The organism is Paraburkholderia antibiotica (assembly GCF_012927125.1).
Classification (GTDB): Bacteria; Pseudomonadota; Gammaproteobacteria; order Burkholderiales; family Burkholderiaceae; genus Paraburkholderia; species Paraburkholderia antibiotica.
In genome coordinates this window covers 56928-518300 of record NZ_JABBFZ010000002.1, presented here as the reverse complement: position 1 = coordinate 518300, position 461373 = coordinate 56928, and the positions used below count along the sequence as shown (strand labels likewise).

The following is a 461373-nucleotide window of genomic DNA, read 5'->3' as shown; positions in this document are numbered from 1 at the left end:
AGTTCGTACTCGGTGAGAACGGGAGGCGGGACAAAACGCGCCGGATCGAGCTGGAATTCGTTGATGCAGCGCGCCCATGACTGCGCGACCGACTCGCTCGTCGGGCGCGTGGTCAACTGATGGTTGACCACGTTCAGCACTTCTCGGACGTGGGTACTGCTGTCAGCGAGCAACGACATGGGTGGAGTCTCCGTTGCGTCATTTCGGGGACCGCGCCTGCTTCGCGCGCCGCGAATGCCGCTTTATCAAGCCTTGTGTATTGCCCTCGGCGCCGCGGAATCTGATGTTCGCATACGCCCTCGCGACCAGCCGTCATATCAGGTGGCCATTTAAAACAATACGCCCGATGCCGGATTGGTTCAACAGAAAGTCACCCCGTGTTTACCGCACCGTGCCCGGATTTTGCTTTTGTTGTAGATAGCCTCATAAAAATGGCCGCCTGTTGCAGGCCTGTGGCAGCTTCGGCACAGAGTGTGCAACACGCCGTGCCACCGTTGCGCCGGATTCGCTGTTGCTTGTGGGCTGTTGCTCACGGGCTGTTTCACGCTTTCCCACTCTAACAGGCTGTTCAATCTTTGGGCCGCGTCGCGGCGGAGTACATCATGGATCGTATCGACACCGTTCGCCTTGCCGCTTTTTCGAACCTCGACGCCGACGTCGGCGCGTCGCCCGTGCGGCTGGACCTCGTCTTTATCGAAAACTTCGTAGGCCAGACGATCATCGGTATCGATAGCAGCGAGTTGCACGTGCCGCAGCCGGTACGCGTGAATCTGACGATCGGCGTGCCCGCGATCCGGGCCTGCACGACCGACCGCATCGAGGACACCGTCAACTACGCGGCCGTGCGCGGCGCGCTGCTCGATTTATTCGCGTCGCATCGCGTGAGGCTGCTCGAAGCGCTCGCCGAGACGATCGCGCAACTGCTGATCGCCGATTTCGGTGCACATTGGGTGCGCGTGTCGCTCGCGAAGCCGGCGAAATTTGACGACCTCGCGGCGGTCGGCGTGCAGATCGAGCGACGTCGCGGCGATGGGTCGGCGGCGGCCGTGGGGCTCGCGCGTTATGCGTCGCTCGGCGAGGGGCTGGTGCCGAATTGAAGCTGAATCTGACGCGCGCGCGGCGCCGCGCGGCAGAGCCGTCGATAGACATGGCAAAACGCGGCGCCGAATCGTCGGGCGTCGCGCTGCACTGCGCAATGCATTCCGTCACCCGAAAACAGCCGTACACGCGCCGTTTCAGATGACGGTCATTTGTTCCGCTATTTCCGCTGGCGGTAATTTATTCAGGTGTCCACGATTATTTCGCGGCCGTCGGCGTTTTCTGCGGGCCGAGGCCGCACGCCTGATACGCGTCGGTCTGCAGCGTGCGGAAACGTTTGGTCTGCGATTTTGCGTGGTCGACGCGGAATTCCGCGCCGCCTTCGCCGCCGAGCGTCGCGTACTTCGAGAACGTCGACTGATCGACGAAGTCGTCATAGGGCAGCGATGCGGCCATCTTGTCGATCACGCACGAGCACTTGTAGACGTTGGCGAAATCGTGGCCGTTGTCGTCCATGCAGCTCAGCACGTATTCGACGCGGCCCGCGGTCGGATAGTTGTAGCCGCCCGCTTGCGCGGACGGCTTCGACGCATCGCTCTGGGCGCACGCGAACGGCGCGGCCAGAGCGATGCAGGTAAAGGACGTAAAGGCGAGAAGCGCGCGACGTCTGATCGTCATGTGATGCCTCTGCGAGAGCATTGAGTCTGCTTCACGAACCGCCGTGGTGGGCGGCTGCGCGAGGAGGCGGGGCCGGCTGGCGGCGCCGCGTCTCCTCAGCCCCGTTGACGCTGCGCGTCAGTTTGGCGCAAACGGATGCGCGACGCTGGACTTCTTCGACACCACTTCGGCCGCGGTCGGCTCGCCGTTGACCGCGCGCTTGATTGCTTCGCGCGTCGCCTGATAGTTGAACTGCTGGATCTTCTTGTCGTCGTCCGCCTGCCAGTGGATGAACACGCCGACGCAGAGGAACAGGTCATCGGCTTCGTCCTTCGGGATCGTGCCGTCTTCGACGCTATCGGCGACCGCGAGCGCGACCGCATGCTGCGCCGGCCCGAACATCTGCACCGCCTGCTTGGCGCCCTTGATGGTGACCTTGTTGAAGAGGATGGTGTTCGGCTTGGTCAGCAGATTGGGCGCGACGACTGCCAGTAGCGATGTGAAGCCATCCTTATTGTTGGTGAGTGCGTTGCAGAAAGCGGTTTCCGCAGCTGAACCTCGCGGTCCGATCAGCAAGTCGATATGCGCGACCTCGTTGCCGTCGCCGACGAGCGACTCACCGATCATGACGCGGTTGATCTTGGCCATTCTGTTCCTCCAATAAGTAGGTATGGGCTTGCTGATGAGGCGCCGCGTGCGCGGATGCGGCAACGCACGACGGCGCGGGAATGCACGGTGGTAACCAGACCCTAGCTAACAGATTCCGTGCCAGTTTTCGCGCGGCGGCGCAATCAGCGAGTAACGGTGCCGTGTCGCGCATCGCCGGCGTCGAGCAGACGCGCGACGAACAGCGTCGCCACCGCGAGGTCCGCGCTGGTGCCGGGGTTGATCGCGTGGGTCTTCAGTTCGGCATCCCAGGCATCGAGCTGCGGATCGCTCGGCGCACGGCGCGAACGAAGCGGCGTTTGCCGCCAGCGCGCATGCTGCTCGCGTGCCGCAAGCGTGACACTCTGCGCCAGCGCGCCGCCGTGCTTGCGCACAATGTGAGAGTCGGGCCAGCCGGCGAGGAAGGCCAGAAATACGTTGAGCATCGCGACGTCGGGGGCATTGGCGGAGGCTTCGCGAAACGCGGCGAGGCCCGTGTCGAAGAGATCCGCATAGCCGTTCGCGTATTGCCGTGCGATGCTGTCGCGTTCGCTCGCGAGCCGCATCGCGTCGCCGAGGCCGATCGTCGGCGGCGCGTGGACCGACTGCTCGGGCGCGTCGCCGAGACCGCCCGGATTGGCGAGCGCGATCGCGCGGTAGGCGAGCCGCGCGTCGTCGACGTCGAGCCGCGCCAGCACACGCGCGACGGCGGCGCGCCATGTCGATGCCGTTAGCGCCGGGGTGCCGGGGTGGTTGGTGAGGTCGATGCGCTCGACGATGTCGTCGAGCGCGGCGGCGAGCGGCGCGACCAGCAGCACGATGCCGAGGTTGGTGTTGCAGCCGGCCGCCGCGCGGGTGCGGGTGACCGCGTCGAGGATCCGCTGGCCGACCGGCGCGCCGCGCGCGAACAACGCATCGAGCGAGGCCTGCGCGCTGGCGAGGAACTGCGCCGCATTCATGCCGTGCCCGGGGCTTTGCGCGCTGACGTTGCCGGGCTTCGGCGTCGAGACGTCGAGCGCGCAGGCTTCGAGGAAGGCTTCGCGGGCGCAGCCGAATAGGGCGGTGGGGGCGAGGCTCACGTTGGGGCTCGGCTCGGTTGGGCGCTGGGAGCAGGTGGCTGGGACATGGTGTTGGGTTTTGGCGATGTGACGCTAGAGCGCTCGACGCGCGGCGCTCAGACAGAGCACTAAGAGTGCCAGTTAGTGCCAGTTCAGAACGCCGGCTTCCAGGTCATCTGTTTTTGCGATAGCCGCCGAATCCTGGGTATTCGTCCAAATGGGACATAAAAATCATCCTTCGCCCATTTGGAATATCGAGGTCCGTTGTTAGGGTGATCGTCCTTTTTCAACGGGCGAAAGCGGGCGATTCGGATGTCGTACGAGGAAGATTCAGACGGCGTGCGCGTGGTACTAAGCGCGCCGCAACTGGTGGCCGTACTGGCCCGTCAGTCGATCAGCCAGACCGAAATGCTGACCAACCGACTGTGGGGCGGGTTGCAGATTGTCGGCGGGGTGCTGGAAATGGTCGGGGCGGCGGCGCTATGCGTGCTGCCGGAACCGACGATGGCGAGCAAGGCTGGCTGCATCGTATTCGGCGTGCATGGCTCGGATGCCGCGGCGGCGGGTGTGCGTCAGGTCTGGACCGGCTACGACACCATCACGTTGACGCAGCAGGGCACCGCGAAGCTGGCTCAGACGATGAAGGCCAGCCCCGATATGGCGAACAGTATCGGGCTGTCGATCGATCTGGCGGTGCCGTTTGGCTTTGCCGGTTCGGTCAGGGCTGCACGTGCCGCCCGTATCACGATGGGCCGGGTCAGCCTGGAGATGCACGAGGCGAAAGCAGTGCAGCCGAGGCTGGGTGGGCATACGCTGCTTAAGCATGTCGGGAAGGATGAGGCTTGGTTGAGGGATCGGTTGAGGCGGGAGCCGGAGCGACACGTCGTATCGTCATTTACGGACGTTCAGCAGGCCGAGCGCGCGATTTCGGAGACGCTGCAGGCCAATGCGGCGAGAATCAGGGATTGGACGCGGTCCCCAAATCGACGAGTTACGCTAACCGTAACCAAGGTCGTTTCTGGGAATATTGGCCACGGAGTAACCCGAGCAACAGGCAAACTTACGGCAATGAATAAGGTTTTCGTTTCCCTGAAATACGAAACCTACAACGGCATGCCGTATTACATCCTTACGGCCTTTATTGAGTGAGAAAGAAGTGAATTATTCAGAGCGCTACCCAGAAATGGAGCAGTTTTTTAGTCTCTACTTCGGTCAGGACTTCGACCTGTTCGGAGACACGGTTCCGGAAATTGTTGAGAGCTACAAGAAAGACTGCCCTCACCATTATGGTGACCTGATTCGCGAACTCGAGTCCTTCAGAAGCGAACATCCGGATGACCTGGAGTTTGCATTCAAGCGATCTTTCAGTCACGGGTTTCGTCCTGAGGGGGCTGGCTACACGACTGCATCCTTTCTTGATGAAGTACAGCGGGTACTGGACAGGTGATCGGTTGATCGATAAATCCAGACAATTTCTCCGCCGTCTTTGCATATTTGAATAATAAGGAATGAACTATTTAGAGCGTTACCCTGAAATGGAGCAGTTTTTTTGTGCCTACTTCGGTCAGGACTTCGACCTGTTCGGAAACACCGTTTCAGAGATTGTTGAGTGTTATAAGAAAGGCTGTCCTCACAATTATGGAGATGTGATCCGCGAAATAGAGCTGTTCAGGAACGAGCACCCAAACGATCTGGCTACTGCCTTCGAGGAGAACTTTCTAAGCGCATTTACTCCCGAGCCGTGGGGCTACACCATCCTGTCGTTTCTTGACGAGGTAGAACGCCTCCTGCGCGAATAACCCACGTGTCATCCGGCGAGAGCAAGCAGTGCGCTACGTCCTCACGCTCGCCTCTAAGTCCCTAAGTCCCTAAGTCACCCCACCCACCGCCTCCCCACCACCGTCACTCCCCACGCACAGCGCCGCCAGCTTCCGATCGAGCAGATCATCCACCAGCGCCGCCGCGATATCGAGCGACGTCACCGACTGCAACCCGCGCCACGCCGCCACGCCATTGACTTCGAGCACCAGCGGTCGCGCCGCATCGTCGGGATTCGGAATCAGGTCGACGCCCGCATAGTCGAGCCCGAGCGCGGCGCTCGCCTGCACGGCGGTTTGCGCGAGCGCCGGCGTGAGTTCGGCCGGCTCGCAGCGCGCGCCCTGCGCGACGTTGTGAATCCAGCCCTTGCCGCCGCTGCGCCGCATCGCCGCGACCGCCCGGCCGCCGATCACCAGCACGCGCCAGTCGAAGCCGGGCCGCGCGCCGGCGACATAACGCTGCAAATACGCGACCTGCCGATACGGCGCCAGCGACGGCAGCGGCGCGAGCACCCCGCCGCCACGCGCGCCGAGGCGCTTGAGTCCATGCCCTTGCGAGCCGAACAGTGGCTTGAGCACGACCTGGCGGCCGGCGGCCGCCTCGCGCATCAGCACGCGCTGCGCGACCGCCGCCGATTCGACCGCCCAGGTGGCCGGCGTCGGCACCCCCGCGCGATGCAGCAGGAAACTCGTCATCGATTTGTCGACGCTGCGCTCGATCGCGCGCGCGTCGTTGTAGACCGGCACGCCCGATTCGCGCAGCGCGTGCAGGATGCCGAGCCGCAACGTGACCTGCTCGAAGGTGCCGCCGGCGATGCCGCGCACGAACACCGCGTCCGGCAACGTGTGACCGAAGCCCGGCACGACAAGTCCATGCGGCTGCCACGTGGTGTCGATACGGCAATCGGCGAGATCGACGCAGCGCGCATCGGCGCCGCGCGCGCGGAACGCCTTCTTCAGCCGGCCGGTGTGCCAGCCGGTTTCGTCGCTCATGATCGCGATGCGTACACCGGCGTGCATCGTCGCGTGCGGGATGGCGGGGGACGTCGGCGTCATCGCGCGTCGGGCCGGCCGCCCCACTGGTCCTGCAACAACGCGCCGTCGAGCCGGCCGCCGTGATACGTCGCGCCGCTTTCGAGGCTGCTGACCCACACCTCGGCGGGCGCGAACAGCGCGGGATCGATCTGGTAGAAGTCGAAATTGAACGACGTGAAGATGTCGGCGAACGGCCGGCCGTAGTCGCGCGAATTGGCGGCGGGCAGATCGTCGGCGAGGCCGCGCGCGACTTCGTCGTGCCGCACCGTCAGATGCACGCGGCCGCCGTAGAGGATAGCGTCGTTGGTGCGGCCCATCGCCTGGATGCCGTCCGGCGCGGGCGGCGGCAGCGGCGCCGAGCCGCTCGCTTCGATCACTTCATCGAGCGGCACGCCGAGCACGTGCACCTTGTGCAGCGCCACTTCGACGACCCGCGCGACCACCTGGACCGTGCCCGCGAGCGACTGCGTCGGCGTGACGATCAGCGTCAATTGATCCGGCGCGAGGCCGCAATCGTGCAGCACCTTGTCGATCACGACCTGCGGCGGCAGACGGTCGACTTCGAGCACCAGCGCGCCGCGTGCGTGGCGGTCGTGATAGTCGAGCTCGGTGAAGAGCGGCTCCTTGACCGCGAGCGCGCGCGCCGGGCCGGAGCCGAGCGAAAAGAACTTCTTGCCGCCGGTTTGCTCCTTGGTCGCCGCGAGGCTCCAGCCCGCGTACTGGCTGCCGAGGCAGGCCAGCACCGGTGAGGACGTGCTGACTTCGAGCATCGTCGGCCAGAGCGGCGCGGCGTCGAGGTTCGCGCGCAACGCGACGCGGCCGAGGCCGCCCATGCAGATGCGCGCGATCAGCACGCCCGCTTCGATACCGCCGCGCGCGGCGACGCCGGCATCGGCGATCACGGTGCCGGCCTCGGTACGCGTGATCGCGACGCCGAGGCGCGCCGCGTGGTCGACGAGTCGCGCGACGAGGCGCTCGCTCAGCGCGTTGACGCTCGGCGGCGCGTCGTACGCGTTGGCTGCGTTGGCCTCATGGGCCACATTGGCCGCGTGCGTGGCGGAAGTCTCAGGAGTGGGTGTGGAGGCAGACATGGTCGGGTTCTTCGCAGGTTTCGATTCGTTGCAGCACGCGCGCGTGCTGCGCGTCGAGCGCGGGCCGCACCGCGTCCAGCGACGCCGCGCGCACGAGCAGCGTGCAGACCGGTTGCCCGGCGTCGATGCGCGCGCCGGGCATCGGCACGTCGCGGCATTGCGGGTCGTGCAGGCACGCATCGGAAAACGCCGTCGACACGGTGAACGGCGCCGGCGCGAACAGCACCCGCTGGCCGGCTCGCCAGCGCGGCCGGCTGGCGAGCGCGAGACTCGCGGCCGACGGCGCGTGGCCATGGCGGCACGCGTCGAGATGACACGCGAGCAGGCCGGCCGGCCACGCATCGGGCGACGCGGTTTCATAAAGCGTCATCGTGGCCGATGGGCGCGCGTTGATTTCGAGCACGTCGAAGCTGTCGTCATCGGACAGGAAATCGCAGCTGTTCAGGCCGACGAGGCCGGTGTGCGCGCACACGGCGTCGAGTGCGTCCTGCACACGGGCGACGAGCGCGGGCGGCACGTCGAGCGGGCCGAGCGAGCCGGCATGCACGAAGCGCAACGTGCCGACCGTGCAGGTCAGTTGCTCGGCGAAACCGAGCAGGTAGGCGCGGCCGCGCGCGGCGATAAAGAGCGTCGACAGCGAGCGGCCGTGGCCGACGCGCTGGAAATAGCCGGGCGCGCAGACAGAAGACGCGGAAACGGGTACATCGGCGGCCGCGCGAATATGCGTGCCGCCGCAGCCGTCCGCGAGTTTGAAGAGCCAATCTTGCGGCTGCTCGGGCCGTTCGAACGACACCGCCGGATGCGCGATCCCCAACGCATCGAGTAGCGCGAAGAAGCGTCGCGGCTCGCGCACGGCGGCGAGCGCCGCCGCATCGTTGCCGAGAAAGCGCGGCAGGCCCGATTCGCGGCTCAACTGCGCGAGCAGCGGTTCGAGCCCGCTGCCGCCGACCCAGCCGAGCAGGCCTGGCAGCCGCGCGAGTCGAGTGAGCGCATCGACCAGCCGCGCGCGATCGATCTCCAGCGCGCCGCTGCCGTCGCTACCGTCACCGTCGTGGGCGCCGATATCGAACCACAGCTCGGCGGCCTCGCGCGTATCGCGATCGCCGAAGGTGTCGAGCGCGGCGACGTGCAGGCCCGCGCGCGCGGCCGACTGCGCGAGCAGTCGCGCGGACAGTCCCGCGACCGCGACGAACGGCGCGGGCGTGGGCGGCCGATGCGCTTTCATGACGGCGTTCAGCCGAGACCGGCCGCGACCGCGCGGGCCTCTTCGTACGCCTCCGGGAAGCCGAGGTAGACCGGCTTGCCGCCCGTGCGCATGCGCATGAACAGGCGGTGCTCGACCTGATACTTGACGTTGCCGATCGCCAGCGCGCCGATGCCGACCGCGCCCGCGTTCGGCACGCCGTCGATCGGCTTGCCGTCGTTCATCACGTTGACGCCGGCGATACCTTCCGGCGGCACCGCGTTGACGTCGGCGGCGACCAGCAGGCGCTTCGCGAACGCAAGATCGGCGCTGCTGATCACCTGCACGCCGGCAATCGCGGTGGCGAGCACGATCTCCGCTTCGGCGAGCGCCACGCGCAGCGCGGCCGACGTGGTAGTGCCGATGCCGTTGATGACGATGCCGAAGCGCTGGTTCAGTTCGGTCGCGACCTGACGCGCGCGGGCTTCGTCGTGATGGCTCGCGATCGTCACGTCGGCGCCGCGCGACGCCGCGATCGCCGCGGCGATGCGGCCGACCGCGCCGGTGCCGCCGAGAATCAGCACGCGCTTGCCGCCGAGTTCCATGCCGTGCTGCTTGCCCAGATGCCGCTCGACCAGCGCGACGAGCGCGGCCGCGGTCGTGTACGAGCCGCTCGGATCGGCGAACACGGGGACTTCGAACGGCGGCACCATCGCGCGGCGGGCGCTGTCGAGCATGTCGGCGGCCAGCATCACGTCGCGTCCGCCGATGAAGATGCCGGTGCGCGACACGCCTTTGGGCCCGCGCGAAAAGATCGCGTCCTGGGTCAGGTTCGTGACCATCCCGGCTTGGACGTCGCAATACGGCACGATCACCTGGTAGCCCGCGTCGGCGGCCATGTTGACGTCGAACGGACTCATCTGCGGAGTGGCCGTGAACATGTGCAGGATGTAGGGCCTTTCAATGGTTTCTGACATGGCTGGGGCTCGTTTCAGTGGCAATCTCGGGAACGGCGGAGGCGACGCAATGCAGCACAATGCAACGCGATGCCGCCACGCGCGGCGCACGCGCTGCGGGTAGCGGCCGGAGCGCGGCCGCGCGTCATGCGGCGTCGCTGCGCGGCGCGCGCGCTTCGGCGTTGCGGATCGTCGCGCCGCTATTGCGACCCGCGACCACGCTGCATTCGATATGCGGCAAGCTCTGCGCGGCCGCGCGCGCGGTGGCGAGCGCGCTGTCGGCCTCGCGCGCGCTCGCGAGCACCGCGAAGCCGGTCGGCCCCCACGAGGTCTGACCGATGCCGGCGGTGCGCTCGGCGGCGACCGCGCGCAGCACGTGCTCGACGTCCGGGCTCGCGAACACGCCGCCTTGCGCGCTCGCGAAGTATTCGCCGATGGTCTGCTGCATCTCGGTGAGGCCGTGCGCGAACGGCGCGAAGTTGTGCTCGGCGGCGCCGGGCAGAATCTGCATCAGCACCAGATGGCACAGATGCGCGGCGAGCCGCTGCGGGAACGGCGCGAGCGACGCCAGCGCACGCCGTTCCTCGGCGCCGTGCAGACCTTCGATGCGCGTATCGCTGACGAGCAGCACGCGCCATTGCTCGGGAAACGGCTGGCGCGCGAGCAGCGGCGGCGCGCTCTGGCGCAGATCGCCGGGCGGGCCGCCGTCGAGCAGCAGGCCGCCGCAATCGAAGCCGAGAATGCCGATGCCGGAACGCGCGCCGCGCCCGAGCACGGCGGCGATTTCGGCGCTCGTCGCCGGCTGGCCGACGAGGCGCGCGAAGGCGGTGCCGACCGCGAGCGCGAGTTGCGTACCGGAGCCGAGGCCGGTGTGGGCGCGCGGCGCGTGGACCACGTCGATGGCGAGCGTCGCCGGACCGTAGGCCGCTTGCAGACGCGCGAGACACAGCGCGATGCGCTCGCGCTCGGCGTCGGTCACCGCGCCGTCGATCCGTTCGCGCTCGGCGAGGCACGCGTCGACGCGCGTCCCGTGCGCGTCGATCACGAGGCCGAGGCTGCCGAACGCGCGTCCGAGCGACGCGTTCGGGTCGAGAAAACCCAGGTGCAGACGCGCGGGCGCATCGACGGTGATCGGCTCGCGAGGCTGGAGGCGGCGAAGCTGAAGCGGCATCTCGAGTGTCCTTGGGTGAGTCCTCAGGGTTTCTTCGGTGTTCCTGCGGGTGGGCGCGACGAATGGGTTCCCGCCTGGCATGATGCGAGCTCGGCGACATGCGCGTGGGCGACATACGTATTTGTGACAACCTGCGCAGCGACGCAGCGCGTCCGCTCGCGGCGATGCGCCGGGCGAGTTCAAGCAGAAGCCGTACCAACGCGCGTGAAAGGGCCGCCGATGCGGTGTTCGGGCGGCTCGTGCCTGGTGTGGAGGGGGGCGCGCCACATTGCGCGGCACATCGCCCCGCGCGTAGTTGCGTGCTCGCGCGGACGCTATGTGACGCGGAAGGTGCACTGTGTCACCCGCTGTTGCATCCGGCGGGCGGGCGCTGTGCGTTGCCGCCGGCGGGTCGTTCGTGTTTCGTTGGCGCGTCGTGGCGTTGCCACGTTGCCGCGCGACCGGGCGAATCGATGCGCGGCTAAGCGGCCAAGCAGCCAGGCAGTTGATCTCGGCGCGCCCTCAACTCCCGTCGGCAGGTTTCGGCGCGTCGTACTTGATATAGCGGAAGCGCTGGTCGTCGGCCGGTGTGCCTTCGAGCGGCCCGCCTTCGAGCCCAGGTTGCCACTGGATCACCGACTCGATCTTGCCGGCGAGCGCGAAGTCCTTGTCGGTGATGCCCTTCGCGCTGTGGGTTTTGAGCTTCACGATCACGAACGCGTAGGAGACCGTCAGATCCGGGTGATGCCACGCGGCCTCCGCCAGATGGCCGATCGTGTTGACCACCATCAGCGTGCCTTTCCAGCTCTCGGTGCGGTATTTGCGCCGCAGCCAGCCGTCCTCGACATACCAGTGCTGCAACGGACCGACGAGGCGTTGCCGGATCTCGTCGTCGGAATAGACCTGCTCGGTGTTGCTCATGGCGGGGGCTCCTAGAAGGCGCGAATCGTTCGTCGAACGAAGCACTGCCGCAGGTAGCGTGCCCATGCTGCGGCGCACGATTCGCAAAGGACACGTTTCGTATCACGGAAGTGACACAGTATGTGCCGCTCGCCGTGACGAACCAGTTCAAGGTTGCCACATCGCGCCGCGTCGCGTGCGACATGCGGGCGGCGCGCGTCGGCCTTTAGACGGACGCACCTCTTGCGGCGCGGCCCGCGCGAGTCGCGTGTTTCGACGCGTTCGCGCTGGCCGGCATGGAATATGCGTTTGCCGTTCATGCGTCGCGAAGCCCGACATCGAATCGGGATAGCACGTTAATCGTTACCTGTACTCGAGAAGGCGCGCACGATGCGACGAGGTAGCGTGGGTCATTCGTGAGTTGAACAGCAGGACAATTCTGGAGGAGACATGAACTTACGCACTGTGGTTCTTGGGCTCGCGATCCTCGCATCGGCAGGCTTTTGCTCGCTGGCTGCACAGGCTGATTCGCAGCTCGATGGACTGATGAAGAACCCCGCCAACTGGGCGGCCCAGGCAGGCGACTATGCGAATCACCGCTATAGCCCGCTCAAACAGATCAACGAGAACAACGTCGGCAAACTCCAGGTCGCCTGGACCATGTCGACGGGCGTGCTGCGCGGTCACGAAGGCTCGCCGCTCGTGATCGGCGACACGATGTACATCCATTCACCGTTCCCGAACAAGGTGATTGCGATCAACCTGAAGGACCAGACCTTCATCTGGCAGTACCAGCCGAAACAGGACGACCAGGTCGTCTCCGTGATGTGTTGCGATACCGTCAACCGCGGTCTCGCGTATGGCGACGGCAAGATCTTCCTGCAACAGGCCGACACCAAGCTGGTCGCGCTGAACGCGAAGACCGGCGACGTGGTGTGGACCGCGCAGAACGGCAATCCGAAAGCGGGTGAAACCAACACCAACGCGCCGCACGTATTCGGCGACAAGGTGCTGACCGGCATCTCGGGCGGCGAGTTCGGCGTGCGCGGCCGGCTGATCGCGTACGACATCAAGACCGGCAAACCGGCCTGGACCGCGTACAGCACCGGTCCCGACAACGAGATGCTGCTCGATCCGCAAAAGACCATGACGTATACCGACGGCAAGATGGTGCCGGTGGGCGCGGACTCGTCGCTGAAATCGTGGAAGGGCGATCAGTGGAAGCTCGGCGGCGGCACCACGTGGGGCTGGTATGCGTGGGATCCAAAGCTGAACCTTGTCTACTACGGTACCGGCAATCCGGGCACATGGAACCCGACGCAACGTCCGGGCGACAACAAATGGTCGATGTCGATCTTCGCGCGCGACCTGAATACCGGCAAGGCTCGCTGGGTCTATCAGATGACGCCGCACGACGAATGGGATTATGACGGCGTCAACGAAATGATCCTGTCCGATCTGACCATGGACGGCAAGAAAGTCCCTGCGATCGTCCACCTCGACCGTAACGGTTTCGGCTATACGCTCAATCGTGAAACCGGCCAGCTGCTGGTCGCGCAGAAGTACGACCCGGCGGTGAACTGGGCCGATCGCGTCGATCTGCAAAGCGGCCTGCCGATTCGTAATGCGGCGTATTCGACCCAGGCGGCCGGTTCCGATCACAACGTGAAGGGCATCTGCCCTGCGGCGCTCGGTTCGAAGGACCAGCAACCGGCCGCGTTCGATCCGAACACGAGTATGTTCCTCGTGCCGACCAACCACGTTTGTATGGATTACGAACCGTTCGATGTCGACTACGTGTCGGGCCAGCCGTATGTCGGCGCGACGCTGTCGATGTATCCGGGCCCGAACGAGAACAACGCGATGGGCAACTTTATCGCGTGGGATGCGAGCAAGGGCAAGATCGTCTACTCGAAGCCGGAGAAGTTCTCGGTGTGGTCGGGTGTGTTGGCCACTGGCGGCGGCATTGCGTTCTACGGCACGCTCGAAGGCTACCTGAAGGCGGTTCGCATCAAGGACGGCAAGGAACTGTGGCGCTTCAAGACGCCGTCGGGAATTATCGGCAACGTCTTTACCTATGAGTACCAGGGCAAGCAGTACGTCGGCGTGTATTCGGGCATCGGCGGCTGGGCCGGCATCGGCATGGCGGCCGGGCTGGAAAAGTCGAACGAAGGTCTGGGCGCGGTCGGCGGCTATCGTGAGCTCGCGAAGTACACGGCGCTCGGCGGCACGCTGTTCGTGTTCGCGATCCCCAATGAAAAGAGCTGATGTGATGGCCGCATGAGCGGCCGGCCGGTGCGTCCTTCCCCTGTGCGCGCCGGCCGTGCCGTTCACCCCGCAGTACCCGTAGTCAGTCAACGCGCGCGCCGCCGATGCATTCGTGAAGCGCATCGACGGCGCGCGCCCATCGAGTAGAGAAGGAGACATGTGCATGAAAGGCCGATCAATCCTGTTGCTCGCGGCAGTACCCGCAGCACTCGTCCTGTTACCCGTCGCGTACGCGCAGAACAATCCCTCGATTGCGCAGGTCGCGTACAAGGTGGTCGACGGCAGCAAGGTCGACAGTAATACGCTGCAGGGATGGAAGACGTGGCGCGCGCTCGCTTGCGAACGCTGCCATGGCGCGCAACAGCAGGGTATGGTCGGACCGTCGCTGATCGACGCGTTCAAGACGCTCGACAAGACCGAGTTTCATCGCACGGTGTTTGGCGGACGGGTCGAGAAGGGCATGCCCGATTTCAGCTCGAGCCAGATGATGCAGAAGAACTGGGAAAACCTGTATGCGTATCTGAAAGGGCGCTCCGATGGTCAGATCAAGCCGGGCGATCTGCAGGCCATCGATGCTAAATAGCGCTGGTGCAGTCATTCCTTCGGAGGCTCACGATGCGTGATAAGCGAAGCATGTCCGTGCATGTCACCGTTATCGCCGCCGCGCTTTGCGGCGCGGCGTTAGCGAGTGCGGCGGTCCGGGCCGACGGCCCGGAGTTGCCCAATAACGATGGCGCGGACGGCGTGCTCAGAGTATGTGCGGACCCGAACAACATGCCGTTGTCGAACGACAAGGGCGAGGGCTACGAAAACCGTATCGCCAGCCAGATGGCGAGCGACTTCGGCTACAAGCTCGAATACACGTATTTCCCGCAGCGCATGGGCTTCGTGCGCCATACGTTGCGCGAGAAGGCCGAGGGCAGCGAGCGCTTCAAGTGCGATCTGATCATCGGCGTGCCGAAGGGCTACGACATGACGTCGACCACGCAGGCGTATCTGCGCTCGACCTATGCGATGGTGCTGCCGAACCGGCCCGAGTTCGCCAGCATCAAGACCCCCGACGATCTGCTCAAGCTGCCGCCCGACCAGTTGCACAAGCTGCGCTTCGGGATCTTCTCGCAGACCCCGGCGGTGGACTGGCTGCTCGGCCATAACCTGATCGACCAGGCGGTGTCGTATCGCGTGCAAAGTGGCGATCCGGCGCAATACCCGGGGCAGATGATCGAACAGGATCTGAGCGCCGGCAACGTCGACGTGGTGTTCCTGTGGGGGCCGATCGCCGGCTACTTCGCCAAACGCGCCGGCGATTCGGTGCGGCTCGTGCCGTTCCCCGCGCAGCCCGGCATCCGTTTCGACTACACGATCTCGATGGGCGTGCGTTACGGCGAGAAGGCCTGGAAGGACAAGGTGGATCAATGGATCGGCGCGAATCACGACAAGATCGACGGCATTCTCGCGACCTATCAGGTGCCGATGCTCAAACCGGTCGACGTGCCGAAGCCCGGCGAAACGCCGCAATGACGGCGGCGCGAGGCGGCTGGCTTCGCGCGGCGGCCGCCGCGCTGACGTGGACGGTCTGCGCGCTGTGCGTGCTGCCCGCCGCCGCGCGCGCGGCAAGCGATGCGAGCGGTGGTGCTGTCGCTGGTGCGAGCGCGCCCGGCACCGGCGACATCACGGCGGCCGAGCGGCTGATCTTTCTCACCGATCATCTGCACGGCGTGGCCGCGCAGACCGAACTCGACTACGCGCTGATCGATTCCGCGCAGCCGTCGCGCAGCGCCGACACCGTCAAGGTGCTGGTGGTGAGCCCGGACAACGCGAAGACCGATGCCCAGGTGTCGGACCATAGCGGCAGTGTGCCGTTGCCGGTCGGTGGGCTGCAGTGCAATCCGGCGATCATCTATTTTCTCGAGCACGACATCGCGGAGATGCAGGGACTCACCGGCGGTCAGCGCCGCTATTTCCAGCAGCGTCTGCGGCTCGCGCTCGCCGCGGGGCCGCAGGTCGAGAGCGTGTCGAGCGAGGTCGGCGGCAAACCGGTCAACGCGCGGCGCATCGTCGTGCAGCCTTATCTGAACGATCCGAACGCGGCGCGCTTCGCGCAATACACGGCCAAGCGCTACACCTTCGTGCTCGCCGACGGCGTGCCCGGCCAGATCGTGCAGATCCGCACCGACGTACCGGGCCCGAACAACGACTTCGCGCATCCGGCGCATACGGAGACGCTGAGCTTCCAGTCGGTGCTGCACAAGCTGCCGTCGGGCAAGGCGCCGACGAAGCCGTCGAATGCGCCGCGGGCGAGCCGCTGACGGGCTCGGGCGGAGGCATCGTCGAGTCGGCGAGTTGCGGTGTCGCCCGGTCGCCGGCATGCGCGGCAGCCGTTAAGTCGCACGGTCGCGGGCCGATGGATCGCCCGCGCGTCGGGCCGCGCGGGAGTTCGCCGCCGCTGATCGGCTGATTCGCGAGGCCATTGAACGCACGCGCCGCGCGCAGTCTTCTCGGGCAGCACGCCGCGCGGGCCCGGCATCCCCCACTTCGTTTCACTTCGCATGGAGCGCCTGCATGTTGATCGATACCAACGACTACACCCCCAAGCTGATGGAAGCCATCGGCAAGCTCGGCGCCGCCGCGCCGGCCACACTCGCGGGCTTTCAGGCGCTCGACGGCGCCGCTGCCAAAGGCGGCAAGCTCGACGCGAAGACGCGCGAGCTGATCGCGCTCGCGGTCGCGGTCACCACGCGTTGCGACGGCTGCATCGCCGTGCATAGCGCGGCCGCCGTGAAGGCGGGTGCGAGCCGCGAGGAAGTGGCGGAGGCGTTGTCGGTGGCGATCGCGCTGAACGCGGGCGCGGCGCTCGTCTATTCCGCACGCGCGCTCGATGCGTTCGGCCAGCAAAGCGGCTAGTTCCAATGCAGAACGAGCGCCAGGGGGCGAACCGCATCAAGCTGAATTTCGTTCGCACGCTGACGCTGCGGCAGTTGCAGATTTTCGTGGTGGCGAGCCGCTACACGAGTTTCGCGCGCGCGGCGGAGGAGCTGCATCTGACGCAGCCGGCGGTGTCGATGCAGATTCATCAACTCGAGGACGCGGTCGGGTTGAAGCTGTTCGAGCGCATCGCGCGCAAGCTCACGCTGACCGAGGCGGGCGAGGTGCTGACCCATCACGCGAGCCGCATTCTCGGCGAGATCAAGGACACCGAGGACGCGATGATGTCGCTGAAGCAGGCGGACAGCGGCTCGATCAACGTCGGCATCGTCAGTTCTGCGACCTATTTCGCGCCGAAGCTGCTGGCGATGTATTCGCATCTGTACCCGAAGGTCGATATCCATTTCTCGGTCGGCAATCGCGACGCGCTGCTGCGGCTGTTGCAGGACAACGCGATCGATCTCGCGATCATGGGACGCCCGCCGCCGGAACTCGACACCACCGCCGAGCCGCTCGCGAGTCATCCGCAAGTGCTGATCGCACCGCTCGATCATCCGCTGAGCGGCGCGCGCCGCTTCGATCTGCAGGAGCTGCGCGGCGACACCTTCCTGTTGCGCGAACCGGGTTCGGGCACGCGCATGGCCGCCGAGACGATGTTTCGGCAGCATCTGTTCACGCCCGCGAAGACTGTCACGCTCGGCAGCAACGAGACCATCAAGCAGGCGGTGATGGCGGGCATGGGCGTGAGCCTGATTTCGCTGCATACGCTGCAGCTGGAATTGCGCACTGGCGAGATCGCGTTGCTCGACGTGAACGGCACGCCGATCGAACGCACGTGGCAGATCGTGCATTTGCGCTCGAAGCAGCTGTCGCCGACCAGCACGATGTTCCGGCAGTTTCTGCTGGAGCACGCGGCGTTGCATCTGGAGCAGGAATATGCGGCGTTTACGGGCCGCCTCGGTAAGGTGGCGGTGAGCGCGGAGTGATAGGGCGATGAGCGGGTTGCGTGAGGGCTTATTCGATCGGGACGGGGTGGCGACAAGGACCACGCATGGGTCTGTGCGATGGATTGCGCAGCGGACTGTGCATCGGCTCGGGCGTTGCGCGCTGGTGCTGTGCGTGACCGTGAGCATAAGCATGAGCATGAGCATGAGCGGTTCTCGGGCGTTCGGCATCGCGGCGGCGCGGGCCGAAGCGGTGCCGGCCGCTGTCTCCATCGCGGTGATGAACTGCGGATTGATCGACGACAACGCCGCCTACAACGATGCCGACACCAACCGTCAGCAGGCCGCGCGCATCGTCAAGGTCAGCGATACGGTGCGCGCGCAACTGGATGCGAGCGGGCGCTATCGCGTCGCCGACAATAGCCACGCGGCCGAGTTGATCGCAAAGCTCGGCGCTGGCCAGGACCTCACCACCTGCGATGGCTGCGCACGCCAGGTCGGCCGCGCGCTCGGCGTCGAGCAGGTCGGCGTGTGCTGGGTGCAGAAGGTCAGCAACCTGATTCTGAATCTGAACCTGCGCGTCGAGGACGTGGCGAGCGGCAGGATGCTGTTTCAGCGCTCGGTCGATATTCGCGGTAATACCGATCTGTCGTGGCAGCGCGGCGCGACCGCGCTGGTCGGTTTGCTGGTGCACGACGACGCGAAGGCAGTCACACACACCCATTCGAACAACGCGAACACTCCCACGAACCCCGCCACGAACGCGCCGACTTCCGCCAGCACCGCACGTTGACCACGCCAGCGAGCCTCGACACCACGCCCGCTTCCACCGCGACACACCCTCCGCCGATGGCACAGTCTGTACCCGGATCTCGTGACAGGATGCCAACGCGCCACGCTCGCGCGAGCCCCGCACGCTCGTTCGCCTGACCGGCATAAAGCGTGCTTGAGCAGAACGCTGGCGAATCAGAAGCGCGTCGACGGGCGAGCGGCGCGCAACCCAGGCCACGGCCAGCGAAGGGGAACGCAGCGATGGTGTCAGACGAACAGCTTCAGGACTGGCGGGCTCACGCGGAGCAGATCGAAACCGAAGTCGCGAAGGTCGTGGTCGGCCAGCGGCAGACCCTGAGGCTCATCAACATCGCGTTGTTCGCCCGTGGCCACGTGTTGCTCGAAGGTGGCGTCGGGGTCGGCAAGACCACCGTGTTGCGCGCGTTCGCGCATGTGGTCGGCGGCGACTTCGAGCGCGTCGAAGGCACCATCGATCTGATGCCGGGCGACCTCGTCTATCACACCTACGTCGATGCCGACGGCAAACCGCGTATCGAGCCGGGCCCGCTGCTGCGCCACGGCGAGCAGTTGACCACCTTCTTCTTCAACGAAATCAATCGCGCGCGTCCGCAGGTGCAATCGCTGCTGCTGCGCGCGATGGCCGAGCGGTCGGTGTCGGCGTTCGGCCGTGAGTACCGCTTCCCGCACATGACCGTGTTCGCCGACCGCAACAAGGTCGAGAAGGAAGAGACCTTCGAGCTGGCATCGGCGGCGCGCGACCGGTTTCTGTTCGAACTGAACATGCCGACGCCCGACGAGACCGACGCGCGTCGCGCATTGGTGTTCGACACACGCTTTCACGACGTCGACAGTCTGCTCGCGCAACTGACGGCGTCGATCGTGCCGTGGGAACAGCTGAACCGGATCGGCGCGGCGATCCAGCAGAGCGTGCAGGCGAGCGAGGCGATCGAGCGTTATGTGCTCGACATCTGGCAGGCGACCGAAACGCCGGCGCGCTTCGGCATCGCGCTCGACGGCGTCGACATGCAACAACTGATTCTCGCCGGCGCGAGTCCGCGCGGCATGAGCGCGCTGCTGCGGGCCGCGCGCGTGGTCGCGTGGCTCGCGGGTCGCTCGCATCTGCTGCCGGAGGACGTTCATGAAGTGCTGCTGCCGGCGCTTGGGCATCGGGTGTTCTTCACGCCGATCTACGAGTTGCGTCGCCAGGAACTGGCCGAAGCGCTGATCGCGCAGGTCGTGGGCCAGGTCGCTGTGCCGCGATGAACGCCCGCGCGCGCTGAACCATCATGAACGGCATCGCGGAATTTCACTACCGTTTGCCGACGCGTGCCGGCGGCGCGCGGCCCGGCTCGCATCCCGGCGCGAGCTTCGGCTCGGGCCAGCAGTTCGCGATGCACGGTCGCCTGTTCGACTACCCGGACCCGCGTCGCCTCGATCTGCGCGCGAGCCTGCGCGCGGCGCGCTCCGAGTGGCTGGTGCGGGTCAACCTGCAGCGCGTCGCGATCCAGGTGATCGTGATCGTCGATGTGTCGGCGTCGATGCAGTTCGGCAGCCTGCGAAGCAAGCTGCAGGTCGCCGCCGATTTCGTCGAAGCGCTTGGCTACAGCACGTTTCGTGTCGGCGACCGGCTCGGCATGCAAGCCTTCGACAGCGGCGAGCGCGACGATCTGTTCATGCCGCCGCGCACGGGTCGCGGCACTGGCAATCTGCTCGCGACGATGCTGCGCGACTGCACGAGTCACGCAGCCGGACGCGGCGCGGTGGCGGGCTTGCGGCACTGCGTGAACCGCGTTGCCGGCCGCCAGGCGCTGGTGTTCATCGTGTCCGACTTCCACTGGCCGCTCGCGCAGTTGCCGCCGGTGCTCGACATGCTGGTGCACGCATGTGTGGTGCCGATGGTCGTGTGGGACGAGGCGGAGATCGCGCCGCCGCGTCGCGCGCCGTTGCTGGCCGTCAGCGATGCGGAGTCCGGCGAGGAGCGTCGGCTGTGGTTGAGCCGCGATATGCGCGAGCGTTGGCGCGAGGGCGTCGTGCAACGCCGCGCCGAACTCGCGACGGTGTTCGGCGCGCGCGGCATGGAGCCGTTTTACGTTGAAGGCGCGTTCGATCCGCAAGCGCTGTCGCGTTACTTTCTGGAGATGACGGCATGAGCGCGCGCGGGTGGAAGAAGGGCCTCGTGCGTCGTGGTGCTCGGGCGCGAGTGAAGGGTATGACGCGCATGCAAAGATTGGCCCGTCGGCTGGGCGCGCTGCTGCTCGGTCTCGCGTGTGGCGTGGGGATGGTGGGCGTGGCGGAAGCGGCTGATGCGGCGAGCGCGGCCGGCGGCACCAGCAGCGACGCGGCGACCAGCGTGCCCGCCACGGTGCAGGAGCCGCGCGCATTCGGCTACGTGCTCGGCGACGTGCTGACGCAACGCGTGCTGCTGCAGGCGAACGGCAGGAGCGTCGGCGCGGTCGAGCCGCCGTCGATCGGCCGCACCGGCCTGTGGCTCGAACGCCGGCCGGCGTCGCTCGAAACCGATACCGACGGCCGCACGTGGATGGTGATCGGCTATCAGGTCGTCAACGCGCCGCAGACGCTCACGCAGATCGCGCTACCCGCGATAACGCTGATTTCGGCGAGCGGCACCCAATTGCAGATCGCCGAATGGCCGGCGAGCATCGGACCGCTGACGCCGCCGAGCGCGTTCGCCGCCGGCGATCTGACGTCGCTACGGCCGGACCGCGCGGCGCCGTTGCTGCCGACGGCCGGTCTGCGTCGGCAGATCGCGTGGGCGTTCGGTCTGCTGCTCGCGACGCTGCTGGGCTGGGCCGGCTGGTGGGGGTGGCGCAACCGGCGCGAGTCGGCGCGACTGCCGTTCGCGCGCGCGTGGCGGCAGATGCAGCGCGTGCCGGACCCGCAGGCGGCGGCCTCGAGCGATGCGTGGTTCTGCCTGCATCGCGCGCTCAACGAAACCGCCGGACAGGTCGTGCACGCGGGCTCGCTGCCGGCGCTGCTCGCGCGCGCGCCGCATCTGCAACCGCTGCGCGCGCAGCTCGAACATTTCTACCAGGTGTCGGCGGCGCGCTTTTTCGAACCCGCTTCGCAGGTCGGCGCCTTTCCGTTGCAGGCGCTGTGCCGCGCGCTGTATCGCGCCGAACGGCGTCACCAGCGATGACCACGCGTTTCGACTTCGCGTTGCCGTGGCTGCTGATCCTGCTGCCGCTCGCGGTGCTGCCGTTGCTGCGGCGGCGCAGCGATACGCTGGTGTTCGCGAGCGTCGCGTGGCTGCCGACCGATCACGTCGGCCGCTGGGTCGGCTGGCTCGAACGCGGTTGCGCGACGCTTGCGATCGCGTCGCTGGTGGTGGGGCTCGCGCAGCCGGGCCGCTCGCAACTGCAGGTGCTGCGCACCGGTAGCGGCGCGCAGATCCTGATCCTGATGGACCGCAGCGCAAGCATGGACGAACCGATGGGCAGCAAGGGCGTCGAGGCGCCGCGCGGCGAGTCGAAGAACAAGGTGGCGCGCGCCGCGCTGACGCGCTTCGTCGAGCTGCGGCCCAACGACCGGCTCGCGCTGATGATGTTCGGCACGAGCCCCGTGCTGGCGATGCCGTTCACGTACAACCATCGCGTGATCGACGCGGCGGTCGCGGCGACGGCGATCGGCCGCGGCATGCCCGACACGCAGCTCGATCGCGGCATGCTCGCCGCGCTCGCGCAGTTCGACGGCCGGCCGTCGTCGGGCAAACGCGCGATCGTGCTGGTGTCCGACGGCGGCGCGCGGCTCGACGAGGCGGTGCAGAAACGCATCCGCGAGGGCTTGCAGCGCGAGCGCATCGCGCTTTACTTCATCTATCTGCGCAGCAGCGTCTACAGCCCCGATCTGAACGCGACGCCACCGGGCGGTGCAACCTCGGCCGAAGCGGAGCTTCATCGCTTCTTTCTGACGCTCGGCACGCCGTACCGGCTGTTTCAGGCCGAGGACGCGAAGGGGATGATGGCGGCCATCGCGGAGATCAACCGGCAGCAGAACGCGCCGACCACGTTCATCGAGCATCTGCCGCGCCAGGACCTGAGCCTGTATTGCTTCGCGCTCGCGTTGCTGGGCTCGGCGCTGCTCGTGCTATTGCATACGTTGCAGGTCAGGAGCTGGGCATGAAGCGCACGCTGATTCACGCGATGTTCGGAAGCGTCGCCGTCTGTTGCGCGGTGTGGGCCGCGTATGGCTGGACGCGTCTTCAGCACGTGGAGCGGGTCAACGCGGCGGTGGCGGCGGCGAATATGCCGGGCGGCGACTCGCGTGCTGATTCTCACGCCGATCCGCGAGAACATGCCGGGCTCGACGACGCGCGGCAGGTTCAGCTCGCGCGCGCGATGGCGCTGTCGAAAGCGGGCGCCTACGAGCAGGCCGCGCGGCTCTATAACGGCCTGTTCCACGAAGGCGTGCCGCTCGACGACGTCGGCCGCGCGGCGCTGTTCGATCTCGGCAATCTGTATCTGCGCCAGGGCAGCAGCGACGGCACCGCGCATGCGCTGCGATCGCTCGTGATGGTCGGCGAGGCGAAGGCGCGCTACCGGCTGGTGCTGCGCGCCGCGCCCGACGACTGGGACGCGCGCTACAACCTCGAGCGCGCGCTGTGGCTCGCGCCGGAAACCGGCGCCGCGTCCGACCGGCCCGACGTGAAGGAGCAGCACAACATCAAGCTGCGGGATCCACAAAGCCAGGATCTGCCATGAGCGGCGCGACGCCCGAACGCGGCTTCGCGAGGGTGCGCCCGTGGCTGACGCCGCTCGCGCTCGTCGCGTTGATCGCGGCGCTCGCACTGCCGGATGCGACGCTGCCGCGCGATACCTTCGACTACATCGTTTCGTTCGACATCACGCAGAGCATGGACGTCGAGGACGTGATGCTCGACGGCCAGCCGGTCAGCCGGCTGAAGTTCGCCCAGACGGCGATGCGCGATGCGCTCGGCCGGTTGCCGTGCGGTTCGAAGGTGGGCTGGAGCATCTTCACCGGGCAACAGACGCTGCTGTTGCTGGCGCCCGTCGAAGTGTGCGGCAATTACGATGCGCTGCTGGCGTCGCTCGATGGGATCGACGGCCGCATGCGCTGGACCAACTGGAGCCGGATTGCCGAGGGCGGCGTCTACTCGGCGGTGCGCGTTGCACAGAGCGTCGGCGATGGCGCGGCTATCGCGTTCGTCACCGACGGCCAGGAGGCGCCGCCGGTCGCGGCCTCGCGCGCGCTGATGCCGGACATCAACGCGGCGCGGATCAAGGGCTGGCTGATCGGCGTGGGCGGCGACCAGCTCGCCGCGATTCCGAAGTCCGACGCCGACGGCCACCGGCTCGGCTACTGGCAGGCCGACGACGTGATCCAGATCCCCACCAAGCCGGGGCTCAAGGTGCAGGAGCCGACGCACGAGGAGCTGTCCTCGTTGCGCGGCGAGTATCTGGCGTCGGTGGCATCGCAAACGGCGCTGAGCTATCGGCGTCTCGTGGCCGCGACCACGATGGGCGACGCGCTGCTGGATGCGCGTTTCGCGCGGCGCGAACCGGTGCCGACCGATTTGCGCTGGGGGCCCGCGCTGCTCGCGTTGATCCTGCTCGTCGTGCGTTTCATGCCCGATCGTGCGTGGGCGTGGTTGCGCGCTTGCCCGCAACGCATTCGAACGGTCGTTTGGCGGCGCGCGAGGATTGCGGGTGACGGCCGCGCGCAGGCGCAATGAAACCGGTCGAATGAAACCCTTAGATAGAAGACGTTGACTCTGCAACGATCGCGGAGAGCGGCGTGCAAGACTTGCCGGTCCTGTGCGACTCGAACGATATCGCCGCCGGTGCGCGCCGGTCATTTATGCGCTGGCAGCGCTTTCACCTCGCGTCGTCCGGCCGACGCACTCGCCGCGATATGCCCGATACCTCACACTTTGACCTACCGCTGCGCAATTGACTGACTACAATGGGTGAATGCCGACTCGGCGGCAGGGCGGCCGGTTCACACTGAACGGTTAGTCATGTGACGTTTCAATTCCTTCACGGGAGGCATGCATGACGTGCCCGAACGAGAGGATTGTCGCAGCGATATTCTTCGTGCTGAGCGGCTCCGCGGTCGCGGGCGGCCTGGCCGGTGATGCGCCCGCGCCGATGATAGTCGCGAACATCGTCGCGTTGCCCGTCGAAGTGGTGCCGCCTATTCCCGAACCGCAGCGCTATTTTCAGCAGCAGCGCTATGCGATGGAGTATCAGTCGATCCAGGACAAGCCGTTCTATGCGCAAATCGAGAACTTCTATAGCGCGGACGTGACGCACGACGTGCGGCTGGGCGGCGCGAAGGCGTTGGCATCGTCGGGGCCGCAGTTCGCGCCGGTGTTCGAGAGCGAGGCCGCGGTTGGCGACGCGCAGCACACCGTCAATCCTCTTCGCCTGAGCGCGGCGACGGGGCTGCAATTGTCGATCGTGCAGATGAACGGCTCGACGTTGTCGATCGGCTCGTCGCCGCAGCGACGACTCTCGCTGACGATCGACGACTGGGTTTTCTCCGGCACCGCGCGCGTGGCGATTCTTCATTCGCACGATACGGGCGCGACGTTGATCGTGCGGCACGGGTTCTGAGGTGACGCGGCCGATTGCGCGCGATACGCGTTAGTCAACTTCGCTTCTTGCGCTTTATCCCGACTATCCCGACGAAAACCGCTCGCGATACGTCTGCGGCGCGACGCGCAACAGACGCACGAAACTGCAGCGCATCGTTTCCTCGCTGCCGAAGCCGCAACGCGCGGCGATCCGTTTGATCGACCATGAGGTTTCGCTGAGCAGACGCTGCGCTGTTTCGATGCGTAGCTGCTCGACCGCGCGCGCGGGCGTGCGGCCCGTTTGCGCCTTGTAGTGGCGCATGAAGCTGCGCTCGCTCATATGCAGGCGGCGCGCGAGCGCGGGGACCGACAGGTCGGCGCTCAGATGCGAGGCCATCCATGCGTGCAAATCGCCGAAGCGGTCGTCGGCGTTTTGCAGCGACAGCGTCGCGCTGAATTGCGACTGGCCGCCGGGCCGCTTCAGAAACACGACGAGTTCACGCGCGACGTCGAGTGCGAGCGCGCGGCCGTGGTCTTCCTCGAGCAGCGCCAGCGCGAGATCGATGCCCGCGGTGACGCCCGCCGACGTCCAGATCGCGCCATCACGGATGAAAATGGGATCGGTTTCGACACGCAGTTGCGGATAGCGTTGCGTGAGTTCATCGCAGCGCGCCCAATGTGTGACGACGCGCCGGCCATCCAGCAGCCCGGCCTCGGCGAGCAGGAACGCACCCGAACAGACCGACGCAACGCGTCTTGCACGCGGAGCTTCGCGTTGGGTCCAGCGGATCAGACGGGAATCGGCCAGCGCGGCGTTGATGCCGAAACCGCCGGGCACGATCAGCGTATCGAGCGGCCCCTTCGCCGAGCGTATCGAACCGGCGACCAGCGCAAGCCCTGCCGACGACGTGACCGGCCCGGCTTCGGCCGCCACCGCGCGCGGCGCATATAGCGGCGCAAGTCCGCGTTGCGCGGCGAGTTCGTTGGCGGACGCGAACACCTGCAGCGGACCGCTGACGTCGAGCAGTTGCACGTTGGGGAAGGCGAGCAGCACGACGGAGCGGGGTTCGCTGGACATGATGAGGCGCGACAGTGCGTGTAGACGAGCGTGGCAGAAATCAAGGGGTGAATGGCAGTCTCGCCAAAGACTACCTGCATAGAATCGATCCGTCCATCTGCAAGAATTTTTCACGCGCGGTTCGATTCTTCCTTCGATAAGGTGTCCCTATGAAACTGCAAATCGGTTTTCTGGTATTTCCGCAAGTCCAGCAGCTGGATCTGACCGGTCCGCACGATGTGCTCGCCTCGTTGCCCGGCGCAACCACACATCTGATCGCGAAGACGCTGGAGCCGGTGGCGTCGAGCAACGGGTTGGTGCTGACGCCGACCACGACCTACGAAAGCTGCCCGCCGCTCGACGTGATCTGCGTGCCGGGCGGCGGTGGCGTGACGGCTTTGCTGCGGGACGGGCAGACGCTCGACTTCGTGCGCAAGCAGGCCGCGAACGCGCGCTATGTGACGTCGGTCTGCACCGGCGCGTTGCTGCTTGGCGCGGCAGGTCTGTTGCGCGGGCGACGCGCGACCACACATTGGGCGTTTCATGCGTTGCTGGAACCGCTCGGCGCGATACCGACGCATGCGCGTGTCGTGCGTGACGGCAATCTGATCACCGGCGGCGGCGTGACGGCGGGCATCGATTTCGGGCTCACCGTTGCCGCCGAACTCGCGGGAGTGGAAGAGGCCCAGGCCATCCAGCTCGAACTCGAATACGCGCCGGCGCCGCCGTTCGATGCGGGCGATCCGGAGACGGCACCGTCAGCGGTGGTGGAGCTCGTGAAGCAACGCTCGGCCGAAGGGTTGGCGGCGCGACGGCGAATGGTGATGGAGATTGCGCAGGGGCGCGGCTGAGTTCCAACCAAGGTTCAGCTGAGAGCCAGTGTGCAGGATGGCTTGCGATTGACCGGTCGATTCGGGCGTCGACCGGCGCGTTGGCTAATTCAATTCGCCTGCGCTTGCACTTGCGCCACGGCATTCTCAGGTGTAGACGGATACCTGTAGGCAAGCGCATTCCATTAAACTGTCTGGCCTTTCCCAGTTTCCGCCAGCCGGATTGATGTGATGAAGTACTGCGACTTTGCCCCGGAGACATCTCCATGCGCGTAGGCAAGCCCGTCAAGGCCGTGCCGCAGCCGTCCTGCGACTACTGCGGCAGCCGCGCGTTGCTCGTGCGTTATGGCGACGAGCCTTATCCGTATCGCGGCGATCAGGGGCCGCTATGGATGTGCACTGACTGTCAGGCGTGGATCGGCGTGTATGCGCGCAGCAAACACAACCTGCCGCTCGGTCGTCTCGCCGATGCGAGATTGCGCGACGCGAAGAGCAAACTGCACGATGCGCTGGAGCCTCTCGTGGCGGGAAAGGTGCGCCGCGACGGCGTCAATGCGTTCGAGGCGCGCGCCAAGGCGATCCGCTGGGTCGCGACCGAACTCGGCTTCGATCCCGTGCCGCCGAGTATTCACGCGTTCACGCCTGAACAATGCGAGGAAGCGCTGCGTTATGTCGAGGCTTTTGTCGAGGCTCGAAGGGCTAAGTAACGGGGTATGCCGTTCATGACGAGCCTGCTTTGAATCGCGGATAAAAGTCGCGATGAATGCCGGCTCCAATGAGCGGGAGCGATTGGGCAGCAGCTCATAGCGGCATACGGCAATTGGAATGATCAACCTGATTGGCCGCATTTCCCTTTTCCTTGATATGTATTTAGCATAAATATATTTAGATAATATATTTATGCGAGTCTATAGGAGAAGTCCGATTTCTTGTTTTATGTGTTTATTCCGGCTTTTATAACATTTGTTAACTGATTGAAATGTTTATTGGCGGTATTTTCCGGAGGGTCGAATAAAAATCCACGCTACACCAAATGAACACGAATACGTTCCGGCTGGTTTTCAGCCGGTTCCGGGGCATGCTGGTTGCCGTTGCGGAAACGGCGACGGGCTACGGCAAGTCGAATCGCGGTGAAACACGGGCAACTACGGCGGTTCGTCGCATCACACTGTTTGCAATGCGCCATGCGGCTTTTGCCGCGCTGGCATTAGCCGGATTCGCGCCCGCGCTCTCCGATGCGCAGATCGTCCCTTCCGGCGCGCATGCGCCGGGAGTGCTCAATACCGCGAATGGTCTGCCGCAGGTCAATATCAACAAGCCGTCCGGCGCGGGCGTATCTTTAAATACGTATTCGCAGTTCGATGTCCAGAAAAACGGCGCGATCCTGAATAACTCGCCGGTTATCACCGGGACGCAACAGGCTGGGCAGATTAATGGTAATCCGAATTTCGGCGCGAACGATGCCGCGAAGATTATCGTCAATCAGGTCAACAGCAATAATCCGTCGCTGCTGCGCGGCTACGTCGAGGTCGCGGGCCAGAAAGCGAATGTGGTCATTTCGAACGCTTCGGGCATCGTGGTCGATGGCGGCGGCTTTATCAATACGACGCGCGGCATTCTCACGACTGGCAATCCGCTGATCGATGGTAATGGCAATCTCACGGGCTTTAACGTCACGGGCGGCACGATTACCGTTCAGGGCGACGGCTTCAATGCATCGGATATCGACCAGGTCGACCTGATTGCGCGCGCGGTGCAGGCGAATGCGGCGATCTATGCGAACACGCTGAACGTCGTTACCGGCGCGAACAACGTCGATTATGCGAGCCTCAATGCAACGCCCATCGCGGGCACGGGCGCAGCGCCCGGTGTCTCCATCGACGTGTCGCAACTAGGCGGCATGTACGCGAACTGGATCGTGCTGGTAGGCACCGAGAACGGCGTGGGCGTCGCGAATGCAGGGAAGCTTGCCGCGCAGGCCGGCGATCTCACGCTCACGGCCTCGGGTCAACTCGTCAACACGGGCAAGCTGACGGCGAGCGGCAACCTGGGCATTACTGCAGGCAGCATCGCGAACAGCGGCACGATTGCCGCGCAGCAGGATACGACGATCAACGCGGGCAGCGTCGCGTCGACCGGGCTACTCGGCGCGGGCGTCAACAGCGATGGAACGCTCGGTACGGCGGGCAATCTGTCGGTGACATCGGCGGGTCTGCTCTCGGCGACCGGGCAGACGATCGCAGCTGGCTCGGTCACGCTGTACGGCGTCTCGCTCGACCTCACGGGTGCACAACTCTCGGCGGTCAGCGCACTCGCACTCACGGCGACGGGCGGCGATCTCGCTCTTGCCGGCGCACAGGCGACGGCGGGCAGCACGTTCACGGCGAACGCAGCGGGCACGCTCGATACCAGTAGTGCGAAGCTCGGCAGCGGCGGCGCGATGCAACTGTCGGCGGCGTCGATCAATAGCGCGTCCGGTCAGGTCGTGTCGGGCAGCACCCTGAACGTGCAGAGCGCGGGTGCGCTGGATAACCGGCAGGGCATCCTGCAGGCTGCTGGTCAGGGCACTGTCGCTGCGGGTTCGGTGGACGACACGGGCGGTCAGATCCTCTCGCTGAATAGCGATGGCCTGACGCTCAGCGCGAGCGGCGCGTTGACCAATGGCGCGGGCGGCGTTATCGGCGGCAATGGCGACGTGAGCCTGACGGCGGGCACGGTCACGAACGCTGGCGAAGTGTCGGCGCTCGGCAATGTCGCGCTCGATGCGCAGACCATCCGCAACGACGGCGGCACGGCGATAGCGGGCGGCACGCTCACGGCGCGGGCGAATGGCGCGCTGTCGAACGTGCAGGGGCAGCTGTCCGGTGCCGACGTGACGGTGTCGGGCACGTCTATCGATAACACGTCTGGCCAGATCGTCGGGACGCAGGTTGCCGTGTCGGGTATGGGGACGCTGACAAACCGGAACGGCGCGATTGTTGTCGATGGCGCAGATGGTGCATTGGCCGTCACGGTCTCAGGCATCGATAACACGGCCGGCACCATCGCGAACACCGGCACGGGCGCGACGACCGCCACCGCGACGACGGTGACGAACACGGGCGGCGTGCTGGGCGGCAACGGCGATGTAACGGTGAACGCGCAGACGCTGACGAACGACTCGGGCGCGCAACTCGTGGCCGCAGGCGCGGCGAACCTGAACGTCACGAACCAGCTCGACAACGCGGGCGGTCTGCTTTACGGCGGCACGGCGCTGAACCTGAACCAGCCAGGCGCCGCGCTCGATAACACCGGCGGCGCGATCGAGGGCGGCCAGGACGTGTCGCTCGCGGTCGCATCGATGACGAACACGGGCGGCACGGTAAGCGCGAACCGGGATATCAGCGTGAGCGGCGCACTGTTGGGCGGCGGCGCGATGATCGCGGGCCGCAACCTGACACTCGCGCTCGAAGGCGATTTCGCCACCGACGCGGCCAGCGTCCTGCACGCCGACAACAACCTGACGCTCGCCACAGGCGGCACGCTGACCAATACCGCGACGCTCGAAGCGGGCAACGCGCTGACGCTCAACGCGGCCAACGTGGTGAACGCCGCGGGCGCGGACATCAATGCAGCGGCGACCACGCTCAACGCCAGCGGCGCTATCACGAACGCGGGCACGATCGAAGGTGATGCCGTCACGACGAACAGCGCGAGCCTGACCAATACCGGCGCGGTGATCGGCAACAACGTGATCGTGAACGCGACTGACGTGACGAACGACGGCGCACAGGCTGTCATCGCCGGGGCGACGTTCGTCGGTATCTACGCGGTGAATTCGCTGACGAACGCCGATGCCGCTCTCATCTACAGCGGCGGCAACATGGAACTCGCGCGCGACAGTATGCGCGATTCGTCAGGATTACTGGCCAATCAGACCGGCACGATCACGAACAGCGGCTCGACCATCGAAGCTGCGGGCGATATCGACGTGGCCGCGCATACGCTGACCAACGAGCGCACGGGTGTCGTGACGGAAGCCGGGACGCCGGTCACGACAACGGGGCCGACGCTGACCTTCTGGTCGGCCGGCATTCCGGTTGACCAGCTGGGCACTTACCGCAGCCTGCTCTATGAGCAGTGGAACATCATCGCAGGGGCCATCGGCTCGGCCGCGGTCCAGCAACTGGCGAAGCCGATCACGGTGACGCTGCCCGCGGACCAGGTTACGAACATCGACACGTCCGCGCAGACGTTCTCGCTGACCACGCCGCTGACCGACGTCTACAGAAGCTATGCGTTTGCCGCCGAGACCGAAACCCGCGTCATCACGAACAACGCGACGCAGTACTACCAGAGCCTCACGCAGAACGCCGACGGCACGGTCACGATTGCGTTCTACCCGGACTACGATCCTGCGGTAAACATCGCGCCCGACCAGGTACGGGTCAATACGACGCTTGGCAGCGACGGCCACGATTACGTCGAGCTGAGCCGTACCGCCACGACGACCACGACCACCGACCAGCTTATCAACGCAGGCACGGCGGCCACGATCCAGGCGCAGGGTTCGATCCGCGTCAACGCGGATGGCGGCACGATCGACAACCAGTCGTCGACGATGGCCGCAGGCGGCGACCTCGTACGCCGCGCGACAGGCGGTGCGGTGAATGACACCGGCACCTTGCTCCAGCAGACCGGCACGGAAACCGACGTCTCGACGTTCTACTGGCACCAGAAAACCGGCGACAGCACCGATACGCAGACCGTCAACGACGATGCGGTTCCGCTGCCGGCCACCACCGTGGCCTCACTGCCCGCCATCGCGACGGCGGGGCAGGCCGTGCAGACCAATGCCGCCGACATCAACATCGGCACAGTGGATCGCGTCGGCCAGACGGTCACGGGCGCGGGCCCGGCCGTCAGCGACGCAACGGGCACACTGACCGGATCCCGTCCGCAAACCCTGGGCAATGTCGGCGACGGCATTCCGGGCCTCACGCTGCCCGCCAACGCGCTCTACTCGTACAACACCGCGCCCGGTGCGTCCTATCTCGTCGAGACCGATTCGCGTTTTACCAGCTATACGAAGTTCATTTCGAGCGACTACATGCTCGCTCAGCTCGGTCTGAATCCGCAGCAGGTCGAAAAGCGCGTTGGCGACGGGATGTACGAAGAACAGCTGGTGATGAATCAGATCACGCAGCTGACTGGCCGCACGTTCCTCGGTGGCTATACGTCGAATCTGGACGAATACACCGCGTTGATGAGCAACGGCGTGCAGTCCGCGCAGGCGTTCAATCTGACGGTGGGCATCGGCCTGACCGATGCGCAGATGGCCGCGCTGACGACCGACATCGTGTGGCTCGTCAACCAGACAGTCACGCTGCCGGACGGCACGACGCAGACCGTCCTCGTGCCGAAACTTTATCTTGCGCAGTCGAACACAGTCGATCTGCAGGATAGCGGCGCGCTGGTCGCGGGCCACAGCGTGAGCCTGAACAGCACGGGCGACGTGACGAACAGCGGACACGTCGCGGGCGATGTCGCGACGACGGTGATCGGCAACAACGTGGTCAACCGTGGCGTGATCGGCAGCGGCGGTACCACCACGGTCGCCGCCGTGCAGGACGTGACGAATCTGGGTGGACGTATCGGCGGTGTCGATACGGTGGTGAGCGCGGGCCGCGATATCGTCAACGAAAGCTCGACCGCGCAGGCGTCGGTGAGTACGACGAACGGCGGCTTCTACTCGAACGCGAGCGGCATGGCGGTGCAGTCGGTCGGGACGATTTCCGCATCGGGCAGCGCGACGCTGGCGGCGGGTCGTGACGTGACCATCAACGGCGCGTCGGTGCAGAGCGGCGGCGACACGACGATTGCGGCCGGCCGCGATATCAACGTGGGTACCACGACGCTCACGGCGACGCAGGATGCTGGGACCACGGACGGCCTGAACGGCGGTCACACGACGGCCACGCATAACGTCGGCAGCACGATCACGACCGGTGGCAACCTGGTGACCGCGTCGGGCGGCAATACGACGCTGACCGACGCGCAGGTGCAGGCGGGCGGCGATGCGACACTGGTCGCGGGCGGCAACCTGACGGTGACGGCGGCGAAGGATACGGTGTCGTATAACGGCCAGTCGATGGGCGGATCGATTGCGCATCACAAGGATTCGACCTACGACGAGACCGCGCAGGGCAGCAACATCAACGCAGGCGGTAACGCGACGCTGGCGGCGGGTCAGTCCGGTACGGGCAACCTGTCGGTTCTCGGTTCGTCGGTGACGACGGGTGGCGTGAACGGTGCGACGGGCGGCGGCGTGACGCTGCAATCGGCCGGCGATATCACGGTAGGCGCGGTGACGGAAACGCACGATGCGGATCACTGGTCGCAGACGAACCATTCCAATGTGTTGTCGAGCGAGAAGGTCACGGACACGTCCACCTCGCATCAGGTCGCATCAGTCGGCTCGCTCGTATCGGGCGATTCCGTAGCGGCAAGTGCGGCGCACGACCTGAACATCAACGGCTCCACGGTTGCCGCGACGAACGACCTGACGTTATCGGCGGGCCACGACCTCAATATCACGACGACGCAGGACACCAGTCAGGGCAGCACCACGCACGAAGTGCAGGCGTCCGGTTTCGGCGCGATGAGTGGTGGCGGCGCGAGCATCAACTACGGCACGCGCGAAGAGAAAGACAACACGCACGACAGTAGCGTTACCCACAACGGCAGTCTGGTTGGTAGCACGAACGGCAGCGTCACGATGAGCGCGGGCAACGACCTGCATATCACCGGCAGCGATGTGATTGCCGCGCAGGATGTGACGGGCACGGGGACCAACGTCATCATCGACGCGGCCACCAACACGTCGCATCACGACGATTCGCAGGAGATGAAACAGAGCGGCTTCACGCTCGGGCTGGCGGGCAGCATCGGCGATGCGATCAACGGCGCGGTCCAGCAGGGCCAGGCAATAGCGAACGGCAGCGGCGACGCGCGCGCGACCGCGCTGCATTCGATTGCGGCCGCGGGCGATGCCGCGATCGCCGTGGCGGGTCTGACGGGCGGCGCGCTGGCCGGCAAGAACCCGACCATCGGCGTGCAGCTGAGCTTTGGCACCAGCTCGAGCAAAAACACCTTCAGCGAAGACCAGACCTCGCACACCGGCTCGACGGTGCAGGCGGGCGGGACGACGACGTTCGCCGCAACCGGCGACGGCACCGCGGGCTCGGGCAACCTCACGATTGCGGGATCGAACGTCAGTGCCAACGACGTGATACTGGCCGCGAAGAACCAGGTCAACATCGTCAATACGACCGATACCGATACGACGGCGAGCACGAACAGATCGTCGAGCGCGAGTGTGGGCATCTCGTACACGAATCAGGGCTTTGGTGTGTCGGCGTCGATGGCGAACGCGCATGGCGATGCGAACAGCGACGCTGCCATTCAGAACAATTCGCACGTGACTGGGGCGAACAGCGTCACGATCGTGAGCGGTGGTGACACGAACATCATCGGTTCGGATGTGGCCGGTGGGACGGTGAATGCGAACGTTGGCGGCAACCTGAACGTTCAGAGCGTGCAGGATACGACGGTGAGCACCGCGCATCAGAGTAGCGTGAGCGGCGGGTTCAGCATCAGCCAGGGCGGCGGCAGCGCGAGCTTTAGTGCGCAGAACGGGCATGCGGATTCGAACTATGCGCAGGTGAAGGAGCAGGCGGGAATTCTGGCGGGTGACGGTGGATTTAACATCAACGTCAAGGGCAACACGGACCTGAAGGGTGCGGTGATTGCGAGTACGGCGGAGGCGGAAAAAAACAGTCTGACGACGGGGACGCTGACGTTCAGCAACATCGAGAACGAATCGCACTACAGCGCGGCGAGTAATGGCATCAGCGCGGGCGGCGGTATCGGCGTGACGGGCAAGGCGATCGGCGAAGGTTCGGTGAGCGGCTCAGGTGCGCCGATACCGATGATCTCGCAGGACGAGAACGGCGACGAAAGCGCGACGACGCGTAGTGCCATCAGTACGGGCGCGATCAACATCACGAATCAGGCGGCGCAGACGCAGGACGTGGCGACGCTGAGTCGGGATACGACGGATACCAACGGGACGGTGTCGGCGACGCCGGATGTGAGCACGATCCTCTCGCAGCAGGCCGATGTGATGCAGGCCGCGCAGGCGGCGGGGCAGGTGGTGGCGCAGGGGATTGGTGCGTATGCGGATATGAAGCGGGATGAGGCAAAGGCGGCGGGGGACACGGCAACGGCGAATGCGTGGGATGAGGGTGGGACGAACAGAACGGCGCTGCATATTGCAGGCGGTGCATTGATGGGTGGGCTTGGTGGAGGCGGCTTTGGTTCGGCCGCAGCAGGTGCGGCGGGTGCAGGTATCGCAGCGTGGACGGCAGGTGATCTGAACCGGCTGGCTAACGGCACGCGGGACGCACTGGGTGGTGGTGATGCAGCGCAGATGGCGGGTAATGTGCTGTCCAACGTGATTGCGGGCGCGGGCGGATTTCTGATCGGCGGGACCGCGGGCGCATTCACGGCGAGCAATGCGGACCTCTACAATCGAAGCACAGGCAACGGTGACGGCCAGGGCAGCACGGCGAATTCGGCTGTGGATACTGTCAGCAATTCCGTTGCTGGGGTTTGGAACGGTCTTGTTTCGATAGGCGAGATGATCGCAAATACGCCGAACGGCGGGCCGTTTGCTTCGCCCGGCGATCCGGGGTATATCTCGGCGGATGGACTGCGTTTGCCCTATACGGCGGGCGATCAGGTTGGGCCGGGCGTGGAGTTCTTCGCGGCGGCGCTGGCGACCAAGGGCGCAGGAAAGGGAGCGACGGCTGAGGCAAAAGCACTCTCGGAAGCGGAAGCATTTGAAAGGTCTCTTGTTAATCTGCCGCCCGGAGAGCGGGTCGCACAGGTAAAACAGACTGCGCAGACTGTTGCTACTGACAATGGCTGGACCAAGGACTCGCAGCTCAGTCGCATCAACGGTCGGGATGTGTATCGGGCAGACGATGGAACCTTATATGCTGTTGATTCGCAGCATGGGCGCTTCGAGCAAGTCAACGGAAGAACCGGTGCACATATGGGTGAAGTGAGTATGCTGGATTTGCAACCTACCAAACCTGCGGATACGTCGGGGCAACACGACCTTAAATTGAAATGACGAACTGGAAAAAGCTGATTGAGAGCACCGACCCGGAAATGAAGCGCGGCACGTTGCTTCGTTTCGCTGCGGGGCAGCCATTCGAAAGCCATGTAGTAATGATGGTCTGCGAGGCTCCTGACAAGTCAGATCGACTTGGCCTGATAACGATCAGTGGTTATAAGGCTGGGATCAACTGTTATGTTGTGTTTCCAAAGGAAACTTCGCCCTATTATGTGTCGACTCGATGGCTAATCGACAACTGGCAGCTTTGGGTTTGGCCAGATGGTGATGTCAATGAAGTTGAAGTTCACGAGCCCCTAAATGCGTTAGAGATCGAATAAAAAAACAAACCCAGCCTTCGCGCTGGGTTTGCTGTTTATGGGTGTTGCTCAGTTGCGTGTGCTGCGTCGTTGCAGCATGGCCTCAGCTTCAGGTTCGGTCATGTACCTGCTGGCGACCCTGGGGTATGTGCCTGACAATGCTACGCTTGCGAACAGTGGTAGAGATGACCGTCTTCCGATTCCTGAACAAGTTACTGCTGACAACGGCCTAGAAGTTAAATCGAACTCAAAACATACTCCCGGGATGGATGGCAACCGGTCGAACGCCGGAACGGAACCGCGAAACTCGCTTGATCTGTTTAACTCGTCTGTCCCGGGTGGTGAAGGCGTTCGGTATGCCATCGACTCGAACGGCAACATCAATCGGTTTTTCTCTGACGGAAACGGTGTGTACCATTGGTCAGGTGCAACAGGGGATTCCTCTGCACCTTTAAACGTTTCGAAGATTCCAATTGATGTAAAGCGAGCCCTCGGATTTAAAGGAAAATAAATGCTGTCTGGAAACCCTGACTCGTTTGCAATCTGGTGCGATGCGGTTGACCTATGGTCAACGCCTGACTTCGCAAATGGATGCTTAGGCTATTTCATGGGAGGTGGGCTAATTTGGTCCAATCGCTCAACGTTGGGAGTTGACTTAAGCATGCTTGCGCGCTTGTATTGCATGAAAAACTCCGTTGAAGACGCAGATTTGTTTCATCGCTCACCGTCGGATGCTTACCGTGAGCTTTGTAATCGTGCATTTCCTTCCATGGACTCTGCTGCGGAAAGTAGTGACTTCACCCATCTTGTATCGGCAGAAAGTCTTTCGGATAAAGGGCACTATGTTTTTTTAATCGAGTATGAAAAAATGGCGAAACTCATATATGGATTCAAGGAAAATTCAAGAGAAATTGGTGAGGTCGTCTTGGCGTGCGGCGAATTTCAATCGGTAGTTCGCGATGCACTTGCGAAATGCCCGAAAGAATTCAATACAGGTAGGCGCTAATCTTTCGCAAGTTCGGGGTATGGGGCGGGTAATACGACGCTCAATAGTGGGAACGGCGATGGCGCAAAGGGTAATGTGACTGTCGAGGCCGGCGCGACGCCTGATGCAAATGAGGTTCGTGCGGGGCAAGGACTAGCGGATGCCGGATATGATGTGAGTCATCAGCCCACGGCGAATTCGCAGGGCATTCCAGATGTTCGGACGGCGGATCTATCTATAACAGGTGTTGGTCAGGTTGATGGTTACTCGCCAGTAAACACTAACCCCAATAGCATCGTCCGAAACATCGAAGCAAAGTTCGATCAAGCCAATGGGGTCATTGTGCAGGCTGATTTATCAGGAGCCGATATGACTTCTATTGCATCCCGTACATGGGGTAAGCCCAATGGCCAAAATTTCAATACGATCGTCTTTCAGAATTCAAATGGACAGGTGTTCCGCTTTGATCGGCCGACCGGAGGGAAATAATAATGGCAAAGTTTGCGTGTAGATGCGGTTACGTCATTAATCTGATCGTTTCTCCAAATGGCAATGAATGGAAGCTTATTCCAGAGAGGACGCTCGAAGATATCGTGGATGCTGTCGATGGAGGGAAAGTAGTTGATGGTGAATACTTTTACGAAATGCTTCGAGGAAAGGAAATCACGGTGTATCGCTGTCCTTCGTGTGGTCGGCTGCATTTAGAGGAGGCGGGCCGTAACAAGTTTGTTACGTACATTAAAGAGCCATCTGCTTGATAAATAAACCCGGCACTGGCCGGGTTTATTGTTTGTGAGGTTGTTCAGTCTGGGGTCAAGTGCAGCCAGGGGACTTGCAGATATCGCGCACGGTGTAGACTCGGCGACCGGATCGCAACTGATCGGCAACCTGGCTGCGAATGTGGTGGCGGGCGTCGGTGGTGCGCTTGTGGGAGGAACGGCTGGAGCCGCAGCGGCTTCGAACGTCCATCTGTATAACCAGTCGATGGACGATGAACGTCAGTTGACAGGGGAGAGCAAAAGCAGCAACCCGCTTTCGCAGTCGCCACTGGGACCTGATTCTGCAAGGCATCGCCAACGGTCTGAGTGCGGTGTTTGGCATGCCGGGTGAGCCGCCGACGACGAGTACGGGTGGGGTACTGGTCAATGAGGCGGGACAGGCGGCGAAAGCGGTGCCGGGAACGGCGGGGTATGCGCCCGGTAATGCGACGTTGAATAGTGGCGATAATGGAACTGGGGACAATGCTCAAAGCGATGTTAATTTGGCGTCGCCTGATCGAACTGACCATATCCTGACAGGGGATGCAACGGGTGGCGGCCATCAATGGCCAGGAGGTCCCGGTAAATCGGTGTTTCCGCAAGACTGGTCGTCGTCGAAGATCATGAACGCCGTCTCGGATATTGCTACCGATCCATCTATTCCTGAAACGGTTCAAGCCAACGGCAGAATAGTTAAAAATGGATCTGTCGATGGCATCGACATTCGTGTAGTTATAGAGCCGGCCAGTAAGGGCGGCGGAATCGTTACGGCATTCCCCACAAACGTTCCTAGAAATCCGAAATGACGAAGCAACAAGAACACTATGATGAAATCGAGCGATTGATGCGTGAATCGCTCGCTCGGGTTGAGAGCGACATCTCTAAGCAAGACTACAAGGACGTTGCTGAATATATTGACTTTGGAGAGTATGGAGTGGCGTATGAATTGCTGATTTGCATTCTTGACAGGCAGCAGACAGGCCACCCGGAGTCATTGAAAATCGCAGGGAAATTGATGGGTATGCGTAGTTGATGTGCATGTAGCAAACCCGTCTTGCGCCGGGTTTGCTGTTTGCAGCGCCGTTCAGTCTGGCGTGATGACGAGTCTGCCGTGTTCGACCTCGATCCTCACGCGCTGTCCGGGCGGGAAGCCGGCGTGCTCAACCACTTGCCGGCAATGCGAAGCCAGGGGAAGAACGTGGGTGTACGCCAGTCCCTGCCGGGTTTCGGTGAAGGCCGCCAGCGCATGACGTGGTGGCGGGCGTCAGTGGTGCGCTGGTGGGAGCCGCGGCGGCTTCGAGCGTCCATCTGTATAACCAGTCGATGGACGATGAACGTCAGTTGACAGGGGAGAGCAAAAGCAGCAACCCGCTTTCGCAGTCGCCACTGGACCTGATTCTGCAAGGCATCGCCAACGGTCTGAGTGCGGTGTTTGGTATGCCGGGCGAGCCGCCGACGACGAGTACGGGTGGGGTACTGGTCAATGAGGCGGGACAGGCGGCGAAAGCGGTGCCGGGAACGGCGTGGTATGGGGCGGGCAACACGACGCTCAATAGTGGTGGTAACGACAGCGCTAGTGAGGGTAGTGGTGGCGGTAGCGCTTACGATCGCGTCTATGGCGGGCGCACGTCCGTTGAGAACGTTACGTCTCGTGGAACCAGCATTGAGACCGTCCCGAATAGTAACGATGCGACGGTCGCCGGCGACTTTGCTTCCCTGAACCCTAATAACGTCAAGATCGTTTCAACTGGGCGTGGAGACGTTAGCATCGGTACACTTAACGACGGCACGACTGTCATATTGCGTCCGAGCAAAGATGGACGTACAACGATCGAGTTTCAAAATGCAAATGGACGCACCACGAAGGAGATACGGTATGGATCAAAGTAATAGGCGCGTCACGTTTCGAAGTAGCGATCTTGCCGACGTGCGGAAGATTTTGGGCGCGGATGGTTCGCTCGATGATGCTGAAGTTGCTCGCCGGTCGTGGCGTGTTTGCGAGATTGATGACAAATCGATATTTGATAAGGACGCACGCCGTCTGGCGAATGCATTACGAGTTGAAAATGCGAACTCTTTCTATATTGTTCGGGTTTGTGATCTGATTGTGCGGACAAATACCCTAGTGACATATCGTTTTGAGGCGACTCAAGACGATATAGAGGAATTTCAGGGTCCGTCGTGGTTTGAGATAAACCTTGACGATTGCTTGATGTTTAACCTGCCTTTTACCTGTGCAGTCCTACGTCCGGGAGAGGTGCGGACGACAAAATTCTTGGGAAATGCCGCTTTCATAGCGAAGATTGAGCAGACCTGAGCTGATCGGGGTATGGGCCGGGTAATGCGACGCTGAGTAGCGGCGGAGATAATGCTCAGGCGTCAAACAGCGACAACTCCGAGGTGTCGCTTCCTATTGGTAGCAAGTCCAATCAGTTCAATCAACTGAAGAATCCAACGTATCAGCCTACGTATAGCGTTGTTCAGTCTGGCGTGATGACGAGTCTGCCGTGTTATATCTCGATCCTCACGCGCTGTCCGGGCGGGAAGCCGGCCTGCTCAAGCCACTTGCCGGCAATGCAAAAACACCTTCAGCGAAGACCAGACCTCGCACACCGGCTCGACGGTGCAGGCGGGCGGGACGACGACGTTCGCCGCAACCGGCGACGGCACCGCCGGCTCGGGCAACCTCACGATTGCGGGATCGAACGTCAGTGTGAACGACGTGATACTGGCCGCGAAGAACCAGGTCAACGTCGTCAATACGACCGACACCGATACGACGGCGAGCACGAACAGATCGTCGAGCGCGAGTGTGGGCATCTCGTACACGAATCAGGGTTTTGGTGTGTCGGCGTCGATGGCGAACGCGCATGGCGATGCGAACAGCGATGCGGCGATCCAGACCAATTCGCACGTGACGGGGGCGAACAGCGTCACGCTCGTGAGCGGTGGTGACACGAACATCATCGGTTCGGACGTGGCCGGTGGGACGGTGAATGCGAACGTTGGCGGCAACCTGAACGTTCAGAGCGTGCAGGATACGACCGTCAGCACCGCGCATCAGAGCAGCGTGAGCGGCGGGTTCAGCATCAGCCAGGGCGGCGGCAGCGCGAGCTTCAGCGCGCAGAACGGGCACGCGGATTCGAACTATGCGCAGGTGAAGGAGCAGGCGGGCATCCTGGCGGGTGACGGGGGCTTCAATATCAACGTCGACGGTAATACGAACCTGACGGGCGCGGTGATTTCGAGTACGGCGCAGGCGGAAAAAAACAGTCTGACGACGGGGACGCTGACGTTCAGCATCGTCGATAATGAATCGTCGTGACGGTCGTTTCGTCTACCTCGAGAATCTCGGCGAAAACGCGCTGGTCGTGTATGACCTGAAGCCGGAGATAGGCGAGCGTGCGCTGGTGCAGAGCGTCGCGTTCATGAAGCAGCCCGCTACATCTCCATCAACACATCCCGCAACGCGTTCAACGAAGCATCGCGTGGATTTCTAGGCCGCTGCAACGTCACCGGCAGTTCGCGCGCGATGCAACTCGGGCCGCCCGCATCAGTCGCGGACAACAGCAGCACGCGATCGGAGAGACTCAGCGCTTCGTCGAGATCGTGCGTTACCAGCAGCACCGTCGTGCCGCGCGCGTGCTTCAACGTGAGCAGCAACTGCTGCAACCGCGCTCGTGTGAGCGCATCGACGGCGCTGAAAGGTTCGTCGAGCAACAGCAGATCGGGCTCGGTAAACAGGCCGCGCGCGAGTGCCACGCGCTGCGCCATACCGCCCGACAATTGCTTCGGCAGCACGTCGCGCACACCGGCGAGTCCCACTTCGGCGAGCAGCGCATCGACGCGCGGATCGTCGCCCGCATGCGGGCCGGCCGCGAACGCGATGTTGTCGGCGACGCTGAGCCAGGGCAGCAGGCGCGGCTCCTGAAAGATCATGCCGACGCGCGGCGATGGTGCCAGCAACGGCACGCCGTCGGTCAGCACCGTGCCCGTCGCGCTGCTGTCCAGTCCCGCGACCGCGCGCAGCAACGTGCTCTTGCCGCAACCGCTCGGTCCCACCAGACTGACGATCTCTCCGCGTGCGAGCGCGAACGACACCTGTTCGAATACCTTGCGTTCGGCGAAGCGTCGCGTGAGTCCACGCACTTCGAGTAATGGAGTGGGCGGTCGATTCATGATCTGGACTCCGACACATCATGCGCATCGCGCCACGATAGCGCGCGCGTTTCGATCGCTTTCAACATGCCGTCGCTCAGTTTGCCGAGCAGCGCGAGCAATAGAATCGCGCCGAACACGAGATCGGGTCGGCCGGTTTCGCGGCCGTCGCTGAGCAGATAACCAAGGCCGCGTGTCGCCGCGATCAGCTCGGCGGCTACCATGAACATCCACGCAAGGCTAAGTCCGGTTCTCAGTCCCGTGAAAATCTGCGGCATCGACGCGGGCAACAGAATGCGCGTGAACAACGCGCGTTGGCCCAGCCGGTTCAGCCGGCCGAATTCGATCAGCTTGCGATCGACACCGCGAATCCCCGCTACCACGCTCACCTGCACCGGAAAGAACGCACCGATCGCGATCAGCGTGATCTTCGGCGCTTCGTCGATACCCATCCACAGCAGCAGGATCGGCACCCACGCGAGCGACGGAATCGCGCGTAACGCCTGAAACGCGGGGTCGAGCAACGCGTCGACACGCCGGCTCAGGCCCATCGCCGCGCCGATCAGCAACGCGAGCGCGGCGCCGATCGCGAAGCCGCCGCACACGCGCATCACACTCGCGCCGACGTGCCGTGCGAGACGCGCGGCACCCAGGTCCCACAAAGTCTGCGCGATGGCGCTCGGTGCCGGCACCAGATGCATCGGCAGCAGCGACGCGCGCACCAGCACCTCGACCACCGCCAGAAACACGATGGGCAGCGCGAGACCCGCATAACGCCAGCGCCGCAACGGATCATGCGTGCGTGTTGGCTGCGCGAATTCGCTGCATGACGGGCAGTGTGAATCGCGTCGGGTGAAACTGAAAACGGGTTTGGCGGTGCTCATCGGCGGGCTCGGGTCGATCGTGTCGGTTTCATTTCGCGCCGTTGTTCGTCGCGGCAAGCACCGGTTGCGCGAGCTTGCCGTCGACCAGCGCATCGATGATCTGGTTCAGATCGGTGCCGCGTTTGACGAGTTGCTCGTCGACCAGAATCGGCGCAGCCGCTTTCAGCGCGGCGATCTGCCGGGCGCCCGGCTGAGGCTGGCTGAAATCGTTACGGCTTAGCTGCAGCTTCGCGACCGGCAGCGATAGTCTGGATTCCTCCGCAACGATCTTCGCGGTGTCGTCCGGATGAGCGGCGATCCAGACGCGCGCTTTCTCATAGACCTTCAGCACGCGCGCTAGCGCATCCGGATGGTCGCGAATGAAGTCCTCGCGTGCGTTCAGGAAGCCCCACGTATTGAAGTCGACGTTGCGATACAGCAGGCGCGCGCCGTCGTCGATCTGCGCGGCCGCCATGTGCGGATCGAGCCCGGCCCACGCATCCACCTGGCCGTTGGCGAGCGCGGTGCGGCCATCGGGATGTTGCAGATTGACGATCTCGACGTCGTCGCGCGACAGGCCGGCCGTGTGCAACGCCCGCAACGTGAACAGGAACGGATCGGTGCCCTTGGTGGCGGCGATCTTGCGGCCTTTCAGATCGGCGAGCGTTTTGATCGGTGAGTCCTTGCGCACGACGAGCGCGGTCCACTCGGGGCGCGAGAAGATATAGACGGCGCGAATCGGATTGCCGTTGGCCTTCGCGAGCACGGCGGCGAGGCCAGCGGTCGAACCGATATCGATTGCGCCGCTGTTCAGGTACTCGAGCGCGCGGTTGCTGCCGAGGCTCAAGACCCACTTCACCTGCGTGTGGTCGGCGGCGAATTCCTGTTCGAGCCAGCCGTTGCGCTTGATCACCAGGCTTTCCGGCGAGTAGTACGCGTAGTCGAGCTTCAGTTCGTCGAGAGACGCGGCGTGGGCTGTGCTGAACAGGCCGAGCAGGCTGGATAGCGCGAAGCCGCCGGTTGCCAGCGCGACCGTTGCCGTCTTTAGCCACGGGCGTCTGGCGCGGTTGCGCTCGCTGCCTGCCGTCGTTGCGCTGCGTGTTGTCGCGAAGTCGGTCGAACCCCGTGGCGATGTCATCGATTGTCCTTGTAGTCGCGTGTGGTGGTCGTCCAATGTAACCAGAACGTCGGCGCCCGCGAACCAACAAATGCTCAGAATCAAAGCAGTGTTGGCGCTATGGCGGAAATCGATAACGGAAAAACAATGCCGTGCTCCGGTGATTTGCTATGCACGATTCGTTAGAACCGGCGCGCTCGAAAGTGCTTATAGTCGGAGTCTTCCTCGCCTTCCAAACCGACTTTCACCCGTCGTCCAGCCGCAACGGTCGGCGCGCCATCACTTCCGCGAGCGAAGTCATGAGTTCGATCACGCATGCAGTTATCACGCCGGCCAATCCGATTCGCAGCGAAATCGATCTGGACGCGCCCGGCAAGCACACCGGCTATCTGCGGTTGCCGCATTCGGTGCACCGTTCGGCGTATGGCTGGCTGCCGATTCCGCTTGCCTCGATACGCAACGGCGCGGGGCCGGTCGTGCTGATCATGGCCGGCAATCATGGCGACGAATACGAAGGGCAGATCCTCGTGTCGACGCTGATCCGTGAAATCGACGCGGCGCACGTGAGCGGTCAACTGATTCTGCTGCCTCAGGCGAATGCGCCGGCGGCCGAGGCGGGTCTGCGCACGTCGCCGCTCGACGACGGCAATCTGAACCGCGCTTTTCCCGGCGACCCGCAAGGTTCGCCGACGCAGATGATCGCGCATTACATCGAGCACACGCTGCTCGCGCGCGCGGACTATCTGATCGATCTGCATTCCGGCGGCAGCTCGCTGTTGTATCGCGGCAATAACATGCTCGCAATCGATCCGCGCGACGATGACGAAAAGCAGCGCCTGCATCACGCATTGCGCGCATTCGGATTGCCGAACGCTTTCCTGCACGCGGAAAATCCAGTGCATGCGGCGACGGCCGCGCGCCGGCAACGTGCGCTGTCGATTACGGCAGAGTTAGGTGGCGGCGGGACCGTCGATGCAACCTTGCTACGCGAAGCACGCCACGGTCTGCTGCATTTTCTCGGCGCGATACGCGCATTGAGCGGTCCGCTCGTGCCCAATGCGCCGCCCGCCGAAACGCGTCTGTTGCGCGTCGCCGGTGCGCGTCACTACGTGTACGCATACGACCACGGCCTGTTCGAGCCGCTGGTCGAACTCGGTGCGAAGGTGGTCGCGGGGCAGCCGGCCGCGCGCATTCATTTCCCGGATACGCCGCTGAAGGAGCCGGTGACCTGCTATTTCCAGAGCGCGGGCGAAGTCGTTTGCAAGCGCGTTCCCGCGCTCGTCAGGCGCGGCGACTGTCTGTTCCATCTCGCCGAGGAAGTGGCCGGCTGAAGCGCGCCGCGCAATCCGGGTGGGCTCCTTTTCTGCACGCCGTTCCGGCATCCATCACAACGTGATACTGGCATTCGAGCGCGCTACGGCAGCGCTTTATCGACGATCACAGCCAATCGCGACGGCAGATAAACATAGCGAAATTGCTTGGTTAGCCGCGACGTAGCAGCACGCTATCGTATGAGTTCCTCACTATCCGCCGACCTCGTGTCGATCGTTCATGAGCACTCTCGTCGTTGACACCACGCCTCACGATCCACGTGCGCAGCCGTTGCTCGACGCGCTGCTGTACGAATACGCGACACGCTACGAAGATTATCGCAAGGATGGCGGCGCGGCTGCCGCGCAGGAGATGGCGCGCTATCCGGCCGAGCTGTTCGCGCCGCCGCATGGCGCGTTCGTGCTGCTGATCCGCGACGACGAGACGATCGGCGGCGGCGCGTTCAAGCGCTATGACGCGCACACGGCCGAACTCAAACGCATCTGGACGCGCGATGATCAGCGCCGCCAGGGTCTCGCGCGCCAGGTCGTGCGGGAACTCGAAGCGCGTGCGCTCGCGCAGGGCTACGCGCGCATCTATCTGACGACCGGTTTCAAGCAGCCGGAAGCGTGGGCGCTCTACGAACGCACCGGCTACGCGAAGCTGTTCGATACCGCGTTGCCACCCGAGGTCCACGTTCATCTTCGCTTCGGCAAGGATCTGCGCGCACCGCATCGTATCGATACGCTCGACGACCTGCGCGCGAAAGACGCCGACCTCGCGCTGCGCTAAACACCCACTCACTTCTCCCCACACTACAACGGATCGCTTATGAAATCTGCCTTGCCACTGTCGTCGTTGCTGTTCGCCGCGTTGCTGTATGTCAGCGGCAATGCGCTCGGCGCGCCGGCGTTCGATCTGAGCCCCGAGCAGCATGGCCGCATTCGCGCCGAACAGGACGTGGCCGCGACGAAAGCCGTGCCCGCGAACTTTCCGTTCGTCGCCAAAGACGCGCTGACGATCGGCATCGTCGTCTCGCATCCGCCGATCAGCACCTATGCGACCGACGCGAAGACCGCGGTCGGCTTCGATCCCGATCTCGCGCAACTGGTCGCGGATAGCCTCGGCCGCAAGCTCAACGTCGTGATTCTCGCGTGGCCGGACTGGCCGCTCGCACTGTCGTCCGGCAAGGTCGACGCGGTGATTTCGAACGTGACGGTGACCGAGGAGCGCAAGCTCAAATTCGACTTCTCGACCTATCGGCGTGACGAAGTCGGCTTCTTTGTCAGGACCGATAGTCCCATCAAGTCGATCAGGGAACCTAAGGATGTGGCGGGCCTGCGCGTGATTACCGATGCCGGCACGAATCAGGAAAAGATTCTGCTCGAATGGGACAGGGAGAACGTCGCGCACGGCTTGAAGCCGATCCAGGTGCAGTACTACGACGACGATGCGGTCAGATCGGTCGCGCTGCAATCGGGCCGCGCCGATGCGATCTTCAGCGTCAACGCCGCGCTGCTGTACGACGCGGCCCTGCATGGCAAGACGCGCCAGGTCGGCACCGTCAGCGGCGGCTGGCCGCGCACCGCCGAACTCGCGGTGACCACGCGCAAAGGCAGCGGACTCGCCGCGCCGGTGACGATCGCGCTCAACGATCTGATCGGCAAGGGGCAGTATCGCTCGGTGCTCGAACGCTGGAACCTCGGTTCGGAAGCGATCGACCAATCCGCGACCAATCCGCCGGGTTTGCCGAAAACCTGAAGACGTGAGCGCGTTCGACGTCAGTGCGTTTCATGAATTCTCATCGTCCACCAGATACCCATGACTTATTCGCTTTCGTTGCTGGATAAAAGCCCGATCGCCGCAGGCGTGAGCGCGGCCGAAGCGCTGCGCTTCACCGTGTCGCTCGCGAAGCGCGCCGAAGCGCTCGGCTTCAAACGCTTCTGGGTCGCCGAACATCACGGTGCGCCGGGCCTTGCTAGTTCCGCGCCGGAGATCGTCGTGTCGCATGTGCTTGCGCATACGTCGCGCATTCGCGTCGGCTCGGGCGGCGTGATGTTGCAGCACTACAGCCCGTTCAAGGTCGCCGAGTCGTTCAGGTTGCTCGCGGCGCTCGCGCCGGGGCGCGTCGATCTCGGCATCGGCAAGGCACCGGGCGGGTTGCCGCAGACAACCCGTGCGTTGCAGTGGCTGCACGACAAGCAGAACAAGACCGGCTTCGACGCGCAATTCGCGCAGCTCGACGCGTTTCTCGGTGACGGCGTCGACGGCGATCATCCGCTAGCGGGGGCGCGCGCGTTTCCGGTTCCGCCCGTGCCCGTCGAGCGCATCCTGCTGGGCGGCAGTCCCGACAGCGCGGCGCTTGCGGCGCGTCAGGGCTGGCAGTTCTGCTACGCCGGGCATTTCAATGGCGACGAGGCGAATATCGAGCGCACTGTGCAGACGTATCGCGATGCCAGCGGTCGCGCGCCGTTGCTCGCGTTGTATGCGGTGGCGGCAGCGACGCGCGACGAAGCCGAGCGGCTCACCGGGCCGCTGCGCGTCTTCCGATTGCAATTGAACAATGGGCCGAGCGTGAATCTCGCGACAATCGAAGCCGCCGACGAATACGCACGGCAAGCGGGCGTGACCGGTTACACAATCGAGGAACGTCGTCCGCACGTCGTGAAGGGCACGGCCGACGACGTGCGCGAGCAGCTCGACGAGCTTAGCCGACGCTACGGCATCGACGAATTCGTGATCGATTCGCCGCTGCAACACTATCCGGCGCGCCTGCATTCGGTCGAGCTGCTCGGCAGCACGATCGAGCCCGCCTATGCGTGACCTTTTCCTACGAACTCCTACCCATTCGCGGACGATCCCATGAGTACTCGCAAACTCAAATTCGGCATCATGCTGCAAGGTGCCGGCAGCCATATGAATTCGTGGAAGCATCCGGCCGGTCCTGCCGACGCGAGCGTGAACCTGTCGTTCTTCATCGACACGGTACGTAAGGCAGAGGCGCACGGCGTCGCGTTTGCGTTCGTCGCGGATGGCCTGTACATCAACGAGAAATCGATTCCGCACTTCCTGAACCGCTTCGAGCCGATCTCGATCCTGTCGGCGCTCGCCACGGTCACGTCGAAGATCGGGCTCGCGGGCACCGTGTCGACGTCGTATAGCGAGCCGTTCACGGTCGCGCGTCAGTTCGCGTCGCTCGATCTGCTCAGCGGTGGCCGCGCCGGCTGGAACGTCGTGACCACGCCGCTCGAAGGGACCGCGAAAAACTACGGCGGCTCGCATCCCGAGCATGCGTTACGCTACGAAATCGCCGACGAATATCTGAGCGTCGCGCAAGGCCTGTGGGATAGCTGGGACGACGACGCGTTCGTGCGCGACCGCGCGCGCGGCGTGTTCTTCGAGCGCGACAGGCTGCATACGCTGAATCACGAGGGCAAGTTTTTCCAGGTGGCGGGGCCGCTCAACATCCAGCGTTCGGCGCAGGGGCAGCCGGTGATCTTCCAGGCGGGGTCGTCGGATGCGGGCATCGGGCTCGCTGGCAAATATGCGGACGCGGTGTTCACGCATTCGGTGTCGCTCGACGAAACGCGCACGTTTGCGCGGCGCGTGAAGGACAGCGCGGTCGAGCACGGCCGAAGCCGCGACGACGTGAAGATCTTTCCCGGCATCAGCCCGATTGTCGGCACGACGCCCGAGGAAGCCGAGGCGAAATACCGCGCGATTCGCGAGCTGCTGACGATCGACGAAGCGCTCGCGTATCTGGGTCGCTATTTCGATCATCACGACTTCACGCAGTATCCGCTCGACGCACCATTTCCCGAACTCGGCGACATCGGCCGCAACAGTTTCCGTTCCACCACCGACCGCATCAAAGCGGAAGCGCGCGAGAAGGGTTCGACGCTGCGTGAAGTCGCGCTCGAAGTCGCGACGCCGCGTACGCATTTTCTCGGCACGCCTGCGCAGATCGCGGATGAACTGATCCGCTGGTTCGACGCGGGCGCCGCCGACGGCTTTATCCTCGGTTTCGCGGCGCAGGCACAAGGCCTCGACGATTTCGTGCGCTACGTGGTCCCCGAACTCGAACGACGCGGACGCTACGAGCGCACGCTGACGGGCGCGACGCTGCGCGATCATCTCGACCTGCCGCGCAAGGCGAGCCGTTATGCGGCGGCTGGATCGGCAGAAGCGACAGAAGCGACGGACGTGGCCACCGCCGTCGCCCGCGCGGCCTGACCTGGCGGAGCAAACAACGATGAACGACACCGCTGAATTCGCCAACCCCCAACTCGCCGCCGCACATGTCGCGCAAGCCGCTCAGGCCGACACTCCACGCGAGCGTGCCCACTTCCGGATCGTGCCCGCGAAAAATCGCGCGCGTTTGATCGGCACGGTGGCGGCCGTGCTGCTGATCGGCTTCCTGCTCGACTCGGTGCTCGGCAATCCGCGCTGGGGCTGGCCGGTCTTCGCCGAGTGGTTCCTGTCCGAGCCGGTGTTGTCCGGGCTCGGCCGCACGCTGCTGTTGACCGCGCTCGGTGCGGTGGCCGGTTTCGCACTCGGCATTCCGATCGCGCTCGCGCGGGTTTCTCGCTCGCCGTTGCTGGCCGGCTGCGCATGGGCATTCGTGTGGCTCTTCCGGTCGATTCCGCTGATCGTGCTGCTGCTGATCCTGAACAATCTCGGCTATCTGTACGAGAGCGTGCGTCTCGGCGTGCCGTTCACCAGCATCGTCTTTCTCGACGTGCCGACCACCGAACTGATCAGTCCGTTCCTCGCCGCCGTGCTCGGCCTGACGCTGAATCAGGCGGCGTTTTCGGCCGAAGTGATTCGCGGCGGCATTCAGTCGGTCGATCACGGCCAGCTCGAAGCCGCCGCCGCGCTTGGGCTGCCGCGTGAGCGTCAGGCCAGGCGCATCGTGTTGCCGCAGGCGATGCGGGCGATCGTGCCCACCGCGTTCAACGATCTGATCGCGCTCGCGAAGGGTTCGTCGATGGTCTATGTGCTCGCGATGCCCGAGCTGTTCTACACGGTGCAGATCATCTATCGACGCAACCTCGAAGTGATTCCGTTGCTGATGGTCGCGACCGTCTGGTATCTGATCATTCTGACCGTGCTGTCGGCGATTCAGGTTTATGTGGAGCGGCATTTTTCGCGCGGGGTCAAACGTGATCAGACGCCGTCGGTTTTCGCTGCGTGGCTGAAGAACGTTGGTATCCGGCGCGGCGCGAGCGACACGCATATCAACACGCGCACGGAAGTGGAGGCCCATGCACCAGCGGCGGCTCCCTCGCATCAAGCTTGGGCCGATCAACGCGACGGCGCGCGCATCGTGATCCAGCAGGTCTCGAAGAGCTTCGGCACGCTGAAGGTGCTCGACAACGTATCACTAACGATGCGCCCAGGCAGCGTCACGGTAATACTCGGGCAATCGGGCTCCGGCAAATCGACGCTGCTGCGTACGATCAATCATCTTGAACGCGTCGACGCCGGCCTGATCGATATCGACGGCGAATTGATCGGCTATCGTCGCGATGGCGACACGCTGTACGAGTTGCAGGAGAAAGAGATTCTGCGCCGCCGGGTCGAAGTCGGCATGGTGTTTCAGAACTTCAACCTGTTCCCGCATCTGACGGTGCTCGAAAACATCGTCGAGGCGCCGGTTGCGTTGGGGCGTCTGTCGCGCGCGGAAGCGGAAAGCCTTGCGCTGAGTCTGCTTGCGCGGGTCGGTCTCGAAGCGAAGGCGCACGCGTGGCCGAGACAGTTGTCGGGCGGCCAGCAGCAACGCGTGGCGATTGCGCGTGCGCTCGCGCTGAAACCGAAGGTGCTGCTGTTCGACGAACCGACCTCGGCGCTCGACCCCGAACTCGTCAACGAAGTGCTCGACGTCATCAAGGCGCTTGCGCGCTCCGGCACGACGATGGTGATTGTCACGCACGAAATCGGCTTTGCGCGCGAAGTGGCGGACCACATCGTGTTCATGGATCGCGGCCGCGTGATCGAATCGGGACCGCCCGGGCAGGTATTGAACGAACCGCGGCATGCGCGCACGCGCGAATTCCTGTCGCGGGTTCTGTGATTCGAACCCATGATTGCAGGCTGATACCGATCCATGACCCATCGACGTCAATTCATTCTCACTGGTATGGCGCTTGGCGCATTGCTGATGCGCAACGCGCTCGACATTGCCTACGCGGCGCCAACGCCCCACGGCTCGGTCGATCTGAGCCCCGAGCAGGCGGGCCGCCTGCGCGTGCAGAAAAATCCGGCCGCGATCGGGGCGATCGACAAACGCTTTCGCTTCGCGAAGGAAGGCTATTTCTCCGCGGCGATCGTGCCGCATGTGCCGCCGACCGCGACGTACGCCACTGATGCGCGCACGGTGGTCGGCTCCGATGCCGACTACGCGCAACTGATCGCCGATTCGCTCGGCCTGAAGCTTAATCTCGTGCCGATCGCCTGGGCCGATTGGCCGCTCGGCTTGACGTCGGGCAGGTACGACGCGGTGATCTCGAACGTCGGCGTGACCGAGCAGCGCAAGGAGAAGTTCGACTTCACGACCTACCGGCAGGGCTTTCACGGCTTCTATGTGCGAACCGCGAGTCCGATCAGGAAGATCGCCGAACCGAAGGACGTGGCTGGGCTCCGGCTGATTACGAGTTCGGGCACCAATCAGGAAAGAATCATCCTCGAATGGAACCGGCAGAACATCGCGAAAGGCCTTAAGCCGATCGAGTTCCAGTACTTCGACGATGACGCCGCGAGCCGCATCGCGTTGCTGTCCGGGCGCGCCGATGTCGAATTCAATCCGAACGCGCCGCTGGCCTACGACGCGGCGACCACCGGCGCGATTCGCGAAGTCGGCTCGCTCAATGCCGGCTGGCCGGCGCGCGCGGATGTCGCGATCGCCACGCGCAAGGGCAGCGGCCTGATGGATGCGCTGACCGTCGCGACGAACGGGCTGATCGCCGACGGCACGTACCGGCGCTCGCTCGCGCGCTGGGGCGTCGAGTCGGAAGCGCTGGCGCGTTCGGAAAGCAATCCGCCGGGGCTGCCGAAGTTCTGACGTGATGAAAGAACCCGGCAAAACAGGGCTCGGCGTGCGCGGCGCGTTGCAGCATCGGGTTTATCGCTGCAGCAGATCACCGTATCGGATCGACTGCACCGGCTTGCTGGCTGGACCGCCCGCAAATTCCGGTTGCTTCCAGCGCGGCCGTGAACTACAAATTTAAGGTTATAGGTGAGCCGGATCGTATCGACCCGGCTCCCGTTCCGTCGATACGGCGTTGCGCCGCCCCGCGTAGGGCTCTCGTCAGCATCGGGCACGCGAGCACGCCGCGCTTCCATTCAGAACGACAAGGAGAGTGCCGTCATGGGAATGCGCCCCGATCCCACCTTTCATGCGTCGCCGAAACTCGCGATGGACGCGCCGGCGGAAGAATATGCGTATACGGTGCTGCTGAGCCCGGATTTCTCGCAGCCCGACGCGCTCGCCGTGATCGACGTGAAGCCCGGTTCGCCGACCTATAGCCAGGTCGTGCACACGGTGCCAGTGCCGTACAAGGGCGACGAATTTCATCATTTCGGCTGGAATGCGTGTTCGTCGGCATTGTCGCCGCTGACGGGGCACGCGTTTCTCGAACGACGCTATCTGATCATTCCCGGAATGCGCTCGTCGCGCATCTATATCGTCGATACGAAGCCGCATCCGACCCAGGCGAAGATTCACAAGATCATCGAGCCCGAGGAGATTTTTCGCAAGACCGGTTATTCGCGGCCGCACACCGTGCATTGCGGGCCGGAAGGCATTTACGTGAGCACGCTCGGTGGCGGAGGCAAGGACGGCACCGACGGGCCGCCGGGCATCTTCATCATGGATTGCCAGACGTTCGAGGTACTCGGCCGCTGGGAGATCGAGCGCGGCGCGCAGGAAAAGCATTACGACTTCTGGTGGAATCTGCCGCGCGATTACATGGTGTCGACCGAATGGGCGCTGCCGCCGCAATTCGAAAACGGCATCGTGCCCGAGGATCTGCTGTCGAATAAGTACGGGCATCGCGTGCACTTCTGGGATCTGCGGGCGCGCCGCAACGTGCAGACGCTCGATCTCGGCGCGAATCATCAGATGGGCCTCGAAGTGCGGCCCGCGCACGATCCGAGCCGCGAATACGGCTTTATCGGCGTGGTGGTCGATACCACCAATCTGGAAGGGTCGATCTGGACATGGTGGCGCGAGAACGGGCAGTTCCACATCGAGAAGACCGCGACCATTCCTCCCGAACCGGCGTCCGTCGAACAGTTGCCGCCGCTGTTGCAGGGCTTCGGCGCGGTGCCGCCGCTCGTCACCGACATCGATCTTTCGATCGACGATAAATTCCTCTACGTCGCCTGCTGGGGCACCGGCGAGATGCGTCAGTACGACGTGACGGAGCCGCGCAAACCGAAGCTCACGGGCTCGGTGCATATCGGCGGTATCGCGCGGCGCACGCCGCATCCGAATGGCAAACCGTTCGCGGGTGGCCCGCAGATGGTCGAAATCAGCCGCGACGGCAAGCGCGTCTACTGGACCAACTCGCTGTATTCGACGTGGGACAACCAGTTCTATCCGGACGGCGTACCAGCCGCGCAGGTGATGGCGCATGCGAATCCGGACGGTGGCCTGACGCTCGCCAATGAGTACTTCGTCGAGTTTCCCGACGGCTATCGCGCGCATCAGATTCGCCTCGAAGGCGGCGACTGCTCGACCGATTCGTTCTGCTATCCGTCGGTGGGCGTTTGAGCGGCGCGGTCTCGCCGCAGGCTGGTCTGTGGCTGGCGGTTGTCGCGAGCGGTTTGTATCACGGCCTTAATCCGGCGATGGGGTGGCCGCTCGCGGTGTCGAACGCGTTGATGCAGCGGCGCGCGCAGGCGTTGCTTGCCGCGCTGCTTTATCTGGCCGCGGGGCACGCGCTGGCTATTCTCCTGATGATGCTGCCGTTCGCGATGCTCGCGAGCGTGTTCGCGTGGCAGCGCGAAATACAGCTTGGCGCGAGCGCGCTCGTGATCGGCTTCGGTCTGGTTCTGCTGATACGCCGACGTCATCCGCGCGTGCTCGCGAGAATTCCGCCGTCGCGGCTCGCGCTGTGGTCGTTCGCAGTCGCGATTGCGCATGGCGCGGGCTTGATGCTCGTGCCGATCTATCTCGGGCTGTGCCGAGCCGACGAGATGGACGTCGGACACCGGGCCGCGCAAACGTTGATCGAGAGTAGTCTGCGCACTGCGCTCGCGGTGGCCGCGGTTCACGCCGCTGCGATGATGGCGGCCGGTGGTGTGCTCGCGTGGCTCGTCTATCGCTACCTCGGGCTCAGATTCGTGTCGCGCAGCTGGTTCAATCTGGATGCGGTGTGGGCGTTGAGTCTGATTCTGGTCGGCGGGATTTCGCTGGCGTTGAATGCGGGCGCGGGAACCCTCACCGGTGTCGCCTAGCATTTCCAGTTCCGATCCGCTGAGTCCCCTTCGTCTTCGTGTATAAGACATCCATGTCCATGCACGTCGAGCGAAAGGGGAATCCTTGGAACTGCGCCAGCTTCGTTATTTTGTCTCTGTCGTCGAATACGGCAGCATGGGCCGCGCGGCCGCCGAACTCGGCGTGGTCACGTCCGCGCTGAGCCAGCAGATCAGCCGGCTCGAAAGCGAACTGTCGACGCGACTGTTGCAACGCACATCGAGCGGCGTGTTGCCGACCGACGCCGGCCTCGCATTCTGGCGTCAGGCGCAACTCGCGCTGCGCCACGTCGACGACGCCGCGCATGCGGCGCAGCACGCGCGGTTGTCCGGCCATGTGAGCGTCGGCATGGCGCCGAGCACGACCGGTGTGCTCGGACTCGCGTTCATGCGCGCGATGCGCGAGCGCTATCCCGACGTTCGGCTGCGCATGGTCGAAAGCCTGTCCGGGCATCTCGCGGTGATGCTCAACGCGCGCCAGATCGATCTGGCGATCCTGTTTCAAAGTGCCGGCAGTCAGCGTTTCAGCGCGACACCGTTGATCGACGAACGTCTGTTCGCCATTGCGTCGGCCGATTTCGACGCGATGCCCGCGACGAAGAAGGTCCGGCTCGCGCAGATCGCGCCGTTGCCGCTGATCCTGCCGAGTAGTCCGCATGGTTTGCGTTCGCTGCTGACGGCCGCGTTCGCGAGCGCGAAATGCGAACCGAACGTCGTCGCCGAAATCGACGGGCTGGCGATGTTGATGGACGCGGTCGGCGGCGGCATCGGCGTGACGATCCAGCCCGGCGCGGCGTTGGCGCGCCGCGATCCGGCCGCGTTTCGCGCGATTCCGATCGCGGACCGGCACATGGTGCGGCCGAATCAGCTCGTGAGTCTCGCCGACGACGAGCTGTCGCCGGCCGGCCTCGCGGCGCGCGTGGTGCTGGCGGACGTCGCCCGTTCGCTGGTGGCGAGCGGGCAGTGGGCCGGCGCGACGCTCGCGGCAGACTCCGCGCGCTGAATCGGGCACTGAGCCATACGCTGAGTCGCACTAGTCTTCACGATCCGTGAAGACCCGTTGCCGTCTACCTGCTGGCGGATGAACGCGGGAGCGTCCTACACTCCGGGCAACTGGAGGAGACGCTTGAACATGGTGGATGTCCTGGTGATTGGCGGCGGCAATGCCGCCTTGTGCGCCGCGTTGATGGCGCGTGAGGCCGGCGCGTCGGTGCTGCTGCTGGAAGCGGCGCCGCGCGAATGGCGCGGCGGCAATTCGCAGCACACGCGCAACCTGCGCTGCATGCACGACGCGCCGCAAGACGTGCTCGTCGATGCCTATCCGGAAGAAGAATACTGGCAGGACCTGCTCAAGGTGACGGGCGGCCTGACCGACGAAAAACTCGCGCGCATCGCGATTCGCGCGTCGTCGACGTGCCGGGGCTGGATGCGCCAGCATGGCGTGCATTTTCAGCCGCCGCTGTCGGGCGCGTTGCACGTGGCGCGCACCAACGCGTTCTTCATGGGCGGCGGCAAGGCACTCGTCAACGCGTATTTCCGCAGCGCCGAAGCGCTCGGCGTGCAAATCCGCTACAACGCCCCCGTCGATGCGATCGAACTCGACGGCGACCGCTTCGTCGCCGCGCGCATCGGCGCCGAGCGGATCGAGGCGCGTGCCTGCGTGCTGGCCGCGGGCGGCTTCGAATCGAATCGCGAGTGGCTGCGCGAAGCGTGGGGGCAGGTCAACGGCGAATGGGTCGCCGAAAACTTCCTGATTCGCGGCACCCGTTTCAACATGGGCGTGCTGCTCAAATACATGATCGACGCGGGCGCGGATGCGATCGGCGATCCGTCGCAATCGCATTGCGTCGCGATCGACGCACGCGCGCCGCTCTACGATGGCGGCATCTGCACGCGGGTGGATTGCGTGTCGCTCGGCGTCGTCGTCAACCGGCATGCGCGGCGCTTCTACGACGAGGGCGAGGATTTCTGGCCGAAGCGCTATGCGATCTGGGGCCGGCTCGTCGCGCAGCAGCCCGGACAGATCGCGTATTCGATCATCGATTCGAAAGCGATCGGCCGCTTCATGCCGCCGGTTTTTCCCGGCACCAAAGCCAATACGCTGGCCGAACTCGCGCGCGCGACCGGTCTCGACGAAAAGACTTTCGTCGACACGATCGAAACGTATAACCGCGCATGCCGCGTCGGCACCTTCGATCACGCGGTGCTCGACGATTGCCACACCGAAGGCATTCAGCCGGCCAAGACTCATTGGGCGCAGCCGCTCGACAAGCCGCCTTTCTACGCGTACGCGCTGCGCCCCGGCATCACGTTCACCTATCTGGGCCTGAAGGTCGACGAACGCTCGGCCGTGCATTTCGGTGGCAAGCCCAGTCCCAATCTTTACGTGGCCGGCGAAATGATGGCGGGCAACGTGCTCGGCAAGGGCTATACGGCGGGCGTCGGCATGGCGATCGGCACCGCGTTTGGACGTATCGCGGGCACCGAGGCCGCGCGCGCGGCACTGCAATCGAAACAGAACGCGAAGGAAACCACCCATGCAGTCGCTTGAAGCGCTGACCCGCGAGGCAAGTGCGCTCGCCTCGAACGAAATGCCCGTGACGCTCGCGATGACGTCGGCCGAATCGGAAGTGAGCCGCATCATGCAAATCTGCAATGCGTGCCGCTATTGCGAAGGCTTCTGCGCGGTTTTTCCGGCGATGACGCGCCGCCTCGAATTCGGCCGCGCCGACGCGCATTTTCTCGCGAACCTGTGCCACAACTGCAGCGCCTGTCTGCATGCGTGCCAGTACGCGCCGCCGCATGAATTCATGGTCAACGTGCCGCAGGCGATGGCGCAGGTGCGGCTGCAAACCTATACGGACTACGCGTGGCCGGCGGGGCTCGGCGCACTGTACAAGCGCAACGGCGTGACGCTCGCGCTGGCGCTTGCAGGCGGCCTCGCGCTGTTTCTGATACTGGCGATGCTGTTCAAGGGCGCGACGCTGTTCACGCCGCTCGCCGGCAATTTTTACGCGGTGTTTCCGCACAACATGCTCGCGTTGATGTTCGGCGTGGTGTTCCTGTTCTCGACGTTCGCACTCGGCGTCGGCGTGCGACGCTTCTGGCGCAACGAGGATCCAGGCGCGATGTCCGGCGCCGCAATCGGCGAAGCAGCGCACGACGTGCTGAGCCTGCGCTATCTCGGCGGCGGCCACGGCACGGGCTGCAACACGAGCGACGACGCATTCTCGCTCGCGCGCCGCCGTTTTCATCATCTGACGTTCTACGGCTTCATGCTGTGCTTCGCGGCGACCTGTGTCGCGACGCTTTATCACTATTTCTTCGGTCTCGAAGCGCCGTATGCGTTGACGAGTCTGCCGGTCGTGCTCGGCACGCTGGGCGGCGTCGGTTTGCTGGCTGGACCGGTGGGGCTCTTGTGGCTGAACCTGAAGCGTCATCCGCTCGCCGGCGATGCCGCGCAGCGGCCGATGGACCGTGGCTTCATCGCGCTGCTGCTGCTGACGAGCGCGAGCGGTCTCGCGCTGATGCTGTTGCGCGATACGCCGCTGATGGGCGTGTTGCTCGCGATTCATCTCGGCATCGTGATGGCGCTGTTTCTCACGCTGCCGTATGGCAAATTCGCACACGGCATCTATCGCAGCGCGGCGTTGCTGAAATGGTCGGTGGAAAAGAGAAAGCCGAGCGGCCTGCTGGTCGAAGACTGAACGGGCGCTCATCACGAGGCGGCCCCACATTAAAAAGTACGCACGAAATGCGCATTGCCGTGCGCAAGGAGACAGGATGGCATCAACCCCCCATACGCAAACCGCGAGCGCGGATGCGCCGGCTCTTTCGAAAGTCGGCGCGGTTCTGCGCGTCACGAGCGGCAACTTTCTCGAGCAGTTCGATTTTTTTCTGTTCGGCTTCTACGCGACCTTCATCGCGAAGACCTTCTTTCCGGCCGCGAGCGAATTCGCGTCGCTGATGCAGACGTTCGCGGTATTCGGCGCGGGATTTCTGATGCGCCCGCTCGGCGCGATCGTGCTTGGCGCGTACATCGACAAAGTGGGCCGCCGGCGCGGTTTGATCGTCACGCTGTCGATCATGGCGAGCGGCACGATCCTGATTGCATGCGTGCCGGGCTATGCGAGTATCGGACTGCTAGCACCGGCGCTCGTGCTGATCGGCCGGCTGTTGCAGGGCTTTTCCGCGGGCGCGGAACTCGGCGGCGTGTCCGTCTATCTCGCGGAGATGGCGACGCCGGGCAAGAAGGGCTTCTATACCGCGTGGCAATCGGCGAGTCAGCAGGTCGCGATTGTCGTCGCGGCGGCACTCGGCTATGCGCTCAATCTGCTGCTCGATCACGAACAGATCGGCGCATGGGGCTGGCGTGTGCCGTTCTTTATCGGCTGTGCGATCGTGCCGTTTCTGTATGTGCTGCGCCGCTCGCTGCAGGAAACCGCCGAATTCGAAGCGCGTGCCCATCGTCCCGCCACGGGCGAAGTATTTCGCTCGATGCTCGCGAACTGGAAGACCGTGATAGCGGGCATGCTGATGGTCGCGATGACGACTACGACGTTCTATCTGATCACCGTCTATACGCCGACGTTCGGCAAGACCGTGCTGCATCTGAGTACGTCGGACAGTCTGATCGTCACGTTGCTGGTTGGCGTGTCGAACTTCATCTGGCTGCCGATCGGCGGCGCGGTGTCCGACCGGATCGGACGCAAGCCATTGCTGCTGTTCGTGTCGGCGCTCGCGATCGTCACCGCGTATCCGGCGCTGTCATGGCTCACGCAGGCGCCCGGTTTCATGCGCATGCTGGTGGTGCTGCTGTACTTCTCGTTCTTCTTCGGCGCGTATAACGGCGCGATGGTGGCTGCGTTGACCGAGGTGATGCCGGTGAATGTGCGCGTCGCGGGTTTTTCGCTGGCATTCAGTCTCGCGACCGCGATTTTCGGCGGCTTTACGCCGGCTGTCTCCACGTACCTGATCCAGACGACCGGCGACAAGGCCGCTCCCGCGTACTGGCTGATTTTCGCGGCCGTGTGCGGATTCTCGGCGACGTTGGCGCTGTATCGACGCGGTGGCGCCGCGGAGTTGCAGGCGAAGCTCGGTTAGGCGGCGGATCTTTTGAAAGAAGCGGCGGCGCTGCGTGAAAACGCAGCGCCGTTTTTGCATTTCGATTAATGCGTGTTGGTGCGCGTTATTTGCGCGAGCTTCGGCTGAAGCTGTCGAGCAAGTCGCAATCGGCGGCGATGAATTATCTGCCGACGTGCTGCTTCAGCAGAAGCGCTTAATTATTCGAATTCGCTTCGTCGCTGGCACTGCGCAATGGCGCGCGGCTCTGATCGTTATTCAGATGCACGAACTTTCTCAGCAGCCGCAATAGCTGCTGCGCATCTTCTTCTCCCATTCCGTCGAGCAGGCCGTGATTAAGTGCATCGACGGCGGGAATCAATTGATCGAGCAATTGCTCGCCGGCCGGCGTCAGCAACAGACGGCGCTGACGACGCGGCAACACCTCGCGCACGATCCAGCCTTTCGCTTCGAGCCGCACCGCGATATCGGCGGTCGTCGACGTGTCGAGGCCGACCCGTTGCGCGAGCGTGACCTGATCGAGTCCCGGCAATTCCTGCAGCATTCTGAGTACCGCGTATTGCACGGGCGTCACTTCGCGGCCGAGCAGATCATGGAACATCGACACGGAAATCTGGTGCGCGCGGCGGATCAGATGGCCAGGCTGGTCGTACAGATCGATGCTGATCGCGGAAGGGGTATCGCTTGAAGTGGCCATAAGAGTTCTGAAAGCTGGTCGTCCACGCGGCGCGCAAACGTCAATCGTGTTACCTGATTGAAAGTTCGTCTAAGGGAAAACCTTCATTTAATCATCAAAGCTTCATTGAGTACACTGAATCTCATTGAGTGTACGGAATGAACTTACCCGTGAGCGTAGCTAATCGTAGTTGCGCGCGCAAATCAATCAGGAGCGAGACTGACATGTTTCCCCGCAACGCGTGGTACGTCGCATGCATGCCCGATGAAGTCGCGGACAAGCCGCTTGGCCGGCAGATCTGCGGCGAGCCGATGGTCTTCTATCGAAACGCGGAAGGCGAGGTGGTGGCGCTGGAGGACTTCTGCCCGCATCGCGGCGCGCCGCTGTCGCTTGGCTTCGTGCGCGACGGCACGCTCGTGTGCGGCTATCACGGCCTCGAAATGGGCTGTCAGGGCAAGGCGACCGGCATGCCCGGTCAACGCGTCGGCGGTTTTCCGGCGATCCGCCACTTCCCGGTGATCGAGCGCTACGGTTTCGTGTGGGTGTGGCCCGGCGATGCCGCGCAGGCCGATCCGGCGAAACTGCATCATCTGGAATGGGCCGAGAGCGACGAATGGGCTTATGGCGGCGGCCTGTATCACATCCGCTGCGATTACCGGCTGATGATCGACAACCTGATGGATCTGACGCACGAAACCTATGTGCACGCGAACAGCATCGGTCAGAAGGAAATCGACGAGGCCGCGCCGAAGACGGTGGCCGAGGGCGATACCGTGCGCACCAGCCGCTTCATGGAAAACGTCGCCGCGCCGCCGTTCTGGAAAATGGCGTTGCGCGGCAACGGTCTCGCCGACGATGTGCCGGTCGACCGCTGGCAGATCTGTCATTTCACGCCGCCGAGTCATGTGCTGATCGAAGTCGGTGTCGCGCATGCCGGTGAGGGCGGTTATCACGCGCCGGCGGAGAAGAAAGCGTCGTCGATCGTGGTGGATTTCATCACGCCGGAAACCGATACGTCGATCTGGTATTTCTGGGGAATGGCGCGCAATTTCCGTCCCGACGATGCCGAGCTGACCGCGAGCATCCGCGAAGGACAGGGCAAGATCTTCAGCGAAGATCTGGAGATGCTCGAACGTCAGCAGCAGAATCTGCTGCGCTGGCCCGAGCGCAATCTGCTGAAGCTCAATATCGATGCGGGCGGCGTGATGTCGCGTCGCGTGATCGAGCGGCTGGTCGCGCAGGAACGCGCGGACGCGGGCACGCCGCCGGCGGACGTGACCCGGGTGATTCCGGTGCGGGCGGCAACATGAACCAGCCGGTGCTGAATGTGGTGGTCGCGCGGCGGCGCGACGAAGCGCCCGGTATCGCGAGCTTCGAACTGACGAGCGAAAACGGTCAGCCGTTGCCCGCCTTCGACGCAGGCTCGCACGTCGACGTGCATCTGCCGAACGGTCTCGTGCGCCAGTACTCGCTGTGTAACGATCCGCGCGAGACGCATCGCTATCTGATCGCAGTGCTGCGCGACGAAGCGGGACGCGGCGGCTCGAAAGCGGTGCATGAGCTGGTTCGCGAAGGCGAGCGTTTGCAGATCAGCGCGCCGCGCAATCATTTCGCGCTCGCGCAGCAGGCGCCGCATCATCTGCTGCTCGCGGGCGGCATCGGTGTGACGCCGATTCTGTGCATGGCCGAGCAACTGGCGTCGAGCGGCGCGTCGTTCGATATGCACTACTGCACGCGCTCGAAGGAACGCACGGCGTTTGTCGAACGTATCGCGCAGGCCGGTTTCGCACAGTCGGTCCAGTTTCACCACGACGACCATCCCGGCGGCTCGACGTTCGATCTCGAACAGGTACTCAACGGCGCGCCGGCCGGCACGCATCTATACGTGTGTGGACCGCGCGGCTTCATGGACTTCGTGCTCGACACCGCGCGCGCGAAGGGCTGGCCGGGCGATCGGTTGCACTACGAATTTTTCGGCGCGCCCGCCATTCAGTCGACGGCGGGCGGCAGCTTCCAGGTACGCATCGCGAGCAGCGGCGCGACGATCGACGTGCCGCCCGAATGCACGGTCGTGCAGGCGCTGGCGGCCAACGGCGTCGAGGTGATCACGTCGTGCGAGCAGGGCGTGTGCGGCACCTGCCTCACGCGGGTTCTTTCCGGTGAGCCTGACCATCTGGATTCCTATCTGACCGACGAGGAGCGCGCGGCCAACGATCAGTTCCTGCCGTGCTGCTCGCGCGCGAAATCGCCGTTGCTCGTGCTCGATCTGTAAGGACTCACGCGTCACGTCGCGCTGGCCGGTGGACTTGCCGCGCGCGTTCATTTCAGGTAAATGGTACGGCCTTGTATTTGCCACTAATTTGCCACTACCGGTTGAAATGGATTCAATGACTGCCACCGCCGCGCCGGATTTCGACGTATGCGCGCTCGACGTACCGCGCGCATACGCCGTCGGTGTCGAGGTCTTCCGCCTGAAGTTCGATTTCGGCCTGACGCTCGACCACCCCGCGTTCGTCGTGCTGTCCGACGACGAACGCGCGAGGGCCACCCGCTATCTGCGCCACGAAGACACGCTGCGCCATGCGCAAACCCGCGTGATCTTGCGCGCGTTGCTCGCCGCGAGAACGGGCGTGCCGCCCGGCGAATTGCGTTTCGAGCAGGATGCCACCGGGCGGCCGCGTCTTGGGCCGCCGTCAGGCCCGAGGTCGACACAGCCCGACAGGTGGCCCGATTTCAATGTCTCGCACTCCGGCCACTATGCGCTGATCGCGATCGCCGCGCGACGCAAGGTCGGTATCGATATCGAGGTCGCGCGCGAGGACAAGAACTGGCAGGCGTTGACGCCGGCGGTGTTCGCGCCGCGCGATGAAGCGCAGGTGGCGGCGTTGCCGGCGGAGCGGCGAGCCGCTGCGTTCTACGACATATGGACTGCGAAGGAAGCGCTGTTGAAGGCGCTGGGCGTCGGTATCGGCGAGGGCATGACGTGGTTTTCGGTGCTCGGCGACGGCGCGCGCGATCCGCACGTGGCAGTGGACGATCCGCGCGCCCGCAACGGCCACGCACTCATGCAACTCGATGTCGTGTGGCTCGACGTGCCGGCCGGTTACGCCGGCTGTGTGGCGTGGTCGCGCGATATGGTGGCGCCGGCTGCAGAGGCAAGTTCGACGGCGGATACATAAGCGCGCCGCGCGTTGCCTCGGTCAATGGCCATGCGCTTGGCTACGCTAAGCGGTGTTCTCCCGGCCTTCGCGCTCGGCGTTAGCCGTGCTGAAAAGCTTCTTCAACTTTGCGTTGACCGCGATGAGTTCCTGAACCGGCGCCGCCGCGAGCTGCTGATCGAAGAGCGTGAGCACCTGGCCGAGCAGCGTATACGCATCGCTATCGACGACGCACATGCCGGTATCGAGCCCCGCCTGACGGCAGCGCAGAATCACGCCCTCCGCGTCGCGAAACAGCTCGGGCATTGCGATGCCATAGCCGCGCTGATTGAGCAGCATCGTCATGTAAATGGCCTGCGCCATGCTGCCGACGTGATATTGATTGCCGACGCCGCTGCGTAACGCTTCGAGCGTCATGTGGTAATCGAGCGAGATTTCGCCTGCTTTTGCAGGCACGATCGGCCGCTGCATCGCCTTCGTGCGTGCTGGCGGCGCCTTCGCGGTTGCTTCGCGAGGAGGGCTTGCTTTTCTGGCCATAAACTCACTGACGCGGCCGGCTCGCGCCGGACCGCGACACCATCACGGAACCTGAAAATGCCGTCGCGGGAAACACGTGCGCCGCGCGCTACGCGGCGCCGTGCCCGTTAGCCCATATGGAGACCGCCGTTCAACGAGAAGTCCGCTCCCGTTGCAAAGCCTGCCTGATCCGACGCGATCCACGCGACGATCGAAGCGATTTCATCCGGCGTGCCGAGGCGTCGCACCGGAATGGTCGCGACGATTTTCTCCAGCACTTCCGGACGGATCGCCTTGACCATGTCGGTGCCGATATAACCCGGCGACACGGTGTTGACCGTCACGTTCTTGGTGGCCACTTCCTGCGCGAGCGCCATCGTGAAGCCGTGAAGGCCGGCCTTCGCGGTGGAGTAGTTGGTCTGGCCGAACTGGCCTTTCTGGCCGTTAACCGACGAGATATTGATGATGCGCCCGAAGTTGCGCTCGACCATGCCGTCGATCACCTGCTTGGTCACATTGAAAAGGCTCGTCAGATTGGTGTCGATCACCGCCTGCCAGTCTTCGTAGGTCATCTTGCGGAACATGCCGTCGCGCGTGATGCCCGCGTTGTTGACCAGCACGTCGATTTCGCCGACTTCCTTCTTGACCTTCTCGAATGCCTTGGCGGTGGATTCCCAATCCGCGACGTTGCCTTCCGACGCGATGAAGTTATAACCGAGCGCTTTCTGTTCTTCCAGCCATCGAGCCTTGCGTGTCGAGTTCGGGCCGCAACCCGCGACGACGGTGTAATTGTCTTTATGCAAGCGCTGGCAGATTGCGGTTCCGATACCGCCCATACCGCCGGTTACGTAGGCAATACGATTTGCCATAAGTCCTCCTTCTTGTTGGGGTGAATTGACGCGAGTTTGATTGGAGGATGGAGCTATTATTGGCACCCCCCAGCGGACGGGACGATGGGCATTTTTACCTAGGGGTTAACTGCCAACCGAATGATGGAAAGGGTGCTTGACCGGGCAATGATTGACGCGGCTTGAGCGGGAAATGAAGCGTGAAATCAGGCGTGAAATGAAGCGGGCAAATAAGCAGGCAAATAAGCAGGCAAATAAGTGCGCAAATGAGTGGACCACCGGGCGGACAAATAGGTGGGCCCGACAGGCGGAAAAAATGTCGCCGACTGTTTCCGCAAGCGTCGCGACGCGTGGCGCCGATCCGCTGGACCGCCATGCGTTACGGATAATTCGCGCATTCGCGTGCATCCTCGGGCTTCTACCTGCCGCTCCCTTGCCTGAGTACAATCTTCCTCCTACGCTTAGCGCTAGCGGTTAAGTACCTGCCCCCAACACCCGGCGAGCGCAACGCATCGCGCGGACCTTGGGGCACACGTCGGACCGTTCATCGTTCCCGTGCGTATTCGCGTGGTCAATCGCGTCATAAAAAAGGCATAACAGCATGACTGACTATCTGGCAGACATCGATCCGGGCGGGCTGAATCTGGTCGGCATCTTCGGGCTGTTGATCGGCGGCCTCGCGTTGTTTCTGCTCGGTCTGGAGTTTCTGACCGGCGGCCTGAAGGCGATCGCGGGATCGAGACTGCAGTCGCTGATCGGCGTGCTGACCGCGAACCGGTTTCGCGGCATGGCGGCAGGCGCGGCCGTGACCGCGCTGCTGAACTCGTCGACCATTACCACGGTGCTGATGGTCGGTTTTGTGTCCGCCGGTCTGATGACGCTGGCCCAGGCGGTGCCGATGATCATGGGCGCGAATATCGGCTCGACGATCACCGCGCAGATCATCGCGTTCGATGTGTCGAAGCTCACGCCGTTCATGCTCGCCATCGGTTTCCTGCTGCACGCGTTCATTCCGCGCGAGCTGCTTCGGCAGATCGGCCGCGTGGTGCTGGGGCTCGGGCTGCTGTTCATGGGCATCCAGTTGATGGGCGAGGCCACGCATCCGCTGCGCACGTTCCAGCCGTTCATCGACGCCATGCAGGACATGCGCAATCCGTTCGTCGGCATCATCGTGGGGGCGGTGTTCACCGCGATCGTGCAGAGCTCGGCGGCGACGCTCGCGATCGTGATCGCGTTGAGCGGCCAGGGCCTGATGCCGCTCGAAGCCGCCATCGCACTGATTCTTGGCGCGAACGTCGGCACCTGCGGGACAGCCCTGCTCGCGTCGATCGGCAAGACGGCGGAGGCGGTGCAGGTCGGCATCGTGCATCTGATATTCAATGTGGTCGGCGTCGTGATCGCGCTGTTCCTGATTCCGCAGATGGCGGAGTTCGTGCACTGGATCTCGCCGTCGCATCCGGAACTGCAAGGGGTCGCGCGTCTCGCGGCCGAGGCGCCGCGCCAGGTCGCCAACGTGCATACGCTGTTCAGCGTGGCGAACACCGCGCTGCTGATCTGGTTTACCGGTCCGATCGCGCGGCTCGCGCAGTTCATCGTGCCGAAGCGCGCGCAGGTCGCCAAACGCGACGGCGATCCGGCGTATCTCGACGAATCGTCGCTGACCGTGCCCACGCTCGGTTTGCAGCGGGTGCGGATGGAATTGACGCGGCTCGGCGAACAGGTGCTCGATATCGTGCAACGCGGTTCGCAGATGGTGTCGAACGGCACGATGGAGGAGATCAATCAGATGCTCGACCGGGACAAGGAAACCGATCGGCTCGCGGTCGAAATTTTCCAGTACATCGGTCAGCTTTCCCAGGTGCAGCACTCCGAGGAAGAGGGGCAGCAACTGGTGGGCTATACGCAGGTCGCGAGCAACCTCGAGAGCATCAGCGGCATTATCGGCACCACGCTGATGACGGTCGGCGAGCAGCGTATGACTCAACAGATCGACCTGCTGCGCTTGCGCGACGCGGCGACCACGCAGTTCGGCGAAGCGGTGATCCGCAATCTCGCACAGGCGATTCGCACGATCGAGAACCCCGATCCGGAAGCGGTCGCGCAGGTCGTCGATGCGAAGGCCGGCATCGAAAAGCTCGCGGCCACCGCGCGTCAGGTCGTGCTCGCGAAGCTTCAGCTCGCGGACAAGACGGACGTGGTCACGTTCCGGCTTGCGATGGATGTGATCGAACAGGGTCGCCAGATCACGCAGTTTGCGCGGGCCATTGCGAAGAATGTGGGCGCGCTTCATTCTGCCGAAGCCTGAGCCGGTCCGGCCGGTGGTTGGCCAGATTGCCGGCTCGGTTGCCGGTTCGATTGCATGATTGGCGCGGGACTGTTTATCGGGCTGCCTGGCGTTCGCATGGCAGGAACGCTAAGCGCTGCGCGTGTCATCGTCATGACACGCTGCGATCTGGATGGCGCGTGGTATTGGCGCGGATCAGGCACGCAGTGTGGCGCCCATATGACGCGCCGATGACCCGATTGTGCGTTGACCCACAGTGGCTTGCGCAATAAGCAACGCCTGGGACAATTTAACACACGCCCTGTCCAGAATTTGATAGCCTGTATCCCAGTTGAGCATCGAACTCAAGGAGGGCTTCACCATGATGCGGTGGCTGGCTAACTGGGCTTCACAACATGCTCCGACTCCCGAGAAACAGGCCGAGCGCGCGCTGAACAACCTGCGCATGGAACTGTTTCAGGCCGAACAGCTGGTGCTCGATGCGCAGCTGCGGGCCGACTACTATCGGGCTCGTCTGACCTTTCTCGAAGAAGTCACGAGAAAAGGCATCGAACAGGTATCGGACGAACGCAAAGGTCCACAAGATGCGCCTCAGCCATTGAGGCCGGGACTCAAGCTCACCGCGGCGCAGTAGTCATAGCCGGGTGTCTGCAATCGCAATGAATTGATCGGGTCGCGCTCGCATGCTCACGCGAGTGCGATGGTAAAAACACGGCCGCCGGTAATCGTTCGCCAGAAATCCTGATGATTTCTTGTGCGGGCAACGATTGCCGGCGGCCGTGTTTTTTTGCGTGTCCGCTGTTCGGCGGGTGGTTCGCGGGGAGTTTGATTACCCGCCGTTTCCGGCGGGCAACCACGATTCGAAAACAAATGTTTCGAACGGTTGATTAGCCGCGATCAGCTGGCCAGATCGGGCGGCAGCTTGCCGCCGTTTGCCGCGAGTGCCTGCATCACCTGCTTGTGCAGCCAGATGTTCATGCTGGCGGAGTCGTTCATGTCGCCGCTGTACTTCAGCTCCTGTGCGAGCTGCTTGCGATGGTCGAGGCTGCTGTCGATGCCGAGTGCCTTCATCGTGTCGACGATCGACGTGCGCCAGTTCAGCGTCTGTCCGCTTTCGCTGACGAGTTGATCCATCACCGCGGCCACGTCGACGTCGGTCAGCGGTGCCGGTGCATCGGGCGTCGCGGCTTGCGCAGCGGCCGGGTCGGGGGTCGGTTCCGCCGCGGGGGGCGGTTGGTCCGGTTTGGCCTTGCCGAACAGCTTATGGACGATGTCGCCAAAAATACTCATTTCCAGATCTCCGCAGTTGGATGACGAATGCGAGCGCGTGCGCTCGCAGCAAATGCCCCGCTATGCTACGCGATCTGCCAACGCGACGAACGTGAAATTTTGTTAGCACATGTTCATTCGGCATGCTCACGGTCGAATTGCCAGACCGCGGGGAAGCCCATCAGCTTGCACATTTCGGAGAACGGATACAGCGTGTTTTCCGCCTGAAGCGTACCGCGCTGCGCCTTGATCTGACCGTACACATCCTGCAGCGCTTTCGCTACCGCGAGGAAGCCGGACGCCGGATAAATGGCGATCGAAAAACCGAGCTTCTGCAATTCGGCGGGCGTGAGTTGCGGTGTGCGTCCACCTTCGACGATGTTCACCAGCAGCGGCGTATCGAACGTACGTGCGATGGTTTCCAGTTCCTCGACCGTTTCCGGCGATTCGATGAACAGCACGTCGGCGCCCGCTTTCGCGAATGCCTCGCCGCGCCGCAATGCTTCGTCGAGTCCGAGCGACGTGCGCGCATCGGTGCGGGCGACGATCTGGAAGTTCGGGTCTTCGCGCGTTTCGACCGCGACCTTGATCTTCTTCACCATGTCGTCGAGCGCGATCACTTTGCGGCCCGGCGTGTGTCCGCATTTCTTCGGAAATTCCTGGTCTTCGAGCTGAATGCCCGCCGCGCCCGCGCGTTCATAACCGCGTACCGTGTGTGCGACGTTGAGCAGGCCGCCGTAACCGGTATCGCCGTCGCAGATCAGCGGCGTCGTGGTCGCGCCGCAGAAGGCCGTCACGCGATCGACCATGTCGGTGTACGTGGCGAGGCCCGCGTCGGGCACGCCGAGATACGACGCGACCGTGCCGAAACCCGTCATGTACAGGCACTCGAATTCCATCGAGTCGGCCATCTTCGCGGAGATCAGATCGAAGATGCCGGGCGCGGTGACGATTTCCGGCTGGGCGAGACGTGCTTTCAGTTGCTGGCGTTTGTTTTGTGCGTTCATGCTGGTTCCGTTTCCGTTTGGTGACGATGAGTGTGCATTGGATGTGTCGCGTCGATGTCGGTTCAATGCGGTTCAATGACGCGATTCGCGCGCGACGTTGGCGCCGGCGAGTTCCGCATCGGCGTCGACGATGGGCGGCGGCGCGATGTCTTCGAGCGAGCGCTGATTCGTTTCGATGCCGAAGAGCGCGAGGATCGCGGCCATCGCGACGAGCACGCCGATGATCACCGACAGCACGTCGCGCACGCCGCCCGTCGCATACATGACGACCACGAGCTGCGGCGCGAGAATGCCGGCGATACGCCCCGCGCATCCGGCGACGCCGTTTGCGCGCATGCGGTTCTCTGTGGCGAACAGCTCGGGAATATACGTGGCGATGCCGAGCGCGACCATCAGATAGGTGAGCGTGAACAGCAGGAAGCCGAGCGCGGTGGCCATCGCGACGCTGGTCGAGTGTCCGTACAGCCAGCCGACCACGGCCGCCAGCACGGCGACCGCGATGAGTCCGTTCTTGCGGCCGATCCTGTCGGCGATCAGCACGCCGACGAAGGCGCCGGCCGGACCGCCGAGCGACATCAGCGTCGTATAGCCGAGCGACGATGCCATGCCGAGTCCCTGCTTGATCAGGAACGTCGGCACCCACACGATAAAGCCGTAGATCACCACGTTCACCGCGATCTGCACGCAGATCGCGAGCAGCGTGCGGCGAATCTGCGTGCCTTTGAACAATTCGAGCAGCGTGGTGGAGCGCGGCGTCACCGAAGGATCGAACGCAGGCGTGAAGGGCGGCAACGGCCGCGCTTGCGCGGACTCGGCTTCCGCCGCGCTCAGAATCGCTTCCGCTTCGTCGTAGCGGCCTTTCGATTCGAGCCAGCGCGGCGACTCCGGCATCTTCTTGCGGATGACCCACACGATCAGCGCGCCGACGCCGACGATCGCGAACATCGCGCGCCAGCCGATCGTCGGAATGATCAGATAGCCGAGGAACGTCGAGAAGAACAGCGCCGAATTCGTGATCAGCGACAGATATGCGGACCACTTGCCGCGCACGGCCGGCGGAATGAATTCGCCGACCGATCCATAGCCGACGACGATCTCGGCGCCGAGCCCGAGGCCCATGAAGAAGCGGCAGACGATCAGCCATGTCATGTTCGGCGCGAGCGCGCCGGCGACCGATGCGAGGCCGAAGATCGCGAGATTGAACTGATAGGTGAACTTACGACCTTTCGCGTCGCCGAGCAGGCCGGCCGTGAACGCGCCCAACAGCATGCCGACGAAGGTCGACGACAGAAACGCCGCATTCAGCTGCATCGTCGACCAGCCGGTTTTCGCGAGTGCACCGAGTACGCCGCCGGCCAGGTAGATGTCGAACGAATCGAGGAACATGCCTCCGCCGATCAGCCAGAGGATACGCCGGTGAAAACCGGAGAGGGGTAGTCGGTCCAGGCGCGGACCAGCGTTCACGGTACTCGGCATTTCACGTCTCCTGCGTCGTTATAGGACGGCTATTTCGTGTCGTTGCGATGCGTGTTGCGGCCATGGCTGGACGCCAGGCGGGTAGAGCGGGGTGTTACGGCGAAGGGTGTTCCCTCTGATAGCGGTCGAGCACGGTTTTTTCGGCCGCCAGAATATGACAACGGGTGATCGCTTCGGCCCACGCGGCGTTGCGGCTCGCGAGCGCCTGCACGATTTCGACGTGCTGGCGCGCGCTGCTGGCGCGGTGCTCGTCGTTGTAGGAGTCGAAGGTCCACTTGATCAGCGGCGTTTCCTTCATCGACGTCAACGAGCGGTCGAGCCGCGCGTTGCCCGCGGCGGCGGTGATGATCGAATGGAATTCGCCGTTGGCGGCGAACCAGGCTTCGGTGGTTTCGGGTGTCGAAACCTGATGGGTAATGGCCGTCATCCTGTCGGCGAGCGCGCTGAGCCGCTCGATGTCGGCGCTGCCGATTTTCAGGGCGGCGCGACCGGCGAGAAACGGCTCGATCAGAAGACGCGCTTCGAAGATCTCGCGCGCATCCTGCAGCGACCATGCCTTGACGCGCACGCCATAGTTCGGGCGGATCTCGACCCAGCCTTCGGCGCCCAGACGGCGCAGCGCTTCGCGCACCGGCGTGCGGCTCACGCCGAGGCTTTTCGCCAGCTGCTCTTCGCGCAGATACTGGCCCGCGCCATAACGGTTCTCGGCGAGCGACTGCTTGATCGCGAGATAGACGTCGTCCGGCGATCGAGTCGGCAGGCTCTGCATTGTATGCAAAATATTCTCCTTAACGGCCATGACGGTTCTGATTGGCATATAAATGAAGATATTGTATGCAAAGTGGCGGCGAGCACGCTTGGTGATTTCCCTGGCATCGGAGTGGCCGGAGCTTCTTCTAATCGGCAGACGGATGAACGGAGGGAGAAAAAAAGAAAATGGCCAGAAGGGCGAGGTCGCCTTTCTGGCCATGCGTTGAGCCGCTCGAATGTGCGGTAGGAGGGTGCCGACGTGGAAGCCCGATGCGTGCCGACGGATGCGCGACGAACGGAAGCTGTGTGACCTTGCCGCCGCTCGCCGCGCCCATTCGCGGCGTCCTGCTGCTTCAGTCCGGCAATTAGAAGCGCGTATGCAAGCCCACGCGCGCGACGGCCTGCGTTTGACCGCTCGATGCGCCGTCCGCGCTATTCATGCCGTTGAGCTGCGCCTGACCGCCCGAGCTTGCGCGCTGATACACGCCCATCACGTAGACGTCCGTGCGCTTGGACAGCGAGTAGTCGAGAATCGCCGCGGCCTGATGCGCGTGATTGTTATCGACGACCTCGTTGCCCTTCATGTACATGTACGACGCGCCGGCCGCGAGTGCCGGCGTGATCCGGTACTGCGCGCCCACCGAACCTTCGTAGACCGAAGCGCCATTCGCGGAGTTGTGCACGGTCGTGAAGAGCGCGTTGGTGTACCACGCGCCGAACTTATAGTGCGCGCCGAGACCCCAGTTGCGCACGCTCACTTGCGGCGAACCCGCGGTGTAGTACTTGATGTTGGTGTAGGCCGCGTTTGCACCGAACGAGCTCGCCGCGTAATTGAGCGAGAAGCTGGTCGAGTTGCCCGCGCCGACCGAGCCCGCCACGTTGCCGAAGCCGTACATCGCGCCCGCGCTGAAGCCGTCGTACACCGGGCTCACGTACTTGACCGAGTTGGCGATGCGCTCGCCGGCCATGCGGTCCCAGTCGAAGGCGCCGGTCGGATTCTGCGGCAGAGCGAGTTTCGTGAACGGACCGGCGCGGAACCCGTAGAAGTGGCCGGAGATTTGAGCCGGATCGTTGCCGGCGGCATACAGTGAGTCCGTCATGAAGTCGTACTGGTTACCCAGCGTCAGCTTGCCGGCGCGGTCGTTGGTGACCCCGACCAGCGAGGTACGGCTGAACAGGCTCGAATTCGGCATGAACTGTCCGTTGTCCACCTGGAACTGGTTCACGAGTTCGAAGATGACTTGCGTGCCGCCGCCGATATCCTCGGCACCGCGCATACCCCACAGGTTCGGGCCGTTGACGCCGTCGTCCATCTTGACGGTGGTTTTGCCCGACTGGTTGCTCACATACGTGACGCCCGTGTCGATCATGCCGAAGAGCGTGACGCTGCTTTGCGCCTGCGCTGCCGTCGACATCAAGGTACCCGCGAGAATGGCGAGCGCGATTTGCGTCTTCTTCATCTAATGATCTCCTTTTTTATTTAGTCATCCGAATGGAACTGGTGTGAGCGGTACGGCGTCCGTCGATCGTGAGGATCCGAAACCGTCTTCGTGATGCGGCGCGTAGTCGAGTGCCGCGCAACCGGCAGGCCCGTTGATCAGAATCAGTGCGGGCGGCTGCCGAACGGGGCTCAATATAGTCGGCGCGAAGTGCGTGAGGAAGTGGTCCAGACGGCGCGAAAAGCGCAATCGATCGAACCGCGTCTATTCAAAAATGGCGGGGTTTACGCGAACCCGGTAAAGCGCGAGCGAATTGGCCGATTTCGCCCTATGTGTCGTAGTTCATTGAAAAATAAAAGATTTATATCCGTTTTGAGTTCGAGGGCTGTCGGCGATCCGTAAAGACGAAGAGAAAAATTTGTAATAATCGGAGATATATCGCCGGGTGGTCGATAAATAAAAGAGAAAGCTCCTCGGGCTACTTCGCAACGCGATTTCCAATAGCGTTGGGTCGACGCCACAGCATGACGACGCCGATGATTTGCGCGTTCTTTTCGATGTGAATGAGTGGGCGATTGCATCTGTGGAAGCGAAAGAATCGGCACTTTCCTGCCTGTTCACAGCATCAATGGCGAGACACCGCTAACGCGTTGCCGCTTTCTATTTGTCGCAATGCATGAGATTACTTCTCAATCTTGCGTATTGATCGGATTGGAAATGCACGAGTCATAAGCGTCGCTCGGTGCATTTCAATCTGTTTCTTTTTGCATCTAAAAAAATTATTGCCGACCGTCACGCCGGACGCCGGCTCGCTTCAGAAGCGACGGCGGCGCATTCGCGTAAGTCCTTGAGTCATAGGCCGGCGAGGGCCGTCGCCGGCGTTTGCGGAATGCGCGCGAGCCCAGCGGACCGATGTTCATCCTGTTGATCGTTGTGGTTAACCCGCGATTTCCCGTCTTTCCCTGTCTGGCTAACGTCGCGTCAAAACCCGCCGGGGCCATGTCGTCGCTGCGAGCAGCACGGCCGCGGTCAAAAGAATCAGGACGTTTCAGAGAGCCGAAGTACCCACAGAGGAGATGTGAATCCATGAAGGTGAAAAAGACAGGCGTCATCCAGCGCGGCTGGGTGATGCGCGCCGTGTGCACACGCACGGTTCCGATACTCGACAGAACCAACCCTGCAGGAGAACAAGTATGAAAACACTGCACGCTCGCAATCTTCTCTCGCGCATGAAAGCGCGGGCCGTGTCGCTGCTGACGCTGGTCGGCGTGTGCGCAACGGCCGTGGTCGTGGCTGCCTGCAGCGGCGGCGGCAGCGGTAGCAGCGGCGGCCTCAACTACGCGACGCTGTCGGTCGTGCAGCCGAGCGTCGACTGTTCGAAGCTCGCTTCGATCGACATCACCGACATTGGCGGCGCGGGCAGCTCGATCACGTCGGCTGCGGTGACCAATGCCACGATCAATGGCAAGACGGTCGCGTTCTGTACGGTGAAGGGCACGCTCGCGCCGTCGAATACATTCGAAGTCGCGCTGCCGGTCAGCACGTGGACGCAACGTTTCGCGGAACTCGGCTGCGGCGGTCTGTGCGGCAACCTGAGTGACCCGACCCAGCAGAGCTCGTTCAGCTTCACGTATGAATGCCCGCTCGTGCAGGAAGGCGGCTTCGTGACGGCGGCGACCGACATGGGCCATACGGGCTCGGATCAGACGTGGGCGTCGGATACGCAGAAGCAGGCCGATTTCGCGTATCGCGGCCAGCACATCACGACGCTCGCGGCGAAGAAGCTGATCAAGGCTTACTACGGACAGACGCAGAAGTACTCGTACTTCATCGGCTGCTCGGACGGCGGCCGTGAAGCGCTGATGGCCGCGCAACGTTACCCGACCGACTACAACGGCATCATCGCGGGCGCGCCGGCTGCGCACTTCCAGATCCAGAACTCGCTGTATCACGGCTGGAGCGTGAAGTCGCAAAGCACGACGGGCACGAGCGCCGGCAATGCGACTCTGTACGCCGACAAGGCCGAGGTGCTGCACAAGGCCGTGATCGCCGCATGCGGCGGCGGCAGCGGCGCGGCCGACGGTCTGATCGCCGATCCGCGTACCTGCCATTTTGATCCGGCCACGATCCAGTGCGCGAGCGGTGCGACGAGCACGAGCAATTGCCTGACCGCAGCCGAAGTCACGACCGCGAAGGCCATCTACAACGGCCCGACCGATGCGACGAGCGGCGAGTACATGCTGGCGGGTTCGCCGCAATACGGTTCGGAAGCGAACTGGATCGGCGTCGAAGTGCCGACCACGAACTCGACGGATGCACCGGTGCCCGTGACGAAGCTGTTCAGCTATTCGATCGTGACCGGCGCGTACAACCTGATCTTCACGGGTTCGCCGACGATGCCGACCATCGACACCTTCGGCTACACGGACGCCAGCTTCTACCCGACCTACCTGAAGGCGAACCATCCGTTCATCGATGCGACGAGCCCTGATCTGTCCGCATTCAACGCGGCGGGCGGCAAGCTGATCCTGTGGCACGGCTGGGCGGATCAGCACATCTCCCCGCTCTTCACCATCCAGTACTACGAAGCGATGCAGGGCACGATGGGCGCATCGACGGTCGACCAGTTCGCGCGTCTGTATGTCGTGCCGGGCGTCGCGCATTGCGGCGGCGGCGAGGGCTTCCCGAACATCGACCTCGTATCGAAGATCACCGACTGGGTCGAAGACGCGAAGGTGCCGACTTCCGTGATGACGTATCAGACCGATTCGTCGAACAACGTGACGGCTTCGCGCCCGATCTATCCGTACCCGGCGGTCGCGAAGTACACCGGCTCGGGCGACTGGCACGACGGCGCGAACTACACGGAAGGCGCAGCGCTTTACACGGCCGCTACGCATCCGTGGGCCGGTTCGAGCTTCTACTCGACCTACACGCCGACGACGCGAGGCGTGGCCGCACCGTAAGCCGATTATCGGTTGCAATCGACAGCCAACTGGCCCGCTCGGGCCGGCTCGTTCCTGCAAGCGGAATGACTGTTTCCCGGTCATTCCGCTTTTTCTTTGGGTGTCGTGCGGATGTCTTGTGCCGGTGTCTTGTGCAATACGCAAGCGCAATAAAAGCCGCCCTGAATAAACGCCGTCCTGCGACGTGGATACGGCGACGCGGCGAAAGCGGCGGCGCGCGTGATGTTCTATGCGACTTCGTTCCCGCATCATCTGTTCTGTTTATCGAGGTGGGCGCTAGCCGGGCCACCGCAAGGTCGCTCGCGGCCCCCCACGGCTAGTCTCGAACGCTTATCCGGTGGGCTTTCGAACGAATCGAAGCGGCTGCGCCAGTGCTATGCGTAATCGCAAAAATGCGGATACTCGCCTCATCCTTATGGTTAACCCGCGCTTTGGCAGCGGAATCGCGAAACGTACCTTCACGCCAGTTACTTGTGCATAGCAACTGAGGAGCCAGCGAGATGGCGAGTACGGCATCGGTAACGAGTGCGAAGCCAGACGCTTCGAACGCGCGATAAGACCAATGAAGGAGGCAGGAGATTTCAGATGACTAGTACCACGAGCGGTAAAAGGATTGACATCAAGGCGTTCATCGACGAACGCGCTATTTCGGCGTACCAATGGTTGTTGGTCGCACTGTGCTTTCTGATCGTGACCGCCGACGGCATGGACGTCGCGATCATGGGTTTCGTCGCGCCGTCGATCATTCACGACTGGGGCATTTCGCGTCCGGAATTCGGGCTCGTGATGAGCGCGGCGCCGATCGGTCTCGTGATCGGCGCGTTGTTCGCGGGTCCGGCATCGGATCGCATCGGCCGCAAGTGGGTGCTGATTACGTCGGTGTTTCTGTTCGGCGTGTTCACGATTGCCACGGCCTTCACGCAGTCGCCGGTTCAGATGGCGGTGCTGCGTCTGCTGACCGGCATCGGCCTCGGCGCCGCGATGCCCAACTCGACGACGCTGCTCTCCGAGTACGCGCCGCAACGCAAGCGCGCATTGCTGATCACGGTGATGTTCACCGGCTTCAATCTCGGCTCGGCGCTGATCGGTTTCGCGGCCGGCTGGCTGATTCCGGTGCACGGTTGGCGCGCGGTGCTGATCTTCGGCGGTGCGTTGCCGCTCGTGCTGATTCCGTTCCAGATCTGGCTGCTGCCCGAGTCGGCCCGTCTGCTCGCCGTGCGTGGCGCGCCGTCGCAGCGCATCGGCGCGGTGCTCGGTCGCGTTTGCGGTGTGCGCTTCAACGGCGATGAAGTGTTCGTGTCGAACGAACCGCCGCTGCCGACGCGCAAGCCGATCGGCGTGCTGTTCTCGCAAGGCTATAGCTCGATGACGATCGCGCTGTGGGTCACGTATTTCATGGGCCTGCTGGTGATCTATCTACTGACCGGCTGGCTGCCGACGCTGATGAAGGACGCGGGTCTGACGGTCACGAGCGCGGCGAACGTGACGGCGATGTTCCAGATCGGCGGCACGATCGGCGCGATCCTCGTCGGCTGGATCATGGACCGGGCACGTCCGGCGCCGGTGATCAGCGCGGCGTATATCGGCGGCGCGCTGTGCGTGCTCGGACTCGGCTACATCGGCGCGCTGTCTTCGTCGCTCGCCGTGCTCGTGTTTGCCGCGGGCTTCTGCATGAGCGGCGCGCAAACCGGTCTGAACGCGTATGCGCCGGGCCGCTATCCGACCGTCGCGCGTGCGACCGGCGTGAGCTGGATGCTCGGCATGGGCCGCTTCGGTAGCATCTTCGGCTCGGCGATCGGCGGCGCGCTGCTCGGCCTCGGCTGGCAGTTCGGCGCGATCCTGGCGATGCTCGCGATCCCCGCTACACTGGCTGCTGTCGCCATTCTGGTCAGTCAGCGCGTGGGCGGCGCGGGTTCGGCGGCGCAGCCGAATACCGCGCACTAACGAACGAACGAACGGAACGAACGGAACGAACGGAACGAACGGAACGAACGGAACGAACGCGGCGCGCGACAACACGCGCCGCCGGGGCAAACCATTTACTGAGGAATCACGGTGATCATCGACATTCACGGCCACTACACGACCGCGCCGAAAGCGTTGGAGACGTGGCGTAACCGCCAGATCGCAGGCATCAAGAATCCGTCCGGGATGCCGAAGGTGTCGGAATTGCAGATCAGCGACGACGAGCTGCGCGAGTCGATCGAAAGCAACCAGTTGAAGCTGATGCGCGAGCGCGGTCTCGATCTGACGATCTTCAGTCCGCGCGCGAGCTTCATGGCGCACCACATCGGCGACTTCGAAATCTCGAGCACGTGGGCCGTGATCTGCAATGAGCTGTGCTACCGCGTGAGCCAGCTGTTTCCGGATAACTTCGTGCCGGCCGCGATGCTGCCGCAAAGCCCGGGTGTCGATCCGGCGACCTGTATTCCCGAACTCGTCAAATGCGTCGAGCAGTACGGCAATGTCGCGATCAATCTGAATCCCGATCCGTCGGGCGGTCACTGGACCAGCCCGCCGCTGTCCGACCGCTCGTGGTACCCGATCTACGAGAAGATGGTCGAGTACGACATTCCGGCGATGATTCACGTGAGCACGAGTTGCAACGCGTGCTTCCACACCACTGGCTCGCATTACCTGAACGCGGATACGACCGCCTTCATGCAATGCCTGACCTCGGATCTGTTCCGCGATTTCCCGACGCTGCGCTTCGTGATTCCGCACGGCGGCGGCGCGGTGCCCTATCACTGGGGCCGTTTCCGCGGCCTCGCGCAGGAGCTGAAAAAGCCGCTGCTGAAGGACCATCTGCTGAACAACGTGTTCTTCGACACCTGCGTGTATCACCAGCCGGGCATCGATCTGCTGACGAAGGTGATTCCGGTCGACAACATTCTGTTCGCGAGCGAAATGATCGGCGCGGTGCGTGGCATCGATCCGGAAACGGGCCACTATTTCGACGACACGAAGCGTTATGTCGAAGCGGCGCACGTCGATGCGGACGAGCGTCGGAAGATTTACGAAGGCAACGCGCGGCGCGTCTATCCGCGTCTCGATACGCTGCTCAAAACGAAGGGGCTGTGATCATGTATGAACTTGGAGTCGTCTATCGCAACATCCAGCGCGCGGATGCCGACGTGGCCGCCAAACTCGGCGCGCTCGGCTCGGCTACCGTGCACGAGGCAATGGGTCGTGTGGGCCTGCTGAAGCCGTATATGCGCCCGATCTACACCGGCGCGCGCGCAAGCGGCACGGCCGTCACCGTGCTGCTGCAGCCGGGCGACAACTGGATGCTGCACGTCGCGGCCGAACAGATCCGGCCGGGCGACGTGGTGGTCGCGGGCGTGACCGCGGATTGCACCGACGGTTATTTCGGCGATCTGCTCGCGACGAGCTTCAAGGCGCGCGGCGCGCATGCGCTGATCATCGACGCCGGCGTGCGCGACGTCAGCGTGCTGACCGAAATGAATTTCCCGGTGTGGAGCAAGGCGATTTCGGCGAAGGGCACGGTCAAGGCGACGCTCGGCTCGGTGAACATTCCGGTCGTGTGCGCGGGCGCACTCGTCACGCCGGGCGACGTGGTTGTTGCCGACGACGACGGCGTGGTCGTGGTGCCGGCCGCGGCGGCGCAAGCGGTGCTCGAAAAGGCCGCCGCGCGCGAAGCGAACGAAGCCGCGAAGCGCGCGAAGCTCGCCTCGGGCGTGCTGGGTCTCGACATGTACGACATGCGCGGGACGCTCGAGCAGGCCGGCCTGCGTTACAAGGACTGAGCGGCGTGGGCGCAGTGATCCACGCTCGGGCCAACGGCGCGCCGCTGACCGGCATTTCGTCGATGGCCACGCGCCGGGTGCTGGCCGAACTCGCCGCGTCGTACGAGCAGCGTACCGGTCAGGCGGTCTCGATCGAATCGGTTGGCGGTGTCGATGCGGCGCGCCGCGTTGAGGATGACGAAGTATTCGATATCGTCGTGCTGGCCGCGGATGCGATCGAGCGGCTCGTGGTGGCGGGCCGTGTCGATCCGGCGAGCCGCGTCGGGCTCGCGCGTTCAGGCATCGCGGTCGCGGTGAAGGCGGGCGACGCGCATCCGGACATCGGTACCGAGGCGGCGCTGCGCGACGCGGTGCTCAATGCACGCAGCGTCGGTTATTCGACGGGGCCGAGCGGCACGCACCTGCTCAAGCTATTCGAGCGGTGGGGGATTGCCGAACGGCTGGCGTCGCGTCTCGTGAAGGCACCGCCGGGCGTGCCGGTCGGCGCGCTCGTCGCACGCGGAGAGGTCGCGCTCGGCTTTCAGCAATTGAGCGAGCTGATTCACGTGACGGATATCGACGTGCTGGGCGAATTACCGCCCGACGCGCAAGCCACCACCACCTTCACTGCCGCGATTTGCACGGTGGCGCGCCAGCGTGAAGCGGCGCAGGCCTTGCTGGCGTTTCTGGTGTCGAGCGAGGCCGAGCGCGCGAAGCTGGACAACGGCATGACGCCGGCCTGAATGCCAACGGCCGGCGGCGCGATGCCGCTCAGGCCTGCTTTTCCATTTCCTGCGCCAGTTCTTTCAGAATGTCGGCCTCGAAATCGCGATGTACGTCGATATCGAGCGCCGCATTCGTTTCCGCCAGCGACGCCATGCGCGGCACCCATTCCGACGAATCGCCGGTCTGCTTCAGATGGGTGAGGAAATTCTGAATCGTCTTGACCGCGAGCCGCACCGTGCTGCTCGGGAATAGCGCAATCGCAAAGCCCAATTGCTGCAATTCGCTGGCCGACAGCAGCGGCGTTTTCCCCGTTTCCGACATATTCGCCAGCAGCGGGCCGGGCAATCCGCGGCCAATCCGTTCGAGTTCCTGCACCGAATGCGGGCCGTCGACGAACAGCACGTCCGCGCCGGCATCATGGAACATCCGGCAGCGTTCGAGCGCTTCGTCGAGACCGTGCGGACCGCGTGCATCGGTGCGCGCGATGACCAGCAGATCGCTGCCGTCTGCTGCCTTGACCGCCGCCTTGAGTTTCTTCAGCGCGACCTCGCGCGGCTCGACGATCTTGTTGTCCATATGCCCGCAGCGCTTCGGCCACACCTGGTCTTCGATCTGCACCGCCGCCGCGCCGAGGTCGCGCATCACGCGCACGGTGTGACGGACATTGATGACATCGCCATAACCGGTATCGCAATCGACGATCAACGGCAGCTCCGTCACCCGACGGCAAGCAGCGAGCGCGTTCTCGATCTCGCCCAACGCCATCAGGCCGATATCCGGCAAGCCATAGCGCGTCGCCGACGTCGCGTATCCGCTCAGATATCCGGCCTCGAAGCCGGCCTGCGCAATCAGCTTCATTTCGAGCGGCGAGCCGCCGCCGGGAACGACCACGATGTTCTTGTCGGAGAGACGTTTGCGAAGCGCGGATGCGGCAGTCATGTGCGAGCCTTGTGAAGAGTGCGAGCGGATTTACCCAGGGATTTGCCGGACAAAAGTGTCATACACTTTTGCCGGAATGTATTGTAGGATGGCCAGCAAGTCAACGGTCTCCGCTGTTTTTCGCGCGGCGGCCCTTGAGCGGTGCTTTTAGTCGACAATACGCGGCGCTGTGTCTTTTCCGGAGAACCCAAATCGATACCCGCGCTTTTCTTCCCAGCGATGAGGGCGGCCGCTCAGGCGAGACCGTCGAGCGTGTTGCCGAAGAACTCAAGACCCGTATTCTCGAAGGACGCTTCGCGCCCGGTCAGCGCCTGATTTCGCGCGACGTGGTCGAAGAACTCGGCATTAGCCGCGGTTCGCTGCGCGAAGCCTTTCGTCGGCTGGAAGCGGACGGCCTGATCGACGTCGTGCCGAATCGCGGCGCCGTGGTGCGCAAGCTGTCGCACGCGGAAGTGCGGCACGTGTTCCAGATTCGCGAGGCACTCGAAGGCCAGGCTGCGCGACTCGCCGCGCAGAACATCGACGCGGCCGACCATCGTCAGCGTCTGACTGAAGTTCTGCAAACCGGACGCCGACACGAAGAGCGTCCGGTATTCGAGCAGTTCATTACCGACAATCGCGCGTTTCATCAGGAGATCGTAAGAATTTCGGGTAATCCGCTGCTCGGCGAACTGATCGACAAATATCAGTTGCCGGTTTTCATGATCCAGTTGCGCCAGAACATCGGCAGCGACCAGATGATCCGCAATTCGCTCGCGGAACATGAAGATATCGCGGCGGCCATTCTCGCGGGCAACGCTGATGCTGCCTATGACGCGATGAAACGTCATCTGTGGCATTCGGCGAATCTGATTCTGTCGCTGCCCACGATGGCCCAACCGACTTTGCAGATGTCCGCCGCCTGACGGCGCATGCCGGCCTCGGGCCGGTCGGCACCGGTTTTGAAACGGATGCGGCACACGGATAATCGACTGTATAAGGAGTGCGAATGAGTTGTGGCACGATGTTCGACAAGATCTGGGATGCGCATGTCGTCAAGCATCTGTCCGGCGACGCGGCGTTGCTGCATATCGACCGGCATTTCCTGCATGAGCTGACCGCGGTCGAGGCGATCAAGGTCGTCGACAGGCGCGGTCTCTCTGTGCGCAATGCCGAGCTTACGTTCGCGACGCCCGATCACGTGATTTCCACCGCGCCGGGGCGCACCGGCGGCGACGAGCCGTGGGCCACCGAGATGGTCGACACATTTCGCGAGCAGACCGCGTCGCTGAAGATTCGCTGCTTCGATGTCGCGGACGAGCGGCAAGGCATCGTGCATGTGGTCGGCCCCGAACTCGGTCTCAGCCTGCCCGGCACGACCATCGTGTGCGGTGACAGTCATACCTGCACGCACGGCGCGTTCGGCGCGCTGGCGTGGGGCATCGGCCTCACTGAACAGACCCAGGTGCTCGCGGCTCAGGTGTTACGTCAACGCAGGCCGCCCGTGATGCGCATTACGTTGCGCGGCCAACCGTCGGCGGCGGCCAGCGCGAAAGATCTGATTCTGTACGCGCTCGGCCAGTTGGGCGTAACGGCCGCGAGCGGCTATGCGGTCGAATTCGCTGGCGAGGCGGTCCGCGCGATGTCGATGGAAGAGCGCATGACGCTGTGCAATCTGTCGATCGAAATGGGTTCGCGGTTCGGCATGATCGCCCCCGACGACACCACGTTCCGTTATCTGTCGCACTGCGAGTTCGCGCCGCAAGGCGACGCATTCGATCAGGCGGTCGCGCATTGGCGCACGCTCGCATCGGACGACGACGCGCAATTCGATGCGGAATTGCAAGTGGACGTTAGCGGTATTGGTCCGCAAATCACGTGGGGCATCAACCCCGGCCAGGTGATCGAACTCGGTGGCGTGGTACCCGATCCCGCGTTGGAAAACGATGCGGGCCGCCGCGCCGGAATGCGCGCGGCGCTCGACTATATGCGGCTCACGCCGGGTCAATCGCTGGCCGGAACGGCCATCGACCGCGTTTTTATCGGCTCGTGCACGAATAGCCGGATCTCGGATCTGCGCGCGGCCGCGTCCGTGGTGCGCGGCAGGCAGGTCGCGAGCGGCGTCAAGGCGTGGGTCGTGCCGGGTTCGTTGAGGGTCGCGAAGCAGGCGCGTGAAGAAGGGCTGGATCGTGTTTTCGTCGAGGCCGGTTTCGAATGGCGCGAACCCGGCTGCTCGATGTGCGTCGGCGCGAATGGCGATCTGGTTGGTGACGGCGAGCGCTGCGTGTCGACCTCGAACCGAAATTTCGTTGGCCGTCAGGGGCCGGGCGCGATGACGCATCTCGCGAGTCCGGTGACGGCCGCCGCAAGCGCGATCAGCGGACGCATTGGTGGCGGCATTGACGGACAGGCGGGCTTCGCATCCACCCGCGCGGAGGCGGCATGAAAAAGTTCACCGAATGTCGTAGCCATGCCGCCGTGCTGGCGCGTAACAACGTCGATACCGATCTGATCATCCGTATCGAACGGATGTCGCAATTGAAGCGCGGTCAATTCGCCGAGTGGGCGTTCGAGTCGCTGCGCTATCGCGCGGACGGCAGCGAGAACCCCGATTTCGTTCTCAACCAGGCGCCGTTTCGTGACGTGCGGATTCTGATCTCCGGTGTCAATTTCGGCTGCGGCAGTTCGCGCGAAATGGCGGTCTGGGCACTCGAGGATTTCGGCATTCGCTGCGTGATTGCACAGAGCTTCGGCGACATTTTCTACAACAACTGTCTGCAGAACGGCGTGCTGCCGGTGATCCTGCCGGCCGAGTCGCTTGCCGCGCTGAGTGCGCTCGCCGCGGCCGGCGCGATCGTGAACGTCGATCTCGAGAACTGTGCGATTGGTGTCGACAATCACGTGCCGTTCAGCTTCAGCCTGCCTGAAGAGCAACGCCAGGCGCTGCTGCTCGGTCTCGATGATGTCGATCAGGCCGTCGCGATGGAAGACGCAATCCGCGCATTCCAGGCGAAAGACCGGCTCGCCAGACCGTGGATCTACGCGACCGCAATCTGAATAGAACACACAGAATAGAACACACAGGAGACACCCGAACGTTATTCACCTCTCGCAAATCAACGCGTCAAGACATAAAAAAGATTGGCCCGATCAGTCGATGTACGACACGCGCAAATAGATCGGGTTCAACATGGAGAAGACAATGAGCCTCAGATACAGATTGCTGGGATTGACCTGGTTACTGCAGTTCGTCAACTATCTCGACCGCGTGAGCATTTCGGTCACCGCGCCGTCGATGATGAAAACGCTTCAACTCGACGCCAGTCAGATCGGCCTGATTTTCGGTGCATTCGCGGTTGGCTACGCACTGATGCAATTGCCGGGCGGCATGCTGTCGGATCGCTTCGGCGCGAAGACGATGCTGGTCGGCGCGCCGCTGCTGTTTTCGATCTTTACCGGCCTGACCGGTCTCGCGTCTTCGGTCGCGGTACTGATTCTGGTGCGCTTCTGTTTCGGTCTCGCCGAAGGTTCGAGCAATGCCGCGGTGTACAAGGTGGTATCGGACAACTTCAGCACGAAGGAGGCGGCGCGCGCGCATAGCGTATGGCTGAGCGCGCTCGCACTCGGTCCCGCGTTCGTCGCGCCGGTCGTCGTGATGTTCCTGACCTATAGCACGTGGCGTCACGTGTTCTATTTCTTCTCGATTCCGGGTGTCATCGTGTCGCTGATGATCCTGTTGATGATTCCGGGGAGAAAAGCCGCTGTTAAAACGGAGCGTGTCGAGCGCGCCGAACGCCGCAAACAGTGGGGCGAGATTCTGCAACAGAAAACGACCTGGCTGCTGTTCGTCGCATATCTGACGTTCAATATCGGCTACTGGGGTTTCGTCGGCTGGATGCCGACCTATCTCGCGCTGCAGCGTCATATCGATCTGAAGACGATGGGTTACGCGGCATCGGTGCCGTATCTGTTCGGCTTCCTCGGTTTGATGGTGTTCGGCACGTTGGGCAGCGGCGTCTTGCATCGCCGGCGTCCGCTGCTGGTCGCGTTCGGCGGTCTGGCTTCCGCGTGCGCGCTTTATCTGACCTTCACCTGCAATGACGTGATGACCTGCCTCGTCGGTTTGTCGGCAGCGGCGTTCCTGTTGTACGGCATGTTGTCGCCGTATGCGAGTCTCGTTTCGCACTTCTCTCCCGAGCAGGCGCGCGGCGGTTTCGCGGGGCTGATCAACACGGGTGGTCAGATCGGCGGCATGGCGTCGCCGTTGGTGGTCGGTTATATCGTGAAGGCGAGCGGATCGTTTAACGGCGGCTTTCTGTTCATGATCGTCGCGATGGTGATCAGCGCGGTGAGCTTCGCGATGCTTCAACCGCACATCGCGCGCAAGTCTGCTCTATTGGTGAATGCGCAGGCTTGAGCCGCAATCGATGTGAGCGGAGTCGGTCCGCTATCCGTCGCGACGCAGCGAAACAGGCGACGGATAGCGGACACGTTAGATACGACGCCGCGTTTCTTTAAAGAGGGAATGGATGGCAGCAGCACAAACGCTGGCGCAAAAGCTGATTGCGGCGGCTTGCGGACGGCCGCAAGTCGAGGTGGGCGAGATCGTCACCTGCAACGTCGATCTCGCGATGTTCCATGATTCGAGCGGCCCGCGCCGTTTGCAGCCGATGCTCGACGAGCTCGGCGCGTCGCTCTGGGACAAACGCAAGGTCGTGCTCGTGATCGATCACTACGTGCCCGAAACCGACGACGAATCGCGCCGTATCGTGCGTATCGCACGCGATTGGGCGAGCGCGCAGCAGTTGCCGAACGTGTACGACAGCATCGGTATCTGTCACGTCGTCGTGCCTGAACATGGGCATTTGCGTCCGGGCATGTTCTGCGTCGGCGGCGATTCGCATTCGCCGACGGGCGGTGCGTTCGGTGCGTATATGTTCGGTATCGGCAGCACCGAAATGCTCGGTGTTTCGGTGTCGGGACAGATCTGGGTGAAGGTGCCGAAAACCTTGCGGATGCAGTGGCGCAATCGCCTCGCGCAAGGCGTGACGGCCAAGGACATGATGCTGCATATGATTGGCCGTTTCGGTATGAACGGCGGCCGCTATCAGGCCGTGGAGTTCGCGGGCGAAGCGGTGTCCGCGCTTTCGATGCAGGAGCGCATGACGCTGTCGAACATGAGCGCCGAGCTTGGCTCGCAGGTGGGACTCGTGGCGCCGGATCAGACTACCGTCGACTATCTGCGCGCGGTTGGCGTGCGCGATGAGATCGACGTCGCGCGCTGGCAAACCGATGCCGGCGCGTCGATGGAAACCCATGATTTCGACGCGGCGCTGCTCGCACCGCAAGTGGCCGCGCCGCATAGTCCCGCGAATACGCGTGAAGTCGGCGCGTTCGGCGACGTGGCCGTGCAGGTCGCCTATATCGGCGCGTGCACCGGCGCGAAGCTCGAAGATCTGCGCGCGGCGGCGAGCGTGCTGCGCGGCCAGCATGTCGCCGACGGTGTGCAACTGGTGGTGGCGCCCGCGAGCGTGCGCGACCGGACCCAGGCGGAGCAGGAGGGCGTGATGGACGCGCTGAAGCATGCCGGCGCGCAGGTACTCGCGACGACGTGCGGCGCGTGCGCCGGTTACGGCGGTTCGATTCCCGAGGGCAGCACCGTGATCTCGAGTACCGCGCGCAATTTCAAGGGAAGAATGGGCGCCGAGTCCGCCCAGGTTTATCTGGGCTCGCCCTATACCGTGGCGGCCTCCGCATTGCGCGGCCGCATCACCGATGTTCGCGAGGTGCTCGCATGACCGGCCACTACACCGCTGAAACTCATCGCGTGTGGCGCGTCGGCGCCGATATCGATACCGATGCGCTGGCGCCCGGCGCTTATATGAAATTCGGCATCGACGAAATTGCACGGCATTGTCTGCAGAATCAGCGGCCTGATTTTGCGGTGGACGTGCAACCCGGCGATGTGCTCGTGGCGGGACCGAACTTCGGCATCGGCTCTTCGCGCGAACAGGCAGCTGCGGCGCTCGTGCGACTCGGCGTGCGCGCCGTGATCGCACCGGCTTTCAACGGATTGTACTTTCGCAATGCATTCAATGTCGGGCTGTTGCTGCTCACGTGCGCGGACGCGGAGAACATGGTCGAGAACGAACGGATTGCCATCGATCCGCGCGGCGGCCGTATTCGCCGCGCGGACGGTAGCGAACTTGTGTGCGAGACAGTGCCCGATTTTCTGCTCGACATGGTCGACGCGGGCGGCCTGCTCAATGTACTGAAGCAGCGCTATCGCGCGCAGGACAGTATTCGCTAACCGCGGCATTCGCTGGACGGGCCAGCCTCAGGCTGGTGCCGGGATTTACGGGAACGACTTCAATGAAGATGAAAGCCAATCCACTCAAAACCTTGCTTGCCAAAGGCGCAGTGCTCGCGCCCGGTGTGTACGATCCATTTACCGCATTGATTGCGGAACAGGCCGGCTTTAACGCGCTGTATCTGTCGGGCGCGTCGATTGCCTATACGCGACTCGGTCGCTCCGATGTCGGACTCACCACTTACCCGGAAGTCGAGGACACGCTTGCGCGCATTACCGATCGTGTCGCGCTACCGGTAATCGTCGATGCGGATACCGGCTTCGGCAATGCGCTCAACGTCAAGCGTACGGTACGCGGCTTCGAACGCGCGGGCGCCGCGATGATCCAGCTCGAGGATCAGACGTTCCCGAAGCGTTGCGGCCATCTGGACGGCAAGTCGGTGATTCCGGTCGCCGAGATGTGCGGCAAGCTGCGCGCCGCACTCGATGCACGCGTGAACGACGACACGCTGATTCTCGCGCGCACCGATGCGGCCGCTATCGAAGGACTCGACGCGGCGCTCGAACGTGCCGAACGCTATCTCGAGGCGGGCGCGGACGCGCTGTTTATCGAAGCGCTGCGCTCGGTCGATCAGATGGAAGTGGCGTGCAAGCGCTTTGCGGAACGTGTGCCACTGCTCGCGAATATGGTCGAAGGTGGCAAGACGCCGGTGCAAAGCGCGCAGACGCTGACGCAACTCGGCTACCGTATCGTGATCTTTCCGGGCGGCACCGCACGCGCGGTGGCACACACGCTGCAAGGCTACTACGGCAGCCTGCACGAGCACGGCACGACCGCGCCGTGGCGCGATCGTATGCTCGATTTCGACACGCTGAACCAGTTGATCGGCACGCCCGAATTGATGGCGGAATCGAAGCAATACGACTGATGGCGGCACCCTGAATGTCTGCTTGCGCGAACATTCAGGGAATTTAGTGCAGATTTAGCGCTCAGACCAGCAATTTTCCCCACTCGTAATCGATGCTGTCCGGTGTGAAGGGCAGCACGCCCGCCCCAGGTGTGAACGTCAGTTCGCCGAAATAGACCTTGTCGTCGGGCGCATACAGATCGACGCGCACGTAATCGAAGTCTTCGCACAGGCGCATCGCGACATCCAGCACCGCCTGCAGATGCGGTGGACGCGGCGCCGGTGCGGCGCTGCGTTTGTAGTCGCCGATCGCGATGTCGAGATGATTCCAGTCGATGTCGTACACGTCGCCGTGCGTCGCGGTGCCGAAGCGATCGGAGATCACGAGGATATAGATGATCGGCCGACCGGGCCGGCCGCCGAAGCAGTGCAACTTGAAATCCGCTGGAATCTGGCCGCTGCGATCGAGTAGCAGATGCTCGAAAAAGATTCGCGGTTCGATCATCCGGTAGTGTCGTTCACGCGCGACGTAGTAAAAATCGGTGTGAAGCCAGCGCTCGGCAAGTGCTTTCAGTTGCGCAAAAGACGTGTCCGATTTGTTCCTGACAATCTCGACGAAGCTGCTGCCGTGATTGGCTTTCATTACGAAAGCCTCGGGCAGCGCGTCGAACACTTCCTGCGTAAATGCATCGGGCGCCGCTATAAGCGGTATTAAATGCTCGTCGCCGATCTTCCCGGCAATATATTCCCGTACCTGGAGTTTGTCGGTCAGGCGGATATAGCGCGGATCGGGATGAAGATTGCGTTGCAGGATCTTTTCGTTGAACGCTACCGGGTGAAGCAGGTTCGGATAACGACCAATGCACTTGTGATGTAACAGACTCACAAATAGTGAGTCCGGCAGCAGCGATTTCGCCGCTTCCCTGATTTTTCGCGCGGTGGAGGGCGGTTGCGCCGAAGCTGTATGCGAATGGTCGTGCGATTCCAGCCGCTCGCCCGCGCCAATGATCGGCGCGAATTCGCGAAGCTCTCCGGAGACGATGCGTTCCGGCCGCGCCTGCGCATCCTCCTCGCCGAATTCGGCGGACTTAATGATTGTCATATTCTTGTCCCTTGGCGGTCGAGTCGCGAAATCGCTCTCGGAGTAACAAAGGAATCGAAAATCAAAGCGTCAGCGGGGTGCGCAACATCTCGGTCGCGGCACTCCAGCTTTCCTCCGGCGTAAGCCAGCGTTCTTCGGCTTCCACATGCTGTTGCGCGCGGAATTGCGTCGGCGACATGCCGTAGCGTTCCTTGAACAGACGGCCGAGCCGGTTGCCGTCGCCCATCCCGCAGCGGCGCGCAATCTTGTCGACCGGCAGATCGGTGTTTTTCAGCATCGAGCGCACGATTTCGAAGCGGGTACGCAACAGGTATTCGAGCGGCGTCATGCCGAATTCGCACTTGAAGCGGCGCTGAAAATTGCGCTTGCTCATCGCCACCGACTCGGCTGCCTGCGCCACCGAAATGGCCTTGCTGTAGTTCTCCTTGATCCAGCGTGCCGACTCGCGAATCTTTTCGGTCGTGGTGGTGATATTCGCCTCGTCGAGTTCGGAACGGTTCTTCTCGACGTAGCCCGCTTGCAGAATGCGGCCGATCTTGCGGGCTGTGTCGGTATTGACGTCGCGCTCGATCTGCGCGAGCGCGAGATCGGTCGGCGTGACGTTGCTTTGCGTGCGCGCGGCGTCGCCGCTGTCATCGAACAGAAAGATCGGCACGGTCGATTGCAGCGGGTCATTGCAGATGACTGCAAGATTCGCCCCTTGCTGCATGCCGAACGAAGCGATCGAGCCTTGCAGCGAGATCCACGACAGAAAGCGATCGTTCGATTCCGCCACTTCGGAGACGTCCCGGCACGCGACGAAGAAGGCGTGGAAATCGGCCAGGCAGTATCGTTCGAGCCCTTGTGTCCAGATCGAAATGCCGGAAGAGCTGGTCACGAGACCACCACCGTCGGACACCACGGTGAACCTGTACGGTGGCTCTTCTCCGGCAGATCTTTTGAATTCGTTGGCAAGGCGGAAGGCGTCGCCAATCGCACCCGTGCTTGCCATCGAGCAATCCTGAAAGACGAATAGACCAATGTGCTTCATCACGCGAGGTTCTCCAGACGGGAAAATCTACGCATTGAGATTAGCGCATCGAAATGTGAGAGACGAGCTTGGCCGGGCCGCGTGGTGTTTTGGCGTAATCGACAGGATCGGAGAAATTCTTACCTTGCCATTTCTTTAAAAGCGTTCTAATACTTAACACGCTAGGGAAGTTTTTCTCTGCCCAATTTTCGCAATTCCGCCAATGGCAATCGCGCACGCAGCGCTGAATGCGCCATCTGGCAACGGATGCAGCGAATACGGCCTGCCAGAACGGCATTTCTCTTCATCGAATCGCGCCACGCGGTTCTGGCGCGATGTACGTGCCATACCGTATAAATCTGTTACACCAATTGCAGATCGCAACAACGCTTTCTGCCGGTGCGCACATCTGTAAATCGCTCCACATAATCGGCCAATAACACCCGAATTTGAGCCGGGCGTGATTGCGTACTTCTTTTGCCGCCTATGCTTCACCGCAACATCCATAGAAAAATTGCCTCTCGCGAGTTCAGGGGATAGGACTTTCGTATTTCGAATTCGCGAGTAGAGCAATCGGCAATGCCGTGGTGGATAGCCAGTAGGTGTGCAGCCTTCCGTCGTTCGAGAGGTCCCGAACGCGGTTCCCCGACCTAACCCGACCCAGCACGTCGCTTCGCCGTGCTGCCTGCCAATTCAAGGCCTATCTGGCCGGCGGCTTTAATGGCGATGTGGCGACGTAAAGCAATCGTCGATTGCTTTGCTCATTAACCTGCAAGGATCAGACCGGTGGATTACTACCCGCAAAATTCGCTCTATCCCGCTGTCGATACCGAGCGCAGGCAACTCAGTGCACGCGGAATGCTCACGTTGATGCGCGACCACGTGTGGGAGATCGTCGTGACGACGGTCGTGGTTCTCACGATGGCTGTCGCGTATCTGTTGATCGCCTCGCCGATCTATTCCGCGGACATCGTCGTGCGGGTGGATCCGCCCGAGCCGAATGCGCTCGGACTCGCGTTGCAGAACCAGGACATGCTGCCGCCGCCGTCGCCGTCGCCCGTGACGGAAATGGCGGTGATGGAGAGTCGCTCGGTATTGCAGCCGGTGATCGATCAATTCCGTTTCGACGTGTCGGTGAAGCCGCATCAGATTCCGATCCTCGGCGACATTGCCGAAAAATTTGCCACGCCGGGCCAGCCTTCGGCGCCGTGGCTCGGGTTGAAATCGTTTGCATGGGGCGGCGAGCGCGTGCAGATCGGTGCGCTCGACGTGCCGCGCGAACTCGAGGAAGAAAAGCTCACGCTGGTCGCGCTCGAGCACGGTGCATACGAACTGCTCGACCCGTCCGGCGAAGTGCTGGTGAGCGGCATGGTGGGCACGCCGGTCAAGCAGAACGGCGTGTCGATGCTGATCAAGGAGCTTGCGGCGCGGCCGGGCACGAAGTTCGAAGTGATTCGCTGGAACGAGCTGGATGCGGTCAAGCGTTTTCTGGCCACCGTGAAAATCGGCGACAAGGTGAAGGATTCGGGGCTTCTGCAAATCCAGTACCGGGACAAGGATCCGGACAAGGCCGCGGCCGTCGCTAATGCATTGGGGCAGCAATACATCGCCTCGGCGATCGCGAGCCGGCAATTGAACGATACGAAGACGCTCGCGTTCATCAACGGTGAGCTGCCGCGCCTGCTCGCGGATCTGCGCAAATCCGAAGAAGCATTGAAGAGCTTCCGCTCCAACGCGCAATCGATGCAGCCGACCAACGAGGCGCAGGCGTATCTGCAGGGCGGACTCGATCTCGACAAGCAGATCGCGAGTCTGCAATTGCAGCGCACGCAATTGCTCGAGCGCTATACCGAACAGAGCCGCTGGGTGCAGAACGTCGACGAACAGCTGGCACAGTTGAAGCAGGCGAAGGCGAAGTTCGACACGCATTTCAACGGCATGCCGGCGTCGGAGCGCGAGAGCGTGGATCTGATTCGCGCGCAGAAGGTGGCGGAAACGATTTATCTGGGCATGGTGCAGAAGGCCCAGCAATTGCAGGTACGACGCGCCAGCACGACGGGCGGCGCGCACATTCTCGATCAGGCGATCAGACCGCATCGCCCGGTCATGCCCCAGCCGGTACTCGTGTTGGGCGGCGGGCTGCTACTGGGTATCGTGTCCGGCGTCGTGCTGGTCTTCATGCGTCGCCACGTGATGATCGGCGTGACGGATCCGCGTTACATCGAGCGTCAGATGAGCGTGCCGGTATTCGGCGAAATCCTGTTCAGCCAGCAGCAGGTATTGCTCGATCGCAACGCGACGAGCGCGGGGCGCAAATCGCTGCCGGGAGCGGCCGCGCGCGCCACGCCGCCGTTGCATAAAGGCATGCAGGACATCCAGTTCAATACGGGTGACGACCACAACAGAATTCTCGCCGCGCGCTTCCCGCACGATAGCTCGGTCGAAGCGCTGCGCAATGTGCGAACTGCGGTGACACGCGATCTCGCGCGGGCGCGCAACAACATCATGATGATCATCGGGCCGACGCCGTCGGCGGGCAAGAGCTTCGTGGCCGCGAATCTGGCGATCCTGCACGCGGAAATCGGCTCGCGAGTGGTGCTGATCGACGCCGACATGCGGCGCGGTCATCTGGCATCGCTCTTCAACGAGAGCAATCGCGGCGGTCTTTCGGAAGTGCTGTGCGAGCGCCTGCCACTGCGCAGCGCACTGCGTACGACCGGTATCGACGGATTGACGTTCCTGTCGTGCGGCGTGCGCCCGGAAAACCCGGCCGCGCTGTTGATGAAGCCGCGTCTGAAGGAAGTACTGGATCGGCTCTCGACCCAATTCGATCTGGTGATCATCGATACGCCGCCGTTTCTTGCTGTCACCGATGCGTCGATCATCGCGAGCGATGCCGGCGCGTCGCTGCTGGTATTGCGCTCGGGCATGCAGAGCGAGGAAGAAATTGCCGACACGGTCAAGAAGGTCGAGCGCGCGGAAGGGCGCATCGCCGGTGCGGTCTTCAACGGCATTCCGTTGCGTCGAAGCACGAGGAACTACGACTACGAAACCAACTACGCCAGCGATTTCGGCGAGGACGACATTCCGCACCGGGCGACGCACGGCGCGTGAGCGTGTCGAAAAAATCAACGCACAGGAAAGGAAGGGCAATTGAGCGGCTCGCGACGGCGTACAACGGAGAACCAGATGGCCTTTGCAATCAACGGAAAGTTTACTTCGCAACCTGTCACTGGAGTTCAACGTGTCGCGTATGAACTGACTCGGGCCATGCAGATGCGTGCCGCGCCCGGTGACGAGCCGGAGCTGTTCGTGCCGCAGAATGCGAAGGCGCCCGGCGCGCTGCTCAAACCGCAACGACGCTTTCCGTGGCTGCGCGGTACGCTGTGGGAGCAGATCACGCTGCCCATTGCCGCGCGCGGCATGACGCTGCTCAATCTGTGCAATACCAATCCGCTCTTTAAACACGGGCAGATCGTGATGGTTCACGATATGGCCGTGTACGACGTGCCGCACGGCTTCTCGAGAAAATTCCGCGTCTGGTATCGGGTCTGCTTCTCGCTGCTGCCGCGCACGCATCCGACCATTCTGACCGTCTCGACCTTCTCGAAGACACGTATCTGTCACCATCTGAACATCGATGAGTCGCACGTGAAAGTGGTGACGCCCGGCGCGGATCATCTCGACCGGATTGTCGCGGAGCCCGCGGTGCTCGAACGACTCGACCTGAAGCGCGACGCGTATTGCGTGATCGTCGGTAGTCTCGATCCGCGCAAGAACCTGCAAGGCGTACTCGATGCCATTACACGTCTGGAACATCTTTCCGGAGTCAAATTCGTGATCGTCGGAGGAAAGAACTCGCGCATTTTCAGCAGCGAGGGCACCGACCATCCGATGCATTCGCGGCGGATCGTATGGGCGGGTTTCGTGTCCGACGCGGAGCTGAAGTCGCTGTATGAGAACGCCGGTTGCCTCGTGTTTCCGTCGCTTTACGAAGGCTTCGGCCTGCCGCCGCTGGAGGCAATGTACTGCGGCTGCCCGGTGATCGCGTCGACGCGTACGTCGATACCGGAAGCGTGCGGGGATGCCGCGATGTATTGCGAAGCGACTTCGCCGGACGACATTGCCGCGAAGATCTCGACGATGATGAGCGACGCGGATTTGCGGCAACGCTACCGCAGCGCGGGGCTGCTGCATGCGCGCGAATTTCGCTGGGAACGCTCGGCGCAGAAGGTACTCGAAATCCTCTATGGACAGACCGGAAAACGGCTGGCCGATCTGACGCCACGTGCGTCGACGAGCTAGCGATGGACGGGCCCGAAGATGGATCGCTTGAAAATCCGTGCTGGCAGAAGACGTGTATTGCGTGCACTCGCTGCGTTGGGAGCGGGCGCGGCTCTGCCGTTGTCGCGTATCACACCCGCGCGCGCGTTGATACAGGACGCACCACCATCGCGCCCGCAAGCGCGCATGATGACCGATCTGATCGGCACCAACGGCTGGGCGACTTCGCCCACCGACCTGCAGATGTGGCGCGCGATGGGCATCAGTTGGGGGCGCGGCTCGGTGGGGCCGGGACAACCTGACCGGCCCGGCGAGAACATGCGCATCGATAAGACAGGCTCTACCTTCGATAGCGACTTGCCGTCGGTACTGATTCGAAACGAACGCAATGGTATTGGCTCGCTGCTGCTGCTCGGCTATACGCCGGCATGGAACGCGAGCGTGCCGGGCGACTCGAATTCCGCGCCGGTGGACGTGGACGCGTGGACGCAATACGTCGACGCGGTAGTGCGCAAATACTCCGCGCCACCGTATAACCTGCGCTATTTCCAGATCTGGAACGAGGCGGCCGGCAAACTCTCCGGTGGCTTGCCGCAGGCCACGTTCTGGCATGGGCCTCGTTTCGACAAGGACGAAAAGCACGCGCAGCCGTACGAGCGCGCGATGCAGGATTACGTCGAGCGGATTCATATTCCGGCGGCACGGATCATTCGCCGCTATCACGCTTATGTGGTGTATGGCGGCTGGCCCGATCAGGGCGGGCTGGACAACTTTCAGCGCTGGCTCGAATACCGGAGCCCGGCATTGAAGGAGCGCATGCTCGATTGGGTCGACTACATCGACACTCACTATCTGCCAGTGTCCGATATGGAGTCGCTCTATCAGCAATACGTGAAGAACGGTCCCGCACGTGGCATCTGGCAAACGGAAATCGGCAACGAGTACATGAAGGACCCGCATTACCTGCCGCGCTATTTCTTCGATTTCGCGGTGTGGGCACTTGGCCGCCAATGGGACGATCCGAACAAGTATCTGTCGATGATCTATCACTGGGACGGCTATGAACCGTTCCGTCTCACGCATCGCGGTCCGCCCGCGAGAACGTACAACGCATCGGGTCAAAGCCTGGTTGTGCTTCGGCAGACCGCGGGCGGTGAACTCGCGAGTTTTACACAGCCGGTGCAGGGTGGTCCAAGCGTTGCTGTAAAGGCATTGTTCTCCGGCAGCGATCTCGTGATGCAGGTCAGTGCGGCTTCCGGTTGGCAGACGTTGGCGATTCCGGGTCTGGAGTCGTTGCGCTCGCGCACGGTACAGATGGACTTTATCGATGCGCTGACGGGCAACGCGAGTGCATCGAACACGCTGGCAACGAGTTGGGATAACGGTTTGATGAAAGTGCGGTTCAGAGTGCCCGACAAGGTCAACGGCGCGGACAACGATCCGCCGAAGCATCTGGCTTATCTGGTGGTGCGTCATGCGACGTAGCGAATTGCGTGGTTGTGTATCGAGCTGTGTATCGAGTGTTCTACGGCCGCCGGTTGCTGGTGGATCGAAACTGACGGACAGCGTTGAGGCATCATGAAAAACGTCACCATTGTGATCTGCAATTACAACTACGAGCGTTATCTCGTGGCGGCGATCGACTCCGCGCTCGCGCAGGACTATCCGGGGACGGAAGTACTCGTAATCGACGACGGTTCGACCGACGGTTCGCGCGCGATCGTGGAGAGCTATGGCAGTCGCGTACGGGCGGTCTTCAAGGAAAACGGCGGACAGGTTTCCGCCTACAACCATGCAATCGGCTTGCTCGACACCGACTACGTGATCTTTCTCGATTCGGACGACGTGCTCTATCCGAGCGCGGTGTCCGAAGTGATGCGCCTGTTCGATGGCGGTGCGTGGTCCAAGGTGCAATTCCGCCTCGACGTGATGGACAGAGATGGTGCGCTCACCGGTGCATCGGTGCCGCATAGCCAGCCACCGCACGACTGCGGCAAGCTGTTGCGGGGCGGCTGGCTGTATCCGTCACCGCCCGCGTCGGGCAACGCTTACCGGGTGAGTGCGCTGCGGCAGATCTTTCCGGTGCCGGAAGAAGGCGTGAATCGCTATGGCGCGGACTTCTATGCAATCTATGGCGTGGCGCTGACCGGGCCGATTGCGACCGTGCCGAAATCGTTGGGTGGCTATCGCGTGCATAACGCGGGCGGCGAGACGGTGTCCTTCGCGAATTCGGAACAACTGACGAAGGCGCCGCGCGCGTTCAATATGCGCTGGGCGATTCTGCGCAATCTCGCGATGGATCGCCTCGGTATTGAGCTTCCGCCGGCGTTTCTCGACTTCTCGCATGAGAAGGCCACGTTCTGCTCGAACCTCTATCACGCGAAGCTCTTCTCGCGTTGGAGCTGGATGCTGCACCATTCGCGCAGCTATCTGCATACGATCATCGCCAATCCGTTCTGGAGCCTGAAGAAGAAACTCGGCACGCTCGTGCTGTCGAGTCTGTGTCTCGTGCCTTATTCGCCGCTGTCCGATTTCGCGGTGCGTTATATCGCCAACCCGCTTGCGCGCCGACGCGTAGCGGGCCGATGAAGGCGACGGAGGACGGCATGGATAGACGAGCGAGCGCCAATGTAATTGCCTTTGTCTATGGCGGCTATCTGATGAGGTACGTGTACCTCATCATCGTTGTGCCGTTCTATGGACGGGTACTGGGCGTGGCCGAATATGGCCGGGTGCTCGCGTCGATGTCGCTGATGAACGTGATATGGATGCTCGTGAGCTTCGGCTTTACGTTCGTCGGCATGCGCGAGGTGTCGAGAGCGCAGTCGGCGCAGGAATGCAATTCGATCTATTCGCTGCATGTCAGCGCGCGGCTGCTGTTGGGCCTGATCGGCGCGGTGATTGGCGTTGTCGCGACGATGAGTTCGCCGGTCCTGTCCGAACAGCCGGTTATTGGTCTGCTCGCGACCGCACTCGGTATCGTCTCGGCGCTCAATCTCGGCTGGCTGTTCCAGGGGCGGCAGTACTTTCGCACTCCGATCATGATCGAAGTATTCGGCTTCGCGGTGAGCCTCGTGCTGGTGCTCACGCTCGTCAGAGGCCCGAACGACGCGGTCTGGGTGCTCGCGAGTCTGCTGGTCGCGGGGATCGCTTCGTCGATCATTTCATATGGCTTGACGACCTATCAACTCGGTTTGCCGCGCCTCAGGTTCTCGGGTGTCGTGCCGCTGGTACGCAACTCGACCATGTTGTTCTGCTACTCGTCGGGCTCCGTCGTGCTCACCGCGTCGTCGACCTATCTATTGACGCTGTTGTCGACGCCTGCGCAGGTTGGCTATTTCGGTGCGGCCGAGCGCTTCGCGACGATCGGTCTGAGTCTGATGGGGCCCGCGTCGCAGGTATTCATTCCGACGATCTCGCGGCAGCTCGCACAGGGCGACAAGGAAGGCGCGCACGTCACGACGCGTCGCGGCGCGATGCTGTTGATGGGCTATGGCGTGCTGGTGCTATGCGGCGCGCTGACGCTGTCGCCGTTCGTGCTGCCGCTGATTCTCGGACCCGCATTCGAACCGAGCGCACGCGTGTTGCAGATATTCGCGTGGATGTTTCCGTTTGCAGCCTTCAACGAATTCGTTGCGTTCTACGTGTTCGTGCCGCGCAAGAAAGACCGGCTGCTCGCGATGGCCGGCGTCGCGTCGGGGGTGCTCAATCTCGTCTCCGCGCTGATACTGGCGCCGCGTTTTGGCGCGATGGGCATGGCGTCCGCGCGGGTAATCGGCGAAGCGACGCTGGCGGCGATCCTGCTCGGCGTAATGATTCGCCTCGAACTGATTCACCTGCTGCCCGGGGCCGAACGTGCGCTCGCGCGGGTTCGCGTTGCTTGCGGGTTGCGCCCGCAGGTGGGAGGCGCGAAAGAAGATTGACGGCCGGCCCGTAGCAGTGTGGGCGGTGTTGGGGGTTGGGTTTGGAATGTCACGGGAGGTCGAAGTGAAAGTCGCTATTGTTCACGATTGGCTGGTGGTGTCGGGAGGTGCCGAGAAGGTGTTGAAGAACATCATCGAGTGCTTTCCGAATGCGGACATCTTCTCGATTGTCGATTTTCTCGATGATCGCGAGTGTGTGAAAGGAAAGTCCGTCAACACGTCGTTTATCCAGCGCATGCCGTTCGCACGAAGACGATACCGGGCCTATCTGCCGTTGATGCCGATTGCGATCGAACAGGTCGATCTGTCTGGCTACGATCTCGTCATTTCGAGTTCTCATGCGGTTGCCAAAGGGGTGCTGACCGGGCCGAACCAGGTACATATCAGCTACGTGCATTCGCCGATCCGCTATGCGTGGGATTTGCAGCATCAATACCTGCGCGAGTCGCACCTGGACACCGGGTTGCGCTCGGCCTTGGCGCGTGTGCTGCTTCATTACATTCGCGGCTGGGATTCGCGCTCGGCCAATGGCGTCGATCATCTGGTCGCCAATTCGCAGTTCATTGCAAGGCGCATCAGGAAGGCGTATCAGCGCGACGCGACGGTGATTTATCCGCCGGTCGATCTCGCCAACATGACAGTCGGCACGCAGAAGGAAGACTTCTATGTGACGGCCTCGCGGATGGTGCCGTACAAGCGTATCGATCTGATCGTGCAGGCGTTCTCGCGCACTCCCGAGCGCAGGTTGGTGGTGATCGGCGATGGTCCGGAGATGAAACGGATCAAGGCGGTGGCCGGCGAGAATGTCGAAATCCTCGGGCATCAGCCGTCCGAGGTGCTAATCGATCATTTGCGGCGCGCACGCGCGTTCGTGTTCGCGGCGGAAGAGGATTTCGGCATTTCGGTGGTTGAAGCGCAGGCGTGCGGTACGCCGGTAATTGCGTTCGGCCGGGGCGGCGCGCTCGAGTCGGTGGTGGGGTTGCCGCTCGAACGGCCCACCGGGGTGTTCTTCGACGAACAGACGGTGGACTCCCTGCTCGAAGCCGTCGGCCGGTTCGAAGGCAACGCGGGTCTGTTCGACGCACGGCATTGCCGCAGAAACGCCGAGCGGTTTTCGTCGGAGAACTTCAAGAGGGCGCTGATGACCTTCGTCGACGCGCGCCTTCCGTATGCCGGCGTCGAACAGTACCTGCCGTATGTGGGAAATACACCGCTAGCGATGGAAGAGCGTCATCTGGTCGACGTCACGCCCTGAGCCGGGCGCTGATTGACCACGTTCGCCTTGCGTGCAACGCGCGGGTCGAACGTGAACGCGGCTGCCTTGAACGGGCGTGCCGCGAGCAGCAGCGAAATGACCAGAGAAAGAATCAGCACGTTTGACGGCGTGACCAGCCGGTGTTCGGTGGCCGACATCACCAGCAGGCAAACCGACGAAATCTCGACGAAACGGAATGCCGCGAAGCTGCGGCCGCCATCCGCCAGCGCGGCGAATGCCGCTCCCTGCTTACTCCATTCGACCAGCTTCCAGTAGAACGACAGGATCAGCGCGAGGCCGACCACGCCGAGCTCGGCGAGGATGTTCAGATACGAGTTGTGGGCGTGCGAGTCGCTGTGCTCGATTACGACGTCGGACGGTACGCCGAACAGATGGAAGTACGACGCGATACTGCCGATATGGTCGTCGAACGAACCGAATCCGAGGCCAACGAGCGGGCTCTGTTCGAAATACGCGAGCGCGCGCGGCCACAGCCATTCGTAGCGAATGTTCAGGTTCGCGACCTTGGCGTCCTGATTGTGGATCGAGAACGTGTAGCCCATGTAGTCGACGGTCGGATCGGTGTGATAGATCGCGACGGCGATCGAGGCCATCAGCAATACGGCGATCAATGAGCCTAGCATCCAGCGTTTGCGGCCGAAGTACAGATATGGCAGTACCGCGGCCGCGCCGAGCAGCGAGCCGCGGCTATAGGTGGAGAACAGCATCAACGCATTGCAGGCGAGTAGTGCGAGCAGCAGTCTGCTGCGTCGTTGCAGATAGCAGGCCACGCCGAGGCAGAACAGCATGGCAAAGAAGCCGCCAGCCGCGTTACGGGCGATGAAATAGCTACCGAAACTGTCTTCCGGGTGAATGAAGATGCTGAGCAGGCCGTTGTCGACGATGTAGTACGCGTACATCGGCAGATTGACGATGATCGCGAACACGAAAAAAGTACGCAGCACCTTGTTCAGATCCCACCGGTGCACGTACAGGCAACCGGCAAAAATGGGCGCATAGGAAATGAAAAAATTGCCGTCGCGGCGGTAAAAATCGAAGTCGACGAAGGATTGCGGATCGTAGAGCAGCGTCGACACGATCGCGAGCACTGTGAAGGCCGTCAGCGGCGCGATAAACGCGGGGTAACTACGACCATAAAAGCGCCATGCGCAGAAAAGCAGAGGCACAAAGCCGATCGCGCTGATGGGCACCAGATTGGTGACGGTCAGAAACAGTGCGACTAGCGAGATGTAGGCCATTGCGACTCCGGAAAAACGAACGGCGCGCCGGCTCGTTTCTGACCGCGCGCTGGAAAGTGGTAGTGACCTGAAAGCACGAAACGTGCGGTGTGCCTGATGCGGCGAAAAATCGGAAGAACATCGCGGACAACATCGTTGTCCTGAGTTTGCCATGAACATGTCGGAAGGTTCATGTGAACGGTAGCACGTATAGGTGCCAATTTCCAATTTTGCGAGTTTGTCTGCAATAGAAGTGCAAGCTCATTCGCAAGTTTGCTAAATAGAGCCGGCGAGCGTGGCCAAAAGTTCCGCTGTTCGCGCCAGAAGCCCGGTGTCGCAATGTGCTCTCACTATGATTGATCACATCGAGGCATGACATCTTTCGATGTGGGCGGTGTCATTACCTCACTCGTTCTTTCGTTTCTTCGTTATCGGGTCGTCGTTGTCGAACAGACCGCTGCGATCCGGCCAGGCAGTTCCCGTCCCTTCGGATCGAGCTGGACCCATTGCAGGTACATGCGCCGGCTCATGCGTCTTCACTGCAAATCGAACTGCTGGCCTGGTCTGTCCGACACGGACGTCCTGTCAAAACATCACATGAGACGGTATCGGCGTGGAGGACGGTGCAACGCCTTTTGCGTTGCCGCCGCGGCGGGAGCATTGCCGAGCCGCTTTCAATGCGAGGGAGTCAACGATGGGTAAGGTTATCGCGGCAGCAGCCGCAACGACTTTCGACACGATGCAGCGCAATTCGGCCAACGTCGATTTTCCGCCGCTCGTGCAGGTGATTCTCGCCGGTGGGTCCGGCACGCGGCTATGGCCGGTGTCACGCGAGCAGTTTCCGAAGCAGTTGATCGACGTGATCGGCAATCAGACCTTGTTGCAGTCGACGATGGGCCGCATGGCGGGCTTCGAAGGCGCTTGGGATGTCGCGGCCGATCCGGTGATCGTCTGCGGGACCGAGCATTATTTCGCCACCTACGAACAGGCGCGCGAAATCGGCGTGAACGCGCGCATCGTGGTCGAGCCCGGCCGCCGCGATACGGCGCCGGCCTTGACGCTTGCCGCGTTGAGTACATGTGCTGACGGCGAAGACGCGATCCTGATCGCGATGCCCGCGGACCACGCGATAGCGAACGTCGATGCACTGCATCGCGCGATCGATATTGCCGCCGCCCACGCGAGCAAAGGCGCAATTGTTACTTTAGGCGTGCCGCCCGAACGGCCCGATACCGGCTTCGGTTATATCCGACTCGGCGAAGCACTGCGTGACGGTGCTCACCGCATTGAGCGATTCGTCGAGAAGCCCGCGGCGGAACTCGCGGCCCAATATGTCGAATCCGGCAACTACTGGTGGAATAGCGGCATCTTTGTCGTGCGCGCGTCGGTATGGCTGTCGAGCATCGAGCAATTTCAACCTGACATGTATGGCGCGTGCGTGCATTCGTGGCGTGGTGCGAAAAAGACTGACGAATGCATCATGCCGGACGCCGGTGAGTTCCTGAATTCGCCGTCCGATTCGATCGACTACGCGGTCATGGAGCAACTCGGCAAGCCTGATTCGAAGTTCTCGGGTGTGGTGGTGCCGCTCGAAGCAGGCTGGTCCGATCTGGGTTCATGGGACGCGGTCTGGCATGCGATGGAAAAAGACGAGTGCGGTAATGCCGCGAACGGCCGCGTGCTGTTCGAAGGTTCGACCGCCACATACGCACGCTCGCAGGGCGGCCGACTGCTCGCCTGTGTCGGCACCAGCAACATGATCGTGATCGAAACCGATGACGCGGTGCTTGTTGCCGATCGCTCGCACGTGCAGGACATCAAAGGTCTCGTGTCGCGCATTCGTAGCGAGAATTCGCCGGAAGCCGATACGCACAGAAAGGTCCGCCGTCCATGGGGCTTTTATGACTCGATCGATCATGGCGAGCGCTTTCAGGTGAAGCGCATCGTCGTGATGCCGGGTGGGCGTCTGTCGTTGCAGATGCATCACCATCGCGCCGAACACTGGGTGGTCGTCAGTGGAACGGCGCTGGTCACGCGCGGAGAAGAGCAGTTCCTGCTCGGCGAAAACGAATCGACCTATATCCCGTTGGGCACTCGCCATCGGCTCGAAAATCCGGGCCGCGTGCCGTTGCAGATTATCGAAGTGCAATCCGGCACCTATCTCGGCGAGGACGACATCGTCCGTTTCGACGACCAGTACGGGCGCTGCGGCTAATGCGGTGGAATCGAACGTATACCTGCTATGAGAGGGCTGCGATGCGATTGCTGACAGGTCTATTGGCAAGAGTGTTCGACGTCGCGATGATCGTCGCGGGCGCATTTGCGGCGTCGCAGATCCGCTTCGACGGCGGCTCGCAACGGAGCTTCTATTTTGCGTTCGTCGCGTTCGCGGCGGCGTTTTCTCTCGCGGTCTTTCCGGCGCTCGGCGTGTACGAATCATGGCGCGGCCGCTCGAAACGCGCGCTCGCTGGACACGTCGCGCTCGGCTGGCTCGTCGTACAGGCCTGTGCGATGGCGCTGATGTTCTCGCTGCACCGCATCGACTTCGTGTCGCGACTCTGGTTCGTGTACTGGACCGGCCTCTCGGGGGCCGCGATGATGGCCGGCCGGATGGTCACGCATGCACTACTTGGGCGCATGCGCCATGCGGGGATGAACCTGCAGCGGGTCGCGGTGGCCGCGTGCGGAGACCATTGCGAGGAGATCATTCGCAAGATCGAGACGTCGCCAGCGGCGGGTTTTCGCGCCAATGCGTTGTATAACCTGCATCCCGGCAACTGCGCGACGGCGCGTTCGTCGGTGCAGCGCTTCGAGAACCATGACGCGTTTGCGCGTTACGTGCGTGAGCAGAATATCGGCGAGGTCTGGCTCGCACTACCACTCACCGAAGAGCGCGCGATTCTCAGACTGGTCGCGGAATTTCGCAACGATCTGATCAATATCCGCTTCATGCCCGACGTGCGTACACTGGCGCTATTCGAAGGCAGCATGACCGATCTGCTCGGCCTGCCGACGATCAACCTCGCTGCTTCGCCATTGCCGCCGAATGCGCTGCTGCAGAAGGAGCTATTCGACCGTCTGTTTGCGCTGTCCGCGCTGATAGCGATCTCGCCGATCCTGTTGGGCTGCGCGATCGCGGTCAAACTGAGTTCGCATGGACCGGTGTTTTTCAAGCAACGGCGTAAAGGCGCCGACGGCCGTGTATTTACGATCTACAAGTTCCGCACGATGCGCCTGCACGAGCAGAAGCAGGGCGTGCTCGAACAGGCCACACGCGACGATCCGCGCATTACCCGGGTCGGTGCGTTTCTGCGGCGCACGAGTCTCGACGAGCTGCCGCAATTCTTCAACGTGCTGCGCGGCGATATGTCGGTGGTCGGACCGCGTCCTCATGCGCTCGAACACGATGATCTCTATCAGAACATCGTGTCCGGCTATATCCATCGTTACCGGATCAAGCCCGGCATTACCGGTTGGGCGCAAATCAACGGCTTTCGCGGCGAAACCGATCGCCTCGAGAAGATGGAAGGGCGCGTCGCGCATGATCTGTATTACCTGAAGAACTGGTCGTTCTGGCTCGACGTAAAAATAATTATGGCCACCGTTTTCAAGGGCCTACATCATCCGAACGCGTATTGAAGGACATGATGCGATTAGACGTCGAAAACGTCGTGAGACGATCCGCGAGAAGAGTCGCGCAATACCGCTTCCACCTCGATCACGGTGCGCAGGCGAGAAAAGTGTTGCTGGTGCTCGAAAGCCGATACGGTAGGACCGATCCGGCGAACCTGCGTCTCGCGGATATGTATGCACGCGATGTCTTCGGCGATCCGGTCTACGCGCCATGGCTGCGGGTTTATACCGCGTTTTGTGGCACCTTCAAGGAAGGCTGGATCCCGGACAACTACTACGGCAGCGTCGTGGTGCCGCATATGAAGGGCTGGTACGGGAAGATCTCGAGCCTCAAGCCGATTTCCCGGTTGATCTTCGACGGCGATGCATTGCCGGATGTAGCCTATTTCGCCAATGGACTGTTCTTCACGGACCGGAGCATCGTGGTGCCGGAGAGCGAATTGCCGGATGTCGTTTTCGCGCAGTCGGGGCGCGTCGTGTTCAAGCTCGACGGCTCGAAGCAGGGCAACGGCGTTTATATCTTCGATCGGGCGAATTTCGATCCCGCGCGTATTAAAGCACTGGGTAACGGTGTGATCCAGAAGTTCATCGTCCAGCATCCGTTATTCGAAGCGTTCGCGTCGAAGCCGGTGGCGACATTGCGCTTTACGACCGTGGTGGACGACGCCGGCCGCATTTCGATTCGCGCTTGCTATCTGCGACTCGGCCGCGCGGACGATACCCATATCCTTACCGATCGAGAAGTATGCGTGCCGGTGAAACTGTCCACCGGCGAGCTGGGCGACGAAGGCTATATGAACGACTGGGGCGCGACCGAAGCGCATCCCGATTCAGGCGTGCGTTTTGCGGGTATGAAAATCCCACAGTTCGACCAATGCGTGGAGACTGTGCTGCGCCTGCACCGGAAGATTCCGTTTGCGCGCTGCGTTGGTTGGGACGTAACGGTCGATGCCAATGAAGAGGTTCAGGTGATGGAGTGGAACGGCGAGCATAACGACGTGAAATTCAGCGAAGCGACTCAGGGCCCATGTTTTTCGGATCTCAACTGGGAGCGGCTGAAGTCCTTGCGCTGATTTTTAAAAGCAGATTTCTCACGGCAAATTTTTCACGGCAATTGAGGCTTGAGCTACGTAGCGGGAGAGGCAACGTGAGCGAACAGTTATGGTGCGTCCATATTGAGGGGCCGGACGACTTTATTGCCGTCGAGTCGGAGGAGGCCGCGCGGCGGGAAGCGTCGGCGATCAATGCGTATATCGACAGTGCCGGGCACGACCCGCGCGTGCCGCACTCGCATGCGGTGGCGGTCGAATGGCCATATGGCGCGGCCGGACACGCGCGCGCGCTCGATGAAGACCGGCATGATCTACAGCGGATGCCGCACCGACAACAGGTGCACAATCGTGCCGGCGGCGTACTGGCGAGTGTCGCGCGATGCGTGAAGGAACTCGTAGGCGTCGCGCATGCGGGAAAAGACGGCGACGCCTGAATTCCTTGCTACTCCATTCCTTTCTTCAACCCGCCGCACCCGTTATGCGGGCAGCGGCACGTCCTCGATCAGATCCGCGTTGACCGCGCGAATCCGGCGGTCGACAAAATAGCCGCCGCCCTCCACATAGCGCAGATAAAGCCGCCCGCACGACGAGCATTGCCAGAGCCCGCAGCGGTTATACGGAAAGTAGCGCGGCGCGATCGGCGCGTTGGCGGCCCAGTACGTCGTCTGGTTGGGCAGATATTCGCTGTACGTCGGTTCGGGATCGTCTTCCGGCATCAGTGTGCCGATTTCTTCGAAAAGCGTTTCGTCGATCGACAGTGGTTGCGATTGCCAGCCATCGAGCGCCGTGCGCGTGCAGGCGCACGGCGAGGTGGCGCGCTGTTGCGCGGCGCGCGCGAGTTCAAGCAGGGTTGCAGCGTTCAGATGTTGCGCCATAGGGCTCGGTGTCGTTCAGTACAAGGGTTCATGATCCGCTCATCATCCGGTCGCGTTGCGGCGCGACCCACGCGCGGTCGAACGTGCCGTTCGCGATCGATGCGAGCGCCGCCGCTTCTTTCGCCTGCTGCCGGCGCGCGCCTTCGATTACCGCGTCGACGTCGGCCGGAGAAATGGCCAGCAGACCGTCTTCGTCGCCGACGATGATATCGCCTGGATGCACGACCATGCCACCTACTGTGACCGGCACGTTGATTTCGCCGGGGCCGTTCTTGTACGGGCCGCGATGCGTGACGCCACGCGCGTAGACCGGGAAATCGCGTTGCCGCAGCGCGCCGACGTCGCGAATCGCACCGTCGATCACGAGACCCTGCACGCCGAGGCTTTGCGCATACGTCGCCATGATCTCGCCCATCAACGCCTGGGTGAGGTCGCCCGCGCCGTCGATTACGAGCACGTCGCCGGGCCGGCAGAATTCGAACGCACGATGAATCGCGAGATTGTCGCCGGGGCGCGTATGAATCGTCAACGCAGTGCCGGCGAGCGACTTCGGCCGATGAAATGCACGCAAGCCGACGGCGCCGCTCGCGCGTGCCATGTTGTCGCTGAGCAGCGACACCGCGAGTTCGCGCAACGCGTCGAGCGTGGCCGCGTTCGGTTGCGGTGCGCACGGATATTCACGCCATCCCACGGGGTTCATACGGTGGCTCCTTTCGCGGCGAATTGTCGTTCGAGTTGGCGCGACAGGCGTGGATAGACGCTGCGCGCGTTGTCTTCGTAGATGCGTTGGCGGTCCGCGTCGCTGAGCCATGCGATGGCGTCGATGTAGCGGCGGGTGTCATCGTAGTGGTGGCCCGTGCGCGGATCGATGCCTTGCACCGCGCCGATCGTTTCCGAGGCGAACAGGATGTTCTCGACCGGAATGACTTTCGCAAGCAACTCGGCGCCCGGCTGGTGATAGACACAGGTGTCGAAGAACACGTTATTCAGCAGATGCTCTTCGAGCAGCGGCCGTTGCATGTCCTGCGCGAGCCCGCGATAACGTCCCCAGTGATAGGGCACCGCGCCGCCGCCGTGCGGAATGATGAAGCGCAGCGTCGGGAAGTCGGCGAACAGATCGCCCTGCAGGAGCTGCATGAAGGCCGACGTATCGCCGTTGAGATAATGCGCGCCGGTCGCGTGGAAATTCGGATTGCACGACGACGATACGTGAATCATCGCCGGCACGTCGAGATCCACCATCGCTTCGTACAGTGGATACCAGCTGCGATCGGTCAGCGGCAGACCGCTCCAGTGTCCGCCAGACGGATCGGGATTCAGATTGCAGCCGATAAAGCCGAGTTGTTCGACGCAGCGGCGTAATTCGCTGATGCAATTCTCTGGTGCCACGCCCGGCGCTTGCGGCAATTGGCACACGCCGACGAAATTGCGCGGAAACAGTTCGCACACGCGCTGTATGAGGTCGTTGCATGCGCTCGACCATTGTGCGTTCGCTGCGGCGCCGGCCAGATGATGACCCATACCGGCCGCGCGCGGCGAGAAGATCGTTAGATCGGTGCCGCGCTCGCGTTGCACGCGCAACTGGCCGTTTTCGATGCTGTCGCGGATCTGGTCGTCGCTGATGGAAGGCCGCGGCGGCGGCGCGACACCGTCCTGCAACGCGGCGATCTGCTGTTGGCGCCACGCTTCGTGCTGCGGCGGCGAGGTCGTGTAATGACCGTGGCAATCGATAATCATGAGGCAATGATCCTTATACGGTTGCGATCGTTGGCGCGGAGGTTTACACGCGCGGCGCGGCGTCGCCGGTCGCGAGCGTGGCGACTTCGTCTTCGGCGGGCGTCACGCGCATCACGAGGGCGATGATCGTCGCGACGACGAGAAAGGCGGCGATCGTCAGCAGCGCGAGCTTGAAGTTGCCGGTCGCGTTGCGCACGAGCCCGATGCTCCACGGCCCGACCAGGCCGCCGAACTGCGCGATCGTGTTGATCAGCGCGATGGTCGCGGCACCCGCGGCGCCAGTGCGAAACGATGACGCGAGACTCCAGAACAGCGGATTACCGGCATAGATGAAGAGACCGGTCACGCACAGCAGCAGATAGGCGATCACCGGGTTCGGCGCGTAGGCACTGCCGGCAATCGCGAGCGCGCTCATCCCGTACACGAACGCGAGGTGCTTCTTGCGGTCGCCGGTGCGGTCGGAGCTGCGGCTGATCAGGAAGGTACCCAACACGCCGAGAAGAGGCGGCGCGGCCGACAGAAAGCCCACTTCGATATTGCTCAGCTGACCGAAGCTCTTGACGATCTGCGGCAGCCACAGAAACAGCCCGTAAATGCCGACCAGCGCGCAACCGAACAGACATGCAAGGCTCCACACGCGAATATCGCCCGCCACTTTCAGCAGCGGGAAATGCCGATTGCCGCCGAGCGCTTCGCGTTCGGCCGCGAGCGTCGTTTCGAGCCAGTTCTTTTCTTCGCTGCTGAGCCAGTTCGCGTCGGCGGGGCGTTCGGTCAGGATGCGCAGTGTGAGCAGACCTAGCAGCATTGCGGGCAAGCCTTCGAGAATGAACATCCATTGCCAGCCGGCGAGACCGAGGATGCCGTGCGCGTAGGTCATCAGCATGGTCGAGATCGGGCCGCCGAGCACCGCTGAAAACGATCCCGCGACGATATAGCCGCCGACCGCGCGGGCGCGGTAACGCACCGGAAACCATTTGGTCAGATAAACCGCGATGCCGGGTAGAAAGCCGGCTTCCATCACGCCGAGCAGAAAGCGCAGCACATAGAAGCTCGTGTCGTTGAACACGAACGCGGTGGCCGCGGCGACCGCGCCCCACGTCAGCAGAATGCGCGCGATCCAGATGCGCGCACCGACCCGATGCAGGATCAAATTACTCGGTACTTCGAGGAGCATGTAGCCCACGAAGAAAATACTACCGGCGAACCCGAATACCGCTGGACTGAAGCCCAACTGCTTGTTCATGTCGAGCGCGGCGAAGCCGATATTGATCCGGTCCAGATAGTTGATGAACATCATCGCAAAGAGTATGGGCATCAGGCGCCCGTACACCTTGCGCATCGTTGCGGTTTCATTGAATGCGGTCATGCATGTCTCCCATGCAACGCTGTGGAGCGGAGTTCGGGCTGCGCGCCGAGTCCGGGCCCATCCCGCATGGCGGGGGCCACGCGGCGACGATCGTGGCCGTCGTTGCGTTTTGTTGTGATTCGCCTGGTTCAGGCGTAACGCCAATGATAGGAATGCATGCGCGCGGAGTCCAAGACCGCTTGCTTATGCTTGTATAAGCTCGTGCTTATAGTGTGGTGTCGCTCAAAGGCGGCGGCAGACATTCCAGAAAGGCGCGCAGATGCGGTGAGGTGTCGTCGGTGCGGAAAGTGGCGGCGAGCGTCGAGCGGTATGACGAACCCGGTCCCGTCAGATGGCGAAACACGACGTCGGTGCGTCCGTGCCGCGCGACCGATTCACCGACTACAGTCACGCCGAGCCCCGCCGCCACCAGCGCAATCGCTGTCTGGATTTCGTAAGCCTCGTGCGCAATCAGCGGGGTCACGCCCGCGTCGCGATACAGCGATTGCACCGAGCGTTTGAACTGCGCGTTCTGATGCTTGGGATACAGAATCAACGGCGTGTCAGCGAGATCGGCGATCCGCACGCTTTTGCGCGCGGCAAGAGGATGGCCCGCTTCGAGTGCAACGACGACGCGCTCGCGCAGCAGCGTGCAGGACGTGCAGCCGTCCACGGTCAACGGTTGCCGGCCGATGCCGATATGAATACGCATGTCGCGCAACGCATCGGTCTGTTCTTCGGTCAGCATTTCGAACAACTTCAATTCCACCTGCGGATAGGCCTTGTGGAATTTTTTCAGCGCGGGCGGCAGCACGCTATACATCGACGAACGCGTGAAGCCGATGCTGAGCCAGCCGCGCCGGCCGACGCCGATTTCCTGTGCGGCGACCGTCATCTGTTCGAGCGAGCCGAGAATCTGCCGCGCTTCGGTGCACAGGTAATGTCCCGCTTCGGTCAGCATCAGCGGTCGCCGCGCGCGGTCCACCAGTTGCGTGCCGAGCCGTTCTTCGAGCGAGCGGATCTGCTGGCTCAGCGCGGGTTGCGCGATATGCAGGCGCTCGGCCGCGCGGCTGAAATTGAGTTCCTCCGCGAGAATCACGAAGCACTGCAGGGCCCTGAGGTTCATGTCGACGTTCCAGTTTCCGGAATGCACAGCATACCGCGCACTTCCTTACACACCTCCCACCGATAACCCCCAGTGATCGCTGTATCGAAACAATTCATTAGGCAACTATCGCCCGGCTTTCGATAATGTCCGCACAAAACAGTCCATAGCGGACGCCGCCGGCGAGGCATCGGCGGCGCTCACGCGACAATCCGGAGGAGACGATGCTGCGACCCAAGGTCAGCCGGGCGGTCCTCGCGCTCATGTGCGCGATGTCGTTCATCATGTATCTCGATCGTGTGAATCTGTCGGCGGCGGCCGGGCTGATCCGCGACGATCTGCATCTGAGCAATACCCATGTCGGACTCGTGTTCGCCGCGTTCGCGTACACGTACACGCTGTGTCAGGTGATCGGCGGCTGGGTCAGCGACCGCTTCGGCGCGAAGCTGACGCTTGTGATCTGCGCGAGCATCTGGATCGTCGCGACGGTGGCGACCGGTCTCGCGGGCGGACTCGTGTCGCTGTTCGGCGCGCGGCTGCTGCTCGGGATCGGCGAGGGCGCGGCGCTGCCCGCGCAGGCGCGGGCGCTGACCAACTGGTTTCCGTCGAGCAAACGCGGTTTTGTGCAGGGGCTCACGCATTCGTTCTCGCGGCTCGGCAATGCGATTACGCCGCCGCTGATCGCACTGCTGGTTGCGTATTCGTCGTGGCGTGTGTCGTTTTTCGCGGTCGGCGCGCTGACCTTCGTGTGGGTTGTGATCTACGCGTGGTACTTCACCGACGACCCGCGCAAGCATCGCCACATGAGCGCGCAGGAGGAAGCGCAATTGCCGCCGGTGCGCCATTCCGCGGCCGCGACGACGCGCGAGCCGACGCCGTGGCGCCGTCTTCTCAAACGCATTGGTCCGACGATGCTGGTGTACTTCTGCTATGGCTGGACCGGCTGGCTGTTCTTCACCTGGCTGCCGACGTTCTTCATGCACGGCCGTGGACTCGATCTGAAAAGCTCGGCGATGTTCTCCGCGGGCGTGTTCCTGTCCGGCGTGGTCGGCAATACCGCGGGCGGCGTACTCAGCGACCGCGTGCTGAAGCGCACCCGCAATGTCGTCGCGGCGCGGCGCAACGTGATCATCGCTGCCTTTCTCGGCGCACTCGTTTTTCTCGCGCCGGTGATGATCGTGAAGTCGTTGCCGGTGATGGCCGCGTGCATGAGCCTGTCGTTCTTCTTCCTCGAAATGACGATCGGGCCGATCTGGGCCGTGCCGATGGATATCACGCCGCGACACGTCGGTGTCGCGAGCGGACTCGTGAATGCGGGCTCGGCGATTGCGGGAATTTTTACGCCGATCGTATTCGGCCTCGTGGTGGATCGCACCGGCAGCTGGACGCTGCCGTTCGCGGGCTCGCTGGGTTTGCTCGCGCTCGGCATCGTCGCGACTTTCTTCATGCGGCCGGATATTGCGCTCGATGTCGAACAGGGGAGCGCCAACGCAACGAGAGAAGGGAGCGGCGAATTACGCTTCGCCGAGAATCTTACGCCGCGCGAATCGAATCGATGACCAGCTGCATGGCCGGCGTAATACGCCGGTTTTTACGCAGTATCAGTCCGTATGGCGCAAGCCGCCCGCGTAGCGGCGTCGTAATCGCGGCGATCGCATCGAGCGCGACGTAGTACTGCGCGACCGAACTCGGTAGTACCGCGAGCATGTCCGAGTCGCGCAGCAACGACAGCGTGGTCAGAATCGACGAGGTCTCGACCGTGCTGACCGGCGGCGCGACGCGCGACTCGCGGAAGGTCTGGTCGATCACCTGACGCATCGGGCTCGGATGCGGCTGGATGATCCACGGATAGCGCGCGAGATCCGCGAGCTTCGGCCGCGCGGTCGTTTGCTTATTTGTTTTTTTGCCCGCCTGTACGGCCGGATGATCGGGCCGCACGACGATCGACAGCGCCTCTTCCGCGAGCGTCTCGAAGCTCAGATCGAGCGCGGGAAAACCGTCGGGAATCCTCCCGATCACGATATCGAGCTGATCCTGCTGCAGCGACTGCACGAGCACGTCGCTGGTGTCGATCGTCACCGTCATCTGCAGGCGCGGATGCGCTTCCTTCAGCTTGACGATCGTGTGCGTCAGCAATTCGGGCGACGGCGCCATCACCGCGCCGATCCGCACCTTGCCGATATCGCCGGCCTCGATGCCGGCGAGTTCTTCACGCAACTCGTCGAGATCCTCGAACACCACGCGCGCGTAGCGCATCACCGCTTCGCCGAAGATTGTCGGCTCCATCCCGCGTGCGTGCCGCACGAACAGCGACACGCCGAGCGTGTCTTCGAGTTCCTGCAACGCTTTGGTCGCGGCAGGTTGCGTCATGGCGAGTTCGTCGGCGGCGCGGCGCAGCGATTCCATTTCCGATAGCGCGACCATCAGTTGCAGATGACGCAGGCGCAGACGTTTGCGAATGGTGGAGGCGGGCGGGATCATGAGCGATAACCTCAGCGAATCGGCTGATTCGAAATATTCAATGGTCAGTTATCGGATAGTTTCGCACACTAGCGTTCATTGCACGACGCTATTCGATGGCAGTCGGGCTTACCAGATAATGAACGGAGACGACGCATGACGATGACCGCGAGCCCGGCGCTCGATAGCGCGATTGCGAAAGCGCGCACGAGGCTGCTGCCTTTTCTGATCCTGATGTACGTGCTGGCCTTTATCGATCGCGCGAACGTTGGCTTTGCGAAGAACGTGCTGCAAGCCGATACCGGTTTGAGCGACGCGGCTTTCGCGTTCGGCGCGGGGATCTTCTTCGTCGGTTATGCGTTGTTCGAAGTGCCGAGCAACCTGCTGATGTATCGCTTCGGCGCGCGTATCTGGATGAGCCGCATCATGGTCACGTGGGGCGTCGTGTCGGCGTGTACCGCGCTCGTCGATAGCGCGACGAGTTTCTATGTGCTGCGCACGCTGCTCGGTATCGCCGAAGCGGGGTTCTTCCCCGGCATCATCCTGTTCCTGTCGAACTGGTTTCCGGCGAAAACGCGCTCGCAAACCATGGGCCTGTTCTATTTTGGCTTTCCACTCGCGCTGCTGCTCGGCAGTCCGGTCTCGGGACTATTGCTCGATGCGGGCAATCCGTTCGGCCTGCATCCGTGGCAATGGCTGTTCGTCGTTGAAGGACTCGCGGCGTCGGTGGTGGGCGTGATCGCGTACTTCTATCTGACGGATCGGCCCGGCGACGCAAGCTGGCTCGACGCGGACGAGCGGCAAGCACTCGACAACGCATTGCGCCACGAAGATCGCCAGAAGCTCGCGCATGGTCCGTCGTCGGTGCTCGCGGCGCTGCGCGATTCGCGTGTGCTGTTTTGCAGCCTGATCTATTTCGCGGTGCAGATGAGCGTGTACGGCGTGGTGTTTTATTTGCCGACGCGCATTGCGGGACTCGCGAGCGGTGGCCACGTCGGCGTCGAGGTCGGACTGCTGACCGCGATTCCGTGGATCGCGGCGCTGATCGGCACGTTCTGCATTACGCGTTTCGCCGATCGTCACGGTCATCACCGCCGCTGGGCCGCGGCGATGCTCGCGCTCGCGGCTCTGGGCATTGCGGCGTCGGCGATGACGTCGTCGGTGGCGGTCGCGATTGCCGCGTTCTGCGTGGCCGCGATCGGTTTCGTCTGCGTGCAGCCGCTGTTCTGGACGCTGCCCACCGGTTATCTCGGCGGCGCGGCCGCGGCCGGCGGCATCGCGTTGATCAACTCGATCGGTAATCTGGGCGGCTTCGTTGCGCCGAATCTGAAAGGACTCGCCGAACATCTCGCCGGTTCGTCGCGGGCAGGGATGTTCTCGCTCGCGGTGGTCGGCCTGATCGGCGCATTGCTGCTGCTGACATTCCGTTTCGCAGTCGCATCCAATGTCAATTCCGGTTCCCACTCCGTTTCCCATCGCACCGGTCCGCTCGGCGAACGCACGGGCCACTGACTCTCTCCAGGAAGCATTGAACATGAAAATCAAGCATATCCGTACCCGCGTTTTCGAATGGAAAGGCAAGGTCGTGCCGCCGCAAGCGCATTTCTGCACCAATGCGGTCGATATTCTGTACGAGCGCGGCGACGCGATGGGGTCGTTCCGCTTTCACGGCTGGCTGGTGGTCGAAGTGGAATGCGACGACGGCACGGTGGGGATTGGAAATTGCGCGCTCGCGCCGCGCATCGCGAAGCAGATCATCGACGAATACCTCGCGCCGATTGCAATCGGCGAAGATCCGTTCGACAACGAGTACATCTGGCAGAAGATGTATCGCCGCACGCTCGCGTGGGGCCGCAAGGGCATCGGCATGGCGGCGATTTCCGCGATCGATATCGCGTTGTGGGACATCATGGGCAAGGCGGTGAAGAAGCCGGTGTTCAAGCTGCTCGGCGGCCGCACCAAAGAAAAGATCTGGTGCTACGCGTCGAAGCTCTATAACAACGACGACCGCGAGGCGTTTCTCGCCGAAGCGCAGGGCTATCTGGACAGCGGCTTCACCGCGATGAAAATGCGCTTCGGCTACGGCCCGAAAGACGGCCCGAAGGGCATGGCGAAAAACCTCGAACAGGTGCGGCTGTTGCGCGAGCTGGTCGGCGACGAAGTCGACATCATGCTCGAATGCTATATGGGCTGGACGCTCGAATACGCGCGACGGATGCTGCCGCGTCTCGCCGAATTCAATCCGCGCTGGATCGAGGAGCCGGTGACCGGCGACGACGTCGAGGGCTATCAGGAACTGAAGAAGATGAATCTGATGCCGGTGTCGGGCGGCGAACACGAGTTCACCAGCTACGGTTTCAAGGATCTGCTGGAACGTCGCGCGGTCGACGTGATCCAGTACGACACCAATCGCGTCGGCGGCATCACGGCGGCGCGCAAGATCAATGCGATGGCCGAGGCGTGGTCGGTGCCGGTGATTCCGCACGCGGGGCAGATGCACAACTATCATCTGACGATGTCGAGCACCGCGAGCCCAATGGCGGAGTTCTTTCCGGTGTTCGACGTCGAAGTGGGCAACGAACTGTTCTACTACATCTTCGAGGGCGAGCCGCAGCCGGAAAATGGCTATCTGCAACTGTCGGACGAGGTACCGGGGTTGGGCATCCGGCTGAGCGACAAGCATCTCGCGGACTTCAATATCGTCGAATGAACGGCTACGCTGGCTGTCGGTCGGTGCATCGGCGAATCGTTCGATCGCAACAGGAACACACATGAAACCACGCATCGCAGTACTGCTCGGCGACCCCGCCGGTATCGGTCCCGAGTTGATCGCGCGTCTATTCGCGCAGCAGGAGAACCGGGCTCGCGCGGAGCTGCTGATTATCGGCGATAGGCGCGAACTCGAAACGGGCATGAAGATCGCGCAACAGCGCTTCGAATACGACGTGGTCGAAAGCGCGGAAGCCGCGTTTCAGCGCGCGGGTGTGCCGTCGCTGATCGATTTCCGTTTGCCCGGCGATCAACCGTACGAGCGCGCGCTCGCGACCGAACGCGGCGGCCGCTACAGCCTCGCCGCGTTCAAGCAGGCGCTCGCGCTGACTCAAGCCAACGTCACGCAGGGCATGCTGTTCGCACCGGTCAACAAGACCTCGCTGCATCTCGCCGGGATGGAGACGGGCGACGAGATGGAATGGTTCGCGCGGCAACTCGGCTACACCGGCAACTTCTGCGAGTTCAACGTGCTCGACGAATTGTGGACTTCGCGCGTGACCTCGCATATGGCGTTGAAGGATGTGAGCGCGAAGCTGTCGGAGGAGCGCATCGTCGGCGCGGTGCGTTTGATTCACGATGGCCTGAAGCGTGCCGGCATCGCACAGCCGCGCATCGCGGTATGCGGCTTCAATCCGCACAACGGCGACAACGGCGCATTCGGCCGCGAGGAGATCGACGTGATCGCGCCGGCCGTCGAGGCGGCGCGCCAGCTCGGCTACGACGCGCAGGGACCGTTTCCGGCCGATACGATTTTCGTGCGCGCCCGCGACCAGCGAGCCTTCGACGGCGTCGTCACGATGTATCACGATCAAGGCCAGATCGCGATGAAGCTGATGGGCTTCTGGCGCGGCGTCACTGTGCACGGAGGCTTGCCGGTGCCGATCGCGACGCCCGCGCACGGCACCGCGTTCGACATTCACGGTCAGGGCAAGGCCGAGGTCGGCGCGACGCAGAAGGCCTTCGACATCGTCACGCGAATGGCGCAGGAGCGCGCGAGCTGACCAACGCGAACCAGTTAGCGATCCTGTGCAAATGCGTCAGCGCGTTCTGCACGGTCCCGTCGACGCCCGCACCACCAGTTCCGGTGATGGCCCGAGCACCATCGAAGGCTGCCGTTCGGGTGTCTCGACGAGGCGAATCAGGCTATCGATCGACAACTCGGCGACGGCGGCCGTCTGGATCGCGACCGTCGTCAACGCCGGGTGCACCTGGTGCGCGAGCTGAATGTCGGTGATGCCGATCACCGAGACATCGTCCGGCACGGAACGGCCGAGCGTGATCAGCGCCTGTATCGCGCCGATCGCGAGCAGGTCGTTGGTCGCGAAGATCGCGCTGACCTGCGGGCGGTTCGCCATCAGCTCCATGCAGGCGGCGAAGCCGGCGTCGATCGAATCGCGAATCTGCAGCACCGCAGCCGCATCGGCTTCGATGCCGGCCGCGCGCAGGGCCGCGCGAAAACCGTTCGAGCGCGCGTCCTGCAAACCGCCGCAGCCGTCGCCGATCAGCAGGCCGATGTCGCGATGCCCGAGTTCGAGCAGATGCCGCGCGGCCAGCTCGCCCGCGCGCGCGAAGTCGACCGCGATGCACGGCAGCGCGGGCGGCGACTCGGGGTGTTCCCACATTGCCAGCAGAATCGGCGCGCTATGCGTGGCCGATGCGCACAGATCGTTGATCGTGATGTCGGTGTTCATCACGAGCACGCCGTCGGCGAGCGTGCCGGCAATCTGGTTCAGATACGCGCGGCCGATCTCCGCATCATCGTCAGTATTGCAAACCATCAGGAAGTGGCCGCGCTTGCGTGCCGCGCGCTCGGCGGCGAGCACGAACTCCGGGTAGAACGGGTTCGAGATGTTCGACAGCATCAACGCGAGCGTCGACGAACGTCCCTCGGCCAACGCGCGCGCGTTCAGATTCGGCCGGTAGCCGAGATCGGCGATGGCCTGCAGCACGCGCTCGGCCGTCTCGGGGCGGACTTTCTCGCGATTGCGCAGCACGTTGGAGACGGTGGCGGCGGTAACCTGCGCGCGCTTCGCGACTTCGGACAGCGTGACCATGTTCGGCTTGTCCCATATTTAGGGAGGTCGATTCAAATGTTGCAAACGATCCGCAACATTGCTAACTTGCTCGAAAATCTAGCGGAGACACCCACCATGACTTTTTCCGTCGAACTCAAATTTAAGCGATTAAATGCCGTCGGCACAAGCCCCCGGCGCTTTATTTCGGCAAAAATTTAAGCGGTTAAATCAAGGCGGAGACAGCATGGCAACGATTCGTTTGACCGATGTGCACAAGGCCTACGGCGACCACCCGCCGGTGATCCGGCGCGTGAATCTGGAGATCGCGCAGCATGAGTTCTGCGTGTTTCTCGGTCCGTCGGGTTGCGGCAAGTCGACCTTGCTGCGGATGATCGCGGGTCTCGAAGACCTGAGCGAAGGCGAGCTGCATATCGGCGGGCGGCTGGTCAACGACGTACCGGCCGCCGAACGCGGTGTCGCGATGGTGTTCCAGAGCTACGCGCTGTTTCCGCACATGACCGTGTTCGACAACATGGCGTTCGGGCTGAAGCTCGCGAAGCAGCCGAAGGACGTGATCGATCGCAAGGTGAGGGAAGCCGCGCGCATCCTGCAGCTGGAGAGCCTGCTCGAACGTCATCCGAAGGCGCTGTCGGGCGGACAGCGGCAGCGCGTCGCGATCGGCCGCGCGATCGTGCGCGAGCCGGGCGTGTTTCTGTTCGACGAACCGCTGTCGAATCTCGATGCCGCGTTGCGTGGCCAGACGCGCGTCGAAATCGCGCGGCTGCATCAACGCTTCGCGAATGCGAGCGTGGTCTACGTGACGCACGATCAGGTCGAGGCGATGACGCTCGCCGATCGCATCGTGCTGCTGCACGCCGGCGCGGATGCCGAGCGCTTCGGCAGCATCGCGCAGACCGGCGCGCCGCTCGAGTTGTATCACCATCCGAAGTCGCGCTTCGTCGCGGGCTTTATCGGCTCGCCGCGGATGAACTTCATCGACGCGACGGTCGACTCGATCGAGCCGGGACGCGTGACGGTGACGCTTGCCGCCGGCGCGGAAAAACTCGTCGCGCACGTCGACGGTCAACGGCTGCAACGCGGCCAGCGCGTCACGCTCGGCGTGCGGCCCGAACATCTGCGGCTCGACGGCGACGAGCCGCACCTCGCGTGCACGACCGTGCTGTCGGAGCGCCTCGGCGAACACAGCTATATCCATGCGGATTACGCGGGCGGCACGCTGATCGCGAAAGCGCCCGGCGATACGCCGCTCGGCGCGGGCGAGCGCATTCGTGTGCACGTGCCGCCCGCGGCGTGCCATCTGTTCGATGAACAGGGGCTCGCATTGCGGCGCAGTACGTTCGAGCCTGAACGCGCGGCCGCCTGATCGATCGTCAACGGCGGACCTGCGGAAAAGGTTCGTCATGCTGAATTCCGCCACAGAGCGGGTTACATCGCCGGCCACGCTGCGTAGCCGGTCAACAAGGTAGACAAGGAGACACAGATGATTGCTCTTCGCCTTCGCCGTCTTGCACGGCTGTCGATTACCGCCGCGATGGTGGCGGGTGCGCTCGGCAGCGCCACGGTCGACGCGGCCACGTTGAACGTCAATGTATCGGCGCGCGGTAATCAGCGCTCGACCTGGCAGGATGCGTTCGACCAGTTCAAGAAAGCCAATCCCGACATCGATCTGAAAGTCACGTACATCACCGAGGAAGCGTACAAGGTGCAGATGGGCGGCTGGCTCGCCACCGATCCGCCCGACGTCGTGTCGTGGCACGACGGCGAGCGGATGGCCTATTACGCGCAGCGCGGCTTGCTCGAGGATCTGAGCCCGGACTGGGCGAAGAACAACTGGTCGCAGCAGTACGCGTCGGTCAAGGAAGCATCGACGTACAAGGGTAAGCAGTACGCGGCGCCGCTCGGCTATGACGCGTACGGCTTCTTCTATCGCAAGGATCTGTTCGAGAAGGCCGGCATCAGGAGCGAGCCGAAAACGTGGGACGAACTGCTCGACGCGACGAAGAAACTGAAAGCGATCGGCGTCGCGCCGATCGCGGTGGCCGCGCGCGACAGCTGGACGCTTGCCGCGTGGTTCGACTATCTGGACCTGCGCATCAACGGCAACGAGTTCCATCAGAAGCTGATGGCCGGCGAAATTCCGTACACCGATCCGCGTGTGAAGAAGGTCTACACGACGTGGAAGACGCTGCTCGACAATCACGCGTATATCGACAACGCGCTCTCGTACGATCTCGATTCGATCGCGCCGTTCCTCGTCAACGGCAAGGCCGGCATGATGCTGATGGGCACGTTCTTCTCGGCGAGCTTCCCGCCGTCGGTGAAGGATCAGATCGGCTTTTTCCGCTTCCCGGTGATCGACACGAACGTGCCGATGGCCGAGGACGGTCCGGTCAACGTGCTGCTGATTCCGGCGAAGGCGAAGAACAAGGCCGACGCGCGCAAGCTGCTCGCGTTCATGGAACAGCCGAAGATCAACGCCGAACTCGCGAAGGGCTGGGGCCAGTTGCCGTCGAACAGCCAGGCCGCCGAGCCTGAAGATGCGATCTCGAAGGTCGGCTTCCAGACGCTCGCGAATACGCGCGGCGGGATCGCGCAGTTCTACGATCGCGACATGCAGAAGGAAATGGCCGACGAAGGCATGAAGGCCATGCAGCAGTTCTACAGCGATCCGTCGCAACTCGACAGCGTGCTCGCTCACCTCGAAGCGACCCGCAAGCGCATCTACCAGAAGTAAGTTTCGCCGTGCCGGCCGCGCGTGTCGCGGCCGGCATCTGCCGACGACTTTCGCTTTCGATTTTCCGCCTTCGCTTTTCACCGAGGCCCGCTCCATGTCCGATACCGCAGCGCGCCGCCTGCCCGCGGCGCGGCCCCGTCGCGTCTCGACCACGCGTCGTCACCAGCATCGCGCGGCATTTTTCTTTCTGCTGCCGGGCTGCGCGTTGTTCTGCCTGTGCGTGATCTATCCGATCATCAGCAGTATTTCGCTGAGCTTTTATAACTGGGACGGCATGACGCCGAAGACCTTCGCGGGTCTCGCCAATTACGCTGAGCTGTTCCAGTCCGATACGTTCTATACGGCGCTGAAGAACAACCTGATCTGGCTCGCGTTGTTTCTATTGGCGCCGCCGCTCGGCCTGCTGTTTGCGCTGTACCTGAACCAGCACGTGCGTGGCATGCGCGTCGTGAAGTCACTGTTTTTCGCGCCTTTCGTGTTGTCCGGCGTGGTGGTCGGGCTCGTGTTCAGCTGGTTCTACGATCCGTCGTTCGGGCTGCTGCGATTGATCGTCGGGCGCGGCATTCCGGTGCTCGGCGATCCGCATACGGCGACCTTCGGCATCATCTTCGCCGCGCTGTGGCCGCAGACGCCGTTCTGCATGGTGCTGTATCTGACCGGTCTCACCGGCATCAATCCCGAGGTGGTCGAAGCCGCGCGCATGGAAGGCGCGCAAGGGCTACGTCTGCTGTGGCACGTGATCCTGCCGCAATTGCGGCCTGCCACTTTCATGGCAGTCGTGCTGACCGTGATCGGCGCGCTGCGCAGCTTCGATCTTATCGCGGTGATGAGCGGCGGCGGTCCGTTCGACAGCTCCACCGTGCTCGCCTATTACATGTACGACATGGCCATCAAGTACTACCGCGAAGGCTATTCGGCGGCTATTGCGGTCGTGCTGTTCGCGATCATGCTCGTCTACATCGTGTTCCATCTGCGCCGCATGCTGCGCGAGGAACGCTGATTCTCTGAATCTCAGGAGTACCAGGTCATGTATCCGCTTCCCGTCGAACGCTGGAAACCGCTGAATCGCAGGCTTTACAAGGCGTCACTGCCGCTCGCGCTATTCATCTGGCTGCTGCCGATGCTGGCGGTGCTCGTCACGTCGATCCGCTCGTCCGATGAACTGTCGCAAGGCGAATACTGGACGTGGCCGAAGCACTTCGCGCTGCTGGAAAACTACGGCACCGCGCTCACGCAAACGCCGATGCTGCATTACTTCGCCAATAGCGTGCTGATTACGGTGCCGTCGGTGATCGGCGCGATCGTGCTGGCGTCGATGGCGGGCTTCGCGTTGGCGACCTATCGCTTTCCCGGCAACACGGCGGTGCTGTTCGCGTTCGTCGCCGGCAACTTCGTGCCGATCCAGATCCTGATGATTCCGGTGCGCGACATGGCGCTGAAGTTCGGTCTCTTCAACACCGTGTGGGCGTTGGTGATCTTTCACGTGTCGTTCCAGACCGGCTTTTGCACGCTGTTTCTGCGCAACTTCATCAAGCAGCTGCCGTTCGAGATGATCGAGGCGGCGCGCGTCGAAGGCGCGGGTGAATGGACCATCTATCTGCGCATCGTGCTGCCGCTGATCCGGCCCGCGCTCGCCGCGCTCGGCATCCTCGTGTTCACGTTCGTGTGGAACGACTATTTCTGGGCGTTGTGTCTGACGCAGGGCGACGATGCCGCGCCGATCACGGTGGGCGTCGCCGCGCTCAAAGGGCAGTGGACCACCGCGTGGAATCTGGTCGCGGCGGGCTCGGTGCTGGCCGCGCTGCCGTCGGTGCTGATGTTCTTCGCGATGCAGCGCCACTTCGTCGCCGGGCTCACCTTCGGCGCAAGCAAGGGATAAACCGCGGCCGAACGCCCAACGGGTTCGCCGTCAACTCACAACGAGACTTTCACATGCAACTTGGTGTCTGCTACTACCCGGAACAATGGCCGCGCACGATGTGGGCCGACGACGCGCAACGGATGGTCGAACTCGGCATTACGCACGTGCGGATCGCCGAATTCGCGTGGAGCCGGATGGAGCCGCGCGCCGGCGAGTTCAACTGGCAATGGCTCGACGAAGCAGTCGACACGCTCGCGCAAGCCGGCCTGAAACTCGTGCTCGGCACGCCGACCGCGTCGCCGCCGAAGTGGCTGATCGACGCGCATCCGGACGTGCTGCCGGTGCGCGCCGACGGCGCGCGCTGGAATTTCGGCTCGCGCCGTCACTACGACATTTCGAGCGAGACCTACCGGCGCGAATGTGTGCGCATCGTCACCGCGATGGCGCGGCGCTACGGGCGGCATGCGTCGATCGTCGCATGGCAGACCGATAACGAACTCGGTTGCCACGACACGGTGCCGAGCTATTCCGCTGCGGCGTTGACGCGCTTTCAGGCCTGGCTGCAGCGGCGTTACGAAACCGTCGGCGCATTGAACGACGCGTGGGGCAACGTGTTCTGGAGCATGGAGTATCCGTCGTTCGACGCGATCGGCCTGCCGACGCTGACGCCCACCGACGCGAATCCGATCCATCTGCTCGAATTCCGCCGCTTCATGTCCGACGAAGTCGCGAGCTTCCATCGCGAGCAGATCGAGGTGCTGCGCGAGCATGCGCCGAACGCGGATCTGCTGCATAACTTCATGGGCTTTTTCACCAGCTTCGACCATTACCGCTTCGCCGAAGACAACACGATCGACGTCGCCGCGTGGGACAGCTATCCGATCGCGCGCACCGAATCGATCGCGCTGCCGGAAGAGCAGAAGGCCCGCTTCGCGCGCACCGGACACCCCGACGTGTCCGCGTTCGATCACGACCGCTATCGTGGCATCGGTGCCGGCCGCTTCTGGGTGATGGAACAGCAGGCCGGCCCGGTGAACTGGGCACCGTGGAATCCGGTGCCGGCGCCGGGCATGGTGCGGCTGTGGGCTTATGAAGCGTTCGCGCATGGCGCGGAGCTGGTGTCGTATTTCCGCTGGCGGCAGTGCCCGTATGCGCAGGAGCAGATGCATTCCGGGCTCAATCTGCCGAACAACGAACTATCGCCGGGTGGTTTGGAAGTGCGGCAGGCGGCGCGCGAAATCGCCGCCAGCACTGCATTGTCGACGCTCGCCGCGCCCGCGCGCGCGGCCACCGCGCTGGTGTTCGACTACGAGACGCAATGGATGTTCGAGATCCAGCGTCATGGCAAGGGCTTCGATTATCAGACGCTGGTGTTCGACTACTACGAATCGCTGCGCGAACTCGGGCTCGACGTCGACATCGTGTCGAGCCGCGACGATGTTTCGGGTTACCCACTGGTGGTGGTGCCGAGCCTCGCGACAATCGACGATGCGTTCGTCGACCAGATCGCACGCAGCAACGCGCAATGGGTGTTCGGTCCGCGCAGCGGCTCGAAGACTGGCACCTTCGCGATTCCCGGCAATCTGCCGCCCGGCGCGTTGCAGCGCGTGCTGCCGGTGCAGGTGCTCGAAGTCGAAACGCTGCGCTCGACGCTCGCGCCCACGCTGACGATCGACGGCACGCAAGGCCACGCGCTGCACTGGCGCGAGCACGTGCGCGCGAACGGCGACACGCGCATCGCCGCGCGCTTCGACGACGCATGGCCCGCGCTGCTGACGCACGGCAATGTGCGCTACGTCGCGGGTTGGCTGTCGCACGAACTGCATCGTACGGTGCTGCGGCAGGCGGCGCACGACGCGGGTCTCGACACGCAACTGCTCGCCGACGGACTGCGGCTGCGTCGACGCGGCGGGCTGACGTTCGCGTTCAACTTCGGCGCGCAGCCGGTGCAGGCGCCGGCGCCGCGCAACGCGACGTTCGTGCTCGGCGAGTCGCGCCTGCAGACCGGCGATGTTTGTGTGTGGCAGGACGCGTAACGCGCCGCGAACCCAGGCAATCGGCAACACACCACGCAGTAGAAGCAACGCAGTTTGAAACTCGAAGGTTGCAACACGGACGCATCAAACCAGACCAGGCGGCCTGCAAAAAAAGCCGCCGTTCAACAGATGGAGGATGACGGATGAACCGAAGAGAAATGCTGGGATGGCTCGCGGGCGCTGCCGCGGCGGCGGGGGTCGGCGCGACGGCAGCGCCCGCGTTCGCGGCGGCTGGCGGTCAACAAGGTGGCCAAGGAGGCCAACAAGGCGGCCAGCAGGGCTGGCAACGCGAAGGCATGGGCAACCAGGCGCAAGCCGCGGCGCTCGCGAACCGCTTCGCGATGGGCGCCGATGTCTCGACGCTGCTCGAACTCGAAGCGAACGGCGCGAAGTACTACGAGCACGGCAAAGCGCACGACTGTCTGCGGATTCTGAAAGACCACGGCGTCGATTCGATCCGGATCAAGGTCTGGAACGATCCTGGCAATCCTGACTTTTTCCCGGCCAATCAGAGCCCGGCGGCCGGCTGGAACAATGCGGAGCACGCGCGCATTCTCGCGCGCCGCGCGGCCGCGCTCGGTCTGCGCGTGCTGATCGACTTTCACTACAGCGACTGGTGGGCCGATCCGGGCAAGCAGTATCCGCCGCATGCGTGGGCCGGCAAGGGCATCGACGAAACCTGCGCGCTGTTGTCGGCCTATACGTCGGACGTGCTGAAGCAGTTGAAGCACGACGGCGTGTATCCGGAGTGGGTGCAGATCGGCAACGAAATCACCGGCGGCATGTTGTGGCCGCTCGGCAAGTACGATCAGCTCGACAATCTCGCGGCGCTGTTGAAGGCCGGGCACGACGCGGTCAAATCCGTCGATGCGCGTACCAGGGTGATGCTGCATATCGACAGCGGCGGCAACAACGCGACGAGCCGCTGGTGGTTCGATGCGATGACCCAGCGCGGTGTCACGTTCGATGTGATCGGCCTGTCGTATTACCCGCAATGGCAGGGCTCGTTCAGCGATCTGCAGGGCAACGTGAACGATCTGGCGACGCGTTACGACAAGGACGTGATCGTCGTCGAAACCGCGTATCCGTGGACGACCAGCGACGGCGATTCGGAGCCGGACTCGATGACCAACGTCGGCACCTCGACGTTCCCGCAAACGCCGGCCGGCCAGGCGCAGTTCCTCGACCAGGTGACCAGCATCGTCAAGGCGATCCCCGACGGTCACGGCAAGGGCGTGTTCTGGTGGGAGCCCGAGTGGATTCCGACGCCGAACGTCGGCTGGGAAGTGGGCGCGGGCGATCAGTGGGACAACAACACGCTGTTCGACTTCCACGGCAACGCGTTGTCGTCGCTGGATGCGTTCAGGCGGCGCTGACGCTAACGTTGACGCCGCGGCCTGAAGGTGGCGCGGCGGAGGCAGGCATCCCGGCACCTCAGCCGCGACCACGCATCACTGCGTCGACGACGCCTGCCCCTTCTGCCGGTTCAGGCACTCCGACGTGACCGCCATGTTCGCCTGATCGGGCGTCATGTGCGGCGCGCCGGGGGCGTAGATTTTCTCGATGATCGCGTCGACGGCGGCGCGGTCGGCCGGGTCCTTGTAGTAATAGGCGGCCTGGTTGAGCGCCTGCGCTCTGGTTTTCTTGTGCGCGCGCCAGCCGACGACCTGGCCGGCGATATCGCCGAGCGCGAAACATTGATCACTGACGGTTTGCGCGACGGCCTGAGTGGCCGGTTGCGCGACGCACAGCGCGACGAGCGCGGCTACGACTACGCGTTTCATTGCGGGAATCCTGACATGAAGCAGCGGGGACACGGCAGCGGCGCAGGCCACCGCGCGGGCCCGCGAGCGGAAGATGAATAGCTGCGTAGTGTATCGGGAAGTGGTGCGGGGCGCTTTCTGGCGGGCTTTCAGCAGGCGGCGCGTGCGCGCGACGTAAAACCGGCTCGGTCGCCCGCGCGCTCAGGCTACGCTCAGCCCCTGCCTTGCGGAACATTCGTGAATGGCGCTAGCGCTTGCGGTGTCGGCGAGGCCGTCGAAATGCGCTGCGCGGTCTCCTGCATCATCGGGATCAGGCGTGTCACCGCGCGCTTGAGCGTCCACTTTCCCGCCAGCACGGACATCTGCAACGCCGCGACCGGGCGATGCGCCGAATCGAAGATCGGCACCGCCAGCGCGAGATCGCCGCGATAGTACTCCTCGTTGCAATAGGCAAAGCCGCGTTCGCGCGACAAACGCAACTCCTCCATCAACGCGTCGATATCGGTGATCGTGTTCGGTGTGTACTTGACGCGCTCGCACGCGAGCAGCGTTGCGCGCGCCTGTTCGTCGTCGAGCGCGGACAGATACGCGCGTCCCGTCGATGAACAATAAACCGGAATGCGATGCCCGACCGGCATGTGCGCGAGCAGCCGCATCAGGCTCGGAAAGCGGCCGATGTAGATCATGTCGGTGCCCAACGGTTCGGCGAGGTTCACCGTTTCGCCCGAATTGCGGTTGAGTTCGAGCAGGAACGGATTCGCGCGGGTCAGCAACGCATGCGACTCGAGATACTTGCAGCCGAGCCCGAGGGTGCGTGACGACAGCGAATAGCGCTTCGTCACTGGGTCTTTGTCCAGCAGGCCGAGCGCCTGAAACGTAAAGGCGAAGCGCTGCGTCGCGCTCTTCGAAATGCCTGCGAGCGCCGCGATTTCCGGCAGGTTCAGCGCCCGGTTTTCGGGGCCGAACACGTTGAGGACGGCGATTCCCGTCGCGAGCGACTGCACGAAAAGCGTCGATTCCTCGGGCGATGAAGCGGCCAGTTCCTGGCCAGGGATCGGGTTCGTCATGGTCGGAGACATTGAGATGCGATATCTATTTATTGAATCACAATATAGAAAATAAATCGACGAGGTGCTTCCCGTCATGGCCGAAAGTACGTTCAAATTTCGGGAAAACCCCTAAATATACGCTGTTGTGCCAGAAAATTACCTTGTTGACGGCATCAAAATGGCTGGCTATAACTTGGATATCGTCGATATAGATATATCGCTATGCGATACGACAGAAGGCCACGGAAGTCATATCGCCAACCAACCCATCAAGGGGATCCCATGTTGAAGAAGCTGAATGTCCTGATTGCGAGCGTCCTGTGCGCCGCCACGATGTCGATCGCGCATGCGGAGCCGGCGCCGTTGCGCGTCGGCGCGACGCCCACGGCCGTGCCGTTCAACTTCCTCGATCCGAAGACCAACACGCTGCGAGGCGCGATGATCGACGTCGCCGAGGCCGTCAGCAAGGAAGCGGGCTACAAGACGGACATCGCGCCGATTCCGTTCGCGTCGCTCGTGCCGTCGCTGCAGACGAACAAGATCGACCTCATTTCGTCGGCCTTCGCGCGGACGCCGCAACGCGCGCAGGTCGTCGATTTCACGCAGATCGTCGTCGAATACGGCGAAGGCCTGATCGTGTCCGCCGACGACAAAACCGACTACAGGAGCCTCGCCGATCTGAAGGGCAAGACGGTCGGCGTGCAGATCGGCACGCTGTACGTCGAGCCGCTGAAAGCGACGCCCGGCGTGAAGGAAGTGAAGATGTACGACACGATGGCCGACCTCGTGCGCGACGTGTCGTTGCATCGGCTCGATGCGGCGATCGGCGACGGCCCGGTCATCGCGTATCAGGTGCGCTCGCAAGGCGCGAGCGGCGTGCGTTTCGTCGATAGCTACAAGCCGTCGATGCCGACCAACATCGCGCTCGCCGTGCGCAAAGGCGACGACGCGCGGCGCGCGCAACTCGATGCCGCCATCACGAAGCTGAAGGCCGACGGCACGATCGCCGCGATCCTGAAGAAGTGGAACATCACTCACTAACCCGTAACCACTGGTTGCGCAAGGCAGGGTACCCAGATGTTCGAATCATTCCTGAGCGATGCGGTCGAGTTCTCGCCCGTGCTCATGCAAGGTGTGCTGACCACCATTGCGATCACCGCATCGGCGCTGGTGATCGCCACGGTGTTGGGCCTCGTGTGGGCGTTGCTGCGCGTGAGCGGCGTCGCGTCTCTCGCTCACGCGAGCCGCGTGCTGACGAACGTGCTGCGCGGCGTGCCGATCATCGTCATCCTGTTCTACATGTACTTCGTGATGCCCGAGTTCGGCGTGAGTCTCAGCGCGTTTCAGGCGGGCGCGCTCGGTTTGGGGATCGCGTATTCGTCGTATATGGCCGAGGTGTTTCGCGCGGGCATCGAAGCGGTGGATTCCGGGCAGTATGAAGCGGCGCAGTCCATCGGCATGTCGCGCATGAAGCTGATGCGTCGCGTGGTGCTGCCGCAGGCGTTTCGTATCGCGCTGCCGCCGTATGGCAACAACGTCGTGATGATGCTGAAGGATTCGTCGCAGACGGCGGTTATCACCGTCGTCGAGTTGTCGATGCAAAGCAAGCTGATTGCCGCGGCGACGTTCAAGAGCGCGACGATCTTCACGTTGGTCGCGTTGATCTATCTCGTGATGAGTCTGCCGATGATGTACGGAATCGGACGGCTGGAACGACGCCTCGGGAAAAGCAAATGATCAGGATAGAAAATCTCACGAAGTCGTTCGGCACCCATTGCGTGCTGCAGGACATCAACGCGGAAATCAGTAAGGGCGAAGTGGTGTGCCTGATCGGCCCGTCGGGCTCGGGCAAGTCGACGCTTCTGCGCTGCATCAACGGACTGGAGCAATACGACGGCGGTCGCATCACGATCGACGGTCAGCCGGTCGACGCGAAGAGTCGCCAGATCAACGCGATCCGTCAGCGCGTGTCGATGGTGTTTCAGCGCTTCAATCTGTTTCCGCACCGCACGGCGCTGGAGAACGTGATGGAAGGGCCGGTGCATGTGAAAGGCGAGAGCGCCGCGCAGGCATCGGCGCGTGCGCGGGACTTGCTCGCCTCGGTCGGCCTCGCGGAGAAAACGCAGCATTATCCGCGGCAATTGTCGGGCGGACAGCAACAGCGTGTCGCGATCGCGCGAGCACTTGCTATGGAACCCGAAGCAATCCTGTTCGACGAGCCGACCTCCGCGCTCGATCCCGAACTCGTCGGCGAAGTGCTGTCCGTGATGCGCGCGCTCGCCGACAAAGGCATGACGATGGTCGTCGTCACGCACGAAATGGACTTCGCGCGCAGCGTGTCGGATCGCACGCTGTTCCTCGATGGCGGGCGTATCGCGGAACAGGGGCCGTCGCGCGAGGTGCTGACGCAGCCGCGCAACGAACGCGTTCGCGATTTCCTGAAGCGCGTCACGCACGCGGAGTCGCTGCCGTCATGAAACGCGATTCGTTCGAACCGGCCACCACGTTGTGGTCGAGCACGGCTGCGCCGCGCCGTCCCGCGAACACGCTCGGCGAGTCGATCGAGGTCGATGTCGCGGTGATCGGCGGGGGCTTCACGGGTCTATCGACGGCTTACCATCTCGCGGCAACCGGGCGGCAGGTGGCGTTGTTCGAGGCGTTCGAGATCGGGCATCGCGCGTCGGGGCGCAACGGCGGACAGGTCGTGCCGGGCTTCAAACCGACGCCCGTCGCGTTGATCGAGCGCTTCGGCCATGACGTTGCCACGAAGATGATGAACTTCGCCTATGGCAACGCAGACTATCTGTTCGATCTCGTCTCCGAGTTGCGGATCGATTGCGCGGCGACGCGCACGGGCTGGATTCAGGGCGCGTTCTCCACACGCTCGGTCGACTATCTCGAACGACGTGCGCGCGAGGTCAACGCGCACGGTGGCGATATCCAGTATCTGAACGCCGACGCGATGTTCGAAGCCACCGGCTCGCACTTCTGGCCCGCCGGTCTGCTCGAACGCCGCGCGGGCGCGGTGCATCCGCTCGCATATGCACGCGGGCTCGCGCACGCGGCGGCCGAACGCGGCGTCGCGCTGTACGAGCATACGCCGGTCGACGCTATCCGCGCGGGCAGCGGGACCGGCTCGACGCTGCAGGTCGGCTCGCATACCGTGCGCGCGCGCCAGGTTGTCATCGCGACCGACGCTTATACGGGGCAACTGTGGCCGTCGGTGGCCCAGTCCTATGTGACGGTCGCGAGCGCGCAAATCGCGACCGAGCCGCTGCCCGAGGCGTTGCGGCAGGCGTTGATGCCGCGCCGCGCGGGCATCTCCGAGACCCGCAAGATCACCTATTACTGCCGCATCGACCCGGAAGGCCGCTTCGTTATCGGCGGACGCGGGCGCGCGGCCGATCACATCGATGCCGCCACGGAACAGCAACTGCGTGCCGCCGCGCTCGCGCGGTTTCCGCTGCTCGAGAGCATGCACTGGGAGCATCGATGGGCGTGCCGCGTCGGCATGACCCTCGACGATTTGCCGCGCATTCACGAGCTCGCGCCGGGCATCTGGACGGCTTACGGTTATTGCGGCCGCGGCGTGGCGATGGCAACCGCGCTCGGCCGCGTGCTGGCCGATGCGATCAACGGCGTGCCCGCCCGGCAGCTCGATTTTCCGGTTACGCCGGTGAGCCGCCTGCCGTTCTATCCGGCGCGCCAGCTCGGCGCCGCGCTCGCGATCAGTTGGTACCGGCTGCGCGACACGCTCGGCTACCCGGCGTAACGCGCGAGACCCTCGCACTCGACACAGGAACAGGAACACCATGGCAGATGCACTCGATCCGGTGGAGGTGGCCATCGTCGGTGGCGGCATCATCGGCGCAAGCACCGCTTACTGGCTCGCGAAGGCGGGCGTGCGCACCGCGCTCTTCGAGAAAGGCACGCTCGCGTGCGAGCAGTCGTCCCGCAACTGGGGATGGGTGCGCACGCTATCGCGCGACCTGCCCGAGGTGCCGCTCGCGCTGCTCGCGAATCGCCGCTGGCGCGAGCTTCAGCAGCAGGTGGAGGTCGGTTACCGGCAGAACGGCTTGCTCTATCTGCAGGAAAACGATCGCGACGCGCAGGAGCACGCGCGCTGGTATGACGCGGCGAAAACCTATGGCGCGAAGGCTTCGTTCCTGACGAAGCGCGATATGCAAAAGTTGCTGCCCACAAGCGCGCGTGCGTGGACCGGCGCGATGTACAGCGAGAGCTGCGGTGTCGCGGAGCCGACCCAGGCCACCGCCGGCATCGCCGCGCTTGCGAGAGAGGCGGGCGCGACGATCGTCGAGAACTGCGCGGTGCGCGGTATCGAACGCAGCGCGGGACGCGTGAGCGCGATCGTCACCGAAGCGGGGCGCGTGGATGCGCAGAACGTTCTCGTTGCGGCGGGCGCGTGGTCGCGTTTGTTCTGCGGCAACCTCGGCGTCGAGTTTCCGCAGCTCAAGGTGCGCGGCTCGGTGCTGCGTACCGCGCCGTTCGATGCGCGTATGTCGGTGTCGATCAACGGCAAGGATTTCACCTGCCGCAAGCGCACGGACGGCGGCTACACGGTCTCGCAGTTCTCCGCGTCGCTCGCCGAGCTGGTGCCGGACAGCTTCCGGCTGATGAGCAAATTCATTCGTCCGTGGATCGCGAATCGCGCGATCGTGCGCGTGCGTGTGAGCGAGCGTTTTATCGACGAACTGAAGATCCCGCGACGCTTCCCGTCCGATAGCGAGACGCCGTTCGAGCATTGCCGGATGCTCGATCCGCCGCCCTACGCGAAAGGTATCGATCAGGCGTGGACGCGTTTGCGGGAAAGCTTTCCGGTGTTCAAGGGCGCGCGCATCGCGCATGCGTGGGGCGGCTATATCGACGTCACGCCCGATGCGATGCCGGTCATCGGCGCGCTTCATGACGTTCCCGGTCTGTATCTCGCCTCGGGCTTTTCCGGGCACGGCTTCGGCATCGGGCCGGCGGTCGGCGAATGCGTCGCGGCGCTGATACGCGGCGACAGGCCGCCGGTCGATCTCGAACCGTTTCGGTTGGGGCGATACGCGTAATCGGGTGCTTGGCGCTTGGGGATCAGCGCTCGCGCGACCAGGGTTCGGTCTTTGCAATGCGCTGGGCTAAAATCGGTTGGCAAAAATTTCGAGCTTTCCAACTGGTTTTCCGACAGGAGTCGCTACATGGAGCAATCTCCGGACGCAGTCGTCGTCGAACGCGTGCGCGCCAGCTTCGAACGTCAGAACGCGATGAAGCTGATTCACGCGAATCTCGCGGTGGTCGAAGCGGGCTACACCGAGATTCATCTGCCGATCTGGGATGGCGTCGGGCAGCAGCATGGTTTCGTGCATGGCGGCGTGGTGGGCATGATTGCCGACTCGGCGGCCGGTTATGCAGCGATGACGCTGGCGCCGTCGGGCGCGTCGGTGCTGACCGTCGAGTACAAGATCAATCTCGTTGCCGCGGCGGATGGCGAGACGCTGATCGCTCGCGGTCGCGTGACCCGGCCCGGCCGCACGCTGATTGTCACGCAAGCCGAGGTGATTGCCGTGAAGGACGGTCGCGAGACGCTGTGCGCGTTGATGCAGCAAACCATTATGGTGATGCAGGATAGGGTGGAGAAGTAATTAAACGGCTTGCCTGATCTATTGGTGAATGGGCGATTGCCTCGATGCCGGCATGATTCCGGTATTGGTTTCAGCCAAATAAAAAGCCGTCCTGCTTATTCGCGGGACGGCTTTTTATCATCAGCATCTTGCGATGCGCGGCCTTTTAATGGGCCACCTTAATCACTTGCACACTCAGTGCCCAAACGACCCCGCCTTCGACGCTCCCGGTTCCGTGGTCTCCGGGCGGGCGGCCTGCTTGATCAGCAGCGCGCCGCACGACAGCAGACCCGCCACCGCGATCGTCGCGAAGATGCCGCCGAACGAGAAGTGGCGGCGCGTCAGTTCGGCCACGAGGAACGAACCCGCGATACCGCCGAAACGGCCGACGCCGAGCATCCACGCGACGCCGGTACCGCGGCCCGCGGTCGGATAGAACGCGGCGGCGAGCGCCGGCATCGACGATTGCGCGGTATTCATCAGCACGCCCGCGACGAACACGATGAGCACGAGCGCGCCGACATTGCCGGCCGCCTGGCCGATGAAGTACACGCTCACGGCGGTCAGCGCGTAGCAGGCCGCGATGATCCGGTTCGGGTTGAAGCGATCCATCAGCACGCCGCACAGCACCGCGCCGACGCCGCCGAGCGGGAACAGCGCGGAGATCAGCGTCGCGCGTTGCGGGGTGAGGCCAGCGTCCTTCAGCAGGATCGGCATCCAGTTGATCGACGCGTAGAAGATCACGAGGCCCATGAAGTACGCGAGCCACAGCATCACCGAGCCGATGATGTACGAACGCGACAGCACCACGCCGAGACCCTTGCCGCCGGTTTGCGGCGCGGTTTCGGTCATCATGAACGACCCGGCTTGCACGGCGTCGCCGGAAATGCGTGCGAGCGCCGCGCGAATCCGTTCGACCGGCTTGTTATTCGCGACCATGTAGCGGACCGACTCCGGCATCTTCACGAGCAACAGCAGCAACAGCAGCAACGGCGTGACGCCGCCGAGGATCAGCACGCTGCGCCAGCCGAAATGCGGAATCATCCATGCGGCGAGGAAGCCGCCGAACGCTGCGCCCAGCGGGAAGCCGCAGAACATCAGGTTGATCACGGTTGCGCGGCGGTTATCCGGGCAGTATTCGCCCATCATCGTGACCGCGTTCGGCATCGCGGCGCCGAGGCCGACGCCGGTGATGAAGCGCAGCACGGTCAGGTGCCCGATCGTGTCCGAGAACGCCGAGCCGAGGCAGGCGGCGCCGAACAGGGCGACCGAGCCGACCAGCATCACGCGTCGTCCGAGCCGGTCCGACAGCGGGCCCGAGCCGAGCGCGCCGCACGCGAGACCGAACAGCGCCGCGCTCAGCACGGGGGCGAGCGCGGGTTTGTCGATGCCCCATTCGGTGATCAGCGAAGGCGCGATGAAGCCGATCGCAGCCGTGTCAAAACCGTCCAGCAGGACGATGATGAAGCACATGAAAAAGATCAGCCACTGGAACGGCGAAAACGGATGTTCGTTGATGAAGGTTTGAACGTTCACAGCGCTGCTGCGGTTCATGATGGTCTCCTGACTGCGAAAAGGCTCGTCCGACGAGCTTTTTTCCTAAGACCGTGCGCCGTCTGGCAGCGGCGCACGATGCCTGCGCCCGCGGCAAACTGGTTGCGCTTCGGCAATGAATCATAACCGGTGCGGTTCGGTAAAAGGAATCGCGCCGGGCCTGGCGATTTGTTCGTCTAAAGAACGACGATTCTTTGTGCGAACGCGCGCCACTGTAAGTAATGAGATGACCTGGGTCAACGGGGGATTACCCGAAATCGACGAGACGGCCCGCCAGACAGCGTTCGAGGCCGCGCGTGCGGATCGTTGAGCTTGGGCGAGGCTCGGCAGTTGGGAAAAAGCGCATCGCAAAAACGGAACGATTAAATACGGAATTTGCAACGAGCCAAAAACGCGAGCTAATGAAACGGCAATAAAAAGGCGCGCTATTTATTCGTTCTGGCTATTAAGCGTGAAATGAAAAATGGCAATCGCGTTTTCACGATTGCCATATGGATCAAGTGGCGCTTTGGGTACTTTTCGCGAAGCCTTTAATCAATTCATCGGCAACGCATTTTGCCTCGAGGTGGAATGCGCGCTCAGCGCTCGCGCATCGCCCAATATTTGTTGCCGAGAAAGCCGACGATCACATAGACCGGAATGCCGCTCAACTGCGCGAAGTAGGGCGCGTGAGTGACGTGCAATACCGCGAGCATGGTGACGAGATTGGCCAGATACGAGATCAGCATCACGATCAGGAAGCGGATGGCGGAGTACCGCGTCACCGCCGTCCTGAAGGTGACCTTGCTGTTGAGCGCGAAGCTCAGCGCGATACCGATCGCGTAGCCGACGATATTGGCGACCACCGGCCGCGCACCCGCGGCCTGGACGACGAAGATGATGGCAGCCGAGATGATCGTATTGACGCCGCCCACCAGCAGATACTTGATGAATTGCTGAAGCGATTCGATACGCGGCGCGTTGGTGCGCAGATCGTTCATCGGCGGGTTGTCCTCACGCGGCGTTGGCATAGACCGCGTATTGTGCGCCGAGCGGAACGCGAGTCAGGTATTTTTCGAGCGGACGAAGTCTGGCCAGCCTATGCGGAAAGAAAATCCGGAAGCGCACGTCGACAGCGGAGAAGCCGGCGTCGCGACAGGCACGCTCCATGTTGCGCGCGCTGATCAGTTTTGCGTTGACGTCGAACTCGCAGGTGTTGACCGCTTTGACGGTCAGCGGGTTCAGCGGATTGTGCTCGAACACGACGACCGTGCCTCGCGGTCCCACGACGCGTTTCAACTCGCGCAGCAAATGAACGTGCTCGGCATGGTCGATATGATGGAACACGCACATCGCGTAGGCGAGATCGAATTCGCCCGGCTCGAACGGCAGCGTATGACCGTCGAAGTGAACGAAGCGCGACGAATCGGGAAAGCGGCTTTGCGCGAGTTCCAATGAGCGCTCCGAGACATCCGCGCAGGTGAGCTGCGCATTCGGCAAATAGTGGTTCACCCACGGAATCGACGTGCCCACACCCGAGCCGAAATCGAGCATGCGTGTGGGCAGCGTACGACGTCGTGTCATCTCTTCGGCGATATCGCGAATCTTGTACTCCGCGAAAAACGCCGGACCTTCTCCCGATGCCGAAATATTGCGCGCATGCATCGACAGATACTCGTCGGCAAAGCTGTCGAATTCGGCTTTATCCATGCTATGCATCCTCCGTAAAACATCGGTGCCAAAGGCACTCGATTACGACGTCATGATACGGGAATGCGGCAACGAGCGTGTCGCCGTATCGGCTTCATTTCCAGATTGCCGATTGCGTGCGAGTGCGCGGTAAATAATACGTTTGTTCACATTTCATCGACATTGCGTTGTGACTCTATTTCGACGTTTTTGCCGCGGTTTCAGTGAATTTCGGACAAAGAAATCGTCGAGCTTGCATGGGGTCGGAGATGCGTACTATCGTCGAAAGACCCTCAAGCCTGATTCTGGATCAATACCGGGTCAGAGATAAGGATCTGCCTATGACGACGCTGAATCTCGTCGTACCGTGCTACAACGAAGAAGAAGTCCTTGCGGAGACGAGTACGCGGCTTCTCGCGCTGCTGGCGCGATTGATCGAAGCCGGCGAGGTGAGTGAGCAAAGCCGCATCACGTTTGTCGACGACGGTTCCCGCGACCGCACGTGGTCGATCATTGCAGCACTGCACGCGCAGAATGCGCGCTGCGGCGGCATCAAACTCTCGCGCAATCGCGGTCATCAGAATGCGTTGCTGGCCGGATTGATGACGGCTCAAGGCGATGTTCTCGTCAGTCTCGACGCCGATCTTCAGGACGACATCGAAGCGATTCCGCGCATGCTCGAACAATATCGGCTGGGCGCGGAGATCGTTTTCGGCGTGCGTCACAAACGCAATACGGACACGTTCTTCAAGCGCTTTACCGCGCGCAATTACTACAGGCTGCTGAAGGCATTCGGCGTCGATATTCTGCCGGGCCATGCGGATTTTCGTCTGATGAGCCGCAAGACGGTGGAAGCGTTGCGGCAGTTTCCGGAAGTCAATCTGTTCCTGCGCGGCATCATTCCGCTGCTCGGCTTCAAAAGCGCGATCGTCGAATACGAGCGCGGCGCGCGCTTTGCGGGCGAGAGCAAATATCCGCTCAGCAAGATGCTCGCGTTTGCGTTCGACGGCATCACGTCGTTTTCCGCCGTACCGCTGCAATGGAGTACCCGCATTGGCGCGTTGCTCGCGTTCGGCTCGCTGTGCTTCGGCGCATGGGCCGCGTTCGCGCGTCTCTTCACCGACCTCACGGTGCCCGGCTGGGCGTCGACGGTGATTCCGATGTACTTCCTCGGCGGTGTTCAATTGCTGTTCCTCGGTGTCATCGGCGGCTACATCTCGAAGACCTATGCCGAGACCAAACAGCGTCCGCGTTTCATCATCGAGCAAACCTTATGACCATGCCCGTCGATTCTTCCGCGCCGGCGCGAGCAGGCGCCGAGGCGACGTCCGGTGCCGAACTGTTCTCGCGTTCCGGCCGGCTTGCCGCGATTTTGCCGCGCGTGCTTTTCATCGTCACCGTGCTGTACGGCGGCGCGTTGTTCTGGGTCGCGCCGCATCCGCCGATGGTCGACCTGCCGCAACACGCGGGGCAGGTGACCTTGCTGCGCGATCTGCTCGAACATCGCTCGTCGTGGCAGAACCTCGTGCAGCTCAATCTGCTGACGCCGTATCTGGTCGGCTATGGCCTCGCGTTGCCGCTCACGTATCTGATGCCGATCGGCGCCGCGCTCAAGGCCGTGCTGACGTTCGCATACTTCGCGTTCGTCGCGTCGTGCGTCGGCTTCCGGCGCTATCTGAACGGCGATCCGCGGCTCGACTGGCTATTCGTGCCGGGCTTCTTCGGCTTCTCGTTCATGTGGGGCTTCTATACGTTCCTCGTCGCGGCGCCGTTGGGGATTCTGTTCGTCTGGCTCTCGCACGACTACGCGGGCGCGACGTCGATGCGAAAGGGCGTCTGGATGTTCGTCGCGGGCACGGCGCTGTTCTTCTGTCACGGGCTCGTGTTCCTGTTCGCGGTCGCGATTGGTGTCGGCTTCGTGCTGTACCGGCAGAGAAGCTGGGCCCGCAAGATCCTTGCGCTTGCACCGTTCGTGCCGCTCGGCGTGCTGACTCTCGTCTATGCATGGTGGAGCCACACGACCGATCCGCTGCTCGGGCACGTGGTACCCGGCATCGCCGTGTTCAACTGGGGCTGGGATTTGCAGCGTCTGCTTTCGCTGCCCGTCTACGTGTGGGGGATGAACAAGAGCGCGGCCGTGTATCTGCCGGTCGTCGCGCTGATGTTCGTGGCGCCGTGGGTGTGGCGCGACCGGATCAATCCGGATCGCACGGCGCTCGTGCCGATGCTCGCCGTCGGTTTCGTCTGGCTGTTCGTGCCGGGCACCGCGCTCAAAACCGCCTACCTGTACCACCGTTTCGCGTTGTTTCTGCTGCCCGCGTATGCGCTGATGTTCTGCGCGCCGCCAGCATTGGCGAGCGCAGCACGGCGTGCGTCGTCGATGTCGGGGGCGCGTGCGGGCAAGCTGCTAGGTGTCGGTGTGCAGGCCGCGATCATCGCCGGATGCTGGATCTTCTTCGCGGATCAGACGGTGCGCCTGCATCGCTTCGCCGCCGAAATCGCGCCGCTCGACGATCTGCTCGAACGGACCGAGCCGGATCAACGCGCGCTGAGTCTGATCTTCGATCGCACGAGTCCCGCGTACAGGAGTCCGCACGCGTACGCGCATCAGTCCGTGTGGTACCAGGCGGAGAAGCACGGTTTCGTCGATCTGAACTTCGCGACGTTCGTGCCGCAGATCGTACGCTTCCGACCCGGCATGATGCCGATCAGTCCGCCCGCGCTCGAACACGAACCGGGCGCGTTCGACTGGACTCGCGACAACGGCCGGCAGTACCGCTATTTCTTCGTGCGCAAGGCCGACCCGTTGCCGCGGAACTTCTTCGCCAATAACGAATGCGATGTTGTGCTCGTTACGCACGAGGCCGAGTGGTCGCTTTACGAGCGACGCAACTGCCGATAGCGGCGCAAGTGTAGTCGGGCCGTGTTTCTACACGGCCCGACTTAAGTGGCTTGACTCAAGCGCCCCGACTACGACAACTTCACGCGAGTTTCGCCGCAATCGCCTTGCCGACTTCGCTGGTGCTCGCCTGACCGCCGAGGTCGCCGGTGTGCGGACCTTCGACCAGCGTCGCCTCGATCGCCTGCAGAATCGCGTCGTGCGCGTCGCGCTCCTTGCCGCTCGAATGGCCGAGGAAGTCGAGCATCATCGCGGCCGACCAGATCATCGCGATCGGATTGGCGATGTGCTTGCCGGCGATGTCGGGCGCCGAGCCGTGTACCGGCTCGAACAGCGATGGAAACTTGCGATCCGGATTCAGGTTGCCCGACGGCGCGAGGCCGATCGTGCCCGTGCAGGCGGGGCCGAGATCGGACAGGATGTCGCCGAACAGATTGGTGGCGACGACCACGTCGAAGCGATCCGGATTCAGCACGAAGCGCGCGCACAGGATGTCGATGTGCTGCTTGTCCCACGCGACGTCCGGATACTGCGCGGCGATACCGGCCGCGCATTTGTCCCACCACGGCATGCTGATCGCGATGCCGTTGCTCTTCGTCGCGACGGTGATCTTCTTGCGCTCGCGGCGCTGTGCGAGATCGAACGCGAACTTCAGCACGCGCTCGCTGCCGTGCCGCGTGAACACCGATTCCTGCAGCACGAATTCGCGCTCCGTGCCTTCGAACATCACGCCGCCCACCGACGAATACTCGCCCTCGGTGTTCTCGCGCACGATCCAGAAATCGATGTCGCCGGCCTTGCGTCCCGCGAGCGGCGACGGCACGCCCGCAAAAAGCCGCGCGGGGCGCAGGTTCACGTATTGATCGAATTCGCGGCGGAATTTCAGCAGCGAGCCCCACAGCGAGATATGGTCGGGCACGGTGTCGGGCCAGCCGACCGCGCCGAACAGGATCGCGTCCATCGGCTGCAATTGCGCTTTCCAGTCGTCCGGCATCATCTTGCCGTGCTTCGCGTAGTAGTCGCAGCTCGCCCAGTCGATGTGCGTGTATTCGAGCTCGATGCCGAAGCGTTTCGTCGCGGCATCGAGTACGCGCAGCGCTTCGGGCATCACTTCGACGCCGATGCCGTCGCCGGGGATCACGGCGATGCGGTAGGTTTTCGACATGGTGGACTCCTCCTTGGAATGGGTGTCGACGTTTCGGTGGTGCTTATTCTATTCCTGCTGTTTGCGTCTAAAATGCGCGCTTTAGTTAAGCCACTGTGCACGATTCGTGTACAAAGCCTGCCGCCATGAATAGCGTCCCGTCTCCCGATCTCGCCGACCTGCGCGTGTTCTGCGAAGTCGCGCGCAAGTGCAGTTTCAGCGCGGCGGCCGATGCGCTGTCGGTGTCGGCGGCCTATGTCAGCAAGCGCATCAACGTGCTCGAAACCACGCTCGGCACGCGCCTGTTGCATCGCTCGACGCGTCGTGTGGCGATTACCGAAGCCGGCGAGCGGGTCTATACCTGGGCCGAAAAAATTCTCGACGACGTCGATCAGCTGGTCGAGGACGTGTCCACGACGCGCCGCATTCCGGGCGGCAAGCTGCGCATTTCGAGCAGCTTCGGTTTCGGCCGACGCTTCGTCGCGCCCGCGCTCGCGCGCTTCTCGGAGCGCTACGCGCAGCTGAGCGTGCGGCTCGATCTGTTCGATCGTCTCGTCGACGTGGCGGGCGAGGGCTTCGATCTCGACGTGCGGATCGGCGACGACATCGCGCCGCATCTGATCGCGCGACGGCTCGCGTCGAATCATCGCGTGCTGTGCGCGTCGCCCGATTATCTGCGGCGGCACGGTACGCCGCGGCAGTTGACGGAGCTGTCCGCGCACGCGTGCCTCGCGATCAAGGAGCGTGATCATCCGTTCGGTTTGTGGCGGCTGACGGTGCGCGGCGAAGCGGCGTCGATCAAGGTCACCGGACCGCTGTCGACCAATCACGGCGAAGTGGCCGTGCAATGGGCGCTGGCCGGACGCGGGATCGTGCTGCGCTCGTGGTGGGATGTGCGCGGGTTGATCGAGGCGGGCCAGTTGCGTCAGGTGCTGCCCGAGGTCACACAGCCGGCGAACGTGTGGGCGGTGTATCCGGCGCGGCTCGCGCAATCCGCGAAGGTGCGGGTCTGCGTGGATTTTCTTGGCGAGGAGTTCGCGCAACTGGGTGGGCCGGAGGCGGTGGTCTGAGGGGCGGCGTTCGCGCGGTTTATTGCGCGGTTTATTGCGCTGTCTATTGCGTTGCTTGTTTCACCGCTTATTGCGCGGTCCATCACGCGCGCGTCGCGTCGTACAGGCGGTTTGTGTTCGCCGGTTCAAGCGGCTGGTTTCCGGCAATTCCCGCTGCGGCGACGACGTTTTCCCACTGCGCATGACGCGAGCCGCCTGACGAAAGGCTCGCGCGAATTCTTTCGAATCGGTATCGATTCGCGGCCGATCTGGCGCGAGGCCGCTACGAGCTGGCAGCGACGCGGCGAATTGCGCTGGCGTCGCGAGACGCGGCGCAGTGTGGTGCTCGGCGCGGCGCTGGTGATTTTTTTCGCGGTGCCGTGGCATGAGGGCGTCAGCGCGCCGGCGGTGCTCGGGCCGCAGTTGGCGCAGGGCCTGTATGCGGTCGGGTCCGGTTATGTCGCGGCCGAGCCTGCGCCCGCGCGCGATGGGCAACTCGTGCGGGCGGGCGAGACGCTCGCGGTGCTGGTGTCGCCCGAGCTCGACTACCGGTTGAAGGCCGCGCGAGCCGATGAAGCGCAACTGCGCTGGGAAGTCGAGCAGCAATCGTTCGACGAGCGTTTGCAGCGGCAGGGCACTGCGCTCGCCCGGCGTTGGGACGCGGCGCGCGAGACGGTCGCGGGCTTGCAGGCGCAGATCGCGCAACTGACGGTGCGCGCGCCGTTCGACGGTCGCGTGCAACTGGCCGGCGATGCGCCCGCGCCCGGCACCTGGCTGCCGCGCGGCGAGCGGCTCTACGATCTGATCGCGCCGGAGGGCGTGAAGGGCGTGGCGTTCGTCGGCGAGAGCGAGGTGGCGCGCCTGAGGGCGGGGCAGCGCGCGGTGTTCGTCGCTAACGTCGCGGAGTTCGCGCGTCGCGCGTGCCGCATCGATGCGATCGACAGGGTCAATCTTGCGACGCTCGATCAACCGTCGGTTGCGAGCACGTACGGCGGTCCGATTCCGGCCTAGTACGACGCGAAGACGCGTCAGCTGGTGCCGTTGCAGGCGACGTGGCAGGTGCGCTTCGACGCGTGCGATGGGGTGCCGGAGATCGGTCGCGAGGTGGGCGGGACCGTGCAGCTGGGCGCGAGAGTTTTATCGGGCGCGGGGTGCGGTTTGGGGTGGCGGTTTTGCAGCGGGAGGCGGGGTTTTGAGGGGGGAGTGATTCGATGGGCGACGGCCCAAAATCGTCGGCATCGTGCCTGGAGTGGGCAGGGCGGTGATAGATTGCCGCCTCATCGTAGCGGCTGGAGACCGTCACCGTGGCGCCCAAAACCCTTTACCCCCTGCTGCTCCTTTGCCTGAGCACGGCAACCTGCGTGGCAGCCGAATCCGTCGCCGAACCGTCCGTCACGCCGTTATCGTCTTTCGACGGCACATGGACGGTCACCGATGTGGTCGGCTATAGCGATGTGTCCGGCGGCATACCGGAGGCCAAAAGACTGCTCGGCAAGGTCATGCGCATATCGGGTGGGCAGATCGAATTCGCGGGCGAGCGTTGTCGGCCACGCGAGGGCTTTCGCGTGCGCACCGTCGACACCGCGCCGAAGCTCGAAGACGAGTACGGCATCAACCTCGAAGATACCGGCTTGCCGCCGAAGACCCTGTTGCTGGACGGCGAGAGTTGCGCGGCCGTCTTTCGGATGGACGCGCATCGCGTCGTGTTCGGCTGGAACGGGGTGATCGTGCGTGCGGTGAAGCCTTGATCTGTCCGTTGCGTTGACGAAGCGTCGTGACACCCAGATGACCGCGCGGCATTTCAAAGCAGGCCCCGCACCTACCGCGTCCCCCCATTCAGCTTGCGCCACAACGTCGTCTTGCTGATACCGAGTGCCGCGCACACCGCATCCCGATCGCCGCCGTGCGCGGCGAGCGCCGCGCGAATCTCGTCGGCTTCGACATGCCGGCTGCGCTCGCGCAAGGTGAGCGCGGCGGGCTTCGTGGCGCGCGCGACCGGTTCGACGATTTCCGGCGCGACCGCCCGCAGCATCTCGCGCGATACCACCGTCGCGTCCGCGTTCGTCTCTGCATCGACATCCGCCAGCTCCACCGCAATCCGTTCGATCACGTTCTGCAATTCCCGCACGTTGCCCGGCCATGCATAGCGCCGTAACGCCGCACCGAGCCCGCTCAGCATGCGCGCGGCGGTCTCCGCGTCGGGCACGCGCGCGGCGAGTCCCGGCTCGCGCGCGGCCGCCTGCCTCAAGAGCTCGGCGGCGAGCGGCAGCAGATCGGCCGGCCGCTCGCGCAGCGGCGGCAGCGCGATGCTGAGAATATTGAGCCGGTAGTACAGATCGGCGCGAAAAGCGCCGGCCGCGACGCTGTCGGTCAACGCGCGATGCGTCGCCGCGATCACGCGAATATCGACGCGCGTCGGCTCCGTCGAACCGAGCCGCACCACCTCGCGCTCCTGCAGCACGCGTAGCAGGCGGCTCTGCAACGACAGCGGCATTTCGCCGATTTCATCGAGAAACAGCGTGCCGCGATGCGCGACCTCGATCAGTCCCGCCTTGCCGCCTTTGCGCGCGCCGGTGAACGCGCCTTCCTCGTAGCCGAACAGCTCGCTTTCGAGCAGCGCCTCGGGAAACGCGCCGCAATTGATCGCGACGAATGCGAAGTCGCGCCGCGCGCTCAACTGATGCATGCTCTGCGCGACCATCTCCTTGCCGGTGCCGCTCTCGCCGAGAATCAGCACGGTCGCGTCCGACTTCGCATAACGCGCGACCCGCGCGCGCACCTGCTCGATCGTCTCCGACGCGCCGACGATATCGTCGAGCCGGTAGCGCGCGGTGAACTGCTGCACGCGTTGTCGCGCGCGTAGCGTGCGATCGAGTCGCTCGACCGCGCGCGATTCCTGGAACGTCAGCACGGTGCCCGCCGCCGCGCCGCTGCTCGCGAGCGGTCCGCGATGCACGACGTAGCTCGCGCCACGCACCGTGCAGAAACTGTCGCCATCGGTGTCGGGCAGGCTGCCCGCGAGGTCCGGCGCGAGATCGAGCAGTGTGCGGCCGACGGCCTTCGCGGCATCGATGCCGAGCACGCTCGCGAGCCGCTGGTTCATCAGCTCGACGCGGCCCTGCGCATCGAGCGCGACGACGCCGTCGCGCAGATGCTGCAGCAACGTGTCGAGCCGCTGCCGTCGCACGGTTTCGCGGCGCGTCGCCTGCGCGACTTCGAGCGCGGTGTCGAAACCGGTGCGCACCGACGCGCGCGAATACAGAAACACCGCGCCCATGCCGGCGCTGGCGGCGATATCGGTGACGAGGCCGGGGCCGACTACTACGTCGATGCCGCGGTCGCTGAGGTCGAGCACTACGCTCTCCGCGTCCTGCACCGACTGGTACGACGCGAACGTGACGTCGAGCGCGTACGCGGCGGTGAAGCGGCGCACTTCGTCGGGCGTGTCGCCGTGCGTGACGAGCGCGACGCGCGCGCCTTCGCGGCGGGCGCGCGCGAGCGCGTGCATCATGTCGAAGCCGGTCGGGCTGATGCGCACCACCGGCACCGACACGCGCGTCTTCAGATACGCGCCGTTCGAGCCGCCCGCGAGCACGACGTCGGGACGCGCCGCGCCCGCGCCTTCGATTTCGCGCACCGCGTCCTCGAAGCCGTGCGAGACGATGCGAAAGTCCGCGCGTTCGACGTATTCGCCGGCGATGTCGAAGAACAGCTCGCGCAGGCGGCTGATCGAGAGCGCCCAGATGCGCGGGCGCTGCGGCGGTTCGTACAGAGGCGTGCTCAAGATGGACGACTCGCGGCGGAGTGGCGGAAGACGCCATTATGCGAGCATTCCTTTCCAATGTGAAATCGTCGATTTCATTTGTGAAATGAAATGCAATCGCGTGGCCGCCGAGACCGGCAGCGGACTTTTGACAAATCAGGCACTTAGCGGCCGGCGCGCAAGCTGGCCCGTTCTTTGCGTTCAACGCTGCCCATTCAAAGCTGTGACCCCCAGTACACCCTGTCTCTGGAGACAATCGATGAGCGAAGCAGACAACAGCACGCCGAACGCGGGCGCCTTCAAGCCGAAAAAATCCGTCGCGCTGTCTGGCGTGACCGCGGGCAACACCGCGCTGTGCACGGTCGGCAAGACCGGCAACGATCTGCATTACCGTGGCTACGACATTCTCGACATCGCCGGCGCGTGCGAATTCGAAGAAATCGCCTATCTGCTGGTACATGAAAAGCTGCCGACCGCGGCCGAGCTGAAGGCCTACAAAACGAAGCTCAAAGGCATGCGTGGCCTGCCCGCCAACGTGAAGGCCGCGCTCGAATGGATTCCGGCCGCCGCGCACCCGATGGACGTGATGCGCACCGGCGTGTCGGTGCTCGGCACCGTGCTGCCCGAGAAAGACGATCACAACCTGCCGGGCGCGCGCGACATCGCCGACAAGCTGATGGCCTCGCTCGGCTCGATGCTGCTCTACTGGTATCACTACTCGCACAACGGCAAGCGCATCGAGGTCGAAACCGACGACGACTCGATCGGCGGCCACTTCCTGCATCTGCTGCACGGCGTCGAGCCGTCGAAGGCGTGGGTCGACGCGATGCACGTGTCGCTGAACCTGTACGCCGAGCACGAATTCAACGCGTCGACGTTCACCGGCCGCGTGATCGCGGGCACGGGTTCGGACATCTACTCGGCGATCACCGGCGCGATCGGCGCGCTGCGCGGCCCGAAGCACGGCGGCGCCAATGAAGTCGCGTTCGAGATCCAGTCGCGCTACCAGACGCCCGACGAAGCGGAAGCCGACATCCGTCGCCGCGTCGAGAACAAGGAAGTGGTGATCGGCTTCGGCCACCCGGTCTATACGATCTCGGACCCGCGCAACAAGGTCATCAAGGAAGTCGCAAAGAAGCTGTCAAAGGAAGCGGGCAACATGAAGCTGTTCTCGATCGCCGAGCGGTTGGAGTCGGTGATGTGGGACGCGAAGAAGATGTTTCCGAATCTCGACTGGTTCAGCGCGGTGTCGTATCACATGCTGGGCGTGCCGACCGCGATGTTCACGCCGCTCTTCGTGATCTCGCGCACGGCGGGCTGGAGCGCGCACATCATCGAGCAGCGCATCGACAACAAGATCATCCGGCCGAGCGCGAATTACACGGGCCCGGACGATCTGCCGTTCGTGCCGCTGGCGAAGCGCGCGTGATCGGGAGCGCGGGCATGCATCGATTGTTTGAGCGTGCCCGTGTGTGCGCGGCGGTGTGCTGAATCCGCCGAATCGCGAGCTACACTTATATCGACTGTCCGACCCGGTTCGCCGGCACAGCGCCGCAACAAGGCGCGCCGCGCGTAACCGACTGCTGCGACCGCCGCCGGCATCCGTCCGGCGGCCACTAACTGTCCCTACGCCATGAATACTGCCAACCGCAAACGCCTTCCGGGCACCGAACTCGATTTCTTCGATACGCGTGCCGCGGTCGATGCGATCGAGCCCGGCGCCTACGACAAACTCCCGTACACGTCGCGCGTGCTCGCCGAAAATCTGGTGCGCCGCTGCGATCCGGCGACGCTCACGGCATCGCTTAAGCAGATCATCGAGCGCAAGCGCGAGCTGGATTTTCCGTGGTTTCCGGCGCGTGTCGTGTGTCACGACATTCTCGGCCAGACCGCGCTCGTCGACCTCGCGGGGCTGCGCGATGCAATCGCCGCGCAGGGCGGCGACCCGGCGCTCGTCAATCCGGTGGTGCCGACGCAACTGGTGGTCGATCACTCGCTTGCAGTTGAATGCGGCGGTTTCGATCCGGATGCGTTCGCGAAGAATCGCGCGATCGAGGATCGCCGTAACGAAGACCGCTTCGATTTCATCAACTGGACCAAGCGCGCGTTTCGCAACGTCGACGTGATTCCGCCGGGCAACGGCATCCTGCACCAGATCAACCTCGAACGGATGAGCCCGGTCGTGCAGGTGAAGGACGGCGTCGCGTTTCCCGATACGTTGGTCGGCACCGATTCGCATACGCCGATGGTCGATGCGCTCGGCGTGATCGCGATCGGCGTCGGCGGTCTCGAAGCGGAAAGCGTGATGCTCGGCCGCGCGTCGTATATGCGGCTGCCGGACATCGTCGGCGTCGAGCTGACCGGCAAGCGTGGCGAGGGCATTACCGCGACCGACGTGGTGCTGTCGCTGACCGAATTCCTGCGCAAGGAGAAGGTGGTCGGCGCGTACCTGGAGTTCTACGGCGAGGGCGCGGCGAACCTGACGCTCGGCGATCGCGCGACGATCGCGAACATGGCGCCCGAGTTCGGCGCGACCGCCGCGATGTTCTATATCGACGAACAGACGATCCGCTATCTGACGCTGACCGGCCGCGACGACGCGCTCGTCAAACTGGTCGAGACCTACGCGAAGGAAACCGGCTTGTGGGCCGATGCGCTGAAGCATGCCGAGTACGAGCGCGTGCTGAAGTTCGATCTGTCGACGGTTGTGCGCACGCTCGCGGGTCCGTCGAATCCGCATCGCCGTTTGCCGGTCGCGGATCTCGCCGCGCGTGGCATCAGCGGCAAGGTCGAGAACGAGCCGGGCCTGATGCCCGATGGCGCGGTGATCATCGCCGCGATCACCAGCTGCACGAACACCAACAATCCGCGCAACATGATCGCGGCCGGTCTGCTCGCGCGTAACGCGAACCGGCGCGGTTTGACGCGCAAGCCGTGGGTGAAAAGCTCGCTCGCGCCGGGCTCGAAGGCCGTCACGCTGTATCTGGAAGAAGCGGGGCTGCTGCCCGATCTCGAGAAGCTCGGCTTCGGCGTGGTCGCGTATGCATGCACGTCGTGCAACGGCATGTCCGGCGCGCTCGATCCGGTGATCCAGAAGGAAGTGATCGAGCGCGATCTGTATGCGACCGCGGTGCTGTCGGGTAACCGCAATTTCGACGGCCGTATTCATCCGTACGCGAAGCAGGCGTTTCTCGCGTCGCCGCCGCTTGTCGTCGCGTATGCGATTGCGGGCACGATCCGCTTCGACATCGAGAAGGACGTGCTCGGCGTCGATGCCGATGGTCATCCAGTGACGTTGAAGGATCTGTGGCCGACGGATGCGGAGATCGATGCGATCGTCGCCGCGAGCGTGAAGCCGGAGCAATTCCGCAAGGTGTACGAACCGATGTTCGCGGCCGCTGTCGAGCACGGCGAGAGAGCTGAGCCGCTGTACGACTGGCGCCCGCAGAGCACCTATATTCGCCGTCCGCCGTACTGGGAAGGCGCGCTCGCCGGCGAGCGCACGCTCAAGGGCATGCGCGCGCTGGCGGTGCTCGGCGACAACATCACGACCGATCACCTGTCGCCGTCGAACGCGATTCTCGCCGACAGCGCGGCCGGCGAGTACCTGACGAAAATGGGCTTGCCCGAAGAGGACTTCAATTCGTACGCGACGCACCGCGGCGACCATCTGACCGCGCAACGCGCGACCTTCGCGAACCCGACGCTGAAGAACGAAATGGTGGTCGAGGGCGGCAACGTGAAGGCCGGTTCGCTCGCGCGTATCGAGCCGGAGGGCAAGGTCACGCGCATGTGGGAAGCGATCGAAACCTACATGGAGCGCAAGCAGCCGCTGATCGTGATCGCGGGTGCGGACTATGGCCAAGGATCGTCGCGCGACTGGGCCGCGAAGGGCGTGCGGCTCGCGGGCACCGAGGCGATCGTCGCGGAAGGCTTCGAGCGGATTCACCGCACGAATCTGGTCGGCATGGGCGTGTTGCCGCTCGAATTCAAGCCCGGCGTGAACCGTCTGACGCTCGGTATCGACGGCACCGAGACCTTCGACGTGATCGGCGAGCGCAAGCCGCGCGCGGATCTGACGCTGGTGATTCATCGCGGCGACGGCGAGCGCGTCGAAGTGCCGGTCACGTGCCGGCTCGACACGGCCGAAGAGGTGTCGATCTATGAAGCCGGCGGCGTGCTGCAGCGTTTCGCGCAGGATTTTCTGGAGTCGAGCAAGGCGGCGGCCTGACGCTTTGATGCGCGCTTTGATGCGCGATTCGACGCGCACGTAGCAACAGAACAGGGCGCTGCGGCTCCGTAGGCCGCATCGCCCTTCATTGAACATGACGTCACCTCAGGACACTTTCATGGCGCACCTTCCCCAGATCAGGATTCCGGCCACCTATATGCGTGGCGGCACCAGCAAGGGCGTGTTCTTCCGCCTCGACGATCTGCCCGCCACCGCGCAAACTCCCGGCGCCGCGCGCGACGCGCTGCTGATGCGCGTGATCGGTAGCCCCGATCCGTACGGCAAGCAGATCGATGGCATGGGCGGCGCGACGTCGAGCACCAGCAAGACGGTGATCATTTCGCGCAGCAGCCGGCCCGATCACGACGTCGACTATCTGTTCGGTCAGGTGTCGATCGATAAGGCCTTCGTCGACTGGAGTGGCAATTGCGGCAATCTGTCGGCCGCGGTCGGGCCGTTCGCGATCAGTGCGGGTCTCGTCGACGCGAGCCGTGTGCCGCGCGACGGCGTCGCGATCGTGCGCATCTGGCAGGCCAATATCGGCAAGACGATCATCGCGCATGTGCCGATGACCGACGGCGCGGTGCAGGAAACCGGCGACTTCGAACTCGACGGCGTGACCTTCCCGGCCGCCGAAGTGCCGCTCGAATTCATGGACCCGGCCGCCGACGAAGAAGGCGCGGGCGGCGCGATGTTCCCGACCGGCAACCTCGTCGACGATCTTGACGTGCCCGGCGTCGGCACGTTGAAGGCGACGATGATCAACGCGGGCATTCCGACGATCTTCGTCGAGGCCGAAGCGATCGGCTACAAGGGCACCGAGTTGCAGGACGCGATCAATAGCGACGCGAAGGCGCTCGCGATGTTCGAGACGATCCGCGCGCACGGCGCGTTGCGCATGGGCCTCATCAAGAGTCTCGACGAGATCGCGACGCGCCAGCACACGCCGAAGGTCGCGTTCGTCGCGAAGCCGGTCGATTACGTCGCGTCGAGCGGCAAACCGGTGCGCGCGGCCGACGTCGATCTGCTGGTGCGCGCGATGTCGATGGGCAAGCTGCATCACGCGATGATGGGCACGGCGGCGGTCGCGATCGGCACCGCGGCGGCGGTCGCGGGCACGCTGGTCAACCAGGCGGCGGGCGGCGGCGAGCGCGAATCGGTGCGCTTCGGGCATCCGTCGGGCACGTTGCGCGTTGGCGCGCAGGCGAGCCTGAAGGACGGCGAATGGGTCGTCACGAAGGCGATCATGAGCCGCAGCGCGCGGGTGCTGATGGAAGGGTGGGTGCGGGTGCCGGCAGACGCGTGATGCGTTCGCGGTGTCCTTGAACCCATGTCCGTCGACATAAGCGGCACCGAAGGCTACGCCGAACAGGCCGCCGCGCTGATCGAACGATGGCGCGGCGTTTCGTTCGCCGACCAGCATCGGCCGGTGCTCGATCTGTTGCCGCGCGCGCCGTCGCGCATCGTCGATATCGGCGCGGGCATCGGCACCGATGCGGCCGCCTTCGCGGCGCTCGGCCATACGGTGCTCGCCGTCGAACCGGTCGATGCACTGCGCGACGCGGCGCGCGCATTGCATCCGTCGGCGGCTGTCGAATGGCTCGACGACGGCCTGCCTGATCTTGCCATTCTGTCGGCCCGCCGCGAGACCTTCGATGTGGTCATGTTGACGGCGGTGTGGATGCATCTCGACGCACCGCAGCGCGAGCGCGCAATGCCGCGCGTCGCATCGCTGCTCCACGGCGGAGCGAGGTTGCTGATGTCGTTGCGACACGGCCCGGTGCCCACCGGCCGTCGTATGTTCGACGTCAGTGCCGACGAGACGATCCGGCTGGCGAGCGCGCAAGGTCTGCGGCTCGTGCGTGAGTTGCGAACCGCGTCGGTTCAGCCGGGCAATCGCGAGCAGGGCGTGAGCTGGACGCGACTCGCGTTCGACAAGCCCAGTCAGGCGGGCTAGCTTTCCGCAAGCGCACATTCAACCACCCACCGTCGTCTACAATGGCCGCTCAAAACCGGCCGCGTTCGCTCGACGACAAGCATCAGCAGACACGCATCGCGGCCGAATCAGAATCGAGGCGGAGGAGGCACGATGCAGGACAGGCTGGATGCGGACGCAACCCATCCCGAGGAGGCGGCGCGCATGGCCGCGCACGCGAAACGCGCGGTGCTCGTGATCGCGCTTGCCCAATTGCTCGGGACGTCGCTGTGGTTCAGCGCGAACGGCGCGATGCGCGATCTGCAGGTCGCGTGGCAACTGAGCGCGTCCGACATCGGCTGGCTGACGAATGCGGTGCAGGCGGGGTTTATCGTCGGGACCTTGCTGTCGGCGATTACCGGGCTCGCGGATCGCGTGTCGGCGAGCAAGGTATTCGCCGTGTGCGGTGTGCTCGGCGCGATCCTGAATGCGCTGTTCGCGCTATGCAGCAGCGGGCTCGCGTCGGCGCTGGCGTTTCGCTTCGGCGTCGGCGTCGCGCTCGCGGGCATCTATCCGCTCGGGATGAAACTGCTCGTCACATGGGACCCGAAGCGCGCCGCGCAGACGCTCGCGCTGCTGGTCGCGATGCTGACGCTCGGCACCGCGTCCGTGCACGCGATTCGCGCGTTGCTGTCGACGGTGCCATGGCAGACCGTGGTGTTGACCTCGTCCGGGCTCGCGGTGATCGGCGCGCTGCTGGTGTTCTCGCTCGGCGAGGGGCCGCATGCGCGACGCGCGGCGAACCGCCGTTTCGGTTTGTCGGCGGGGATCGGCGAGGTGGTGCGGATCAGGGAGTTTCGCGCGGCGGCGCTCGGCTATTTCGGCCACATGTGGGAGTTGTACGCGTTCTGGACGCTGACGCCGCTGCTGGTGCAGCACGCGTTCGCGGGCGCTGCGTCGGGGGCGGCGGTTGCGCCGCGCACGGTGGCGCTGTGGTCGTTTCTGATCATCGCGATCGGCGCGCTGGGCTGCCTGTTCGGCGGCAGGCTCAGCCGCTCGGTTGGCAGCGCGCGCACCGCCGCGCTCGCGCTGACGACATCGGGCGCGCTGTGCGCGATCTATCCGCTGACCGGCGCGCTCGGCACCGCCGTGCAGCTTGCGCTGCTGCTCGTCTGGGGCGTCAGCGTGATTGCCGATTCGCCGCAATTTTCCGCGCTCTCCGTGAAGGCCTGCCCGGCCGACAAGATCGGCGGCGCGTTGACGCTGCAAAACAGCTTCGGCTTCTTCCTGTCCGCATGCTCGATTCTGTGGTCGACGAGCGTTTATCACACGCTCGACGTGCGCGTCGCGTGGCTGCTGCTGCCGGGGCCGATCATCGGTCTGATCGCGATGACGCCGCTGTTGCGCAAGCATCCGCGCTGGTGATGGGGAGGTGATGCCGGTCGCGCACCGGCGGCTTGCGCACGACGACCTGCATGCAAGCGCGCAGGCGATCGAAGAAGAGGAAAGAAGAGAGAAGCGCCCGCAAAAAAACGGCGTTGCAGGCTACATCGAGCCTGCAACGCCGCGATCCCGGCTAGCGATTACTTGCCGCCGTGCTTTTCCTGCCAGCGCTGCATGAACGCAATCTCGTCGTGCTGTGCCTTGATGATATTGCGCGCCAGTTGCCGGATCTGCGCATCCTTGCCGTACTTCAACTCGGCCTGCGCCATTTCGATCGCGCCCTGGTGGTGCGGAATCATATGCGCGACGAAATCGCGGTCGGCGTCGCCGGTGTATTCCGGGGCGCTCATGTCGTGCATCATCCGTTCGTCGGCGGCCTTGAAGGCCTCGGTCGATGCACCCGCATCGGCGTGCGCCGAACCCGACATATCCATGCCGGGCATGCCCTGATGCTGCGCGTGGGCCGGCATGGCTGCCGCCGCGAACGCGAAACCGCTGAACACACAGAGAGCGCGCAAGGCGCGAAGGTTTTTCATATTGGCTGTCCGTTGAAAAGGGTGGTTCTCGGTGACGCTGCTACTGCAATCAAAAGCCTGAATCAACTATTGCGTACGGGATGAAAGCCGGCTGCCTCGATCGCTTCGATCAGCGTGTGCTCAGGCAGCCTCGACGCGACCTTCGCGATTTTAACGGGCACGTCGATATCGATCCGCGCGGCCGGGTCGACCCGGTTCAACGCATTCGTGACGGCTTTCGCGCAGCCGCCGCAACGCATGTCGGGAATCGTGAGTTCCATCTTTTACCTCTGCTGAAAAGTCATTCGTGCATCGTGGACCTTCCTACGGTGGTAAGGTCAAGCGCGTGAGCGGGATTCGCGTGCCTATAATGAAACCCGCACGACGATCCAACGATCGACGCGGCATGCGCCACGCCGCGTCACCCACACAACGAGGCCGACAGCATGTACATCGCGATGAACCGTTTCAAAGTGGCGCCCGGCTCCGAGGCTGCCTTCGAACATCTATGGACCACCCGTGACACCCATCTGAAAGAGGTGCCGGGCTTCGTCGAATTCCATCTGCTGAAGGGACCGCGCAAGGACGATCACGTGCTGTATTCGAGCCATACGATCTGGCGCGACCACGCATCGTTCGAAGCATGGACGAAGTCCGACGCGTTTCGCGCCGCGCATCGCAGCGCCGGCAACGAAAACCGCGTGCTCTATCTCGGCCATCCCGAGTTCGAGGGCTTCGAGGTGATCCAGACCGTCAAATGACGCGGCCCGGGCGCGCGTTGGATCTTGCGCGCTCGCCGACGCGCGGCAAGCGCTTGCGGTAATCTTCGGCGACTTGCTCTTACGCGTTGTTCCCGCTTCGTTGTTGCCCACGCGTTGCCGCTCAGCGTTCTTGCCTGAGCGCTGCCGGGTTTGCGCCCGGGCACGAAGCGAGGACATGCCTTCCCGATGCGGGCGCGCGCTTTGCACAGCGCCACCGATGCGCCCGCGCCACTCACCAAGGAACGAAACATGAAAGCCGTCAGAATCGGTTCGCCCGCCACCGTCGATAGTCTGCAGGTGGTCGATCTCGCCGACCCCGGTCAGCCCGCCGCGGGGCAGATTCGCGTGCGCGTGCGCGCGAGCTCGCTGAATTTCCACGACTACGGCGTCGTCACCGGCAATCTGCCGGCCGACGCGGGCCGCATTCCGATGGCCGACGGCGCGGGCGTCGTCGAAGCGGTCGGCGAGGGCGTGCGCGAATTCAAGGTCGGCGATCAGGTGGTGTCGTGCTTCTTTCCGCTGTGGGAAAACGGCCCACCCGCGATCGCCGATTTCTCGACCACGCCGGGCGATGGCGTCGACGGTTACGCGCGCGAAGTCGTCGTGCTGCCGAGCCATTACTTCACGCATGCGCCGGCCGGCTATAGCCACGCCGAAGCGGCGACGCTGACGACAGCCGGCTTGACCGCGTGGCGCGCGCTCGTCGTCGATGGGCAGTTGAAGGCGGGCAGCACCGTGCTCGTGCTCGGCACCGGCGGCGTGTCGATCTTCGGCCTGCAGATGGCGAAGGCGATGGGGGCGTCGGTGATCGCGACGTCGTCGTCGGATGCGAAGCTCGCGAAGCTGCGCGCACTCGGCGCGGACCACACGATCAACTATCGCGACAACCCCGAGTGGGGCAACGAAGTTCGTCGCCTGACGAATGGACGCGGCGTCGATCACGTGATCGAGGTGGGCGGTCCGGGCACGCTGCCGCAATCGATCACCGCATGCCGGATCGGCGGACATATCGCGCTGATCGGCGTGTTGACCGGCCGCGCGGGTCAGGTGCCGACCGCGCATCTGATGGCGCGGCAGCAGCGGCTGCAAGGCCTGATTGTGGGTAGTCGTCAGGAGCAGATCGAGATGGTGCGCGCGCTCGAAACGACCGGCATCAAGCCGGTGATCGACAGCACCTTCGAACTCGACAAGCTTGCCGATGCGTTCCGGCACGAAGCGTCGGGCGCGCATTTCGGCAAGATCTGCGTGGCGATCTGAGGGGTTGGTGCGCTCGTTGCCGTCATTGCCATCGTTGCGTTCGCGGCGGTCGGTTCTTGCGAGCGGCGACTTGCGTAGCGCCGTGTGGGTGGCGGTGCGAACTCGGGTGCGAGTTCTGGCTCGCGTTCACGCCCGCGTTCGAGCGTGAACCTAAGCCTAGGCCCGAACTCAAACCCGAACTCAGCCCGGCCGCGCCAGATCGGCGAAGCTGATACACGTCGCCGCGCAAGCCTGCGTGAACGCGTCGTCGTAACTCGTGAAAAACACCGTGCGCGTGGTGCCGAGCGTTCGGAACAGCTCGGCCAGCACCGCGCGCGCGGACGCGTCGAGTCCGCCCGCCGGTTCGTCGGCGATCAGCACGCGGGTGTCGCCCAGCGCGGCCGCGGTCAGAAACACCTTCTTGCGGCTGCCATACGACATCTGCTCGAAACGCTTGTCCAGATGCGGTGCGAGGCCGAAGCGTTCGGCGAGCGCGAGGACGTGGTCGTCGAGCGTGGTGTGGCGTGCCGCCGCGATCTGTTGCAGGTAGGCGTGGCCGGTTTGATCCGGCCAGCTCATGCTGTCTTCCGGCACGTAGGTGAGGATCGCTTGCGCGGCATGCGGCGCGTTGCGCAGCGAATGACCGCCGAGCCGGACCTCGCCGCTATCGGCATCGATCGCGCCGGCGAGGATGCCGAGCAACGTCGATTTGCCGCTGCCGGATTCATCGTTCAACGCGATGCAGCCGGCGGCCGCGTCGAAATGCAGTCCTTCGAACAGGACACGCTCGCCGAAGCGTTTGCTGAGGTTGTCGAATCGAAGCATGGGTTGGCGCGAATGAAGGTGAAAGAGGGCGATAAAAAGGTCACGCACGGAGAGGCGACGTGAATCTCGACGTGCGTCGCCATACAAAGCGCGACACGCGTCTTGAAGCAGATCTCGACGCAAAGCGCGCCGCACTCGCGCGCTGCCGGACCATGCCGCCTCCATCCAGTGCGTAATCCCCGACCCGGTAATTAGCGCGCCAGTGTAGCAGCGCGCCGCGCCCCGTTCATACGCCCGACGTCGCTCAAACCCCCGGCGCCGTCTCCAGCAAAAACTCCACCATCCGTTCGCATACGCGTTCGAACATCTGCGTGCCCGTCACGGTGACGCAGCCGCGCGCGCGGGCCGCTTCGATCAGCGGCGTCAGCGGCGGCTTCGTCACCACGTCGCCGACGAAAGTCGTGGCCGGCAAGTTCGCGACGTCGATCGGCAACGGATCGCCCGCGCGCATGCCGAGCGGCGACGCGTTCACCACCACGTCATACGTATGCGCCGCGACGTCGGCGCCCACGCCGCGCGCCGCGCCATGTCCGAGCGCATTGAGCCGCGCGGTGAGCGAGCCGGTGCGTTCGGCATCGTTGTCGCGCACGTCGAGCGAGCCGACGCCGCCCTGGATCAGCGCGTGCCCGATCGCCGAACCGGCGCCGCCCGCGCCCACCAGCAGCGCGCGTTTGCCGCGCAATTCGCAGCCCGCGGCAACCAGTGCCGCGACGAAGCCGGTGCCGTCGAACATGCCGCCGTGCCAGCTGCCGTCCGCGTTGCGACGCAGCGTGTTGGCCGCGCCGAGGAACGCGGCGGCGTCGGCGAGCGTCGCGCAATAGCTCGCGGCGCTGAACTTGTGCGGCACCGTGATGATCACGCCGTCGACGTTGCGCATCGGCGCGATGCCCGCGAAGAACGCGGGCAGGTCGGCCGGCGCGACGTGCGCGGGCACCACCAGCGCATCGCGGCCGGCCGCGCGCAACGCGGCGGTCACGCCGGCCGGCGAGCGCACCTGTGCGATCGGATCGCCGACGATGAAATACACGCGCGTCGCGCCGCTCAAACCGGCGTCCAGCGACGCGGCAAACGAAGAGGTTGCTGCCTGCTGCATGGTCGAATCTCCTGAAATGGACGCCTGTTTGCATCGTGCCCGATGCAAGGCGCGAGGTGTTGCTGTCGTTGTGAGTGTTCAGAAAACTTTGCTTTTTTGTTTTTTCGGAATAATATTCCAATAGAAAAGCAAATTCTAGATCTGGCAAAAAATCTGCCGCGACCGTTCCGACGGTCCCCGGCGGAGCAGGCGCCACGAGCACACAGGAGCAGCAGATGGTGGAGACACTCAGCGGTTTGCAGCACCACGAAACGTTCGACGTCGTGGTGATCGGCGCGGGCGGGGCGGGCATGTCGGCGGCGCTGTTTGCCGCGATCGACGGCGCGCACGTGCTGCTGGTCGAAAGCACGGAATACGTCGGCGGCACCACTGCCTATTCGGCCGGCACCACGTGGATACCGAACTCGCAGCACGGCCCGTCGATCAATCCCGACGACAGCGCCGCGAACGCCGAAGACTTTCTGCGTCGCGCGGTCGGCGAGCGCAGCAGCGCGGCGTTGCGTCGCGCGTTCCTGCAGGCGGGACCGCAGGCGGTTGCGCATATCGAGGCGAATTCAGACGTCAAATACCGGGCGCGGCCGTTTCATCCGGACTATCTGTCGGAGCTCGAAGGCTCGACGCTGCGCGGCCGCGCGCTCGAACCGCTCGCGTTCGACGGTCGCAGGCTCGGCCGTCACTTCGCGCTGATCCGCCCGCCGATTCCCGAGTTCACGGTGCTCGGCGGCATGATGGTCGATCGCGACGACGTCGGGCATCTGCTGAACATGACGAAGTCGTTCAGGTCGCTGCGTCACGCGGTGAAGCTGCTCGCGCGTCATGCGCGCGACCGCCTCAACTGGCCGCGCGGCACGCGTCTCGTGATGGGCAATGCGCTGATCGGCCGGCTGCTGGCTTCGCTGCTCGCGCGCGACGTCACGGTGCTCGTGAGCACGAAGCTCGAAGCGTTGCGCACGAACGCGAGCGGCGCGATCGACGGCATCACGCTGAGCCAGAACGGCGAGCGTCGGCAAATCACGGTGACAGGTGGCGTGATTCTCGCGAGCGGCGGTTTCAACCGGCATCCGCAGAAGCGTCGCGCGATGCTGCCGGGCGCCGACCCCACATGGTGCCCAGGCGCGCCGGGCCATAGCGGCGGCGCGCAGGATCTCGCGCTCGCGGCCGGCGCGCGCTACGGCGAAGGCGCGCTCAGCAACGCGTTCTGGGCGCCGGTGTCGATCCGCAAACGCGCGGACGGCACCATCGCGGTGTTCCCGCACTTCATCATGGATCGCGGCAAGCCGGGGATGATCGTCGTGAATCGGCAAGGTCGGCGCTTCCTTAACGAAAACACCTCGTACCACCTGTCCGGCATCGCGATGCAGGAAGCGCATCGCACGACGCCCTCCGTGCCCGCGTTTCTCGTTACCGACGCGGACGGGCTGCGCAAATACGGCCTCGGCATGGTGCGGCCGGGCGGCAAGGGCCTCGCGCCGTTTCTCGCCGACGGCTACCTGACGCAAGCCGCCACGCTCGACGAACTCGCGGCGAAGCTCGGCATCGACGCGGCCGGTCTCGCCGACAGCGTCGCGCGGATCGGCGCCTACGCGCAGACCGGCATCGATCCGGAATTCCAGCGCGGCACCACCGATTATCAGCGCGCCAACGGCGACGCCAACTGGCCGGGCCCGAACCCGTGCCTCGGCCCGATCGCGCGCGCGCCGTTCTACGCGGTGCGGCTCTATCCGGGCGATATCGGCGCCGCGACCGGGCTCGTCGGCGATGCCAAGGCTCGTGTGCTGAATCGCGACGACCAGCCGATTGGCGGGCTCTACGCGTGCGGCAACGACATGCAGTCGGTGATGGGCGGCGTCTATCCGGGGCCCGGCATCACGCTGGGGCCGGGGCTCGCGTTCGCCTATCTGGCCGGGCGCGACGCGGCGGCGCGTGCGAAGGCTGCGAGTAGTGGCGTGGGCGCTGGCTCAATCCCGGGCTCCGTCTCGGGCTCCGTCTCGGTCGAGCCGGCGATGGCGCCCGTGGCCCATGCCGCCGCGCGAGCCGCCAACGAAAAGATCGTCTGACGAACCAGGGCTGAGCCTGGTTTGAATGAAGTTGTGAAATGGAATAATATTCAACAAATGACGCAAAATCAGTTTGTGTCTCACCGACGAAGCGAATGGTCATGAAGCTCGAACCGATTCTCGAATGCGATGTGCTGGTGCTGGGTTCCGGCGCGGCCGGACTCGCCGCCGCGGTCACCGCGGCGACCCGGGGCCTGCGCGTGATGGTGGCCGAGAAGGCCGAGGTGTTCGGCGGCACCAGCGCATGGTCGGGCGGCTGGATGTGGATTCCGGGCAATCCGCTCGCCACGCGCGCGGGCATCGTTGAGGAAGCCGAAGCATCGCGGACCTATCTGCGCAGCGAACTCGGCGTGCACTACGACGCGGCCAAGGTCGACGCGTTGCTCGATCGCGGCCCCGAAATGGTCGAGTTTTTCGAGCGCGAGACGGCGATGCGTTTCGTCGACGGCAATCGCATTCCGGACTTTCATACGTCGCCGGGTTCGATGACGGGCGGCCGTTCGGTCTGCGCGATGCCATTCGACGGTCGCGAACTCGGCGACCTGATCGAACGGCTGCGCAAACCGCTCGACGTGGTGACGCTGAAGGGCATGGCGATCGCGTCCGGCCAGGATCTCGCGCACTTCTTCAACGCGACGCGCTCGCCGCGCTCGGCCGCCCACGTGCTGCGCCGGCTCGCCGCATTCGCGCGCGACAAGCTGCGCTACGGCCGGTCGATGCATCTGGTGAACGGCAATGCGCTGGTTGCGCGTCTGCTGAAATCGGCGCAGGACCGCGCGGTCGATCTGCGCACGAACGCGAAGGCGGTGGCCTTGCTGCGCGAAAACGCTGCGGCTGGCGCGCCCGCTCGCGTGAGCGGTGCGCGCGTCGAGATCGACGGCGTCATGCATGAAGTGCGAGCGGCCCGTGGCGTGGTGCTCGCGTGCGGCGGCTATCCGCACGACGTCGCGCGCCGTGCGCAAACCTTCGCTTATACGCGTTCGGGTCGCGAGCACTGGTCCGCCGCGCCGCTCACCAACACCGGCGACGGCATCCGGCTCGGCGAAGCGGTCGGCGCGCTGTTCGACGCGTCGCTCGAAACGCCGGCCGCGTGGGCGCCGGTGTCGCTCGTGCCGCGCAAGCACGGCGAGCCGGCGGTTGCGTTTCCGCATCTGATCGAGCGCGCGAAGCCGGGCGTGATCGCGGTCACGCGCGCGGGGCAGCGCTTCGTCAACGAAGCATCGTCGTATCACGACTTCATCAGCGCGCTGATCGGCACGACGCCGGCGGGCGAGGAAGTCTGCGCGTGGCTGATCTGCGATCACCGGTTCCAGCGCCGCTACGGGCTCGGTTTTTCGAAGCCGTTTCCGTTTCCGACCGCGCCGTATCGTCGCTCGGGCTATCTGAAGCGTGCCGACAACCTCGCCGATCTGGCCGCGCAATGCGGCATCGATCCCCAGGGACTCCAAACGACTGTCGCCACCTACAACAGCTATGCGAAAGACGGCTTCGATCCGCAGTTTCACAAGGGCTCGACGCCGTACAACCGCGTGCAGGGTGACGCGCAGCACCAGCCGAATCCGTGCAACGCGCCGCTCGAACACGGCCCGTTCTATGCGGTCAAGCTGCTGCCCGGCAGTCTCGGCACGTTCGCCGGTCTCGCCACGGATGCCAGCGCGCGCGTGCTCGACGACGCGGGCCGGCCAATGCCGGGTCTCTACGCGGTCGGCAACGACAGCGCGAGCATGATGGGCGGCTGCTATCCGAGCGGCGGCATCACGCTCGGACCGGCGATGACCTTCGGTTACCTCGCGGGTTTGTCGCTGGCCGATGCGCGCCCAGCCGACGCAGCGCCGGCCGAATGCCCGGCGCCCACGGCACGCGCCGCGCGCGTTGCCAACGCCGCCCAAGCCGCCCAAGCCGCCCAAGCCGCCCAAGCCGAACCCACTCCGAATTCCCCCATTTCTTCACAAGGACATCTCCGATGACTCTCTACGACCTCGTCACGCTCACCGTCAAGATCGGCACCAACGCCCAGGTATTCGAAAGCATTCAGGCGAGCGGCGACGCGCCCGGCTCGAAGCTGCTCGGCTGCTGGTACTCCGATATCGGCACGCTCGGCCAGGTGCTGGTGCTGCGCGGCTTCGAATCGGAAGCGGCGCTCGTCGGCGAGCGCAAGCGCATGCTGCTCGAAGGCAATCCGTTCGGCTGCGGCGAATGCGTGACCGACGTGAAGATCGACAGCTATGCGCTGTTCCCGTTTCTGCCGCCGATCGAACCGGCCGCGCACGGCGGCATCTACGAGTTGCGCGTGTACGGCACGAAGCTCGCGAGCCTGCAGCACACGATCGACGTATGGGAGAAGGCGGTGCCCGAGCGCACGCAGCGCTCGCCGCTGGTCGGCGCGATGTACGCGCTCGACGGCGCGCTGCCGCGTTTCCTCAACATCTGGCCGTATGCGAGCGTCGACGAACGCACGCGGATTCGCGCCGAAGCGGTGAAGGACGGCATCTGGCCGCCGAAGGGCGGTCCCGCGCATCTGACCACGATGGAGTCGACGATCTGCGTGCCGGCGCCGTTCTCGCCGCTGCGCTGAGCGTCACCGCTCTCGCACCAGGATACCGAACTTCAGGAGACCCCATGACCCAGCACACTCCGCGCGCGCTGTCGCTGTCGGCGTTGACCGTGCTCGAACTGAGCCCGCCGCAGATGGTCGAGTGCGCGGCGCAGGCCGGCTACGACTACGTCGGATTGCGCCTCGTGCCCGCCACCGATCACGAAGTGCGGCACGACATCATCGGCCCGACCGCGTTGAAGCGCGAGACGCTCGCGCGGCTGCGCGACACTGGCGTCAAGGTGCTCGACGTCGAAATCCTGCGGCTCAAGCCGGACACCGACGTGAACGACGCACTACCGATGCTCGACGCCGCCGCCGAATTCGGCGCGCGCTACGTGCTGGTGGCGGGCAACGATCCCGACGAAGCGCGTACCGCCGAGCGGCTCGCGCAACTGTGCGAACTCGCCGCGCCGCGCGGCCTCGCGCCGTCGCTCGAACCGATGCCGTGGACCGACGTGAAGGACGTCACGCAGGGCGCGCGCATCGTGAAGGCCGCGGCGCGCCGCAACACCGGGCTGATCGTCGATCCGCTCCACTTCGATCGCGCGGGCACGTCGACACAGACGCTGCGTGAATTGCCGCGCGAGTACTTTGGCTATGTGCAGTTCTGCGACGCGCCGGCCGAGCGTCCAACCGATCTCGACACGCTGCTGTATCAGGCGCGTTGCGAACGGATGATTCCGGGCGAGGGAGGTCTCGATCTCGCCGGCATCCTGCGCGCGCTGCCCGACGATCTGCCGGTCAGCATCGAAGTGCCGATGCAAGGATGGGCGAAGACCGCGCCCGCGCTCGAACGCGCGCGCCGGTTGCGCGAGGCGACGCTCGCGGTGCTCGAACGGACGTACGCGACGGCGTCGTAATCCATCACGTCATGATGTAACAACAGCAGTTCATCCCTCTGGCTGGTCCTTCACGAACGCGCACGGCAAAGATGCGCGCGGGACCGGCTTTCCCAATCGATAACGATAAAAAGATCTGGAGACAGCAAGCATGGAACCTTCAATCAAGGCGCCGCGGACCCACACATCCGCCGCGCGCTCACTCGACGTGCAGCAGTGGCTCGACGAACGTCCGGTCGGACGCTTTCAGATTCTCGTGTTGTTGATGTGCATGTTCATCGTCACGCTCGACGGACTCGATACCGTGATGGTCGGCTTTATCGCGCCGGCGTTGTCGAGCGCATGGGCGATTCCGCGCGACGCGCTCGGCCCCGTGATGAGCGGCGGCCTGCTCGGGCTCGCATTCGGCGCGTTGTGCGCGGGGCCGCTCGCGGACCGCTTCGGCCGCAAGACCGTGATGACCTGCGCGGTGCTGTTCTTCGGCGTATGGAGCCTTGCATCCGCGTTCGCGACGAACATCGGCGAGCTGACGCTGCTGCGTTTTCTGACGGGGCTCGGGCTCGGCGCATCGATGCCGAACGCCGCGACGTTGATGGCCGAGTACGCGCCGCAACGCTGCCGCGCGCTGATGGTGACGACCGTGTTCTGCGGCTTCACGCTCGGCGCGGCGGGCGGCGGCTTCATCAGCGCGTGGCTGATCGCCACGCATGGCTGGCACTCGGTGCTGATACTCGGCGGCGTGCTGCCGATTCTCTACGTCCCGCTGATGATCCGCTGGCTGCCCGAATCGGCGCGTTATCTGGCGTTGAAGGAGACGCGGCGCGCGCGGCTCGTCGGCGTGATGAACCGCATCGAACGTGGCATCGCCGATCACACGACGCGCTTTGCGATGCCCGCCGCCGCGCATGACGGACACGATGGATCGACGCGCGAACGCAGTCCGGTGCGGCTGATCCTGTCGCGCGATTACGCGTTCGGCACCGTGATGCTGTGGGTCTGCTACTTCATGGGATTGCTGACCGTGTACCTGCTCGGTAGCTGGCTGCCGACGCTGATTCGCGGCGCGGGCTTCACGCTCGCCGAAGCGGCGCTGGTCGGCGCGCTGTTCCAGGCGGGCGGCACCATCGGTTCGCTTGCGATCGGCTGGCTGATGGACCGCTTCAACCCGCATCGCGCGCTCGGCGCGACCGTGTTCGCGGGTGGCGTGCTCGCATGGGCGATGGGCCTGCCCGGCCACGGCATCGCGATGATGGCGGTGCTCGCGTTCTTCATGGGCTACTGCATGAACGGCTCGAACACAGGCTTCTGCGCGCTGGCGGCCAGTTCGTATCCGACCCGGATGCGCGCGACCGGCACCAGCTGGATGCTCGGCATCGGCCGCTTCGGCGGGATCGCCGGCGCGATGCTCGGCGCCGGCATGCTGCACGCGAACTGGGGCTTCGGCCAGGTGTTCACGTCGCTGGCGGTGCCGGCGGTGGTCGGCGCGGCGGCGGTGCTGCTCAAGGGCGCGCGGCATCGCGGGCCGCTGCTGCGGGTCAGCACGGGCGTCGGGCATTGAGCGTCGTTGAATCGCGTCGATCCGCGTCGCGTGTCGGTGGGCAGTTGAGCCTCAGCCCGGTTCCAGCTTGAGTTCCGATATGGAATCGTGTTCTCATGTGGGATTCAAATCGACTGAGAGTGGATCATGGCGGGGAATCTCGAGCGGGCACTGGCCATCATCGAATTGCTGGCGCGGCAGGGCGGCAGCATGCAACTGGCCGCGATCGCCGACACGCTGAACATTCCGCGCAGCGGCACGCACCGGCTGCTCGCGGAGTTGAGCGACGAAGGCTATGTGCGGCAGGACGAACACGGCGAATACGTGCTCGCGCTGAAGCTGGTGTCGCTCGGGCTGATGTGGCTGTCGACCGCCGGCGTGCTCGATATTTCGCAGCCGGTGCTCGACCGGCTCGCGAGCGCGTCGGGCGAACTCGCGCGGCTCGGCGTGATCGAGGACGATCACATCACCTTCGTCGGCAAGGCGCAGGGCGCGCGCTCCGGGCTGCGTTACGATCCGGACATGGGCAGTAGCCCGCCGTTGCACTGCACCGCGAGCGGCCAGGCCTGGCTCGCGACGATGAGCGACGAGGAAGCGCTCGAACTCGTGTCGCGCCAGGGCGGCATCGGCAAGGCGGGACCGCGCGGCCCGAAGGCGCCGAAGACGATCCAGCAGTTCCTGCAGGACCTCGCCGACACGCGCAAGCGCGGTTACGGCATCGCGAGCGAGACCTACGAGGCGGGCATGACGTCGATGGCGGCAGCGGTCCGTCATCCGGTGACGGGGCTCGTGGTCGGCACCGTGAGTCTCGCGGGGCCGACGAGTCGACTGTCGGACGCGCGGCTGAAGGAACTGGAGCCGGCGCTGCTCGAAGCGGTCTCGGACATGGGCGCGGCCACGCTCAGTTCGCCGTATTTCAAGCGTAGTTTGCGGGTCGCGCCGGCCGCGACCGTCGTGCAGCCGGTCGAGCCGAAGCGCAAGGGGCGGCCTCGCGCGGCTTGACGATGGTGTGGGTCGAGGGCGTGGGTTGTTGCCGGTGTGACCGATGTGCCGGCGCGAGCGGTGGCGGCGCCGTCGCCGGATGCCTCGGAAGCCTCGGCCGCCTTTAAACCATCTCCGGCAGCCGCAACTCCAGCGCGCGCATCCGCAAGTCCTGCGGACTCATGTCGAACGCGCGCCGGAATGCGCGCGTGAAATCCGACGCGCTGCCAAAGCCCAATCCATACGCGATTTCCGCGACCTGAAGCTGCGGATAGCGGACCAGCTCGTCCGCCGCTTCGCGCAACCGTCGATGACGGATGTACGCGCCCAATCCACCCTCATGCTCGAACCAGCGGTAGATTGTCGCGCGTTTCAGATGCAGCGCCTGCACCACGTGCTCCGGCGTGAGCTCGCCGTGATGCAGATTCGCGTCGACGTAACGGCGCACCTGCGCCATCAGGGCCGACTGCAGCGCCGCGCGATCCGCGCCGCTCAGGCGCGCCTCCTTGCGAAATGCGGCGACCAGCAACTGGGTGCCGGTTTGCAGTGCGTCGATCGCGGCATGGGCGTCGAGCGACGCGATCTCGTCGGCGAGCGCCGTCAGATGCCGGAGCGCGAGGCGCGCGAGCGGTGCCTCGTTGCGCACGATGCGACCATGAATCCCGACGCCGTCGCGCAACTGCTCGTCGACCAACGCGGCCGGCACGAATACGCTCAACAGCCGGCACGCGGGGCGCTCAGCGCGAAACGGCTGGTTCAGATCGAACGCGACGATGCCCGGCACCGAACCCGGTTCGCTGCGCTTCTTGCGCATGCCGGTGACATGCCCGACCTCGCCTTCGACGAAGAGCTGAAACGCGTAGTCGCGCCGCTGGTCCGTCGAGATGCGTGCGACCGAGCGATCGAGCCGCATCGCTTCGGTGCGGCAGTCGGTGAACACCATGCCGCCGACCGCATACAGATCGATCTCGCCGCGAAAGCCGTTGGCGATCTGCTCGTTCGACGGCGGCGCGTCGATTACATGGCCGACGCGCTGACGCCACGCGAGGAACTGCTCGCCGGGCGCGAGTCCGTGCGTGCTGAAGCGGCTCGTCGACACGACCGTGCGCGAATGCGCGGCGGCACGCGCGGCGAGGTGGGGCGGTAGCGGGCGCTGGCTCATGGCTGGATGGGGCTCGCGAGGAGTGGGGCGCGCACAACAGGCTGCGGCGATTTCTCGCGCACACGCCAAATTTTGAGACGCACGGTCAAGCCGTGTCTGAAACGTGCGTTATCGTCACACGAATAGATTGCAGATCGCTTTCAGGGAAAGACGATCGACGCAACGGATGTCCGGCCAGCAGTCCAGATACGGGGTGAGGGAAGATGAGCTTTACGAGCAGACAGTCGGCCGCGCCACGCGGCGGGCGGCGTCCGGCGAGTCTCGCAGATAGCCAGCTGCAGCATCTCGAGAACATGGTCGACTATGTGACGCGCACGGGCGCGACACGGCCCGACAGGTTCGACCACGGCTATTGGGAACAGCGGATTCGTGTGCTGGAAGATACGCATGAGCTGATTGCGAGTCAGCGCAGCCGTATCGCGAGATTGCGCGGCCGCCTGGGCGGCGAAGCGGGCTCGGTGAGTTGAACGCAGTGAATTGAACGCAGTGAAACGGGGTTGTGACGCGAGGTCCGAGGTAGCAAAGCGTGTAGGAGAATCGTCGATGCAGGCCGGCATCGGCATCAGAACGATAGAACCTGAGAGAAAGCGGCGATGATGCGAACGGGCCCGAAGAGGCCCGTCGCTCATCCGCCCGATAATCATTCCCCTGTTTTTATATCGGTGTCCGCGTCAATTAAATCGTACCCCTTCAGTCGTTCTGACTGATTTTAAATAGGGTGCGATTAAATATAATTATTCGAAATACGCGGGACATTGCGCTGATAAACTGTGCGCCGGAATCAATGCGGTAGCGCTTTTTCGCGCTCGTCGAGTCTTCCTTGAACCCCGTCTGGCCTTTGCCCAGCTTTTGTCCGTTGTACAGAGGACAGAACAGGCCTTGAAAGCAGGTCTTTTCCGCGAGTTTGAAAGACACGTCGAGCCGTCATACTTGCCTCCCGTGAACGGCTGCTTAAAGAGGCGCATGCGGACATGTATGCGCCGGCTCCTTCCGGATCGGGCTTGATCGTCGTGGCGGCCATGCAAGGCGGCACTTCGCTTCAGCCGATTCTCCGCAAGTCTCCATGCCGATTTTTAACAGGTAGTTTTGACAGGCAGTTCTGCTCAGCAAAAGGGCTTGCACGAGCCCGCTTTTGGAAACGACTCATGAAGCCGGGAAATAATTCGCTTGGGAAAAGACGCGCGCGCGCAATCGCGATCGCGGCGGTTGCAGTGCTGCTCGCGGTGGTGCTCGGCTGGGGCGTGTGGTACGCCCAGTATCGCGCCGCGCCGCGTGCGTCCGCGCTGACCGGCATCGCGAGTCAGATGCGTGGCGATGCATCCGCGTGGACGCACGAAGAGAAAGACGCATCGACGATGCTGCGCGATATCCGCGATGCAAACGTTGTCGCGATCGGCGTCAGCCCCAGCGCGATCCTCGTGTCGCTGCGCGACGGCGCGAAGTACTTCGTCACCGATCACAACGCGACCTTCTCGCATGCATTGCTGCTGGGCGAACCGCGTGCCGGCGATGCCGCCGCCTATCAGCTCGTGTGGCTGCCCGACGTCGACATCCATAGCGACGGCGCGCGTTGGACCCGGCTGTTCGATCAGCTGCGCGACGGCTTGAGCGTGCTGCTGCCGCTCGTGCTGATCGGTGGCATGGCGTGGTTCATGCGCCGCGAGATGAAGGGCGGCGCGAAGCTGCTCAGCGACGCGCCGACGCTGCGATTCGACGACGTGATCGGTGCAAACGAAGCGAAGGCCGCGCTCGCCGACATTCGCGGCTATCTGACCGACCCGAAGCAGTTTTCGTCGATGGGCGTGCGCGCGCCGTGCGGCATTCTGATGGTGGGCGCGCCCGGCGTCGGCAAGACGCGGCTCGCGCAGGCGCTGGCCGGCGAATGCGGCGCGAATTTCATTTCGATCACCGGCAGCTATTTCAGCGCGAAGTACTACGGCGTGGGGATCCAGAAGGTCCGGCATCTGTTCGAACTCGCGCGCAAGAACGCGCCGACGGTGATCTTCATCGACGAAGCCGATGGCCTCGCGAAACGCACCGACACCGGCGGCGGTCCGGTCGAAGCCGAGAGCAATCGCATCATCAATCAGTTGCTCGCGGAGATGGACGGCTTCGAATCGAACGAAGGCGTGATCGTCGTGGCCGCGACCAATCACCCCGACAATCTCGACGAAGCGTTGCGACGCCCGGGCCGTTTCGATCGCACGGTGCAGGTGCGTCTACCCGATCGCGAAGACCGCGCGAAGATTTTCCGCTTCTACGCGCAGAAGCTGAAATCGAAGTCCGCCGATATCGATTACGACCAGCTCGCGCGTTTGACCACCGGACTTTCGCCGGCCACCGTCGCGATGGTTGTGAATCAGGCGGGGCTGATCGCGCGCAAAGCGGGCGACCATGAAATCGCCGCGAAGCACTTCATGGAAGCGATCAAGATTGCGCGCATCGGCGACGTGAGCGGCGCCGAGCGCGCGCTGACCGACGACGAGCGCGAGCGCATCGCGGTGCATGAAGCGGGGCACGGGCTGGTCGCCGCGTTGCTCGGCACCGGCGTACTCGAAGAGGTGACGATCCTGCCACGCGGCGGCGCGCTCGGCGTCGCGCTGATTACGAAAGCGCAGGACAAGCACCTGTACCGCGAAACGGAAATCCGCAACGAGATCCAGGTGCTGCTCGGCGGACGCAATGCGGAGATTCTTGTGTTCTCCGAAGCATCGAGTGGAGCGGCGTCGGACTTGCAGGAGGCGTCGCGGATCAGCCTCGACATGGTGTCCAAATTTGGCTTCAATAGCGATGGCGATCTGTTCAGCCTCGCGGCGCTGCCGGCACAGTACGCGGGTTTGCAGATGAAGAGCGCCATCGAGCACGCGAACGTGTTGCTCAAGGAGCTCAACGAACTGTGCTACGGACTGTTGCATGCGTACGAGCCGGTGCTGCGGGCGATTTCGGAGCGATTGCTCGAACAGGAAACCGTACCTGGCGAGACGGTTTATCAACTGATTCGCGAGCACACCAGCACGCTGACGATCGTTCGCGAGCCGATTGAGCGCGAAGCTGCCGCGGCTTGATGGTCCGCAGGTTCGTCAACGCCATGCATGCACACCATGCGCCAATAGCACGTCACGCGAAATCGGATGGACCCGGTTCGGGCACGCCCGGTGGCGTGTCGGTATCGCCGAGTGGATCGCCGCCGGACTGGCCGGTTTTGTTCGCAGCGGTTTTATTCGCATCGGGCGCGGGCTCTTCGCCTTTTTCCGGCAGCGGCTGATCGAGGCCGGGTTCGACCGGCGTCGGGATTGCATCGCCAATAGGCTTCGAGACCTCGGTGGGCGGATGGCCGGGATCCTCCTCGGCCTTGCGATCGTGCTCATTCGGGGAGTTCGCCATATTCGACACCATGCTCTCCGGTTGATGAAGATAAAGCATGGAGTAGCAATGCCTGTGCCGCGCCCCGGTAGTGGGCTCGTGAAGCGCGGCTAGTGCTTAGAGCGCGTGCGTGCCAGATAGCGCCTGAAAAATCCCCGATTTCCAGATCATCTGTGCGGCAGCGGCCAGCACGAACAGCAGCACGACCATCCGGAACGTCGCCGGCGGCAGGCGATCGCGCAACGGCCGCGCGAGTAGAATGCCCGCGATCACGGGCACGCTCGCGCACATCGAAATCGCGAGATCCGCCCAGCTCGCGTGCGCACCGCCGCTGAACGCGGCGACCAGCGTGATGATCGACACGACGAGAATGATCGCGATCTGTTTGGTGAATGCTTTGCCGGTCGCGCCCGTCGCGATCAGGTACATCGCGAGCAAGGGGCCGGGCACCGACGCGATGCTTTCCATCAGCGCGGCGCCGAAGCCGAGCGCGAGACCGGCGGGCTTCGCCCATTGCGGCGACAGCGTGAGTCGCGGCGCGGCGAGCAGCAGCAAGGCCGCGATCATCAGCAGCGTGCCGGCCGCCGCCTGCGCGCGATGCGGCGCAAGCGAGATCAGCACCGACACGCCGACAAGGTTGCCGATGACCGTGCCGATCAGCGGCGCGGCGATGCGCTTGACCGTCGGCAGCAGATCGCCGCCCTCGAGCGCTTGCGGAATATTGCCGAGAATGATCGGCATCGATAGCAGCAACACCGCGGCTTTGATCGGCAGGAAGTGGCTGAGAATCGGCATCGCGACGAGCGGTACGCCGATGCTGACGACACCCTTGACCATGCCGCCGAGCAGCAGCGCGACGGCGATGCCGAGCAACGCGTAGAGATCGAGCGTTTGCAGGCTGGCACCGAGAATGCCGGTGGCGAAAGTGAAATGAGGCATGGTGAAGGGCGCGCGGATTGAGCTGCACGCGTGGCGTGCTTTTTTGTCGTGGGGAGAGAGGTCGAATGATACCGTGTTGGGGGCACGGCGGCGCTATGCCGCTTTTCCGGGCGCCGCGCGCGAGAGAACGGTCATTTATTGACATTAATTGACCACCATAAGCGGCGCTTCGGGATACCTTAAAAAATTCGAAATTGGCGAGGAAATGTGATGAAAATTGCTGTTGCAACAGACAACGACTTAACGACGACCGGCGGAAGAGTCATTGCATTAAACGCGTCGATGCGCGACCACGGAAAAAGGCTGGCTTTGAACGGCGAATACGCAACCTGTGGCAACTGCAACGGCTCGTGGCCGATTGAGGGAACCGGCAAGGAGATGAAAAACCGTGGGACGTGGGTCGTGATCGATGATGATCGTGTGCTGTGTCCGTGTGGAAAGAACCGCGTTATCGCGAGCGCGGACGCAGGATGTTTTATCAACAGGGCTACCGATTAACGATGCCGCAATAACCAACGCTATGCGGGAACCCGCGCAACCTCATTCTATGACGAGCAATTTACCCGGTTCGATGCAGTACATTGCCCGCTCGCTGAAGCGGAAGACTCGCTCGCTTCCACTTCCACCTCTGCCTCCCCCCGCGTCTTCAGCCGCAAAATCGGCTCTTCGACAAACCGCCACGACAGCAGCGCAATCCCAAGCGAAATCGCAAACGACGCGACGACACCCAGTACATGCGCCCACATCGGCACCGCACCGCCGAACAACGCTTCAGCGTGATGATTGCGCGTCAAGTCGGGGATCAGATTGTGATACAGATAAAAGCCATAACTGATCCGCCCAAGCCCAGCCAGCCACCGCGTCCGTAACACGGTCATCACGACCGCGTTGCGACAGCATGCAATCGAACCGACCAGCGCCGCGATGCCGATCCCATACACCGCGCTGATCGCGGTGAACAGGAGGGGATTGTCGAGCGCGCTCCATGTCGGTTCGGCCGCGCACAAGCCGATAACGCCGACACTCAGCACAAACAACGTCAGCCCATGACCGAGCCATGCATGCAAACGTCCGCGATCGTTTGCGTTCAGCAAACCGCACACGCCACCGAGTGCGAGCAGCCAGAAGTTGCTCAGCGGGTGAGTGTAGATCGTGATTTCGTCCCAATGCGCGACACGCATCGTGAACAACGCAACGAGGCCGAGCGCGACGATGATCCAGCATGCCGCGCGATGTCGTCGTGTCGCGAGCAACAGCAGGAGCGGCGCGACCACGAGGTAAAACTGTTCCTCGATCGCGAGGCTCCATAAATGCGAGTAGCGCCCCGGCCAGTAGCGCAGCACCGAGCCGATCCAGAAGTTCGACAGATACGCAAAGTGAAACGGCATGCCCCCCGCGAGTTCAGGACTCGCGAAGCCGAACGCCATCAGCACGCACATCGTGACGAGCATCAGGTAATAGATCGGAAAGATGCGCACGGTGCGACGAAACAGGAAGCGCCGGAGTTCCGCGCCGAAACGGCTGTCGCCGGTTTCGATGCGCGCGCGTTGCGTCGACAGAATGCCGATGATCAGAAAGCCGCTCAACGCAAAGAAGATCCACACGCCAAGATGACCGATTTCGCCGACGTCACCGAATAGTCGATGCTGTAAGAACACCATCAATACCGCGATCGCGCGCAAGCCATCGAATCCGGCAATTCTGTTTTTCATGAGCCGGTTTTCCGTCGTACGGGCATGCGGACGGCACGCGCGATGCGGCCGAGGGCAGTGAGAGGGAAAAGGCCGGAGCATGCCGGCGACGATAAAGCGCGGAGCGTCGGGAAGCGGCGAAAATGCATGAATCCATCGTACGATGAAAAAAAGCGAAAAAAATCGCACGATGCGATTGGCGAATTATTTTCGCGGACTTTATCGAGCACTCTCCAGGCATTACCGCTTGGCTCATGTTGAGGTCCGCGTTTTACACAGAGTGGCCTGCAAAAAGCCGCAAAACTTTCCGCGTAGTCGATCTGCACGCGAGCGAGGATTACCGCTCGCCGACATTCGCATTTCAGCTTGCCGTTGTGCGCGCAAACATTAAGGGGCGCCTGTCAGCGCATTTCGAGCTCACGCGCTGAAGCGGCGGGAACGAATTATTCTTTACCTGTTCGTCGCATATTCCCGACGCTTTCGATAACTGGGTGACGCACGGCGTGGCGCCCGAAACCTTGAGCGCGACCGATCTTGCCGCCGCGACGAAGGAACGCTCGCGGCCGCTGTGTCGCTATCCGCAGTTTCCACGTTATGCCGGCAAGAGCAACGTCAATCTGGCGAGCAGCTTCGTTCGCGCGCAGCCGTGAGACGCACGGCACCCACGGCATCGAAGCGCGGTCATCGAAAACACCAGAACAAAAGTAGGCATCCGAAGTAATTCGATTTCGCGGACCAGTAGCGCGTCGACGCGCCGCATCCTGCGATGTTCGCTCGCATCGAATGCAGGCGAGTGGAGGCAATAGTTACCGCATCGAAACCTCGCTACGGGTAAAACCAGCCGATTCGAAATGGGCTATCCGGCCCACCGCACACGGCGGCGCAAAAGTTGCTGCTCAGGCCAGCTTGCAGCATTGTGAAGCGCCGGACCTGCATGCTAGAGTCCAAGGGGCCTGATCGCTAAGGCCCATCGACACGAGCAGAAAACACGGAACGGTGCGCAACGTGCTGTTCGCCATAACGACTAGGGAACCGTATGGAAACGCTTGGCGGAATGCGTCTCGCCCAAATTTTCAATGAGCGGCAAAATGAACTGGCGGGCGAGTGGGTCGCGCAACAGTTCGCGATCGCATCGCGCCGCGGCGGTGCCAGCGAAGCACAGTTACGCAGCCAGTTCGCCCAGTTCGTCACGCAGATCTGCGCGGCGCTGAGCACATCGGAACGCGTCGATTTCCGCACGCCCGCCTGGGACGAAGTGCGCAGCCTGCTCTCCGAAGTATCGTCGCAGCGCGCGCGCCTGGGCTTCACGCCGATCGAAACCGCGATGTTCGTGTTCTCGCTGAAAGAGCCTCTGTTTGCGCGGCTACGCGAAGATATGGCGAGCGAACCCACGAAGCTCATCGAACTCACGTGGACCATCAGCACGCTGCTCGACACGCTCGGTCTCTTCACGACCGAGGTATTCCAGACGAGCCGCGAGCAGGTGATCGTGCGTCAGCAGCAGGAGTTGCTCGAACTGTCGACGCCAGTCGTGCAGTTGTGGGAAGGCATTCTCGCGTTGCCGCTGATCGGCACGCTCGATTCGGCGCGCACCCAGGTCGTGATGGAAAGCCTGCTGCAGAAGATCGTCGATACGGGCGCGGCCATCGCGATCATCGACATCACCGGCGTGCCGACCGTCGACACGCTGGTCGCGCAACATCTGCTGAAGACCGTGGCCGCCGCGCGGCTGATGGGCGCCGATTGCATCATCAGCGGCATCCGTCCGCAGATCGCGCAGACCATCGTGCACCTCGGCGTGAATCTGTCGAACGTCATCACGAAGGCCACGCTCGCCGACGCCTTCGTGGTGGCACTGCAGCGCACCGGCAAGTCGGTCGGCGGCATCGCGACGCGCGTGGACGCGCAAGGAGCGATCGGCGCAGCGGGCGCCGCGCAGAATCTGAACCCGTACGCCGGCGATTGACGCCGGCTGCCACGCACACCAACGGGATCCCCGCGATGGAACGCATTCCGATTTTGCGGATGGGCAAGTTTCTGCTCGTGACGATTCAGGTCGACATGCACGACCGTCTCGCGATGACGCTGCAGGACGATCTGACGAGCCGCATCGTCAAGGACCGCGCGAAGGGCGTGCTGATCGACATTTCTTCACTCGATGTGGTCGATTCGTTCATCGGCCGGATGATCGGCGAGACCGCCGCGATGGCGCGCGTGCTCGACGCGGAAACGGTGGTGGTCGGCATGCAGCCGTCGGTCGCGATCACGCTCGTCGAACTCGGCCTCGCGCTGCCCGGTGTGCGCACCGCGCTCAACGTCGAGAAGGGCATGGCGTTGCTGACCGGCGCTGACACACTTTGAGCGCCTTCTACGGTCAGCCGCCCGCGAGCACACCGCCTTCTTCCATGACGACTTCCGGCTCCCCAACCCTGGCCGATGGCCAGCCGCCCGACGAGACCCTGCCGATCCGCTCGGACGAGCAGATCGTGCGGCTACGCCGTCTCGTGCGCGAAAAGGCGGTGGCGCTGGGACTGTCGCTGATCGACCAGACGAAGTTCGTCACCGCGGCGAGCGAACTCGCGCGCAACACGTTGACGTACGGCCGCGGCGGCGACGCCTGCTTTTACACGATGCAGCGCGATGGACGCGTCGGGCTGCGACTTGATTTCATCGACCATGGCCCGGGAATTGCTGACATCCAGCTAGCGTTGACCGACGGTTTTACCAGCGGCAAGGGCCTGGGTCTCGGTCTGGGCGGCGCGAAGAGGCTGTGCGACGAATTCGAAATCCGCTCGGCGCCTGGCGAGGGCACCCATATTTCAATTACCAAATGGAAGCCGTTCTAAATCAGTCGAGCGCGATGCAGCAGCGTTTTGAAATTGCCGACCCGAGTCAAATCTCGTTTGCGCGGCGCGGGATCGGCGAGCTCGCGCAACGCGTGGGTTGCGGCGAAACGGCGATCGGCAGGCTCGCGATCGTCGCGACCGAATGCGCGACCAACCAGCTCAAGCATGCGCAGCGCGGTGAACTGCTCGCGCGGACGTTGAGCGAAATCGTGCCATCGGGTTCAAGCGCGGGTTCGAGCGCGGTCGCTCGCAACGGCGTCGAGCTGATCGCGATCGATAACGGCCCCGGCATTCACGATCTGCATGCCTGCTTCGTCGACGGCTATACGACGGCGGGCAGTCCCGGCAACGGCATGGGCGCGATCAGGCGGCTCGCCGACGAACTCGATATATGGAGCGCGCCTGGACTCGGCACGTTGCTGCGGATCGTGGTGTGGGCGGAAAGTGCGGGCGTGGCGAACGCCGCGACGACCACCGCGGGCTCGTTCGGCAAGGACGCCGCAAGCGATGCCGGCTCAAGTAGCGCCGCAGCCCCAGCCGCAACCACAACCGGCTACGCGCCTGATGGCGCGATCGAATACGGTGCGATCAACGTGCCGCTGCAAGGCGAGGATCTGTGCGGCGATGCGTGGTCGTGCGGCTACGCGGACGGCGAATTCACGGTGATGATCGCCGACGGACTCGGCCACGGCCCGCTGGCGTATCAGGCCGCGCGCGCCGCGGTCGACAACTTCGCGCAGGTCGGCGCGTCGAGCCTCGAACAGATCGTAGTGGCCGCGCACAACGCGTTGCGCCCGACTCGCGGCGCGGCGCTCGGCGTCGCGCGGATTCCGGCCGGCGCGTCCGATGGCTCGAGCGACGCCGTACCCGACGCCGCGCCCGAGGTCGCGCGTTTCTGCGGGATCGGCAATATCGCGGCGAGCGTGTGGACGTCGCATAGTCATCGTCATCTGGTGTCGCATGCGGGAATTGCCGGTCATCAGATGCACAAGGCGCAGACGTTTCAGCTCGACTGGCCGCGCGACGCGCTGCTGATCCTGCATTCGGACGGCCTCGCGACGCGTTGGGATCTGAACCGCTATCCGGGTTTGACGCTGCGTCATCCGGCGTTGATCGCGGCCGCGCTTTACCGCGATTTCGCGCGCGGCCGCGACGACCTGACCGTGTTCGTTGCGCGCGTGCGGTGCAAGGAGCCCCTATGACGGCGCCGCTGCTTCATACGATGCCGCTCGACGGCGAACTCGCGACGGTGGCCGCGCGCCGCGTCGCGCGCGAACTGGGCGAGGCGCTCGGCTTCGCGATGCAGGATCGCACGCGCATCGCGACGTCGGTGCTCGAAGTCGCGCGCGCGGTGCTGGCCGCGACTCGCGCGGGCCGGGTCGAGTTTCTGTGCGACGACGCGAGCGAGCCGCAGTCGCTGCTGATCCGTTTCGTCGCGCCCGCCACGCCGCTCGCGCGCTTCACCACGCCGCCGCCGGCGAGCGTCGAGGTGCCGGCGGCACCGGCGGCGCTCGGCGTGCTGGCCGCGCAGCGCCTGATGGACGTTTGCAGTTTCGACGACATCGCGGGCGACGCGGTGCTCACGCTCGCCCGGCATTTGCCCGAGCAGGCCCCGCGCGTGACCGACGCCACGTTGCGCGCGGCCGCCAGGGCCAGCACGGTGAATGCGCCGCTCGCGGCCGACGCATCGGTCGAGGAAGTACAGCGGCAAAACCGCGAACTGGCCGCCGCGCTCGCCGATCTGTACGAACGCAACGACGAACTGGTACGGCTCACGCGCGAACTCGAAGACACCAATCGCGGCGTGGTCGCGCTGTACGCGGAACTCGACGAACGCGCGCTGCATCTGCGTCGCGCGGACGAAGCGAAATCGCGTTTCCTGTCGAACACGAGCCATGAATTCCGCTCGCCGCTGTACTCGATTCGCGCGCTGTCGAAGCTGCTGCTCGATCGCGTCGACGGCGAACTGACCGACGAGCAGGCCAAGCAGGTGCGCTTTATCCGCAAGGCCGCGGAGGAGCTGTCCGAGACCGTCGACGATCTGCTCGACATCGCGAAGATCGAAGCCGGCAAGATCGAACTGAAGCCGGCCGAATTCGAGGTCGCGAATCTGTTCTCGGCATTGCGCGGGATGATGCGCCCGTTGCTGCCGGCCAACGGCGTCGAACTGCTGTTCGAACCATGCGACGACCTGCCTGCCGTCTATACCGACGAGGGCAAGGTCGCGCAGATTCTGCGCAACTTCATCTCCAATGCGCTGAAGTTCACCGAACGCGGCGAGGTGCGTGTGCGCGCCGCTTACGACAGCGCTACGCAACGGATGATGTTTTCGGTCATCGACACCGGCATCGGCATTGCGCCCGAGCATCAGCAAAGCGTGTTCGAGGAATTCGAGCAGGTCGAAAATCATCTGCAGAACCAGGTGAAAGGCACTGGACTCGGGCTGCCGTTGTGCGACAAGCTGTGTAAATTGCTCGGCGGCTCGGTCGGGCTCACGAGCGAACCCGGCAAGGGCTCGACCTTCACCGCGACGTTGCCGATCCGCTTGCCGCAGACGGCGACTGGCGCGTCGCGCACGGCGCTTCCGTCGGTCGCGACGGGAATGACGGGAGCCGCGGCCACGGACGAAGAGCCCGATCCATCCGCGGAGATGGGCGACAGCGCGAGCGGCAAGCCATGACGACGCGCGCCCCGCATCACGCTACCCGTGTCGCCGCGCGCGTGCGCCCGTCGCCGCGGCGTGCCGCATTTCAGGCCTTTCCCTACGGACCCGTTTTGTCATGAGCGACGCGAACGCCAATCTGATTCTGAACGTCGACGACAACGAAGGCGCCCGCTACGCGAAGACGCGCATCCTGTCGCGCGCGGGCTTCATGGTGATCGAAGCCGGCAACGGCGCCGACGCGATCGAACGCGCGCGCATCTCGCAGCCCGACCTGGTGCTGCTCGACGTCAATCTGCCCGATCTCAACGGCTTCGAAGTGTGCCGTCGCATCAAGGCCGCGCCGGAAACCTCGGGCGTGCTGGTGATCCATACGTCGGCGGCGGCGGTGCAGAGCATGGATCGCGTGCGCGGTCTCGAAGGCGGCGCGGACAGCTATCTGACCGAGCCGATCGAGCCGGCCGAGCTGATCGCGCAGGTGCGCGCGCTGCTGCGGGTACGGCGCGCGGAAGGCGCATTGCGCGAAAGCGAGGAGCGCTTCCGCCAGATGGCCGAGAACATCGACGACGTCTTCTGGATGCTCGATCCGGCCACGTCGCAATTGCTGTATGTGAGCCCCGCGTATCGTCGTTTGTGGGGCGATGCGGCGCACGAGCCGACGCCGACCGCGCGTCACTGGGCCAACCACATTCATCCGCAGGATGCGGCCGCGGTCGAGGTGGCGTATCGCGCGCTCGCGACCGGCGTCGCGTACGAGATCGAATACCGGATCGTGCGGCCCGACGGCGAGACGCGCTGGGCGGTCGAGCGCGGCTTTCCGGTGCGCGACGCGCGCGAGCGGATTTATCGGCTGGCCGGCATCGTCAACGACATCTCGGACCGTAAGGCGAACGAAATGATGTTGCGCGACGCCGATCGCCGCAAGGACGAGTTCCTTGCGATGCTCGCGCACGAGCTGCGCAATCCGCTCGCGCCGATCCGCAACGCGATCGAACTGCTGGACCCGAATCGCTCGCCGTCGCAGGAAAGCTTCGAGGCGATGCGCGCGGTGATCGGCCGGCAGGTCAAGCATCTGAGCCGCCTCGTCGACGATCTGCTCGATGTCGCGCGTATCACGCAGGGCAAGATCACGTTGCGCCAGGAGATCGTCGAGCTGGCCAGCGCGCTCGAAGCGGCGATCGAAACGGTGCGGCCCGCGCTGAACCGCAAGGGCCATACGCTGACCCGCGTGCTGCCCGGCGAGCCGTTGTTCGTCGTCGGCGACGGCGTGCGGATCGCGCAGGTGCTCGGCAACATCCTGTCGAACGCGGCGAAGTACACGCCGCAGGGCGGCGATATCCGCATCGAGGCGCGCGCGTCGAACGACATGCAGGACGACGCGCCCGACGAAGTACTGATCAGTGTGCGCGACAACGGCGTCGGGATCGCGGCCGATACGCTGCCGCACATCTTCGATCTGTTCGTGCAATCGGAGATTTCGCTCGAACGCTCGGAGGGCGGGCTCGGCATCGGCCTGCCGCTCGCGCGCACGCTGGTCGAACTGCACGGCGGGCGGATCGAGGCGTTTTCGGCGGGGCCGGGGCGCGGCAGCGAATTCGTCGTGCGCCTGCCGTTGACGCGTCTCGCGAATGCGGCCGAACCGGCGCCGGGCGCGTCGCTCGCCGCGCAGCAGGACGCGGGGCCGGCGTTGCGGGTGCTACTGGTCGACGACAGCGTCGATGCGGCGCTCGCGCTGTCGCTGGTGTTGCAGGCGGACGGCTACGACGTGCGGGTCGCGCACGAAGCCGACAGCGCGCTCGAACTGGCCGCACAGTTCGAGCCGCAGGCGGTGCTGCTCGATCTCGGCCTGCCGGGCATGGACGGTTTCCAGCTCGCGCAGGAAATGCGCCGCCGCCCGAACACCGCAAACGCGCTGCTGATCGCGGTGACCGGTTATGGCCAGGCCACCGACCGGCAGCGTTCGCGCGAGGCCGGCTTCGATCATCATCTGGTCAAGCCGGTGTCGGTCGAGGAAATCCATAACGTGATCGCGAGCCGCTTCCCGGCCGTGCAGCGCAACGCGCCTGCTTAGGCCGGCGGTTGCGCGCGTCCGGCGCGAACCCTACGCGGGGCGGTGCGCTTCGGTTCGCGCTGCTTCCTCGCGTTCCGCTTCAATCCCGCCTCGCTTCAGCCGTTCCGCTTCAGCCGATTCGCTGCGCTCCATCCGCCGCACCCCATCCCTCAGGAAGCCAAATCATTTTGCGCCGCAGCGAAGCCGAAACGAAGCCGCGACGGCGCAAGCGGCGCGCTGCACGCTTTCGCACTTTCCATTACATTGCGGAAGCGGCGCGCGTGCATGCGCCGTTTTCTCTTCTTCAACAGCGGTGTCGGCCATCCTCGAGTCCATGCAGCCAATCGTTTCCGTCACGAATCTGTCGAAAACCTATGCCAGCGGTTTTCAGGCACTGAAGAACATCAATCTGGCGATCAATCGTGGAGAAATCTTCGCGTTGCTCGGCCCGAACGGCGCTGGCAAGACCACGCTCATCAGCATCGTCTGCGGGATCGTCAATGCGAGCGAAGGCCGCGTGACGGTGGACGGCCACGATATCCTCACCGACTATCGCGCGGCACGCTCGCTGATCGGCCTCGTGCCGCAGGAGCTGACCACCGACGCGTTCGAAACCGTCTGGGCCACGGTCTCTTTCAGCCGTGGCCTGTTCGGCAAGCCGAAGAATCCCGCCTACATCGAGAAGGTGCTGCGCGACCTGTCGCTCTGGGACAAGCGCAACAACAAGATCATCACGCTGTCGGGCGGCATGAAGCGGCGCGTGCTGATCGCCAAGGCGCTGTCGCACGAACCGCGCGTGCTGTTTCTCGACGAGCCGACCGCCGGCGTCGACGTCGAGCTGCGGCGCGACATGTGGAAGCTGGTGCGCTCGCTCGCGGGCAGCGGCGTGACGATCATCCTGACCACTCACTACATCGACGAAGCGGAGGAAATGGCCGACCGCATCGGCGTGATCAACGCGGGCGAGATCATGCTGGTGGAGGAGAAGACCGAGCTGATGCGCAAGCTCGGCAAGAAGCAGTTGACGCTACAACTGGACAGTCCGCTCGACGCGCTGCCGGCGTCGCTCGCCGGTTATGGGCTCGCGCTCGCGAAGGGCGGCAACGAGCTGATCTACACCTATGAAGGCGAGGGCGGCCGCACCGACATCATCGCGCTGCTCAAGTCGCTCGACGACGCCGGCATCCGTTTCAAGGACCTGCACACCACGCAGAGTTCGCTCGAAGACATTTTCGTCAGCCTGCTGCGGGGGGACCAATGAACATCTACGCAATGCGCGCGATCTACAAGTTCGAAATGGCGCGCACGTGGCGCACGCTGATGCAGAGCATCATCGCGCCGGTGATTTCCACGTCGCTGTATTTCGTCGTGTTCGGCTCGGCGATCGGCTCGCGGATCAAGGAAGTGGAGGGCATCAGCTACGGCGCGTTCATCGTGCCGGGGCTGATCATGCTGTCGTTGCTGTCGCAAAGCATCGCGAACGCGTCGTTCGGGATTTACTTTCCGCGCTTCACCGGCACGATCTACGAGTTGCTGTCGGCGCCGGTGTCGTATCTGGAGATCGTGGTCAGCTACGTCGGCGCGGCGGCCACCAAGTCGATCCTGCTTGGGCTCATCATTCTCGCGACGGCCGGCCTGTTCGTGCCGTTGCAGATCATGCATCCGTTCTGGATGGTGCTGTTTCTGGTGCTGACCGCGGTCACCTTCAGTCTGCTTGGCTTCATCATCGGTATCTGGGCGGACAGCTTCGAGAAGCTGCAGCTGGTGCCGCTATTGATCGTCACGCCGCTCACGTTTCTCGGCGGCAGCTTCTATTCGGTGAACATGCTGCCGCCGTTCTGGCGCGGCGTCACGCTGTTCAATCCGATCGTCTATCTGGTCAGCGGTTTTCGCTGGAGCTTCTTCGAACTCGGCGACGTCGACGTGGGCCTGAGCCTCGGCATGACGCTGCTGTTTCTCGCGGTGTTTCTGGTGATCGTCGGCTGGATCTTCAGGACCGGCTACCGCCTGAAGAGTTGAGCGCGCGATCGCGTGCGGTTCGCACGTTTATGCCAAAGCATGCTGTGCGGCCGTACGTGGCGTGCGACACTGATGCTCACCCTGACCACCGGAGCCGCCAGTCACCATGTCTATTGATTCGAGTCTGATCGGGCGCAGCGCATGCGATGTCGTCGACCTGTTGCGCACGCAGCAGGTGAGTCCGCGCGATCTGCTGGATACGCTCGCCGCGCAGATCGAGCGCGTTGAACCTCAGGTCAATGCGCTGCCCACGCTGTGTTTCGAGCGCGCGTATGAGCATGCCGATGCGCTGATGCGCAAGCCGGTCGCCGAACGCGGCGTGCTGTGCGGGCTGCCGGTGCCGATCAAGGACCTCACCGACGTCGCCGGCGTGCGCACCACGCGCGGCTCGCTGGTCTATAACGAGCGCGTTCCCGAGACCTCCGACGCCGGCGTCACGCTGCTCGAAGCGCGCGGCGGCGTGGTCTACGCGAAGTCGAATACGCCCGAATTCGGGTCGGGCGGCCATACGTACAACAGCGTGTTCGGCATCACGCGCAATCCGTGGGATCTGTCGCGCTCGGCGGGCGGTTCGTCGGGCGGCGCGGCGGCCGCGCTGGCGTCGGGCACCGCGTGGGTCGCGCAAGGCTCGGACCTCGCGGGCTCGTTGCGTACGCCGTCGGCGTTCTGCGGCACGGTCGGCATGCGGCCGACACCGGGCCGCGTGTCGTATGCGCCGGCCGCCGATCCGTACGGCACGCTCGGCATTCATGGGCCGATGGCGCGCAACGTGACCGACACCGCGCTGCTGCTCGACGCGATGTGCGGCGATGTCGCCGGCTCGCCGCTGTCGCTCGCCGAACCGGCCACGTCGTTTCTCTCGCATGCGCGCAGTCCGCGGCGGCCCGCGCGCGTCGCGTTCAGCGCGGGGCTCGGCATCGCCACGCCGGAGCCGGAGATTCTCGCGATCTGCCGCAGCACGATGGACCGGCTCACGGAGCACGGTGTCGGCGTCGACGACAGCGATCTCGATCTGAGCGGCGCGACCGAGGCATTCCATACGCTGCGCGGCATCGCCTATGCGACCTCTTACGAGGAAATCCTCGCGCAGCATCGCGACGTGCTGAACCCGAACGTGGTCTGGAACATCGAGTTCGGTCTGCAGCAGGACAATCGCGCGATGCGCTCGGCGCTGCGCACGCGCGCCGAACTGTTCTACCGGCTCGACGCGCTGCTGCAACGCTACGACGTGCTGATCTGCCCGGCGTCGATCGTGCTGCCGTTTCCGGTCGAAATGCGCGACGTGCGCGAGGCCGCGGGCCGCCACTTCGACACCTACATCGACTGGCTCGCGATCACTTACGCGCTGACGTTGACCGGCATGCCGGTGATCGCGATTCCGTGCGGGATGAGCGCGAGCGGTCTGCCGGTCGGGATCCAGATCGTCGGCCGACCGCGCGGCGAAGCGGCGTTGTTGTCGGCGGCGCGCGCGATCGAGGAGATCATCGGCACGTGGGCGACGGGAAAATCTCAGGTATCCTGAGTTAATCCGTACGGCCTGGTTTACGGCGGAGAAGAAAAGGGCGTGGCGGCTTGCGCCGTCACGCCCTTTTTCACGTTCGCGTTGCTCGCAACGAAACCAGCCGCGCCTACGACAGATACGCCTGCGCGACGTTGATCAGCTGCACGCGGTTGCGCACGTTGAACAGCTGCCGCAAGCGCCGCAGATGATAGTCGACGTTATGCGGCGACAGCCCGAGGAAATACGCGATTTCCTTGTCGCGCTGGCCCTGCACGACAGCCCGCAACACCGCATGCTGCAGCTTGCTGAGCGCCACGCGCTGCTGCTGTTCGGGCGCGATGCCGATCGCGCTTTTGGCGTGGGTCCAGATGAACTCGTGGATCGTGTGCGCGAACATCAGCGTTTCCGCGACGATCGATTCGGTCATCCAGCGCGGGTTGCCGATCTCCGAATTGAAGCACAGGCTCGCGTTCAATTCCGGCTCGGGCAGCGGCATATGCGTGAGAATCCCGCTCTTGCGACCGGTGGTCTCCAGCATCTCGATCAGGCCGCCGAGCCGCTCGCTGCGCAATTGTGCGCGCGGCAGGTCGGCGCGCATGTCGGCGGTATTCCACAGAAACGGCAGGCCGGTCGGCGACGCGAGCGCGACGCGCGGATCGAGCTCGAAATAGCGCTCGCGGAAATAGCGCGTGAGCCATGCCGGCGATTCGTAGCTGGTCAGCACGAACATCGTCTTGTGATGCGACGACGTGCGCGTGGCCGTATAGCTGAACGAATCGAAGCCCAGTTGCCTGATGCGCTGGCGCACGAACTCCATGCGATCCTGCGCGCTGCCGAACCGTCCGAGCGGACTGATCAGCGGGGCGGCCCGGCGCGCCGCGGGCGACGGCGTGCCGATCTCCTCCTCGGTAAACAAGGTGAGAAAACCGGTACGCGCCGCGCCGTTGGCGGCGCGCGCGGACGTTTTCGATGCTTCAGCCGCGTGGGCTGATTTCGCGGCGTGCCGCGCGCCGGCCGGGTAGGCCGGTTGGGCGGATGCCGCTCTCGGGTATGCTGCCGACGCGTGCCCGGCTTCGCCTTGCGGCGAGCCGGTCAGCCACTGCGGCAGCGTATCGCATTCATGTTCCATGAAACGGTAGCTCCGGCGTTCTAAACGCGTGAAAGACGACGACCTCAATGATTAGCGATTTCCTGCGATGCCGGTAGCCGGTTCCTTGCTATTATTTTCGGCATCTTGCGTTGACGATGAACCGGCCATACGGCTGCTGCGACGTTTCTCCCTGCGCGGTTTCCTGCGCGCTTTTTTGCATCGTCTCCTTCCATACGGCACCTCCTTCGAGGGGATGTGATGGCACGAATTCCGAGGCTCACCACGACGCTCGCCTACGACCGCTACATGGCCGGCGAGCGGCTCGTGTCGAGCGTGGATCGCGAGTGGCGGCACCTCGTGCTGCGCTCGTATCGCGAGCCGGCGGCACAGGACCTGCTCGAAGCGCCCGGCCTGCGCGACCTCACGCTGATGACGCTGGCGAGCGGCGCCGAGCATCTGGAACGCAGTCTGGGCGGACGCTGGGAAAGCGCCGACATGCGCGTGAACGACCTGTGGTGCGTGCCGTCCATGCCGGTCTCATGGCGCTGGCGTGCGATCGGCGACGAACCGCTGTCCACATTGCACGTGCACATCGAGCGCGGGTTGATCGACAACGTCGCGCAGCAGATGGGGCTGGACGCGTCGCCTGAACTGTCGCTCGGCGACGCGATGCGCTTTCACGATCCGCTGATCGCCGCGATGCTGGCCGCACTGCATCGCGCCGCCCGCGATCCGGCCGATTCGCGTCTGTATGTCGACACGCTGGTTCATGCGCTCGCCGCGCATCTGCTGCAACACTATTCACGCGGCAACGGCGCGCGGCACGCGCAGTCCGCGCGGCCCGAACGGTTGATGCCGCGGCGGATTCTCCGGGTCATCGACTACATTCGCGCGAATCTCGCCGAAGATCTGACGATCGCCGAACTGGCCAGCCAGGCCGGGCTAAGCAGTTTTCATTTTGCGCGGGTGTTTCGCCACGAGACCGGCGAGACGCCGCATCAGTTCGTCACGCGTTTGCGGCTCGAGGAGGCGGCGAGGTTGCTGCGCGCCACCGATCGAACCGTGCTGCAAATCGCGCTCGAGGTTGGATTCGAGAGTGCCAGTCATTTCTCCGTGCAGTTCAGGCGAGGCTATGGCGTAACGCCACTCGCGTACCGGCTGCGCGGTTGACGCACTTGTGCAGTGTGCGTTGCATTGCGCAGCTTGCAAACTACGAACTTTCGTGGCGGCGCGCCGCGCAAACTGGCATGGCCAGCCACGCAAGGCTTGACGGGCGGGACGGAGGCACTCGCCTATGCGCGGTCTAACTGGCCTGACCGGTGCGCGGGCAACTGTATCTGTCGAAGCCTTGCATCGGACGACAGAATGACCCGGCCGGTTTTGCCGCGGCCCCTAGCCCCCGGCCTCAGGCTTTTGGCTTTCATCTTCAGCTTCGCCCGACCGACCGTCCTTCAACTCCTTCAACCCGTCACCAGGATAACCCGCGATGACTCGACTCAAAATGACCGCCTGCGGCCACACCTTTATCGCCGAGACTCACCCCGATGCGCCGCAGACGGTGGCCGCGTTCCTGAAGCTGCTGCCGTACCGGCAGAAGCTGATTCACGTGCGCTGGAGCGGCGAGGGCTGCTGGGTGCCGCTCGGCGATTTCAAACTCGAAAACGACGGCGTCGCGGTCGGCTTCGAGAACCACACGAGCCATCCGTCGGTCGGCGACATCCTGTTCTATCCGGGCGGCTATAGCGAAACCGAAATCATCCTCGCGTACGGCTCGTGCTGCTTCGCGAGCAAGATGGGGCAGCTCGCGGGCAATCATTTCCTGACGATCGTCGAAGGTGGCGAGAAGCTGCGCGAACTCGGCGTCAAGGTGCTGTGGGAAGGTGCGCAGGACGTGGTGTTCGAGAAGCTTTGAATCGCGCGGGCTGGGGCATGACGAAAAAGAGGCCGCGCAAGCGCGGCCTCTTCACAGAGCGTCATTCAGGGTGATTCCTGTGCCCACGCCCGACGCCGGAACGAACGGGCACGTCGCGTGACGTCACTTGAACAGCTTCATCGCCTGCGACAGCGTATTGATCACGCCCCACACGAGTGGAATCATCACGTACAGCCAGAACACGGCGAGCTTCACCTTGTCGGTCGGATGAGCGGTTTGAACGGTTGACATAGCCTTCTCCTCACGCGCCCTTGGCGACTTGTGCGTCGGTCATGTGGTGCTTCGCATCCACGCGTTTGACCAGCAGGTTGCAGATAAAGCCGATCACGAGCAGCACGGCCATGATGTGCACGGTCATCGTGTACGCGTCCGCTTTTGCGACGCCGTTCGCGACTTCATACGCGCGGATGTAGTTGACGAGCACCGGACCGGCGACGCCGGCCGCGGCCCACGCGGTCAGAAGCCGCCCATGAATGCCGCCGACGAACGCCGTGCCGAACATATCGGCGAGATAGGCCGGCACCGTCGCGAAGCCGCCGCCGTACATCGACAGGATGATGCAGTAGGTGAGCACGAAGAGCGCGATCTGACCGTTCGCGGCGAAGCTCGGCACGAGGTAGTACAGCACCGCGCCGAGCACGAAGAAGATCGCGTACGTGTTCTTGCGGCCGATCCAGTCCGACGTCGACGACCACACGAAACGGCCACCCATGTTGAACAGCGACAGCAAGCCGACGAAGCCGGCCGCGGCCGACGCCGTCACGGTGTTCCTGAAGCTCTCCTGGATCATCACCGAAGCCTGGCCGAGAACGCCGATGCCGGCCGTCACGTTCAGGAACAGCACGAGCCAGATCAGATAGAACTGCGGTGTCTTCAACGCCTGATCGATATGCACGTGGTTGCGCGAGATCAGCCGGTGCTGCGTGACTTCGGGCGGCGTCCAGCCGGCCGGCTTCCAGTCCGCCGGCGGCACGCGGATCGCGAGCGCGCCGATCGTCATCGAGATGAAGTAGACGATGCCGAGCACGATGAAGGTCTCGGCGACACCGATGCTCGTCGCGCTTTGGAAGTGCTTCATCAGCGCGACCGACAACGGCGCCGCGATCATCGCGCCGCCGCCGAAGCCCATGATCGCCATCCCGGTGGCCATGCCGCGGCGGTCCGGAAACCAGCGGATCAGCGTCGACACCGGCGACACGTAACCGAGCCCCAGCCCGATTCCGCCGATCACGCCATAGCCGAGATAGAGCAGTACGATCTGATGCAGATAGACGCCGAGCGCGGACACGAGAAAGCCTCCGCCGAAGCAGCACGCGGCCGTAAACATCGTGCGGCGCGGGCCGACGTGTTCGAGCCATTTGCCGGCGAAGGCCGCCGACAAACCGAGAAACACGATCGCGAGCGAGAAGATCCAGCCGAGCGCGGTCAGCGACCAGTCGTCGGGCGCGGACTGCGTAATGCCGATCACTTTGGTCAGCGGTCCGTTGAAGACCGAGAACGCATACGCCTGACCGATGCACAGATGCACGGCGAGCGCGGCGGGCGGCACCATCCAGCGCGAAAATCCGGGCTGCGCGATGGTGGCCTGTTTGGAAAAGAACGGGGCCGATCCTCGCTGGCCGCTCGGCTCACTGATGCTGCTCATGGTCGTCTCCTTATCCCATGCAACTCGTTGTCGGGGGATTTTGTGTTATTGGCGTTTCATACATTTTTTGAGGCGCGTAGTGTAGCGTGTACAGGCCATCGCGCGCTTGGCATATGTATTTTTATTTCATATGGCCTGGGTCGACGCGTCGTGAGCGGCGTCTGGCTCGACAATAGGCTGGGCCGAATGGCTTCGCAATATGAAGCGCGAAGACATAAGGTGAGGTCCTGGTGAAATGTGGCTGTAAAGCACGCCGATGTGCAAATCGTGGGAAAAGGCGGGCTTTTTGAGGGTGAAGCGGGGGAGAACGCGGAGGCGAGGGCGGGTGAGGGTGGCGTGCAGAATAAAACGAACGGGCCGACGCGGCTCGTTCGCCGCGTCGGCCCGTGATGTAGAAAATGTCGAAATGACCGATCCGCGAATTGCCGCGGAAAGAAAGTTAGTGCAGCTCGCGCCCCGTCTTCATGCGCGCCGCGACCAGCAGCGAAATCAGGCAGCCGATCGCCAGATACGCGGCCACCGGATGCCACGAGCCGCCCGCGAAGCCGAGCAACGCGACCGCGATGAACGGCGTGAAACCGCCGCCGACCACACTCGCTACCTGATAGCCGACGCCCGCGCCGCTATAGCGGTACTCGGTGCCGAACAGCTCGGTGAACATCGGTTGCTGCACGCTGACCACCATGTCGTGCGCGACGTTCGCGAGCATCACCGCGAACACGACGATCCAGACGGTCGAGCGGGCGTCGAGCGCGACAAAGAACGGCACCGCGCTCAGCACGCCGACCAGCGCGCCGATCATATAGATGCGACGGCGGCCGAAGCGGTCCGCGAGCCACGCGAAGCACGGAATCGTCACGCAGCTCAACGCGCCGACAATGAAACCGATCGTCAGGAAGAACTCGCGCGGCATGTGCAGGTTCGCGGTCGAGTAGTTCAGCGCGAAAGCGGTCACGATGTACATCGTGAACAACTCGGCGAGACGCAGCGCGATGATCAGCAGGAACGCTTTCGGATGACGCAGCAGCGCCTCGACGATCGGCAGCCGCGCGCGACGCTCGCCATGCGTGCCGACCTTCTCGACGAACTCGCGCGACTCTTCCATGCTCGAGCGGATCCACAGTGCGATCAACACCAGCACGACGCTGAACAGGAACGGCAGCCGCCAGCCCCAGCCGAGAAACGCGGCGTTGTCCATCGAGCGGCTGAGCAACGCGACGAGGCCCGTCGACAGCACCAGCCCGACGCCGTAGCCGACCTGCACGCCGCTGCTGTAGAAGGCCTTCTTTTTCTCCGGCGCGCTTTCGACCGCCATCAGCGCCGCACCGCCCCATTCGCCGCCGACCGCGAAGCCCTGAATCGCGCGCAACGTGACGAGCAGCACCGGCGCCCACCAGCCGATCGACGAAAACGCCGGCAGCAGTCCGATCGCCGCGGTCGACAGGCCCATCATCATCACGGTCAGCACCAGCATGCGCTTGCGCCCGAGCCGGTCGCCGTAGTGGCCGAACACGAAGCCGCCGAGCGGGCGGAACAGAAAGCCGACGCCGAAGGTGGCGAACGCGGCGAGCGTGCCCATTGCCGGGCCGACGTTCGGGAAGAACTCGGCGTTGAACACCAGCGCGGCGACGATGCCGTACAGCAGAAAGTCGTACCAGTCGACGACGGCGCCGATAAAGCTGCCGAGCGCCGCCTTGCGTGCCTGACTGCGCGCGTGGCGCTGGGTGGCCATCGTGGCCTGCGGATGGGTCGTGCTCATTGTGTCTCCTTGTCTTCCGGGGCGCCGAAGCGGGCGCGCCGCGCCGGCAGGGCGCTCGACGCGTTCGATCCATGGCGCGATGTCCGGAAGGTTAATGACGCAGGACGAATCTCACAATCCGTCCGACCGCAAAATTGCGCGATCATCGCACGTTGCTGCGCGCATAGCGCGCGTTTTGCGCGTTTACACCGAGCGGAGAGGACGCGATTCCACGGTTTCATGCCGAGATGCGGAGAGGCATTCGCGGCGATAGTCGCGGCGGCATTCGTGGCGACATTCCTGGCAATCGCGCCAGTCATTTCCGATCCGGTTGCGGCGGCCATAAAGAATCTGACGATCAGGGAATTTCCTCACGCCGAAAGCGGAATTGTCTGAAATTGATCAATAACGGCAGTGAAAAAACTGAGATCTCATTATTCTGATATCTTATTTGTACTATAAAAATTCCGTAAAAATTGGAAAGGTAGAGTTTTTGAGAATCGCGGGTAAATTCGTTGCAATACTATTGGCAATGGAAACTCGCCTGCTATTCCGAGGGGAATATCCGGATGAATGCCGGCTGCGCCGTTTGCGATCGTCGCGTGTCCGTCATGTAAAGGCCGCACCGTGCTGATCACGTGGAGAAGGGCTTCCCAGCGGGGTAAGTCATTTCTATCTCAATAATAATAACTTCAGGCGTTCAGAATCGATGAATTCATGGCTGAACTTGTGTTTAATTGGAAATGATGTTTGTCGATTTGGAAATAATCCCATGGGAAATAATGAAGTTATTCGATAATTGACAAAATTTATATAAATTTAGGACGATAACTATACTGACTTACTCCTTTCTGTCGCATGATCCGATTCCTTTGGAATGCAAGGCAGATTCAGGTGATAGTGCACAAAGGCGTCGAGATTGTGGCCGTGAAATCCACGGCGAATTTTGAACCGGGCGTCGCGAAAGTTTGCGAACTTGCCGCGCACGAGTTGCAGGGTGTCGAGTCGGCGGTTCGTTGCCGCGGCGGCGCCTGACCACGGGTTTCGGTCGTGCGTACCGTGATCCATCACACTGCCGGTCGCGACTCCGTGGTCATGGAGAGCGTACTGGTGCGCCTGCTGGGCGTCGTGTCCATTGCGTTGGGCGCGGCTGTCGCCTTGCTGCTGTTCAAGCCCGATGTCGAGCAACGCGCGCTGGAAAGCGCTGTCGTGATGTTCGACATGGCGCTCGCCATGCTGCTGTTGCCTCTCTTCGGCTCATACCGCGCGCAGCGCGGCCAATCGACTTGGTGGCCGCTCGTCGGCGTCGTATTGGGCTGGTTCGTGGTGCAGGCATGTGGCCTCGCCGTGATGTTTCTATTGCATTGGAGCGCTTCGGTTTCGCGCCTCTGGTGGCTCAGCTGGACCGCGTTGACCGCGCTTGGCCTCGTCGCGACGCATCTGTCGGTGCAGGCGGTGCTGGGCCGGCGTCGTCGCGTGGGACGGGATCTGCGCACGGTCGCGGTGGTCGGCGCGGGCGATCACTGCGATACCGTGCTGGCTCATATCGCGGCGTCGCCGAGAGCGGGTTTCCGCGCCGTTGCGACGCTCAACACGCTCGGCGACGGCAGGCAGCGCGGTGACGGTTTGCCGGCCTTCGTGCGTCTGCACGAATTTGCCGCCTGGGTGCGCCGCCAGCACGTCGACGAAGTCTGGCTCGCGCTGCGCTTCTCCGACGAAAGCACGCTGCTGCGCGTGCTCGCCGAATTCAGCGGCGACCTCGTCAACGTGCGCTTCATCCCCGACGTGAGCAGCCTTGTGATGTTCGACCGCAATGTGGTCGATCTGGTCGGCTCGCCGGCCATCAACCTGATGGCCTCGCCGATGACGACCTGTGCGTTGCTGCAGAAGGCGATTTTCGATCGGGTCTTTGCGTTCGTGATGCTGCTGGTGCTCGCACCGGTCATGGTGCCGATTGCGATCGCGGTCAAGGCGACCTCGAAAGGGCCGGTGTTCTTCACGCAGCGGCGCAAGGGCGCGAACGGTCGCGTGTTCCGCATCTACAAGTTCCGCTCGATGCGCGTGCATGAGGAGAATCCCGGCGAGGTCCGGCAGGCGACGCGCGGCGATTCGCGCATCACGCCGGTCGGCGCGTTTCTGCGTCGCACGAGCCTCGACGAATTGCCGCAATTTCTCAACGTGCTGCGCGGCGAAATGTCGGTGGTCGGTCCGCGTCCGCATGCGATCCAGCACGACGACCATTACCGCACGATCGTCGATGGCTATATCCATCGCTACCGGATCAAGCCGGGCATTACCGGCTGGGCACAAATCAACGGCTTTCGCGGCGAGACCGAGCAGGTCGAAAAGATGCAGGCCCGGGTCGAACATGATCTGTACTACTTGAAGAACTGGTCGTTCGGTCTCGACATGCGGATCATTCTCGCGACCGTCGTGAAGGGCATGCGGCATACGAATGCTTATTGATCCCTTCGCGATGATCAATCCGTCCCGCGTGGCGGGAGCTGGCGGCGCCGTGGGTGCGCTTGCCGAAGAATAGGTTGAATACGATGTCTGTTTCAGTTCTGGCGAGACCGGTGTGCCGGCTCGGTGTTGTGATGGTGTCGGCGTCGCTGCTATTGTCCGCGTGCGCGGTTGCGCCGGGTATGCGCATGGAGACGTCCAGCACGACGAATTCCGTCGATGCGTCGACTGTCGGCGCGCAAGGCGAGGCGAATCCAGCCGCGCAAGGCGAAGCGACTCAGGTCGTGCAGGACGGCATGAGCCCAGCCGCGCAAGGCGAGACGAAACTTGCCGTACAAAACGAAGCGGCTCTGCCCGCCGCGAGTGCGCCGCTCAGGACCGCCGATGCGACGCCCGGCACGCCGCCGATCGCGATCACGGAGGTCGATGCCATGCTGCTGGCACGCCTGCAGCAGGAACGGCGTCAGCAGCAGCTCGAACTGTCGCAACTGCTGTCGAGCACGCCGAAGGCCTACGCGATCGGCGCCGGCGACGTCCTGCAAATCGTCGTGTGGGATCACCCGGAGTTCGCGACGGCGCTTGGCTCGTCGCAAACGCCTGCCTCGCCGCGCCCGAGCGACCCGTCGCCGGGCTTCATTGTCGATCAGAGCGGCAATCTGACGTTCCCCTATGCGGGGACGCTGCACGTGGCCGGTCTGCGTGCCGAAGAAATCCAGCAACGCCTCGCGGGCGCGCTCGCGAAGTACTTCGTCAAGCCGCAGGTGACGGTGCGCGTCGCGTCCTATCGCGCGCATCAGGTGTACGTGGATGGCGAAGTACATAGCCCCGGCGCGCTGTCCGTCAACGATGTGCCAATGACGCTGTACGAAGCGATCGGCCGCGCTGGCGGTTTCAGCGACACCGCCGATCAGGGCGATCTCGTCCTCGTGCGCAACGGCATATCGCATCGTTTGAATCTGACGCGTCTGCTTTCGCAAGGTCTGAATCCGTCGCTGATCTTCCTGCAGCCGGGCGACTTTCTGCGCGTCGTCTCGCGCGACGAAAACAACGTGTACGTGATGGGCGAAGTGAACAAGCCGGCGGCGGCCATTCCGCGCCGCACCGGCCGCCTGACACTCGCCGACGCGCTTTCGCAGGCCGGCAGCATCAATTCGTCGACCGCCGACGCCGCGCAGATGTACGTGATTCGCGGCTCGCTGTCGGGCACCCCGCAAGTGTTCCATCTCGACGCACGCTCGCCGGTGGCGATGCTGCTCGCGAAAGACTTCGACCTGCAGGCCAACGACGTGGTCTATGTCGACGGCAACGGCCTCGTCCGCTTCAACCGCGTGCTGACCCTGCTGATGCCGCTCATTACCAGCGGTTTGACGGCCGGACTGGTCACGAAATGATCGCTCGCGTGCTGGTGGTATGCGTGGGCAACATCTGCCGCAGTCCGATGGCCGAGGCGCTGCTCGCGCAACGTCTCGGTGAGCTCACGGTCACGGTGGAGTCGGCCGGCATCGAGGCGCTGATCGGCGCGGCCGCGGATCCGCTCGCGCTCGATCTGATGCGGCAACGCGGTCTCGACATCGGCGCGCATCGCGCGCGGCAACTGACGGGCTGGATGGCCGAGGCGGCCGACCTCGTGCTCGTGATGGATCGCGCGCAGAAGCAGTACGTCGAACGCCGCTTCCCGTCGCTGGTGGGCCGCGTCTATCTGCTCGGCCCGTGCCAGGGAACGGCAGGTCCCGCCGCCGCGCGCTTCGAAATTCCCGATCCCTACCGCAAAGGCCTCGTGTCGTTCGAACAAAGCCTCGTGCTGATCGAGGCCGGGGTCGACGAGTGGAGCGCCCGCATTGCGGGCGTTGCCGCGCGTGCCGGTACTTCGGCTTTATCCACAGATTCTTCGTCGTCCTGAGTGCGTCGAAACAAACCGATGGTCTATGATGAAATCGCTGCAATCGCCTGAAAACGAGGCGCTCAAATCCGATGACGACGAGATCGATCTGGTCCGACTGATCGACATCTTCGTCGACTATCGATGGATCATCCTGAAGATCTTCGTCGCCTGCCTGGTGCTCGCGACCGCCTTCGCCTTCCTGTTTCCACCCCGCTACCAGGCCGATATTTCGATTCAGGTCGAAGACGGCAGCGGCATGGCATCGGCGCAGAGTCTGCTTGGCGACGTGTCGTCGCTGTTCGACTACAACTCGCCGACCTCGGCGGAGCAGCAGATCATGGCGTCGCGGCTGGTGGTGACGAGCGTCGTCGATGAACTGCGTAGCTATATCGTCGTGCGGCCGAGCCGCTTTCCGCTGCTGGGCGACTTCATTTCGCGCTTCAACGATACGCCCATGCGGCCGGGCATCCTGGGCATCGGCGGTTGGGCGTGGGGAACCGAGAGCGCCAACGTCGTGCAGTTCGACGTGCCGAAGCGCGTGGAAGGCGACAACTTCTCGCTGACCGTGTTGCCCGATCACCGTTATCGTCTCGCGGGCTGGGATCTCGATCATCCGGTCACCGGCAGGATCGGCGAGCAGGCCGTGTTCGAGACGGGCTATGGCCCGATCACCCTGCTCGTGAAGTCGATCGACGCGGCGCCCGGCACGAAATTCAAACTGGTCCGTAATTCGAGGCTCGATGCGATCACGGACATGCAGAAAGGGCTCGACATCGAGGAGAAGATCAAGTCTTCGGGCCTGCTCATCGCGACGCTGAAGGGGCTCGACCCGATCAGGGTACGCGACCAGCTGCAGGCGGTCGGCCGCTATTACGTGAAGCAGAACGTCGAGCGCAAGGCGGCCGAGGCGGCGCAATCGCTGGCGTTTCTCGACACGCAGATTCCGCAGCTGAAAAGCCAGCTCGAAGACGCCCAGGTGCGCTACACGAAGCTGCGCGACAAGCAGGGTTCGGTCGATCTTTCCGAGGAAGCCAAGCTCGCGCTCCAGCAGACCGCGGACGCGAAGACACGCATGCTCGAATTGCGTCAGAAGCGCGACGAACTGGCATCGCGCTTTACCAGTGCGCATCCGGAGGTGGTCGCGCTCGACGCGCAGATCGCGACGCTGCGCGTGCAGCAAGGCAGCTTCGACCAACAGATCAAGCGCTTGCCCGACATGCAGCAGGATGCCGTGCGCATGATGCTCGACGTCAAGGTCGATACCGATCTCTATACGGCGCTGCTCAATAACGTGCAGCAGCTGAGGCTGGTCAAGGCGGGCAAGACCGGCACCGTGCGCGTGGTCGATTCCGCGGTGGTTCCGGAAGACGTCGCGTTTCCGAACCGGCCGGTGACGATCGCCGCGGGCGCATTGCTCGGCCTGTTGCTCGGCATCGGCTTTGCGGTGACGCACAGCTTCCTGTTCGCGGGCATCTCGGAGGCGGAGGAAATCGAGCGGCAGGCCGGCTTGCACGTGTACGCGCTGATTCCCGAATCACGCCAGCAACAACTGATGGATCGCAGTGCCGGCGACGCCGCCGCCGGGCTGCGTCTGCTCGCGCTGGCGCAGCCCGGCGAAGCTGCGGTGGAAAGCCTGCGCAGTCTGCGCACGGCACTCCAGTTCGCGATGTCGAACGCGAGGAACAAGGTGATCCTGATGACGGGTACGACACCCGGCGTCGGCAAGTCCTTCGTCTCCGCCAATTTCGCGACCCTGCTCGCGAGCGGTGGCAAACGCGTGCTGCTGATCGACGCCGACCTCCGGCGCGGCTCGCTGAACCGGTATTTCGGCAAGCAGCGCGAGCGCGGACTCGCGGACTTCATCGTCGGTACGGTGTCGCGCGAGCAGGTGATCCAGCGCGACGTGGTGCCGAATCTCGACTTCGTTTCCACCGGCTCGTTGCCGCCGAATGCCGCGGAACTGCTGCTGCATGGCCGCGTGGCCGAGCTGCTCGAAGCGGCGTCGCGCGACTACGACGTGGTGCTGGTCGACTCGCCGCCGGTGCTGGCGGTGACCGATGCGGTGATGCTCTCGGAGCATTGCGCGACGGTGATGCTGGTCGCGCGTGCCGGCCTGACGCGCGCGGCCGATCTCGCGGAATGCGTGCGGCGACTCGCGCAGGCCGGGTGCACCGTCACCGGCGCGATTCTGAACGGCATCGATCCGAAGTCGGCGCTGCGTTCGTATGGCCGCAAGAACGGCACGTATCGATTCGTGCAGTACAGCTACGGCGAACCGTGCGGCGGTACGAGCAATTGCTGGCGTCAACTGATGGCGCGCGTTAGGCGGAGGCGATGATGCAAACCAGGGTGGCCGACACGGTCGACGCGGCCAGCGGGCCGCACGCGGCGAGCGAAGAACGGCGTGCGCTCAGGCCGCAGGTGCGCGTCGAGATACCGGCGCGGGTGCTGCGGATCGCGCTCGTCGTCGAAGCGGCGGGCGGCGGCGTCGCGGTGCATATCGCCGATCTGGTGCGCGGCTTGCGCAAGCTCGGCGACTTCGAGATTCATCTGATCGTGCCGCTGGGCAAGCGTTTTGATCACGTGATCATCGGCGAAGACGTGCTCGCGCAGTGCGATTCGGTTCAGCGTATCTCGATGCAGCGCTCGGTCGGTGCATCGGACGTTTTTGCCTTTGCGCAGCTGTTCCGGTCTTTGCAGCGGATCCAGCCGGATATCGTGCACAGTCATAGCTCGAAAGCGGGCGCACTGGCCCGGCTGTGTTTCGGGCCGTGGAAGCAGGTCTATACGCCGCATGCGGTCTATACGCTCAATCCTTATCTGTCGAATGCGCAAAAGCGTTTCTATGGACTGATCGAAGGTCTGCTCGGCCGCTTTCGCAGCGATCGCATCATCGCGGTATCGATCGACGAAGCGCAGCATTTGCAGCAGGCCTTGCATATCGGCGCGGCGCGCATCGCCACGATTTTCAACGGCGTGCCGACGCCGCGGCTGGTGCCGCGCGCGGATGCGCGGGCGGCGCTGGAGTTGCCGACCGACGCGGTGGTGGTCGGATTCGTCGGGCGGCTCGATTTTCAGAAGGGCGTCGATCGACTCGCGCGAGTCGCGCAAGCGCTGCTCGAGCGCGGCATTCGCGACGTCGTGTTCGCGGTGATGGGCCCGGGCGATTTCGTCGCCGCGGCAGCGCTGAATGATCGCAGCATGCCGGCCAACCTGCGCGTGCTCGGCCCGATTCCGGACGCGCGCCGCTATTTCTCCGCATTCGACGTGTTCGCGCTGCCGAGCCGTTACGAAGGCTTTCCCTATGTCGTTCTCGAAGCGATGTCGGCCGGCGTGCCGATCGTGTCGACACGCGTGTCCGGCGCGGCCGAGCTGATCGACGACGAAGAGATCGGCTACGTCGTGCCGAACGAAGACGACGTCACGCTGTTCGCGGACGCGCTCGAAGCGGTGGTGCGCGATGCCGGCTTGCGCAAGCGCTTGAGAGGCAACTGCGAGCGCACCGCCGAGCGCTTCTCCGCCACCGTGATGGTCGACAAGACCGCGCATCTCTACCGGCAACTGATCGAGGAGGTCTCCCGATGACGCAGCCCACCCACGTGGTGCTTCTGCATGCGTATAGCTCGAAGAACTCCGGCGACGGTCTGCTCGTCGATCTTTCCGTCGATCTGCTCAAGCGCGCGTTCGGCGACGCGACGAAGGTGTCGATCGTCGCCGCCGATCCCGGCTCATTTGCTCAGTATGACGATGTGATTGCCGCGCCGGTGCTCGCGAAGAGCGGTCTGGCGCGGGTGTGCGGCGCGGCTGGCGCGCTGCTGCCCGTCGAGCTGAATGGCGGATTGCGCGGACTGTCGCGGCTTATCGCCCAGGCAGACCTCGTGGTCGGCGTCGGCGGCGGCTATTTGCGGGCGCGTAACGCGACCGAGGCATTGAAGCTCGAAGCAGGGCATCTGCTGCAGATGCGCGTGGCGGTCCGCGCGGGCAAGCCGGCCGTTTATCTGCCGCAAAGCATCGGTCCCGCGATGCCGGCTGAACCGTTGCATTCGCATCTGGCGCGGATGCTCGGGTCGTTTGCCGCGGTGTTCGTACGCGACGATCGCTCGGCGGCATTTCTCGCGCGCAACGCCAATACCCGTCGCGCGCCCGATCTCGCGGTGCTCGATTTCGAGCGACGCAGCGCGCAGCTCATCGACGACGCGCGCAATGTCGACGCAAAGGTACGGCACGTGGCCTTCGTGCTACGCAAGGCGCCGAGCTGGACGGCACTACAGCGCCAGCGTTACGAAGCATCGACCCGCAAGCTGATTCGCCAGCTCGGCGAAACTTGCCGGATCAGCTTCGCGGTGCAAAGCACGGGTCGCGGCAACGACGATCTCGCGTATTACCGCAGCATCGGCATTCAGGACGAGCTGGTGCCGCTGAAGGAATTGCTCGCGACGGACCGGCCCGACGTGGTCGTGTCGGTGCGGCTGCATGGCGCGCTCGAATCGATTCTGAGCGGCGTGCCCGCGTATCACCTGAGCTACGAGCGCAAGGGCTTCGGCGCTTACGGAGACCTCGGTCTGAACGAGTGGGTAGCCAACGCGGCGGATTTCGACCCCGACCGGGCGATGGCCACGATACTCGCGGCCGATGCGATTCCGGCATTCTGGGCCAATACCGCGCGGGCCTGCGAGCGGATCCGCGCGAGCCGCGACGAGATCGTCGCCGCGCTGCGCGACGCTCGCGGCGTATAGCAGGGCGCGCTCATGCAACTGCTCGTTCGCCTCGGTTTTCGCATCGCGGCGCTGGCGCTGAAATTCGTTCTGACGATCATCGTCGCGCGTACGCTCGGCTTTTCGGCGGTCGCCGATTACGGGCTCGCGCTGGCGCTGTCGGTGGTGTCGTCGAAATTGCTCGGTCTCGGCTTCAGCACCGAAATCAACCGGCGTCTGAGCGCGGAGCATCCGCTGCGCGCGATTCACGACGCGCGTCGCCTGTTGCTGCTGTACGGCGTCGTCTACGTGGCGATCGCGATTGGGGTGGTGCTCGTGTATCACGCGGCGCTGTTCGATTCGTTCAGCCGGATCGCGCCGGGCATTCTGTGGGGCGTGATGCTGGTGGCCTTTTCGGAGCACGCGGGGCTCGAGACGACCTCGTACGTGTTTTCGCTGCATCGGCCGCGCGCGGGGGCCGTGCTGCTGTTTATCCGCACGGGCGGCTGGGCGGCCGTGGCGATCGTCGGTTTGCTCGCGGGCGTGGTTCGCTCTGTCGAGACGATCTTCGCACTGTGGTGCGGCACGAACGTGCTCGCATCGATCGCCGCGTACGCATGCATGTCGCGACGAAACCGTGAGTTGAAAGCGGAGCGCCATGTGGCGGTGGAGCAAAGCGACAGCGGTTTTCGCTCGGTGTGGATCGAAGGCTTGCCGTTCTTCTTTGCGGCGACCTTGCTTTCCGGTCTGCAATACGGCGAGCGTTTTCTGGCGAGTCAGGTGTTTTCCAGCTACGCGCTCGGGCGTTACGTGTTCGCGTGGTCGATTTCGAGTTCGATCCAGACCATTGCGTACGCGACGATCGTCGTGACGGCGGGGCCGCGTCTGGTTCGCGCGCTGAGCGCCGACGGGCGCGTTTTCGGCGCGACGTTGCGGCGTTCGCTGCTGGCCAGCATCGGCATTACGCTGCTCGCGGCCGTCGCGATTCTGCTGGTGCATCAACCGATCTTCCATCTCGCGCACGAGCCGTCCGGTCGCCTCGAACTCGGCATGCTGCTGATCCTGCTGGTGTCGTTCGTGCTCCGATCGATTTCCGATGTGTATTGGGCCGCCGCGATTGCGTTGCGCGTCGGCAAACGGGTGGCGCTCGCGATGTTCTGCGTGGCCGCCGCGTGCATGCCGCTCGAATGGGCGTTGATCAACCGGCTGGACGAGATCGGCGCGGCGCTCGCGCATCTGAGCGCGAGCGTCGGCATCGTCGCGATCCTCGCCGCTATCGTGGTGCGCAACACGATACGCACTCGCGCGGTGGCCACGAGCACGGTGCGCGACGAGGAGGCGATCGGTGCTTCGTAAAACGTTGATTGGGATGCTGAACGCCGGTCCGGGCCTGAGCAAGGGGGCGGTGCGCCTGTTCGCGAGTCTCGCGGTTTTCCTGTACACGGTGCTGTACTGGAAGGCCAGCACCTTTCTGCCGGAGTTCGTGTTTCGCGACTCCGACAAGATCCAGTCGCAGGTCGGCGGTTCGAGCACGTATCAGGACACCTCGTTCGACGCCGTCGCGAAGTTTTATGCGTCGCTCGGCGATACCGGCAGCAAGCTGTTCGTGCTCGCCATCGGCATCGCGTTCATCTGGATGATGATCGGCTTGTCGAAGCGCTTCGGCAGTCTGCTCGTGAATGCCGTGCTGCTTGCGCCGTGCCTGTTCTTCAATCTGTTCGTCGCGAGCAAGGACACGCTGGTCGTGCTGATGTCGATCGCGCTCGTGGTGATCGCGCGAAAACGCAACGCGTGGTACGTCGCGATTGCGGCGATAGCGTTCTATGCCGGCTACGCGGCCACAGTGCGGATTTACTTCGCGCTGATTCTGGCGATCGCGGCGGGCGCGTGGTTCTATCGGACCGGCTCGTTGCGGCGCAAGGTCGTGCTGCTCGTCGCGATACTGCTGGTGCTCGTCGTTCTGCCGGACAAGGGCTATCTCGCGTTGATGCATCCGCGCGACATGGCCGTCGATTATCTGGTGGCGGGCTCGCCGTACGGTGCGCGCACGAGCTTCTACAACCTGGTCGAACCGGCATCGTTCTGGGCGTTCTGCGCCGATTACGTGTACGCGGTGCTGAAGCTCAATGTGCCGGTGCTGTTTTTTCCGGGGCCCAAGGAGTTCGTGATGCTCGCGCTCGTCTGGGTCATGCTGGGCTCCGTGTTCTGCCAACTGCCGGATCGGGCGACGCTGGCGAATGTCCGCGCGACCTCCGTCAATCTGCTCGCCTGCCTGGTGATCGGGCACATCGCTGTGTCGATGCTGTTCGAACCGGATCTCGGCAGCTATGTCCGACATCTGTCGAGCGTCGCGCTGTTTTGCGCGTGGCGACTCAGCTATCTCGCGGCACGCTCGGGCAGTGCATCGTCACCTGCCATGGCGCGGCGCTTGCCGACCGAATTGCATGTTCATCCGAAGCCATAAATCCCTATGAATGCATTTCCGAAGCGACTGAAAAAAAGCCTCGTTGCCGCAGCGATGTTTTGTGCGATCGGCGCCGCTCACGCGCAGGAATTCCAGCAATGGACGGCCGATAGCGGATCGGCGAGGATCGGCACGCAGGTCAAGGTCGAGCGCTTCGATAGCGAGTCGGCGACGCGCATCAAGGTGGCGGGATTCAGCTTCGTCCGGTTCGGCGTGTGGGTCGACGCGATGCAGTCCGCGAACTACCGCGCGCAGGTCGCCCATGCATTCACGACGGCCCGCTCCGCGGGCTTGCCGGTTCTGCTGACCGTGCGTTCGACACGACCGCTGTCGGATCACGCAGCCCATGCCGCCGCCGATGATGCAACGTTGCGCAGCGCCGCGGATCAACTGGTCCGGACCGTGAACGAACTGACCCGCGCGTACGGCTCGGATATGCTCGCGCTCGAACTCTGGAATGAACCTGATCTGTCGACCTATTGGCCGACGGGCCAGGTCGAGAAGACGTTTCCGGTTTATATGAACGCCGTCTGCGCGGGACTCAAGGCGAATCACGCAGCGGTGCCGGTCATCGGGTTCGGCTTCTCCAGGGCACCCGTCGCGGGGACACTACCGGACAAGCTGTTGCGCAGCGTGCAGCCGAATTCGACCCATTGCCTCGACGCCGTGTCGTACCACGCGTATGGAATGAGCGCGCAGCAGATTCAGCAGGCTGCCCGCTACATCCGCGCGCAATACGGCCTGCCTGCGTTGATCACGGAGTGGGGCGTGTCGTCGGGAAGCCGCGCGGGTGTCGATGGACAGGCCGAGCGTACCGGCGCGTTTCTGGCGAAGCGCAATTCGATCGAGACGCCGCTGATCTCGATCTACGAATGGCAGGACACGACGAGTGCGAAGAATGCCCGCGAGCGCAACTTCGGTCTTGTCGATGGAGCCGGCACGGCGAAGCGTGCGCTCGACGCGGCATCGACGGCATTGCAGGGGCGCTGATCGAGTCCTAGCGCGGCGGCCGCGATCTGCCGGATTCGCCGATGCGTGCGGTCAGCTTGCAGACCAGCGCGACGCAGAGCATCAGCACCACCAGGATTTCGCCGGCTACGAAAGCGAACGCGGTCGCTATGTTGCGCATGATCCGTTTCATCTGGAATCCCAACGATTATCCGCGCCGCACCAACAGGAAGCTCACGCCGATCGCTGCCAGAAAGCCGCCGCAGCAGCGATTGAAATAGCGGCGGACCTTCGCGCGCACGAGCCACTTGCCGAGATACATGCCGGCCCACGAATACAGCGCAATCGCGACCCATTCGAGAATCAGAAAGCTCGCGCCGAGTGCCGCGAATTGCGGCAGGATCGGCCGCGCGACGTCGACGAATTGCGGCAGGAACGCGGTGAACACCAGAATCGCTTTCGGGTTGCCGGCGGCCACGAAAAATTCCTGACGCGCGAGGCGCATAAGCGCGGCGTCCTGCGCTTGCCCTTGCGACGTGTCGATGGTCGGCGCGTCGCTGCGCCACAACTGGATGGCCAGCCAGATCAGATAGGCGGCGCCGGCGACCTTGATCGTGAGAAAGACCCACTCCGAGGCGTGCAGCACGACGGCGAGACCGGTGGCGGCGAGCGCGAGCATCAGCGCGAACGCCAGCAGCCGGCCAGTCCCGCCGATGAATGCCTTGACGAAGCCGTGACGCGCGGCCACGTTGATCGACAGCAGGTTGTTGGGCCCGGGCGCGAGATTGATGGCGAAACAGGCGGGCAAAAAGAACAGCCAGGCGGCAAGGGACATGACGGCTCGCACTCTGAACGGGAGATGACGGGGCGGCGCGCGGCGGATCGCGCGCGGCGATTAGCCGGATTGTAGCGAACTCGCGCCGCGTGCCGGCGCTCGCGCGTTCAGTTCACTGCCTTGATGAAGCCGGGGTCGCCGATCAGGGTGTCGACGTTTGCCTTGACCGTGTCTTCGATGGCGATCGTGCTGCTGGTGAATTTCGGTGACTTCTGCTTCACGGTGCGGGTGGTCGAGAACATCACCTTGCGCGTCGCGGCATCGGTGACCACGTAGCGCATCTTCAGTATCCACAGCGCGGGCGAGCGCGTGTCGTCCACCGTAAACGTTTCGATACTGCCGCTGAGTACACGCCGGTTGTCGTCGAGCCGGAAGCCGGCTACCCGCAGGCTGGTCGCGACGCTGTTGCGCACGATCTGGTTGATGTCGTCCTTCATCACGATGCCGGTCATCGCGGTGTTCTCGATACGGTTCGGCGAAACATGGCCGTCGCGCGCGGGCAGATAGACGAATTCGCGCGCGGAGGCCACGCTGAGCGAACCGGTGCCGTGGGTCTTCGCGTGCGGCGCGGCGGCGCTGCTGTTCAGGCCAAACCAGGACCACGAGCAGGCGGACAACAGCAGCGGCAGCGCCACGGCGCCGCAGCCTCTGAGCACGAGAGATCTCAACGGCGAGCGTGCGGCGGCCATGCGAAAGAAAGCGGCGGTCGAGGTCAGAGGAGTTGCCCTTTTAATGGAGTTGTCCTGAGGAACAGCATGTTAGCAGCGATCCGGGCCGGTCCACTTCGAACCGCACTTGCTCCCCTCCGCGCTTCGGACGATGGGCTGCGCGTTGGCGCGCATCGTGCCGGCTGGGCGGTCCATCATAGCTGGCTGGCTTGACGGCCGATATCAGCAGTACTCCCAAAACGGCCGCCGCAAAGCTTGCATGATCCGCGCGGGTGCATCAGTTTGATCGCCGCGCATGAGAGCAATGTGAAAACGGGTTAGATGCATCGCGCCCATGTATTGGGGCGTTTTTTTGCCGGAGTTTCGCGGTGCAACGCGAGAACGAGAGCCGCTAAAAAGCGGTGCGGCCATCAGAAGAAGCCCGCTTTTCCCTGCGTCATATCGGTGAGCGTGCGTTTCGCGGCATCGAGCGCGGTGGCGGGCAGGCGCATCGTCATCTTCACCAGCATGCCGTGGGCGCTGTCCACCAGCACGTAGCCTTCGGCATCCACCCAGCGGCGTACTCTGGCTTCGTCGGCATAACCGACTTCGACGCCCAGCGAAACCTGCGCGATCCGCTCGACGCGTGGCGCGTCGAGCAGCGCCGACGCGATCGCATCGGTGTAGGCGCGCACGAGGCCGCCCGCACCGAGCTTCACGCCGCCGTAGTAGCGCACCACGGCCGCGAGCACGCCGTCCAGATCGTGATGGCGCAGCACTTCGAGAATCGGGCGGCCCGCGGTGCCAGACGGCTCGCCATCGTCGGACATGCCGGATTGGCCGCCCGCGAGCAGCGCCCAGCAGACGTGCGTCGCGCCCGGATGTTCAGTGCGCAGACGCTGCAATTCGAGCATCGCGGCGTCGCGATCGGCGACCGGAATCGCGTGCGCGATGAAGCGGCTTTTGCGGATCTCGAGTTCGGAAGAGACGGGGGTGGAAAGGGTGTGACTCACGTTCGTGTTGGTCGCTCGATGCGGAAAATCAGTGGGTTAGTTCGTATCTGTGCAGCTTGTCGGCTAAACAATTATTCATGCGAGCAGGCCGCCGGCTGCAGCAGTTGTCGGCGCGCGCTGTCGAAGTGCGCGCACTCCGCTTTGAGCCATGCCGAGAAAATGGCGACCCGGCGATCGTCCGGGCGACGCGAGAGCATGACATATCGGGCCGGCGCGATCACCTGTTTGCCGAACACATCGACGAGCCGTCCGCTCTTCAGTTCGTTGTACACCAGTGCGCCGCGGCCCATCGCGACGCCCTGGTGATTGAGGGCGGCGCTGATCGCGAGGCTCGACAGATTGAATTGCGGGCCTTCCAGACCGGCCAGCCATGCCGGCTTGTGCGCTTCGAGCCAGGTGCGCCATTCAACGAACGACGACGCGCCGATCCACGGTGTCGCATCGTGGAGCAGCACGACGCCGTCGAGCGACACGCCCGCCGCGAAATCCGGATGCGCGGCGAGATATTCGGGCGTGGCAACCGCGAGCAGATACTCGTCGAGCAGAACCTCGGTGTGGAGATGCGTGTATTCGACGGGATCGTAGCGCACGGCGACGTCGATATCGAACGCTTCCATTGCCTGTTCGTCGAGCGTCTGGAATTCGGCTTCGAGGCGCACGGCAACCTCCGGCTGCTGACGATGAAATTCGGTCAGGCGCGGCATCAGCCATTGCAGCGCGAACGACGGCAGGCAGCTCAGATGAAGCGGCGTGTCCGTGGGCGCGAGACGGCGCAGTGTGGTGTCGATGTCGGCGAACGCCCGCGTCGTCGAATCGAACAGGATCTTGCCCTTCGCGGTCAGCACGAGTCCGCGCGACTGCCGCAGGAACAGCGGGTAGCCCAGTCTGGATTCGAGATTGCGGATCTGCTGGCTGACGGCGCTTTGCGTCAGATTTAGCGACTGGGCCGCCTTGGTAAAGCTGAGCAGACGTGCCGCGGCCTCGAAGCACCGCAAGCTGCCGAGAATCAGCGAATCGAGCATGAAGGATTAGCCTGGCTAATGGATGGATAAGAACGTCGCGCTATTTTGATCGACGACGATTCCTTACTATCGCACACAGATAGAGGAAACAGAGGAATCTTGTCAAAATGCCGAACTCGCTGCAATCCGCCGAACTATTAGCCGAATTAAAGGCAAAAGAGCCGCTTCTGTGGCTCAATCCGAAGCTGGGCTGGGCGTTGCCGGCGGGGGCGCCGTCGGCTGCCGAACTCGCCGAAGGTGCCGCGCGGCTGCAACGCTGCGAACCGCTGATGGCGATGCTGTTCGCCGAATTGTCGGGCACCGGCGGCCGGATCGAATCCGATCTCGTCGCCGCGGACGCCTTGCAGGCAGAGGTCGATCCACTCCGGCAGCAAGGCGCGTGGTATCTGAAGCGCGACGATGCGCTGGCGGTAGCCGGCTCGATCAAGGCGCGCGGCGGTTTTCACGAGGTGCTGTCGCTGGCCGAGTCGATCGCGCTCGAAGCCGGCTTGCTGACGCCCGACGGCGATCGCCGGCTGCTCGCGTCGGCGTGCGCCCGCGAGCTCTTCGCGACGCATACCGTCGCGGTTGGCAGCACCGGCAATCTGGGTCTCAGCATTGGCGTGCTGTCGGCCGCGCTCGGCTTCGATGCCGTCGTCCACATGTCCACCGATGCGAAAGCGTGGAAGAAAGACCGCCTGCGCGCGCGCGGCGTGCGCGTGATCGAACACGAGGGGGATTACGCGAGTGCGGTCGCCGCCGGACGCACACAGGCGCTGACGACGCCACGGTGTCATTTCGTCGACGACGAACACTCGCGGGCGCTGTTCGTCGGCTATGCGGCCGGTGCGCGTTACCTCGCGCAGCAACTCGAGCGTGCCGGCAGAAAGGTCGACGCGGCGCATCCCCTTTTCGTCTATCTGCCGTGCGGCGTGGGCGGCGCGCCAGGCGGGCTGACCTATGGCCTCAAATCGTTGTTCGGAGCGCATGTCCATTGCTTCTTCGCCGAGCCGGTCGCGTCTGCCTGCATGCTGTTGCAACTGGCCTCGGGTTCCGACCAGCCGCTATCCGTCTACGACATCGGCCTCGATAACCGGACCGAGGCCGATGGGCTCGCGGTGGGGCAGGCGTCGCCGTTCGTGAGTCCGCTGATGGCGTCGCAACTCTCGGGCGTGTTCACGGTTCGCGACGAGCAGCTGTATCTCGATCTTCTCAGGGTTAAGCAAACGATGGGGATCGAGCTCGAGCCGTCCGCGGCGGCGGGCGTCGGCGGTCCCGAATGGCTGACCGGGTCGTCTGGGGGGCGCGCTTATTTGCGCGCGCACGAGATCGATCCGGCGAACGCCACGCACGTCATCTGGACGACCGGCGGTTCGCTCGTGCCGCCCGAAGAGCATCTGCGCTTTCAGACACGCGCGCTGGAGTTGCGCGAAACACGGAGCGGAGAAATCGCGCCGGCCAAAGCCTGACGACAGGCGCGCCGATATCGGTTCCCGCAGTCATGTCCGCGCAATGCCGGCGACTGCTTGCGGCAAAAAACAGCCGCTATGAGCGGACTCTACTGGCGCGCATGTTTTACGCAAGACGACCTGTCCAAAGGCCGGATACGCGCAAAACGCCCGCGCAAATCGCATTCCGCACCTTCGTCTACAATGACCCGCTGAACGCGCGTGTACGACCGCATTGGCGGCATCGATCCAGCGCGTCATAAGGAGACGACATGCTTGACCTATCCACATTGGGGACTTTCGTTGCCGTCGTGTTCGGGCTGTTTCTGATCCCGGGTCCGGCCGTGCTGCTGGTGCTGACGCGCACGATGCAAGGCGGTCGCAAAACCGGCATTCTCACTGGCCTCGGCATCGCGGCCGGCGATTTCATCCATACCCTGGGCGCGGCGGTCGGACTTTCCGCACTGCTGATGACGTCCGCGCTGGCCTTCAACGCGGTGAAATTCATCGGTGCCGCATATCTCGTCTATCTGGGCATTCGCGCGTTGCGCGCGAAGCAGACGAGTGCGGATCTGCCGAGCGTCGCGCCGGTGTCGGGTTCGAAGGCCTTCTTTCAGGCGATTCCCGCCGAAGTGCTGAATCCGAAGACCGCGCTGTTTTTCCTCGCATTTCTGCCGCAATTCGTGCGCCCCGACCATGGCTCGACGTTTCTGCAATTCGCGGCGCTCGGGCTGATTTTCGTCGGCATGAGCGCGCTTTACACAACGCTGCTGGTGCTGACGATGCGCCCGCTCGGCAAGCTCGTGAAGCGTCTGACGTGGCTGACGCGCTGGCAGAACAAGCTCATCGGCGTATTGTTCATTTCGCTCGGCCTGCGGGTGGCCGTGCAGACGCGCTGAGTCGTCGAAGCGGGGAGCGGGCGTGTCTGTCGCCGGCTCTCGCCGCTATGCAATTCGAGCCGCGTCGAGCGTTACCGTTGAATCTCCGGAATGGGGGCAAGACCGTCTGCTCGTCGCGCGTGAGTTACCAGCGGTGTAATTCGGTGAGCGGGGAGGGAATGAGAATCATACCGTCCGTCTTTTCGACGGGATGTCACGGCACGGATGGGGCGGGAGAAGCAGGAAAACGCAGGAAAAAGCGCGACAGCGGAAGACGTGGCCTCAGGCCAGCGCAAGCAGGATCAGCGACGAAACGACGATGATGAAAAGACAGGTCGCGGTGAGCATGTCGTACGGATAATTCATGGCGTAGCTGTCAAACCGGTGAGGCGGAAAGGGCCATCATAGGCAGAAGCGCTTGATGCGATTGTTAAGCATTGCAAGATAGCGCTGCACCGACACCAACGGACATGCGTGAATACCAGCCTGCGAGCGGCCTCACACCTCGCACCCGATTCGGAGACGGCCATGAATGACGACGCACTTCCCCCTGCGCGCGCAATCGAGTTCTGGTTCGATTTCGGCAGCAACTACAGCTATCTGAGCATGATGCGCATCGAAGCGTTGGCAACGGCGCGCAACGTGCGGATCGTCTGGCGTCCGTTTCTGCTGGGGCCGGTGTTTCGTCAACTCGGGTTCGAGAACTCGCCGTTCGTATTGCAGAAGGAAAAAGGCGCGTACGTGTGGAAGGATATGGAGCGCCAATGCCGCAAATACGGCGTTGCGCTCACGCGGCCGAGCACGTTTCCGCGCGCGGCGCTGCTTGCGTTGCGCGTCGCGTTGTACGGGGCGAACGAGCCGTGGATCGGCGCTTATTGCCGCAAGATCATGCAACTGAATTTCGCCGACGATCGCGAGATCGGTTTGCCCGAAGTCGTCAGCGAAGCGCTCGGCTCGCTCGATCTACCCGCGCAGCATATTATCGAGACCGCGCAGAGCGATGCGAACAAGCTGCATTTGCGCGAGCAGACCGAAGCGGCCATCAGACGAGGAATATTCGGTGCGCCGACGTTTTTCGTCGGCGATGAGATGTTCTGGGGTAACGACAGGCTGGACGATGCGTTGGACTACTGCGAGGCGATGTCACGGCGCGATCGATGAAGCAATTGATGCCGCGATTGATGCCGTGATTAACGTGGCATAGGCGAGGCACGAAGAAGCCCGAATAAAAGGCCGCGATAAAAAAGCCGCGCGGATCGCGCGCGGCGGTTGTCCCGCTCAGTCGGCCGACTGGCAGAAGCGGCGGCCCGGCACGTGAGAGGCCATGGCCTGAGCAATTTCGAGTGGGGTACTTTCGGCGGGAACGACGCGGCGGCTCGATTCGGGCGTGTGCTTCATCGTCCATTCGACGAGCCGGTAAGAGCGGCCCCAGGGCGGTTGCAGCGGATCGGAGACCTTGCAGGAATGAATCTGGCGAACCCATTCATGGCCGGGCATCGTACGCAGGTGTTCGAATACCATCTCTTCAACCATGATTTGCCTCCTTCTTCTTCTCGGGCGCGTGACCCGCTTCCGGCGCGTTTTTGACATCCCCCTCAAGAAAAAGCGCCGCCGATGTTCTGGCGGCTCAACAGGGGATGAGCCACATAGTTGCAGGGAACAATTAAGCGAAACTTAAGAAGCGCCATGATTGCGCAAACGGATGTCAATACGTGTAAGCGAGTGCAAGCGAATGCAAGCGCGAGCGCCGACAGGCGCGTGCACGGGTCGGTCCGGGCATCGGTAGAGTTGTTGGGAGTCGTGGCCGTGCGTGCAATCCGCGTGTTACGTCTTTGCCTTGTCTCCACGCGTTACATTCTCGCCGTCCACCCAGCCGCTCATCCCCTCAAACTCCCGCCGCATCCGGCGGCACCCCCAGCAACTGCAACGCGCCGCCCATCACGCCGCTGAACACCGGTCCCGCGACCGTGCCGCCATAGAACGCCTTGCCGGCCGGGTCGTCGATCATCACGGCGACGATCAGGCGCGGATCGCTCATCGGCGCCATGCCGACGAACAGCGCGCGATAGCGGTTCTTTGCGTAGGTCGCGCCGATCTGCTTGCGCGCGGTGCCGGTCTTGCCGCCGACCCGATAACCTTCCACCGCCGCCGCGCGTCCCGTGCCGCCCGTGCCGGTGGCCATCTCCAGCATGTTGCGGATCGCGCGCGCGGTCGCGGGTCGAGTGACCGGCTCGCTGCGCGCGCTCAAGTCCGTGGTGTCGTCGTCGAGCGGGGTGCGCAGCAGGCTTACGCGCTGCATCGCGCCGTCGCCCGCATAGGCGGTGTAGACCTGCGCGATCTGCAGCAGCGACACCGACAAGCCGTAGCCGTACGCCATCGTCGCCTGTTCGATCGGACGCCAGCGCTTGTACGGCCGCACCTTGCCGGCGGCTACGCCGGGGAAGGTCAGCTCGGGCTTGGTGCCGAGTCCGTATTGCTGATACTTGGTCCAGATCGTTTCGGCCGGGAGGTTCAGCGCGAGCTTGGCGAGCGCGATGTTGCTCGACTTCTGCACGGCTTCCGCGACCGTCATCGCACCGTGGTTCGAGGTGTCGTGAATCACGGCCGGGCCGATCCGATACCAGCCGGGCGCGGTATCGATGATGCTCTGCGGCCGCACCTTGCCTTCGTCGATCGACAGCGCGACGACGAGCGGCTTGATCGTCGACCCGGGCTCGAACGTGTCGATCACCGCGCGATTGCGCAATTGCCGCCCGCTCAGGCGCGTGCGGTTGTTCGGATCGAAGCTCGGATAGTTGGCGAGCGCGAGAATCTCGCCGTTGCGCGCATCGAGCACGACCACGCTGCCGGCCTCCGCGCGATGCTGTGCGATCGCGGTTTTGAGCTGCGCGTACGCGAGTTGCTGGATGCGGCGGTCGATGGTCAGCTGGATCGTATCGCCGTTGCGCGCGGGCACGAGTGGGCGCGTTTCCGAGACCACCCGGCCGAGCCGGTCGCGGATCACTTCGCGCTGGCCCGGCACGCCCAGCAACTGCTCGTTGGCGGCGAGTTCGATGCCTTCCTGGCCGTTGTCCTCGATGTCGGTGAAGCCGACCACGTGCGCGGCCGATTCGCCTTCCGGATAAAAGCGCTTCGAATCGGCGATCTGCGTGATGCCGGTCAGGCCGAGGCGCGACAGTTGCGCGGCGGTGTCGGCGTCGACCTGGCGCTTGAGCAGCACGAAGCTGCGCTCGCCGCTCAGGCGCCGGCGCAACTCCGCGGGCGGCAGATCGAGCAGCTTCGCGAGCGGCGCGATCGTGCTGTCTTCGACCAGCTTCGGCGTTGCCCAGATTTCGTAGGTCGCGAGACTGACCGCCAGCATGGAACCGTTGCGATCGACGATCCGCCCGCGCGTCGCGTCGAGTTCGAGGACGCGCTGATAGCGCTTCTGCCCCTGGTCGACATAGAAGTCCTGATTGACGATCTGCACCCAGAACGCGCGCGCCGCGAGCGCGGCGAACGCGGCGAACACGACCAGCACGATGAATTTCGAGCGCCACGCGGGTAGACGCGCGGCGAGCAGCGGATTCTTCGCGGCTGGGGCGTACGGATCGTGCGATGGCGTTTTTTTCTGGCGGATCATGGGCGCGGCTGGCGGACGTGGTGACGTGGTGGACGTGACGGGACACGGTTCTCGCCCGACCGGGGCCGCTGTGGCGGCGAAGGCGCGGCGGCCCGGCCGAACGGCAGTGGCCGCGTGCGCGGGCCGGATGCGTTGGGCAGGCCGGCGAGCCGGCGGACAGCGAGGACCGTTGCCGGCTAATTGTAAATAAAACGTAATACAAACGCGAGGATTGTGAAAGAACTGTGGTTTGAGGTGCCGCAAGGCGCAGCGAATAGCCAACAAAATACCTAATAAAAAGCCGCGCGGATTTGCAAAATCCGCGCGGCTGGCTCGTCCGATTGATGCGTCGACTCCGACGCGGCGTGTTGAAGAGGCGCTCCCAGCCTGTGGAGCGCCTTCTTTTTTACGTATGCCGGGTTTGTGTACGGCTCAGCGCAGCCATCGAAACGGTTCGCTCGGGTAATGGAGCGGGGTATCGAACAGGTCAATCGAGCGGCCGGCGAAAGTTCGGAAGTCGAAGCGTGCGGAATTATTGCGGCGAGTAAAAAAGGGGAATGTGCATTTCGCTTATCCCGAATAACAAGGATATGCGAAAACGATTATATGCAAAAACAATAGCGTGGAGAATTGTCAAGATTTTAAGGAGATGCGTATTTTAACTATTACTATATGTCCATCTATTCGAGGGCATATCATCATGCAGTGGAACAAAACAGAAGCAGTTCGCTATCTTCAGGCACACGCTCGCCTTTCAAGTGACTCAAAATGTGCGACCTATGTGCGAATGGCAATCGAGCACGGCGGCATCAGACTGATGCGGACCAGGGCGGCGCAAGACTACGGAACATCGTTGATTTACGCCGGGTTTTACGAGGTTTCAGGCTCCGATATACAGGCGGGCGACGTAGTGATTATTCAGGCAACCCCCAATCATGGTTTTGGCCATATGGCAATGTACGACGGCCAAATCTGGATTTCCGATTTCAGGCAGTTACACGGTTTCTATCCGGGTCGGGACTATCGTAATGCACGACCGCCCTACAAAATCTATCGTCATGACTAGGCGCATATGAGCCGTCCAAATTTTGTCACTTTCTTCTCTATCATCACTGCTTTGCTGATCGTAATGTTCGCGCCGTTATCGGTTGCGAATTCGGCGGACAGACATGCTACGCCCGAAGCAACAGCAAAGGATTTTTACGGTTGGTATATCAAACGCAATATCGGAATCGACAATTTTCCACTTTTGGAAAATCAGATATACCAATACGTCTCGAAAAAGACCGTCGATAGATTGCGAAGGGAATACAGTCACAACGACTTTGCCGAAGACGCCGATTACTTCACCAACGTGCAAGACTACGCAGACGACGACTGGCTGCCACAAAATATCGTTGCGCGTCCTGCCCTGTTCGTCGATGGTCTCGCGATTGTTGCGGTCACATTCGGCTCACGGGAGAAGAAGACGAACATCGCGTTTTTGCGCAAGTTCGATGGCGTCTGGAAAATCACCAAGGTCGTGAACACCCTCGACTATCAGTAACCAATACCTGATGGCATGGGGGAATGCCCCCTGTTGTTCGCCTCGCCCGATTGACGGGCGAGGCTTGTTTCCTACCTACACCGAGCGCGCATAAGGCTCAGCGCACCCTCAAGCCGGCAACGCGAAACTCGCAATCGCGTCGCGCAACACCCCGACCTGGTCCTTCAGCGAATGCGCGGCCGCCGCGGCTTCCTCGACCAGCGCCGCGTTCTGCTGCGTGACCTGATCCATTTCGCCGACCGCGCGATTGACCTGCTCGATGCCGGCGCTCTGTTCGCGCGACGCGTGGCTGATCTCCTCGAGAATTTCGTTCACACGCCGCACCGACTGCACGATCTCGCCCATCGTCGCGCCCGCGTTGGCGACCAGCGAGGCGCCGGTCTCGACGGTATCGGTGGAGGTTTCGATCAGCGCCTTGATTTCCTTGGCCGCCGTCGCCGAGCGCTGCGCGAGGCTACGCACCTCGGCGGCGACCACCGCGAAGCCACGTCCCTGTTCGCCCGCGCGGGCCGCCTCGACGGCCGCGTTGAGCGCGAGGATGTTGGTCTGGAACGCAATGCCATCGATCACGCCGATGATGTCGCCGATCTGCCGCGAGCTTGCGGTGATCTCGCCCATCGTGCGCACCACGTCGTCGACTACGCGGCTGCCGCGCGTCGCGACGTTCGCGGCGTCGTGCGCGAGTTGCGCGGCCTGCGTCGCGCTGTCGGCGTTCTGCTTCACGTTGACCGTCATCTGGTCCATGCTCGACGCGGTTTGCACGAGCGCCGCCGCCTGCTCCTCGGTGCGTTGCGACAGGTCGGTATTGCCGGCGGCGATTTCGCTCGCGCCGACGTTGATGTTCTCGGTGCCCTGGCGCACCCGCGAGACCGTGTCGACGAGCCCCGCCTGCATCGTGCGTAGCGCATGCAGCAGGCTGCTGGTGTCGTGCGGCGCGAGGTGCACGTGCGCCGCCAGATTGCCTTGCGCCATCACGCGCGCATGTTCGACGGCCACTTCGAGATCGCCACCGAGCGAGCGGCGGATGCTGCGCAGCACGAGCAGCATCACGACCGTGGCGAGCGCGCCGAGCGCGACCGTGATCGCGAGCCAGCGCAGCAGGTTGCGATAGAACGCGCTCTGCACGTCGTCCATGTACATGCCGGTGACGAGATACCAGTCCCACGGCGCGAAGCGCATCGAGTAGCTGGTTTTCGCGACCGGCTTTTCGCTGCCCGGTTTCGCCCACAGATAATCGACGAAGCCGCCGCCGTCGTGATTGCCCGCGTTGACGATATCGACGAACAGGTGATTGCCGTCCGGGTCGGTGAATTGCGCGAGGTTCTTGCCGATCATCTCGGTCTTGAACGGATGCATCAGCATGACCGGCTGCGAGTCGTTGATCGAGATGTAGCCGTCCTTGCCGTAGCGCATCGCGGCGAGCGTCGCGAGCGCCTGTTTTTTCGCGTCTTCTTCGGAGAGCGCGTGCTGTTGCGCGAGCGCGTAATAGCGTCCGACGACGTGATTTGCCTGGTCGATCAGCGAGCGCAGCTGTTCGCGGCGGTCCGAGATCATCGACGTGCGGTTTTGCCACGCGCCGAAGCCGCCGATCAGGATCAGGCCGGCCCACAACACGGCGATCATCGAGGCCAGTTTTCGGTTCAGAGTCATAGCGATAGGAATGGCTTTTAGCCACGGGTCCAGGGGGATTGCGGACGGATTGCCGCTCACTGTGTTAACGGCGCGTCGCGGTATGAATACAGGCAGGGGAAACCCGTTGTTTTATGCGTCTATTCGTCTGATTAATAAGCGATTTATCGGCTGTTTTATAAGGCGCGCGAGAAGGCGCGAAAGCGGCTGATCAAAAGGCTTTTCCGATTCGGATCTCGAAATTGCGGATGAGCCGGCGAGATTGCCGCTAAAACCGGATGATTAAAAAAATGTGGATGGCGATAAGCGGTAAAAACGCTGAATAAAAAGCCGGTCGCTGAAACCCCCGGCGCCATCCCCGGCGCTATCCCCGTCCGGCAAGGCTCGCATCAAGATCCCACAAAACGCCAACTAAAACGCCAACCCAATGCCAACCCCTCCGCCCACTCGGCTCCCGGCCCATGCGCCATCCCGATAAATGACAATCAATGCAAAAAACGACACATTTTTCCACTTAAGCGCAACTCTCAAAAACCGCCGGCCGTTTCAACGGCTTGTCATAAAGAATTCCGCTATAGTCGCCCTTTTCCCGTCGCAGCCGGGCACAGAAAAACGCCAATAAGCCCGCCACCAGGAGTAGCGAAAAAGATGAATGCACGCGAACCCGCCTTCGTTTCCCAATCCCGTAGCGCACGTCTGCGCCAGATGCTCGTCAGCAACGAACTCGAATTCATGATGGAAGCGCACAACGGCCTGTCCGCGCGGATCGTGCGCGAAGCCGGCTTCAAGGCGATCTGGGGCTCGGGCCTCGCGATCTCCGCGCAATTCGGCGTGCGCGACAACAACGAGGCGAGCTGGACCCAGGTGGTCGACACGCTCGAATTCATGGCCGACGCGAGCGATCTGCCGATCCTGCTCGACGGCGACACCGGTTACGGCAACTTCAACAACGTGCGCCGCCTCGTGCGCAAGCTCGAACAGCGCGGCATCGCCGGCGTGTGTATCGAGGACAAGCAGTTTCCGAAGACCAACAGCTTCATCAACGGCGAAGCGCAACCGCTCGCCGACATGGACGAATTCTGCGGCAAGATCAAGGCCGGCAAGGACTCGCAAACCGACGAGAATTTCTCGATCGTCGCGCGCGTCGAGGCGCTGATCGCCGGCTGGGGGATGGACGAAGCGCTGCGTCGCGCGGAAGCGTATCGCCGTGCCGGCGCGGACGCGATCCTGATTCACAGCAAGCTGTCGCGTCCCGATGAAATTCTCGAATTCGCGCGCGAATGGGCCGGCCGCGGTCCGCTCGTGATTGTGCCGACCAAGTACTACAGCACGCCGACCGAAGTGTTCCGCGAAGCGGGTATCAGCACGGTGATCTGGGCGAACCATCTGATCCGCGCGGCGACCTCGGCGATGCAGGCGGTCGCGAAGGAAATCCACACGAGCGAAACGCTGGTGAACGTCGAAGACAGCATCGCCGCGGTCAACGAAATTTTCCGTCTGCAGGACGCCGACGAATATTCGGAAGCGGAAGACCGCTATCTGTCGAGCGGCCGCGCGGCCGGCTCGGCGGTGGTGCTCGCCGCGAGCCGCGGCAAGGGCCTCGAAGCGGTCACCGAAGACCGTCCGAAGGTGATGCTGCCAATCGCCGGCAAGCCGCTGCTGCGTTGGCTCGTCGATGCGTTCAAGAAGCAGGGCGTCAACGACATCACCGTGGTCGGCGGCTATCGCGCCGATGCGATCGACACCGCCGGCATCCGCCTCGTCGTCAACGAGCAGCATGCGCAGACCGGCGAACTCGCGTCGCTCGCGTGCGCGCTGGACAAACTCACCGGCGACACCGTGATCTCGTACGGCGACCTCCTGTTCCGCAGCTACATCCTGCGCGATCTGGTCGAGAGCGAGGCCGAGTTCAGCGTGGTCGTCGATTCGTCGCTGACCGATACGGAAAACGCCAGCGTGCGCGATTTCGCGTGGTGCTCGGCCGCCGACGACCGCGGTCTGTTCGGCACCAAGGTCGTGCTGAGGCACGTCGCGAGCAGCGAGGAGCAGTCGTCGGCGTTCGCGGCCCAGGCGCCGCACGGCCGCTGGATGGGACTCCTGAACGTGCGCGGCGCGGGCCGTGAGCGTTTGCAGGCCGTGATGCACGAACTGCAGGCACGCGACGATTTCGCGTCGCTCGACATGCCCGCGCTGCTCAACGCGCTGATCGCGGCGGGCGAATCGATCGAAGTGCAATACGTGCACGGCCACTGGCGCGGCGTCAACGATCTCGACGACTTCCGCCGCGCGGGCGATTTCGCGCACGCGCAGGCACCGTTCGCGACGGCCGTCGGCGTCGACGGCAACGCCGCGCACGGAGGCGCGCAATGATCGAAGCCGCACAGTTCGTCGAGGCGGCGCGCGAGCGCGGTTTCGACTGGTATGCGGGCGTGCCGTGCTCGTATCTGACGCCGTTCATCAACTACGTGCTGCAGGACGATTCGCTGCACTACGTGTCGGCGGCCAACGAGGGCGACGCAGTCGCGCTGATCGCGGGCGTCACGCTTGGTGCGCGCAACGGCCGGCGCGGCATCACGATGATGCAGAACTCGGGGCTCGGCAACGCGGTGAGCCCGCTGACGTCGCTGACGTGGACGTTCCGTCTGCCGCAACTGCTGATCGTCACCTGGCGCGGTCAGCCCGGCGTCGCCGATGAGCCGCAGCATGCGCTGATGGGGCCGATCACGCCGGCGATGCTCGACACGATGGAAATTCCGTGGGAGACCTTCCCGACCGAGGCCGACGCGATCGGCCCGGCGCTCGATCGCGCGACCGCGCACATGGACGCGACCGGCCGGCCATACGCGCTGGTGATGCAGAAGGGCAGCGTCGCGCCGTACGAATTGAAGGACGGCGGCGCGCCCGCGCGCAAGACGCCGGTTGCGCCGCGCGCCGAATTCCGCGGCGTCGCGGCGGACCAGCTGGCGACGCGCTACGACGCGCTGCAAAAGGTGATTGCGCATACGCCGCTCGACTCGACGGTGGTGCTCGCGTCGACCGGCTTTTGCGGCCGTGAACTCTATGCGATCGACGATCGCGCGAACCAGCTGTACATGGTCGGCTCGATGGGTTGCGTGACGCCGTTCGCGCTCGGTCTCGCGCTCGCGCGTCCGGACCTGCGGGTGGTCGCGCTCGACGGCGACGGCGCCGCGCTGATGCGCATGGGCGTGTTCGCGACGCTCGGCGCGTACGGTCCGTCGAATCTCACGCACGTGCTGCTCGACAACGGCGCGCACGACTCGACCGGCGGTCAGGCGACGGTGTCGTCGCAGGTGTCGTTCGCGGGCGTGGCGGCCGCGTGCGGTTATGCGTCGGCGGTGGAAAGCGACGATCCGGCCGTGCTCGACGCGTTGTTCGCGGCAGCGCCGCTGAATGGTCCCCGCTTCGCACGCCTGACGATCCGCCGCGGCACGCCGGACGGCCTGCCGCGTCCGACCATCACGCCGCCCGATGTGAAGACGCGCCTGATGCGCCACATCGGCGCGCTCTGAACTCACTGCTAAAGGAATGTCGATGCTGCTGCTCAACCCCGGTCCGGTGACGCTCACCGAACGCGTCCGCAACAGCCTGTTGCAGACGGACCTGTGCCATCGCGAGAGCGAGTTTTTCGATCTGCAGGAAGAAGCGCGCACGCGTCTCGTCGGCGTGTACGGGCTCGATCCGAACGAATGGCAGGCGGTGCTGATGACCGGTTCGGGCACGGCCGCCGTCGAAAGCATGACGGCCGCGCTGGTGCCGCAGAACGGCAAGCTGCTGGTGGTCGAAAACGGCGTGTACGGCGAGCGCATCGCGCAGATCGCGACGCAATACGGGATCGCGCACGAAACGCTGAAGCATGCGTGGATGGATGCGCCCGATCTCGCGCAGATCGCCGCGCGTCTGGACGCCGACAAGTCGTTCACGCACGTCGCGGTGATCCATCACGAGACGACCACCGGGCGCCTGAACGACATCGCGGCGCTCGGCGCGCTGTGCCGCGCGCGCGGCTTGCGTCTGCTGGTGGACGGCGTGAGCAGCTTCGGTGCCGAGACGATCGATTTCACCGACGCGAGCCTCGACGCGGTCGCGGCGACCGCCAACAAGTGCCTGCACGGCGTGCCGGGCGCGTCGTTCGTGCTGGTGCGGCGCGCGGCGCTCGCGCAGGCGGCGAGCCGCACCTACTACCTCGATCTCGGCCGGCTCGCGCGGCTGCAGGATCAGCGCAATACGCCGTTCACGCCGTCGGTGCATGCGTATTACGCGCTCGTCGAGGCGCTGCGCGAACTCGCCGACGAGGGCGGCTGGCGCGCACGGCATGCGCGCTATGCGGCGCTCGCCGAGCAGGTGCGCGCGGGGCTGGCCGAGCGCGGCGTCGGCAGTGTGTTGCCGGCGGAGCAGTCGTCGGTGGTGCTGCGTGCGTATCGCTTGCCGAACGGCATTGCGTATCCGCAACTGCACGATGCACTGAAGGCGCGCGGCTTCGTGATCTATGCGGGGCAGGGCGGGTTGTCGGCGGAACTGTTCCGCATTTCGACGATGGGCAATCTTCACGCGGCCGATATGGATCGGCTGCTGGAAGGCTTTAGCGAATTGATGCGCTGAGCGGGGTGGCGTGGGGCGGTGGGTGCTGCCTCAGCGCCGCCTGAGTTGCTGCAAAGCTTCGGCGCGGCGCTGCATCGACCTCCTGAACATCCCGGCCGCCACCAATCGTGCGCAGCTCGTCGCTCACCGCCCGCCGTTCACGCGAGCGGCCTGAGCGACCCGAGCAATCAACCTTGCGCTCACACCGGATCCTTATCCGGCGGTCCGTCGGGCCGCTGCGGTTCCTCGACGTGATGACCCGGCGCCGGTGGCACGAGCGGATCGGCTTCCGGATCGCGATTCGGATCGGCGTTCGGGTCGGGAATCGGGCTGGTGTGCATGTCGTAGCTCATTGCGTCACCTTTGCGGTTTGAAATGCGCGCCTGCGGCGTCGGCCGGCGAACCGGATCGCCGATGAACGAGCGGGGTTCAGCGCCCGCGCCGGCCATTTTCTTCAAGCGTAGGCGTTCGCCACGCTTCCTGCTTCCTACTTTTTTGCGCTTTTCGCGTGGCGTCGGCCGACGCTCAACTGCCAGTAGCGCTCGGTCGCGAACACGTCGTCGTAATTGCCGACGCCGAACGCGCGCAACTGGCTCGCATACGCGTTGACCGCTTCGCGCTTGAGCTGCGTGCGGCGCTGCGCGTCGATTGTATGGCCGATGCTCGGCGTGGCCGGCGTCGCGACGATGCCGCGTTGCGCGAGATCGGCAAGTCGCGCCTGGACCACGCCCGGCGTGCAGCGGTGGATCGCTTCCTCGTAGCCGAACCAGTTCAGATGCGTGAGCCGCGGCAGGATTTCGCAGCACGCTTCGAACACGCGCGCATGGTCCTCGTGATGCAGGCCGAGCGGCATCAGCAGCGTGTTGGCGGTGGTGCGGTAGATGGTTTCCTCGAGCGCGGCCGCCATCTGGCTGATCGACGGCGAATCGGCGTACTGGCTGTCGCGAAACGGCATGCGCAGCGGAATCGCGTCGAGCAGTTCGAGTGCGCGGTTGTCCTCGATCGTGCGTTCGTGAATCGCCTCGTGCGCGTTCGTGAAACCGGAGCGTTGGTCCCAGTCGGTATGCATATCGTGTTCGGGCGGCGCGGCGAACACCGTGCAGACCGCGGCGTCGGGATGCGCGGCGAGCAATGCGCCGCAACTGAAGACGGCGTCGTCGAAGTGGGGCGAGACGATGAACAGGCGTGGGCTGGTTTCGCTCATGGGGCGTGCGGTGGGTTCGGGGCGCCTTGCAGACGGGCTGCGGACGTGCGGCGAGCGTGCGCGCAAAAAACGCGGCGTCACACCAGCTTAGGCGGAATCGTCGCGGATTGCGCGGTTGTCGGCTGCGCAAGCGGTGTGCCCGGCGAGGTGTTTTTTTGCCGCTGTGCCCGCGTTGCGCCGAAAGCTGGCGGCGTGTGTCATTCCCGCGCCGGGATGGTCCTGGCTGTCCTCGCTCGTGAGGCGCATGCGAGCGGCGCGCTCGTGATGGCGCGCTCGTGATGGTGCTCGACGGCTACATGATCGCGCCCGGCCAGTTTCCGACCCTGTGGCCGTCGAGCCGGCAGATGTCGTCGAAGCGGCGCGTGTTCGTCGGCGTGTTCGTCGATTTCATGTGCACGCCTCTGTTTCAGGCGCCGTGACACGCGCGGCCAGTTGCGCCGCCCGCCCGAACGCCGCCGCGATGTTGGCGACGATGTTTTCACGCAGCCGCGCATCGGCGGTGCGCAGCGCATACGACGGATGCCAGGTCGGCACGATCAGCCGCCCGCGATGCGCGATCGTCAGCCCGAGGTATTCGGACAGGTTGACGTGCGCGCCGGTCAGCGCCTTCAGCGCGGTGGGCCCGAGCGCGACGACGACGCGCGGCGCGACCTCGCTCAACTCCCGTTCGAGCCAGTACTCGCATGCCTCGACCTCGCTGCGCACCGGCGTGCGATGCACGCGCTGCTGGCCGCTCCGTTGCAAACCGGTCAGCTCCCACTTGTAATGCTTGACCGCATAGGTCAGATACAGCGCCGCGCGAGAGAGGCCGGCGCGCGCGAGCACCGCGTCGAGCAGTTCGCCGACCGCGCCGCCGAACGGTTCGCCGTGCTGGTTCTCGTATTCGCCGGGTTGCTCGCCGAGCACCATGATCGCGGCATCGACGGGGCCGCTGCCCGCGACGGCCTGCTTCGCGTTGCGCCACAGCCCGCAGCGTCGGCAGGTGGCGAGCGCGCCGCTCGGCTCCTCGAACGGCGGCGTGAGTGCCGATACTTCGACGGGCGGCGCCTTCGGCACGCTGACGGCCGCGCACTGTGCGCCGACGCGAGTGCGTTCGCGCGCGAGATGCGCGGGCAGCGGCGGACCGGCGGCCGGCATGCGCCAGTAGCGCAGCGGCACCGGCGTCGCGCGACCGTTGACGGCGTCCGCGTACCAGGCGAGCCACAGCGCCTCGCCCGGCTCGCGGGTGATGGCTTCGCCGGGCATCGCGCTCGCGGGCAGCGTGCAGGCGGCCTCGATGCGTTCTTCCGCGGCCGGGCGGCCGATGCGCAGCAGCATGCCGTTCCAGAACGCCGCGCCGCGTGGGGTCGCGAGCATCCACGTGGAGTCGCCCATGCCATGGACGAAGCGCCGCGCCGCGCGCTCCAGCAGATCATGATGCGGCTCGTCCCAACCGACGAACTCCGGTGGCCCCATCGACGGATCGCGCCGTCGGAACAGCGTGCGCAACACGACACTGGCGGTTTCCTGCTCGATCGCGTCGACGCGTTGCGCGAGTTGCGCGCCGTCGGGGTCGGCCGGGTCGACGACCGCGCGCTCGCCGCGCGTCCAGCGCCACAGGATGCGATAGAGCAGTGCCCAGCGATCGTCCGCGCGGAAGCAGGCGGCCGCTTTCAGGTGGGCGAGCAGTTCGCGGGGGATCGCGGGGGTGGGGTGGGTGCTTGGGTTGGCTGGATTGCTCGGATTGCTCGGATTGCTCGGATTGCTCGGATTGCTCGGATTGCTCGGATTGGCGGGGTTGGCGGGGTTGGCTAGGCTGGTTGGGTTGCCCGGTTCGGTCGAAGCTGCTTGGGTTGTCTCGGCAGCTCGCACGGCTTCACCGGAATGGGGGGCGAGGCCTAGGCCTGGTGCGATAGGGATCTCGGCGGCGAGGCCTTGCTCCGGCGTGATAGAGGTACCGGCGGCGAGGCCCGGCGCGACAACAGGGACGCTGACGCCGGCGGCCGGTTCGATTTCAACCCATTCAACCGACTCCGGCTCGACACCTTCGCACAACGCCTCGCGCGCCGCGCGGCGCCAGGCGGCGAAAGTAGGTTCGATCGGGATACGCTTCATGACGGCAAAAATACTGTATGGATATACAGTATGCGCGCAACGAGAGATGGGGGCAAGCGGCCGCTAAATCCTCCGCAAATCCTCCGGCGTATCGATATCCCGCAAAATCCCCGCATCGTCGACGTCGATGCGCGTCAGCGTCTGCGTCGTCAGCAGCGCTTTGGCGCCGGTGTCGCCGTCGAGCGCGAGCAGCGCGTCGCGATGCCCGGCGCCGAAGCCGACCGGATGGCCGCGCTGGCCGTCGTAGAACGGCGCGACGAGCGGTGCGCCGCCGTCGAGCGCGCGGGCCACGGCTTCGATCGTCGGAATCGCGATGCGCGGCATGTCGGCGAGCGCGACGATCCAGCCGTCGGCGTCGTCCTCGTCGCTGGCCGCGATGGCCGCCGCGAGACTCGCGCCCATCCCGCGCCCGGCGCTCGCCGCGAACACCACGTCGCAGCCGGCGTCGTTCAGCACGCGGGCCAGCGCGTCGGAGCCGGGGCGCACCACCGCGAGCACCCGCGTGACGACCCGCAACAGCCGATGCGCGGCCTCATGCGCGACCGGCGTGCCGTCGGGCAGACGCGCGAGCAGCTTGTTGTGCAGCCCGTCGGGATCGAAGCGCGAACCGACGCCGGCGGCGAGCAGAACGCCAGTGGCGAGCGAGGCATAGGCCATCGGCGGATACCGGAAGAGGGAAATGAGACCGATTGTGCGGCGCAACGGGGGGCGAGGCAAGCGCGAATGCGGGCGGCGCGGGAGGCGGTCGCCGTATGCTTCTCATGCACCGCACACCGCACACCGCACACCCGCATGTCTCGCGCGTCCGCATTCCCGCACCGGCCCCATACGCTCACATGCCCCGCATGGTCCATACAGCACCCCCCCGCCCGGTGGCAGTGTCGAGCCCGCAGATAGGTAACAGGTAACGACGGGCCACATCCCCCGCCACCCTCAAACCCGCTCCACCCCCATCACCTTATCCAGCGTAATCGGCAGATCTCGCACCCGCACGCCGGTCGCGTGATACACCGCGTTGGCGATCGCCGCCACCACGCCCGTGATGCCGATCTCGCCGATGCCGCGCACGCCGAGCGAGTTGATATGCGGATCGGGGCGGTCGATGAAGGTGATGTCGAGCGCGCCGATGTCCGCATTCACCGGCACGTGATACTCGGCGAGATTCGCGTTGGTGAAGCGCCCGTAGCGCGTATCGAGCGTGCTTTCCTCCTGCAGCGCCGCGCCGATGCCCCACACGAGGCCGCCGATCATCTGGCTGTGCGCGGTCTTCGCGTTGAGCACGCGCCCGACGTCGTAGACCGCGACCACGCGCGGCACGCGAATCGTGCCGAGCTCGGCATCGACGTGCACCTCGACGAAGATCGCGCCGAACGAGTGAAACGAGTACTGCTGCTTTTCGTCGCCGGGTTTGGCGGTAGCGCTCGCCTCGATCGGCTTGCCGCCCGCGCGCGCGATGATCGCCGCGGCCGGATCGCGTTTGCCGGGCTGCGAGCGGCTCACGACCCAGCCGTTCGCGACGGTGATGTCGTCGAGCGCGAGGCCGTGCACGGGCGAGCCGGGATCGGCCAGCGCCAGCGCGATCAGCTGGCTGCGCGCCTGGCTCGCCGCGTCGCGCACCGCCGGCGACACGCTCGCCGCCGACTGCGAGCCGCCCGAGCCCGGCGCACGCGGCAGCGTCGAATCGCCGAGCGCGAAATGGATGTTCTCGGGCGCGAAGCCGAGCGCATCGGCGGCGACCTGGGTCATCACCGTGTAGGTGCCGGTGCCGAGGTCCTGGGTGCCCGATGCGACCATCGCGGTGCCGTCCGGCAGGATCCGCGCGAGCGCCGACGCTTCGTTGCGGTTGGCCGGATAGGTCGCGGTCGCCATGCCCATGCCGATCAGCGTGTTGCCGTCGCGCATCGAACGCGGCGCGAGCGGGCGACGCGACCAGCCGAGTTTCTCGGCGCCGATCTGGTAGCACTCGCGCAGCGACTTGCCGGACCACGGCTTGTGCTCCTGCGGATCGCTGTCCGCATAGTTCTTCAGACGCAGCGCGAGCGGGTCCATCTTCAGCGCGACCGCGAGTTCGTCCATCGCCGATTCGAGCGCGAACGAGCCGGTGGTTTCGCCGGGCGCGCGCATAAAGGTCGGCGTGCCGAGGTTCAACTGCACGAGCCGGTGCGTGGTGATCTGGTTCGGCACCGCGTACAGCATGCGCGTGACCATGCAGCAGGTCTCGGTCCAGTCCTCGATCATCGAGGTGTTCGAGATGCTGTCGTGACGCATCGCGGTCAGCGTGCCGTCGTGCCGCGCGGCGATCACGAAGTGCTGCTCCGTGCGCGGGCGCGCGCCGACCGGGCCGAACATCTGCGGCCGTTCCAGCGCGAGCCGCACCGGCCGGCCGGTTTGCCGCGCGGCCATCGCGCACAGCGACACATGCGACCACGACGAGCCCTTGCAGCCGAAGCCGCCGCCGATCAGCGGCGAGATCACGCGCACGTCGCTGGCCGACATGCCGAAGGTCTTCGCGACCGCCTGCGCGGCGCCGCTCACGCCCTGGGTCGAATCGTAGAGCGTCAGTTGCGGGCCGTCCCACACCGCCATCGTCGCGTGCGGCTCCATCGGGTTGTGGTGCTCGATCGGCGTCGTGTAGGTGGCGTCGATATGCACGGTGCCGGCGCGCATGCCGTCCTCGAAACTGCCGCGCTGCGTGTCGGTCTGACGGCCCTGCGGTTTGTCCGGCGCATGCGCGTGCGCCTTCGCCTGCTCGAAGTCGAGCGCGGCCGCGCCCGGCTGATAGACGATGCGCAACTGGCGCGCGGCATCGGTCGCATGTTCGAGCGTATCGGCGACCACCACCGCGACCGGCTCGTTGCTGTAATGCACTTCGTTGTCCTGCAGAAGCGTCAGGCGCCGGCCGGCGGGCGGCGCGAGCGTCGGCTTGCCGCCGTTCGGCAGACGCGGTGCGTTCTGGTAGGTCATCACCAGCAGCACGCCGGGCAATGCCTCGGCGCGGCTGCGATCGATCGAGGCGATCCGGCCGCTCGCAATCGTGCTGGTCACGAGGACCGCGTGCGCGAGTCGCGCGGCGGGGAATTCGGCCGCATAGCGGGCGTCGCCGGTCACCTTCAGCAGGCCGTCGACGCGATCGAGCGGCTGTCCGATCAGATTCATGCGACACCTCCCGCGTTGCCGGCGGCCTGGTTGACTGCACGCACGATCGCGCGTTGCGCGAGCTGCACCTTGAAAGCGTTGTCGCGGCGCGGCTGTGCGCCGCTCAATGCGGCCGCCGCCGCGCTTCTGAGCGTGGCCTGGGTGAGCGGTTGGCCGCTCAGCAACTGCTCCGCGCCGCTCGCGCGCCACGGCTTGTGCGCGACGCCGCCGAGCGCGATGCGCGCGCTTTGCACGCGTTCGCCGTCCATCTGCAACGCGGCCGCCACCGACACCAGCGCAAACGCGTAACTGGCGCGATCCCGCACCTTCAGATAGTGCGAATGCGCGCTGAAAAGCGGCGGCGGCAGATCGACCGCGGTGATCAGCTCGCCGGGCTGCAGCGTGGTGTCGAGGTCGGGCCGCTCGCCGGGCAGCCGATGAAACTCGCCGAACGCGATCACGCGCTCGCCGCCGGGACCGCTGACGCGCACGAGCGCATCGAGCGCGGCCAGCGCCACGCTCATGTCCGACGGATTGACCGCGATGCATTGCGGGCTCGCGCCGAGAATCGCGTGCATGCGGTTGTGGCCGTCGAGCGCCGCGCAGCCGCTGCCGGGCGCGCGCTTGTTGCATTGCGTGAAAGCGGTGTCGTAGAAGTAGCCGCAGCGCGTGCGTTGCAGCAGATTGCCGCCGACTGTCGCCATGTTGCGCAACTGCGCGGACGCGCCCGCGAGCAACGCCTGCGACAGCAGCGGATACTGCTCGCGCACCAGCGCGTGATTGGCGGCGTCGCTATTGCGCACCAGTGCGCCGATGCGGATGCCGCCGCCAGGCAGGCTCGCGATCGAGTCGAGTCCGCCGATGTGCGTGATGTCGATGAGCCGCACCGGTCGCGCGACGCCGCCCTTCATCAGATCGAGCAGATTGGTGCCGCCGCCGATAAACACCGCTCCCGGTTGTTGTGCGGCGCGCACGGCGCTCGCGATATCGCCGGCGCGTTCGTAGGAGATCGCATCCATTTCGGTCTCCTTACGCGTTGCCGTGCGCGGCGCGCACCGCGGCGACGATGTTCGCGTACGCGCCGCAGCGACAGATATTGCCGCTCATGCGCTCGCGGATTTCGTCGTCGGTGAGGGCGGTGGGGCGTGTGCGTACGTCGGCGCTGACGGTGCTCGCCGTGCCGTTGCGGAATTCGTCGAGCAGCGCGGTCGCCGAGCACAACTGGCCCGGCGTACAGTAGCCGCACTGGAACGCATCGTGTTCGATGAACGCGCGCTGCACCGGGCTCAGCATGCCGGTGCTCGACGCGAGTCCTTCGACGGTCGTGATGTTCTCGCCTTCGTGCATCACCGCGAGCGTGAGACACGAGTTGATGCGGCGGCCGTCGGCAAGCACGGTGCACGCGCCGCACTGGCCGCGATCGCAGCCCTTCTTCGTGCCCATCAGACCCGCGTATTCGCGTAACGCGTCGAGCAGCGTCACGCGTGCTTCGAGTTGCAGCGTGTATGCGCGACCGTTCACGTTCAGCGTGACCGGTCGCGGCGGCACCGGAGGATTGCTTGGCAGCGGCGGCGCGGCGGGGGCTTCGGTTTGCGCGCGCAGATGCGGTGCGGCACCGATCGTCGCGGCTGCCGCGGCCGATTGCAGGAAGCGACGGCGCGACAGTTGCGAAGGGGGGGCGGCGGACGCGTCGGGGTGGTCGTGGGGTGAGTCGTTGGCCGACTGGTTGGGCGGCATGTTGGGCGATGCGTCGCTCGATCCGCAAGCGGTGGCGTCGCCCGAATCCTGACATTCGGTATGCGTGGACATGACGGTCTGTTGACTCCATTGAAAGGTCAATGCAGGCTGACGACGCGTGGGATTCAACGCATCGCGTCGAAACACAAGGTGCAGCAAGTTCAGTGCCGTTGCAGATACAACGGTATGAAAAACTTCGTGCTAGCGCAAAGCCGATCTGCGCAATAAACGCGGGCTAATATGCGCAATGAAAAATGCGCGACGCGGAGTGGTATTGGGCGCGGTATCAGTGCGTGGTATCGCGCGAGGCACCGAGCGGTCACGGCCGGACTCGGGCGGGTATGCGCGGTGCTAGCCGATGCTGTCTGAAGGGCGCTGAAAAAGGCTGGCTGGAGCCAGAGGCTTTGAGCCGAGCTTGAGGCGCTGGTTTATCGTGCTTACGCCGATCTATCGTGCCGACTTATCGTACCGGCGGCATGGCAACACAGCGCTTTCATCGCAGAGCAGGAGAGCCGATGCAATTCGACTACAGGCATTTCCAGATCGACTGCCGCGCGCGTCACGCGGAAGACGGGTGCTACTACGCGCGCGCGAAAATCACCCGCGTGCCGCGCCGCAACGAGGCATTTCAGGCGCACGATTCGGGCGACATCGATGGCTTCGCGAGCGAGGCGGATGCGCTCAGTTGCGCGCGCTCGTGGGCGATCGAGTGGTGCGACGCGGCGGCGAACCTCGCCGCGCACCAGGCCGGACCATCCTGAATCACTTCGGACCACCCCGAATTACCCACCAGGGAGACACGATCGTGGCGAAGCTGCGGATTGCGACGTTCAACATCAACGGCATCCGTTCGCGTCTGGCGGCGCTGTTGCAATGGCTCGAGCGCGAAGTGCCGGACGTCGTGTGTCTGCAGGAATTGAAAGCGGTGGACAGCGCGTTCCCGGTCGAGCCGTTGCGCGACGCCGGCTATCACGCGATCTGGCAGGGCCAGAGCGCGTGGAACGGCGTGGCGATTCTGGCGAAGAGTGCTGAGCCCGTCGAGCGACGGCGCGGTCTGCCCGGCTTCGAGCAGGACATGCATAGCCGTTATCTGGAGGCCGAGGTTGGCGGCGTGGTGATCGCGTGTCTGTATTTGCCGAACGGTAATCCGCAGCCGGGGCCGAAGTTCGATTACAAGCTCGCGTGGTTCGATCATCTGCTCGCGCATGCGGCGAAGCTCTACACGAGCGCTCAGCCCGTGGTGATCGCCGGCGACTTCAACGTCGTGCCCACCGACGAGGACATCTACAACCCGCGCTCATGGCTGAAGGACGCGTTGTTGCAGCCGGAGAGTCGCGAGCGTTATCGCAAGCTGCTCGAGCAGGGCTGGACCGATGCGCTGCGCACGTATTTTGGCGACGAACGCGTGTACACGTTCTGGGATTATTTTCGCCGGCATTGGGACACGAATTCTGGACTGCGTATCGATCATCTGTTGCTCAGCGCCGATCTCGCGCCGCGTTTGCGCGCGGCGGGCGTCGACCGCTGGGTGCGCGGCGAGCCGCATGCAAGCGATCATGCGCCGACGTGGATCGAGCTGGAAATGGGTGCGGGGCGGAAAAAGAAGAGTGCTTAGTTAAAGTGTGGAACGGGTAGGGAGGGGCCAGAGTTGGCGTGATCCCTCTGCCGTGAATTGCGAATCGTGGGTCTTGTGCGCGCTGCGTTCGCGCGTGCCGGGTGCGGGTCTTGGGCGTGGCGCGCTCGTGTGTGTGAGGGGGGCGCGTGCAGTTCTTTAGTTCGATTGCGCGCATGGCATCCCCTGTTTTTGCACTTAGGCCCAGCATCCTCGTGCAGAGAGTGCTGGGCCTACGGTACTTGCGATTCATCCGCCGGTTTGTCCGTTTGCGTTCCCGCCCCCGGACGTCAACGCACGAGCGTCAATAATCCCGCCCGCCGCGCGACCACAGCGCACCCATCACGAATCCGGCGAGCGCCACGACCGCCAGCGTCGTGAACGGATTTTCCGCTGTCGCATCGCGCACGAGACTCGTCGTATTCGCGCATAACTGCTGCGCCTTGCCGCTCAATTCGCGCGCCTTGCCGGCCATCTGCGTGCCGGTATCGTCGAGCGCATCGCCGACCGCGCTTTGCACCTTGCCCGCAACTTCCTTCACTACGCCTTCCGCTGAATTCGTATCCATCTGCATCGCTCCTGTTGTCATATTTACGTGCGCGCGCGCCGCAATTGCAACGGCAGCGCACAAGGGCGTCGCGCGAGCCGTGCCGCTTGGGCGACGGTTCGCGTCAGTGGAGATGCCGCGCAAGAAGTGCGCCCGGCCACGCGGTGTAGTGCGAGTGTCGCAGTGAGTACTGCGCGATCGCCGCGAGAGGAGCGCGAGATGAGCGTGCAGCGAATGCGCAATGAACGGGCAATCAAGGAACGCGCAATCAAAGCGCAATGAACACGCGATCAGCGCATCGACGCGTCAGCGCCGGCGCCGGAAGTTGATGCCGATAAACAGCGCCATCAGCATCAGGAAGCCGCCGAACAGCAGCGCGGCATTGACGACGACCTGCCTCAAGCCGAGCGTATCGACATCGATGAACGGATACGGATAGAAGGCCGACAGGCTGCCGCGCCAGAATGTGATGCCGAGATACGCAAGCGGGTAGACGAGCCACAGCAGACAGTGGCGCGGGCGCAGATGAAACCGCGGCACGAACAGCACCCAGTAGAGCGCGGTGAGCATCGGCAGCACGCTGTGCAGCGATTCGTTGAGCAGGCGCCGGTACAACGGCGGCGACCACAAGCCGCGCAGCAGCAGGTTGTACGCGATGCCGACGAACACCATGTAGACGACCACCGCCGTGACGACCGTCGGCTGCCGGAAAAATCGCACCCACGGCGAGCGCTGTTTCCACAGCGCGACGCCGGTGAAGCACAGCGCGCACGCGAGCACGGTCAGATTGGTCAGGTAGCTGCTCATGCGCGCGAGCGCGTCGAGCATGGTCAGGCCGCGAGCCAGCGTGCGATCGATCGTGACGTCGGCTTGCGCGAGGAGCGAGAGCCACGCGATGACAGCGATCAGCGCCGCCAACGTCAGCGACGACACACTCGGCGTATGCAGTGGAAGCTCGGCTTCGTGCTGCCGGACAGGAGCGGGGTACATGTGTCCGATTTTAACCGGACGTCGTGCGCGGCTGCGCGACGCATCGCGCACTCGCCGTCATCCGGATGAGGGTGAACGTGCGGATGACGACATAGGCGTGGCGAAAATACTACGGGGTACTACGCGAGGCGGTGGCCGGCTGCGAGACCGGCTGTACGACCGGCGGCGCGATGGGCTGCGCAGCGACCTGAACGGCGGGCCGAACGGCGGGCAGCACCGCACCCTGCGCCGCCGGCTGCAGCCGCGCGCTCACCGCCGGCAGCGCCACACCCGCCGGCGACGCGTCGTCGAGCGTGGTGCGCCCGCCATCGTGGAAGAACGCCTGCTCGGCTGCCTTGTTCAGCACCAGAATGCTGATGCGCCGGTTGGTCGGTTCGTCGGCGATATGGCTGTTGAGCGGCAGCACGTCGGCGAGGCCGCGCACCTGCAGCAGCTTCTCGCTGTGCATGCCGCCCGCCACCAGCGCGCGCCGCGCGGCATTCGCGCGCTCGGACGACAGCTCCCAGTTCGAATAGCCTTCGGGACCGGCGGTGTACGGTACCGCATCGGTGTGGCCGGCGATCGAGATGCGATTGTCGACGTCGTTCAGCGCGGCGCCGATCTGCGTGAGGATCGTGACCGCATACGGTTGCAGTTTCGGGCTGCCCGACGCGAACATCGGCCGGTTCTGCGAATCGACGATCTCGATGCGCAGCCCTTCATTCGTGATCGAAATGCGGATCTGATCCTTGAACGCCTTCAGCGCGGGGCTTTGTTCGATCAGCGCGCTGAGCTTCGCCTTCAGTTGTTGCAGGCGCTCGGCATCGGCCGGCGTGACGGCGGGCGTCGCCGCGCGCGGCGGCGTCGGCTCGGTCTGGCTTTTCGTGCCGACGCCGGGCCGGCTATCGGAGACGTCGCGGCCGCCGCCCTGCACGACGCTCGGTCGCGCGGCGGCGGTGCCCTCGTTGCCGCCGAGCAGGCTCGACAGCGGCGTGTTGAAGTAATCCTCGATGCCCTGCTTGTCGTATTTCGACGTCGAGCCGAGCAGCCACATCAGCAGGAAGAACGCCATCATCGCAGTGACGAAGTCCGCGTACGCGATCTTCCATGCGCCGCCGTGATGGCCGCCGTGGTCGTCGCCTTTCTTCGAACGGCGCACGATCACCGGCGCTGGCGCCGTGTCGGTCTGCGCCGAGCGGGATCTTCTTTCGCTCATCGTGCTGCTCCGGATCAGGCCGACTTCGGCATCCTGGTGGCGCGCACCGCGTCGTCGAGTTCCTGGAAGCTCGGGCGGTCGGCGGTGAACAGCACCTTGCGGCCGAACTCGACCGCGACCGGGGGCGCGTAGCCGGACAGCGACGCGAGCAGCACCGCTTTCACACACTGATACGGCTTCGCTTCGGCGCGGCCCTTCGCGTTGAGCAGATCGGCGACGGGACCGATGAAGCCGTACGCGAGCAGAATGCCGAGGAAGGTGCCGACCAGCGCGCCCGCGATCATCTCGCCGAGCACCGCGGGCGGCGCGCCGACCGAGCCCATCGTGTGTACGACGCCCATTACCGCGGCGACGATACCGAACGCGGGCAGACCGTCGGCCATCTTCTGGATCGCGTTGGCCGCAACAGATGCTTCCGCGTGATGCGTGGCCAGCTCTTCGTCCATCAGGTCCTGCATTTCGTGTACGTTGACGTTGCCGCCCGACATCATGCGCAGATAGTCGACGATAAAGTCGAGCAGATGATGATCCTGCAGCACGTGCGAGTACTTCTGGAAAATCGCGCTGTCTTCGGGCGCGGAGACGTCGCTTTCGAGCGCCATCATCCCTTCCTTGCGCGCCTTCTGCAGCAGTTCGTAAAGCAGCGCGATCAGTTCGAGATACTTGTCCTTCGTATAGCCGCCGCTCTTGAAGCACGACGGCAACGCCTTGAGTGTCTTCTTCAGCGTCGAAGTCGGATTGCTGACGACGAACGCGCCGATCGCCGCGCCGAAAATACACAGTAGTTCGAACGGTTGTACGAGTGCTGGCAGATGCCCGCCGACGCCGACGAAACTGCCGATTACAGAACCGATCACCACGATCCAGCCGATTGCGACAAACATACTCTCTCCGTTTTCCCGCGACGCACGTTCGTGCAGAACAGGCCCTTTTTCAAGGGCCTTTTCATGCGTCGTAAAAGTTCTGCATGGATGGGTATACGGCGCGAGCCGCGTTTGCTGAAGTGGGCGAAACGAGTAAAACGCAATATTTTCACTGGGCGGTTAGTTTGCGTGCGCGCCGCGTCGGTAAATCTGTCCGCTTTCATGGTTTGTCGTGGAGTGTCATCGACTCCACTGCGAGGAAACCCGAGTTCGCGGCATGCGTTTTCGTGCATCGAAACATTTTTACCGATCCGTCGTTCCGACCCGTTATGATCGCGAGGCAACGCGCGGTTCATTCGAGTCTCTGTCATCGCCGCTTCACGCCTTGCCAACGGAGAAAGAGCATGAAAGCCAGCACCATTGCCGAACGGGAAGCACGGGGCCGGGTCGCGCGCGAGCATTCGAAACGCTCGAGTCATCGTGCGATCGGCGAATTGCAGCGCGATCCGATCGGCTTGCTGAAGCAGAGCAGCGCGGAGCGCGTCGACAATCTGCTGCCGCTGCGCTATGGACGCATGGCCGCTTCGCCGCTCGCGTTCTTTTTCGGTAGCGCGATTCTGCAGGCGCACGATCTCAGTTGCGTTCACGACACCGGCCTTGCGATGCCGATCTGCGGCGATGCCCATCTGATGAATTTCGGCGGTTTCGCGACGCCCGATCGGCAACTGGTTTTCGATCTGACCGATTTCGACGAAGTGTCGATCGGCCCGTTCGAATGGGATCTGAAGCGGCTGAGCGCGAGCCTCGTGCTGGCCGCGCGCCAGATGCGGCTCAGCCGCGGTACGGCCGAGAGCCTCGTGATGACCGCGATGAAGTCCTATCGCGACCGCATCGCGCAATACGCGCAACGCGGCGCGCTCGAACTCTGGTACGACCGCATCAGCTTCGACCATATGGCGGAAATTGCATTGACGCCGGAGCGCCGACGCGCGGTGCGGCGCGGCATGGAAAAGGCCGCGAGTCGCACGCACGAAAATCTGCTCGAAAAGATGACCTCGTGCGAAGGCGGCCACTGGATCGTCAACGATGCGCCGCCCGCGCTCTTTCACGTGCTCGGCACCACGACGCTGTTCACGCCGGAGGAAGCCGAAGCGTACCGGCAGGGCAATGCGGGCAAGATGGTCGAGCAGATGTGGGCCGATTACCGCAAGTCGATGTCGCACGAGCGGCGCGAACTGCTCGATCACTTCACGTTGCAGGACCTCGTGTTCAAGGTGACCGGTATCGGCGGCGTCGGCTTGCGCTGCCTCGTGGCGCTGCTCGTCGATCACATGGGCAAGCCGTTGTTCCTGCAACTGAAGGAGGCGCGGCCGTCGGTCGTCGGGCAGTTCTATGGGGCGCCGGCCGTCAGGCACGAAGGCGAGCGCGTCGTGTACGGACAGCGCATGCTGCAGGCCACGAGCGACGTGTTTCTCGGCTGGGCGAACGGCCCGCTCGGCCGGCCCTGCTATGTGCGCCAGTTGCGCGACATGAAGCTGTCCGCGAATCTCGAACTGTTCGACAGTGATGTGCTCGACGGTTACGCGCGGCTGTGCGGCTGGATCGTGGCGCGCGCGCATGCGAAGGCGAGCGGCCAGGCGATCGAGATCGGCGCGTATATCGGCCGCGGCGAGCCATTCGCCGAGGCGCTAGCCGGCTATGCGATGACGTACGCGGATCAGGTCGAGCGCGACTATGAGACGTTCATGAAAGCGCTGCGCGGCGGCGAACTGGTGGCGCGCACGGATGAAGATCTGGTGGCGGATTTTCTGGCGTAGCGGTGGTGCGAACGAGCGGGGCGAACGCGCGGCGCGTGAGCGGGGATGCGTGTGCGTGCATGTGTGGATGCATGTGCAGGTTGCGTGCATGCAGGTGCAAGCGCTGCGCGTCACGCACTACGGGCAACGCGTCGATGCGTCAATGCTTCAACGCTTCAACGCGTCGATGCTTCCACACGCGCTTCGCGCAGCGTGACGAAACGCAGCCGCCGCTCGCGCGCCGCTTCGATCACGCTCGGCAGCACGGCGAGAATCAGCGGCTTGCCTTCGAGCGTCAGCGCGGCATTGCCGTCGTGCAGCAGCAGGATGTCGCGCGCGGCGAGGCCGTCGAGCAGGCGTCGCGCGACCACGTGCGGGTTGCGTTCGCGCGTGTCGTAGCCGCGCCGCGTCCATGCGGCGAGACGCAGATCGAGCTTGCGCAGCACCGGCTCCAGAAAGATGTTGCGCAGGCCCGCGGGCGCGCGGAAAAACATCGGCCGCTCGCCGCTGACGGTTTCGAGCGTGCGCTGCGCGGCGGCGATTTCGCTCGTCAGCGCGGCGGGAAACGTCACCGAAAACGTATGCACGTGCACCTGCGAATGATTTTCGAGCGCATGGCCGCGCGCGACGATCTCACGCGCGAGCTGCGGATATTGCTCGACTTTGGCGCCGATGCAGAAGAAGGTCGCGCGCACGCCGAATGCGTCGAGCAGGTCGAGCACCTGCGGCGTGACGACGGGGTCGGGGCCGTCGTCGATGGTCAGCGCGATCGCGTTCGCGTTGTGCGGGCCGGCGGGCAGGCGCGTCCAGTTCGGGCCGAGCAGCGCGGTGCGCGGCAGCAGTCCGGTGATCGTGAAGATCGCGTGGTTCGCGAAGATCGCGGCGAGCCACCACGGCCACGCGGCGGGCGCGCTCAGCCAGCCGGCGAGCACGATCACGTGCCAGACGATCGTGCCGTTGAGCAGGGCGGAGTTGCCGGTACGCGGCCAGCGGCGCGGCAAGGGCAGGGACTCGCCGACAGGCGGCGGGTTCGGGCATTCATTCATCAAACGTGCTTCCGGTGCGGCGCCTTCCTCCATCCCCGGAAGGCAGTGAATCGCGCGATGCGCAACCGCGAAAGATACCATTGTTGCGAAGCGCCGACGCGAGAGGCGAAGCGGTCAGTGCATCGAATGAAAGCGCGCTGAAAGAACTCGTGTTTCGATGCGGCGATGGCGTCGCCCGGTTTGCGTTGCGCCGATCCGCTGTTGTATGGTGCGGGTCCAATGGACGCGCACGTGTGGCACACGTCCGCGGCATGCCGAGCGCTTGCCGCGCAGCGCGCGTCGCCACCCCATACAACAGGAGATGCGCGATGTCGGAACAGAAAAGCGGAAAAGTGGCGTTGGTGACGGGCGCGGGCAGCGGCATCGGCCGAGCGTGCGCGCTGAAACTCGCGGAGCACGGCTATCGCGTGGTGCTCGCCGGACGCCGCCAGGCCGCGCTCGATGCGGTCGCCGAGGAAGCGCGGGCGCTGCGCGGCGACGCGCTCGCGGTGTCGTGCGACGTGACCGACGCGGACAGCGTCGCGGCGCTGTTCGAGACGATCCGCGCGCGCTTCGGCCGGCTCGACCTGCTGTTCAACAACGCGGGCCGCAACGGTTCGCCGGTCGATCTCGACGACGTCCCGATCGACGAGTGGCGCTCGATTGTCGATACCAATCTGAACGGCGTGTTCCTGTGCACGCGCGCGGCGTTCGGCCTGATGAAAACGCAGGACCCGCGCGGCGGCCGCATCATCAACAACGGCTCGATCTCCGCGCATGCGCCGCGGCCGAACAGTGCGGCGTATACCGCAACCAAGCACGCGATCACGGGCTTGACCAAAGCGGTCTCGCTCGACGGCCGCAAGTACGACATCGTGTGCGGGCAGATCGACATCGGCAACGCGGCGACCGAGATGGCCGCGCGGATGGCGCGCGGCGTGCCGCAGGCGAACGGCGAGATCGCGGTCGAGCCGCTGATGGACGTGCAGCACATCGCCGATGCGGTGCTGCAGATGGCGAACCTGCCGCTGTCGGCGAACGTGCAGTTCATGACGATCATGGCGACGAAAATGCCGTTCGTCGGGCGCGGTTGAGCGTCGCGCAACCCCAGGAGGACGGGAGCGGCGCACGCGCGTTCAACTTATACTGAGCGCTTCCTTGCTCTAGCGAAAGCGCCGCGCCGTGCCCCGAGCCACACCCAGCGACGACGATCCGCCGCCGCAGCCGCCCGTGCAGCCCGAACTCGAGGACTGCTGTCATAGCGGCTGCACGCAGTGTGTGTTCGATCTCTACGACGAGGCGCTCGAACGCTACGAGATTGCGCGGGACGTGTGGCGTAAGCGGCAGGTGGAGAAGCAAGCGGGGAAGCAGCCGGAGAAGCAATCTCGGCAGCGGAAACAGAAGCTGGATCGGGAGCCGGAGCCTGAGTCGCAACCGCCGTTTCAATCGCAATCGAAGTCCGAGCCTCAATCGAAGCCCAAGCCGAAGCCGCAACGCGCGAAAGCTTCGTCCAGCACCCCCCGCACGCTCCGCTGATCCACGCACGCTATTCCATCGTCCCCGTCATGACCGACCTCCAGCTCACGCCGAACGACCCGCAGATCGACCCGCAGATCGACCCGCAGATCGACCCGCAGACCGACCCGCACACGCTCGACGATCTGCATCGTTTCGTGCAGCGTCATCCGCGCCTGTTCGTGCTGACCGGCGCGGGCATCAGCACCGACTCCGGCATCCCCGGCTATCGCGACGACAATGGCGCATGGAAGCGCTCGCCGCCGATCACGCTGCAGGAATTTCTCGGCACACTCGCGATGCGTCAGCGCTACTGGGCGCGCAGCATGGTCGGCTGGCCGCTGGTGGCGCGCGCGCAGCCGAACGCCGCGCATGTCGCGCTCGCGCGGCTCGAAGCGGCGGGTCACGTGCCGACGCTGGTCACGCAGAACGTCGACGGTTTGCATCAGCGCGCCGGCAGCCGCGAGGTGATCGAGCTGCATGGCGGCATCGACGGCGTGAGCTGTCTGGATTGCGGCATGCAGCATGCGCGCGCGACGATCCAGCAGACGCTCGAAGCCGACAACCCCGCGCTGCTCGACGTGACCGCCGAAGCCGCCGCCGATGGCGACGCGCATCTCGAGTGGCACGACCTCGGCGGCTTTCGCGTGCCCGCGTGTTCGAATTGCGGCGGGCTGCTGAAGCCGTCGGTGGTGTTCTTCGGCGAGAACGTGCCGAAGACGCGCGTCGACGCAGCCTCGCACGCGCTCGAAGCAGCCGACGCGGTGCTGGTGGCCGGTTCGTCGTTGATGGTGTATTCCGGCTACCGCTTCTGCGTGTGGGCGCAGCGCATGGGCAAGCCGATCGCGGCGATCAACCTCGGCCGCACGCGCGCCGATCCGCTGCTGTCGCTGAAGGTCGCCGCGCCGTGCGGCGAAACGTTGAGCGCGCTCGCCGGCTTGCTGGCGGGCCACTGAGCGCCGCCGACCCTCCCACGTTCCAGGAGCCCCCATGCTGACGACGATCGAACAGCTCGAAGCCCTCTACGCACAGCCGGGCGAGCGCGCGCTGCGCAAGCAGATTGCGCACGTCAACGACGACTATCGCGCGTTCGTCGAGGCGGCGCCGTTCGTGGTGCTGGCGACGAGCGGCCCGGACGGTCTCGACTGTTCGCCGCGCGGCGACGCGCCGGGCTTCGTGCGCGTGCTCGACGCACGCACGCTCGCGCTGCCGGATCGCCCCGGCAACAACCGGCTCGACAGCCTGCGCAACATCATCGTCGATCCGCGGCTCGCGCTGCTGCTGATCGTGCCGGGCGTCGGCGAGACCTTGCGGGTAAACGGCCGCGGCCGCATCTCGACCGATGCCGCGCTACTGGACAGTTTTGCCGTCGACGGTAAACTGCCGCGCACCGTGCTGCTGATCGACGTCGACGCCGTGTACTTCCATTGCTCGAAAGCGCTGGTGCGCTCGCAGCTGTGGGACCCGACGCGTCATCTCGAACGGTCGCGACTGCCGAGCGCGGGCGAGATCCTGCGCAACATCATCGCGGCCGACGACGGCGGCCAGTTCGACGCCGCCGCCTACGATCGCGAACTGCCGGCGCGCGTGCGCGCCACGCTGTACTGACCACACATCCCGACATCCTCACATCTGACACCCAGCCGACCATGACCGACGCCCGGCAACATTCGCCTTCCGCCGAACGCAATCGCGATCCGATCCTTGCCGTACTGCGCGACGCGTTGCCGTCGAGCGGCCGTGTGCTCGAAATCGCGAGCGGCACCGGCGAGCATGCGATCTGGTTCGCCGGCGCGCTGCCTGGCCTCGACTGGCAGCCGAGCGACGCCGATGAGGACGCGCGCGCGTCGATCGTCGCGTGGCGCGCGCACGCGGCGCTGCCGAACCTGCGCGCGCCGCTCGCGCTCGATGTGCGTCGACCGGACTGGGGCATCGATGCGCTCGACGCGGTGGTCTGTATCAACATGATCCACATCTCACCGTGGAGCGCGGCGCAGGCGCTGTTCGACGGCGCGGGGCGGCGGCTCGTCGACGGCGGCGTGCTCTATCTGTATGGCCCGTACAAACGTGACGGCGCGCATACAGCGCCGAGCAACGACGCGTTCGATCACTGGCTGAAGAGCCGCGATCCCGATTGGGGCGTGCGAGACATGGAAGCGGTGGTCGCGCTCGGCGACGCGGCGGGACTCGTCTGCGAGCAGGTGGTGGCGATGCCGGCGAATAATTTCAGTCTGGTGTTCAGGAAGCGGGCGACCTAGGCGAGGTTTGCGAGGTTCTGCGAGATTTTGTTGGCATCGCCGCGCGAGCGGTCGGATGGCGGATTGTCCGCGTTCCGCCAAAGCGTAGCCGGGATCGAACGCCGCTCACGGGGCATACACGCACGCGCGCACAATGCCTGTCAGCCAGCGCAAAACGGCGCAAGCCGGCGCATCGCGCTGCTCGCCACCAAGCGGCCGGCGCGCATTTCTTTTATCCTTTCACCCTCGACGCCACGCGGCATTTTTCATCGTGCGGCGTCACGACATTTTTTGGACTCTGGAGAATTCAACATGGGCAAACAGGCAATCGGCGTGGTGGGGCTAGCGGTGATGGGCCGCAATCTGGCGCTCAACATCGAAAGCCGCGGCCACGCGGTGTCGGTCTACAACCGTAGCCGCGAGAAAACCGACGAACTCATCGCCGAATATCCGGACCGCAAACTGGTGCCGGCTTTCACGCTGGAAGAATTCGTCGAGTCGCTCGAAAAGCCGCGCCGCATTCTGCTGATGGTCAAGGCCGGCGAGCCGACCGACGCAACCATTGCACAGCTCAAGCCGCTGCTCGACAAGGGCGACATCCTGATCGACGGCGGCAATACGCATTTCACCGACACGATCCGCCGCAATCAGGAACTCGCGAAGGCGGGCCTGCACTTCATCGGCACGGGCGTGTCGGGTGGCGAGGAAGGCGCGCTGAAAGGCCCGTCGATCATGCCGGGCGGCCAGCGCGACGCGTACGATCTCGTCGCCCCGATCCTCACCGAAATCGCCGCGAAGGCGCCGGACGGCGAGCCGTGCGTCGCGTACATGGGACCGGACGGCGCGGGCCACTTCGTGAAGATGGTGCACAACGGCATCGAATACGGCGACATGCAGCTGATCGCCGAAAGCTATGCGGTGCTCAAGCAGGTGGTCGGTCTGTCGAACGAGGAGCTCGGCAAGGTCTACACCGAATGGAACCAGGGCGAGCTCGACAGCTATCTGATCGAAATCACCTCGAAGATCTTCGGCAAGAAGGACGACGAAACCGGCAAGGATCTCGTCGACGTGATTCTCGACCGCGCCGCGCAGAAGGGCACCGGCAAGTGGACCAGCCAGAACGCGCTCGACCTCGGCGCGCCGCTGCCGCTGATTACCGAAGCCGTGTTCGCGCGCGTGCTGTCGTCGCTGAAGACGCAGCGCGTGGCCGCGAGCAAGGTGCTCGAAGGACCGCAGGCGAAGCCGCTCGAAGGCTCGAAGGACGCGTTCATCGAAGCGGTGCGCCGCGCGCTGTATTTCAGCAAGGTGATCTCGTACGCACAGGGTTTCGCGCAACTGCGCGCGGCATCGGAAGAGTACAAGTGGGATCTTGACTACGGGACGATCGCGAAGATTTTCCGTGCGGGCTGCATCATCCGCGCGCGCTTCCTGCAGAAGATCACCGACGCGTACGCGACGGACAAGGCACTCGCCAACCTGCTGCTCGACCCGTACTTCCGCGATATCGCGAAGAACTACCAGGCGGCGCTGCGAGAAGTCGTCGTCGCGGCGGTCAACGCGGGCGTGCCGGTGCCGGCGTTTGCGTCGGCGATCGCGTATTTCGACGCGTATCGCTCGGAACGTCTGCCCGCGAACCTCGTGCAGGCGCAGCGCGACTTCTTCGGCGCGCATACGTTCGAGCGCGTCGACAAGCCGGGCAGCTTCCACGCACAGTGGAGCTGAGCGTTTGAAGAGCTAAGCGTTTGAATTCGGGGCCGGCATGTCTTCAGATAGGGGCATGCCGGCCCTTTTTGCTGTTTGAAATGTGGCAGAGTAAGGCGATTATTGCTGAATTCTATCGATGAATTAGTCTATGAATCGAGAATTCACAACAATTATTGCGAGATAGGAAATAGAGTTTCGTCGTTTTAGGGGTTTACCCTAGGTTTCGACACTTCTAAACTTGTTCACAAGCGCTGAGGGAGAAACAGAAACCTGAAGCGCACTACATCACAACAAGTCCTTGGAGGTTAATCATGAAGACCCTGATTTCCGCAGTTGCCATCGCCGCCGCTCTCGCCATTCCGGCTGCAGCGTTTGCTCAAGCCAACCAGCCGGTGACCCGCGCTGAAGTTCGCGCTGAACTGGTCCAGCTGCAAAAGGCTGGCTACAACCCGGTTGGCGACTATGCGAACTACCCGGCCAACATCCAGGCAGCGCAAGCCCGCGTCGATGCGCAGAACGGCACGGCAGTCGTGGCTAGCAAGGCCGACACCAGCGGCTACGGCGCTCCGGCAGTCGGCACCTCGCAAGCTGGCCATGCAGCACTCCCGGCCAAGGCCGATCGTAACTCGGTGTACTTCGGCAACTAATCGCCGCTACGGGTTGCGCAGAAGTTCGCAGTAGAAGTTGCCGTTGATGTAGCTGTAGATGTGGAAGTACGTGTAGATGCAGAAGCAGTTGCTGTAGAAGCAGACGCCGCCTCGCTGAACAGCGCGAAGGCGGCGGGCAAGAAAAAACGCCGTCCAGTTCGATCGGATGGCGTTTTGTCGTTTACGGCGCGATTGGCGCGCTGTGGTCCCTCATCCTCAAGGGCGCGGTGTCAATGCAGCGTGCGATGCCGCCGGCCAATGTCGTCGAACAACGCGCGGCTCGGCTCCAGCGCGAGCAGCCATGATTCGTCGTAGCCGCTCAGATTGTCGAGCGCTTCGCGCAACTGTTCGATCGCGACCGCGGGCAGCTCGACGCTCGCCTTGACCCCGCTCGACAGCCCCGCGATGCTCGCCAGTTGCACGAGCGCATCGGCGGCCTCGGCGACGTCGGCGGCAAAGATCAGATGCGTGTTCAGCAGTTCGACGAGGCCGGGAGAGGCCGCCACATCGTCGACATTGAGTTGCACGGCCAGAAAAGTGGCTTTGTTCATTCTCCTCCTCCCAGAATCCCGACGTTGTCGTAAGGTTCTCCACGCGGCTTGTTGAGTATAGGCGACGCCCTAACGGTTGCAATAACCGTAAGAATCGGCCGATGGATCGCGTGTGTCGGCTCTGTCGGCTCGTTCGCGCCGGCCCGCGAGTCGCGGGACCTATAATAGGGCCAGCCGCGCAAGCGCCGTCGCCCAAGGGCGCACGGGCCATCGCCGCGCGGGTCGCACCGGCCCATTGCTCATCGACCATGAAGATCATCCGCAGCAGAAGCTTTACCGCGACGCGTCCGTGGGGCGCGCTCGACATCGCCAACATGAACGGCATCACCACGCGTCTGCACTGGACGGATCAGCCGTACAAGTGGCACGTGAACGACGGCGAGGAGGTGTTCGCGGTGCTCGATGGGCGTGTCGAGATGCGCTATCGCGAAGACGGCGTCGAACGTACGACGGTGCTCGAGACCGGCGACGTGTTCTACGCGTCGGTCGGCACCGAGCACGTTGCCCATCCGCTCGGCGTGGCGCGCGTGCTGGTCGTCGAGACGCAGGGCAGCGTCTGAGGAGCGCGGCGGGATGATGGGATGCGCGCGGGATGCGCGGCGGCGTGCGCGTGGCCGTCGCGCATAATAGACAGGCTGTGTTGCCGGGCCGTGAGGACGGGCTGCAAAACGCGGGCTGTAAAGCACGGCTTGTAAGCACCCAGGGCAGGGCGGCACGGCAAATGCTGGCGCGGTCGATTGAATCCGGTTGAGAAACACGTCGAGGAAAATCACATGACAGGACAATGGCAACTGACGGGGATGCGGCTGCTGACGGCCGCGGCGCTCGGCGCGATGGTCGCCGGCTGCACGACGATGCCGTGGGAGAGCACGCCCTTCTACAGCAACGCACCGTCCAGCGCGACCAGCCTTGCGACGGTCTCCGTGCCGGCCGGCTATTACCGCGTCAACCCGGGCGACACGCTCGCCGGCATTGCCTCGGCATATGGCCGCAAGCCGCAGGAACTCGCGGGATGGAACGGCCTGCCCGTCAACGCGCAGGTCGCGCCGGGGCAAGTGCTGCGCGTGTCGCCGCCGATGGGCTCGGGCAGCGTGATCGCGCCGCCGGTCGCGATAGCGCCCGTGGCTCCCGTTGTGCCCGTCGCTCCAGGCACGGCACCGAATGCGGCAGCCGGTGCTGTGCCCGGCGCGCCGGTCGCATCGACGGGGCCGCAGCAGGGCGTGCTGCAATGGCCGCTGCGCGGTCCGATCCTGCGCACTTTCTCGCCGGGATCGTCGAATGGCATCGTGATCGGCGCGCGGCCCGGCGATCCGGTCAAGGCCGCCGCGACCGGCCGCGTGGTCTACGCGGGCTCCGGCATCGAAGCCTATGGCCCGCTCATCATCATCAAGCACAACGATTCGCTGATCACCGCGTACGGTCAGAACAGCCAGTTGCTCGTCAAGGAAGGCGACGCGGTCGCGCAAGGGCAGACCATCGGCGAAGTCGGCGTGGATAGCCGCGGCGTCGCGTCGATCCAGTTCGAAGTGCGTCAGAACGGTCAGCCGGTCGATCCGCTCCAGTGGCTGCCGAAGCCGGGCGGCTAAGCCCCCGCATTTCTCCGCAGAATCGGCGCGGTTGAGGGGATGCGCCGATTTTCAGCGTCGTTTTAATTGAATACACTATACGGCTCGATTACCGGCGCGTAGGCGTTCCCTGGGAGCGCATGCGCGGCCGGCCGCCGTAGGCTGTCATTCAATGGACGCACAGGGACACACAATGATCGATTTGCGCAGCGATACCGTTACCCGTCCGACTCCGCCGATGCTCGCGGCGATGTCGGCGGCCGAAGTCGGCGACGACGTCTGGGGCGACGACCCCACCGTACTGCGTCTGCAGGCCACGCTGGCCGAGCGCACTGGCAAGGAAGCGGGACTGTTCTTTCCGAGCGGCACGCAAAGCAATCTCGCCGCGTTGATGGCGCACTGCGCGCGCGGCGACGAATACATCGTCGGTCAACTCGCGCACACCTATAAGTACGAAGGCGGCGGCGCGGCGGTGCTCGGCAGCATCCAGCCGCAGCCGCTCGAAAATGCCGCCGACGGCTCGATCCCGCTCGAGAAAATCGCCGCCGCGATCAAGCCGATCGACAACCACTTCGCGCGCACGCGTCTACTCGCGCTGGAAAACACGATCGGCGGCAAGGTGCTGCCGGCGCAGTACGTGGCCGATGCAACGCAACTCGCGCGCGAGCGCGGCCTCGCGACCCACCTCGACGGCGCGCGCGTGTTCAACGCGGCGGTCGCGTCGGGCCAGCCGGTCGCGGCGCTCGCCAGGCCGTTCGATTCGGTGTCGATCTGCTTTTCGAAGGGACTGGGCGCGCCGGTGGGCTCGGTGCTGGTCGGCAGCCGCTCGTTGATCGACGTTGCGCATCGCTGGCGCAAGGTGCTCGGTGGCGGCATGCGTCAGGCGGGCGTGCTCGCGGCGGCGTGCCTGTACGCGCTGGATCACGACGTCGAGCGTCTCGCCGACGACCACGCGAACGCCGCGCATCTGGCCGAGGGGTTGGCGACGATCGACCCGGTGCAGGTGCAGTCGGTCGCGACCAACATGGTGTTCGCGCAGTTTCCGCAGCAGCATTGCGCGCCGCTCGAAGCGTGGCTCAAGGAACGCGGCATCCTCACGCAGATGCTGTACGCGTCGCGCTTCGTCACGCACAAGGATGTGTCGCGCGCGGATATCGATACGTTTATCGCGGCGGTGAAGGGGTACTTCGCGGCGCGCTGAGCGGTTCTGTTCGACGCCGATCGCGCCGCATCGGGCGCGACGCGTTGATCTCGCACGAGGCGGCTAGCGCTGTCGCCGCTTCGTGTTTTTCGCGGCAGGTTGGCTGGTGCGTTGCTCACCGTTCATCGCTCACCGCCCACCGTGCGCATTGCTCCCGCCACGTTCCCCACAACGCTTCCACCATCTCCCGCGCGATCGCGCCTCTCACTTCACGACTGTCTTCACCCGTTCCCCCGAACGATGCGATGGCGCGAGCAGCCGCAAGCCGCTCGCCAGACTCGCCGCGCCCGCGAAGAACGCGCCGGTGCCGAGCGCGAGCGTCGGCCCATGCTGGCGTCCGGCGATGCCGAAGCACAACGCGACGAGCGCCGCGCCGGTCGCCTGACCGAGCAGACGCGCGGTCGCGACGATGCCGCTCGCGCCGCCGCTGCGCTCCGGCGGCGCGCTCGCCATCAACGCCTTCAGATTCGGCGACTGGAAAAAGCCGAAACCCGCGCCGCAGATCGCCATCCGGATGCCGATGTCGAGCACGTGCGGATGCGCGGGCAACAGCGCGAGCGACGCCATCCCCGCCGACAGCACCGCCAGCCCGATCGCGCCGAGCAGCCCCGGCGGATAACGGTCGGACAGGCCGCCCGCGAGCGGCGCGGCAAGCGCGACGACGACGGGCCACGGCGTCATCAGGAAACCGGTCTCGACCTGGCTGCGCAGCAGCACGTCTTCGAAATAGAACGGCAGCGACACGAATGCGAGGCCCTGCGCGGCGAACGAGCACACGGCCGTCACCGCCGACAGCGCGAACACCGGCCGCCTGAACAGATCGACCGGCAGCATCGGCGCGGGGTGGCCCGCTTCACGGCGGATCAGCAGCAGACCGAACACGACGGCGATCGCCGCGGCGCTCAGCACGATCTGCATCGACGCGCGTTGCGCCGCCTCGCCGAGCGCGAAGATCAGCGCGGCGAACGTGATCACGTTGAGCAGCGCTGCCACCGGATCGAGCTGATGCTTGCCCTGGGCGGTGTGCGGCAGCGCCGGCATCGCGAAGCTCAGCGCCAGTACGCCGAGCGGCACGTTGACCGCGAACAGCCACGGCCACGTCGCCACCGACAGGATCAGCGACGCCACCGTCGGCCCGACCGCGAACGACACGCCGACGATCAGCGCATTGGTACCGAGCCCGCGCCCGAGCCGATGCGGCGGATACAGATAGCGGATCAGCGCGGTGTTGACGCTCATGATCGCGCTCGCGCCGAGGCCCTGGACGATGCGCGCGGCGGCAAGCAGCGGCAGCGTCGGCGCCATCGCGCAGCCGAGCGAACTCAGCGTGAACAGCGCGATCCCGCCGATATAAATGCGCCGATGCCCGACGATGTCGCCGAGCGCGGCGAGCGGCAGCAGCGTCGCGACCATCGCGAGCTGGTACGCGTTGATGATCCACACCGACGCAGCCGGCGCCGCGTGCAGATCGGCGGCGATCGCGGGCAGCGCGGTATTGGCGATGGCGGTATCGAGCGTGGCGAGCGCGACGGCGAGCATGATCGCGGCCATCGCGCGACGGTTCGCGGCGGACATCGGGCCGTCGGCGGGCAGGGTGGGCGCGGGCGCGCTGACGGGAGTGCTGAGCTTATCGGACAAGGCGTGGCTCGTCGGGTTGGGCAAGCCGATGCGGCGGCCGCTCGATAGGAGACGGCGCGTGGACGGCTGTTCGGGTTGTGGGCGGGTTGCGGTTGCGTCGCGGATCAAGCGTAAGCGTGCTGTCAGGCTGACGGGCTGTGAGCGTGGCGGCTTGTGGCCGGTGCGGCGCAACGCTGCGATTGTTGCAGAGACGGACCGATCGTGCAGGGATGCGAGCAGAGTGGGGCAGCGTTTCGGTTCCTCACGCCTCAGCCCAGATACGCAACTAACGGTCAAATTCGTGCAGCCTCGCCCAATCGAAACCCCTTCGCCCGCACATTCCGCGCGACTGACCCGCCCCGCATAAGCTCAAATTGCCCTGCATGAAAGCCGCCAGATTGCACCACATCGCGGGGAACAAACTGTTGCTTCACGCGCCCGTCATGTGCCGAAAAAATAATCGAAGTGAGCCGCATGAACGCGCCAGGACCCGCAACATCCGCTGCGCCGCTACGCGCCGTTGCGCATGCCAATGCACGCCCCAGGTGCCGCCGTCGCGCGGGTTTGCACCGCCTTCGAGCGTCCGCTGCCGCACTCGCACGCGATACCGGGCGAGTGCACCAGGCACGCCATGTGCGTCGCAATCCGCTCGCACGCCCGGGTGTGCGCGAGTCCTAAAATGTCCTACTCTGATTCTTTAACCGCTTCGACAGGCACGCGCCTCCCGTCCGTCCACACTGCGGTTCGCGTCTGCCCTGTCGAATTACCCGGAGGCTTCGATGACAGCCGTCGATCTGGAATTCGACCAGCTCAACAGTACCGTCGACGCGCTACGGCGCTCAATTTCGAATCGCATGATGTACGGCGTCGGCAAGGACGCCGTCACCGCCCATCCGCACGACTGGCTGCATGCGGCCGCGCTCGCTGTGCGCGACCGGCTCGTCGCGCGCTGGATGAAGACCACGCGCCTGCAGTACGAGCAGGACGTGAAGCGGGTCTACTACCTGTCGATGGAGTTTCTGATCGGCCGGACCTTTACGAACGCGCTGCTCGCGCTCGGCATTCACGATCAGATGAAGGAGGCGCTCGCGAGTCTTGGCGTCGATATGGACGCGCTGATCGAGATCGAGCCGGACGCCGCGCTCGGCAACGGCGGCCTCGGCCGGCTCGCCGCGTGCTTTCTGGACTCGATGGCGACGCTCGGCATCCCCGGCTTCGGCTATGGCATCCGCTACGAGTACGGGATGTTCCGTCAGGAAATCGTCGACGGCGAGCAGGTCGAGGCGCCGGACTACTGGCTGCGCGCGGGCAATCCGTGGGAGTTTCCGCGGCCTGAAATCAAATACATGGTGCATTTCGGCGGCCGCACCGTGCAGCGCGGCGACAAGACCGAATGGATCGACACCGAGCACGTCAACGCGACCGCGTACGACACCGTGATCCCCGGCTATGCGACCGACGCGACCAACACGCTGCGCCTGTGGTCCGCGCGCGCGACCGACGAACTCGACCTCGGCGCGTTCAATCGCGGCGACTACCGCAATGCGGTCGACACCAAGAACATGTCGGAAAACGTCTCGCGGCTGCTGTATCCGGACGACTCGACGCCCGCCGGCCGCGAGTTGCGGCTGCGCCAGGAGTACTTCTTCGTGTCGGCGACGATGCAGGACCTGATTCGCCGCTATCAGCGCACGCACAGCACCTTCGGGCGTTTCTCCGAGAAGGTCACCGTGCATCTGAACGACACCCATCCGGTGCTCGCGATTCCCGAGCTGATGCGTCTGCTCGTCGACGTGCATCATCTGCCGTGGGACAAGGCGTGGAAACACGTGACGCAGATCTTCTCGTACACGAATCACACGCTGATGCCCGAGGCGCTCGAAACCTGGGACGTCGAAATGTTGGCGCGGTTGCTGCCGCGACATCTGGAGATCATCTTCGAGATCAACGCGCAGTTCCTGAAGCACGTGAGCGAACAGTCGGGCCATGACGGCGAGATGATCCGCCGCATTTCGCTCGTCGACGAATACGGCCAGCGGCGCGTGCGCATGGCGTATCTGGCGATCGTCGCGAGTCACAAGGTGAACGGCGTGTCGAAGCTGCACTCGCAACTGATGACGCGCGACATCTTCGCCGATTTCGCGCGTGTCTATCCGGACCGCTTCACCAACGTCACCAACGGCATCACGCCGCGCCGCTGGCTCGCGCAGGCGAGTCCGTCGCTGTCGTCGCTGATCGACTCGCGCATCGGCAAGCACTGGCGCAGCAATCTGTTCGAGCTTGAACAGCTGCGCAATCTGCGCAAGGACAGCGAATTCATCGACGCCTTCCGCGACGCGAAGCGACAGGCCAAGCTGCGGCTCGTGCAGCGGCTTGCGCATCACACGAAGCTGCACTTCAACCCCGATGCGCTGTTCGATCTGCAGGTCAAGCGCATTCACGAATACAAGCGACAGCTGCTGAACGTGCTGCACGTGATCGTGCGCTACAACCAGATCCGCGCGAATCCGGAGCGCGACTGGGTGCCGCGTGTCGTGCTGTTCGCCGGCAAGGCCGCGTCCGCGTACCGGATGGCGAAGACGATCATCAAGCTGATCGGCGACGTGAGCCAGAAGGTCAATCACGATCCGCTGATCGGCGATCGGCTGAAGGTCGTGTTCGTGCCGAACTACGGCGTCAGCGTGGCCGAGCTGATCATTCCAGCGGCCGACCTGTCCGAGCAGATTTCGATGGCCGGCACCGAGGCGTCGGGCACCGGCAACATGAAGCTTGCGCTGAACGGCGCGTTGACGATCGGCACGATGGACGGCGCGAACATCGAGATCTGCGACGCGGTGGGGCGCGAGAACATCTTCATCTTCGGCCACACCGCCGACGAAGTGGACAGCCTGCGCGCGAGCGGCTACCGGCCGCGGCAGATCTACGAGGAGAACGAAGAATTGCGTACCGCGCTCGATCAGATCCGCTCGGGCTTCTTTTCGCCGGACGACCCGCTGCGCTTCTCGGACATCTTCCACACGCTGGTGGACTGGGGCGATCACTACATGGTGCTGGCCGACTTCGCCGCGTTCGCGCAGGCGCAGAACGACGTGGATGCGCGTTTTGTCGACCGCCAGGCATGGGTCGAAAGCACGATCGAGAACGTCGCCGGGATGGGGCAGTTTTCGTCGGATCGCACGATCGGCGAATATGCGCGCAATATCTGGCGCGTGAATCCGCTCAACCTGGAGTGAGAGCGGCGGCAATCAGTTCGTTCGACGAAGCAAACGGATGGCCATGCGGGTGGGAAGGGACTCGGTCGCGCATGGCCTTTGGGAAGGTGAAGCGTAGCAACGCGCGGTGGTGCCGCTTCGCGGTGCCCTCACGCCTTCGGCGCTGCCGAAGCACTCGCGGCCGCAGCCGTCTTCGCCTGCCGCACCGCCGCGCTCACCCGTTCGACGAACTCGCGATCGGTGCTCATCAGCGCTTCGCGCTCGCCACCGGCCGTCTTCACCATCAACCGATGCGTAATGTCCTGCGTGGCCCACGTCAGCCAGCCGACCACGATCAGCATGACCCCGCAGACGAGACCCGACGGCGAGCTCAACACGCCGCCGACGATCGCGCCGATCAACCCGGCCACCGAAATCACGATCGGCAGGACCTTGTTCTTCGGCACGGTGACGACCTGCACATCGACGATATCGCGCAGCGGAAAAACCTGACCCGCGGAAGAAAGCGCATTGCGCGTGACCGACACGCCGCGATCGTTGAAAGGATTGTCCATCATTTGAAGGCAAGGTGGTGAAGGGCGCAGCGTAGCAGACTTCGGTGCGGGACAGCGGCTCGACGGCAGGGATGGACGGTGTTGCGTCAAGAAAAGCTGCCTCGCGCGGAGCGGATTGGCTAAGATGGCGGATGACCGGGCGCGGGTATCGCGTGAGTCTCGCGAGTGTCAGGAAAGGTCTCGACATCGATCGCGGCCTTTCGAGGCAGTCCGCCATGCCGAAAGCCGCCCGGTCCGCGCGAAGCCCGCCGCGGTTTTGCCGACGCGCGAGGCCGTGCCGATTCTCATCGCGCCACGGCCCCGTGCCGGGAAATAACAACGCTGTCACGCTGCCACCCGGAGGCCATTCATGACTATCGGCATCTACGCCACTCTGGTCGCGACCTCGCTGGTGCTGCTACTCGGCGAAAGACTCGTTCAATGGATCGGTGTGCTGCGCACCTATTCGATTCCCGCGCCGGTCGCGGGCGGGCTCGTCGTGGCGATCTTCGTGCTGCTCGCGCGCGTCACCACGCATGTCGAGATCAAATTCGACGCGACGCTGCAAACGCCGCTGATGCTGGCGTTCTTTTCGACGATCGGTCTGAACGCGAATCTGTCGAGCCTGAAGGCGGGCGGCCCGGTGCTGGTGCGTTTTCTTGCGCTGGTCAGCGGCGTGCTGATCCTGCAGAACGTGCTCGGCATTCTGCTCGCGTTCGCGCTGGGCGTCGATCCGTTGCTCGGCGTGCTGGGCGGCTCCGTCACGTTGTCGGGGGGCCATGGCACGGGCGCCGCGTGGAGCCAGGTGTTCACCGAGCATCACGGGATCGCCGCGGCGACCGAAATCGCGATCGGGTGCGCGACCTTCGGGCTCGTGATAGGCGGCGTGCTCGGCGGCCCGATCGCGCGTATGCTGCTGCGCCGGCTCAGCCCTGCCGAACTGCAGCGCGTCAGGCAGCGCGATGAGGAAACGCTGGTCTTCGAAGAACCGAAGGCTCAGCAGCCGACCACGCCCGCCGCGATCATCACGACGCTCACGCTGATTTCCGTCTGCCTCGCCGGCGGCGAAGCGCTCGCCGACCGGCTGGCCGGCACCGTGTTCGAATTGCCGACTTTCGTGTGCGTACTGTTTACCGGTGTGGTGCTGAACAATCTGCTCGCGCTCGTGCGGGTGCAACTCGATCAGCACGCGGTCGCACTGATCGGCAACGTCAGCCTCGCGCTCTTTCTCGCGATGGCGCTGATGCGGCTCGACCTGTGGGAACTGGCCGCGCTGGCCGTGCCGATCATCGTGATTCTCGCCGCGCAGACGCTGCTGATGGCGCTCTACGTGGTGTTCGTCACGTTCCCGGCGATGGGCCGCGACTACGACGCGGTCGTGCTGTGCGCGGCGCAGTGCGGCCTCGGTCTCGGCGCGACGCCCACGGCGATCGCGAACATGCAGGCGATCACCAACCGCTTCGGCCATTCGCACGTCGCGTTTCTGATCGTGCCGATGACCGGCGCGTTTTTCATGGACATCGTCAATGCGGTCGTGATCAAGCTGTTTCTCGCGCTGCCGTTTCTGCACTGAGCGCGCCGGGCGGTGCGCGAGCGTAGACAGTGTCGGCCGTGTCGGCAGCGACGCACAGGTATCCAGGGCAAGCACACACCATGAGCGATCAACCCAGCAACAAGCCGGTCGGCTTCGCCAAAGGTCTCACCAATTACGGCGACCGCGAATTCAGCGTCTATCTGCGCCGCACATTCGCGAGCTCGATGGGCTATAGCCGCGAGATGCTGGAGCGGCCGATCGTCGGCATTGCGCATTCGGCGAGCGGCTTCAACAACTGCCACCGCCATTTCCCCGAGATGATCGACGCGGTCAAGCGCGGTGTGCTCGCGGCCGGCGGCCTGCCGATCGAGTTTCCGACCATCTCGCTCGGCGAGACCTTTCTCGCGCCGACCAGCCTGAAGTTCCGCAATCTGATGTCGATGGACGTCGAGGAAATGACGCGCGCGCAGCCGATGGATTCGGTCGTGCTGCTCGGCGGCTGCGACAAGACCGTGCCCGCGCAGCTGATGGGCGCGGCGTCCGCGAATCTGCCCGCGGTGCAACTGGTCGCGGGGCCGATGTCGACGAGTCGTCATCGCGGCGAACGGCTCGGCGCATGCACCGATTGCCGCCGCTTCTGGGCCCGCTTTCGCGCGAACGAAATCGACGCGAGGGAGATCGACACCGTCGAGCGAAGGCTCGCATCGACCGCGGGCACCTGCGCGGTGATGGGCACCGCGAGCACGATGGCGATCATCGCCGAAACGCTCGGCATGATGCCCGCGAATAGCGCCGCGTGCCCGGCCGTCGACGCGGACCGTCTGCGCATCGCGGAAGAAACCGGGAGGATCGCGTTCGAGCTGATCGCGAAGCCGATCCTGCCTTCCGACATCATCACCGCGCGCTCGGTCGAAAACGCGCTGCGCGTGTTGCTCGCGATCGGCGGTTCGACCAATGCGGTGATCCATCTGACCGCGATTGCCGGTCGTGTCGGCGTGAAGGTCGATCTGCAACGGCTGAACGAACTGAGCGACACGACGCCGGTGCTCGTCAATCTGAAGCCGACCGGCGAGCACTACATGGAAGACCTGTACGCGGCGGGCGGCGTGCCGGCGATTCTGCGCGAGCTCAAACATCTGCTGCACCTCGACTGCCGCACGGTGAGCGGCGAAACGCTCGGCGAGCGGCTGCACGACGTCAGTTGGGTCGATCAGACGGTGGTGCGGCCGTACGCGCAGCCGGTGCGCGAGACCGGCGGGCTCGTCGCGCTATTCGGCAACCTCGCACCGGGCGGCGCGATCCTGAAACGCTCGGCGGCCGATCCGCAACTATTCGAGCGGGAAGGGCGCGCGGTCGTGTTCGAGTCGCTCGAAGATCTCGCGAATCGTATCGATAGCGACGACCTCGACGTGAACGCCGACGATTTTCTGGTGCTGCAGAACGCGGGGCCGACGAGTGCGTCGGCGATGCCCGAAGCCGGCTATCTGCCGATTCCGGCCAAGCTCGCGCGCGCCGGCGTGAAGGACATGGTGCGGATGTCCGATGCACGGATGAGCGGCACCGCGTACGGCACGATCGTGCTGCACATCACGCCGGATTCGGCATCGGGCGGCCCGCTCGGCCTCGTGCGCAACGGTGACCGGATTCGCTTGAGCGTGGCGAATCGCGCGCTCGATCTGCTGGTGTCCGACGAAGAACTGACGCGGCGCCGGGCCGCGCTGCCGCCGCGCACGCAGGCGCCGGCCGCGCGCGGCTATGCGAAGCTGTACGAGCAGGAAATTCTGCAGGCCGACGAAGGTTGCGATTTCCGCTTTCTGAAGTAGGGTGAGCGCCTTCGCTTGAGTTTTGGCTTGATTTCCGCCCGGGCCGCGCTCGTGTGCCACGATGAACGAACCGGAATAGCACCGTCATGAACGATCAACCCCAGGACGTACCCGACAGCACCGCCGCGCGCGTCGCATTGTGGCGCGCGCTGCACGTGCAGGCCGATGCGCCGCCGCACGTGCTCGAAGACGAAGTCGGTCTGCAACTGCTCGCGCCCGCCGAAGACTGGCGCAGCCGCGGCGACATGGACCCGCAATTCACGCGGCCTTTTCGCGCATCGATCGTCGCGCGTGCCCGCTTTATCGAAGACCTGGTGATCGAGCAGGTGGAACGCGGCGTCGGTCAGTATGTGATTCTCGGCGCGGGTCTCGACAGCTTCGCGCAGCGCCGGCCCGAGCTGGCGTCGCGGCTGACGGTGTTCGAAGTCGATCCGCCGGGCCCGCAGGCATGGAAGCGTCGGCGCTTGCGCGAACTGGGTTTCGGCGTGCCGGACTGGCTGCGTTTCGTGCCGGTCGATTTCGAGGCCGGCGATAGCTGGCGGCAGCGTCTCGTCGCCGAGGGCTTCGACGAAAGCCGGCCGGCCGTGATCGTATCGACCGGCGTCAGCATGTATCTGACGAAGGAGGCGAACGCGGCGACGCTGCGCGAAGTCGCCGGGCTCGCGGCCGGTTCGACGTTCGCGATGACCTTCCTGCTGCCGCTGGAGATGGCCGACCCCGACGTGCGTCCAGGGCTCGAGATGGCGGAGAAGGGCGCGCGCGCCAGCGGGACGCCGTTCATCAGTTTCTTCACACCGCAGCAGATCACGGCGATGGCGCGCGAAGCGGGCTTTGGCGAAGCACGGCACGTATCGGCGGAGGATCTGACCCAGCGTTATTTCGCGGGCCGAGCCGATGGCCTGCGGCCGCCGGGCAATGCGGAGGAGTTGCTGGTGGCGGCAACGTAGTGCCCCGCGCTGAACCTGTCCGAACGAGCGGAGGCGATGCGCGCCAATCCGCGATCCCTTCCCCGGCACCGCTATAATCCCGCTCGAATATGGCCAGGGAAGTCACTCATGAAGAAGATCGCAGTCTTTGCACTCGTTGCGTTGGCACTCGCCGCCTGCTCGTCGGAGGAAAAACAGGCCAGGCGCGCTCAGGAGGAAATCCTGCATAGCGAACCGAACCTCGCCGCCGCGCAACGCGGCGCGGTGATCGATTGCTCGCCCACCAATTGCGATGCCGCGTGGGCCGCGACGAAGCGTTATATCGAACAGCATTCCGACACGCACGTGATCCACGCGGACGCGGTCTCGATCGATACCGACGTCCCCGACGATTCGGGCAAGGCCTCGTTCTCGGCGACGCGTGCCGCGAAGGCCAACGGCGGCGCGACGCTCACGCTGTTCGCGCAGTGCCGTGGCATGTATGGCCGCGACAGCGAAAAGGGTTCGGACTACGACGAATGCGCGGACAAGATCCTGAAGACGCAGAACGGTTATGTGCCGTTTCTGCGGTCGCATGCGTCGGCGCAGTGAGTGAACCTGGTGGTGGTCGCGCGCGCCGCTCGGCTCGCATCGACCACTGCCATCGAATTGCTTTGCCTGATGCGTGATTGCCTGATGAGTAAGTCAGTCATGCAACGGACCGTGCTTTTGCGTGAAGTATGACGCGAAGTATCGGTCCGCCTCCAGGCAGCCCGGTTGATTCCGATCATCTGATCGTCTGATCGATTTCGCAATGCCGGCGCGGTCCGCGCGTCGGCGACGATCGGCCACGACCCACAACAGCATTCCCCGCCACGCAAAACGGCACGTCGAGCCGATCCGCCGATCGAGAACCCGTCGAGCCATTGTTACGGCAACGACGCCAGTCCCCTGCCGTTCCCCTCCACACGCCGGCGACAACCGCCCGCCCTTCATTCGCACGCCCATCCCCAGCTCGCGATGGTCCGCTATGCGGACCATTTCTCTTGCACATCGAGCGCGACTTATAGTCGTTTCCAGCCCACCGCCGCCTTCGACAACGCGTGCGGTCAACAGCATGGAGACACCGCGGCATGAGTCAAACGCGAACCCAGCAACGCCCCAATTTCCTGATCGTCATGGCAGACGATCTGGGGTATTCCGATCTCGGCTGTTACGGCAGCGAAATCGCGACTCCGCATCTCGATCAGCTCGCGATGCGCGGTATCCGCATGAACAGCTTCTACTGCGCGCCGTTCTGTTCGCCGAGTCGCGCGATGATGCTGACCGGGCTGGATGCGCATCTGGTCGGCTTCGGCGCGTTGCAGGAGGTGATGGACCCGCGCCAGGCCGGCAAACCCGGCTACGAAATGTATCTGAACGATCGCGCGCCGACGCTGGCCGAGCGGCTGCGCGACAGCGGTTACCGGACCTATCTGTCCGGCAAGTGGCATCTGGGCCGCGACGCCGAGCATGGTCCGCAGGCACGCGGCTTCGATCGGTCTTATGGATTGATCGACGGCTCGTCGGCGCATTTCGACCAGACCGCGACCGGCTCCAACGACCCGTCGATCACGCCGCTCGCGACCTATCGCGAAGACGGGCAACTGATCGATCTGCCCACCGCCGGCTTCTATTCGTCGCAAGCGTATGCGGACAAAATGATCGGCTATCTGGCCGAACACGATGCGTCGAGCGCGCCGTTCTTCGCGATGCTGGCCTTCACCGCGCCGCATTTCCCGCTGCACGCGCCCGACGAATATATCGCCCGTTACGAAGGCCGCTATGCGGTCGGCTATGACGCGATCCGGCGCGCGCGCCATGCGCGTCAGCTCGAACTCGGCCTGGTCGATCCGGCTCGCGAACCGTACGACGGTCATCCGCGCTGGCCGAAATGGGACACGTTGCCGCCCGCCATTCGCGAGCTGGAGGCGCGCAACATGGCCGTCTACGCGGGCATGGTTGAATGCATGGATCACCACGTCGGCCGCGTGCTGGCGGCGCTCGAACAACGCGGTCAGCGGGACAACACGGTGATCGTGTTTCTGTCCGACAACGGACCCGAAGGCAATTCGGTGCTCGACACGCTGCGCACGCGCGACTGGATCCGCGCGAAGATGGACAACCGCCTCGAGAATCGCGGACGTCCGGGCTCGTTCATCGAGCAGGGGCCCGGTTGGGCGCAGGTCAGCAGCACGCCGCATCGCATGTACAAGTCGTTCACCTACGATGGCGGAATCAAGGTGCCGTGCATCGTGTCGTGCCCGCAACGGGTGGGCGCTGGGCGTATCGTCGATGCGTTCGCCCACATCACCGATCTCGCGCCGACGTTCCTGCAGATGGCCGGCGTCGCGCAGGAAACGACCTACAAGGGCAAGCCTGTGCCGACGCTGCAAGGCCGCTCGATGCTGCACTGCTGGACCGAGGGCGGCGACGAAATCCATCCGCTCGATCACGTCACCGGCTGGGAGATGCAGGGCCGCTATGCGTTGCGCGCCGGCTCCTGGAAGCTGGTGCATACGAACCGTCCGTGGGGCTCCGGCGGTTGGGAGCTCTACGACCTGGCCGACGATCCCGGCGAAACGCGCGACCTCGCCGAAGCGCGCGTCGATACGGTGTCGGCGTTGCTGCGCGCGTGGGACGCGTACGTCGTCAAGCACAACGTGATCTGCGCTGACGACATGGCGGACAACCTGTTGTACAGCAACGCCTGCCGCTATTACGAGGATCTCGCGCGCGATCTGCCGCAGCGGGAGGCGCAGCCATGAGTTACGCGCTGCTGCTGAAATGGCGCGATGGCGACACGCACTCGGCGTCGCGCGACGGCATCGCCGCGGTGCTGCGGGATGGGCGGCTCGGCGCGATCGACGGTCTGGTGGAGGCGATCCATTACGCGCCCGCTGTCGTCCGCGATCCGCTGCTCGCTGCGATGCCGTCGCCGGACTCGCTGCTGGTGCTGCACTTTCGCAAACTGGGCGAACTGGCGCGCGCCTGCGCAAGCGGCGGTGCGCTGACAGAGTTGCTTTACCGCAGCCCGCTGCAGGCGCTGCGCGAGCACAATCTGACGGCTCAGGCGATGTGGACGCAACGCTATCCGGTCGCAGATGCAGCAGATGCAGCAGACGCAAGCGCCGCCAAGCCGCCACGCGACGGCTGCGCGTATTGGGCGGGCTACGAAGGCGACCCACCGGACCCGCAGGCCTGGGTAGACGAATATCGCGGCGCGCACGTGCCGCTGATGCAGCGCTTTGCCGACGTGCGCGCGATCGAGGTGTACAACCGCCTCGACTACAGCCCGGCCGATTTGCCGGCGCGCTGCCTGAACTGGATGCTGCGCAGCCGCGTGCTGTTCGATACCGACGCCGCGTTGCAGGCGGCCTTGCACTCTCCGGTGCGCCGCGCGTTGCGGGCGCATCGGGCCGGCATGCCGGAGCATGGCGGCGCCAGCGAACACGTTGCGATGCACGCGCAATCGCTCGAACTCTTGCCGTCGGCGCTCGAAACGACTGCACCGGCAGCAAAAAAATAATCACACGCCGTTTGTTGCGCTAACGTCAGGACACATAGAGGAGACGATTATGGAAAGCCGTGCGACAGGCGGCGTCTCGAAGGCGAGACATGCGACGGTTCTGCTGGGCGTAGCGTTGGGCGGCTTCGTCGGTTATGGGGTGTTCTTTTTCCCGACGCTCGTGATTTTCATGCGGCCGGTGCTGGCGGAATTCGGCTGGGGCAGAACCGAGCTGTCGCTGGCGTTTTCGGCGACGCTGCTCGGCTGCGCGGTCGGCGCGCCGATCGGCGGCCGGTTGCTCGACCGCTTCGGCATCCGGCCGATCACGCTGGCCGCGTCGCTTGCGGTGGGCGCGCTGATGGTCGCGCTGTCGCTGTTCGCGGGACACCTGTGGATGTTTCTCGCGCTGACGTTCGCGATCGGTCTGTGCGGCGCGCCGACCACGGCGGTGGGCTACGTATCGGTGCTGCCGCAATGGTTCAACCGTCGGCTGGGCACGGCGATCGCCGTTTCCACGCTGACCTACGGCCTCGGCAATGCGATCTGGCCGGGTGTCGCGCATAGCGCGGTCGCGCTCTTCGGCTGGCGTACCGGCTATCGGATGATGGCGATTTTTCCGGTGCTGGGCGGCGTGCTCGCGGTGCTGCTGATCGCCGAGCGGCGGCGTTCTTCACAAGCCGGCGGCACATCTGACGCGTTGGGCCTGACGGTGGCGCAGGCGTTGCGCGGTCGCCATCTGTGGACGATGCTGACGATCTTCTTCCTGGTCTCGTCGTGCACGCTGTCGTTCATGCCGCAAATTCCGCTGCTGATTACCGATCGTGGTTTCAGCGTCGCGCAGGCGGCCACGGGCGTCGTGCTGATCGGCGTGGGCAATCTGGTGAGCCGCGTGCTGTGCGGCGTGCTGGTCGATCTGATCGCGGTGCCGTTCGTCGCCTGTGCCTTCTTCCTGCTGACCGCGGGTGGCTTTCTGATCTTCAGGCAAGCGGGCACGTTGCCGCTGCTGAATCTCGGCTGCTTTCTGGTGGGCGCGGCCGTCGGCACGGAGGCCGATCTGATGGCCTATCTGGTGCGGCGCTACCTGGGCACGCGCTCGTTCAGCGCACTCTATGGTCTGAATATGTCGGCCTTCACGCTGGGCGGCGTGCTGGCGCCGCCGCTGCTCGGCGTGTATTTCGATCAGCACCGGAGCTATGCGGTCCCGCTGCTGGCGATGACGCTGTGCATGCTGGTGGCGTCGCTGCTGGTGCTGACCCTCGGGCGATATCCGAAGCTGGGCGAGAGATCGGTGTCCGGCGAGATTGCCTCGATCGATGCGCACGGCCAGCCCGCGACGCAATAAGCGAACAGCGCGCCGGTGTAGATCGGCGCAAAGCGTGGCGAGCCGGTGCAGCGTCACGCGCGGCATCAGCCTGGAGCGAGCACGATGAACAAGCGCAACGATCCGCAGCAAGACGACGCGAAGCAAGACGACGCCACCGCGCAGGGGCCGGCGATCCAGTCGCTCGCGCGCGGCTTGCGCGTGCTCGCGTTGCTCGGCAGCGGAGCCAGCTTCGGGTTCCTGCAATTGCAGCGCGAAAGCGGGCTGTCGAAGGCCACCACCGCGCGCATTCTGCAGACGCTGGAGCACGAAGGCTGGGTGTCGCGACGCATGGTCGACGGTCGATATCATCTGAGCGGACCGACGCAGGCGACCGATGCGATGACGCTCGCGCTAGGCCGCCTGACCGAACTCGCGGCGGAGCCGTTGCGCCGGATGCAACGCGAGACGCTGTGGCCGTCCGATATCTCGATCTGTGACGGCTTCAAGATGGTGATCCTCGAAAGCAATCGCGGCAACGGCCCGCTGACGATCAACCGACGCATCATGGGACTGCATCCGCGCATGCTGTGGTCGGCGGTGGGGCGCGCGTATCTGGCGGCCTGTCCGCTGCGCGAACGCCAGCGCATCCTGAAGAATCTCGCGAGCTCCGCGCATCCGGACGATCTGCAGGTCGCGAACAAGGCCTGGGTGCGGCAGGTGCTGGCCGACACGGAGAGCCAGGGCTACGGCATGCGCGCTGCCGACTATCCGAGTCCCGATCAGGCGTTTCCAGGGCAGCTCAGCGCGCTGGCCGTGCCGATTCGCGTGCGCGGCCACGTGATCGCGTGCCTGAGTCTGATATGGATCGTCAGCATGGCGAATCATCGGCAGATCGCCGGTTCCTATCTCGAGCTGATGCGCCGGACCGCCGATGCGATCGGCGTCGAATTCGAAAAACATGGCTTCGACAAACCGCTGTGGCTGGACTCGCGTTTCAGCTGAGCGGCGGCGTTCTGTCGGCTGCCGATTCTTTTCTTCCCTGTATCGATTGGAGTGTTTCGCGATGGGTCAAACAATTCAGATTTCCGCCACGGATGGCTCCGGCGCGTTCGCCGCTTACCTCGCCACGCCGCGCGGCGGCAGTGGGCCGGGCATCGTGCTGTGCCAGGAGATCTTCGGCGTGAATGCGGCGATGCGCGAACTCGCGGACCGGTACGCGGAGGAGGGCTACGTGGTGCTGGTGCCGGATCTGTTCTGGCGTCTCGAGCCCGGTGTCGAACTCGGCCATGCGCCGCACGAGTGGCAGCGCGCGTTCGAGCTTTTCCAGCGCTTCGATCAGGAACACGGGATGGCCGACCTCGACGCGACGATCCACGCATTGCGCGGCCGCCGCGAACTCGATGCGCCGTACAACGTGGGCGTGGTCGGCTACTGCCTCGGCGGCCGGCTCGCTTTCCTCGCGGCCTGCCGTTTCGACATTGCCTGCGCGGTCGGCTACTACGCGGTCGGCCTCGAGGACGTGCTGCACGAAGCGGAGGGCATCGCGGGCCGTCTGGTGTTGCATATCGCCGGTGAGGACAAGTACTGCGCGCCGGCCGCGCGCGAGCGGATCGCGGCGGCGTTCAGCGGCAACGGCTGCGCCGAGGTGTATGTGTATCCCGGCGCCGATCACGCTTTCGCGCGTCCCGCCGGCGAGCATTACGACAAGCCGGCCGATCTGATGTCGCATCAACGCACGATCGCCGCGCTCAAGCGCGAGATCGGACCGGAGTTCGATCTGTCGGCGCTGTGGGACAAACATTGCGAATACGAATTCGCCACCCGCGACGTCGACGACACGATGGCCACGATGGTGCCGGAGCCCTACGTCAACCATATTCCGACGATGACCGGAGGGGTCGGCTATCGGCAGCTCAAACGCTTTTACCGCCATCACTTCGTGCACGGCAATCCGCCGGATACGCGGCTGGTGCCGCTGTCGCGCACGGTGGGAGCCTCGCAGATCGTCGATGAAGTGCTGTTCTGCTTTACCCACACGACCGAAATCGACTGGATGCTGCCGGGCATCGCGCCGACGGGACGCTACGTCGAGATACCGCTGGTCGCGATCGTCAAGTTTCGCGGCGACAAGCTCTATCACGAGCACATCTATTGGGACCAGGCGAGCGTGCTGGTGCAGATCGGCAAGCTCGACGACGGGAGCCTGCCGGTGGCCGGCATCGACACCGCGCGCAAACTGCTCGACGAGACCTTGCCGTCCAATACCCTGATGGCACGCTGGAGTACGAGCGCGGATCTCGCCGCGTGACGCGGTGCGATCTCGCGTGGCGCGGTGCGACCGTGAGTGACGCCGTGCCCATCACGATCCGCTACTGATCGAACAGCGCCGTATAACGGCGCTGCATCTCCTCGGGCGTCAGCGCCTCGATCTGTGCGCCGAGCATCCATTGATGGCCGAACGGATCGCGCACGGTCGCCGAGCGCTCGCCGTAGAAGTGATCGGTCAGCGGCCGCACCACGCTCGCGCCGGCTTGCACCGCCTGCGCGAAGAGCCGGTCGACGTCGTCGCAGTGGATGTGCAGCAGCACGCAAGGAGAGCTGTCTTCGCCCGGCCCGAGCATGCCGTGCTCGGGATATTCGTCCGACAGCATCACGATCGCCGGACCGATCTTCACCTCGGCATGACCGATGCGCCCGCTGGGCTCGGTCAGGCGAAACTGTTCGACGCCGCCGAACGCTCGCGTGTAGAACTCGATGGCCTGCGCGGCATTGCGCACGCGCAGGTACGGATAGACTTCGTGAATCGCGCTCATCGTCACCTCCGGTTAACGGTGATTCATTATCGGAGAAACGGCGGGCTTGCGCGATGCAGTGCGGGAGCAAGGGCAGGAGCAGGGCAGATGAGCGCCATCGCGCGGCGCGACGCGCTATGCTGATGCGTTTTCGTTCGCCCGAATCACTCCATGCACGCTCCTGGCGCCACCGTACCGATCTCGCTCGTCAATGGCTTTCTCGGCAGCGTCGTCACGCGGCCGGATATCGTCGATCGGCATCTGGCGGCCGCCAACATTCCGCGCGCGCTGCTGAACCAGCCCGGCGCGCGCGTCACCGAGGAACAGTTCTCGACGCTCTACCGCGCACTCGCGATCGAACTCGACGATGAAATGCCCGGCGTGTTCGCGCGCCCGCTACGCAGCGGCGTGCTCAAGTTTCTCTGCCTGAGTCTGCTGGATGCGCCCAACCTCGAAACCGCGATGCACCGGTTCGGCCAGTTTTTCCATCTGGTGCTGGACGACTTCCGCTTCGAGTCGCGCCGTGGCGAACTCGTCGCGAGTCTGACGCTGCATCCGGGCAGCACCGGCGCGTACCCCGGCGTGCTGGGCCAGGAGTTGATGCTGAAGCTCGCGCATGGGATCGCGTCCTGGCTCATCGGTCAGCGGATCGCGTTGTTGCAGGTGCAATTCGCGTTTCCCCGTCCGCCTCACGCGCTCGAATATCTCTATCTGTTTCCCGGTCCGGCGAAGTTCGACTGCGCGCAGACCTCGATGCAGTTCAGCAGCACCTACTTCGATATGCCGGTGCGGCAGCGCAAGGCGAATCTGCGCCGGTTTCTCGCGCGCGCGCCGGAAGACTGGATCTTCGTTTCGTTCAACGAACAGCTTTTCAGTCATCGCGTGCGGGAATATCTGGCCTCGCGGCTGCCCGACGTGCCGACCATCGAAGAGGCCGCGCAAGGCCTGCACTGTTCGGTCCGAACGCTCTGCCGTCATCTCGCCGCCGAGGGCACCGCGTTTCAGGTGCTCAAGGACGAACTGCGCCGCGACATCGCGATACAACGCCTGACCGGCACACGCGAGCCCATCGCGGCGATTGCGGGCGACGTCGGCTTCGGCGATCCCACCGCGTTTCACCGCGCGTTCCGTCACTGGACCGGCAGCACGCCGGCGGCCTATCGTCGAGGCGGCTGAGCTTGCCATGCTGGCCATATCGACGCGTCGGCGTCCCCTGCCGACGCGGTTTTGGGCGTAGTTTAGCGCCACTGATGTGGCCAGATATGTCAATAGATCGTCCTGATCGGATAGCCGGTTAGCGCCCGTCCGCGGCTACGATTCAGCCACGCGTTACCCCTGACGCCTCGCCGCCAGCCGGGTGACCCTCTCTACGGACTATCTGATCGGAAGAATCGCAATGAGCTACGTGGCGCCCCTCAAGGACATGCTGTTCGCAATCACGGAACTGGCCGGAATCGACCGTCTGTCGGGCTTGCCCGGCTGCGAAGACGCGACCTCCGACACCGCGCGAGCCGTGCTCGAGGAGGCCGCGCGGCTGCACGAGGACGTGCTCGCGCCACTGAATATCGATGGCGATCGCAACCCGAGCGCATGGCAGGACGGCGTCGTCACCGCGACGCCCGGCTTCAAGGACGCGTTTCGCCAGTTTGCCGAAGGCGGCTGGCAGGGTTTGCAACATCCGTCCGGCTACGGCGGCCAGGATCTGCCCAAGCTGCTGTCGACGCCCTGCATCGAAATGCTCAACGCGGCCAATCTGTCGCTGGGGCTGTGTCCGCTCTTGACCGACGGCGCGATCGAAGCGCTGTTGACCGCCGGCAGCGAAGAACAGAAGCAACGCTACGTGCCGAAGCTGATCTCCGGCGAATGGACCGGCACGATGAACCTGACCGAGCCGCAGGCCGGCTCCGATCTCGCGCTCGTGCGCACGCGCGCCGAGCCGCAGGCCGACGGGTCGTTCAAGCTGTTCGGCACGAAGATTTTCATCACGTGGGGCGAGCACGACATGGCGACGAACATCGCCCATCTCGTACTGGCGCGCACGCCGAGTGCGCCTGAAGGCGTGAAGGGCATTTCGTTGTTCCTCGTGCCGAAGTTTCTGGTCAATGAAGACGGTTCGCTCGGCGAGCGCAACGACGTGCATTGCGTGTCGATCGAACACAAGCTCGGCATCAAGGCGAGCCCGACCGCGGTGCTGCAGTTCGGCGATCACGGCGGCGCGATCGGTTACCTCGTCGGCGAGGAGAATCACGGCCTCGAGTACATGTTCATCATGATGAACGCCGCACGCTTCGCGGTGGGCGTGCAGGGTGTGGCGATCTCGGATCGCGCGTATCAGCACGCGGTCGCGTATGCGAAGGAGCGCGTGCAGAGCCGGCCGGTCAACGGGTCGGCGAAGCAGTCGGTCGCGATCATCCAGCATCCGGACGTGCGGCGCATGCTGTCGACGATGCGCGCGCTGACCGAAGGCGCCCGCGCGCTCGCCTATGTGGCGGCGTCGCATTGCGACTTCGCGCATCGTCATCCGGACGAGGCCACGCGCGCGCGACATCAGGCGATCTACGAATACCTGGTGCCGATCGTGAAGGGCTGGAGCACGGAGATGTCGCTGGAGGTGACGAGTCTCGGCGTGCAGGTGCATGGCGGGATGGGTTTCATCGAGGAAACCGGCGCCGCGCAGTACTACCGCGACGCGCGCATTCTGCCGATCTACGAAGGCACCACTGCGATCCAGGCGAACGACCTGGTCGGCCGGAAGACCGCGCGCGATGGCGGCGAGGTCGCCGCGCTGCTGCTCGCGCAGATCGACGCGACGCTGGCCGAGATCGAGGCGCATGCGTCGTATCGTTCGAGCGCGGCGTTTCAGGCGATGTATCGGCATCTTTCGAGCGGCCGCGATGCACTGAATAGCGCGGTGCGTTTCGTGGTCGAGCATGTCAGGCGCGATCCGAACGCGGTGTTCGCGGGCAGCGTGCACTATCTGACGCTTGCGGGCATCGTGCTCGCGGGTTGGCAGCTTGCGCGCTCGCTCGTGCTTGCCGCCGACAAGCGCGACGAAGACCTGGCTTTCTATGACGCGAAGATCGCGACCGCACACAGCTACGCGACCCAGCTGCTGCCGCGCGCGCTCGCGCTCGAAGCGTCGATTCGCGACGCGCGCGATGGCGAAGGCGTGCTGGCGCTGCGCGAAGACCAGTTCTGATCGAGCGGGTAACTTAAGGCGTTCGTGAAGCGTGTCGCAAGGATGCGCTTCGCGATGGGCGCGATGTGTTGCAGGCAAACGCGAGCAAAGCTTGCGCGGGCATCTCGGCGGTGCCCGCAAACCGCCGCCCAGTCGGCTTCGACGGCATGCACCGCCGGCTCGCCGATGCGAGTATTAAATGTGAGCGTTCGCTCATAAGATTCTCCGTGAGGCGCGCGACCTGCGCTCCCATCCAACGGAGATCGACATGACTGCTATCACCACGACAATGAAGCTCAATCACATGAGCTTCCCTTCCTCCGACGTCGCCGCGACCGCGACGCTCTTCGCGCAGCATCTGGGTTGCACGGTGGCGGCGCGCGGCGCGAGCTGGTTCCTGAAGCGCTCTGGCTTCGACATCGTGATCGACGACGCGGCGGGCCGGCCGGTCGATTGGCCGCGCAATTTCCACATCGGTTTCGAGTTGCGCTCGCTCGATGAACTGCGCGCGCTGTACGAACGGATGAGCGGGGCGGGCGTCGCGATGAAGACCGCGCTGTTCAGCCACGAACGCGGCTCGCGATTTTTCTGCGAAGCGCCGGGCGGGGTGCTCGTCGAAATCAATACACGCGCGGATGCGGACGCCGAATATCGCGGCACGTTCGAGCGCTTCGATCAGATTGATCACGTCGATCATTGAGACGCGGCCGGGTCGCGCGGGATTCCAATCGGCGGATTATTACGGCATCCTGTGCATCACGATTGACGTGAACCTTTGCCGGAGCCCACGTACCGATGAATGCATCCGACCGTATCGACGAAATGATCGCCGGTCTCACCGACTGGCGCGGCGCGACCTTCGCGCGGATCCGCCAATGCGTGCTCGCGGCGGACCAGGACATCGTCGAGGAATGGAAGTGGATGGGCAGCCCGGTCTGGTCGCGCGACGGCATGATCGCGGTTGCCAACGCGCACAAGGGTAAGGTCAAGCTGACCTTCGCGCACGGGGCGGGGCTGGCCGATCCCGCGGGGCTTTTCAATGCGGGCCTCGACGGCAACGCGCGACGCGCGATCGATTTTTTCGAAGGCGACAGGATCGACGAGCGCGCGCTGAAGGCGCTGGTGCGCGCGGCGATCGACTACAACCGGAGCCATCTGAAGAAGAATGCGCGGCCCGCGCAGCCGAAAGCCGGGAGTAAGAAAAACGCTGGGGGCGCGGACGGCGACGCGTGAAGAGTTGATGAAGGACAGAGGGACCGGACGCTTTCGCGCAGTGTGGAGAGCCCCTTGAGACGCCCGCGCAAGGCCGCCATCCGCTGTGCGATCCGGCACGGCGCCACGCCGCTGGCTCGACCGCCGCTCAATACCAGAACTGATATCGATATGACCAAAAATATGATTGGAAAGATATCAACCCGCTCCGTACACTTCACCAACCCTGCAACCTGAGCGACAGCCTTCCGTCGTAGCGCCGGTCGTGCCGCGCCGCTCCGGTCTAACTGGCCGGTGTTGGTGTCCCGGCACATGCATCAAGGACATAGCATGTCGGAAAAAAAGCGGAAATTGCGCTCGACCGAATGGTTCGGCACAGCTGACAAGAACGGCTTCATGTATCGAAGCTGGATGAAGAATCAGGGCATTCCCGATCACGAATTCGACGGGCGTCCGGTGATCGGCATCTGCAATACGTGGTCCGAGCTGACGCCGTGCAACGCGCACTTTCGCAAGCTCGCCGAGCACGTGAAGCGCGGGATTTACGAAGCGGGCGGCTTTCCGGTCGAGTTCCCGGTGTTCTCGAACGGCGAGTCGAATCTGCGTCCGACCGCGATGCTCACGCGCAACCTCGCGGCGATGGACGTCGAGGAAGCGATCCGCGGCAATCCGATCGACGCGGTCGTGCTGCTGACCGGCTGCGACAAGACCACGCCGGCGCTCTTGATGGGCGCGGCGAGCTGCGACGTGCCGGCGATCGTTGTCACTGGCGGGCCGATGCTGAACGGCAAGCTCGACGGCAAGAACATCGGCTCGGGTACCGCGGTGTGGCAACTGCACGAATCGCTGAAGGCGGGCGAGATCGACCTGCATCAGTTCCTGTCGGCCGAGGCGGGCATGTCGCGCTCGGCGGGCACCTGCAACACGATGGGCACCGCGTCGACGATGGCCTGCATGGCCGAAGCGCTCGGCACCTCGCTGCCGCACAACGCCGCGATTCCAGCGGTCGATTCGCGTCGCTACGTGCTGGCCCACATGTCAGGAATCCGAATCGTGCAGATGGCGCACGAGGACCTGAAGCTGTCGAAAGTGCTGACGCGCGAGGCGTTCATGAACGCGATTCGCGTGAACGCCGCGATCGGCGGCTCGACCAATGCGGTGATTCATCTGAAGGCGATCGCGGGGCGTATCGGCATCGATCTTGAACTCGACGACTGGGTGCGCATCGGCCGCGATACGCCGACCATCGTCGACCTGATGCCGTCGGGCCGCTTCCTGATGGAGGAGTTCTATTACGCGGGCGGTTTGCCGGCCGTTCTGCGCCGGCTCGGCGAAGCGAACCTGCTGCCGCATCCGGGCGCGCTGACGGTCAACGGCAAGTCGCTGTGGGACAACGTGAAGGACGCGCCGAACACCAACGACGAAGTGATCCGTCCGCTCGACAAGCCGCTCGTCGCCGATGGCGGCATCCGTGTGCTGCGCGGCAATCTCGCGCCGCGCGGCGCGGTGCTGAAGCCGTCGGCGGCGACGCCGGAATTGCTCAGGCATCGCGGCCGCGCGGTGGTGTTCGAAAACTTCGAGCACTACAAGGCGCGCATCGTCGACGAAGCGCTCGATGTCGACGCGAACTCGGTGCTGGTGCTGAAGAACTGCGGGCCGAAGGGTTATCCGGGCATGGCCGAGGTCGGCAACATGGGCCTGCCGCCGAAGCTGCTGAAGCAGGGCGTGAAGGACATGGTGCGAATCTCGGATGCACGCATGAGCGGCACCGCATACGGCACCGTGGTGCTGCACGTGACGCCGGAAGCCGCGGACGGCGGCCCGCTCGCGGCGGTGCAGGACGGCGACTGGATCGAACTCGATTGCGATGCGGGCACGCTGCATCTCGACATCAGCGACGTGGAGCTCGCGCGCCGTCTCGCGCAGCACGTACCGCCAGCACCACCGGAAGGCGGCGGGTATCGGCGTCTTTACATCGATCACGTATTGCAGGCCGACGAAGGGTGCGACCTCGACTTTCTGGTGGGCTGCCGGGGGGCGGAGGTGCCGCGGCATTCGCATTGATGTGATCAAGCTGGACGTCGCTGCGCTGGTGTTCAGACGATAACGCCATCCGTACCCGCACCCTAAGCTCGAGTACGGATGGCGCAGCGACCGCGCCTATTGCTACCGGTTCTGGATGCGCGAGCCGACTTCCGTGGATCGGCTTTCGCAGTCGTTATGGCTCACCCGGCGTCCAAAAACTTTTCTAATTGCCTGGTTCGGTCCAGCGTGAGTTCTTTCATACATCCCCAAAAATCAATGTAGCGCGCGGATGCTTCTCCAATCGCATAGACGTAGGCATAGCAGTAGTTGTCGCGATACTTCACCCAATTGTCCTGCGCGCCAATGAAGTCGGGTCCCGCGAGAGGATCGCCGGACTCCTTCGATTCTTCATCGGCCTCCTTTACCTTCCCGAGGATTTTCGAGTAGGTCGAATTCAGGTCCTGGCTCAGACGTTCAAAGTCCCGTTGTTCGCATGCGGCGAGATCGGCATTGGACGCGTGTTCGCCGGTCTTGCAGAGGCGGTCGATTTGCTGAGGTGTTTTTCCTGTGAAATAGATCGACGATGAAGGGATTGCCCGGTAATCGAACGTCACGGAATAAATGGTTTTTCCGTGGGCGCTCGACGTGAAAGACGATGCCGCAATAATCCACGTCGCCGCGAGTATGATCAGATATCTAGTGACTTGCATCGTAAATTCCCTGTGCGAAAACGCGTGCTTCCGACAGACGACGCCGATGCAAACGCGGATTGCGACAATGGAAAGTGGTTATATAGGTCGAGATGTTCTCATAGTCGGCATGATTGACCCGGCGCGTCATTTCGATTGCTGCATTCCCGGAGCCGGCATTGAATAAGATGCTAACCATTGCATCGTACTCATATTGATGCAAGGGGATATTTATGTTTCTATTGATGGCGTTTTCTGTTCGACGTAAATCATTTTCCAGTAGTGCTGTTGCATGAGCAACGGCGATGGTTTGACCCACCTGTAAATTGTCTTCCGGAACGACGAGGTGGCCACACCCAACCGTTGGGTTTCCTCTGTCATCGCGATAAACCAGCAAAATCATACCATTGGATACAGGGGCATCGATATGTGTCTGGTCCGGATGGAAGATTCTGGTCGTACCTTCCAGGCGGCCACTTTCCCAAACGGCGATGAATGTTTTAATCCTCCCCGATGCTCGCCACGGTCTGTCGTGCCTATTGCCAGGTGCGCCAATATATGAATTTGAGGCGCTATTTATTGTGGTTGATCCGTATGCGTTTGGCATTGCATTCCTGTCTGTCTCATGGGTTCTGGTTTTTAATTTATGGGTAAATTGGAAGAAATGAAATAAGAGAATTCCGAAGACTGGATTTTATGATTCGAGTATTGTTAAAAATAGAATTCGAGATATTTTTTCTCGAAATGCATGTGGAGATTTAAGAGTTGTCTGACTGTGGTGAGATGATGGCCGTTGTACTGTCGGGTGCTGGTGGGGAGAATTCCCGATTTTCACTTCGACGTTCATCCGAGGTGCATGTGTTTGTCTCAACCGTGTTTATCTCAACCTTACCCGGCAAAAATAAGAAATGACGCAAGATATTTTTATAAAGATCGACGGTATAGCCGGAGAGTCGCAGGACGAACTGCATCCTGGAGAAATCCAGGTAAGCAGTTGGCGCTGGAAAATGTCCCAGCAGTCTTCAATGATGACCGGCTCACGCGTAGGTCCGGCCAGGGCCACGGTCAACGATCTGGAATTCGTGCATCAGATCGATCGTGCAAGTCCGAACCTGATGCGTTACTGCCTGACCGGGCGGCCTATACCCACGGCTGTGCTGAGCACACGCAAGTCGGGGGGCGTTCCTGTTGATTTCCTGAAAATTACCTTGGGCAACGTCGTGATTACCGCGGTCGAGCCTATTGTGTTTGACGGGAGTTACTACGAGCACGTCACGTTGTCATTTGCCCGGGTGAAAAGCGACTACACGCTGCAAAGTCCGGCTGGCGGAAGCGCGGGAACGGTTTCGGCTAGTTTTGACATCAAGGAGAACCTTGTGCGGTGAGGCGCCTGAATTATTTCGCGCTGGCTATCGGACTGTGCGCTTCTATCGCAGCGGCCTTTTCCATTTACTCGACCGCCGGATTTCGTCTGTCATCTGTTGTGACAGTGGGGACGGTTGCGAGTGTGAGCGCGGGAAGACGTCATCCGCGAATCGCATTCGATAGAAAGGATGGGCATCACTATGAGCGCCCGACTGGCACGATACGATCGTTCGAGGCCGGACAGGCCGTTCCCATCCGATATCGCCCCAAGGATCCCACCGGATCGGCCATGATCGATAGTGCATTCGATCTATGGGCCCCCTCAGTTTTCCTGGTGATTCTCGCAGTCGGCTTTCTCGATGCGGGATTGAGAGGCGAGCCGCTTAGAAAAGGCTTGCGATGATGGTATTGCGAGAAAGTCGATGGAAATTCAACACGAGCGCAGGTGCTGGAATTGGTTTCGGCGCGTTCAACTCAGAAGGCGGAATGTTCGCGCTCGACGCTCCGTCAGGGCAAACACACGAATATATTTTCAGCGGCTTTGGAATGGGGACATCCCGCGGGCTTGCAAAGCTGCTACGCATTCCAAAACTCGCATTGCCGAAAGTGCTCATAAAAAAGATGAATTGAGTGCGTCAGCTTCAACGACTGACTTCACAAGCAAGGGCAAGTTGTATCTAACGGATTCGTTCAAAGGCGCTGACGTGACGAATCCGCAAAGCCTGGAAGGCGGAACGGTCTACCTGGAAGGGGCAGTCTGTTATCTGTTTGGCGGTACGGGCTCATTCATGCTGCTTGGTATCAACCATCATCTTCTTCTCATGGCAGTGGTGAAGCCGGATTTGATTGGTACGGCCATTCGCAGTGCACCGGCTGCATTGGTTATGGAGGGAGTCAACGGAGGTCTGCAAGATACAGCGGGATTTGCGTTCATGTTCGGGAAAATAAAATGCGGCGACCTGCATGTCGACGGGTAGCGTGGATGATCCACCGTTCATCCGTTTTCTCACCCCTTTCGAGCACTTCCTCCATTCCCTCAAGTCACCTGCACCCCATGCCGTAAACGGGCATTGCGGGGGTAAGCGTCGGCACGTGCGCATACAGCACGGCACGGCGCGATGCATGGCAGATACGGCAGGCACCGCAGTGCAGTCTCCGCTCAAACAATAACGACACGAGAGAAAAGAGGCCCGACATGAGAGCGAGCGACGAGCTATTGCGGGCGATCTATCAACGCGCGGACCGGTTGATGATCGTCGTGGTGTGGATGCTGTTCGGCGTGTCATGTCTGCTCGCCACGCGCTACTACACGTGGCAGGCGGTCTGGCAGATCGGCCTACCGGTCGCGCTCGTCGCGACCTTGCTCGTCTGGCGCTGGGCCGGCGCGCTCGTCACGCGGCTCTTTCTCGCCGCGAGCCTGATGACGTTCGCCGCGTTGCAGATTCATCAGGTACACGGCGTGACCGAATTGCACTTCGGCGTCTTCGTGCTGATGTCGTTCCTGCTCGCGTATCGCGACTGGCGGCCCATCGCCTGCGCGGCGGCCGTGATCGCGGTTCATCATCTGACGTTCAACTATCTGCAGATCGCCGGGCTCGGCGTGTATTGCTTCACCGAGCCGTCGTTGCTAACAGTCATCGCGCATGCGATCTACGTCGTCGTGCAGGCGGGTCTGCTGATCTACATCGCACTGCACATGAAGGCCGACGCGCGAACCGGCGGCGAGCTGACGTTGCTCGGCGCGGGACTGTCGCGCGAAGCCGGCAAGTTCGATCTGCGCCACACGCAGATGCCGCTCTACGGCGCGAGCAGCCGCGCATTCAAAGGCACGCTCGACGCGATCCATCACGCGCTGCGCGAAATCACCCGAACCACCGCGCGTATGGCGGCGTCGTCCGACCATATCGCCAGCGGCAACCAGATGCTGCTCGAACAGATCTCCGCGCAAGCCGACGAACTCAGGACCACCGACGCCGCGATGGCCGAGATCGCCCGCAAGATTCGCGAAAGCGCGGCCCAGGCGGCGTCGGCGAATGCGTTGTCGCGACAGACCTCGCAGGTCGTGCAGCAAAGCGGCGCGGCGGTCGGAGAGCTGGTCGGCACGATGAGCGAGATCGATGCGACCGTGCAGCGGATGGGCGACATGATCGCGACGATCGAGGGCATCGCGTTTCAGACCAACATTCTCGCGCTGAACGCAGCGGTCGAAGCGGCGCGCGCGGGCAATGAGGGGCGCGGCTTCGCGGTCGTCGCCGGTGAGGTACGCACGCTCGCACAGCGCAGCGCGAACGCCGCGCGCGAAATCCGCCAGCTGATTTCGGCGTCGCTGCAGAGCGTCGAACGCGGCTCGGCACTCGCGGCGCGCGCGGGCGACACGATGCAGCGCGCGGTCGGTCACGTCGAGGAAGTGGTCGGTCTTGTCGAGCAGATCAGCGCGGTGAGCGATGCGCAGAGTCGCGACGTCGATCGTTTCAGCGAGGGCGTCGAGCGCATCGACGCCGCGTTGGCCGGCAATGTCGGCAACGTGAAGGGCGTGGCGTCGGCGTCGGGCGATCTGCGCGAGCAGGCGCGGACCTTATCGACGGCGATGGCGGTGTTTATCGTCGAAGCGGATCAGGGCGAAGTTGCGGCATCCGTTTGATGCGGATGCCGCAAGCGTCGTTAGCGCCGGTCGCGAATGAACTAACACCAACGACGCAACGGCTAACGATGCGCGTGATCCACCGCGTCGAGCACGAGCCCGAAAAATTCGTTCGCCGCGGCGGGATTCAGCCAGCGCACCACCACCGTCATGCGCCGCTCGGGTTCGATCCACGTGAACGAGCTGCCCGCGCCGATGCCGAAATAACTCGACGCCGGTACGTTCGGAAACACCTTGCGGTCCGTATTGAGCCACACGAGGTAGCCGTAGAACGGCGCGAGCGCGCACGGCGTGCGCATGCGCGCGATCCATGCCGACGACAGCACGCGTCGGCCCTGCGCGACGCCGTCGTTCAGCAGCATCTGCGCGACCTGCAACTGATCGTGCGCGCTGACCGACATGCCGCCGCCCCAGTGCGTGCCGCCTGGCACCGATTGCATGCGTCGTCCGTCGATCTCCACCCACGCGTTGTCGTAGCCGACCCATTGCCAGTTTTCGCTCGCGCCGCAAGGCCGCATGATCGCTTCGCGAAACACCTCGGGCAGCGGCTGGCGGAACAGATGCAGCAGCGCGAGCGCCAACTGGTTGATGCGCACGTCGTTGTATTCCCAGTACGTGCCGGGGCGTTGCGCCGGACGCAGATCGCCTTTGCGGCCGTCGGGCGGCGCGGCGAAATTGACCGCGCGATAGTGGTCCGCCTGGTCCGACAAACCGAAATACGTGCCGCGCCATTCGCTGGTTTGCTGCAGCAGATGCGCCCACGTGATCGGCGCATTGTGTTCGTCGTCGAAGCCGATGCCGGGAACGCGCACGCGCACCGGTTCGTCGACGTCGGGCAGCAGGCCGCGATCGTGCGCGACGCCGGCGAGCAGCGCGAGGTACATCTTGGCGACGCTGAAGGTCAAGTCGGCGCGCTCGGGTTCGCCCCAGCTCGTCAGCACGCGGCCGTCGACGGCGATCGTGCCGGACACCGGTCCGCGGTCGTGCACCGGGCCGAGCAGGACGTTCCACGGCGGCGGGTCGTTCACGTGGACGCCCCATGCGCCGTCCACGTGACGGTCCCACAGCGATTCATTGGCTACCGCGAACTGCACGGCGTGTTGCAATCGGTCTTGCATGGATGAAGGTCCTGTCTGTTCAACGAAACGACGAAATCGTCGCGGCCACGCGGTTCGCCCGCGCCAGCCGCCTGTGCGTCCGGCCTAGCGTGCGTGCAAACGAACGCGCGCCCACGTCACGGCGACGAGACTCAGCACGGCCGCGAGCATCAGATACAGGCCGGGCGCGAGATTGTTGCCGGTGGCCGCGATCAGCGCGGCCACCGCGACCGGCGTGAAGCCGCCGAAGAGGGTGGTGCCGATGTTGTAGCCGAACGCCATGCCGGTGGTGCGGGTGCGGGTCGGGAACAACTCGGACAGCATGGCCGGAATCGGCGCGAAGTAGGTGGTCTTCAGCAGCGCGACCCAGGCGACCGCGGCGAGCAGGGTGCCCAGCGACGGATGCGCGTTCATCATCACGAACGTCGGGTAGATCGTCGCGAAGAACAGCACGGCGGCGCCGAGCATGATGCGCACGCGACCCACCTTGTCCGACAGGTGACCGACGAACGGCGTGAGCACCATCATGATCAGCCCCGCCAGCAGCGTCGCGATGAAGCCCGCCGACGGCGCGAGTCCGAGTTGCCGCGCCGCGTAGGTCGGCATGTACAGCAGCATGTAGTTGGCCGTGGTGGTCAGCACGAGCGCGCCGATCGACACGAGCACGGGCTCCTTTTGCGTCGCCAGCAGTTCGCGCACCGGCGCCGCGGATTTTTCCGCGCGCTCGAACTCCGGCGTTTCGTCGATGCGATGGCGAATGTAGAGACCGACCGGCGCGATCAGCAGACCGAACAGAAACGGAATGCGCCAGCCCCAGCCTTCCAGTTGCTCGGTGCTCAGCGTGCTCGTCAACACCGCGCCGAACAGCGACGCGATCAGCGTGCTCGCGCCCTGGCTCGAGAACTGCCAGCTCGCCATGAAGCCTTTGCGCTGCGGCGCGTGCTCGATCAGGAACGCGGTGGAGCTGCCGAATTCGCCTCCGGCCGAAAAGCCTTGCAACAGCCGCGACGCGAACACGCCGATCGGCGCGAGGATGCCGATCGTCGCATACGAAGGCATCAGCGCGATCATCGCGGTGCCGAGCGTCATCATCGCGAGCGAGAGGGTTAGCGACGCCTTGCGGCCCTTGCGGTCGCCGAACGAGCCGAGCGCGAGTGCGCCGATCGGCCGCGCCAGATACGACAGCGCGAACGTGCCGAGCGTGAGCAGCAGGGACACGGTGCGGTCGTGGACCGGAAAGAACGTGCGCGACAGCACCGCCGCGAAGTAGCCGTACACGACGAGGTCGTAGAACTCCAGCGCGTTGCCGATCGACGTCGCGAGGATCAGCCGCGATACGCTCGAGCGTGAAGCCGGTCGCTCGAGCGTGTCGGCCGTGGTGGCGGCGGAATTGATGCGCATGACGAAGTCCTCTGACGGCGGGTACGACAGGTTGGGGCGCGCCGTCGATGTGTCGTGCGCGGCGCGAGCGTGGAATTCGAAGCTTGTGTCGCGATCTTGCGGTGGCCGATATTTCTCCACAATTACAATATTTGGCAGATGGCGTTGCCGAAAAGGCAAAGCGGAGCGAACCGGCACGGCGGTGTCGGCGATTCGCGCGGCCAAAGAAAAAGCGCCCCGTAGGGCGCTTTTTCATCACGCGGGCGACGGCAGGCGCATGCGCTGCCGTCTGCAACGACCCGCTTAGAACTTGTGACGCATACCGAGGCGGAACGCGAGCTGGTTGTCCGCGCCGACGCCCGACGTGCTGAAGTAGCTCGAGCTCGAGCCGATCTGCGCCTGCAGATCCTGGCCGCCGTTGTGACCCGATGCGATCTGGTAGATGCCGAGCACGTACACGTCGGTACGCTTCGACAGCGCGTAAGCCGCGCTCAGATCCACCTGGTTCCAGTGGCCCGTGTTCGCGTTGCTCAGGTGCATGTAGGTGTAGCCCGCGGCTGCCGTGATGGCCGGCGTGATCGCGTACTTCGCGCCTGCTTCGTACGCGGCGAACGTCGTCGAGCTGCCGGTGATCGGCTCGAAGCGCGTGTTCGTGTACAACGCCCACAGCGTAGCCGGGCCGATCGCGTAGCGCGCACCGACGCCGAACGAGCGCAGGTCGCGCACGGTGCCGGTCGACACGTTGGCCATCGTCGTCGAGAACGACGGGCTGGCCTGACCCGGATAGCTGATGTCGGTGTAAGCCGCGCCGATGCCGAACGGGCCGTTCGCGTAGTTCAGGCCGAAGCTGTAGGCGCGCGACGAACCCGCGGTCGTGCCGACTGCCGGTGCGCCGGCGAATGCGCCAGCCTGGTTCGAGAAGCCGTACATCGCGCCGAAGGTCAGGCCCGAGAAGTTCGCGCTGGTGAACTTCGCCGAGTTGTTGATACGGCTCGACGTCAGCTGGTCGACGTCGTTGATGTGGTAAGCGTAGTTACCCGCGACGGTCTGGCCGCCGGTCGAGTAGTTGCCGCCGAGGATGTCGGTCGAGAACGAGTACTGGCGACCGAACGTCAGCGAGCCGACGTTGTCTTGCGCGAGACCGACGAATGCCTGGCGACCGAACATCGCGCCGCCCTGGCCGGCCGTGCCGTTCGCGCTGCTGAAGCCGTTTTCCAACACGAACAGTGCCTTCAGGCCGCCGCCCAGGTCTTCCGTGCCGCGCAGGCCCCAACGGCTGCCTTGCGCGATGCCGTCGTCGTATTTGGTCAGGCTGCTGTGGCCAGTGGACGTCTTCGAGTTGTTCACATAGCTGATACCAGCGTCGATCAGGCCGTACAGGGTGACGCTGCTTTGTGCATGAGCGGCGCTAGCGAAAAGGGCGAACGTAGCGGCGGTCAGGATTTTCTTGTTCAAAACATTCTCCGGTTAAGAAATTGGCGATCGCGACGCGGTGCTCTGCGGCAAAGTCGCGCGATGGGCGGCAATTTAAGGGAACGCTGAGTAGGCTATGTGACAGCTGGAAATTTTTTCTCGTCTGTCGTGTTCGCGCGACACTTCGCTGGCGCGCCCGGTCAATCTTGCGCAAGAACGCCTTTCGATAAGCTTTTTCGCGGGTGGGGATACGGCGAGCCGGACGCCGTCGGAAGGGCGCGCGGCGGCGGATGTTTAAAGCGGGGTGGTCGTTGGGAGCGGGGCGGTGCGCAAGGGTCGCGCGGTGATCGCTCGTGGAGGTCGGGCGGGTTTGGAAGCTACGTGTCAGCCACTACGCATCGCGAAATGCGACGGACGGCGGCGACTGAATTGTCAAGATAGGTTTGACCTATGTTGTCTGTGGTCTTTTGTTCGAGGAGGGACGAGCCGTCGAATGTGCATCGCAAACGCAGCGCAAACCGATCGGCGCGACCGACATCGGCCGCACCGATCCTCATGCGTATCGCCGGCCGCGCGTGCCGGCTAGTTGATGCGTGTCGCTTGGTTGCTCAGTTGCTCAGCAGCGAACCGCTGCGGAACGCCGTCGCGCCAGCCACGCGCGCGAATTCGAGCCCGGCGGTCGCGAAGCGCGCGAGATGCCGCGCGTACAGCACGCCGGCCACGCTGTTTTTGATCGTGACGACACGGTCCGTCAACGGATCGACGATGTCCGCGATCGGCTGATCCACGTCCACCCAGGTGCCGACTTCGCAGCGATACACGAGCACGCCGCTGATCGGCGCGACGAGCGGCTCGGTGCCCGCGAGCGGCGTCGCGGCAAATTCGAGTGGCGGCAGCGGCGCGGCTTCGCCGTCGATCACGCCGCGCGAAGTCAGATACTCGATGATCGCCTGCGAATCCTTTTCCGCGTACTCGTACGACACTTCGCGCTGGCCGCGCAACTCGACCGTCACCGAGATCCCGCCGTTCGGAATCGGGAAGCGCTCGCCGAAACGGCCACGCAGATCGGACCAGCAGAAGCTGTGAATCTCGTCGAACGGATTGCCGACCGAGTTCAGCGCGAGCAGCGACGCCTTCGCGTCCAGATAGCGCGCGAGCGGCTCGACCTCGGGCCACAGGTCCGGATTCGTGTACAGGTGCATCGCGGCTTCCCAGTCGCAGTGCAGATCGAGCACGACGTCGGCGTCGTACGACAGCTTTTGCAGCGCGAGGCGTTGCGACGCGAGTTCGGTGGTCGGCTGCTGGGCATCGAGCGCTTCGCGCATCGCCGCGCGGATCGCGCTGCGGTTCGCGTCGATGTCGTCGGTCAGACGCGATTCGATGACTGGCAGCACGAGCGCCGCGAGGTCGTGGAAATTGCGGTTGAAGTTCTGCGCGCTGCCGGTTTCGAAGCGGCCCAGCATCTGTCCCAGCAGGTGTTGATTCAAGCCGATCGGATTCGGTACCGGTACGACCACGACTTCGCCACGCAGCTTGCCGGCGGCTTCGAGCGCGGCAAGCTTACGGCGCAGCGCCCACGACACCAGCATGCCGGGCAACTCGTCCGCGTGCAGCGACGACTGGATGTAGATCTTCTGTCCGCCGCCGGGGCCGTAGTGGAAACTCGTCAGATCGCGGGCGGTGCCGAGCGACGGGGCAATCAACGGATGGGTCTGGGTTTGCATGATTTTGGCTTCGCGGCTCAATGGGGCGAGCCGCGCTAGGTGGTTGATTGCAAGGGGAAAGATGCGCGCCGCGGCGAGCGGTGGCCGGGCCGGCGACGTGCGGCGGAGGTGTCTCGTGGGCTCCGCGTGTCGTACGATCTTAGCCGATCTGGCCGCCGATGTGGCTCGGGTGCAGTGCGGAGCGCGGCCCAAAACAGAACGGGCCCCGCATTGCGGAGCCCGTTGCAGACACAACCATCGGGTGCGCCGGAGCGCGCACCCTGGCGGTTTAGCCGCCGTACACGTCGAAGTCGAAGTACTTCTGTTCGATCTTCTTGTAGGTGCCGTCCTTGATCATGTCGGCGATCGCCTTGTCGACCTTCGCCTTCAGATCGGCGTCTTCCTTGCGCATGCCGATGCCCGCGCCGTTGCCGAGGATCTTCACGTCGACCAGATCCTTGCCGGCGAAGTCGAAGCCCGTACCGCGCGGCGTCTTCAGGAAGCCCTGTTCAGCCTGCACCGCGTCCTGCAGCGCCGCGTCCAGACGACCCGAGATCAGATCCGCGTAGACCTGGTCCTGGTTCTGATACGGCACGACCTTGGTGCCCTTCGGCTCCCAGTAGGTCTTCGCGTAGGTTTCCTGGATCGTGCCCTGTTCGACGCCGACCGTCTTGCCCTTCAGCGAGTCGGCCGTCGGCAGCAGGCCCGAACCCTTCTTCGCGACGAGGCGCGTCGGCGTGTTGAACAGCTTGTCCGAGAAGGCGATCTGTTCGGCGCGTTGCGGCGTCATCGACATCGACGACAGCACGCCGTCGAACTTCTTGGCCTTCAGTGCCGGAATCATGCCGTCGAAGTCGTTTTCGATCCACACGCACTTCGCACCCACGCGCTTGCAGATTTCATTGCCGAGGTCGATATCGAAGCCAACGAGCTTGCCGTCCGCGCCTTTCGACTCGAACGGGGGATAGCTGGCATCAACGCCAAAGCGGATAGTCGACCAATCTTTAGCGTGTGCGCCAATCGAGACGGTGGCAAGCAGAGCAACCGTCAAAGCCGCTAGCAGTTTTTTCACTGTTTTTACTCCTCGGTGTAGTTCAATTTCACCCGCTGCGGTGGTACCGCCACGGGATGCCCGGTGCGACTCGCGACGGGCTCTGGTTCAGCTGCAAACCGGGTGGCCTGCAACGCGCGCCAAGCTTAACAGTTCAAAAAAATTGGGAAGCTAGTAAAACACCGGATGGCGCAAGAGGTCCGCTTCTAACGCTTCAGTCTCCGCAAACCGGTGTTATCGGATCGTACACGCCCGGTAGTCTTTGCGTAATCGGATTGTAATTAATGGGCGATGAATAAGCGCGATGCGGCGCGATTATCGTTCGGCGATTGGTGCGGCTTGCAACATTAGGTGGGGCATCCGTTTAAAAAGGACACTGGCGGTTAAAGATCGCGCATCAATTGCCGTTATTTAACGGCGTCAGCCGAACTATTGCGAATCGTTGCATTACCCGTTGTTACCAGATCGGATATTTTTGCGCGGTCGTTCCGGCCCGCAGTAAAAATCGAATGCTTTGGCGCTATTATCGATGCTCCTTGCGTTCGCCACCGATCGTCGCGCAACCGGCGTATCGGTCTGATGAATGTCGCTGAACACCCTCGAGATTAAAGGCGCGTGTTGCGCTCGCTCAAAGGCCTTCTGCTAAACGGTGTTAGCCATGCACACGATGTCGACGGCGGATGAACCCGATTGTTGTCAACAGGCTTTTAAGCGGCGGATGACGGGCGCCGGTGTGCCGGCGCGTGCCCATTTATTGAATCGTCGTGTTTTGCGCGGTTTTTTGTCGGGCGTTTCAAAGGAGTCTGTTTTGGGAGCCGGCGTTTTTCGGGCGATTTCAGCCGCTGTTTTGCCGTCGGTTTTGCACGCCGTTTTAACTGTGCTGCTCGGCGTAGTGGTTTGCGCGCTGTCGGGCGCGGCGACACCCGCCGTCGCTGCCGAAAAAGTCCTGCGCGTGCTCGCGTGGCCCGGCTATGCGGACCCCGACGTCGTGAAGACCTTCGAAACGCGTTACGGCGCGAAGGTCGAGGTCACGCTGGTCGACTCCGACGAGGCACTGTGGGCGCAGATGCATAGCAAAGGCGAGCCGCCGTTCGACGTGCTCGCGGCCAACACCGCCGAAATCCGCCGCTATACCCAGGCGAATCTGCTCGCGCCGCTCGATCTCGCGAGTCTGCCGAACACCCGCAGGCAGTTGCCGCGCTTCCAGGCGCTCGGCTCGATCGACGGGCTGACGTCGGATGGCAAGGTGTACGCAATTCCGTTTACGTATTCGTCGATGGGGCTCATCTACGATCGCAAGCAGATTCCGGTCGCGCCGCATTCGATGCGCGAACTCTGGAACCCGCGTTATCGCGGCAAGGTGCTCGACTTCAACAGCGCGCAGCACAACTTCTCGTTCACCGCGCTCGCGCTCGGCTATCGGCATCCGTTCCAGCTCGACCCCACGCAAATGCGCGAGATTGCCCACAAGCTCGTCGAGTTGCGTCGCAACCTGCTGACCTATTACACGTTGCCCGAGGAGGCGACCGCGTTCTTCATCCAGCACAAGGTCGCGCTGATGTTCGGCAACTACGGCACGCAACAGGTGCAGTTGCTGCGGCGCGCGGGCGCGGACGTCGGCTACGTGATTCCGGACGAAGGCGCGCTGGCATGGCTCGACTGCTGGTCGATGACGCGCGCGGCGAGCGACAGGCCGCTCGCGCTTGAGTGGATCAACTACATGCTGGAGCCGGGCGTGAGCGTGCTGCTCACGCAGCGCCAGGGGCTCGCGAATACGCTCACGGAGTCCGCCGAAAGCAACGCCAACGCGCACATCGTGTGGATCGGTCCGGTCGAGAACATTCAACGGCGCGAGGACCTGTGGGAGCGGATCGTGTCGGGCGACCGTTCGGAGCGCTTCTGATGTTCCGCCGTGGCCTGACCCTCAAGCTGTCCGTGCTGCTCGCGTGCATCGGCGTGCTGGCGTCGGGCGCCACCGGCTATTACGCGTATCGCGCGAACCGCACGATGCTCGTCAACGAAGCCGAGCACAGCCTGCTGACCTCGACCGAGCTGCTCGGCCAGCGCATCGCGGTGTCGATCGACGACGTCGCGTCCGATGCGCTCGTGCTCGCGACGATGCCGTCGTCGGTGAGCGTTGCGCTGACCGACGACGGCATCGGCCCGAACGTCGGACGCGAGCGCCTCGCGCAGGTGTATTCGAGCTTCATGCTGCACCACCCGGAATATCTGCAGGTGCGGCTGATCACGCGCCAGCATCATGGGCTCGAACTGATCCGTTTCGATCGCGACCGCGACGGCCTCGTGCGCGTCGAAAGCAACGATCTGCAGGAAAAGGCGCAGTTTCCGTACGTCTTCGAGACACTCGCGTTTTCTCCAGGCCGCATCTATACGTCGCCGATTACGGTCAATCACGAATACGGCACGCACGCGGCGCAAGGCAAGCCGACGCTGCGTCTCGGCACGCCGATCGCCGACACGCACGGCACGGTGGTCGGTGTGGTCGTGATCGACATCGATCTGGCCGGCATGCTGCGGCGTTTGCAAAGCGATCTGCCGAGCGATCATCAGGTGTACCTGGCAAACGAGTGGGGGGATTTCCTCGTGCATCCGGACGCGTCGAAGACCTTCGGTTTCGATCGCGGCCGGCGTGTGCTAATGCAGGACAGCTTCCCGGTAACGAAGCCGCTGTTCGAGCAGAAGCAGGCCGAGGTGCTGGTCAACGGACTCGCTCTGCCACGCCAGGCGGACGGTCACGTGCTCGCGTTCGTGCGCCGGCCGTTCGGCGGCTCCGAGGGCAATCGCTTCATCGTGCTCGGTCTCGCGAAGCCGCTCGAAGACGTGCTGGCCGGCGCGAATCAGCTCGGCACGCGGATCATCCGCATGGTGCTGGTGTTCAGCGCGCTATCGGTGCTGCTGGCGATCCTGTTCGCGCGCGCGTTGACCAAGCCGCTGCATCTGCTCGCGCATGCGGCGACCCACCTGTTCGCCGAGCACGCGATGCACACGTTGCCGCTGAAGCGTACCGACGAAATCGGCGTGCTCGCCCGCTGCTTCGAGCGTCTGCGCCGCGAAATCCGCGCGCAGATGGATGCGCTGCACAGCAAGCAGAGCGAGCTCGCGCATCTGGCGACGCACGACGTGCTGACGGGCCTGCCGAATCGCATGCTGTTCATGGAGAAGCTCGAAAGCGCGATCGACGATGCCCGGCGCCGCGACGAAGGGCTCGCGGTGCTGTTCGTCGACCTCGACCGCTTCAAGCAGATCAACGACCAGTTTGGTCACTCGGTCGGCGACAAGGTATTGGTGGCGGTCGCGCGCCGGCTGAAGGACGTGCTGAATGCCGCCGACGTGGTCGCGCGGCTCGGCGGCGACGAGTTCATCGTGCTGCTCGAAGGCGCGCGCGCGGCGGACGTTACGCCCACTATTGCCACGCTCATCATGGATGCGCTCAACGAAACGCTGACGCTCGACGGCAACAGCATGACGGTCGGCGCGAGTATCGGCATCAGCGAATTCCCGCACGACAGCGGCAATGCCGAGGAGCTGCTGCTGAACGCCGACGCGGCGATGTACGCCGCGAAATCGGGGGGACGCTGCGCGTATTTGCGTTATCGCGACGTGCTCGCGGCGCGCCTCGAAGCGCAGGCCGAGGCCCAGGCGGCAGGGCAGGCGGCGCGCGCGAGTCTCGCCGATGCGCGTGCCGCACAGGACGCGATCGAAGGGCACGAGGCGGAGCCGACGGCCTGACGCGTTGCTGTTGACGGCGGCGCGCACGGGATTCACGCGAATCGCCCACCAGGCGCACGCCGCACGCTCCGCTCACACGATCCGCACACCACCCCGATAAGTCGCGCGCGGCACCGGCAACCGGTCGAGCAGCGTTACGCGCACGAAGTCCGCGCGCAGGCCGGGCTCGATCGCGCCACGATCGGTGAGGCCAGCGGTGCGTGCCGGTTCGGCGGACACTGTGGCCATCGCGCGCGGCAGCGTCCAGCCCGCCTTTTCGACGAGTTCGAACACCGCGGTCAGCAGACTCGACGGCACGTAATCCGACGACAGGATGTCGAGCAGATCCGCGCGCGCGAGTTCGAGTGCCGACACGTTGCCCGAGTGCGAGCCGCCGCGCACGATGTTCGGCGCACCCATGATCGTCGCGATGCCGTGCTCGCGCGCGGCCGCGGCGGCGATGCGGGTGGTCGGAAATTCGGCGAGCACGATGCCTTCGGCCTTCGCCTGTTCGACGTGCTCGATCAGCGTGTCGTCGTGACTCGCGACCGGAATGCCGAGCCGCTCGCAACGCGCGACGATGTCGCGGCGATGCGCATCCGCGTAACGCTCCTGTTCGACCGCGAGTTCGGCGAGCGCGGTGGCGACACGCTCGTCGCTCATCTTGCCGTTGCGTTCCTGATAGCGACGCCATTGTTCGCGGTCGTGCCATTGCCGCTGGCCCGGCGTATGGTCCATCACCGACGCGAGCCGCAACAGCGGATGCGCGCACAGCGAATCGAATAGCTCGACCACGTCGGCGGTCGCGATCTCGCAGCGCAGATGCAGAAAGTGCTCGGCGCGCAGCAGGCGGCGCGCGGACAGCCGCAGCAGCGAATCGGCGCATTGTGTCTGCACGTCGCGATTACGCAGCCCGACGTTCGAGCGCGAGCCGATCGCGAGCGCGTCGAACACGGTCGTAATGCCGGCGGCGGCGACCTGCGCGTCGTGAATCACGAAGGCGGCGTCGGTGTTCCACTCCACACCCGGGCGCGGCACCAGATGCTTCTCCAGGTTGTCCGTATGCAGTTCGATCAGACCGGGCAGCAGATAGTCGCCGTCCCAGTCTTCGGCGTCGCGCGCCAGACTCGTACCGCGTTCGACGTCGCGAATCGCGCCGTCTTCCACGCGTACCGTGCCGATGAATACTTCGTCTCGCGTCACGATGCGAGCGTTGCTGATCAACATCGCCTTGCTCCGTAGTGGCTTCGTCGTTGCTGCGTTGTAGTGGCGTTGCTTAATGGTGTTTTGTAGCGGCGTTTTGCAGCGGCCGCAGTTCCACGCGCCGGGTCGCGACCTTGTTGCGCGTCGCTTCGTCGTGAAAGATGCCGACGATCGCCGCGCCGCGCTCGCGCGCCTCGACGATCAGATCGGCGACCGCGTCGCGATTCTCCGCATCCAGCGATGCAGTCGGTTCGTCGAGCAGCAGCAGCGGATGCTCCGCGATCAAGCCGCGCGCGATATTCACGCGCTGCTGTTCGCCGCCCGAAAACGTGGCGGGCGCAAGCGTCCACAGCCGCTGCGGCACGTTCAGGCGAGCGAGCAGCGCAGCGGCGCGCTCCTCTGCATCCACGGCGGCGACGCCGCGCGAGAGCAGCGGTTCGGCCACCAGCGCGAGCGTCGCCACGCGCGGAATCACCCGCAAGAACTGGCTCACGTAGCCGACCACGTCGCGGCGCAGACGTAGCACGTCGCGTGCCTCGGCGCCGGTCAGCGCGACGGGCTCGCCGCGCGCGCCGGTATCGCGAATCTCGATCGAGCCGGTGCTCGCCAGATAGTTGCCGTACAGGCAGCGCAGCAGCGTGCTCTTGCCCGCGCCCGACGGCCCGACCAGCACCACGCATTCGCCGCGCTCGACGTCGAGCGACACGTCAGCGAGCGCTTCGATCCTCACGCCGCCCTGGCCGTGCAGCGTGAAGGTTTTGCCGATGCCGGCCGCGCGCAGCATCAGCGCCGCATTGTCGGCGAACGCGCGGGCGCTGGGGCGTGCGTCGATGCGCGTGTCGGCGTATGCATCAATTCCTGTGTCCATGGAGCGCATTGTGAGCCTCAAACCGGCAGAACCGAGGAAACCAGCGTTTGCGTGTACGGATGCTGCGGATCGTCGAGCACCTGATCGGTCAGACCCGCTTCGACGACTTCGCCCGCCTGCATCACCATCAGCCGATGCGCGAGCAGACGCGCGACGCCGATATCGTGCGTAACGATCAGCACCGACAGATGCAGCGTCGAGGTCAGCGTGCGCAGCAGATCGAGCAGCCGCGCCTGCACGGATACATCGAGGCCGGCGGTCGGCTCGTCCATGAACACGAGGCGCGGACCGGTGACGAGATTGCGCGCGATCTGCAGACGCTGCTGCATGCCGCCGGAAAACGCGGCGGGAAATTCGTCGATACGCGTCGGATCGAGTTCGACGCGCTCCATCCATTGCGTCGCGCTGCGGCGAATCTCGCCGTAGTGACGCGCGCCGACCGCCATCAACGGTTCGCCGATATTCGCACCGGCCGACACGCCGCTGCGCAGACCGTCGCGCGGATTCTGCTGCACGAAGCCCCACTCGGTGCGCATCAGCAGACGGCGGCGCGGCTCGGACAGCGCGCGCAGATCGAGCACCTCGCCGTGCGACGCGGTGTAGTGCAGCGAGCCGCTATCGGCTTCCATTTTCAACGCGAGCGTATTGAGCAGCGTGGTCTTGCCCGATCCGGACTCGCCGACGATGCACAGCACCTCGCCCGGATACAGATCGAAGCTCACGTTGCGGCAACCGTTGCGGCCGCCGAACTGTCGGGTGAGCGCGCGTGCGCTGAGCAGCGGCGTCATGCGGATTCTCCTGCGCGTTGCTTCGTGTGCGGCGATGGTTGTTGCGGTTCGCCATCGCGGCGCTGCTCGTGGCAGTAGTCGCTATCCGAGCACACGAACATGCGCGTGCCCGCATCGTCGACGATCATCTCGTCGAGAAAGCTCTGCGTCGAGCCGCACAGCGCGCACGCATGCTGCCACTTCTGCACTTCGAACGGATGATCGTCGAAGTCGAGGCTGCGCACCGGCGTATAAGGCGGAATCGCGTGAATGCGCCGCTCGCGGCCCGCGCCGAACAGTTGCAGCGCGGGGTTCATATGCATCTTCGGATTGTCGAACTTCGGAATCGGCGACGGCGAAGTCAGATAGCGATGATTGACCATCACCGGGTAGTCGTACGTGGTCGCGATGCTGCCGTGATGCACGATGTCTTCGTAGAGCTTCACGCTGATCAGCCCGTAATCGGCGAGCGCGTGCAGCTTCCTGCATTCGGCGACGCGCGGTTCCAGCCGGTACAGCGGCTCGGGCATCGGCACCTGATAGACCAGAATCTGGCGCTCGGTCAGTGGCGTTTCCGGAATCCGGTGACGGGTCTGGATGATCGTCGCGTCGCGGGTATGCCGCGTGGTCGTTACGCCGGTGGTGCGCGCGAAGAAGCGGCGGATGTTGACCGCGTTGGTCGTTTCGTCGGAGCCCTGATCGATCACCTTCAGCGTGTCCGTCTTGCCGATGATCGCGGCCGTCACCTGGATGCCGCCGGTGCCCCAGCCGAACGGCAACGGCATTTCGCGCGATGCAAACGGCACCTGGTAGCCGGGCACCGCGATCGCTTTCAATAGTGCGCGGCGCAGCATGCGCTTGGTCTGCTCATCGAGATACGCGAAGTTGTAGCCGAGCGCGGCGCTGTCGTAGCTGTTGCCGCAGGTGCTGTCGTCCGATGCGGTGGGGAGAGCGGTGTCGGGTGCGTTCATGCTGCCTGCTCCTTGCCGGTCGTGTTGTCTACGTCGTTGGCGTTGTCGATACCGCTGCCGTTGCCACGTGCCTCGTCCGCATGCCGCGCACGCAGGCGCCGCACCAGTTCCAGCTCTGCCTGAAAGTCGACGTAGTGCGGCAGCTTCAGATGCTGCACGAAGCCCGACGCCTCGACGTTATCGCTATGCGACAGCATGAATTCGATGTCCTGAGTCGGCGACGCCAGCGTTTCGCCGAGTTCCTCCGCGCGCAACGCACGATCGACGAGCGCCATCGCCATTGCCTTGCGCTCCGAGTGACCGAACGCGAGCCCGTAGCCTTGGGTGAAGGTCGGCGCGACCTCGCCGCTGCCCGCGAACTGGTTGATCATCTGGCATTCGGTGAGATCGATATCGCCGATGTCGACCGCTTCACCGAGTTCGTCGAGTTCCATTTCGACCGCGATCGTGCCGAAGCGGATCTCGCCCGCGAACGGATGCGAGTGCGCGTAGCCGCGTTGCGTCGCATAGCCCATCGCGAGCAGAAAGCCTTCGTCGCCGCGCGCGAGATTCTGCAGGCGCGTCGCGCGGCTCGCCGGAAACGCGAGCGGTTCGCGCGACAGATCGCCGGGTTCGGCGCCGTCGGGTGTCGGGCGTTCCTGTTCGATCAGTCCTTCCTTGTCGAGCAGGGTGATGACGCGTGGCATCGGTTCGGTGGCGGGGGGCTGCAGAGTCGCAACTGCTCCAGGCGCCGCCGTATGGCTGGGCATTTCAGGTCCGGTCGCGTCATCGCCGTCGGCCAGTAGCGCGAAATCGAGCAGACGCTGCGTGTAATCGTAGGTCGCGCCGAGCAACTGGCCGCCCGGCAAGTCCTTGAACGTCGCCGAAATGCGTCGCTCGACCTGCATCGTTTCGGTATCGATTGCGTGCGTATAGCCGAAACGCGGCAGCGTGGTGCGATACGCGCGCAGCAGAAAGATCGCCTCGACCAGATCGCCGGCGGCCTGCTTGATCGCAAGCGCGGCGAGTTCTTCGTCGTAGACCGAACCTTCGGTCATCACGCGCGCGACCGCGAGCCGCAACTGCTCGCGAATCTGCGCGACGCTCAGTTCGGCGATCCGCGTATCGCCGCGGCGCGCCTTGTCGAGCAGGCGCCACGATGCTTCGATCGCGCGTTCTCCACCTTTGACGGCAACGTACATCAGTTCACCTTCGCGTGAGTGGTGCGCGGCAGGCCGATCACGCTCGTGCCGCAAACCAGATAGCAATCGACGCCGCACGGAAACAGCGGCACGAGCGTCGCACGGTCGCGCCAGAATTGCGCGGGCAGCCCAAGCGGAGAAATCGTTTCGGTATCCAGAATGCCGGGGCCGCTCAGCGTGACCGGCTCGCCGCCGCTCAGCGCATCGACGCGGATCAGTAGCGTGGCCGCCTGCTCGGGCGACTCGGCGCTGCCCGACGCGAAACTTTCGAGTGCGGGCAGCGTGGCGGCGTCGTGGATATAGGCGAACGCGGCCTGCTCCGTTTTGTCGACGAGCGGCGCGCCGGTATGAAAGCGTAGCGCCGAGGCGAGCGCGGTGTCGGGCTGCGCGAGCCAGACCGGCGTCGTGTAATCGCACAGCGTGAGCAGCGCCGCGAACGCGGCGGGCTCGGCGCGCGCATGCCGCAGTTCGGGCAGCATCGGCACGACCTCGCCGATCGCGCCATGCGTGCCCGGCCGCGCCAGTGCATCGAGCAGCGTGCGAAACACCGCCTGAGTGTCGTGGACCGGATCGGCGAAACCGGGCGTCAGCGTGGACAACGCAATCTGTGAAGGTTCCATCAGTCGCCCCGCACCATCGTGAAGAATTCGACGCGCGTTGCCGCGGCGTCCTGTTGCCGTTGCGCGCGCCGGGTTCGCTGTTGCGCGGCGAACGGTTCGACGAGTTGCCGCTGCAGACGGTCGTGATGCTCGGGCAATTGCAGTAGCGCATCGGCGAGCGCGGCGAGTTCGGCGCGGCGGCGGTCGCGGCCCAGATGACAGGCGACGCCGATGGTCGCGCCCGGCTCGTTGCCCGCGCGCAGGCGCAAGGTGGCGCGCGTGACGGTCGCCTCACCAAGATTGAACGGATCGCCGCTGCCGCCGATGCGCCCGCGCACCATCGCGAGGCCGATTTCGGGGGGACGCAACCAGTCGTAGGCGGGCGTGGGCAGATCTTGCAGCACGCGCTGCAGGCCGGCTTCGAGCTCGGCGCGCGGCGTGCGGGCCAGCACGGCCATCCAGGCGCGCCGCGCCGACGACGGCACGACACCAGAAGGGGGAACGGAACTCGAATTCATCGTCTTTCCTGTTGATCCGGCGTGCGGCTATTGGAGCATCTATTCATCTAAACGTCTAGACGTTTAAAGGCGTAGCTGTCTGATTGTCGCGCGGGCCTGACGTTTCATATTTTCATCACGGCTCGCGCACTACAATGCACGGGATGGCGATCATTTGAACCGAAGGGAATGACAGCACCATGACATCGAACGACAGCGCGACGCCTGCCACGACGCTCGAACGCGGCGCGGGCGTGGCCGTCTGGAGACAGATCGAACAGATTCTCGCCGCCGAGATCGCGGCCAGCGGTTTCGGCGAGGAAGGGCGCTTGCCGAGTGAGGGGGAGTTGGCGAAGCGCTTCGACGTCAACCGTCACACGGTACGGCGCGCGATGCTCGGCCTCGCGGCCCTGGGTCTCGTCAGCGTCGAGCAGGGGCGCGGTACTTTCGTGCAGCCCGGCGCGATCGACTATACGATCGGCCGCCGCACGCGCTTTACCGAAAACCTGCGCCGGCAGCATCACGCGGCGGCGGGCACGATGCTGTCGGCTGTGCGCGTGAAGGCCGAGCCGAGCGTCGCGAAGGCACTCGGGTTGCGTGCGGGCGCGGCCGTGTACCGGATCGAATCGTTGAACGAGTCAGACGGCGTGCCGCTCACGTTCGCGCGCAGCTGGTATCCGGCCGCGCGCTTTCCGGATCTGCCGGAGGTCGTGCAACGCGTGGGCGGTACGACGAAGGCGTTGGCCGAATTCGGCGTCAACGATTATCTGCGCAAGTGGAGTCGTATCGGCAGCGTGCTGCCCGAGCCGGAGGTCGCGCGGCGTCTGAACCTCAACCGGCAGCAGCCGGTGCTGTGGGTCGAGAATGTCGACGTCGATCTGCAAGGCACGCCGGTCAAATACGGCTTTACGCATTTCGCGGCGGATCGTGTGCAATTGATGGTGGAGCACGACCTGTGAGCGCGCCCGACTGGAGCGATGCTGCGCGTTTTGCGATCTCGCGCTTTGCGATTTATTACGCGCCATCGCGTGAATCCGCGTGGTGGCGGGCCGGCTCGACCTGGCTCGGCCGCGATGCGGGCAACGGCGAGCCGCTCGCGCAGCCGCAACCGGCCGGTTTGACGCGCGCTCTTGCGGCGTTGACCGACGCGCCGCGTCGTTACGGCTGGCATGGCACGCTGGTTGCGCCGTTCCGGCTCGGCGCCAATCTCATGCCGCACGACGTGCTTGCGGTCGCGCGCGCATGGGCGCTCACGCGGCGCGCGTTCGACTTGCCGGTGGAAGCGGCGACGCTCGGCGATTTCGTCGCGTTGCGTCCCGCCGATGCACCGGGCGACACGCGTATGCGCGAGCTGGCGGCGAGCGCGCTGCAAGCGCTCGATGGTTTGCGTGCGGCGCCGTCGGAAGCCGATCTCGCGCGCCGGCTCGCGGCGCCGCTCAGCGACCGGCAACGCACGTTGCTGCTGCAATGGGGCTATCCGTACGTGTTCGACGAATTCCGTTTTCACATGACGCTGTCCAACGGGCTCGCCGATGCCGACGAACGCGCGACGCTGCTTGCATGGTGGCGTCAGCGTGCGCCCGAGCTGGGACCGCTCGCGGTCGATCGGGCCGCGCTGTTCGTCGAGCCGGCGCCGGGCGAGCCGTTCGTGTTGTGGCAACACCTGCCGTTTGGCGACGCCACGCCGGACGACGATAGCGAAGATCGCCACGACGGGCGACACCACGAGGCGAGCCGCTAATGTCAGGACGACTGATCTATGTGATGGGACCATCGGGTGCGGGCAAAGACTCGCTGCTCGAATTCGCGCGCCAGCGTCTCGTGGGCGAGCCGATTTTGTTCGCGCATCGCTATATCACGCGGCCGAGCGGCAACGGCGAGGTACATGTCGCGCTGAGCGTCGAGGAGTTCGCCGCGCGTTCGGTACTGGGGCTGTTCGCGCTCGAATGGTCGAGTCATGCGCTGCGCTATGGCATCGGTATCGAACTCGATGCGTGGCTTGCGCGCGGTTGTACGGTGGTCGTCAACGGTTCGCGGCAGTACGTGCAGCATGCGCTCGCGCGTTATCCGCGTGCGGAAGTGGTCCACGTGAACGCCGCGCCGCATATTCTCGCCGCGCGGCTCGGCTCGCGGGCGCGCGAATCGGCGGAGCAGGTGGCGGCGCGGCTTGCGCGGCGAGCGCCGTTTTCGCTGCCGGCCGGCGTGCGCTGCACGACCATCGATAATTCCGGCGCGCTCGACGAAGCCGGTCACGCGTTGATCGCGGTGCTGAAGGAATCGGTGAGCGCGTAGTTCGCGGGCGCGCCTGATGCGGGGTGTGCTACGCACACACCGCACACGCAAGGCCAGCAGCGCGGCACATAACGCTTGCGCGCGTCAACGCGCACCAACGTCCGGCAGCCCGGCGGCACGCCCGCGCAAAGCATCCCTACTGCACGCCGCCCATCCTCTCCCGCGTCACCTGCCGCAAACACTCGACGAACAACTGCACGGCCGGCGTCGGTAGCAGATCGCGTCGGGAGATGATGCTCAGATCGTAATTCGGCAGCGCGTCTTCGATCTGCGCGACGCGGATGCCGAGTGGCGCGACCATCTGCGCGAGCGGCCGCGTGAAGCAGCTGATCACGTCGGTTTGCGACACCAGCCCGAGCGTCACCGCAAACGACGACGGCGCGCGCAGCAACCGCTTCGGCACCGGCAGGCCGTGCGCGCTGAACATCGCCATCATCACGCTATGCGGAAAATGATCGGCGCCGACCGTGACGATCCACTCGGCGTCCAGCAACTCGGACAGACGCGTGACGTTCGCGAGCGGATGCCCCGCGCGCATCGTCACGACGAACTGCGTCGAGTAGAGCGGCACCTGCACGAGGTCCGCGTCGAGCGCCTGCACGTGATGCGTCGCCGCGAGATCGAGCGCGCCGTTGCGCAGACGCGCGAGCGCATCGGGCACCGTCACTTCTTCCAGATGCAGGTTCACGAGCGGCATCTTCTCGCGAAAGCGCGACACCGCATGCGGCAGCATCGTCAGCGCGAGCGACGGCATCGTGCCGACGCTGACCTTGCCGGCCAGTTCCCCCTTCACCTGATCGACCGCTTCGATCGTGCGGCGCATGTCGCCGAGCAACTGCTCGGCGCGCGGCAGCAGCGCGAGCCCGCACGCGGTCAGCTCGATACCGCGCACGCTGCGCACCATCAGTTCAGTATTCAACGCGCTTTCGAGTTCGCGGATCGTATGGGTAACGGCCGGCTGCGTGACGCCGAGTTCGCGCGCGGCGCCACGCAGACTGCGGTGATGCGCGGCGGCGACGAAAGCCTGCAACTGCTGCAGCTTCATGAGGGTATTCCCGTATATAAAACTTGTTAATCAGGGTGAAAAAAATAGCATCTTATTCGAACAAAACGGCGTGGCTATAGTGCAAGGCTGCTGGCAGAACCTTTGCTATGGCTTTCCCGCCGGTCGACTTGCGTGGCGTGCGGCGTGCTTGCCGCCGCATTGCGCCGGCCCTGAACTCACTGGAATTTCACCGACCCATGAATGAAACCCCGCGTTTGACCGAAGTGTCCGATCTGGAACCCGCCGCCGCGAGCCTGCGCGAGATTCGCCATCACATCCATCACCACCCCGAACTCGCGTACGAAGAAGTGCAGACCTCGGCGCTCGTCGCCGAGAAGCTCGAACAGTGGGGCTGGCAGGTCACGCGCGGGGTCGGCAAGACCGGTGTGGTCGGTACGCTGAAAGTGGGCGACGGCCAGCGCAGCATTGGCATTCGCGCGGACATGGACGCGCTGCCGATTCTCGAACAGACCGGCCTGCCGTACGCGAGCGGCACGCACGGCAAGATGCACGCATGCGGCCACGACGGTCACACGACGATACTGCTCGGCGCCGCGCAACGGCTCGCGAGCACCCGCAATTTCTCGGGCACCGTGCATCTGTATTTCCAGCCGGCCGAGGAAAGCGGCATCGACAGCGGCGCGCTGAAGATGATCAACGACGGCCTGTTCGAGCGCTTTCCGTGCGACGCCGTGTTCGGTCTGCACAACCATCCGGGCGCGGAGCCGGGCGTGCTGCTGTTTCGCAAGGGCCCGTTCATGTCGGCGGGCGACAAGGCGATCATCACGATCGAAGGCGTCGGCGGCCATGCGGCGCGTCCGCATCTGACCGTCGATCCGGTGGTGGTCGCGGCGAGCATCGTGATGGCGTTGCAGACGATCGTCGCGCGTAACGTCGACCCGTCGCAGCCGGCGGTGGTGACGGTCGGCTCGATGCATGCGGGCACCGCGAACAACGTGATTTCCAGCAGCGCGCGGCTTGAGCTGAGCGTGCGTTCGTTCAGCCCCGAGGTGCGCGCGTTGCTGAAAAAACGCATCACCGAACTCGCCGAAACCCAGGCCACGAGCTATGGCGGTAGCGCGCACGTCGAGTACATCGAAGGCTATCCGGTCGTCGTCAATACGGATGCCGAAACGGATTTCGCGGTGCAGGTCGCACGCGAACTGGTCGGCGACGACAAGGTGGTCGAGCAGACCGACATCCTGATGGGCAGCGAGGACTTCGCGTTCATGCTGCAACAGCGGCCGGGCACGTTCCTGCGCATCGGCAACGGCGTCGGCGAGGACGGCTGCATGGTGCACAACCCGCACTACGACTTCAACGATCGCAGCCTGCCGATCGGCGCGGCGTTCTGGGCGCGGCTGGTGGAGCGGTATCTGGGGCAGTGAGGGGGCACTTCATCAACCGCACGGCCGACGCCATCGCGCCGGCCGCCCTCACGACGACACGGACCACGCGATGAATACCACCACCGATGCCAGCCACGCCGTCGCAGCCGCGCGCGTCTCCAATCGCGGCGCGATTGCCGCGGCGGTGATCGGCAACTGGCTCGAGTTCTTCGACTTCACGGTCTACGGCTTTTTCGCCGTGATCATCGGCCGGCTGTTCTTTCCGTCGGCGGACCCGACTACCTCGCTGCTGCTATCGGTCGCGACCTTCGCGGCGGGCTTCATCACGCGGCCGCTCGGCAGCGTGCTGCTCGGCGTGTACGCGGACCGCAAGGGCCGCAAGGCCGCGCTGAACGTGACGATCATGCTGATGGCGGCCAGCACCGGCCTGATCGCGATCATGCCGACCTATGCGCAGATCGGTCTCGCGGCGCCGCTGCTGATCGTGCTCGCGCGGCTCGTGCAGGGTTTCTCGCAGGGCGGCGAGTTCGGCGCGGCGACCTCGGCGTTGCTCGAACAGGGCGGCGGCTCGCGACGCGGCTTTCGCGCGAGCTGGCAACTGGCGACGCAAGGCGGCGCGGCGCTGATGGGCGCGGGCATCGCGGCGGCGCTGTCGGCGGCGTTGTCGAAGGAGGCGCTGGAAAGCTGGGGCTGGCGCGTGCCGTTCCTGATCGGCGTGGGCATCGCGCCGGTCGGCATCTTCCTGCGCCGCCGCCTCGCCGACGACGCGATCGGCGCGCATTCGCACGGCATCGAACGCGGGGTGCTGCATGAACTCTTCAGCGAGCATCTGCGCACGCTGCTGCTGATCACGCTCGCGGTGATGGGCGGCACCGTGTCGACCTACATCCTGACCTTCTACATGCCGACCTACGCGATCCACACGCTCGGCATGCCGATGTCGCTGTCGATGCTGGTCGGCGTCGCGTCGGGCTTCGTCGTGCTGATCATGTGCCCGCTGTTCGGCGCGCTGTCGGACCGCATCGGCAGCCGCAAACTGCCGATCCTGATCGGCCGCGGCGTGCTGGTGCTGCTGCTGTTTCCGGCCTTCATGCTGATGGCGCGCTTTCCGCATCTGTCGGTGATCATGCCGCTGACTTCGCTGATGCTGGTGTTCTACTCGATGGGCTCGGCCTCCGAATTCGCGCTGATGTGCGAGTCGTTTCCGCGTCGTGTGCGCGCGACCGGCATTTCGATCGCGTATGCGCTGTCCGTGTGCGTGTTCGGCGGCACCGCGCAACTGGTCGCGACGTGGCTCGTGCGGCTGACCGGCAGCAAGCTCGCGCCGGCCGGCTACGTGGCGGCGTGCGTGGTGGTGTCGCTGATCGCGGTGTCGAGGCTGAAAGAAACCGCGAATCAACCGATCGATTGAAGGAGGGATTGAGGTAGAGGCGGGCGCTTTGTGCTTTGCGCCCATCGTCGCGCGTGTCGTTGCAAAACCGGCATCGCGGACCGGTGGCCGTGCCGCGGGCCGCAGGCCGAGTGCGGCAGCGCCGCCGTTGCCACCGCCTCGCTATGTTTTGGTCGACTCAGCCGCGCCGCGCGACCATCTCCGAGACCGTCTGCGCGGCCTCCTGCAGCGGCTCCAGAAACGCCTTCACCATCTGTTTGGCCGAATTGCGCTGCGCGTTGCCGCTGATGTTCATCGCGGCGATCACGCGCCCCTGGCGGTTGCGGATCGGCGCGGACAGCGAGATCAGCCCACCTTCCAGTTCCTGATCGACGATCGCCCAGCCCTGGCGACGCACCTGCGCGATCAGTTTCTTCAGCTCTTCCTTGTCGGTGACGGTGCGCGGCGTGTGCGCGTAGAGCGGCGTCGAACCCAGCGTCGCGTCGAGCGTCTCGTCGTCGAGCGATGCCAGCAGCACGCGGCCCATCGACGTGCAGTACGCGGGCAGCCGGCTGCCGATCGACAGATTGATCGTCATGATCTTGTGGGTCGGCACGCGCAGCACGTAGACGATCTCGGTGCGGTCGAGCACGGCCGCCGAACAGCTTTCGTGCACCCGCGCGGACAGGCTTTCCATCACCGGTTCCGCGAGATTCCAGAACGGCATCGAGGTCAGGTATGCGAAGCCGAGATCGAGAATCTTCGGCGTCAGGCGGAACAGGCGCCCTTCGGCCTCCACGTAGCCGAGCGTCTGCAGCGTCAGCAGGATCCGGCGCGCGCCGGCGCGCGTCAGGCCGGCCGCGGCGGCGACGTCAGTGAGCGTCTGCTCGGGACGCGTCGCGTCGAACGCGCGGATGACCGCGAGGCCGCGCGCGAACGACTGCACGTACGAATCGCCCGGTTTCTCCGGGACCGGTTCGGCGTTGGCGGGCACGACGGAAGACGACGGCAGGGCTTTGCTCATGGACCTTGTGAGTGGGTTCGAAAAGTGCGCGGGCTGGCGCGCGCGGCAGGCGTCCGGTCGATGCGGTGTGACGCGGGCACGTTGTGGCGCAAAGGCGAGACGATAGCTTAAGCCTTCTGTTTCGCCAAATGACACGGATCTGCTCAAAAATCCCAGGGTTTGCGTGGATGCGGCTCGTCGCCCGAAATTTGTATGATGACCCGACAACCTTCGAAGTCTTACCGTTCTCCTCCTACCGCTCAGACCGACAGCCGATGTTCGAGAAGATTCCCGCGCGGGCGCTCAGCGACACCGTCGCGCAGCAACTGCTCAAGCAGATCGACAAGGGCACCTTCGTGCGCGGCGGCAAGCTGCCGACCGAGACGGTGCTCGCGCAGCAGTTCGGCGTGAGCCGCACGGTGATTCGCGAGGCGCTGTCGCGGCTGAAGAACGAGGGTGTGGTCGAGCCGCGTCAGGGCAGCGGCGTGTTCGTCGCCGCGCATGGCGCGATCCGGCCGCTGCGCATCGATTACGCGGAGGCCGTCGAGCGGGGTTCGGTCGTGCAGATTCTCGCGCTGCGCCGCGCGATCGAAGCCGAGGTCGCGGCGGAGGCCGCGACGCGGCGCAGCGAGACCGATCTCACCGCAATCGACGCCGCGCTCGCGCGCATCGACGCGGCGGTCGCCGACGGCGAGAACGGCGTGGCCGAAGACGTCGCGTTTCATCGCGCGATCGCGGCGGCGACCGGCAATCCGTATTTCCTGAAGACGCTGACGTTCCTCAATCAGTACCTCGAAGCAGGCACGGTCGTCACGCGCCGCAACGAGGCGCGGCGCGAGGACTTTTCGCGTCAGGTGCGCGACGAGCACGCGGCGATCGCGGCGGCGATCCGCGCGGGCGATCCGGTCGCGGCGCGCCAGGCCGCGCAGACGCATCTGCATAACGCGGCGCGGCGGCTGGCCGAAGCGGGTATCGGCTGAGGCGGCGCGGCCACATAGCACCCCATAGCATCACATGGCACCCACAGCATTCAACAGCATCCATCCAGCGAGGTCACGCATGTCGAGAAAGGTCGGTGTCATCGGATTGGGAGCGATGGGGCTCGGTGTCGCGCGTTCGTTGCTGCGCGCGGGCTTCGACGTGCATGCGTGCGATCTGCGCCGCGAGGTGCTGCAGGCGTTCGTCGCCGAGGGCGGCGTCGGCTGCGAGACGCCCGCCGAGCTGGGCGCGCGGTGCGAGGTCGTCATCACGCTGGTCGTCAATGCCGCGCAGACCGAGGCGGTGCTGTTCGGTCCGAACGGACAGGGCGGCGAAGGTAGTGAAAGCGGCGCGCTCGCGGCGATGCGGCCGGGCAGCGTGCTGATCGCGAGCGCGACCGTTGCGCCGGACTTCGCCCACGAACTCGGCCGGCGCGTCGAAGCGGCCGGTTTGCAGATGCTCGATGCGCCGGTGTCGGGCGGGGCGGCGCGCGCGGCCTCCGGCGAGATGACGATGATGACCTCCGGCCCGGCGGCCGCCTACGCCGCGTGCGAGGACGTGCTCGCCGCGATCGCCGGCAAGGTGTACCGGCTCGGCGCCGCGCACGGCGTCGGCTCGAAGGTGAAGATCATCAACCAGTTGCTGGCCGGCGTGCATATCGCGGCGGCCACCGAAGCGTTGGCGCTCGGTTTGCGCGAAGGCGTCGACCCCGACGCGCTGTACGACGTGATCACGCACAGCGCCGGCAATTCGTGGATGTTCGAGAATCGCGTGCCGCACATTCTCGCGGGCGACTACACGCCGCTCTCCGCGGTCGATATCTTCGTGAAGGACCTCGGCCTCGTGCTCGATACCGCGCGCCGCACGAAATTTCCGTTGCCGCTGTCGGCGGCCGCGCATCAGATGTTCATGATGGCGTCGACGGCGGGCCACGGCGGCGAGGACGACTCGGCGGTCGTGAAGATTTTCCCCGGCATCGAATTGCCGGCGCGGCGCGAAGCAGGGCCACGCTCATGACGGCGCGCACGACGCAACCCGCGCTGCTCGGCTGCATCGCCGACGATTTCACCGGCGCCACCGATCTCGCCAACATGCTGGTGCGCGGCGGCATGCGCACGGTGCAGACGATCGGCGTGCCCGCCTCCGCCGAGCCGCTCGACGCCGACGCGCTGGTGGTCGCGCTGAAGTCGCGCACGATTCCCGCCGCCGACGCGATCGCGCAGTCGCTCGCCGCGCTTGATTGGCTGCGCGCGCAAGGCTGCCGGCAGTTCTTCTTCAAGTACTGCTCGACTTTCGATTCCACCGACGCCGGCAACATCGGCCCCGTCACCGATGCGTTGTTGAACGCGCTTGCCGCCGACGGAGCCGACAGCGCCGCTTCAGCCCAACCCGCGTCGTTCACGATCGCGTGCCCCGCGTTTCCCGAGAACGGCCGCACGATCTTTCGCGGCCATCTGTTCGTCGGCGATGCGTTGCTCGACGAGTCGGGCATGGAGAACCATCCGCTCACGCCGATGCGCGACGCGAACCTCGTGCGCGTGCTGCAGCGGCAGACGCCATCGAAGGTTGGGCTGCTGCGTTACGACGTGGTCGCGCAAGGCGAAGCGGCCGTGCGTGCCGCGTTCGATGCCCTACGTGCCGACGGCGTGCGCATCGCGATCGCGGACGCGGTCTCCGATGCCGATTTGCACACGCTTGGCGCGGCCTGCGCGGAGCTCGCGCTGATCACCGGCGGCTCGGGCGTCGCGCTCGGCTTGCCGGCCAACTTCCGGCGCGCGGGTCGGCTCGGCACCACGGCCGATGCCGCGCAGTTGCCGCGCGTCGAAGGGGGCGCGGCGGTGCTGGCGGGCAGCGCGTCGAAAGCGACCAACGCGCAGGTCGCCGAATGGCGCGCGACGCGGCCCGCGTTTCGCGTCGATCCGCTCGCGGCCGCGCGCGGCGAGGATGTTGTTGGCGCGGCGTTGGCGTTCGCGCGGCAGCACGTCGCGAACGCGGAGCCGGTGTTGATCTACGCGAGCGCGTCGCCCGACGAAGTGCGGGCCGTGCAGCGCGAACTCGGCGTCAACGAAGCAGGGCATCTCGTCGAGACGACGCTTGCCGCGATTGCGCGTGGTCTGCGCGAACTCGGCGTGCGCAAGTTCGTCGTCGCGGGCGGCGAGACCTCGGGCGCGGTCGTGCAGGCGCTCGACGTGCGCCTGCTGCGGATCGGCGCGCAGATCGATCCGGGCGTGCCGGCGACCGCCACCACCGATGCCGAACCGCTCGCGCTCGCGCTGAAGTCCGGCAATTTCGGCGCGCTCGACTTCTTCGCCAAGGCGCTGCGCCATCTCGACGGAGCCGCGCCATGACCGGCACACCCGCACTCCACACGTCGGACGAAGCGCGCGTGCGCGAGGAAATCTGCACGGTCGGCGCGAGCCTCTATCAGCGCGGCTACACGGTCGGCAGCGCCGGCAACATCAGCGCGCGGCTCGACGACGGCTGGCTGATCACGCCGACCGACGCGTGTCTCGGCCGTCTCGATCCCGCGCGGATCGCGAAGGTCGACGTCGAAGGACGCGCGGTGTCGGGCGGCAAGCCGTCGAAAACGCTCGCGCTGCATCGCGGCATCTACGCGCGCAATGCCGACGCGCGCGGCATCGTCCATACACATTCGACGCATCTGGTCGCGCTGACGCTCGCGGGCGTCTGGAGCGAAGACGATGTATTGCCGCCGATCACGCCGTACTACGTGATGAAAGTGGGCCACGTGCCGCTGATCCGCTATCGCAAGCCCGGCGATCAGCAGGTGGCCGTGCAGATCGCCGCGCTCGCCGATCGGGTGCGCGCGGTGCTGCTCGAACGGCTGGGACCGGTGGTGTGGGAGCGCTCGGTCGCGCACGCGTCGTATGCGCTCGAAGAACTCGAGGAGACCGCGCGGTTGTGGCTGATGACGAACCCGCGGCCCGCGCCGCTCGATGCCGCCGCGCTCGAAGAACTGCGTGAGACGTTCGGTGCGCGCTGGTAGCGGGCTGCGGCTTGCAAACACCGCACGCGTGACGACGCCCATCGCACCGCACCGTTTTGAAGGAGTTGCCGACATGCCTCGCTTTGCCGCCAATCTGACGATGATGTATCACGAGCACGCGTTCCTCGACCGCTTCGCCGCCGCCGCGCGCGATGGCTTCAAGGCGGTCGAGTTGCTGTTTCCGTACGAGTTCCGCGCGGGCGAACTGAAGGCGCGGCTCGACGCGCACGGCCTCACCCAGGCGCTCTTCAATGCGCCGCCCGGCGACTGGGCCGGCGGCGAGCGCGGTCTCGCGTCGCTGCCGGGTCGCGAGGACGAGTTTCGGCGCGGCATCGACACCGCGCTCGACTACGCGCGCGTAATCGGCAATCGCAGGTTGCATGTGATGGCGGGTCTGCTCGCGGGAGACGAGCCGGGCGAGACCCAGCGTAAAAAACAGCGCGACGTATACCTGCACAATCTCGCCTACGCCGCGCGGGCCGCGCAAGCCGAGCAGATCACGATCCTGATCGAACCGATCAATCCGCGTGATATGCCCGGTTATTTCCTCAACCGTCAGGACGACGCGCAGGCGATTTGCGCCGAAGTCGGCGCGCCGAATCTGAAGGTGCAGTTCGACTGCTATCACTGCCAGATCGTCGAAGGCGATCTCGCGACCAAGCTCCGACGCGATATGGCCGGCATCGGCCATATCCAGATCGCGGGCGTGCCGCAGCGGCATGAACCGGATATCGGCGAGCTGAACTACCCGTACCTGTTCGAGCTGATCGATTCGCTCGGCTACGACGGCTATATCGGCTGCGAATACCGGCCGCGCGCGGCGACCTCGGCGGGGCTCGGCTGGCTCGCGCCGTATCTGGAGGCGGCGCGCTGATCGGGGTGGGGGCGGTGAGCGGCGTTGGCTGCTGCCTGCCACTGTGTGGCGCTGCGTGCCGCCGCTTATCGTTACCCGTCGTGACCTCGCGCTGCCTGTCGTTTCCTGTCACCGCCCGTTGCTGTTCTCTCTGACCGCCACGCGCAATCGCTCATCCCTCATCACGGACCCGCAATCATGAAAGTACTGATCACCGGCGGCGCCGGTTTTCTCGGCCAGCGACTCGCGCGTGAACTGCTCGCACGCGGCTCGCTGAAGGACGCGCAAGGCACGCCGCAAGCGCTGAGCGAACTGGTGTTGCTCGACGTCGCGCGCGCTCACGATTTCGGCGACTCGCGCGTGCGGACCGAGGTCGGCGACATCGCCGAGCGCGACGTGCTCGAACGCGCGATCGATGTCGACACCGCGGCGATCTTTCATCTGGCGGCGATCGTCAGCGGTCAGGCCGAGGCGGATTTCGATCTCGGCATGCGCATCAATCTGGACGCGTCGCGTTTGCTGCTCGAAGTGTGCCGGCAGCGCGCACACGTGCCGCGCGTCGTGTTCACGAGTTCGGTCGCGGTCTATGGCGGCGATCTGCCGGCCGTCGTGCAGGACGATACCGCGCTCAATCCGCAATCGTCGTATGGCGCGCAGAAGGCGATCGCGGAATTGCTGCTCAACGATTATTCGCGGCGCGGTTTCGTCGACGGCCGGGTGCTGCGGCTGCCGACCATCAGCGTGCGGCCGGGGCGGCCGAATGCGGCGGCGTCGTCGTTTGCGAGCGGCATCGTGCGCGAGCCGCTGAACGGCGAGGAGGCCGTGTGTCCTGTTGCTGGCTCGACGCGGCTGTGGCTGCTGTCGCCGCGCAAGGCGATCGAAAGCCTGATCGCCGGGCTCGAACTCGATGGCGCCGCGCTCGGCAGGCAGCGCGTGCTGAATCTGCCGGGGCTGTCGGTAAGTGTCGACGAGATGATCGCGGCGCTGCGCGAGGTCGCGGGCGACGCGGTGGCGAATCGCATCGTGCGGCGGCCCGACGAGCGTATCGAGAGGATTGTCGGCAGTTGGCCGGGCGCGTGGGATACGTCGCGTGCCGAACGGCTGGGGCTGGCGGGCGAACGCAGTTTCGCGGACGTGATCCGCGCTTATATCGCCGATGAAGGGATTGTGTTGGGTTGAGTGGGTGAGGGGATGGCGCTGATTTTGCGCTCGGGCGCGGGCTGCGTGGCTTTGCTCGCGCCTCGCACGCGAGCAAAGCCGACTTCGCGGCGCGTTTGCGATGGCTTCGTTACCATGTCACCCACAACCCCCCGCGTATTCCCTGGTATGGGCTGGCACGGCGCCGGCCGCGCTTGACACGCTTTCGCGCACGCGCCTATTATCGTGTCTCTTTGTTCGATATATGACCTTGTGTTCGTATAAAGAACAAAAAGCCGAATCTCAGGCCGGGCCAGGAAACGCAGCCGCAGCATTCGCCGTCGTTGCCGAGCCCATGGTTCACGAACCTGCGCTAAGCTGCTGCGACGTGACGGCCACCGCGCCGACGTTTTTTGCAGCTTCCCGCGATGCCCGTCGGGCCGACGCGTCAGCGCGTCGCCGCCTGAGCGATCGCGGCGAGCCGGCGCGCAGCGCACGCAGCATCTCAACTGGAGACATCACATGACCGAAGCATTCCTGTGCGACGCGATTCGCACCCCCATTGGCCGCTATGCGGGTTCGCTGTCGTCGGTGCGCGCCGACGACCTGGGCGCGGTGCCGCTCAAGGCGCTGATGGAGCGCAACAAGAACGTCGACTGGACCGCGATCGACGACGTGGTCTACGGCTGCGCGAACCAGGCCGGTGACGACAACCGCAACGTCGCGCGCATGTCGTCGCTGCTCGCGGGTCTGCCGAAGGACGTGCCGGGCTCGACGGTGAACCGTCTGTGCGGCTCGGGCATGGACGCGGTCGGCATCGCCGCGCGCGCGATCAAGTCGGGCGAAGCCGCGCTGATGATCGCGGGCGGCGTCGAAAGCATGAGCCGCGCGCCGTTCGTGATGCCGAAGGCGACCAGCGCGTTCTCGCGCCAGAACGAGGTCTACGACACGACGATCGGCTGGCGTTTCGTCAACCCGCTGATGAAGAAGCTGTACGGCGTCGACTCGATGCCGGAAACCGCTGAAAACGTCGCGACCGACTACAACATCAACCGCGCCGACCAGGACGCGTTCGCGCTGCTGAGCCAGCAGAAGGCTGCGCGCGCGCAACGCGACGGCACGTTCGCGCAGGAAATCGTCGGTGTGACGATCGCGCAGAAGAAGGGCGACCCGATCACGGTCACGCAAGACGAACACCCGCGTGAAACGACGCTCGAATCGCTGGCCAAGCTGAAGGGCGTCGTGCGTCCGGACGGCACGGTCACGGCCGGTAACGCATCGGGCGTGAACGACGGCGCGGCCGCGCTGCTGCTCGCGAACGAAGAAACCGCGAAGCGCTTCGGCCTCGTGCCGCGCGCTCGCGTGCTGGGCATCGCCACGGCCGGCGTCGAGCCGCGCGTGATGGGCATCGGCCCGGCGCCCGCCACGCAGAAGCTGCTCGCCCGTCTGGGCATGACGATCAACCAGTTCGACGTGATCGAGCTGAACGAAGCGTTCGCGTCGCAAGGTATCGCGGTGCTGCGTGCACTCGGCGTCGCCGACAACGATCCGCGCGTGAACCCGAACGGCGGCGCGATCGCACTCGGCCACCCGCTCGGCATGAGCGGCGCGCGTCTGGTGACAACCGCGATGTATCAACTGCAACGCACGCAAGGCCGCTTCGCGCTGTGCACGATGTGTATCGGCGTCGGCCAGGGCATCGCGATCGCGATCGAACGCGTGTAAGTGTCGAGCGGGCGCGTCGTCAGACGCGCTACCGCACGCTCGCGGCTTGCGTAGGTTGACGCGGGTTGGAGATTGGAAGGGCCGGTGTGTCGAGGAGACACGCCGGCCCTTTGTCGTTGATGGTTATCCGGTTCGGCGAGCGTCGCGGCGCTTTTATGTCGCTTGCGGCACCTACGGCACTTACGGCACTTACGTCGCTTCGACCGTCAGATGCCTGACTTCATGCACCGGCGCGAGGCGCGAGCGAATCGTCTCGGCCGTGAGGGCGCCGTGCGCGCGCACGCTGACGATTGCCGCTCTCGCTTCCGGTCCAATCTGCCAGACGTGCAGGTCGGCGATTTCGGTGTCGCCGTGCGAGCTCAGGATTTCGCGGATTTCGTCGGCGACATGCTGATCCGTTTTGTCGAGCAGCACGGCGGCCGTGTCGCGCATCAGCGTCCAGGCCCAGCGCGCGATGACGATCGAGCCGACAATCCCCATGAGCGGATCCAGCCAGACCCAGCCGAGATAGCGGCCGGCCAGCAACGCGACGATCGCCAGCACCGACGTCAACGCATCGGCGAGCACATGCACGTACGCGGAGCGCAGATTGTTGTCGGTCCCGTGCGCATGACCGTGCCGATCATGATGGTGAGGCTCGTGAGCGTGATGCCCATGCTCCGCGTGAGCGCCGGATAGCAGCAGCGCACTGACGATATTGACGATCAAACCGATCGCGGCAATGACCGTGGCCTGCCCGAACGCCACGCCGGTGGGATGAATGAGCCGGAATGCCGACTCGATGCCGATGCCGAGCGATACCAGCGCGAGAATCAGCGCGGAGGCGAAGCCGGCGAGCTCACCGACCTTGCCCGTGCCGAAGCTGAACGCGCGATTTTCCGAGTTGCGTCTGGCGTACGAATACGCCAGCGCGGCAATACCGAGCGCGCCGGCATGCGTTGCCATGTGGAAGCCGTCAGCGAGCAGTGCCATCGAGCCGGTCAGATAACCGGCCGTGATTTCGCCGATCATCATGATCAGCGTGAGGGCGACGACGGAGCGGGTCCGCCGTGCGTTTTCGTCGTGCGAGCCGCCGAGAAACGAATGCCCGTGCGTGCGACGCGTGTTTGTGGAATCAGTCATATAAACCTACTTCGAATAGCGACGGATCGCCGCGATCAGGGCGTCGACGCCTTTCTTGCGCTGGTTGGCCGTCAGGTCGGGATGGGCAACGTGCTCGCGCGCATGCGCCTCGACGATCTCATCGAGCAGACTGTTCATCGCACCGCGCGTTGCGGCGACCAGATGCAAAACCTTTTCGCAGTCGGCGTCCGATTCCAGCGATCGCTCGATCGCCTGTACCTGACCGGCGATGCGGCGAACCCGCTTCAACAGATCGTCTTTTTGCTCACTCAAATGTGACATACCTATACCCCCTATAGGTATATAGCGTAGCATGAAACGACGGAATGGATGTCCTGGCGAGTGGCGGGAAGCGATGGGGCGGAAATGCGGAGGCACGGCATCGGGCACGAACACTGCGTAGCATGAGCATGAGCGCGGCGACAGCGATGAGTTGTCACGGCGGACTGCCACCCTGTTTGCAACTTTGGTCGAGGAGAACGCGAATGAAGACGGCGACGATACGCGCGGCGTGGGTAATCACGGCGGTGCTCACGGCGATGAGCGCAGTCATGACCGCAGCCCAGCCGGCGCACGCGCAGGATGACACGGCGAGCGCCGCGCAACGCGTGCTCAGCGCGGTGCAGCCGGTGCAGATGACGGCGGAGATCGTCGGTATCGATGCGGGCAACCGGTCGCTGACGCTCAAGGGTCCGCATGGCGACGTCGCGATCGTGCTCGTGAGCCAGCAGGTCGCCGGCTTCGATCAGCTGAAGATCGGCGATCGCGTCGACGTGCTGTACAAGAACGCGCTGCTGACGAAGGTGGAGAAGGTCAGTGGTGCGGGCAAGGGGATTCGCGAGCGTGCCGACCGGCAGAGCTATACGCCGGCCTCGGGCGGCTACGAGGCGGCGCGCCAGACCGAGGTGCTTGCGACGGTGCTGAAGATCGATCGCCCGCAGCGTCGCGTGACATTGCGCGGCGCGTATCAGACACAGACCTTCGAAGCGGTTCCCGGCGTCGATCTGGATGACCTGAAGGTTGGCGACACCGTGCATGCGGTGTTCGTGTCGGCGGCGGCGGTGCAGGTGACGCCGGTCGGGAAATGACCGGGCAATGCATGGATCAGGGCGTGGGACATTCGCCGCCGAAGCGGCTTCCCAAACTATGTCGAGATATGTCACGCATCCCGCGAAATGCCCGCAAATCCTTGCCTGGCGGGCCTGCCTCGCGATGAAGCCACGCTGAAACAGCGCGACATATTTGCGCTAATGATTTCCTCGGTCGGTCCTTCTATAGTCCGTTCGTCGCCACGCAGCAGTCGCGCAAGTGGCCCGAATCCAGCAAGGACATACCGTGAAAACCAGCGTGAAAAACAGCGTGAAAAACCGTTCATTCGCAGATTCAGTGACGGCCGATGTCAAGGTGGCCGGCGTCGTTGGTGCCGCAACTCCGGCGCTTGCCCGTTCAGCTTCTTTCGCCGCTTCCGCTTTGACTTCCGCTGTCGCGTCATTCGCCATCGGCACTACCGCGCGTCGCGCGCTGCGCCGGCTCGTACTCGGCGCGGCCGCCGCGATACTCACGCTCGGCAGCGCATCGGCGTTCGCGTGGTCGGGACACGGCGCCGCGTACACGTCGCGCGGCGTCTATAACGGCGGCCACTACGGCTCGTGCGGCGGCGGCAGCTGCTCGCATGCGGGCGGCGTCGCCGGCCCGTACGGCGGCTTCGCGAGCAACACCGGCACGGTCACGCGCAATGCGCCCGGCCAGTTCTCGAACTCGGGCACCGCGACCGGCCGCTACGGCAACTCGGTGCAGCATGCCGGCGATACCAGTTGCGCGAGCGGTTCGTGCTCGCACACCGGCACGCTGATCGGGCCGGACGGCAAGACGGCGACGACCTCCGGCGACGTCACGCGGACCGCGCCGGGTCAGTACTCGTCGTCGGGTTCGGTCACGGGATCGAACGGCAATACCTACGACCACTCGGCGTCGACGAATTGCGCGGGGTCGAGCTGCACGCGCTCGGGCACGGTGACGGGCCCCGATAGCGGCAGCGTCTATCACTCGGGCTCGGCGACACGCGTCGCGCCCGGCGTCGTGACGACATCGACGAGCGTGACCGGCACGCATGGCAATACGGTGAGTTCGAGCGGCACGGTGGTGACGGGCGGCGTCGTGGTCGCTGGCGGCACTACGACGACCGGCGCCACGGTAGTGGTTGCGCCGCAGCCGGTGGTCGTCGTACCGCCGCCGCCCCCGCCGGCCGTCGTTGTGCCTGTGCCGGTCGTGTATGTACCGCCGAAGCCGGTTGTGGTGACGCCGCCGCCGACCGTGTATGTGGCACCGAAGCCTGTCGTCGTAACGCCGCCGCCGGTCGTGTACGTGGCACCGAAGCCCGTCGTCTATGCGCCGCCTCCGCCGGTCGTGTATGTCGCGCCGCGTCCGGTCTATGTTGCGCCGGTGCCGCGTGCCGCCGTTTGGGTGCCGGGGCATTGGCTCGGGCGCGTGTGGGTGCCGGCGCATTGGGCCTGACGATGAGCGCGGCGATGCGAATCAGGATGTGTATCGAATCGGCGCGCTTGCGTCGTGCCGGCAGGCATGGCGCGATGCACGGCAGTGCATGCGGGGAGCGAGGCGAACTTGCGGGTGGTGCGCGAAGCAAAGCGCGGTCGTGGCGCGTGGCCGGTAAGCCAGCGGCGTTTGCCGCGCTCGTCGTCGCGATGCTGGTTGCCGCGAACGCGCTGGTTGCCGCGAACGATATTAACGCCGATCCCGCCAGTACCGCAGCGCCGGATTGCTCGGCACGCTACGCCGCGTTGCTCGATCTCGCGGAACTCGCGCGACGCGATGGCAAGGCATCCGAAGTCGTCATGCGTGGCTTGAGCGCGCAGGGCGGTGCGATGAGCGAATGTTTGCCGTCGACGCACCGTGTTCGCGATGTCCGGGTGCTACACGCGCATTAAGCATCGCAACGTGTGGCGAGCGTGGACCGCGAGCGCCAAACCGCTACACCTCTACACCGATCGCTCGCGCTGCCGCGTCAGATCGCACTCCAGAAAAATCGCACCAGGGATCGGATTGAACACATACGCGTCGATCGGTTCGAAGCCAAGCGACGCATACAAGCCCAGCGCCGCGTGCATGGTCGGCAGCGTGTCGAGACGCATGCGCTGATAGCCGGCCTGTTTCGCGGCGGCGCAGATCTGCGTCGCGAGTTGGCGGCCCACGTGCAGACCTCGACCCGCCGGGCGCACATAAAGACGCTTCATCTCGCAGGTCGTGTCGTCGATCGGACGCATCGCGACACAGCCGACGAAGTTGTCGACCGTGGCCCCGTCGTCGCCGTTGCTCGCGAGCAGCACGCAGCCGCGCGGCGCCGCGAATTTACCGGGTAGCCCGGCGAGTTCCTCATCGAATTGCTGAAAGCCGAGATCGATGCCGAGACTTTCCGCATATTCGCGGAAGAGGGTCCGCACGACGTCGAGCTGTTCGGGAAAGCGGGCAGTGTGAAGATGGATCATGCGAAGTCGGGACGGCGCGAGTCGTCAGAGGTGTCTGATTCGCGCAGTTTAGCGGAACGTCCGCGCGGGCTTCGCAAGAGTCGCGCGGATATCTGCGCGAACATCGGCGTGAGTATCGGCGTGAGTATCGGCGCGGCTTTCGCATCACCTCGATGTCGCAACCTCAACGTCGCTTCAACGCCACCCCGGCGTACCCGCGCCACACCCTCAGCCAAAGCCTCACTCGATCCGCAGTGGAAAGCGGATCTCGAACGTGGTCCCCACACCCTCGCGCGACGCGAACTCGATCCGGCCGTCCAGCACGCGGCTTAGCTCCCTGACGATCGCGAGTCCCAACCCTGTGCCGGGAATATCCTCGCCTGCCGCGCGCTCGAATTCGTCGAACACGCGATCCGCGTCGGCGGGTGCAATGCCGACGCCGGTATCTGACACGCGAATTGACCAGTGCCCAGGCGCGCGCATTGCGAACTGCAATTCGACTTGTCCGGATTTCGTGTATTTGATCGCATTGGACAGCAGATTGATCGCGATCTGCTTCAGCTTCAGCCGATGCGACGTGACGACCGGCAACGCCGCATCGAACGCGCTGTGCAACACGAGGCCTTTCGCGTCGATCGACGGCCGCGTCGACACGACGAGTTCGTCGTAAAGCTCGCGCAGATCGACGGGCTCGGGCACGAGCGGCGCCGCGTCGCCGAGCACGACCGAATACTCGATCATCTGATCGACCAGTTGCTTCATGTCGGCGGCCTGACGGTTCGCGAGCGTCAACGCGGTGTCGGCCTTCGACGGCGCGCGCTCGATCAGCTGCAGTGCAATCGAAAACGCGTTGAGGAAGTTGCGCAGATCGTGCACGACGCTGCGCGTGATCTGCATCCGCGATTCGTGCAGATCGCCGACCAGCCGCTGCTTGAGCACCAGTTCATGGTTCGCGCGTTCGAGCCGCCCGGTGTATTCGTCGATCTTGCGGTCGCGCTCGCTGACCACTTCCTTGATCGACACATACGCGACCATGCTGAACGCGTCGGCGATCAACCGCCGCGCGCGGCTTTCGTGACGGCGCGTGAAGGTGGTGTCGCGCGCGGCGAATTCGTCCAGCGCGTCGGCCAGCACCTGCTGGAACAGATCGAGTTCGCGAACCAGTTCCTCGATCCGGTACCCCTGGCGCCAACGGACCTCGCCGTGCTTTTTAGCGTCGCGTTCGATCGATGTTTCGACCTGTTCGAGATCTTCCGCATCGAGCGCCGCGCACAGTTTATCGAGAATTTCCGGCAGATGATCGGCCAGTTGCTGATAAGTAAGCTTGTCCGCTTCGACGAGATCGACGTCGGCGGCCACCGCCTGCATCCATTGCTGCGTGAGACGGTTCCGTTCGGCTCTGACGAAATCGGCAAAACTGCGCAGCGGGCTCACACGTGGATCGGTCATGATGAAGGCGCGAATGAAGTTTCTACAACATACGAACATACGACCGATTTCGATCGCAGCGATGGCCCTGCGAAATCCTGCGGCATTTTTCAACGTATCGTAAGCGCCGGCCGCGCGCGCTGGCAATGCGGGTCATTACCCGCGCCGGTGCGTCGGGTGGAACATGTCTTGCGGGGTCTCATCAGACAACAAACCATTCTCGTCTGCAAACCATGATGTCTTCGATCCTGCTGGTGGACGACGAACCGGAAATTCTGGCCGCGTGGCGCCTGATTCTGGAAAGCGAAGGGTACGAGGTCTGTTGCGCGAGCAATGGGGCCGAAGCGCTCGCCTGTCTGCTCGTGCACATGCCCGACCTGATCGTCACCGACTGGATGATGCCGATCATGGGCGGCGCCGAGTTGTGCCGGCGCGTGAAGGCGATGCCGCAATTCGCCAACGTGCCGATTCTGGTGCATACCGCGGTGCCGCCGGGCGAGGGCGACGCGCAGTACTGGAATGCGTGTCTGCTGAAACCGATCGGCGCGGACCTCTTTCTGACGACGATTGCGCAACTATGCAGCCTGCGGCATTGACACAGTCTGCGCCGTTTTTCGCACCGATATCGGCGCATGCGCCGTGCGTGGCATGATTGTTCAGGATCCCTGTGGAATCAATTCGGAATCCGTTTTCAGAAAATCGACGAACGCGCGCAGCGGCGCGGGCACATGCCGATGACCCGGATAGTAGAGAAACGGCCCCGGAAAACGCTGCCACCACGGCTCGAGAATCGCTTCGAGCGCGCCGCTCGCGAGATGCGGGCGCACCATGTCTTCGAATAGATGAATCACGCCAACGCCCGCGATCGCGCAACTGATCGCCAGATCGATCGCGGCGCTGGGGCGCACCAGCAGCGGTCCGGACGGATTCAATTGCAGCACTTCGCCGTCGCGTTCGAAGTACCACGTCGGCGTGGCGCCGCCCGAGAATTGCCCGCGCAGGCATGCATGCGCAAGCAGCTCGCCCGGATGTTCGGGACGGCCGTGCGCGTCGAGATAGGCGGGCGCGGCGGCGGTCGCGAAGCGCTGCACGCGCGCGCCGATCGGCACCGCGATCATGTCCTGTTCGAGGCGTTCATCGTAGCGGATGCCCGCATCGCAGCCGACCGACAGCACATCGACGAAACCGTCTTCGACCACCACTTCGACGCGAATGTCCGGATACTGCTTCAGAAATCGCGCGAGCACGTCGGGCAGCACGATGCGCGCGACGCTCGCCGGCACGTTGAGCTTCAGCGTGCCGGTCGGCTTGTCGCGGAAGCCGTTGAGCACGTCGAGCGCCGCTTCCATTTCGCCGAACAGCGGCGTCAACTTTTCGAGCAGACGCAAACCCGCCTCGGTCGGCGCGACACTGCGGGTGGTGCGGTTCAGCAGGCGCAGGCCGAGCCGTGTTTCGAGCCGGCGCACCGCGATGCTCAGGCTCGACGCCGACACGCCGGCCACGCGCGCGGCATCGCGAAAGCCGCCCGCGCGGGCGACCGAAACGAAGGCGGCCAGATCATTCAGTTCCATCGGGATTGTGCGAAATTTTGAACAACCCGTACACGTTAGACCGGTTTATTCAACAACGCAATCCGGCGATACTGCGGCTCAACACTTCATCAGGAGATCGTCATGCCGAACTTCCATTCCACCGATACGTTCCCGTTGGCCGGCCGCACGGTGCGGCGTATGGGTTACGGCGCGATGCAACTGGCCGGTCCCGGCGTGTTCGGGCCGCCGAAAAACCGCGACGCGGCGCTCGCGGTGCTGCGCGAGGCGATCGAGGCGGGCGTCGATCACATCGATACGAGCGATTTTTACGGGCCGCACGTGACCAACCAACTGATTCGCGAGGCGCTGCATCCATACCCGCGCGATCTGACGATCGTCACCAAGGTCGGCGCGGTGCGCGGCAGCGACGGCGCGTGGCTGCCGGCGCAGGAACCGGCCGACCTCGAACGCGCGGTGCACGGCAATCTGCGCAACCTCGGCCTCGACGCGCTCGAGGTGGTCAATCTGCGCGTGATGGGCAACGTGCACGCGCCGAGCGAAGGCTCGATCGAAGCGCAGGTGACGGCGCTCGCGGAACTGCAGCAGCGCGGGCTCGTGCGCCATATCGGCGTGAGCAACGTGACGGCTGCGCAGGTCGAGGAGGCGCAGCGCATCGCGCGGATCGTGTGCGTGCAGAACCACTACAACCTCGTGCATCGCGACGACGACGCGTTGATCGCCGCGCTCGGCGCGCAGGGCATCGCGTACGTGCCGTTCTTTCCGCTCGGCGGCTTCACGCCGATTCAATCGTCGGCGCTGTCGGATCTCGCGCGCACGCTCGACGCGACACCGATGCAGGTCGCGCTCGCCTGGCTATTGCATCGGGCACCTAACATTCTGCTGATTCCGGGTACGTCGTCGGTGGGGCATCTACGCGAGAATCTGCAGGCGGCGCGGTTGCAACTGAGCGACGCGGTGCTCGACGAGTTGAATGCGATTGGTGCGGCGGCTGGGAACTGAACGCACTGAGGGGCACTGAAGGACGCATACGGATGGCCTCAGCTTGCCGCACCTCACACCGACGCTGCGATGAACTCCCGCAACCATCGGTGCGCGGGATCGCGATGCACGCGTTCGTGCCACAGCATCGCCATTTCGTAGCCCGGCACTTCGACGGGCGGCTCGACCATCCGCAAGGCGGTCGAGCCGTGCAGGAGGCGCGCGGGCAGCATGCCGACGAGATCGGTGTTCGCGAGCACCGCCTGCATGAACAGAAAATGCGGCACCGACAACACCACCTTGCGCGTGAGTCCCACTTGCGCGAGCGCTTCGTCGGTCACGCCGAAAAAGCCGCCGCCGTCCGGCGACACGATCACGTGTTCGAGCTTGCAGAACTGCGCGAGCGTGGGGCGGCGCTTGAGCTTCGGATGACCGGCGCGGCCGACCAGAACATAGCGCTCGGCGAACAGCACGCGACGGCGCAAACCCTCGGGCGCGCCTTCGCTGGTATGAAAGCCGAGATCGATTTCGCCCTGTTCGGCCTGCCGCGCGAGGCGCGGCGGCACCGCTTCGACGATCGCGAGACGTGTGCCCGGTGCGGCCGCGCGCAGGCCGGCGAGCATCGGCAGGATGATCGTCGACTCCGCGTAGTCGGTCGCGGCGATGCGCCAGCTTTGCGTGGCCGCGGCCGGATCGAACGGGCTGGCCGGCGCGACCGCTCGCTCCAGCGCGTCGAGCGCATCGCGCAACGGCTCGCGTAGCGTTTCGGCTCTGGCTGTGGGCCGCATGCCGCGCGGTCCGGGCAACAGCAGCGGGTCGCCGAACAACTCGCGCAGCTTCGCCAGATGCACGCTGACCGACGGCTGCGAAAAGTTCAGCCGCTCGGCGGCGCGGGTCACGTTGTGCTCTTCGAGCAGCATGTCCAGCGTGACCAGCAGGTTGAGGTCGAGCCTGCGCAGATTAACCATCGTAATACCTGACATATTGGGAATTCATTTCCAATATACCTCGGTGACGCCTATCGTGAAGACTTTCAGCCACGAAGGTCTCTCATCATGAACGTTCTTGTCGTCTATGCGCATCCCGAACCCAAATCGTTGAACGGTTCGCTGAAGGACTTCACGCTCCGGCATCTCGAACGCGCCGGCCATACCGTGCAGGTGTCCGATCTGTATGCGATGAACTGGAAAGCGTCGCTCGATGCCAACGATAGCCTCGAGCGTCTGAGCAGCGAGCGCTTCTATCCGTCGAGCGAATCGAAGCATGCGTTCGAAAACGGCTTGCAGAGCGAGGACATCGCGCGCGAGCAGGACAAACTGAAGTGGGCCGATGCGGTGATCTTCCAGTTTCCGCTGTGGTGGTTCTCGATGCCCGCGCTGATGAAGGGCTGGTTCGAGCGTGTCTACGCGTACGGGCTCGCCTACGGCGTCGGCGAGCATTCGGATGCGCGCTGGGGCGAGCGTTACGGCGAGGGCCGCTTCGCCGGCAAACGCGCGATGCTGGTCGTGACCACGGGCGGCTGGGAGTCGCACTACAGTGCGCGCGGCATCAACGGTCCGATCGACGATCTGCTGTTTCCGATCCAGCACGGCATGCTGTACTACCCGGGCTTCGATGTGCTGCCACCGTTCGTCGTTTATCGCACGGGCCGTATCGACGACGCGAAGTACGCCGAGGTGAGCGAGGCGCTCGGGCGCCGGCTCGACACGCTGTGGACGAGCGCGCCGATCGCGTTCCGCGCGCAGAACGGCGGCGCGTACGCGATTCCCGCGCTGACGTTGCGGGACGATCTCGCAGCGGGGCAGGTCGGGTTTGCCGCGCATATCGCGCGGGCGGACGAGGGCGTGGACGAGGCCGCTGAAGAGGCCACTGAAGAGGTGAAGCAACGCGCGGAAGCAAACTCATCGACTATGTCCATCGCATAACTTCGCGCGCGGCGAATGGAGGCACGGGCCTCCGTTCGCCGGCCTTTGTCGCCCGACGGCTGGACCCTGACGGGATCGTATGTTTCGCTGAAATATGGTTGTAAGTCGCCGTTGCTAGAGTCATCGACGGACAGTGGCCGACGCATCCGCTCGCAGCTTCATTCGGATGCCTGATGATTCGAAGCAGACGGAACACAGCGGGAGCGACCCACCATGAATCCAGTCCGTGCGTTCTGGTTGATTCTGATGCTGATCGCGACGCCGGCGTGGGCGTATCAGACGCGCGTCGTGTCGATTCCGAGCACGGCGATGCATCGTTCGTTCGACGCGACGGTCGTGCTGCCCGATCAGTACGCGCGCGGCGGCGACGCCACGCGCTTTCCGGTAGTCTACGTGCTGCACGGTTCCGGTGGCGACTACACCGACTGGACCGCGAATTCGCATATCGGCAAGCTGGCCGATCGCTATCACGTGATCCTCGTGATGCCCGACGGCGGCCATGAAAGCTGGTACATCGACAGCCCGGTCGATCCGCGCAGCCGCTACGAAACCTATGTGGGCACCGAGGTGGTCGGTTATATCGACCGGCATTTCCGCACGCTTGCGACGAGGCGGGCGCGCGCGATTACCGGCCTGAGCATGGGCGGTTTCGGCGCGCTGCGGATCGCGCTCGACCGGCCCGACGAATTCGGCGCGGCCGGCAGCATCAGCGGCGCGGTGGACCCGCGCGGCTGCGAAGACGAGCCGGGCATCGAGCGCGTGTTCGGCGATCCGTCGCAGGATGCGGAGTTCTGGAACAACGAGGCGATCGTCGCGAGCGCGCAGAATTTCGGCCGCGAGCACATTGCGCTGACGATCGACTGCGGCGTGAACGACGCGCTCGTGCAGTCGAACCGTCTGCTGCACGAGCGGCTCGTCGAACTCGGCGTACCGCACGATTACGCCGAGCGGCCCGGCGGCCATACCTGGGAGTACTGGTCGAACGCGGTGAAGTATCAGGTGCTGTTCTTTGCGAGCACTTTCAGGCAGGCCGCGCGCGACGCCAACGGCGCCGCGATCTGAGTCGGCAGCGGTCTTGCAGGAGGACCGCGCAAGGATCACTGCAGGACCGGAAACGGGCCGCAGCAGACCCGCTCAATCGATCCCGTGAAACACCGCATCGTCCGGCCCGAGATACACGGGCGGGCGCCACGCGGCATCGCGCATCGAATGCTGGACCAGTTTTTCGACGCCGAGCAGCACCGCGAAAATCGCCATCCGCACCGGAATGCCGTTGTCGGTCTGGCGGAAAATCGCCAGTCGTGAGTCGTGGTTGAGGTCGGTGCTCAGATCGTTCGCGCCGGGGCGGCTGTCGCGCGGCAGCGGATGCATGATCAGCGTGTCGGCGCCACACACGCTATCGACCAGCGCCTGATTGATCTGGAAGTCCGGCGTGTAGCCTTCGAACGACTCGTCGGCGAAACGCTCCTTCTGGATGCGCGTCGCGTAGACGACGTCGGCGCCGCGCAGACCGTTGCGCAGGTCGTGAGTCTGTTCGATCACGTGAGCGTTGCGCGAAATCTGCTCGATGATGTAGCCCGGCATTTCGAGCGTCGGCGGCGAAATCAGCGTGAACTTGATGCCGCGATACAGCGCGAGCAGCTTCACCAGCGAATGCACGGTGCGCCCGTATTTGAGGTCGCCAACGAGCGCGATATGCGCGCCGTCGACGATCTTGCCCAAGCGCGAGAACTCGCGCTGGATCGTGTACAGATCGAGCAGCGCCTGGCTTGGATGCTCGCCGGCGCCGTCGCCGCCGTTGATTACCGGCACGTTGGTCGCGCGCGCGAATTCGGCGACCGAGCCCTGGTCCGGGTGGCGGATCACCAGCGCGTCGACGTAGCCGCTCATCACGCGGCTCGTGTCGTAGATCGATTCACCCTTGGCCATCGACGAGAACGTGAAGCCGGTCGTATCGCACACCGAGCCGCCGAGCCGGCAGAACGCCGCGCCGAAGCTCACGCGGGTACGCGTGCTGGCTTCGAAGAACAGGTTGCCGAGCACCGCGCCTTCGAGCACGCGCGAGATTTTGCGGCGGCGCGCGATCGGCTGCATGATGTCCGCGACGCGAAACAGCGCCTCGACCGAGTCGCGCGAGAACTGGTCGACCGACAGCAGTTGCGGCCTGCCTTCGAACAGCATCTGGCTGGCGAGCGATTGTGAGTCTACGCTTTGCGTATATTTCTCACCCGCTTCCGGATTCGCGACGATCTCCGACACGAAACGCTCGACGATCTCCGGCATCGCCCGCGATTCCTGCGAGTCGTCCGGCAGCAGCCACGTGTCGAGCGCCCGGCGCGACACGCCGATGCGGTTGGCGAACGTATCGCGCGTCATGTTCAGACGACGCATCGCATCGCGTAGGAAGGCTTGCTGCGGAACGCTCATAGGGCACCTGTCGGAAAAGGGAAGCGGCGGGAGGGACGATCTGTCGTGCATCGAATATACGCGGTGCGTATATTAGTTTCCCGCGTGCAGAAGTCAAGCTTTTTCGCGACAGGGTTGCCCGGTCAGGCTGCAGGGTGCCCAGCAGCGCTCCACGACACGGCTTTCGCGGTTACACTGCCGTTCATGCCTTCCGACCCCACGTTCCGACTTCGTTCGTCGATCTCCGTCCGCGCCGCCCAGTCGAGCGCGGCGCTGGCTCGCGCGAACGGCAGTTCGCGCAACGTCGTCGCCAAAGCCAAAAAACCGCTGCTCATCTGACCGGAGCGCGCGTTCCGTCGTCAGATGTGCGACGGAACGACCGGTCGACCGCCCGCCTGCGGCCTTCTCCTTTCTTCCTCGCACCGCTGACCGGATTCGATACGGTCGTCATCGAGGTAGAAAACATGTCTGATTTCTCGGGTATCTGGATTCCGCTGATCACGCCGTTCGCCGACGGCGCGGTCGATCACGCCGCGCTGCGCGCGCTGGTGCGCCGCTATGCGGACGCCGGCGTGGCCGGCCTCGTCGCGCTCGGCACCACCGGCGAGCCGGCCACGCTCGACGCCGCCGAGCAGGAGGCGGTGCTCGCGACGATTCTCGACGCGCGCGAGGCCGCGGCTAACACGGCTTCGCACACGGCCTCGGGCACGGCTTTGGACACGGCTTCAAAGCGGCGCCCGCTGCCCGTCGTAGTCGGCGTGTCGGGCAACGACACGGCGAGCATGCGCGCGCAGATTGCGCGACTGAACGCGTTGCCGCTCGCCGGCCTGCTGATCGCCGCGCCGTACTACACGCGGCCCGCGCAGGCCGGCATCGTCGCGCATTTCGAGGCGCTGGCCGATGCGAGCGCGCATCCGCTGATGCTGTACGACATTCCGCAGCGCACCGGCGTGCGGCTCGAACTCGATACCTTGCTGACGCTCGCCGCGCATCCGCGCATCGCGGCGATCAAGGATTGCGCCGGCTCGCTCGACACGACGCTCGCGCTGATTCGCGACGGCCGTCTGCAGGTGCTGGCGGGCAACGATCTCGAACTGTTCAATACGCTGTGCGCGGGCGGCGCCGGCGCGATTGCGGCGTCCGCGCATTGGCGGCCGGAACGCTTTGTCGCGCTGTATCGCGCGTTGGTCGACGGGCGGCTCGATGAAGGGCGGCGGCTTTTTCATGCGCTGGTGCCGCAGATCCAGCTCGCGTTCGCCGAACCGAATCCGGCGCCGGTGAAGGCCTTGCTCGCGGCCAACGGCTGGGTGCGCAACGAACTGCGTCTACCGATGACGCGGGTCAGCGAGGCACTGGCCGAACGGCTCGTTGCGTTGGGAGAAGAACGGGCGTGAAGGCATGCTGACGCCGCTTCGTCACGCTGTGGAGTGGGGTGGTGGCGAAGCGGTGGAGCGGTGAGGTGAGGCTGTGAAGCTGGGCTATGAAGCTGGGCTATGAAGCTGGGCTATGAAGCGAGGCGCCGAGATGAGGCTATGAAGCCGGGCTGCAAAACAAGGCTATAAAGCGGAGAGATGAAGCAGGGCGGCTACGACGCGCGCGCGGCGTGGGGCGGGCAAAAACAAAACCCTACGAAGCCTCGCCGCCCACCGCACTCGCGCGGCCATCTGCCGAAAGCCCGCGAAAACCCCGCAAAAACCCCGCAAAAACCCCGCAAAAACCCACCTCACCCGCTCAGCCCAACTCAGATCGTCCACGTCAGCGGCTGCGGATGCGTAATGCCTTCGTGATGTCCATACACGTGCGCGAGCGTATCGCGCGGACGACGCAGCGCGCGCAGCGCACGGCTCGCCGCGAGTTGCGCCGACGCGCTGCGGTCGAGCGTCGCGAGCATGTTGCGCTCGACGCTCAGCAGTTTGAACGCGAACACGATCAGGCCGCTCGCCAGCAGCAGGTCGCCCGCGAACACGATCGCGTAGAGCGCGGAGGTCGTGCGCGGATTGCCGAGCAGCAGCGACAGGTTCGAGCGATCGAGCAGCGCGAGCACGAACGGCACGATCGTGTTGACCGACGCGATCGCGCCGCCGATCATCGCGATCGAGCGCGCGGGACCGACATTCGCGCGGCGCGGGCGCCACACTTCATAGAGCGTGCCGATGCGGCACGGCAGGAAGAACAGCGCGAGCAGGATCGCGCGCAGCAGGACCGGCGCCGGGAACGCGAGCGCGCTCGCATGCAGCGCGCAGAACAGTAGCGTCAGCGCGAGGCCGGTGCGCCAAGGCGCGACGACGCCGAGCAGCTTGCGCAGACCCATCCAGATCAGCAGGCGGTATTGCAGCGCGAAGGTTGCGGCGAGCACCAGCAGCGTGTCGTTCTGCCACGTCACATGCGCGACGACGCAGGCGGCCGACGCCGCGTTCAGAAAAAACGCGACGGCCCAGAAGCGGAACGCGGCGACCTGCGCAAACATGCGCGACAGCGCGGTGGTGATGAGCGCACAGCAGAGAAACGTAATCAGCCACAACGAGGTGAACGTCGCTACATCGAAAGTCATGAATTCTCCAGCACTGGTCTGCCTGTTCTTGTTTATTCATGGTCGTCGCCGGTCTCGTGATACCCGGATCCCGATCCTGATCCGTTCCCCCCGTGGTGGACCGTGGCGGAAACCGGCAACGCTAAATCTGTGTTCTGTCCGCAAGCCGTTCGGCACGCCGGCTGCGTTGGTGGGATCGACGGGCCGCGGCGAACGGACTTCAAAAACGACTTCTAAATGACGTCAGAGCGCGGTTCGCTTACACGGCCATCATTCGTCCCCTGAGCATCGCGCCGAAGTCGTCGGCGTTGACCGGCTTGCCGAGCAGGAAGCCTTGCATTTCGTCGCACATCAGCGCGCGCAGCTTGTCGAGTTGCGATTGCGTTTCGACGCCCTCGGCCACCACGTCCATTTCCAGCGAGTGCGCGAGCGCGATGATCGCCGACACGATTGCGCTGCCTTCCGGGCCGTGCGTGTCGAGGCCGTTGGTGAAGAAACGGTCGATCTTCAACTGCTTCACGCGAAAGCGCTGCAGATACGCGAGGCTCGAATAGCCGGTGCCGAAGTCGTCGATCGAGATATCGAAGCCGGTGGTCTGGAACGCGCGGATCACTTCGACGGTGCGCGCGGCGTCCTGCATCGCGACGGTCTCGGTGATCTCGAACATGATCTGCTCGCACGCGACGCCTTCGTTGCGCACGATCTCCAGCATCGTCTCGACGAGATCGGGCTGCAGCAGTTGACGCGGCGACAGGTTGATCGCGACTTTCATCGCCGGCAAACCCTGCTCGACCCAGCCGCGAATGCGCCGGCAGGTTTCGCGTACGACCCAGTAGCCGATCTGCACGATCTGCCCGGAGCGTTCGGCGATCGGAATGAATTCGAGCGGCATGAGCGTGCCCATCTGCGGATCGTGCAGACGGATCAGCGCCTCGGCGCCCGCGAGCGACGCGTCGCCGCTATGAAACTTCGGCTGGAATTCGAGCGAGAAACGGTTGTGCGCGAAGGCTTCGTACAGCGCGTGCTGGATTTGCAGCGTGCGCGTGGCGGCTTCGTTCATGCTGCGCTCGAAGAAGCGGTAGGTGCCGCGGCCCGCGCGCTTGGCTTCGTACATCGCGGCGTCCGCGTGCTGCAGCAACGTCTCGACGCTGTCGGCGTCGTGCGGATAGAGCGCGATGCCGATGCTCGGCATCACCTGCAGCGGCTGCGCGTCGCTCCACGTGCCGCGGCGCATCCGTTCGAGCACGCTGGTGGCGAGCGTGGCCGCGTCGTCGCGGGTCGCGAGGTTTTCCGCCAGCACGACGAACTCGTCGCCGCCGAGCCGCGCGACGGTGTCGCTCGTGCGCACGCACTGTTCGAGACGCCGCGCGAACGCGGACAGCACCGCGTCGCCGGCCGAGTGGCCGAGCGAATCGTTGATCGTCTTGAAGCCGTCGAGGTCCATGAACAGCACTGCGAACGAGCTGTGCTGGCGGCGCGCGTGGATGATCGCGCGTTCGATCCGCTCGGTCAGCGTCGCGCGGTTCGGCAGGCCGGTCAGCACGTCGAGCGTCGCGAGCCGGACGATCTGGCCGTTCAGCTTCGATACCGCGCCGAGCAGGAAGGTGGTGCGCACGTCGAAGCGCGACAGCATCAGCGTGACGGTCAGGATCGCGAACGTGAACAGCAGCACGAGGCTCGCGAGCCATGTCGAGTTGATGTCGTTGGCGGCGCCGCAGATCGCGTTGGGCGCGAAACCGGCGGCGGCCATGCCCGCGTAGTGCATGCCGCTGATCGCGACGCCCATCACCAGCGCGGCGGCGAAACGTTTGCGCGCGACATGGCGCGCGCTTTCGTTACTGAGCGCGCGCGCCATCCACAGCGCGGCCGTCGCGGCGCCGATCGCAATCACGATCGATGCGGCGAACCAGCCCGGTTGATAGTCGATCGCGGGCGCCATCCGCAGCGCCGCCATCCCGGTGTAGTGCATGCCGGCGATGCCGAGACCCATCAGCACGCCGCCCGCGAGCAGATGCGCGGCCGTCAGGTGCGTGCGCGTTGTCACGCAGAGCGCCAGATACGACGCGCCGATCGCCAGCATGAGCGACCAGGCGGTCGTCGCGACGTCGTAGCCGAGCGGGACCGGCAGCGAAAACGCGAGCATCGCGACGAAGTGCATCGACCAGATGCCCACGCCCAGCGCGAGGGCGCCGCCGAGCCGCCACGCATGCCGCCGCGGCGCCGACGCGAGCAGGAAGATGCGCCCGGTCAGGTCGAGCGCGGTGTACGACGCGAGGGTCGCGACCGCGAACGAAATCGCTACGAGCCAGAAATTGTAAGAACTCTGCATATTGGGTCCCACCGCAGGTAGAGATGCGGCTGGACATGTTATCGGCAATTGGCAGGTTTTATTTAGCTTATTTAAAGGTCGTTGGAGGGGAGTGTCGCGGGCCGCCCGGCGCGGCCCCGGGCGCGTTACGGGCGGTCCGACTCAGGCTGCTTCAGGGGCGTTTCAGGTGGCTTCCGATAGCTTCAGATCGCTTCGGTCCGCGCCAGGGCAAACCCTTCGTCGAGCCATCCCGTGATGCCGCCCGCCATCAGCTTGACCGGCCGCCCCAGTTGCGCGAGCCGCAGCGCGCCGCGTGCCGCGCCGTTGCAGTGCGGGCCCGCGCAGTAGGTGACGAACAGCGTGTCGGGCGCGTAGCCGGCCAGCTTCGACGCGACGATCTTGCCGTGCGGCAGGTTCAGCGCGCCCGGCACGTGACCTTCGGCGAACAGCGTGGGGCTGCGCACGTCGAGCAGCACGAAGCCGGGCGTGCCGCTCGCGAGCGCGGCGTGGACATCCGAGCAATCGGTTTCGAATTGCAGCGATGCCTGGAAGTGGGCGGCTGCGGCGGCGCTGTCGGCGGCGGGGATCGTGGTGACGGCGTTGGGGATGGCGTTGGTGTTGGTGTTGGCGTTGGCGTTGGCAGGGGCGGCGGGCTGGAGACCGCCTGGCCCGGCGGCGAGGTTTGGAGTGGTCATGGCGAACGGGGAGAGTGACGGGGTGGCTCGGGACAGCGTCCGGTGCAAGCGCTGCGGGCCTTGCTTCAGACGCTTCGATTGTGCCGGCCGGGCTGTCGACGGATAAGTGGCGTAATCGTCAATCTGCGGCAACATCGCGCCATCTCGCGCTGCCTTGCGGATTCGCCGTAGGTCGCGCTGGATGTACGCTTCGCCCGCCCGATCCTCGTAGCGGCCACGCCAGGCCTCAAGGCCTGTAAGCCCCCCCCAAAAAACTACCGCTCGTCGCCCTCCGGCACTTCCCGCGTATCCCCATGCTCCGCGCACGCGCCGGTGGTCGGCGGCCGTCCGCGGGTCGCCGCCGACAGCGGCACGCGCTGCTGGATCCCCGCCTTCGCGAGCATGTGCGCGCTGATCGGCGCGGTCAGGAACAGGAACGCCGGAATCAGCAGTTCGTGCAGGCTCGTGAAGTCTTCGTGCGTGCTGAAGTACACCACCGACGCGAGCACGACGCCGCCCACGCCCAGCGTGGTCGACTTGGTCGGGCCGTGCAGGCGCATGAAAAAGTCGGGCAGGCGCGCGAGCCCGATTGCGCCGATCAGCGTGAACAGGCTGCCCACCAGCAGCAGCGCGCAGACGATCGCTTCGATAACGGTTTGCATCGGCTGGCCTCGCGCTAGTTGAGTTCGATGATGTCGCCGCGCTGCAGGTATTTGGTGAGCGCGACGGTGCCCACGAAACCCATCACCGCGATCAGCAGCGCGACCTCGAACAGCACCGTCGAGCGCAGGCTGATGCCGTACACGACGATCAGCGCGATCGCGTTGATGTTCAGCGTGTCGAGCGCGACGATGCGATCGGGCAGCGACGGACCGCGCACGAGGCGCCACAGCGTCAGCAGGAACGCGATGCCGAGGATCGCGAGCGAGATCGGGATCACGATGGCTAGCATGCGAAGATCTCCATCAAAGGGGCTTCATAACGGGATTTGATCAGCGCGATCAGCGCGGCTTCGTCGTCGAGATCGAGCACGTGCACGGCGAGGCGCGTGCGGTCGTCGCTGAGTTCGGCGCACAGCGTGCCCGGGCTCAGCGAGACCACGCTGATGAGCACCGTGAGCGCGATCTCGTGCGTGCTGTCGAGCGGCACTTCGATGAACGCCGGGCGCAGGCGCTTCGTCGGGCCGAGCACCAGCAACGCCACCTCGACGTTGGCCACCACGATGTCGATCAGCACATGCACGGCGAGCCGCAGCAGCAGCCACGGCCGGCCGAAGCGCACCGGCTGCAGCCACAGGCCTTCGCCGACGCGAAACGAGATCGCGCAGCCGAGCACCGCGCCGAGCAGCAGATTGCCCGGCGAGATGTCGTTCATCAGCAGCAGCCAGCAGACGATCAGCACGACGGTGAGCCACGGGTGCGGGAAGAGGCGTTTGAACATCGTCAGTTCCCCCGCGCGTGGTCGGCCGGCGCATCGGCCGGCGCGGCGGGCGCCGGCAGCGTGGCGCCTGCTTCGGGCAGGATCGCGTGCACGTAGGCGGCGCGGTCGAACAGCTGGGTCGCCGTGTCGGTCAGATAGTGCCGCACCGCGCCCGCGCCGAGCGTGATGGCCGCGACGCAGCCGAGCAGCAGCGCGCAGGCGGCGAGCTTCGCCGGACTGCCGCGCGGCATGCGCTCCGTTTCGCCGGCGAGCGCGCGCGCGGCCGGCATCGCCCACAGCAGGCGCGTGCCGGTGCGGCTCAGCGCGACGATCGACAGCAGGCTCGATAGCAGCACGGCCGGCCACAGCACGGCGGCCGCGCCGGTCGGCGTGGCGGCCAGCACCATCGCCTTGCCGAGGAAGCCCGACAGCGGCGGCAGGCCGGCGGCGCCGACCGCGGCAATCAGATAGAGCAGCGCGGCGAGATTCGACGGCCATGGCGCGTGCGTGCGCACTGGCGTTTCGGCATGAGCGGTGGCGTGGGCGGTGCCATGGGAGGCGGCGGGGGCATGAGCCGGCTCCATCGCGAGCAGGGCCGGGTCGACGTGCAGCATTTGCGCCTGCGCGAGCGTGGCTACCGTCACGCCGTCCGGCTCCGGCGAGATCGCGGAGGCGGCCGCATCGTCGAGCGCTTCGAGCGAGCTGGGCTCGAGCGTCCCGGCTTCGGCGCCGATAGCCACGGGGGCGGCGCGTGTGGCGGCAGCCTCGGGTTCGAGCGTGTCGGCGAGCAGGAACAGCGCGCCGGTGCACAGCGTTGTGCTGATCAGGTAGTAGAGCAGCGCGCTCCACGCCAGCGGTGTCTGCTGCGTAACCGCGGCGATCAGCAGACCCACCGAGACCAGCACCAGATAGCCGGTGGTGGTCTTCAGACTCGACACCGCGAGCGCGCCCAGCGCGCCGAACACGATCGTCGCGATCGCGAGCCACCACGCCCACTGATGCATGAAGCCGTCGAGCACGCCGCCCGCCGCGCCGAACAGCAGCGCGTCGCAGCGCAGCATCGCGTAGATGCCGACCTTGGTCATGATCGCGAACAGCGCGGCCACCGGGCCGATCGCGCTGCGATAGGCCTGCGGCAGCCAGAACGACATCGGAAACACGGCGGCCTTCAGGCCGAACACCAGCATCAGCATCGCGCCGGCGAACTGCGCGAGCGGCAGCGTTGCCGGATCGAGCCGCGCGAGACGCTCGCCCATGTCGGCCATGTTGAGCGTGCCGGTGATGCCGTAGAGCACGCCGATCGCGATCAGGAAGAACGACGAGCCGACGAGGTTCATCAGCAGATAGTGCAGCCCGTTGCGCACGCGCCGCGCGCCGCCGCCATGCAGCAGCAGCGCATACGACGCGATCAGCAGCAGCTCGAAGAACACGAACAGGTTGAACAGGTCGCCCGCGAGGAACGCGCCGTTCAGGCCCATCAGCTGGAACTGGAACAGCGCACGGAAATAGCGGCCGCGCCGGGTGTCGTCGCCCGAGGTGCCGAGCAGGCAGCAGACCGCGAGCACGGCGGTGAGCAGCAGCATCAGCGCGCCGAGGCGGTCGAGCTGCAGTGCGATGCCGAACGGCGCCGGCCACGCGCCGAGCGCATAGCTGACGATCTCGCCTTGCGCCGCGCGCGCCATCAGAAGGCACGCGACCGGCAGCAACGCGACGATCGCGACCGCGTTCAGCGCGCGTTGCACGCGCTTGCGGCGCAGCGGCAGCGCGACGATGAAACCCGCGGCGAACAGCGGAATGAGGATCGGGAGCAGGAGGACGTGGTTCATTCGCCGCGCGTCTCCCTGCCGTTGGTGTGGCCGTTGAGCAAGCCATTGAGGTAACCGCTGGTTTGACCGTCGACGTGATCGTTGACGTGGTCGTTGCCCGTAAACGAAAACGAGCGCAGCGCGAGCACCACGGTGAAGGCGGTCATCGCGAAGCCGATCACGATGGCCGTCAGCACCAGCGCCTGCGGCACCGGGTCGACGTATTGCGCGCCCGCCGCGATCACGGCCGGTTTGCCGAGCGCGAGCCGGCCCATGCCGAGCAGAAACAGGTTGATCGCATACGAGAACAGCGTGATGCCGAGAATCACCGGCAACACGCGCGCGCACAGCAACAGGTAGATGCCGCACGTGCAAAGCACGCCGATCGTGGCGGCAAAGGCGGCTTCCATCAGCTTTTCTCCACGGATTGCATGTCTTTGTCGCGCACGCCGAGGTGCGAGACGATCGTGAGCGTCGTGCCGACCACCGCGCCCAGCACGCCGAGATCGAACAGCATCGCGGAGGACAGTTCGATTTCGCCGATCAGCGGCAGATGCAGGTGCCCGAACGCGCTGGTGAGGAACGGCCGGCCGAACGCGAGACTGCCGAGCCCGGTCGCCGCGGCGATCAGGAGGCCGTAGCCGGCGAGCGCGCGGTAGTTGATGCGGATGCGCGACTCGGTCCACAGCACGCCGCTCGCCACGTATTGCAGCAGCAGCGCGATCGACACGATCAGCGACGCGATGAAACCGCCGCCCGGCAGGTTGTGGCCGCGCAGGAACACGAACACGGCGACCAGCACGGTGAGCGGCAGCATCAGCCGCGCGAGGATCGCGAGCATCAGCGGATGCGATTGCGACGACCACGGCAGGCCACCCGGCCCCGCGTCGGGCGACTTCAGGCGCAGGCCGCGCAACAGCGCCTTGACGGCGAGCCCGGCCACCACCAGCACGCTGATTTCGACCATCGTGTCGAAGCCGCGGAAGTCCACGAGGATCACGTTGACGACGTTGTGGCCGCCGCTGCCCGGCAGCGCATTGGCGAGGAAGTACGGCGCGATGCCCGGCACCGGCGCGCTGGTCATGATCTTGTAGGTAATGCCGCCGAGCAGCAGGCCGCCGGCGAGCGCCAGCACGCCGTTGCGCAGACGCACGGGCAGCGGCTCGACCGCGTTTTGCAGCGCCGGCAGGAAATAGACGGCCAGCACCAGCAGCAGGATCGTGACCACCTCGACGGAGATCTGCGTGAGCGCGAGATCGGGCGCCGAGAAGCGTACGAACGCCAGCGACACGAGCAGCCCGCAGGTGCTCAGCATCACCAGCGCGTAGAGCGTGCGCGCGCGCACCAGCACCACGCCGATCGCCAGCAGCGACATCAGCACGAGCCCGCACAGCGTGATCAGATCGAGCGGCAGGCGCGGGTGGCTGCCGCTCCACGACTCCAGCGCGAGAAGCGACACGCCCGGCACGACCAGCATCGCCGCGATCATCCACGCGAGGTAGGCGGGCAGCGAGCGCGTCTCGAACACGCGCACGATCACGCCGGCGCTGCGTTCGAGCCGCTGCACGAAGCGATCGAAGATTTCGCTCGCGTTCAGCTCGGTGAGCGCGAGGCGACGATGGCGGAACGCGTTGCGGCGCAGGAAGAACAGCACCGTGCCCGCCGCGAACGACAGCACGCTCATCACGAGCGGCGTGTTGATGCCGTGCCACAGCGCGAGGCTGTAATCGGGCACCTTGCCGCCGAGCGTGACCCACGCCGCCGATTCGAGCAGCCCGCCGATACTTTGCTGCGGAAAGAGGCCGATCACGAGGCATAGCGCGACCAGGATCTCGACCGGCAGCTTCATGAAGCGCGGCGGCTCGTGCGGCGGATAGTGCGGCAGATCGCGCGGCGTCTCGCCGTCGAAGAACACGCCCCACACGAAGCGCAGCGAGTACGCGACCGACAGCGCCGCCGCCAGGATCGCGATGACGGGAATCGCGAGGTTCAGCGGCCCGAACATGCTTTGCGCGAGTGTCTCGCCGAAGAACATTTCCTTCGACAGAAAACCGTTGAGCAGCGGCACGCCGGCCATCGCCAGCGAGGCCACGCTCGCCAGCACGGCGGTATGCGGCATGTACTTGCGCAGGCCACGCAGACGGCCGAGATCGCGCGTGCCGGTCTCGTGATCGATGATGCCGGCCGCCATGAACAGCGACGCCTTGAACACCGCGTGGTTGACGGTGTGAAACAGCGCGGCGACGGTCGAGAGCTGCGTGTCGAGGCCGAACAGCAGCACGATCAGGCCGAGATGGCTGATGGTCGAATACGCAAGCAGGCCCTTCAGATCGCGCTGGAACAGCGCGAGCGACGCGCCGCCCACCAGCGTGACGAGGCCGGCGAGCGTGGCCGTGTACGCCCACAGATGGGTGCCCTCGAAGAGCGGATAGAGGCGCGCGATCAGGAACACGCCGGCTTTGACCATCGTCGCCGAATGCAGATAGGCCGACACCGGGGTGGGCGCGGACATCGCGTGCGGCAGCCAGAACTGGAAAGGAAACTGAGCCGACTTGGTGAACGCCGCGAACAGCGCGAGCAGCAGGATGGCGGGATAGAGCGGATCGTGCTGCACCTTGTCGACCTGGGCGAGCACGTCGTTCAGCTCGTAGCTGCCGCATACGTGACCGAGCAGCAGCACCGACGCGAGCAGCGCGAGACCGCCGGCGCCAGTGATGGTGAGCGCCATGCGCGCGCCGCGCCGGGCGTCGGGCCGCGACGGCCAGAAGCCGATCAGCAGGAACGACACGAGGCTCGTGAGTTCCCAGAAGACCACCAGCAACAGCAGGTTGTTCGACAGCACGACGCCGAGCATCGCGCCCATGAAGAGCAGAAGCAGCAGGTACAGACGCGGCAGGGAGGCGTCGCCGGCGAGGTAGTAGCGCGCGTAGATGAAGACCAGCAAGCCGATCGCGAGCACCAGCAGCGCGAACATGAACGACAGGCCGTCGAGGCGCAGCGACAGCGCGAGGCCGATGTCGGGCACCCACTCGTGACGCCACTGCAGCACGTCGTGAGCGGCCATGCCGACCCGCTCGCTCAGCAGCAGCGCGCAGCCGAACAGCGCCGCCGCGAACGCGATCCACGTCGAGAGCGCGCTCGCGCGCCGACTGGTGAGCGCGATCAATGCCGCGGCGATGAACGGAAGTACGACGAGCCACCCCAATACCATTCGTTGTCCTCCGGGAGTTTTTTCGGTGCGTGCTGCACGGTGTGAGACGGTGTGGCCGACCAGTGCCCGTAGGCGCAAGCGCCACCTGCCGGGCGGTTGCCTGGGGGGCACCATCATAGGGGCACCATCATAGCCGCAAACAGATGGTCAGTTGACGATCGGCGGTGCGCGGCGGGTACGAAGCATGAACGAAGCTTGAATATACGCAGTCCCAGGCGCGGTGCGCCGGAGCGGCTTCGACATGCTCGCAGGCGGATGGGTCGATGCCCGTGACAGGCTATGCAAAGTAAGTGAAAGTGTGAAGGCGCGGCGCGTTACGCTCGCGCAGGCCTGGCGGTAAAGCGCGACCTGGACCACCCATCGAGTTCGGCCCGCTGCCGGACTGATGGCGTAATTGCTGATCTTCGGTAACATCGCGCCATGCACAATCATCTCGTTGTCGCGCTGGCCTACGACCGGCTCTGCACCTTCGAATTCGGCTGCGTGACCGAACTGTTCGCGCTCGAGCGTCCCGAACTCGGCGTGCCGTGGTATCGCTTCGCGGTCTGCGCGAGCGAGCCCGGTCCGATCCGCGCGGCGGGCGGCATCACGCTGGCCGCGCCGTACACGCTGGCGCTGCTCGCGGACGCCGACACGATCGTGATTCCGGGCTGGCGCGACGCCGACGAGTTGCCGCCCGCCGCGCTGCTCGCCGCGCTGCTCGACGCGCTTCGCGCGGCCTATGCACGCGGCGCGCGGCTCTGCTCGATCTGCTCGGGCGTGTTCGTGCTGGCGGCGGCCGGCGTGCTCGACGGCAAGCGCGTGACGACCCACTGGCGCTACGCGGACAAACTGCGGCAGCGCTATCCGCAACTGCAGGTGCAGCCCGATGCGCTATATGTCGACGAAGGTCAGGTGATCACCTCGGCGGGCTCGGCGGCCGGGCTCGACATGCTGCTGCATCTGGTGCGGCGCGATCACGGCAGCGCGGTCGCGAACCGCGTCGCGCAACGGCTGGTGGTGCCGCCGCATCGCGAGGGCGGTCAGGCGCAGTTCGTGCCGCGGCCGGTCGCGCACGACGAAAGCGGCCGCGTCGCGAAGCTGATGGACTGGGTGCGCGCCCATCCGGCCGAGCCGCATACGCTGCGCTCGCTGGCCGAGCGCGCGGCGATGAGCCCGCGCACGCTGCAGCGGCAGTTTCGCGACGCGACGGGAATGGCGCCGTACGAGTGGCTGCTGCGCGAGCGCGTCGCGATTGCGCGCGAGTTGCTGGAGGCGTCGAGCGCGCTACCGATGGCACGGGTCGCCGAGCTGGCCGGCTTCGGTTCGGAGGAGTCGCTGCGGCGACATTTCCGCCGTATCGCACTGACGAGTCCGGGCGCGTATCGGCGCAAGTTCGGCGGCGACGCGGCGGGCCAAGAGGGCTAAGCGGCCTGAGTGGCCCAAGCGGAGGAACCGAGGGAATGGGTGACCCGCAGGCGCGCGGACCGCTCGTCCGCGAGGAGCACACAGCGGAAAGCGCACCGAAAAGCGCTCCGGAAAAGTACAGGAAAGCGCAGTCGGCTCCGTTCAGATATCCGCATAACTCCCGATCCCTCCGCGTGCGCGCAATCGTCTTTTTTCTGTCAGGATCACCAGGCAGGGTCGTCGCTTGCGCAAACGGCGACCGTTATCGAACAGCGTTGTGCGGAGGATATGTCGCGACCTCCGCGTTCCCCGTTTCCTTTATCCCGCGCTCATGAATTCGCGCTCATGAATATAAAAAACGCTGTCGTCTGCGCTGCCTCCGTTATGACCGCCGCCGTGGCGCTCGTCACGCTGTCGACCGTGCCGCCGCTCGCGCGCGCCGCCGCGCCGACGCAGTCCGCGGACTCGCGCGCCGACCTCTACCGCCGCCAGCTGCTTGCCGGCAAGGACGTGCCGTGTCGCACCAATGCGTCGTGCGCGGCGCTCGGAGTGGCCGCGCTCGATGCCGGGCGCATCAAGGACGCGCAGACGCTGGTTGCGATGGAAGCGTCGCTCGCGGAAGCGACCGCATTGCAGGCCGCCGACACTGATGCGCCGAAAGCGCTGAGTTCGGCGCGTGCGCGGATCGCGATGGCGCTCGTGCATCAGGGCGACGTGCAGTTGAAGCTCGGCGCGCTGCCGAATGCGCGTGCGTACTACCGTACGGCGCTCGCGCGTGGCGACGACTATCCGCACGACGTGCTGCTCGGCCGCGCGGTCGGCGCCGCGCGCGAGCGCTTCGAGTCGATCGCGCATAAGGACGTGGTGAGCGGACTGCCGCCGGACGGTGCGCGCTTTCGTCGCTACATGCTGTTCGGCGCGTGGAACAGCATCGACGTGAAGCCGGTGAGGGGACGCCACGGCGTGTACCGGATCGACGGCGACTTCGTCTATCCGATGGTCGACGCGCAGGGCGAGCCGAGCGCGAACGTCGGCGATCTGTCCGCGTATGTGCGCTTCTTCGGTGGCGTCGCCCGCGTGCCGGTCATCGAGACCAACGGCAGCGCGCCGCTCGACGCGACCGCGAAAATCGTCAACCTCGCGCCGTACGAGCATCGCGACGACCGGTGTCTGATCGAATTGCGGCTCGTCGAACCCGAAACGCTCGACGTGCGCACGCACGGCTCGCCGCAAGCGTGCGGCTTCGGCCACAACGTGAGCGCCGACGGACGTTACTTTCTGATGACAGGTTCCTGACGTTCACCATGACGAGCGCGGCGGTCCCGCGCCGCTTGTCATCCTGACGGTCATGTCTGCGTCATCGACCGTCGGGGTTTGCTGTTCATCGCCATCACAAGAAAAACGCGCGCCATGCCAAACATCCTGAATCATTCCGAGCTGGTGTTCTTCGTTGCATTCGTCATGATGTGGGTGGCGGCGCGCGCCGGTTCGACATTGCGGCGCTTGCGCAAGATCGCCGACGACGCACACGACGACTTCAGCGTGATCCAGGCCGCGACGCTGACCTTGCTCGCGCTGATCATCGGCTTCACGTTTTCGATGGCGGTCGGCCGCTACGATCTGCGCGAGCACTACGAGGAAGAAGAGGCGAGCGCGATCGGCACCGCCTACGTGCGCGCCGATCTGCTGCCCGCCGCCGATGCCTCCGCGCTGCGCGAGCTACTGGCGACTTATCTCGACGTGCGCGTGCGGTTCTATACGACGCGCGATCTGAGCGACGTCGCGCGTATCGATGCCGACACCGCGCGTTTGCAGCAGCAGATGTGGTCGACCGTCAGGAATGCGGCGGCCGCGCAGCCCACGCCGATCGCGGCGCTCGTCGTCACCGCGGTCAACGACGTGCTCAACACTCAGGGCTACGCGCAGGCGGCATGGTGGAACCGCATTCCGTACGCGGCGTGGGGCTTGATGACGCTGATGGCGCTGTGCGCGAACCTGCTGGTCGGCTACGGCGCGCGCGCGTTGAAGGCCGGCGCGGGACTGCTGCTGGTGATGCCGCTGGTGGTGTCGCTGGCCTTCATGCTGGTCGCCGATATCGACAGCCCGCGCGGCGGCATGATTCATGTGCGGCCGCTGAATCTGCAGGCGCTCGCGGGGGCGCTGCATCCGCATTGAGTTCGTGTTGAATTTACGTTTGAATTTGTCGCCGCCATCGAAGTCATAACGGCAGGATTGCCGCTCATTCAATGGAAGCCTTATGCCCGACATCGCGAAGATCATCGCCCAATTCAACGCCGGCCGCGACCCCGAACGGCTCGCGATGAAATACAAAGCCATGCGCGGTTCGCCGTTCGTGTTTCTGCGCGGCACCTGTCATCTGTTCTACGAACGGCTGCCGCGCACCAAGGTGCTCGACGACGCGCCGTCGGTATGGATCTGCGGCGACATGCACCTGGAGAACTTCGGCAGCTACAAGGGCGACAATCGCCTCGTCTACTTCGACAACAACGACTTCGACGAAGCCTGTCTCGCGCCGGCCCCGTACGAACTCGTGCGGCTGCTCACCAGCGTGCTGGTCGGCGCCGCCGATCTGACGCTGAGCCGCGCGCAGGCGCTCGCGCTGTGCCATACCGCGCTCGATGCGTACAGCGGCGCGCTCGCGCTCGGCAAGTCGCGCTGGATCGAGGCGGAAACCGCGGTCGGCATGGTGCGCGATCTGTTCGACGCGCTCGCGAGCCGCACGCGCGCCGCGCACCTCGACCGGCGCACGGTGCTCAAGGGCAAGACGCGCACGCTGAAAGTGGACGGCAAGAAGGCGCTGCCGGTCAGCGACGAACAGCGCGCGGCGGTGCTGCAGTTCATGCAGCAGTTCGCGGCGGGCGAACCGAATCCCGAGTTCTATCGCACGCTCGATGTCGCGCGGCGGATTGCCGGCACCGGCAGTCTCGGCGTCGACCGCTACGTGATTCTGGTCGAAGGCAAGGGCTCGCCGGACGGCAACTACCTGATCGACCTGAAGGAGGCGCTGCCGTCGTCGGCGAGTCCGCGCGTGAAGACCGCACAGCCGAAGTGGCAGACCGAGGCGCAACGCGTCGTCGAGGTGCAGCGGCGCAACCAGGCGGTATCGCAGGCGTTTCTGCATGCGGTCGACTTCAACGGGCGCTCGTATGTGCTGCGCAGTCTGCAGCCGTCGGAAGACCGCGTCGCGCTCGCGGACTGGGACGGCAAGCTGCCGCGGCTCGAAGAAGTGATCGACACGATGGCCAGCCTGAGCGCGTGGGCGCATCTGCGCAGCGGCGGGCGGCAGAAGTCGGCGATTGCCGACGATCTGATCGCGTTCGGCGCTCGACGCGACTGGCAACTGCCGCTGGTGGAACTCGCGACGCAATGCGAGGCGCAGGTGGCCGCGGACTGGAAGGCGTATTGCGAGGCTTACGATCGCGGCGTCTTCGATCCGGCTGCGAAAGGATGAAGCGTGGCGGAATCGCGCGCATGACGGCGCGCGATTTTTCGCCCCTTGATTGCTGGTCGTGCTGCTCGCGATTCCGCTCGCCACCGCGATGTCGAAGACCGGGCTTGCCTATCCGCTCGGCGACTACTGGAAGATCGGCGCGTTGATCGTGCTGTGGTCGATGGCGGTGGTCGTGTTCATCGAGCCGTTGTACTGGCGTTTCTAGCGTAACGCTACGCCGAGGTTACGCCGAAGGCTCGCCGGACGCGTGCGTCGCGCCACGTCGCCGACTGGTCGCGGTGCTCTTTTCCAACCGCTGCAACGACGGCGAACGCTCGGTGAGCTTCGGCGAGCTGCCTTCGTCTGCCTTCCGCGCATCGGTGAACTGCTGCCTGAATGCCGCCGGCGTGATGTTTTTCGTGGCCTTGAACTGGCGATTGAAATTCGCGGCGTTGGCGAACCCGGAGCGGGTTGCGATCACGGAGATCGGCAGCGTCGTGTCGGTCAGCATCCGGCACGCGTGGCCGATCCGCACGCGGGTGATGTAGCGCCCGACGCTTTCGCCGAGATGCTGCGTGAAATGCCGCGTCAGCGAACGCGCGGACAGACCCGATGCTTTCGCCAGCGTCGACAGCCGCAGCGGTCGCGCGAATTGCGTTTCGATCAACGCGAGCACGCGATTGATCTGGTCGGATTCATGGCCCGTCGGCGTGCCGGTTTTCGCGTTGAAAGCGGTGGGCGACGCGAGCGGTGTGGCCGGCAGTTCCGACAGGAAGTCGAGGATCGCCAGCACCGCGAGCAGGCGCTCGCGAGGTTGCTCGGACAGCAGGCGTTCCAGGTGCGTACGCATGCGCGTTCCCGCGCCGTCTTCGAACGCAAGACCGCAGGATGCCCGCCGCAACAGATCGCACAGCCCGAGGTATTCGGGGCAAACGTCGGCGAGTCGGCGGACCCACGCGCCGTCGAACCAGACGACGATCGCGACCTGTGGATCCGCGGCGTCGATCGAACGGTTCGACGCCCACGTATGCGGCAGATTCGGCGGCACCAGCACGAGATCGTCGGCGCCGTAGCTGGCCACCGAATCGCCGATGTAGCGCTTGCCCTGACTGTTCATCGTCAGCGTCAATTCGTACTCCGGGTGGTGATGCCATTCGAACGGAATGCGCGGCAGGCGGCGGTGATACACCCTGACCGAACAGTCGTGGCCGAAATCAACGTATTCGTAAGCAGCTTTCATGGCCAGAATCGAGAAGCATTTGGCCGGATAGTATCACGCAACTTCGCCCGTCTCGCGTACGCTCCGTCTGTCACAACACCGTATGGAGACGACGCCATGGCATTGCAGATCGACGACCTGCCGGCAGCCATCCGCAACGCGAAGCGTGAGCTGCGCGCGCGGCTGCCCAACTACCGCGACGTATTCGCCGAACTCGAAGCGGCGATGACGAAGGAAGCGCAACAGATCGCGGCGCTGCGCGAGCGCGGCGAAGCGGTGATTCCGGAAATCCGCTTCGACGACATCGTCGCGAACCGCGTCAGCGATGCGCAGATCGCGCTCGTCAAGGCGCGCGGCGCCTGCGTGATCCGCCAGGTTTTCGAGCGCTCGCGAGTGGAGCAGTGGGATCGGGAGATTGCCGAATATGTCGGGCGCAATGACCTCGATGGCCGCCTGCTGAACCGTGCCGAAGACAAATATTTCGGCCAGCTCGCGTCGAGCAAGCCGCAAATCTACGGCGTGTACTGGTCGAAGCCGCAGGTGCTCGCGCGCCAGTCGGCCGAACTCACGCAGGCCCGCGTGTTTCTGAACCGGCTGTGGCGCACCGAGAGCGAAGGGCGCGTGCATTTCGATCCGAACCACGTGCCGGTCTATGCGGACCGTTTGCGTCGGCGGCCACCCGGCTCGGAGTCGCTGGGCTTGTCCGCGCATTGCGACGGCGGTTCGGTCGAGCGCTGGATCGAGTCGAATTTCCGCAACGTGTATCGCCACGTTTTTTCAGGCCATTGGCGCGACTACGATCCGTTCGATGCCGCCTGGCGCACCGAAGTCGAGGAGATTGCATCGCCGGCCGTCTGCTCGATGTTCCGCACGTTCCAGGGCTGGACCGCGCTGACGCCGCAAGGCCCCGGCGACGGCACGCTGCAGTTGGTGCCGATCGCGAACGCGATGGCCTACATCCTGTTGCGCGCGCTCCAGGACGACGTCGCCGACGACGACCTGTGCGGCGCGATGCCGGGGCGCGCGCTGTCGATCAAGCCCGAGTATCACGCGCCGCTGTTCGACGCGCTTTCGTCGATCCCGTTGATGCAGGCGGGCGACACCGTGTTCTGGCACAGCGACGTGATTCACGCGGTCGAGGATGCGCATCGCGGCACGGGCTACAGCAACGTGATGTATATCGCCTCGCTGCCGGCCTGCGCGAAGAACGATGCGTATCTGAAGCGGCAGTTGCCGAGTTTTCTCGAAGGGAAGAGTCCGCCGGATTTTCCGGCCGATCATTTCGAAACGGATTTCGTTGGTCGCGCGACGGCGGACGATCTCACCGCGTTGGGGCGTGCGCAGATGGGCTTCGATTTGTGAGTGTGATGCGCGTGATGGGCTCTGGCGAGCGGACGGGCAGCCGTCGTCGCTCGCCGGTCCGTGATGGGCGGTCAGCTTGCGCCGCAGCAAGGTCCGCAACGTTCACCGGCAACCCGAGAAACACGCCGACTGGCGTGCAGTCGAAATGCAGGCGGCTAGCGATATCGGGCGGTTCGCAAACGAGGATTCGAATCTCGAAGCGCAGGTTCGGAATGTCGTGGAAATCTTTTTCGAGCATCTCGCGATAGCCCGACAAACCGATCCGCTGGCCGTTGTATTCGACGTCGTCGCCGACGAATTCGCCCAGCTTCGCCCAGTCCCGAGCATTCAGACAGGCGATATAGCCGCGGTAGATTGCCGAAAGATCGAATTCGCTCATCGCAACCGGCCTCCATGCTTTAGCGGGTGAGGGGATTGTCGATCATCCGGCGCTGCGGCGTTCGCATTGCACGTTACGCCGCGCAGGCCGCGACAAACGCGTCGACGAGCGGCGCGGGTTGATCCTTGAGCGCGGCGCGTTCGGGCTGAAACAGCGTCGCGACGAAGAACGGATGGTGATCCAGTTCGACGGCGCGTACGTCGCCGGCCGCATCGTCCGCGGTGGCCCGTAACGGGCCGGCAACCAGCGCACTCCGGAACTCCGGGTTCAGCCCATAGCGGCAACGATAGCCTTCCGATGTTTCGCCGACTCCATAAGCAACGGCGATGCGCGTGCCCGGAAACAGTCGCACTCGATCCTCGGTCTCGACCAGCGCGCATGCCAGTGGCGAGATGACGGCGCGCACGGCATCCGGCGCCGTTTCCGCGTGTTCGGCGTCGGCCCAGCCGAGCACGTTGCGAGCGTACTCGATGACGGCGTGCTGAAAGCCTCCGCAGGTGCCGAGAAACGGTGTGCCGTTCTCGCGGGCACGGCGAATCGCCAGTAGTGCGCCTTCGGTGTGTCGATAAGGACTCGCGGGGACGCACCAGATGCCGTCGAACAAATCGACGCGCGATGTCGATTGGATTTCCACGGTCGGAATCCATTCGAAGCCGACCTCTATGCGATGCCTGGCGGCGGCGCGTTTCAATGCGTGGGGAATCGCCTGGTGAGCGGGCACCGATTGATCGTAATCGCCGATCAGACCGATCGTCACTTGTTTTTGCATCGTCGTTGTTCTCCTTGCTGGTTGCACGGCAATGGCTGCCGATCGGCGTGCTTCGCCGAGGCGCATCGAGTACATCACGATGGTAACAAGCGGCTCGATCATTATCGTCGGACCGATGTAAAACATTTCGTACTCGGCAACCCAGAATTTGATGGCGCCGCCTCCGACGCAGCTGAAAACGGATCGGCTTTATCCGAGCCACAACCACCCCGACGCTTTCCTGAAGAGCACCTTAAGAATTAAAAATAAAGATCAAATCGCCGGAGTATTTTTTCGCCATGCTTACGAATAGAAAATGATTGACCTTATTTGACCTGACCCGACTGCCAGCTTCGAGAAAGCTGCACGCCATTAAGTGTTCATCAAGCGTCACTAGATTTGACTGGCTTTATTTCTATTACACGAGATAAGGTCCTGTCAGATCCCTACGGAGACGCAATGAAAACAGCAAATTCTCACCCGCTGGTCCGCAATCTGATTTCTGCCGCGAGCCTGTCCCTCTTCGCCGTCACGCTCGTTGCCGCGAGCACCGTTGCCCAGGCGCAGCCGTTCGGTCACGACGGCGACAGCCGTTTTCAGCCGGGCATGCTCGTGGTTAGCCGCAGCGTGTACGACAATCTGTCGAGCAACGTTCAAGTCGGCACAATCCTGCCGCCCAACTGCGCGAGTACGCAGGGCGGCTGCAGCGCAGCGAGCGGCGCGCCTGCCGACGGCACCTACCCGTACGTGTGGAATAACGACGGCTACGATGCCGCGTTCGGCATCACGGCGCGGATCTTTCTCGACCAGATCACGCCGGGCGGTGGCGTCGTCAGCACGCTCGAAGTACCGAACAGCCTGCAACATGGAGTCGGCCACGACCAACTGGTGACGAGCTTCAGTTCGAAGTCGGAACTGGCGCTGCATCTGTCCACGGATGGCAAGTACCTGACGTTCATGGGCTATGTCGCGCCCGTGAATGTGATCGACGTGTCCAACTCGAACACGCCCGGTGCGACGGATCTGACCAACCCGGTCGGGCAGAGCTTTTATCGCGCGGTCGCCCGCGTCGATCGTAACGGCCATTTCCGCTTCACGGAAACCAATGCCTATAGCGGTAACAACGGTCGTTCAGCGATCCTTAACAACAGAAATGGGCAGGACATCATCTATACGGCGGGTAATGCGGGTAATGGTTCGAATCCGCAACCCGATGGCGTGATTCTCGGTGCTGGCGCGCAATTCATCGATGCGTCGAAGCAGCACGAGGCCCAGCAGAATCCGGGCACGCCCACGCCGCTCGCGAGTTTCTCCGTCACGGAACTGGGCGCGAAAGCCGACAAGATCGGCAAGGACGACAATTTCCGCGGCATGACCCTCTTCAACAACGTGCTGTATTTCACGAAGGGCAGCGGCAGCAACGGCGTGAACACGGTCTACTTCGTCGATACGACGGGCACTGCATGTCCGAATGGCGTCGGCGTGCCGGCCGCGCATGCGGCGCTGCCGACCGCGCCGCTGTCGTACAACGCGGCGACGCTGCAGAGCAGCGGCCTGCCGAACAACATGTGCATCCTTGCCGGTTTCCCGTCGACGCCGACCAAATCGGCGACCACGATCTCGTACCCGTTCGGGCTGTGGTTCGCCGACGCGAATACGCTGTACGTCGCCGACGAAGGCGATGGCTATACCGGTGGAAGCGACCTGTACACGCACGCGGCGGCGCAGTCGCATGCGGGTCTGCAGAAGTGGGTGTACAACGCGGGCACGAAGACGTGGACGCTTGCCTATACGTTGCAGAGTGGCCTTAACCTCGGCACGCAATACACGATCAAAGGCTATCCGTCCGGCTCCAATGCGGCGACGGGACTGCCGTGGGCGCCGGCCACCGACGGACTGCGTAACCTGACCGGCCGCGTCGACGACGACGGTACGGCGACGATCTGGGCGATCACGTCGACGGTCAGCGGTAATGGTGACGTGGGCGCCGACCCCAACCGGCTCGTCGCGATTCGCGACGTGGTGAAGAACACCACGGCCGCCGGCGCGACGCAGGAGAAGTTCGTCACGCTGCGCAGCGCGAGCTACGCCGAGGTATTGAGAGGCGTGTCCTTTGCGCCGGGTGCCGATCGCGACGGGCGCTTCTGATCCGTCTGCCTGCCTGCCTGTCTGTCCGGCAGGCAGGAACGAGCGTCTGTGCGGGCGCGCAGACGCTCTGCGCGAAACTAACGTGCTACTCTCCCCGGTAAGCCAATTCGCTTTCAACCGCGGCAGGAGCACGCATGATCAGGCATCTCGACGAGGCGCGCGTGGCGTTCTTTGACGTCGACGGCGTGCTGCTGGATTCACTGCCCCAGCATCTCGCGTTCTGTCGCGACAAGGCGCGCGAGTATGGCCTTGAAAACGTCAAGGTGCCCAGCGTTTCCGACTTCAGGAAGCTCATCGGCGCGGGCGTGCGCGTGAGCCCGATGTACGACTTCTTCGTGGCGGTGGGTTTTCCGCCGCACTGGGCCGAGCAGGGCGTGGCCGATTACGACCGGGACTTTCTGAACGGTTATCGGCCGCGGCCTTTCGACGGCATCGCCGAACTACTCGGGTCGCTCGACAATGCAGGCTTCACGCTCGGTCTCGTCACGCTCAATGTACGGGCCAACGTCGAGCCGGCGCTCGGCAGGTTGATGCGGTATTTTGAGCCGCGCTGCACGTTCTACTACGACTCGTACCCGGGCAACGCGAGACTGAAGAGCGAGGCTCTGAAGGCCGGTGCGCAGGCGTTGCGCGTGGCCGCTTCGGACTGCATCTATGTGGGCGACCAGACGGGCGACTGGCAGGCGGCCGACGCGGCCGGTTTCCTCTTTGTGCCCGTCACCTACGGTTGGGGCTTCGCCGGGTCCGAGCCGCTAAACAACGCCGTCGATAGTCCCGCGGCTTTGCAGAGACTGCTGATACCGCGTCGCCATTTCGCGTAGGTTCCGATTTCATCAACGGCGAGGCCCACGATGAGCACACCCGGTTCGAACGATACGAATAACGCGAACACTTCGAACGACCCGCCGTCTCCAGCCTCTCCAACGCCGTCAGGCGCTCCACCTGCCGGCAATGTTTCGGAGCTGACGAAGCTCCAGTTCGACTATGCGTGGAAATGGTTCGATTTTCACGCGGAGCAGCGCACCAAGATGTTCAACTTCATGATCGTCGGCCTGGGCGCGTTAGCGACTGCGCTCGCGACAACGTTGCAGCACGAACAGGTGCTGGTCACGCGAGTGATTTGCGGATTGGGATTTGCGGTCGCACTGATTTTTCTGTGCATGGACCTGCGCAGTCGCGATCTGTACGACCTCGCGGGCAGGATGCTGCTGGATCTGGAGGAGACCTCGATCTTCGCGGACAGACCGTTCTTCAAAGACGACGCGCCGACCCCCATCCCGTTCGGCATCTACAAGCGTGTCGACTTTCACTCGAAGTCCGGTTGGCGCAAGGTGGTCAAGCTGCGCTTCCTGATGCCCGCGGTCGCGCTCCTGTTTGCGCTGTTCTTTCTCGTCATGTTCATCGGAGCCGGCTTCTGGGGCAAGGGTAGTGACGACTCGTCCCGGCAACCGCAGATCTGTATTGCGGAGAGCAGTTGCCCTGCCGGCGCGGGTGGACCTGCTCCGGTGGCGAACAACGGTACGCTGATCCTCGCCGAGCGTTTTCCTGTGTTCGAGAAAGGCTTGTACCGGATGGACTGCGGCACGGACGAAGCGAGGGCGAAGCTCGCGCGCATCCACGATGCCATCGCACACGCGGTACAAGGCCGGATGAAATCCGTCGTGTTTCTTATCGGCAGTACGGACCGCACGCCGCTGACGAAAAAGTTCGCCGCTCAATTCGAATCGAATAGTGCGCTCGCGAGTGCCCGCGTCGCGACGGTGGAAACCTGCCTGCGCGCGACGTTCGCCGCGGACAAGCCGCTTTTGGCACCGGCTCCGGAAATCGAGCGATTCGTATCGGGCCCGCACTATATCGCCAACCCCACCGGCCCCGATCGCGATGCCGAGAGTCTGATGGCCGCCGATCGGAATGTGAATGTGCTGGTGCTGGGCTTTCCAGTCAGTGAGCCGGCGCAAAGCGCGCCGTGAGCATGATGTGCGGGGCGCGAGGCAGCCCCGCAGCGACTCGATGGCGACGAACGCCGCGTCCGACGCGGCACCCGCATTCGCCACGGATCAGAACGAATCAGGACGAATCCGCGCTCTCCGCATGACGCGACCCACACCACCGCCGCGCCGTCTTCGGCGCGGCCACGGTTTCCGTCACGTCGCGCCACCAGCGTTCGCCGCGATGCACCGCATCCAGATCGAGCCGCTCGCCCATCCGCGGTGTCGAAAGCTCGACGCCGCGCGCGAGCGCCAGCGCCGTGACCCGTTCGAACGGCTCCTGCCAGCGATGCATCGCGAGGTCGAAGGTGCCGTTGTGAATCGGTACGAGCCAGCGGCCGCGCAGATCGAGATGCGCCTGCACGGTTTCTTCGGGCTGCATATGAACGTAAGGCCACAGCGCATCGTAAGCGCCGGTTTCGATCAACGCGACGTCGAACGGTCCGAGCCGCTCGCCGATTTCCCGGAACCCGGCGAAGTAGCCGGTATCGCCGCTAAAGAACACGCGCAGATCGTCGTCGACGATTGCCCATGAAGCCCACAACGTGCGATTGCCGTCGAGCAGGCTGCGGCCGGAAAAGTGCTGCGCGGGCGTCGCGGTGAACCGGATCCCGTCGATTTCCGTGCCTTGCCACCAGTCGAACTGCCTGACCTTCGCCGCGTCGATACCCCACTCGATCAGCCGGTCGCCGACGCCGAGCGGCGTCAGAAACACCTCGGTGCGTTGCGCCAGCGCGAGCACGGTGTCGCGATCGAGATGATCGTAGTGATCGTGCGACAGGATCACGCCGCGCAGCGCCGGCAATGCGTCGAGCGCGATGGGCGGCGCATGAAAGCGCTTTGGGCCGAGATTGCGGAACGGCGACGCCCGCTCGGCGAACACCGGATCGGTCAGCCAGAAATGGCCGCGCAGCTTCAGCAGCAGCGTCGAATGACCGAGCCGGTAAAGGCTGCGGTCGGGGGCCGCGTCGAGTTGCGCGCGGGTCAGCGTGTCGACGGGCAAGGTGCCGCCCGGCAACGTGCCGCGCGGTTTGTTGAAGAGCACCGTCCACGCGATGCCGAGCGTCTTGCGCAGGCCTTCCGCGGGGCGCGGTTTGACGTTGCGGAAACGTTCGCCGTCATGCTGCGGCGAGAGGCTGAACATTGCGCGGCTGCGTTGCACGGCATTGACGCCGAGCATACGGCGCACGAGAGCGGGAAGCGACGTCATCGAATGGACCTTCCGGAGAAATGTACACTCGGCAGTGTAGTTTATTTTCGAGAAAAGTAAACTGGCCAGTGTAAAATCCTTTCATGGAAGCCAGCTCTACACCTCAGCGTCTGACCGACCGCAAGCGCGTCGCGATCATCGGCGCGGCCATCGAGGAATTCCTCGCGGCCGGCTACGACGCCACCAGCATGGACCGCATCGCCGCGCGCGCGAGCGTGTCGAAGCGAACGGTCTACAACCATTTTCCCAGCAAGGAAGCGCTGTTCGCGGCGATTCTGCATCGGCTGTGGGACGCGAGCGAGGAGGGCGATGCGCCCGCCTATCGGGCCGACAAGCCGTTGCGCGGACAGTTGCTCGATCTGTTGGCGCGCAAGCTGCGATTGCTTAACGACGAGTCCTTCCTGTCGCTCGCGCGGGTGGCGATCGCGGCCGGGCTGCATTCGCCGGAGCGCGCGCGGGACATGGTCGCCCGCATGGGAGAGCGCGAGGAGGATCTGACCGCGTGGGTGCGCGCCGCCACCGCGGACGGTCGCATCAAGACCGACGATCCGGTCTTCGCGGCGCTGCAGTTGCAGGCGCTCGTCAAGGCCTTTGCATTCTGGCCGCAAGTGACGATGGGGCAGGCGCCGCTCGACGACCACGAGCAGAAGCGGATTGCGCAGACGGCGGCGGATATGTTTCTGGCGCGGTATGCGTGAGTCGAATCCGCGAGTAGCCGGGCGAGCTGCTGGCCATGACGACGGAGCTGTCGCGGAGACGGCTTCTCCGCGAGCGAGGATTCGGCGAGTCAAGCTCTAACCTCGGTCGCGAGAGGCGAAGCGCGCGTGCTGCTCGTTAGCGCCTGGCAGACTTCAGGCTGGCGTACGCATCCGCGCAGGGATCGCGGGAAGTAGTGTCCGTGTACAGCACGGCGTGCGTATAGAGCGTGCGCCTCGCGAAACGCAGCACGGGGCGAATCAATTCCACCTGCACGCCATCGCCGCTGGCGGCATTGCCGATCTCCTTGGTGCGGCACACGATGCCGTCGCGAACCTGTTCGGTCCGGTAGGGGGCGGCCATGTCGTCGAGGATGAACATGATGCCGAGTCCCGTCACGGGCAGACTGAATACCGCGAGTATCAAGGGGGCGGTGAGTGCCGCTCCCGTCGCGATTCCAAGTGCCTTGGGGCGAAGTGCAAAACTGGCGAACGACAGATAAGCGTAGCCGGCCACGGCGCCGAATATCATGCCGACGTTGAGCGTGCGCGATTGAAAAGAAAATCCGCAGGCCGCCATGACGAGCGTGAAGCATGTCAAGGCTGCCGCGATGACATACGTCCTGCTGCGCAGGCTGATGCATCCCCACGCGATGAGAGCGGCTAACGCGACGGCCACGGCGGTGACCACGGCGCGAATGAAAATGGTCGTCAAGGTGCTCCCCGATTCGATACCGTTTTTATTCGAAGGGCGCGATGTCAGGCAGGCACCCTGTTATCCGCGTCGATTGTCGACGATCGGTACGTCGGCGACAACCGCGCGTTTCGCGTCCTCTCCACCTCACGCGGCGTTTTTCGAACCGGCATCGCCACGCCGCTTCGGCTTTTATCGTGAGCGGCAAGCCGTCGGCGCGTGTCGAACTCATGCGCCGATGCCCTTCGCATCGCCGTGGCAGACGTGCCAGCACCGCTCCAGACAAACCCTGATTGCTGCTGCGATTTCTGCGCTGCTATCTTTCGCTGGTTCGTGTGGAAGCGCTTCCACTCAAGATGTTTCAACTGCCTTTCGACTGACTTGAAGGGTAGCGCGCCGCCTTCCGCCACACCCGGTTCAACGACCTCATCGCAGGAGAGAATCCGTGGAAAACGAAGCATCCGCAGTCATCGACGCCGTCCATTCAAACGCTCACGGCGACGCGCATTCCGCCCCGCATTCCGACCCGTTCACGCCGCCCGCCGATTCGTCGCTCTGGCGTCAGGACTTTCTGCTCGGCGCGGCCACCGCGTCGTATCAGATCGAAGGCGCGGTGAACGAGGACGGCCGTCTGCCGTCGATCTGGGACACCTTCTCGGCGACGCCGGGCAAGGTGCTCGCCGGCGACACCGGCGCGGTCGCATGCGATCACTATCATCGCTGGGAACAGGACGTCGACCTGCTTGCGGGGCTCGGCCTCGAAGCGTATCGACTGTCGACCGCATGGCCGCGCGTGATGGACGAAAACGGCGCGCCGAATCGCAAGGGGCTCGACTTCTACAAGCGCCTGCTCGGCCGGCTCAAGGAGAAGGGCGTCACGACCTTCGTCACGCTGTATCACTGGGATCTGCCGCAGTATCTGGAAGATCGCGGCGGCTGGCTCAATCGCGATACCGCGTATCGCTTCGCCGACTACGCGGACCTGATGAGCCGCGAACTGCACGGCATGGTCGACGCGTGGGCGACGCTCAACGAGCCGTGGTGCTCCGCGTTTCTCGGCTACGGCAATGGCCATCACGCGCCGGGGCTCGCGAACGCGCGTTATGCGACCCAGGCGATGCATCATCTGCTGCTCGCGCACGGTCTCGCGATTCCGGTGCTGCGCGCAAACGATCCGCATTCGCACAAGGGCATCGTCGCGAACGTCGGGCGAGGCACGCCGAACAGCGACAGCGCCGCCGATCGTCGCGCCGCCGAACTGTTCGAAGTGCAGCACAACGCGTGGATTCTCGATCCGCTGTTCAAGGGCGCCTATCCGCAGGCGTTGTTCGAGTTGTGGCCGGGCACCGAGCCGCTCGCGCTCGACGGCGACATGCAGACGATCGCCGCACCGCTCGATTTTCTCGGCATCAACTACTACTTCCGCACCAACGTCGCGAGCGACGGCGCGCACGGTTTCAAGGACGTCCCGCTGGCCGGCGTCGAGCGCACGCAGATGGGCTGGGAGGTGTACCCGGACGGCCTTCGCGATCTGCTGACCGGCTTCCGGGACAGCTACGCGAACCTGCCGCCGATCTACATCACTGAAAACGGCATGGCGTCGAACGACCAGGTCGTCGACGGCCGTGTCGACGACACGCAGCGCATCTCGTTCCTGAAGCGCCATCTCGCCGCGGTCGATCAGGCGATCAAGGCCGGCGTCGACGTGCGCGGCTATTTCCTGTGGTCGCTGATGGACAACTTCGAGTGGGCGTTCGGCTACGAGCGGCGCTTCGGCATCGTGCATATCGACTACGAAACGCAGAAGCGCACGATCAAACGCAGCGCCGAGCTGGTATCGAAATTCCTCGAAGATCGCAACGCACGGGCGTAATAAACACAATAAAAAACGGCGCAACATCGATGTAAAACCGGGTGGAGCTGGTTTGTCTTTCGACTTGATACACGGGCTAGCGAGCCCGGAGGAGACGGAATGAACAGCAGCAAAATGGTCTTGCGAGGCGTCGTCGCGGCACTGGCGCTGTATGGCGTCGTCGCGCAGGCGGAGCCGCTGAAGGCCAACGTGATTCACTGGTGGACCTCGGGCGGCGAATCGGCCGCGATTCGCCAGTTTGCCGATGCATACGACAAGGCCGGCGGCCAGTGGGTCGACAACGCGGTCGCCGGTGCGGATCAGGCGCGCTCCACCGCGATCAACCGGATCGTCGGCGGCGATCCGCCGACGGCCGCGCAGTTCAATACGTCCAAGCAGTTCCACGACCTGATCGACCAGGGACTCCTGAATAACATCGATCAGGTCGCCAGCAAGGAGAACTGGGCTGGCATCCTCCCGCAGTCGATTCTCGACAGCATCCGTGTGAAGGGCCATTACTACGCGGCGCCGGTCGACATCCATATGCTGGCGTGGTTCTTCTACTCGAAACCGGTGTTCCAGAAAGCGGGCATCGCGAGCGAACCGAAGAGCTACGACGAATTCATCGCCGACCTGGGCAAGCTCAAAAGCGCGGGCGTGATTCCGCTCGCGTTCGGCGGCCAGCCGTGGCAGGAAAAGATCACCTTCGACGCGGTGCTCGCCGAAGTCGGCGGCCAGGATCTGTATCTGAAGGTCTATCGCGATCGCGACGCGAACGCGGTCAACTCCGACGCGTTCCGGAAGGTGCTGGTGTCGTTCAAGAAGCTGCACGAGTTCGTCGATCCAGGCTCGCCGGGCCGCAACTGGAACGACGCGACCGCGCTCGTGACCTCGGGCAAGGCCGGCGTGCAGATCATGGGCGACTGGGCCAAGGGCGAGTTCGTCGCGGCCAGGCAGACCGCGGGCAAGGACTACGGCTGCTTCCCGGGCTTCGGCGCGCACTCGCCGTATCTGGTGACGGGCGACGTGTTCGTGTTCCCGAAGACCGACAACGCGACCGCTATCAAGGCGCAGAACCTGCTCGCCACGGTGATGACCTCGCCGTCCGCGCAGGTCGCGTTCAGCGCGAGGAAAGGCTCGATTCCGATCCGGCCCGACGTCGATGCGAGCAGCCTCGACGTGTGCGCGCAGGAGGGCATCGCGATCATGAAGGACAAGTCGCGCCAGTTGCCGAATCCGGAAATGCTGGTGTCGCCGGATACCCAGGGCGCGCTGACCGACGTCGTGACGAACTTCTGGAACAAGAACCAGTCGGTCGACGACGCGCAGAAAGCGTTCGCCAGCGCGTTGAAGAGCTAGGTCCCGCGATGCGCGCACTCAAGCTGCCGGCCGACGGTTCGACACCGCCGCATGGTAAATCGCATCCCGGGCAACACGCCGGGCCGCAGCACAAGCCGCTGAAACGGCGGTTTTCGCTCGCGGTCTGGGTGGCCCTGCTGCCGATGCTCGTAACCGTCGTGTGCGCGTATCTCGGCACGATGGTCTGGACCGCGCGCGTGTCGCTCACCAGTTCGCGCACCTTTCCTTCCAGCAACTTCATCGGCTTCACGCAGTACGAGCGGCTGTTTCACAACGACCGCTGGCTCGTGTCGTTGCAGAACATCGTGATATACGGCACGTGCTTCATCGTCGCGTGCATGGTGATCGGTTTGCTGCTGGCGATCTTCATCGATCAGCGCGTGGTCGCGGAAGGCGCGTTGCGCACGGTGTTTCTGTATCCGTACGCGATGTCGTTCGTCGCGACCGGGCTCGTGTGGCAGTGGATCCTCAACCCCGAGCTCGGCGCGCAGCAGGTGCTGCATCGGCTCGGCTTCACGCATGCGCGCTTCGACTGGATCGTCGATCAGGACTGGGTCATCTACACGATCGTGATCGCCACCGTCTGGCAAGCGTCGGGGCTCGTGATGGCGCTGCTGCTCGCGGGTCTGCGCGGTATCGACGACGAGTTGTGGAAGGCCGCGCGCATCGACGGCATTCCGCGCTGGCGTGTGTACGCGAGCATCGTCGTGCCGATGCTCGGCCCATCGATCTCGACCGCGTTCGTGCTGCTGTTCGTGATGGTCGTGAAGCTGTACGACGCGGTCGTCGCGATGACTCAGGGCGGCCCCGGCACCGCGAGCGAAGTGCCGGCCAAATTCATCATGGACTATCTGTTCGGGCGCGCGAACATCGGCCTCGCGTCGGCCGCGTCGATCGTGCTGCTCGCGACGGTGCTCGCGATTCTCGCGCCGTTCTTCTATGCGCGCAGCCACGCGGCATTACGCGGAGGGCGAGCATGAATACGCTCGACGCCTCGTTGAAACGGCCCCCTGGTCGTGCACCGGCGCGGCCGCGCCGCTCGGCGCTGTCGCCCGCGCGTCTGGGCATCTACGCGTTCCTGCTGACCGCCGCGGCGTTTTTCCTGCTGCCGCTCTACGTGATGCTGGTCACCTCGGTAAAGCCGATGAGCGAGATCCGCCTCGGCAATCTGCTCGCGCTGCCGACGCATTTCACGCTCGACGCGTGGAGCGCCGCGTGGCAATCGGCCTGCACCGGGCTCGACTGCAACGGCATTCGTGTCGGCTTCTGGAACTCGGTGCGTATCGTCGTGCCGAGCACGCTGCTGTCGATCGTGGTTGGCGCGGTGAACGGTTATGCGCTGAGTTTCTGGCGCCCGCGCGGCGCCGGCCTGCTGTTCGGCGTGCTGCTGCTCGGCGCGTTCATTCCGGTGCAGGTGATGGTCTATCCGCTCGTGCGCGTGCTTGCCAGCGTGCACCTGTTCAGCTCGCTGCTCGGCATCGTCGTGATTCATACGGTGTTCGGCATGCCGGTGATGACGCTGCTGTTCCGCAACTACTACGCGTCGATTCCGCAGGAGCTGTTCAAGGCCGCGCGCATCGACGGCGGCGGCTTCTGGCGCATCTTCTTCCAGCTGATGCTGCCGATGTCGACGCCGATCGTGGTCGTCGCGATCATCATGCAGGTGACCGGCATCTGGAACGACTTCATTCTCGGCCTCGTATTCGCGGGCACCAAAAACCTGCCGATGACGGTGCAGCTGAACAACATCATCAATACGACGACCGGCGAGCGTCTCTACAACGTCAACATGGCGGCGACCATTCTGACGTCGATGGTGCCGCTCGGGGTCTACTTCATTTCGGGCCGCTGGTTCGTGCGCGGCATTGCGTCGGGCGCGGTCAAGGGGTAGGCATGGCAAATCTGGCTAATACGATGAATGCATCGATCGACACGCTCGCGGATGCGGCCAACGTGAACGATGCCGCCGGCGCGCTCACGCACCCGGCCAACGTCGCGATCCGCAATCTGACGATCCGCCTCGGCGCGAACACGGTGATCGAGAACCTCGATCTCGACGTGCTCGCGGGCGAGTTCGTCGTGCTGCTCGGGCCGTCGGGCTGCGGCAAGTCCACGCTGTTGCACAGCATCGCCGGACTGATCGACGTCAGCGACGGCAGCATCGAAATTGCCGGCGAGGACATGACGTGGGCCGATCCGAAAGATCGCCGCATCGCGCTCGTGTTCCAGTCGTACGCGCTTTATCCGACTATGAGCGTCGAGCGCAATCTATCGTTCGCACTGCGCATCAACGGCACGCCGAAGGCGGAGATCGCGCGGCGTGTGGCGCGCGCCTCCGAGATGCTGCAACTCGGCCCGCTGCTTAAGCGCAAGCCGTCGCAACTGTCGGGCGGGCAGCGCCAGCGCGTCGCGATCGGCCGGGCGATCGTGCGCGAAGCCGACGTGTTCCTGTTCGACGAACCGTTGTCGAATCTCGATGCGAAGCTGCGCACCGAGTTGCGCCGCGAACTCAAACAACTGCATCAGCGCCTCGGCGCGACGATGATCTACGTGACGCACGATCAGGTCGAGGCGATGACGCTCGCAACCCGGATGGCCGTGATGCGCGGCGGCGTGATCCAGCAGTTCGGCACGCCGGCCGAGGTCTACGCGCGGCCGAATAACCTGTTCGTCGCGACCTTCCTCGGCTCGCCGGCGATGAATCTGCTGAAGGGCACGCTGGAAACGCGCGACGGCGCGACCTGGTTCCGTACTCCGCAGTGGCGGCTCGACGTGTTGGCCTACGCGTTCAGGGACGCGCCCGCGCAGAATCGGCCGTGCGTGCTCGGCATCCGCGCCGAAGACGTGCGCGTGAGCGGCGTCGCGGACCCGGGCGCGAATGCGGCGGCGGACTCGAACCCGAGCGGCACCGACCGCGCAAAAGTTTCGCTGGTGGAACCGATGGGCAACCACCGGGTGATCTGGCTCGACTATCATGGCGAGCAGATCGCGTCGATCGATCAGACCAGAGCGCCGCTCGCCGAAGGCGACACCGTGGCGTTCTCGCTCGACGCCGCGCATGTCTCGCTGTTCGACGAAGCGGGCGGTGCGCGCCTGTAACGCCCGCCGCGTTCGCGCAGGGCGGCTCGTCGAAGGCTTGATGGAGAACCGCGTGGCAACTTTGAAGGATGTCGCGGAACTGGCCGGCGTGGGCATGTCGACCGCCTCACGAGTCATTTCCGGCAAAGGGCCGGTTTCCGCCGATGCCGCCGCCCGCGTGAGGGCGGCGATCGAGGCGCTGAACTTCCGCCCATCGTCGATCGGCCGGGCGATGGCGACGCAGCAGCTCGGCATCATCGGCATTTTCGTGCCGACGTTTTTCGGCTCCTACTACGGCACGATCCTGAAGCAGACCGACACCGAACTGCGCGCGGTGCACCGCCACGTGGTGGTCGCGACCGGTTGCGGCGAAGTTTCGCCGCGCGAGCAGGCAATCGAAGCGGTGCGTTTTCTGATCGGCCGCGACTGCGACGGCGTGGTCGTGATGAGCCACGATCTGCATGACGAAGACCTGATCATGCTGCATCGGATGCACCCGAAGATGGTGTTTCTCAATCGCGCGTTCGAGCAGTTGCCGGAGGCGTCCTTCTGCGCGGACCACTGGCGCGGCGGCGAACTGGCGGCGCGCACGCTGCTCGAATTCGGTCATCGCGAGATCGGCGTGATTGCCGGGCCGGCCACCGCGTCGGACAACCGCACGCGGATCGACGGCTTTTTTGCGGAGCTGGCGCGGGCCGGCATCGCGCGCGACGCGGTCACGCTGATCGAATCCGACTTCTCGCCCGAAGGCGGTTACGCGGCCGCGCAACAACTGCTCGATTCGAAGCGGCGCGTCACCGGCCTGTTCTGCGCGAACGACACGATGGCCGTCAGCGTGCTCGCGCGCTTTCATCAGGCGGGGCTGTCGGTGCCCGACGACATTTCGGTGATCGGCTACGACGACGATTACTCGGCCCCGTACACGGCGCCGGGGCTCACGTCGGTGCATATTCCGACCGCCGAACTCACGCAGAACGCGGTGCGCTGGCTCGTCAACCAGTGCTACGGGACGACGTGGGACATCTTCCGCGAGTTTCCGGTCAGCGTGACGATGCGCGAATCGGTCGGGCCGGTGTCGGCGGCGAAGAAGAGGGCGCGTGGGGCGGCGCGCTAGAAGCGGCCGTCTAATTTGGCCGTACGAGAGAGAACACGGACACGGGCGGGGCGGTTTCCGGTTGTCACTCTCTCGTTTGCGCGATCGGCGGACGCGCCGAGTTACCTGGAAGCACCGCGCACAGCGATACGCGACAAGGCTTTGCGCATTTTCGCCCGGCGCCACAAGCATTATTTCGAGTCATTTTTCCGTGCTCCGCGTGCGGCGCTTTGCTGGATTTTTATTTACATCGGCGGCACTTTTTTAAGACAGTTGTAATTCTTGGCAATAGTGCTTTGCGGTTTTCCCTCATTCAAATAACGTCAAATCTCTTTAAACTTGCCGGTAACAATTTGTTACCGGAGTGAGTGATGTTGGCCGTTTTTTTGATTGCCTGTCCGATCTGCATCGCAGCGCTGTTTGGTTTTGCGCGCCATGTGGATCCGCAGACCGGGCAGTTCAAGCGTTGAATTCCACACGCCGATTTTTCGCGCGGCCATGTCGTGAGAAAGAGCCGGCCGAGGTCGTTCCTGGTTGGTTGTCTGTCAGGTTCGAACGCGTCGTCGCCGATTTTCTTTCGACCTGCTTTCTTTCTCCATTTCCCTCGTTAGTCCGTTCGACCTTCGGTCAAGTCTTGCCTTGATGTGCCGACTCGCGGCACGATGCGCGATAAGCCAAGTTTTGGGGCTGCATCGCGTATGCAAGATTTTCTTCGCAGGACGACCGCACGCGCCAGCGTGCTGAAGGGCATTCTTCCGTTGAGCCGGGCCGCGGCCGCGCGCGATGCGCTGGCCGGCGTCCAGCTTGCGTCGATGGATATTCCGCAGGTGCTCGGCTATGCGCGGATCGCCGGCATGCCGGCGGTCACCGGGCTTTACACGGTGTTTTTGCCGCTCGTCGCATTTGCGTTCTTCGGCGCGTCGCGACATCTGGTGGTCGCCGCCGATTCGGCCACGGCGACGATCTTCGCGAGCCGTCTGTCGACGATGGCGCCCGCGTCGAGTGCCGAATACGCGACGCTCGCCGCGATGGTCGCGCTACTGACCGCCGCGTTGCTGCTCGTCGCGCGCATCTTCAAGCTCGGCTTTCTCGCCGATTTCCTGTCGCGCACGGTGCTGGTCGGCTTTCTGGCCGGCGTCGGCGTGCAGGTCGGCATCGCGATGCTCGGCGACATGCTCGGCGTGCCCGGCCATGCGTCGAGCAGCGTCGATCAGTTGCTGCTGGTCGTGCGCGAGGCCGCGCAGATCCATTCACCGACGCTCGCGATATCGGTGCTGGTGGTAGCCGCGATTCTGCTGTGCAAACGCTTCTGGGCACGCTTGCCGGTGCCGTTGATCGCGGTCGTCGCGGGCATCGCGGCGAGCGACGTGTTCGGCTTCGCCGCGCACGGCATCTCGATCCTCGGGCCGGTGGCGGGCGGCTTGCCGCCGCTGCGCATCCCGCTCGTCACGTGGCAGCAACTGCTCGACCTGGTGCCGGTCGCGGCGTCGTGTTTCGTGATGATCGTCGCGCAAAGCGCCGCCGCGAGCCGCGTGTTCGCCGAGCGCTATCACGAACCTGTCGACACCAACGCCGACCTGCTCGGCATCGCGGCCGCCAATGCGGCGGCGGCGTTCTCGGGCGCGTTCGTCGTCAATGGCAGTCCTACGCAGACCGCGATGGCCGATCGCGCCGGCACGCGCAGCCAGTTCGCGCAACTCGTGTTCGCGGCGGTGGTGGTGGTCGTGCTGCTGTTTTTCAGCCGCTATCTGCAGTATCTGCCGCATTGCATTCTGGCGAGCATCGTGTTTACGATCGCGGTCGGCCTCGTCGATCTGCGCACGCTGTTCGCGATCCGCCGCGAAAGCCCCGGCGAATTCGCGCTCGCGCTGTTTACCGCCGCGGCGGTCGTGCTGATCGGCGTCGAGCACGGCATTCTGGTGGCGGTCGCGCTGTCGCTGCTGCGTCACGTGCGGCACAGCTATCGGCCGCACACGATGATGCTCGCGCCGAACGGCGACGGCCTGTGGGTGCCGGTGCCGGCGGAGCCCGGCATGGAGACCGCGCCGGGGCTGATCGTCTATCGCTTCGGCGCCGATCTGTTCTATGCGAACGACCATTTTTTCGTCGACGATACGCGGCGCCTCGTCGATCATGCGCCGAACCCGGTGCGCTGGTTCGTGGTCGACGCGAGCGCGATCACCGATCTCGACTATTCGGCGGCGCGCTCGGTGGGCGAGCTGTGCGCGTCGCTCAAGCGCGGCGGGATTGAGGTAGTGTTCGCGCGCGTCAATCGTTATCTGCGCTCGGACATGGATCGGCATGGGATCACGCCGATCGTCGAGGAGCGCTGCATTTTCGGCACGCTGCACGAGGCGCTGAGCACGGCGGGGGTGGAGAAGCCGCATGAGCAGGTGAAGGGGGCGCCGTGACGAACGTCGCGAGCCGTGGTGACTTTATGATTTTTTGACATTTATCGTGTCGTTCGACGGCATCGTCGTTCGATAAAACCGGGCGCTCTGCCCATCCGGCCCGCGTCGCCAGATAATGATCGGCGACGCGTTGGCCGCGTGCCTCCGATCTTTGTAAACGGTGGTAATATCAGCCGCCGCTGAGATTTCTCGCGGCATACGGTTGCCGTCGATCGATCGGCAACCGTCCGTTCTGTCGCATGTTCTGCAATGAAGATAAGTAAAGCGCGATGGATCGCCGATGCGCGATCCTTGTGCTATGGCCCGCCCGCATGTGGGCGCCCGGGGATCCATGAAAGTTCGTAACGCCCGCAATTGGGGGCCAAGAGGTCTGCGCCGGTGGTGCCTCGCCGCTGGCGCGCTCGCTGTGGCCAGCGCCATCCGTCTTGCCTTGCATCCCTTGCTCGGCCCCATGCATCCCGCCACGACGTTCTGCATTGCCGCCGCACTGGTCGAATACTATCTCGGCCTCGGGCCGGCATTGACCGTCATGGTGTTCGGTCTCGGCATCGCCGACTATATGTTCGTGCCGCCCTACAGCAATATCACCTACATCGACGGACGCGATCTGGTGCTGCTGGTGTCGTATCCGCTGCTTACGCTGATCGTGATTACGTTGATCGAGCGTTTGCGCCGCGAGGAGTCGCGCGCGCAACTGATCGCATCGGTCGCGCAATCGCGTTACGAGATGCTGCTGCGCCACGACAACGAACGCGCGCTGGCACGGCGAGCGATCGACGAGACCCGTCGGCTGCTGCGCCACCTCGCGCAATATCACGACGGCTTCATCCTCATCAAGGGGCTCGAGCATAACGCCGCGCAACGCGCCGGCACGAAGGCGAGCGGCGCAGCCGAATTGCCGCAGGCCGCCGAAATCGCGCCGGGCCCGTTGTTCGACGCACTGCATCCCGACGACGTCCAGCGCCTCAGCAACGCGCTGTGGCCCGGGCATCACCGCGTGCGTCTGCGCAGCGACGAGCATGAGCACGAATTCCGGCTGACGAACTGCAGCTGTGAGCGCTTCACGACCCACGCGGGCGATTTCCTCGTGCTGCGCACGGAGCACTGAAATGGCGACCATCGAAACGGAAATGGCCGCCTCGGCCGCGACGTCGTCGCAAGCGCCGGCCGGGCAGTCCGCGAGCTTCTTCAGCGAGGGCGACGGCCATGCGGTCCTGATGCTGCACGGTCTGTCGAGCTCGCCGCTCGAATTGCGCTACCTCGCGCGCTATCTGCAAAGCGAAGGATTCACCGTGTACGCGCCCGTGATCGAAGGCTATAGCGCCGCGTCGGCCGAGTTGCCGATGGAGCGCTGGGTCGAAGGCGCGGTGCGCGAATTCGATGCGCTCGCCGCGCGCTACGAACGCGTGTCGATCTGCGGGCTGTCGATCGGCGGAGCGCTCGCGCTGCGGCTGATCCGCGAACGTCCGGCTGCGCAGGCACTCGTGCTGCTGTCGCTGACACTGGCCTATGACGGCTGGGCGATCCCCTGGTATCGGTTCCTGCTCGATTGGGCCTACTTCACGCCGTTGCGACACCGCTATCGTTATCGCGAGGCCGAACCGTTCGGGGTGCGAAACGAAGCGCTGCGCAAGAAGATCGCGCGCTCGATGCAGCGCAACGACTTCAGTGAGGTCGGTCCGTCGACGATCTCCCTGGCGGCGCTGCATCAGGCTTCGCGCCTGGCCCGCGCGGCCCGCAAGGAGGTCGCGGCGGTACAGAACGACACGCTCGTGATCCATGCGATCGACGACGAAACCTCGAGTCCGCGCAATCCGCGTTTCGTGATCGATCGCATCGGCGCGAATTTTCTGCGCACGCTGTGGCTCGACGATTCGTATCACATGATCACGTCGGATAACGAACGCGAGATCGTGGCGCGCGAGACGGCGCTGTTCCTGCGGGAAAGCGAACTCGCGCGCGGTACGCAGGACGCGCCGGGCCAACCGGTCGTGTCGAAAGCCCTCGCGCGCAGGCTGCGTCAACTGGCGGCGGTGGGAAGGAACCGGACTTGAAACGTTTCATATCGATGAACGCGCTGGCGAGCGTGGCCGCGCTCGCACTCGCGCCTTATGCATGGGGTGACGACGCGCCGGCCCAAGCGCCGACAGCACAGCCGGCCGCGACGTCCAACGCCGCCCGGAGCGACTCGCCGTGGAAAATCTCGATCGGCCCCGGTTTCTACCTCGCGCCGCAATATCCGGGCGCGCGGCATCTGAAACTCTATCCGTTTCCGTCTCTCGACATCTCGTATCGCGATCGCTTTTTCTCGCAGGGGCCGGACGTGCTCGGCGTCAATGTCATTGCTTCGGAGAACTACCATGTGGGCGCGTCGCTGAGCTTCGACTTCCAGTCGCGCTCGGTTTCCGACGATTCGCATCTGCATGGCCTCGGCAATGTCGACGACGGCCCGAAGCTGCGCCTGTTCGCCGACTACACGCTGTGGGCTTTCACGGGGGCCGTGGCGGTCTATCAGGACATCAGCGGGCACGGGCAGGGTACGACGGCGAGCGCGGATCTGTACGCGTCGTTGCCGCTGCCGGGCTGGCTGTTCTCGGTGGGGCCGGGGCTCACCTGGGCCAACGCCGTCTACACGCATACGCTGTTCGGCGTGACGCCGCAGCAGAGCGCGGCCTCGGGGCTGCCGGTCTATCAGACCGGCGCGGGCATCCGCGATCTGCACATGACGTTCTACGCGACGCACGATTTCTCGAAGCACTGGGTCGGCTCGGTCAATGCGACGCTCGGGCGTCTCCAGCGCTATGCCGCCGGCAGCCCGATCACCGAAAGCCGCCGTGAACTGACGACGTTCGCGGCGCTCAATTACCGCTTCTGATCTTTGCGGCACTTGCGGCACGGTAGTGGCGATGCCGGCCGCCATAGCGGCACGGTCAGGGCGTGTGGCTTGCGACGCTTACTCGTCCGCGAAAAAATGACCGACGAAAAAGCACGCGCCCGCACCGATCACGCCAAGCGCGGCGACCGTGTACGCGAGCCGCACGCCGTGCCACAGACTGTCGAACCATTGATGCAACTGCGCCATCAGCACTGCCGCGTTGCCGCCGATCTGCTGCAGTTCGATCTGATAGCGCGGATCGACCGCGCCGTACATCGCGACCGCGCTATCGGGCGGCGGCACGCTCAGATAGATCAACGCAGCCGCGATCAGCGCGATGATCAGGATCGCCGCGCCGGTGAAGTAGAGCCGCTTTTGCAGCGGCGAGCGTGAAGTGGGTTGAGGGGCGTGGTTGCCGTTCATCGTGTCGGGTTGGGCGCGCGGGTTACCGCCGTGGATGGAGCCGAGCCGTCAGTATCGCAGAGCGACGGGCGGGCGCTGGCTGATTGCTTTGCCTGATTGCTGGCCGGGCGACGTTCAAGCGCAGTCCGGCCCGACCCTGTGTGGCTCATCCTCCAACCACGCGCTCAATTGCGCGACATCAGCAGCTTGACCCCGGCAATCCCGAACATGATCGCGAGCGAGCCGTCGAGCCAGCGCCGGATCGCCGCGTAGATGCGCCGCGCGGAGGCTGTCGAGAACAGCATCGCGTAGCTGCTGAACACCGTCGCGCCGATCACCATGCAGCCGAGCACGACCGGCAGCACGTGCGTGGCGCCGTGCGTCGGCGACATCGCGAGCGAGACGATCGACAGCCACACCAGCACCGCCTTCGGGTTCGTCAGATGCAGCAGCAGGCCGCGCAGATAGAGCCGCCCGAGCGGTTCGTCGACGCGTGCCACGCTCTGTGCCGGCCGCTCGGCGCTCAATGCCGAGCGCGCGGACTTGAAGCCGAGCCACAGCAGATACAGGCCGCCCGCGATCCGGATCGCGATGATGCACTGCGAGTAGCTGGCGAGCACCGCCGACAAACCGAGCGACGCCAGCAGCGCCCACGAGAACGAGCCGGACACTACGCCGAGCGCGAACACCAGCGCGGCGCGCCGGCCGGCGCTCATCGCCAGCGACATGATCGCGAGATTGCTCGGCCCGGGGCTCGCGGTGCCGACGAAATAGGCGCTGTAGGCGATCAGGACATCGGCGGTGAGCAGCGGGCTGGCGATCATGGGCGGGCAATCCGGGGTGGGCGCGTGGCGCGATGCGACGTGTGGGCGGTTAAGTTGGCGACGGAATAAGCGGCAAATAAGCAACGAAACGGCAGCGAGGCGAGGACGAAACCACAACGAGACAGCAACGAAGCGGCAACGAAACAACCACAAAAACGAGTTCCGATTCTGCGCGCGCTCACCCGAAACTCACAGATACAGTTGCCCGTTCGTAGGGCAGCACACTCGCGCGGATGAGCGCCCGCGCTTTGCTCCACCGCACCCGCTCACATTTGCGCACCCATTCACGCCCCGATTCACGCCCCCGTCACCCCCGCAATACACTCCGCCAGCGCATCCGTCACCACCTGCCGGCTATGCCGCGGCCGCAGCACCATGCCGATCTCGCGATGAAACGTCGCGTCGCCGAGTTCGAGCGCGGCGACGCTCGCCGGCCATTTGCCGAGTCCGGCCGTGTCGGGAATCAGCGCGACGCCCATGCCGCGCGCGACCAGTTGCACGATCGCCTGCAATTCGTCGAGCTCGATCGCGTCGCGCACAGTGAGGCGCGCGCGCCGCAGAAACCGATCGACCAGCCGCCCACCGAACGACGCTCGGTCGTAGCGGATGAACGGCTCGCTCCTGAGCAGCTCGCGCCACGAACGGCCGCCGCGTGCGAGCTTCTTCGGTGCGAGCAGCACGAACGGTTCGCTGACGAGCGTGCGCCATTCGAGTTCCGACGGCAACGCGAACGGTGGCTTGATGATGACCGCGAGATCGAGTTCGCCCGAGTCGACCTGACCGAGCAGCCCCAGCGACACGCCCGGCACCACGCGAATCCGCCAGCCCGGGCGCGCCTCGCGAAAGCGCGCGAGCGCGTCGGCGAGCAGCGACACCTGCGCGGACGCGATCGCGCCGACCCGCAGCATGCCGCTCTCGGCCGTGCCCGCGCCGCGTTCGGAGAGCCGCGCGTACAGCGTCATCATTTCCTCGGCGAGCACGAGCGTTTCGCGGCCCGCGTCGTTGAGCGTCGCGGAACGGCCGGTGCGGTCGAACAGCGCGAAGCCGAGCTCCTCCTCGAGCCGCTGCATCTGCGCGCTGACCGCCGATTGCGTGAGTCCGATGCGCGCGCCCGCGCCGGAAAACGTGCCGTATTGGCTGACGGCGATGAAGGTCTTCAGTTCGCTGAGCATGATCGATCAATCGATTTTGGTGATGGTCAGGTCAAATATATATCGTTTCTCAGCATTTTTATTCATGGTTAAACTTGCCTCACGTCGTTCGTGGCCATCGTTCTCGTGTCAAGTTACGCAGCCCACGAATCCACGAATTCAATCTCCACCCAAGTCGTTTTTACTCCACGAGTCTTCGATCATGAGCGCTGCCGAAACCGTTTTGCCGCCGTTCCATCTGGCCTTCCCCGTGCATAGTCTCGCCGCCGCACGCGAGTTTTACGGCGAATTGCTCGGCTGCCCGGAAGGGCGCAGTTCGGAGGCGTGGGTCGATTTCAATTTCTACGGCCATCAGATCGTCGCGCATCTCGCGCCGGACGAACTCGGTCATCGCCATACCAGCAAGGTCGACGGCGACTCGGTGCCGGTCCGCCACTTCGGCGCGGTGCTGTCGATGGAGCAATGGCAGGCCGCCGCGGACAAATTGCAGAAGGCCGGCATCGAGTTCATCATCGAGCCGCACGTGCGCTTCAAGGGCGAAGTCGGCGAACAGGCGACGATGTTCTTCCTCGATCCGTCGGGCAATGCGCTCGAATTCAAGGCGTTCGCGGATAGGTCGTCGCTATTCGCCAAATAAGCCGGTAAAGCAGCGTGCCCATCGGTCTATAACAGATGGGCTGTTGCAACATTGAAAAAAGGCCGTTCGACCGTCCAGGTCGAGCGGCTTTTTTTTATGCGGGAACGTCGTCAGCGCGCCGCCAGCGTGCCATCAACGGTTAGCCGACAATGACCTAAGGACACAAAAATTCACGGCTTCGTACCATTCAAACTGAAAGCATGTTTCACAATATTTCGACCGAGCGCCTGCTCGCGCATCGGTCGACATTTCAGCAACGCTCCATTAATTGCCGTTAATTCAATTCAATAAACGTTTGCGTGCCGGCAATCGAAAAGCCCATTCGGCGCCATAAAAAAACGCGCATTCGCTTACAACAACCTTCCTGACAATCCTGCCATTTTCGCGCCATGCAGGTGTTGGTTCTACCGATCTAGCATAGGCGCAGAATTTCAATCTCTCCCTCCACCCGCACCTCTCTGGCCCGTTTCAATGTGGATCGTCAACGTAGCACTTAAGCGGCCATACACGTTCATCGTGATGGCGATTCTGATCGTGCTGGCGACGCCCTTCGTGCTGTTCACCACGCCTGTCGACGTGCTGCCGGAAATCAACATTCCGGTGGTCAGCATCATCTGGACGTACACGGGGTTGTCGTCCGAGGACATGGCCAACCGCATCACGTCGGTCAACGAGCGCAGTCTGACCACGACCGTCAACGATATCGAGCACATCGAATCGCAGTCGCTGCCCGGCATCGCGATCCTGAAGGTGTTTCTGCAGCCGAACGCGAACATCCAGACCGCGATCGCGCAGACCGTCGCCGTCGAGCAGGCGCAGTTAAAGCAGATGCCGCCGGGCGCGACCGCGCCGCTCGTGATCAGCTATTCGGCGTCCAGCATCCCGGTGATCCAGCTCGGCCTGTCGAGTCCGAAGCTCTCCGAGCAGGACCTGAACGACACCGCGCTGAACTTCCTGCGCCCGCAACTGGTGACGATTCCGGGCGCGGCTGTGCCGTATCCGTACGGCGGCAAGTCGCGGCTGATCTCGGTCGACCTCGACACGCGCGCGATGCTGGCCAAAGGCCTGACGCCGACCGACGTGGTCAACGCATTCAACGCGCAGAACCTGATTCTGCCGACCGGCACGGCCAAGATCGGGCCGCGGGAATACACCGTCAACATGAACGGCTCGCCGGCCACGGTCGAGGGGCTCAACGACATTCCGGTGCGCACCGTCAACGGCGCGACCACCTATCTGCGCGAAGTCGCGCACGTGCGCGACGGTTACTCGCCGCAGACCAATATCGTGCGGCAGAACGGCCATCGCGGCGTGCTGATGTCGGTGCTGAAAAACGGTAATGCGTCGACGCTGTCGATCGTCGATACGCTGAAGGGGCTGTTGCCGGGCGCGCGCGCGGCGCTGCCGCCCGATCTGCAGATCACCGCGCTGTTCGATCAGTCGGTGTTCGTGAAGGCGGCCGTGCAGGGCGTGGTGCGCGAGGCGCTGGTCGCCGCCGCGCTGACCGCCGCGATGATCCTGCTGTTTCTCGGCAACTGGCGCAGCACCTGCATCATCGCGATTTCGATTCCGCTGTCGATTCTCGCGTCGCTGCTCGCGCTGCACGCGCTCGGGCAGACCATCAACATCATGACGCTCGGCGGCCTCGCGCTCGCGGTCGGCATATTGGTGGACGACGCCACGGTGACGATCGAAAACATCGAACGGCACCTGCATATGGGCACCAATCTGCACGACGCGATTCTCGACGGCGCCGGCGAAATCGCGGTGCCGGCGCTGGTCTCGACGCTGTGTATCTGTATCGTGTTCGTGCCGATGTTCTTCCTGACCGGCGTCGCGCGCTATCTGTTCGTGCCGCTCGCGGAAGCCGTGGTGTTCGCGATGCTCGCGTCGTACATCCTGTCGCGCACGCTGGTGCCGACGCTCGCGATGCTGCTGATGGGCCACGCGCACAAGCCGAAGGAGGGTACGAAGCCGAATCTGTTCATGCGGCTCTATCACCGCTTCGACGCCGGTTTCGAGCGCATGCGCGCGGCCTACATCATGATCCTGAGCAGTCTGCTGGTGCGTCGCAAGATGTTCGGCAGCCTGTTCCTCGGTTTCTGCGTGCTGTCGATGGGCCTGTTCTTCGCGCTCGGCGAAGACTTCTTCCCGAGCGTCGACGCCGGCGATATCCGTCTGCACATGCGCGCGCCGACCGGCACGCGGATCGAGGAAACCGCGCGGCTCGCCGACGAAGTCGAGAAGGTGATCCGCGAAGTCGTGCCGCCGAAAGACCTCGGCACGATCCTCGACAACCTCGGCCTGCCGTATAGCGGTATCAACCTGTCGTACAGCAACGCGGGCACGATGGGCACGCTCGACGGCGAGATCCAGATCGCGCTGAACGAAGGACACGCGCCGTCGCAGGTCTATATGGACAAGCTGCGCACGATCCTGCCGCAGCGCTTTCCGGGCGTCGAGTTCTTCTTTCAGCCGGCCGACATCGTCACGCAGATCCTGAACTTCGGTCTGCCGGCAGCGGTCGACGTGCAGATCGCCGGCGCCAATCAGCAGGGCAATTTCGACGTCGCGCGCAAACTGCTCAAACAGGTGCGGCTGATTCCCGGCACGGTCGATACCCACATCCAGCAGAAGCTCGACGAACCGGTGATCGATCTGCACATGGACCGCACGCGTTTGCAGCAATTGAACCTGAGCGCGAACGATGTCGCGCAGAACGTGCTGATTTCGCTGTCGGGCAGCTCGCAGACCTCGCCGGGTTTCTGGATCAACAACCACAACGGCGTCGAGTACAAGGTGGCGGTGCAGACGCCGCAATACCAGGTGTCGTCGATCGACGAACTGCTGCGCACGCCGGTGTCGGGTTCGTCGAACGGGCCGACGCAACTGCTCGGCAACCTCGTGCGGATCGCGCCGCAAAGCCAGTTCGCCGAAGTTTCGCACTACAACATCCGGCCTGTCATCGATCTGTACGTGAGCGTCGAGAAGCGCGATCTCGGCAGCGTCGCGAATCAGGTCGACAGGCTGGTCAACCAGGTGCGCGCGTCGCTGCCGCGCGGCAGCACGATCACCGTGCGCGGCCAGGTGCAGACGATGCGCAGTTCGTTCCTCGGGCTCGGCGTCGGCGTGGCGGTGGCGATCGTGCTCGTGTATCTGCTGATCGTCGTGAACTTCCAGTCGTGGGTCGATCCGCTGATCATCGTCAGCGCGTTGCCGGCCGCGCTCGCCGGCATCATGTGGATGCTGTTCCTGACCGGCACGCACCTGAGCGTGCCGGCGCTGACCGGCGCGATCATGACGATGGGCGTCGCCACCGCGAACAGTATTCTGATGGTCTCGTTCGCGCGCCAGCGGCTCGCGGCCGGCGCGCCGCCGCTGACCGCCGCGCTCGAAGCGGGCGCGAGCCGGATCCGGCCGGTGCTGATGACCGCGTTTGCGATGATCATCGGCATGATCCCGATGGCGCTCGGCCTTGGCGAAGGCGCCGAACAGAACGCGCCGCTCGGCCGTGCGGTAATCGGCGGTCTGCTGTTCGCGACGGTTTCCACGCTGTTTTTCGTGCCGCTCGTGTTCGCGGGGATTCACTCGTGGCTCGCGCGCCGACACGGCAGGAACGGCGGAGACGATAACGGCGGCGGCAATGGTGGAGGCAACGACGGCGGCCACGATGGCGGCAACGCCGGCCACGACGGCAGCGCCGCGCCGGAACACCGCAGTGCGGCGACGCCCGCGTAAAAGTTAAACGATGGTTGACTGAGATGACCGAAAAAACTCATGCATCGCTCGCGATCCCGTCGCGGGAAACCGAACAGGGCGAGCACCTGCTGCCGCCGCGCCAGCGCGAATGGAAGCGCGCGAAGATCGCGGTCCTGATCGTGTTCGTACTGCTTGCGGTCGGCACGCTGCGCACGGTGATCGCGAACGTGCTGCAAAGCCGCGAGGTCGCGGCGACCGCGCAGCAGAATGCGCAGCAGTACGTGAACGTGGTGCTGCCGACGCAGACCGACAGCGGCGGCAACACGCTGCTGCCGGGCACGCTGCGCGGCTACGTCGAGTCGCCGATCTATGCACGCGCGACCGGTTATCTGCTGCACTGGTATGCCGATATCGGCGCGCACGTGAAGCAGGGGCAACTGCTCGCCGAACTCGATACGCCGGAAATCGATCAGGAACTCGCGCAGGCGCTGGCGCAGCGTCAGCAGATCAATTCGAGCCTTGCGCTCGCGAAGAGCTCGCTGGATCGCTGGCAGCAGTTGCGGCAACGCGATGCGGTGTCGCAACAGGAACTCGACGAGCGGCAAAGTACCTACACGCAGGACATCGCGAATCTCGCCGCCGCCGATGCCAACGTCAAGCGTCTGCAGCAGCTCGAATCGTTCAAGCGGATCGTCGCGCCGTTTACCGGCGTGGTCACGCAGCGCAATGTCGACGTCGGCGATCTGATCGACGCGGGCAGCGGCACGAGCCGGGCGCTGTTCGCGCTCGCGCAGTCGGACCCGCTGCGCGTCTACGTGCAGTTGCCGCAGGCGTATGCACAGAACGTCGCGGTCGGACAGAAGGTCGAGGTCACTCAGGCCGAATTGCCGGGGCGGCAGTTCGGCGGCACGATCACGCACATTTCCGGTGCGATCGACGTGCCCACGCGTTCGCTGCAGATCGAAGTGACGCTGCCGAATTCCGACGACACGCTGCGCCCTGGCGCCTACGTGCAGGTCGCTGTGCCCGCCACCGCGCATGCGCGGCTCACGGTGCCGGGCAATGCGCTGCTGTTTCGCGCCGAAGGCCCGCGTCTCGCGGTCGTCGATGGAAAGGGCAATGTGAATCTGCACAAGGTCGTGATCGCGCAGGACCTCGGGCAGACGCTCGAAATCGAAAGCGGCATCGCGCCGACCGATCGCATCATCATCAACCCGAGCGATTCGATCGCCGACGGCGATCACGTGCAGGTGCAGCCGCAGAAAAGCGGCAAGGGGGCATCGTGAAGTTCGCGGTTTGCCGTCGCGCGTCGACGGCGCTCACCTCCGTGACCTCCGGCGCGGCGTTCGCGACGCTGAGCGCGTGCGCCGGCGCGGCACTGCTCGCCGCCTGCACGGTCGGCCCCGATTATCAGCGCCCGCAAGCCGAGGTGCCGCCCGAGTGGCACACCGATTCGTTCTGGCGCGTCGCGGCGCCGTCGCATGCGCCGATCGCGCCGGACTGGTGGACGGGCTTCGCCGATCCGACGCTCGCGACGCTGGAAACCCAGGCACTCGCGCAGAACCAGACGCTCGTCGCCGCCAGCGCGCACTACGAGCAGGCGAAGGCCACGCTCGCGAACACGAGCGCGCAGCGCGTGCCCGAAGTCGATCTGAACGCACAGGCTTCGCGCTTTCGCATTTCGCGTGACCGGCCGCTGACGAACTACGCGACGCCGACCCAATCGACGGTGCAGAACAACATCCAGCTTGGTCCGACGATCAGCTACGACACCGATCTGTTCGGCCGCATCCGTCGACAGGTGGAGGGCGCGAAGGCGTCGGCCGAGCAGTCGGCGGACGATCTCGCGAACGCGCGCCTCGTGCTGACCACCGACCTCGCGACCGACTATTTCTCGCTACGCGAACTCGACAACGAGATCGATGTGCTGAACCAGTCGGTGAAGCTGCAGCAGAAAGCGCTCGACTACGTGAACACCGAGCACGATCTCGGTTCGGTGTCCGGTCTCGACGTGCTGCAGCAGAAGTCGCAACTCGATTCGACGCGCGTGCAGGCGCAGCTGCTGCTGAACCAGCGCGCGCAGTACGAGCATGCGATCGCCGCGCTGGTCGGCGTGCCGGCCCCGCAGTTCGCGATCGCGCCGCAGGTGCTCGACATCAAGGCCCCGGCGATTCCGCTCGGCGTGCCGAGCGACGTGCTGCAACGACGGCCCGATGTTGCGTCGGCCGAACGCGCGATGGCCGCCGCCAATGCGCAGATCGGCGTGGCCAAGGCGGCGTTTTTTCCGAGCCTGACGCTGACGCCGGGCATCGGTTGGGAGAGCACCGAGTTCGCGAGTCTGCTGAGCGCGCCGACGCTGATGTGGACGCTCGGCGCCACCGTCGGCCAGGTGCTGTTCGATGGCGGCCGGCGCGCGGCTAACGTGAAGTACGCGAGCGAGGGCTATAAGGCGACCGAGGCGAATTATCGGCAGACCGTGCTCGTCGCGTTCCAGCAGGTGCAGGACGGCATTACGGGTCTTTCTGTGCTGGATGGCGCGTCGAAGCAGTCGCACGAGGCGGTCGAGGATGCGCAGCGGCTACTGTCGCTCGCGAACGATCGCTATTCGGGCGGGCTCGTCGCGTATCTGAACGTGATCGACGCGCAGGAGTCGTTGCTGACGAGCGAGCGCACCGACGTGCAGATTCGCGGGCAGCAGCTGACGTTGTCGGTGGCGCTCGTGAAGGCGCTGGGTGGCGGTTGGACGGGAAGCGGCGACGGCAGCGCGGCGCAGGCGGTGCCGTCCACAATGGCGCAGCAGAAGGAGACGTCCGCACCGGCGCGCTGACCGCGCCCGCCGCGCTCGCGCGTGGCGGCCTGCGAGCCGGTGAGCGTGTAAGCATGAGCCCGCCGGTCGCCACGGCGGCCCGGGCAAATCAGGGCGTTTCGTATAATGGATCGTTAAGCAGAACGTTATGCAACGACGTTGCACGAGACCGCGGCCGGTGCCGAAGCACCCGCCGCGGTCGACAGGGGACCCGCATGAAATTGCTGATTGTTGAAGACGAGCACAAGGTGGTGGACTACCTGCGCTCCGGTCTGACAGAGCAGGGTTGGGTCGTCGACGTCGCGCTCGACGGCGAGGAAGGCATGCATCTGGCCACCGAATTCGATTACGACGTGATCGTCCTCGACGTGATGCTGCCCAAGCGCGACGGCTTCAGCGTGCTGAAGGCGCTGCGCATGCGCAAGTCGACGCCGGTCATCATGCTGACCGCGCGCGATCACGTGAACGACCGCGTGCGCGGTCTGCGCGAAGGCGCCGACGACTATCTGACCAAGCCGTTCTCGTTTCTCGAACTCGTCGAGCGTCTGCATGCGCTGGCGCGCCGCACGCGTTCCCAGGAGTCCACGCTGATTTCGGTCGGCGATCTGTTCGTCGATCTGATCGGCCGGCGCGCGACGCGCGACGGCGTGCGGCTCGATCTGACCGCGAAGGAATTCCAGCTGCTCAGCGTGCTCGCGCGCCGTCAGGGCGATATCCTGTCGAAGACCGCGATTACCGAACTCGTGTGGGACGTCAATTTCGACAGCCACACCAACGTCGTCGAAACCGCGATCAAGCGCCTGCGCGCGAAGCTCGACGGCCCGTTTCCGTCGAAGCTGCTGCACACGGTGCGCGGGATGGGCTACGTGCTCGAAGTGCGCGAAGAGGCCGAATCATCATGAACCGTTCGATCGCCCGGCGGCTTGCGTCGATGTTCGCGCTGGTCGCGCTGTTCGTCTTCACGCTGGTCGGCACCGGGCTCTTTCTGGTGCTGCGCACGCAGCTCGAACATCATCTGCGCGAATCGCTCGACGATCGCACGCAGATCGCGCGCATCATCGTCTATCACGCGGTCACGCCCGAGAAGTGGCGGATGGCGCGCGAAAAACTCACCGACATGACGCCGCACGACAGCAGCACCGTGTACTCGGTGTCGAGCGAGGACCCGAGCTATCACTTCGGCACGCCGGTGCAGGGCACGGTCACGAAGAGCTGGCCCGGCGGCTATGCGCGCATCGCGCCGGCCGGCGGCGGCCCCGACATGCTGACCTCGACGGTGACCTTGCCCGCCAATGCCGCGCGTCCGCCGGTGCAGTTGCAGGTCGCCGCCAGCTATTCGCCGAACCTGCGCACGATGCGCGTATTCGGCTCGGCGCTCGCCGCGCTGTCCGCGCTCGGCAGTCTCGCGGTGCTGCTGCTCAGCTATTCGGTCACACGCATCGGCCTCGCGCCGCTCACGCGTTTGACGCGCGATGCGTCGGCGGTCAGTCCGAACAATCGCTCGCAGCGCCTGAACACCGCGTCGCTGCCGCTCGAACTGAACGATCTCGCCAACTCGTTCAACGGCGCGCTCGAACGGCTCGACGGCGCGTATGGCCGGCTCGAATCGTTCAACGCCGACGTCGCGCACGAACTGCGCACGCCGGTGACGATCCTGATCGGCCAGACCGAAGTCGCGCTCACGCGCAACCGTTCGGTCGACGATCTGCGCCACACGCTGCAATCGAATCTCGAGGAATTCGAGCGGATGCGCGCGATCATCAACGACATGCTGTTCCTCGCGCGCGCCGATCAGGGCGAACGCGCGACCGGGCTCATCGAGGTGTCGCTCGCGGCGGAAGTCGCGCATACGCTGGAGTTTCTGGAGATCCCGCTCGAAGAGGCGCGCGTGCATGCGCATCTACACGGCGACGCGATGGCGCGCGTGAACCGCTCGCTGTTCGGCCGCGCGTGCGCGAATCTGCTGATGAACGCGATCCAGCATTGTGAGCCGGGCGCGTCGATCAACGTGACGATCGCGCGCGGGGAAGGCGAGTTGCGCGATCAGGTGCGCGTGATCGTCGCGAATCCGGGGGCGCCGATCGCACCGGATATCCTCGAGCATCTGTTCGACCGCTTCTATCGCGCGGAAGTCTCGCGCACCAATAGCCGCGAAAACCACGGGCTCGGTCTCGCGATCGTGAAGGCGATCGCGGAGATGCATCGCGGCACGGTGTCCGCGCAGAGCGCGAACGGCGTCAATACGTTCTCGTTCTCGGTGGCGGCGTCGGTGATGTCGATCGCGTCGGGCGATGTGCCGGCTGCGCGCGCGAATGCGTCCGACGCGGCCGCCGACACCGCCTATTCGTCGCTCGCGAAAGGCAAGTCGGCCTGAACCGGCAGGCGCGGTTTGCGCGCCTGTTCGCTCGCCGACGTCAGCGTACTGATGCGCACGCCGAGCAGCCGCAGCTTGCGGTTCAACTCCACCCGTCGCAAACACTCGGTCGCCGCGCGGCGGATGTCGGTCGCGTCGGCGGTCGGTTCGTCGAGCGTCAGGTCGCGCGTGACGGTGCGGAAATCGTCGTAACGCAGCTTGATGCCGACCGTGCGGCCCACATAGCCCTTACGGACCAGATCGCCGGCCACACGCACGCACAGCGCCGTAAACGCGCTCGATAACGCCGGCCGGTCGTGACGCGGATGCAGATCGCGCTCGAAGGTCGTCTCGCGGCTGATCGACTTGGGCTCCGATTCGACCACCACCGGCCGCTCGTCGTGGCCCTGCGCGACCTGCATCAGCCACGCCGAGTAGCTGCGCCCGAAGTTGTCCTGCAACAGCCCCGCGTCCGCGGCGGCCAGATCGCCGACCGTCGCGAGGCCTAGCGCGGTCAGCTTTTCCGCGGCCTTCGGACCGATGCCGTTGACCTTGCGCACCGGCAGCGGCCACACGCGCAGCGGCACGTCGGCCGGCGTGAGCAGCGTCAGGCCGTCGGGTTTATCGAGTTCGGAGCCGATCTTCGCGAGCAGCTTGTTCGGCGCGACGCAGATCGAGCAGGTGAGGCCGGTCGCTTCGTTGACCGCCTGCTTGATGCGGCTCGCGATGTCGCGTGCGTCGTCCGGCAGCTCGGTCAGATCGATATAGATTTCGTCGATGCCGCGATCCTCGATGCGGTCCGTGAAGGTGCGGACCGCCGCCTTGAAGAGGCGCGAATAGTGACGATACGAATCGAAGTCGGTCGGCAGCAGGATCGCGTCGGGCGCGAGCGCGGCCGCTTTCATCATGCCCATCGCCGAAAACACGCCGAGCGCGCGCGCCTCGTAGGTCGACGTGGTGACGACGCCGCGGCCCGCGTAATCGCGCAGCTTCGCGAAGCGCTTGCTGCCGTCCGCGAGTATTTCCGGCGCGCTGTTACGTCCGCCGCCGATCACCACCGCACGACCGCGCAGCTCCGGATAGCGCAGCAGCTCGACGGATGCGTAGAACGCGTCCATGTCGAGATGCGCGATGCGGCGAAGCGGTGCGTTCATGAGGCTAAAACCAGGTGACGGGCGTGACGGGTGGAGCGGTGAGCGGTGGCGGTGTTGTGTCGTCGGCCTCGATGAGGGCGGCGGCGGATTCAAAGACGCGGCGATGCGCCAAGCCGTAATAGTACCTTGCGGTGAGGGCGGGGAAGCGGATGAGGACGCGTGAGGCGTCGGGAAGTAGAGAAAAAGCGGGGGGCGCGGAGGAAAGTGCGCAACGCGGGGAAGCGCTGCGGAACGCGAGAAAAGCGCAAAACGAAGCACGGTTGCGGCGCCATCACACACGCCGCAACCGCGTGAAGCAAGACTTACTGCTTGATGCCTTCAGCCTGGATGTGCAGCGTCGTCTTCATGTTGAAGCCGTATGCCTTGCCGAAGTCGATGCCGAAGTCGTCGCGATTGAACGTCGCGGTCGATTCCGTGCCGCACACTTCGCGCTTGAGCATCGGGTGCTGCATGCACTTGAACGAGACGATCTGCAGATTGACCGGCCTGGTGATGCCGTGCATCGTCAGCGTGCCGATCACTTCGACCGGCTTGTCGCCTTCGAAGCGGATCGACGTGCCCTTGTAGGTCGCGATCGGGTACTTCGCGGTGTCGAAGAACTTGTCGGTCACGAGTTCGGCGTCGAGCTTGTCGTTGCCGATGTCGACCGAGTTCAGATCGATCGTCACGTCGACCGTGCCGGTCTTCGCCGCGCGATCCAGCACGACCGTGCCGCTGCTCTTCTTGAACTTGCCGCGCCAGACCGACAGACCGCCGAAGTGATCGGTCTCGAAGCTCGGATACGTGTGGGTCGGATCGAGCATATAGGTGTCGGCGGCCATCGCGTTGAACGACAGGGCGGCGGCAAGCGCGCCGGCGGCGAGCAGGAAGGATTTCTTCAAGTTGGACTCCAGGTATCAGAAGGTGAAGCGGTGCTGCGCTGGCCGGCGTTATTTCTTCGCGACCAGATGAAATTTGATGACGACTTCGTCGGCGACGACTGACGTGTCTTTCCATTCGCCGGTGCCGACGTCGAACTGCGTGCGCTTGATCGGCAGCGCGCCGTCGAAGGTTTGCGTGGCGCCCTGGCTCGCGATCGCGACCGGCACGACGACCGTCTGCGACTTGCCCTTGATGGTCAGCTTGCCGGTCACCTTGTACTGGTTGCCGCCGGCCGGCGCGATCGAACTCGACACGAAGGTCGCGTTCGGATACGCGGCGCTGTCGAACCATTCCTTGCCTTGCGCCTGCTTGTTGTAGTCGTCGGCGCCGAGGTCGTAGCTGGCGGTGTCGATCGACACGCTCGCGCTGCCCGCGGCCGGCTTCGCCGGATCGAAGTTCAGTTGTGCGGAGAACTTTCTGAACTTGCCGTCGACCGGCACGTTCATCTGTCTGGTCGTCGCGATCACGCTGCTTTTCGCGAGGTCGACGTCGGCTTGCGCGAGGTTCGCGCCGAACAGCGTCAGCGCCGCAACCGAAGCGAGCGCCGCGCGATGAGCGGAGAGAGAGAAGAGTGTTTTCATGGTGGTACGCATCCTAGCGGAGCCGCGGGGCATCATTGCACACCGCGAGGAATTAGATTGCCAATAGCTCGTAGCCAATCGTGACTTTCGTATTTATTCAAGGTGTGATATTGGGGCGCACCCAAGGCGTGCCCCGGCGTGTGCCATTAATCACGGGTCTTCAGGAACGGCACCATGCACGCGAGCAGGCCGTCGCGATCGACGAACTGATGCTTGAGCGCGGCGAGCACGTGCATGGCCACCAACGCGAGCAGCGTGTAGTTGAGCAGCACGTGGAGCGAGCGCAGCGTGGCCTTCAGCGCTGGGTCGGGACCGATAAAGGTCGGCAGCGGCACGATGCCGAGATACACGACCTGAATGCCGGCCGCCGAGCTGTAGAAGTAGCCGGACAGCGGAATCGCCAGCATCAGCAGATACAGCACGCCGTGCACCGCGTGCGCGGCGGCCTTCTGCCATGCGGGCGTGGCGGCATCGAGCGGCGGCGCGCGGTGCGTCGCGCGCCACAGCACGCGCAGCACGGCGAGCGCGAACACGGTCACGCCGAGCCACTTGTGCCACGAGAAGTACTTGAGCTTGGTCGGCGTGAAGCCGGGGATATCGGTCATGATCCAGCCGATATAGAAGCCGCAGATCATCAGCGCCGCGATCAGCCAGTGCAGCGCGATGGCCGCGCCGCTATAGCGTGTGGAAGCTCGAGTTTGCATCGTGTTCTATCCGTTGCTCGCGGAAGGCCGCGTGGGAATGCGGATAGTAGGGATGCCAGGTAAAACTGAATAGGCGGGCACGGGAGAACAGATTGTTGTCGTCGTGATGCTAATGGGGTTGAAAGGCTTTCGCGCGGGACCGGATGTGGTAATTTGTGACCCCGAACAACAAGGCCGCATGTGGTTGCGCGGCTGTCGAAATAACTCATCATCCGGGCTGATGCTGTGAATTCCGTTTTTCTTTCCTGGGGTATTGCCGCCGTTGCAACGGCCGGTGTGATCACGCGGCCGTTCAAATGGCCCGAGGCCGTATGGGCCGTCGCCGGCGCGGTGCTGCTCGTCGCGCTCGGTCTGCTGCCGCTGCCGCTCGCGTTCGAGGCGATCGGCAAGGGCACCGATGTCTATCTGTTCCTGTTCGGCATGATGCTGCTCTCGGAGGTCGGCCGCCGCGAAGGACTGTTCGACTGGGTCGCGGTGCTCGCGGTCAATCATGCGCGCAGCTCGCCGCGCAAGCTGTTCGTGCTGGTGTATCTGTTCGGCGTCGTGATCACGGCGTTTCTTTCCAACGACGCCACCGCGGTCGTGCTGACCCCCGCCGTGTTCGCCGCCGCGAAGAAGGCGAAGACGCCGCCGTTGCCGCTACTCTTCATCTGCGCGTTTGTCGCCAACGCGGCGAGCTTCGTGCTGCCGATTTCGAATCCCGCCAACATCGTGCTGTACGGCAATCACACGCCGCCGCTCGGACACTGGATGGCGCGCTTCACGGTGCCGTCGGTGCTGTCGATCGTCGCGACCTTCGTGATGCTGCGCTGGACCCAGCGCGATGCGTTGGCCGGCGTCTGCGAAGCGAATCTCGACGTGGTGAAGCTGTCGTCGAGCGGCCGCGTCGCGCTCGCGGGCATCGCGGTCACGGCCGGCGCGCTGTTGACGGTGTCCGCGTACGACATCCAGCTCGGCATGCCGACCGCGATTCTCGGCACGCTGACCGCGCTCGTCGTGTTGCTCCAGGAGCGCAAATCGCCGCTGCCGATGATCCGCGAAATTTCATGGAGCGTGTTGCCGCTCGTCGCCGCATTGTTCGTGCTGGTCGAAATGCTCGATCACACCGGCGTGATCAACGCGCTCGCGGCCGAGTTGCGGCGCGCGACCGAGCACAACGAAATGGCCGCGGCGGGTTGGGCGGGCGCGATCATCGCGTTCGGCAGCAACCTGATGAACAATCTGCCGGCGGGGTTGATCGCGAGTTCGACGGTGATGCAGGCGCATAGCCCCGAGCGCGTGATCGACGCACTGCTGATCGGCGTCGATCTCGGGCCGAATCTGTCGATCACCGGTTCTCTTGCGACGATCCTGTGGCTCAACGCCATTCGCCGCGAGGGCGAGGACGTGAGCTTCATGAAGTTTCTGAAGGTCGGGGTACTGGTGATGGTACCCGCGCTGGTGTTGGCGTTGGGGGCGCGGGTGTTGATGGGGTGAGGGGACTTGCTGCTTTCGCTTCGTACACAGCATCGTGTGACGCGTAACGACCCACCGACGTACAAATCGACAACCCTGATCAAGGTTTGCGGTAACCGTCCGACGCGTCAATTTCAGCTCGGACGTTTACCGCATGCGGCTGTCGTTTTCGCCGGTGTCTGTCCGCTGTGTCATGGTCTATGGGTCACGTCCGCTGTGTCATCGACCCGTGCTCACGGTCGAGCGTTGCCGCGCCGCTCCGGTGATCTGATCGATCCGCGCGCCGACCGAGCGCAGGATCGTTTCGAGGTGGGCGACGCGCGCGCGTTGCGCCGGCATCATCGACGACCGGTTCAACGCGTGCAGCCGACTATGCCAGTACGACAGCGGAAAGCGGTCGCGAGGAGAGATCAAGCCAAAAACGACTTCGAGGTGGGCGATTTCTTTATCGATATCCTGGTAACTCATCTGAAAGGTTCCGGAAAGTGGGGGATTAGCCCGCGCGAACTTCCGTATAAAAGCAAACTCCGTTCCAGTTTGTCCGTAGGCGGCTCGAGCCAGTCTCCGTGGCGGAAAGCGCCGATTCCACACGCAAGCGCGACGCCGCGAAAATGGTAAGAAGCGGCCAACGCGTGCAAGCTTTACTTGCGGCGCTGACAGCCCCCAATTGGCATCGCTACGGCCGATGCACAGCCCGGTCGCATCCTTTTCGGCAAACGGAATTCGCAACGCGTGCGGGCGAAACGCGTGTTCTGCGCCGATTCCTACACCGATTCCACGGCATCGAAATACGCGGTTGCGGTAATCGCCAACGCGCACGGCCAACACGCGAGGCGCCAGGTCAATTCGGCACGATCCCAAGCGGTTGCGCGTAGTTGACCACCGGCGCGGGAACGACCGCGTAAGCGGCGGCGGGCGACACGACGGTCGCACCGGCGGCGCCGGTCGTTGCGCTCGCCGGCTGCATCGGCGGCGCGGCGACGATCGTCGAGACTGCAACGGGCACGGCGACCGGCGGCGCCGATACGTACATCGGATAGATCGGCACCGGGTAATAAGCCGGCCGAGGCGGCGGCGCGTAGACCACGGCCGCGGGCAGATACACGACGACGCGCGCATAAGCGACGGGCGAGCAGGCAAGACCGATGGCGGTAAAAGTCGAAGCGCAGGCGAGACGAATAGTCACTTGGGACTCCTGAGATGCGCGGGTAGCGCGGTCGGTAGCGAAGGCGCTGATGGCGCCGTCGGAAGATCGGAACGACAAACGAAAACGAAAACGAAAATGAAAACGAAGCGAGACGAACGATAGACAGCCCGCGCGCAAAACGGAACGGCAAACTCATTTCATCCGATGTCACGACGCAGAGGCACGTCGACTCATGACATTGCCCGACATGATTCTGCAATTGCGGTCCGGCCGCGGCTGGCCAAGAATTCGGCCTGTCATCGAAACGGTTCGCGGCATTGGCAGGCGACGACCGGTGACCGAACCGAAGGAGTCAGTCATGAAGAAGTTGCTCGTCACCGTGCTGCTGTGCTGCGCATCCACCGTCACGTTTGCGCAGGCCGCGCCGCAAGGCATCGATCCGCAGCGGATGGAGCGCATGGCGCAGCAGTTGCAAACGCGCTTTTCAAACGCCAATACCTCGCACGACGGCAAGCTCACCCGCGAGCAGGCGGCCGCCGGCATGCCGATGCTCGCGCGCCATTTCGACGAAATCGACACGCAGAAAGTCGGTTACGTGACGCTGCCGCAAATCGAGGCATTCATGCAGGAACGCGGGGCAGCGCACTGAGCGGCGCGGATATCGGCGGGATCGTAGGGGACGTGGCCGCGTGGCGCGTCGTGGCCCATTGTCCCGGACCCCGGCCGTAGCCCGACACCCACAACAGGACCGTGCGATGAAAGCTGTCCCGTTCCGCTCTCCGTGTCTCGTCGGCGCCGCGTGCATCGTGGTCGCGGCGAGTCTCGCGCTCGGCGGCTGCGTGACGGTCGGGCCGGACTTCAAAGAGCCGGACGTGACGCTCGAAGACCAGTGGTATGAGAGCCTGCCCGCCGCCGCGCAACACGCGCCCGCGAACGAGGCGGCCTGGTGGACCGCATTCGACGATCCGGTGCTGACGGCGCTCGAGCAACGCGCGCTCGAACGCAACCTGTCGCTGCAGATTGCAGGACTGCATATCTTCAAGGCGCGCGCGCAGCTCGCGATCAGCGAGCAGGATCTGCTGCCGCAGTCGGGCAGCGTGTCGGGCGGCGCGAACCACATCAATACGAGCGGCGTCGGGCCGTTTCCGCCCACTCATCTGTGGGCGGAGCATCTGCACGTGAGCGCGGGCTGGGAGCTCGATTTCTGGGGCAAATACCGTCGCCAGATCGAATCGGATCGCGCGCAGTTGCGCGTGTCGGAGGCCGCGTACGACAACGCGCTGGTGTCGCTATTCGCCGACGTCGCCAACGCGTACATCGATTTGCGCGCACTTGAACAACGCATCGCGGTCGCGCAACAGAACCTGAAATCGGTGCAGCAGAGCCTCGCGTTGACGCAGTCGCGTTACAGGCACGGCGCCGCGACCCAGCTCGATGTCGAGCAGGCGGCGACGCTTGTTGCCGAAACCGAGGCGCAGATTCCACCGCTCGTGAAGGCGCGCGCGCAGGATCGCGACACGCTCGCGGTGCTGCTCGCCGATCCTGTCAGCGCGGTCGACGCGCAATTGCAGGGCCGCTCCGCCGTGCCCGTTCCGCCGACGCAGATCGATGCCGGGATTCCGGCCGATCTGTTGCGGCGCCGTCCCGACGTGCGCCAGGCGGCGTTGAACGCGGCCGCGCAATCCGCGCTGATCGGCGTGCAGAAGGCCAAGCTGTATCCGTCGCTGTCGTTGACGGGGCTGTTCGGCATGTCGTCGGGCGAACAGCACGGCATCGGTCTATACCCATGGGGCAGCAAGACGCTGGGGCTGTTTTCAGCCGGTATTTCGGTGCCGATTCTCGAACGCGGTCAGTTGAAGAACGCGGTACGCATTCAGGACGCGGCGTTCCAGGAGGCGGTGTTCGACTATCAGAACACGGTGCTACAGGCGCAGAAGGAAGTCGAGGATGCGATTGCCGGCTTGCGCACGTCGCTCGATGCATTGGCCGCGTCATCGCGCGCCGTCGATGCATCGCAGCGCGCGCTGAAGCTCGCGAATGCGCAGTATCGCTCGGGCGACGTCACGTACGACACGGTGCTCGATGCGTCGCGCTCGGCGTTGCGCGACGGCGATTCGCTCGCGCAGAACCAGGGGATCGCGGCGCTCGCGGCGGTGTCGTTGTATCGCGCGCTCGGTGGCGGCTGGGAAGTTGCGCGGGGACAGCAGGTGGTGAGCGAGCAGATCGCCGCGCAGATGGCGCAGCGCACCGACTGGGGACGCCTGCTGAATCCGCCGGCGAATTCGCCGCTGGCGCGCGCGGGGGCCAGCGGAATCAGTAGTGGAGAGGCCGCGGAAAAATAGGCAGGATCGCTAACGAGGCGTGGAGAACAACAAGATGATCGAACTCAGAAGCGGGCCTCGGCGGGGGGATGCGCGGCCCGAAGCGAAATCGACGGCAGCTCGGCACGCGCGCTTCGCCGCGCTGCCCGGTGTTGCAGTCGTCGTAGTTGTCGCGCTCGCCGCGTGTCGCGACGGCAACGCGCCGGCTTCGTCAGCCGCAGCGTTGCCGCAAGTCAGCGTCGTGCATCCACAGTCGCGCGAGGTGCGCGATCAGATCGCGCTGAACGGCACGGTCGCGCCGTCGGCGACGGTCACGCTAGTCGCGCGCGTGCAGGGCGTGCTGAAGGAAATCGGCTTTACAGACGGCAGCTACGTCAAGCAGGGGCAGTTGCTGTTCCGTATCGAGCCCGACACGTATCGCGCGCAATTGCAGTACGACCAGTCCGCGCTCGATAACGCCGAGCTGGAACTGACGCGCCAGAAACAGCTGACCGCCGACAACGCGACTTCCGAATCGACACTGCAAAAGGCGCAAACCACCCGCGACCAGGCGCGCGCGAAGCGCGACATGTCACGCATCAATCTGAGCTATACCGACGTGCGCGCGCCGTTCGCGGGCCGCATCGGCGCACGTGCGTTCGATGTCGGCAATCTGGTCGGCGGCTCCGACTCGGCGAAGCTCGCGACGCTCGACCGCATTCAACCGGTGTACGTGAATTTCACGTTGAACGAGCGCGACGCCAATCGCATCGGTCTCTTCACGCAGCCGCCGCGCACGGTGCGGGTGGGCGTGCCGGGCGCGGCGTCCGCCGCCAACCCGGCGGACGTGGCGGGCGAGGACGCCGCGCTCGAATTCGTCGATACGCGCGTCGACGCCGACAGCGGCACGCTGCGTCTGCGCGCCGACATCGCGAATCGCGACGCGCATCTGATTCCGGGCATGGCGGTCGAAGTGCGGATTCCGGCCGGCGCGCCGCACACGACGCTGCTGGTGCCCGATAGCGCGTTGCAGCACGACCAGGCCGGCGCGTTCGTGCTGGTCGTGAACGAAGCAAGCGTGATCGAGAAGCGCGCGGTGACGACGGGCGGTCTGTTCGGTTCGCTGCGCGCGATTCCGGGCGGCCTCGACGCACACGACCAGGTCGTGACGGGCGGCGCGCTGGCGGTGTCGCTGGGCGTCAAGGTGCGGGTGAACGCCGCCGCGCAGGGCCAGTCATGATCCGCTTCTTCGTCGAGCGTCCGGTCTTCGCCAACGTGATCGCGTTGATCGTGATGCTGCTCGGCGCGGTCGCGCTGATCAATCTGCCGATCGCGCAGTATCCGCCGATCACGCCGCCCACCGTGCAGGTGCAGGCGCGCTTCCCGGGCGCCAGCGCGGCGACGCTGATCAACCGCGTCGCGCTGCCGATCGAGGCGCAGGTGAACGGCGTCGAAAACGCGCTGTACATGCAGTCGACCAGCACCAACGACGGCACCTACACGCTGACCGTCACGTTCGCGGTCGGCACCGACGTCGACAAGGCCCAGGTGCTGGTGCAGAACCGCGTGTCGGCGGCGACCGCGCAATTGCCGCAGGCGGTGCAGCAGCAGGGCGTGACCGTACGTAAGCGCTCGACCGCGATCCTGCAGCTCTACACGCTCGAATCGCCGGACCCGCGCTACGACTCGCTGTTTCTCGGCAACTACGCGGTGATCAATCTGCGCGACGCGCTCGCGCGGCTGCCCGGCGTCGGCGACGTCACCGTGTTCGGCACTGGCCAATACAGCATGCGGGTGTGGCTCGATCCGCGCAAGCTGAGTCAGCGCAATCTGAGCGCCGCCGACGTGATGCAGGCGATCCAGAGCCAGAGCCGCGACGTCAGCGCGGGCCAGCTCGGCGCCGAACCGAACGCGGGCGGCCAGGCGTTTCAGCTGACGGTGACGATGCAAGGCGCGCTGTCCACGCCGTCCGAGTTCGACAACATCATCATCAAGGCCGATCCGAACGACGGCGGCCGCTTCGTGCGGATTCGCGACGTCGGCCATAGCGAGCTCGGTTCGTCGAGCTACGGCCAGTTCTTCAATCTCGACGGCCGTCCCGCCGCTGGCATCGCGATCTATCAGTTACCCGAAGCGAATGCGTTGCAGGTCGGTGAGTCGGTGAAGGCGACGATGGCGCGTCTCGCGAAGGACATGCCGAAGGGCATCAGCTATCAGTTGCCGTTCGACACCACCACCTTCGTGCACCAGTCGGTGCTCGACGTGTACAAGACGTTGTTCGAAGCGGCGCTGCTGGTGCTGGTGGTGATCCTGCTGTTCCTGCAGAACTGGCGCGCGATGCTGGTGCCGGCCACGACCATTCCGGTGACGATCGTCGGCACGTTCGGCGCGATCTACCTGATGGGCTTCTCGATCAATCTGCTGACGCTGTTCGCGATCGTGCTCGCGATCGGTATCGTGGTCGACGACGCGATCGTCGTGGTCGAAGGGATCACGCAGCATATCGAGCAGGGCAAGACGCCGAAGCAGGCCGCGATCGATGCGATGCACGAACTGCTCGGGCCGATCGTCGGCATCACGCTGGTGCTGATTTCGGTGTTCCTGCCGTCGGCGTTTCTTGGCGGCGTGACCGGCCAGATGTACCGGCAGTTCGCGCTGGTGGTGGTCGCGACCACCGTCATCAGCGCGATCAACGCGGTCACGCTGAAGCCGGTGCAAAGCGTGCGCTGGCTGCGGCACGCGCGGCCCGGCAAGCCGAACCTCGTCTACCGCGTGTTCGACAAGGGCTATGCGCGCGTCGAGGGCGTGTATCTGCGCATCGTGACGTGGTTCGTGCGGCGCTGCGGGCTCGCGGTCGTCGTCGCGTTGCTGCTCGGTGCGGGCTCCGCGTATCTGCTCACGCGCGTGCCGACCAGCTTCATTCCGCTCGAAGATCAGGGCTACGTGCTGATCGCCGCGCAACTGGCGGACGCGGCCTCGCTCGAGCGCACGCGCGACGCGAGCCGGCAGATCGGGAAGCGCATCGGCGCGATTCCGGGCGTGAGCCACGTGGTGTCGATCGGCGGTATCTCGCCGCTCGACAACAACGCATCGCTGCCGAATTCCGCGCTGATCTACGTGACGCTCGACGACTGGAGTAAGCGCGGCAAAAGCGAGGATCTGCGCTCGCTCTATCTGCGCATGAACGACGAACTCGCGAAGCTGCCCGACATCCGTTCGGTCGTGATCGTGCCGCCGCCGATCCAGGGGCTCGGCAACAGCGGCGGCGTGCAGATGCAGGTGATGCTGACCGACGGTTCGCAGAACTACCCGCGTTTGCAGGAAGCGACCGACCGACTGATCGAGCGCGTCGCGCAACGCCCCGAATTGCAGCGCGTGTTCAGCCCGTTTCGCGCGGCGGTACCGACCGTCGAGCTGACGCTCGATCGCGCGAAGGCCGAGTCGCTGCAGGTGCCGGTCGGCAACGTGTTCGATCTGCTGCAGGACTACGTGGGTTCGAGCTACGTGAACCAGTTCACCGCGTTCAATCATACGTTTCCGGTGTTCGTGCAGGCGGACGGCGCATTCCGCCGCGAAACCGGCGATATCCGCCGTCTGCAGATCCGCAGCAACAGCGGCCATATGGTCGAGCTCGGCACCTTCGTCGACGCGCGCGCGTCGCTCGGTCCCGCGGTCGCGACGCTCTACAACCTCGCTCCGGCCGCGGCGATCAACGGCAACCCGGCCGCCGGCTACAGCACCGGCGACGCGATCGCCGCGTTCGAGCAGGAAGCCGCGCGCGTGCTGCCGGCGGGCATCGGCTACGAGTGGACCGCGATGTCGTATCAGGAGAAACTGGTCGGCAATTCGGCGTACTGGGTATTCGCAGTCGGCGTACTGCTGGTGTACTGCGTGCTCGCCGCGCAATACGAAAGCTGGCTGCTGCCGATCGCGGTCGTGCTCGCGGTGCCGCTCGCGCTGCTCGGCACGGCCGGCACGCTGGCCGCGCTCGGCATCGCCAACAACCTGTACACGCAGATCGGGCTGGTGCTGCTGATTGCGCTATCGGCGAAGAACGCAATCCTGATCGTCGAGTTCGCGCGACATCTGCGCGCGCAGGGCGTCGGCATCGTCGAAGCGGCCATCGAAGCGGCGCGGCTGCGCTTGCGGCCGATCATGATGACGTCGTTTGCGTTCATACTGGGCGTCGTGCCGCTCGTGATCGCGACCGGCGCGAGCGCCAGCGCGCGGCGCTCGCTCGGCATCGCGGTGTTTTCCGGCATGCTCGCATCGACCTGCATCGCCGTGCTGTTCATTCCGTCGTTCTACGTACTATTGCAGCGCTGGTCGGAACGTCACGCGGCGCGCCGCGCGCATCCCGACGACGCGTAACGGCTACGAGGAGCTTGCGCATGGAACGCCCCGCCAGGATCATCGTGCTCGACGACGAAGTCGAGCTGCGCAACATGCTGCTGCGCTTTCTGCGCGGCCACGGCTTCGACGTGCGCGCGGCCGAGGACGGCAAGCGGTTGTATCGCTATCTGGAGCGCGAGCCGTTCGATCTGCTGATTCTCGATCTGATGATCGGCGAAGAGGACGGCCTGGAAATCTGCGCGAAGCTGCGCGCGCAAGGGCAGACGCTGCCGATCCTGATGCTGACCGCGAAGGGCGATCCGCTCGATCGCGTGACCGGCCTCGAAACCGGCGCCGACGACTACCTCGCGAAACCGTTCCTGCCGCGCGAGCTGGTCGCGCGTATCAACGCGCTGCTGCGTCGTCAGAAGATGGCTGCCGGCGACCCGACCGTGACGTCGCAAAGCGTGCGTTTCGGCGACTTCACGCTCGACGTCGGCAAGCAGCAACTGTCGCGCGCGGGCGAGCCGCTGGAGATTCATTCGGCGCAGATGCTGCTGCTGGTCGCGCTCGCGTCGTCGCCGAATCGCGCGGTGAGCCGCGACAACCTGCTCGCGCGGGCGCGCGGCCGTGACCACGACGCGCTCGATCGCAGCATCGACGTGCAGGTGTTGCGGTTGCGGCAGATCGTCGAGGCCGATCCGTCGAAGCCGCGTTTCATCAAGACCGTGTGGGGCGTCGGCTATATGCTCGCCGCCGATGTCGAATCATGACGCGCCCGTTCTGGCGAAGACTGCTGCCGCGCACGCTGCTCGCGCGCAACATCGTGCTGCTGATCGTGCTGGTGATGCTGAGCCAGATCTGCTCGATCGTCGTGCTGCTGCATTACGTGCAGCGCCCGCGCGTCGAACGGGCGGCGGCCGTGTTCGCGAGCTACGTGACCACGCTCGACAACCTGCTCGCCGCGACGCCGCCCGCATCGCGCGCCGCGTTGAACGCGCGTCTCGACGCGCGCGAGCAGTTGCCGCCCGAAGCCGCCGCCGCGCCGCCGCGCGATTGGCTGCGCGCGTATCGCAGCTATCAGCGCGGCGTGTTTCTCGACAGCCTGCAAAAGCATTTACCCGCCGATATGCCGGCGCGCTGGCAGACCGAGGGCGCGCAGCGGCTGTGGATTCGCATGCATGCGCCAGCGGCCAGTGCGGCCGGTGTGGGCGATGCGCCGAATCAGCCCTACTGGATCGCGCTGCCGATTCCCGCCGACGCGCAAGGCAGCGGACTCGAAGCGGCGATCTTCCTGTCGCTCGGGCTCGGCGTGCTCGCGGCGCTGGCCGGTTACGCGATCCAGCTGCATCTGAACGAGCCGCTGCGCGAACTGACGGGCGCGGCGCGCCGCGTGAGCGCCGGCGAAACGCCCGCGCCGTTGCCGACCGATGGCCCGGCCGAAATCGCCGCGGTCGGCTGTGCTTTCAATCAGATGACGCATGCGTTACAGGAAGCCGAGGCGACGCGCGCGTTGATGCTCGCCGGCATCTCGCACGACATCCGCACGCCGTTGACCAAGCTGCGGCTATCGATGGCGATGGCGCTGCCGGATGGTGCCGACAGCAGCTTCGTGGTGGCCGCCGAATCGTATCTGGACCAGATCGACACGATCCTGCAGCAGTTTATGGACTACGCGGGCAGCGGCGAGCGCGAGGAGGCGCAGCCCGGCGATCTGAATGCGCTGATCGAGCGGCTGGCCGGCGATTTCGCGGGGCTCGGGCACGAGTTCGAGTTGTCGCTGGGCGTGTTGCCGGAGGTTCCGTATCGGCCGATCAGCATGATGCGATTGCTGATGAATCTGATGCAGAACGCGATCGTCTATGGCGGCACGGGACTGGCCGTGCGCACGTGGGCCGAGCGCGACGCGGTGACGGTCGCGGTCGGCGATCGCGGCAAGGGCCTGACGGTGGAGGAACTGGAGAAGCTGAGGGCGCCGTTCCAGCGCGGCCGGAATGCGCGCGCGCATAGCGGCGGGACGGGGCTGGGGCTATCGATCGTCGAGCGGATCGCGCGGCTGCATGGCGGCAGCCTGCAGTTTCATGCGCGCGACGGCGGCGGCCTCGAAGTGCGGGTCGTGCTACCGCTGCGCGCGTAACGTAGCGACGGCACGCCGCCGCGCTGCGCTTACTCGCGATCGAGCCACGCGTCGACGCCGACGCGAAACGCGACGCCCGCGATCACCGGCACCGTCAGCATCAGGATGATGCCGAAGTTCGGAATCTGGTCGCCGTACATGATCGGGTCGTACAGCACGACGCCGGCCACGATCGCGAACACGATCACGCCGATGAGCACCATCAGCAGATTGCGCGCGGTCAGGGACAGCGTCTTGCGCTTGGCCTTGTCCGGCGGGGTGTGCGTGCCGGGGGCTTGGTCGTGTTGGGCAGGCATGATGGCTCTCGTGACGGAAATGCGGCTAGGGAAGCGCGGACGCGCTGCGCCCGGCATCATACCCGTAGCCGCCATGCCGATGCAGTTCGCGCGGCAGTGCGTCGCGGGCACGTGTCCCTGACATCAATATAAGCCGCATTACCGGCGATGGTGCAAAAAGCGTCGAAAGCGGTAAGGGTGCGTTGCTTTGCGAAGGGGGCGCGAGGGGGAGGGGCGAGCGCGCAGTGCTTGTGGCGCTTCGCTTATGGAGCTTTGCGTGCGGTGCTTCGTTCGTTCGACACTTCGCTTGCAGAGCGTTGCTCGTGGCGTGTCGCACGTGACGCTTCGATTCGAAGCTGCGGCGCCGAGCTCGCGGCGCCCTGGCTTCAGGCTTCGGTTTGAGATTCTTCCGGCTGCGCGGCTTCCTGCCCTTCCCGCGTTTCCGGTTCTTCCGTCGTGGCCGTTGTGGCCATTGCATCGGACGAAGCGGCCGCGCATTCAGCCAGTTCGAGCGCGTCGAGAATCGCGCTCATCAAACCGCTGCGACGCCATTGCAGCCACTTGATGTAGCACGTCTGCGACGGCGGAAACGTCGCGGGCAGCCGATGCCATTTTTCGCCGCGCGTGAGGATCCAGAGGATCGCATTGATGATTTCGCGTGGCGGTCGCGCCGGTCGGCCGAAACGTTTGTTCGGCACCGGTTCGAATAAATGACTGATACGCGCCCAGGCGTCATCGGAAAGAGGTAGATCTAGCATGCGGGCCAACGTTTCACTAACAGGTACATAACGATCTTACGGTTTGGGGACTTACTACTAATTCCGGAATTGGCCGTTGTTTGACCTGCTTAACGGCGAATTGCCCCGCGCCCGATCATGCTGGCCTCGCTGTTCTCCTCGGCCGCCCGTTATCCGCGCGCCCGCCTAATTGCAGGCAGCCGTGCCGTGCACGGTAATACAGCGATGCCACGACCAGTGGCTCTCGTCGCTGAGTCCGCCGGCGGAATTCATCCCGAGCGCAGCCTTGAAGGGCCGGAAATGCAGCTCCATTCTCGCCACCTGGTGACCCGCCGGCGCGGGCTGTAGCGCGGGCGTCGCGCCAATCGAACGATCGACCGCGCGATCCCACGCGGCATTGCCGCTGCTGCCGACGCGCCGGATCGAACCGATCATGCCGTCCGGCTCGACGCGCACTTCGACGATCGCCTCGGGGTTGTCGCTCACCTGATCGCGCGCGGCATGCAGATTGCTGCCGATCGCACAGGCAACATAACGCCGCCATTGCGATTCATCGAGGCTTTGCGCGGAGGGCGGCGGCGTGCCGGCCGGCGCGAGACCCGCGAGGCACCGATCGAGCACCTCTTGCGCGGGACGCGCGGGCAGAAGATCCGCCGATGTCGGGCTGTTGCCGGCGCAGCCCGCGAGCAGCGCGACCCCACCCGCGCAGGCAAGCGCAAACGGAAACGAAAATGAAAGCGTGGACAGACAGGTGGCGAATCGCGCGTATTTTTTCATGGTTTATCCCCGGCGCCGGAACGAACGGATTCTAGCGGTTCCGGGGCGACGCGCGGTGCGGATTGCATGCGACTTCAATCCGCTTACGCCATGACATCCGGCCATCGCCAGCTTCGCGATGGCCGGGGCAGCGGCTCAGGTCACGAATCAGGTCGCGAAGCCCGCGGCCGTGCGGCGCGCGTTCGACGGCAACACCAGCACGCCGATCAGGCCGATCACGACGCTCGTCATCACGTAGTAGATCGGCGCGAGATTGCTGCCGGTCACGTGCACGAGCCACGTGTTCACGAACGGCGCGAGGCCGCCGAAAATCAGCACCGCGAGGTTGTAGGTGACCGCCGCGCCGGTCGAACGCACGCTGACGGGGAACACCTCGGTCAGCACGATCGGCGTCGGGCCCCAGAAGAAGCTCATGAAGAACGACACGCCGATCTGCACCGCCAGCAGCGAGCCGAAGCTCGGCGCGTTGACGAACTGTTTGAACAGCACGTACGACGCGATGCCGTACGCGACGATCGCCGGCAGCAGGATCGTCTTGCGGCCGTAGCGATCCGACAGGTAGCCGGCGAGCGGGCAGAACACGAGGATGACCAGCGTGCCGATGAAGGTGCTCAGGTTCACGTCGGAGGCGGACATGCCGAGCTGCTTCTTCGCGAAGATCGGCAGGAAGAACACGAACACGTAAGCCGAGACGGTGCCCACCACCGACATGCCGATGCTGCCGAGCACGGCGCGCGGATAGTCGCGGAACACGGTGCGCAGCGGCGTGTCGACCGGCTTGATCTTGCCGCGTTGCACCTCGCTCGCGTAGGCGAGGAATTCCGGCGATTCGTCGACGGTCGAGCGGATCAGCCAGCCGACCGGTCCGATCAGGATGCCGAGCAGGAACGGCAGACGCCAGCCCCACGATTCGAGGTCGTGCGGCGCGAGGTTCACGGTCAGCAGGTAGGCGACCAGCGCGCCGAGCGAAAACGCCAGCGCCTGCGAGCACATCTGGAAGCTGCCGTAGAAGCCGCGGCGATTGGCCGGCGCGAACTCGACCAGCATCGTGGTCGCGCCGCTGAATTCGCCGCCCACCGAGAAGCCCTGGATCAGCCGCGCGAGCACCATCAGGATCGGCGCGGCGATGCCGATCGCCGCGTAGGTCGGCAACAGACCGATCATGCCGGTGCCGATCGACATCAGCAGGATCGTCATCGACAGCGCTTTCTTGCGGCCCACGCGGTCGCCGTACAGGCCGAGCAGCACGCCGCCGAGCGGGCGCACCGCGAAGCCGACGCCGAACGTCGCGAGCGTGAGCAGCATCGACGCGAAGTCGTTGCCGCTCGGGAAAAACAGCTTCGAGATCATCACGGCGAACAGGCCGTAAATCGCGAAGTCGAACCATTCGAACGCATTGCCCAGGACCGAGGCAATCACTACCTTTCGTACCATCGCCGGCGATGGCGCCGCTTGATTGTTCATTGCCGTTCTCCTCTGATCGCTTGCCTGAAGTGGGCTTAGCCGAGCCGTTGCCGCACGATTTCGATGAATACGGCCGCGCCGGTGGGCGCGGTGTCGTCGTCGAAATCGAATTCGGGGTGGTGGCAGGTGAGTCCGTCGTGGCCGAGGAAGAAGTACGAGCCCGGACGCTGCTCCAGCATGAATGCGAAGTCTTCGGAGGCCATCAACGGCGCGACGTCGACGATCACGTTGTCCGCGCCGATCACGCGTTCGGCCGCGCGCCGCACCGTGTCGGTTTCGGCGGGCGTGTTCAGCGTCGGCGGCGAGGTCTGCAGATGCTCGAAGTTCACCTCGCAGCCGTACATCGTCGCGGCGCCCTCGCAGATCGCGCGCAGCCGCGCGAGCGTGGTGTGTTGAGCTGCGACCGACAGCGTGCGCACCGTGCCTTCGAGCACGGCGGTGTCGGGAATCACGTTGATCGCGGTGCCCGACAGGAACTTGCAGACGCTGACCACGGCAGTGTCGAGCGGATCGATATTGCGGCTCACGATGCTCTGGATCGACTGCACGAGCGTGGTGCCGACGATCAGCGGATCGATCGACTTGTGCGGCATCGCCGCGTGGCTGCCGATGCCCTTGACGGTGATCCGGAACAGGTCGCACGCCGACAGGATCGCGCCGCTGCGCACGCCGACCTTGCCGGCGGGCAACTGGTTGTTGTTGTGCAGTGCGTAGATTTCGTCGCAATGGAAGCGCTCGAACAGGCCGTCGCTGATCATCGCCGAGCCGCCGCGCAGCGTTTCCTCGGCCGGCTGGAAGATCAGATGCACGGTGCCGCGAAAGTCGCGATGCGCGGCGAGATGTTTGGCGACGCCGAGCAGAATCGCGGTGTGGCCATCGTGGCCGCAGCCGTGGAATACGTTGTCGTGCGTGGAACGATGCGCGGGCGTGCCTTTTTCGCTCATCGGCAGCGCGTCCATGTCGGCGCGCAGGCCGATCGCGGGACCGTCGCCGCGCGTGCCGCGAATCGTGCCGACCACACCGGTGCCGCCGATGCCGGTCTGCACGTCGATCGCCCAGTCGGCGAGCAGCTTCGCGACGAGGCCCGCCGTGCGATGCTCGTGAAAGCCGAGCTCCGGATGCTGGTGGATGTCTCTGCGCCAGGTTCGCATCTGTTCGCCAAGCGCTTTCAATTCACTGTCCGTTTGCATATCGCCCAAGTCTCGCTGTGATGGATGAGTGTGCTCCGCCCGCACGATCCAGGCGGCCCGTTCGAGTCGTAGAATAATTCATTAGTTGATGTTTTCAACTAATGCTTTTCCCTGATAGTCGATGAAAGCGGGTGGGCTGGGCTATCATCCTCGTTGAGCCGGCGGCGCGCCGATCAGCGCGCAGACTGGGCATTCAGGCACGCGCCGGCTCAGCGAATTTCTTGTTAAGTAAAGTCTTCAGACAGGACGCAATCAGATGCGAGCAGGCACGCGAGCGGCGGCACGGACAGGCGCGGCGAAGAACCATGCGAAGAACGAGGACGTGTCGGGCGAAGAGACGTCGAACGGTCTCGTTGACGACACGGAGAACGCCACATCTGGCGATATCTCGAGCGCCGACGTGCAGGACGCAGTCGCGGCAACGCGCGGCGCGTCCTTCTTTCTGACCTTCAAGCTCGATCTGATCAAGAGCGAAATGATCAGCCGCGCGAACGCGGCGTACCGGCCCGCAGTGGGGCTCGACGTGCGCTCGCTGCGGGTGCTGCGGATCATCTGCGATACGCCGGGGATCACCGCGACCACGCTGAAAGAACTGACGCTGATCGAAAAGACGCTGCTGTCGAAGCTGGTTGCGGATCTGATCGAACGCAAGCTGGTGCGGCGCTCGATCCATCCCGACGACGCACGGCATTTCCAGCTATGGGCGACCGCGGCCGGCAAGCGCACCCGCGCGTCCAGCGACGAGCTGGGGCAGGTGCTGGAAACGGAGATCCTGTCGGTGTTGTCCGCCGAGGAGCGCGGTCAGCTGAACCATATCGTCGACAAGCTGGTCGACGAATTCCGCCGCTCGGGTCGGGAGCAGGGCTGAGCCTTTGCGGCCCACCGCCCACGGCCCGCGTTCTGCGTTTCGCCTACACGCGCAACCCGCGGCTTTTCAACCGGTAGACCAGTTGCGGTCGCGTGATCCCCAACGTGCGCGCAGCCGCCGACAGATTGCCCTGCGCGCGTTGCACCGCGCTTTTCAGCAGCGCGGTTTCGATATCGTCGAGCGAGGTCGGATCGATGTCGCCGCTCGCGCCCATCAGCAGATCGTTGACCTTTCTGACCACGCGTTCCACTTCGCCGCCGGTGCCCGCCTGCTGATCGAGCAGCGAGGCCGACGGCGTCAGCGAGCCGTTGGTGCCGAGGCCGAACAGTTGCGCGTCGATCGTTTCGCCGCTCGTGAACAGATGGCCGATATCGATCGCGCCGCCGTCCGGCGCGAGAATCACACCGCGTTCGACGAGGTTTTCCATCTCGCGGATATTGCCGGGCCAGCCGTAGCTGAGTAGTGCATCGAGCGCGCGGCCGGTGAAGCCGGTCACGTCGCGCGCATGTCGTTCGCGGTACTTGTGCAGCATGTGATTGAGCAGCACCGGCAAATCCTCGCGCCGCTCGCGCAGCGACGGCACGCGAATCGGAAACACGTTCAGGCGGAAATACAGGTCTTCCCTGAAGCGGCCCGCGCGAATCTCGTCCTTCAGATCGAGATTGGTCGCCGCGATCACGCGCACGTTGACGCGGCGCGTCTGCGTATCGCCGACCCGCTCGATCTCGCCTTCCTGCAGCGCGCGCAGCAACTTGCCCTGCGCCGTGAGACTCAGAATGCCGATCTCGTCGAGAAACAGCGTGCCGCCGTCGGCGCGCTCGAAGCGGCCCGGACGGCTGTGCGTCGCATCCGTGAAGCCGCCGCGCTCGACGCCGAACAGCTCCGACTCGACCAGCGCCTCCGGAATCGCCGCGCAGTTGACCGCGACGAACGGACCGTCGCCACATGCGCTGATCCGGTGCAGCGTGCGCGCGCACACTTCCTTGCCGACGCCGCTTTCGCCGAGAAACAGCACGGTCGCGCGGGTGTTCGCGACGCGCCGGATCATATGGCAGACCGCGTTGAAACCGGGCGACGCGCCGACCATGTTGTCGTCGCCGAACGCGGTGGGCGTCGGTGGGCGCGATTCGCCGAGCAGGGGCGCGTTCGTCTGCGGGGCAAGATCGCGTTGCGACGCGTGGGGCTCGGCGTGTTTGCGTTCGCGCTTAGGTTCGTCCTTAGGTTCGTGCTGCGTTTCGCTCCTGATTTCACGCTTGGCCGCCGCCACCGACAACCCCTGCGTAAACGACTGCGCCTGCATGAAGCGCAGATCGTCGGCGGCTTCGTCGCCCCATTCCTCGACCGGCTTGCCGACGATCCGGCATTGCGACTGTCCGAGCGCGCGGCACTCGACCTCGCGATAGACGATCGGCCGGCCCATGAACACGCTCGTATAACCCGACGCATAGCCGATCTGCGTCCAGCACACCGGCTCCGCGCCGATGCCGTAGATGCGCACGTGCTCTTCGTCTTCCGCGCAGTTCTTCCAGACGAATTCGCCGTAGTACTGACCTTTTTCGACATCGAGTTCGAGCCGCACCGGTTCGACCACGGTCATACCTTCGAGCATGTGCAGTTGCGGGCCGACCGCGAACATCTCGGTGATCGAGCTGTCGGGGCGCACCTTGCGCGCGAGTTCGGCGTCGCGCGCGCCGGAGTTGTAGCCCATCCGCGTGAGCAGGCCGCGCGCCGCGTCGATGCCGAGACTGTCGATCAGCTCGCGCCGCATCACACCGACCGAGCCGGTATGCACGAGCAGCATGCGTTGATCGCCGAGCCAGATGCGCCCGTCGCCGGGCGAGAAGTGCAGCCTCGACATCAGGTCCGCGATGTCCGGATAGCGCAGGCTGTCGACGCACGCGCCCTGCGGCGACACCATCGACATGCGCGGATTCCCGCTGGGCTTGATTCGGGTGACCATCGAAATTCGTCTCCAACCACGTGGCTGATTTTTTATGCCGGCCGATGCCGGGCCGTCAGTATGCAATGTCGCGCGCGCGGCTGCATGACGAATCGCGCGCGGCCGGCCTCGGGTGTTCCCTGATACCGATTTGATCGGCCGCCCAATGCGGGCGGGGCTCCGATTTCGATCATTTGATCGAGCGCAAAGTTGCGCGGTTTTCGCGGCTCAAGCTCGCCGGCAGTTTTTTCGCGGCGCTTACCCGTTGATTCACAAGGGATTGTGCGCTTTTCGCCGCGCGCCGCGGCGCTTTTCGCGCGGCATTGGCATAGCGGTTGCATGAATAGGCGCGCTGCCGCGGGATTTTGATCAAAGCATCGACCGAAGCATTGATCAAAGCATCGACAAACGCGGGCAGCCACGCATCGGCCATCGGCGCGCGTACGGCAGTCACGTATCGCAGCGCACGACGGCCGGCCACGCAAAAACACAAGGAGACGGCGATGCCCCCGCATTCACCCTACGCCGAACCGGTTGCGCAAGCTTTCGACGTGACGCGGCGCTATGTCCGCGTGCGCGAACGGCGCGACGACGGCTTCGTCGAGTTCGATTTTTCGATCGGCGATCCGGGCCTGAGCGTCGAGCTCGTGATGAGCACGCGGGACTACGAGTCCTTTTGCGCGACCCATCACGTGTGCCAGTTGAGCGACGACGAAGCGCACGCGCTCGACCTCGAACAGCTGAAGTGGCGCTACGGCCAGCCCGGCGTCACCGAATAGTCCCGCGAAGCACCGGCGAGCACACCACCGCAAAGCCTCACATCAGCTTCACATAAGCCCGCAGAGAAAACGAAGGAGACAACTCATGCAGATCGACATCAAGACCTCTTCGGTCCAGCAGATCCGCCAGACCTTCTCGCATGTCGCGAGACGGCTCGGCGCGGACAAGCCGGCATCGCGCTATCAGGAAGCGACGCTGGAGCTGCAGCCCGAAGACAACTTCCATTACCGGCCGCTGTGGCAGCCCGGCTTCGCGCTCTACGACAAGGGCCGCACGGCGATCCGCATGAACGACTGGTACGCGTTCAAGGACCCGCGCCAGTACTACTACGGCACGTACACGATTGCTCGCGCGCGGCAGCAGGATGCAATGGAAAAGAACATCGAGTTCGTCACGCGGCGGCGTCTGCTCGCCGATTTGCCGGACGACGCGAAGGCGCGCATTGCCGCGCTGATGGTGCCGCTGCGGCACCTCGAATGGGCGGCCAACACCAACAACTGCTTCGTGACCGGCTACGGCTGGGGCACCGCGATCACGCAGGCGACGATGTTTCATTCGATGGACCGGCTCGGCATAGCGCAGTACCTGTCGCGACTCGGCCTGTTGCTCGACGGTAATGCGGGTACGTCGCTCGTCGAAGGCAAGGAGCGCTGGCTCAACGATCCGATGTGGCAGGGCCTGCGCCGCGTGGCCGAGGACACGATGGTCGTGAAGGACTGGTTCGAGACTTACGTCGCGCAGAACGTCGTGCTCGACGGGCTGCTTTATCCGCTCGTGTACCGCCATCTCGACCTGCGTCTGTCGAAGGAGTACGGCGCGGCGCTTGGCATGCTGAACGAGTTCGCAAGCAGTTGGTTCGACGAAACCAGCCGCTGGGTCGACGCGACGCTGAAGACCGCGGCGGCGGAGTCGGCGGAGAACGCGGCGTTGCTCGCGCAGTGGATCGCGAAGTGGCGCGCGCGGGTGTTCGATGCGTTGCGGCCGTTCGCGCTCGAAGCGCTCGGCGCGCAGGAGGGCGACGCGGCGTTGCAGGAGATCGCCGCGAGCTTCGATGCGCGGGTACAGAAGCAGGGCGTGTCGATCACAGCCGAGCAGGACCGCAAGGAGACGAACCATGGCTGATTCCGTATTCATTGCTTTTCAGGCCAACGACGATTCGCGTCCGATCATCGAGGCGATCGAAGCGGACAACCCGCACGCGGTCGTCAACGCGTTCCCGGCGATGGTCAAGATCGACGCGGTTGGACGACTGGTGATCCGGCGCGAGTCGATCGAGGAGCGCATCGGTCGCGACTTCGATCTGCGCGAGCTGCAACTCAATCTGATCTCGCTCGGCGGCAACATCGACGAAACCGACGACGAATTCATTCTCGAATGGAAGGCCTGAACAGGCCACGCCGAACACGCACCGGAGACACACGATGAGCACCACCAACGCGACGCCGAAGAAGCTGAGCATCAAGGAAAACTACGCGATGCTGACGCGCGGTCTCGGCTGGGAGACCACCTATCAGCCGATGGACGAAGTCTTTCCGTACGACCGCTTCGAAGGCATCAAGGTCCACGACTGGGACAAATGGGAAGACCCGTTCCGTCTGACGATGGACGCCTACTGGAAATATCAGGGCGAAAAGGAACGCAAACTCTACGCGATCATCGACGCGTTTCAGCAGAACAACGGCCAGTTCAACGTGACCGACCCGCGCTACATCAACGCGCTGAAGCTGTTCCTGACCGGCGTGAGCCCGCTCGAATACGCGGCGCACCGCGGCTTCGCGCTGGCCGGGCGCAACTTCCGCGGCGCTGGCGCGCGCATCGCGTGCCAGATGCAGGCCATCGACGAACTGCGCCACGCGCAGACCCAGGTCCACACGATCAGCCACTACAACAAGTACTTCAACGGTTTTCACGACTTCAAGCACATGCACGACCGGGTCTGGTATCTGTCGGTGCCGAAGTCGTATTTCGAGGACGCGATGAGCGCCGGACCGTTCGAGTTCGTCACGGCAATTTCGTTTTCGTTCGAATACGTACTGACCAATCTGCTGTTCATGCCGTTCATGTCGGGCGCCGCGTTCAACGGCGACATGGCGACGGTCACGTTCGGCTTTTCCGCGCAGTCCGACGAATCGCGCCATATGACGCTCGGCCTCGAAGTCGTCAAGTTCCTGCTCGAACAGGACCCGGGCAATGTGCCGATCATCCAGAAGTGGGTCGACAAATGGTTCTGGCGCGGCTACCGGCTGCTCACGCTCGTCGCGATGATGATGGACTACATGCTGCCGAAACGGATCATGTCGTGGCAGGAAGCATGGGAGACGTACTTCGAGAAGAACGGCGGCGCGCTGTTTCATGACCTCGAACGCTACGGGATTCGCATGCCGAAGTATCACGAGGTGGCATCAAAGGAGAAGGACCGCATTTCGCACGAGGCGTGGGGCATTTTTTACAACTACACGCACGCGGCCGCGATGCACACGTGGATTCCGTCCGACGACGAAATGAACTGGCTCGCCGAAAAATATCCGGCCACCTTCGACAAACTGTACCGCCCGCGCTTCGAGTACTGGCGCGAGCAGCAGAAAGCGGGCAAGCGCTTCTACAACAACACGCTGCCGATGCTGTGCCAGATCTGCCAGATTCCGATGGCCTTCACCGAGCCCGACGATCCGACCAAAACCTGCTACCGCGAAAGCGATTATCTCGGCAACAAGTATCACTTCTGCTCGGATGGCTGCAAGGACATCTTCGACAACGAGCCGGAGAAATACGTGCAGGCGTGGTTGCCGGTGCATCAGATCTACCAGGGCAACTGCTTCGAGAAAGACGCGGACCCGAGCGCCGCCGACTTCAATCCGCTCGCCGAAGTGCTGCGCTATTACCACATCAACGTCGGTGAAGACGGCCACGAATTCGAGGACTCGCCCGACCGGAAGAACTGGCTGCGCTGGACCGGCAAGCCGAGTCATGGCGGCGAGGGCACCACGGAAGGGGCGGCGGATCAGCCGGCGCAAAGTGCGCCTGCAGCTCAGGCTGCATAAAAGGTGGCATAAGAGGCCGCTTAAAAGGACACATAAGAAGGCGCATAAAAGGCCGCATAAGTTCGGCCTGCGCCGACTCAATCTCAAGGAGACACGACATGTCAGTTATCGCGCTCAATGAAGGCTACACGGGCGAAGTGAAAGACCGCGAGGAGAACTTTCACGGCAACCGGCTGCTGTTCGTCGGTTGGGAAGATCACCTGATGTTCTGCGCGCCGCATTGCATTCCGGTGCCGCCGTCGATGACGTTCGCGAGCTTCGCGAACGACGTGCTGCCGGGCATCTATTCGTCGCATCCCGACTGGGACAAGGTCAGGCTCGACGAAATCGAGTGGTTCAGTTCGAACCAGCGTTTTACTCCGGCGTTCGATCGCACGCTCGAAGAAAACGGCCTGCGCCACAAGGCGGTGATCCGTTTTCGCACGCCGGGTCTGACCGGCATTCGCGGCTCGTGCAGCTAAAACCTCACATCGATCACAAGGAGACGCTGACATGAGTTATCAGCTCACCATCGAGCCGATCGGCCACACCATCGAGATCGGCGACGAGCAGACCATTCTCGACGCGTGCCTGCGCGCCGGTGTGTGGCTGCCGCACGCATGCTGTCATGGCCTGTGCGCGACCTGCAAGGTGCAGGTCGTCGACGGCGAAATCGAGCACGGCAATGCGTCGCCGTTCGCGTTGATGGATTTCGAACGCGACGAGCGCAAGTGCCTCGCGTGCTGCGCGACCGCGCAATCGGATCTGACGATCGAGGCCGACATCGACGAAGACCCCGACGCGCGCCACTATCCGGTGCAGGACTTTACCGGCCGCGTGACGGACAGCATCGATCTGACGCCGACGATCAAGGGCATTTTCGTCGAGCTGGACGGCGAGGGCATCGCGTTTCAGGCCGGCCAGTACGTGAACGTGCAGATTCCCGGCGAAGACACGCCGCGCGCGTTTTCTCTCGCGGGCAAGCCGGGTGCGTCGACGCTGATCGAGCTGAACGTGCGACGCGTGCCGGGCGGCAAAGGCACCGGCTATCTGCACGAGGCGCTGAAACCCGGCGACGCACTGCGTTTCAGCGGGCCGTTCGGCCGCTTTTTCGTGCGCGCGTCGGACCCGCAGCCGGTGATCCTGATTGCAGGCGGCTCGGGACTGTCGAGCCCGCGCTCGATGCTGCTCGATCTGCTGGAGCAGGGCGACACGCGGCCGATCACGCTGGTGTACGGCGCGCGCGATCGCGGCGAACTGTACTACCACGACGAGTTTCTCGATCTCGCGCGGCGGCACGCGAATTTCACCTATGTGCCGGCGTTGTCGAACGAAGCCGAGGGCAGCGCATGGGACGGCTTTCGCGGCTTTGTCCACGAGGCGGCGAAAGCGCATTTCGCCGGCGATTTTCGCGGCCACAAGGCGTATCTGTGCGGGCCGCCGGTCATGATCGAGGCATCGATCCGGGCCTTGATGCAGGGGCAGCTGTTCGAGCGCGACATCTATACGGAGAAGTTTCTCAGCAACGCCGACGGCGCCGAAGCGCTCGCGAAAAGCCCGTTGTTCAGGTCGATCTAGACGAGCCGGTTCGACCACGCCGACCGCACGGCCGGCCCGATTCGCGCTGCATACCCGTACGGTATGAAAGTAGTCGAAATCGGTGTTGGACCGTGCGGCGGCTTCGCCTCAGAATCTGCGCACCAAGCATCTTAAAAAACAACGATAGCAATTAAAAAACCAGGAGACGGAGATGAAGACACTACTCACCGCTTGCGCCATCGCTTGCGCGGCAGCCCTGCCGGGCGTCGTCAGCGCCGCAGCTAGCAGCGCCGACAGTGCGCAGAGCGCGCCCGCCGCGACTCAAACCAAACATCCGAACATATTGCTGATCGTCGCCGACGACCTCGGCTATTCAGACATCGGCGCGTTCGGCGGCGAAATTCATACGCCGAATCTCGACAAGCTCGCGCACGAAGGCGTGCGCATGGCCGATTTCTACGCGTCGCCGTTCTGCTCGCCGACCCGCGCGATGCTGATGTCGGGCGTCGACAATCACCGCGTCGGGCTCGGCGGCATGGCCGAACTGCTGACGCCGGCGCAGCGCAAGGCGGCCGGCTACGAAGGCTATCTGACGCACAGCATCGTGACCTTTCCGCAACTGCTGCACGATGCCGGTTATCACACGTATATGGTCGGCAAATGGCACCTCGGTTTGACTGAGGAATACGGTCCGGCGTCGCGCGGCTTCGAACAGTCGTTCGCGATGGTGCAGGGCGGCGCGAGCCACTATGGCCAGGTCGGCATCATCACCAACGACCCGGACAAGACGCCGAAGGCGATGTATCGCGACAACGGCAAGCTGATCGATCTGCCGGAGAATTTCTATTCGACGATCGGCTATACCGACAAGGTGCTGTCGTACATCGACAGCAATAAGGACGACGGCAAGCCGTTCTTCGCCTATGTCGCGTACACCGCGCCGCATTGGCCGCTGCAGGCGCCGGACGAATACATCAGGAAGTACGAAGGAAAATACGACGCCGGCTACGACGCGATCCGCGCGCAGCGTCTCGACCGCATGAAGGCGATGGGCCTCGTGCCGAAGGACATCGAGGCCTATACGGGCGACGAAGTGTGGCCGAAATGGAGCAGCCTGTCGCCAGTGCAGAAGCAGATCGAGTCGAAGCGGATGGCCGTCTACGCGGCGATGGTCGACGTGATGGATACGCAGATCGGTCGCATCGTCGATCATCTGAAGGAAACCGGCCAGTACGACAACACGCTGATCTTCTTCATGTCGGATAACGGCGCGGACGGCAACAGCATTCTCGACGAGCAGGCGAACCGTGAGTGGATCCGGCGTCACGCGGACAACAGCCTCGCGAATACCGGTCGCGCGGGTTCGTTCGTCGAATACGGTCCGGGCTGGGCCCAGGTCAGCATGACGCCGCTGCGTCTGTACAAGGCGTTCGCATACGAAGGCGGGATCGCGGTGCCGAACATCATCGTGTTGCCGCACGGCGCGCACGACGGGCAGATCAGCCGCGTGCCCGCGCACGTGACCGACGTCGCACCGACGATGCTGCAACTGGCCGGCGTCGCGCAGCCGGGCGGTGAGTACAACGGGCGTCCGGTGTTCCGCATGCAGGGCACGTCGATGCTCGACTTCCTGACCGGTCAGCGCAAGACCGTGCATCCGGGCGAGTTCACCGAAGGCTGGGAGCTGAATGGCCGCCGCGCGATGCGCAAGGGCGACTGGAAGATCTCGTACGCGAACAAGCCGTGGGGCAATGGCGAGTGGCAGCTGTTTCACGTGAGCGTCGACCGTTCCGAGCTGCATGACGTGTCGAAGCGCTATCCGGCCAAGATGAAGGAACTGCTCGCCGAATACAACGCGTACCAGACCGAGAACGGCGTGCAGGATATTCCTCACCTCGGCGAGCGTCCGGGCTACAGCAACGCGACGCACTACTACGAAGATGAACTCGACACCAACCATTGAGCGTCGGCGCGTGGGTGCGCCGCTCGGGGCCTCGCGGGCGCCGCGGCGCGTCGCGTGGCTGGCGGCGCCGAGGCTGGCGCTGAGCTGGGCGGCGGGGCTGTCGGTCCTGGCAGGAGCGGCAGCCGTTGTGTTCGCGGCTGCTCCGGCAGCGGCTGCGGAAGCGACCACCGAAGCGCCGACCGCTGCAGCCGCGCCACGGCTGTGCACGGCCTATAGCGGCGTGCCTGCCGGCTTCGCTCCCGCGCGGGACGGCGTGCCAAATCGCGCGGGGATGATCCGCATTCCGGCGGCCCGCTTCCAGATGGGCTCGAACGAAGGCTATCCGGAAGAGCGCAACGTGCGCACCGTGCGGCTCGACGGCTTCCTGATCGACCGGCACGAAGTGACCAACGCGGAGTTCGCGCGCTTCGTCGCGGCGACCGGCTATGTGACCGACGCCGAACGCGCGCGCGATCCCGCGCAATTCCCTGGCATCCCGAAGGATCAGCTGGTGCCGGGCTCGGTTGTGTTCGTGTGGCCGAAGGGCACCGAGCAGTTCGACGATGCGTATCGCTGGTGGAAATTCCAGCCGGGCGCGAACTGGCGTCATCCATTCGGGCCCGGCAGTTCGATCGCGGGCAAGGACAATCACCCGGTCGTGCAGGTCACCTACGACGACGCGAAAGCCTACGCGAAGTGGCTCGGCCGCGATCTGCCGACCGAGGCCGAATACGAGTACGCGGCGCGCGGCGGCCTCGACGGCGATACCTACCCGTGGGGCAATACGCCGACCGTGCAGGGCCGCTACATGGCGAACACGTGGCAGGGCGATTTCCCGGCGAAGAACCTCGTGCGCGACGGCTATAAGGGCACCGCGCCGGTCGGCTGCTTTCCGGCCAACGGCTACGGCATGTTCGATCCGGTCGGCAACGTCTGGCAGTGGACAAAGGACGCGTATCAGGACCGTCATCCAAAGGACGAGGCGGAGAATCCGCTGGTGGTGACGGTGTCGCAGCCGGTCGATACGCTGGAGCGGCCGGCGCGTGTGATCAAGGGCGGTTCGTTCCTGTGCGCGCCGAACTTCTGCGTGCGCTACCGGCCGTCGTCGCGGCAGCCGCAGGACCCGACGCTCGGCACGGTCCACATCGGTTTCAGAACCGTGCTGCGTGCGCCATGAAAGCGCGACGCCTGACGCTTCGTCTGCTGACTACGACGCTGCCGCGGCGCGGTCGAGCCATGGCGCGAGTTCGTGTCGCAGCTGATCGATATCGAGCGGCTTGCCCAGGAGGCGGGCGCCAGGAATCGTATCGCCGATCTCTGCACTGTGGCCGTAGCCCGACACCAGCAGCACGCGTATCTCCGGCTGCGCGCGCCGTACCGCGCGGGCGAGGTCGGCGCCGGACATGCCGGGCAGCGTGAAGTCGGTCAGCAGCACGTCGTAGCGGCGCGCGGCCGCGAGCGGCAACGCTTCCTCGGCGCTGCCGGCCGTGGTGCAGGCGAGGCCGAGCGCGCCGAGCAACTCGCCGAGCGCCTCGCGCGATTCGGCATCGTCTTCGACCAGCAGTATCTGCGCGACTTCGGGCGCGGCGTGCAGTGTGGATGGCGAGGGCGCCTTGGGTTGCCGCTGCGATTCCGCGCGCGCGTCTTTGTGTGAGTCCTTGCGCGATTCTTTCTGCTTCTCTTTGCGGGCTTTGACCGCCGGCGCTGGCGTCGACGTTGGGGTTGCGTCGTACGCGGCGCGCGGCACGCAGGCGGCGATGCGCGCCTCGCGCACCTCGGCCGCATGATTCGCGTGCGCTGCGTTCGCGCGCAGCACGTTACGCACGAGGCGCGCGAGATCGTCGCGCCGGTACGGTTTCGACAGCAGCGTGATACCCGCGTCGAGCTTGCCGTGGTGGACGATTTCGTCGCGCGTATAGCCGGACGTGAACAGCGTCGGCACCGGCGGCGTGCGCGCGGCCGCGCGTTGCGCGAGCTCGACGCTCTTCAGCTTGCCGGGCATGACCACGTCGGTGAACAGCAGATCGATCGGCACGTCGCTGTCGATGAATTCGAGCGCGGCGTCGCCATTCGATGCGGTCAGCACCTTGTAGCCGAGCTGCGCGAGCATTTCGACCGCGGTCAGGCGCACGTCGGCATCGTCCTCGACCACCAGAATCGTCTCGCCGCCGCCGATCGACGTCGCCGGTCCTTCGGCGGCCTCCGGCGTCTCCGCCTCGCAGCAGCGCGGAAAAAACAGCGACACCGTGGTGCCGTGTCCAAGCTCGCTTTCGATCGCGACATGGCCGCCGCTTTGCCGCGCGAAGCCGAACACCATCGAGAGTCCGAGGCCGGTGCCGTGGCCGTCGGGCTTGGTCGTGAAGAACGGTTCGAAGACCCGCTGCAGCACCTCGGGCGGCATGCCCGAGCCGGTATCGGTGAGCGCGAATTCGACGTAGGCGCCGGGCGACAGCTCCGGCTTGTCGCGGCAGAACGCGGCGTCGAGCAGGCGGTTGGTCGCGCGCACCGTGAGCAGGCCGTCGGCGCGCATCGCGTCGCGCGCATTGATCGCGAGATTCAGCAAGGCGTTCTCGAGTTGATTGCGGTCGACCTGCACGTTCCACAGATCGTCGCTGACGAGCGTCTCGATGCGCACCGTCTCGCCGAGCGCGCGGCGCAGCATCTCGCTCATGCCGGTCAGCAGGCGGCGCGGATTGAGCACGGTCGGCGACAGCGGCTGGCGCCGCGCGAACGCAAGTAGATGCGCGGCGAGCTTCGCGCCGCGCTTGACCGCCTCGGTTGCGGCCGACAGACGCCGCTGCGTGACCGGCTGATCGCCGGCGTCGGCGGCGAGCATCTGCAGATTGCCGTTGATCACCTGCAGCACGTTGTTGAAGTCGTGCGCGACGCCGCCCGTCAGGCTGCCGATCGCTTCCATCTTCTGCGCCTGGCGCAACTGCTCCTCGGCGAGTGCGCGCGCCGCGATCGAATCGGCGACGCGCTGCTCGAGTGTTTCGGTTAACTGAAGAAGCTGCTGTTCGGCGATCTTGCGCTCGTGAATGTCGATCAGCACGCCCGGAAAACGCGTCGGCCGGCCCTGTTCGTCGAACTCGCAGCGGCCATTTGCCTGCACCCACAGGTAATCGCCGTCGGGCCGGCGGATCCGGTACTCGGCGCGAAACGGTGCGCCGCTGCGGATCGCCTCGGCGGTGAGGCGGTCGTTGAGCACCCGGTCGTCGGGATGGATGGCCTGGGTCGCGGCATCGCGCGGGACGCCTTTCGCGGTCTCGTCGAGCGGGAACGAAAAGGTGCGCGCGAAACGTTCGTCGCCACTGACCTTGCCGGTGCGCACGTCGAGCACCCAGGTGCCGAGCACCGCGCCGGCGTTGAGCGCGAGCTGCAGACGTTCGTTGGTTTCGTGCAGTTCCGTTTCGGCCTGCTGGCGGCGGCGCTCGGTCAGCACCCGCCCGGTAGTCTCGACGACCATCGCGAGTACGCCGCCCGGCGCGCCGCTGTCGTCGGCGACGGGGCTGTAATACAGATCCATCCACACGTCCTCCGGCCTGCCGTCGCGCAGCAGCACGAGTTCCTTGTCGCGATACGACAGCGTGCCGCCGGCGAGGCAGGTGTTCATCACGTTGCGGTTGAAATCGGCGACCTCGGGCCAGCCGTTTTCGACCGCACAGCCGAGCAGGTACGGATGCCGTCCGCCCGCGAAAACCGCGTAGGCGTCGTTGTAGATCATGTAGCCGGGTTCGTCCCACAACAGCACGAGCGGCACCGGCGAGGCGAGCATCAGCTGGACCGTCGAGGTCAGGCTGCGTTGCCAGGTTGCGATGGCGCCGAGGCTGGTCGCGCGCCAGTCGAATTCGCTGATGCGTTGCGCCATCTCGCCGCGCCAGCCGGCGCAGCCGTAATCTTGTGCCGGAAAGGGCATGCAGCGCTCCACGTGAGATCACGTCGATAAATGCCGCTTCGCGGCCGGCCGGACGTGACCGGCGGAGACGAACGAAGCGTGTGCCGCGCGGCGCGTGTCGGCGGCAAGCAGCCTGATGGGCTGCGGATCATTGTAGGCCACAACGTCCGCGCATTGACGCGCGCGCGGGCGCTATTCGGGTTTTGCCGATGTCCGGAACGGCCTCGACGCGCGTCGCCGTTCGATGCGCGCGCAACTTTTACCGCGCGGCCGGCGTGGGGTGAAGGGAGAGCGGAAAGAATCGCTGGCACGAGCTGTCAGCGGTGAAAGCAGGGGAGATAAAGGCGCGTTGAAGCGCGCGGCTCGCCGCGGCGGGAAAACATCGTACGAAACGAGCCGCTAAAGGAGCGGTCGGGTCGCTGCCGCGCATCGGCGCGGATAAGCGAATACCGGCGTGCGTATGGACCGCGAGTGAACCGCGTATAGACCCGTGAATGAACCGCGAAGAAGAAAACGCCACGCCGACGGTGAGCGCGCCTGCGATGAACCGCAAGCGTCGATCTCACCGCCAGCGCGTTTCCGTCAGTTGGACAACGACAGATACTGCGACGTCAACGGCGTCGGCGGGAACGGCTGCAAGCCGGTCTGCTTGCTGAGGCTGTAGCGCACGTACACGGCCGCGATCCACTCGCGATATTGATAAGCATTGCCGAGCGATGCGGTAGCCCCGAACGCGAGTTGCGGCGCGAGCTGATATTCGCCGGTCGCGCTGAGCGAATACGACACGCCGGTCTTGCTCTGGCCGGGGTAGACCGCGGTCAGACCGTTGCCGAGGGTCTGCGCGGCGGCGGCCGCGTCGCTTTGGCGGGTGCCGTCGGTGGGGAAGTAGTTCGACGGGTCTTCGCGGTAATGCTGCACGCCGATCGAGCCCTTCACGTTATACGTGAACAGCCCTTCGCGGCCCGACCATTCGACCGGCAGATTCAGAATCACATATTGCTGCGGGCTGAAGTAGCCGCCCTGACCGTACGTGAAGTACGACAGATTGCGGTTGTAGCCCATCAGCGTGGTGTTCACGCCGATCGTCAGCGTCTGGTTGGCGTCCTTCAGCAGACGCGTATAGACGCCGCCACCGCCCTTGATCGAGTTGTTGCTCAGCACGTTGGTGCCCATGTAGTGCTGATACGACGCGTTCACGTACAGGCCGCTCGTGCCGTCGTCCCACGTGAGCGCGGCGCGCGCGCCGTTCGAGGTGACGCCGCCCCATTCGAGGCCGGAGCCCGAATCGCGCGCGCCCGCGTACGACAGCAGGCTGTCGGTCACCGCGCGGCGCGCGACCGCGAGCGAGTACGAGACCTTGTCGGTGATCGCGCCGTCGTATTCGGCGCCGCCGACGATGTTCTGTTCGCGGAAGCCGATCGGCGTCACGCCGATATCGCCGCTGAGGCTGCGGCTTTCGTAGCCCACCGACAGGCCCACGCCGCTCGCGGTCTGGCTGCCGTAATTGTTGTTGTTCGCGACCGCAGCCGATTCCGACGGCGCCGTCGATAGCCCCGCGCCGAAGCGCGCGAGCGTCGACGTGCTGTTCGACGCGGTGCCGGCATCGAGCGTGACCGGCGTCGCGGTCACGACCACGTGGCCGTTGCCGGCCTTGATGCGCCCCTGGATCGGCGCCTCGATATCGGTGACCGACGACAGACCGTCTTCGCCCGCGCGATTGCGGAAGATCAGACCGCCCGACACGGTGGTCGTCTGCTCGCGATTGATCTGCGCGAGTTCTTCGGCGACGCCGAGCGTTTGCGCATTCGCGACGTTCGCCGGCGGGTTGTTCTGGGCTTCGCTGCCGGGCGCGTAGTACGGCTGCGCGTAACCGGTTGGCGCCTGCGGGATGTACGGCTGCTGCGCGTAGTAGCCCTGGTTCGGGTAGGGCTGATACGGCTGCTGCTGCGGGTATGCCGGATACGGCTGCTGTTGCGGATACGGCTGCTGCTGCGCGTAAGCCGGCGCGGCGCGGGTCGTTCTGGCGGGGCTTTTCTTCGCGGCGGTGTGGCGCGCCGTCGTGGTCGAGCGCGTCGAGCCGGCCGGCAGCGGCGTCGCGTAACCGGCATCGGCCTGCGCCGCGCGCGCGGCCGGCGACATCGGCCACGGCGTCGCCGCGTAGCCGTCCTGCGCGTCATACGGCGCCTGGTCGTACGGCGCCTGCTGCGGCTGGCCGTAGCCGTACTGCGCCGGTTGCGGCGCCTGCGGCTGCGCGTATTGCTGCACCGGCTGCGCGTAGCCCGCGTTGTACTGCTGCTGCGGCATCGGCTGCATCGGCGCCTGACCCTGACCTTGGCCCGGATACGGTTGCAGCGCCGCGCCCGACTGGCTGGAGCCGTAGCTTTCCTGACCATAACCGCCGAAGTCGGCGGCGGAGCGTGGCGCGTTGTAAGGCGTCGCGACGGGCGCGGCGTTCGGATAAGCCTGCGCGGGCGCCCGATAGGGCGACGCGGGCGTGCCGTAAGGCGCCGTATACGGCGCGACATACGGCGCGACATACGGCGCGGGCGGGCTGGGAGGCGGATAGTTCGGCACGGTCTGCGTCGGCGTGGAGGACTGCGTATTCAGGAACGGAAGCGCGGAACGCGCGGCGGGGTCGGTGCTGCCCTGGCTTGCGAGCGCCGTCTTGCCTTCGAAGGGATTGGTGCCGGGCAGCGGCGTCGCGCCGATCTGGCGCATCGCCGTTTCCCAGCCGCGCGGCACGTTGGCGCCCGCGCCGCTGCGCGGCGCGTAGGCCGCCTGCGGCGTATTGGCCATGACCAGCGCGCGTTGCAGATAGGCCGACGCCAGCGACAGCTTGCCCTCCGAGCGATACATGCGGCCCACCGTGGCAAGCACGCCCGGATCGTTCGGCGCTTGCCGCAGCGCCTGCTGCGCGAGCGCCTCGGCGTAGTCGTACTGCTTGAGGTTGGCCGCGGAGGAGATCGCGGCCTGCTGCAGATTGAGGTCGTCGGGCTTGCGTTGCAGCGCGACGCGGTAGCTCGCGAGTGCGTTGCGATCGTCGCCGGCGCTCGAATACATGCGGCCGAGCGCGGCCTGCAGGTCGGGGTTGTCGGGCATCGCGGCGAGCCACGGTGCGATCACGTCGTAGGCGCTCGCGAGGTCGCCGCGCTGGCGCACCGCATCGGCCTGCTTCACGACGATGCCGAGATTCAGGTTCGCGAAGTCGGTGCGCTGCTGCGGCGTCAACGGCGTGTTCTGCAGGCGCCGCATCACGACGCCGAGTTCGCCGTGCTGGCCGGTGGCGGCGAGAATGCCCGCGTATTGCAGCAGCAGGTCGGTGTTGCCGGGCGCCGCGTTCATCGCACTGCGCACGAGGCCGAGCGCGCGGCCCGGATCGCCGGCCTGCTGATACGCGCTGGCGATCACCCCGATCAGCTCGGGACTGTTGCCGGCTACCGGCTCGGCGGCGCGCAGGATCGCGAACGCCTGCTGGGTCTGACCGTTCTTCGCGGCGCGGGTCGCGAGGTCGGCCTGCTGATGCACCCACAGCCGGTGCTGCAAGGTCGTCATCGCGGCGGTGCGCTGCGCGACCGGCACGCGTTCGAGCTGCGCGAGACCGGCCGGCCAGTCGCCGGTTTCCGCCGACAGCAACGCGCTCGCATACAGCGCGTCGGTCATATCCGGATGCGCGGCGAGCAGGCCGTCCATCATGCTGCGCGCGTTCGCGACCGCGCCCTGGCGCACGTAGATGCGCGCCAGGTCGAGGCGCAGCCACGGGTCGTCGGGCTTGTTCAGCAGCGCGTCCTCGAACAGGCTGCGCGCGCTGCCGAGATCGCCGCGCGCTTCGGCCGCGCGCGCCTGCGCGGCCTGCGCGTCGCCGCGCAGCCGGTCGATGCCGCCGACCTTCGACTGCTGCGTCGCGTTCAACTGATTGGCGAACTGCAGCGCTTCGTCGCCGCGGCCCTGAGCGGCCAGCGCGCCGACGAGGCCGCGGATCGCGTCGGGGTTGTCGGCCTGGCGGCGCAACGCCATCCGGTACGCCTGTTCGGCGCCGGCCGGATCGTGGTTCGCGAGCAGCATTTCGCCAAGCTGCACCTGCGCGGTCACGTCCGACGGATTCAACGCGATCGCCCGCTCGAACAGCGCCTTCGCCTTCGCGAATTCGCCGTTGCTGCGCGCGCCGATCGCGTCGCTCGTGTAGGTCCAGTAGCTCGCGCTGTCGAGCGCGGTTTTCCAGCGCGCCGGATTGCCGGAGCGCGACGCGCGCTCCAGATAGTTGCGCGCTTCCGTGAAGCGCTCCTGTTTCAGCGCGGCGATGCCCATGCCGCCGAGCGCGTCGGTATCGTCAGGATTGCTCGCGAGTACCGACGAGAACTTCGCGCGCGCGGTCACGACGTCGTCGCGGTCGAGCGCCGCGAAGCCGTCGGCGATTACGCGGCCGCGCGCGTCGACCGCGGCGCTTTCCTGCGCGCGCACACGCGCCGTGCTGTCCTGCTGCACCATCGAATCGAAGCGCGCCTTCACCGCGGCATCATCGCCCGCGCCTTGCAGATACGCCTGGTACAGCGGCGCATCGGCTGGACGCGCGTCGAGCCATAGCAACGCCTGGCGCCAGCTCTTCTTCGCCGCCGCGCCGACCGAACTGTCGCCCGCGAGCCGCTGCAAACGCGCGATGCCGTCGCGCCGCGAGACATCGCGATAGGTCAGATGCTGCGCGTAAGCGAGCGCGTAGCGCGGGTCGTTCGGGTTGTCGCGGGCAAGCTGTTCGAGGCCGCGGCGCGCTTCGTCCCAGCCCTGCGGCGTCGCCGATAGCGCCTGGAAATACTCGAGCTGCAACTCGGGCGTGGCTGGCTTGCCGGACAGCGCGCGCTGATATTCGCGTACCGCGCTCGCGCTCTGGCCGCTTTGCGCGAGCCGGCGCGCGTCGTTGATGGTCTGGTCGCGCGGGCTGGTCTGGCCGAGCCGGCGGCCGAGTTCGTCGAGATTCGGATAGTTCGGCGCGACCGCCTTCAGCCGCGCGAGGTATTGCTGCGCGCCGGCGCCGTCCTTGCGGTCAGCGAGCACCAGGCCCATGCCGAAGAGCGCATCGGGCTGCTGCGGATCGATGTTGAGCACTTTCTGCCACGCCTGCGCGGCGAGGTCGCCGCGCTGATGGGACTGCCAGTACTTGCCCTGATCGATCAGCACGGCAAGCGGATCTTTGGACGCCTGCGCGAGCGCATCGGGTGCCGCCGCGGCCACGCAACAGACCGCGCCGACCGACAGCGCGATGCGCAACGACAGGGCGAGAGCGTTCAATCGCATGCATTTCTCCAGGCGGGCACGAGACGACCGGCTTCGTCGAAGCGGTAGCGGCCGTCGATAAACCCCGTGCCGAACAGACCCAGCACACCGTCGTAGTAAAGCGGTTCGCGCCCCGGCACGCCCGCGTCGAGCGCGGCAAGCCGCGCGCGCGCGAGACCGAGGCCGCGCTCGTCGCCGAGCGCCTTGAAGTAGGGGGCGAGCGCGCCCCAGTAGCTGAGCGGGCCTTCGCCACTCGACGCGCCGGTGGTCGATGCGACCTTCTCCGGCGGGAAGCCGTTCTGCGCGACTTTCGCGCGCATGCCGCCGAGCACCGCGAGCCAGGGCTTCGCGAGCGGATCGGCGGGCGATGCGAGACCGGCCCACAGATAGACGCGGATCGCGTCGTAGCTGCCGACGTCGCCGGTTTTCGGATCGACCACGAACTGGCCGCTCTGCCACGCTGCCCAGTCGGGCGCGAAGCCTTGCGGCGAGACGGTCTTGACGAACTGGTAGCTGTTTTCGGCGAGCTTCGCCCACGGACCGTCCGGCGCGTCGTGCGCGAGCGCGCGCAACAGCGACAGCGGCAGATAGCTCGGATTCAGACGCGTGACGTTGCCGTTGCGAAAGCCCTGCGGCCCCGGCAGCAGCATCGGCCCGAGCCCCGGCAGATCGACGACTTCGTCGTGTGCGATACGCGCGGCGAGCGCCTGGCCGAGCTTCGTGTAGGTGGGCTCGCGCCACAGCCGGCCGGCCTGCAGCAGATCGTAGGCGATCCACAGATCGGAGTCCGATGCCGAATTCGGGTCGAGCACGCCGTACGAGCCGTCCGTTTTCTTGCCCCATAGCCACGCCGGCAGGCGCACGTTGCGCGCGTCGAACTGGTTGCCGGCGAGGTTCGAGCGGGTCCACGCGAGCAGTTTGTCGAAGCTCGCGCGGTCGTTGTCGATCAGCGCGAAAAACATCGCGTACGACTGGCCTTCCGAGGTGGTCTGCTGGTTCGCGGTCGAGAAGTCGATCACGCGGCCGTCGGCCTGCATGAAACGGGCGACGAAGCTGCGATACGCGCTCCAGTTGCCGCACGCGCCAGCGGCCGCACCGTTCGGCGCGGCCCGCGCCGCGCCCGCGAAGCTCGCCGCCGCCGCGGCGAGGCCGAGCGTCAGCGCGAGGCCGGTCCTTCTGTTGATCCGAAACCGCATAAGAGTCCTATCAGTCTTCATTGCTTCAGCCGACGCGCGGCGATCGCGCGCAGCGTCCGGTAGCACAGGCCCGCGATGATCAGCGCGGCCAGCACACCGCCGAACAGCAGCAGGATCGGATGCGAGGACAGCGCCCAGCGCAGATACTCCTGCGGCGACAGCTGGCCGACAAAGTACGCGCTGCCGTTCGACGTGATCGTCACGTCGCGGCCGTGGATCACGGCCATCGCGCCTTGAATTTTCGGTAGCACGTCGGCGTCGAGCAGCGCGGTAGCCAGATCGGCGTCCGACTGGCCAGCCGCGCTGACCAGCGCGACCGCGCTGCGGCCTTTGCGCAATGGCGACTCGAAGCCGGTCAGGAGCGCCGCGCCGTTCGAGCTGACCATCGCCAGATCGGCGCGCGCCGGCGAACGTTCGACGCCGCGCTCGCCGTGCCACCAGTCCTGCAGCTTGAACACCAGATCGGTGAGCTGGAACGTATGGGTGTCGTCGGTGCTGGAGAACGGCATCGACTTCGCCCAGCGTTGCAGGAGCGGCTGCTTGCCGGGCGCGCCGAATACCAGCAGGTCCTTGTCCGCGTAGTGGTCGACGTCGGCGGCGTGGGTCACGCTCACGCCCGCGACCGGGTAGCCTGTCGACTCGCCCATGCGGCCCATCGTCAGCAGATACATGCTGTAGACGCTGGTACCGGCGTCGTCGGGCAGCACCACCGCGGTTTCCGACAGGTCCGCCATGCGCGTGAACGGGAAGCCGCCGTTGGCGAAAGCGGCCAGGTCGGGCAGCGCCATGTAGTGGGGGAACGACGACAGGTCGATGGTCGAATTCGGATCGATCGCGCCGACCACGTTCTGCAACAGCCGGCCCGCGCATTCGCCGGTGTTCGGGATGTCGTAGTAGAAGTGCAGGCGCAGTTGCGTGCGCGGCGTCAGCAGCAGCGGCGGGATGCGGATGTTGCGCTGCGCCTCGGCGGTGCCGTCGGGCATCACGAGGTTGAAGTAGCGGCTCAGCTCCAGCACCGACGAGGTGCGCGACGGAATCGGCAGCGCCTGCACGAAGCCGTTGTTCACGCTGACGTTCAGCGACGAGCGGTCGCGCGCCGGGCGCACCGTGTAGCGGTAGCGCAGGTCGATCGGCGCGCCGCGCGTGTGCCACATGAACAGGTCGGGCGGCACGCGCATGTTGATGCGCACGGCGTCGGCGTCGTAGCCGAATACGGTCAGGTCCTTCGGATCGGCCAGCTCGCCGAAGCGCACCGGGCGGTTGGTCGGCAGCCAGTTCGGCGCGTCGAACGGCACGCGCGGCGTCAGTTCGTTCAGCGAAGTGATCGTCGCGCTGGTGCCGGACAGCGTGCTGTGGCCGATGCCGAGCGATTTGGCGGCGGTCTTCAACTCCGCCTCGGTGCGGCCGAGCACCAGCAGCAGCTTGCCGCGCGCGGCCGGATCGCGGTCGACCACCGCGATCGTCGGGCCGTTGATTTCGGGCAGCGTGATGCCGGCCGGGCGGTCGTCGCTGGTCGCGAACACCACGGCGTTGCCGGACAGCGGCGCGTTGTCGAGCTGCGCCGGGAACACCGCGCCGCGATAGCCGGCGAGCGCGCCGAACCACGACGCGACGATGCCGGCCGCCTCCAGCGTGCCGTTACCCGGCTTCTGCGCGAACACGAACGGCAGTTCGAGGCGGCGCACGTCGCGGCGGTCGAAGAACGGCTTCGGCAGCGCGGCCAGATCGGGTTTGGTCGCGAGCGATGCGTAGGTCAGGTCGAGCGAGCTGGCGTTGCTGATGGTCGCCCACAGCGCCGAGTTCGACGGGTCTTCGCAGCTCAGCGTGTAGTGACCGATCAGCTGCAGGTTCAGGTGGTTGAAGTCGGTGATGAAGCGCGGGTCGATCGAGACGTCGCGCGCGATCAGCATGCCGGCCTGCTCATGCGGCACCGGCAGCGTCGCGGCGACTTCGCCGTTCACCAGCACCTTGATTTGCGACAGTTGCGGCAGCAGCGCGGGCGAGTAGCTGTAGATCAGATGCAGCGTCGCGGCGGTCACCACTTCGTCGTTGCGCACCGAGAACGCGACGCCGTTCTGACCGTCGACGCCGCGCAACTGCAGCGGATCGAGCGCGCCGAAATCGGCGAACGTGAGCGTCTGACGACGGCCGCCCGGCACCAGCGTGCCCGGCTCGGCGGTGGTCGGCGTGCGCAGCCCGAGCGCTTTCACCGTTGCCGTGGTGAGCGCGGGCGTCGGTGTCGCGAGCGGGCCCTGGGCGATCATGTTCGGATCGAACGGGACCGCGGGGCTCGGCGCGGGCACGTTGCCGACGCCGGTCGCGGCCTGAGCGGCCTGGCCGCCCGCTGCGGTGGCGCCGGCTGAGCCAGTGGTGCCGGCCGCGCCGGTTGGACCCGAGGCCGTGGCTTTGGCGGGCGCCGCCGCGACGGCCAGCGGCGCGAACGCCGCGAGCGGCGCCGTCAGCGCGGTCTGCAACGCGAGCCAGCAGGCGAGGCCGCGCATCAGGGGCCGCGAGCGCCACGACGGCGGCGTGCCGCGGCGGGAGAAAAAGCGCGCAGGGGATGCGGTGCTGCTGCGCCCGTGAACCGGGCGTTCGAGATTGTCCTTCGCCATCCTGTAGCCCATAGATCAGTCTTTGGTTTTTAGCTTCTTGACGTCCGCTGGACGGCTTTTCATCGAACTGCGCAAGTCGTCGTAGAGATGCTCGAACAACCCGCCGATCCCGCGCGCGCCGACCTTCAGCACGTGCGACAGGCCGCGCAGCGGCGTGTCCTGCTCGCGTCCCTCGGCCCAGCCGGTCCACGCGTCGGCGCGTGCGAAGGTGGTCTTGACGAACTCGTACTCCTGCTCGCGGGTCATCGACGCAAAGCGCAAGCCCACGCGTCCCGGCGCGGTGAAGCTGACGGTCGCGGCGAACGCGTATTCCTCGTCGCCGCGAAACAGCGACACGCTCACGCGCTCGTGCATCGGCACCTCGATATTGCCGGGCAGCGCGACGCCGACGCCGCCTTCCGAGTAGTCGATGGTTTCGCAGGCGAGCGTGCGGCCGGTCGAGAACTTCAGCATCACCGGCATTTTCATCGCCACGCGGTGCACGGCGCGGATCTGCCGGCGCTCGCTTGCGGCGGCCACGCTCGCGCCGAGGATCAGCATGTTGTAGCCGGTCCACGCGAGGTTGAGCAGCGTGGTCTCGACGACGCTGCGCACGTGGTAGTTCAGATAGATGTGCACGAGGCCGGCGGCGAAGCCGAGCAGGTTCAGCAGCAACAGGAACAGATAGGGCCGCGAGATCGACCAGTCGAAATAGTTCTTCTCGATCTGGCCGCCCTTGGCCGTCACGTTGAATTTGCCGAGCTTGGGGTTGATCAGCGCGAGCAGCGTCGGCGCGGTGATGTACGAGGCCAGCACCGATTCGTAGACCTCGGCCCAGAACGAATGGCGAAACAGGCGCTGCATCCGCGAGTTCGTGATGCTCGCGTGCATCATGTGCGGCATCGCGTAGATCGCGATCGTGCTGGCCGCCGCCTCGATCACGTGCGCGCCGAAGAACAGATACGACAGCGGCGCCGTGAGGAACACGAGACGCGGCACGCCGTAGAAGAAGTGCATCATCGCGTTCAGATAGCACAGCCGCTGGCCGATCTTCAGCCCCTTGCCGGTGAGCGGATTGTCGATGCGGAAAATCTGCGTCATCCCGCGCGCCCAGCGGATGCGCTGGCCGATGTGGCCGGACAGGCTTTCGGTCGCGAGGCCGGCAGCCTGCGGAATCGCCAGATACGCGGTGGTGTAGCCGAGGCGGTGCAGCTTGAGCGCGGTGTGCGCGTCCTCGGTCACGGTCTCGACCGCGATCCCGCCGATCTCCTCGACCATGTTCCGGCGCAAGAGCGCGCACGAGCCGCAGAAGAAGGTCGCGTTCCACAGATCGTTGCCGTCCTGCACGAGGCCGTAGAAGAGTTCGCCTTCGTTCGGCACCTTGCGGAAGGTGCCGAGATTGCGCTCGAACGGGTCGGCGTTGAAGAAGTGGTGCGGCGTCTGCAGCATCGACAGCAGCTTGTCGCGCAGGAACCAGCCGAGGCCGACCTGCAGGAACGAGCGGGTCGGGATGTGATCGCAGTCGAAGATCGCGATGTATTCGCCACTGGTGATCTTCAGCGCTTCGTTGATGTTGCCGGCCTTGGCGTGGCGGTTGTGCGTGCGGATCGTCCAGTTCACGCCGACTTCCTCGCAGAACGCCTTGAAGTCGGGGCGGCGGCCGTCGTCGAGCACGTGGATCGATAGTTTGTCCGCCGGATAGTCGAGCGCGAGCGCCGCGTAGATGGTCGGCTTCACCACCGACAACGGCTCGTTGTAGGTCGGAATGAACACGTCGACGCTCGGCCAGGTGCTGCGGTCGGCGGGCATCGGCAGCGGCTTGCGCTTGAGCGGCCACGCGGTCTGGAAGTAGCCGAGCATCAGCACGAGCGTCGAGTAGACCTCGGCGGCGACGAGCAGCAGGCCCCAGGCGGCATCGAGCGGATGCTCCCAGTAAGTGGTTTCGGTGAGGCGCCAGTACATGTAGCGGCCCGACGCGACCATCGACAGCATGATCATCACCATCGTCGCGTAGCGGCCCTGCATGCGCCGGAACAGCAGCGCGAGCACGAAGCAGCAGGTCGCGAAGGTGAGCTGCTCGTAGAAGCCGAGCGGCACCGTGAACACGAAGTACAGCATGTACAGCGCGATCAGCGTGACGAGCCCGGTGACGATGCGGCTGTTCCAGAAGCGCGCGTCGATGAAACGCCCGAAGCCCGACGACTCGCCGCCTTCGGGGTCGCGCGAAGAGGCCGGGGTGCTCATGCGACATTCCTTGGCGGGACGGCGATCGTGTCGAGTGTCGTCGCGAGCCATGCGCCGCATGCGCGGAAGTCGGCGGCGGCCTGGCTCAGCGGGTCGTAGTGAATCAGCGTGGTGTCGCAGGCGAGCGCTTCGCTGACGCCTTCGTCGAGATGGATCACGCCGGGGAACACCCGGCCGGCGAGCATCTGGCGCAGCACCTTGAGCACGTCTTTGGTCAGCTGGCGCGACTGGTCGATCTGGTTGAGCACGTAGCCGACTCCGCCGAACTCCGCGCGCGGCGCCGCGTAGGTTTCGATCAGCCGCTCCATCTGCGGGATCGCCGCATACGACGCGGCGTCGGCGAGCACGATGTTCAGCGCGAAGGTCGCGGCGGTGAGCGCGGTGCGCACGTAGGTCGACGAGCCCGGCGGCGTGTCGACGATCACGATGTCGGACGGATCGAGCCGCAGGTTCTGCAGCGCCTGCGCGAGCCATTGCGGATGCTGGTCGACATACGCCTCGAAGCGGCGGCGGTCGTCCTCGAGCACGGCGCCGTACGGCAGCACGGTCACGCCGTCGATGCCGTCGAACATCACCGTTTGCCACGGGTCGCCGGACAGCGTCGCGCGCGACAGGCCGTCGATGCTGTCGAGCGGCACGCCGAAATGCAGACGCAGCGCGTTTTGCGGATCGAGGTCGAGCGCGATCACGCGCCGGCCGCTGCTGGCCAGCACGGAAGCGAGATTGGCGGCGAGGGTGGTCTTGCCGACCCCACCTTTGGCGGACACTACGGCGATGACTTTCATGAGCGGCGCGGACCGTCGGTGAGCCACGACGCGAAGCCGCCGCGTGGGGCCGGTGCGGCGCCTTGCGCGGGGGTGCCGCGCAGGCGGTCGAACACCGTTTGCAGCGGTGCGGCTTCGTGAGTGGGCGCGGCCGCTTGCGGCGGCGCGGACGGGGTCTGCGCGGCGAACAGTTTGCCGAGGATGGATGAGGGCTGGGCCGGGGCGGGCTGGGTCGCGTAGGCCGGTTGCGGGGCGGGCGCCGGAGGAATCGGCGCGTGAGGCGTGCTCGTCATGCTGGGGTACGTGGGCGCGACGACGGCGCGGGACCAGGCGGGCGCTGCCGGTGTGGCGGCTGGGCCGGGCGGCACGGGTTGCGCGATCGGTGTCGGGAACGGGAATGCGGGTGCGACTGCGGGGCTCGCGGGCGGTATCGGTGCTGCAGGGTGTGCAGCGGGCGTGGCTCCGGCGGCCGGTGCGAACCAGTTCGGCGCGGTGGGCGTGGCTGGGGCAGCGGGGGCAGCGGGATGGAACGGTGCCGGTGCCAGTGTTGGCGTGGCGATCGGCGGGATCGGCGTTGCGTTGGTCGCCTGCGACGACGCGAAAGCCGGCACGGCCGGCGGGATCGGCGCGACGGCGGGCGTGGCGACGAACGCGGGAGTCGGGACCGGCGGGATCGGCGCGACGAATGGCGCGGGCGCGAAAGCCGCTGCCGCGGCGGGCGTGGCCACTGGCGGAATCGGTGTGCCGGTGGGCGCCGCGGTGAAAGCCGGCGCCGCGCTCCCAGCCGATGCGACCGACGCTTCCTGTGCCGCGGGCGCAGCCTGTGACGCCTCGTCGGCAGCCGCGCGGGCGGTCGCTTCGTCGAGTGTCTCGACCGTGCCGAAGCGCGACGCGCCGGTCGGTGTCGCCGGCTGGTCGGCGGCCGGCGGCACCGGCGGAATGTCGCGCCGATGCGAGCGCGTGAAGAGCGGCGCCTTCGCGCGCGTGACCGACGCGACGTCTTGCGGCGTCGCGTCCTTCTGCGGTGCGGCGGGCCGCACCGCGCTCACGGCGGGCTGCGGGCGTGCCTCGCCAGGCAGTCCGATTTTCGGAATTGCCGGTTGCGTCAGATCCAGCGTCTGGAGCAACGGCCAACGGGTGCGCGCGATGCGCGCATCGTTTTCGCGGCCGATCTCCTGGTACGCGTTGGCGTCGCCGCCAAATTGATCGAACAGTTTTTCGATGTCGCTCGATGAACTCATGATGCCGTCGTCTTGTACATGCCTTCTTGCCCCGGATTCGACTCACCGGGGTGCTATTTTTTGAACTGCCTTCCCTGATTTCACACGCGGCTCCACGAGCGCCGCGCGTTTGCTGCTTGTGCTGCCTGTTTGCTGCTTACTACTTACTGCCATGCTTACTGCCGTACTGCCTGACCGATGGTGCCGCCGGCCGCGCCGTTCGCATCGCGCCTGCGCTCTCCCGCTCGCAGGCGTGCACGGTGCGCGTGAGCGTCGCCGTTAATTCGTACGTTCGTTCGTCGATGTGTCGACCCGTCTGTTCAGGCGGGATGACGGCCGAGGCGGAATTCGAGCGCGCTGTCCTCGCCGAACGCGCTCGTCTGCGCGACCGACAAACCCTGCGCGCCCAATGCGCTCAACCAGGTCTGATAGACGCCTTCGAGAAACGCCGGCGTCCACGCGAGCGCTGCTTCGCCGAAGGCGGGCAACGGCGCGCAATAGTGCACGATGCGTAGCGACTCGGCTTCGTCCGTGAGTTCGACGTAACCCCAATCCATCGCGTGCCAGTAGTAATTCAACGCCTGCTGGAGCTCGACCGTCGACGCACAGGCGGGCAGCGGATGCGCGGCCGCGAAGCGGCTGCCCACGCGCCGCATCAACTGGCGCAGTTCGTCGCGCCCGATCTGTGCTTCGAACTCGCTTGCCAACGCGCTCAGCATGCCGCGCCACTGCGGCGAGATTTGGCGTTCCAGCAGGTAGTCGAGAATTGGGACCATGTTTTCCGGAAGTGGTGACCACCTGTGCCGCATAGGCGGCGTGGCCAGTAAGTATGGAGAAGGATGGCAAGGAATCGCGACGCATCTACGTCATTTCTACTGCATTGTCTAGTCTGCCCGCCACGCTTTGTAGGAAGTCTACTTAAGACACTAACTTTTAGCCACTTTCCATTCGTCAGCGGATGCATATAACAACGTGTAATTGACGACGGCCAATTACGTAATTTTTGCTGCATGGCTTGTATTGAAACGTTTTTGCGCTATGCATACTGCAAAAAGATTTCGCAGCTATAGGTGTATTAACGGACAAGCGCGCCGAACGTTTAACGTTTGCGTGTGCTGGAAAAATGGAATCGATGGCATGGCAACTGAAGCGGCGCGAGCGGCTCGCGGTGGCAAGCCTCTTGCATCTTCTTGCGCTGTGTGGGGTACGATCCGGGGCAGCATTTTTTTCCGGCTTTTTCCCGTTACGGCACAAAGCTTTCCGCGGCAAGCGGCGAATGCGACGCGGCATTCAAAACACTCGCAATGCGACTATGCGTCAATGCGACTATGCGTATTAATCGCGCGTATTGATTGGTGAATGCCGGCTCGACCGATTGAGCGGATGGCCGACGCGAGAGCGGGAGCGTTATTGGCTGGCCTCGTATGTCGGCCTCATTCGCCGTCGTATGGGCCGAATAAAAACAGTCTGCCCGGCGCGCGGCATCGGCGATACGGTTCGATTCAAACAGATTCGTCATGCTCAATCCACTCATTCTGTTACTGGTCACGGTTCTGTCGGGCGCGATGGCGATGGCCGTGCTCGGCTCGCTGTGGCGCGCGGCGATTCCGGGCGTCGGCTACTGGATCGCCGCGAATGCGCTCGCCATCGTCGCGCTGCTCGCGTTCGCGTTGCAGGGGCAGGCGCCGCGCTGGTTGAGCCTCGTCGCCGCCAACGAACTGCTCGCCGTCGCGTTGCTGCTGGTGCTCGAAGGCTGTCTGCGCTTCCTCGGCCATCGTGCGCGGCCGTGGCTCGCCTATGCGGGGCTCGTCGCGGTGCTGCTCGGCATCGTCTACTGGACCTTCGTCGCGCCGAACTTCAACGCGCGCGTCGCGCTCGTGTCCGCGTATCACGCGAGCCTCTATGCGGCGCTCGGCGTGCTGATGCTGCGCGGGCGGCCGGCCAGCCGGCCGCGCTACAGCTATTACTTTCTCGCGAGCGCCGCGCTGCTGCTGTGCGTCGGCCATACGGCGCGCGGCCTCATGTACGGCTTCGACCTGCTGGTGCAGACGAATCTGATGCAGGTGTCGCTGCCTAACACCGTGTTTCTCGCGCTCGGCGTGCTGGCGCTGCCGTTCCTGTCGATCGGCGTGGTGATGCTCGCGCACGATCGCCTCGCCGAGCGGCTCGAACGGCTTGCCAATGTCGACGACCTGACCGGCGCGCTGTCGCGGCGCGCGTTCCTCGAGATCGGCGGCGCGCTGCTGAACGCGTCGTTGCGCAGCAACGCGCCGGTGGCGATCGCGATCGTCGACATCGATTCGTTCAAGGCGGTCAACGATACCCACGGTCACGCGACCGGCGATCAGGTGCTCGCGCACTTCGCGGCGTTCGTCGCGCGCGAGGTGCGCGTCGGCGACGTGTTCGGGCGCCTCGGTGGCGAGGAGTTCGGCGTGCTGTGCCCGGCGACCACCGCCGCCGAGGCGGTGGTGCTGTTCGAGCGGCTGCGCGCGCGGCTCGCGACCGGCGCGCCGGCCGGGCTGCCGCGCGGGCTGCGCTACACGTTCAGCGTCGGCGTCGATCAACTGCGGCGCGGCGAATCGCTCGCGCAACTGATGGCGCGCGCCGACCGCGCGCTGTATGCGGCGAAGGCGGCGGGGCGCGACCGCGTGATGGCGGCGTAGCGCGGCTCGCACGGTAGCGCGGGTGATGCCGGCGGTGTGGCTGCCGCTGCCGGCGTAGAGGTTGGCTTGAGATTGGCTTGGAGGCGGCGGCTCGGGCAGCTCGGGCAGCGCTGGCCGTTCCGTCGAGGCGAAACACGATGCCAGGGTGATGGCAGAGAGCGAAACTCCGCTTCGTATCACCGTGGCCATAAATGTTTGGCGGGAATGTGCCGATAAGCACAGGCAGAGTGACCGGAACCCCAGCCTCCCAGCCCCCTAGCCCGATAGCGATGATGTCTGCCATTCCCACCCAGTCCCAGCCCGAATCGGGTGCGCGCGAGCGCTTTCACCAGCGCTCGCTCGAACACCAGCGGCCGCTTTCCACCGTGACGATGGCTTTTACCGTCGTCGCGTTTCTTTGCATGCTGGTCGCGCGCATGCTCGTCAACGGGCCCGCCGCGCCGCTCGGCTACCGGCTGCTGTGCGCGCTGGTGCTTGCGCTGCTGGTGCTGGCGATTCCTCGCGCGCGCTCGACGCTGAGCTTCGGCGCGATCGGCGTCGCGTACGTGCTGGTGCTGATCGGGGGGATCGCGCTGAATGCGGTCGGCGTCGCGCAGCCGTTGCTGTGGCTGCTGCCCGCGCTCGTCGTGATTCCGATCTGCGCGGCGCCGTTGTGGCTCACGCCCGCGCATTTCATCGCCGGCAGCGTGTTGTTCTACGCGGCGGCGCTCGCGCTGCTGCTCGGCAACTGGCCCGCGCACGAGGTCGACGCCGCCGTGTGGACATGGGTGATCGCGATCGGCGCGCCGACTTCGGCGGTGTTTCATTTCGGCTTCTACTATTTCCGCCGCAATCACTTTCTGCTGGAGAGCCGGCTGGCGCAGCTCGCCGCGACCGATCCGCTGACCGGCCTGCAAAATCGTCGCGCGTTCGTCAAGCACGCGGAGGAGCGCCTCGATACGCTGGCGCCCGGCGAGTACGTCAGCGCGATCTTTCTCGACCTCGACAACTTCAAGTCGCTGAATGATCGCTTCGGCCATACGGTCGGCGATCACGCGTTGTTCCAGGTCGGGCAGGTGCTGCTCGATGCCGTGTTGCCACGGCATAGCGTGAGCCGCATCGGCGGCGAGGAGTTCGCGGTGCTGCTCGATGTCGACCTCGACGGCGCGCTGCGGCTCGCGGAGCGGTTGCGCGCCGGCATTGCCGCGATCGAACGTCCGGACGGTCATCTGAGCGCGAGCTTCGGGGTCGCCGGCCATCGTCGCGGCGAAAGCTTCATGGTGCTGCTCGATCGCGCGGACGAGGCGTTGCTGCGCGCGAAGCACGCCGGTCGCAACCGCGTGTGCGCGGAGCGCGCGCCGGCGCCCGGCGCGCCGCTGTCGCCGCTCGACCACGTATTCGCGTTGCGCGACGCCGGCGTGGGGCGCAGCACCGCGCGCTATCGCTGGGACGATATGCAGCTGATTTCGCACTTCCAGCCGCTCTACAGCCTGTCGCATCAGAAGCAGGTCGGCTTCGAGGCGCTGCTGCGCGGCGAGCACGACGACGGCACGATGGTGCCGCCGATGGTGATGTTCGCGCCGTCGTCGAACGACGAAGGCGCGCTCGACCGCGCGAGTCACGCGGTGCATCTCGGCAATGCGCGTCATCTCCTGCCCGGCGATGCGTGGCTGTTCCTCAACATCCTGCCGTCCACCTTCATCGCCAAAGGCTACGCGGATCAACTGACCAAAGTCGTGCGCGCGGTGGGGCTCGAACCCGAGCGCGTGGTGCTGGAGATTCTCGAGTCGCACGGCGGCAGCGTCGACGACATGTCGCGCGCGGCCGAGCGTTATCGCCGGCATGGCTTCCTGATCGCCGTCGACGATTTCGGCGCGGGCCAGTCGAACCTCGACCGGCTGCTGCGGATTCGCCCGGACCTCGTGAAGCTCGACGGCGAGCTGATCCGCGCGACCACTCACGGCACCTGCCAGCCGATCCTGCCGAAGCTCGTGTCGCTGCTGCACCAGGCGGGGATGCTGGTGGTGGTCGAAGGCGTCGAAACGACCGAGGAGCTGATTCTCGCGGTCGAGTCGAATGTCGATTTCGCGCAGGGCTATCTGCTTGGCCGGCCCGCGCGCGAGATCGCGTCGCCCGAGTCGGCGCGCCGGCAGATCGACGAGGCGTTCGACGTCATCGCACAGGGCCGCGCGCGCCAGCACGCGCTGTTCGAATCCGAAGTGGAGCCGTACCGGCGCGAACTGCGCGGCGCGGCCGAAGCGCTGCGCGCCGGCGTGCCGGTGGACGAGGCGTTCGCGACGCTCGCGGGTTTCGGGCGCAGCATCAGCTGCTTCATTCTCGACGACACCGGCCGGCAGATCGGCCACGAGGTGCGCGGCCCGGCATGGTCGGAGGACGTGGCGTCGCTGCAGCCGGTCGCGAATCCGCGCGATGCGCGCTGGGACCATCGGCCGTATTTCCGCAACGCGGTGCTGCGCCCGGGCGACGCGATTGCCAGTAATCCTTATCTTTCGCTCGCGAGCGGACGGCCTTGCATCGCGGTGACACTCGCCGCGCAACTGGCGAGCGGGCGCTGCGTGATCGGCGTGGAGTTGGACTGGTCGGCGCAGGGGTTGCCGTGGCCGGCGAGTGAGTGAGGTGGGGCATCACCCAATCATGCTCGCGACAAAGTCCATCGTCGATTCCACCATCCGCGAGAAAAGACCACGATGACGCAGGAAGAAAAACACCACTATCAAAAGGATGATGAGGCACGTAACCAGCGTATCCGTCGAACTCCAGCCCTTGTCGGGTGACAGCAGCATGCTCACGATCCAGAACGACGTGAGCGCGCCGAATTCGGGACCCAGTACCCGGAAGTAGTCGTATTCCTCTTTCCACGGCACGTCTACCGGAGCCGGTTCTTTCACCACCAGGTTCAGCGCGACACCCAGTTCGTGAGGCAGCGCAATGAGTTGCGGGCCCTGGCCGAAATACGCCATCTTCGCGGCCAGCGCCTGAATCACCCAGCGCGCCACAGGAGCCTGCGGGCCGATAGCCGGATCGAGCGCGTGCGCTTGCAGCTTCAGGCCGGACTCGCGGATAGCGCCAAGGGTCGCATGCTGTGCCAACCCCTTGAGTCGGCTGTACCAGAAGTGTCGGATACGTTCAGCGGGCACCTGACCTGCCTTGAGCAGTAACGCCAGCGATTCGTCTACCCGGTCGGCATCGCCGGTAATCTGGCGCAGCAGCCACGCCTGATGCTTCAGGTCAGGCTTCCCGGACATGAGTTCACGTGACCCGAGCAGCAGTGCCACTGCCGCTTCGGAATCCTTATGCTCCGCGTCCGGCCCGCTTTTGTTCAGATGCCAGGCCATCATGAGACGATACTTCGGTGTCCTGTCCTGCTCATACCAGTAGCGCCGGGTCTCACTCTCGAACCACATGTCCGCGAAGCCAGGGGAACGGGTGTTATCGAGCCAGCGTACGACGGGTTTCCCCGGTAGCTCCAGCCTGCTCCATGCCTCCTGAACTTCACTGGACAGTGCCTCGTGGTCGCACTGTATAACGATCTCGAACGATTCCCCTTTCGCAGCCTGTGCGAGTCTCGCGGCCAGCGGTGCGAGTAGCGCATCCAGCAGGCGGGTCAGACGCGAGCCGTCGTCCGCCGCCACGATGTCTCCCAGCGCCATGACCCTGCCGGGATTCTCGGGCGGCGTGCCTTCGAGTGCCAGCATGCGCTCAGCCAGGTCCGGCTCAGGCGTGAGGATCACGCTGTCGAGCACCGCCATGCCTGAACGGCTTTGCTGCTGCCATCTTGTCATCTGGTGCCAGCGTTCCGAGTTATGTTCTGCGGCCTGCGTCGCCGGGATGTCATACGAAAACCAGTGCGCAGTACAACTCAGCATCAGCCAGCAGAAAAACGGCAATGCAACCGCGTAACGCAGGACCGTATCCCAGGGGATGGAGCCGTGTTTGGGCAGGTCGGGCACCACCATGACGAGCGCGCAACCTTCGACAATCACGTACAGCAGGAAGTAGAACCAGAGGGATAGCGGCTCATAGGCCGCGCGCTCGGACGGAAACTGCGGGTTCCAGCGAAAACTCATCCAGCCTCCTGTCAACCAACTGTCCATTCGTGCTGCGAAGCAAGCAGCCGGGGGTTGGGATGACAGGCGCACAGACAGAAATCATCCTCCAGCGCGGGTACCTTGCCATACCAGTCCTGTTCGAAGCGCTCACCGTTACGGCCAATCCTGCCGGTAGTGCCGCAGGTGGGGCAGGTCACAGGTGCGCCGATATAGCCCATCCTGCGTCCGTTGTAGCCGGTGCCGTCGATACCATCGGCCACGGTTCCGCGCGCGGTAGTGCGGTCGCCTTCGTAAATATGGGCGCGTGCTGCCATCTCAGGCTCCCACCCATTCCCAATCGGCCCGGTCGTCCGCATCCCTGATGGATGGCATTGGCTGGCCGCGTCGCAGCGTTACAAGGCTCGACAGGTCATGGCGGTATTCCGGGCGGAGGAAATCCGATCCCTCCTTGATACGGACCACCCAGCGCCCGCTACGTGGACAGGTCGAACCCGCCGCGCAGAACTGGCGGGTGTCCTCGATCGTGTCGAACGACCATTGCTTGACCGGCGTCGGCGCGGTAGCTTCCCACTCCCACTGCACCGGTCCGTTGAAATTGACGCCGTTTCCGTTCTCCATCGGCATCTTGACGTTCTCGGTAGTGGCTACGTCCCCGGCCTTGAACGGTTTGACCTGGAGGCTGCGGTAACGGATACCGTGAATCAGTGTCACCGCGCGATACAGGCCATCTTCCGCGAACGTTCCACCAGGTTTTACCGGCTGGAACGACATCGTGGCGCGTTGCATCGCTTCCCACTGCTCGCGCTCCTCTGGTGTCGAAGGATAGTCGCGGTCGAACGTGATGCGGGTGGGGTTCTTGTAGTCTGAATGGAAATCGACATAGAGCAGACTGGACCGGATTCCGGCGACTTCCATGCTCATGAAAGCACCCGTATATAAATCGTAGGTCCCAGCGGAGAATTTATCGATGTTGCGCGTCTTCATCTTCAGAACCACGGCACTGCGCGGCGCAAGATTGACCTCGCCATCGGGAAACTGGTCAGGATCGACTAGAGATTGACCGACCAGATCAAGGCCGAATTTTGCTCCCATGCCGCTCTTTGTATCACCTACACCCAAGCTATCCTTGCCCATTCTTGCGTCCCACCTATCGGGCGTCTTGAAACTGATTGGGTAGTCTCCGCTATTCGTGAATCCGACGGACACCAGAAATCCATCCTTGGCACGATCAATCGATACCAATGAAACATCGAGCTTCACGATTTTCCGCCCATCCTGAACCCCTGCATATTTCAGCCGGTTCATCAAATCACTTATCTTGATCGCAACCGGACGGCTGAAATCCGTCATATAACTGCTCCGCATCTCTCCCCCGCACTTCGCGACATAAAGATCGGGAAGCGTCACGTCGCTTTTTGGGTCTTTCGGAGAGCAGAGCAGTTCGGCCATCTGTCTGGCGAATTCCAGATTTTCACCGCTCAACTTCATCTCATAGATTCCAACTCCGCTGATATTCCTGTCTCCGTCAGAATCACCAATCTGGACTCGAAGCACATCCCCCGAAACGGATACTTCGTTGTTTCCATATTTGTTGATGCTGCCATCCGCTGCTCCATTTGTGGTGTAGCTAAATTGCATTGCCTGATTCTCCGAGTTCACTGTCTCAGCATGTACGTTGCTTCCAAGAACAAAGAAGGCGATGGCCGCACTCCCGAAACGCCTGATCCATGGCTTACGATTCATAACCAACCCTCCACAATTTGTTCGTCGCTAGTGAGAACTGCCGCCGTACATACTCCAGGTAATACGGTTTGATAGCCGCTGTCACCCGGCCGTTCTGTAATGCCGCATTAGCACCGTCACCCATCACATTGGCGCCAACCATAGTTGCATCGGTTTGCGAATGACCTTGCCATACCATCGCGCCCGCCTTTGTATCGATCAGAGAAAAATCGATCTGTTCGTTCTTGATATACGACTCATGAAGCCAGCCACCCTGGTCGTAATATTCGTCTGGGAAATTGAAATAATGGCCGCATTCGTGCGCTTCCACATTTGCATCCGGGTAATCAAACATTCGCCTTTTCACTTTATATTTGTGCTTCTCCCCCCAGGACCCCGTATCGGCCCGAAGCACAAGCGGAAACAGCTTGAGAGTGACATGGGGTTTGAAGCCGGCGATAGGTATGCCTTTGGGAGACACGCGAAGATCAACCCTGAAATTGACCTTCACCCGGCATCCGCATGCCGCGCCTTTGGAACAGCTGTCCAGGATCAGCTTGTAACCGCCCTGATTCAGCACCGCCTCGATACGGCTGATTAACGCCTTAACATCAAATTCAGGTCCAACCGCATCGCGGTAGTCCATCCTTACCCCGTTGACTATGGAACCGGGTGCCATCGTCGAATGAGTGGAATACTCGTATGGGATCGTTGCTTCGTCGGTAGACACCGATGTATCACGCGCGCCTTTCAGATCGACGGGATACAGGTCCATTGGAATTATCATCGCGCGAACTGTACAGGTAATTGCCTTGTCCTTTTCGCTGTATGCAAATTCGAAATATGAATCTCGCGAACCGCCGCCCCTGTATTGCGTCTTGCCGTCATCACTCATCCACGGCGTTCGATTATTCAGCATGCCCCAATACGACTTGGCTTCGATATGCTGCTTCACCTCGGACTTGAGATCCGATATTTTCCAGTCGCAGGGAACGGCGTTGACCAGCTTGATAGGATCAGGCGCAACGACAGCCTGCTGATCTTCAGGTCTATTCAGTGTGACCTTGGCTTTGGGCACTTCTGAATCTACATTTGACGGCTTCCCGTCAAACGGTGAATGAGCAGACGAGCCTGGTGGTAGAGCATCGGCGGATTTACGCGAGAAAAGGTCGCTGAACGGTGACGGCGCCACAGCCCCTACAGGCGACGGTGCCGGCGACATCGCACCCGAGTTACCCAGCGACTCCCCCTGCGACGGATTCGGTTCGGGCGCTGGTGCAGACGAAGGCACGAAAGCCGGATTGGTCCGCCACACTTCACACGCTGTCGTGTACGGCACGAAGGCAGGAGCGAACGCCGCGCCGGCGAGATTCATCTGCGCAGGCCCGGTCCCCTTTACGCCAGCCGTGCGGTACAGCACGCCGCCGCGTGAACCGATCTCGACACCGCCGCCGTTGATCTTCACGTAGGAGCCGTCCACGTTCAGGATGATTTCCTTCGCAGCCTTGACATGAACGACACCGTTGACCGATTCGATGGACACATCTTCCTGTGCGGCGAGTTGCATCCGTCCACGCTGGGCCTGCGCAACGAAGTCACCCGCTGACGTAATGAGGCTCATGCCTTTCTGAGCGAACATCGACAGCACGTCTCCCGCTGCTGCGGTAATGCGCCTGAGCGTACTGAAATGCACACCTTTCTTCGCGGTGCCGATGATTGAGCCGTCGGCTGCAAGATGTACGCCGTCGCCGGATGCGACGCCCACTGGCCCCGGCCCTGTGACCAGAACGCCTGGCTTCTTCAGTTCCTTCAGCCCGTCATGAATTGCCTGCTGCGCGTCCAGATCGGCGGGGGATGCTTTTGACGCCGCGGCAGAATCTGCGAGCGATCTGGCCAACACCTGATGATCCGTGAATTGCGCGTCCGTCTCGTTCATGGCGAGCATCCTGCCGCTGCTACCCGTCTGGTTATAGGCCGTCAGCATCGCACCGGCACCACCACGGGCGACCGCGTGACCCGAAGTCCTCAGTTCCGCGCCCGCGCCACGCTCTTTCAGTTCACGGTCCGGGATGAAGCCGAGGTTAAGCTGCGAGCGCCCCGAATGCTCGGTGCTCAGTTCGATGCCTTCCTGATTGTCCCAGTCATCCATCCACAGCTTGTTACCGGACTGCGTGCGGATTTCGTTGCGCGACATGCGCCGCCGTGACGAATTGATGAGGTCGGGGCGCTGACTGTTCGGAACGAAGCCTACGAGGATTGGTTTGTTCGGATTGCCTTCGCGGAAGCCAACGAGCGCTTCATCACCGTCCAGCGCCGGCATGTGCATGCCTGTGTTGTTCTTCCCTGAGAAGGGCTTCGCCAGCCGTAACGGGACACTCTCCGCGCCTTTGGGCCAGTTGCCGAAGTCGCAATGGAAGCGCGCAACGTATTCACCCCGCGCCGTGATATAGGCAAATTTGTATTTGTCAGGAGAGCAGATCGTTGCGCCGAGTGTGCCGTGTATCCGGGGCCACCGGCTTTCATCGATAGCCATGCGATAGGGGCGTTCGGCTGGAATGGCCGTGAAGCGGTTCATGTAGCTCGCGTCGCGCGCGCCGCTATGCACGACCTTTGTCACGAACATGCCCCGTTGCGTGTCCTCAAGCTGCCGGTCCGAACGCACGACGCGCCCCGGCCTGAGTTCAAGAACGGTCGACTTGACCTTGTAGCGGACCTGCTGCGCCTGCGCGGCCTCGAGCCGCAGCTGTGCCTCTCGCTTCGCGCCCTCGGCGTCTTCATGATGCGTGCCCCACACGTAGGGCTTGCCGATCATGGTCGGGTCGTCGTACGCCGGGTCGCTTTCGTCACGAAGAACCTCCCAGGCGTTGTCGGGGTTGTAGTCCGCGACGACAAACGATTCCGGCACGGTGCAGGTACGCACCCTGAACGAAAAGATGGATTCCTCGAACGTCGAAAGCCCGGCCGTGGGGCGGTCAGGCACGGTGACATAGGGCCGTTCGTAGCCGTCGATATCGTCGGCAATGACCAGCACTTCGCCAAACTCGCCGGTCGTCGTGAAACAGAACAGGCCGGCCTGTTCCATTTCCAGTTTGATATAGGCCCAGTCGCCCATGTTGTACTGGAAGCGGAAGTCGTGTTTCGGATGCTCGCGCCGCAGTCGGAGTTCGACCTGCATCCAGAAGCGGATGTCGTGACGTTCAAGGATTGTCTTGATGATTTCCCACGATGCCATCTGCTGGTACGTGACGCAGTTGCTCGGACCGTCGAGCATGGCGAGTCGCTGGCGGACGACCACGCGATAAATACAGCCGTCGCGCGATTCGGAGACCAGATCGAAGCGCGACACGAAGCCGTGAAACTGGCGTAATTCGCGTCCATCCTCGGGCTGGATCGAGAACTCGACAAACTGCCCGAGCACCTGCTTTCTGCCGACCGGCTCCCGCGTCGAAATCATGGTCTTGATGCGGTACGGTTCGCAGATTTCCTCATGCACTTCCCACGATATGACCGACACGTCGGGCGCGGGTTTCGGCTTGCCAGTCGCCCCGTCAACGCGCTGCTGCTTGCGCGACATGAGCTTCAGATGTGCCGATTGTCGTCCCGTCAGATACCTGCTTATGCGGTCGGATTCCGCCATGTTCACCTGCCTGATTGTTTTTTTGATTCGCAACGTACGGGCCGGTGAAAACAGGAGTATTTTTTGGCCTGTCTTTTGCCCAATTGAATCTCCTGAACCATCGTCAGTCACTGCATTACAGTGCGAACAGATTCATGTCCCGATCCTTCTGCGATCTGCGGGCAAAAACAACGACGCCAGTCTGAAAATTGGTTTCCGATCATGCATGTCAGATAGATTTTTCAATCCTTGACTTTCGGCAGATTGCTCCCATGAAGAATGGTTCTTGTGGGCGGTGCGCGCGCGGAGGCTGTCGATTCACTGCCGTCGCTCGCGAGGTGGCAGCAAATCGACCGCCAGCATCATGGTCCCGTTATTCACGCCAACGCAACGCAACGCAGCGCAGACCGCGCTTCGCCCGAAGCCGCGGACTTCTCGCGAAGTCCGCCTGCGCAATCAGGCGGGCGCCGCGCTCGACTCCGCTTGCCGCCACAGATCGTCGGCCGCCCGGATCGCCAACAGGTAACCGTTCGCGCCGGCCCCACAGATCACGGCGGTGGCCGCCACCGAGATGGTCGAGTGACGGTATTCCTCGGAGCGTCGGTGGATGTTGGTGATATGCACTTCCACCACCGGCCGGCGGATCAGCTTGACCGCGTCGAGCACCGGAATCCGTCCGAACGAAAAACCGGCCGGGTTGATGATCAGCGCGGCGTCCTGCAGACACGCTTCCTGAATCCAGTCGACCAGCGTGCTTTCGCTGTTGGTCTGCCGGAACACGCAGTCGAATTCGAGCGTATCGGCGAGCGCGGTGCAGTTCTGCTCGATGTCCTTCAGCGTGGTGCTGCCGTACAGATGCGGCTCCCTGATGCCGAGCATGTTCAGGTTGGAGCCGTTGAGGATGAAGAGTTTGCGTGTCATGGTGTCAATGTGTGGTGCTGTGTTCGAGGGCGGTGCCTTGGGTTTCCCGCGACACCGCGATCATGAGGAAGGAGAGCAGGTTCAGCGAGCCGCAGACCAGCACGATGGCCCACGGCGAACCGTGAAAGGCGTTGAGCAGCGCGACGGCGACGATCGGCATCGGCCCACCGGTGAGCAGGTTGGCGCCGGAGTACGACAGCGCGGAACCGGTGTAGCGCGCCTCGGTGGGAAAGGACTCGGCGAACCACACCGGCTGGATGCCGCTCTGGAACTGCGTGAAGCCGAGGAAGGCGCCCATCACGGCCATCGTCATGCCGATCGAGCCGTGATTGAGGATCGGAAAGTAGATGAGGCAGCAGACCAGCGTGCAGAACGAGCCGATCAGCAGCGCGCGTTTGCGGCCGATCCGGTCGCTCAGATAACCGCCCGCCAGCGCGCCGACGATCGCGCAGACATTGGCGACCATCAGCAGCATGAAGCCGGTCTGTTTCGGCACGCCGAGATTTTTGGTCAGATAGCTGAGCGAGAACACCACGATCAGATAGAACAGCGCGGCCGGACCGCAGAAGAACAGCGTCAGCCGCAGCGCGGTGCGCCAGTGGAAGCGGAACACGAGGCCGAGCGGATTGGCGGCGCGCTCGCGCTCGCCGCTCTTCTTGAGCGCCTCGAACGCCGGCGTCTCGCTGACCTTCATGCGGATATAGACGCCTAGCAACAGCAGCACGAAGCTCGCGAGGAATGGAATGCGCCAGCCCCAGGATTCGAAGTCTTCGAGCGATAGCAGACCTGCCAGCACGAACAGCGCGAGATTGGCGAGGATCTGGCTGAGCGGCGAACAGATGCCGAGCAGGCCCGAATACAGCCCGCGTCGTTGCGCGGACGCATGTTCGACCGCCATCAGTTGCGCGCCCGTCGATTCGCCGCCGAGCGCGAAGCCCTGGATGATGCGCAGCGCGACCAGTAAGGTCGGCGCGAGGATGCCGACCTGATGGTAAGTGGGCAGCAGCCCCATCAGGAACGACGACGCGCCCATCACCGAGACCGTGACCAGCATCAGGTTGCGGCGTCCCCAGCGGTCGCCGAGCACGCCGCAGATCACCGCGCCGAGCGGCCGCGCGGCGAGGCCCGCCCAGAAGCTCGCGAGCGAGGCGAGCAGCGACGCGGTCGGGTCGAGCGACGGAAAAAACAGCCGTGGAAAAAGCGTGGCCGCGACCGCGCCGTACAGCGCGAAGTCGAACCACTCCAGCGCGGTGCCGACGGTGGCGCCGGCCACCGCGCGACGCGCCATCTGATGTGTCTGTGCGGATCGTGCGCCCGCTGCAATGTCTGAGTCAGCAAGAACTGACATGGTGTCTCCTCGATGTTCGATGGGGTGAAACGCTCGTGTCACGGCCGTGAACAAGTGCTATTGTTTGCGCTGCTCAAGCGGTGCGTTCCGCACCGGAACTGCATTTCACATCATGAAGATCGCGCGACATGTCGCTTAAGAACGGCCTGCGAATTCTCGACTTCCTCGCGTCGCAAGGCGAAGGCGCGGGCCTCGTGGCCATCGCCGATGCGCTGTCGCTGCCGCGCAGCACCTGCCACCGCCTGCTCGCCGATCTCGTCGACGGTGGGTACGTCCGGCAACTGGTCGACCACAGCCGCTACATCCTGACGATGCGGATGACCTCGAACGGGCTGGAGTTTCTGAGCCTGACCGGCATCGCGGATATTGCCCAGCCGATCATCGAACGCGTCGCCGCGCAGACCGGCGAACTCGCGCGGCTGTCGCTGGTGGACGGCGAAGCGATCATCTGGGTGGGAAAGGCGGACGGACAGCGCACCGGCTTTCGTTACGATCCCGACATGGGGCAGGCGGCGCGGCTGTCCTGCACGTCGACCGGACACGCGTGGCTGATGACGATGACCGACGAACAGGCGATCGCGCTGGTGCTAAAGCAGGGCTTCGGGCAGCCGAACGAGTTCGGCCCCAACGCGCCGACGACGCTCAAGGCGCTGCTCGGTTTCCTGCACGCCGCGCGCGTGCGGGGCTATGCGATGATCGACGAGGTGTTCGCGCCGCGCATGTCGGCGGTGGCGACGCCGGTGGTGAGCGGCTCGCGCTGCGTCGGCGTGATCAGTCTGGCCGGTCCGCGGGTACGGCTGACGGCCGAGAAGATTCACGAGTACTCGGTGCTGTTGCGCGAGGCGGCCAACGAACTGGCGCAGTTGAGCAACATGGCGGGATTTCCGAGCCGGCCGCCGCTGGGTAAGGGGTGAATGGGGTGAGCGGGCGGCCGGTGTACATTCGATGTTGAAGCTTGAAAGTCTGGTGTTGACGAAGTCGATTGAGCTCGCCCATTCCACCCGACGGTAAGGGCTGCGAATAAAAAGATCTATGGAGACGCGGGAAAACAGGATGCAACAATTAATCAACGAAGAGGCGTTGGTGAGCGCCTACGCAACCTATCTCAACCAGGCGGATTTCGCTTCCGCGATGTCGTGGTGTCGTGCGTTGCGACTGGCCGGCCGGGCCGACGAAGCGCAGGATATTTGCCTCCGGTGGACCGATAAGGTGGACGGCGCCTTCGAATGCGCGCAACTCGGCATCGACATGAATTACCTCGGCATGTTCGCGCAGAGCGAAGCGCAGTTGAGCGCGGCTGCCGAATCCTTTCCGTATGGGACGAACCGGCATCTGCTGATGTCGGAGCTGGCCATTGCCAAATACCGGCTCGGCAAATATCACGAAGCTCACGAGATTTTCAGGTCGCTCAGGGATAGAGGCGAGAGCGAAAATCTGGTGCGGCTGCTGTATCCGGTCAGTAGCGACGAGGTTCTGCAGCATCTCCAGCGCAAGCTGCTGGCGTTGTCCGACCCGGTAGCGGGCAGACGCGTCGGCATTCTGCAGGAGGGCGGCATCGGCGATCTGATCATGTATTCGCGCTACGTGGAGCGGCTGCTCGAGGAGGGCGCGAGTTCGGTCTGCATTCAGGTGCCGGCGTCGCTGCATGGCTGCATCAGAACGGACCCGCGCGTCACGGTGGTAGACCGGCTGGATGCCGAAATTCTCGAATGCGACGACATCACGACGATGTTCAGTCTGTTCGCGCGTTACCAGATCAGCCCGTATTTCCCGAATACGAAATCGTCGATGATTGCGGTGCCGGCATGCCATGTCCTTCCTGCTTCGCTGACCACACTGATGGACGATCAGGCTCCGAAGCGCAAAGTTGGATTGATCTGGCGAAGTGCTTCGGGCGTGCGTCAGGAGCCGTATCGATCGCTTGATCTGGGCGAGCTGGTACCGTTACTCGAGAACCCGTCGTGCCGCTTCTTTTCGTTGCAGGTCGACGGTTTGAGCGAAGCCGAGAAGGCGTTGTTTGCCGAGCACGACATCGTCGATCTGAGTCCCTACCTCGATACGTTTGCGGACACCGCGGCAGTTATCCAGAAGCTCGATCTGCTGATATCGGTCGACACCGGCCCCGCGCATCTCGCCGCCACGCTGGATTGCCCGATCTGGCTGTTGCTGTCGCAGGCCTGCGATAGCCGTTGGTACGACTCGCAGCGCTTTACGCCCTGGTACACGTCGATGCGTCTGTTTCGCCAGCGTCGTCTCGGTGACTGGAGCGCGCCGCTGCACGACGCGAAAGAGGCGTTGGCGCGGCCGGTTATCGATTGATCGACGATGGGTGTTGGCTGCGGTGAGTGCCATTAGCCCGGAGTTCGGGGGCGCCAGACATCCCGCGTAGCGTGTAGCCCGGCTCATCGATCTCCGATGAGTGCTACCTTGCGCGCGACGTCTGGTGAATCTTCCTGTCGATCACTCAGGCGATCCTTACCGACCCCAACACGATTTTGCGCAATCAGATCGCTAACCAGACGATCGCTCAGACCATCGTTATCCTTATATCGACCAAGCCCGGTTCACCGCTTTCGGGCGGCCCGCTGCCAACGGGCACTCAACCCCCTGCGCCACAATTCGGCGGTGGCACAACCGACATCGCATTTCTCCTCGGTCAGGCCGCGCCGCTACCCGGCGGTCCAGCGAGTAACGCCAATGCTACCCAGATGGATGCGGTTTTCTGGATCGAGACCGTTATCTACGATGTGGAGGTGCCGCCTCTTCCGGCGGGCACTCCTCCTGTCGTTCTGGATCCAGTACAGAAAGGAGCGGTCCCGCTGGTGCCGCAATTCGTCGCCGACATTCCGTTTGACCCTGGCAAGAGCTTTCCCGGCGGCAAGGTCAAGGTCGCGACCACGCAAATCCAGTACTCCCAAAAGGTCATGCTCGACTTCAGGGGGCTCAGTTGGCCTCATGTCTCCGTGGCGTCACTCGTTCCTTCGAGCCCGATACCCATCCCCAACCATCTGCTGCCCCTGAAGTAGGCGGACGCTGACATATAGGGCTGCTGTATAGGGCAAGGGCCGCTTCTTCCCGGAAGCGGCCCTTGCTCTGGCAGGATCGGTGAGCAGGCGTTCGACTGTGGCCGTCAGCTATATCGCCCATCTTCCCGTAGCAATCCACCGCGAAAAGCCTTTCAATAACCGCCTTTCACCGGCGCGGCCAGCGGCGCGATGTTCTTGTACGACGCCGCCAGATCCGCCGCCGCGCGGCTCAGCAAACCGGTATCCGTACCCACCGCGACGAAGCTCGCGCCCGCGGCCAGATACGCGTTGGCCAGCGCCGGGTCCGGCGCGAGCACGCCCGCCGCCTTGCCCGCGCCGCGTACCGTATCGATGCCGCGACAAATCGCGTCGCGCACGCGCGCATCGCCCGGCTTGCCGAGCAGGCCCATCGACGCGCTCAGATCCGACGGCCCGAAAAACACCGCATCGACGCCGTCCACCCGCGCAATCTCCGCGAGATTGTCGAGGCTTTGCACGGTCTCCGCCTGCACGATCACGCACAGCTCGTCGGCGGCGCGGTTCAGATAGTCGGGCACGCGATTCCAGCGCGACGCACGCGCGAGCGCGCTGCCGACGCCGCGAATGCCCTGCGGCGGATAGCGGGTCGCCGCGACGGCGTCTGCGGCCTGCGCGGCCGTGTCGATCATCGGCAGCAGCAGCGTTTGCGCGCCGATGTCGAGCAACTGCTTGATCAGCGCGGCGTCGCTCTTCACCGGCCGCACGACCGGATGCGAGGCATACGCGGCCACCGCCTGCAATTGCGCCAGCGTGCTGCGCACGTCGTTGGGTGCGTGCTCGTTGTCGATCAGCAGCCAGTCGAAGCCGGCGGTCGCGAGCAGCTCGGTCACGTAGGCGTCGGCGAGCGCGGCCCACAGGCCGAATTGCGGCTTGCCTTCGGCGAGCGCGCGTTTGAACGGGTTAGTCGGCAGAGTCATGTCGAGTCACTCAGATGAAATTCAAACCGATGCCGCCGAGCGGACCATAGTCGACGTGGAACGTGTCGCCGGCGCGCGCCGGAATCGGCGCGGTGAACGAGCCGCTCAGGATCACGTCGTTCGCGTTCAACATTTCGTCGTACGGAGCAATCTTGTTCGCGAGCCAGGCCACGCCGGTGGCGGGGTGATTCAGCACCGCCGCGGCCAGCCCGCTTTCCTCGACCGCGCCGTTCTTGTACAGCAGCGCGCCGACCCAGCGCAGGTCGACATCGAGCGGACGAACCGGCCGGCCGCCGAGCACGACGCCTGCGTTCGCGGCGAAGTCGGAGATCGTGTCGTAGACCTTGCGCGGCGCGCGTGTCTCGCGGTCGAACTGCTCGATGCGCGCGTCGATGATCTCCACCGCCGGCGTCACGTAGGCGGTCGCGTCGAGCACGTCGAACAGCGTGACGCCGGGGCCTTTCAGCGGTTTGCCGAGCACGAACGCGAGCTCCACTTCGACGCGCGGCGCGATGAAGCGATCCGTGCGGATGTCCTGACCGTTGTCGATGAACATGCTGTCGAGCAGCGGCGCGTAGTCCGGTTCGTCGATCTGCGACGAGCGCTGCATCGCGCGCGAGGTCAGGCCGATCTTTCTGCCCTTGATCACATGTCCTTCGGCGAGCTTCAGCTTGACCCACTCGCGTTGAATCGCGTAACCGTCCTGCACGGTCATCTGCGGATATTGCGCGGAGAAATGGCGCAGTTGCGTGCGGGTCTTTTCCGCATGGTCGAGTTGCGCCGCGAGGTCGCGGATGATTTGTTCGTCTAGCATGATGAGTGCTCAGCCCTTTAGCCGTGCGTGCAGGTTGTTGTGCTTCCAGGTGCCGGCTTCGCTGAACTCGTTGATTTCGAGCGATAACGCCAGACCCTGCCGTTCGAACTCCGCCGCGAAGCGCTGCCTGATCAACGCGAACAGCGCGTCGCCGGTCGCTTTCTTCACGGCCTCGGAGCGGCCCGCGCCGATCTTCAGATTCGCATGCAGGAACGCGGCGTCGGGGCGGCCGTCGGCGATGCAGTATTCGTCGCAGCGCAGCGCGCGCACGCGAATGCCGCCGAGCGGATAGACGCGCTCGCCGTTCTCGCGCTGCGCGTCGAGACAGCGCGCGAGGTCGTTGCACAGTTCGCCGACGCGCTGCGCGTCGGCGAGATTGGCACTGTATTCGAGTGTCAGATGGGGCATGTCGAGGTCCTCGCGAATATCAGACGGGTAGCGGCGCGACCGGAAAGATCGCGTTGATCTGGCCGGTGCCCGAGCTGCCGAAATAAGGCGTGACGACTTCGACCTTGCCGTCGTAACGATCCCAGCCGAGCGCGCCGAGCAGCATCGCGGTATCGTGCATGCCGCCTTCGCCCCAGCATTTCTCGTTGTAGAGCGGCAGCATTTCGCAGAAGGTCTTCCAGTCGCCGGTTTCCCACATGCGCACGACGCTGCGGTCCATCTGTTCGAGGAACGGACTCCACACCTTGTGCATGAACTGATCGGCGGTGCCGTTATCGGCGAAGTGATGCGATAGCGAGCCGCTCGCGAGAATCGCGACCGTGCCGTCGTAGCGTTCTTCGATCGCCTTGCGCACCGCGAGGCCGAAGCGCGCGCTGGTGTCGAGGTCGTGCCACATGCACCAGCCGGACACCGACACCGCCTTGAAATGCTGGTCGCCGTTCATGTAGCGCATCGGGACCAGCGTGCCGTATTCGAGTTCGAGCGTGGTCTTGCTGTGCGCGCGGCTTTTCACGCCCATTTCGTTGGCGACCTCAGCGATCAGCTCGCCGAGCCCGACATTGCCGGGGTACGCGTACGGCATGTTCTTGATGAAATGCGGCAGCTCGTTGCTCGTGTACACGCCTTCGAATTTCGGTGCGCAATTGATGTGGTATTCGCTGTTTACGAGCCAGTGCACGTCGAACACGACGATCGTATCGACGCCGAGTTCGCGACAGCGCCGGCCGATTTCATGGTGACCGTCGATAGCCGCTTGACGGCAACCCTTGTGCGGACCGTCGAGTTCCGACAGATACATCGACGGCACGTGAGTGATTTTTGCAGCCAACGCGAGCTTGCCCATCGCGGTCTCCTTTGTGGACCAGAGTTAGCGCCTGAGTGCTGACTCCGATCCGATGCTACAGCGTTTCAATCCAATACCGCGCTTAAACGCCCCAACGCGGAATATGATGCGAGCCGAGCGACACGCAGACGTTCTTCGGTTCGAGAAACACTTCGTAGCTCCACGTACCGCCTTCACGGCCGACGCCGGATGCCTTCGTGCCGCCGAACGGCTGGCGCAGATCGCGCACGTTCTGGCTGTTGACGAAGCACATGCCGGCCTGGACGGCGGCGGCCACGCGCAGCGCACGGCCGGTGCTTTCGGTCCAGATGTAGCTCGACAGGCCATACGAAATGTCGTTCGCGAGGCGGATCGCTTCGGCTTCATCGTCGAACGGAATCAGGCATGCGACCGGCCCGAAGATTTCTTCCTGGGCGATGCGCATGCGGTTGTCGACGTCGACGAACACGGTCGGCGCGACGAAATTGCCTTTGCGCAACGCGTCGGGCAGATCCGGCGTGTCGAGGCCGCCGCACGCGAGCGTCGCGCCTTCCTTCGGGCCGAGCTCGATATAGCTGCGCACTTTGGCCAGATGCCCCTGGCTGATCATCGGCCCGACGATCGTGCCGTCCGCGAGCGGATCGCCGACCGTCAGACGCTTCGCGCGTTCGATGAAGCGCTCGGCGAACCGCGTATAGATGGAACTCTGCACGAGGATGCGCGAGCCGGCGGTGCAGCGCTCGCCATTGTTCGAGAAGATCATGAACACGGCGGCGTCGAGCGCGCGTTCGAAGTCGGCGTCGTCGAAGATCACGAACGGCGACTTGCCGCCCAGTTCCATCGAGAACTTCTTCAGGCCGGCGGTCTGCACGATCCGGTTGCCGGTCGCGGTCGAGCCGGTGAACGACACCGCGTGCACGTCGCGGTGCGCGACGAGCGGCTCGCCCGTTTCCTTGCCATAGCCGTGCACGACGTTCAGCACGCCGGCCGGAATGCCGGCTTCGAGCGCGAGCTTGCCGAGCATCGACGCGCTCAGCGGCGACAGCTCGCTCATCTTCAGCACCGCGGTGTTGCCGAATGCGAGGCAGGGCGCGACCTTCCACGTCGCCGTCATGAACGGCACGTTCCACGGCGAGATCAGCGCGCACACGCCGACCGGATGAAACAGCGTGTAGTTCAGATGCGAATCGGTCGGATACGTGTGACCGTCGACGCGCGTGCACATCTCGGCGAAATAGCTGAAGTTGTCGGCCGCGCGCGGCACCAGCTGCTTGCGCGTCTGCGAGATCGTCTGGCCGGTGTCCTTCGTTTCGATCTCCGAAATTTCAGGCACGTGCTTCGTGATCAGCTCGCCGAGCTTGCGGATCAGCTTCGCGCGCTCGGCGGCGGGTTTCGCGGCCCACGCGGGGAACGCGTCTTTCGCCGCGCGCACCGCGTCGTCGACTTCCTGCGCGCCACCGCGCGCGACTTCGGCGAGTACTTCCTGGGTGGCCGGGTTGACGGTTTCGAAGTAGTCGTTCGAGGCGCGTGCCTCGCCGTTGATCAGATGGTCGATCGGCATGCTCTGGTCCTTTCGCTATTCGCTGAATTGGGCTGTTTATCGGGCTATCAGGCTCTGGGGCTATCAGGCTCTGAGGCCATCAGGCGCGACCGAAGTCCGCGTCCGAGACAATCGTGTTGACGAGACGGCCGAGACCGTCGATTTCGCAGACGACTTCGTCGCCCGCATTGACGTTGACGATGCCTTCGGGCGTGCCGGTCAGGATCACATCGCCGGGCGCGAGCGTCATGAAGCCGCTCAGGTATTCGATCAGCGCCGGGATGTCGGTGACGAGGTCGCGCGTATTGCCGCATTGCTGGCGCGTGCCGTTGACGAAGGTGCGCAATTCGAGCTGCGTGACGTCGGCGATGTCGGCCGCGTCGACGAACCAGGGGCCGAGCACCGTGCCGCCGTCGCGATTCTTCACCCGCAGGTTCGGGCGATAGTAGTTTTCGAGGTAGTCGCGAATCGCGTAGTCGTTCGCGATCATGTAGCCGGCCACGTGCTGCATCGCAGCTTCGCGCGAAACGTTCTGCGCGGTGCGGCCGATCACGACCGCCAGCTCGCACTCGTAGTGCATGAAGGTGACGTCGGCGGGGCGGCGCGTGAAGCCACGATGACCGAGCACCGTGCCCGGTCCCTTCATGAAGACGAGCGGCTCCTCCTGCTTGCCGAACTGCAATTCCTTCGCGTGTTCCGCGTAGTTGAGGCCGAGCGCGAAGATGGTGCCGACTTCGATCGGCGCGAGCCATACCACTTCGTCCTCGCGACGCACGCGGCCGTCGGCGAGACGCACGCCGTGTTCGTGCGGCGTCGCTTCGTGGATCGCCCCTGCATAGGCAACGCGGCCGCGCATCATGACTGTTCTCCATCAGGTTGTTGCGCACCGACGAACGAGACGATCAACGGCGGCAGATTGCCGATCGACAGCGTGGCGGTGTCGCCCACGTGCGCGACCGGCGAGCCGTGCCGCACGCCGAGCGTGAGCACGTCGCCGGCATTGAGCGTCATGAAATCGGTGACGTCGGCGAGCAGCTGCGCGACGTTGCGCACCGACGACGCGGTGCTGGCCGTGAACGGCGCCGCGCCGTTCAACGACACGTTGATCCCCAACTGATCCGGCTCGGCGACGTGGCGCGCGGCGACGAGCGCCGGGCCGATCACGCAGAAGCCGTCGCGCGCGCGCAGCCGCACGTTCGGCCGATACACGTTGCTGTGCGGCACGCTCAGATCGCCGACCAGCGTATAGCCGGCGATATGGTCCGCCGCCTGCTCGACACTGATTCGCGTCGCAGTGCGACCGATCACGATGCCAAGCGACGCGCCGACTTCGACGCCCAACGCGTTATCCGGCACCACCACGCGCGCCCGATGTCCGGCCAGCGTATTGCGCGGCTTCAGATACAGCACCGGCGCTTGCGGTGGAGCCTTGTATGGCGGCGCGCGCATGGCGTCGCCAAGGGCGTCCAGCGTGGCGCGGTCGTTCAGCAGCGTGCCGTACACGGCGCCGTTGACCGGCGCGCGACACGCGACGCCGCGCGCCAGCAGCGCGGTCGCGGCGCTTGCGTCCACGTCGCGCGGCAACGCGTCGCCTTCGGGGTGCAGCAGATAATCGGCAAGGGCAAACATGGGTGTGCGGCCTCGTGGCGAAAGTCCGGCGAAAACACTAATATGTTAGTAGTATCGCGCTTGATATGATTCATGGTCAATAGGCCGTCGATTGATCGCGGGTTTTCCCTTAAGCTTCGGCCGCCGCTTTCTTATTTCTTGCCAACATGTCCGCTGCGTCCATTCGAGTTTTACACCGCAATCTGCCCATGCTGTTGTTACGCGCCCGCGAAAAAATGATGGAGCGCTTCCGGCCGTTGATCACCGCGCACGGACTCACCGAGCAGCAATGGCGCGTGATTCGCGCGCTCAACGAGCACGGCCCGATGGAGCCGCGCCACATCTCCGACATCTGCACGATTTCGAGCCCGAGCATGGCCGGCGTGCTCGCGCGTATGGAGAGCATGGAGCTGGTGACGAAGGAGCGTTTCGCGGAAGATCAGCGCCGCGTGCTGGTGTCGCTGACGGACACGAGCGTCGAACTGGTGCGGGTGATTTCGAAGGACCTCGAGGCGCACTACCGCGAGCTCGAGCGCAAGGTGGGACCGGAGATCGTCGAGCGTGTGTATCGCGCGGTCGACGATCTGCTGGCGGGCTTATCGGAAGAGGACGAGTGAGCGACGCGGGGCGGCGTCGCGGATGGTTTGACGCGGCGGCTCACCAGCCGTAGAAACGCTGCCACTCGACGCTGCCGCGATCCGGCGCGATCGCGTGATAGGCGGGGAATTGCGCGCCGGTCGCGCAGGCGTGATTCGGCAGAATGCGAAGTTTCATGCCGATGGGGAAGCGTTGCGCGATTGTGTTGGCGAGGGAGGCGGTATTGGCGTCGGTCGCGATCGCGGCGAGAATGCCGTGCTCCTGATTCGCGCCGCTCACCACATAACCCGGCAGCAACGTGCCGTTCAGCAGACACGGCTGCCCGTAGCCGAAATCGTGCGACTGCCGCGACGTGCCGCGATCGCGGCTCAGCGCCATCCAGCCGGCGTCGAGAATCGCCCAGCCCTTGTCTTCCTGATGACCGATCACAGTCGTCAGTACGCTGAGCGCGATGTCGTCGAGTGTGCAGACACCGACGTTGTGCATCACCAGATCGAACATCACGTAGACGCCAGCGCGCACTTCGGTGACGCCTTCGAGATGCCGCGCGGCGAGCGCGGTCGGCGTCGAACCGACGCTGACCGCCGGGCACGCGATGCCCGCTTCGCGCAGCCGCTCGGCGGCGCGCACGCAGCCCGCGCGTTCCTGCTCGGCGAGAGCGGCGAGCGCCTCCGGCGTATTCAATTCGTAGCTCGAACCGGCATGGGTCATCACGCCGCCGACCTTCACGCCGTTGTCGTGCAGAATCCTCCCGACGTCGAGTAGCGTTTGCTGTTCGGGTTGAATGCCCGAGCGATGTCCGTCGGTATCGATCTCGATCCACACCTCGAAACTTGCGCCGTGCTGGTCGCCGAAGGCGGCGATCGCTGCTGCTGCGGTTGGGTTGTCCACCACGAGCTTCAGATCGCAGCCCTGGCGACGCAAGGCGAGCGCGCGCGGCAGCTTCGACGGCACGATGCTGACCGCGTACAGAATGTCGCTGATGCCGGCCGCGAAGAACGCCTCGGCTTCCTTCAACGTCGAGACGGTGATGCCGCGCGCGCCCGCGGCGAGCTGCGCGCGCACGATGTCGATCGATTTGGTGGTCTTCACGTGCGGGCGGAAGGCGACACCGAGCGTGTTCATCCGCGCCTGCATGCGCGCGATGTTTTTCTGCATGCGCGCGACGTCGATCAGCGCGGCCGGGGTTTCGATCTGTTCGAGTTTCATGCTGGCACCTGGAGAGCGGGGTGGGGGCGGGTTCAAGGTTGGGCGTGGTTAAAGCGCGCGAGCCAGGGCACCAGTTCATCGAGCGTCGGCGCTTCGATTTCCGGCGCTTGCGCACCGGCGACGCGCGGCAGGCCGACGTGGTTGTGCCAGTACGTGCGCAAACCGACGGCCGCGGTGCCGAACATGTCGTAGCTCGATCCGGCGACGAACGCGGCGCGTTGCGGCTCGACGCCGAGCTGGTGGAGCGCCAGCCGGTAAGGTTGCGGGTCCGGTTTGTAGACGCCGGCCTGTTCGGCGGTCACGATCGCATCCCAGCGGATCGGCAGTAACGCCGCGGCCTGAATGCCGAGCCGCGTCGAGCAGTTGGTGACGACCGCGAGCTTGCAATGCGGCGCGAGCGCGTGCAACGCGTCGAGCGCGCCGGGCCATGGCGTCAGGTTCAGCCAGTCCGCTTCGAGCGTGGTCGCGACGGATTCGGCAAGGCCCGCTTCCTGCGCGGCTTCGCGCACGAGCTGTTCGTACGGCACGTAGCGCCCGCAGCCATACGTGAGACGCAGATACGCGGCGCGCCATGCACGGCCCGCTGTGGCGGAACCCGCCGCGCGGTTCCATGCGCTCCACGAGTCGAGCAGCGCGGTGAGCAGGTCGAACAGGACCGCGTCCGGATAGGCGCGGTGGGGGCTGGCGGGAAGGGCGGCGGCAGTCATGGCGATACGTTGACCGGCGGTTGGGAATGACTCGATTATAGAAGTCCGTTACACCGGGATTGTTTAGCCAGATCGATTGTTAGATTCAGTTGCACTGAATCATCGGCGCCACGGCGGCGACGGCTTGAAGCGACTCTGCAGATACCGCATGAAATGACGCGTGCGCGCGGGCAAGCCGGTGCGCCGATGCGTGAGCGCGATCACGTTCGCGTCGGGCGTTTTCCAGTTCGGCAGCAGACGCACGAGCTTGCCGCTGGCGAGGTCGTCGGCGACGTCCCATTCGGAGCGCAGAATCACGCCGCGTCCTTCGCAGGCCCACTGGCGGATCACATCGCCGTCGTTGCAGCTCAGATGCGCGGACACGCGCACGTTGCGGCGCGCGCGGCCCTTGCTGAACTGCCACAGCGACACGTCCTCGCTGTTTTCGCGCAGCACGATGCACGGCAGCGCGCTCAACGCATCCGGCGATTCGGGCATGCCGAGCCGTTTGACGAGCGACGGCGCCGCGCAGACGAAGCGCGCGTTCGGCGCAATCGTATAGCCGACCAGATTCGACAGCGGCAGCTCGCCGATATGCACGACGATATCGAAGCGATCCAGCGTCTCGGTCAGTGGCCGGTCGGACAGCGTGAGCGCCACGTCGATGTCGGGATTGCGCTGCTGGAATTCGCCGATCGCGGGCGCCAGATGGCGTCGTCCGAAACCGAGCGGCGCATTGATTTTCAGCGTGCCGACAAGGCCGCGGCGACGGGTCTGCAGATCGTCGAACAGCGCGTCGAACTGCTCGATCAGGTCGGCGCCGCGTTCGCACAGCAGCAGGCCTTCGTCGGTGAACTGCAGACGCCGCGCGCTGCGGTTCACCAGCTGCGCGCCGAGCTTTTTTTCGAGCTGCTGCAGGCGCTGCGTGACCGCCGACGGCGATAGCGCGAGCTTGCGCGCGGCGGCGAGCAGGCTGCCGCTGGCGCGCAGCGTGAGCAGGAAGCGGATATCGGCCGAATCGTTCATGTGGGGCGAATATATGGGGCGAATCTGGAGTGCGGAGACTCGCAGCATAATGCGTGCGGCGCGCTCACAGGGTAAAGTGGCGCTTCCGGTTTATCGACCGATCCTTGGAAGAGAAGTCCCATGTCGTTGCCCCACGCGCCGTCGGCTGCGCCCGATACTCCCAACACGTCCGCGAGTCCGCTGAAACAGGCGGTGTTTCTGCACACCGGTTGGCGCAGCGCGGGCACGTGGGTCTGGTCGCGGCTGCGCGAACTCGAACGCACGGCCGGTTTTTACGAGCCGCTCAGCAACGTGCTCGCCGAGCTGAATCCGACCGACGTAGCCGCTTCCCGGCCCACGTTGACGTCAGGCCATCCACCGCTTGCCGCGCCGTACTTCGACGAATACCGGCCGTTTCTGCGCGAGAACGCGCGCGGCGTGGCCGGCTACGACCGACGCTTCAGCATCGACCGCTTCACGCGCGAACCCGATGCGAGCTTTCCCGCGTTGCAGGCCTATCTGCGCGTGTTGTGCGACCACACCCGCGAACAGGGACGCGTGCCGGTCTTCAAGTTCTGTCGCACGGGCGGCCGGCTGTCGTGGCTCAAGCGCGGGTTTGGCGATGCGATGCACGTCGGCGTACTGCGCAATCCGGCGTCGCAATTCGCGTCGGGCTGGCTGCTGCGGCAGCAATGGAGCAATGCGTTTTTCGTCGCCGCGCCGTTTCGCGTGCTGGGTTTGAATCAGATGGACCCGCTGGTGCGCGAAGCGATCGGCGTATGCGGCGTGCGCTTGCCGCCGTTGCCGTCGATGCCCGACGACGCGTATGCGGCCGCCTGCGAGCAACACGCGCGCACGGTGGATAGCGACAACGCGTATCGCGCGTTCATCGCGTTGTGGATGCTGTGCGCGCTGCGCATGGGCGAAGGCGTCGATCTGCTGGTCGACATGGACCGGCTCGGGCAATCGCGCGACTATGCAGCCGGTTTGCGCGCCGGGTTTGCCGCGCAATGCGGCCTGTCGCCGGACTTTACGAGCGCGCGCGATCTGGTGGAGGAAACCCGGCGCAGCGCGGCGCGGATGACCGGCATCGACGGTGGCGCGCTGCGCGCCGTGCATTCCGCCGCGCTGAAATTCCTGAAGTCGCAGGCCGGCGTCGAGCCGGCTTTCACCGAGGTGGTTCGCCAGAAAATGGTGCTGGCGAACGAACTGGCCGAAGCGTGGCGTTAAGCGGGCCACGCCCGGAAGGTGGGGGGAAGATGCGTGGAAGAGGGATGGAAAAAGCGCGGCCGGTTTAGCCCGCCGCCGCCGATACCGCCGCGCGCAGGCCGAGCAGATAGCTGTCCACGCCAAACCCGCAAATCTGTCCTTTGACGATCTCCGCGAACACCGATTGATGCCGGAACGCCTCGCGCGCGTGAATGTTCGACATGTGGATCTCGACCACCGGCACGGTCAGAATCGCGAGCGCGTCGCGAATGCCGTAGCTGTAGTGCGTCCATGCGCCCGCGTTGATTAGCACGCCGGCCGCATTGTCGGTGAACGCCTGATGGATGCGCTCGCACATCGCCGCTTCGCTATTGGTCTGAAAACTCTCGACGCGCACGCCGAGTTCGTCGCCGAGCGCGCGCAGCCGTTCGTCGATTTCGGCGAGCGTGATCGTGCCGTATTGCGCGGGGTCGCGCTTGCCGAACATGTTGTGGTTGATGCCGTGCAGCATGACGAAGGTTTTCATCGAGTAGGCCCTGGTAATCGAAATCAGAGGTGTCGAATGGGTGTGCGGGATGAGGCGTGCCGCGCGTCTGGCTAGTGCGCGGTCGCTTCGACCTTGCGGGTCGTGTCGACGAGCGTGCCGGTGCGTGCCGCTTCGACGATCGCTTCGGTAATGCGCAGATTCTGCAAGCCGTCCTGCGCGCTGACGAGCGGCGCTTCCTCGCCCGCGATCACGCGCACGAAATGTTCGAGCTGGCGCTTGAGCGGATCGTCGCGCGTCATGTCGGCGACGCTCACGTCGAAGGGCTTCCACCACGAACGGTCCGCGGCGTTCGCGTAGGTTTTCAGACGCATCGTCGGCACCGCGAGCGAGCCGAAGGTGCCCGCGATCACGTAACAATCTTCGTCCGGATACGACGGATAGGCCTTGTTTTCCTGCGAGGTCTGCTCCCAGCTGCGCGCGCTCGCGGCGGTGTCGGACAGCATGAAGCTGCCGAGCGCGCCGTTGTCGAAACGCAGGTTGATCGCGACTGTGTCTTCGACCGGAAAGCCGCGCGTCGCATGCGACGCGATTGCCTGCACGGCGACGATGTCGCCGCACAGCATGCGCAGGTTGTGCACCTCGTGAATCATGTTCAGCAGGATCGGACCGCCGCCCGGCTGACGCCGCCAGTCGGCGTCGGCAAAGTACTCGGCGGGCTTGAAGAACACCGCGCTGCCCATCACCGCGACGAGCTTGCCGAGCCGGCCTTCGTCGATGAGCTGCCGCGCGCGCGCCATGATCGGACTGTGCGCGCGGTGATGGCCGATCAAGAGCGGCACGCCGCTGCGCTGCGCTTCGGCGGCCAGCCGCTCGGCTTCGTCGACGCTCGGTGCGATCGGCTTTTCGAGCAGCGTCGGCACGCGCGCCGCGAGGCAGCGCAACGCATGCTCGACGTGCAACTGGTTCGGCGTCGCGAGGATCACGCCGTCGGGCCGGTCGCGTTCGAGCAGTTCGTCGAGCGTGCGATAGAGCGGCACGCGCGCTTCGGCGGCGATGGCGATGGCCGCCGGTGATGGATCGACGATGGCCGACAGCATGCAACGATCGCTGCGTTGTGTGACCGCCATATGCGCGCGGCCGATGTAACCCGCGCCGGCGACGGCGATCCGGGTGCTGTTCATGACAGAGTTCCCTGGAAGTCCTGATGACACCGGGTTGACGGAAGATCGCTTATGCGATGGCCTTTTTCCCTGCGGCGAGGCTCTGCGCGCGCAGCGCTTCGTAGCTGAGCTTGTCGATCGGCACCGCGCCCGGCTCGCCGAGATCGCTCAGCTTGACGCGGAAGTTTTCGCGCGCGCTCCATGCGGCGACCGCCGCGATGATCGTGATGGCGAAGGTGATCGCGCCGATCGTCAGCGGCACGTTGTGCGATCCCGGCGGCGCGACGTACGCGAACAGCGCGGGCAGCAGCGCGGTGATCGTGGTGCCGATGTTCTGGCCGATCGCCATCGCCGACACGCGCGAACGGGTCGGGAACAGTTCCGGATAGAAGCTCGGGAAGATCGCGTTGTAGCCCTGATAGATGACGCCCCACATCAGGATCGACATGACCATCGCGAGCGGCACGTTGCGGATGCTGATCGCGTACAGGTACGCGAACGACAGCAGTCCGGCGCCGAGCGCGCCGACGATGATCGGCAGACGTCGCCCGATCCGGTCGGACAGGTTGCCGACGTACGGAATCACCAGCACCGCGACGATATTGCCGACTACCGGTATCCACAGATACAGGCTCTTCGAGAAGCCGATGCCGTACGACGCCTGCACCGCATAGGCCGCGCCGAAAATCGTCGCGACGACCGGAATCACGTTCATCAACGAGCACAGCACGACGCGCACCATGTCGCCCCAGTTGTACTTGAATGCTTCGACGATCGGCGAGCGCGGCACGCCGCCGCTCGCGTCTTCCTTCGCGAACGCGGGCGTTTCCTCGACTTCGCGACGGATGATGTAGCCGGCGATCAGCACGACCGAGCTGAGCAGGAACGGAATGCGCCAGCCCCATGAGTTGAACGACGCGTCGTCCATGTAATACGCGAGCGGCAGGAACACCGCGGCGGCGAGAATCTGGCCGGCCTGCACGCCTTGCAGCGTGAAGCTCGCGTAGTAGCCGCGTCGCCCGAATGGCGCGTGTTCGAGAATCATCGAACTCGCGCCGGAGATTTCGCCGGCCACCGCGAAGCCCTGGATCAGACGCAACACTACGAGCAGGACAGGCGCGAGAAAGCCGATGTGCTGGTACGTCGGCAGCAGACCGACGGCCATCGTCGACAGACCCATCAGGAACATACAGACGAGCAGCACGTTCTTGCGGCCGTGGGTGTCGCCCCAGTGCCCAAGCACGAGCGCGCCGATCGGACGCGCGACATAGCCGACGCCGTAGGTCGCGAGCGACGCGACGATCGCGATCTTCGGATTGCCGGAGGGGAAGAACAATTGCGGGAAGATCAGCGCCGCGGCTTGCGCGTAGATGAAGAAGTCGTAGTACTCGAGCGCCGAGCCGATCCAGCCGCTGGCGGTTGCCTTGCGGGCCTGCGAGCCGTGCCCGCCGCCTACCGATGCATTCGTTTCCATATCGTCTCCTGAACGGGATGTGTTCTTGTCAGCTTCTATGGCTGAATCATTGGCGTCCTTAAATCGGCGCAGCGCAAGCCAGGATTTTCCTGGACGCGTTGCCGCGCTACGGTATGAACGGGATGGATCGATGCATCGCGCAGATCGTCGCTGCCGGGTACGGGTTAACCATTGCCTGGCTGTCCCTGGTATTGCGCCCGACTTTATGTTCGAACGGCCGGTGCTTGCTCAACTCATCCGTTGCAGCTAGGGTAATAGCGTTATGCACCGACACAATGCATCCAGATGCACAATCAGAATGCGCTCACAGCCATGAATGAATCGTTCCTGCGCGACTTGCAGCTGTTTTGCCATATCGCGCGGCGCGGCAGTTTCGTCGCGGCATCGACGGAAATGGGGCTGTCGCCTTCGCATGTGAGCAAGCGCATTGCGATGCTCGAAGCCGGGCTCGGCGTGAAGCTGTTTCAGCGCACCACGCGGCGCGTCAGCGTGACGAGCGACGGCCAGGCCGCTTTGCAGTGGGCGCAGAAAATTCTCGACGACGTGCAGGGCATGGCCGACGCATTCGCGGATCGCCGCACCGAGCTGAGCGGACTGCTGCGCATCAGCACCAGTCTGCGGCTCGGCCGCAAGCACGTGTCGCCGATCCTCGCGTTGCTGCGCGAGCGGCATCCGAACCTGGAGATCTGGCTCGAACTGCTGGACCGGCGCGCGGATGTCGTTGGCGAGAACTTCGATATCGACGTGCGCGTCGGCGAAGTGCAGGAGCCGCATCTGATCAAACACCGGATCGTGGAGAGCGCGCGGATTCTGTGCGCGTCGCCGGATTATCTGGAGCGGCACGGCGCGCCGCTCGAACTCAACGATCTGACGCAGCACGACTGTCTGCTGTTTCGCGGCCGCGACGACCGTTTCGGCGTCTGGCGTCTGAGCGGACCGGAGGGCGAGCGCAGCGTGAAGGTGACGGGCACGGTCGCGTCGAACCTGAGCGACATCGTCGTGCAGTGGGCGAAGGACGGCTACGGGATCGTGATGGTGTCGATCTGGGACGTGGCCGAAAGCCTGCGCGCGGGGGAACTGGTGCGGGTGCTGCCGGATTATCGGCAATCCGCCGACGTGTGGGCGGTGACGGCTGAACGCTTGTCGTCGTCGGCGCGCATCCAGGTGTGCATCGAGTTTCTCAGGGAGCAGTTGACGCGCGGCCCGTATGCGCTGGTGACGCGTGGGGTCGGCGGGTTATGAAGGGCGTGCGCGTTTGAGTGTGCGCATGCCTTCACACGCTCGACGCCGTATCCTCTTCCGTCTCGTCCAGTTCGCTGCGTTGCACCGTTGCTACGGAATCCGTAACGATGGTCGCGCTGATCGGGCGCGGATCCTCGATGCTGTAACGCAGGCGCCAGCCTTCCCGATAGAAGCGCAACTGGCGATACCGCATCAGATAGACGAGGCCGACGAGCGCCGCGCCGAAGCCCGAGGCCGCGCCGACGGCGAGTGCCCAGCGCGGGCCGAAACGGTCGGCGACCCAGCCGACCACCGGCGCGCCGAGCGGCGTGCCGCCCAGCGCGATGGCGAGCAGGATCGCGATCACGCGGCCGCGCATCGCGGGCTCGGTGGTCAATTGCACGAGGCTGTTGGTCGAGGTCGTGAAGGTCTGCGTCGACACGCCGATCGCGACGAGCACGATGCCGAACAGCACGTAGTTCGGCATCAATGCGGCCGCCGTGCAGCCGATGCCGAACATCGCGCCGGCGCCGAGCAGCAGACCCATCGTGGGCCGCGCGCGCCGCGCCGCAAGCAAGGCGCCCGTGACCGAGCCGATCGCCATCGTCGAGCTGAGCACGCCGTATTCGCTGGCGCCCGCATGAAACGCGGTGACCGACATCGTCGAGATGAAGATCGGGAAGTTCAGGCCGAACGTGCCGATCAGGAACAGCATCAACAGCGCCGCCTTCAGATCGGGGCGCGTCCACACATATTTGAAGCCTTCGACGAAACTGCCGCGCGAGCGCACCGCGCGCGGTTTGATATGCAGCTCGTCGAGCCGCAGCATGCGCAACGCACCGAGTACGGCGACGAACGACAGCGCATTGATCAGGAACACCCAGCCGGTGCCCACCGACGCGATCAGCAGGCCCGCGACCGCCGGCCCGAGCATGCGCGCGGCGTTGAACGAGGTGGAGTTGAGCGCGACCGCATTCGCGAGATCGCGTTCGCCGACGAGGTCGGAGACGAAGGTTTGGCGTGCCGGGGAATCGAACGCGGTCACGCAGCCGAGCAGGCCCGCGAACACGTAGACCTGCCACAACTGCACGAGCCCGGTGAGGGTGAGCAGGCCGAGCGCGAGTGCCAGCGTGCCCATGATCGCCTGAGTCGCGAACAGCAGCTTGCGGCGGTCGAAGTGATCGGCTGCGTAGCCGGTGAGCGGCAGCAGCAACATCTGCGGCCCGAATTGCAGCGACATCACGATGCCCACCGCCGTCGCGTTGTGATGCGTGAGGCCGGTCAGAACCAGCCAGTCCTGCGCGGTTCGCTGCATCCACGTGCCGATGTTCGAGACGATTGCGCCGCTCGCCCAGACACGGTAGTTGAAAGTGCGCAGCGAACGGAACGTGGTGCTCACGGCAGGATTTCCTCAGCGCGGGGTGGGCCGCAGGCGGGCAGGCCGCCCGCCGGGTTGCACGCGATCAGGCGCGCGTTTTTTCGAGCAGATCGAGCACTTCCTGCACCGTGCCGGTTTCGCCGAGACGCGGGAAGATGCGCGTGATGCTGTTGGCGTGCGCGTCGGCATTCAGGTCGGTCATCGCGTCGACGACGAGCGTGACGTTCAGGCCGTGCTCGCTCGCGAAGCGCGCGGTCGACTCGACGCCGATGCTGGTCGCGATGCCGACCAGCACGATCTGTGTGACGCCCTGCTTCTGCAGATACGCGGCGAGATCCGTGTTGCTGAACGCGCCCCACGTGCGCTTCGTGACCAGATGATCCGACGGCTGCTGCTTCAGTTCGGGCAGCAGTTCGGTAAACTCGGCCGGGAAGTCGCCGGCATGGGCGCCTTGATCGGTGCGGCCCGGTGCGCCGGCAGCGACGTTCACCAGCACGACCGGCAGGTTGTGGCGGCGGAACGCGTCGAGCAGCGTGACCGAGCGTTCGACGATCTGCTGGCTCGGATGGGGGGCGGTCGGCAATGCGACGATGCCGCGCTGCAGATCGATGACGACGAGTGCCGTCTTGGCGTCGAGAGTGGTGAGTGCCATGTTGTGCTCCTGCGAGTGACGAGTAGCGAGACGCGTGGACGCGAATCGCGAGTTACAAATCGACGAGACGTTTGAGTAAATCGACGCCCGTCGCGAGTTGGTGCTGTTCGGTGTCGGTGAAGCGGGTCTGGATCGTGCGATACAGCCAGTCTTCGCGCGCCGCCCGGCTAGCCTTGACCTTCTTGCGAAAGGTGGGGGTCAGGGAGAGAACCGTCTGCCGCCCGTCGTTCGGATCGGGCGCGCCGCTGACGAGGCCGGCGGCTTTCAGTACCGCGAGCGTTTCTCCCATCGATTGCGGCCGCATGCCGTGCGCGCGCGCCAGCGCGGTGACCGTGGCCGGGCCTTCGCGCTCCAGCAGATTCAGAACCTGCACCTGCGAGGGCGTGAAGTCGCCGACATGCGATTCTTCGCGTAGACGCCGGCGCATCCTGCCCGCCAGCACGCGCAGATCTTCAGCCAGCGTGTGCAGGGCTTCGGGCGTAACGGGGGGAGGGGTTTTGCTCATGCGGTGAGCGCGTGCGACGACATGATGTGAAGGTTTCCTGCGAAGGCTACCTTCGTATTTCGTCGGAGTCAAGTTCGGGCCAGCTTCAGGGCCAGATTTAGGACTAGTTCAGCACTAGATGCGGACTAGATGCGGACGGCTGTGGGACCGGCTTCCGGACGGGCCACGATATCGCTTCCGAGCCGATTCGACGCAGGCCACTCGGCGCCTGGCGGGGTCGCCAAACGGCTGGCGCAGCGGCTCTCAGCGTGCGCGAGCGCGGCCCCGGAAAAAGCGCCATGCGGCGGCGCCGGCCAGCGTCACGCCGCCGAGCGCAAAACCCAGCAGCACCAGTGCGCTCAGATGCTCGCGCACCACCGGCGCGTTGCCGAACAGATAGCCGGCCGCGATCAGCGATACGACCCAAAGCGCTGCGCCGGCAGTCACGTACGACACGAAGCGCGGGAAGGTCATCCGCGACACACCCGCGGCGAACGGCGCGAACGTGCGCACGATGGCGATGAACGGCGACAGCAGGAAGGTCAGGCGGCCGCGCGCCTCGCTGAATGCATGCGCGCGACGCAGCGCATTGCGGTTGAGCCAGTAGTAGTTCTTCGTGTAGACCTTGTCGCCGACCGCGTGGCCGATCGCATAGCCGACGATGCTGCCGCCGATCGTCGCGACGAACAGCAGTGGCGCGACGATCCACACGTTCAGCGCGCCGGTCGCGGCGAGCGCGCCGCAGATGAAGATCAGCGGATCGCCAGGCAGGAAAAACAGCGGCAAAAACGCGTATTCGACGAACACGACGACAAATAGCAGCGTGTAGATGCCGCTGCCGAATTGCACGATCAGCTCGCTCAGATGCTGGTCGAGGTGCAACGCGAACTGCAGCGCATTCATCAGAGTCATCGTGGGGATCGGGTGGGGCGGGTTGAGAATGTCAGGAGTTTAATCTGGTGATGCGCCTGATCGCGAGCGGCCGAGTGCCCAGGCGGGGCAATCGTGCGCGTGGGGTTGACGTGCGTCTCGTGCGAGCATGGCCCGGCGCTTGTCGATTGCACGCCCGGGATGTCAATATCGGCCGATCTCTTCAGGGCTTTTGCGATGTCGCACGAATCTGCCGAATCTTCTATTACCTTCCGTCTCGCCGAGTCGCACGAGGCGAACACGATCCGCGCCATCGAATTCGAAGCGGCGGTGCGCTTCGTCGACGTCGGCATGACCGGTATTGCCGATGCGCCGTCGATGGCGCTCGAACTCGTCGAACGCAAGATCGCCGCGCGCGAGATCGTCGTCGCGATCGATGCGGATGGATGCTGCGCCGGCTTCGTGATGTTCGAGCCGCAACCGGCGCGCATCTACGTACAGGAACTGGATGTGCCGACCTCGCATGCGGGCCGGCGCATCGGCGCGGCCTTGCTCGACGAGGTCGCGACGATCGCGCGCACGCGGCAACTGACGCAGCTCGTGCTGTCGACGTATCGCGACGTGCCGTGGAATGCGCCGTACTACCGGCGGCTCGGGTTTCGCGACCTCGACTTCGCGGAGCTCGACGCGGCGCTGATCGCACGGCGCGACGCGCATATCGCGCGTGGACTCGACGAATCGAAACGCGTGTTCATGCGGCGCGATCTGACGTAGGGGGTGAATCGGTGAACCGGCACGTCACGGCGGTCGGGTCGGCACCGCGCGGCACGGCATGCGCAAAAAGCGGCGGGCGTGAACGGAGCGAATCCGATCACGCCCGCCGGGCGGTTTCAGGCAGTCGATGCAGCGGACTCACGCCCGCCGCGAATGTCTGCTGCGCCGCTTATCGCAGTACCAGCAGCACCAGCAGCAACGCCTGCTACAACGCCAATCGCGCCAGTTACTGCACCGTTTCCAGCGCCGGATAGTCGGTGTAGCCGACTTCGCCGCGTGCGTAGTAGGTCGCCGGAACCGGCTTGTTCAGCGGCGCATCTTCTGCGAAGCGGCGCACCAGATCCGGATTCGCGATGTACAACTGGCCCCAGGCCACCGCATCCGCTTCGCCGGCGTCGAGCACATGCTGCGCGCTTTCCTTGGTGAACTTCTCGTTCGCGATGTACGGGCCGCCGAACGCTTCCTTCAGCTGCGGGCCGAGGCGGTCGTCGCCGAGCGCTTCGCGCGCCGCGATGAACGCGATCTTGCGCTTGCCGAGTTCGCGCGCGACGTAGCCGAACGTCTCGGCCGGATTGGAGTCGCCCATCGTGTGTGCGTCGCGACGCGGCGCGAGATGCACGCCGACGCGGTTGGCGCCCCACACGCTGATGCATGCGTCGGTGATTTCGAGCAGCAGGCGCGCGCGGTTTTCGATCGGGCCGCCGTAGGCGTCGGTACGCTTGTTGGTGCTGTCCTGCAGGAACTGGTCGAGCAGATAGCCATTCGCGCCGTGCACTTCGACGCCGTCGAAGCCCGCCGCTTTCGCGTTTTCGGCGCCCTTGCGGAACGCTTCGACGACACCGGCGATTTCATCGAGTTCGAGCGCGCGCGGCGTCACGAACGGACGCTCGGGACGCACGAGGCTCACGTGACCGCCGGCCGCGATCGCGCTCGGCGCGACCGGCAGCTCGCCGTTCAGGAACACCGGGTCCGAAATACGGCCGACGTGCCACAGCTGCAGGAAGATCTTGCCGCCCGCGTCGTGCACGGCCTGGGTGACGAGCTTCCAGCCTTCGACCTGTTCCTGCGACCAGATACCCGGCGTTTCCGCGTAGCCGACACCTTGCGGCGTGACCGAGGTCGCTTCGCTGAGGATCAGGCCGGCGCTTGCGCGCTCGGCGTAGTAGCGCGCCATCAGCGCGTTCGGCACGCGGATTTCCTCGGCGCGTTGGCGCGTGAGCGGCGCCATGATGATGCGGTTCGGCAGCGTGATATCGCCAATTTGCAGCGGATCGAAAAGAGTCGGCATGAGAGTTCACCTTTGGCGGCGGGCATGGCCCGGGGCCTTGAAAGACTGCGTGAAAAAGGAAGCGCGGCGATGCGAATGCGGGCTCAGAGCTTCGTGTTCATGTGTTCGAGGAACGCCTGAATGACGGGCTCGTTGCGCTTGAAAAACACCCATTGGCCGATCCGTTTCGACGTGACGAGCCCCGCGCGCTGCAAGGCTGCGAGGTGCGCCGACACGGTGGACTGCGACAGACCGCAGCGCGCGTCGATCTTGCCCGCGCACACGCCGTGGTCGAGCGGCAGATCCTGGTCGGCGAAATGCAGCTGCGGCTCGCGCAGCCAGCCGAGAATCTCCCGGCGTACCGGGTTGGCCAGCGCTTTGTGGATCGCGTCGAAATCGGGCGTCATTGGGATGGTTTCAAGGTGATTCGACTACCGGCGCGCGGCACGCCTTGAAGCGCCCGCGCGAATGCATCGCTACGGAACGAATCATATATCGGAATTTAACGATATAGACGAAAGCACTACTGGGAATGGGGGATAGGGCTGCGCGGCCGCAATCGGGCGCGTGTGGGTGCGGTTGCGGCTGTTGCGCGCATGCATTGCAGCAGTCGCAACGCAGCAGTTCGCCGGACGCGAAGCGCGTCCGTTGCGCGCATCACGCCCATCGCGCGGCTCAGTCGTTGACCGCGTTCCGATGCGCGCGCCGCCCCTTCGCCCCCGCGTGATAGCGCAGCAGCGCGTCGGTCGAGCGCGTACTGAGCGAGCGGATCTGCGCGAGCCAGTCGGCTTCCAGCGGCCATTCGCCGGCGATCACGCGCGGATAGATCTGCCGCGCGAAGCCGTGCAGCGACTTTGCACCGAGGTAGCCGCTCACGCCGAGCAGCGCGTGCAAGGTCGTGTGGGTCGACTTGATGTCGGCGGCCGCGCGGTGGGCCTCGAGTCGCGTCGTCAGCGAGCGGATCTGTTCGATACCATTGACGAACGATTCGTCGAGCAGATCGAGCGAGGCCAGCTCCTCGAGGTGTTTCGTGTCGAGCAGGTTGTCTTCCGCGATCGCGGCATCTGCGGCCGGAGTCGTCAACGCGACCGGCGTCAGCGCGAAATCCGTCTGCTCGAACAGGCCGGCGCCGGCCGTCGCGCCCGTTTGCGCCGTCGCGCGCTCTACTGTCGGTGCCCGCATGCCGAACTGCCGCGCCAGACACGCGTACAGCGAGCCGGGCTGCACCGGCTTCACCATCACCTCGTTCATCCCGGCGGCGAGGCAGGCCTGCACTGCTTCGGTATCCGAATGACTGGTGAGCGCGACGATCGGTACCGTCGAGTAGGCATCGGCGCGGGCGCGGATCGCTTTCGTCGTCTCGATGCCGCTCATGCCCGGCATGTTCATGTCCATCAGGATCGCGGCGATGAAGCCGTCTTCGCGCAGTTTCGCCAGCACCGCCTGGCCGTGCTCGGCTTCGAGCACGGTCGCGCCGCGCCGCTCCAGATAGGTCTTCGCGACGAGCCGGCTGTAGGTGTCGTCGTCGGCGATGACGATCGTCTTGCCGACGAAACCGTCGCGTTGCTCGTCCTCATCGTGCCGCGCGCCGTTTTCGAACAGCGCCTGCACCGAGGTAATCAGGTCCTGCACGTTCGAGCCCTTGCTGATGATCTCGTCCATGCCGGCGCGCCGCGCGCGCAGCCGCACCGCGTTGCCGGGCTCGGCGGTATAGGCGACGATCAGCACGTTGCGGTTCTGGCCTTCACGGTCCGCGCGGATGCGCTCGGTGGTCGCGTAGCCGTCCATCTCCGGCATGCTGATGTCCATCAGCACGAGGTCGTAAGACACCGCGCGCCGCAGCGCCGCGAGCGCGAGTTCGCCGCTCGCGGCCTCGCTCACGTAGGCGCCGGCCTTGGTCAGCACGCGCCGGGTGCGGGCGCGCAACGTATCGTCGTCGTCGACCACGAGCACGCGTTTGCCCTTGAACGCGGGCATCGCGCGTTCGAACAGGCGGCGCTCGTGCTGCACGACTTCATCGGCCGAGACGGGCGGAAAGCGCAGCGTGAATTCGGTGAACTTGCCGAGTTCCGACTGGCAGCCGATGCCGCCGCCGAATGCGCGCATCGCGCGTTGGCAATACGCGAGCCCGAGCCCCGTGCCGCCCGAATTGCCGGCGGTGCGAAACGGCTCGAACAGATGCTGGACGATCTCGGGCGCGACGCCCGGACCGGTGTCGCGCACGCTCACCGTGTCGCGATCGACGGTCAGCGTGAGCGTGGCCTGCGGATACGCGGCGATGTGATAGAGCGCGTTCTTGATCAGATTGAACAGCGTGAAAAGATAGACCGTTTCGTCGCCCCTGAACACGAAGTCCTGTTTGACGACGAGGTTCACCTTCAGGCGTTCCTTGTCGCTCTCGAAGCCGTATTCGTCGAGCGCCTTGCGGGTGGCCGCCGCCGCATGCAGATAGCCGAGGCTGTCGGCGCGGATCGATTTGGCGCTGACTTCGTCGAGCGTCATCGCGATGATGCGCAGCCCGCGCTCGATCGACAGTTGCCCCTGGGCGACGTGGTTGTACAGCAGCGACGCGGTGCCCTGCGTCAGTGTGGGCGCTTCGCCCGGTTCGGTGACCGCGGGCAGCGCTTCCTCGACGCGGTCGAGCACGTGCCGCAACTGGCTCAGCGGATTGCGCATCTCGTGCGCGATGGAGCCCGCGAGCGCCTGCAGCGCGCGGTTCTTTTCCACGAAGATGCGGCCCTTGCTGATCGCGTGACTGAACGCCATGCTGCACAACACGACCACCGGCAGCAGCGCGAGATTCGCCTTGTCTTCCGCGCTGAGCACGATCGGCATCGGCGAACTGAGCACCGCGGCGAAGCCGCCGGAAAACACGCCGATGCCGATGCAGCCCATCAACAGCAACGGGTTGTCGATACACAGCGCGAGGATGAAGATCATCATCACCTCGGTCATCATCCACATCGTGGAGAAACCGTTTCTGACGGTGAGGAACGTGCAGACGAACGGCAGCACGTAGATCAGGCAGCAATGCCAGTAGATCAGCAGATAGTGGTTGTAGCGTTTCGGCCAGCGCGCCTGGAACAGCAGCGGAATGCACAGCGCCGCCGCACTGAGGCGGAGCAGCAGATTGTCGTAAGGCTGCGGCAGAACGTAGGTCCACACGACGAAATAGATGGGGTGACACAGGAGGCCGAGTGCGCCTCCCCATCGAATCGCAAACCTGCTTCGTTCCAGCATATCCCGCATCGTGTCGCGCGATATCGCCATCAGGCCTCCGTTTTCATCAGGACCCCATCAATTCATGCGTATTGGATTGCTGCATTTCCAGTCCTTCGATGCCGATTGCATCGCCGTTCTTGCCGTGGAATGGCCCGACCGAAAATCCGTACTTCTTCAGGAGACCATGAGTATAAGAGACGGACCATACAGGCGGACTGCCGATAATGAAATCGGATGCGATGCCTTCGTGCCACGCCGAATAGCCTTCGGCAAAGCAGGTGTAGCAGTCGCGCGTGGATGGCAGCCGGAATGGGAACGCGGTGTCGAGTCCGGCGGGGCCGCGCGCGAAGCATTCAATATAGAGCGTATGACCGCGCGACGCGAGTTCGGCTTCGACGCTCGCCGCGCGCGGATGCGAATCGTCGATCCAGAATTGCGCGCGTTTGAGATCGGCGGCGGTGAGGTAGGGCACGCTCGTGCTGCTCGCGAGAATCGCGCCGTCGAATTGCGGCAGCGGCGTGTCCGGGCTGAACGTATGCACCGACACCTTCGATTTGCCGAGCAGATCCGACGCGAGCAGCTCCTTCGCCTGATCGACGAGCAGGTTGATCTTGTCCGGCAGATCGATCAGCACCAGTTCTTTCGGCGCGTCCTTATAGAGCAGGTACTTCGATACCGTCGTGCCGAGCCGCCCGGCCGCGCCGAACAGCGCGAGTTTCGTGTTGCCGAATTCGAGGTCGAGCCGCTCGCAGCAGTGCATCGCCCAGTCCTTGAGCATTGCCGCGGTGGCCGCGTGGCCGGTCGTGATGTGAGGCGGCTTGACCGGCCGCGGCAGCGCGCCGTAGTTGCACGCATAAGGTGTCGATGCACCCATCGCGACCATGTTCAAGCCCGCTTTTCGTGCAAGTTCGAGCGCCGGAAAGAATTGCGTTTCGCGAAAGCGCTTGATGCCGCGCGGACTGCCGAGCCACATTTCGAGCGGCACCGGGCAGGCGATATTGGCACCGATGACCTGCGATCCCGAAAAGATCGGCGACGCGATAAAGGGCTTGGTATTCCACAACTCCTCTTCGAACGATTCGTCGCGCTGGCGTACGTTGTGAAAAGAAAATGAAAGGGTTTCCCAGTCGGTGGCATGGAACAGGAAGCCGACGCCGCCCTGGCGGGCGGGCAGGTTATCGCGGATCTGTTCCGGCAGAATTTCGTGTTTGAGCGTGAGGGGAGCGTTATTCGAATGGGTGAAAAGACGGGGTGACTCGTTTGAAACGGTCGACACATCCTGGAGGAGAGAAGTTTTCATTGGTTTTTCCCTGGTTCTGGAATGACGCTGGAAAAGTCAGCGTGGCGTGGCCAGTCCGGATTGACCGGCACCTTCAACTCTAGAGAAAACCGCGCCAGTGTGCCCGTCTGTTCGTGCACACAGAATTCACCGGCTGTTTAAGAGAGGGGAGATGGCGGGAGGAGAGGGGGGGCGGCGTGAGTGAGGCGTAAATGATGCCGGCAAAAGCCTTGATTGAAGTTCTGGGAGAACTTTGGAAGAACTTCCGGGAAAGCTTCCAGGCAAGCTTCGGATGCGTGTCCGATAGAGCTTCGACAGAGCTTTGGAGATATTCGAAACGTGACCGCGCTTCGTTGCGAGTCCGTTCAAATCGTTAAAAGGGCCGCTCGCGTGTCGGCGAGCGGCCCTTTGCTTGCATGGCAGGAGAACTTCGAATCAGCGCGTAATGCTATAGCCGATTCGTGCAATCCAGCGGTGCTGGTTGTAGTCGAGAAGGTCTTCTCCATATCCGGTGAAGAAGCCGACCCACAGGAAGCCGCCCCAGCGGCTACTGATCAGCTTGGCCAATGGATAGGTGAACTGCGTATCGATACTGCCTTTGCCGCCTTTCATCCCCTTGCGCAGCGTCGTCGAGAGTTGCCAGCCGTCGGTGCTGCCGTATTTGAGCAGCAGGTCCATATAGCCGCGATAGTCGGCGATGTCGTGGTTCTCGCCGGCAATATGCGCATAGTAATAAACCTTCGGCGCGACGGTCAGGTGATTGCCGTTGAGGTCGCCGAAATCCCAGATCGGCTTGACGAAGAAAATATCGATGCCGCGCGATTCCGGGCCGTCACGTCCATTCGATTCGTGTTCGTAGCCGGCCATCAAACCCATCTTGCTCCACCACTTGCTTTTCCAGCCGGTGTCTTCGAGGTAATAGAGCAGCGACGGCATGTAGCTGGTATCGCGGAACGGTGCGGAGTACTCACCGAGATCCCACAACGAGGTTTGCGTATAGGCGAAGTACAGATTGTCCGCGAAGCCGCGCGAGCGCGGATCGTCCGGCGTGACGAGACGGAACTTGAAACTCAGCTGGAATTTCGCGAGGTTCTCGCCATTCGAGCCGTCGGCGAAATACATCGGCTGGTAAGCGGAGAAGCGGCTGAAGAAGTTATTGAGTTCCGGCGTCGGGGCATTTTGTCGCGACGGCGCCGGCGACGATGCGATCAGATTCGTCGACGATGCATCGGCCGCGCTTACGCCAGTACCACTACCCGCGCCTGCCGCCGCCGCAACGCCCGGCGCGCCCTCGGCCGAGGCGAGCGCCGAGTTCTTGTCGGGACGCGTGAGCAGTACGAAAGAAGGCGACACGTCGAGATTCGGCACGTCGATCTTCATTGCGCCGCGTGCCCATTCCGGCCAGGCGCCGACATAGCGCACGGCCTTCAGTTCGCCCGCGCCGAGCTTCAGATGATCGGGCGCGCCGCTTTCGCGCGTGAGTGCCAGCGGACTCGGAATGCGGTCGGGATTACTGATCGCGATGGTCAATTGTGCCGGCACGTCTACTTCGGTGCCGCCGGGTTGATCGCCGGCATAGACGACCGTCACTTCGAGCGGCGTGCTCGACAGCGCTTCGCGCGGTGGACTCAGGACGGAAACGCCGGCCATGCTGCCGGCAGAATAGCCGCCGAGCACCAGCGCGCTGATGCAGACCGACAGGCCCGGCAGCAGTCGCGACAACGGGCGGGTAGATAAGGAGGCTAAGCTGGAAACACGCGAGCGGTGGCTGCTTGCTGCGGACTGGCGGTCTTTCGTTACGCGAGACATCAATCGATTCCGCACACGGAGCTCCTATTAATCTACGAATTCAGGTCGCAACGAGAAGATAACGTCAAAGCGTTAATTGAGCAAAATATTAGGGCCGGTGTGTTTCATTAAAGGAACGGTGTCGTATGCCGGTTCTGTTCATCTGGTTATGCGCAGATTGCGTTCATTCTGCCAGGCCATCGCGAATTGCACGAGGGAAAAAAGAATGAGCGCTGGAATTAGCGGCGTAATGAGGGGAAATAGCGAGGCAAACGAGCGCTAATGGCGCTTCTTCGTTGCATTGGCGCAACGGGGAATTAAACGGCAATGCGTGAACGCGGCTCGGACTGGGAATAGCG

General features: G+C 64.5%; 411 protein-coding genes and 2 pseudogenes (1 of these 413 cut by a window edge). 244 read left to right on the top strand and 169 right to left on the bottom strand.

The window, feature by feature from the left end; translation table 11 throughout:
- Nucleotides 1-179 carry the 5' portion of a sigma-54-dependent Fis family transcriptional regulator gene (locus HHL14_RS06385; protein ID WP_169496713.1) on the bottom strand. 1921 nt of this gene lie to the left of the window's left edge, so 179 of the gene's 2100 nt are visible here — the first part of the coding sequence; its start codon is at nt 177-179; its stop codon lies off the left edge, out of view.
- Between the two features lie 423 nt (nt 180-602).
- On the opposite strand from HHL14_RS06385, the gene HHL14_RS06380 reads away from it, so the two are divergent.
- On the top strand, nt 603-1097 hold the full coding sequence (locus HHL14_RS06380) for a dihydroneopterin aldolase (protein ID WP_169496712.1): 495 nt from the start codon (nt 603-605) through the stop codon (nt 1095-1097).
- 199 nt (nt 1098-1296) lie between these two features.
- Here HHL14_RS06380 and HHL14_RS06375 read toward each other — a convergent pair whose 3' ends face one another.
- From HHL14_RS06375 to HHL14_RS06365, 3 genes are all read right to left on the bottom strand, one after another.
- Nucleotides 1297-1716: a hypothetical protein gene (locus HHL14_RS06375; RefSeq protein ID WP_169496711.1), complete on the bottom strand. Its 420-nt coding sequence runs from the start codon at nt 1714-1716 to the stop codon at nt 1297-1299.
- A 117-nt stretch (nt 1717-1833) separates the two neighbouring features.
- The gene (fae, locus tag HHL14_RS06370) at nt 1834-2343 is read right to left on the bottom strand and encodes a formaldehyde-activating enzyme (protein WP_169496710.1); all 510 of its coding nucleotides are present in this window, start codon (nt 2341-2343) and stop codon (nt 1834-1836) included.
- A 143-nt stretch (nt 2344-2486) separates the two neighbouring features.
- Entirely contained in the window at nt 2487-3419 is a 933-nt protein-coding gene (locus HHL14_RS06365; protein WP_169496709.1) for a triphosphoribosyl-dephospho-CoA synthase, read from the bottom strand.
- Between the two features lie 291 nt (nt 3420-3710).
- On the opposite strand from HHL14_RS06365, the gene HHL14_RS06360 reads away from it, so the two are divergent.
- The 3 genes from HHL14_RS06360 to HHL14_RS06350 all read left to right on the top strand — a co-directional run bounded on the left by HHL14_RS06360 (nt 3711) and on the right by HHL14_RS06350 (nt 5197).
- A complete protein-coding gene (locus tag HHL14_RS06360; protein ID WP_169496708.1) occupies nt 3711-4547 on the top strand; it encodes an RNase A-like domain-containing protein in 837 nt (278 codons plus the stop codon).
- Between the two features lie 7 nt (nt 4548-4554).
- A complete protein-coding gene (locus HHL14_RS06355) occupies nt 4555-4845 on the top strand; it encodes a contact-dependent growth inhibition system immunity protein (protein ID WP_329601621.1) in 291 nt (96 codons plus the stop codon).
- A gap of 61 nt (nt 4846-4906) precedes the next feature.
- Complete coding sequence (locus HHL14_RS06350; RefSeq protein WP_169496707.1) at nt 4907-5197, top strand: contact-dependent growth inhibition system immunity protein; 291 nt, start codon at nt 4907-4909, stop codon at nt 5195-5197.
- A 69-nt stretch (nt 5198-5266) separates the two neighbouring features.
- Here HHL14_RS06350 and HHL14_RS06345 read toward each other — a convergent pair whose 3' ends face one another.
- The 6 genes from HHL14_RS06345 to HHL14_RS06320 all read right to left on the bottom strand — a co-directional run bounded on the left by HHL14_RS06345 (nt 5267) and on the right by HHL14_RS06320 (nt 11551).
- A complete protein-coding gene (locus HHL14_RS06345; protein ID WP_169496706.1) occupies nt 5267-6271 on the bottom strand; it encodes an ATP-grasp domain-containing protein in 1005 nt (334 codons plus the stop codon).
- Nucleotides 6268-7341 carry a methenyltetrahydromethanopterin cyclohydrolase gene (mch, locus tag HHL14_RS06340; RefSeq protein WP_169496705.1) on the bottom strand — a complete coding sequence of 358 codons (1074 nt, stop codon included), beginning with the start codon at nt 7339-7341 and terminating at the stop codon, nt 6268-6270. The genes HHL14_RS06345 and mch overlap by 4 nt, the downstream gene beginning before the upstream one ends.
- Nucleotides 7316-8566, bottom strand: a complete 1251-nt coding sequence (locus HHL14_RS06335) for an ATP-grasp domain-containing protein (RefSeq protein ID WP_169496704.1) — start codon at nt 8564-8566, stop codon at nt 7316-7318. Before HHL14_RS06335 ends, mch begins: the two co-directional genes overlap by 26 nt.
- Nucleotides 8567-8574: 8 nt before the next feature.
- The gene (locus HHL14_RS06330) at nt 8575-9501 is read right to left on the bottom strand and encodes an NAD(P)-dependent methylenetetrahydromethanopterin dehydrogenase (protein WP_169496703.1); all 927 of its coding nucleotides are present in this window, start codon (nt 9499-9501) and stop codon (nt 8575-8577) included.
- Between the two features lie 124 nt (nt 9502-9625).
- Nucleotides 9626-10651 (bottom strand): beta-ribofuranosylaminobenzene 5'-phosphate synthase family protein, encoded by a 1026-nt coding sequence (locus HHL14_RS06325; RefSeq protein WP_169496702.1) that lies wholly within the window; start codon nt 10649-10651, stop codon nt 9626-9628.
- Between the two features lie 501 nt (nt 10652-11152).
- Nucleotides 11153-11551 carry a 4a-hydroxytetrahydrobiopterin dehydratase gene (locus HHL14_RS06320; RefSeq protein ID WP_169496701.1) on the bottom strand — a complete coding sequence of 133 codons (399 nt, stop codon included), beginning with the start codon at nt 11549-11551 and terminating at the stop codon, nt 11153-11155.
- A gap of 429 nt (nt 11552-11980) precedes the next feature.
- Between HHL14_RS06320 and HHL14_RS06315 the strand changes: the two genes are divergently transcribed.
- The 14 genes from HHL14_RS06315 (at nt 11981) to HHL14_RS06250 (ending at nt 25052) form a co-directional block, all read left to right on the top strand.
- The gene (locus tag HHL14_RS06315; protein WP_169496700.1) at nt 11981-13798 is read left to right on the top strand and encodes a methanol/ethanol family PQQ-dependent dehydrogenase; all 1818 of its coding nucleotides are present in this window, start codon (nt 11981-11983) and stop codon (nt 13796-13798) included.
- Nucleotides 13799-13961: 163 nt separating this feature from the next.
- Nucleotides 13962-14381, top strand: a complete 420-nt coding sequence (locus HHL14_RS06310) for a c-type cytochrome (protein WP_169496699.1) — start codon at nt 13962-13964, stop codon at nt 14379-14381.
- A gap of 32 nt (nt 14382-14413) precedes the next feature.
- Nucleotides 14414-15319, top strand: a complete 906-nt coding sequence (locus tag HHL14_RS06305; RefSeq protein WP_169496698.1) for a substrate-binding domain-containing protein — start codon at nt 14414-14416, stop codon at nt 15317-15319.
- Nucleotides 15316-16107 carry a hypothetical protein gene (locus tag HHL14_RS06300; protein ID WP_169496697.1) on the top strand — a complete coding sequence of 264 codons (792 nt, stop codon included), beginning with the start codon at nt 15316-15318 and terminating at the stop codon, nt 16105-16107. Before HHL14_RS06305 ends, HHL14_RS06300 begins: the two co-directional genes overlap by 4 nt.
- Before the next feature lie 289 nt (nt 16108-16396).
- Nucleotides 16397-16702, top strand: coding sequence for a carboxymuconolactone decarboxylase family protein (locus HHL14_RS06295; protein ID WP_407945265.1), 306 nt, complete (start codon nt 16397-16399; stop codon nt 16700-16702).
- 41 nt (nt 16703-16743) lie between these two features.
- Nucleotides 16744-17709: a LysR family transcriptional regulator gene (locus HHL14_RS06290; protein WP_206002232.1), complete on the top strand. Its 966-nt coding sequence runs from the start codon at nt 16744-16746 to the stop codon at nt 17707-17709.
- A gap of 163 nt (nt 17710-17872) precedes the next feature.
- On the top strand, nt 17873-18460 hold the full coding sequence (locus HHL14_RS06285; RefSeq protein WP_230412935.1) for a DUF3280 domain-containing protein: 588 nt from the start codon (nt 17873-17875) through the stop codon (nt 18458-18460).
- 239 nt (nt 18461-18699) lie between these two features.
- Nucleotides 18700-19722: an AAA family ATPase gene (locus HHL14_RS06280; protein WP_169496694.1), complete on the top strand. Its 1023-nt coding sequence runs from the start codon at nt 18700-18702 to the stop codon at nt 19720-19722.
- A gap of 23 nt (nt 19723-19745) precedes the next feature.
- Nucleotides 19746-20609, top strand: coding sequence for a DUF58 domain-containing protein (locus HHL14_RS06275; RefSeq protein WP_169496693.1), 864 nt, complete (start codon nt 19746-19748; stop codon nt 20607-20609).
- 68 nt (nt 20610-20677) lie between these two features.
- A complete protein-coding gene (locus tag HHL14_RS06270; RefSeq protein ID WP_230412934.1) occupies nt 20678-21616 on the top strand; it encodes a calcium incorporation protein MxaA in 939 nt (312 codons plus the stop codon).
- Nucleotides 21613-22599, top strand: a complete 987-nt coding sequence (locus HHL14_RS06265; protein ID WP_169496692.1) for a vWA domain-containing protein — start codon at nt 21613-21615, stop codon at nt 22597-22599. The genes HHL14_RS06270 and HHL14_RS06265 overlap by 4 nt, the downstream gene beginning before the upstream one ends.
- Nucleotides 22596-23177, top strand: a complete 582-nt coding sequence (locus tag HHL14_RS06260) for a tetratricopeptide repeat protein (RefSeq protein ID WP_169496691.1) — start codon at nt 22596-22598, stop codon at nt 23175-23177. The genes HHL14_RS06265 and HHL14_RS06260 overlap by 4 nt, the downstream gene beginning before the upstream one ends.
- Nucleotides 23174-24169 (top strand): vWA domain-containing protein, encoded by a 996-nt coding sequence (locus HHL14_RS06255; protein ID WP_169496690.1) that lies wholly within the window; start codon nt 23174-23176, stop codon nt 24167-24169. The genes HHL14_RS06260 and HHL14_RS06255 overlap by 4 nt, the downstream gene beginning before the upstream one ends.
- A 319-nt stretch (nt 24170-24488) precedes the next feature.
- Complete coding sequence (locus HHL14_RS06250; RefSeq protein ID WP_169496689.1) at nt 24489-25052, top strand: hypothetical protein; 564 nt, start codon at nt 24489-24491, stop codon at nt 25050-25052.
- 63 nt (nt 25053-25115) lie between these two features.
- On the opposite strand, the gene HHL14_RS06245 is transcribed toward HHL14_RS06250, so the two are convergent.
- A complete protein-coding gene (locus HHL14_RS06245; RefSeq protein ID WP_169496688.1) occupies nt 25116-26090 on the bottom strand; it encodes a GlxA family transcriptional regulator in 975 nt (324 codons plus the stop codon).
- Between the two features lie 149 nt (nt 26091-26239).
- On the opposite strand from HHL14_RS06245, the gene HHL14_RS06240 reads away from it, so the two are divergent.
- The 10 genes from HHL14_RS06240 to HHL14_RS06195 all read left to right on the top strand — a co-directional run bounded on the left by HHL14_RS06240 (nt 26240) and on the right by HHL14_RS06195 (nt 39155).
- Nucleotides 26240-26920 (top strand): DJ-1/PfpI family protein, encoded by a 681-nt coding sequence (locus tag HHL14_RS06240; protein WP_169496687.1) that lies wholly within the window; start codon nt 26240-26242, stop codon nt 26918-26920.
- A gap of 245 nt (nt 26921-27165) precedes the next feature.
- Nucleotides 27166-27606, top strand: a complete 441-nt coding sequence (locus HHL14_RS06235; RefSeq protein ID WP_169496686.1) for a zinc-finger-containing protein — start codon at nt 27166-27168, stop codon at nt 27604-27606.
- Nucleotides 27607-27932: 326 nt separating this feature from the next.
- Nucleotides 27933-36077 carry a hemagglutinin repeat-containing protein gene (locus HHL14_RS06230; RefSeq protein WP_169496685.1) on the top strand — a complete coding sequence of 2715 codons (8145 nt, stop codon included), beginning with the start codon at nt 27933-27935 and terminating at the stop codon, nt 36075-36077.
- On the top strand, nt 36074-36400 hold the full coding sequence (gene imm45, locus HHL14_RS06225) for an Imm45 family immunity protein (protein ID WP_169496684.1): 327 nt from the start codon (nt 36074-36076) through the stop codon (nt 36398-36400). Before HHL14_RS06230 ends, imm45 begins: the two co-directional genes overlap by 4 nt.
- Nucleotides 36401-36500: 100 nt before the next feature.
- Nucleotides 36501-36890, top strand: coding sequence for a hypothetical protein (locus HHL14_RS06220; RefSeq protein ID WP_169496683.1), 390 nt, complete (start codon nt 36501-36503; stop codon nt 36888-36890).
- Nucleotides 36891-37385 (top strand): Imm42 family immunity protein, encoded by a 495-nt coding sequence (locus HHL14_RS06215; protein WP_169496682.1) that lies wholly within the window; start codon nt 36891-36893, stop codon nt 37383-37385.
- A gap of 75 nt (nt 37386-37460) precedes the next feature.
- Nucleotides 37461-37853 carry a CdiA C-terminal domain-containing protein gene (locus HHL14_RS33105; protein ID WP_169496681.1) on the top strand — a complete coding sequence of 131 codons (393 nt, stop codon included), beginning with the start codon at nt 37461-37463 and terminating at the stop codon, nt 37851-37853.
- 2 nt (nt 37854-37855) lie between these two features.
- Nucleotides 37856-38122 (top strand): hypothetical protein, encoded by a 267-nt coding sequence (locus HHL14_RS06205; RefSeq protein WP_169496680.1) that lies wholly within the window; start codon nt 37856-37858, stop codon nt 38120-38122.
- 341 nt (nt 38123-38463) lie between these two features.
- Nucleotides 38464-38928: an EndoU domain-containing protein gene (locus HHL14_RS06200; protein ID WP_169496679.1), complete on the top strand. Its 465-nt coding sequence runs from the start codon at nt 38464-38466 to the stop codon at nt 38926-38928.
- Nucleotides 38925-39155, top strand: a complete 231-nt coding sequence (locus HHL14_RS06195; RefSeq protein ID WP_169496678.1) for a hypothetical protein — start codon at nt 38925-38927, stop codon at nt 39153-39155. Before HHL14_RS06200 ends, HHL14_RS06195 begins: the two co-directional genes overlap by 4 nt.
- Nucleotides 39156-39206: 51 nt before the next feature.
- Here the strand turns inward: HHL14_RS06195 and HHL14_RS33755 are convergent, their stop codons facing one another.
- Nucleotides 39207-39254 (bottom strand): hypothetical protein, encoded by a 48-nt coding sequence (locus tag HHL14_RS33755; protein ID WP_329601627.1) that lies wholly within the window; start codon nt 39252-39254, stop codon nt 39207-39209.
- Between the two features lie 191 nt (nt 39255-39445).
- On the opposite strand from HHL14_RS33755, the gene HHL14_RS06190 reads away from it, so the two are divergent.
- Both HHL14_RS06190 and HHL14_RS06185 read left to right on the top strand, forming a co-directional pair.
- Nucleotides 39446-40012 carry a hypothetical protein gene (locus HHL14_RS06190; protein WP_169496677.1) on the top strand — a complete coding sequence of 189 codons (567 nt, stop codon included), beginning with the start codon at nt 39446-39448 and terminating at the stop codon, nt 40010-40012.
- Complete coding sequence (locus tag HHL14_RS06185; protein WP_169496676.1) at nt 39999-40439, top strand: hypothetical protein; 441 nt, start codon at nt 39999-40001, stop codon at nt 40437-40439. The genes HHL14_RS06190 and HHL14_RS06185 overlap by 14 nt, the downstream gene beginning before the upstream one ends.
- Nucleotides 40440-40632: 193 nt before the next feature.
- Here the strand turns inward: HHL14_RS06185 and HHL14_RS33750 are convergent, their stop codons facing one another.
- Complete coding sequence (locus tag HHL14_RS33750; protein ID WP_169496852.1) at nt 40633-40698, bottom strand: SymE family type I addiction module toxin; 66 nt, start codon at nt 40696-40698, stop codon at nt 40633-40635.
- A 2-nt stretch (nt 40699-40700) separates the two neighbouring features.
- On the opposite strand from HHL14_RS33750, the pseudogene HHL14_RS33745 reads away from it, so the two are divergent.
- Nucleotides 40701-41444: pseudogene (locus tag HHL14_RS33745) on the top strand (hemagglutinin repeat-containing protein); the annotation flags it as partial.
- 119 nt (nt 41445-41563) lie between these two features.
- Here HHL14_RS33745 and HHL14_RS06170 read toward each other — a convergent pair.
- From HHL14_RS06170 to HHL14_RS06160, 3 genes are read right to left on the bottom strand one after another with little or no spacing between them, the layout of a single operon-like run.
- Nucleotides 41564-42301, bottom strand: coding sequence for an ABC transporter ATP-binding protein (locus HHL14_RS06170; RefSeq protein WP_169496674.1), 738 nt, complete (start codon nt 42299-42301; stop codon nt 41564-41566).
- Nucleotides 42298-43164, bottom strand: a complete 867-nt coding sequence (locus tag HHL14_RS06165; protein ID WP_169496673.1) for an ABC transporter permease — start codon at nt 43162-43164, stop codon at nt 42298-42300. The genes HHL14_RS06170 and HHL14_RS06165 overlap by 4 nt, the downstream gene beginning before the upstream one ends.
- Before the next feature lie 28 nt (nt 43165-43192).
- On the bottom strand, nt 43193-44281 hold the full coding sequence (locus tag HHL14_RS06160; RefSeq protein WP_230412932.1) for an aliphatic sulfonate ABC transporter substrate-binding protein: 1089 nt from the start codon (nt 44279-44281) through the stop codon (nt 43193-43195).
- Between the two features lie 278 nt (nt 44282-44559).
- Here HHL14_RS06160 and HHL14_RS06155 point away from each other — a divergent pair, with 278 nt between their 5' ends.
- The 13 genes from HHL14_RS06155 (at nt 44560) to tcuC (ending at nt 60151) form a co-directional block, all read left to right on the top strand.
- A complete protein-coding gene (locus HHL14_RS06155; protein WP_169496672.1) occupies nt 44560-45591 on the top strand; it encodes a succinylglutamate desuccinylase/aspartoacylase family protein in 1032 nt (343 codons plus the stop codon).
- Between the two features lie 220 nt (nt 45592-45811).
- A complete protein-coding gene (locus tag HHL14_RS06150; protein ID WP_169496671.1) occupies nt 45812-46363 on the top strand; it encodes a GNAT family N-acetyltransferase in 552 nt (183 codons plus the stop codon).
- Between the two features lie 39 nt (nt 46364-46402).
- Nucleotides 46403-47332, top strand: a complete 930-nt coding sequence (locus HHL14_RS06145; protein ID WP_169496670.1) for an ABC transporter substrate-binding protein — start codon at nt 46403-46405, stop codon at nt 47330-47332.
- Nucleotides 47333-47392: 60 nt separating this feature from the next.
- A complete protein-coding gene (locus HHL14_RS06140; protein ID WP_169496669.1) occupies nt 47393-48394 on the top strand; it encodes an LLM class flavin-dependent oxidoreductase in 1002 nt (333 codons plus the stop codon).
- A 39-nt stretch (nt 48395-48433) separates the two neighbouring features.
- Complete coding sequence (locus HHL14_RS06135) at nt 48434-49804, top strand: LLM class flavin-dependent oxidoreductase (protein ID WP_169496668.1); 1371 nt, start codon at nt 48434-48436, stop codon at nt 49802-49804.
- Between the two features lie 19 nt (nt 49805-49823).
- The gene (locus HHL14_RS33740) at nt 49824-51644 is read left to right on the top strand and encodes an amino acid ABC transporter permease/ATP-binding protein (RefSeq protein WP_169496667.1); all 1821 of its coding nucleotides are present in this window, start codon (nt 49824-49826) and stop codon (nt 51642-51644) included.
- Between the two features lie 33 nt (nt 51645-51677).
- A complete protein-coding gene (locus tag HHL14_RS06125) occupies nt 51678-52631 on the top strand; it encodes an ABC transporter substrate-binding protein (protein ID WP_169496666.1) in 954 nt (317 codons plus the stop codon).
- 306 nt (nt 52632-52937) lie between these two features.
- Nucleotides 52938-54344 carry a selenium-binding protein SBP56-related protein gene (locus HHL14_RS06120; protein WP_169496665.1) on the top strand — a complete coding sequence of 469 codons (1407 nt, stop codon included), beginning with the start codon at nt 52938-52940 and terminating at the stop codon, nt 54342-54344.
- Nucleotides 54341-55030 (top strand): hypothetical protein, encoded by a 690-nt coding sequence (locus tag HHL14_RS06115; RefSeq protein ID WP_169496664.1) that lies wholly within the window; start codon nt 54341-54343, stop codon nt 55028-55030. The genes HHL14_RS06120 and HHL14_RS06115 overlap by 4 nt, the downstream gene beginning before the upstream one ends.
- An 85-nt stretch (nt 55031-55115) precedes the next feature.
- A complete protein-coding gene (locus tag HHL14_RS06110; RefSeq protein ID WP_169496663.1) occupies nt 55116-56051 on the top strand; it encodes a LysR family transcriptional regulator in 936 nt (311 codons plus the stop codon).
- A 129-nt stretch (nt 56052-56180) separates the two neighbouring features.
- The gene (gene tcuA / locus HHL14_RS06105) at nt 56181-57599 is read left to right on the top strand and encodes an FAD-dependent tricarballylate dehydrogenase TcuA (protein ID WP_169496662.1); all 1419 of its coding nucleotides are present in this window, start codon (nt 56181-56183) and stop codon (nt 57597-57599) included.
- Nucleotides 57586-58755 (top strand): tricarballylate utilization 4Fe-4S protein TcuB, encoded by a 1170-nt coding sequence (gene tcuB / locus HHL14_RS06100; protein ID WP_169496661.1) that lies wholly within the window; start codon nt 57586-57588, stop codon nt 58753-58755. Before tcuA ends, tcuB begins: the two co-directional genes overlap by 14 nt.
- Before the next feature lie 76 nt (nt 58756-58831).
- Nucleotides 58832-60151 carry an MFS transporter gene (gene tcuC, locus HHL14_RS06095; protein WP_169496660.1) on the top strand — a complete coding sequence of 440 codons (1320 nt, stop codon included), beginning with the start codon at nt 58832-58834 and terminating at the stop codon, nt 60149-60151.
- Nucleotides 60152-60326: 175 nt separating this feature from the next.
- On the opposite strand, the gene HHL14_RS06090 is transcribed toward tcuC, so the two are convergent.
- A complete protein-coding gene (locus HHL14_RS06090; RefSeq protein ID WP_169496659.1) occupies nt 60327-60827 on the bottom strand; it encodes a MarR family winged helix-turn-helix transcriptional regulator in 501 nt (166 codons plus the stop codon).
- 203 nt (nt 60828-61030) lie between these two features.
- On the opposite strand from HHL14_RS06090, the gene HHL14_RS06085 reads away from it, so the two are divergent.
- The 3 genes from HHL14_RS06085 to HHL14_RS06075 all read left to right on the top strand — a co-directional run bounded on the left by HHL14_RS06085 (nt 61031) and on the right by HHL14_RS06075 (nt 63985).
- Nucleotides 61031-62116: an aromatic ring-hydroxylating oxygenase subunit alpha gene (locus HHL14_RS06085; RefSeq protein WP_169496658.1), complete on the top strand. Its 1086-nt coding sequence runs from the start codon at nt 61031-61033 to the stop codon at nt 62114-62116.
- Nucleotides 62113-63078 (top strand): PDR/VanB family oxidoreductase, encoded by a 966-nt coding sequence (locus HHL14_RS06080; protein WP_169496657.1) that lies wholly within the window; start codon nt 62113-62115, stop codon nt 63076-63078. Before HHL14_RS06085 ends, HHL14_RS06080 begins: the two co-directional genes overlap by 4 nt.
- 115 nt (nt 63079-63193) lie before the next feature.
- Nucleotides 63194-63985 (top strand): 4'-phosphopantetheinyl transferase family protein, encoded by a 792-nt coding sequence (locus HHL14_RS06075; RefSeq protein WP_169496656.1) that lies wholly within the window; start codon nt 63194-63196, stop codon nt 63983-63985.
- 45 nt (nt 63986-64030) lie between these two features.
- Here HHL14_RS06075 and HHL14_RS06070 read toward each other — a convergent pair whose 3' ends face one another.
- Together HHL14_RS06070 and HHL14_RS06065 are read right to left on the bottom strand one after the other, a co-directional pair.
- Nucleotides 64031-64420 carry a Fis family transcriptional regulator gene (locus tag HHL14_RS06070; RefSeq protein WP_329601620.1) on the bottom strand — a complete coding sequence of 130 codons (390 nt, stop codon included), beginning with the start codon at nt 64418-64420 and terminating at the stop codon, nt 64031-64033.
- 188 nt (nt 64421-64608) lie between these two features.
- Nucleotides 64609-65349, bottom strand: a complete 741-nt coding sequence (locus HHL14_RS06065; protein WP_169496655.1) for a 3-ketoacyl-ACP reductase — start codon at nt 65347-65349, stop codon at nt 64609-64611.
- A 580-nt stretch (nt 65350-65929) separates the two neighbouring features.
- On the opposite strand from HHL14_RS06065, the gene HHL14_RS06060 reads away from it, so the two are divergent.
- Nucleotides 65930-67633 carry a Na/Pi cotransporter family protein gene (locus HHL14_RS06060; RefSeq protein WP_169496654.1) on the top strand — a complete coding sequence of 568 codons (1704 nt, stop codon included), beginning with the start codon at nt 65930-65932 and terminating at the stop codon, nt 67631-67633.
- A gap of 340 nt (nt 67634-67973) precedes the next feature.
- On the top strand, nt 67974-68246 hold the full coding sequence (locus tag HHL14_RS06055; RefSeq protein ID WP_169496850.1) for a hypothetical protein: 273 nt from the start codon (nt 67974-67976) through the stop codon (nt 68244-68246).
- A gap of 263 nt (nt 68247-68509) precedes the next feature.
- Here HHL14_RS06055 and HHL14_RS06050 read toward each other — a convergent pair whose 3' ends face one another.
- From HHL14_RS06050 to HHL14_RS06035, 4 genes are all read right to left on the bottom strand, one after another.
- Nucleotides 68510-68902 carry a DUF3597 domain-containing protein gene (locus HHL14_RS06050; protein WP_169496653.1) on the bottom strand — a complete coding sequence of 131 codons (393 nt, stop codon included), beginning with the start codon at nt 68900-68902 and terminating at the stop codon, nt 68510-68512.
- Nucleotides 68903-69015: 113 nt separating this feature from the next.
- The gene (locus HHL14_RS06045) at nt 69016-69888 is read right to left on the bottom strand and encodes an isocitrate lyase/PEP mutase family protein (RefSeq protein WP_169496652.1); all 873 of its coding nucleotides are present in this window, start codon (nt 69886-69888) and stop codon (nt 69016-69018) included.
- Nucleotides 69889-69960: 72 nt separating this feature from the next.
- Complete coding sequence (locus HHL14_RS06040; RefSeq protein ID WP_169496651.1) at nt 69961-71364, bottom strand: MFS transporter; 1404 nt, start codon at nt 71362-71364, stop codon at nt 69961-69963.
- A gap of 94 nt (nt 71365-71458) precedes the next feature.
- Nucleotides 71459-72133 carry a GntR family transcriptional regulator gene (locus HHL14_RS06035; RefSeq protein WP_230412944.1) on the bottom strand — a complete coding sequence of 225 codons (675 nt, stop codon included), beginning with the start codon at nt 72131-72133 and terminating at the stop codon, nt 71459-71461.
- Nucleotides 72134-72136: 3 nt separating this feature from the next.
- Here HHL14_RS06035 and HHL14_RS06030 point away from each other — a divergent pair, with 3 nt between their 5' ends.
- Entirely contained in the window at nt 72137-72361 is a 225-nt protein-coding gene (locus HHL14_RS06030; RefSeq protein ID WP_169496305.1) for a hypothetical protein, read from the top strand.
- A 118-nt stretch (nt 72362-72479) separates the two neighbouring features.
- On the opposite strand, the gene HHL14_RS06025 is transcribed toward HHL14_RS06030, so the two are convergent.
- Complete coding sequence (locus tag HHL14_RS06025; RefSeq protein ID WP_169496649.1) at nt 72480-73574, bottom strand: porin; 1095 nt, start codon at nt 73572-73574, stop codon at nt 72480-72482.
- A gap of 1172 nt (nt 73575-74746) precedes the next feature.
- Between HHL14_RS06025 and HHL14_RS06020 the strand changes: the two genes are divergently transcribed.
- The 5 genes from HHL14_RS06020 (at nt 74747) to HHL14_RS06000 (ending at nt 81008) form a co-directional block, all read left to right on the top strand.
- Nucleotides 74747-76519, top strand: a complete 1773-nt coding sequence (locus tag HHL14_RS06020) for a tannase/feruloyl esterase family alpha/beta hydrolase (protein WP_169496648.1) — start codon at nt 74747-74749, stop codon at nt 76517-76519.
- A 585-nt stretch (nt 76520-77104) separates the two neighbouring features.
- Nucleotides 77105-78463 (top strand): MFS transporter, encoded by a 1359-nt coding sequence (locus HHL14_RS06015; protein WP_169496647.1) that lies wholly within the window; start codon nt 77105-77107, stop codon nt 78461-78463.
- Nucleotides 78464-78574: 111 nt separating this feature from the next.
- The gene (locus tag HHL14_RS06010; protein WP_169496646.1) at nt 78575-79600 is read left to right on the top strand and encodes an amidohydrolase family protein; all 1026 of its coding nucleotides are present in this window, start codon (nt 78575-78577) and stop codon (nt 79598-79600) included.
- Between the two features lie 2 nt (nt 79601-79602).
- Nucleotides 79603-80286 (top strand): 4-carboxy-4-hydroxy-2-oxoadipate aldolase/oxaloacetate decarboxylase, encoded by a 684-nt coding sequence (ligK, locus tag HHL14_RS06005; protein ID WP_169496645.1) that lies wholly within the window; start codon nt 79603-79605, stop codon nt 80284-80286.
- A gap of 14 nt (nt 80287-80300) precedes the next feature.
- Complete coding sequence (locus tag HHL14_RS06000; protein ID WP_407945264.1) at nt 80301-81008, top strand: substrate-binding domain-containing protein; 708 nt, start codon at nt 80301-80303, stop codon at nt 81006-81008.
- Between the two features lie 28 nt (nt 81009-81036).
- Here the strand turns inward: HHL14_RS06000 and HHL14_RS05995 are convergent, their stop codons facing one another.
- A complete protein-coding gene (locus HHL14_RS05995) occupies nt 81037-81930 on the bottom strand; it encodes an isocitrate lyase/PEP mutase family protein (protein ID WP_169496643.1) in 894 nt (297 codons plus the stop codon).
- Between the two features lie 134 nt (nt 81931-82064).
- On the opposite strand from HHL14_RS05995, the gene HHL14_RS05990 reads away from it, so the two are divergent.
- From HHL14_RS05990 to HHL14_RS05960, 7 genes are all read left to right on the top strand, one after another.
- Complete coding sequence (locus tag HHL14_RS05990) at nt 82065-82835, top strand: GntR family transcriptional regulator (RefSeq protein WP_169496642.1); 771 nt, start codon at nt 82065-82067, stop codon at nt 82833-82835.
- 83 nt (nt 82836-82918) lie between these two features.
- The gene (leuC, locus tag HHL14_RS05985) at nt 82919-84355 is read left to right on the top strand and encodes a 3-isopropylmalate dehydratase large subunit (RefSeq protein ID WP_169496641.1); all 1437 of its coding nucleotides are present in this window, start codon (nt 82919-82921) and stop codon (nt 84353-84355) included.
- Nucleotides 84352-84966: a 3-isopropylmalate dehydratase small subunit gene (gene leuD, locus HHL14_RS05980; RefSeq protein WP_169496640.1), complete on the top strand. Its 615-nt coding sequence runs from the start codon at nt 84352-84354 to the stop codon at nt 84964-84966. The genes leuC and leuD overlap by 4 nt, the downstream gene beginning before the upstream one ends.
- A gap of 145 nt (nt 84967-85111) precedes the next feature.
- Complete coding sequence (locus HHL14_RS05975; RefSeq protein WP_169496639.1) at nt 85112-86326, top strand: MFS transporter; 1215 nt, start codon at nt 85112-85114, stop codon at nt 86324-86326.
- 112 nt (nt 86327-86438) lie between these two features.
- Nucleotides 86439-87707, top strand: coding sequence for a 3-isopropylmalate dehydratase large subunit (locus HHL14_RS05970; RefSeq protein ID WP_169496638.1), 1269 nt, complete (start codon nt 86439-86441; stop codon nt 87705-87707).
- A complete protein-coding gene (locus HHL14_RS05965; protein ID WP_169496637.1) occupies nt 87704-88219 on the top strand; it encodes a LeuD/DmdB family oxidoreductase small subunit in 516 nt (171 codons plus the stop codon). The genes HHL14_RS05970 and HHL14_RS05965 overlap by 4 nt, the downstream gene beginning before the upstream one ends.
- A gap of 62 nt (nt 88220-88281) precedes the next feature.
- Nucleotides 88282-89148: an isocitrate lyase/PEP mutase family protein gene (locus HHL14_RS05960; protein ID WP_407945262.1), complete on the top strand. Its 867-nt coding sequence runs from the start codon at nt 88282-88284 to the stop codon at nt 89146-89148.
- A gap of 61 nt (nt 89149-89209) precedes the next feature.
- Here HHL14_RS05960 and HHL14_RS05955 read toward each other — a convergent pair whose 3' ends face one another.
- On the bottom strand, nt 89210-90229 hold the full coding sequence (locus tag HHL14_RS05955) for an ATP-grasp fold amidoligase family protein (RefSeq protein WP_169496636.1): 1020 nt from the start codon (nt 90227-90229) through the stop codon (nt 89210-89212).
- A 61-nt stretch (nt 90230-90290) separates the two neighbouring features.
- The gene (locus tag HHL14_RS05950) at nt 90291-91106 is read right to left on the bottom strand and encodes a helix-turn-helix domain-containing protein (protein ID WP_329601619.1); all 816 of its coding nucleotides are present in this window, start codon (nt 91104-91106) and stop codon (nt 90291-90293) included.
- A 918-nt stretch (nt 91107-92024) separates the two neighbouring features.
- On the opposite strand from HHL14_RS05950, the gene HHL14_RS05945 reads away from it, so the two are divergent.
- The 6 genes from HHL14_RS05945 (at nt 92025) to HHL14_RS05920 (ending at nt 100700) form a co-directional block, all read left to right on the top strand.
- Nucleotides 92025-94352 carry a polysaccharide biosynthesis tyrosine autokinase gene (locus tag HHL14_RS05945; protein WP_329601618.1) on the top strand — a complete coding sequence of 776 codons (2328 nt, stop codon included), beginning with the start codon at nt 92025-92027 and terminating at the stop codon, nt 94350-94352.
- Nucleotides 94353-94427: 75 nt separating this feature from the next.
- The gene (locus tag HHL14_RS05940) at nt 94428-95543 is read left to right on the top strand and encodes a glycosyltransferase family 4 protein (protein ID WP_169496635.1); all 1116 of its coding nucleotides are present in this window, start codon (nt 94428-94430) and stop codon (nt 95541-95543) included.
- An 18-nt stretch (nt 95544-95561) separates the two neighbouring features.
- Entirely contained in the window at nt 95562-97007 is a 1446-nt protein-coding gene (locus HHL14_RS05935; protein ID WP_169496634.1) for a hypothetical protein, read from the top strand.
- A 93-nt stretch (nt 97008-97100) separates the two neighbouring features.
- On the top strand, nt 97101-98111 hold the full coding sequence (locus tag HHL14_RS05930) for a glycosyltransferase family 2 protein (RefSeq protein ID WP_169496633.1): 1011 nt from the start codon (nt 97101-97103) through the stop codon (nt 98109-98111).
- A 17-nt stretch (nt 98112-98128) separates the two neighbouring features.
- Nucleotides 98129-99445: a lipopolysaccharide biosynthesis protein gene (locus HHL14_RS05925; RefSeq protein ID WP_169496632.1), complete on the top strand. Its 1317-nt coding sequence runs from the start codon at nt 98129-98131 to the stop codon at nt 99443-99445.
- Nucleotides 99446-99509: 64 nt separating this feature from the next.
- Entirely contained in the window at nt 99510-100700 is a 1191-nt protein-coding gene (locus HHL14_RS05920) for a glycosyltransferase family 4 protein (protein WP_169496631.1), read from the top strand.
- On the opposite strand, the gene HHL14_RS05915 is transcribed toward HHL14_RS05920, so the two are convergent.
- Nucleotides 100676-101959 (bottom strand): O-antigen ligase family protein, encoded by a 1284-nt coding sequence (locus HHL14_RS05915; protein ID WP_169496630.1) that lies wholly within the window; start codon nt 101957-101959, stop codon nt 100676-100678. The genes HHL14_RS05920 and HHL14_RS05915 overlap by 25 nt on opposite strands.
- Nucleotides 101960-102632: 673 nt before the next feature.
- Between HHL14_RS05915 and HHL14_RS05910 the strand changes: the two genes are divergently transcribed.
- Genes HHL14_RS05910 through HHL14_RS05895 form a run of 4 tightly spaced genes read left to right on the top strand, consistent with a single transcriptional unit; the run spans nt 102633 to nt 107057 of the window.
- The gene (locus tag HHL14_RS05910) at nt 102633-104153 is read left to right on the top strand and encodes a mannose-1-phosphate guanylyltransferase/mannose-6-phosphate isomerase (RefSeq protein ID WP_169496629.1); all 1521 of its coding nucleotides are present in this window, start codon (nt 102633-102635) and stop codon (nt 104151-104153) included.
- A 41-nt stretch (nt 104154-104194) separates the two neighbouring features.
- Complete coding sequence (locus HHL14_RS05905) at nt 104195-105577, top strand: undecaprenyl-phosphate glucose phosphotransferase (RefSeq protein WP_169496628.1); 1383 nt, start codon at nt 104195-104197, stop codon at nt 105575-105577.
- Nucleotides 105578-105582: 5 nt separating this feature from the next.
- Entirely contained in the window at nt 105583-106644 is a 1062-nt protein-coding gene (locus HHL14_RS05900) for a sugar-transfer associated ATP-grasp domain-containing protein (protein WP_169496627.1), read from the top strand.
- On the top strand, nt 106599-107057 hold the full coding sequence (locus HHL14_RS05895) for a hypothetical protein (RefSeq protein ID WP_329601617.1): 459 nt from the start codon (nt 106599-106601) through the stop codon (nt 107055-107057). Before HHL14_RS05900 ends, HHL14_RS05895 begins: the two co-directional genes overlap by 46 nt.
- Nucleotides 107058-107099: 42 nt before the next feature.
- Here HHL14_RS05895 and HHL14_RS05890 read toward each other — a convergent pair whose 3' ends face one another.
- The 5 genes from HHL14_RS05890 to HHL14_RS05870 form a co-directional block, all read right to left on the bottom strand.
- Nucleotides 107100-107498, bottom strand: coding sequence for a hypothetical protein (locus tag HHL14_RS05890; RefSeq protein ID WP_169496626.1), 399 nt, complete (start codon nt 107496-107498; stop codon nt 107100-107102).
- 28 nt (nt 107499-107526) lie between these two features.
- Nucleotides 107527-108198 carry an RraA family protein gene (locus HHL14_RS05885; protein ID WP_169496625.1) on the bottom strand — a complete coding sequence of 224 codons (672 nt, stop codon included), beginning with the start codon at nt 108196-108198 and terminating at the stop codon, nt 107527-107529.
- Entirely contained in the window at nt 108195-109235 is a 1041-nt protein-coding gene (locus tag HHL14_RS05880) for an amidohydrolase family protein (RefSeq protein WP_169496624.1), read from the bottom strand. Before HHL14_RS05880 ends, HHL14_RS05885 begins: the two co-directional genes overlap by 4 nt.
- 43 nt (nt 109236-109278) lie before the next feature.
- Entirely contained in the window at nt 109279-110601 is a 1323-nt protein-coding gene (locus tag HHL14_RS05875) for an MFS transporter (RefSeq protein ID WP_169496623.1), read from the bottom strand.
- Nucleotides 110602-110806: 205 nt separating this feature from the next.
- Entirely contained in the window at nt 110807-111706 is a 900-nt protein-coding gene (locus HHL14_RS05870; RefSeq protein WP_169496622.1) for a LysR family transcriptional regulator, read from the bottom strand.
- Between the two features lie 203 nt (nt 111707-111909).
- Here HHL14_RS05870 and HHL14_RS05865 point away from each other — a divergent pair, with 203 nt between their 5' ends.
- On the top strand, nt 111910-113244 hold the full coding sequence (locus HHL14_RS05865) for an MFS transporter (protein ID WP_169496621.1): 1335 nt from the start codon (nt 111910-111912) through the stop codon (nt 113242-113244).
- On the opposite strand, the gene HHL14_RS05860 is transcribed toward HHL14_RS05865, so the two are convergent.
- Nucleotides 113219-114166 (bottom strand): LysR family transcriptional regulator, encoded by a 948-nt coding sequence (locus tag HHL14_RS05860; protein WP_169496620.1) that lies wholly within the window; start codon nt 114164-114166, stop codon nt 113219-113221. The two genes, HHL14_RS05865 and HHL14_RS05860, sit on opposite strands and share 26 nt — an antisense overlap.
- Before the next feature lie 135 nt (nt 114167-114301).
- Here HHL14_RS05860 and HHL14_RS05855 point away from each other — a divergent pair, with 135 nt between their 5' ends.
- The 3 genes from HHL14_RS05855 to HHL14_RS05845 all read left to right on the top strand — a co-directional run bounded on the left by HHL14_RS05855 (nt 114302) and on the right by HHL14_RS05845 (nt 117918).
- Nucleotides 114302-115657: an MFS transporter gene (locus tag HHL14_RS05855; protein WP_169496619.1), complete on the top strand. Its 1356-nt coding sequence runs from the start codon at nt 114302-114304 to the stop codon at nt 115655-115657.
- 22 nt (nt 115658-115679) lie between these two features.
- Nucleotides 115680-116855, top strand: coding sequence for an L-rhamnonate dehydratase (locus HHL14_RS05850; RefSeq protein WP_169496618.1), 1176 nt, complete (start codon nt 115680-115682; stop codon nt 116853-116855).
- A gap of 61 nt (nt 116856-116916) precedes the next feature.
- Nucleotides 116917-117918 (top strand): 4-hydroxythreonine-4-phosphate dehydrogenase PdxA, encoded by a 1002-nt coding sequence (locus HHL14_RS05845; protein ID WP_169496617.1) that lies wholly within the window; start codon nt 116917-116919, stop codon nt 117916-117918.
- 36 nt (nt 117919-117954) lie between these two features.
- Here the strand turns inward: HHL14_RS05845 and HHL14_RS05840 are convergent, their stop codons facing one another.
- Complete coding sequence (locus tag HHL14_RS05840) at nt 117955-118971, bottom strand: LacI family DNA-binding transcriptional regulator (RefSeq protein ID WP_169496616.1); 1017 nt, start codon at nt 118969-118971, stop codon at nt 117955-117957.
- Between the two features lie 205 nt (nt 118972-119176).
- On the opposite strand from HHL14_RS05840, the gene HHL14_RS05835 reads away from it, so the two are divergent.
- The 6 genes from HHL14_RS05835 (at nt 119177) to HHL14_RS05810 (ending at nt 126960) form a co-directional block, all read left to right on the top strand.
- Nucleotides 119177-120316 carry an ABC transporter ATP-binding protein gene (locus tag HHL14_RS05835; RefSeq protein WP_169496615.1) on the top strand — a complete coding sequence of 380 codons (1140 nt, stop codon included), beginning with the start codon at nt 119177-119179 and terminating at the stop codon, nt 120314-120316.
- 117 nt (nt 120317-120433) lie between these two features.
- A complete protein-coding gene (locus tag HHL14_RS05830; RefSeq protein ID WP_169496614.1) occupies nt 120434-121687 on the top strand; it encodes an ABC transporter substrate-binding protein in 1254 nt (417 codons plus the stop codon).
- Nucleotides 121688-121781: 94 nt separating this feature from the next.
- Nucleotides 121782-122687, top strand: coding sequence for a carbohydrate ABC transporter permease (locus HHL14_RS05825; protein ID WP_169496613.1), 906 nt, complete (start codon nt 121782-121784; stop codon nt 122685-122687).
- Between the two features lie 27 nt (nt 122688-122714).
- The gene (locus tag HHL14_RS05820) at nt 122715-123566 is read left to right on the top strand and encodes a carbohydrate ABC transporter permease (protein ID WP_169496612.1); all 852 of its coding nucleotides are present in this window, start codon (nt 122715-122717) and stop codon (nt 123564-123566) included.
- Nucleotides 123567-123619: 53 nt separating this feature from the next.
- Nucleotides 123620-125584 (top strand): beta-galactosidase, encoded by a 1965-nt coding sequence (locus HHL14_RS05815; protein ID WP_169496611.1) that lies wholly within the window; start codon nt 123620-123622, stop codon nt 125582-125584.
- 143 nt (nt 125585-125727) lie between these two features.
- A complete protein-coding gene (locus HHL14_RS05810; RefSeq protein ID WP_169496610.1) occupies nt 125728-126960 on the top strand; it encodes a glycoside hydrolase family 53 protein in 1233 nt (410 codons plus the stop codon).
- A gap of 75 nt (nt 126961-127035) precedes the next feature.
- On the opposite strand, the gene HHL14_RS05805 is transcribed toward HHL14_RS05810, so the two are convergent.
- Together HHL14_RS05805 and HHL14_RS05800 are read right to left on the bottom strand one after the other, a co-directional pair.
- Entirely contained in the window at nt 127036-127368 is a 333-nt protein-coding gene (locus HHL14_RS05805) for a hypothetical protein (protein WP_169496609.1), read from the bottom strand.
- A 191-nt stretch (nt 127369-127559) separates the two neighbouring features.
- Nucleotides 127560-128414, bottom strand: coding sequence for an IclR family transcriptional regulator (locus HHL14_RS05800; protein WP_169496608.1), 855 nt, complete (start codon nt 128412-128414; stop codon nt 127560-127562).
- Nucleotides 128415-128678: 264 nt separating this feature from the next.
- Between HHL14_RS05800 and HHL14_RS05795 the strand changes: the two genes are divergently transcribed.
- The 6 genes from HHL14_RS05795 (at nt 128679) to HHL14_RS05770 (ending at nt 134038) form a co-directional block, all read left to right on the top strand.
- The gene (locus tag HHL14_RS05795; protein ID WP_169496607.1) at nt 128679-129437 is read left to right on the top strand and encodes a substrate-binding periplasmic protein; all 759 of its coding nucleotides are present in this window, start codon (nt 128679-128681) and stop codon (nt 129435-129437) included.
- Between the two features lie 36 nt (nt 129438-129473).
- A complete protein-coding gene (locus HHL14_RS05790; RefSeq protein WP_169496606.1) occupies nt 129474-130133 on the top strand; it encodes an amino acid ABC transporter permease in 660 nt (219 codons plus the stop codon).
- Nucleotides 130130-130873, top strand: a complete 744-nt coding sequence (locus tag HHL14_RS05785; protein ID WP_169496605.1) for an amino acid ABC transporter ATP-binding protein — start codon at nt 130130-130132, stop codon at nt 130871-130873. Before HHL14_RS05790 ends, HHL14_RS05785 begins: the two co-directional genes overlap by 4 nt.
- Entirely contained in the window at nt 130870-132168 is a 1299-nt protein-coding gene (locus HHL14_RS05780) for an NAD(P)/FAD-dependent oxidoreductase (protein ID WP_169496604.1), read from the top strand. The genes HHL14_RS05785 and HHL14_RS05780 overlap by 4 nt, the downstream gene beginning before the upstream one ends.
- A 40-nt stretch (nt 132169-132208) precedes the next feature.
- Nucleotides 132209-133468: an NAD(P)/FAD-dependent oxidoreductase gene (locus HHL14_RS05775; protein ID WP_169496603.1), complete on the top strand. Its 1260-nt coding sequence runs from the start codon at nt 132209-132211 to the stop codon at nt 133466-133468.
- Between the two features lie 126 nt (nt 133469-133594).
- The gene (locus HHL14_RS05770) at nt 133595-134038 is read left to right on the top strand and encodes a PaaI family thioesterase (RefSeq protein ID WP_169496602.1); all 444 of its coding nucleotides are present in this window, start codon (nt 133595-133597) and stop codon (nt 134036-134038) included.
- A gap of 174 nt (nt 134039-134212) precedes the next feature.
- Here the strand turns inward: HHL14_RS05770 and HHL14_RS05765 are convergent, their stop codons facing one another.
- The 3 genes from HHL14_RS05765 to HHL14_RS05755 all read right to left on the bottom strand — a co-directional run bounded on the left by HHL14_RS05765 (nt 134213) and on the right by HHL14_RS05755 (nt 137260).
- A complete protein-coding gene (locus tag HHL14_RS05765) occupies nt 134213-135571 on the bottom strand; it encodes an MFS transporter (RefSeq protein WP_169496601.1) in 1359 nt (452 codons plus the stop codon).
- Nucleotides 135572-136149: 578 nt separating this feature from the next.
- Nucleotides 136150-136551: a GtrA family protein gene (locus HHL14_RS05760; RefSeq protein WP_169496600.1), complete on the bottom strand. Its 402-nt coding sequence runs from the start codon at nt 136549-136551 to the stop codon at nt 136150-136152.
- Between the two features lie 13 nt (nt 136552-136564).
- Entirely contained in the window at nt 136565-137260 is a 696-nt protein-coding gene (locus tag HHL14_RS05755; protein ID WP_169496599.1) for a class I SAM-dependent methyltransferase, read from the bottom strand.
- A gap of 320 nt (nt 137261-137580) precedes the next feature.
- On the opposite strand from HHL14_RS05755, the gene HHL14_RS05750 reads away from it, so the two are divergent.
- Both HHL14_RS05750 and HHL14_RS05745 read left to right on the top strand, forming a co-directional pair.
- Nucleotides 137581-138516, top strand: coding sequence for a glycosyltransferase family 2 protein (locus HHL14_RS05750; protein WP_169496598.1), 936 nt, complete (start codon nt 137581-137583; stop codon nt 138514-138516).
- Nucleotides 138513-140141: a hypothetical protein gene (locus tag HHL14_RS05745; RefSeq protein ID WP_169496597.1), complete on the top strand. Its 1629-nt coding sequence runs from the start codon at nt 138513-138515 to the stop codon at nt 140139-140141. Before HHL14_RS05750 ends, HHL14_RS05745 begins: the two co-directional genes overlap by 4 nt.
- 79 nt (nt 140142-140220) lie before the next feature.
- Here HHL14_RS05745 and HHL14_RS05740 read toward each other — a convergent pair whose 3' ends face one another.
- The gene (locus tag HHL14_RS05740) at nt 140221-141303 is read right to left on the bottom strand and encodes a tartrate dehydrogenase (RefSeq protein WP_169496596.1); all 1083 of its coding nucleotides are present in this window, start codon (nt 141301-141303) and stop codon (nt 140221-140223) included.
- 125 nt (nt 141304-141428) lie between these two features.
- Here HHL14_RS05740 and HHL14_RS05735 point away from each other — a divergent pair, with 125 nt between their 5' ends.
- The 3 genes from HHL14_RS05735 (at nt 141429) to HHL14_RS05725 (ending at nt 144079) form a co-directional block, all read left to right on the top strand.
- Nucleotides 141429-142352, top strand: coding sequence for a LysR substrate-binding domain-containing protein (locus tag HHL14_RS05735; protein ID WP_169496595.1), 924 nt, complete (start codon nt 141429-141431; stop codon nt 142350-142352).
- Nucleotides 142353-142640: 288 nt separating this feature from the next.
- Entirely contained in the window at nt 142641-143342 is a 702-nt protein-coding gene (locus tag HHL14_RS33075) for an HlyD family efflux transporter periplasmic adaptor subunit (protein WP_230412931.1), read from the top strand.
- A gap of 350 nt (nt 143343-143692) precedes the next feature.
- A complete protein-coding gene (locus tag HHL14_RS05725) occupies nt 143693-144079 on the top strand; it encodes a hypothetical protein (RefSeq protein ID WP_329601616.1) in 387 nt (128 codons plus the stop codon).
- Nucleotides 144080-144150: 71 nt separating this feature from the next.
- Here the strand turns inward: HHL14_RS05725 and prpR are convergent, their stop codons facing one another.
- Complete coding sequence (gene prpR, locus HHL14_RS05720) at nt 144151-146115, bottom strand: propionate catabolism operon regulatory protein PrpR (RefSeq protein WP_169496594.1); 1965 nt, start codon at nt 146113-146115, stop codon at nt 144151-144153.
- 238 nt (nt 146116-146353) lie between these two features.
- Here prpR and prpC point away from each other — a divergent pair, with 238 nt between their 5' ends.
- The 5 genes from prpC (at nt 146354) to HHL14_RS05695 (ending at nt 153665) form a co-directional block, all read left to right on the top strand.
- Nucleotides 146354-147523 carry a bifunctional 2-methylcitrate synthase/citrate synthase gene (gene prpC, locus HHL14_RS05715; protein WP_169496593.1) on the top strand — a complete coding sequence of 390 codons (1170 nt, stop codon included), beginning with the start codon at nt 146354-146356 and terminating at the stop codon, nt 147521-147523.
- Nucleotides 147524-147727: 204 nt separating this feature from the next.
- A complete protein-coding gene (gene acnD, locus HHL14_RS05710; protein ID WP_169496592.1) occupies nt 147728-150325 on the top strand; it encodes a Fe/S-dependent 2-methylisocitrate dehydratase AcnD in 2598 nt (865 codons plus the stop codon).
- Nucleotides 150326-150443: 118 nt separating this feature from the next.
- Nucleotides 150444-151631, top strand: a complete 1188-nt coding sequence (prpF, locus tag HHL14_RS05705) for a 2-methylaconitate cis-trans isomerase PrpF (protein ID WP_169496591.1) — start codon at nt 150444-150446, stop codon at nt 151629-151631.
- A gap of 24 nt (nt 151632-151655) precedes the next feature.
- Complete coding sequence (locus tag HHL14_RS05700; protein ID WP_169496590.1) at nt 151656-152282, top strand: class I SAM-dependent methyltransferase; 627 nt, start codon at nt 151656-151658, stop codon at nt 152280-152282.
- A gap of 132 nt (nt 152283-152414) precedes the next feature.
- The gene (locus HHL14_RS05695) at nt 152415-153665 is read left to right on the top strand and encodes an MFS transporter (RefSeq protein ID WP_169496589.1); all 1251 of its coding nucleotides are present in this window, start codon (nt 152415-152417) and stop codon (nt 153663-153665) included.
- Nucleotides 153666-153823: 158 nt separating this feature from the next.
- On the opposite strand, the gene copM is transcribed toward HHL14_RS05695, so the two are convergent.
- Both copM and HHL14_RS05685 read right to left on the bottom strand, forming a co-directional pair.
- Entirely contained in the window at nt 153824-154219 is a 396-nt protein-coding gene (gene copM / locus HHL14_RS05690) for a CopM family metallochaperone (protein ID WP_169496588.1), read from the bottom strand.
- A gap of 62 nt (nt 154220-154281) precedes the next feature.
- Nucleotides 154282-154479: a heavy-metal-associated domain-containing protein gene (locus tag HHL14_RS05685; RefSeq protein WP_169496587.1), complete on the bottom strand. Its 198-nt coding sequence runs from the start codon at nt 154477-154479 to the stop codon at nt 154282-154284.
- A 165-nt stretch (nt 154480-154644) separates the two neighbouring features.
- Here HHL14_RS05685 and HHL14_RS05680 point away from each other — a divergent pair, with 165 nt between their 5' ends.
- Together HHL14_RS05680 and HHL14_RS05675 are read left to right on the top strand one after the other, a co-directional pair.
- Nucleotides 154645-154959, top strand: a complete 315-nt coding sequence (locus HHL14_RS05680; protein WP_169496586.1) for an antibiotic biosynthesis monooxygenase family protein — start codon at nt 154645-154647, stop codon at nt 154957-154959.
- Nucleotides 154960-155208: 249 nt separating this feature from the next.
- Nucleotides 155209-156216, top strand: a complete 1008-nt coding sequence (locus HHL14_RS05675) for a zinc-dependent alcohol dehydrogenase family protein (RefSeq protein ID WP_169496585.1) — start codon at nt 155209-155211, stop codon at nt 156214-156216.
- Between the two features lie 180 nt (nt 156217-156396).
- On the opposite strand, the gene HHL14_RS05670 is transcribed toward HHL14_RS05675, so the two are convergent.
- Together HHL14_RS05670 and HHL14_RS05665 are read right to left on the bottom strand one after the other, a co-directional pair.
- The gene (locus tag HHL14_RS05670) at nt 156397-157020 is read right to left on the bottom strand and encodes an ABC transporter ATP-binding protein (protein WP_169496584.1); all 624 of its coding nucleotides are present in this window, start codon (nt 157018-157020) and stop codon (nt 156397-156399) included.
- Nucleotides 157021-157264: 244 nt separating this feature from the next.
- The gene (locus HHL14_RS05665) at nt 157265-158113 is read right to left on the bottom strand and encodes a shikimate dehydrogenase family protein (RefSeq protein ID WP_169496583.1); all 849 of its coding nucleotides are present in this window, start codon (nt 158111-158113) and stop codon (nt 157265-157267) included.
- A gap of 215 nt (nt 158114-158328) precedes the next feature.
- Between HHL14_RS05665 and HHL14_RS05660 the strand changes: the two genes are divergently transcribed.
- The 6 genes from HHL14_RS05660 to HHL14_RS05635 all read left to right on the top strand — a co-directional run bounded on the left by HHL14_RS05660 (nt 158329) and on the right by HHL14_RS05635 (nt 166144).
- The gene (locus HHL14_RS05660; RefSeq protein WP_230412930.1) at nt 158329-160170 is read left to right on the top strand and encodes an FAD-dependent oxidoreductase; all 1842 of its coding nucleotides are present in this window, start codon (nt 158329-158331) and stop codon (nt 160168-160170) included.
- Nucleotides 160171-160265: 95 nt separating this feature from the next.
- Nucleotides 160266-162137: an FAD-dependent oxidoreductase gene (locus HHL14_RS05655; protein WP_268966576.1), complete on the top strand. Its 1872-nt coding sequence runs from the start codon at nt 160266-160268 to the stop codon at nt 162135-162137.
- Nucleotides 162134-162745, top strand: a complete 612-nt coding sequence (locus tag HHL14_RS05650) for an NIPSNAP family protein (RefSeq protein ID WP_169496581.1) — start codon at nt 162134-162136, stop codon at nt 162743-162745. Before HHL14_RS05655 ends, HHL14_RS05650 begins: the two co-directional genes overlap by 4 nt.
- 44 nt (nt 162746-162789) lie before the next feature.
- Nucleotides 162790-163626, top strand: coding sequence for a sugar phosphate isomerase/epimerase family protein (locus HHL14_RS05645; RefSeq protein ID WP_169496580.1), 837 nt, complete (start codon nt 162790-162792; stop codon nt 163624-163626).
- Nucleotides 163627-163756: 130 nt separating this feature from the next.
- On the top strand, nt 163757-165163 hold the full coding sequence (locus HHL14_RS05640) for an MFS transporter (protein ID WP_169496579.1): 1407 nt from the start codon (nt 163757-163759) through the stop codon (nt 165161-165163).
- 126 nt (nt 165164-165289) lie between these two features.
- Nucleotides 165290-166144 (top strand): IclR family transcriptional regulator, encoded by an 855-nt coding sequence (locus HHL14_RS05635; protein WP_169496578.1) that lies wholly within the window; start codon nt 165290-165292, stop codon nt 166142-166144.
- A gap of 103 nt (nt 166145-166247) precedes the next feature.
- Here HHL14_RS05635 and HHL14_RS05630 read toward each other — a convergent pair whose 3' ends face one another.
- Complete coding sequence (locus HHL14_RS05630) at nt 166248-167285, bottom strand: AraC family transcriptional regulator (protein ID WP_169496577.1); 1038 nt, start codon at nt 167283-167285, stop codon at nt 166248-166250.
- A 203-nt stretch (nt 167286-167488) separates the two neighbouring features.
- On the opposite strand from HHL14_RS05630, the gene HHL14_RS05625 reads away from it, so the two are divergent.
- Nucleotides 167489-167752: a hypothetical protein gene (locus HHL14_RS05625; RefSeq protein ID WP_169496576.1), complete on the top strand. Its 264-nt coding sequence runs from the start codon at nt 167489-167491 to the stop codon at nt 167750-167752.
- 678 nt (nt 167753-168430) lie between these two features.
- Nucleotides 168431-170350 carry an ATP-dependent metallopeptidase FtsH/Yme1/Tma family protein gene (locus tag HHL14_RS05620; protein WP_169496575.1) on the top strand — a complete coding sequence of 640 codons (1920 nt, stop codon included), beginning with the start codon at nt 168431-168433 and terminating at the stop codon, nt 170348-170350.
- A 52-nt stretch (nt 170351-170402) separates the two neighbouring features.
- On the opposite strand, the gene HHL14_RS05615 is transcribed toward HHL14_RS05620, so the two are convergent.
- Both HHL14_RS05615 and HHL14_RS05610 read right to left on the bottom strand, forming a co-directional pair.
- The gene (locus HHL14_RS05615) at nt 170403-170678 is read right to left on the bottom strand and encodes a hypothetical protein (protein ID WP_329601626.1); all 276 of its coding nucleotides are present in this window, start codon (nt 170676-170678) and stop codon (nt 170403-170405) included.
- Nucleotides 170679-170765: 87 nt separating this feature from the next.
- A complete protein-coding gene (locus tag HHL14_RS05610; RefSeq protein ID WP_169496574.1) occupies nt 170766-171587 on the bottom strand; it encodes a sulfite exporter TauE/SafE family protein in 822 nt (273 codons plus the stop codon).
- Between the two features lie 210 nt (nt 171588-171797).
- Between HHL14_RS05610 and HHL14_RS05605 the strand changes: the two genes are divergently transcribed.
- Complete coding sequence (locus tag HHL14_RS05605) at nt 171798-172085, top strand: PAAR domain-containing protein (RefSeq protein ID WP_169496573.1); 288 nt, start codon at nt 171798-171800, stop codon at nt 172083-172085.
- A 47-nt stretch (nt 172086-172132) separates the two neighbouring features.
- Here HHL14_RS05605 and HHL14_RS05600 read toward each other — a convergent pair whose 3' ends face one another.
- A complete protein-coding gene (locus HHL14_RS05600; RefSeq protein ID WP_169496572.1) occupies nt 172133-173299 on the bottom strand; it encodes an acyltransferase family protein in 1167 nt (388 codons plus the stop codon).
- A 455-nt stretch (nt 173300-173754) separates the two neighbouring features.
- On the opposite strand from HHL14_RS05600, the pseudogene HHL14_RS05595 reads away from it, so the two are divergent.
- From HHL14_RS05595 to HHL14_RS05550, 10 genes and pseudogenes are all read left to right on the top strand, one after another.
- Nucleotides 173755-173928: pseudogene (locus HHL14_RS05595) on the top strand (tannase/feruloyl esterase family alpha/beta hydrolase); the annotation flags it as partial.
- Nucleotides 173929-174314: 386 nt separating this feature from the next.
- Nucleotides 174315-175244 carry an STAS domain-containing protein gene (locus HHL14_RS05590; protein ID WP_169496571.1) on the top strand — a complete coding sequence of 310 codons (930 nt, stop codon included), beginning with the start codon at nt 174315-174317 and terminating at the stop codon, nt 175242-175244.
- 35 nt (nt 175245-175279) lie between these two features.
- Nucleotides 175280-175639, top strand: a complete 360-nt coding sequence (locus HHL14_RS05585; RefSeq protein WP_169496570.1) for an STAS domain-containing protein — start codon at nt 175280-175282, stop codon at nt 175637-175639.
- A 44-nt stretch (nt 175640-175683) separates the two neighbouring features.
- The gene (locus tag HHL14_RS05580; RefSeq protein ID WP_169496843.1) at nt 175684-176124 is read left to right on the top strand and encodes an anti-sigma regulatory factor; all 441 of its coding nucleotides are present in this window, start codon (nt 175684-175686) and stop codon (nt 176122-176124) included.
- Nucleotides 176109-177326: an ATP-binding protein gene (locus HHL14_RS05575; protein WP_169496569.1), complete on the top strand. Its 1218-nt coding sequence runs from the start codon at nt 176109-176111 to the stop codon at nt 177324-177326. The genes HHL14_RS05580 and HHL14_RS05575 overlap by 16 nt, the downstream gene beginning before the upstream one ends.
- Complete coding sequence (locus HHL14_RS05570) at nt 177323-178804, top strand: sensor histidine kinase (RefSeq protein WP_169496568.1); 1482 nt, start codon at nt 177323-177325, stop codon at nt 178802-178804. The genes HHL14_RS05575 and HHL14_RS05570 overlap by 4 nt, the downstream gene beginning before the upstream one ends.
- Nucleotides 178805-178904: 100 nt before the next feature.
- Nucleotides 178905-180857: a hybrid sensor histidine kinase/response regulator gene (locus HHL14_RS05565; protein WP_169496567.1), complete on the top strand. Its 1953-nt coding sequence runs from the start codon at nt 178905-178907 to the stop codon at nt 180855-180857.
- 313 nt (nt 180858-181170) lie between these two features.
- The gene (locus HHL14_RS05560) at nt 181171-182097 is read left to right on the top strand and encodes an ABC transporter ATP-binding protein (RefSeq protein WP_169496566.1); all 927 of its coding nucleotides are present in this window, start codon (nt 181171-181173) and stop codon (nt 182095-182097) included.
- Nucleotides 182094-182855, top strand: a complete 762-nt coding sequence (locus tag HHL14_RS05555) for an ABC transporter permease (RefSeq protein WP_169496565.1) — start codon at nt 182094-182096, stop codon at nt 182853-182855. The genes HHL14_RS05560 and HHL14_RS05555 overlap by 4 nt, the downstream gene beginning before the upstream one ends.
- 106 nt (nt 182856-182961) lie before the next feature.
- Nucleotides 182962-184377 carry an amidase gene (locus tag HHL14_RS05550; protein ID WP_169496564.1) on the top strand — a complete coding sequence of 472 codons (1416 nt, stop codon included), beginning with the start codon at nt 182962-182964 and terminating at the stop codon, nt 184375-184377.
- A 106-nt stretch (nt 184378-184483) separates the two neighbouring features.
- Here HHL14_RS05550 and HHL14_RS05545 read toward each other — a convergent pair whose 3' ends face one another.
- Nucleotides 184484-185485, bottom strand: coding sequence for a helix-turn-helix transcriptional regulator (locus HHL14_RS05545; protein ID WP_169496563.1), 1002 nt, complete (start codon nt 185483-185485; stop codon nt 184484-184486).
- A gap of 219 nt (nt 185486-185704) precedes the next feature.
- On the opposite strand from HHL14_RS05545, the gene HHL14_RS05540 reads away from it, so the two are divergent.
- The gene (locus HHL14_RS05540; protein WP_169496562.1) at nt 185705-186616 is read left to right on the top strand and encodes a helix-turn-helix domain-containing protein; all 912 of its coding nucleotides are present in this window, start codon (nt 185705-185707) and stop codon (nt 186614-186616) included.
- 316 nt (nt 186617-186932) lie between these two features.
- On the top strand, nt 186933-187358 hold the full coding sequence (locus HHL14_RS05535) for a DUF3830 family protein (RefSeq protein WP_169496561.1): 426 nt from the start codon (nt 186933-186935) through the stop codon (nt 187356-187358).
- A 123-nt stretch (nt 187359-187481) separates the two neighbouring features.
- Here HHL14_RS05535 and HHL14_RS05530 read toward each other — a convergent pair whose 3' ends face one another.
- The 4 genes from HHL14_RS05530 to HHL14_RS05515 form a co-directional block, all read right to left on the bottom strand.
- Nucleotides 187482-187610, bottom strand: a complete 129-nt coding sequence (locus HHL14_RS05530) for an MFS transporter small subunit (RefSeq protein WP_169496560.1) — start codon at nt 187608-187610, stop codon at nt 187482-187484.
- A 10-nt stretch (nt 187611-187620) separates the two neighbouring features.
- A complete protein-coding gene (locus tag HHL14_RS05525) occupies nt 187621-189024 on the bottom strand; it encodes an L-lactate MFS transporter (protein ID WP_169496559.1) in 1404 nt (467 codons plus the stop codon).
- 439 nt (nt 189025-189463) lie between these two features.
- Complete coding sequence (shiA, locus tag HHL14_RS05520) at nt 189464-190783, bottom strand: shikimate transporter (RefSeq protein ID WP_169496558.1); 1320 nt, start codon at nt 190781-190783, stop codon at nt 189464-189466.
- Complete coding sequence (locus tag HHL14_RS05515) at nt 190780-191082, bottom strand: hypothetical protein (protein ID WP_169496557.1); 303 nt, start codon at nt 191080-191082, stop codon at nt 190780-190782. Before HHL14_RS05515 ends, shiA begins: the two co-directional genes overlap by 4 nt.
- A gap of 775 nt (nt 191083-191857) precedes the next feature.
- Between HHL14_RS05515 and HHL14_RS05510 the strand changes: the two genes are divergently transcribed.
- From HHL14_RS05510 to HHL14_RS05470, 9 genes are all read left to right on the top strand, one after another.
- Nucleotides 191858-193228: an undecaprenyl-phosphate glucose phosphotransferase gene (locus HHL14_RS05510; RefSeq protein WP_169496556.1), complete on the top strand. Its 1371-nt coding sequence runs from the start codon at nt 191858-191860 to the stop codon at nt 193226-193228.
- Between the two features lie 83 nt (nt 193229-193311).
- Complete coding sequence (locus HHL14_RS05505) at nt 193312-194616, top strand: polysaccharide biosynthesis/export family protein (protein ID WP_230412929.1); 1305 nt, start codon at nt 193312-193314, stop codon at nt 194614-194616.
- On the top strand, nt 194613-195125 hold the full coding sequence (locus tag HHL14_RS05500) for a low molecular weight protein-tyrosine-phosphatase (protein WP_169496555.1): 513 nt from the start codon (nt 194613-194615) through the stop codon (nt 195123-195125). Before HHL14_RS05505 ends, HHL14_RS05500 begins: the two co-directional genes overlap by 4 nt.
- A 25-nt stretch (nt 195126-195150) precedes the next feature.
- Complete coding sequence (locus tag HHL14_RS05495; protein ID WP_329601614.1) at nt 195151-197445, top strand: polysaccharide biosynthesis tyrosine autokinase; 2295 nt, start codon at nt 195151-195153, stop codon at nt 197443-197445.
- A complete protein-coding gene (locus HHL14_RS05490) occupies nt 197442-198692 on the top strand; it encodes a glycosyltransferase family 4 protein (RefSeq protein WP_230412928.1) in 1251 nt (416 codons plus the stop codon). Before HHL14_RS05495 ends, HHL14_RS05490 begins: the two co-directional genes overlap by 4 nt.
- Nucleotides 198689-199843: a polysaccharide pyruvyl transferase family protein gene (locus HHL14_RS05485; protein WP_169496554.1), complete on the top strand. Its 1155-nt coding sequence runs from the start codon at nt 198689-198691 to the stop codon at nt 199841-199843. Before HHL14_RS05490 ends, HHL14_RS05485 begins: the two co-directional genes overlap by 4 nt.
- Nucleotides 199844-199855: 12 nt before the next feature.
- The gene (locus tag HHL14_RS05480) at nt 199856-201157 is read left to right on the top strand and encodes a lipopolysaccharide biosynthesis protein (protein WP_206002211.1); all 1302 of its coding nucleotides are present in this window, start codon (nt 199856-199858) and stop codon (nt 201155-201157) included.
- Complete coding sequence (locus HHL14_RS05475) at nt 201147-202265, top strand: 6TM ABC transporter family protein (RefSeq protein ID WP_329601613.1); 1119 nt, start codon at nt 201147-201149, stop codon at nt 202263-202265. The genes HHL14_RS05480 and HHL14_RS05475 overlap by 11 nt, the downstream gene beginning before the upstream one ends.
- A 6-nt stretch (nt 202266-202271) precedes the next feature.
- Complete coding sequence (locus HHL14_RS05470) at nt 202272-203255, top strand: cellulase family glycosylhydrolase (protein ID WP_230412927.1); 984 nt, start codon at nt 202272-202274, stop codon at nt 203253-203255.
- A gap of 7 nt (nt 203256-203262) precedes the next feature.
- On the opposite strand, the gene HHL14_RS05465 is transcribed toward HHL14_RS05470, so the two are convergent.
- From HHL14_RS05465 to HHL14_RS05445, 5 genes are all read right to left on the bottom strand, one after another.
- Nucleotides 203263-203406: a hypothetical protein gene (locus tag HHL14_RS05465; RefSeq protein ID WP_169496552.1), complete on the bottom strand. Its 144-nt coding sequence runs from the start codon at nt 203404-203406 to the stop codon at nt 203263-203265.
- A 15-nt stretch (nt 203407-203421) separates the two neighbouring features.
- Nucleotides 203422-204048 carry a LysE family translocator gene (locus HHL14_RS05460; RefSeq protein ID WP_169496551.1) on the bottom strand — a complete coding sequence of 209 codons (627 nt, stop codon included), beginning with the start codon at nt 204046-204048 and terminating at the stop codon, nt 203422-203424.
- A 107-nt stretch (nt 204049-204155) separates the two neighbouring features.
- A complete protein-coding gene (locus HHL14_RS05455) occupies nt 204156-204737 on the bottom strand; it encodes a hypothetical protein (RefSeq protein WP_169496550.1) in 582 nt (193 codons plus the stop codon).
- 389 nt (nt 204738-205126) lie between these two features.
- Nucleotides 205127-205708 (bottom strand): IMPACT family protein, encoded by a 582-nt coding sequence (locus HHL14_RS05450; protein WP_169496549.1) that lies wholly within the window; start codon nt 205706-205708, stop codon nt 205127-205129.
- A gap of 71 nt (nt 205709-205779) precedes the next feature.
- The gene (locus tag HHL14_RS05445) at nt 205780-206730 is read right to left on the bottom strand and encodes a LysR family transcriptional regulator (protein ID WP_169496548.1); all 951 of its coding nucleotides are present in this window, start codon (nt 206728-206730) and stop codon (nt 205780-205782) included.
- A gap of 107 nt (nt 206731-206837) precedes the next feature.
- On the opposite strand from HHL14_RS05445, the gene HHL14_RS05440 reads away from it, so the two are divergent.
- The 3 genes from HHL14_RS05440 (at nt 206838) to HHL14_RS05430 (ending at nt 210196) form a co-directional block, all read left to right on the top strand.
- Nucleotides 206838-208178 (top strand): D-serine ammonia-lyase, encoded by a 1341-nt coding sequence (locus HHL14_RS05440; RefSeq protein WP_169496547.1) that lies wholly within the window; start codon nt 206838-206840, stop codon nt 208176-208178.
- Between the two features lie 251 nt (nt 208179-208429).
- Nucleotides 208430-209056, top strand: coding sequence for a LysE family translocator (locus tag HHL14_RS05435; RefSeq protein ID WP_169496546.1), 627 nt, complete (start codon nt 208430-208432; stop codon nt 209054-209056).
- A gap of 507 nt (nt 209057-209563) precedes the next feature.
- Nucleotides 209564-210196, top strand: coding sequence for a 2-hydroxychromene-2-carboxylate isomerase (locus HHL14_RS05430; protein WP_169496545.1), 633 nt, complete (start codon nt 209564-209566; stop codon nt 210194-210196).
- 117 nt (nt 210197-210313) lie between these two features.
- On the opposite strand, the gene HHL14_RS05425 is transcribed toward HHL14_RS05430, so the two are convergent.
- Complete coding sequence (locus tag HHL14_RS05425) at nt 210314-210568, bottom strand: DUF2866 domain-containing protein (RefSeq protein ID WP_169496544.1); 255 nt, start codon at nt 210566-210568, stop codon at nt 210314-210316.
- A 352-nt stretch (nt 210569-210920) separates the two neighbouring features.
- Nucleotides 210921-212657, bottom strand: a complete 1737-nt coding sequence (locus HHL14_RS05420; RefSeq protein WP_169496543.1) for a peptidoglycan D,D-transpeptidase FtsI family protein — start codon at nt 212655-212657, stop codon at nt 210921-210923.
- A gap of 679 nt (nt 212658-213336) precedes the next feature.
- Between HHL14_RS05420 and HHL14_RS05415 the strand changes: the two genes are divergently transcribed.
- Both HHL14_RS05415 and HHL14_RS05410 read left to right on the top strand, forming a co-directional pair.
- Entirely contained in the window at nt 213337-213702 is a 366-nt protein-coding gene (locus HHL14_RS05415) for an NlpC/P60 family protein (protein ID WP_169496542.1), read from the top strand.
- Nucleotides 213703-213708: 6 nt separating this feature from the next.
- Nucleotides 213709-214182 carry a DUF3828 domain-containing protein gene (locus HHL14_RS05410; RefSeq protein ID WP_169496541.1) on the top strand — a complete coding sequence of 158 codons (474 nt, stop codon included), beginning with the start codon at nt 213709-213711 and terminating at the stop codon, nt 214180-214182.
- A gap of 108 nt (nt 214183-214290) precedes the next feature.
- Here HHL14_RS05410 and HHL14_RS05405 read toward each other — a convergent pair whose 3' ends face one another.
- Entirely contained in the window at nt 214291-215832 is a 1542-nt protein-coding gene (locus HHL14_RS05405; protein ID WP_169496540.1) for a methyl-accepting chemotaxis protein, read from the bottom strand.
- A 627-nt stretch (nt 215833-216459) separates the two neighbouring features.
- On the opposite strand from HHL14_RS05405, the gene aepX reads away from it, so the two are divergent.
- The 3 genes from aepX to HHL14_RS05390 are packed head-to-tail and all read left to right on the top strand — an operon-like array spanning nt 216460 to nt 220431.
- On the top strand, nt 216460-218181 hold the full coding sequence (gene aepX, locus HHL14_RS05400) for a phosphoenolpyruvate mutase (protein WP_169496539.1): 1722 nt from the start codon (nt 216460-216462) through the stop codon (nt 218179-218181).
- Nucleotides 218178-219341, top strand: a complete 1164-nt coding sequence (gene aepY, locus HHL14_RS05395; RefSeq protein WP_169496538.1) for a phosphonopyruvate decarboxylase — start codon at nt 218178-218180, stop codon at nt 219339-219341. The genes aepX and aepY overlap by 4 nt, the downstream gene beginning before the upstream one ends.
- Nucleotides 219342-219363: 22 nt before the next feature.
- Nucleotides 219364-220431 (top strand): 2-aminoethylphosphonate aminotransferase, encoded by a 1068-nt coding sequence (locus tag HHL14_RS05390; protein ID WP_169496537.1) that lies wholly within the window; start codon nt 219364-219366, stop codon nt 220429-220431.
- Nucleotides 220432-220610: 179 nt separating this feature from the next.
- Here HHL14_RS05390 and HHL14_RS05385 read toward each other — a convergent pair whose 3' ends face one another.
- On the bottom strand, nt 220611-220763 hold the full coding sequence (locus HHL14_RS05385; RefSeq protein ID WP_169496536.1) for a hypothetical protein: 153 nt from the start codon (nt 220761-220763) through the stop codon (nt 220611-220613).
- Nucleotides 220764-220897: 134 nt separating this feature from the next.
- Nucleotides 220898-221614 (bottom strand): PIG-L family deacetylase, encoded by a 717-nt coding sequence (locus HHL14_RS05380; RefSeq protein WP_169496535.1) that lies wholly within the window; start codon nt 221612-221614, stop codon nt 220898-220900.
- A gap of 275 nt (nt 221615-221889) precedes the next feature.
- On the opposite strand from HHL14_RS05380, the gene HHL14_RS05375 reads away from it, so the two are divergent.
- Nucleotides 221890-222033, top strand: coding sequence for a hypothetical protein (locus HHL14_RS05375; protein ID WP_206002210.1), 144 nt, complete (start codon nt 221890-221892; stop codon nt 222031-222033).
- On the opposite strand, the gene HHL14_RS05370 is transcribed toward HHL14_RS05375, so the two are convergent.
- The 5 genes from HHL14_RS05370 to HHL14_RS05350 form a co-directional block, all read right to left on the bottom strand.
- Nucleotides 222002-223708: a uracil-DNA glycosylase family protein gene (locus HHL14_RS05370; protein WP_169496534.1), complete on the bottom strand. Its 1707-nt coding sequence runs from the start codon at nt 223706-223708 to the stop codon at nt 222002-222004. The genes HHL14_RS05375 and HHL14_RS05370 overlap by 32 nt on opposite strands.
- 63 nt (nt 223709-223771) lie before the next feature.
- Nucleotides 223772-224365, bottom strand: a complete 594-nt coding sequence (locus HHL14_RS05365) for a nucleotidyltransferase family protein (RefSeq protein ID WP_169496533.1) — start codon at nt 224363-224365, stop codon at nt 223772-223774.
- Nucleotides 224366-224641: 276 nt separating this feature from the next.
- Nucleotides 224642-226864, bottom strand: coding sequence for a xanthine dehydrogenase family protein molybdopterin-binding subunit (locus HHL14_RS05360; RefSeq protein WP_169496532.1), 2223 nt, complete (start codon nt 226862-226864; stop codon nt 224642-224644).
- Nucleotides 226861-227862, bottom strand: a complete 1002-nt coding sequence (locus tag HHL14_RS05355; RefSeq protein WP_169496531.1) for an FAD binding domain-containing protein — start codon at nt 227860-227862, stop codon at nt 226861-226863. The genes HHL14_RS05360 and HHL14_RS05355 overlap by 4 nt, the downstream gene beginning before the upstream one ends.
- Before the next feature lie 10 nt (nt 227863-227872).
- Nucleotides 227873-228652 carry a 2Fe-2S iron-sulfur cluster-binding protein gene (locus HHL14_RS05350; RefSeq protein ID WP_407945261.1) on the bottom strand — a complete coding sequence of 260 codons (780 nt, stop codon included), beginning with the start codon at nt 228650-228652 and terminating at the stop codon, nt 227873-227875.
- 443 nt (nt 228653-229095) lie between these two features.
- On the opposite strand from HHL14_RS05350, the gene HHL14_RS05345 reads away from it, so the two are divergent.
- Together HHL14_RS05345 and xth are read left to right on the top strand one after the other, a co-directional pair.
- Complete coding sequence (locus tag HHL14_RS05345) at nt 229096-229341, top strand: hypothetical protein (RefSeq protein WP_169496530.1); 246 nt, start codon at nt 229096-229098, stop codon at nt 229339-229341.
- Nucleotides 229342-229385: 44 nt separating this feature from the next.
- Nucleotides 229386-230195: an exodeoxyribonuclease III gene (xth, locus tag HHL14_RS05340; protein ID WP_169496529.1), complete on the top strand. Its 810-nt coding sequence runs from the start codon at nt 229386-229388 to the stop codon at nt 230193-230195.
- Between the two features lie 301 nt (nt 230196-230496).
- Here xth and HHL14_RS05335 read toward each other — a convergent pair whose 3' ends face one another.
- The 4 genes from HHL14_RS05335 to motA all read right to left on the bottom strand — a co-directional run bounded on the left by HHL14_RS05335 (nt 230497) and on the right by motA (nt 233808).
- Entirely contained in the window at nt 230497-230760 is a 264-nt protein-coding gene (locus HHL14_RS05335) for a CsbD family protein (RefSeq protein ID WP_169496528.1), read from the bottom strand.
- A gap of 285 nt (nt 230761-231045) precedes the next feature.
- Nucleotides 231046-231729 carry a Pr6Pr family membrane protein gene (locus tag HHL14_RS05330; protein ID WP_169496527.1) on the bottom strand — a complete coding sequence of 228 codons (684 nt, stop codon included), beginning with the start codon at nt 231727-231729 and terminating at the stop codon, nt 231046-231048.
- A gap of 109 nt (nt 231730-231838) precedes the next feature.
- Complete coding sequence (gene motB, locus HHL14_RS05325; protein ID WP_169496526.1) at nt 231839-232924, bottom strand: flagellar motor protein MotB; 1086 nt, start codon at nt 232922-232924, stop codon at nt 231839-231841.
- A gap of 14 nt (nt 232925-232938) precedes the next feature.
- The gene (motA, locus tag HHL14_RS05320; RefSeq protein WP_169496525.1) at nt 232939-233808 is read right to left on the bottom strand and encodes a flagellar motor stator protein MotA; all 870 of its coding nucleotides are present in this window, start codon (nt 233806-233808) and stop codon (nt 232939-232941) included.
- Between the two features lie 383 nt (nt 233809-234191).
- Here motA and HHL14_RS05315 point away from each other — a divergent pair, with 383 nt between their 5' ends.
- A complete protein-coding gene (locus tag HHL14_RS05315; protein WP_169496524.1) occupies nt 234192-235604 on the top strand; it encodes a DUF2252 domain-containing protein in 1413 nt (470 codons plus the stop codon).
- A gap of 155 nt (nt 235605-235759) precedes the next feature.
- On the opposite strand, the gene HHL14_RS05310 is transcribed toward HHL14_RS05315, so the two are convergent.
- On the bottom strand, nt 235760-236629 hold the full coding sequence (locus HHL14_RS05310) for a polysaccharide deacetylase family protein (RefSeq protein ID WP_169496523.1): 870 nt from the start codon (nt 236627-236629) through the stop codon (nt 235760-235762).
- Nucleotides 236630-236937: 308 nt separating this feature from the next.
- Here HHL14_RS05310 and HHL14_RS05305 point away from each other — a divergent pair, with 308 nt between their 5' ends.
- From HHL14_RS05305 to HHL14_RS05275, 7 genes are all read left to right on the top strand, one after another.
- Complete coding sequence (locus HHL14_RS05305; protein ID WP_169496522.1) at nt 236938-237702, top strand: SDR family oxidoreductase; 765 nt, start codon at nt 236938-236940, stop codon at nt 237700-237702.
- Between the two features lie 136 nt (nt 237703-237838).
- The gene (locus HHL14_RS32810; protein ID WP_329601612.1) at nt 237839-238144 is read left to right on the top strand and encodes an oxidoreductase-like domain-containing protein; all 306 of its coding nucleotides are present in this window, start codon (nt 237839-237841) and stop codon (nt 238142-238144) included.
- A gap of 29 nt (nt 238145-238173) precedes the next feature.
- A complete protein-coding gene (locus HHL14_RS05295) occupies nt 238174-239079 on the top strand; it encodes an NAD-dependent protein deacetylase (protein ID WP_206002209.1) in 906 nt (301 codons plus the stop codon).
- A 34-nt stretch (nt 239080-239113) separates the two neighbouring features.
- Entirely contained in the window at nt 239114-239731 is a 618-nt protein-coding gene (locus tag HHL14_RS05290) for a pyridoxamine 5'-phosphate oxidase family protein (protein WP_169496521.1), read from the top strand.
- A 41-nt stretch (nt 239732-239772) separates the two neighbouring features.
- Nucleotides 239773-240381: a DUF938 domain-containing protein gene (locus HHL14_RS05285; protein ID WP_169496520.1), complete on the top strand. Its 609-nt coding sequence runs from the start codon at nt 239773-239775 to the stop codon at nt 240379-240381.
- 291 nt (nt 240382-240672) lie between these two features.
- Complete coding sequence (gene gndA, locus HHL14_RS05280; RefSeq protein WP_169496519.1) at nt 240673-242082, top strand: NADP-dependent phosphogluconate dehydrogenase; 1410 nt, start codon at nt 240673-240675, stop codon at nt 242080-242082.
- Between the two features lie 293 nt (nt 242083-242375).
- Nucleotides 242376-242711: a DUF4148 domain-containing protein gene (locus HHL14_RS05275; protein WP_169496518.1), complete on the top strand. Its 336-nt coding sequence runs from the start codon at nt 242376-242378 to the stop codon at nt 242709-242711.
- A 230-nt stretch (nt 242712-242941) separates the two neighbouring features.
- On the opposite strand, the gene HHL14_RS05270 is transcribed toward HHL14_RS05275, so the two are convergent.
- The gene (locus HHL14_RS05270; protein WP_169496517.1) at nt 242942-243262 is read right to left on the bottom strand and encodes a hypothetical protein; all 321 of its coding nucleotides are present in this window, start codon (nt 243260-243262) and stop codon (nt 242942-242944) included.
- Between the two features lie 248 nt (nt 243263-243510).
- Between HHL14_RS05270 and HHL14_RS05265 the strand changes: the two genes are divergently transcribed.
- The 3 genes from HHL14_RS05265 (at nt 243511) to ltaE (ending at nt 246028) form a co-directional block, all read left to right on the top strand.
- On the top strand, nt 243511-243822 hold the full coding sequence (locus tag HHL14_RS05265; RefSeq protein WP_169496516.1) for a cupin domain-containing protein: 312 nt from the start codon (nt 243511-243513) through the stop codon (nt 243820-243822).
- A 213-nt stretch (nt 243823-244035) separates the two neighbouring features.
- On the top strand, nt 244036-244848 hold the full coding sequence (locus HHL14_RS05260) for a peptidoglycan DD-metalloendopeptidase family protein (RefSeq protein WP_169496515.1): 813 nt from the start codon (nt 244036-244038) through the stop codon (nt 244846-244848).
- Between the two features lie 172 nt (nt 244849-245020).
- Nucleotides 245021-246028: a low-specificity L-threonine aldolase gene (gene ltaE / locus HHL14_RS05255; protein WP_169496514.1), complete on the top strand. Its 1008-nt coding sequence runs from the start codon at nt 245021-245023 to the stop codon at nt 246026-246028.
- Nucleotides 246029-246232: 204 nt separating this feature from the next.
- Here the strand turns inward: ltaE and HHL14_RS05250 are convergent, their stop codons facing one another.
- Nucleotides 246233-247603, bottom strand: a complete 1371-nt coding sequence (locus HHL14_RS05250) for an MFS transporter (protein ID WP_206002226.1) — start codon at nt 247601-247603, stop codon at nt 246233-246235.
- 821 nt (nt 247604-248424) lie between these two features.
- Between HHL14_RS05250 and HHL14_RS05245 the strand changes: the two genes are divergently transcribed.
- Nucleotides 248425-250878: a glycogen/starch/alpha-glucan phosphorylase gene (locus tag HHL14_RS05245; RefSeq protein ID WP_169496513.1), complete on the top strand. Its 2454-nt coding sequence runs from the start codon at nt 248425-248427 to the stop codon at nt 250876-250878.
- Nucleotides 250879-251006: 128 nt separating this feature from the next.
- Here HHL14_RS05245 and HHL14_RS05240 read toward each other — a convergent pair whose 3' ends face one another.
- Complete coding sequence (locus HHL14_RS05240) at nt 251007-251411, bottom strand: DUF6232 family protein (RefSeq protein ID WP_169496835.1); 405 nt, start codon at nt 251409-251411, stop codon at nt 251007-251009.
- Between the two features lie 349 nt (nt 251412-251760).
- On the opposite strand from HHL14_RS05240, the gene gltS reads away from it, so the two are divergent.
- The 9 genes from gltS (at nt 251761) to HHL14_RS05195 (ending at nt 262810) form a co-directional block, all read left to right on the top strand.
- Complete coding sequence (gene gltS, locus HHL14_RS05235) at nt 251761-252963, top strand: sodium/glutamate symporter (RefSeq protein WP_169496512.1); 1203 nt, start codon at nt 251761-251763, stop codon at nt 252961-252963.
- A gap of 80 nt (nt 252964-253043) precedes the next feature.
- On the top strand, nt 253044-254747 hold the full coding sequence (locus HHL14_RS05230) for a dihydroxy-acid dehydratase (RefSeq protein WP_169496511.1): 1704 nt from the start codon (nt 253044-253046) through the stop codon (nt 254745-254747).
- A gap of 86 nt (nt 254748-254833) precedes the next feature.
- Nucleotides 254834-255694, top strand: a complete 861-nt coding sequence (locus HHL14_RS05225; RefSeq protein ID WP_169496510.1) for a class I SAM-dependent methyltransferase — start codon at nt 254834-254836, stop codon at nt 255692-255694.
- Between the two features lie 108 nt (nt 255695-255802).
- The gene (locus HHL14_RS05220; RefSeq protein ID WP_169496509.1) at nt 255803-256264 is read left to right on the top strand and encodes a hypothetical protein; all 462 of its coding nucleotides are present in this window, start codon (nt 255803-255805) and stop codon (nt 256262-256264) included.
- A gap of 521 nt (nt 256265-256785) precedes the next feature.
- Nucleotides 256786-258459 (top strand): arylsulfatase, encoded by a 1674-nt coding sequence (locus HHL14_RS05215; protein ID WP_169496508.1) that lies wholly within the window; start codon nt 256786-256788, stop codon nt 258457-258459.
- Nucleotides 258456-259220, top strand: a complete 765-nt coding sequence (locus HHL14_RS05210; protein WP_169496507.1) for a hypothetical protein — start codon at nt 258456-258458, stop codon at nt 259218-259220. The genes HHL14_RS05215 and HHL14_RS05210 overlap by 4 nt, the downstream gene beginning before the upstream one ends.
- 49 nt (nt 259221-259269) lie before the next feature.
- Nucleotides 259270-260541: an MFS transporter gene (locus tag HHL14_RS05205; RefSeq protein ID WP_169496506.1), complete on the top strand. Its 1272-nt coding sequence runs from the start codon at nt 259270-259272 to the stop codon at nt 260539-260541.
- A gap of 84 nt (nt 260542-260625) precedes the next feature.
- The gene (locus tag HHL14_RS05200; RefSeq protein ID WP_169496505.1) at nt 260626-261504 is read left to right on the top strand and encodes a helix-turn-helix domain-containing protein; all 879 of its coding nucleotides are present in this window, start codon (nt 260626-260628) and stop codon (nt 261502-261504) included.
- Nucleotides 261505-261565: 61 nt separating this feature from the next.
- Nucleotides 261566-262810 (top strand): dienelactone hydrolase family protein, encoded by a 1245-nt coding sequence (locus tag HHL14_RS05195; protein WP_169496504.1) that lies wholly within the window; start codon nt 261566-261568, stop codon nt 262808-262810.
- A gap of 61 nt (nt 262811-262871) precedes the next feature.
- Here the strand turns inward: HHL14_RS05195 and HHL14_RS05190 are convergent, their stop codons facing one another.
- Nucleotides 262872-263315: a VOC family protein gene (locus tag HHL14_RS05190; RefSeq protein ID WP_169496503.1), complete on the bottom strand. Its 444-nt coding sequence runs from the start codon at nt 263313-263315 to the stop codon at nt 262872-262874.
- A gap of 150 nt (nt 263316-263465) precedes the next feature.
- Here HHL14_RS05190 and HHL14_RS05185 point away from each other — a divergent pair, with 150 nt between their 5' ends.
- From HHL14_RS05185 to HHL14_RS05165, 5 genes are all read left to right on the top strand, one after another.
- Nucleotides 263466-264470: an AraC family transcriptional regulator gene (locus HHL14_RS05185; protein ID WP_169496502.1), complete on the top strand. Its 1005-nt coding sequence runs from the start codon at nt 263466-263468 to the stop codon at nt 264468-264470.
- 220 nt (nt 264471-264690) lie between these two features.
- A complete protein-coding gene (locus HHL14_RS05180; RefSeq protein WP_169496501.1) occupies nt 264691-266493 on the top strand; it encodes an acyl-CoA dehydrogenase in 1803 nt (600 codons plus the stop codon).
- 247 nt (nt 266494-266740) lie between these two features.
- Complete coding sequence (locus tag HHL14_RS05175; RefSeq protein WP_206002208.1) at nt 266741-267172, top strand: VOC family protein; 432 nt, start codon at nt 266741-266743, stop codon at nt 267170-267172.
- 95 nt (nt 267173-267267) lie between these two features.
- Nucleotides 267268-267705: a DUF1801 domain-containing protein gene (locus HHL14_RS05170; protein ID WP_169496500.1), complete on the top strand. Its 438-nt coding sequence runs from the start codon at nt 267268-267270 to the stop codon at nt 267703-267705.
- 309 nt (nt 267706-268014) lie between these two features.
- The gene (locus HHL14_RS05165; protein ID WP_169496499.1) at nt 268015-269748 is read left to right on the top strand and encodes an IlvD/Edd family dehydratase; all 1734 of its coding nucleotides are present in this window, start codon (nt 268015-268017) and stop codon (nt 269746-269748) included.
- Nucleotides 269749-269909: 161 nt separating this feature from the next.
- On the opposite strand, the gene HHL14_RS05160 is transcribed toward HHL14_RS05165, so the two are convergent.
- Nucleotides 269910-270419, bottom strand: a complete 510-nt coding sequence (locus tag HHL14_RS05160; RefSeq protein WP_169496498.1) for a lysozyme inhibitor LprI family protein — start codon at nt 270417-270419, stop codon at nt 269910-269912.
- Nucleotides 270406-271005: a lysozyme gene (locus tag HHL14_RS05155; protein WP_169496497.1), complete on the bottom strand. Its 600-nt coding sequence runs from the start codon at nt 271003-271005 to the stop codon at nt 270406-270408. Before HHL14_RS05155 ends, HHL14_RS05160 begins: the two co-directional genes overlap by 14 nt.
- 301 nt (nt 271006-271306) lie before the next feature.
- Here HHL14_RS05155 and HHL14_RS05150 point away from each other — a divergent pair, with 301 nt between their 5' ends.
- The 4 genes from HHL14_RS05150 (at nt 271307) to HHL14_RS05135 (ending at nt 274404) form a co-directional block, all read left to right on the top strand.
- Nucleotides 271307-271783: an Hcp family type VI secretion system effector gene (locus HHL14_RS05150; RefSeq protein ID WP_169496496.1), complete on the top strand. Its 477-nt coding sequence runs from the start codon at nt 271307-271309 to the stop codon at nt 271781-271783.
- Between the two features lie 379 nt (nt 271784-272162).
- Nucleotides 272163-272393, top strand: a complete 231-nt coding sequence (locus tag HHL14_RS05145; protein WP_169496495.1) for a hypothetical protein — start codon at nt 272163-272165, stop codon at nt 272391-272393.
- A 74-nt stretch (nt 272394-272467) separates the two neighbouring features.
- Nucleotides 272468-272740, top strand: coding sequence for a hypothetical protein (locus tag HHL14_RS05140; RefSeq protein WP_169496494.1), 273 nt, complete (start codon nt 272468-272470; stop codon nt 272738-272740).
- Nucleotides 272741-272958: 218 nt separating this feature from the next.
- Complete coding sequence (locus tag HHL14_RS05135) at nt 272959-274404, top strand: methyl-accepting chemotaxis protein (protein WP_169496493.1); 1446 nt, start codon at nt 272959-272961, stop codon at nt 274402-274404.
- A gap of 62 nt (nt 274405-274466) precedes the next feature.
- Here the strand turns inward: HHL14_RS05135 and HHL14_RS05130 are convergent, their stop codons facing one another.
- The 5 genes from HHL14_RS05130 to HHL14_RS05110 all read right to left on the bottom strand — a co-directional run bounded on the left by HHL14_RS05130 (nt 274467) and on the right by HHL14_RS05110 (nt 281069).
- Nucleotides 274467-275522: a serine hydrolase domain-containing protein gene (locus HHL14_RS05130; protein ID WP_169496492.1), complete on the bottom strand. Its 1056-nt coding sequence runs from the start codon at nt 275520-275522 to the stop codon at nt 274467-274469.
- An 84-nt stretch (nt 275523-275606) separates the two neighbouring features.
- Complete coding sequence (locus tag HHL14_RS05125; RefSeq protein ID WP_169496491.1) at nt 275607-276902, bottom strand: MFS transporter; 1296 nt, start codon at nt 276900-276902, stop codon at nt 275607-275609.
- Between the two features lie 282 nt (nt 276903-277184).
- Nucleotides 277185-278336 carry a porin gene (locus HHL14_RS05120; RefSeq protein ID WP_169496490.1) on the bottom strand — a complete coding sequence of 384 codons (1152 nt, stop codon included), beginning with the start codon at nt 278334-278336 and terminating at the stop codon, nt 277185-277187.
- Nucleotides 278337-278902: 566 nt separating this feature from the next.
- Nucleotides 278903-280018 (bottom strand): succinylglutamate desuccinylase/aspartoacylase family protein, encoded by a 1116-nt coding sequence (locus HHL14_RS05115; RefSeq protein ID WP_169496489.1) that lies wholly within the window; start codon nt 280016-280018, stop codon nt 278903-278905.
- 268 nt (nt 280019-280286) lie between these two features.
- Nucleotides 280287-281069, bottom strand: coding sequence for an ABC transporter substrate-binding protein (locus HHL14_RS05110; RefSeq protein WP_169496488.1), 783 nt, complete (start codon nt 281067-281069; stop codon nt 280287-280289).
- Nucleotides 281070-281706: 637 nt separating this feature from the next.
- Between HHL14_RS05110 and HHL14_RS05105 the strand changes: the two genes are divergently transcribed.
- On the top strand, nt 281707-282951 hold the full coding sequence (locus HHL14_RS05105) for an extracellular solute-binding protein (RefSeq protein WP_230412926.1): 1245 nt from the start codon (nt 281707-281709) through the stop codon (nt 282949-282951).
- Nucleotides 282951-284798, top strand: a complete 1848-nt coding sequence (locus HHL14_RS05100; RefSeq protein ID WP_169496487.1) for a diguanylate cyclase domain-containing protein — start codon at nt 282951-282953, stop codon at nt 284796-284798. Before HHL14_RS05105 ends, HHL14_RS05100 begins: the two co-directional genes overlap by 1 nt.
- Nucleotides 284799-284870: 72 nt before the next feature.
- Here HHL14_RS05100 and HHL14_RS05095 read toward each other — a convergent pair whose 3' ends face one another.
- From HHL14_RS05095 to phnG, 7 genes are read right to left on the bottom strand one after another with little or no spacing between them, the layout of a single operon-like run.
- Nucleotides 284871-286058 carry an alpha-D-ribose 1-methylphosphonate 5-triphosphate diphosphatase gene (locus HHL14_RS05095; protein ID WP_329601625.1) on the bottom strand — a complete coding sequence of 396 codons (1188 nt, stop codon included), beginning with the start codon at nt 286056-286058 and terminating at the stop codon, nt 284871-284873.
- Complete coding sequence (phnL, locus tag HHL14_RS05090) at nt 286054-286848, bottom strand: phosphonate C-P lyase system protein PhnL (protein ID WP_230412925.1); 795 nt, start codon at nt 286846-286848, stop codon at nt 286054-286056. Before phnL ends, HHL14_RS05095 begins: the two co-directional genes overlap by 5 nt.
- A gap of 17 nt (nt 286849-286865) precedes the next feature.
- Nucleotides 286866-287636 carry a phosphonate C-P lyase system protein PhnK gene (gene phnK / locus HHL14_RS05085; protein ID WP_169496484.1) on the bottom strand — a complete coding sequence of 257 codons (771 nt, stop codon included), beginning with the start codon at nt 287634-287636 and terminating at the stop codon, nt 286866-286868.
- Nucleotides 287633-288586 (bottom strand): alpha-D-ribose 1-methylphosphonate 5-phosphate C-P-lyase PhnJ, encoded by a 954-nt coding sequence (locus HHL14_RS05080; protein ID WP_169496483.1) that lies wholly within the window; start codon nt 288584-288586, stop codon nt 287633-287635. Before HHL14_RS05080 ends, phnK begins: the two co-directional genes overlap by 4 nt.
- On the bottom strand, nt 288583-289767 hold the full coding sequence (locus HHL14_RS05075) for a carbon-phosphorus lyase complex subunit PhnI (RefSeq protein WP_169496482.1): 1185 nt from the start codon (nt 289765-289767) through the stop codon (nt 288583-288585). Before HHL14_RS05075 ends, HHL14_RS05080 begins: the two co-directional genes overlap by 4 nt.
- Nucleotides 289767-290387 (bottom strand): phosphonate C-P lyase system protein PhnH, encoded by a 621-nt coding sequence (gene phnH / locus HHL14_RS05070; RefSeq protein ID WP_169496481.1) that lies wholly within the window; start codon nt 290385-290387, stop codon nt 289767-289769. The genes HHL14_RS05075 and phnH overlap by 1 nt, the downstream gene beginning before the upstream one ends.
- Nucleotides 290387-290884 (bottom strand): phosphonate C-P lyase system protein PhnG, encoded by a 498-nt coding sequence (gene phnG / locus HHL14_RS05065; protein ID WP_169496480.1) that lies wholly within the window; start codon nt 290882-290884, stop codon nt 290387-290389. Before phnG ends, phnH begins: the two co-directional genes overlap by 1 nt.
- Nucleotides 290885-291063: 179 nt before the next feature.
- Between phnG and phnF the strand changes: the two genes are divergently transcribed.
- The 3 genes from phnF to phnN are packed head-to-tail and all read left to right on the top strand — an operon-like array spanning nt 291064 to nt 293155.
- Entirely contained in the window at nt 291064-291822 is a 759-nt protein-coding gene (phnF, locus tag HHL14_RS05060) for a phosphonate metabolism transcriptional regulator PhnF (protein ID WP_169496479.1), read from the top strand.
- On the top strand, nt 291819-292604 hold the full coding sequence (locus tag HHL14_RS05055) for a DUF1045 domain-containing protein (RefSeq protein ID WP_169496478.1): 786 nt from the start codon (nt 291819-291821) through the stop codon (nt 292602-292604). The genes phnF and HHL14_RS05055 overlap by 4 nt, the downstream gene beginning before the upstream one ends.
- The gene (gene phnN / locus HHL14_RS05050; RefSeq protein ID WP_169496477.1) at nt 292604-293155 is read left to right on the top strand and encodes a phosphonate metabolism protein/1,5-bisphosphokinase (PRPP-forming) PhnN; all 552 of its coding nucleotides are present in this window, start codon (nt 292604-292606) and stop codon (nt 293153-293155) included. Before HHL14_RS05055 ends, phnN begins: the two co-directional genes overlap by 1 nt.
- Before the next feature lie 136 nt (nt 293156-293291).
- Here phnN and HHL14_RS05045 read toward each other — a convergent pair whose 3' ends face one another.
- Entirely contained in the window at nt 293292-294200 is a 909-nt protein-coding gene (locus HHL14_RS05045) for a LysR family transcriptional regulator (protein ID WP_169496476.1), read from the bottom strand.
- Nucleotides 294201-294397: 197 nt separating this feature from the next.
- Here HHL14_RS05045 and HHL14_RS05040 point away from each other — a divergent pair, with 197 nt between their 5' ends.
- Both HHL14_RS05040 and HHL14_RS05035 read left to right on the top strand, forming a co-directional pair.
- A complete protein-coding gene (locus HHL14_RS05040) occupies nt 294398-295588 on the top strand; it encodes a M20 aminoacylase family protein (RefSeq protein ID WP_169496475.1) in 1191 nt (396 codons plus the stop codon).
- 70 nt (nt 295589-295658) lie between these two features.
- Entirely contained in the window at nt 295659-296960 is a 1302-nt protein-coding gene (locus HHL14_RS05035; protein WP_169496474.1) for an MFS transporter, read from the top strand.
- Between the two features lie 157 nt (nt 296961-297117).
- Here HHL14_RS05035 and HHL14_RS05030 read toward each other — a convergent pair whose 3' ends face one another.
- Nucleotides 297118-297942 (bottom strand): IclR family transcriptional regulator, encoded by an 825-nt coding sequence (locus HHL14_RS05030; protein ID WP_169496473.1) that lies wholly within the window; start codon nt 297940-297942, stop codon nt 297118-297120.
- 254 nt (nt 297943-298196) lie between these two features.
- Here HHL14_RS05030 and HHL14_RS05025 point away from each other — a divergent pair, with 254 nt between their 5' ends.
- The 7 genes from HHL14_RS05025 (at nt 298197) to pcaF (ending at nt 305621) form a co-directional block, all read left to right on the top strand.
- Nucleotides 298197-298901: a FadR/GntR family transcriptional regulator gene (locus HHL14_RS05025; protein WP_169496472.1), complete on the top strand. Its 705-nt coding sequence runs from the start codon at nt 298197-298199 to the stop codon at nt 298899-298901.
- 79 nt (nt 298902-298980) lie between these two features.
- Nucleotides 298981-299916: an L-threonate dehydrogenase gene (ltnD, locus tag HHL14_RS05020; protein WP_169496471.1), complete on the top strand. Its 936-nt coding sequence runs from the start codon at nt 298981-298983 to the stop codon at nt 299914-299916.
- Nucleotides 299913-301247, top strand: coding sequence for a 3-oxo-tetronate kinase (otnK, locus tag HHL14_RS05015; RefSeq protein WP_169496470.1), 1335 nt, complete (start codon nt 299913-299915; stop codon nt 301245-301247). The genes ltnD and otnK overlap by 4 nt, the downstream gene beginning before the upstream one ends.
- Complete coding sequence (otnC, locus tag HHL14_RS05010; RefSeq protein ID WP_169496469.1) at nt 301244-301906, top strand: 3-oxo-tetronate 4-phosphate decarboxylase; 663 nt, start codon at nt 301244-301246, stop codon at nt 301904-301906. The genes otnK and otnC overlap by 4 nt, the downstream gene beginning before the upstream one ends.
- A 73-nt stretch (nt 301907-301979) precedes the next feature.
- Entirely contained in the window at nt 301980-302780 is an 801-nt protein-coding gene (gene otnI / locus HHL14_RS05005) for a 2-oxo-tetronate isomerase (protein ID WP_169496468.1), read from the top strand.
- 177 nt (nt 302781-302957) lie between these two features.
- Nucleotides 302958-303938: a D-erythronate dehydrogenase gene (gene denD, locus HHL14_RS05000; protein ID WP_169496467.1), complete on the top strand. Its 981-nt coding sequence runs from the start codon at nt 302958-302960 to the stop codon at nt 303936-303938.
- A gap of 480 nt (nt 303939-304418) precedes the next feature.
- Complete coding sequence (gene pcaF, locus HHL14_RS04995) at nt 304419-305621, top strand: 3-oxoadipyl-CoA thiolase (RefSeq protein ID WP_169496466.1); 1203 nt, start codon at nt 304419-304421, stop codon at nt 305619-305621.
- A gap of 189 nt (nt 305622-305810) precedes the next feature.
- On the opposite strand, the gene dmeF is transcribed toward pcaF, so the two are convergent.
- Nucleotides 305811-306743 (bottom strand): CDF family Co(II)/Ni(II) efflux transporter DmeF, encoded by a 933-nt coding sequence (gene dmeF / locus HHL14_RS04990; protein ID WP_169496465.1) that lies wholly within the window; start codon nt 306741-306743, stop codon nt 305811-305813.
- A gap of 6 nt (nt 306744-306749) precedes the next feature.
- Nucleotides 306750-307139 carry a metal/formaldehyde-sensitive transcriptional repressor gene (locus HHL14_RS04985; RefSeq protein WP_456238711.1) on the bottom strand — a complete coding sequence of 130 codons (390 nt, stop codon included), beginning with the start codon at nt 307137-307139 and terminating at the stop codon, nt 306750-306752.
- An 89-nt stretch (nt 307140-307228) separates the two neighbouring features.
- Here HHL14_RS04985 and HHL14_RS04980 point away from each other — a divergent pair, with 89 nt between their 5' ends.
- From HHL14_RS04980 to HHL14_RS04970, 3 genes are all read left to right on the top strand, one after another.
- Nucleotides 307229-307831, top strand: coding sequence for a copper-binding protein (locus HHL14_RS04980; RefSeq protein ID WP_230412924.1), 603 nt, complete (start codon nt 307229-307231; stop codon nt 307829-307831).
- Nucleotides 307832-308213: 382 nt separating this feature from the next.
- On the top strand, nt 308214-309257 hold the full coding sequence (locus tag HHL14_RS04975; RefSeq protein ID WP_169496464.1) for a hypothetical protein: 1044 nt from the start codon (nt 308214-308216) through the stop codon (nt 309255-309257).
- A gap of 146 nt (nt 309258-309403) precedes the next feature.
- On the top strand, nt 309404-309688 hold the full coding sequence (locus HHL14_RS04970; protein WP_169496463.1) for a hypothetical protein: 285 nt from the start codon (nt 309404-309406) through the stop codon (nt 309686-309688).
- Between the two features lie 51 nt (nt 309689-309739).
- On the opposite strand, the gene HHL14_RS04965 is transcribed toward HHL14_RS04970, so the two are convergent.
- Both HHL14_RS04965 and HHL14_RS04960 read right to left on the bottom strand, forming a co-directional pair.
- Entirely contained in the window at nt 309740-310246 is a 507-nt protein-coding gene (locus HHL14_RS04965) for a GNAT family N-acetyltransferase (RefSeq protein WP_169496462.1), read from the bottom strand.
- Nucleotides 310247-310465: 219 nt separating this feature from the next.
- On the bottom strand, nt 310466-311674 hold the full coding sequence (locus HHL14_RS04960) for a sensor histidine kinase (RefSeq protein ID WP_169496461.1): 1209 nt from the start codon (nt 311672-311674) through the stop codon (nt 310466-310468).
- Between the two features lie 212 nt (nt 311675-311886).
- On the opposite strand from HHL14_RS04960, the gene HHL14_RS04955 reads away from it, so the two are divergent.
- Entirely contained in the window at nt 311887-312249 is a 363-nt protein-coding gene (locus tag HHL14_RS04955) for a response regulator (protein ID WP_169496460.1), read from the top strand.
- Between the two features lie 60 nt (nt 312250-312309).
- Here the strand turns inward: HHL14_RS04955 and HHL14_RS04950 are convergent, their stop codons facing one another.
- Entirely contained in the window at nt 312310-313224 is a 915-nt protein-coding gene (locus tag HHL14_RS04950; protein WP_169496459.1) for a LysR family transcriptional regulator, read from the bottom strand.
- 102 nt (nt 313225-313326) lie between these two features.
- Here HHL14_RS04950 and HHL14_RS04945 point away from each other — a divergent pair, with 102 nt between their 5' ends.
- Nucleotides 313327-314205, top strand: a complete 879-nt coding sequence (locus tag HHL14_RS04945) for an aldo/keto reductase family oxidoreductase (RefSeq protein ID WP_169496458.1) — start codon at nt 313327-313329, stop codon at nt 314203-314205.
- 53 nt (nt 314206-314258) lie between these two features.
- Here HHL14_RS04945 and HHL14_RS04940 read toward each other — a convergent pair whose 3' ends face one another.
- On the bottom strand, nt 314259-315167 hold the full coding sequence (locus HHL14_RS04940; RefSeq protein WP_169496457.1) for a LysR family transcriptional regulator: 909 nt from the start codon (nt 315165-315167) through the stop codon (nt 314259-314261).
- 72 nt (nt 315168-315239) lie between these two features.
- On the opposite strand from HHL14_RS04940, the gene HHL14_RS04935 reads away from it, so the two are divergent.
- Both HHL14_RS04935 and HHL14_RS04930 read left to right on the top strand, forming a co-directional pair.
- On the top strand, nt 315240-316109 hold the full coding sequence (locus tag HHL14_RS04935; RefSeq protein WP_169496456.1) for an NAD(P)H-dependent oxidoreductase: 870 nt from the start codon (nt 315240-315242) through the stop codon (nt 316107-316109).
- 213 nt (nt 316110-316322) lie between these two features.
- Nucleotides 316323-317171 carry an alpha/beta hydrolase gene (locus HHL14_RS04930; protein WP_169496455.1) on the top strand — a complete coding sequence of 283 codons (849 nt, stop codon included), beginning with the start codon at nt 316323-316325 and terminating at the stop codon, nt 317169-317171.
- Between the two features lie 72 nt (nt 317172-317243).
- On the opposite strand, the gene HHL14_RS04925 is transcribed toward HHL14_RS04930, so the two are convergent.
- Nucleotides 317244-318536 carry an aspartate carbamoyltransferase gene (locus HHL14_RS04925; RefSeq protein ID WP_169496454.1) on the bottom strand — a complete coding sequence of 431 codons (1293 nt, stop codon included), beginning with the start codon at nt 318534-318536 and terminating at the stop codon, nt 317244-317246.
- 443 nt (nt 318537-318979) lie between these two features.
- Here HHL14_RS04925 and dapA point away from each other — a divergent pair, with 443 nt between their 5' ends.
- The gene (dapA, locus tag HHL14_RS04920) at nt 318980-319909 is read left to right on the top strand and encodes a 4-hydroxy-tetrahydrodipicolinate synthase (RefSeq protein WP_169496453.1); all 930 of its coding nucleotides are present in this window, start codon (nt 318980-318982) and stop codon (nt 319907-319909) included.
- A gap of 347 nt (nt 319910-320256) precedes the next feature.
- Here dapA and HHL14_RS04915 read toward each other — a convergent pair whose 3' ends face one another.
- The 9 genes from HHL14_RS04915 to HHL14_RS04875 form a co-directional block, all read right to left on the bottom strand.
- Nucleotides 320257-321066, bottom strand: a complete 810-nt coding sequence (locus HHL14_RS04915) for a hypothetical protein (protein ID WP_230412923.1) — start codon at nt 321064-321066, stop codon at nt 320257-320259.
- A 238-nt stretch (nt 321067-321304) separates the two neighbouring features.
- Entirely contained in the window at nt 321305-323374 is a 2070-nt protein-coding gene (locus HHL14_RS04910; RefSeq protein WP_169496452.1) for a putative bifunctional diguanylate cyclase/phosphodiesterase, read from the bottom strand.
- A gap of 182 nt (nt 323375-323556) precedes the next feature.
- Nucleotides 323557-324048 carry a rhodanese-like domain-containing protein gene (locus HHL14_RS04905; RefSeq protein ID WP_169496451.1) on the bottom strand — a complete coding sequence of 164 codons (492 nt, stop codon included), beginning with the start codon at nt 324046-324048 and terminating at the stop codon, nt 323557-323559.
- Between the two features lie 254 nt (nt 324049-324302).
- On the bottom strand, nt 324303-324689 hold the full coding sequence (locus HHL14_RS04900) for a Na+/H+ antiporter subunit G (RefSeq protein ID WP_169496450.1): 387 nt from the start codon (nt 324687-324689) through the stop codon (nt 324303-324305).
- Nucleotides 324690-324703: 14 nt separating this feature from the next.
- On the bottom strand, nt 324704-324979 hold the full coding sequence (locus HHL14_RS04895; protein WP_008922284.1) for a K+/H+ antiporter subunit F: 276 nt from the start codon (nt 324977-324979) through the stop codon (nt 324704-324706).
- On the bottom strand, nt 324973-325467 hold the full coding sequence (locus HHL14_RS04890) for a Na+/H+ antiporter subunit E (RefSeq protein WP_169496449.1): 495 nt from the start codon (nt 325465-325467) through the stop codon (nt 324973-324975). Before HHL14_RS04890 ends, HHL14_RS04895 begins: the two co-directional genes overlap by 7 nt.
- Before the next feature lie 2 nt (nt 325468-325469).
- Nucleotides 325470-327272, bottom strand: a complete 1803-nt coding sequence (locus tag HHL14_RS04885; protein WP_169496448.1) for a monovalent cation/H+ antiporter subunit D — start codon at nt 327270-327272, stop codon at nt 325470-325472.
- Entirely contained in the window at nt 327269-327661 is a 393-nt protein-coding gene (locus HHL14_RS04880) for a Na+/H+ antiporter subunit C (protein WP_169496447.1), read from the bottom strand. Before HHL14_RS04880 ends, HHL14_RS04885 begins: the two co-directional genes overlap by 4 nt.
- On the bottom strand, nt 327661-330462 hold the full coding sequence (locus HHL14_RS04875) for a monovalent cation/H+ antiporter subunit A (RefSeq protein ID WP_169496446.1): 2802 nt from the start codon (nt 330460-330462) through the stop codon (nt 327661-327663). Before HHL14_RS04875 ends, HHL14_RS04880 begins: the two co-directional genes overlap by 1 nt.
- 420 nt (nt 330463-330882) lie before the next feature.
- On the opposite strand from HHL14_RS04875, the gene ftrA reads away from it, so the two are divergent.
- The 5 genes from ftrA (at nt 330883) to HHL14_RS04850 (ending at nt 335525) form a co-directional block, all read left to right on the top strand.
- Nucleotides 330883-331869 carry a transcriptional regulator FtrA gene (gene ftrA / locus HHL14_RS04870; RefSeq protein WP_169496445.1) on the top strand — a complete coding sequence of 329 codons (987 nt, stop codon included), beginning with the start codon at nt 330883-330885 and terminating at the stop codon, nt 331867-331869.
- A gap of 363 nt (nt 331870-332232) precedes the next feature.
- Nucleotides 332233-333144 (top strand): hypothetical protein, encoded by a 912-nt coding sequence (locus HHL14_RS04865; protein WP_169496444.1) that lies wholly within the window; start codon nt 332233-332235, stop codon nt 333142-333144.
- A gap of 114 nt (nt 333145-333258) precedes the next feature.
- Nucleotides 333259-334023 (top strand): bestrophin-like domain, encoded by a 765-nt coding sequence (locus HHL14_RS04860; protein ID WP_169496443.1) that lies wholly within the window; start codon nt 333259-333261, stop codon nt 334021-334023.
- 82 nt (nt 334024-334105) lie between these two features.
- On the top strand, nt 334106-335320 hold the full coding sequence (locus HHL14_RS04855; RefSeq protein WP_169496442.1) for a DUF2252 domain-containing protein: 1215 nt from the start codon (nt 334106-334108) through the stop codon (nt 335318-335320).
- A gap of 49 nt (nt 335321-335369) precedes the next feature.
- Nucleotides 335370-335525 carry a hypothetical protein gene (locus HHL14_RS04850; protein WP_169496304.1) on the top strand — a complete coding sequence of 52 codons (156 nt, stop codon included), beginning with the start codon at nt 335370-335372 and terminating at the stop codon, nt 335523-335525.
- Between the two features lie 18 nt (nt 335526-335543).
- Here the strand turns inward: HHL14_RS04850 and HHL14_RS04845 are convergent, their stop codons facing one another.
- Entirely contained in the window at nt 335544-336539 is a 996-nt protein-coding gene (locus HHL14_RS04845; RefSeq protein WP_169496441.1) for a helix-turn-helix domain-containing protein, read from the bottom strand.
- A gap of 96 nt (nt 336540-336635) precedes the next feature.
- Between HHL14_RS04845 and HHL14_RS04840 the strand changes: the two genes are divergently transcribed.
- Nucleotides 336636-337880, top strand: coding sequence for a DUF1479 domain-containing protein (locus HHL14_RS04840; protein ID WP_169496440.1), 1245 nt, complete (start codon nt 336636-336638; stop codon nt 337878-337880).
- Here HHL14_RS04840 and HHL14_RS04835 read toward each other — a convergent pair.
- Nucleotides 337840-338259, bottom strand: a complete 420-nt coding sequence (locus HHL14_RS04835) for an ester cyclase (RefSeq protein WP_169496439.1) — start codon at nt 338257-338259, stop codon at nt 337840-337842. The genes HHL14_RS04840 and HHL14_RS04835 overlap by 41 nt on opposite strands.
- Nucleotides 338260-338332: 73 nt before the next feature.
- Entirely contained in the window at nt 338333-339130 is a 798-nt protein-coding gene (locus HHL14_RS04830) for a CTP synthase C-terminal region-related (seleno)protein (protein WP_206002207.1), read from the bottom strand.
- Between the two features lie 336 nt (nt 339131-339466).
- On the opposite strand from HHL14_RS04830, the gene HHL14_RS04825 reads away from it, so the two are divergent.
- From HHL14_RS04825 to HHL14_RS04815, 3 genes are all read left to right on the top strand, one after another.
- Entirely contained in the window at nt 339467-341155 is a 1689-nt protein-coding gene (locus HHL14_RS04825) for a hypothetical protein (protein WP_169496438.1), read from the top strand.
- A 134-nt stretch (nt 341156-341289) separates the two neighbouring features.
- Nucleotides 341290-341976 carry an HAD family hydrolase gene (locus HHL14_RS04820; RefSeq protein WP_169496437.1) on the top strand — a complete coding sequence of 229 codons (687 nt, stop codon included), beginning with the start codon at nt 341290-341292 and terminating at the stop codon, nt 341974-341976.
- Nucleotides 341977-342006: 30 nt separating this feature from the next.
- A complete protein-coding gene (locus tag HHL14_RS04815) occupies nt 342007-343125 on the top strand; it encodes a RipA family octameric membrane protein (protein WP_456238710.1) in 1119 nt (372 codons plus the stop codon).
- 97 nt (nt 343126-343222) lie between these two features.
- Here HHL14_RS04815 and HHL14_RS04810 read toward each other — a convergent pair whose 3' ends face one another.
- Entirely contained in the window at nt 343223-344353 is a 1131-nt protein-coding gene (locus tag HHL14_RS04810; protein WP_169496435.1) for an MBL fold metallo-hydrolase, read from the bottom strand.
- Between the two features lie 83 nt (nt 344354-344436).
- On the opposite strand from HHL14_RS04810, the gene HHL14_RS04805 reads away from it, so the two are divergent.
- Complete coding sequence (locus HHL14_RS04805) at nt 344437-345051, top strand: TetR/AcrR family transcriptional regulator (RefSeq protein ID WP_169496434.1); 615 nt, start codon at nt 344437-344439, stop codon at nt 345049-345051.
- A 136-nt stretch (nt 345052-345187) separates the two neighbouring features.
- Here HHL14_RS04805 and HHL14_RS04800 read toward each other — a convergent pair whose 3' ends face one another.
- The gene (locus HHL14_RS04800) at nt 345188-345763 is read right to left on the bottom strand and encodes a hypothetical protein (RefSeq protein WP_169496433.1); all 576 of its coding nucleotides are present in this window, start codon (nt 345761-345763) and stop codon (nt 345188-345190) included.
- A gap of 424 nt (nt 345764-346187) precedes the next feature.
- On the opposite strand from HHL14_RS04800, the gene HHL14_RS04795 reads away from it, so the two are divergent.
- From HHL14_RS04795 to HHL14_RS04750, 10 genes are all read left to right on the top strand, one after another.
- Complete coding sequence (locus tag HHL14_RS04795; RefSeq protein WP_169496432.1) at nt 346188-347615, top strand: GH1 family beta-glucosidase; 1428 nt, start codon at nt 346188-346190, stop codon at nt 347613-347615.
- Between the two features lie 99 nt (nt 347616-347714).
- Nucleotides 347715-348953, top strand: a complete 1239-nt coding sequence (locus HHL14_RS04790; protein WP_169496431.1) for an ABC transporter substrate-binding protein — start codon at nt 347715-347717, stop codon at nt 348951-348953.
- Between the two features lie 8 nt (nt 348954-348961).
- Nucleotides 348962-349933, top strand: a complete 972-nt coding sequence (locus HHL14_RS04785) for a carbohydrate ABC transporter permease (RefSeq protein WP_169496430.1) — start codon at nt 348962-348964, stop codon at nt 349931-349933.
- Nucleotides 349930-350844, top strand: coding sequence for a carbohydrate ABC transporter permease (locus HHL14_RS04780; RefSeq protein ID WP_169496429.1), 915 nt, complete (start codon nt 349930-349932; stop codon nt 350842-350844). Before HHL14_RS04785 ends, HHL14_RS04780 begins: the two co-directional genes overlap by 4 nt.
- Nucleotides 350845-350846: 2 nt before the next feature.
- The gene (locus tag HHL14_RS04775) at nt 350847-352052 is read left to right on the top strand and encodes an ABC transporter ATP-binding protein (RefSeq protein WP_169496428.1); all 1206 of its coding nucleotides are present in this window, start codon (nt 350847-350849) and stop codon (nt 352050-352052) included.
- Between the two features lie 40 nt (nt 352053-352092).
- Nucleotides 352093-353145 carry a LacI family DNA-binding transcriptional regulator gene (locus tag HHL14_RS04770; protein WP_169496427.1) on the top strand — a complete coding sequence of 351 codons (1053 nt, stop codon included), beginning with the start codon at nt 352093-352095 and terminating at the stop codon, nt 353143-353145.
- Nucleotides 353146-353822: 677 nt separating this feature from the next.
- Nucleotides 353823-355535: a SulP family inorganic anion transporter gene (locus HHL14_RS04765; RefSeq protein ID WP_169496426.1), complete on the top strand. Its 1713-nt coding sequence runs from the start codon at nt 353823-353825 to the stop codon at nt 355533-355535.
- Between the two features lie 331 nt (nt 355536-355866).
- Nucleotides 355867-356643: a DUF4118 domain-containing protein gene (locus HHL14_RS04760; protein WP_169496425.1), complete on the top strand. Its 777-nt coding sequence runs from the start codon at nt 355867-355869 to the stop codon at nt 356641-356643.
- 1 nt (nt 356644) lies between these two features.
- Nucleotides 356645-357589, top strand: a complete 945-nt coding sequence (locus HHL14_RS04755) for an alpha/beta hydrolase (RefSeq protein ID WP_230412922.1) — start codon at nt 356645-356647, stop codon at nt 357587-357589.
- Between the two features lie 14 nt (nt 357590-357603).
- On the top strand, nt 357604-358410 hold the full coding sequence (locus tag HHL14_RS04750; protein ID WP_169496828.1) for a MipA/OmpV family protein: 807 nt from the start codon (nt 357604-357606) through the stop codon (nt 358408-358410).
- Nucleotides 358411-358488: 78 nt separating this feature from the next.
- Here the strand turns inward: HHL14_RS04750 and HHL14_RS04745 are convergent, their stop codons facing one another.
- The 3 genes from HHL14_RS04745 to HHL14_RS04735 all read right to left on the bottom strand — a co-directional run bounded on the left by HHL14_RS04745 (nt 358489) and on the right by HHL14_RS04735 (nt 360808).
- Complete coding sequence (locus HHL14_RS04745) at nt 358489-358833, bottom strand: hypothetical protein (protein WP_169496424.1); 345 nt, start codon at nt 358831-358833, stop codon at nt 358489-358491.
- Nucleotides 358834-358997: 164 nt separating this feature from the next.
- Nucleotides 358998-359636, bottom strand: a complete 639-nt coding sequence (locus HHL14_RS04740; protein WP_169496423.1) for a LysE family translocator — start codon at nt 359634-359636, stop codon at nt 358998-359000.
- 296 nt (nt 359637-359932) lie between these two features.
- Entirely contained in the window at nt 359933-360808 is an 876-nt protein-coding gene (locus HHL14_RS04735; protein ID WP_169496422.1) for a LysR family transcriptional regulator, read from the bottom strand.
- A gap of 181 nt (nt 360809-360989) precedes the next feature.
- Here HHL14_RS04735 and HHL14_RS04730 point away from each other — a divergent pair, with 181 nt between their 5' ends.
- From HHL14_RS04730 to HHL14_RS04705, 6 genes are all read left to right on the top strand, one after another.
- The gene (locus tag HHL14_RS04730; protein WP_169496421.1) at nt 360990-361424 is read left to right on the top strand and encodes a VOC family protein; all 435 of its coding nucleotides are present in this window, start codon (nt 360990-360992) and stop codon (nt 361422-361424) included.
- A gap of 471 nt (nt 361425-361895) precedes the next feature.
- Nucleotides 361896-365162, top strand: coding sequence for an efflux RND transporter permease subunit (locus HHL14_RS04725; RefSeq protein ID WP_169496420.1), 3267 nt, complete (start codon nt 361896-361898; stop codon nt 365160-365162).
- 23 nt (nt 365163-365185) lie between these two features.
- Complete coding sequence (locus HHL14_RS04720) at nt 365186-366409, top strand: efflux RND transporter periplasmic adaptor subunit (protein WP_169496419.1); 1224 nt, start codon at nt 365186-365188, stop codon at nt 366407-366409.
- Between the two features lie 41 nt (nt 366410-366450).
- Nucleotides 366451-367950, top strand: coding sequence for an efflux transporter outer membrane subunit (locus HHL14_RS04715; RefSeq protein ID WP_169496827.1), 1500 nt, complete (start codon nt 366451-366453; stop codon nt 367948-367950).
- A gap of 194 nt (nt 367951-368144) precedes the next feature.
- Nucleotides 368145-368831, top strand: coding sequence for a heavy metal response regulator transcription factor (locus HHL14_RS04710; protein ID WP_042328199.1), 687 nt, complete (start codon nt 368145-368147; stop codon nt 368829-368831).
- The gene (locus tag HHL14_RS04705) at nt 368828-370303 is read left to right on the top strand and encodes a heavy metal sensor histidine kinase (RefSeq protein ID WP_169496418.1); all 1476 of its coding nucleotides are present in this window, start codon (nt 368828-368830) and stop codon (nt 370301-370303) included. The genes HHL14_RS04710 and HHL14_RS04705 overlap by 4 nt, the downstream gene beginning before the upstream one ends.
- Here HHL14_RS04705 and dinB read toward each other — a convergent pair.
- The 4 genes from dinB to HHL14_RS04685 form a co-directional block, all read right to left on the bottom strand.
- On the bottom strand, nt 370270-371436 hold the full coding sequence (dinB, locus tag HHL14_RS04700) for a DNA polymerase IV (protein ID WP_169496417.1): 1167 nt from the start codon (nt 371434-371436) through the stop codon (nt 370270-370272). The genes HHL14_RS04705 and dinB overlap by 34 nt on opposite strands.
- 302 nt (nt 371437-371738) lie before the next feature.
- On the bottom strand, nt 371739-372317 hold the full coding sequence (locus tag HHL14_RS04695; RefSeq protein ID WP_169496416.1) for a YceI family protein: 579 nt from the start codon (nt 372315-372317) through the stop codon (nt 371739-371741).
- A 48-nt stretch (nt 372318-372365) separates the two neighbouring features.
- Complete coding sequence (locus HHL14_RS04690; RefSeq protein ID WP_169496415.1) at nt 372366-372938, bottom strand: YceI family protein; 573 nt, start codon at nt 372936-372938, stop codon at nt 372366-372368.
- 146 nt (nt 372939-373084) lie between these two features.
- A complete protein-coding gene (locus HHL14_RS04685) occupies nt 373085-373642 on the bottom strand; it encodes a cytochrome b (protein WP_169496414.1) in 558 nt (185 codons plus the stop codon).
- 225 nt (nt 373643-373867) lie between these two features.
- Between HHL14_RS04685 and HHL14_RS04680 the strand changes: the two genes are divergently transcribed.
- Nucleotides 373868-375118, top strand: a complete 1251-nt coding sequence (locus HHL14_RS04680) for an arsenic transporter (protein WP_169496413.1) — start codon at nt 373868-373870, stop codon at nt 375116-375118.
- Between the two features lie 198 nt (nt 375119-375316).
- On the opposite strand, the gene HHL14_RS04675 is transcribed toward HHL14_RS04680, so the two are convergent.
- Both HHL14_RS04675 and HHL14_RS04670 read right to left on the bottom strand, forming a co-directional pair.
- Complete coding sequence (locus HHL14_RS04675) at nt 375317-375565, bottom strand: hypothetical protein (RefSeq protein ID WP_169496412.1); 249 nt, start codon at nt 375563-375565, stop codon at nt 375317-375319.
- 373 nt (nt 375566-375938) lie between these two features.
- Complete coding sequence (locus HHL14_RS04670) at nt 375939-376283, bottom strand: hypothetical protein (RefSeq protein WP_169496411.1); 345 nt, start codon at nt 376281-376283, stop codon at nt 375939-375941.
- Nucleotides 376284-376602: 319 nt separating this feature from the next.
- Between HHL14_RS04670 and HHL14_RS04665 the strand changes: the two genes are divergently transcribed.
- The 6 genes from HHL14_RS04665 (at nt 376603) to HHL14_RS04640 (ending at nt 385013) form a co-directional block, all read left to right on the top strand.
- A complete protein-coding gene (locus HHL14_RS04665) occupies nt 376603-376893 on the top strand; it encodes an EF-hand domain-containing protein (RefSeq protein WP_169496410.1) in 291 nt (96 codons plus the stop codon).
- 106 nt (nt 376894-376999) lie between these two features.
- A complete protein-coding gene (locus HHL14_RS04660) occupies nt 377000-378586 on the top strand; it encodes an efflux transporter outer membrane subunit (RefSeq protein ID WP_169496409.1) in 1587 nt (528 codons plus the stop codon).
- A 34-nt stretch (nt 378587-378620) separates the two neighbouring features.
- The gene (locus HHL14_RS04655) at nt 378621-379784 is read left to right on the top strand and encodes an efflux RND transporter periplasmic adaptor subunit (protein WP_169496408.1); all 1164 of its coding nucleotides are present in this window, start codon (nt 378621-378623) and stop codon (nt 379782-379784) included.
- Nucleotides 379781-382915, top strand: a complete 3135-nt coding sequence (locus HHL14_RS04650; protein WP_169496407.1) for an efflux RND transporter permease subunit — start codon at nt 379781-379783, stop codon at nt 382913-382915. Before HHL14_RS04655 ends, HHL14_RS04650 begins: the two co-directional genes overlap by 4 nt.
- Nucleotides 382916-382935: 20 nt before the next feature.
- Entirely contained in the window at nt 382936-383649 is a 714-nt protein-coding gene (locus HHL14_RS04645; protein ID WP_169496406.1) for a response regulator, read from the top strand.
- A complete protein-coding gene (locus HHL14_RS04640) occupies nt 383646-385013 on the top strand; it encodes an ATP-binding protein (RefSeq protein WP_169496405.1) in 1368 nt (455 codons plus the stop codon). The genes HHL14_RS04645 and HHL14_RS04640 overlap by 4 nt, the downstream gene beginning before the upstream one ends.
- Nucleotides 385014-385042: 29 nt before the next feature.
- Here the strand turns inward: HHL14_RS04640 and HHL14_RS04635 are convergent, their stop codons facing one another.
- The 5 genes from HHL14_RS04635 to HHL14_RS04615 form a co-directional block, all read right to left on the bottom strand.
- On the bottom strand, nt 385043-385309 hold the full coding sequence (locus tag HHL14_RS04635; RefSeq protein WP_169496404.1) for a hypothetical protein: 267 nt from the start codon (nt 385307-385309) through the stop codon (nt 385043-385045).
- Between the two features lie 365 nt (nt 385310-385674).
- A complete protein-coding gene (locus HHL14_RS04630; protein ID WP_230412921.1) occupies nt 385675-386046 on the bottom strand; it encodes a transposase in 372 nt (123 codons plus the stop codon).
- Between the two features lie 165 nt (nt 386047-386211).
- Entirely contained in the window at nt 386212-386802 is a 591-nt protein-coding gene (locus HHL14_RS04625) for an energy transducer TonB (RefSeq protein WP_169496403.1), read from the bottom strand.
- Between the two features lie 147 nt (nt 386803-386949).
- The gene (locus HHL14_RS04620) at nt 386950-388266 is read right to left on the bottom strand and encodes an MFS transporter (RefSeq protein ID WP_169496402.1); all 1317 of its coding nucleotides are present in this window, start codon (nt 388264-388266) and stop codon (nt 386950-386952) included.
- 35 nt (nt 388267-388301) lie between these two features.
- Nucleotides 388302-389417 (bottom strand): M20 aminoacylase family protein, encoded by a 1116-nt coding sequence (locus HHL14_RS04615; RefSeq protein ID WP_169496401.1) that lies wholly within the window; start codon nt 389415-389417, stop codon nt 388302-388304.
- A 295-nt stretch (nt 389418-389712) separates the two neighbouring features.
- On the opposite strand from HHL14_RS04615, the gene HHL14_RS33070 reads away from it, so the two are divergent.
- Nucleotides 389713-390324, top strand: coding sequence for a MarR family winged helix-turn-helix transcriptional regulator (locus HHL14_RS33070; RefSeq protein WP_230412920.1), 612 nt, complete (start codon nt 389713-389715; stop codon nt 390322-390324).
- 43 nt (nt 390325-390367) lie between these two features.
- Here the strand turns inward: HHL14_RS33070 and HHL14_RS04605 are convergent, their stop codons facing one another.
- On the bottom strand, nt 390368-392284 hold the full coding sequence (locus tag HHL14_RS04605) for a sigma-54-dependent Fis family transcriptional regulator (RefSeq protein WP_169496400.1): 1917 nt from the start codon (nt 392282-392284) through the stop codon (nt 390368-390370).
- Between the two features lie 169 nt (nt 392285-392453).
- Nucleotides 392454-392696, bottom strand: a complete 243-nt coding sequence (locus HHL14_RS04600) for a hypothetical protein (RefSeq protein WP_169496399.1) — start codon at nt 392694-392696, stop codon at nt 392454-392456.
- Nucleotides 392697-392766: 70 nt separating this feature from the next.
- On the opposite strand from HHL14_RS04600, the gene HHL14_RS04595 reads away from it, so the two are divergent.
- The 8 genes from HHL14_RS04595 (at nt 392767) to HHL14_RS04560 (ending at nt 400721) form a co-directional block, all read left to right on the top strand.
- The gene (locus tag HHL14_RS04595; protein ID WP_169496398.1) at nt 392767-393042 is read left to right on the top strand and encodes a phenol hydroxylase subunit; all 276 of its coding nucleotides are present in this window, start codon (nt 392767-392769) and stop codon (nt 393040-393042) included.
- A gap of 85 nt (nt 393043-393127) precedes the next feature.
- Nucleotides 393128-394165 (top strand): aromatic/alkene monooxygenase hydroxylase subunit beta, encoded by a 1038-nt coding sequence (locus tag HHL14_RS04590; protein ID WP_169496397.1) that lies wholly within the window; start codon nt 393128-393130, stop codon nt 394163-394165.
- A complete protein-coding gene (locus HHL14_RS04585; protein WP_129957605.1) occupies nt 394158-394430 on the top strand; it encodes an MmoB/DmpM family protein in 273 nt (90 codons plus the stop codon). The genes HHL14_RS04590 and HHL14_RS04585 overlap by 8 nt, the downstream gene beginning before the upstream one ends.
- Nucleotides 394431-394464: 34 nt before the next feature.
- Nucleotides 394465-396084, top strand: coding sequence for an aromatic/alkene/methane monooxygenase hydroxylase/oxygenase subunit alpha (locus HHL14_RS04580; protein ID WP_169496396.1), 1620 nt, complete (start codon nt 394465-394467; stop codon nt 396082-396084).
- Nucleotides 396085-396182: 98 nt separating this feature from the next.
- Nucleotides 396183-396545: a phenol hydroxylase subunit P4 gene (locus HHL14_RS04575; protein ID WP_169496395.1), complete on the top strand. Its 363-nt coding sequence runs from the start codon at nt 396183-396185 to the stop codon at nt 396543-396545.
- A 31-nt stretch (nt 396546-396576) separates the two neighbouring features.
- Complete coding sequence (locus HHL14_RS04570) at nt 396577-397641, top strand: NADH:ubiquinone reductase (Na(+)-transporting) subunit F (RefSeq protein ID WP_169496394.1); 1065 nt, start codon at nt 396577-396579, stop codon at nt 397639-397641.
- Nucleotides 397642-397813: 172 nt separating this feature from the next.
- Complete coding sequence (locus tag HHL14_RS04565) at nt 397814-399565, top strand: arylsulfatase (RefSeq protein WP_169496393.1); 1752 nt, start codon at nt 397814-397816, stop codon at nt 399563-399565.
- Nucleotides 399543-400721: a formylglycine-generating enzyme family protein gene (locus HHL14_RS04560; protein WP_169496392.1), complete on the top strand. Its 1179-nt coding sequence runs from the start codon at nt 399543-399545 to the stop codon at nt 400719-400721. Before HHL14_RS04565 ends, HHL14_RS04560 begins: the two co-directional genes overlap by 23 nt.
- Nucleotides 400722-400751: 30 nt before the next feature.
- Here HHL14_RS04560 and HHL14_RS04555 read toward each other — a convergent pair whose 3' ends face one another.
- The 9 genes from HHL14_RS04555 to HHL14_RS04515 form a co-directional block, all read right to left on the bottom strand.
- Complete coding sequence (locus HHL14_RS04555) at nt 400752-403460, bottom strand: response regulator (protein WP_169496391.1); 2709 nt, start codon at nt 403458-403460, stop codon at nt 400752-400754.
- Between the two features lie 561 nt (nt 403461-404021).
- Nucleotides 404022-408725, bottom strand: coding sequence for a cellulose synthase subunit BcsC-related outer membrane protein (locus HHL14_RS04550; protein WP_169496390.1), 4704 nt, complete (start codon nt 408723-408725; stop codon nt 404022-404024).
- Nucleotides 408716-409900, bottom strand: a complete 1185-nt coding sequence (bcsZ, locus tag HHL14_RS04545) for a cellulose synthase complex periplasmic endoglucanase BcsZ (RefSeq protein WP_169496389.1) — start codon at nt 409898-409900, stop codon at nt 408716-408718. Before bcsZ ends, HHL14_RS04550 begins: the two co-directional genes overlap by 10 nt.
- Nucleotides 409901-409917: 17 nt before the next feature.
- Nucleotides 409918-412524, bottom strand: a complete 2607-nt coding sequence (gene bcsB, locus HHL14_RS04540) for a cellulose biosynthesis cyclic di-GMP-binding regulatory protein BcsB (protein WP_169496388.1) — start codon at nt 412522-412524, stop codon at nt 409918-409920.
- A gap of 3 nt (nt 412525-412527) precedes the next feature.
- Entirely contained in the window at nt 412528-414735 is a 2208-nt protein-coding gene (gene bcsA / locus HHL14_RS04535) for a UDP-forming cellulose synthase catalytic subunit (protein ID WP_169496387.1), read from the bottom strand.
- Complete coding sequence (gene bcsQ / locus HHL14_RS04530) at nt 414732-415520, bottom strand: cellulose biosynthesis protein BcsQ (protein WP_169496386.1); 789 nt, start codon at nt 415518-415520, stop codon at nt 414732-414734. Before bcsQ ends, bcsA begins: the two co-directional genes overlap by 4 nt.
- Nucleotides 415517-416740 (bottom strand): cellulose biosynthesis protein BcsP, encoded by a 1224-nt coding sequence (gene bcsP / locus HHL14_RS33735; RefSeq protein WP_329601609.1) that lies wholly within the window; start codon nt 416738-416740, stop codon nt 415517-415519. The genes bcsQ and bcsP overlap by 4 nt, the downstream gene beginning before the upstream one ends.
- Nucleotides 416741-417039: 299 nt before the next feature.
- Nucleotides 417040-417495: a cellulose biosynthesis protein BcsD gene (bcsD, locus tag HHL14_RS04520; protein ID WP_169496385.1), complete on the bottom strand. Its 456-nt coding sequence runs from the start codon at nt 417493-417495 to the stop codon at nt 417040-417042.
- A 467-nt stretch (nt 417496-417962) separates the two neighbouring features.
- Nucleotides 417963-418238 carry a hypothetical protein gene (locus tag HHL14_RS04515; protein WP_169496384.1) on the bottom strand — a complete coding sequence of 92 codons (276 nt, stop codon included), beginning with the start codon at nt 418236-418238 and terminating at the stop codon, nt 417963-417965.
- Here HHL14_RS04515 and HHL14_RS04510 point away from each other — a divergent pair.
- Nucleotides 418237-419382 (top strand): GGDEF domain-containing protein, encoded by a 1146-nt coding sequence (locus HHL14_RS04510; RefSeq protein WP_169496383.1) that lies wholly within the window; start codon nt 418237-418239, stop codon nt 419380-419382. The genes HHL14_RS04515 and HHL14_RS04510 overlap by 2 nt on opposite strands.
- A 272-nt stretch (nt 419383-419654) precedes the next feature.
- Entirely contained in the window at nt 419655-421997 is a 2343-nt protein-coding gene (locus HHL14_RS04505; protein ID WP_169496825.1) for an EAL domain-containing protein, read from the top strand.
- Between the two features lie 9 nt (nt 421998-422006).
- Here HHL14_RS04505 and HHL14_RS04500 read toward each other — a convergent pair whose 3' ends face one another.
- The 6 genes from HHL14_RS04500 to HHL14_RS04475 form a co-directional block, all read right to left on the bottom strand.
- The gene (locus HHL14_RS04500; protein ID WP_169496382.1) at nt 422007-423449 is read right to left on the bottom strand and encodes a hypothetical protein; all 1443 of its coding nucleotides are present in this window, start codon (nt 423447-423449) and stop codon (nt 422007-422009) included.
- An 11-nt stretch (nt 423450-423460) separates the two neighbouring features.
- A complete protein-coding gene (locus tag HHL14_RS04495) occupies nt 423461-423745 on the bottom strand; it encodes a PAAR domain-containing protein (RefSeq protein WP_169496381.1) in 285 nt (94 codons plus the stop codon).
- A 1-nt stretch (nt 423746) separates the two neighbouring features.
- Complete coding sequence (locus HHL14_RS04490) at nt 423747-425174, bottom strand: hypothetical protein (RefSeq protein WP_169496380.1); 1428 nt, start codon at nt 425172-425174, stop codon at nt 423747-423749.
- Nucleotides 425164-428790 carry a type VI secretion system Vgr family protein gene (locus HHL14_RS04485; protein WP_169496379.1) on the bottom strand — a complete coding sequence of 1209 codons (3627 nt, stop codon included), beginning with the start codon at nt 428788-428790 and terminating at the stop codon, nt 425164-425166. Before HHL14_RS04485 ends, HHL14_RS04490 begins: the two co-directional genes overlap by 11 nt.
- 435 nt (nt 428791-429225) lie before the next feature.
- Entirely contained in the window at nt 429226-429690 is a 465-nt protein-coding gene (locus tag HHL14_RS04480; RefSeq protein ID WP_169496378.1) for a type II 3-dehydroquinate dehydratase, read from the bottom strand.
- 4 nt (nt 429691-429694) lie between these two features.
- Nucleotides 429695-430978 carry an MFS transporter gene (locus tag HHL14_RS04475; RefSeq protein ID WP_169496824.1) on the bottom strand — a complete coding sequence of 428 codons (1284 nt, stop codon included), beginning with the start codon at nt 430976-430978 and terminating at the stop codon, nt 429695-429697.
- Nucleotides 430979-431166: 188 nt separating this feature from the next.
- Between HHL14_RS04475 and HHL14_RS04470 the strand changes: the two genes are divergently transcribed.
- The 3 genes from HHL14_RS04470 (at nt 431167) to HHL14_RS04460 (ending at nt 434064) form a co-directional block, all read left to right on the top strand.
- Complete coding sequence (locus HHL14_RS04470) at nt 431167-431952, top strand: IclR family transcriptional regulator (protein ID WP_169496377.1); 786 nt, start codon at nt 431167-431169, stop codon at nt 431950-431952.
- Between the two features lie 139 nt (nt 431953-432091).
- Complete coding sequence (locus HHL14_RS04465) at nt 432092-433357, top strand: glycosyltransferase family 9 protein (protein WP_169496376.1); 1266 nt, start codon at nt 432092-432094, stop codon at nt 433355-433357.
- Nucleotides 433358-433533: 176 nt separating this feature from the next.
- Nucleotides 433534-434064, top strand: a complete 531-nt coding sequence (locus HHL14_RS04460; protein WP_169496375.1) for a hypothetical protein — start codon at nt 433534-433536, stop codon at nt 434062-434064.
- A 152-nt stretch (nt 434065-434216) separates the two neighbouring features.
- On the opposite strand, the gene hpaI is transcribed toward HHL14_RS04460, so the two are convergent.
- The 7 genes from hpaI to HHL14_RS04425 form a co-directional block, all read right to left on the bottom strand.
- A complete protein-coding gene (hpaI, locus tag HHL14_RS04455; protein WP_169496374.1) occupies nt 434217-435020 on the bottom strand; it encodes a 4-hydroxy-2-oxoheptanedioate aldolase in 804 nt (267 codons plus the stop codon).
- Between the two features lie 10 nt (nt 435021-435030).
- Entirely contained in the window at nt 435031-435834 is an 804-nt protein-coding gene (gene hpaH, locus HHL14_RS04450; protein ID WP_169496373.1) for a 2-oxo-hept-4-ene-1,7-dioate hydratase, read from the bottom strand.
- 9 nt (nt 435835-435843) lie between these two features.
- Entirely contained in the window at nt 435844-436242 is a 399-nt protein-coding gene (locus tag HHL14_RS04445; RefSeq protein ID WP_169496372.1) for a 5-carboxymethyl-2-hydroxymuconate Delta-isomerase, read from the bottom strand.
- Between the two features lie 19 nt (nt 436243-436261).
- Nucleotides 436262-437125 (bottom strand): 3,4-dihydroxyphenylacetate 2,3-dioxygenase, encoded by an 864-nt coding sequence (gene hpaD, locus HHL14_RS04440; protein WP_169496371.1) that lies wholly within the window; start codon nt 437123-437125, stop codon nt 436262-436264.
- A gap of 82 nt (nt 437126-437207) precedes the next feature.
- Nucleotides 437208-438665, bottom strand: coding sequence for a 5-carboxymethyl-2-hydroxymuconate semialdehyde dehydrogenase (gene hpaE, locus HHL14_RS04435; protein ID WP_169496370.1), 1458 nt, complete (start codon nt 438663-438665; stop codon nt 437208-437210).
- Between the two features lie 79 nt (nt 438666-438744).
- Nucleotides 438745-439503 (bottom strand): fumarylacetoacetate hydrolase family protein, encoded by a 759-nt coding sequence (locus HHL14_RS04430; protein ID WP_169496369.1) that lies wholly within the window; start codon nt 439501-439503, stop codon nt 438745-438747.
- Complete coding sequence (locus tag HHL14_RS04425; RefSeq protein WP_169496368.1) at nt 439500-440273, bottom strand: fumarylacetoacetate hydrolase family protein; 774 nt, start codon at nt 440271-440273, stop codon at nt 439500-439502. The genes HHL14_RS04430 and HHL14_RS04425 overlap by 4 nt, the downstream gene beginning before the upstream one ends.
- A gap of 188 nt (nt 440274-440461) precedes the next feature.
- Between HHL14_RS04425 and hpaR the strand changes: the two genes are divergently transcribed.
- Nucleotides 440462-440869, top strand: a complete 408-nt coding sequence (gene hpaR / locus HHL14_RS04420) for a homoprotocatechuate degradation operon regulator HpaR (RefSeq protein ID WP_018424961.1) — start codon at nt 440462-440464, stop codon at nt 440867-440869.
- A 40-nt stretch (nt 440870-440909) separates the two neighbouring features.
- On the opposite strand, the gene HHL14_RS04415 is transcribed toward hpaR, so the two are convergent.
- The 3 genes from HHL14_RS04415 to HHL14_RS04405 form a co-directional block, all read right to left on the bottom strand.
- The gene (locus tag HHL14_RS04415) at nt 440910-442058 is read right to left on the bottom strand and encodes a DSD1 family PLP-dependent enzyme (RefSeq protein ID WP_169496367.1); all 1149 of its coding nucleotides are present in this window, start codon (nt 442056-442058) and stop codon (nt 440910-440912) included.
- Nucleotides 442059-442090: 32 nt separating this feature from the next.
- Entirely contained in the window at nt 442091-442765 is a 675-nt protein-coding gene (locus HHL14_RS04410) for an HAD-IA family hydrolase (protein ID WP_169496366.1), read from the bottom strand.
- A 99-nt stretch (nt 442766-442864) separates the two neighbouring features.
- Nucleotides 442865-443770 carry a LysR substrate-binding domain-containing protein gene (locus tag HHL14_RS04405; RefSeq protein ID WP_169496365.1) on the bottom strand — a complete coding sequence of 302 codons (906 nt, stop codon included), beginning with the start codon at nt 443768-443770 and terminating at the stop codon, nt 442865-442867.
- Between the two features lie 120 nt (nt 443771-443890).
- On the opposite strand from HHL14_RS04405, the gene HHL14_RS04400 reads away from it, so the two are divergent.
- Nucleotides 443891-444979 (top strand): hypothetical protein, encoded by a 1089-nt coding sequence (locus tag HHL14_RS04400; RefSeq protein WP_169496364.1) that lies wholly within the window; start codon nt 443891-443893, stop codon nt 444977-444979.
- A gap of 64 nt (nt 444980-445043) precedes the next feature.
- Here the strand turns inward: HHL14_RS04400 and aroQ are convergent, their stop codons facing one another.
- The 3 genes from aroQ to HHL14_RS04385 form a co-directional block, all read right to left on the bottom strand.
- On the bottom strand, nt 445044-445484 hold the full coding sequence (aroQ, locus tag HHL14_RS04395) for a type II 3-dehydroquinate dehydratase (protein ID WP_169496363.1): 441 nt from the start codon (nt 445482-445484) through the stop codon (nt 445044-445046).
- A 71-nt stretch (nt 445485-445555) separates the two neighbouring features.
- Nucleotides 445556-446626: a Gfo/Idh/MocA family protein gene (locus HHL14_RS04390; protein WP_169496362.1), complete on the bottom strand. Its 1071-nt coding sequence runs from the start codon at nt 446624-446626 to the stop codon at nt 445556-445558.
- 49 nt (nt 446627-446675) lie between these two features.
- Nucleotides 446676-448079, bottom strand: coding sequence for an MFS transporter (locus tag HHL14_RS04385; protein ID WP_169496361.1), 1404 nt, complete (start codon nt 448077-448079; stop codon nt 446676-446678).
- Nucleotides 448080-448364: 285 nt separating this feature from the next.
- Here HHL14_RS04385 and HHL14_RS04380 point away from each other — a divergent pair, with 285 nt between their 5' ends.
- A complete protein-coding gene (locus HHL14_RS04380) occupies nt 448365-449321 on the top strand; it encodes a LysR family transcriptional regulator (protein WP_169496360.1) in 957 nt (318 codons plus the stop codon).
- A gap of 31 nt (nt 449322-449352) precedes the next feature.
- Here HHL14_RS04380 and HHL14_RS04375 read toward each other — a convergent pair whose 3' ends face one another.
- From HHL14_RS04375 to HHL14_RS04360, 4 genes are all read right to left on the bottom strand, one after another.
- Nucleotides 449353-450699, bottom strand: a complete 1347-nt coding sequence (locus tag HHL14_RS04375) for an MFS transporter (protein WP_169496359.1) — start codon at nt 450697-450699, stop codon at nt 449353-449355.
- Between the two features lie 64 nt (nt 450700-450763).
- Nucleotides 450764-451330 carry an isochorismatase family protein gene (locus tag HHL14_RS04370; RefSeq protein WP_169496358.1) on the bottom strand — a complete coding sequence of 189 codons (567 nt, stop codon included), beginning with the start codon at nt 451328-451330 and terminating at the stop codon, nt 450764-450766.
- A 52-nt stretch (nt 451331-451382) separates the two neighbouring features.
- Nucleotides 451383-451835, bottom strand: coding sequence for a MarR family winged helix-turn-helix transcriptional regulator (locus tag HHL14_RS04365; protein ID WP_169496357.1), 453 nt, complete (start codon nt 451833-451835; stop codon nt 451383-451385).
- Nucleotides 451836-452078: 243 nt separating this feature from the next.
- Entirely contained in the window at nt 452079-452726 is a 648-nt protein-coding gene (locus HHL14_RS04360; RefSeq protein ID WP_169496356.1) for a VTT domain-containing protein, read from the bottom strand.
- A gap of 195 nt (nt 452727-452921) precedes the next feature.
- Between HHL14_RS04360 and HHL14_RS04355 the strand changes: the two genes are divergently transcribed.
- The gene (locus tag HHL14_RS04355) at nt 452922-453458 is read left to right on the top strand and encodes a GNAT family N-acetyltransferase (protein WP_169496355.1); all 537 of its coding nucleotides are present in this window, start codon (nt 452922-452924) and stop codon (nt 453456-453458) included.
- 226 nt (nt 453459-453684) lie between these two features.
- Here the strand turns inward: HHL14_RS04355 and HHL14_RS04350 are convergent, their stop codons facing one another.
- From HHL14_RS04350 to HHL14_RS04330, 5 genes are all read right to left on the bottom strand, one after another.
- Nucleotides 453685-454746, bottom strand: coding sequence for an alkene reductase (locus tag HHL14_RS04350; RefSeq protein ID WP_169496354.1), 1062 nt, complete (start codon nt 454744-454746; stop codon nt 453685-453687).
- An 83-nt stretch (nt 454747-454829) separates the two neighbouring features.
- Nucleotides 454830-455132 carry an ArsR/SmtB family transcription factor gene (locus tag HHL14_RS04345; protein ID WP_169496353.1) on the bottom strand — a complete coding sequence of 101 codons (303 nt, stop codon included), beginning with the start codon at nt 455130-455132 and terminating at the stop codon, nt 454830-454832.
- Between the two features lie 268 nt (nt 455133-455400).
- A complete protein-coding gene (locus tag HHL14_RS04340) occupies nt 455401-457995 on the bottom strand; it encodes a response regulator (RefSeq protein ID WP_169496352.1) in 2595 nt (864 codons plus the stop codon).
- Between the two features lie 16 nt (nt 457996-458011).
- A complete protein-coding gene (locus HHL14_RS04335) occupies nt 458012-459247 on the bottom strand; it encodes a hypothetical protein (protein ID WP_206002204.1) in 1236 nt (411 codons plus the stop codon).
- Nucleotides 459248-459661: 414 nt separating this feature from the next.
- A complete protein-coding gene (locus HHL14_RS04330; RefSeq protein WP_329601608.1) occupies nt 459662-460948 on the bottom strand; it encodes a phospholipase A in 1287 nt (428 codons plus the stop codon).
- Between the last annotated feature and the right edge of the window lie 425 nt (nt 460949-461373).

What these genes read in the sequence shown, in the direction of transcription:
- HHL14_RS04925 (WP_169496454.1), bottom strand. Translation starts at nt 318,536, where the DNA reads ATGAGCGTTCCGCAGCAAGCCTTCCTACGCGATGCGATGCGTCGTCTG.
- HHL14_RS05295 (WP_206002209.1), top strand. Translation starts at nt 238,174, where the DNA reads ATGACCGACCTCCAGCTCACGCCGAACGACCCGCAGATCGACCCGCAG.
- HHL14_RS06035 (WP_230412944.1), bottom strand. Translation starts at nt 72,133, where the DNA reads ATGCAGAGCCTGCCGACTCGATCGCCGGACGACGTCTATCTCGCGATC.
- HHL14_RS06360 (WP_169496708.1), top strand. Translation starts at nt 3,711, where the DNA reads ATGTCGTACGAGGAAGATTCAGACGGCGTGCGCGTGGTACTAAGCGCG.
- HHL14_RS04735 (WP_169496422.1), bottom strand. Translation starts at nt 360,808, where the DNA reads ATGCTCAGCGAACTGAAGACCTTCATCGCCGTCAGCCAATACGGCACG.
- HHL14_RS04770 (WP_169496427.1), top strand. Translation starts at nt 352,093, where the DNA reads ATGGAGAACCGCGTGGCAACTTTGAAGGATGTCGCGGAACTGGCCGGC.
- HHL14_RS05650 (WP_169496581.1), top strand. Translation starts at nt 162,134, where the DNA reads ATGACTCTCTACGACCTCGTCACGCTCACCGTCAAGATCGGCACCAAC.
- bcsQ (WP_169496386.1), bottom strand. Translation starts at nt 415,520, where the DNA reads ATGAAAGTCATCGCCGTAGTGTCCGCCAAAGGTGGGGTCGGCAAGACC.
- HHL14_RS06205 (WP_169496680.1), top strand. Translation starts at nt 37,856, where the DNA reads ATGGCAAAGTTTGCGTGTAGATGCGGTTACGTCATTAATCTGATCGTT.
- HHL14_RS05580 (WP_169496843.1), top strand. Translation starts at nt 175,684, where the DNA reads ATGACGACTTCCGGCTCCCCAACCCTGGCCGATGGCCAGCCGCCCGAC.
- bcsZ (WP_169496389.1), bottom strand. Translation starts at nt 409,900, where the DNA reads ATGCGGTTTCGGATCAACAGAAGGACCGGCCTCGCGCTGACGCTCGGC.
- HHL14_RS04510 (WP_169496383.1), top strand. Translation starts at nt 418,237, where the DNA reads ATGCTCAATCCACTCATTCTGTTACTGGTCACGGTTCTGTCGGGCGCG.
- HHL14_RS05310 (WP_169496523.1), bottom strand. Translation starts at nt 236,629, where the DNA reads ATGAATGAATGCCCGAACCCGCCGCCTGTCGGCGAGTCCCTGCCCTTG.
- HHL14_RS05350 (WP_407945261.1), bottom strand. Translation starts at nt 228,652, where the DNA reads ATGTCCACGCATACCGAATGTCAGGATTCGGGCGACGCCACCGCTTGC.
- ltaE (WP_169496514.1), top strand. Translation starts at nt 245,021, where the DNA reads ATGATCGATTTGCGCAGCGATACCGTTACCCGTCCGACTCCGCCGATG.
- HHL14_RS05195 (WP_169496504.1), top strand. Translation starts at nt 261,566, where the DNA reads ATGGGTCAAACAATTCAGATTTCCGCCACGGATGGCTCCGGCGCGTTC.
- HHL14_RS05565 (WP_169496567.1), top strand. Translation starts at nt 178,905, where the DNA reads ATGAGCGACGCGAACGCCAATCTGATTCTGAACGTCGACGACAACGAA.
- HHL14_RS05035 (WP_169496474.1), top strand. Translation starts at nt 295,659, where the DNA reads ATGAATACCACCACCGATGCCAGCCACGCCGTCGCAGCCGCGCGCGTC.
- acnD (WP_169496592.1), top strand. Translation starts at nt 147,728, where the DNA reads ATGAATACTGCCAACCGCAAACGCCTTCCGGGCACCGAACTCGATTTC.
- HHL14_RS04845 (WP_169496441.1), bottom strand. Translation starts at nt 336,539, where the DNA reads ATGAAAGCTGCTTACGAATACGTTGATTTCGGCCACGACTGTTCGGTC.
- HHL14_RS04385 (WP_169496361.1), bottom strand. Translation starts at nt 448,079, where the DNA reads ATGGAAACGAATGCATCGGTAGGCGGCGGGCACGGCTCGCAGGCCCGC.
- HHL14_RS04360 (WP_169496356.1), bottom strand. Translation starts at nt 452,726, where the DNA reads ATGACTCTGATGAATGCGCTGCAGTTCGCGTTGCACCTCGACCAGCAT.
- HHL14_RS05370 (WP_169496534.1), bottom strand. Translation starts at nt 223,708, where the DNA reads ATGAAGCGTATCCCGATCGAACCTACTTTCGCCGCCTGGCGCCGCGCG.
- HHL14_RS04775 (WP_169496428.1), top strand. Translation starts at nt 350,847, where the DNA reads ATGGCAAATCTGGCTAATACGATGAATGCATCGATCGACACGCTCGCG.
- HHL14_RS05525 (WP_169496559.1), bottom strand. Translation starts at nt 189,024, where the DNA reads ATGAGCAGCATCAGTGAGCCGAGCGGCCAGCGAGGATCGGCCCCGTTC.
- shiA (WP_169496558.1), bottom strand. Translation starts at nt 190,783, where the DNA reads ATGAGCACGACCCATCCGCAGGCCACGATGGCCACCCAGCGCCACGCG.
- HHL14_RS05875 (WP_169496623.1), bottom strand. Translation starts at nt 110,601, where the DNA reads ATGACCGCATTCAATGAAACCGCAACGATGCGCAAGGTGTACGGGCGC.
- HHL14_RS04890 (WP_169496449.1), bottom strand. Translation starts at nt 325,467, where the DNA reads ATGTTCAAACGCCTCTTCCCGCACCCGTGGCTCACCGTCGTGCTGATC.
- HHL14_RS05745 (WP_169496597.1), top strand. Translation starts at nt 138,513, where the DNA reads ATGACCATGCCCGTCGATTCTTCCGCGCCGGCGCGAGCAGGCGCCGAG.
- dinB (WP_169496417.1), bottom strand. Translation starts at nt 371,436, where the DNA reads ATGAACGCACCGCTTCGCCGCATCGCGCATCTCGACATGGACGCGTTC.
- HHL14_RS05785 (WP_169496605.1), top strand. Translation starts at nt 130,130, where the DNA reads ATGATCAGGATAGAAAATCTCACGAAGTCGTTCGGCACCCATTGCGTG.
- HHL14_RS05960 (WP_407945262.1), top strand. Translation starts at nt 88,282, where the DNA reads ATGAAGATGAAAGCCAATCCACTCAAAACCTTGCTTGCCAAAGGCGCA.
- HHL14_RS04740 (WP_169496423.1), bottom strand. Translation starts at nt 359,636, where the DNA reads ATGATCGCCAGCCCGCTGCTCACCGCCGATGTCCTGATCGCCTACAGC.
- HHL14_RS05155 (WP_169496497.1), bottom strand. Translation starts at nt 271,005, where the DNA reads ATGCCAAACGCATACGGATCAACCACAATAAATAGCGCCTCAAATTCA.
- otnI (WP_169496468.1), top strand. Translation starts at nt 301,980, where the DNA reads ATGCCTCGCTTTGCCGCCAATCTGACGATGATGTATCACGAGCACGCG.
- HHL14_RS05625 (WP_169496576.1), top strand. Translation starts at nt 167,489, where the DNA reads ATGAGCTTTACGAGCAGACAGTCGGCCGCGCCACGCGGCGGGCGGCGT.
- HHL14_RS05965 (WP_169496637.1), top strand. Translation starts at nt 87,704, where the DNA reads ATGACCGGCCACTACACCGCTGAAACTCATCGCGTGTGGCGCGTCGGC.
- HHL14_RS04860 (WP_169496443.1), top strand. Translation starts at nt 333,259, where the DNA reads ATGCCAAACATCCTGAATCATTCCGAGCTGGTGTTCTTCGTTGCATTC.
- ftrA (WP_169496445.1), top strand. Translation starts at nt 330,883, where the DNA reads ATGCACAATCATCTCGTTGTCGCGCTGGCCTACGACCGGCTCTGCACC.
- HHL14_RS05150 (WP_169496496.1), top strand. Translation starts at nt 271,307, where the DNA reads ATGACGCAAGATATTTTTATAAAGATCGACGGTATAGCCGGAGAGTCG.
- prpC (WP_169496593.1), top strand. Translation starts at nt 146,354, where the DNA reads ATGAGCGAAGCAGACAACAGCACGCCGAACGCGGGCGCCTTCAAGCCG.
- HHL14_RS05620 (WP_169496575.1), top strand. Translation starts at nt 168,431, where the DNA reads ATGAAGCCGGGAAATAATTCGCTTGGGAAAAGACGCGCGCGCGCAATC.
- leuC (WP_169496641.1), top strand. Translation starts at nt 82,919, where the DNA reads ATGAGTTGTGGCACGATGTTCGACAAGATCTGGGATGCGCATGTCGTC.
- HHL14_RS04555 (WP_169496391.1), bottom strand. Translation starts at nt 403,460, where the DNA reads ATGCCCTTTCCGGCACAAGATTACGGCTGCGCCGGCTGGCGCGGCGAG.
- HHL14_RS05220 (WP_169496509.1), top strand. Translation starts at nt 255,803, where the DNA reads ATGAAGAAGATCGCAGTCTTTGCACTCGTTGCGTTGGCACTCGCCGCC.
- hpaR (WP_018424961.1), top strand. Translation starts at nt 440,462, where the DNA reads ATGCTGTTGTTACGCGCCCGCGAAAAAATGATGGAGCGCTTCCGGCCG.
- HHL14_RS05165 (WP_169496499.1), top strand. Translation starts at nt 268,015, where the DNA reads ATGTCGGAAAAAAAGCGGAAATTGCGCTCGACCGAATGGTTCGGCACA.
- HHL14_RS05425 (WP_169496544.1), bottom strand. Translation starts at nt 210,568, where the DNA reads ATGGTTGAAGAGATGGTATTCGAACACCTGCGTACGATGCCCGGCCAT.
- HHL14_RS05535 (WP_169496561.1), top strand. Translation starts at nt 186,933, where the DNA reads ATGACTCGACTCAAAATGACCGCCTGCGGCCACACCTTTATCGCCGAG.
- HHL14_RS04470 (WP_169496377.1), top strand. Translation starts at nt 431,167, where the DNA reads ATGTCGCTTAAGAACGGCCTGCGAATTCTCGACTTCCTCGCGTCGCAA.
- HHL14_RS04640 (WP_169496405.1), top strand. Translation starts at nt 383,646, where the DNA reads ATGACGCGCCCGTTCTGGCGAAGACTGCTGCCGCGCACGCTGCTCGCG.
- HHL14_RS04560 (WP_169496392.1), top strand. Translation starts at nt 399,543, where the DNA reads ATGAACTCGACACCAACCATTGAGCGTCGGCGCGTGGGTGCGCCGCTC.
- HHL14_RS04625 (WP_169496403.1), bottom strand. Translation starts at nt 386,802, where the DNA reads ATGAAAAAATACGCGCGATTCGCCACCTGTCTGTCCACGCTTTCATTT.
- HHL14_RS04945 (WP_169496458.1), top strand. Translation starts at nt 313,327, where the DNA reads ATGCCGAACTTCCATTCCACCGATACGTTCCCGTTGGCCGGCCGCACG.
- otnK (WP_169496470.1), top strand. Translation starts at nt 299,913, where the DNA reads ATGACGGCGCGCACGACGCAACCCGCGCTGCTCGGCTGCATCGCCGAC.
- HHL14_RS05910 (WP_169496629.1), top strand. Translation starts at nt 102,633, where the DNA reads ATGGGTAAGGTTATCGCGGCAGCAGCCGCAACGACTTTCGACACGATG.
- HHL14_RS05440 (WP_169496547.1), top strand. Translation starts at nt 206,838, where the DNA reads ATGCCGAACTCGCTGCAATCCGCCGAACTATTAGCCGAATTAAAGGCA.
- HHL14_RS05675 (WP_169496585.1), top strand. Translation starts at nt 155,209, where the DNA reads ATGAAAGCCGTCAGAATCGGTTCGCCCGCCACCGTCGATAGTCTGCAG.
- HHL14_RS05855 (WP_169496619.1), top strand. Translation starts at nt 114,302, where the DNA reads ATGACGATGACCGCGAGCCCGGCGCTCGATAGCGCGATTGCGAAAGCG.
- HHL14_RS04820 (WP_169496437.1), top strand. Translation starts at nt 341,290, where the DNA reads ATGATCAGGCATCTCGACGAGGCGCGCGTGGCGTTCTTTGACGTCGAC.
- HHL14_RS05075 (WP_169496482.1), bottom strand. Translation starts at nt 289,767, where the DNA reads ATGTACGTTGCCGTCAAAGGTGGAGAACGCGCGATCGAAGCATCGTGG.
- HHL14_RS06285 (WP_230412935.1), top strand. Translation starts at nt 17,873, where the DNA reads ATGAGCGGTTCTCGGGCGTTCGGCATCGCGGCGGCGCGGGCCGAAGCG.
- HHL14_RS06315 (WP_169496700.1), top strand. Translation starts at nt 11,981, where the DNA reads ATGAACTTACGCACTGTGGTTCTTGGGCTCGCGATCCTCGCATCGGCA.
- HHL14_RS05995 (WP_169496643.1), bottom strand. Translation starts at nt 81,930, where the DNA reads ATGACTGCCGCATCCGCGCTTCGCAAACGTCTCTCCGACAAGAACATC.
- HHL14_RS05360 (WP_169496532.1), bottom strand. Translation starts at nt 226,864, where the DNA reads ATGAATCTGATCGGACAGCCGCTCGATCGCGTCGACGGCCTGCTGAAG.
- HHL14_RS06030 (WP_169496305.1), top strand. Translation starts at nt 72,137, where the DNA reads ATGCAAAATATTCTCCTTAACGGCCATGACGGTTCTGATTGGCATATA.
- dmeF (WP_169496465.1), bottom strand. Translation starts at nt 306,743, where the DNA reads ATGACTGATTCCACAAACACGCGTCGCACGCACGGGCATTCGTTTCTC.
- aepY (WP_169496538.1), top strand. Translation starts at nt 218,178, where the DNA reads ATGATCGAAGCCGCACAGTTCGTCGAGGCGGCGCGCGAGCGCGGTTTC.
- HHL14_RS06140 (WP_169496669.1), top strand. Translation starts at nt 47,393, where the DNA reads ATGACTTATTCGCTTTCGTTGCTGGATAAAAGCCCGATCGCCGCAGGC.
- HHL14_RS04480 (WP_169496378.1), bottom strand. Translation starts at nt 429,690, where the DNA reads ATGACACGCAAACTCTTCATCCTCAACGGCTCCAACCTGAACATGCTC.
- HHL14_RS04895 (WP_008922284.1), bottom strand. Translation starts at nt 324,979, where the DNA reads ATGCTAGCCATCGTGATCCCGATCTCGCTCGCGATCCTCGGCATCGCG.
- HHL14_RS04960 (WP_169496461.1), bottom strand. Translation starts at nt 311,674, where the DNA reads ATGACCGATCCACGTGTGAGCCCGCTGCGCAGTTTTGCCGATTTCGTC.
- HHL14_RS05865 (WP_169496621.1), top strand. Translation starts at nt 111,910, where the DNA reads ATGCTGCGACCCAAGGTCAGCCGGGCGGTCCTCGCGCTCATGTGCGCG.
- hpaD (WP_169496371.1), bottom strand. Translation starts at nt 437,125, where the DNA reads ATGGGCAAGCTCGCGTTGGCTGCAAAAATCACTCACGTGCCGTCGATG.
- HHL14_RS06015 (WP_169496647.1), top strand. Translation starts at nt 77,105, where the DNA reads ATGACTAGTACCACGAGCGGTAAAAGGATTGACATCAAGGCGTTCATC.
- HHL14_RS05260 (WP_169496515.1), top strand. Translation starts at nt 244,036, where the DNA reads ATGACAGGACAATGGCAACTGACGGGGATGCGGCTGCTGACGGCCGCG.
- HHL14_RS06345 (WP_169496706.1), bottom strand. Translation starts at nt 6,271, where the DNA reads ATGACGCCGACGTCCCCCGCCATCCCGCACGCGACGATGCACGCCGGT.
- dapA (WP_169496453.1), top strand. Translation starts at nt 318,980, where the DNA reads ATGTCTGATTTCTCGGGTATCTGGATTCCGCTGATCACGCCGTTCGCC.
- HHL14_RS05845 (WP_169496617.1), top strand. Translation starts at nt 116,917, where the DNA reads ATGAAACCACGCATCGCAGTACTGCTCGGCGACCCCGCCGGTATCGGT.
- HHL14_RS05575 (WP_169496569.1), top strand. Translation starts at nt 176,109, where the DNA reads ATGGAAGCCGTTCTAAATCAGTCGAGCGCGATGCAGCAGCGTTTTGAA.
- motB (WP_169496526.1), bottom strand. Translation starts at nt 232,924, where the DNA reads ATGAGCGAAAGAAGATCCCGCTCGGCGCAGACCGACACGGCGCCAGCG.
- HHL14_RS04580 (WP_169496396.1), top strand. Translation starts at nt 394,465, where the DNA reads ATGAGCACCACCAACGCGACGCCGAAGAAGCTGAGCATCAAGGAAAAC.
- HHL14_RS05570 (WP_169496568.1), top strand. Translation starts at nt 177,323, where the DNA reads ATGACGGCGCCGCTGCTTCATACGATGCCGCTCGACGGCGAACTCGCG.
- HHL14_RS05415 (WP_169496542.1), top strand. Translation starts at nt 213,337, where the DNA reads ATGCAGTGGAACAAAACAGAAGCAGTTCGCTATCTTCAGGCACACGCT.
- HHL14_RS05240 (WP_169496835.1), bottom strand. Translation starts at nt 251,411, where the DNA reads ATGGACAATCCTTTCAACGATCGCGGCGTGTCGGTCACGCGCAATGCG.
- tcuA (WP_169496662.1), top strand. Translation starts at nt 56,181, where the DNA reads ATGGTGGATGTCCTGGTGATTGGCGGCGGCAATGCCGCCTTGTGCGCC.
- HHL14_RS04755 (WP_230412922.1), top strand. Translation starts at nt 356,645, where the DNA reads ATGGCGACCATCGAAACGGAAATGGCCGCCTCGGCCGCGACGTCGTCG.
- HHL14_RS05105 (WP_230412926.1), top strand. Translation starts at nt 281,707, where the DNA reads ATGCACACGATGTCGACGGCGGATGAACCCGATTGTTGTCAACAGGCT.
- pcaF (WP_169496466.1), top strand. Translation starts at nt 304,419, where the DNA reads ATGACCGAAGCATTCCTGTGCGACGCGATTCGCACCCCCATTGGCCGC.
- ligK (WP_169496645.1), top strand. Translation starts at nt 79,603, where the DNA reads ATGTATGAACTTGGAGTCGTCTATCGCAACATCCAGCGCGCGGATGCC.
- HHL14_RS04575 (WP_169496395.1), top strand. Translation starts at nt 396,183, where the DNA reads ATGTCAGTTATCGCGCTCAATGAAGGCTACACGGGCGAAGTGAAAGAC.
- HHL14_RS04840 (WP_169496440.1), top strand. Translation starts at nt 336,636, where the DNA reads ATGGCATTGCAGATCGACGACCTGCCGGCAGCCATCCGCAACGCGAAG.
- HHL14_RS04955 (WP_169496460.1), top strand. Translation starts at nt 311,887, where the DNA reads ATGATGTCTTCGATCCTGCTGGTGGACGACGAACCGGAAATTCTGGCC.
- HHL14_RS33740 (WP_169496667.1), top strand. Translation starts at nt 49,824, where the DNA reads ATGAACGACACCGCTGAATTCGCCAACCCCCAACTCGCCGCCGCACAT.
- HHL14_RS04485 (WP_169496379.1), bottom strand. Translation starts at nt 428,790, where the DNA reads ATGGCGGAATCCGACCGCATAAGCAGGTATCTGACGGGACGACAATCG.
- HHL14_RS05265 (WP_169496516.1), top strand. Translation starts at nt 243,511, where the DNA reads ATGAAGATCATCCGCAGCAGAAGCTTTACCGCGACGCGTCCGTGGGGC.
- HHL14_RS04370 (WP_169496358.1), bottom strand. Translation starts at nt 451,330, where the DNA reads ATGGCACTCACCACTCTCGACGCCAAGACGGCACTCGTCGTCATCGAT.
- HHL14_RS04400 (WP_169496364.1), top strand. Translation starts at nt 443,891, where the DNA reads ATGTCGTTGCCCCACGCGCCGTCGGCTGCGCCCGATACTCCCAACACG.
- HHL14_RS04980 (WP_230412924.1), top strand. Translation starts at nt 307,229, where the DNA reads ATGAAGACGGCGACGATACGCGCGGCGTGGGTAATCACGGCGGTGCTC.
- HHL14_RS05680 (WP_169496586.1), top strand. Translation starts at nt 154,645, where the DNA reads ATGTACATCGCGATGAACCGTTTCAAAGTGGCGCCCGGCTCCGAGGCT.
- HHL14_RS05315 (WP_169496524.1), top strand. Translation starts at nt 234,192, where the DNA reads ATGAAAGCCAGCACCATTGCCGAACGGGAAGCACGGGGCCGGGTCGCG.
- HHL14_RS04570 (WP_169496394.1), top strand. Translation starts at nt 396,577, where the DNA reads ATGAGTTATCAGCTCACCATCGAGCCGATCGGCCACACCATCGAGATC.
- HHL14_RS04645 (WP_169496406.1), top strand. Translation starts at nt 382,936, where the DNA reads ATGGAACGCCCCGCCAGGATCATCGTGCTCGACGACGAAGTCGAGCTG.
- HHL14_RS04805 (WP_169496434.1), top strand. Translation starts at nt 344,437, where the DNA reads ATGGAAGCCAGCTCTACACCTCAGCGTCTGACCGACCGCAAGCGCGTC.
- HHL14_RS05800 (WP_169496608.1), bottom strand. Translation starts at nt 128,414, where the DNA reads ATGACGAACCCGATCCCTGGCCAGGAACTGGCCGCTTCATCGCCCGAG.
- HHL14_RS05330 (WP_169496527.1), bottom strand. Translation starts at nt 231,729, where the DNA reads ATGTACCCCGCTCCTGTCCGGCAGCACGAAGCCGAGCTTCCACTGCAT.
- HHL14_RS04815 (WP_456238710.1), top strand. Translation starts at nt 342,007, where the DNA reads ATGAGCACACCCGGTTCGAACGATACGAATAACGCGAACACTTCGAAC.
- HHL14_RS04915 (WP_230412923.1), bottom strand. Translation starts at nt 321,066, where the DNA reads ATGACTTTCGATGTAGCGACGTTCACCTCGTTGTGGCTGATTACGTTT.
- HHL14_RS04565 (WP_169496393.1), top strand. Translation starts at nt 397,814, where the DNA reads ATGAAGACACTACTCACCGCTTGCGCCATCGCTTGCGCGGCAGCCCTG.
- HHL14_RS05385 (WP_169496536.1), bottom strand. Translation starts at nt 220,763, where the DNA reads ATGAGCTACGACATGCACACCAGCCCGATTCCCGACCCGAACGCCGAT.
- aepX (WP_169496539.1), top strand. Translation starts at nt 216,460, where the DNA reads ATGAATGCACGCGAACCCGCCTTCGTTTCCCAATCCCGTAGCGCACGT.
- HHL14_RS06025 (WP_169496649.1), bottom strand. Translation starts at nt 73,574, where the DNA reads ATGAAGAAGACGCAAATCGCGCTCGCCATTCTCGCGGGTACCTTGATG.
- HHL14_RS04855 (WP_169496442.1), top strand. Translation starts at nt 334,106, where the DNA reads ATGCCCGACATCGCGAAGATCATCGCCCAATTCAACGCCGGCCGCGAC.
- HHL14_RS05860 (WP_169496620.1), bottom strand. Translation starts at nt 114,166, where the DNA reads ATGATCCCGCCCGCCTCCACCATTCGCAAACGTCTGCGCCTGCGTCAT.
- HHL14_RS04630 (WP_230412921.1), bottom strand. Translation starts at nt 386,046, where the DNA reads ATGCTAGATCTACCTCTTTCCGATGACGCCTGGGCGCGTATCAGTCAT.
- HHL14_RS05810 (WP_169496610.1), top strand. Translation starts at nt 125,728, where the DNA reads ATGAACCGAAGAGAAATGCTGGGATGGCTCGCGGGCGCTGCCGCGGCG.
- fae (WP_169496710.1), bottom strand. Translation starts at nt 2,343, where the DNA reads ATGGCCAAGATCAACCGCGTCATGATCGGTGAGTCGCTCGTCGGCGAC.
- HHL14_RS04730 (WP_169496421.1), top strand. Translation starts at nt 360,990, where the DNA reads ATGAGCGCTGCCGAAACCGTTTTGCCGCCGTTCCATCTGGCCTTCCCC.
- HHL14_RS05750 (WP_169496598.1), top strand. Translation starts at nt 137,581, where the DNA reads ATGACGACGCTGAATCTCGTCGTACCGTGCTACAACGAAGAAGAAGTC.
- gndA (WP_169496519.1), top strand. Translation starts at nt 240,673, where the DNA reads ATGGGCAAACAGGCAATCGGCGTGGTGGGGCTAGCGGTGATGGGCCGC.
- HHL14_RS04690 (WP_169496415.1), bottom strand. Translation starts at nt 372,938, where the DNA reads ATGAAAACACTCTTCTCTCTCTCCGCTCATCGCGCGGCGCTCGCTTCG.
- HHL14_RS05760 (WP_169496600.1), bottom strand. Translation starts at nt 136,551, where the DNA reads ATGAACGATCTGCGCACCAACGCGCCGCGTATCGAATCGCTTCAGCAA.
- HHL14_RS05695 (WP_169496589.1), top strand. Translation starts at nt 152,415, where the DNA reads ATGCAGGACAGGCTGGATGCGGACGCAACCCATCCCGAGGAGGCGGCG.
- HHL14_RS06230 (WP_169496685.1), top strand. Translation starts at nt 27,933, where the DNA reads ATGAACACGAATACGTTCCGGCTGGTTTTCAGCCGGTTCCGGGGCATG.
- HHL14_RS04590 (WP_169496397.1), top strand. Translation starts at nt 393,128, where the DNA reads ATGCAGATCGACATCAAGACCTCTTCGGTCCAGCAGATCCGCCAGACC.
- HHL14_RS05900 (WP_169496627.1), top strand. Translation starts at nt 105,583, where the DNA reads ATGATGCGATTAGACGTCGAAAACGTCGTGAGACGATCCGCGAGAAGA.
- HHL14_RS04430 (WP_169496369.1), bottom strand. Translation starts at nt 439,503, where the DNA reads ATGATGCGCGGCCGCGTTGCCTATGCAGGGGCGATCCACGAAGCGACG.
- HHL14_RS06275 (WP_169496693.1), top strand. Translation starts at nt 19,746, where the DNA reads ATGAACGGCATCGCGGAATTTCACTACCGTTTGCCGACGCGTGCCGGC.
- HHL14_RS05190 (WP_169496503.1), bottom strand. Translation starts at nt 263,315, where the DNA reads ATGAGCGCGATTCACGAAGTCTATCCGTACCTGCGCGTGCGCAATGCC.
- HHL14_RS05895 (WP_329601617.1), top strand. Translation starts at nt 106,599, where the DNA reads ATGTTTTTCGGATCTCAACTGGGAGCGGCTGAAGTCCTTGCGCTGATT.
- HHL14_RS05390 (WP_169496537.1), top strand. Translation starts at nt 219,364, where the DNA reads ATGCTGCTGCTCAACCCCGGTCCGGTGACGCTCACCGAACGCGTCCGC.
- HHL14_RS04380 (WP_169496360.1), top strand. Translation starts at nt 448,365, where the DNA reads ATGCACAATCAGAATGCGCTCACAGCCATGAATGAATCGTTCCTGCGC.
- HHL14_RS05215 (WP_169496508.1), top strand. Translation starts at nt 256,786, where the DNA reads ATGAGTCAAACGCGAACCCAGCAACGCCCCAATTTCCTGATCGTCATG.
- HHL14_RS04340 (WP_169496352.1), bottom strand. Translation starts at nt 457,995, where the DNA reads ATGGCGATATCGCGCGACACGATGCGGGATATGCTGGAACGAAGCAGG.
- HHL14_RS06155 (WP_169496672.1), top strand. Translation starts at nt 44,560, where the DNA reads ATGAGTTCGATCACGCATGCAGTTATCACGCCGGCCAATCCGATTCGC.
- HHL14_RS04825 (WP_169496438.1), top strand. Translation starts at nt 339,467, where the DNA reads ATGAAAACAGCAAATTCTCACCCGCTGGTCCGCAATCTGATTTCTGCC.
- HHL14_RS04765 (WP_169496426.1), top strand. Translation starts at nt 353,823, where the DNA reads ATGCAAGATTTTCTTCGCAGGACGACCGCACGCGCCAGCGTGCTGAAG.
- copM (WP_169496588.1), bottom strand. Translation starts at nt 154,219, where the DNA reads ATGAAAAACCTTCGCGCCTTGCGCGCTCTCTGTGTGTTCAGCGGTTTC.
- HHL14_RS06195 (WP_169496678.1), top strand. Translation starts at nt 38,925, where the DNA reads ATGACGAAGCAACAAGAACACTATGATGAAATCGAGCGATTGATGCGT.
- HHL14_RS04910 (WP_169496452.1), bottom strand. Translation starts at nt 323,374, where the DNA reads ATGCAGAGTTCTTACAATTTCTGGCTCGTAGCGATTTCGTTCGCGGTC.
- HHL14_RS06080 (WP_169496657.1), top strand. Translation starts at nt 62,113, where the DNA reads ATGAACCAGCCGGTGCTGAATGTGGTGGTCGCGCGGCGGCGCGACGAA.
- bcsA (WP_169496387.1), bottom strand. Translation starts at nt 414,735, where the DNA reads ATGAGCACCCCGGCCTCTTCGCGCGACCCCGAAGGCGGCGAGTCGTCG.
- HHL14_RS05640 (WP_169496579.1), top strand. Translation starts at nt 163,757, where the DNA reads ATGGAACCTTCAATCAAGGCGCCGCGGACCCACACATCCGCCGCGCGC.
- HHL14_RS05840 (WP_169496616.1), bottom strand. Translation starts at nt 118,971, where the DNA reads ATGGTCACGCTGTCCGAAGTCGCGAAGCGCGCGCAGGTTACCGCCGCC.
- HHL14_RS04550 (WP_169496390.1), bottom strand. Translation starts at nt 408,725, where the DNA reads ATGCGATTGAACGCTCTCGCCCTGTCGTTGCGCATCGCGCTGTCGGTC.
- HHL14_RS05530 (WP_169496560.1), bottom strand. Translation starts at nt 187,610, where the DNA reads ATGTCAACCGTTCAAACCGCTCATCCGACCGACAAGGTGAAGCTCGCC.
- HHL14_RS05250 (WP_206002226.1), bottom strand. Translation starts at nt 247,603, where the DNA reads ATGTCCGCCGCGAACCGTCGCGCGATGGCCGCGATCATGCTCGCCGTC.
- HHL14_RS05515 (WP_169496557.1), bottom strand. Translation starts at nt 191,082, where the DNA reads ATGACTGGCGCGATTGCCAGGAATGTCGCCACGAATGCCGCCGCGACT.
- HHL14_RS06160 (WP_230412932.1), bottom strand. Translation starts at nt 44,281, where the DNA reads ATGACATCGCCACGGGGTTCGACCGACTTCGCGACAACACGCAGCGCA.
- HHL14_RS04585 (WP_129957605.1), top strand. Translation starts at nt 394,158, where the DNA reads ATGGCTGATTCCGTATTCATTGCTTTTCAGGCCAACGACGATTCGCGT.
- HHL14_RS05170 (WP_169496500.1), top strand. Translation starts at nt 267,268, where the DNA reads ATGAATGCATCCGACCGTATCGACGAAATGATCGCCGGTCTCACCGAC.
- HHL14_RS05480 (WP_206002211.1), top strand. Translation starts at nt 199,856, where the DNA reads ATGCAACTGCTCGTTCGCCTCGGTTTTCGCATCGCGGCGCTGGCGCTG.
- HHL14_RS05820 (WP_169496612.1), top strand. Translation starts at nt 122,715, where the DNA reads ATGTATCCGCTTCCCGTCGAACGCTGGAAACCGCTGAATCGCAGGCTT.
- HHL14_RS05915 (WP_169496630.1), bottom strand. Translation starts at nt 101,959, where the DNA reads ATGGCCTACATCTCGCTAGTCGCACTGTTTCTGACCGTCACCAATCTG.
- HHL14_RS04790 (WP_169496431.1), top strand. Translation starts at nt 347,715, where the DNA reads ATGAACAGCAGCAAAATGGTCTTGCGAGGCGTCGTCGCGGCACTGGCG.
- HHL14_RS04465 (WP_169496376.1), top strand. Translation starts at nt 432,092, where the DNA reads ATGCAACAATTAATCAACGAAGAGGCGTTGGTGAGCGCCTACGCAACC.
- HHL14_RS06020 (WP_169496648.1), top strand. Translation starts at nt 74,747, where the DNA reads ATGAAAACACTGCACGCTCGCAATCTTCTCTCGCGCATGAAAGCGCGG.
- HHL14_RS05275 (WP_169496518.1), top strand. Translation starts at nt 242,376, where the DNA reads ATGAAGACCCTGATTTCCGCAGTTGCCATCGCCGCCGCTCTCGCCATT.
- HHL14_RS05735 (WP_169496595.1), top strand. Translation starts at nt 141,429, where the DNA reads ATGAATAGCGTCCCGTCTCCCGATCTCGCCGACCTGCGCGTGTTCTGC.
- HHL14_RS04665 (WP_169496410.1), top strand. Translation starts at nt 376,603, where the DNA reads ATGAAGAAGTTGCTCGTCACCGTGCTGCTGTGCTGCGCATCCACCGTC.
- HHL14_RS05630 (WP_169496577.1), bottom strand. Translation starts at nt 167,285, where the DNA reads ATGAGCCAGCGCCCGCTACCGCCCCACCTCGCCGCGCGTGCCGCCGCG.
- ltnD (WP_169496471.1), top strand. Translation starts at nt 298,981, where the DNA reads ATGTCGAGAAAGGTCGGTGTCATCGGATTGGGAGCGATGGGGCTCGGT.
- HHL14_RS06125 (WP_169496666.1), top strand. Translation starts at nt 51,678, where the DNA reads ATGACCCATCGACGTCAATTCATTCTCACTGGTATGGCGCTTGGCGCA.
- HHL14_RS05505 (WP_230412929.1), top strand. Translation starts at nt 193,312, where the DNA reads ATGTCTGTTTCAGTTCTGGCGAGACCGGTGTGCCGGCTCGGTGTTGTG.
- HHL14_RS06045 (WP_169496652.1), bottom strand. Translation starts at nt 69,888, where the DNA reads ATGAACGCACAAAACAAACGCCAGCAACTGAAAGCACGTCTCGCCCAG.
- HHL14_RS06330 (WP_169496703.1), bottom strand. Translation starts at nt 9,501, where the DNA reads ATGTCAGAAACCATTGAAAGGCCCTACATCCTGCACATGTTCACGGCC.
- HHL14_RS06165 (WP_169496673.1), bottom strand. Translation starts at nt 43,164, where the DNA reads ATGAGCACCGCCAAACCCGTTTTCAGTTTCACCCGACGCGATTCACAC.
- HHL14_RS04935 (WP_169496456.1), top strand. Translation starts at nt 315,240, where the DNA reads ATGAACGTTCTTGTCGTCTATGCGCATCCCGAACCCAAATCGTTGAAC.
- HHL14_RS05660 (WP_230412930.1), top strand. Translation starts at nt 158,329, where the DNA reads ATGGTGGAGACACTCAGCGGTTTGCAGCACCACGAAACGTTCGACGTC.
- HHL14_RS04650 (WP_169496407.1), top strand. Translation starts at nt 379,781, where the DNA reads ATGATCCGCTTCTTCGTCGAGCGTCCGGTCTTCGCCAACGTGATCGCG.
- HHL14_RS04515 (WP_169496384.1), bottom strand. Translation starts at nt 418,238, where the DNA reads ATGACGAATCTGTTTGAATCGAACCGTATCGCCGATGCCGCGCGCCGG.
- HHL14_RS05930 (WP_169496633.1), top strand. Translation starts at nt 97,101, where the DNA reads ATGAAAAACGTCACCATTGTGATCTGCAATTACAACTACGAGCGTTAT.
- phnN (WP_169496477.1), top strand. Translation starts at nt 292,604, where the DNA reads ATGTCAGGACGACTGATCTATGTGATGGGACCATCGGGTGCGGGCAAA.
- HHL14_RS04390 (WP_169496362.1), bottom strand. Translation starts at nt 446,626, where the DNA reads ATGAACAGCACCCGGATCGCCGTCGCCGGCGCGGGTTACATCGGCCGC.
- HHL14_RS05460 (WP_169496551.1), bottom strand. Translation starts at nt 204,048, where the DNA reads ATGTCCCTTGCCGCCTGGCTGTTCTTTTTGCCCGCCTGTTTCGCCATC.
- HHL14_RS05645 (WP_169496580.1), top strand. Translation starts at nt 162,790, where the DNA reads ATGACCCAGCACACTCCGCGCGCGCTGTCGCTGTCGGCGTTGACCGTG.
- HHL14_RS06120 (WP_169496665.1), top strand. Translation starts at nt 52,938, where the DNA reads ATGGGAATGCGCCCCGATCCCACCTTTCATGCGTCGCCGAAACTCGCG.
- HHL14_RS05290 (WP_169496521.1), top strand. Translation starts at nt 239,114, where the DNA reads ATGCTGACGACGATCGAACAGCTCGAAGCCCTCTACGCACAGCCGGGC.
- HHL14_RS05635 (WP_169496578.1), top strand. Translation starts at nt 165,290, where the DNA reads ATGGCGGGGAATCTCGAGCGGGCACTGGCCATCATCGAATTGCTGGCG.
- hpaH (WP_169496373.1), bottom strand. Translation starts at nt 435,834, where the DNA reads ATGCTAGACGAACAAATCATCCGCGACCTCGCGGCGCAACTCGACCAT.
- HHL14_RS05080 (WP_169496483.1), bottom strand. Translation starts at nt 288,586, where the DNA reads ATGAACGCACCCGACACCGCTCTCCCCACCGCATCGGACGACAGCACC.
- bcsD (WP_169496385.1), bottom strand. Translation starts at nt 417,495, where the DNA reads ATGGTCCCAATTCTCGACTACCTGCTGGAACGCCAAATCTCGCCGCAG.
- HHL14_RS05205 (WP_169496506.1), top strand. Translation starts at nt 259,270, where the DNA reads ATGGAAAGCCGTGCGACAGGCGGCGTCTCGAAGGCGAGACATGCGACG.
- HHL14_RS04335 (WP_206002204.1), bottom strand. Translation starts at nt 459,247, where the DNA reads ATGAAAACTTCTCTCCTCCAGGATGTGTCGACCGTTTCAAACGAGTCA.
- HHL14_RS05655 (WP_268966576.1), top strand. Translation starts at nt 160,266, where the DNA reads ATGGTCATGAAGCTCGAACCGATTCTCGAATGCGATGTGCTGGTGCTG.
- HHL14_RS05775 (WP_169496603.1), top strand. Translation starts at nt 132,209, where the DNA reads ATGGCAGATGCACTCGATCCGGTGGAGGTGGCCATCGTCGGTGGCGGC.
- HHL14_RS06265 (WP_169496692.1), top strand. Translation starts at nt 21,613, where the DNA reads ATGACCACGCGTTTCGACTTCGCGTTGCCGTGGCTGCTGATCCTGCTG.
- HHL14_RS05435 (WP_169496546.1), top strand. Translation starts at nt 208,430, where the DNA reads ATGCTTGACCTATCCACATTGGGGACTTTCGTTGCCGTCGTGTTCGGG.
- HHL14_RS05600 (WP_169496572.1), bottom strand. Translation starts at nt 173,299, where the DNA reads ATGAAAAACAGAATTGCCGGATTCGATGGCTTGCGCGCGATCGCGGTA.
- HHL14_RS04350 (WP_169496354.1), bottom strand. Translation starts at nt 454,746, where the DNA reads ATGCCGACTCTTTTCGATCCGCTGCAAATTGGCGATATCACGCTGCCG.
- HHL14_RS06065 (WP_169496655.1), bottom strand. Translation starts at nt 65,349, where the DNA reads ATGGCAAATCGTATTGCCTACGTAACCGGCGGTATGGGCGGTATCGGA.
- HHL14_RS06135 (WP_169496668.1), top strand. Translation starts at nt 48,434, where the DNA reads ATGAGTACTCGCAAACTCAAATTCGGCATCATGCTGCAAGGTGCCGGC.
- HHL14_RS06305 (WP_169496698.1), top strand. Translation starts at nt 14,414, where the DNA reads ATGCGTGATAAGCGAAGCATGTCCGTGCATGTCACCGTTATCGCCGCC.
- HHL14_RS06240 (WP_169496687.1), top strand. Translation starts at nt 26,240, where the DNA reads ATGAAACTGCAAATCGGTTTTCTGGTATTTCCGCAAGTCCAGCAGCTG.
- HHL14_RS06215 (WP_169496682.1), top strand. Translation starts at nt 36,891, where the DNA reads ATGCTGTCTGGAAACCCTGACTCGTTTGCAATCTGGTGCGATGCGGTT.
- HHL14_RS05605 (WP_169496573.1), top strand. Translation starts at nt 171,798, where the DNA reads ATGAAAATTGCTGTTGCAACAGACAACGACTTAACGACGACCGGCGGA.
- HHL14_RS05805 (WP_169496609.1), bottom strand. Translation starts at nt 127,368, where the DNA reads ATGAAACGCGTAGTCGTAGCCGCGCTCGTCGCGCTGTGCGTCGCGCAA.
- HHL14_RS04620 (WP_169496402.1), bottom strand. Translation starts at nt 388,266, where the DNA reads ATGAACAATCAAGCGGCGCCATCGCCGGCGATGGTACGAAAGGTAGTG.
- HHL14_RS05665 (WP_169496583.1), bottom strand. Translation starts at nt 158,113, where the DNA reads ATGCAGCAGGCAGCAACCTCTTCGTTTGCCGCGTCGCTGGACGCCGGT.
- phnK (WP_169496484.1), bottom strand. Translation starts at nt 287,636, where the DNA reads ATGACGCCGCTGCTCAGCGCACGCGCGCTCACCCGACAGTTCGGCGGC.
- HHL14_RS05925 (WP_169496632.1), top strand. Translation starts at nt 98,129, where the DNA reads ATGGATAGACGAGCGAGCGCCAATGTAATTGCCTTTGTCTATGGCGGC.
- HHL14_RS06310 (WP_169496699.1), top strand. Translation starts at nt 13,962, where the DNA reads ATGAAAGGCCGATCAATCCTGTTGCTCGCGGCAGTACCCGCAGCACTC.
- HHL14_RS04745 (WP_169496424.1), bottom strand. Translation starts at nt 358,833, where the DNA reads ATGAACGGCAACCACGCCCCTCAACCCACTTCACGCTCGCCGCTGCAA.
- HHL14_RS05610 (WP_169496574.1), bottom strand. Translation starts at nt 171,587, where the DNA reads ATGCCTCATTTCACTTTCGCCACCGGCATTCTCGGTGCCAGCCTGCAA.
- HHL14_RS05835 (WP_169496615.1), top strand. Translation starts at nt 119,177, where the DNA reads ATGGCAACGATTCGTTTGACCGATGTGCACAAGGCCTACGGCGACCAC.
- HHL14_RS05180 (WP_169496501.1), top strand. Translation starts at nt 264,691, where the DNA reads ATGAGCTACGTGGCGCCCCTCAAGGACATGCTGTTCGCAATCACGGAA.
- HHL14_RS05040 (WP_169496475.1), top strand. Translation starts at nt 294,398, where the DNA reads ATGAATGAAACCCCGCGTTTGACCGAAGTGTCCGATCTGGAACCCGCC.
- HHL14_RS05335 (WP_169496528.1), bottom strand. Translation starts at nt 230,760, where the DNA reads ATGGATACGAATTCAGCGGAAGGCGTAGTGAAGGAAGTTGCGGGCAAG.
- HHL14_RS05870 (WP_169496622.1), bottom strand. Translation starts at nt 111,706, where the DNA reads ATGAACCTCAGGGCCCTGCAGTGCTTCGTGATTCTCGCGGAGGAACTC.
- HHL14_RS05790 (WP_169496606.1), top strand. Translation starts at nt 129,474, where the DNA reads ATGTTCGAATCATTCCTGAGCGATGCGGTCGAGTTCTCGCCCGTGCTC.
- phnF (WP_169496479.1), top strand. Translation starts at nt 291,064, where the DNA reads ATGACATCGAACGACAGCGCGACGCCTGCCACGACGCTCGAACGCGGC.
- HHL14_RS04475 (WP_169496824.1), bottom strand. Translation starts at nt 430,978, where the DNA reads ATGGCGCGTCGCGCGGTGGCCGGCGCCACCGTCGGCACCGCGCTGGAG.
- tcuC (WP_169496660.1), top strand. Translation starts at nt 58,832, where the DNA reads ATGGCATCAACCCCCCATACGCAAACCGCGAGCGCGGATGCGCCGGCT.
- HHL14_RS06295 (WP_407945265.1), top strand. Translation starts at nt 16,397, where the DNA reads ATGGAAGCCATCGGCAAGCTCGGCGCCGCCGCGCCGGCCACACTCGCG.
- HHL14_RS05465 (WP_169496552.1), bottom strand. Translation starts at nt 203,406, where the DNA reads ATGAAACGGATCATGCGCAACATAGCGACCGCGTTCGCTTTCGTAGCC.
- HHL14_RS06335 (WP_169496704.1), bottom strand. Translation starts at nt 8,566, where the DNA reads ATGAAAGCGCATCGGCCGCCCACGCCCGCGCCGTTCGTCGCGGTCGCG.
- HHL14_RS06280 (WP_169496694.1), top strand. Translation starts at nt 18,700, where the DNA reads ATGGTGTCAGACGAACAGCTTCAGGACTGGCGGGCTCACGCGGAGCAG.
- HHL14_RS04675 (WP_169496412.1), bottom strand. Translation starts at nt 375,565, where the DNA reads ATGAGTTACCAGGATATCGATAAAGAAATCGCCCACCTCGAAGTCGTT.
- HHL14_RS05825 (WP_169496613.1), top strand. Translation starts at nt 121,782, where the DNA reads ATGTCCGATACCGCAGCGCGCCGCCTGCCCGCGGCGCGGCCCCGTCGC.
- HHL14_RS05890 (WP_169496626.1), bottom strand. Translation starts at nt 107,498, where the DNA reads ATGGCGCAACATCTGAACGCTGCAACCCTGCTTGAACTCGCGCGCGCC.
- HHL14_RS04405 (WP_169496365.1), bottom strand. Translation starts at nt 443,770, where the DNA reads ATGAACGATTCGGCCGATATCCGCTTCCTGCTCACGCTGCGCGCCAGC.
- HHL14_RS06185 (WP_169496676.1), top strand. Translation starts at nt 39,999, where the DNA reads ATGGATCAAAGTAATAGGCGCGTCACGTTTCGAAGTAGCGATCTTGCC.
- HHL14_RS06300 (WP_169496697.1), top strand. Translation starts at nt 15,316, where the DNA reads ATGACGGCGGCGCGAGGCGGCTGGCTTCGCGCGGCGGCCGCCGCGCTG.
- HHL14_RS06055 (WP_169496850.1), top strand. Translation starts at nt 67,974, where the DNA reads ATGATGCGGTGGCTGGCTAACTGGGCTTCACAACATGCTCCGACTCCC.
- HHL14_RS05670 (WP_169496584.1), bottom strand. Translation starts at nt 157,020, where the DNA reads ATGCTTCGATTCGACAACCTCAGCAAACGCTTCGGCGAGCGTGTCCTG.
- HHL14_RS04780 (WP_169496429.1), top strand. Translation starts at nt 349,930, where the DNA reads ATGAATACGCTCGACGCCTCGTTGAAACGGCCCCCTGGTCGTGCACCG.
- HHL14_RS04950 (WP_169496459.1), bottom strand. Translation starts at nt 313,224, where the DNA reads ATGGAACTGAATGATCTGGCCGCCTTCGTTTCGGTCGCCCGCGCGGGC.
- HHL14_RS04660 (WP_169496409.1), top strand. Translation starts at nt 377,000, where the DNA reads ATGAAAGCTGTCCCGTTCCGCTCTCCGTGTCTCGTCGGCGCCGCGTGC.
- HHL14_RS04655 (WP_169496408.1), top strand. Translation starts at nt 378,621, where the DNA reads ATGATCGAACTCAGAAGCGGGCCTCGGCGGGGGGATGCGCGGCCCGAA.
- HHL14_RS04490 (WP_169496380.1), bottom strand. Translation starts at nt 425,174, where the DNA reads ATGAATCGTAAGCCATGGATCAGGCGTTTCGGGAGTGCGGCCATCGCC.
- HHL14_RS05765 (WP_169496601.1), bottom strand. Translation starts at nt 135,571, where the DNA reads ATGAACCGCAGCAGCGCTGTGAACGTTCAAACCTTCATCAACGAACAT.
- HHL14_RS06235 (WP_169496686.1), top strand. Translation starts at nt 27,166, where the DNA reads ATGCGCGTAGGCAAGCCCGTCAAGGCCGTGCCGCAGCCGTCCTGCGAC.
- HHL14_RS05210 (WP_169496507.1), top strand. Translation starts at nt 258,456, where the DNA reads ATGAGTTACGCGCTGCTGCTGAAATGGCGCGATGGCGACACGCACTCG.
- HHL14_RS04930 (WP_169496455.1), top strand. Translation starts at nt 316,323, where the DNA reads ATGAATCCAGTCCGTGCGTTCTGGTTGATTCTGATGCTGATCGCGACG.
- HHL14_RS05740 (WP_169496596.1), bottom strand. Translation starts at nt 141,303, where the DNA reads ATGTCGAAAACCTACCGCATCGCCGTGATCCCCGGCGACGGCATCGGC.
- HHL14_RS33070 (WP_230412920.1), top strand. Translation starts at nt 389,713, where the DNA reads ATGCGAGCAGGCACGCGAGCGGCGGCACGGACAGGCGCGGCGAAGAAC.
- HHL14_RS05540 (WP_169496562.1), top strand. Translation starts at nt 185,705, where the DNA reads ATGGCACGAATTCCGAGGCTCACCACGACGCTCGCCTACGACCGCTAC.
- HHL14_RS04880 (WP_169496447.1), bottom strand. Translation starts at nt 327,661, where the DNA reads ATGGAAGCCGCCTTTGCCGCCACGATCGGCGTGCTTTGCACGTGCGGC.
- HHL14_RS05770 (WP_169496602.1), top strand. Translation starts at nt 133,595, where the DNA reads ATGGAGCAATCTCCGGACGCAGTCGTCGTCGAACGCGTGCGCGCCAGC.
- HHL14_RS04365 (WP_169496357.1), bottom strand. Translation starts at nt 451,835, where the DNA reads ATGAGCAAAACCCCTCCCCCCGTTACGCCCGAAGCCCTGCACACGCTG.
- HHL14_RS05490 (WP_230412928.1), top strand. Translation starts at nt 197,442, where the DNA reads ATGATGCAAACCAGGGTGGCCGACACGGTCGACGCGGCCAGCGGGCCG.
- HHL14_RS05555 (WP_169496565.1), top strand. Translation starts at nt 182,094, where the DNA reads ATGAACATCTACGCAATGCGCGCGATCTACAAGTTCGAAATGGCGCGC.
- phnG (WP_169496480.1), bottom strand. Translation starts at nt 290,884, where the DNA reads ATGAATTCGAGTTCCGTTCCCCCTTCTGGTGTCGTGCCGTCGTCGGCG.
- HHL14_RS06090 (WP_169496659.1), bottom strand. Translation starts at nt 60,827, where the DNA reads ATGGCCACTTCAAGCGATACCCCTTCCGCGATCAGCATCGATCTGTAC.
- HHL14_RS04685 (WP_169496414.1), bottom strand. Translation starts at nt 373,642, where the DNA reads ATGCAAACTCGAGCTTCCACACGCTATAGCGGCGCGGCCATCGCGCTG.
- HHL14_RS05410 (WP_169496541.1), top strand. Translation starts at nt 213,709, where the DNA reads ATGAGCCGTCCAAATTTTGTCACTTTCTTCTCTATCATCACTGCTTTG.
- HHL14_RS05175 (WP_206002208.1), top strand. Translation starts at nt 266,741, where the DNA reads ATGACTGCTATCACCACGACAATGAAGCTCAATCACATGAGCTTCCCT.
- HHL14_RS04900 (WP_169496450.1), bottom strand. Translation starts at nt 324,689, where the DNA reads ATGCAAACCGTTATCGAAGCGATCGTCTGCGCGCTGCTGCTGGTGGGC.
- HHL14_RS05485 (WP_169496554.1), top strand. Translation starts at nt 198,689, where the DNA reads ATGACGCAGCCCACCCACGTGGTGCTTCTGCATGCGTATAGCTCGAAG.
- HHL14_RS05345 (WP_169496530.1), top strand. Translation starts at nt 229,096, where the DNA reads ATGCAATTCGACTACAGGCATTTCCAGATCGACTGCCGCGCGCGTCAC.
- HHL14_RS06255 (WP_169496690.1), top strand. Translation starts at nt 23,174, where the DNA reads ATGAGCGGCGCGACGCCCGAACGCGGCTTCGCGAGGGTGCGCCCGTGG.
- gltS (WP_169496512.1), top strand. Translation starts at nt 251,761, where the DNA reads ATGACTATCGGCATCTACGCCACTCTGGTCGCGACCTCGCTGGTGCTG.
- HHL14_RS06085 (WP_169496658.1), top strand. Translation starts at nt 61,031, where the DNA reads ATGTTTCCCCGCAACGCGTGGTACGTCGCATGCATGCCCGATGAAGTC.
- HHL14_RS04425 (WP_169496368.1), bottom strand. Translation starts at nt 440,273, where the DNA reads ATGTTTGCCCTTGCCGATTATCTGCTGCACCCCGAAGGCGACGCGTTG.
- HHL14_RS05470 (WP_230412927.1), top strand. Translation starts at nt 202,272, where the DNA reads ATGAATGCATTTCCGAAGCGACTGAAAAAAAGCCTCGTTGCCGCAGCG.
- HHL14_RS05815 (WP_169496611.1), top strand. Translation starts at nt 123,620, where the DNA reads ATGCAACTTGGTGTCTGCTACTACCCGGAACAATGGCCGCGCACGATG.
- HHL14_RS04500 (WP_169496382.1), bottom strand. Translation starts at nt 423,449, where the DNA reads ATGAGTTTTCGCTGGAACCCGCAGTTTCCGTCCGAGCGCGCGGCCTAT.
- HHL14_RS05030 (WP_169496473.1), bottom strand. Translation starts at nt 297,942, where the DNA reads ATGAGCAAAGCCCTGCCGTCGTCTTCCGTCGTGCCCGCCAACGCCGAA.
- HHL14_RS06350 (WP_169496707.1), top strand. Translation starts at nt 4,907, where the DNA reads ATGAACTATTTAGAGCGTTACCCTGAAATGGAGCAGTTTTTTTGTGCC.
- HHL14_RS04750 (WP_169496828.1), top strand. Translation starts at nt 357,604, where the DNA reads ATGAACGCGCTGGCGAGCGTGGCCGCGCTCGCACTCGCGCCTTATGCA.
- HHL14_RS04445 (WP_169496372.1), bottom strand. Translation starts at nt 436,242, where the DNA reads ATGCCCCATCTGACACTCGAATACAGTGCCAATCTCGCCGACGCGCAG.
- HHL14_RS04705 (WP_169496418.1), top strand. Translation starts at nt 368,828, where the DNA reads ATGAACCGTTCGATCGCCCGGCGGCTTGCGTCGATGTTCGCGCTGGTC.
- HHL14_RS05135 (WP_169496493.1), top strand. Translation starts at nt 272,959, where the DNA reads ATGAGAGCGAGCGACGAGCTATTGCGGGCGATCTATCAACGCGCGGAC.
- HHL14_RS06075 (WP_169496656.1), top strand. Translation starts at nt 63,194, where the DNA reads ATGACTGCCACCGCCGCGCCGGATTTCGACGTATGCGCGCTCGACGTA.
- HHL14_RS06220 (WP_169496683.1), top strand. Translation starts at nt 36,501, where the DNA reads ATGTACCTGCTGGCGACCCTGGGGTATGTGCCTGACAATGCTACGCTT.
- HHL14_RS04905 (WP_169496451.1), bottom strand. Translation starts at nt 324,048, where the DNA reads ATGACCACTCCAAACCTCGCCGCCGGGCCAGGCGGTCTCCAGCCCGCC.
- HHL14_RS05420 (WP_169496543.1), bottom strand. Translation starts at nt 212,657, where the DNA reads ATGATCCGCCAGAAAAAAACGCCATCGCACGATCCGTACGCCCCAGCC.
- HHL14_RS04885 (WP_169496448.1), bottom strand. Translation starts at nt 327,272, where the DNA reads ATGAACCACGTCCTCCTGCTCCCGATCCTCATTCCGCTGTTCGCCGCG.
- HHL14_RS05145 (WP_169496495.1), top strand. Translation starts at nt 272,163, where the DNA reads ATGATGGTATTGCGAGAAAGTCGATGGAAATTCAACACGAGCGCAGGT.
- HHL14_RS06325 (WP_169496702.1), bottom strand. Translation starts at nt 10,651, where the DNA reads ATGCCGCTTCAGCTTCGCCGCCTCCAGCCTCGCGAGCCGATCACCGTC.
- HHL14_RS05270 (WP_169496517.1), bottom strand. Translation starts at nt 243,262, where the DNA reads ATGAACAAAGCCACTTTTCTGGCCGTGCAACTCAATGTCGACGATGTG.
- HHL14_RS04835 (WP_169496439.1), bottom strand. Translation starts at nt 338,259, where the DNA reads ATGAGCGAATTCGATCTTTCGGCAATCTACCGCGGCTATATCGCCTGT.
- HHL14_RS05230 (WP_169496511.1), top strand. Translation starts at nt 253,044, where the DNA reads ATGAGCGATCAACCCAGCAACAAGCCGGTCGGCTTCGCCAAAGGTCTC.
- HHL14_RS04760 (WP_169496425.1), top strand. Translation starts at nt 355,867, where the DNA reads ATGAAAGTTCGTAACGCCCGCAATTGGGGGCCAAGAGGTCTGCGCCGG.
- HHL14_RS05495 (WP_329601614.1), top strand. Translation starts at nt 195,151, where the DNA reads ATGATGAAATCGCTGCAATCGCCTGAAAACGAGGCGCTCAAATCCGAT.
- HHL14_RS06150 (WP_169496671.1), top strand. Translation starts at nt 45,812, where the DNA reads ATGAGCACTCTCGTCGTTGACACCACGCCTCACGATCCACGTGCGCAG.
- HHL14_RS05545 (WP_169496563.1), bottom strand. Translation starts at nt 185,485, where the DNA reads ATGGAACATGAATGCGATACGCTGCCGCAGTGGCTGACCGGCTCGCCG.
- phnH (WP_169496481.1), bottom strand. Translation starts at nt 290,387, where the DNA reads ATGGAACCTTCACAGATTGCGTTGTCCACGCTGACGCCCGGTTTCGCC.
- imm45 (WP_169496684.1), top strand. Translation starts at nt 36,074, where the DNA reads ATGACGAACTGGAAAAAGCTGATTGAGAGCACCGACCCGGAAATGAAG.
- HHL14_RS05115 (WP_169496489.1), bottom strand. Translation starts at nt 280,018, where the DNA reads ATGCAAACCCAGACCCATCCGTTGATTGCCCCGTCGCTCGGCACCGCC.
- HHL14_RS06040 (WP_169496651.1), bottom strand. Translation starts at nt 71,364, where the DNA reads ATGCCGAGTACCGTGAACGCTGGTCCGCGCCTGGACCGACTACCCCTC.
- HHL14_RS06170 (WP_169496674.1), bottom strand. Translation starts at nt 42,301, where the DNA reads ATGAATCGACCGCCCACTCCATTACTCGAAGTGCGTGGACTCACGCGA.
- HHL14_RS06050 (WP_169496653.1), bottom strand. Translation starts at nt 68,902, where the DNA reads ATGAGTATTTTTGGCGACATCGTCCATAAGCTGTTCGGCAAGGCCAAA.
- HHL14_RS04415 (WP_169496367.1), bottom strand. Translation starts at nt 442,058, where the DNA reads ATGAAACTCGAACAGATCGAAACCCCGGCCGCGCTGATCGACGTCGCG.
- HHL14_RS06375 (WP_169496711.1), bottom strand. Translation starts at nt 1,716, where the DNA reads ATGACGATCAGACGTCGCGCGCTTCTCGCCTTTACGTCCTTTACCTGC.
- HHL14_RS05500 (WP_169496555.1), top strand. Translation starts at nt 194,613, where the DNA reads ATGATCGCTCGCGTGCTGGTGGTATGCGTGGGCAACATCTGCCGCAGT.
- HHL14_RS05305 (WP_169496522.1), top strand. Translation starts at nt 236,938, where the DNA reads ATGTCGGAACAGAAAAGCGGAAAAGTGGCGTTGGTGACGGGCGCGGGC.
- HHL14_RS05245 (WP_169496513.1), top strand. Translation starts at nt 248,425, where the DNA reads ATGACAGCCGTCGATCTGGAATTCGACCAGCTCAACAGTACCGTCGAC.
- HHL14_RS05700 (WP_169496590.1), top strand. Translation starts at nt 151,656, where the DNA reads ATGTCCGTCGACATAAGCGGCACCGAAGGCTACGCCGAACAGGCCGCC.
- HHL14_RS04720 (WP_169496419.1), top strand. Translation starts at nt 365,186, where the DNA reads ATGACCGAAAAAACTCATGCATCGCTCGCGATCCCGTCGCGGGAAACC.
- HHL14_RS04410 (WP_169496366.1), bottom strand. Translation starts at nt 442,765, where the DNA reads ATGACTGCCGCCGCCCTTCCCGCCAGCCCCCACCGCGCCTATCCGGAC.
- HHL14_RS04355 (WP_169496355.1), top strand. Translation starts at nt 452,922, where the DNA reads ATGTCGCACGAATCTGCCGAATCTTCTATTACCTTCCGTCTCGCCGAG.
- HHL14_RS05100 (WP_169496487.1), top strand. Translation starts at nt 282,951, where the DNA reads ATGTTCCGCCGTGGCCTGACCCTCAAGCTGTCCGTGCTGCTCGCGTGC.
- HHL14_RS05225 (WP_169496510.1), top strand. Translation starts at nt 254,834, where the DNA reads ATGAACGATCAACCCCAGGACGTACCCGACAGCACCGCCGCGCGCGTC.
- HHL14_RS04505 (WP_169496825.1), top strand. Translation starts at nt 419,655, where the DNA reads ATGTCTGCCATTCCCACCCAGTCCCAGCCCGAATCGGGTGCGCGCGAG.
- HHL14_RS05160 (WP_169496498.1), bottom strand. Translation starts at nt 270,419, where the DNA reads ATGCAAGTCACTAGATATCTGATCATACTCGCGGCGACGTGGATTATT.
- prpF (WP_169496591.1), top strand. Translation starts at nt 150,444, where the DNA reads ATGGCGCACCTTCCCCAGATCAGGATTCCGGCCACCTATATGCGTGGC.
- HHL14_RS06380 (WP_169496712.1), top strand. Translation starts at nt 603, where the DNA reads ATGGATCGTATCGACACCGTTCGCCTTGCCGCTTTTTCGAACCTCGAC.
- HHL14_RS05585 (WP_169496570.1), top strand. Translation starts at nt 175,280, where the DNA reads ATGGAACGCATTCCGATTTTGCGGATGGGCAAGTTTCTGCTCGTGACG.
- HHL14_RS05365 (WP_169496533.1), bottom strand. Translation starts at nt 224,365, where the DNA reads ATGGCCTATGCCTCGCTCGCCACTGGCGTTCTGCTCGCCGCCGGCGTC.
- HHL14_RS04965 (WP_169496462.1), bottom strand. Translation starts at nt 310,246, where the DNA reads ATGATCCATCTTCACACTGCCCGCTTTCCCGAACAGCTCGACGTCGTG.
- hpaI (WP_169496374.1), bottom strand. Translation starts at nt 435,020, where the DNA reads ATGACTCTGCCGACTAACCCGTTCAAACGCGCGCTCGCCGAAGGCAAG.
- HHL14_RS05685 (WP_169496587.1), bottom strand. Translation starts at nt 154,479, where the DNA reads ATGGAACTCACGATTCCCGACATGCGTTGCGGCGGCTGCGCGAAAGCC.
- HHL14_RS06190 (WP_169496677.1), top strand. Translation starts at nt 39,446, where the DNA reads ATGGACGATGAACGTCAGTTGACAGGGGAGAGCAAAAGCAGCAACCCG.
- HHL14_RS05880 (WP_169496624.1), bottom strand. Translation starts at nt 109,235, where the DNA reads ATGATTATCGATTGCCACGGTCATTACACGACCTCGCCGCCGCAGCAC.
- HHL14_RS05125 (WP_169496491.1), bottom strand. Translation starts at nt 276,902, where the DNA reads ATGCGCATCAATTCCGCCGCCACCACGGCCGACACGCTCGAGCGACCG.
- otnC (WP_169496469.1), top strand. Translation starts at nt 301,244, where the DNA reads ATGACCGGCACACCCGCACTCCACACGTCGGACGAAGCGCGCGTGCGC.
- HHL14_RS04725 (WP_169496420.1), top strand. Translation starts at nt 361,896, where the DNA reads ATGTGGATCGTCAACGTAGCACTTAAGCGGCCATACACGTTCATCGTG.
- HHL14_RS05430 (WP_169496545.1), top strand. Translation starts at nt 209,564, where the DNA reads ATGAATGACGACGCACTTCCCCCTGCGCGCGCAATCGAGTTCTGGTTC.
- HHL14_RS06145 (WP_169496670.1), top strand. Translation starts at nt 46,403, where the DNA reads ATGAAATCTGCCTTGCCACTGTCGTCGTTGCTGTTCGCCGCGTTGCTG.
- HHL14_RS05935 (WP_169496634.1), top strand. Translation starts at nt 95,562, where the DNA reads ATGGATCGCTTGAAAATCCGTGCTGGCAGAAGACGTGTATTGCGTGCA.
- HHL14_RS04710 (WP_042328199.1), top strand. Translation starts at nt 368,145, where the DNA reads ATGAAATTGCTGATTGTTGAAGACGAGCACAAGGTGGTGGACTACCTG.
- HHL14_RS05885 (WP_169496625.1), bottom strand. Translation starts at nt 108,198, where the DNA reads ATGAACCCCGTGGGATGGCGTGAATATCCGTGCGCACCGCAACCGAAC.
- HHL14_RS05850 (WP_169496618.1), top strand. Translation starts at nt 115,680, where the DNA reads ATGAAAATCAAGCATATCCGTACCCGCGTTTTCGAATGGAAAGGCAAG.
- HHL14_RS06200 (WP_169496679.1), top strand. Translation starts at nt 38,464, where the DNA reads ATGCCGGGTGAGCCGCCGACGACGAGTACGGGTGGGGTACTGGTCAAT.
- HHL14_RS05355 (WP_169496531.1), bottom strand. Translation starts at nt 227,862, where the DNA reads ATGGATGCGATCTCCTACGAACGCGCCGGCGATATCGCGAGCGCCGTG.
- bcsB (WP_169496388.1), bottom strand. Translation starts at nt 412,524, where the DNA reads ATGGGCTACAGGATGGCGAAGGACAATCTCGAACGCCCGGTTCACGGG.
- HHL14_RS05830 (WP_169496614.1), top strand. Translation starts at nt 120,434, where the DNA reads ATGATTGCTCTTCGCCTTCGCCGTCTTGCACGGCTGTCGATTACCGCC.
- HHL14_RS06250 (WP_169496689.1), top strand. Translation starts at nt 24,489, where the DNA reads ATGACGTGCCCGAACGAGAGGATTGTCGCAGCGATATTCTTCGTGCTG.
- HHL14_RS04940 (WP_169496457.1), bottom strand. Translation starts at nt 315,167, where the DNA reads ATGTCAGGTATTACGATGGTTAATCTGCGCAGGCTCGACCTCAACCTG.
- HHL14_RS05755 (WP_169496599.1), bottom strand. Translation starts at nt 137,260, where the DNA reads ATGGATAAAGCCGAATTCGACAGCTTTGCCGACGAGTATCTGTCGATG.
- HHL14_RS05380 (WP_169496535.1), bottom strand. Translation starts at nt 221,614, where the DNA reads ATGAGCGAAACCAGCCCACGCCTGTTCATCGTCTCGCCCCACTTCGAC.
- HHL14_RS04595 (WP_169496398.1), top strand. Translation starts at nt 392,767, where the DNA reads ATGCCCCCGCATTCACCCTACGCCGAACCGGTTGCGCAAGCTTTCGAC.
- HHL14_RS04605 (WP_169496400.1), bottom strand. Translation starts at nt 392,284, where the DNA reads ATGGTCACCCGAATCAAGCCCAGCGGGAATCCGCGCATGTCGATGGTG.
- HHL14_RS04810 (WP_169496435.1), bottom strand. Translation starts at nt 344,353, where the DNA reads ATGACGTCGCTTCCCGCTCTCGTGCGCCGTATGCTCGGCGTCAATGCC.
- HHL14_RS04495 (WP_169496381.1), bottom strand. Translation starts at nt 423,745, where the DNA reads ATGGCAGCACGCGCCCATATTTACGAAGGCGACCGCACTACCGCGCGC.
- HHL14_RS05045 (WP_169496476.1), bottom strand. Translation starts at nt 294,200, where the DNA reads ATGAAGCTGCAGCAGTTGCAGGCTTTCGTCGCCGCCGCGCATCACCGC.
- HHL14_RS04345 (WP_169496353.1), bottom strand. Translation starts at nt 455,132, where the DNA reads ATGACGCCCGATTTCGACGCGATCCACAAAGCGCTGGCCAACCCGGTA.
- HHL14_RS04635 (WP_169496404.1), bottom strand. Translation starts at nt 385,309, where the DNA reads ATGCCTGCCCAACACGACCAAGCCCCCGGCACGCACACCCCGCCGGAC.
- HHL14_RS05560 (WP_169496566.1), top strand. Translation starts at nt 181,171, where the DNA reads ATGCAGCCAATCGTTTCCGTCACGAATCTGTCGAAAACCTATGCCAGC.
- motA (WP_169496525.1), bottom strand. Translation starts at nt 233,808, where the DNA reads ATGTTTGTCGCAATCGGCTGGATCGTGGTGATCGGTTCTGTAATCGGC.
- HHL14_RS05905 (WP_169496628.1), top strand. Translation starts at nt 104,195, where the DNA reads ATGCGATTGCTGACAGGTCTATTGGCAAGAGTGTTCGACGTCGCGATG.
- HHL14_RS05795 (WP_169496607.1), top strand. Translation starts at nt 128,679, where the DNA reads ATGTTGAAGAAGCTGAATGTCCTGATTGCGAGCGTCCTGTGCGCCGCC.
- HHL14_RS04875 (WP_169496446.1), bottom strand. Translation starts at nt 330,462, where the DNA reads ATGGTATTGGGGTGGCTCGTCGTACTTCCGTTCATCGCCGCGGCATTG.
- leuD (WP_169496640.1), top strand. Translation starts at nt 84,352, where the DNA reads ATGAAAAAGTTCACCGAATGTCGTAGCCATGCCGCCGTGCTGGCGCGT.
- HHL14_RS05940 (WP_169496635.1), top strand. Translation starts at nt 94,428, where the DNA reads ATGGCCTTTGCAATCAACGGAAAGTTTACTTCGCAACCTGTCACTGGA.
- HHL14_RS06245 (WP_169496688.1), bottom strand. Translation starts at nt 26,090, where the DNA reads ATGTCCAGCGAACCCCGCTCCGTCGTGCTGCTCGCCTTCCCCAACGTG.
- HHL14_RS05200 (WP_169496505.1), top strand. Translation starts at nt 260,626, where the DNA reads ATGAACAAGCGCAACGATCCGCAGCAAGACGACGCGAAGCAAGACGAC.
- mch (WP_169496705.1), bottom strand. Translation starts at nt 7,341, where the DNA reads ATGTCTGCCTCCACACCCACTCCTGAGACTTCCGCCACGCACGCGGCC.
- HHL14_RS05455 (WP_169496550.1), bottom strand. Translation starts at nt 204,737, where the DNA reads ATGGCCGCCGCACGCTCGCCGTTGAGATCTCTCGTGCTCAGAGGCTGC.
- HHL14_RS05970 (WP_169496638.1), top strand. Translation starts at nt 86,439, where the DNA reads ATGGCAGCAGCACAAACGCTGGCGCAAAAGCTGATTGCGGCGGCTTGC.
- HHL14_RS04785 (WP_169496430.1), top strand. Translation starts at nt 348,962, where the DNA reads ATGCGCGCACTCAAGCTGCCGGCCGACGGTTCGACACCGCCGCATGGT.
- HHL14_RS05955 (WP_169496636.1), bottom strand. Translation starts at nt 90,229, where the DNA reads ATGACAATCATTAAGTCCGCCGAATTCGGCGAGGAGGATGCGCAGGCG.
- HHL14_RS05445 (WP_169496548.1), bottom strand. Translation starts at nt 206,730, where the DNA reads ATGCTCGATTCGCTGATTCTCGGCAGCTTGCGGTGCTTCGAGGCCGCG.
- HHL14_RS04830 (WP_206002207.1), bottom strand. Translation starts at nt 339,130, where the DNA reads ATGATCGAGCCGCTTGTTACCATCGTGATGTACTCGATGCGCCTCGGC.
- HHL14_RS05025 (WP_169496472.1), top strand. Translation starts at nt 298,197, where the DNA reads ATGTTCGAGAAGATTCCCGCGCGGGCGCTCAGCGACACCGTCGCGCAG.
- HHL14_RS04615 (WP_169496401.1), bottom strand. Translation starts at nt 389,417, where the DNA reads ATGCGAACCTGGCGCAGAGACATCCACCAGCATCCGGAGCTCGGCTTT.
- HHL14_RS06060 (WP_169496654.1), top strand. Translation starts at nt 65,930, where the DNA reads ATGACTGACTATCTGGCAGACATCGATCCGGGCGGGCTGAATCTGGTC.
- tcuB (WP_169496661.1), top strand. Translation starts at nt 57,586, where the DNA reads ATGCAGTCGCTTGAAGCGCTGACCCGCGAGGCAAGTGCGCTCGCCTCG.
- HHL14_RS05590 (WP_169496571.1), top strand. Translation starts at nt 174,315, where the DNA reads ATGGAAACGCTTGGCGGAATGCGTCTCGCCCAAATTTTCAATGAGCGG.
- HHL14_RS04865 (WP_169496444.1), top strand. Translation starts at nt 332,233, where the DNA reads ATGACCGCCGCCGTGGCGCTCGTCACGCTGTCGACCGTGCCGCCGCTC.
- HHL14_RS05285 (WP_169496520.1), top strand. Translation starts at nt 239,773, where the DNA reads ATGACCGACGCCCGGCAACATTCGCCTTCCGCCGAACGCAATCGCGAT.
- HHL14_RS05405 (WP_169496540.1), bottom strand. Translation starts at nt 215,832, where the DNA reads ATGACTCTGAACCGAAAACTGGCCTCGATGATCGCCGTGTTGTGGGCC.
- HHL14_RS04600 (WP_169496399.1), bottom strand. Translation starts at nt 392,696, where the DNA reads ATGGCCGATGCGTGGCTGCCCGCGTTTGTCGATGCTTTGATCAATGCT.
- HHL14_RS05780 (WP_169496604.1), top strand. Translation starts at nt 130,870, where the DNA reads ATGAAACGCGATTCGTTCGAACCGGCCACCACGTTGTGGTCGAGCACG.
- HHL14_RS05550 (WP_169496564.1), top strand. Translation starts at nt 182,962, where the DNA reads ATGTCTATTGATTCGAGTCTGATCGGGCGCAGCGCATGCGATGTCGTC.
- HHL14_RS06270 (WP_230412934.1), top strand. Translation starts at nt 20,678, where the DNA reads ATGCAAAGATTGGCCCGTCGGCTGGGCGCGCTGCTGCTCGGTCTCGCG.
- hpaE (WP_169496370.1), bottom strand. Translation starts at nt 438,665, where the DNA reads ATGCCGATCGACCATCTGATCAACGGCGAGGCACGCGCCTCGAACGAC.
- HHL14_RS05975 (WP_169496639.1), top strand. Translation starts at nt 85,112, where the DNA reads ATGAGCCTCAGATACAGATTGCTGGGATTGACCTGGTTACTGCAGTTC.
- HHL14_RS06260 (WP_169496691.1), top strand. Translation starts at nt 22,596, where the DNA reads ATGAAGCGCACGCTGATTCACGCGATGTTCGGAAGCGTCGCCGTCTGT.
- aroQ (WP_169496363.1), bottom strand. Translation starts at nt 445,484, where the DNA reads ATGAAAACCTTCGTCATGCTGCACGGCATCAACCACAACATGTTCGGC.
- bcsP (WP_329601609.1), bottom strand. Translation starts at nt 416,740, where the DNA reads ATGAGTTCATCGAGCGACATCGAAAAACTGTTCGATCAATTTGGCGGC.
- HHL14_RS05510 (WP_169496556.1), top strand. Translation starts at nt 191,858, where the DNA reads ATGGAGAGCGTACTGGTGCGCCTGCTGGGCGTCGTGTCCATTGCGTTG.
- phnL (WP_230412925.1), bottom strand. Translation starts at nt 286,848, where the DNA reads ATGGACACAGGAATTGATGCATACGCCGACACGCGCATCGACGCACGC.
- HHL14_RS06320 (WP_169496701.1), bottom strand. Translation starts at nt 11,551, where the DNA reads ATGAGCAACACCGAGCAGGTCTATTCCGACGACGAGATCCGGCAACGC.
- HHL14_RS05185 (WP_169496502.1), top strand. Translation starts at nt 263,466, where the DNA reads ATGCACGCTCCTGGCGCCACCGTACCGATCTCGCTCGTCAATGGCTTT.
- HHL14_RS05130 (WP_169496492.1), bottom strand. Translation starts at nt 275,522, where the DNA reads ATGCAAGACCGATTGCAACACGCCGTGCAGTTCGCGGTAGCCAATGAA.
- denD (WP_169496467.1), top strand. Translation starts at nt 302,958, where the DNA reads ATGAAAGTACTGATCACCGGCGGCGCCGGTTTTCTCGGCCAGCGACTC.